Consider the following 458,113-nt stretch of genomic DNA (forward strand, 5'->3'; position numbering starts at 1 on the left):
GCCGGCGGGTACTACGTGACGCCGACCGTCTTCGAGGGCGACAACTCGATGCGGGTCTTCCAGGAGGAGATCTTCGGCCCGGTCGTCTCGGTGACCCGCTTCGACGGCTTCGACCAGGCCGTGGCCCTCGCCAACGACACCCAGTACGGGCTCGGCGCGGGCGTGTGGACCCGCAGCCTCAACACCGCCCACCGGGCCGGACGCGCCATCCAGGCTGGCCGTGTGTGGACGAACTGCTACCACGCCTACCCGGCCCATGCCGCCTTCGGCGGCTACAAGAACTCCGGGATCGGGCGCGAGAACCACAAGACGCTGCTGGAGCACTACCAGCAGACCAAGAACCTGCTGGTCAGCTACTCCCCCGACGCGGTCGGCTTCTTCTAGGCCGGGCCCGGGGCAGGCGCGGGCCGGGCTCGAACCCGGCTCACGGCAAAGGTGGAGCGGGAGGCCGGGGCCGGCCTCCCGCTCCACCGCCACTCCCCGTGGCGGACTGTCAGGACAAATCGCCTGTTTCTGGATCTAAGCACATGAATGCACCGATTTTTCCGACGCGCCGCCGACATGCCCGAACGGCCCGCGCGAACGCCGTAGACAGGACTCCCCCGTCCGCTCATCCCCGTTGGGAGTCCCGGCAGATGACCATTTCCCCCGCCAAGCTCAGCGACCCCGCCGTCCGCGCCTTCGTCACCGCGGTCAACGCGGGCGACCGCGCGGCCTTCCTGGCCGCGCTCACCCCGGACGCGACCATGTCCGACGACGGCTCCGACCGCGACCTGTCGCAGTGGATCGACCGGGAGATCTTCACCTCGAACGGCCGCATGGACGTCCAGACCGAGTCGAGCGGGGGCCACGCGCTGGTCGCCAACTTCACCAACGAGACCTGGGGCGAGATGCGCACGGCCTGGCGCTTCACCGTCGACGGCGGGAAGATCAGCCGCTTCGAGACCGGCCAGGCGTAGCCCCGCGTCCGGTGACGCCACCGCGCCCGGGCCCCCGCGCCCAGGCCCGCCCCGCGCTCAGGACAGCCCCAGGCACCCCCGCACCGCGCGGATCAGGTTCCGCGAGCGGGCGTCCCCGGTCACCCCGGGCTGCATGCCGTTGGTGACGTACCCGAAGCCCAGGCCCAGGTCCGGATCGGCGAAGCCCAGCGAGCCGCCCCGCCCCGGGTGCCCGAAGCTCGCCGGGGAGGCCATCGGCGCGGTCGGGCCGTGCCGCCAGAAGCCCAGGCCGAAGGTGGAGTTGACGATCAGCACCCGGTCCGGGCCGCTCACCGCCGGGCCGACCGCGCGGGTCAGCACCTCCGGTCCGAGCAGCGGCGGCAGCAGCGCCCCGGAGCCGTCCGGGCGGTCGGCCGCGCCGATCAGCGCCGCGTAGAACCGGGCCAGCGAACGGGCGGTGCCGATCCCGCCGGCGCCGGGGATCTCGGCCGCCTGCACCGCCGGATCGTTGAGGTCCACCCCGGGGCGCACCGAGGCGAAGGAGCGGGCGGTCAGCGAGGTCGGGTCCTGGTAGGCGTCGCGGACGGACTGCTTGGGCCGCAGCCGCAGGCCACTCGGCCCGGTCCGGGCGGCCTCGGGGGCGGGCAGGTCGACCAGCTTGCCGACCCGCGGCGCGGCCCCGGCCGGCAGCCCGATCCACAGGTCCAGCCCGAGCGGCCGGGCAATCTCCTCGGCGAAGTACTGCCCGACCGTCCTCCCGCTCACCCGCCGCACCACCTCGCCGACCAGCCAGCCGAAGGTGTACGGGTGGTAGCCGTGCGCAGTGCCGGGCTCCCAGGCGGGCGCCTGCGCGGCGACGGCGGCGGCCGCGCGCTCCCAGGTGAGCACGTCCTCCAGCCGCAGCGGCACGTCCAGCGCGGGCACCCCGGCCTGGTGCGAGAGCAGCCAGCGCACCGGCACCCCGCCCTTGCCCTCGGCCGCGAACTCCGGCCAGTACGAGGCCACCGGCGCGTCCGGGTCCAGCAGACCGCGCTCGACCGCCAGCAGCGCGGTGGTCGCGGTCAGGCCCTTCGTGACCGAGCGCAGCACCTGGGCGGTGTCCGCCGTCCACGGCACCGCCGGCGCGGGCCGCCCGCCGACCTCGGGCCGGGCGTCGCCGCCCCACAGGTCGACCACCTTGCGGCCGCGCACGTACAGTGCGAAGGCCGCGCCGAGTTCGCCGAACTCCGCGAAGTTCCGCGCGAAGGCCGCCCGTACGGGCTCGAACCCCTCGGCCGTCTCGCCCCAGATCTCCACCATCGCGTGCCGCCTTCAGCCCGTCCCGATCCCGATCGTCCGCCCGCGTTCGATGGTTCGTGGAAATCCGTTCGGACCGGGCCCCGAAACCCTAACCTGTCCACCATGACCAACCCTGCCGAAGAGCTGCTGGACGTCGTCGACGAGCAGGACCGGGTGATCGGGACCGCTCTGCGCGGCGAGGTCTACCGACGCGGCCTGACCCACCGCTGCGTCTTCATCCTGGTCCGCGACCCGGCCGGACGGATCTTCGTCCACCGCCGCACCGGCACCAAGCTGTTCGCCCCCGGCGCGTACGACATGTTCGTCGGCGGCGTCGTCGGCTCCGGCGAGAGCTACCCCGAGGCCGCCGTCCGCGAGGCCGAGGAGGAGCTCGGCGTCCACGGCGTCGCCCCGCGCCCGCTGTTCAAGTTCCTCTTCCGGGAGCCCGACGGCGGCAAGCTCAGCTGGTGGTGCGACATGTACGAGGCCGACTGGGACGGGCCGGTCTCCCCGCAGGAGTCCGAGATCGCCTGGCACGCCTGGCTCACCCCCGGGGAGCTCGCCGAGCGCCTCACCCGCGACACCTTCGTCCCCGACGGCGTCGAGGCCTACCGCCGCTACCTGGAATTCCGGGCCGGGTAGGCCGCACGGGCGGCGGTGGCGCCCGCGCCTGCCCCGGCGAGCCGGCCGCATGGGCCACCGGACGGCCGCCGGATAGGCTGGCGCGCATGGCCTCCCGTACGCCGTCCCCGACGGCCGACCGAGCAGCACGGACCTCCGCACCCGACCGGGCGGCGGCGGGTGCGCGGCCCCGCCGGCGGCTGAGCGTGGACGAGCGGCGGGAGCAGCTGATCGCCGTGGCGCTGGAGCTGTTCAGCCGGCGCCCGCCGGAGGAGGTGTCCATCGACGACATCGCCGCCGCCGCGGGCGCCTCCCGGCCGCTGGTGTACCACTACTTCCCGGGCAAGCAGGCGCTGTACGAGGAGTCGCTGCGGCGGGCCGGGCAGGAGCTGTCGGCCCGCTTCGAGGAGCCCATGGAGGGGCCGCTGTCCGAGCGGCTGTACCGGGTGATGGGCCGCTACCTGGACTTCGTGCAGAGCCACGGGCCGGGCTTCGCGGCTCTGCTGCGGGGCGGCTCGGTGGCGGCCAGCGCGGGCACCTCGGCGGTGATCGACGAGGTGCGCCGGGCCGCGCAGGAGCAGATCCTGGCCCATCTGGCGCTCCCCTCGCCCAGTGCCGGGCTGCGACTGACCGTCCGCGCCTGGATCGCCAACGCCGAGATCACCTCGCTGGAGTGGCTGGGCGAGCGCTCGGTGCCGCTGGAGGAACTGCAGCTGCACCTGGTGCAGGAGTTCGTCGCGTCGCTCACCCTCACCGCGGCGCGGGAGCCGGCGCTCGCCGCCGAACTGGGCTCCTTCTTCGCCGACGAGCGCCCGGAGGGCCCGACCGGGCGCCTGGTGCAGGACCTCGCCGGGCTGCTGGCCGTCCCGGGGATCCTCGACGCGGTCACCGCGCTCGCCACTGGGACCCCCGGCGAACCGGCCGCCGGAACCGCCACCGGCTGAGGCCGGGTGACGTCGGGTGAGGTCGGCCCGGCGGTCGGACCGATCGTCGGACCGGCGGTCACCGCACCGGCCCGAGTGATCATCGGGTCATCCTGCGGTTCGGTCCCGACGGTGGGCTCTGATAGGAATGGGCGGGGATCCGACGGCACGCCACCTCGGCGGGCCCGGTCCCACCCGAACCACCGACGGCAGACGGAGCAGAGCGGGGGGCTCACCAGTTGACCCAGGACGTCCAGTTCAGCGCGGAGGGCAATCCCTTCGCAGCGGCCGAGCAGGTCTGCGCGACCCTCGGCACGCTCACCGACGCCCTCTTCGACGAGCACACCTCGCGCCACCCGGCGGCCTCGCTGAGTGCCCTGCGAGCCACCGGGCACCCCGCCGCCGAGGCGCTGTTCGGCCTGCCGCTGGCCCCCAACGGCCCGGTGTACACCGCCCTCGACCGGCTCGGCACCGTGATCACCGCCGGCACCGCCCGGCCCGGCACCGGTGAGCGGATCGCCGACCGGGCGATCGGCGCACTGCAGTCCCGCTACGGCGGCGGGGCGGTGCGCGGCGCGATCGCCGACCGGGGCACCACCTCGGCAGCGCTCTTCCAGCTGCCGGTCACCGGCGAGTTCGCCGACGCCAAGCTGCGCCCGCCGTTCGCCCCCGCGCTGGCCGCGCTGGCCGCCGGACAGCAGACCCGGCAGCCGGTCGAACTGCCCACCGGCTCGGGCGCCGAGGTCCGGCTGGTCGTCCCGCCCGGCTTCCACCCGCTGACCTCCCCCGCCGGGCACCCCGGCGTCTCCGCCCGGACGGTGCCCCCGCTGCCCGCCGACGCGGACCCGGCCGACCGGACCACCCCGGCCACCGCGGCGGCGGCCGCGGAGCTGACCGGTCATCTGGCCGAGGTCGCCGAGGAACTGTTCAGCGCCACCGGCACCGAGGCCCGCCGGGACTTCGCGGTGCTCTCCGCCACCCTGGCCGACCTGACCCACGACGCGGGCGTCGCGTACGCCGGAATCTGCGCCCTGGAGCTGGACGGCCGCGCCTCGGACGCCGCCCTCGTCATCTCGCTCGCCCGGCACCCGCTGCCGATCACCGCGCTCGCCACCGAACTGGCCACCGTCCGACGGCACGCCGAGGTGTGGACGGTCCTGCTGCCGGCCGGCCCGGCCGCCGTCCTGGTCGAGGGACGGACCGTCCCGGTGCCCGGACCGCTGGCCGGCGACGGACAGCGGCGCTGGGTGGTCACCTCGGCCGTCCAGGCCTTCGTACCGCTGCCGGACGGCGGGACGGTGCTGTGCGCCCAGCTGTCCACGGCGCGGCCGGAGGACTGGGAGCTGTACACCGAGGCGTTCGCGGAGCTGCTGAAGAGCATCCAGTTCGGCTGGGACGGCGAAGCGGCCCAGGCACCCGCTCCGGCTGTGGCTGTGGCTGCTCCGGCGGTGGCCGCCCCGGCCGTGGCTCCCGTCGAGGAGACGCGGACGGAGGAGCCGCAGGAGGTGCCGGTCCACCTGCGCGGCACTCCGGTGCGCGTACCGCCCGCGGACTTCAACCCCTTCGCGCCGGTCGCCGAGTCCCCCGCCACCGGTGCGCACACCACCGCGGCCGAGCCGAACGAGGCGGACCGGCCCAAGGGCACGCCGGTCATGATCCCCCCGCCGGACTTCAACCCCTTCGCCATGGACAGCCTCCCGAGCCCGGCAGGCGACGCGGCACCCGCCGTCCAGCCCGCCGCGGCGCCCCCGGCCGCCGACCCGTTCGGCACGACGGTCGCGGCCGAGCAGAAGCACGACCCCTTCGGCACCACCCTCGCCCCGCAGGGCCCGGCCGTCCCGCCACCGCCCTCGGCCCCGCCGATCGTCCCGGATCCCGTCGCGGCGGCGCCGGCCACCGCGCCGGAGACCGCGGACGGCGAGGAGGACCGGCCCAAGGGCACGCCGGTCATGATCCCCCCGCCGGACTTCGACCCCTTCGCCATGATGGACGTCCCGTCCGCACCGCCGGCGGAGCCCGCGGCGGCACCCCAGGCCGACGCACCGCCGGAGCACCGCCCCTTCGGCTGAGCCACGGGCACGAACCCGGGCACGGGTACAGGCACGGGCACGGGCACGGGCACAGGCCGCGAACAACGAACAGCTGACAGATTTCAGATTTCGTTCGCTGAAATCTGAAATCTGTCAGCTGTCAGCTGTCTCCTGTCAGACGTCCCCCGCCAGCCGTCCCCGCTCAGCTCCCAGCCGCTCCCCGGCGCGCGATCACGGTCTCGATCCCGTCCAGCATCCGCGCCATCCCGAACTCGAACAGCGCCTCCAGGCTCAGGTCGATCTCCGGCCCCCGGCTCATCGCGTCGAACATCGGGAACCGCTCCGGGTCCGACATCAGCCGGTCGTGGTCCTCGGTGCCCAGGTGGTCCATCCACTCGTCCGCGGACAGCCCGCTGTCCTGCTCGGCCTGCGCCTCCCGCTCGAAATGCACTGCCAGCCCGCACACGAACGCCGCCAGCGCGACGGCGGCCTGGGCCATCTCATCCCAGCTCAGCCCCAGTCCCGCCAGCGCCGCCATCGAGCGCTCGGTGTGCAGCGCCGCATCGGGCGCGAGCACCGGCCGGGTGAAGGACATCGTGGACGCCAGCCACGGGTGCCGCCGGTAGATCCGCCACTGCAGCCGGGCGACCGTCTCCAGCCCCTCCCGCCAGCCCGACGCCGGTGACTCGGGCAGCGGCTGCTCGCCGAAGGCCACGTCCATCATCAGCCGCAACAGCTCGTCCTTGCCGGGCACATGGCGGTAGAGCGACATCGTCGCGACCCCCAGGTCGGTCGCGACCCGGCGCATCGACAGCGCCGCCAGGCCCTCCGCGTCCGCCACCTGGACGGCCGCCGCCACGATCCGCGCCCGGGTGAGGTCGCGCTCGCCGCCTCCCCTCGCCCGCCGCACCCCGGACGCGCCCGACACCTCCCGCGCGCCCGGAGCGACCGCGCCGCCTCCGGACCCCTTGGCCTCGACCACGTTCGCACCGGCCGCCGTCCCACCAGCCACCGTCGCGCCGGCCACCGATCCACCGACCACCACCGTCCCCACCCCGGGAACGGCCCGAACCAGCCCCTCCTCCCGCAGCCGGTTCAGCACCTTGGTCGCCGTGGCCATCGCCACGCCCCACTCCTGGGTGATCCGCCGGGTCGACGGCACCCGTGCTCCGGGCGCCAACTCCCCTGCCACGATGCGCCGTCGAAGCTCGGCCGCGATCCGCTCCGAGGGAGTCCCGCTCTCAGCCACCACCCACCACCACCGTCCGCCAGACCCTCAACTGCCCCGGGGGAACGCCGGATCGGCGGCAAGCCCCCAGCCGATCACCACCAACTGCCCGACCCGTAGGCCGGGTTCATCCTCAGCTCGCGCGCCGGGCCAGGTGCACGACGTCCGGCACCCCTCGGGACACCGGGATCTCGTGCGTCACGACGTCCGCGAAGCCCGCCGCCCGCAGCGCCTCCTCGAAGGCCGTCGACGGCTGCGCGCTCCACACCGCCAGCACCCCGCCCGGCCGCAGCCGGTGCCAGAGCACCGCGAGCCCGTCGGCGCCGTACAGACCGTTGTTGGAGTCGGTGACGGTCCAGTCCGGCCCGTTGTCGATGTCCAGGCACAGCGCGTCGTAGCGCTCGCCGTCCGCCGCCGCGAGGTACTCCAGCAGGTCGGTGTGGAGCACCGCGACCCGCTCGTCCTCCAGCGCGCCGTCCGAGAAGGCGCCGAGGGGGCCGTTCCGGTGCCAGTCGATGATCGCGGTCTCCCGCTCGACGATGGCGATCCGCCCCCAGCGCGGCTCGGCCACCGCGTACGCGAGCGAGAAGCCGACCCCGAGGCCGCCGATCAGCACGGTCGGCCGCTCGGTCCGGCTGCCGGTGCGGTCCAGCTCGTCCAGCGCGGCCTGGATGAGCAGCCGCTCCGAGCGCCCGTCGGCGGTGTCCATCAGAAAGCAGCCGTTGGCGATGATCTCGAAGTGCCCACCGCGCTGCCGCAACACCACCTCGCCGTACGGGCCCTCCCGTCGGTCGAGCGTGACGACGGCCTCGGGGCCGTCCCGTTCGGGCAGTGCGGTGGTCATGCGTTCTCCTCGGCGAATGCGGGCGGACGGCGGAGAACTCCGGCGAACGCGCGCGAACTCGGCTGTGGAACCGTCCCGGTGCGGTCGCGGGACCGTCCCGGTGCGGACGAGTACCCGCCCGACAATAGCCGAGTCCGCGCCGGTGCCCGTCAGGTCGTGATCAGTACTCCCGCGTAGGAGACGCCGGCCACGACGACCCAGGATCCGAGCCCGAGCAGGGCGATCCGCCCACCGGTGCGGGCCATGGTCGGCAGGTGCACGGCGCTGCCCAGACCGAACAGCGCGGCGGCCAGCAGCAGTTCCTGGGTGTCCCCGGCCAGCCCGAGCGCCCGCTCGGGCAGCACCCCGGTGGTCCGCAGGACGATCATCGCGAGGAACCCCGCCACGAACAGCGGCACGATCGGCGGACGGCTCCCGGTCTTCACCGACTCCCCGGCCGCCCCGCCCGCAGCACCCGCCCCGCCCGCAGCACCGACACCCGCACCCGCCCTCGCCACCCGCAGGTTCCGCCGCACCACCACGGCCACCCCCGCGACCAGCGGCGCCAGCAGCACCACCCGCATCAGCTTGACCAGGACGGCCTCCCGCAGCGCCCCCGCCCCGCCGGTCTGCGCGGTGGCGACGACCTGCCCGACGTCGTGCACGCTGGCGCCGACCCAGCGCCCGAACTCGACCTCGCCGAGCCCGAGCGGCTGCTGGAGCAGCGGCAGGACGGCGATCGCCAGCGTCCCGCACAGGGTGACCAGCGCGACCGAGGCCGCGACGTCCTCCTCCTCGCTGCCCGCCGCCTGGCTGACCGCGCCGATCGCCGAGGCGCCGCAGATCGAGTACCCGGTGGCGACCAGCAGCGGCTGGTCGCCGGGCAGGCCGAGCCGCCGGCCCAGCCAGAGCGTGCCCGCGAAGGTGGCCGCGACGACAGCGAGCACCATGGCGACGGTGGCCCAGCCGAGGCCGAGCACGTCGTCCAGGCTGAGCTTGAGCCCGAGCAGGACGATCCCGATCCGCATCAGCCGCTTCCCGGCCGTGGACAGTCCGGGCCGGGCGATCCCGCGGACCACCGGGCGCAGCCCGGGCAGGTGGGCCGCCGCCATGCCGAGCACGACGGCGGCGGTGAGCTTGGGCACGGCCGGTACGGCCGCGTGGACGCCCAGGGCGGCGGCCACGCCGAGGGCCGCGAGCAGCAGTCCGGGGGCGTCCCCGCGCATCGGGGGCAGGGAGTGGGTACGGGCAGCGCGCTGCCGGAGGCTCAGTGCCACGCCGCCGCTCACTGCTCCTGGTCGGCGGGCAGCCGGTAGACCCGCCGGATGCTGGTGCCCAGCCGCGAGACGTCCGCGCCGTAGACGTGGATGGAGATGGCCGTGGTGCTGCAGGAGTTGCGGACCAGGTGGATGTCGCCGGGCGGGGCGAAGGCGGCGACGGTGCCGGCCGGGCCGGCCACGTGCTCGGTCTCGACCAGCCGGGCGGTGCGTCCGTCGGAGACCAGCCGGTAGCGGGTCTCGCTCTCCTGGCCGCGGTGGACGCCGGCCACGCACCACGAGACGTGGTCGTGGATCGGGGTCCGCTGTCCGGGCAGCCAGACCAGGGCGACGACGGAGAAGCCGCCGTCCTCCTCGGCGTGCAGGACGTGCTGTCGGTAGCACTGCGGGTCGCCCTCGCACTGGGCGGGGGTGAGCAGGGCGTCGGGCCCGTCCGGGTCGGCGTGCAGGTGCGGGGCGAGGCGTTCGCCGACCAGGTAGGCGGTGAGCTCCGGGGGCAGCCCGCGGTCCACGACGGCGCGGATCTCACTGATCAGCGCGGTCATCCGCTCGGTGAGCCGGTCGCTGTCGACCGTGGCTGGGGGTGTCATGCCAGCAGGTTCGGGCCTGCCGACCTATCACGTCCAAGGAGGGTTCGTAAGCCATTCCCCTACCCGTCCTTATGGGTCACTCGCCGGCACCCCGCCGACCCCCTCCCTCAGCACCCCACCCGGCTCGCCGCCGCCTGCCGCAGATGGTCCAGCACCAGCGCGGTGGCCGGGATCCGGCGGTGCTCCCGGAGCACGTACGCGCCCACCTGCCGGCGCAGGTGCGGTTCGACGGCGCGCCCCGTGACCTTGCGGTGGCACATGAAGGAGAGCACCAGCGCGGGCATCAGCGCGATCCCGACCCCGGCGGCGACGAGCGACTGCACCGCGAGGTTGTCGTCGGTGGAGAAGACGATGTCGGGCGCGAAGCCCTCCTCCGCGCACACGTGCAGCAGGTTGGCCCGGCAGCGGGGGCAGCCGGCGATCCAGCGCTCGCCGTCGAGGTCGGCCAGCCGGACGGCGTGCCGGCGGCCGAGCGGGTGCCCGACCGGCAGCAGCACCGTGAGCAGGTCCTCCATCAGCGGGATCTCGTCCAGCCCGTCCGGCACCTCGGTGGCCGCGCCCGGGTAGCGGAAGGCGAGCGCGATGTCGCACTCCCCGCGCAGCAGCCGCTGGACGGAGTCGGGCGGCTCGGCTTCGAGCAGCTCCACCCGCACGCCGGGGTGCTCGGCCAGCAGCCGGGCCATCGCCTCGGGTATCAGGGTGGCGTTGGCGCTGGGGAAGGCGCAGACCCGTACCCGCCCGGCACGGAGCCGGGCGAGCGCGGCGAGCTGCTGCTGGGCTGCGGACATGCTGCCGAGGATCAGTTCGGCGTGCCGGGAGAGCGCCTCGCCCGCCTCGGTGAGCCGCAGTCCGCGTCCGGCGCGGGTGAACAGCGGCACGCCGACGGTGCGTTCGAGGGCCTTCATCTGCTGGGTGATGGCGGGCTGGGTGTAGCCGAGTTCGCGGGCGGCGGCCGAGTACGAGCCGGCCCGGACGACTTCGTGGAAGGTCCTGATGTGCCGCGAGTCGAACACCGGCTCCATGGCCCTCCCGTCCGGGTCGTCGTCCTCCGGGCCGTCGGGCGGTCCCGGCCGGCCCCGCAATCATAAGAGGAAATTGGAGTTCCCGACCCCGACCCATCCCGCACCTATGGTTAAGCCTCGAACCACGCCCCCCACTGCTGTTCCGACTCTCTGCTGTCCCCCACTCACCGCGGCCCGACTCACCGCCGCGCCGACTCACTGCTGCGCCGACGGCGGCAGCCCCATCGCCACGCCCGCCTTGACCACCGGCGCTCCGCCCCGGGTGCTCGGACTGCGCCGGCTGCGCTTCTCGACGAAGCGGGCGAGCCAGGAGAGCAGCAGACACATGCCGATGTAGATCGGGGCGATCACGATCACCACCGGGATGAACGGCAGGTCGTAGTCCAGGTTGGTGGCGATCAGCTTGCCCGCGTGCAGGAACTCCTCGTAGGTGATCAGGAAGCCCAGCGAGGTGTCCTTGAGCGCGACCACCAGCTGGCTGATGATGGCCGGCAGCATCGCCCGGTTGGCCTGCGGCACCAGCACGTACGTCATCACCTGGGTCTTGCGCATGCCCAGCGCGAACGCCGCCTCGCGCTGCCCCCGGGGCACCGCGAGCACGCCGGCCCGGAACACCTCGGCCAGCACCGAGCCGTTGTAGAGCACCAGCCCGGCCACCAGCGCCCAGAGCGGCTGCACCTTCAGGGCGACGAACACGAAGAAGATCATCACCAGCACCGGCATGGCCCGGAAGAACTCCACCACCAGCGTGGCGAACCAGCGCACCACCCGGTGGTCGGACAGCCGCCCGGCCGCGAACAGCGCGCCGAAGGGCAGGGCGAACAGCACCGTCCAGCCGAAGGCCTGCAGCGTGTTGCCGAGCCCGCGCAGCAGCAGGTCCTGTACGCCCCGGTACTCGAAGGGCTGCCACTTGGCGTAGGTGAACTGGTGGGTGTGGAACATCATGTAGACCAGCCAGCCGATCACGGCCGCGATCAGCAGCAGCGCGATCCCGCCGTACAGCCGGTGCCGGGCGAGGGCCTTCGGGCCGGGGATGTCGTACAGCGCCGAGGATTCGACCGTCATCGGGACACCGCCACTCGTCGTTCCAGCAGGTTGAAGACGGCGCTGACGGCCAGGGTGATGATCAGGTAGCCGACGGCGATCCAGACGAAGGTCCAGACGATGCTGTAACCCAGCTCGTTGATGGTCCGGTAGGTGCCCAGGAGCTCGGTGACGCTGAACGAACCGGCGATCGCCGTGTTCTTCGCCAGCGCGATCATCACACTGCCGATCGGCGCCACCACCGAGCGGTACGCCTGCGGCAGCACCACCAGGCTCATCGTCTGCCCGAAGCTCATGCCCAGGCTCCGGGCCGCCTCGCCCTGCCCCGTCGGCACGGTGTTGACGCCCGAGCGCATCGCCTCGCAGACGAAGGCCGAGGTGTAGCAGCCGAGCGCGAGCACCGCGAAGGTGTAGAAGGGCAGGGTGATGTCGAACCGGGGCAGGCCCAGCACGACGATGAAGAACAGCAGGGTCAGCGGGGTGTTGCGCAGGACCGTCACCCACACCGTCCCGAACACCCGCAGCGGTCTGACCGGCGAGACCCGGAAGCCCGCGATCAGCACCCCCAGCACCAGCGACAGCACGGCGCTCACCGCGAAGAGCGAGAGCGTGCCGAGGAAGCCGTCCCAGTAGGTCGACCAGTTGTCGGTCAGCGTTTTCACGGCGCGGCCGCCCTCTCAGTACCGGTTGATCTGCGGCGGGGTCGGCGCGGCTTCACCGGAGAGGCCGAGGGTCGCCTCGAAGGCCTTCTTCCAGTCGCCGTTCTGTTCGTGCTGCTCCAGCGCGTCGTTCAGCGCCGACCGCAGCACGGTGTCGTTCTTCGGCACCCCGATCCCGTACGGCTCGGTCGAGAACAGCGGGCCGACCACCTTGAGCTCGTCCGGCACCTTGGCCGCGTAACCGAGCAGGATCGCGTTGTCCGTGGTCACGGCGTCCACCTGGCCGGTGATCAGGTTGTCCACGCAGGCCGAGTAGGTGTCGTAGCCGATCAGCTTGGCCTGCGGGTACTGCGACTTGATCCGCTGGTACGGCGTCGAGCCGGCCGCCGAGCAGACCTTCTTCCCTTTCAGGTCGTCCGGGCCGTGGATGCTCGTGTTGTTCTTCTGCACCAGCAGCGACTGCCCGGCGACGAAGTACGGCCCGGCGAAGCCCACCAGCTTCTTCCGGTTGTCGTTGATGGTGTACGTGCCCACGTAGTAGTCCACCTGGCCGTTCTGCAGCGCGGTCTCGCGGTTGGCCGAGGCGATGGTCTTGAACTGGATCTTGTCCGGCGGGAAGCCGAGGGAGGCGCCGAGCATCTTGGCGATCTCGATGTCGAAGCCGGCGTACACACCGGTGGCCGGGTTCTTCTGGCCCAGGTAGGGCTGGTCCTCCTTGGCCCCGACCACCAGGTGGCCCCGGCCGCGGGCGGCGTCCAGGGTCGACGAGCCGGTGATCGCGGAGGCGTCCTGCACCTGGTAGCTGGGCAGCGCGCTGGGCTGCGGACCCTTGGGCGGCGGGGTGCCGGCCTTCCCGCAGCCCGCCGCCAGCGCGGTGAGCAGCAGGGCGGCGGCGAGCACCCGGGACCGTACCCTCGCGCCGGCCTTCCTCGCCCGCGCTCCGGGCGTCGTCTCACGGTTCACGGCGCCGCCTCAGTGCTTCAGGATCTTGGACAGGAAGTCCCGGGCGCGCTCGCTCTCGGGGGCGCTGAAGAAGTCCTCCGGGGCACGGTCCTCGACGACCCGGCCGTCCGCCATGAACACCACCCGGTTCGCGGAGGCCCGGGCGAAGCCCATCTCGTGGGTGACCACGATCATCGTCATGCCCTCGTGCGCGAGCTGGCGCATGACGTCCAGCACCTCGTTGATCATCTCGGGGTCGAGCGCCGAGGTCGGCTCGTCGAACAGCAGGGCCTTGGGGTCCATCGCCAGCGCCCGGGCGATCGCGACCCGCTGCTGCTGCCCGCCGGAGAGCTGGGCCGGGTACTTGTCGGCCTGCGACTCCAGGCCCACCCGCTCCAGCAGCGCGCGGGACTTGGCGTCGGCCTCCGCCTTGGGGCGGCCGCGCACCTTGATCTGCGCCAGCGAGACGTTCTGCAGCACGGTCTTGTGCGCGAACAGGTTGAAGGACTGGAACACCATGCCGACCTCGGCGCGCAGCCGGGCGAGCCCCTTGCCCTCCGCGGGCAACGGCTCGCCGTCGATCAGGATGGTGCCGTTCTCGATCGGCTCCAGCCGGTTGATCGCCCGGCAGAGCGTGGACTTGCCGGAGCCGGACGGCCCGATGACCACGACGACCTCGCCGCGGCCCACCGTCAGTTCGATGTCCTGCAGCACGTGCAGGTCGCCGAAGTGCTTGTTGACCCCGCGCAGCTCGATCAGCGGGGTGAAGGTCTGGCCGCCGCCCGCGGCCGGTTCCGGAGCTGTCGTCACCGGCTGCGCCGCCCCTTCAGCAGCCAGCCCAGCACGGCGCCCGCGATCAGCGTGGCCAGCAGGGCGATCCAGAGCGGCGCGGTGACGGTGAACACCCAGAACTGGATCTTCACCTTGTCGAGGTTGGCGAACAGGAACCACACGGCGAGGATCACGATGACGCCGATCCCGATGTACCGCGTGGGGATCCCGCCGATCTCACCGCGCGGGGGGCGGGACGAACCGTCCGAAGTCTTGGTCACCGGAGCAGTCTGCGGGCCGGGTGGCCGTTTTGCCCGGTTACGCGCCCTTCCGGGCCAGGGAGTAACCCGCACGGGGCAATCCGGCCCCGCACGGGTTTACCGATCCACCGATGCCGCCTCCGACACCTCCACCGGCGCCTCCGCCGACACCTCCGCCGATCCGCCCGCCCCCGGCCGCTCGGACTCCCCCGGCCGCACCATCGCTCGTCCCGCCGCGCTACCGCTCGTCCCGCCACGAGCGCCAGAGCGCCGCGTACGGGCCGCCGGCCGCGACCAGCTCCGGGTGGCTGCCGTACTCGCTGATCCGCCCGCCCTCGACCACCGCGATCACGTCCGCGTCGTGCGCGGTGTGCAGCCGGTGGGCGATGGCGATGACCGTCCGGCCCTCCAGCACCCGGGACAGCGAGCGCTCCAGGTGCCGGGCGGCCCGCGGGTCCAGCAGCGAGGTGGCCTCGTCCAGCACCAGGGTGTGCGGATCCGCCAGCACCAGCCGGGCCAGGGCGAGTTGCTGCGCCTGCGGCGGGGTCAGCGAGGTGCCGCCGGAGCCGACCTCGGTGTCCAGCCCCTCGGACAGGGCGTCCACCCAGGCTCCGGCGTCCACCGCGTCCAGGGCGGCCCGCAGCTCGGTGTCGTCCGCGTCGGGCGCGGCCAGCCGCAGGTTGTCCCGCAGGGTGCCGACGAAGACGTGGTGCTCCTGGTTCACCAGGGCCACCTCCCCGCGCACCCGCTCGGCCGGCATCCGGGACAGCGCCGCCCCGCCGAGGGTGACGCTGCCGCGGCCGGGGGCGTAGATCCCGGCCAGCAGCCGCCCGAGCGTGGACTTGCCCGCACCGGACGGCCCGACCAGCGCGACCCGGCTGCCCGGGGCGACGTCCAGGCTGATCCCGTGCAGGACGTCGGCGCCCTCGCGGTAGCCGAACCGGACGTCCCGGGCCTCCACCCGGCGGCCGTCCGGACGCGCCGACTCGTCCCCCTCGTGCTCCGGCACCTCGCGCACGCCGACCAGCCGGGCCAGTGAGGCCTGACCGATCTGCAGTTCGTCGTACCAGCGCAGGATCAGGTCCACCGGACCGGTCAGCATCTGCGCGTACAGCACGCCGGTGGTCAACTGGCCGACGGTGATCCAGCCCTTCAGGGTGAACAGCCCGCCGAACAGCAGGGTCGCCAGCACCGCCGAGGTGTAGACGGCGTCGATGGTCGGGAACCAGACCGTGCGCAGCCACATGGTGTACCGCTCCCAGGCCAGCCACTCGTGCAGCTTGCGGTCGGTCAGCCCGATCCGCCGGTCACCCAGGCGCAGTGCCTCGACCGTCCGCCCGGCATCCACCGTCTCGGCCAGGACGGTGTTCACCGCGGCGTACCCGGCCGACTCGTTGCGGTAGGACTGCGGCGCGCGCCGGAAGTACCAGCGGGAGGTGGCCAGCAGCAGCGGCAGCCCGATCAGCGAGGTCAGCGCGAGCAGCGGCGAGGTGACCAGCAGGGCGCCGAGCACCAGCAGCAAGGACACGACGGCGACGGCGAGTTCGGGCACCGCCTCGCGCACCGACTTGTCCAGCCGGTCGACGTCGGTGGTGCCCCGGGAGACGAGGTCGCCGGTGCCCGCCCGTTCCAGCACGCCGGTCGGCAGGGCGACCGAGCGGACCAGGAAGTCCTCGCGCAGGTCGGCCAGCACCCGCTCGCCGAGCACCGCGCCGCGCATCCGCGACCAGCCGGTGAACGCGGCCTGCGCCACGAGCGCCAGCAGGTACCAGGCGACCGCGACCGTGATGGCGGACCCCGCGGTGTCGGTGGCCAGTGACTCGACCAGGCTGCCGAGCACCCACGGCCCGACCAGTCCGGCCAGGGTGGCCACCGAGTGCAGCGCCACCACCGCGGAGAACCCGGCGCGGTGCCGCCGCGCGAGCAGCAGCAGGTACCCGCGCACGGCGGCCGGGGACCCGACCGGCAGGGTGGTGGCCGGCCCCTGTTCCTCATGGACGGGGGGCTTCATGACGTACTCCTCGCTCGTGTGGCACGGCAGTCGACGAACCGGTGCGGGATCGCGTTCACACGGCCTCACCCACCGGCTGGGCGGCCTCCTCGTCGCGGGTGACCACGGCCCGGTAGGCCTGCTCGGTCCGCATCAGGTCGCGGTGGCGCCCCGCCGCGGCCACCCGGCCGTCCTGCAGCAGCACCACCCGGTCGGCCTGGTCCAGCAGCAGCGGGCTGGTCGCGAACACCACGGTGGTGCGGCCGGCCCTGGTCTCCCGCAGCCCGGTGGCGATCCTGGACTCGGTGTGGGCGTCCACGGCGCTGGTGGGCTCGTCCAGCACCAGGACCGGCGGGTCCGCCAGCAGTGCGCGGGCCAGGGCGAGCCGCTGGCGCTGGCCCCCGGACAGCGAGCGTCCCCGCTCGGTGATCCGGGCCCGCATCGGATCGCCGGCGCACTCCGGGGAGCCGGCCACCAGCGCCTCCAGCACGTCCTCCGAGCGGGCCGCCGCCAGCGCCTCGGCGGGCACGACCCGGCCCGAGGACGGGATGTCGAACAGCTCGGCCAGCGTGCCGGAGAGCAGCACCGGCTCCTTGTCGTGGACCAGCACGGCCGCCCTGGCCTCGGCCAGCGGCACCGCGTCCAGCTCCGTCCCGCCGAGCCGCACGGAGGGCTGCCCCCGCTCGCCCTCGGCCAGCGGGACGTGGCCGCCGAGCCGCTCGGCGAGGGCCCCGGCGAAGTCCGGGTCCCCGCAGACCACCGCGGTCAGCTCACCGGCCCGCGCGGTCAGCCCGCTGGCCGGGTCGTGGAGGTCGGCCTTGGCCGGCTTGGTGAGCGCGGCGGCCTCGGCCGCGCCGCCGTTCCGTTCGAGGGACAGCACCCGGACCGCCCGCCCGGCGGAGACCCGGGCGACGCTCCAGGCGTGCGCCGCCTCGCCCAGGATCCGCAACGGCGCGGCCAGGAAGGCGGTCGCGCCGTACACCGCGATCAGGGTGCCGACGGCGAGCTCGCCACGGGCCGCCAGCCGGGCGCCGTACCAGGTGACGCCGACCACGAACAGGCCCGGCAGCAGGACCTGTTGGGCCTGCATCAGCGACCAGATCCGGGCCGAGCGGACGGCGGCCGCCCTGACCTTCTGGGAGGCTGCCCGGTAGCGCTCCAGGAACAGCTCCTCACCGCCGATGCCGCGCAGCACCCGCAGCCCCGCCACCGTGTCGGCGGCCAGCTCGGTGGCCTTGCCGCCGAGTGCGCGCTGCTGCTCGTAGCGCCGCTCGAACGGCCCGATCAGCGGCCAGACGGAGGCCGCCAGCACCGGGACGCCCAGCAGCACGCCGATGCCCAGCACCGGCTCGACCACCAGCACCACGGAGCTGACGGCCAGCCAGACGATCACCGCGGAGCGGACCCGGGCGATCAGCTCGACGTACCAGCCGATCCGCTCGACGTCCCCGCTGCCGACCGCCACGACCTCGCCGGTGGCGATCCGGCGGGACAGCCCGGCCCCGAGCTCCGAGGCCTGCCGGGACACCAACTGCCGCATCTGGCAGGCGGCGTGGATCCAGTTCCAGACCGCCTGGCGGTGCGTCATGACGGCGCCGAGCGCGGCTCCCACGGCGAGCAGCAGGGCGAGCCCGCCGGCCCGCCAGATCCCGCCGGCGTCGCCGTCGACGGCGGCCTGCACGCCCAGTCCGAGCGCGATCGGCAGGGCGGCCTGGCACCCCATCTCGAGCAGGTTCCAACAGGTGGCGAGCAGTTGCCCGCGCCGCTGGCTGCGCCGCAGCCAACGCAGGAAGGCCGGCGGCGAGGAGAGGTCGGGACTGCCGGGATCGGCCAGCGGCAGTGGGGTGAGCGGCATGACACTCCGATGCGGACGGTGCGGAGGTACGGGGGGAGCGCGCGAACGGGGGCACGTACGGGCCCGAGCCGACGGGCGGCGGCCACCGGGCGACGGACGAGCGGCGCGACGAGCAGCGCGACGAGCAGCGCGACGGACGGCGACGCGCGCAACGGACGCGTCGGCGTCGACGACATCCGGGACTGCCGGACGGGCGGACGGACGGGATGGGCACGAAGGGCCCTGATCTCAGGAGGTCATGTCCGCGAGCCTGCCAACCCCGATGTGACCGCCGCAACAGGTTTTCCGCCCCCACGGCCGCCCGGCCCCCGCCGGACCGCCCGGCAGGCCCCGCCCGCCCCGGTCCGACCGCCCGCACCGGCCCGCGCCCCGCCCACCCCGGTTCACCCGAATGGCCCTACGAGCCCCGGCCCGATGACCGGTCCGACGCCCCTCCCAGCCCCCGACCCCACCCCCGAGGCCCCTCCGCCCCGGTCGGACCCCTGCAAAACTCCACCCAAAATTCGCCCGTTTGGCGGGAACAATCACGTTCCAGCGCCAGTTGCCCACCGTTGGAAACACCAACGACCAGGAGGGCACCCCTTCCCGTGAGCAACATCCCCAGCGTCACCCTCAACGACGGCACCCGGATCCCGCAGCTCGGCTTCGGCGTGTGGCAGGTCCCGGACGCGGAGGCCACCACCGCCGTCCGCTCCGCGATCGAGGCGGGCTACCGCTCGATCGACACCGCGGCGATCTACGAGAACGAGGCCGGCACCGGTGCGGCGATCACCGAGGCGCTCGCGGGCGGCGTTGCCCGCGAGGACCTCTACATCACCACCAAGCTGTGGAACTCGGGCACCCGCGACTGGTCCGGCGAGCAGGGCCGCGACGCGGTGCTGCGCGAGTTCGACGCCTCGCTGGCCAAGCTCGGCCTCGACCACGTCGACCTGTACCTGATCCACTGGCCGCGCCCGATGCACGGCAGCTACCTCAACGTCTGGAAGGCCCTCGAGCAGCTGAAGGCGGACGGCCGGGCCACGTCGATCGGCGTCTCCAACTTCGGCACCGAGCAGCTGACCCACCTGATCGACGAGGCCTCGGTCGTCCCGGCGCTGAACCAGGTCGAGCTGCACCCGTACTTCCCGCAGGAGGAGCTGCGCGCCTTCCACGCCGAGCACGGCATCGCGACCGAGGCGTGGAGCCCGCTGGGCCAGGGCGGGGAGCTGCTCGCCGAGCCGGCCCTGGTGAAGATCGCCGAGAAGCACGGCCGCACGGTCGCCCAGGTGGTCCTCCGCTGGCACCTGCAGAGCGGCGTGATCGCCATCCCGAAGTCGGTCACCCCCTCCCGGATCCGGGAGAACCTGGACGTCGCCGGCTTCGAGCTGGACGCCGAGGACCTGGCCGCGATCGCCGCCGTCGCCACCGGCAAGCGCATCGGCCCGGACCCGCAGGGCTTCGACTGGAACTGACACCGGCCCCAGGCCCCGGTTCGGACTCCGGCTCCGGTTCGGACCCCGACTCCGGACCCGGGCCCTCCGCGGCAGGCCCGTGACGAGGCCGCACCAGGCCTGACGGAGCCCGACGGCCGAGCCAGGCCTGACGGAGCCCGACCGCCGGCCGGAACGAGGACCGCCCGCCCCCAACGGGAGCGGGCGGTCCTCGGTGTATCCGATTCACGACATTCACGACACCGACAGGCAGAACGGGCAGCACCCCTCGGTATGTTGGCGAATCGTTTTGGCTGCTGTTGCCAATGCTTGACCTAGAACCTGGCCGCCTTGCCGATGAGCGCGAGGGCGGCCTCGTGCTCACTCTCCTCCAGCGGAGCCAGCAGCAGCCGCTGGACCTCGGCCACCCCGGCGGCCGAACGGTGCAGCAGGTCCTGTCCCGCCGGTGAGAGCGAGAGCAGGTTGCGCCGTCCGTCCGAGGGATCGCGCCGGCGCTGCACCAGACCGCGGCGCACCAGCCTGCTGACCATCTCGGCCATCGTGGCCTTGTCGAGCGAGGCCAGCTCGCCGACCGTGCGCTGGTCGGCGCCCGGTTCGAGCTCCAGCGCGTCCAGCACCGCGTACTGCGGGGCCGTCAGCTCCACTCCGACGTGCTCCGACCAGAGCTTGGTGTGCACCTGCTGGCTGACCCTGATCAGGTAGCCGATCGCCCGCTGGGCGTCCAGTATCGGCCGCGCGTCCGTGAAGACGGCGACCGCCGCGGGCTCCAGCCTGGCTATCTTGGCCATCACCCGGACAATCTCGACCTGCTCCTCCGCCGTCAGCGGCTCGAACAGGACGCGCTGAACGCGGACCACACCACCGGTGGCCTCGCGCACCGCCTGGGCCCCGCTCTGCGAGAGAGCGAGCAGCTTGCGCCGGCCGTCGGCCGGGTCACGCCTGCGCAGCACCAGGCCGCGGCGGACCAGCCGCGCGACCATCTCGGCCATCGTGGCCTTGTCCAGCGAGGCCCGCTCGCCGACCGTGCGCTGGTCCGCGCCCGGTTCGAGGGCCAGGACCAGCAGCACGGCGAACTGCGGAGCCGTGAGATCGGCTCCGACGTGCTCGGACCACAGACGGGTGTGAACCTGCTGTGCAACGCGAATCAGGTGCCCGGGCGACTGCTGCAGTCGCGCGGACACGCGGGTTGTCGGGATCTCCCCCAGCACCATGTATCCGTCCCGATGTCACACCCGGTGTGTGTGGGACACCCGGGTGGGGCAGTAACGGCGAGTGGGCGTCCAGCTATGAGGGAGGGCGCTCCAGCCGTGCAGCCGGTGGCTGCTGGCGGACACTATACAAACGGCGGGCCCTTGCTGGCAGGCAGGGGCGGATAGTAGACGCAGGTTCGGCAACATTGGCATATTTACGCGCTGCCAACCACTTGCAGTAACGCGTTCTCAGCAGAAAGCCGACCGGTCGGTCCTTACCGACCGTCACCTGCGCCTCTCCACCCTGGCCGCCCTCCCTACTCGCCGGTAGGGTATGGCCACCCTCTCCGGGGGCTCTCCCCGGGAGGCAACCCCCGAGAGAGACGAGAGCGCGCATGACCGAGCAGAGCACCGCCCCCCGGGTCGCCGTCGTCACCGGCGCCGCGCGCGGCCTGGGTGCCGCCACGGCCCTCCGACTGGCCGCCGACGGCTACGCGGTGGCCGTCCTGGACCTGGACGAGGCGGCCGGCAAGGAGACCGTCGACCGGATCACCGCCGCCGGGGGCAAGGCCCTGGCCGTCGGCGCCGACGTCTCGGACGCCGAGCAGGTCCAGGCCGCCGTCGACCGCGTCGTCGCCGAGCTGGGCGCCCCCGCCGTCCTGGTGAACAACGCGGGCGTACTCCGCGACAACCTGCTCTTCAAGATGTCCGAGTCCGACTGGGACACGGTCATGAACGTTCACCTCCGCGGCGCCTTCCTGATGACCCGCGCGGTGCAGAAGCACATGGTCGACGCCGGTTTCGGCCGCATCGTCAACCTGTCCTCCTCCTCCGCACAGGGCAACCGCGGCCAGGCCAACTACTCGGCCGCCAAGGCGGGCCTGCAAGGCTTCACCAAGACTTTGGCCATCGAGCTGGGCAAGTTCGGCATCACGGCCAACGCCGTGGCCCCCGGCTTCATCGCCACGGACATGACGGCGGCCACCGCGGCCCGGGTCGGCATGGACTTCGAAGACTTCAAGCGGGCTGCGGCCTCTCAGATCCCGGTCCAGCGGGTCGGTCAGCCTGAGGACGTCGCCCACACCATCTCCTTCCTGGCGAGCGAGGGCGCCGGCTTCGTCTCCGGCCAGGTGATCTACGTCGCGGGCGGCCCCCTCGACTGAGCACGGAACCTACACAGGGTTACCACGGAGTGGGAAGCCGGGCGGACCGGCCTCCCACTCCGTTTCCTTTACCGGGGCTTTTGCAGAATCATTCGAACACCACACGGACATTCGATCCCGAAATCGCTGAAATCACTCCCCGGGCCACCCCGGATCGTCCCGATTGTCGATTTCACGGGAAAATGACAATTACCCCCGGAATAACCCCGGTCGGATGGGTAAGGTCACCCCGTGCAATCCGGAAGTACCCCTTCTCCCATTCCGCGACAGCGGTCGGAACACCACACCGCCACCACCGGCCGGGAACGTCCCGCCACCCTCGGCAGCGTCCGCGGCCCGGCCGGCCACCACCGTCGCGACCCCGGCCCGCCCCCGGTGGGCCTCGCTCCGCCGGGCCAGCCCGTCCTGCGCGTGACCCCTGTGAGCCGCCGCCCGATGGGCCCGCCACCGGTGGGCTGGCCCCCGATGAGCCGGCGGCAGGCCGCCCTGCTCGCCGCCACCCTCGTCGGCTACCTGCTGGTGCTGGCCGGCGTCCTGCTCAACACGGCCCTGGTCGACCTCGACTGGTCGGTCCGCCTGCTGCGCCCGTACGAGCGGTGGCCCCGGCTGGAGCCGCTGCTCGACACCTGGGTGGTCGCCGGGCAGCGCGGCCCCTCGGCGATCGCCGCCTTCGCCTGGCTCGCCTGGCGCGCCCGCCGCCTCGGCCGACTGCGCCCGCTGCTGGTCATGGGCGTCGCCCTGCTCCTGCTCAATGTCACGGTCGGCGCGGTGAAGATCGTCACCGGCCGGCTCGGCCCGCACTACGCCCAGTACGTCGGCTCGCCCGAGCTCTTCTCCGGCGGCACCATCTTCCCGTCCGGCCACACCGCCAATGCCGTGGTCACCTGGGGCGTGCTCGCCTATCTGGCCGTCCGCTGGCGCCGCACCGGCGCGGTGATCGCCGCCGCCACGGCCTGCTCGATCGGCCTGACCACGGTCTACCTGGGCACCCACTGGGTCACCGACGTGCTGGCCGGCTGGGCCGCCGGGCTGCTGGTACTGCTCTCGCTGCCGCTGCTGGAACCCCTGGTCGGCACCGCCGAACAGCGACTCCACCGCCGTTTCGGCCGCCGCCCCCTGCCGTACTGAGCCCCACCCGACCACGGACCCACCCGAACAGGTACCCACCCGAACAGGTACCCACCCGACCAGGGACCCACCCGACCAGGGACCAGCCCGACCACGGACCCGCCGAACAGGACCCACCCGGGGAGCGAGCGCTACCCCTCCCAGCTCCGCTCGACCACACCGTCCCGCACCGCCAGGTTGAGCCGCCCCTGCCGGTACTCCATGGTCATCAGCTCCCCCGGCTCCAGCACCCGGACCGAGGCCCAGCCGTGCCGCCGGGCCAGTTCCCGGGCCCGTTCGACCCGCAGCCCCGCGTACCCCTCGGCGTCCGCCCCCGCCGCCCCCGACGGATCCACCGCGTCCGACCCCGACATCGCGCCTCCCCGGCCAGCACCCTCGGACGTACGCTGGAATCGTAGCCCGCGCCGTGCGTTCCGGAGGTGAACGACCATGCGCACCACCACGCCGCGGCGGTGGCGCAGCGGCAGCGAGCCGGCCACCGCCCGCAGCGACCTCAAACTCCGCTACCTGCTGTCGCTGACCTTCACGCCGCTGTTCGTGCTGGCCACAGTGGGTTTCGCGGTCTGGGCGGCCGTCTCCCCCGTGAACGGCGCGCCCAGCCGGGGAACACTCACCGGCTTCGCCGTCGCCTGCGGCCTGCTCTCCCTGTTCGCCCTCGTCGATCTCGTGGTGGTGATCCGGCGCCGCCGGACCGAGCTCTGACGCGGCGTCTCCCATGGAGTGGGAAGTCGGCCCCGCCGACTTCCCACTCCTCGCGCCGTACCGTGCCCCGTGCACGCGGCCTCAGCGGCTGCCGACCGCCTGTTTCACCAGCGTCCGCCCGAAGTCCCACATCAGGCCGTTCCCCCGGTGGGCCTCGTCCATGATGTCGGTGAAGGCGTCCATGAACCGGTCCACGTCCCGCTCGGTGATGATCAGCGGCGGAATCAGCTTGATCACCTCCAGGTGGTCCCCGGACACCTGCGTCAGGATCCGGTGCCGCTGCAGCAGCGGGACCACGACCATCTGCGCGAACAGCCCCTTGCGGGCCGCCTGCAGCGCCGTCCACCCGGTGCGCAGCTTGAGCGACTTGGGCCGTCCGAATTCGATGCCGATCATCAGCCCGCGCCCGCGCACCTCGGCGAGCAGCTCGTACGTGTCGACCAGCGCGGTCAGCCGCTCGCGGAACTGGTCGCCGACCTTGCGGGCGTTCTCGACCACCTTCTCGTCCCGCATCACCTCCAGGGTCGCCAGCCCGGCGGCCATGGCCTGGGCGTTGGACCCGAAGCTGGCCGAGTGCACCAGCACCCGGTCCATCGAGGAGTACACCTTCTCGAAGATCCAGCCCTTGCCGAGGGTCGCCCCGACCGGCACGTACCCGCCGGAGAGCGCCTTGGCCGCGCAGACCAGGTCGGGCAGCACCCCGTCCTCGTGCTGGTAGGCGAAGAACTCGCCGGTGCGGCCGATCCCGGTCTGCACCTCGTCGCAGATCAGCAGGGCCTTGTGCTCGTGCAGCAGCGCCTGGGCGGCCCGCAGCCAGCCGGGCGGGGGCGCCTGGACGCCCTTGCCCTGGATCGGTTCGACGATCAGTGCCGCGACGTCGCCGCGCTTCAGCTCCTTGGCGAGCGCGCCGAGGTCGCCGAGCGGGATGGCGGTGTCCGGGAGCAGCGGGTCGAAGCCCTTGCGGAAGCCGTTCTCCCCGTTGACCGAGAGCGAGCCGGTGGTGAGCCCGTGGAAGGCGTGGTCGGCGTAGAGGATCCGGCGGCGCCCGGTGGCGTACCGGGCGAACTTCAGCGCGGTCTCGACCGCTTCCGTCCCGCTGTTGCCGAAGAACACCCGGTCCAGGCCGGGCGCGTACGAGAGCAGCCGCTCGGCCAGCAGTCCGGGCAGCGGCGAGCAGTCGAAGCGCACCAGGTCCGGCAGGTCCAGGTCCATCACCTGCTGGATCGCGGAGCGCACCACCGGGTGGTGGCGCCCCAGCGCGAAGATGCCGAAGCCGGCCAGCATGTCGAGGTACTCGTTGCCCTCGGCGTCGTAGAAGTACGGGCCCTGGGCGCGCTCGTAGTACTTGTCGAAGCCGATGGTGTGGAGCATCCGGGACAGCTGCGGGTTGAGGTAGCGGCTGTTCAACTCGTAGCGCTCACCGCCGCGTTCGGCGAGGAGGGCGGCGAGGTCGAAGGCGGGGCGGTCTGGGTCAGCCGGCATGGCGCGGGTTCGCTCCTCGGGTCGGTAGCAGGTTCTTGGCGAAGACGGCGGCCTGGGCGGCGACCCCGGTCCCGGTCAGCCCGGCCTCCTCCAGGATCTCCCCGCGCGAGGCGTGCCCGAGGAACTCCTGCGGCAGGCCGAGCACCCGGACCGGGACGTCCACGTCCGCGTCGCGCAGCGCCTGGGCGATCGCCGAACCGACCCCGCCGGTCCGGCCGTTGTCCTCGACGGTGACCACCAGCCGGTGGGCGGCGGCCAGTTCGGACAGTGCCGGGTCGACCGGCTTGACCCAGCGCGGGTCGACCACGGTGGCGGTGAAGCCCTCGGCGAGCAGCAGCCGGGCGGCGTCCAGGCAGGCCGGGGCGGTGGTGCCGACGGCGACCAGCAGGATCTCGGCCGGCCGCCCGGTGCGCAGCAGTACGTCCACGCCGCCGATCCGCTCGACGGCCGGTACGGCGGGCCCGATGTTCCCCTTGGGGAAGCGGACGACCGTGGGCCCGTCCTCGACCGCGACGGCTTCGCGCAGCTGGGCGCGCAACTGCTCGGCGTCGCGCGGGGCGGCCAGCCGCAGGCCCGGGACGACCTGGAGGATCGACATGTCCCACATGCCGTTGTGCGAGGCGCCGTCCGGCCCGGTCACCCCGGAGCGGTCGAGCACGAAGGTGACGCCCAGCCGGTGCAGGGCGACGTCCATCAGGACCTGGTCGAAGGCCCGGTTGAGGAAGGTGGCGTACACCGCGACCACCGGGTGGAGCCCGCCGGTGGCCAGCCCGGCGGCGCTGGTGACGGCGTGCTGCTCGGCGATGCCGACGTCGAAGGTCCGCGCCGGGTAGGCCTTGGCGAACGGCGCCAGGCCCACCGGCTGCAGCATGGCCGCGGTGATCGCGACCAGCTCGGGCCGCTCGGCGCCGAGCGCGAGCAGCTCCTCACCGAAGACCGAGGTCCAGAAGACGCCGCCGCTGGGCGAGATCGGCAGACAGGTGTACGGGTCGATCGGGTTGACGGCGTGGAAGCGGTCGGCCTCGTCCTGCTCGGCCGGCCGGTAGCCGCGGCCCTTGACGGTCAGGCAGTGCACGATGACGGGCCCGCCGAAGTTGCGGGCCTGGCGCAGTGCCTGCTCGACCGCGCCCAGGTCGTGGCCGTCGATCGGCCCGAGGTACTTGAGGCCGAGGTCCTCGAACATGCCCTGCGGGGCGAAGGCGTCCTTGAAGCCCTTCTTGGCGCCGTGCAGCGCGTCGAAGATCGGCTGGCCGACCAGCGGGGTGCGTTGCAGCGCCTCCTTGCCGAGAGCGAGGAAGCGCTCGTACCCCTGGGTGGTGCGCAGGGTGGCGAGGTGGTTGGCGAGGCCGCCGACGGTCCTGGCGTAGGAGCGCTCGTTGTCGTTGACGACGATGACCAGTGGCCGGTCGCGGGCCTCGGCGATGTTGTTGAGGGCCTCCCAGGCGAGTCCGCCGGTGAGCGCGCCGTCGCCGATCACCGCGACGGTGTGCCGGTCGTGCTGGCCGAGCAGCTGGGCGGCCTTGGCCAGGCCGTCGGCGTAGGACAGCGCGGTGGAGGCGTGCGAGTTCTCGACCAGGTCGTGCTCGGACTCGCCGCGCGAGGGGTAGCCGGAGAGCCCGCCGCGCATCCGCAGCTTGGTGAAGTCCTGGCGCCCGGTGAGCAGTTTGTGCACATAGCTCTGGTGGCCGGTGTCGAAGACGATCCGGTCGTACGGCGAGTCGAAGACCCGGTGCAGCGCGATGGTGAGCTCCACCACGCCGAGGTTGGGCCCGAGGTGTCCGCCGGTGCGCGTGACGGCGTCGATCAGGAAGTCGCGGATCTCGTCGGCGAGCAGCGGGAGTTCGGCCGCCGGGAGCTTGCGCAGCTCGGCCGGCGACGTGACGCGGGAGAGCAGTGACATGGGTACACCTCACGACTCGGAGTGGTGCGGTGATGCCTCCGCCCGACGGGGCGGAGCCGGCCCGGGCGCGGGGGCCCGGACCGGGGTGCCGACCTGGCGGTCAACTCCCGGCTCAGCGGATCTTGTTGCCGCTGACCGTCTCGGTGATGGCGCGCAGCGACTGCTGCAGCGAGCCCATGGTCGCGAGCACGGCCGTCGGCTCGTAGCCGCAGTGGGCCATGCAGTTGGCGCAGCGCGGGTCCTTGCCGCGGCCGTACTTGCTCCAGTCGGTCGTCTCGACCAGCTCGCGGTAGGTCTGCACGTAGCCGTCGGCCATCAGGTAGCAGGGCCGCTGCCAGCCGAACAGCGAGTAGTTGGGGATGCCCCAGGGGGTGCACTCGAAGTCGGCCTTGCCCTCCAGGAAGTCCAGGAAGAGCGGGCTGTGGTTGAGGCGCCAGCGCCGGCGGTTGCCGCCGGCGAAGGCCTTGCGGAAGAGCTCCCGGGTCTGCTCGACGCCGAGGAAGTGCTCCTGGTCGGGGGCCTTCTCGTAGGCGTAGGCGGGCGAGATCATCATCTCGTCGACCTTCAGCTCGTCGTTGAGGTAGTCCAGCACCTCGATGACGGTCTGCGGGGTGTCGGTGTTGAAGAAGGTGCTGTTGGTGGTGACCCGGAAGCCGCGCCGCTTGGCCTCCTTGATGGCGGCCACCGCCTCGTCGAAGGTGCCCTCCTTGGCCACCGACTCGTCGTGCCGCTCGCGCATGCCGTCGATGTGCACGGCGAAGGTGAAGTACGGCGAGGGCGTGAACTTGTCCATCTTCTTGCGCAGCAGCAGCGCGTTGGTGCACAGGAACACGTACTTGCGGCGCTCGACCAGCTGGCGGACGATCTCGTCGATCTGCGGGTGCATCAGCGGCTCGCCGCCGGCGATCGAGACCATCGGCGCACCCGACTCGAGGACCGCGCCGACCGCCTGGGCGACGGGCATCCGCTGCTTGAGGACGCCCGCCGGGTGCTGGATCTTGCCGCAGCCCTCGCAGGCGAGGTTGCAGGCGAACAGCGGTTCCAGCTCCACGATCAGCGGGAACTTGTCCCGTCGTTTGAGCAGCTTCTGCTGCATGAGGTAGGTGCCGACCCGCACGGTCTGGCGCAACGGCATGGCCATGGCTAGCTCGCCTCCTGTGGGAGCGTCGCGGATGTGGGGTGGTTCAGGGCGTCGGAGCCGGGGTGGTTCATGGCCTCGGGGCCGGGGTGGTTCAGGGCGTCGGAGCCGGGGTGGTCCGGGACGTCGGAGCCGGGTGCGCGCTCCTGCCGGTACCAGTCGACCAGGGCGGGCACCGCGGCCCGCAGGGTCCGCCAGGCGCGCACCCCGGCCGGGAGGGTGCCGGGCCGCAGCAGTTCGTGCTCGGGGGTGTCGACGACCACCCGCAGGACGGCGGCGGGCAGCGCCGGCCGCACCTCCCGCAGGGCGGCCAGCACGGCGGCGGCCTCCATGTCGACGGCGAGCGCGCCCTGCAGGTGCAGAGCCCGCCGCTCGATGCCGCGCACCACGTGGTCGGCGGTGTGGTGCACCCCGGTGTGCACGGTGAGGCCGCGTTCCTTCAGCGCCCGGGTGAGCTCCGGCCCGGAGCCGACCGGGTAGAGGTGGCCCTCGGCGTCGCGGACCCCGTCGGCCGCGACGACGTCGCCGGGCAGCACGCCCGGTCCGAGCGCGGCGCCGAACCCGGCCACCACGACCGCGCCGTAGCCGCCGGGGGCGGAGCCGAGCAGCCGCCTGACGGTCAGCCCGGCGCGCCGCCGGCCGACCCCGGTGCGCACCAGCACCGGGGATCCGCCGGGCGCGCCGCGCCAGTCACCGCCGCGCAGGGCCCAGACCTCGGGGCCCAGTGCGCAGAGCACCAGCAGGGGGGCGGTGGTCACCGCGCCGCCCCGATCGCCGGGGTCCCGCTCGGTTCGGCCGTCGCCGGGCCGCCGTGGAGGTAGCGGCCGAGCGCGGTGACCGGGAAGACCAGCCGGTAGAGGTGGTAGTTGATGGAGAAGTCCCAGGGGAAGCCGGTGCCGGTGAACTGCGGTTCGTCCCAGGTGCCCTCGGGCAGCTGGGTGCGGACCAGCCAGTCCACGCCGCGCTCGACCGCCGGGTTGGCCCGGCCGTCCGGGCCCTCGCCGGCCGCGAGCAGCGCCATCAGCGCCCACGCGGTCTGCGAGGCGGTGGAGTCGCCGCGACCGGCCCAGCGCGCCGGGTCGTCGTAGGAGCGCATGTCCTCGCCCCAGCCGCCGTCGGCGTTCTGCCGGTCCTCCAGCCAGCGCACCGCCCGGCGGATCGCCGGGTGCTCGTCCGGGACGCCGGCCGCCACCAGGGCGGGCAGCACCGAGCCGGTGCCGTAGATGTAGTTGGTGCCCCAGCGGCCGAACCAGGAGCCGTCCGCCTCCTGGTTGCGCAGCAGCCACTCGATGCCGCGCCGGGTCCGCGGGTCGCGGGCGCGGCCGGTCTCCGCGAGCATCTCCACCACGTGGGCGGTGACGTCGGCGGAGGGCGGGTCGACCACCTCGCCGAAGTCGCAGAACGGCAGCTTGTTGGGGAGCGTGCTGGTGTTGTCGACGTCGAAGGCGCCCCAGGCGCCGTTCTTGGACTGCATGCCGAGGTTCCACAGCACGCCGCGGTCCACCGCCGCGTCGACCTTGGCCTGGTCGGGGTGGGCCACCCGGCGCAGGGCCAGGACCACTTCGGCGGTGTCGTCGATGTCGGGGTAGGTGTCGTTCTCGAACTCGAAGGCCCAGCCGCCGGCGGGCAGCCCGGGCCGCTGGACGGACCAGTCGCCCCGCTTGCGGATCTCCTCGCCGAGCATCCAGTCGACGGCGGAGACCAGCGCGGGGTGGTCGGCCGGCATCCCGGCGTCGGCCAGCGCGATGGTGGCCAGGCAGGTGTCCCAGACCGGGGACTGGCAGGCCTCCATCCACCGCATGCCGTCCTCGGTGTGCACGGTGAAGCGGTCGAAGGAGGAGAGCCCGGCCTGCATCACCGGGTGCTCCAGTTCGTAGCCCTCCAGGTGCAGGGCGATCAGCGAGTAGACGGCGGGCGGCTGGATGCCGCCCCAGCAGCCGTCGGCCTCCTGCCGTTCGACGATCCAGCGGCAGGCCTGGGAGACGGCCAGTCGGCGCAGCGGGCGGAAGGCCCGGCGGTGGTAGGCGTGCAGCACCCGGTCGAGGCGCTCGAAGAGGCCGTCCCAGGTGGTGGCGGGGGCGAGCGGCCGTTCGGGGCAGGGGTCGTCCGGGTCGGTGTGCAGCTCGGTGAGCGGGAAGGGCGCCGGGCGGACGGGGCGGTGGGAGGAGACGACGGTCAGTGGGACGATGGTCTGCCGGGCCCAGCAGCCGAAGGCGTAGATGTTCAGCGGCAGCCACTTGGGCAGGAAGATGATCTCGGGCGGCATCTCGGGCAGCCGGTCCCACGGCCACCAGCCGAACAGCGCGAGCCAGATCCGGGTGAACACCCGGGCGGCCGCGATGCCGCCGGCGGAGCGGACGTAGCGGGCGGCGGCCAGCATGTGCGGGGCGTCGGGGTCGTCGCCGGCCAGCTTGAGCGCGACGTACGCCTCGACGGTGGTGGAGAGTTCGGCGGGACCGCCGTGGAAGGTGGCCCAGGTACCGTCCTCACGCTGCTGGGAGCGGATCCAGTCGGCGGTGGCGTTCGTCTGTTCCTCGGTGCGGATCCCGAGGAACTGTCGGAGCAGTAAATCCTCGGCGTCCATGGTGACGTTGGTCTCCAGGTCGCCCTTCCACCAGCCCTCGGAGGACTGCAGCGAGAGCAGGTGGGTGGTGGCGCGGGCCAGGGCCTCCCGCGCGTCGGCCGGTCCGTGGTCCGCCTCACCGGCCGACAGCCGGTCGGTGTCCTCGGGCTGCCACCGCCCCGCGCCCAGCAGGGCCGGGGGGCGGTCGCCCACCGCGACCGGCTCGGGATCGTACTCAGGGTCGAGCCGGCCGTCCGCGGTTGCTGTCAACGTAACGTCACCTCTCTCGTACCACCACGAATTCGGCGAGTGCGACGAAGTGCTGGCGCACCTCGTCGGACATGGGCACCTCGTCCAGGGCGGCGAGGGCAGTCGTGTGCTGGCGGCGGGCCTCCTCCTGGGTCCAGGCGCGGCCGCCGGCCTCCTCGATCAGCGCGGCCCGGGCGGCGAGCTCGGGCTCGCTCTCCTCCCCGCGCCCCTTCGGGTCGGCCAGCTGCTCGGCGAGCCGGCGCGAGGACGGGCCGCCCTCGGCCAGCGCGGCGGCGACCGGCAGGGACTTCTTGCGCTGGCGCAGGTCGCCCCAGTGCGGCTTGCCGGTGACCTCGGTGGCACCCCAGATGCCGAGCAGGTCGTCCACCGCCTGGAAGGCCAGCCCCAGGTGGTGGCCGTAGCGCTGGAGGGAGTCGGAGACCTTGTCGTCGGCCCCGGCCAGGACCGCGCCGATCGCCGAGGCGGCGGCCAGCAGGGCCGCCGTCTTCCCGCCCTCCATCTCCAGGCACTCCGCGACGGTCACGCTGTCGCGCTGTTCGAAGGCGACGTCCATGGCCTGGCCGTCGATCAGCCGACGGGTCGCCGTGGTGAGCAGCCGGACGGCGCGCGCGGCGTCGGTGGGGCTCGCGCCGCCGGTCACCGCGGCGTCGAGCAGCACCTCCGTGCCGAGCGTCGCCAGGGCGTCGCCGACCAGGATCGCCTGGGCCGGTCCGAAGACCGTCCAGGCGGTGGCCCGGTGCCGCCGGGTCTCGTCACCGTCCATCAGATCATCATGGAGCAGGGAGAAGTTGTGCACCAGTTCAACAGCGACCCCACCGGGCACGCCCACCTCGGCCGCCGCGCCGGTGGCCTGGGCGGACAGCAGCGCCAGCGCGGGGCGCACGGCCTTTCCGCCGTCCCCGGCGACCGGCGTGCCGTCCCGGTCGATCCAGCCGAAGTGGTAGGCCGCGACCGTGTCCATCGGTGCGGCCAAACGGGCGACGGCGGCCCGAAGCGGCGGGGTGCAGAGCGTACGGCTGCGGGTGAGCAGCTCCGGCACCGAGACCGGTTCGGCGTGCGCCGTGCCTCCGACGGCGAAGCCGGTGCGTGACTCCACGTGTGTTCCCTCTCCCTCGTGGGGCCGGACCGCACGGGGCGGCCGGGTGCCGTCGGTGCGGCTGGTGTCGATTCGAGTGGTGCCGGTGCCGAGGGTGTCGGTACGGCCGGTGGGGCCGGTCCCGTCGAGTCCGTCGGTCCCGTCGGTTCCGTGGAAGGCGCTGATGCGCTCGACGGTACGCCCGATGGCTCTGGCGGGCTCTCCGGCGGCGCGGCCCGCCGTCACCTGGGCCACCTCCCGTCGCCGCGGTCCACCGGCACCCGGGTGCCGGCCGCGGCGAGCGCGGCGTCGGCGGCGGCGTGGCCGCTGCGCACGGCGCCCTCCATGGTCGCGGGCCAGCCGGTGGCCGTCCACGAGCCGGCCAGCAGCAGGCCGGGGACGGAGGTGCGGGCCGACGGGCGCAGCGCGCCGCTGCCCGGGGCCGGGTCGAAGGTCGCGGTGCGCTCCCGGGTGACGAAGAAGTCCAGCACCTCGGCCCCGGCCGCGGCCGGCAGCAGCCGCTCCAGCTCGGGCAGGTAGCGGCGGCGCAGCTCGGCGACCGGGAGGTCGATCTCGTCCTGCACGGCGGACTGCGAGAGCGCCAGGTACTGGGCGCCCGGGTGGGCGCGGCCGAGCTCGGTGGCGGCCAGGCCGGAGTGCGCGGTGCGGTCGAAGACCCACTGGACCGGGGAGCCGAGGGCGGCGAAGAACGGCTGCCGCACCAGCGTGCGGTCGTAGATCACGTGCACGTTGAGGATCGGCGCGGTGCCGAACCCGGCGAGCCGCTCCTGCCCCTGGATCGCGTTCGGCGGCAGCAGGGCGGCCGCGCTGTCCTGGGCGCCGGCCAGGACGACGGTGTCCGCGGTGAGCGGCTCCCCCTCCTCCAGGAGGACGGCGTGCTGCGGCGCGGCCGGCTTGAGCTCCGCCACCCGGGTGCGCAGCAGCACCTTCACGCCGGCGCGCTCCAGCTCGGCGAGCGCCCGGTCGTGGTGGATCGCGCCCAGCGGGGCGGCGGCGATGCCGATGTCGGAGGCCCCCGGGTCGGAGAGCAGGCCGGTCTGGAACACCTTGGCGGCGAGCGCCATCGACACCTGGTCGGCCCGGGCGTTCAGGGTGGCGACGCCGACCAGGTCCCACAGGGCCGCCTGGGTGGCGGCGTTCTGCCCGTTCCGGCGCAGCCAGTCACCGAAGGAGATCCGGTCCAGCGCCGGGTCGTCGAGGTCCAGCCCCTTCAGGGCGAGCGCGCCGCGGACCACCCGGGCCCGGTCCACCGGGGACAGGTGCGGGTAGCGGGCGAGGCTGCCGGCCAGGTGCAGCGGGACGGGCAGGCCGGCCCGCCGCAGCCGCCCGAGGGTGCGCACCGGCGCGCTCTCGGGCCCGGTGACGGAGAGCACCGGGACGTCCAGCCGGTCCTGCAGGTGGACCAGCCGGCCGGCGCCGAGCCGCTCCAGCAGGCCGCGGTAGGCGGTGCAGCAGCGCAGGTAGACGTGCTGGCCGTTGTCGACGGTGAGGTCACCGCGCCGGAAGGAGAACGCCAGGCCGCCGAGCCGGGGCCGCCCCTCGACGAGGGTGACCCGGTGGCCCGCCTCGGCCAGGCGCAGCGCGGCGGTGATCCCGGCCAGACCCCCGCCGACCACGACGGACGCCGGGCGCGCGGCATCGGCTCGCCCGGTCATCGGCCCTCCCCCTCGCAGTCGCCGGACCGCCGGGAGGCGGTCGCTGAAGCCGTTACTCGCACGGTCAACACGGAACTACCCGCACGTGATTCCCCGCTGACACAGCGTGACAGAACTGCGGCGAGAATCAAGAACGCCCCCCGGCGAGCCCGGAAAGCGCCACGTACGCCTTCTCCCAGCCCGGCAGCGAGACCCGGCCGCGCAGCACCGACTCGGGGTCGGCCGCGATCCGGCCGAGCAGCCGGTGGTAGATCCCGGCCATCGCGGCGGTGCAGGCGCGGCTGCGGCGGTCCAGCATCGGGAGCAGCCGCAGGCCCTCCTCGAAGGCGGCCTGGGCGCGGGCGGCCTCGAAGGCCACCAGGCCGGTGAAGTCCGCGCCGACCGGCGGCTTGGGCAGGGCGAACCCCTGCTCGCAGCCGAACCGGGCCAGGTCCTCGGTGGGCAGGTAGGTCCGGCCGTTCAGGGCGTCCTCGCGCAGGTCGCGCAGGATGTTGGTGAGCTGCAGGGCCAGGCCCAGGGTGTCCGCGTACCGGGCCCCGAGCTCCGGGTCGTCGCAGCCGTAGACGCCCAGCGAGAGCCGGCCGATCGCGCCGGCCACGCAGCGGCAGTAGACCTTCAGCTCCTCGTACGTCTGGTACTCGGCGCCCTTGAGGTCCATCTCGACGCCGTCGATCAGCTCGTCGAAGCCGCCGAGCGGGATCGGGAAGCGCCGGGCGGTGTCGGCCAGGGCGACCTTGATCGGGTCGGTGTCGTCCTCGGCGACCACCCCGGAGCGGACCTCGTCCACCAGCTCCCGGGTGCGCAGCAGCGCCTCGGCCTTGCGGTCGTCCGGGAGGTCGCCGTCGCCGATGTCGTCCACGCGACGGGCGAGGGCGTACAGGGCCGACATGGCCAGCCGCTTGGGCTCGGGCAGCAGGCGGATGCCGTAGCTGAAGTTGCGCGCCTGCAGACCGGTGACTGCCTCGCAGTACCGGTACGCCGCCATGACCTGGGCCGACGCCAGTGGTGATGCCGCCACGCGGGCGTTCACCTTCCCTTCGCGAAGATTGCCGCCGCCTTCGCTGCGAGGCGGCGCTTGTCCGGCTTCGCCTGTCGCGCGAGCACGTCGTACCCGACGTCCTCGATGGCCGCCAGGGCCGCGTAACCGCCGGCGGTGAATCCCGCCAGGAGCAGTCGAAGCCTCCCCCGAACCGTACCTACCAATGGTGCGCCGTGATCGAGCAGGGTGCGGGCCCGTTCCGCCTCGAAGGCGATCAGCTCCCGTACGGCCCCGTCGGCGGAGGGGGCGGCGAGGTCGGCCTCGGTGACGCCGAAGCGCGCCAGGTCCTCGGTGGGGAGGTAGATCCGGCCGCGGGCGAGGTCCTCGGCGACGTCCTGCAGGTGTTCGACCACCTGGAGGCCGCTGCAGACGGCGTCGGAGAGCTCGATCCGTTCGGGGGTGGAGACGCCCGCGATGGCCAGGACGAGGCGGCCGACCGGGTCGGCGGAGAGCGTGCAGTAGCCGATCAGGTCGTCGTAGCTGGCGTAGCGGGCGGTGGTCTGGTCCACCCGGTTGGCCTCGATCAGACGGCGGAACGGTTCCGGGGTCAGGCCGTGCCGGTCGACCAGCGGGACCAGGGCCCGCATCAGCGGGTGGCGGGGGCGGTCGGCGCCGGCCGGGTGCAGCGCGGACTCGAAGACCCGGTCGAGGTCGTGCTCCAGCCCGTCGAGCAGGGCGAGCCGGAAGGCGACCTCCTGCGGAGCCGGCGGGCCGGGCTGGGCCGAAGGGGTGATCGGGGGCGGCTGCTCGACCCCGAGCAGCCGGGCGGTGACGGCCGGGTCGGCCAGGTCGCCGTCCCCGGCGTCGTCGACCAGGCGGGCGAAGCCGTACACCGCCATCAGGTCGTCGCGCCAGGCCGCGGGCAGGAAGAACGGGGCGACCGGGAAGTTCTCGGCGCCCGCCTTCTCCAGGGTCTGGCCCGCTGAACGGTTCAGCGGCGCGTCACTGGGCTGGTCACTGGGCTGGGCCGAAGCCGACACTGCTGTCACTCCCCCGTTCTACACCGCTGGGTACCACCGGTCCGACTCGGACACGCGTCCGAGCGCGGGCGTCACCTCCGGCACTCCGCCCCCGCGCCCACCAGCCTGACACCGCGGGCCGCGCCGGAGAAGAGCGCCCCGCCTGCCGGAGGCGGCGCTCACCCCCGCGGCGGCGGCCACCCGGGGTAACGGACCGGCGCACGCCGAAGGGCCGGCCCCGGAGGTCTCCGGAACCGGCCCAGGCGGCGGGGCGGGACGGCGCTACGGGCGCTCGCCGCGCTCGTAGCGGCCGACGACCTCGTCGGTCGGACCGTCCATGATCAGCTCGCCGGCCTCGATCCAGATGGTCCGCTCGCAGACCTCGCGGATCGAGTTGTTGTCGTGGCTGACCAGGAAGACCGTACCGGCGGAGCCGCGCAGCTCCTCGATGCGCTTCTTGCTGCGCTGCTGGAAGGCCTGGTCACCGGTGGCCAGGGCCTCGTCGATCAGCAGCACGTCGTGGGTCTTGGCGGCGGCGATCGAGAAGCGCAGGCGGGCGCCCATGCCGGAGGAGTAGGTGCGCATCGGCAGGGAGATGAAGTCGCCCTTGTCGTTGATGCCGGAGAAGTCGACGATCTCCTGGTAGCGCTCCCTCACCTGGGCCGGGGTCATGCCCATCGCCAGGCAGCCCAGGACGACGTTGCGCTCGCCGCTGAGCTCGTTCATCAGGGCCGCGTTGACGCCCAGCAGCGAGGGCTGGCCGTTGGTGTAGATGCCGCCCTTCTCGGTCGGCAGCAGGCCCGCGATGGCGGCCAGCATCGTCGACTTGCCGGAGCCGTTGGAGCCGATCAGGCCGATCGCCTCACCCTTGTACGCGGTGAAGCTGATGCCCTTGACCGCGTGCACCTCGCGCACGCCGGACCCGCGCTTGCGGCTGAGGATGCGGCTCAGCGCCGAGGTGGCGCTGCCCTTGCCGGAGCCGGCGCCGTGCACCCGGTAGACGATGTGCACGTCGTCGACGACGACGGTGGGCTCGCGGGCCACGTCCGTGTCACGGACGTCGTCGCGCTTGCTCAGGTCGGTGTCAGCCACGGCCGTACTCCTCCTCGGCCTTCCAGAAGAAGACGTATCCGATGACGAAGATCCCGACGGCCCAGGCGATGCCGTACGTCCACTGGTGCGGCGGCAGCGACTGGTGCGCGGGCTGGTGCTTGTTGTAGATGATCGGCGCGAAGGCGTGCCGCAGCAGGTCCATGTAGACCGAGGCCGGGTTGACGGCGCAGATCACCTGGATGTAGTGCGGCCACTTGTGGACCCGGTCCTGGATGCTGAACATCACGCCGGACAGGAACATCCACGCGCGCATCACGAAGGGGATCAGCTGGGAGATGTCACTGGTCTTGGCGCCGATCCGGGCCATGATCAGGGAGATGCCGGTGTTGAACATCGTCTGCAGGATCAGCGCCGGGATGATCAGCAGCCAGGTCCTGCCGGGGGTGATGCCGCTGGCGAGGACCGTGATGACCAGCACGACCATCGAGATCAGCAGCTGCTGGAGCTGGATCACGGTGAAGGCGATCGGGAGGCTGGCACGGGGGAAGTGCAGCGCCCGGATCAGGCCGAGGTTGTCGGAGATCGCCCGGGTGCCGGACTGCACCGCGTTCTGCGTGAACTGGAAGACGAAGACGCCGATGCAGAGCCAGGCGATGTAGGTGTTCGGCGGGAAGCCGTCCTTGTTCTCCAGGATGACGCCGAAGACCAGGTAGAACACCGCGCAGTTGAGCAGCGGGGTCACGACCTGCCACACCTGGCCGAGCTTGGCGTCGGTGTACTGGGCCACCAGGCGGGCGGTGGCGAAGGCCCAGATGAAGTGGCGCCGGGCCCAGAGCTGCTTGGTGTAGGCGAACAGACCCGGCCGGGCACCGCTCACCGACAGACCGTACTTGTCCGCAAGCTGCTTGGCGGTCAGGCCCGCGTCCACCCCCCTGGGGGTCGAGAGGCTGACGGGTTCACTCACTGTCGACACATTCGTCCTTCACGCGGGATCGGTCGGGGCGGCCGGTCGGCGGGGGGTCCGCCGGCCGTGCGCCGATGGGGATCCACTGGGATCTCGGGGGGAGCCGGCCGGTGTGTGGTCACCGGCCGCAGCAATCGATCATTCGATCAAATCAGATCAAATGATCGGAGGTCGGCCCAGCCTGGTCAGTTGCCAAACGGTACGCCATCGCATGGGCCGCCGCGGACCACAGGGTTCGCGCCAGCCCGCCCGGAATCCGCCCCACCAGGCCTTCAGCGCCTCGGGGGAGGGGCGGCGGGCCAGGGTGAGCAGAAACCAGGTTCCCAGATAGAGAGGCACCAACAGGGCCGGAAGGTTCCGCCTCGCGAGCCAGACCCTGTTGCGGGCCACGTTGTGGAAGTAGGTGGCGTGCCGGGCGGGCGAGGTCGTCGGGTGGTGCAGCACCACGTCCGACCGGTAGTCGATGGCCCAGCCGGCGTCCGCCGCCCGCCACGCGAGGTCGGTCTCCTCGTGCGCGTAGAAGAACTCGCCGGGCAGCTGGCCGGCCTCCTCGAACACCTTGCAGCGCACGGCGCTCGCGCCGCCGAGGAAGGTGGTCACCCGGGACGAGCGCAGCGGGTCGCTGGCGCGCAGCCGCGGGACGTGCCGGCGCTGGGTGACCCCGGTGTCCGGGTCCGCGATCCGGAAGGAGACGATGCCCAGCTCCGGGTCGGCGGTGAAGGCCTCGCGCAGCAGCCGGGCCGAGTCGGTGCGCGGCAGGTGGCCGTCGTCGTCCAGGAAGAGCACGGCGTCCACCTCCGCGCCGTCCCGGCCGAACAGCTCGATGCCGACGTTGCGGCCACCCGGGATGCCGAGGTTCTCCGGCAGCTCCACGCTGCGCACGCCCTCCGGCAGCGGGGGCAGCGGGGCGCCGTTGGCGACCACGGCCAGCTCGACCGCCGGGCCCTCCTGGGCGCGGACCGACTCGATCAGGGCGTTGAGCTCGGCGGGCCGGTTGCCCATGGTGATGATCACCGCGCCGAGGCGGAAGCTCGCCGCGTTCGTCACATCGCTCATCGCAGCCTGCTCGACAGGACGATGCTCAGCAGGTGCAGCACGGTCTGCAGCATCGCGATCGCCGCCAGGACGACCACCGCGAGCCGGGTGAAGAGGAGCCCGCCGTGCACGGCGTCGGCGATCCCGGCCGCCAGGATGAACAGCGAGGCCTCGACCGCGCCGACCAGGCGGTGGAACTTCAGCAGCGAGGCGGCCTTACGGGCCTTGGCCACGGTCGCCGAACGCGGCACCGAGGCGCTGTCCTCGACGGCCGTCAGACCGCTGCGGGCCCGGGCCACGTCCACCAGGTCCGTCTCGGACTTGATCAGGATCGCGCCGAGCGCGGCCAGCGTGCCCAGGAAGGCCCACTCCCAGTGGGAGCCGCCGCCCTCGCGGTGCAGCAGGTCGGTCGCGCGCAGGCCGAGCCCGGTCAGCAGGGCCGCCTCGGACATGTAGTGGCCGACCCGGTCCAGGTAGACGCCGGTCAGCGAGGTCTGCCGGCGCCAGCGGGCCACCTCGCCGTCCACGCAGTCCAGCAGGAGGTAGACCTGGATCAGCAGGGCGCCCAGGACCGCGCCCGTGATGCCCGGCACGATCAGCGCGGCACCGGCCAGGATGCCGGTGAACATCATCAGGTACGTCAGGCCGTTGGGCGTGATCGCCGTCATGGTGGAGAGCACGCGGGTGATCCGCAGCGAGATCTTCCGCATGTACAGGCGCCCGGCCCAGTGCTCGGCGCTGCGGCGCTGGAGCATGCCCTCCGGGTGGATCACCGCGCGCAGCTCCTCGATCGAAGGCCGGCGGGTCAGGTCCACCGGGGGCCGTTCGGCGCCCGTGGTGGAGGGGTCAGCTGTTGACGGCTTGGACATAGTCGGCGTACGCGTCCCTGATTGCGGAGGGGGAGAGGTCGAGGTGTTCAAGGATGGTGAAGCGCCCCGGGCGGGTGTTCGGGGCGTAGTGCACCGCTTCGGTGAACTCCGCCTCGGTGAAGCCGATCTGAGCCGCGGTCACCGGCAGCCCGTGGCGCGCCAGGCGCTCCACGATCAGACCGGTCAGCTCGCGCTCGCCCCGCAGGAAGCTGGCGAACGCGGCGCCGAGGCCGACCTGTTCACCGTGCTGGGCGGACCGCTTGGGATACAGCACGTCCAGGGCATGCGAGATCTCGTGGCAGGCGCCCGAGGAAGGCCGGGTGCTGCCAGCGATGTTCATCGCGATGCCGGACAGTACCAGGGCTTCGGCGAGGGCCGTCAGGAGGTCTTGATCCTGAATGTTTCCTGGGTGCCGCAGCAGGTTCTCGCCCGCCGAGCGGGCCATCGCGACGGCCAGCCCGTCCACCGGCTCACCGGTGACCGCGTGCGACAACTCCCAGTCGGCGCAGGCCGAGATGTTGGAGACGACGTCGCCGATGCCGGCCGCCACGAAGCGCGGCGGGGCCTGCCGGATCACGTCCAGGTCGACGACGATGCCGATCGGGCTGGGCACCCCGTAGGAGCCCCGCCCGGCGTCGTTGTCGAGGGTCGAGACCGGCGAGCAGATGCCGTCGTGGGCCAGGTTGGTGGCGACCGCGACCAGCGGCAGGCCGACCCGCGCCGCGGCGTACTTGGCGGCGTCGATGATCTTGCCCCCGCCGAGGCCCACCATCGCGTCGTAGTGCCCGCCGCGCATCGCCTCGGCCAGCCGCACCGCGCTGTCCAGGCTGCCGTCGTCCACGTTGTACCAGTCGGCGCCGGGCAGGGCCGGCTCCAGGCGCTCGCGCATCGCGGCGCCGGAGCCGTTGCTGATCGCCACCGCGATCCGGCCCGAGGCCGACAGCCGCTGGTCCGCGAGGATCCCGCCGAGCGCGTCCAGCGCGCCCGGGCGGATCTCCACGAAGAGCGGCGACGGGACGAGTCGGGTCAGTACCGGCACGCGATCTCCCGCGCCTTCGCCAGGTCGTCGTGGTTGTCGACCTCGACCCAGGAGACCTCGCCGATCGGCTGCACGTCGATCCGCAGGCCGCGGTCCACCATCTCCTGGTAGCCGTCCTCGTAGTACAGCTGCGGGTCGCGCTCGTAGGTGGCGCGCAGCGCGTCGGTCAGGTCGGCCGCGGCGGACGGGTTGATCACGGTGACACCGATGTACTCGCCGGTCGCCTCGGCCGGGTCCATCAGCTTGGTGATGCGGCGCATGCCGGTGGCCGGGTCGACGACGACCTTCATCTCCTCGTCGGCGAGCTTCTTCACCGTGTCGAGGGCGAGCAGGATGCCGGGGGCGGCGCCGGCGTCGACCAGGCGCTGGTTGCCCTCCAGCATGGTGCGCTGGACGGAGGCCGGGTGGACGGTGTCGCCGTTGGCGAGCAGCAGGCCCTCGCCGAACAGCTCACGGGCGCACCAGAGCGAGTAGGCGTTGTTCCACTCCTCGGCCTTGTCGTTCTCGACCAGGTGGAGCTTGACGCCGTAGGCGGACTCCAGGGCGGCCTTGCGGTCGTACACCGCCTCCTTGCGGTAGCCGACGACTATCGCGGCCTCCCGCAGTCCGACCTCGGCGAAGTTGCCCAGGGTGAGGTCCAGGACGGTCCGCTCCCCGTCGACCGGCACCAGTGCCTTGGGCAGGGTGTCGGTGTACGGGCGCAGCCGGCGGCCGGCGCCGGCTGCCAGAACGAGGCCGATCATGCGGGGTCTCCTGATCCGTCGTGCTGTGCGCGCGGACCGTGCCGATCAGTGGCGGCGCCGCTCCGCCGGACCGGTGTGCGACCGGAGCGGGCAGCGGCGCGCCGGTTCCGGCACGGATCCGGGCACCGTGTCGTATGTGATGGTAGGCGACTTGGACGACCGGCCCGAACGCGCCCGGAGACCGGACGGTGACGGAGGGGTGACCGGGGATGGACGCGGGGTGGACGGGAGGGTTCGCCCGGCGGTCCGCACGAGGGCCCGGGGCGGCGGCCGACGCCTCGGGGTCACGCCGGGAACCGGCCAGGGACCGGCCGGGGGCCGCCGCGGCGGTCGAACGGACCCCGAACGAGCGTCGAACGATTCTGCGAGGATCGTGACCCTTACGTGGTCCTCCGGGAACGTTCTCTGCACGCAATCCGACACCTCCGGGTCATGATCCGCCCGGTTGTGCGTGGGACCCCTACCCGGCGCCACCCATACGGCAGACTGGAGCCCGACGCCGGCGCCGGTGCCCCGCTGCGTCCGCCGCGCGCCACCCGGTGCGCCGGACGCACCCGATGCTCCCGTTGCTCCCGCCCCCGGAAAGAGGCCCCATGCCCCAGAGTCTGCCGACCGATCCGACGCACTTCGCCGCCGAGATCGACACCGGTCTCGACGTGGAGACCGATGTGACGGTCGCCCCACGGGCCTCCGAGGCCGCCGGTACCGAGATCCTGCTGGAACTGGTCGACGACGAGGGCGTCACCATCGGCACCGCCGAGAAGCTCTGGGCCCACCAGCAGCCGGGCCGGCTGCACCGCGCCTTCTCCGTGTTCCTCTTCGACCGCCAGGGCCGGCTGCTGCTCCAGCGCCGGGCCCTCGGGAAGTACCACTCCCCCGGGGTCTGGTCGAACACCTGCTGCGGCCACCCGTACCCGGACGAGCCGCCCTTCGTCGCCGCCGCCCGGCGCACCGCCGAGGAGCTGGGCGTCGCACCGGCGCTGCTCTGCGAGGCCGGCACCGTCCGCTACGACCTGCCGGACGAGGCCTCCGGGCTGATCGAGCGGGAGTGGAACCACCTGTTCGTGGGACTGGTCACCGCCACGGTCGAGCCGAACCCGGACGAGGTGGACGACTTCGCCTTCGTGACCGCCCAGGAGCTGCGGGAGCTGCGGGCCGAGCGGCCGTTCTCGGTCTGGTTCGAGACGGTCTTCGAGGCGGCGCTGCCGGGCATCCGGGAGATCGCCGGACGGGACTGGTAGGAGGCTCGTCCGGCGGACGCGCCCCGGGCCGGGCGGGACCGTGCCCCGGTCGCGGTGCGGGGCCGGCGGCCGGTCCCGCACCGTCTCCCGGCCCGGTCCAGGCCCTGGCCCCGGTCCCGGCGAGACGGTCGGCGCTCGGGCTCCGGGTCAGCGCTCGGGCTCCGGAGGCACCGGGAGCGAGGCCCAGATGACCTTGCCGCCCTCGCCCGTCCGCTCGACGTCGCACACCCCGCCGGCCTGCAGCGTGACGCTCTTCACCAGCAGCAGGCCGCGCCCGCCGGTGCGTCCGGTGTCGTTCTCCAGCGCCTTGGGCCGGTACGGGTCGCCGTCCTCGACCGAGACCCGCACCCAGCCCCCGCTCACCGACAGCTCGGTGACCACCTCGGGCGACAGCTCGGCCGCGTGCGTCACCGCGTTGCTCACCAGCTCCGAGACGATCAGCAGCAGGTCGTCCACCAGCTCCTGGTAGCGCACCCCGGCCATGCCCTGGGCCAGCAGGCAATCGCGTACGGCGTGCCTGGTCAGCGGAACCGAGGCCTCGGCGGCGGGCACCGGGAAGCGCCACAGGCCCCCGACCGGGCCGTGCGCCGGGGTCTTCGGTGGGTTGGTGGCCGCGGTCTTCGCCGGGTTCGTCGCGGATCTCTTCGCCGGGGGGTCCTCCGACCGGTCCGCCGGGCCGTCGGGCACCGCGTCGGTGCCGTCCCGCCCGTCCCCCGGCCTGCCGCGTCTCGGTTCGGCCTCCGCCGTCCCGCTGATCTGCTCCACGTCCAGCCGCCCTTCGTCCGCGACCCGGGAATCAGGCGATCCGCTCATGGCGCCCTCGGTCCACAGAGGCTAGGAGAGCGGTCCCGGCGGCTGTGGCACCGTCGACAACTTGCCCGTGTCGGACCGGTTCCGGCCGGAATCGATCGCCGAGGGCACCGAACCCGACCGGTTCCTTCGCGGTCGCCACCGCTTCGGGCGGGGTTCGATCGCGTTCGCCAGCCGTACCAACCTGTGCGGGGCCTCCGGACCGGCCCGCGGCGGGCGCGGCGGGTCCCGGGACGGCCGGCGCCGCCGGGGCCCGAGGAACCGCAGGTGAGAAGCACTCCAGAACCCTGGTAATGTTCTCTCTGTCGCCGAGGGGGCGAGAGAAAAACCCCCGAAGCACACACCCTGTCCGGGTGGCGGAATGGCAGACGCGCTAGCTTGAGGTGCTAGTGCCCTTTATCGGGCGTGGGGGTTCAAGTCCCCCCTCGGACACAGCTGAATTCCCCGTGGGATCCGAAAGGAACCCACGGGGAATTTCGTTTTCCCCGGGCTGCTTTCGCCGGCCGCTTCCACCCGCCGCTTTCCTCGGCCGTATCCCCCGGCCGCACGCCGGCCCTCCTTCGAGCCGGCGGCATTGTGGCGCCCGTCTCCCCGCAGGGGCTCGTACCGGCCTCGCCGGGGCCTCGCCGTCGGCCCACCGGTCCGGAAACCGGACACGAGATGGCAACGATCGGACGTTTTGAGCTTCCCCTGAGGTATTCGCCCGTTTTTGGACCATAAGCTGCTGTGCGTTTGTCCGGAATACAGACTCAAAACCGCAAAAACACCGACACCAGCCGATGAACCCCGAGCGAAAGGACCGATACGTTGAGTGAGCCCGAATCCTCGACGGCATCCCACCAGAACTACCGCCGATCGCTCGGCACCATCAGCCTGACGGCCGTCGGGCTGGGGTCGATCATCGGTTCCGGTTGGCTGTTCGGTGCCGAGCGGGCCGCCAAGCTCGCCGGGCCGGCGTCGATCCTCGCCTGGGTGATCGGCGCCGCGGTGGCGCTGACCATCGCCCTCACCTACAGCGAGCTGGGCTCGATGTTCCCCAAGGCCGGCGGCATGGTCCGGTACGGCCAGTACTCGCACGGCTCGCTGGCCGGCTACCTGGCCGCCTGGGCCAACTGGATCGCCATCGTCTCGGTCATCCCGGGCGAGGCCACCGCCTCCGTGCAGTACATGAGCTCCTGGCACTTCGGCTGGGCGAAGGGGCTCTACAACGGTCAGGAACTGACCCTCAGCGGAGTGGCGCTCGCCAGCGTGCTGCTGGTCCTCTACTTCGTGCTGAACTGGTTCGCGATCACGCTGTTCGCCAAGACCAACACGGCGATCACCGTCTTCAAGGTCGTCGTGCCGACGCTGACCGCCGGCGCGCTGCTCTTCGCGCACTTCGACACCGCGCACTTCACCGACCACGGCGGCTTCGCGCCGAACGGCTGGAGCGCGGTGTTCACCGCCGTCGCCGTCTCCGGCATCGTCTGGGCCTTCAACGGCTTCCAGTCCCCGCTCAACCTGGCCGGTGAGGCCAAGAACCCCGGCAAGTCGCTGCCGAAGGCCGTCATCGGCTCGATCCTGATCGCCCTGGTGATCTACGTCGCGCTGCAGATCGCCTTCCTGGGCGCCATCCCGAGCGGCGACCTCTCGCAGGGCTGGAGCGGCCTCGGCTACACCTCGCCGCTGGCCGACCTGGCGATCGCCTGGGGCCTCAACTGGCTGGCGATCCTGCTCTACGCGGACGCCTTCATCTCGCCGTCCGGCACCGGCATGATCTACGCCGCCACCACCTCGCGCATGATCCACGGCGTGCAGGAGAACGGCCACCTGCCGAAGCTCTTCGGCAAGGTCGACGCCAAGACCGGCATCCCGCGCCCGGCGCTGGTGCTGAACCTGGTGGTCGCCTTCCTGTTCCTCGCGGTCTTCCGCGGCTGGGGCTCGCTGGCCGAGATCGTCTCGGTGGCCACCGTGATCTCGTACATCACCGGCCCGGTCGCCGTGATGGCGCTGCGCCGCCTCGCCCCCGACCTGCCGCGCCCGGTCCGGCTGCGCGCGATGCCGGTCATCGCCCCGGTCGCGATGGTCTTCGGCTCGCTGGTGCTCTACTGGGCCCGCTGGCCGCTCACCGGCAAGGTCATCCTGCTGATGGCCGCCGGTCTGCCGATCTGGGCCTGGTACGAGCTGCGCAAGCCGTTCGCCGAGCTGAAGCCGCACCTCGCGGCGGGCGCCTGGATGGTCGCGTACCTGTTCGTGATGGCCGGTGTCTCCTGGGCCGGCAGCGACGACTTCGGCGGGCACGGCTACCTGCCGGAGGGCTGGGACCTGCTGATCGTCGCCGCGATCGGGCTGGCGTTCTACTACTGGGGCGTCGCCAGCGCCTGGGCCAACCCCTCGCTGGCCGCCGTCCGGCAGGAGCTGGCGGACGAGCTGCGCGCGGCGGGTGCCGAGGCCCCCGCCGAGGCGGGCGAGCCCTCGCGGGTCTGATCCACGCGTGACGCCGAAGGACCGGTCGGACGTTCCGACCGGCCCTTCGGCGTTCCCGGGCTCCGGCGGCTCCCGTGCGGGCCGGGTCAGGTGACCGGCACTCCCGCGATGACCTGGCCGAACGCCTTCCAGGACGGTGTGTTCGCGTTCCAGTAGTGGTCGTGGTCGGTGTCCTGGGACGGCAGGTGCTGGGCGCCGAAGGCCGGGTTCATCGGGTCGCGGCCGAAGCGCAGGTGGTAGTCGTCACTGGTCGGGTCGAGGTTGTCGACGTCCAGGGCCGGGGTCCAGTCGGTGATCGAGTCCTTGCCGCCGAGCACGGTGAAGACCCGGCCGGGGTCGATCTTGGCCCCCGTGGCGAGGTCGGTGTTGAGGTCCGCCGCCCGCTCGACGCCGACGCCGGGGCTGCCCGCGAAGACCACGGTGTCCACCGGCAGGCCCTTGTCGCGCATGGTGTAGCCGACCACCGTGCTGCCGTAGCTGTGCCCGACGACGGTGTTGTGGGACGGAGCGCCCTGGTGGGTGGCCCGCAGCCCGGACTGGAAGCTGAACAGGTCCTGCTCGGCGTCCTTGGCGTAGCCCTCGTAGGCGGCGTCCGGGACCGGGGCCCCGAGGGTGGGCGACGCGGTCTGGGGCGCCGCGTAGTTCACGTACGCGATCGTGGAGACCTTGGCGCCCGGGCTCGCCTGGACGGCGCTGCGGTACATCTCCTTCGCCTTGTCCATCGTGCCGCCGACGCCGCCGATCCGGGACTCGGTGCCCGGGACGAAGGTCGCCACGTCGTCCGCCGTGTCCGGGTCGTTCAGGGCGAGGATCGCCCGGCCGCCCTGCGCCGCGGCGTCGAGCCGGAGCAGGTACGGCCGCGGGTTGCCGTCCGTGACGGGCAGGGCGAGCCGGTCCTGGAGCGTCTGGAGGCCGTGCAGCTTGTCCTCCAGGGCCTTGCGCTGGGCCTCCCAGACCACGTGCTGGGGGTTCTTGCCGGCGCCGCCCGGCGTGCCCACCCAGGAGGTCGGCTCGGCCTGGTCGAGGGCGGCCAGCTGGGTGCGGAGGTCGGCCTGGGCCCGGGGCAGGGTGATCCGGTTCGCCTGGTCCCGGGCGGCGGCGGGGACGCCGTCGAGGTTGCCGACCTGGTCGGGGTGGTTGAGGACCAGCCGCTGCTGCTGGACCGACGTCAGCCCGTCCCACCAGGTCTTGACGTCCGCGGGCCCGGTGCCGGCGGGCGGGACGCGGTCGGTCGCGTCGTCCGCTGCCTTGTCGGCGGCGACCGCCGCGGCGGTCAGACCGCTGCCGTCGGCCGCGTGCTGGGCGAAACGGTTCAGCTGGGCGGTGATCGTCCGGTCCGCCTGGGCCCCCTCGTTCAGGGCCGCGGTGATCCGGGCGCCGATCTCCTCCGCCCGTCTGCGCATGGCGTCGTCGGCCGGGGCGCCCTGGGTGCCTCCGGGCTGTCCGGGGGCCGGGCCCCAGCTGAGCTGCCCGTCCGGGGCCACCGTGAGGCCCGCCGTCCTGGCGTCGTCCAGGGCGGCCACCAGGTGCGACTGGGCCAGCGCGAAGGCCTCGCCGGCGGCGCTCAACGAGCGGCTGACGAAGACGAGTTCCTCGTGCGCGTTCCGCAGCTTGACGGTGAGCGCCCCGAGGTCGCCGAGGACCTGGGTGGCAGTGCCGCCCTTCCAGCCCGACAGCCGGTTGACCACGGTGCTCTGCCAGATCTCGATGTGCTCGGCGAACTTGCCGGCCAGGGTGTCGTAGGCGTTCTTGGCGCAGGCCAGGTCGTTCAGGTTCGCACCGTAGAGGGTCGCGATGTCCACGGTCACCGCTCCTCGGCCGAACGGCCGCCGACGATCACCGTGTTGAACGGGTCGGGCCTGGACGGGGCGGCGCTCGCCTGGGCGGTGGTGCCGGCGGTGGTGCCGGCCCCGGTCAGGTCGTCGGCGATGTCGCGGTCGCCCGACCCGTAGGTCAGCGCGATCTGCTGCAGCTTGGTCCCGGACGTGCCGAGCTCCCCCGCCAGGTTGTTCAGCAGCGTGACCCAGTTGGCGGTGCAGCCGTGCAGGGCGGTCGCCGTCGTCCAGCCCTTGAGGCCGCCCTCCGCCGTGCCGCTCGCCTCGGCCAGTGCGTGGTCCTCGGCCGGTACGGCCTGGGCCAGTTGCGCGGCGCTCTGCCCACTGGCCCTCAGATCGCTCGGCCTGACGACGAGTTGGAGCGCCTTGTCCGGATCCACTGCGTCTTCCCCCTGGTTGTCCGTCTGGTCGTCTGGTCGTCGGTCTGGTCGTCCGTCGGTGAACGACGACAAGGACGCCGGGGGTTGGGGGGCAGTTCCGGGTGGAACCGGGCTTCGTGCACCTCCCGTTCTGCGGCGCGCCGCGGTGGGCGTCGGGCCGTTCGCCGCGTGCACCGCGCGGTTCCCCCGGGGTGACCGGCAATGTCCGCCGGGTCGGGATCGGCTCTTGCGCCCGGCCGCCCGGGCCGTTTTGACTGGCCTCCGACTAGCGCTGTTAGTGAAGCGATTGAGCGGATGAGAGGACAATCGGTGCAGCAGTACGCGGAGTACAGCGACCAGTACATCGACGGCTCCTGGCGGCCCTCCGGGGACCCCGGCTCGATCACCGTCCTGAACCCGGCGACCGAGCAGGTGCTCGCCACCGTACCCGCGGGCGGCGCGACCGATGTCGACGCGGCGGTGACGGCGGCCCGCCGGGCGGCCCGGAGTTGGGGCGCGACCACCCGCGAGGAGCGGCTGGCCCTACTGACCCGGCTGCGGGACGGGCTCGCCGCCGCGCAGAACGAGATCACCGAGACGGTCGTCGCCGAACTGGGCGCCCCGGTCGGCTTCACCGCGGCCGTGCACGCCGGGCTGCCGCTGACCGTCACCACCTCCTACCTGGACCTGCTCGCCGAGCACTCCTTCGAGGAGCGGATCGGCAACTCGGTGGTGCACGCCGAGCCGGCCGGCGTGGTCGCGGCGATCACGCCGTGGAACTACCCGCTGCACCAGATCGTGGCGAAGGTGGTCCCGGCGCTGGCGGCCGGCTGCCCGGTGGTCCTCAAGCCGGCCGAGGACACCCCGCTGGTGGCCCGGCTGTTCGCCCGGCTGGTGCACGAGGCCGGGTTCCCCGCGGGGGCGTTCAACCTGGTCACCGGCACCGGGGAGCTGGCGGGCGCGGCGCTGGTCGGCCACCCCGGGGTGGACGTGGTCTCCTTCACCGGCTCCACCGCCGTCGGCCGGCAGGTCGCCGAGACGGCCGGCCGGAACCTGAAGCGGGTCGCGCTGGAGCTGGGCGGCAAGTCCGCCAACGTGGTGCTGCCGGGCTCCAACATCACCCGCGCGGTCAAGACGAACGTCGCGAACGTGTTCGCCAACTCCGGCCAGACCTGTAGCGCCTGGACCCGGCTGCTGGTGCACGAGGACCAGTACGAGGAGGCGATCACCCGGGCCGCCAAGGCCGCCGCCCAGTACGTGCCGGGCGACCCGACCGACCCACAGACCCGGATCGGCCCGGTGGTCAACGCCAAGCAGCTGGCCCGGGTGCGCGGCTACATCGACGGCGCGCTGGCCGAGGGCGCCCGGCTGGTCGTCGGCGGCTCGGAGCCCGTCGCCGAGCTGCCCACCGGCTACTACGTCCGCCCGACCGTGCTCGCCGACGTGACCCCGGAGATGACGGTGGCCCAGGAGGAGGTCTTCGGCCCGGTCCTGGTGATCCTCCCCTACCGGGACGAGGACCACGCCGTCGAGCTCGCCAACGGCACCCCGTACGGCCTGGCCGGCGGCGTCTGGGGCCGCGACACCGACACCGCCGCCGCCTTCGCCCGCCGCCTCGACACCGGCCAGGTCGACCTCAACGGCGGCCGCTTCAACCCGCTCGCCCCCTTCGGCGGCTACAAGAACTCCGGCCTCGGCCGCGAACTGGGCCGCCACGGGCTGGAGGAGTTCCTGCGGTACAAGTCGCTGCAGTACTGAGGCGCCGGGCACGGGCCCGCCCGGGGCGCCGGCGTGTGCGGCGGCGCCCCGGGCGGGGTGTGTCCGAGGGTGTGTCCGAGGGTGTGTCCGAGGTGTCGCGGGATCCGCCGGGGGTTCAGGCGAGGGCGACGCCCGGGTAGAGCGGGTACGGGGCGAGCAGCTCGGCGGCGCGCTTGGCGACGGCGTCGCGCAGGGCCGGGTCGAGGGCGTAATTGGCCTTGGACGGGCTGCCGTTGGCGGCCGTGGTGGGGGTGGTGGCGCGCAGGACGGTGTCGATCAGTTCGGCGATCTCGTCCATCTCGGCGACGCCGAGGCCACGGGTGGTGAGGGCCGGGGTGCCGATCCGGACGCCGGAGGTGTACCAGGCGCCGTTCGGGTCCTGCGGGACGGAGTTGCGGTTGGTGACGATGCCCGAGTCGAGCAGCGCCGCCTCGGCCTGGCGGCCGGTGAGGCCGTAGCCGGAGACGTCGGCGAGGACGAGGTGGTTGTCCGTGCCGCCGGTGACGAGCGTGCCGCCGCGGCGCAGCAGGCCCTCGGCCAGGGCCTGGGCGTTGGTGACGACGGCCTGGGCGTAGGTCCGGAACTCGGGGCGGCGGGCCTCGGCGAAGGCGACGGCCTTGGCGGCCATGACGTGCGAGAGCGGGCCGCCGAGCACCAGCGGGCAGCCGCGGTCGACGTGTTCGGCCAGTTCGGAGGTGCACAGCACCATGCCGCCGCGCGGGCCGCGGAGGGACTTGTGGGTGGTCGTGGTGACGATGTGGGCGTGCGGGACCGGGTCGTGGTCACCGGTGAGCACCTTGCCCGCGACCAGGCCGGCGAAGTGCGCCATGTCGACCATGAGGGTGGCGCCGACCTCGTCCGCGATCTCGCGCATCGTACGGAAGTTCACCAGGCGCGGGTAGGCGGAGTAGCCGGCCACGATGATCAGTGGGCGGAACTCGCGGGCGGTCTCCCGCAGCGCGTCGTAGTCGATCAGGCCGGTGACCGGGTCGGTGCCGTAGCTGCGCTGCTCGAACATCTTGCCGGAGATGTTGGGGCGGAAGCCGTGGGTGAGGTGGCCGCCGGTGTCCAGGGACATGCCGAGCATGCGCTGGTTGCCGAGCTCGTGGCGCAGCCGGGCCCAGTCCTCCTCGGTGAGGTCGTTGACGTTGCGGACCTCGGCCCGCTCCAGGGCGGGGCTCTCGACCCGCTGGGAGAGGACGGCCCAGAAGGCGGTGAGGTTGGCGTCGATGCCGGAGTGCGGCTGGACGTAGGCGTGGTCGGCGCCGAACAGCTCGCGGGCGTGCTCGGCGGCGATGGTCTCCACGGTGTCGACGTTGCGGCAGCCCGCGTAGAAGCGGCGGCCCGCGGTGCCCTCGGCGTACTTGTCGCTGAGCCAGTTGCCCATGGCGAGCAGGACGGCCGGGGAGGCGTAGTTCTCGCTGGCGATGAGCTTGAGCGAGGCGCGCTGGTCGGCGAGCTCCTGGCCGATGGCGGCGGCGATCCGGGGTTCGACGCCGGCGACCACGTCGAGGGCGCTGCGGAAGGCGGCGTCGGCGGTGGGGGTCGCGGCGGTGTGGGGCTGCTGGGCCAAGGCGGTCTCCTGGTGGGGATGCGGAAGGCCCAGGCGCTCGGCAACTGCACGTGAAGGTTTCACGAGGCCGCTTCCCGATGGTTGATTCCATCCCTACGCGCCAGTCGCAGCCCACCGGGATCGTACCAACACCGGACGGACTGTGGCGGAGGTCTCAGAATGCGGACCAGGCCGGTCCGATTCGCCGCTTATGTCCGTTCTTCTGCAACGCCGGTGTTGCGGCGAAATGAAGTCGCCACATTCCCCGAAACAGTTCCGCAGGAATTCCCCGGAGAACCGCCGGAGGTGATTTGCGGAACCTCGGACGCATCCGATCAAATGTCGCTCGAACGGCCACGGGAAACCCCCGGAAGCCGTACCGGAAATACACACGAGCGCACCCTCACCCACAGGGCGGCGGAGAATTCGGGGGTTACGCCTCATGGCAGTGGTCGACGCAGTCCCAGTCCCCGCGGCCGGGCCCGCCGCCGCGGCCCCGGGCCCGCTCCGCCGGATCCTGCGCGACCGGGTCGGCGCCGCCGCCCTGACCGTCGTGGTGCTGTTCCTGCTGCTGGCCGCCGGGGCCCCGCTGATCGCCGCGCTGTACGGGAGGAACCCGGTCGAGCACTACGGCCAGAACGCCCCCGGCCTGCTCAGCGACGGCGGCCTGCCGATGCTGCCGAACGGCGGGATCTCCGGTGACTTCTGGTTCGGCCTGGAGCCCGGCCTCGGCCGAGACGTGTTCACCCAGCTGCTGTACGGCATCCGCACCTCGCTGCTGATCGCCTTCGCCGCCGCCACCGTGACCACCGCCCTGGGCGTACTGGCCGGCGTCGCGGTCGGCTATCTCGGCGGAATCGCGGACCGGCTGTTCGGATTCCTCGCCAATGTGCTGCTGGCCTTTCCGACCCTGCTCCTGCTGCTCGCGCTCAGCCCGATCATCCAGTCCCGGCTGGTCGATCCGGGCGCCGCGGAACCGGAGTGGATGCAGTTCCTGGTGCTGATCCTGGTTTTCTCCGCGTTCGGCTGGATTCCGCTCGCGCTTTCCCTGCGGGCCACCGTCCGCTCGCTCCGGGAAAGGGATTTCGTGCAGTCCGCCCGGGCCCAGGGCGCGAGCCGGTTCCATGTCGTCGTCCACGAACTGCTCCCCAATGTGCGCTCGCAGCTGCTGGTGCACGCCACCATGGCGGTGCCGACCTACGTCGCCTCCGAGGCCGCACTGTCCTTCCTGGGCGTCGGCATCACCGAACCGGTCCCGGACTGGGGGCGGATGATCTCCCGCGGCTCCGAGGTCTTCCAGGCCGACCCCACGTACCTGGTCTTCCCCGGGGTGGCGCTGCTGCTGTTCGTGATCGCCTTCAACCTGCTCGGCGACGCCGTCCGGGACGCGCTGGACCCGCGCTCCGGCACCCGCTGAGCCACCCCGGCGCCCCGGCGCCCCGACGCCCCGACGCCCCGACGCCCCCGCCCGTACCTTCCCCGTCCATTCACCCGAACCCTCCCCGGCGCGACCCGCCGGGGCGAGGAGAGATCCGCCATGCGCTGGACCAGACCGTCCCTCGCCGTCATCGCCACCGCCCTGCTGGCGACCTCCTGCTCGGCCGGCGCGGGCAGCACCGGCTCCGCCGGCGCCGGGGCCTCCGCCAAGGAGACCTCCCCGCTGACCGCCGCGCTCGGCACCGAGCAGGAGAGCGCCGGCCCCGCCCCGGCCGTCCCGGGCGCCCGCGCCGGCGGCACCGTGAACGTGTACAACAGCGTGGAGTTCCGCCACCTCGACCCGCAGAAGGTCTACGCGGGCGCCACCTACAACGCCTCGCTGCTCTGGGGCCGCCAGCTGACCCAGTACCAGGTGGTGGACGGCAAGGCCAAGCTGGTCGGCGACCTGGCCACCGACACCGGCACCCCGGCCGACGGCGGACGCACCTGGACGTACCGGCTCAAGCAGGGCGTGGCCTGGGAGGACGGCAAGCCGATCACCTCCCAGGACGTCAAGTACGGCATCGAGCGCACCTTCGGCAAGGGCTACGAGGTCGGCCCGCCGTACTGGCCCCAGTGGCTCACCGGCGAGGCCAACTACGAGGCGGCGCGCGCCAAGTACGCCGGCCCGCAGGACGGCGACCTCGCCGCGATCGAGACGCCGGACGAGCGCACGATCGTCTTCCGCTTCCCGCAGCCGCAGGCCGACGTCCCGTACATGGCCGCGCAGTCCTCCTCCTCGCCGGTGCGCCGGGACAAGGACACCGGGACGGAGTACGACCGCCAGCCGTTCGCCACCGGCCCGTACCGGATCGTCGAGCACGTCCAGAACACCCGGATGGTGCTGGAGCGCAACCCGGCCTGGAAGCCCGAGACCGACCCGATCCGCAGCCAGTACCCGGAGAAGTTCGTCTTCACGTACGGCAAGGAGACGCTCAACCTCAACCAGGAGATCCTCTCCGGCCGGGACGGCGGCGCCAACGCCACCACCGCCGCCGACGTCCTCTCCCCCGAGCTGTACCAGACGGCCGACACCGACCCGAAGGCCAGGGAACTGGTCGTCAGCGGGCGGCAGGGCGCCTTCGTCACCCAGCTGATGATCAACAACGAGCGGGTGCCGGACCTGGCGGTCCGCAAGGCGCTCAACCTGGCCTACCCCCGCCAGCAGGCCCGCCAGGTCCAGGGCGGCGCCCGGACCGGCGAACTGGCCACCACGCTCAGCTCGCCCGCGCTGATCGACTGGCAGAAGTACGACCTCGCCCCGGCCAAGCCCGAGGGCGACCCGGAGGCCGCCAAGGCCGAACTCGCCAAGGCCGCGCAGGCACCGGGCAGCCTCACCTACGGGTACAAGAACACCCCGAACGGGCAGCGCGTCGCCCAGGTGCTGGTGGACGGCTTCGCCAAGGCCGGGATCACCGTCGTGCCCAAGCCGATCGACCCCAAGGCGTTCCTGGACGAGGTCCACCGCACCGACGCCCCGTACGACCTGTTCGAGGAGACCTCCTCCGTCGACTGGCCGACCCCGTCCACACTCGTCCCGTTCTCCTTCGACGGCCGCGCCGGCAGCGACATCAACTCCGCGCGCTACCGCAACCCGGCGGTGGACAAGGAGATCGACCGGATCAACCAGATCGGCGAGCCGCGCGCCAAGGCCAAGGAGCTGTACGCGCTGGAGCAGACCGTGATGAAGGACCTGCCGGTGCTGCCGTTCGCCTACCCGACCACCAGCCAGCTGCGCGGCGGCAACGTCGGCGGGGCGTTCATCCACCCGATCTACGGGACGGTCTCGCTGGCCTGGCTGTACCTGAAGTCCTGACCCTCCCGGCCCGCCTCCGCCTCCTGGTACCGACCCGGGGGCGGGGGCGGCGCCCCCGCCTCTCCCCGTTGCCCCGACCCCGCCCCTCGCCCCCCGTCACGTCGACCCCGGATCGGCCATGCTCTCCTTCGTCCTGCGCCGGACCGCCCAGGCCCTCGCCGTCCTGGTCGCGGTCTCCGCCGCCGCCTTCGCCCTCTTCTACGCCGCGCCCGCCGATCCGGCCCGCGCCGCCTGCGGCCCGCGCTGCGACAGCGGGCAGGTCGCCGCGGTGCGCCAGAGCATGGGCCTGGACCAGCCGCTCGCCGCCCAGTACACCGACTACCTGACCGGCGTCCTCGCCGGGCGGGACATCGACGACGTGGACGGCTCGACCATCCACTGCGACGCACCCTGCCTCGGCTACTCCTACCGGCTGCACCAGCCCGTCAGCGAGGCGCTGGCCGACCACCTGCCGGTCACCTTCTCGCTGACCGCCGGGGCACTGGCCGTCCTGCTGGTGCTCGGCCTCGGCACCGGCTTCGTCTCCGCGCTGCGGCACGGACGGCGGACCGACCGGCTGCTGTCCGGCTTCACCCTGGTCGGCGCCAGCGTGCAGATCTACTTCCTCGGCTACATCGCACAGTGGGTACTGGTCTACTCCACCGGCCTGCTGCCGCTGCCCTCCTACACCCCGCCCGCCGAGGACCCGGCGGCCTGGGCGGGCGGGATGCTGCTGCCCTGGCTCGTCCTCGGATTCGTCAACTCGGCGGTCTTCGCCCGGCTTTCACGCTCGCAGCTGCTGGAGACGATGAACGAGGAGTACGTCCGCACGGCCCGCGCCAAGGGCCTCGGACGGCTGCGCGCCCACCTCAAGTACACCTCGCGCGGCGCCGCCGGGCCGCTGGTGCAACTGCTCGGGCTGGAGGCCGGGGCGCTGCTCGGCGGGGCGGTGATCACCGAGACGGTGTTCGGGCTGAACGGGGTCGGACGGTTCGCCGCGCAGGCCGTCGCCGGGCAGGACCTGCCCGCCGTGGTCGGCGCGGTGCTGCTGGCCGCCTGCTTCGTGGTGCTGTTCGTCGCGCTGGCCGACCTCGCGGTGGCCTGGCTCGACCCGCGTGTCCGGCTGAGCTGAGGGGAGTCCTGAGATGAAGACCGATGTTCCTGGTGACCGCGTCAGCGTTCCCCGTACGGACGGTGCCGAGCCCGTGCTGAGCGTGCGCGATCTGACCGTCACCTTCGCGGACCCGCGCGGCGGCGCGCCCGTGACCGCCGTCCGGGATCTCTCCTTCGACCTCGCCGCGGGTGAAGTCCTGGGCCTGGTCGGCGAGTCGGGCTCCGGCAAGTCCACCGTCGGCCTCGCCGTCCTCGGCCTGCACGACCCGCGTACCACCACCGTCACCGGATCGATCCGGCTGGGCGGGCAGGAATTGGTGGGCGCCGGCGAGTCCGCCCTGCGCGAGATCCGGGGCGGCCGCGCCGCACTGGTCTTCCAGGACGCGCTCACCTCGCTCAGCCCCTTCCACGGCGTCGGCGCCCAACTCGCCGAGATGTACCGGCTGCACCACCCGGGGGCGACCCGCGCCGAGGCCCGGCGGCGGGCGGCCGAGATGCTCGACCGGGTCGGCATCCCGGCCGACCGGGTGCGCGATCACCCGCACCGGTTCTCGGGCGGCATGCGGCAGCGCGTGATGATCGCGATGGCGCTGATGAACGACCCGCGGCTGCTGATCGCCGACGAGCCGACCACCGCCCTGGACGCCCGCGTCCAGCGGCAGGTCCTGGACCTGCTCGGCGAGCTGCAGCGCGAACACGGCACCGCCGTCCTGCTGGTCAGCCACGACCTGGGCGTGGTCGCGGGGACGACCGACCGCACGCTGGTGCTGCGCGGCGGCGTCCGGGTCGAGTCCGCGCCGACCGCCGAGCTGCTGGCCGCGCCGCGCGAGCCGTACACCCGGGCGCTGGTCGGGGCCGCGCTCCGCCTGGACTCCGCCCCGGGCACCGCCCTGCCGACGGTCGACGATCCGTCCCCCGCGCGGACCTTCCGGCCGAGGGTCGTCGAGCGGCCCGAGCGGTGGCTGGTCGAGGTCGACGACCTCACCGTGCACTTCCCCGGCCGACGCCGGTTCCCCGGCCTCCGGGCCGAGCCGGTCCGCGCGGTCGAGGGCGTGGGGCTGCGGATCGCGCCGGGCGAGACGGTCGGCCTGGTCGGCGAGTCCGGCTCCGGCAAGTCCACCACCTCGCGGGTGCTGGCCGGTCTGCAACGCCCCACCTCCGGGCGGGTGTCGTACGACGGCCAGGACGTCACGAACCCGGACCGGGAGCTGCGGCGCCGGCTCAGCCGAGAGATCCAGCTCGTCTTCCAGGACCCGTACGCCTCGCTCAACCCGCGCCGCACCGTCGCCCAGACCCTCGACACCCCGCTGCGCCTGCACACCCCGCTGACCGCGCCCGAGCGGCGGGAGCGCGCGGTCGAGCTGCTGGAGCAGGTCGGACTGGACGCCGGGCACCTGCACCGCTACCCGCACGAGTTCTCCGGCGGGCAGCGCCAGCGGATCGGCATCGCCCGGGCCCTGGCCCCGCAGCCCCGGCTGATCATCGCGGACGAGCCGGTCTCGGCGCTCGACGTGTCGGTGCAGGCGCAGGTGCTCAACCTGCTGATGGAGCTGCGCGAACGCCTCGCGGTGGCGTTCCTGTTCGTCTCCCACGACCTCGCGGTGGTCCGGCACTTCTGCGACCGGGTGGCGGTGATGCACCGGGGCCGCCTGGTCGAGTCCACCGACCGGGACCGGCTGTTCGGGGCCCCGCACACCGAGTACACCCGGGGGCTGCTGGCGGCGGTGCACTGAGGGCTGCCGCGGCGGGGGACGGAGTGGAGGAGCCCGTCGCGAAGGGGCCGGAGGGAAGGGGCCGGAGGGAAGGGGCCGGAGTGAAGGGGCCGGAGTGAAGGGGCCTGCGAAAAGGGTTGGCCTGGTGAGGGGCGGGTGACCAATGATCGGACCCTGTCGGATCCGATCGGAGAGGTGCAACGGAATGTCGACCAGCGATCAGGTGCCCGCGGGCGGGGACCTCGTCGGAGCGGGCCTCGTCGACGCGGAGCTCGTCGAGGCGGCCGTGGAGGTGGCGCGGCGGTACGCCCGGGGCGACAACCACACGGTGGCGGCCGCCGGACGCGCCGCCGACGGACGGATCGTCACCGCGCTGAACGCCTACCACTTCACCGGCGGACCGTGCGCGGAGCTGGTGCTGATCGGGGCGGCGGCCGGGCAGGGCGCGTACGAGCTCACCACCGTCGTGGCGGTCGGCGACCGGGAGCGCGGGGTGATCCCGCCGTGCGGGCGCTGCCGCCAGGTGCTGCTCGACTACTTCCCGGAGCTGCGGATCATCGTCGGGCAGGGCTCCCGGCTGCGCACCGTCCCGGTGCGGGAGCTGCTGCCGGAGACGTACGTCTGGGCCGACCACCAGGTGGACTGATCACATTGTCCGACCGGGGGGCGGCGCCGGGGTGGCCGGGCAGGCCGTTCGCCCCTCGTTCGGCTGCGCGGGCTCGGCTCAAGGCGTTAGCGTGCAGGCGATGTGCCGTAGGAAGCCAGGAAACGCCAGCTGAGGGGAAACGTTGTCGGACGACCTGCTCATCGCAAAGATCAATCACGGTTTCGATCACCTCGACGCCGACGGCGACGGACTGATCACCGAACGGGACCACGTCCTGATGGGCCACTCGGTGGCCCGCTCGCTCGGCCACCAGGAGGGATCGGAGGCGGAGGCCGTGATCGTCCGCGCCTACCTGACGATCTGGCACGACCTCCACCTCGCCCGGCTGCCCGCCGGCACCCAGACGATCTCCCGCGAACAGTTCGTCGCCTCCACCGGCCTGCTCGCCGACGACCCCGAGGCCGCGCGCGACAGCCTCGGCGCGCTCGCCGCCGCGTTCCTCGCCGTCGCCGACACCGACCGCAGCGGGACCGTGGACGCCGGCGAGTTCTTCGTCTTCCAGCGCGGCCACTTCGCCGGCCTCAGCCGCGACGACGCCGACGAGGCCTTCCGCCGCCTCGACACCGACGGCGACGGCGTGCTCTCCGCGGCCGAGTTCACCGAGGCGATCATCGAGTACTGGACCAGCCGCGACCCGGACGCGCCCGGCAACTGGTGGACGGGGAAGCCCCCGCACGGCCTCTGAGCCCGACCCGGGCAACCGGACCCGGACAGCCCGGTTCTGACGACGGTCGGACCTGGACGGCCAGGACCCGGACAGCCCGACCCGGACGACCGTCCCCGCGCGCCGGAAGCGCGGGGACGGTCGCGGCATGGCGACCCCGGCACCCCACCGTGACCGACCCGGTGGGGTGCCGGCCTCGGCGGGGTCAGGCCGCCGGGACGATCCGCTCGACGACGGTGTCGATCAGCGCCGCGAGGCCGTCGACGCCCAACACCTCGGGCAGGGTGAGGTGTTCGAGGATCAGGCCGGTCATGGCGAGGTAGAGCACCAGGACGGTCTCCCGGTCGCCGGGGAAGCCCTCGTCCAGGTGGAAGGCGACGTTGGCCTCCAGGTCGTCCCGGATGGTGCCGGTGAGCTGGGCCCGCAGGTCCGGGCGGCGGGTGGCCTCCAGGCGCAGTTCGAGCATCGCGAGGTAGCCGGCCCGGTCCGCGGTGATGCGGCGGATCAGGTCGTGCATCAGGGCCGTGACCAGCGCGCGGTCTCGGGGAGCCCGCATCAGTTCCTCGAAGACCGCCGCGTCCGGGATGAGCCGCCGGTGGATGTGCCGGGCGGTCTGGTGGAGCAGGTGGTCCCGGTTGGCGAAGTAGTTGGAGGCCGTGCCGTTGGGGACGCCGGCCTGGACGTCGACCGCGCGGAAGGTGAGGCCGCGGGCGCCCTCGCGGGCGAGGACCTCGATGGCGGCGTCGGCGAGGGCGGTACGGCGGGCGGGGTTCTGGACCATGGGCCGATTCTCTCTCCTCCGACGACGGGGGCCCGGGGCGGCCTGAGGCCGGGTACGAAAGGGGTTGCCAACCACTACGACTGGAGTACTATGACTGTCGTGGTTCACGGGGCAGGCCGAAACGGCCCGCGCCGCGTCCCGATCCCGTTCCTCGATCCAAGGACCTGAATGCGCAAGCTCACCTACTTCGTCGGCACCACCATCGACGGCTTCATCGCCGCCCCGAACGGCGCGTTCGACTTCTTCATGCCGTACGTCACCGAGGACTTCGCCCCGACGCTCTTCACCGAGTACCCGGAGACCGTCGTCACCCCCGCCCGCGCGGCGGTCGGCATCGCCGAGGCCCCCAACAAGCTCTTCGACACCGTGCTCATGGGCCGCGGCACCTACGAGCCGAACGTGCCCGCCGGATTCGCCAACCCCTACGCCCACCTGCGGCAGATCGTCTTCTCCCGCACCCTCACCACCAGCCCCGACCCGGCCGTCGAGATCACCGCCGAGGACCCGCTGAGCACCGTCCGCCGGCTCAAGCAGGAGGACGGGCTCGGCATCTGGCTCTGCGGCGGCGCCAAGCTGGCCGGGCGGCTGCTGCCCGAGATCGACGAGCTGATCATCAAGCAGTACCCGGTGGTGGCCGGCTCCGGCATCCCGCTGTTCACCACGGAGTTCGCGCCCCGCGAGTTCACGCTCACCGGCAGCCGGGTCTTCGAACGCGGGAACCTGCTGCTCAGCTACGCGCGGACGAGCCCTTCACCGGACGCCCGGGACGCCCGGGACGCCTCGGCCGCCGGCTGACGCTCACCACCAGGCAAACGCCCGCGACCACGATCGCCCCACCCGCCACGGTGGGGCCGGTCAGCGGCTCCGCCAGGATCAGCCAGCCCAGCAGCACCGCGACCACCGGGTTCACGTACGCGTACGTGCCCACCAGCGTCAGCGGGGCGGCGCGCAGCAGCCAGGCGTACGCGGTGAAGGCGAGCAGCGAACCGAACAGCACCAGGTAGGCGAGGGCCAGCCAGGACCGGCCGGAGACGGCCCCCAGGTCCAGGCCGCGCTGCTCGCCGCGGAAGAGGGCGATCAGCAGGTCGCAGAGGCCGCCGGCCAGCATCTGGTACGCGCTCGCGGCGAGCACGTTGCCCGGCATCGGGACCTTCTTGGTCACGAACGAACCGGCCGCCCAGAGCAGCGTGGCGCAGATGATCAGGACCACGCCGAGCGGCTCCACGGACCCGCCGACCGCCGGCGCCGACAGCACGCCGAGGCCGACCAGACCGAGCAGCACCCCGGCGAGCTCGGCGAGCCTCGGCCGCTCGCCGCCGAAGGCCGTCAGCACCACCATCCACAGCGGGACGGCGGCCACCAGCAGGGCGGTCAGGCCGGAGGGGACGGAGGTCTCGCCCAGGACCACCAGTCCGTTGCCGCCGGTCAGCAGCAGGACGCCGACCAGGGCGGAGGAGGCGAGCTGCCGTCCGCTCACCTTCAGCCCGGCCGGGCCCTGGCGCACCAGCAGGAAGCCGGCCAGCAGGAGCCCCGCGGTGAGGAAGCGGGCGGCGGCGGAGAGGAACGAGGGCATCGTCTCCACCGCGATCCGGATCGCCAGGTAGGTCGAGCCCCAGACGACGTAGACCACGGCGAGGGCCAGCCAGACGGCGCCGCCGAGGCGGGCGGCGGAGGCGGCCGGGGTGGCTGGTGTGGCCTTCGTGAGGGCTATCGGGCCCTCGTCCGCGTCCGCCTCCGCGTCGGCGGGGACGGCGTCCGCAGGAGTGACGAGGGGTGCGGCGGGTGCGGGGGGCACGGGGGTGGAACCGGGCGTGGTGGCCGGTTGGGACGAAGCGGGCGATGTCATGTGTGTCCCCCTTGGACGGTGCTGGCCGAACCACGACATGACAGCGCATCGAGCACCCCGCGCGCCAGTCGGTATCACGAATCGGACCGGAAGACGTACCGTGGGCGCTCCCCAGCGAGGAGGTCGAACCCGTGTCCGGATCCGAGGAGGGACTGCCGTTCTTCGTCTACGGCACCCTGCGCAGCGGCGGCCGCAACCACACCGTCCACCTGGCCGGACGCTGTGCCGACATCCGCCCGGCCGTACTGGACGGCGCCGCGCTGCACGAGGGCCCCGGCTTCCCGTACGCGGTGCTCGACGCGACGCCCGGACGCCGGATCGTGGGCGAACTCATCACCGTACGCCCGAGCGCGTACGACGGCGCGCTCGCGGCGCTGGACCACCTGGAGGAGTGCCGGGCCGACGGGACCGGACTGTACGTGCGGCGGCGGCTGGCCGTACGGGCCGCGGCGGACGACGAGCCGCAGGACGCCTGGGTCTACCTCGCCGGACCGGCCGCCGAGGCGCGACTGCGCGAGCGGCCGGCGCTGATCGGGTCGGGGGACTGGACGGACAGATGACAGATGACAGATTTCAACATCTGAAAGTTGTCGTCTGTTGGCTGTTATCTGTTACCTGTCAGCTGTCATCGGACGGCTGGCAGCTGGCGGCCGGCGACCGAACCCCGTCAGCCCCGCCCTCCCTCGCACCCACCCCCAAACCGCCAGGTAGGCTGCCCGGCCGGTTGTTTTTTATACTCATTCGCCGGCCGAACGACGAGGAGCCACCCGGTGCCCGAGCTGCCACCCCCGATCACCGTCGTCGGGATCGGGGCCGACGGCTGGCCCGGCCTCGCCGCCACCTCCCGGGCCGCGCTGCGGAACGCCGAGGTGGTCGTCGGCGGCCCCCGCCAGCTCGACCTGCTCCCCCACGACGAGGTCACCGCCGAGCGCCTCCCCTGGCCGTCCCCGCTGCGCCCGGCCGTACCCGGACTGCTCGCCGCCCACTCCGACCGCCGCGTCGCCGTCCTGGCCAGCGGCGACCCGCTGTTCTACGGCATCGGCCGCACCCTCGCCGAGACGGTCGGCGCCGAGCGGCTGCGCGTCCTGCCGCACCCCTCCTCGGTCTCCTACGCCTGCGCGCGCCTCGGCTGGCCGCTGGAGGCCACCGAGGTGGTCAGCCTGGTCGGCCGCCCGCTGGACACCCTCTCCCTCGCCCTCCACCCCGGCCGCCGCCTGCTGGTGCTCAGCGCCGACGCCGCCACTCCGGCAGCCGTCGCCGCCCTGCTCACCGAGCGCGGCTACGGCACCGCCCGGCTGCGCGTCCTCGAACAGCTCGGCTCCCCCGCCGAACGGCACCTCGACGGCCCCGCCGAGGGCTGGCCGCACCCGGCCGGCGACCCGCTGAACGTCATCGCCGTCGAACTCGGCGACGGCCCCCGCACCTCCCTCGTCCCCGGTCTGCCCGACACCGCGTACGAGAGCGACGGCCAGCTCACCAAGCGCCACGTCCGCGCCGCCACCCTCGCCACCCTCGCCCCCTCCCCCGGCGAACTGCTCTGGGACGTCGGCGGCGGCTCGGGCTCGATCGCCATCGAGTGGCTGCGCGCCCACCGCGACTGCCGGGCCGTCAGCGTCGAACGCGACCCGGTGCGCGCCGAACGGATCGCCCGCAACGCCGCCGCCCTCGGCGTGCCCCGGCTGCGCGTGGTGACCGGCCCCGCCCCCGCCACGCTCGCCGAACTCCCCGTCCCCGACGCCGTGTTCATCGGCGGCGGCCTCACCGCGCCCGGACTGCTGGACAGTTGCTGGGCCGCTCTGCGTCCGGGCGGCCGACTGGTCGCCAACACCGTGACCCTGGAGTCCGAGGCGCTGCTCACCGACTGGTACCGGCGCCACGGCGGCGAACTCGTCAAGCTCGCCGTCGCCCACGCCGTGCCGGTGGGCGGCTTCACCGGCTGGCGCCAGGCCATGCCGGTCACCCAGTGGTCCGCCGTCAAGCCCAACACCCCCCAGGAGGACGCCTCGTGACCGTCTACTTCATCGGAGCCGGCCCGGGCGCCGCCGACCTGATCACCCTGCGCGGCCAGCGCCTCCTGGCCCGCGCCGAGGTCTGCCTCTACGCCGGCAGCCTCGTCCCGCGCGAGCTGCTGGACGAGTGCCCGCCCGGCGCCCGCCTGATCGATACCGCGCAGCTCAACCTGGACCAGATCGTCGCCGAGCTGGTCCGCGCGCACGAGGCCGGACAGGACGTCGCCCGGCTGCACTCCGGCGACCCGTCCGTGTTCTCCGCCGTCGCCGAACAGATGCGCCGCCTGGACGCCGCCGGCATCCCGTACGAGGTGGTCCCCGGCGTGCCCGCCTTCGCCGCCGCCGCGGCCGCGCTGAAGCGGGAGCTGACCGTCCCGACCGTCGGCCAGACCGTCATCCTCACCCGGATCGCCAAGCGCGCCACCCCGATGCCCGAGGGCGAGGACCTCGCCACCCTCGGCCGCAGCGGCGCCCTGCTGGTGCTGCACCTGGCCGCCGGGTACGTGGACGACGTGGTCGAGCAGCTGCTCCCGCACTACGGCGCCGACTGCCCGGCCGCCGCCGTCGCGATGGCCAGCCGCCCCGACGAACTGGTGCTGCGCGGCACCGTCGGCGACATCGCCGAACAGGTCAAGGCCGCGGGCGTGGTCCGCACCGCCGTCATCATCGTCGGCCGCACCCTGGCCGCCGAGCAGTTCCGCGACAGCCACCTCTACTCGGCGGACCGCGAGCGCCCGCACGAGCCCTGCGGGGCCTGATGCGGCACGTCCTGATCCTCGGCGGGACCACCGAAGGGCGGGCCTTGGCCGCCCGACTCACCCCCGAACTCACTGCTGAGCCCGCCCCCGCCGCCCACCGGATCACCAGCTCGCTGGCCGGGCGGACCGCCCAGCCCCGGCTGCCCGCCGGGGAGGTACGGATCGGCGGCTTCGGCGGACCGGAGGGCCTCGCCGACTGGCTGCGCGCGGAACGCGTGGACGCGGTGGTGGACGCCACCCACCCGTTCGCGGCCGGCATCTCGCGGAACGCCGCCCTCGCGGCCGCGGCCACCGGTACCCCGCTGCTGGTGCTGCGCCGCCCCGGCTTCACCCGGGTCGACGGCGACCACTGGCTCCCCGTCCCCTCCCTCGCGGCGGCCGCCGAACTGCTGCCCCGACGCGGGGAGCGGGTCCTCCTCACCATCGGCCGGCAGGGTGTCGCCGCCTTCGCCCACCTCGACGGCGTCCACTTCGTCTCCCGCTCGGTCGACCCGCCCGAGCCACCGCTGCCGCCGTCCTTCGAAGTCCTGCTCGACCGCGGCCCGTTCACGGTCCAGGGCGAGGAGGCACTGCTGCGCGAGCGCGCCATCGACGTCCTGGTCACCAAGGACAGCGGCGGCGCCGCGACCGCCGCCAAACTGACCGCCGCCCGCTGCCTGGGCCTGCCCGTCATCGTCGTGCAGCGCCCGCCCGTCCCCGACGGCGTCCCGGTCGTGCCGGACGTCGAGGGCGCGGTGCGATGGCTGGAGCAGCGGCTGGGCTGAGTCCGGTCGGTGGACTCGCCGGGCGGCCAGGACGGCCGCCCGGAAGGATGTCCCCATGACTGACGACCAGCGCACCGAGACCCCGCCCACCGAGACCCAGCGGACCGAGACGCAGCGCACCGGCGACGAACGCGCCACCCTGGCAAGCTTCCTGGACTTCCAGCGCGACACCCTCGCGATGAAGTGCGCGGGCCTGACGACCGAGCAGCTCCGCACCCGGGTGCTGGCACCCTCCGGCCTCTCCCTGCTCGGCCTGGTCCGGCACCTCGCCGAGGTGGAGCGCAGCTGGTTCCGCAACGTCCTCAACAACGAGGCCGTACCCGGCTTCTGGAAGCACCCCGACGGCTCCTTCGCCGAGTTCGACGTCGACACCGCCGACCCGGACGAGGCCTTCGCCACCTGGCACCGCGAGTGCGCCCACGCCCGGGAACTCGTCGCCGCGGCGGAGTCGTTGGACGTCCTGGGCCACCACGGCGAGGAGGTCTTCTCGCTGCGCTGGATCCTCACCCACATGATCGAGGAGTACGCCCGCCACAACGGCCACGCCGACCTCCTGCGCGAACACCTCGACGGCACCACCGGCGAGTAGCGCCGGCACCGCGGTCCGGCTGGTGCGGGGAGGGCGGTCGGGCTGGGCGTTGAACAACCCGGTGTTCGTGGAGTACCTGAACACCGGGTTGGAGGTGGCCGTGCTGCTGACCGGGCTCGACGGGTGAGGCCGGGCGGCGGGGGCCGGGTCAGATGTCGCGGAAGGTCTCGATCCGGGCGCCGATGGAGTTGAGGCGCTCGGCGAGGTCCTCGTAGCCGCGGTTGATGACGTAGACGTTGCGCAGGACCGAGGTGCCCTGGGCGGCGAGCATCGCGAGGAGGATGACGACGGCCGGGCGCAGGGCCGGCGGGCACATCATCTCGGCGGCGCGCCAGCGGGTGGGGCCCTGGACCAGGACGCGGTGCGGGTCGAGGAGCTTGACGTCCGCGCCGAGCCGGGTCAGCTCGGTGAGGTAGATCGCGCGGTTGTCGTAGACCCAGTCGTGGATCATCGTGGTGCCGTGCGCGGCCGCGGCGATGGCGGCGAAGAACGGCACGTTGTCGATGTTGATGCCGGGGAACGGCATCGGGTGGATGGTGTCGATCGGCGCGGTCAGCTTGGACGGGCGCACGGTGAGGTCGACCAGCCGGGTGTGGCCGTTGTGGGCCCGGTACTCGGGGGTCCGGTCGTAGTCGAGGCCCATGCCCTCGAGGACGGCGAGCTCGATCTCCAGGAACTCGATCGGCACTCGGCGGATCGTCAGCTCGGAGGAGGTGACGACGGCGGCGGCCAGCAGGCTCATCGCCTCCACCGGGTCCTCGGCCGGGGTGTAGTCGACGTCGCGGGTGATCTCCGGGACGCCGTGCACGGTGAGGGTGGTGGTGCCGATGCCCTCGATCTTGACGCCCAGCTCCTCCAGGAAGAAGCAGAGGTCCTGGACCATGTAGTTGGGCGAGGCGTTGCGGATGACGCTCACGCCGTCGTGCCGCGCGGCGGCCAGCAGGGCGTTCTCGGTGACGGTGTCCCCGCGCTCGGTCAGCACGATCGGGCGGTCCATCGGGGCGCCCGGCTCGACGGAGGCGTGGTAGGCGCCGCCGGTGGTGGCGACCTCCAGGCCGAAGCGGCGCAGCGCGGTCAGGTGCGGCTGGACGGTGCGGGTGCCGAGGTCGCAGCCACCCGCGTACGGGATGGCGAAGTGCTGGGCGCGGTGCATCAGCGGGCCGAGGAACATCAGGACGCTGCGGGTGCGGCGGGCGGCCTCGACGTCCATCGCGGCGAGGTCGAGCTCGGCCGGCGGGGTGAGTTCGAGGTCCCGGCCCTCGTTGATCCAGCGGCTCTTGACGCCGATGCTGGTGAGCACCTCGAGGATGCGGTAGACCTCCTCGATCCGGGCGACGCTGCGGATCGTGGTGCGGCCGGTGGTCAGCAGCGAGGCGCAGAGGATCGCGACGCAGGCGTTCTTGCTGCTGCGGACGTCGATCGCGCCGGAGAGGCGGGTGCCGCCGGCGACGCGCAGGTGCATCGGGCCGGAGTAACCGAGGGAGACGATCTCGCTGTCGAGGGCTTCGCCGATGCGGGCGATCATCTCAAGGCTGACGTTCTGCTTGCCCTGTTCGATGCGGTTGACCGCGCTCTGGCTGGTGCCGAGCGCCTCGCCGAGCTGAGCCTGGGACCAGCCGCGGTGCTGACGCGCGGTGCGGATGAGGGTGCCGATACGGGTGAGGTAGTCGCCTGTCACTCGCCAGACGATATCTCATGGCTGAGATGGCGACAGAACCGCCCGGCGGCGTGGCGCTCCTTTTGTCCGCTTCTCGCCCCGTATGGCTGTCAGATCTTCACATCACCGGGCGATGCTGTCACACGACTGCGACAGTCGTGACGTCGTCACGGCCCCAGCGGCTCCGCCCGGCCCACGATGGTGCCCGCCCGGTCGATGCAGATGACGTCCACCGCGACCGGCGAGCCCAGCAGCACGCCGAGCGCCGTCGCCCGGGCCGCCTCGGCGACCAGGTCCCCGAGCGGCACGCCGGCCGCGCGGCACAACTGGACCGCCTCCAGCCCGGTGTTGGCCGCCGCCACCGCCGCGCTCAGCCGCTCGTCCGCCCCGCCCCGCCGGGCCAGTTCGGCCAGGTAGCCCTTGTCCACCTGGGAGCGGGCCGAGTGCAGGTCGAGGTGGCCAGCCGCGAGCTTGGACAGCTTGGCGAAACCGCCCGCGATGGTCAGCCGGGGCACCGGATGACGCTTCAGGTACTTGAGCACGGCGCCCGCGAAGTCGCCCATGTCCAGCAGCGCGTCCTCGGGCAGGCCGTGCACCGCCACCGCGACCTTCTCCGAGGTCGAACCGGTGCAGCCGGCGACGTGCGTGCGCCCCGCCGCCCGGGCCACGTCCACGCCCCGGCGGATGGAGTCGATCCAGGCCGAGCAGGAGTAGGGGACGACGATGCCGGTGGTGCCCAGGATGGACAGGCCGCCGAGGATGCCGAGCCGCGGGTTCCAGGTCGAGCGGGCGATCTCCTCGCCGTGGTCGACGGAGATCTCGACCACCACGTCCCCGCTGCCGCCGTGCGCGGCGGCCGCCTCGGCGACCGCGTCCCGGATCATCTGCCGGGGCACCGGGTTGATCGCGGGCTCGCCGACGGGCAGCGGCAGACCGGCCTTGGTCACCGTCCCCACCCCGGGGCCGGCCCGGAACACCACCCCGGTGCCGGGCTCGCCCGCCCGTACGGTCGAGCGGATCAGGGCGCCGTGGGTGACGTCGGGGTCGTCGCCGGCGTCCTTGACCACTCCGGCCATGGCGAACGGCTCCTCGGCGGCGTCCGGGCGTTCGGCGGCGAACGGCGTCCCGTCCGGGGTCTGCGGGCCGCCCGTGCCCAGCTGTTCGGCGGTGCCCAGCTGTTCGGCGGCCAGGGCGAAGGCGGGCCGCTGGCCCTTGGGCAGGGTGATGACCACGGGGTCGGGGAACTCACCGGTGAGCAGCGCGGTGTACGCGGCCTTGGTGGCGGCGGTGGCGCAGGCGCCCGTCGTCCAGCCGTGCCGCAGGCCGCTGCTCTTCAGCTGGCCGGCCCGGCCGCCCGCCGCGGCTCCCGGCTGGGTCTCCGCTCCGGCTCCCGCCTCGGCTCCCGCTGCGGCCACCTGTGCCTCGCTTCCGACGGCGCCCTCGCCGTCCTGCTTTCCCGGGCGGCCGCACCGGCCGCCGCCGCCGATTTTCCCCCATTCACCAGGTCGGGGCCCGACCGGGGTCGCCCACGGCGGGTGGCGGCGGGGTGGTGCGTGAGCGGTGGAAGGGGTGGTGCGTGAGCGGTGAAGGGGGTGGTGCGGGAGCCGCGGCGGAGATGGTGTCCCGCGTTCCCGAAGAGTTCGCCGCACGGGCCTCGCCCTCTGCGCCTACCAGTGAGTAATCTGGCGGCCCGCCAGAAGCGGGTTCATGACACGCGGGTCCGGTCGCACGGGGGCAGTCCTCCCGGCCGGGCCATCACCATGTGGGGGTTTTTGTGGCAGGGATGAGTCGGCGTACGTTCCTCACGGGTACGTCGGTGGCCGCCGCGTGGTCGGCCTTGTCGCTCGGCGGCGCCCAGTTCGCCTCGGCCGCGACGCGCGACCAGGCGCTGGCGACCACGGCCGCGCGGGCGGTCGGAGTCACCGGGACGACGCTGGAGCAGGTGGCCACGCCGGTCGGCACCGGCGGCTACAAGCGGCTGACGGCCGGCCCCGGCTGGCCGCTGGTGGTGCGCGGCGACCTGGCGGCGCCGGGTGCCGGGCGGGACGACCGCCGCACCGGGCTGGCCAGCTTCGTCCAGTTCAGCGACCTGCACCTGGTGGACACCGAGTCCCCGGTGCGCTTCGAGTACCTGGCCAGATTCACCGGCAGCGCGTACCGGCCGCAGGAGGCCCTGAACGCCCGGGGTGTCTCGGCCCTCGTCGAGCGGGTCAACTCGCTCGCCGGCGGCCCCTACACCGGAATGCCGTTCAGCATGGTGATGGCCACCGGCGACAACACCGACAACCACGAGCTCGCCGAACTCGACTGGTACCTCAAGGTCATGGGCGGTGGCCGCCTGGCCCAGAACACCGGTGACCCGAACCGCTACGAGGGTGTGCAGAACTCCGGCAACGCGGCCTACTGGAACCCCGAACTCTCCTACGGCGACGGCTACAAGGCCAAGGGCTTCCCCCTGGTGCCCGGCTTCCTCTCCGCCGCCGGCCGCCCCTTCGACGCGCCGGGCCTGCGCACGCCCTGGTACACGACGGTCGGCAACCACGACGACAGCATCGAGGGCACGCTGCCGGACCTCGGCCTGCTCAACGACCTCTACACGGGCCAGTACAAGCTGGAGGGCTGCGACGACGCCACCGCCGCCCAGCTGACGGACTCGCTGCGCCGCGACCCGGCGGGCGCCGTACTGCTGCTCGCCAAGCTGATCGCCAGTGGCGAGGCGGTGCGCCGGATCACCCCGGACGAGCGCCGCCGGCCGTTCACGCTCAAGGAGTTCGCCAAGGCCCACCTGAACCCGGCGGTGACCGGCTCCGGCCCGTACGGGCACGGCTTCACCTCGGACATGGTGAGCAGCGGCAAGCTCTACTACAGCTTCCGCATCTCGGAGAAGGTGCTCGGCATCAGCCTGGACACCACCAACCAGGCCGGGTTCGCGGACGGTTCGCTGGGCACCGCTCAACTGCGCTGGCTGGAGAAGCAGTTGCAGGCGCACAGCGGCCACTGGTACGACGCCGACGGGCGCCGGGTGACGGGCGGCAGCACGGACGACGTGATCCTGCTGTTCAGCCACCACACCAGCACCTCGATGGGCAACCTGCTGCCGGACCCGCGGAACATCTTCGAGAAGCGGCACGACGGCAACGAACTGGTGGCGCTGCTGCAGCGCTACCCGAACGTGGTCGCCTGGGTGAACGGGCACACCCACATGAACAAGATCACGCCGCACGGCCACGCGGTGCCGGAGCGGGCGTTCTGGGAGATCAACACCGCCTCGCACATCGACTACCCGCAGCACGGCCGGATCATCGAGGTCGTGGACAACGGGGACGGCACGCTCTCGCTGTTCACCACCCTGATCGAGTCCTCCGCGCCGTACGGGACGGACTTCGGCAGCACCTCGGACGCCAACCTCGCGGCGCTCTACCGCGAGCTGTCGTACAACGACCCGAACGGGCGGCCGGCGGCGCTGCTGGGTGCGGGCGAGGACCACAACACGGAGCTGCTGGTCACCAAGCCGACCCGGTGACGGGGGTCGGATGACGGCCGCCGGATGACGGCGAACAGATGACAGAAAACGGATGACAGCTGACAGATTTCATCATCTGTCAGCTGTCATCCGTTACTCGTCAGCCGTTGTTCGTCACTCGCCCGCCGTCACCCCTCCGGGTAGCGCCGGGGCGTCCAGACGACCTCCACGCCGCCGCCGCGCTCGACCGCCCGGGTCTGCGAGGAGCCGATCAGCAGGATCGTCCGCATGTCGACCAGCGCCGGGTCCAGCTCGCCGAGCCGGACGATCCGCACCCGCTCGGTCGGCCCGCCGACGTCGCGCGCCATGACCACCGGGGTCTCCGGCGCCCGGTACTCCAGCAGCAGGTCCCGGGCGAGGCCGACCTGGGTGGTGCGGGACTGCGAGCCCGGGTTGTACAGCGCCAGCACCAGGTCCGCCTCGGCGGCGGCGCGCAGCCGCTTGGCCACCGCGTCCCAGGGCTTGAGCCGGTCCGAGAGCGACACCGTCGCGTAGTCGTGCCCGAGCGGGGCGCCGGCCCGGGAGGCGGCCGCGTGGGCGGCGGTCATCCCCGGCAGGACCCGCACCGGGACGTCCCGGTAGGCCTCCTCGCAGGCGACCTCCAGCACGGCGGTGGCCATCGCGAACACGCCCGGGTCTCCCGAGGAGACCACCGCGACCCGGTGTCCGCGCCGGGCCAGGTCCAGCGCGTACTCGGCGCGCTCGGACTCCACCTTGTTGTCCGATCCGTGCCGCCGCTGCCCCGGCCGCTCGGGCACCCGGGCCAGGTACGTGGTGTAGCCGACCAGGTCGGTGGCCTCGGCCAGCGCGCCGCGCGCCTCGGGGGTGAGCCAGAGCGGTCCGGCCGGTCCGGTGCCGACCACGGTCACGCTGCCCAGGCCGTCCGACAGCCGGACCTCGGGCACCAGCGGCGCGACCTTGCTCGGCAGCACCGCGACCGAGAAGTACGGCACCGTCTCCTCGTCGACCTCCGCGAGCGGCGCGATGCGCTCGCCCTCCATGAAGGCCCGCTCGACGTACTGGGCGTCAGCCAGCCGCCCGGCCCGCTCCAGGGCCCGGCGGACGGTCGGGAAGGTGCGGCCCAGCTTCATGATCACGGCGGAGTCGGCCGACGCGATCCGCGCGGTCAGCTCCTCCTCGGGCAGCGTGCCCGGGATGACGGTGAGCGTCTCCTCGGCCTCGGTCAGCGGCTGCCCGAGCCGGGCCGCCGCCGCGCTGACCGAGGTCACGCCGGGCACCACCTCGGTCGGGTAGCGGTGCGCGAGCCGCTTGTGCATGTGCTGGTACGAGCCGTAGAACAGCGGGTCGCCCTCGGCGAGGACGACCACGTCGCGCCCGGCGTCCAGGTGGGCCGCCAGCCGCTCGGCGGCCTCCTCGTAGAAGTCGTCCAGCGCGCCGCGGTAGCCGCCCGGGTGGTCGGTGGTCTCGACGGTGAGCGGGTAGACCAGCTTCTCCTCGATCTGGCCACCCGTCAGGTAGCGTGCGGCGATCGAGCGCGCGATGGAGCGGCCGTGGCGGGCGCTGTGGTACGCCACCACGTCGGCCTTGCCGATGAGTTCGGCGGCGCGGACGGTCACCAGCGACGGATCGCCCGGGCCGAGCCCGACGCCGTAGAGCCGCCCACTGGAAGGCTTCTGATGGTCCGTCACTCTTCTTCGCTCGCAATCGCGTTGACGGCGGCGGCGGCCATCGCACTGCCGCCGCGCCGGCCGCGCACCACCAGGTGCTCCAGGCCGGACGGGTGCTCGGCCAGGGCCTGCTTGGACTCGGCGGCGCCGATGAAGCCGACCGGGACGCCGATCACCGCGGCCGGGCGCGGCGCGCCCGCCTCGATCATCTCCAGCAGCCGGAACAGCGAGGTCGGCGCGTTGCCGACGGCGACCACCGCGCCGTCCAGCCGGGGCAGCCACAGCTCCATGGCCGCGGCGCTGCGGGTGTTGCCCATCGCCCGGGCGAGTTCGGGCACCGACGGGTCGGTGAGGGTGCAGATCACCTCGTTGTCGGCGGGCAGCCGCTTGCGGGTCACGCCGCTCGCGACCATGTTGACGTCGCAGAGGATCGGCGCGCCCGCGTGCAGTGCGGCGCGCGCGGAGGCGACCACGCCGGGCGAGTACACCAGGTCCTCGACCAGGTCGACCATCCCGCAGGCGTGGATCATCCGCACCGCGACCTGGGAGACGTCCGCCGGGAGGGCGGCCAGATCGGCCTCCGCGCGGATGGTGGCAAAGGACTGGCGGTAGATGGACGCGCCGTCCTTCTCGTACTCGATCACTTCGTGGTCCTCCTGGCCTCGGCGACCGCCTCGGCCATCTCCTCGTTCGTCACCTCGGCGGCCTCGGGGACGGCCGCCGGTCCGTTCACCGTCACCCGGTAGCCGCGCCCAGTGGCGAGCACGTCCACCCACCGCCCGGCCGGGTGGCCGCAGCGCCGTTCACAACCCGACCAGTGGACGGGAAGCACGTCGAAAACCCCGCCAGGGGCGGGCCCGTCACCAACCGGCAGAGCACCCCCGGGCCCGTCGCCCACCGGCCGGCCGCCGGCGTCCAGCGCCCGGGCCGCGTCGGAGCGGACGTCGGCGAGCGACTTGGCGCACCCCGGCAGCCCGGTGCAGGCGGTGGCCCGCTCCCAGGGCGAGCCCGGCTCGGTACGGAACCCGGCCTCGGCGAGCCCGGGCAGCAGGTCGGCCGGGGCGCCGGGCAGGACCGCCCCGCGCCAGGGCGTCAGTCGCACGTCACCGGCGGAGGCGGCGACCAGCGCCCGCCACTGCGCGGCGCTCGCCCGGCCGAAGCGCAGGCCCACCGAGAGCCCGCCCGGCAGCGCGCCCACGGCGGGCGCCGCACCGGTGAAGGCGGGCAGCGGCACCGGGCCGGCCGGCAGCAGGTCGGGGGCGTCGCGCAGGTGCCAGGCCTTGCGCCCGTTCGCGCGCAGCGCGTCCAGGAAGGAGCGGGCCGCGTCCAGTACGGCCGTCACCTCCCGCCCGGCCTCGACCTGGTGTCCGTGGTCGGCACGGCCGAGCCGCAGCACAGCCGGCCGGTCCCGGTCCGAGGCCTCACCCCGGTCGCTGCCCCGGTCCGCGCCGCCGGCCCGCGAGCCTGCGATCAATGTCACATCGGCGTCGAGCGCGGCGACGTCGCCCCGCCCGTCGTCCAGCGCGAAGAGGAACTTGCCGGAGAGCCCGGCCGCCCAGTCGCTCGCGCACAGCCGCGCGTCCAGGTCCCGTACCCAGGCCTGGACATCGGCGCTCGCGGCGGAATCCAGGCCCGCCAGCGGCGAGGCGACGATGTTGCGGACCCGCTCGTGGGTGTCCGAGGGCAGCAGGCCGACGGCGCGCAGCCGCTCGGCGAGGTCCGCCGCGCAGTGCGGGGCCAGGCCGCGCAGTTGGACGTTGCCGCGCGAGGTCGTCTCCAGCCAACCGTCGCCCAGGACCTCCGCGGCCTCCGCCAGCGCGAGCGCCTGACGGTCCGTCAACAGACCCCCGGGCAGGCGGATCCGGGCCAGGGAGCCGTCGTCGGCCGGGTGCAGACGCAGCGCGCCCGGGCAGGCGTCCGCGCGCCCCCGGTCGGGCACCTCCCGGTCGGGTACGGCAGCGCCCGGCGCGGTGGCGTCGGGTGTCGGTGGCATGGCCGCGAGCATACAGATGATCCGATCGGTTGCCTCCGTCCGCTGCATCACACTCCGGCGCACCCGCCGCACGCGCCGGGCGGCCGTCCCGGGCAGCTGTCCCGGCGTCCCCGGTCGGCGGTCTCGGCGTCCGGGGGCGGCTGTCCCGGCCGTCCGGGGCGGTGCGCCGGGCCGCCCGGAGCCCGCGGCCGAAAGCTCACTCTCCCCCAGGTCAGCCGTACCCCGTACGATGCAGGGCGGACGGTCCCGGCGGACCGTCCGCACGCCAGCGACGGCGCAGGGGAGGAAACCGGTGCAAGCCCGGTGCGGTCCCGCCACTGTGACCGCGGTTCACCGGGAGACCGGCCGGCCGCGGGAGCCAGGAACTCCTGCCGTCCTCCACCGGCCCGGGGCGCGGACCCCGAGGAAGGCAGAAATGCACCAGCGCTGTCGCATGCCCGCGCACGCTTCCACGGCTGTCCGCACGGACGCTCCGGCCGCCCCGGCCGTCGTCCGGACCGCACCGGCCGTCACTCCGGCCGCCCGGTCCCGTACCCGGACCGCCGAGGCCGACGTCACGGCCGTCCCGGCCCGCACCAGGGCCACGGTCCAGGCTCGCACCAAGGCCGTCCCGGCCCGCACGACGGCCACCCCGGCCGATTCCACGGCCGTCCTGGCCATCCACGAGGCCGGGAGGGCCTACGCATGATCCTGCTGCTGTCGACGTCCGACACCGACCTGCTGAGCGCCCGTGCCGCCGAGGGCCCGGTGCGCTACCGGCTCGGCAACCCGGCCCGGCTCTCGCCCGAGGACCTGCCCGCGCTGGTGGAGGGCACCGACCTGGTCGTGGTCCGCCTGCTCGGCGGGCGCCGCGCCTGGCAGGAGGGCCTGGACGCACTGCTGGCCGGCCCCCGCCCGGTGGTGGTGCTGACCGGTGAGCAGGCCCCCGACGCCCAGCTGATGGAGCTGTCCACCGTCCCGGCCGGCATCGCCGCCGAGGCGCACGCCTACCTCGCCCACGGCGGCGCGGCCAACCTGGCCGAGCTGGGCGCCTTCCTCTCCGACACCGTGCTGCTGACCGGCCACGGCTTCGCGCCGCCCGCCTCGGCGCCGGCCTGGGGCCCGCTGGAGCGCGAGGCCCGTACGTCCGAGGGTCCGACGGTGGCGGTGCTCTACTACCGCGCCCACCACATGAGCGGCAACACCGCCTTCGTGGAGACGCTCTGCCGGGCGATCGAGGACCAGGGCGCCCAGGCCAGGGCCTACTACTGCGCCTCGCTGCGCGGCGCCGAGCCCGAGCTGCTGGCCGCGCTCGGCGAGGCCGACGCGCTCGTCACCACCGTGCTCGCCGCCGGCGGCACCCGCCCGGCCGACGCGCAGGCCGGCGGCGACGAGGAGGCCTGGGACGCTGGCGCGCTGGCCGCGCTGGACCGCCCGATCCTGCAGGCGCTCTGCCTGACCTGGTCGCGCGCCCAGTGGGAGGCCAGCGACGACGGCCTGTCCCCGCTGGACACCGCCACCCAGGTCGCCGTGCCGGAGTTCGACGGCCGTCTGATCACCGTCCCGTTCTCCTTCAAGGAGCTGGACGAGGACGGTCTGACCGTCTACGCCGCCGACCCGGAGCGCGCCGCCCGGGTGGCCGGCACCGCCGTCAGCCACGCCCGGCTGCGCTACGTCCCGGCCGCCGAGCGCCGCCTGGCGCTGGTGCTGTCCGCGTACCCGACCAAGCACGCCCGGGTCGGCAACGCCGTCGGCCTGGACACCCCGGCCAGCGCCGTCCGCCTGCTGCACCGGCTGCGCGAGGAGGGCATGGACCTCGGCAGCGACCTGCCCGGTCTGGACGACAGCGCCGAGGAGGGACACGAGGGTGACGCGATCATCCACGCCCTGATCGCGGCCGGCGGCTACGACCAGGACTGGCTGACCGAGGACCAGCTGGCCCGCAACCCGGTGCGCATCCCCGCCGCCGACTACCGCCGCTGGTACGCCACGCTGCCGCAGGGGCTGCGCGAGCAGGTCGAGGAGCACTGGGGCCCGGCCCCCGGCGAGCTGTACGTCGACCGCTCGCAGAACCCGGACGGCGACATCGTGCTGGCCGCGATCCGCTCCGGGAACCTGCTGGTCCTGATCCAGCCGCCGCGCGGCTTCGGCGAGAACCCGGTCGCGATCTACCACGACCCGGACCTGCCGCCGAGCCACCACTACCTGGCCGCGTACCGCTGGATCGAGGCCGCGCAGGAGGACGGCGGCTTCGGCGCCCACGCCGTGATCCACCTCGGCAAGCACGGCAACCTGGAGTGGCTGCCCGGCAAGACCGCCGCGCTGTCCGCCGAGTGCGGCCCGGACGCCGTCCTCGGCAACCTCCCGCTGGTCTACCCCTTCCTGGTCAACGACCCGGGCGAGGGCACCCAGGCCAAGCGCCGCGCCCACGCCACCCTGGTCGACCACCTCGTCCCGCCGATGGCCCGCGCCGACTCCTACGGCGACATCGCGCGCCTGGAGCAGCTGCTGGACGAGCACTCCAACATCGCCGCGATGGACCCGGCCAAGCTGCCCGCCATCCGCGCCCAGATCTGGACCCTGATCCAGGCCGCCAAGCTGGACCACGACCTCGGCCTGGACGAGCGCCCCGAGGACGACGGCTTCGACGACTTCCTGCTGCACGTCGACGGCTGGCTCTGCGAGGTCAAGGACGCCCAGATCCGCGACGGCCTGCACGTCCTCGGCCAGGCGCCGGCCGGCACCGACCGGGTCAACATCGTCCTCGCCATCCTGCGCGCCCGGCAGATCTGGGGCGGCGTCAGCGCCCTGCCCGGCCTGCGCGAGGCGCTCGGCCTGGACGAGGCGGCGCTGACCCTGGGCGCCACCGACGCGGCCGAGGCCAAGGCACGCGCCCTGGTCGAGGCCATGGAGGCGGAGGACTGGGCGCCCGAGGCGGTCGAGAAGGTCACCGCCGAGCTGCCGGAGACCGTCCAGGAGGCCGTCCGCCAGGTGCTGGACTTCGCCGCCACCCAGGTGGTGCCGCGGCTGGCCGCCACCACCGACGAGCTGGACGCGGTGCTGCACGCGCTGCGAGGCGGCTTCGTCCCGGCCGGCCCGTCCGGCTCGCCGCTGCGCGGCCTGGTCAACGTGCTGCCGACCGGCCGCAACTTCTACTCCGTCGACCCGAAGGCCGTCCCCAGCAAGCTCGCCTGGGAGACCGGGCAGGCGCTCGCCGCCTCGCTGATCGAGCGGTACACCGCCGACAACGACGGCGCCTACCCGCCCTCGGTCGGACTCTCGCTCTGGGGCACCAGCGCGATGCGCACCGCCGGCGACGACATCGCCGAGGCCTTCGCCCTGCTCGGCGTCCGACCGGTCTGGGACGACGCCTCGCGCCGGGTCACCGGCCTGGAGGCCGTCCCGCTGGAGGAGCTGGGCCGCCCGCGCATCGACGTCACGCTGCGCATCTCCGGCTTCTTCCGCGACGCCTTCCCGCACGTGGTCGCCCTGCTGGACGACGCGGTGCGCCTGGCCGCCGCCCAGGAGGAGGCCGACGAGCAGAACTTCGTCCGCGCCCACGTCCAGGCCGACCTCGCCGTCCACGGCGACGAGCGCAAGGCCACCGTCCGCGTCTTCGGCTCCCGCCCGGGCACGTACGGGGCCGGCCTGCTCCAGCTGATCGACAGCCGCGACTGGCGCACCGACGCCGACCTGGCCGAGGTGTACACGGTCTGGGGCGGCTACGCGTACGGCCGCGGGCTGGACGGCCGGCCGGCCCGCGAGGAGATGGAGACCGCCTACAAGCGGATCACCGTCGCCGCGAAGAACACCGACACCCGCGAGCACGACATCGCCGACTCGGACGACTACTTCCAGTACCACGGCGGCATGGTCGCCACCGTCCGCGCCCTCACCGGCAAGGCGCCGACCGCCTACATCGGCGACTCCACCCGCCCGGAGACCGTCCGCACCCGGACGCTGACCGAGGAGGCCGCCCGGGTCTTCCGCGCCCGTGTGGTCAACCCGCGCTGGATCGAGGCGATGCGCCGGCACGGCTACAAGGGCGCCTTCGAGATGGCCGCGACGGTCGACTACCTGTTCGGCTACGACGCCACCACGGGCGTGGTCGCGGACTGGATGTACGAGAAGCTGACCCAGGAGTACGTGCTCGACCCGGTCAACCGGGAGTTCCTCGCGGGCGCCAACCCGTGGGCGCTGCACGGCATCAGCGAGCGACTGCTGGAGGCGGCGAGCCGCGGGCTGTGGGAGCAGCCGGACCCGGAGCTGATCGCGCAGCTGCAGGCCGCGTTCCTGGAGACCGAGGGGGACCTGGAGGGCGGCGAGGGCTGAGCCGGCTGCCCGGACGGGCGCTCGGGCTGCTGCTCGGGCTGCTGCTCGGACGGGGGGCTCGGACGGGGGGCTCGGACGGTCGCTCGCATCGACCGTCCGGGCACCCGTTCGAGCCGGTCGCCCGGGCACCCGTTCGAAAGGTGGGCCTCCATCTCACTGTTGGTGTTCCCGTAGTCCATTCGGGTGACGGGAGCACTGGTGGCCCACGCCGTCCGGGCGGACAATACGGGGCATGTCGCGGCGCACCGGTCCCACCAGTCCAGCCCTGAGCACGCCTCCCGCGGACCACGCGGAGGGAGCGGAGCGAACCGGGCCACGGGAGCCGCGCGCGCCGCACCGGTACCGGGCCCGGCTCGGGGCGCTCGCGGCCGGGGCGGTACCGGTGCTCGCCTTCCCGGCACCCGGGCAGGCCTGGCTGGCGTGGATCGCGCTCGTCCCCGGGCTGCTGCTGATGCAGCGGGCGCCCGGGGGGCGGGAGGCCGCCGTCCGCGGCTGGTGGTTCGGGGCCGGGTTCATCCTGACCGCGATGTACTGGCTGGTGCCGTCCATCGGCCCCGGGCTCCCGGTGCTCGCGGTGCTGTTCGGGGCGCTCCAGGGCGCCGTCGGGTACACCGTGCACCGGCTGCTGCGCCCGCCGCTGACCACCCGTCGGGCGCTGCTCGCGCTGCTGGTCGTCCCCGCGGTCTGGGTGTCGGCCGAGTACGCGCGCTCCTGGCCGGCCCTCGGCGGGCCGTGGGCGCTGCTCGGCGCCACCCAGTGGCAGCACCCCGCCGTCCTCGGACTGGCCTCGGCGGGCGGGATCTGGCTGGTCAGCGCGGCGGTCGCGACGGTGAACACCGGGGTCCTGATCGCGCTGACCGCGGTGCACTGGCGGCCACGGGCGATCGCGGCCTCGGCCGCGGTGCTCGCGCTGGCCGCCGGCCCGGCGCTGTTCGCCCTGCGCGAGGCGCCGACCGGGGCGGGGGCCGTCACGGTGGCGCTCGTCCAGCCCGGCATCGTGGAGGACCCGCAGGCCCGGTTCGACGCGAGCGCGCGGACCACCGCCGCCCTGGTCGGCCAGCGGATCGACCTCGTGGTGTGGGGCGAGAGCAGCACCACCGCCGACCTGGACCACGACCCGGCCGCGCTCGACGTGCTGCGCGACCTCGCCGCCACCACCGGTGCCCAGGTCATCGCCGGGGAGGACGCCCGCAAGGCCGACGGACGGATCTCCAAGGACGCCGTACTGGTCTCCCCGGCGGGCGTGGTGGACCGCTACCGCAAGATCCGGCTGGTGCCCTTCGGCGAGTACATCCCGCTGCGGCCGGCGCTCGGCTGGATCGCCGGGGTCAGCCGGGCAGCGGGCGAGAACCGGGCGCCCGGCACCGCGTTCCACCTGCTGCCGACCGTCGACCGGACGGGAGCGCCGCTGCCGGTCGGGGCGCTGATCTGCTTCGAGTCGGCCTTCCCCGACATGGCCCGCACCGCCGCGCGGGACGGCGCCCGGGTGCTGGTCTACCAGTCCTCGACCTCGACCTTCCAGCGCACCTGGGCCCCCGAGCAGCACGTCTCGCTGGCCGCGATCCGGGCCGCCGAGACCGGGCGGCCCGCCGTCCAGGCCTCGCTGACCGGGGTGTCGGCGGCCTTCGACGCCCAGGGCCGGGAACTCGCCCGGCTCGGCACCGACAGCACCGGCGCGCTGACCGTCCGGCTGCCGCTCACCGCGCCCGGGACGCTGACCTGGTACGACCGCGTCGGCGACGTGGTCCCGGCCGGGGCCCTGCTGATCACGGCGGGGGCGGCGGTGGCGTCGGTGGGCGCCGCGCGGCGCACGGCGCTCGGCTGAGCCGTCCCGTCGGGCGCCCGGCTCTCCGATCAGCCCTCCGCAGGGACGCTGTAGACGCCGAAGGCGGCGCCCTGGGGATCGCGCAGCACGGCGATCCGCCGTCCGCCCTGCATGGAGTAGGCGGGCATCTGCACGCCCCCGCCGAGGGCCACCGCCCGCTCGACGGTGTTGTCGACGTCGGCGACCGAGAAGTACGGCAGCCAGTGCGGCGGCACCTCCGCCGGGAAGCCCTCGCCCATCACCAGCATGCCGCCGAAGTCCCGGCCGCCCAGGCCCCACTGGGTGTAGCGCTCGGAGGGGGCGACGGACCAGCCGAAGACCGCCGGGTAGAACGCGGTCGAGCCCGCCGGGTCGCGGGTGAGCAGCTCCACCCAGCCGAGCGAGCCGGGCTCGTTGAACATCCCGGAGCCCTCGAAGGCGCGGGGCTGCCAGAGGATGAAGACCGCGTGGGAGCGGTCGGCGGCCACCGCGAAGCGGCCCTGGTCCAGCAGGTCGGTGGGCTCCTTGAGGATGCTGCCGCCGGCTTCCTCGATCCGCGCAGCGGTGGCGTCGGCGTCGGCGACCGCGAAGCTGACCGTCCAGGCCGTCGGCTGCCGTGACGCGTAGCGCGGGGTGATCGCGGCGACCGGCGCGTCCGCCACGAGCATCCGGACGTAGTCGCCGTCCCCGGGGCGGGCGCCGTCGTCCTCGCGCCAGCCGAACAGCTCGCGGTAGAAGGCCCGGGCGGCGGCCGGGTCGGAGGTGCCCAGTTCGACCCAGCAGGGGCCGTCGGTGGTCACGGAGGTCTGCTTCATGGATTCGGTTCTCCAGCTCGGTCTCGGCCCCCGGGCCCTCCCCGCCCAGGATGCGGGGCGGGGAGGGCCGGGGGCGGACGCTGGTGGGCCGAACGGGGCGGCGGAACGGGGGCGGGAGAACGGATGACAGATGACAGATGACAGATGACAGATGATGAAATCTGTCATCTGTCATCTGTTACCCGTCATCTGTTACCCCGTCACCCGTCACCCGTCGCCCGTCAGCGCAGGGCGCGCGCCACCGGGATCCAGAGCTCCGCCTCGGCGTCGGCCGTCCCCGGGACGAAGCGGGTCTGCAGGATCTCCGGGCCCGGCCGGGCCTCGTACGGGTTGGACGGGAACCACTGACTGGCCACGTCCGCCCACATCTCCTGCAACGCCTGCGGGAACGGCCCGGTATTGGTGAACACCGCCCAGGTGCCGGCCGGCACCTCCAGGACGTCCAGGTCCTCCGGGACGTCGGCCCCCTCACGCGCCACCACCGCGTGCCAGTAGTCGAGTTCGGACCCCTCCTCGCGGTTCGGCGAGAAGTCGTCGCTCACCGACACGAGGCCGACCGGGTCCTGACCGGTGAGGGCCGTGATCCGCTCGACGGTCTCCTTGCCGAGGCCCTTGATGAACTCGGCGATCCCCGGGTTGATCCCGTGGTAGATCAGGGTGACCCGGGCCTTCTTGCCGGCGATCCGGAAGTCCGGCTTCTCGACGATGCGGTACTCCATGCTGCTGCTTCCTTCCACGACGAGTCTGAAGGACATCCTGGGTTGGGAGGTGAGCACCGCACCGTCGCGCCGGGCCTCCCCCGGCCCGACCCCGTGCATCGCCCGGAACGCCCGGGCGAAGGCCTCGCCCGAGGTGTACCCGTACCGGATCGCGACGTCGAGCAACGTCCGCTCGCCGTCGAGGACTTCGGCCCCCGCGACGGTCAGCCGCCGACGCCGGACGTACTCCGACAGCGGCATCCCGGCGAGCATCGAGAACAGCCGCCGGAAGTGGTACTCCGACGTCACTGCGATCCGCGCCAGCTCGGTCACGTCGACCTCGCCGTCCAGGTGCCGTTCGATGTGGTCCATCGCCCGGTTCAGGTGTTCCAGCACTCCGACCCCGTCCTTCCTTGCTGATCACCACCGTAGGAAGGACCCACCTTGCCGTACCCGACGATCGGTGCCCGCTCCGGTCGGGTGCCGATCGCCGGGTCAGCCGGGCAGACCAGGCCCTCGGGTCAGCCCCTCGGGCCAAGGCCTCAGACCAGTCCGTCAGACCAGGCCCTGGGCCAGCATCGCGTCCGCGACCAGCTCGAAGCCCGCGATGTTCGCGCCCACCACGTAGTCGCCGGGGTGGCCGTAGCGCTCGGCGGTGGTGAAGCAGGAGTCGTGGATGTGCTTCATGATCCCGGCCAGCCGCTCCTCGGTGCGCTCGAAGGTCCAGGAGTCGCGCGAGGCGTTCTGCTGCATCTCCAGCGCGCTGGTCGCGACGCCGCCCGCGTTGGCCGCCTTGCCCGGGCCGAAGGCGACCCCGGCCTCCTGGAACACCCGCACCGCCTCCGGGGTGGTCGGCATGTTGGCGCCCTCGGCGACCGCGAGCACGCCGCTCCGCACCAGGGCGAGCGCGTCGGCCTCGGTCAGCTCGTTCTGGGTGGCGCAGGGCAGCGCGACCTCGCAGGGCACGCCCCACACCCCGGGCCCCTCGACGAACTTGACGTGACTGCCGCGCAGTTCGGCGTACTCGGAGATCCGGCCGCGGCGGACCTCCTTGACCTCCTTGAGCAGGCCGAGGTCGATGCCCTTCTCGTCCACCACGTAGCCGGAGGAGTCGGAGGCGGTGAGCACCGTCGCGCCGAGCTGCTGCGCCTTCTCGATCGCGTAGAGCGCGACGTTGCCGGACCCGGAGACGACCACCCGGCGCCCGTCCAGACCCCCGCCGCGGCTCCGCAGCATCTCGGCGGTGAACAGCACGCAGCCGTAACCGGTGGCCTCCGTCCTGACCTGCGCGCCGCCCCAGCCCAGGCCCTTTCCGGTGAGCACGCCGGACTCGTAGCGGTTGGTGATCCGCTTGTACTGGCCGAAGAGGTAGCCGATCTCCCGGCCGCCGACGCCGATGTCCCCGGCCGGTACGTCGGTGTGCTCGCCGAGGTGGCGGTGGAGTTCGGTCATGAAGGACTGACAGAACCTCATGATCTCGGCGTCCGAACGGCCCTTGGGGTCGAAGTCGGAGCCACCCTTGCCGCCGCCGATCGACAGTCCGGTGAGCGCGTTCTTGAAGATCTGCTCGAAGCCGAGGAACTTGACGATGCCGAGGTTCACCGAGGGGTGGAAGCGCAGCCCGCCCTTGTACGGGCCGAGGGCGCTGCTGAACTCCACCCGGAAGCCGCGGTTGACGTGGATGCCGCCGGAGTCGTCCGTCCACGGCACCCGGAACATCAACTGCCGCTCGGGCTCGCAGATCCGCTCGATGATCCGGGCGTCGAGGAGTTCGGGCCGGTGGGCGAGGACGGGGGCCAGGGTCTCCAGCACCTCGTGGACGGCCTGGTGGAACTCCGTCTCACCCTTGTTGCGGCGCACGACCTCCGCGAACAGGGCCTCGATCGCGCGCTGTTCGGCGTCGAAGCGGGGCCGGCTCGCGGAGGCGGGGACGGCCCCGGAGGCGGATCCGGGGATGGCTCCGGGGGTGGATTCGGGGCGGCTCATGGGCATCTGATCAAGACCTTCCGTAGTCGTCGGTGGTCGTGCGCGGGGCGTTCCCGTGCCCAGGAAACGGGAGGAAGTCTCCCAGTGTCGACACCGCGCGCCGCCTGGCTTCCACATGTCGGGACGCCGGACGGGAACAGGTGGGGCGGGTGGGGTGTTGTGCGCCTCCGCGGTCGCGTCGGACCCCGGTGGTCCGGCCGTCGACCCAGTTGTTCAAATTGGAACAACCGAGTACGGTCGACATCCGATCCACCCGGATCCCCCGGATTCCACTCCGCCCCGGTCCACCCTCGATCGACGAAGGCTCGCCCATGCCTCAACCCGCCTCCGCCACGGTGCGCTCGCGTGTGCGCATCCCGCTGACCTTCCCCGACGGCTTCCACGCCGAGGCGGAGGTCTTCACCTTCCACGGCCTCGCCGACGGCGCCGAGCACCTGGCGCTCGCCCTCGGCACGGTCCCCGAGGGCGGGACGCCGCTGGTGCGGCTGCACTCCGAGTGCCTCACCGGCGACGTCTTCGGCTCGGACCGCTGCGACTGCGGGCCGCAGCTGCGCGAGTCGGTCGAGCGGATCGGCGAGGCCGGCGGCTACCTGCTCTACCTTCGCCAGGAGGGCCGGGGCATCGGGCTGTACAACAAGCTCGATGCGTACGCCCTGCAGGACTCCGGTTTGGACACGTACGACGCCAACACCGCGCTCGGCCTGCCCGAGGACGGCCGGGACTACACGGCAGCCGCCCAGATGCTCACCACACTCGGCGCCACCGGCATCGACCTGCTGAGCAACAACCCGGACAAGGCCGCCCAGCTGGCCGACCTCGGGATCACCGTGCGGCACCGGGTGCCGACGGGCGTGCACGTGTCGGCGAGCAACGTCCGCTACCTGACGGCGAAGGTGGAGCGGACGGGGCACTCGATCGAGCTGACCCGGCTGGTCGGCTGACCGGGCTGACGCGGTCGGCCCCGCCAGCCCGGCTGATCGAAGGTGCGGGCGGCGCGGTCCGGGCCCAGCGGCGTCAGCCGAGGGCGCGGCGGAGCCTGCGGCCGACGGCCGCGCCGAACCAGAGCACTTCCGCGGCGGCCGGGGCCGGGTCGTCCCGGGCGAGCCAGGAGCGCTCGGTGCCGCGTCGGGGGCGCAGGTCGGGCGGGATCCGCCGTTCGTGCCAGGCGCTGACCAGGGCGGACGGCAGGTCGAGCTGCCCGACGGCGAAGCCGCGCTCCAGTTGCGGACCGGGCGGGACGGGGCGCCCGGTGAGGCCAAGGTGGAGGGCCCGGACCACGTCGACGCCGTCCACCGACTCGAAGGCGCGGAACTGGGCGCCGGTGCGCGGGTTGAAGTCGACCAGCAGGTACCGGCCGTCGCGCAGGTCGCGGCGCCAGTCGAGGTCGGCGACGCCCCGGTAGCCGATCGCGCGGCAGAACCCCAGTGCCAGGGCGGCGAGTTCGGGGTTGGGCACGGCGCGCGCCCGGGTGGTCACCCCGGAGTACGGGGGCCAGGAGCGCACCTTCCGACCGGTGAACACGGTGTCCGGCGCCGCCCCGGCGCTGCCGTCCGAACCGATCCAGAGATGGCTTATCCAGTCCTCGCAGCGCTCCTTCGGCAGGTACTCCTGGAGCAGCACCGAGGGCCGTCCGTCCGGCGGCAGGAGGGCGCGCAGGGCGGCCTCGTCCGGGACCACCGTGGTGTGACGGACGACCGGGTGGCGCAGCCTGGTCCAGGCTTCCAGGTTCTTCAGCACGACCGGGTAGCCCCAGTGCCGGGCGGTGGCGAGCAGTTCGTCCCGGGAGCCGGGCGCCAGGGCGCGCGGGGTGGGGACGCCGTGCCGGGTGCAGAGCCGGTGCAGGCCCGCCTTGCTGGCGAGTTCGCGCGGCAGGGCGGGCGGCACCGGCGGCAGCAGGAACCGGTCGGCGAGCGCCTCCGCGTGCTCGGCGAGCAGGACGGCCCCCTCGTCGTCGGTGGCGACGGCGACGGCGGGCCGGCCGATGGCCCGCCCGGCCTCCCGGATCCGCTCGACCAGTTCGGCCGGATCCTCCAGACCGGTGCTGGGGAGGACGAAGCCGCGGGTCAGGTACCGGGAGACGGCGGCCGGCGTGCGCGGGTGTTCGACCATCGCGTACACCGGCACGCCGAGGCGGCCGAGGGTGCGGATCACGCCGAGGCCGCCCGGGTGCTCGGGGTAGTGGCCGACCTTGACCAGCAGGGCCGGGACGGTCCGGTCCGGATCGAGCGGGTGCGGCGGCGGGTGGCGGTGGTCCGGCATGGTGGGGGCCTCGTAGCGGCTGGCGGGCGGGGCTGCGGAGGGGGCGGGGCGAGCGAGGTGGGGGCCGTACGGCGGACCCGGGTACCGGGCGCCGGGTCACCTTCCATTCTGGCCCCGCGCGCTCGGTCCGGCCCCGGCGACACGGGCCGCAGACGGACGGGCCACGGGCGGCGTACGGGCCGGAGACGGACGGAGCCCGAACGACGTACGGGCCGGGGTACGGGCAGCGTACGGGCCGGGGACGCGCGCGGTGAGGCGGCCGACGATGGACGCCCGGGCCGGGGCGGTCGAAGGGGCGGCACGTCGGCGAGCACGCAGAGCGACCGGCCGACCATCCGCTTCGGACTGTCGCCGAGGGCCGTCCGGGTGCAATCTGGGACGGGGGGCTCGGCCCTAGGAGGACGTGTCATGCCGTCGACCCGAGCAGCCCCGCCCGGCCCTCCGCACGCCCACCCGTGGCGAGGGGGGCCGACGTGAACGGGCCGGCCGACGCCACCGGGCCGACCGACGCGAACGGCCCGGCCGACCGGGCGGCAGAGGGCACCGGATCCGCACCGGCCACCGGATCCACACCGATCGCCGGGGACGTTCCGGTCACCGGGGACGTACCAGTCACCGGGGACGTTCCGGTCACCGTGATCGGCGCCGGACCGTACGGCCTGGCCGTCGCCGCCCACCTGAGCCGCCGCGGCACCGCCTTCCGGGTCCTCGGCGAGCCGATGGGCAGCTGGCGCGACCGGATGCCCGCCGGGATGTACCTCAAGTCCACTCCGCGCGCCTCCTCCATCTCCGACCCGGGCCGCCGGCACCGGCTGGAGGACTTCCGCGCACAGGAGGGGCGGCCGCCCGGCGGCGACCGGGAGCCGGTGCCGGTCGAGGAGTTCATCCGCTACGGGGAGTGGTTCCAGCGGCGCTGCGTGCCGCAGCTGGAGCGGACGGCGGTACGGGCGGTGGCGGCGGACGGCCGGCGGTTCCGGATCGGCCTGGCGGACGGCACCGAGTTCGGCACCGCCGCCGTGGTGCTGGCGACCGGGCTCGGGCCCTACACATACGTGCCGGTCGAGTTCGCCGGCCTGGCGGCGGACGGGCTGCTCTCGCACACGGCCGACCACCACGACCTCACCCGGTTCGCCGGGCGGCGGGTCGCGGTGGTCGGGGCCGGGCAGTCCGCGTTGGAGAGCGCGGCGCTGCTCGCCGAGGCGGGCGCCGAGCCGACCGTGGTGGCGCGCACCCGCCACCTGCTGTTCGGCGAGCCACCGGACACCGACCTGCCCGCCGAGCGGCCGCTGCCCGAGCGGATCGTCAAGCCAGGTTCGACCCTCGGCCCCGGCTGGTCGCTGTCCGCCTTCGCCACCGTGCCGTGGGCCTTCCGCCACCTGCCGGACCGGACCCGGTTGCGGCTCGTCCGGGAGGTACTGGGACCGTCCGGCGCCTGGTGGCTCCGGGACCGCGTGGAGGGCCGCCTCGCCCTGCTCGCCGGGCACCGGATCGAACGGATCCGGCCGACCGACGGCGGCGTCCGACTGGAGCTGCACGGGCCTCCCGGCGGCACCCGTGTCCTGGACGTCGACCACGTGCTGGCCGCCACCGGCTACCGGGTGGACGTCGACCGGCTCGCCCTGCTCGGGCCCGAACTGCGGCGGGCCGTCCGGCGGGTGGCCGGATCGCCCCGGCTGACCGGCGGGTTCGAGTCCTCCGTACCCGGGCTGTACTTCACCGGGCTGTCCGCCGCCGCGACCTTCGGACCGGTGCTGCGCTTCGTCGCCGGTACGGGCTTCGCGGCCGGCCGGCTCGGCGCGGCCCTGGCGGGTTCGGCGCGCGGCCGGGCGATCCCGGTCCGCACGGGGGCAGCCGCGACGGCCGCCCCGACCACCGCAGGCCCGAACACGGCCGCGGGCCCTGACACCGCGGGCCCGGACACGACACCGGCGCGCGACTGAGGGGAGACGACCGCGATGGCCCGCCCGCCCGAACCGCACCCGGACCACCGTGGACCGGCCCTGACCGCGTCCCCCTCCCCCACATCCCGGGACGTCCTCCCCCCGCCTCCCGCACCGGCCCCGGACCACCTCACCGCGCGCCTCCTGGCCCGCGTCCTGCTCCCGGCCGCGCTGGCCCTCTGGCTGGTCTCGCTGCACCACGTCCGCCTGGACCGGATGGGCGACCTCGGACTCATCGAGGCCCTGCCCTGGACCTTCTGGGCCGCCGCCGCGACCCTCACCCTCGGCTTCGCCGCCGCCCTGCGCGACCGCCGCACCCCCGGCTGGCTCTACACCGGCTACCTGCTCTCCCTGATCGCCGTCCTGCACGCCAGCACCCCGCTCGTCTACTCCCAGCTCAGCAACGCCTGGGCGTGGAAGCACGTGTCGATGGTCGACGTGCTGCTGCGCGCCGGAGGCCTGCCCACCGCCAACGACCACGGGCTGGACGTCTACAGCCAGTGGCCCGGCTTCTTCGCGGTCAACGGCCTCCTGGTCAAGGCCACCGGGATCCACTCCGCGCTCTCCTACGCCCCGTACGCGCCGCCGCTGGCCGACGCGCTGCTGCTCGGACCGCTGGTGATGCTCTACCGGACCTTCTCCCGCAGCCGGCGGCTGGTCTGGGCGGGGGCCTGGGTGTTCTACTGCTGCTTCTGGGTGACGCAGGACTACTTCGCCCCGCAGACCTTCACCTTCGTGCTGTACGTCGCGGTGATCGCCACCGTGGTGCGCTGCCTGCCCAGGGCCGGGCCGCGCGGGCGCTCCCCCACCCGGGACGGACCCCCCGGCCGGGGCGCCCACGCCCTGCACCGGCCCCGATGGCCCACCTTCCCGCCCGTCGGAGTGCGCTGGACCCTGCTGGTCCTGCTGCTGCCGGTCGCCGCGATCGTCTGCTCGCACCCGTTGACGCCGCTGATGCTGGTGGTCAGCCTGACCGCGCTCGCCCTCCCCCGGCGCAACCGGCCGGTCGTCCTGCCCCTGCTGCTCGCCACCGTGCTGCTCACCGCCGCCTGGGACCTCACCGTCGCCCGGCCGTTCCTGTCCGCGAACATCGCCACCATGGTGCACGGGCTCACCCAGCCCGGCGGCAACGCCGGAGCCGGGCTCATCAACCTGTCGCTCGCCTCCCGCGGACAGCAGCTGGTGGCCTGGACCGACCGCACCCTCTCCGCCGCGGTCTGGCTGCTCGCGCTGGCCGCGCTGATCCGCCGCCCCTCGCTGCGGCGCACCGCGCTGCCGCTGCTCGCGGTGGCGCCGGTGGTACTGCTGGTCGCCAACAGCTACGACGGCGAAATGCTGTTCCGTGCCTACATGTTCGGACTCCCGGCGACGGCCTTCGGCACCGCCGCGATGCTCCTCGGAGCGGGCCGGCGGGCCCGGTTCGCCCTCGCCCGGGCCGGCCGGACCGTCGCCGTGCCGGTGCTGCTGGCCACCCTGTTCGCCGGGTTCTCACTGAGCTACTACGGCAAGGAGTACGCGCTCTACTTCACCCAGGCCGAGACCCAGGCGTCCGTCTGGATGTTCCAGCACGCCCCGCCCGGCTCGACGATCGTCGGCGTCACCGAGGACTTCCCCGGCGGCTACACCTCCTACGACAAGTACGGGCGGGTGTGGATCAACATGCAGGGCGAGTGGGCCCGGCGCGGCTTCGCCGTCGACCCGGCGGGGACGCTCGACACCCTGGTCGGCGACCAGCCCCGGCACGTCTACCTGATGCTCAACAAGGCGCAGGCGGGCCGGGTGCACGCCACCGGGCTGCTGTCGGTCGGGCTGCCGCAGATCCAGGCCGAGCTCGCGGACAACTCGCAGTTCACCGTGCTCTACCGGAACCAGGACGCCACGGTGTACGAGTTCACGCCGTCCGTCGCCGCCGGGCGGTCGCCATGACCGGGCGCGGGGCTGGACACGGGGCCGGACACCGGGGCGCGCGCGGGCCGGGACCGTGGGCGGGCGTCGCCGTCCGGCGGGCGGACGTGACGGGGCGGCTCGCGCTGGCGGCGGCGGCCTGGCTGCCCGTGCTGGCCCTGCTGCTCCCGGCCGGCGCCCCGCTGCGGATCGCGGTGATCATCGGCGTCGGGCTGGTGCTCCCCGGATTCCCGATAGTCCGCCGGCTGCCGCCCGAGCACCGCGCCGCCGATCGCGCCCCGGCGGCGCGTCGGCTTCGGCTGGGCGTCCTGAGCGTCGCCGTCAGCCTGGGGTGCGCGACGGTCGTCGCCGAGTCGCTGTTCCTCACCCACCACCTCACGCCGGGGCTCGCCCTCGTCGTGCTGGCCGGCCTCGGGACAGTGGCAGCACTCGCGCCCGGCGGGGCGGGGCGGGGCTGAGGAGTGACGGCGAACAGATGACAGGTGACAGATGACAGCGAACAGATTTCAGATTTCAACATCTGTTATCTGTTCGCTGTCATCTGTTCGCCGCCGCCCGGCTGCCCCGCCCCCCGGCCACCCCGTCGGCCCGCGGCGCTCAGCCCGCCGACCGCCACCGGACGGTCCGCAGCGTCCCGTACGCCGCGAGCGGGAGCGCGACCAGCAGCGCCGCCCAGAAGGCCCCGTGCCCCCACAGCTCGGCGAACCACCCGAACTGCCCCTGGAACACCGGGATCCGCAGCGCCTCGATCGGCCCGAGCGGCCCGGGCCAGGAGCCCAGCACCAGCGCGGCCAGGATCCAGCCGACCAGCAGGACCCGGGCGGTGACCGGCGTCCCCAGGGTGCTCGCGAGCGAGGCGACCGCCAGCAGCACGACGAACCCGGCCTGGTAGGCCGCGCCGGCCTGTCCGGTCCCCCAGGAGTCCGGCGTCGGGTGGTGCCCGGTGGCCGCCAGCCGTACCTCGACCGCGCCCCACAGCAGCAGCACCAGCACCCCGGTGCTGCCGAGCGCGAACAGCACCCGGTCGCGGACGCCCTCGCCACCCGTCCGCCACCGCTTGCCGTCCGGCCGCACCCGCCCGGCCGTGCCGTGCCCGTCGAGCCGCCGCCAGGCCTCCCGGACCTGCCGCCGCGCCTCGTGCGCGGGCTTGAGCAGTCGGCCGGCCGCCCGCTCGATCAGGGTGAACGACACCACGATCGCCACCACCGCCGCGATGCCGGCCCAACTGCCCATCCCACCCTCGAACATGACCACCCGCTCGGCCACCGGCTTCGGCGCCTCCACGGCCGTCATCGGCGGCCCCAGCCGTAGGTAGCCGATGGCGAAGGCCCCGATGCCGGTCAGCGCCGCGGTGCCGAAGCCGACCCGGGCCGGGAAGAAGGCGAGGACGGCCGCTGCCACCAGCGCCGCCCCGAGTTGCCCGACGACCTGCTGCGCCGCGTGTTCGCCGGCCTTCTTCAGCGGGCCTCCGAACGCCTCGTCCGGCGAGATCTTGAGCTGGACCCCGGCCTCGATCGGGTAGCGGAACACCGCCCCCGCCCAGAGCAGCAGCCCGAAGGCGAGGAGCAGGAGCAGCACGGCGCCCGTCCGGCGCGGCAGGGCGGTGCGGGCGTGCGGCCACCACGCCCGCACCCGGGCCGGCCAGTCCACCGGCGTCCGCTCCCGCCGCCCCTGCCACGGCCGGGCCTGCCACAGCCGCCCGAGCCGCCCGTCCCGGCCGGTCCCGCCCTGTCGGCTCTCGGTGGCGGACTGTTCGGCCCGGCCCCGGCCGCGCGGGCGCAGCGCGACGGCGGCGACCAGCGCCGCCCGCCCGGCATCCTCCCCCGGGTCGGCCCGCACCGCCCGCCGCCGCAGCGCCGACCAGCGGCGCCGGACCGCGTCCGGGGCGGCGACGGGATCGGGCGCGGGCCTCCGGGCCGCCGAGCGTACGGCGGTGCGCAGGCCGGCGCCGGCGGCCAGGGCGCCGTCCACCACCACCGCCGCGACCAGGGCGGCGAGTTCCGAGACCCGCTCGGGCAGCGGCAGCCGGTGCAGGGCGGCGGGCAGCGGCGAGATCCGGCCGAGCAGCCGGTCGCCCTCCTCGGGGCGGATGCTCAGCCACACCGCGACCCGGTGCGCCTCCTCGCGTTCCTGCGAGCTCAGCCCGTCGCCGCCCCGCCGGCCGCCGCCGACGACGCGTGCCGCGCGGTCCACCTCGGCCAGGACGTCGGGCAGTCCGGCCAGGGCGAGCAGCCGCGAGCAGTGCTCGCCGGAGCATTCGGGGTGGAAGCAGTCGTAGCGGGCGGCGACGGCCGGGGCGCCGGTCCTGACCAGGTCGTCGATGAAGGCGGCGCCGTCCGCCTCGGTGGCGATGCGTTCCAGTCCGGGGGTGTCGATCGGGCGGTCGAGGTAGCACGGGGTGGCGGAGGGGGCGAACGCGGCACCGAAGGCGAGCAGTGCGAGGGCGGCGACGGCGTCCCGCCGGGAGCCGGGGGCGCGGGCCACGTCGGTGAGGTAGTGCAGGTCGAAGAGGTTGTCCTGGACGTCGTCGCGGAGCCAGTCGCGCAGCCGTTCCGCGCCTCCGGCGGAGAGCCAGCGGGCGGCGTCGCCGGAGCGCCGGAGCAGGACCTCGGCGAGCTTGGCCGGGTCGGTGAAGGGGGCTCCGAAGAAGGTGACCGGCCGGTGCGTGGGTCGCCCGCCGTCCGGCTGGGCCTGCCGCCGGACCACCGCGGGGCTGCCGCCGGCCAGCCAGCTGCGGACCTGCGAGGCGGTCCAGCGGTCGTCCGGGTTCTTGGTGAACAGCCCTTGGAGCAGCAGCAGTTGGCGCTGGTCCGCGACGGCGGTCAGGTCGACCTCCTCGCCCAGGACGAGTTCCAGCTGCAGCGCCTCGTCGCTGATCAGCAGGCCGTCCGCGCCGAGGAAGCGGGGGCGGCCGACGAACAGCTCGTACAGGACGTTGCCGAGCGCCCACCAGGGGCCGGCCTCGTGGTTGCGGCCGGCCAGCTGCTCGGGGGCCATGTAGGGGATGGTGACGATGGTCTCGGGCGTGAAGCGGCGGCTGGCGGTGAGCCGGGCGACGCCGCCGAAGTCGGCGATCACGAACTCGCCGGGCGGACGGCCGGGGCGCACCAGGATGTTGGCCGGCTTGAAGTCCAGCGGGTTGCGCTCGATCCGCCGCTGCCAGAAGTCGAGCAGGGCGACGAGCTCGTAGACGATCCGCTCGGCCTCCCGGCGGTCGCCGGACCGGCCGCCGCGGCGCAGGCCGGCGAAGTGGTCGGCGAGGGTGACCGGCAGGTACTCCATGGCCACCCAGTCGAGTTCGCCGCCGTGGTGGCCGACCCGGCCGAAGTCGACGATGTGCGGGACGTGCCGGCGGTAGTCGTCGTTGCGCAGGTGGGCGAGCAGGTCGGCGTCCATGGACTGGCCGGCGACCGCGACCTTGACCGCGGCCTCGCCGCCCCCGTCGGTGCGCCGGACGTGCCAGACGGTGCCCTCGGTGCCGGAACCGGCCACGGCCTGCGGCGTGAAGCGCGCCCGCAGGGCGTCCGGGAAGACGCTGGTGAACCGTCCACCGGACGCGCCGCCCCGGGCACCCCCGGCACCGGTGACGCCTTCGCCGCGCGTGGCCCCTCCACCGCGCGAGACCCCCTCGCCGCTCGTGACCCCTCCGCCGCCGGCCGTCCCGCCGCCGCCCCGGCTGGGCCCGGGCCCGACCTTGGCGGCCCAGGACGGTCCGTCGGAGCGCCCGGCGCCCGCCCGGCGGTGGACCTTGGTCGGGGCGTCCGGGTCGAACCGGTTCCCGCCGTCCGGTGCGCCCCGCTGGATCCTGGTCGGGGCCTCCGGGTCGAAGTGGGCGCCGCCCTCCGGTGTGCCCCGCTCGACCCGAGTGAGCGCCTCCGGATCGGAGCCGCCGCCGTCCGGTGTCCGCCGGGTCGCGGCCTCGGGATCCACCCGGGTGCCCGGGACCGGCCCGAGCCGGGACGGCCGGTCCGGGACGACGCCGAGGCGCCGCCGCCACGGCCGCCGGTCCACCGTGGTCCGGGGCTCGGGGGGTCGGGACCCGGGCCGGGGGTCGCCCCCGGCCTCCGACCGGCGGCCCGGTCGACCGCCGTCGTCCGCCCCCGCGTCCTCCGGTGTGGCCATGCTGGCGCTCCCCTCCCCGCTTCCCGGGCCCGGCGCGGGGGCCTCCCCACGCACGTGCCGGTCCGGGTGGTCCGATTTTGACGCGCCATCATCCCGCATGGCGAGCGGTGGTGTCGGACGCTTTTCCGGAACGCTGCCAAGCGGTTGCACGACCGCCGCCGGACGCGTCCGACCAGCCCGCTCCGGCCCCGCCCGGACGCGCCCCGGGACCTGCCCCAGACGACCCCCGGACCGGCCCCTGACGGACCCGGAGCACCCCGCTACCGCTGCCAGACCCGGACGTAGTCGACCTGGAGCGTGGCCGGCACGGCGGTGGGCCCCCCGATGCTGGGCTGGACGGCGTTGTCGATCATCAGCCACATCGGCGCCGAGGTGACGCCCGCGGTGATGGTGGCGACCAGGACGCCGTCCCGGTAGTAGTCGACCCGCCCCGGCTGCCAGTCGCTGCCGAAGACGTGCCAGCCGGTGAGGTCGCTGTCCGCGCAGGAGCCGGTGGAGGCGATGTCCGAGTTGAAGTACGAGCAGACCCGGCCGTGCAGGCCCTCCATCACGTCGTTCTCGCCGCCCGCCGGCCAGTCGGCGCCGACGCTCCAGAAGGCGGGCCAGTTGGCGACCACGCCGGGCGCGGCGGCGGGCACGTCGATCCGGGCCTCCATCGCGCCGTGGGCGAAGGAGAACTTGCCCTTGCTGTTGACCATGCCGGAGACGTACGGGAGGGTCCGGCCGCCGCAGCTCTGCTGCTTCGCCACGGCGGTGATCCGCAGCAGGCCGTCGCGGACGGAGACCTGGGAGGCGTCGTAGCAGTCGAGTTCCTTGGTGTTGACGGGCGCGGTCACGCCGTCGGGGTGCGCGGCGTCAGGGCTGCCGGTGGACCACTTGGCCCGGTCGAGCGAGCCGCCGTCGAACTCGTCCTCGAACACCAGGTGCCAGTCGCCGGGGATGCCGGTCGGCATCGCGGCCGCCGCCAGCTGCGTGGGGACAGCGGACGGGCTCGCCACCCCGGGCGCGGCTCCCCCGCCGCCCCCGCCGGAGCACCCGGCGAGGGCGACGAGCAGCAGCAGGGCGGCCGCCGGCGCGCCCCGGCGGCCGAACCGGCCGGGCCGGGTACGGCGGCGCGGCGGCCGGGCCGGGGCCTGCCGGGCGGGGTCCTGCCGGGCGGGGCGGCGCGGCGGCGTGCGGCGGCGTTCCATGGCGACGGGCACCTCCTCACCTCGCCTGATCAGGGTTCCACCGCGGGCCCGCCCCCGCATCCGGTGCCCCCGAGGCCCTGCCGCCCTCGTACGGGGCCCAGGGCCGGGCCGTCACGTCTCCACCGGCCCGCCGACCGGTCGGCCGAGCCCGGCCCGGAGCCGCCGGTAGGCCCGCCACCCCTTGGTGCGCAGCCGCTCGGGGAAGGGCGCGACGGGGGCGCCGGTGCCCTGCGTCCAGCGCCGGAACAGCTCGGGCGGGGTGTCGGCGCGGACCATCAGCCGGGCGATCCGCAGCGGTTCGTCGCAGGAGGAGCTGAAGGCGTTGGCGACGGCGCAGGCGCTGGTCCAGCCGGCCTTCTGGACGCAGCGGCGCACGGCCGCGCTGGAGTACCCGTGCGGGTAGGCGAAGGAGCTGACGGGGTGGCCCAGCAGGTCCTCCAGCTGGATCTTGCAGCCGTACACCTCCTCGCGCAGCCGCCGGCCGGGCAGGGTGTCGAGCTGGGGGTGGGTGCGGGTGTGGCCGCCGATCTCGACGCCGAGCGCGTCGAGGTTGGCGAGCTGGCGCCAGCTGAGCATCGCGGCGGGCGGCAGCAGGCTGCCGTCGGCGGGGTGGCCGGGGGTGTGCAGCGCGCCGGTGGTGACGAACAGGGTGGCGGGCAGGTCGCGTTCGCCCAGCAGCGGGGCGACGGTCCAGTAGAAGTCCGCGAAGCCGTCGTCGAAGGTGAGCACGGCGCAGTGGTCGGGCACGGGCGGTCCGCCGCGCAGCGCGCCGACCAGGCGGTGCAGCGGGACGACGGCGAGGCCGGCGTCGGCGATCCGGTCGAGCTGTTCGGCCAGGACCCGCGGCCTGACGGTGTACGGGGCGATCCAGCCCGGCGGGTCGTCGCTGACCGCGTGGTAGAGGAAGACCGGGACGACGGTGCTCACTGCGTGCCCCCCGGGCGGGCCGCGGTGCTCCCGGGGCGTTCCCCGGCCGCGGCCCGGGCCCCGCGCAGCCGCCCGACCGCGTACCCGCCGGCCGTCCAGGCGACCCCGGTGAGCAGCGCCCCCGCCCGGCGCGGCCCGCCCCCGCCCGGGCGCAGGCAGCGGGCGAGGGCGCGCGGGACGGTCGAGCGCAGGTAGCGGCGTTCGCTGGCGAGCGCGGCGGCGGCCCCGCGGCGGCGGACGACGGCGGCCTTGGAGAGGCCCTCGGCGTAGCAGCGGGCGCGGAAGTACGCCCAGCGGGTGCGCGCGGCGGGGACGTGGTGGCGGACGGCGGCGGCGGGCCGGTAGAGCAGGACGGCGCCGGGCCGGCGGTCGGCAAGCCGCAGGCACAGGTCGGTCTCCTCGCAGCCGAGCGGGCGGGTGCCGATCCGGCCGAGGTCGGTCCGGAAGCCGCCGGCCGCGAGCACCTCGGCGCGCCGGAAGGACATGTTGGCGCCGATCAGGTTGCGGACCGGGGCCTCGTGCGGGGGCAGACCGCGGTAGGAGCAGCCGACCACCCAGTCGAACTCGGGCGGGAACCAGGCCGGGCGGGCGGTGTCCCAGCGCGGGCGGATCAGGCCGCCGACGCCGAGCACGCGCGGGTCGCGGTAGCCGGCCAGCAGGTGGTCGGCCCAGTCGGGTTCGGCGGCCGCGTCGTCGTCCAGGTAGGCGACGACGTCTCCGTGGGCGGCACCGGTGCCGGTGTTGCGGGCGCCGGACAGACCGCGGGCCTGCTGGTTCTCCAGGACGCGGACGCCGGTCAGTTCGGTACGGGCGAGGCGGGCGAGCTCGGGGCAGTGGTCGACGACCAGCAGGGTCTCGTCGGGCGGGCGGCGCTGGGCGGCGACGGAGCGGACGGCGTCGGCGAGGTCGTCCCAGCGGTCCGTGGTGTAGGCGCAGATGACCACCGAGAGGGTGGGCGCGGGGCCGCTCACGGCGCGCCTCCGGAGGGTCCGGCCACCGTCCCGGCCTGCCCGGCCTGCCTCGCCGACCGGGGCGCCCCGGAAACCGCGGATGCCCCGGACAACCCGGACACCCCGGACAGCCCGGACACCGCGGACGGCCCGGCCGTACCGGCCGCACCCGAGGCCGCGGGCGGCCTGGGCAGCCAGCGCGGCAGGGTGACCAGCAGCGGCAGGGCGACCAGGCATTCGGCGATCAGCCACCCGACGCCGACGCCGGTGAGCCCGTACCCGGGCAGCAGCACGACAACGAGGCCGACCGCGAGCAGGCAGAACGCGCACTGCAGCCCGATGATCCAGCCGAGGGCCCGGCGCGCCCGGGCCACGTCGATGGCGACGCTGAACAGCAGGTTGGGCAGCGCGGAGAGGGCGAGCAGCCGCAGCACCAGCGTGCCGTGCTCGGCGTAGGGGGCGCCGAACAGCCGCAGCAGCCAGGGCGCGGCGATCACCACGAAGCCGACGCCGACGGCGAGCAGGAGTCCGGCGTGCCGCAGCACCCGGCGGCCGTGTTCGGCGAGCCGTTCGGGGGCGTGCGCGGCCTCGACGATGAGTGAGCTGCCCATGTTGAGCGCGGCGAGGTACAGCGTGTAGGCGATGACCCAGGCGAGCGAGAAGTAGGCGTTGGCGGCGGCGCCGAACTGGTTGAGGACGAGCAGCGGCAGGATGTTGTAGGCGGTGAGCCGGAACAGCGAGCCGAGGTAGTCGGCGGCGCAGTAGCGCAGCAGTCTGGCGGGCGGCCGGCCGTCGGCGTGCCGGCGCCCGTGCGCGGGGATGCCGCGGCGGAACAGGAACAGGCTGGTGACGGTGAGCGAGACGGCGAGCGCGCCGGCCCAGGACAGCAGGATGCCGGTGCCGAGCGCCCAGACCGCGAACAGGGCGAGCAGGGCGGCCTTGGCCGCGGCGAACAGGGCGTTCTCGCCGAGCACCCAGTTCGGGCGGCGCAGCCCGGTGAGGGCGCCGTCCTGGAGGACGAACAGGCTGTACCCGGCGGTCGCGGCGACGAAGGCGAGTGCGTACGCCGGGGACTGCAGGAAGCTCAGTTCGGGGGCGAGTTGGGGGACCACGACGAGGAAGACGACGGCGACGGCGGCGCTGCAGGCGACGGCGGCGCCGTAACAGGCCGCCACCAGGCGCCGGGTGTGCGGTCCGACGGCGGGGACGAAGCGGACCAGGACGTCGCCGAGGGTGAGCTGTCCGATGCCGGAGAGCAGGCCGGCGGCGGAGAGCGCGGCGTAGCTGCGGCCGACGGTGTCGGGGCCGTACCAGCGGGTGGCGAGCATCCAGAACAGGGCGCCGAAGGCGGCGGTGAGGACCGAACTGGCGGTCAGCACGTGCCCGTTGCGCAGCAGCGGTTCCCCGGCGGTGGCGACCCGCAGGCGGGCCCGCAGCAGGGTGGTGTACGAGCACTCGCAGGGCAGCGGCAGCGGGCAGGAGCAGGCGCGGCGGCCCCGGGCCGGCCGGGTGGCGGGACCGGCGGCGGGCCCGGCGGCGGACGCGGTGCGCGCGGACACGGCGGGTTCACCCGGTCCGGCCCGCGGGGGTCCGGGCGAGTGCCCGGACCAGGTGGACGCTGCGCGCGTACCCGAGCGGGCCGTAGAGCAGGCCCTGCAGCTCCAGCCGGGCGAGGCGCCGGGTGGGGCGACGGCCCGCCCCGCCCGGGTCCGGCCGGGTGCGGGCGCGGTGGGCCGCGTAGCGGAGGCCGCTGGGCAGGCGGCGCAACAGGGCGGGCAGCATGGCGGGTTCGTGGTGGAGGGCGGCGACGAGGTAGGCGCCGAAGCCCGCGCCGTAGCCGAAGGCCTGGGCCGGCAGGGCGTCCATGGTGCGCCGGTGGCGGTGCCAGATGATGGCGTCGGGCACGTAGGCGAGGGCGTGGCCGGCGACCAGGATGCGGAAGAAGGCGAGCAGGTCGTCGCCGCCGCGGGCCGGGGTGCCGGTACCGGTGGCGGGGTCGAAGCCGCCGAGGGCGCGCAGCGGCGCGGTACGGAAGGCCATGTTGGCGCCGGAGCCGAAGCGGCCGGCGGCGAACGGGAAGAGCGGGTCGGCGAGGCGATCGCCGAGGCGGTCGGCGAGGGTCCAGGTCCGGGCGGCGAAGCCCTTGGCGAAGCCGCCGTGGTGCTCCAGCGCGGCCTGGGCGGGGGTGTCGAGTTCGGCGGGCAGGATCAGGCCGGTGACGCAGCCGATCCGCTCGTCCTCGGCGAAGGTCCGCGCCAGGGCGCCGATCCAGTCGGGGTCGGCGAGGGTGTCGTCGTCGGTGAAGGCGACGATCTCGCCGGTGACGGCGGCCAGCCCGGTGTTGTGGGCCCGGGCCAGGCCCGCCACCGGCTCGCGCAGGTAGCGGACCCGGCTCCGGTACCGGTCCCGGATCAGCCGTTCGGCGCTGTCGTCGGCGGGGGCGTTGTCCACGACGACGACCTCGAACCGCGGATAGCCGTTCCGCAGCAGGGAGTCGAGGCAGGATCGCAGCATGCCCGCGCGGTTGTGGGTGGCGACGACCACGCTGACGGTGACCGGGCCCGCGGGCACCCGGGCGCGGCCGGCCCGACCAGGGCGCGCCGCGGGTGTCGCGGTGGACAGGGCGGGAACGCGCAGTTCCCGGTGAGCGGCGTCGACCAGCGCCCGACGCAGCTCGGCGCTGTGGCCGGCTGCCCCGGTGGCCGTGACCAAGCCGAGCGGGTGTCCGTGCAGCCGCACCAACGCCAACACGCGTCCGTCCGGGGCGCCGGCACCGAGACCGCCGGGCGAGCGCAGCCCGCTCGGCTCGTCCAGGTCCAGGTCGACGACGCGGACGGGGGTGTGGAGCGAGTCGCGGACGGCGGGGCGCGGGCAGGCGGCTGCGGTGCGCCGGTCGGTGCCATTCATCAGCGCTCCCCCGCGGGGGCGGCCGCCGGGGACCGGGCACCGGGGCGCTCGGCGATCAGGGTCCTCAGCACCCGGCGGCCGTCGGAGACGGCGTGCAGGTGCGAGCGACCGCTGCGGCGGGGGAGTTCCAGGCTCGGCACTTCGGCGATCCGCAGCCCGGAGCGCAGCGCGTGCGCGACCATCTCGGCCTCGATCTCGAAGCCGGTGGACCGCAGGTCGAGCGCGTCCAGGAAGGAACGGCGGAAGGCGCAGTAGCCGTAGCACAGGTCGGTGAGCCGCGTGTCGTACAGCTTGTTGACGACGGCGAGCAGGGCCCGGTTGCCGAGCGAGCGGACCCGGGTGAAGTCGAGCGAACCGCCGCCGGCGATGCAGCGCGAGCCCTTGACGAAGTCGAACCCGTTGTCCAGGAAGTGCAGGAAGTGCGGGATCTCGCCGGGCCACATGGAACCGTCGGCGTCCATCATGACGACGTACTCGCCGGTGGCGGCGGCGAACCCGGTGCGCAGGGCGTTGCCCTTGCCGGGGCCGCGCTGCTGGACGCTGCGGACCGTCGGCAGGCAGTACCGGGCCATCGGGACGGTCGCGTCGCTGGACGCGCCGTCGACCAGGATGACCTCGTCGACGCAGCGCGGGATCTGCTCGAAGACCCAGGGGATGTTGCGGGCCTCGTTGTGGGCCGGGATCACGAGGCTGACCCGGTGGGTGGTGCCGATGCCGTCGCCGGCCCGGCGCGACGGCCGCTCGGCGCGGCGGCGGTCGGTCCGGTCGTCGGCCCGGCGGTCGGCCCGGTCGTCGGCGCGCCGGTTCGGGTGGGCCGGGCGGTCGGGCCCGGCGCGGTCGGGCGCGGTCCGATCGGGCACGGAGCCGGGGCTCCGGGCGGGGCGGGAGTCTGCGTCGGGAGACATGGTGGTGCTCATCTGAGCGGCCTCTCGGGGGGAGGCTGTGGGCGGGCGCCGGCACGGCGCGGCCCCTGGTGTCCGGCGAACGGGCGACCGGTGCGGGCGGATACGCGCGGGTCGAGCCCGGTGGGGAAGCCCGGAAGGGGATCCCGGAGACGGGGTCCCGGGGCTGCCAATACGTTGGAGCGGCTGTGGCGGCCGAGTGGGGTGCGCACCGCCGTCGCGCTCCCGGCGCCCGGAGGCGCCGATCGTACGAACTGGCCGAGAGTCCTCACCACCTCGGTGGGAGGGGGCCAGAACCCCATCCTCCGCCGGTACGGACAGTCACGTCAAGAGTCTTCCGTCCGCTTTTATGGCGACTTTTGATGACGCTGGGTAATGTATATGCCTTGGGGCCCGCTGCGGGCCCCCGTCCACCCTCGTCCGAACCGGGCGGCTCAGCCCTCGATCGGACGCCCCTTCGGCTCCTCCACGATCCGCCGGGCGATCTCGGCCGGTCGCACCGGGCGGCCGAAGTGCCAGCCCTGCGCCCAGTCGCAGCCGATGGTCCGCAGCCGCTCGGCGTCCCTGGCGGTCTCCACACCCTCGGCCGTGACGTTCAGTCCGAGCGTGTGCGCCATCGACACCAGACCGCTGACGATCCGCCACCCGGTGGACTCGTCCTTGCCCGGCTCGTGCAGATCGCCCACGAAGGACCCGGCGATCTTCAGCCCGGAGACCGGAAGGTCGCGCAGGTAGGCGAGGTTGGACCAGCCGGTCCCGAAGTCGTCCACGGCCAGTGACACCCCGAGGTCGACCAGCCCGTGCAGGGTGCGCAGCGCCTCGTCCTCGGGCCCGACCACGGTCGACTCGGTGATCTCCAGCTGCAGCCGGGCCGGGTCCAGCCCGCTGCCGTCCAGGATCCGGCCGAGGTCGCCGACCAGCCCGGCGTTGCGGGCCTGGCGGACCGCCAGGTTGACGTTGAGCTGCGGCGCCGCGTCGCCGAACCGCTTGATCCAGTCCGCGGCCTGACCGCACGCCTGCTCCAGCACCCAGCGGCCGAGCGGCATGATCAGCCCGGTCTCCTCGGCCGTGGTGACGAACTCGTCCGGGCCGAGCACGCCGAGCTGCGGGTGACGCCAGCGCACCAGCGCCTCCACGGCGGCCAGCCGGCCGTCCGCGAGCCGGTACAGCGGCTGGTAGTCGATGAAGAACTCGCCGCGGTCGAGGGCCGCCGGCATCCGCACCGACACCGCGTAGCGGCTGACCGCGCGGGCGTTCTCCTTGGGGTCGAACAGCGTCCAGCGACCGCGGCCGGCCTCCTTCGCGCGGTACAGCGTGAGGTCGGCGGCCCGGACGGCGGCGCCCGGGGTCGTCGTGGACACCCGCCGCTCCAGCACGCCCACGCTGGCACCCACCGCGAGCTTGTGGTCACCGATCAGCACCGGCCCGTCCAGCGCCCTGAGCACCGTCTTGGCCGCCGCCACCGCCTCCTGCTCACCGCGGCACTGCTCCAGCAGGACGACGAACTCGTCACCGCCGAGCCGGGCCACCAGGTGGCCGAGCGGGGTCAGGGCGGCCTTCAGCCGGGCGGCGACCGCGGACAGCAGCTGGTCGCCCATGTCGTGTCCGAGGCTGTCGTTGACCACCTTGAAGCCGTCGAGGTCGACGTAGCAGAGGCCGAAACGGGCGCCCGGCTCCGGATCCTCGAACAGCGTCTCCAGCCGCTCGAAGAAGGCGGCGCGGTTCGGCAGGCCGGTCAGCGGGTCGTGGGTGGCCTGGTGGCGCAGCCGCTCCTGGAGCCGGTACCGGTCGGTGACGTCCTCCAGCATCGCGACCTGGTACTGCGGGGCGCCGTCGTCGTCGCGGATCAGCGAGACGGTCAGGTGGGTCCAGACCACCTCGCCGTCCTGCCGGTAGTACGGCTTGTCGAACTGGAAGTAGTCCCGCTTGCCGCTGATCAGCTCCTCGTACGCCTCCCACACGCCCGGGGTGTCCTCGGGGTGGACGAGGTCGCCGACCCGGCGGCCGATCATGTCCGCCGGGCCCGCGCCGAACAGCTCCTGCAGGGCCTTGTTGACGGCCATGATGTTGCCGTCGGTGTCACCGATGCCGATGCCGATCGCCGCGCTCTCGAACAGCGCCCGGAACCGCGCCTCGGAGGCGCGCAGCGCCCGCTCCGCCTCCTTGCGGGCGGCGTCGGCGGCCGTGCGGATCGCCTCCTGCTCGCGCAGCGTGCGCTCGCGCAGGGCGGCCGCCCAGCCGGCCGCGAACGCGCCGGTCAGCGCCGGGCCGCGGTCGTCCGCCAGCCGCTGCGCCTGGAGCAGCTCGACCGCCCGGGCCAGCAGCACCGGGTCGGTGAAGTGCGCGTCGACCAGCTCGGCGCCGGCCTGCGTGGCCAGCCTCGGCTCGAACGGGGTGTCCCCCTGGGCGCGGTGCAGCAGCGCGGCGGTCCGCGCGACCAGCCGGTTCAGCAGGTCGGGGTGGACGGCGATGCCGTGGTCGGCCGAGAGCAGCCGGGCCCACTCCTCGTGGAACCGCTCGGCGTCGCCGCGTACCGGGGTGCCGCTCATCGGCGCACCCCGGGCCCGTCGTGCCGGCTGGACGCCGCGTGTCCGAGCGCGGGCACCGGTGTGCCGCCGCGCTCGCTGCGGACCGTGCCGCCGTGCTCGCCGCCGGCCGTGCCGCCGTGCGCGGGCAGCGCCGGTCTCCCGGCGGCCGCCGCGCCGGGCGGGCGGCCGTCGGTGTCTCGTCCGTCCCGTCCGCTCAAGGGCGGAACCCCACGCCCGCCACCCCGGTCATCCGCTCGGGGTGCTCGCCGACCGACTCCGGCTGGTCCGGGCGCCACTGCGGCAGGTAGACCACGCCCGGCTCGACCAGGTCGAAACCGGCGAACATCGCGGTGATCTGCTCGTGGGTGCGCATGGTCAGCGGGGTCGGCGTCATCCGGTAGAGCTTCTGGTGGTCCTCCGCCTGGTCGGGGCGGCCCTCCAGGGACGCGTGCGAGAGCACCAGCGCGCTGCCCGGGCGGAGGGCGTCCCGGATCACGCCGATCAGCTTGCACGGGTCCTCGTCGTCACTGACGAAGTGCGCGACGGCCACCAGCAGCACGGCCACCGGCTCGCCCTCCGCGAGCAGTTCGGTGACCTCGGGGCGGGCCATCAGGTCGTCGACGTCGCGCAGGTCGGCCTGGACGACGGAGCTGGCCGGGTCGCCCTCCAGCAGCAGCCGGCTGTGTGCGACGGCGACCGGGTCGCGGTCCACGTAGACGACCTTCGCCTCGGGGCGGATCGCCCGGGCGATCTCGTGCACCGCGCCGAAGGTCGGGATGCCGGAGCCGATGTCGAGGAAGCGGGTGACGCCCTGCTCGGCGAGGAAGGTCACGGCGCGGCGCAGGAAGGCCCGGTTGGAGCGCATGATCTGCGGCAGCTCCGGCCACAGGGCCAGCGCCTTGCGGGCCATCTCCCGGTCGACCTCGAAGTTGTGCGAGCCCCCCAGGTAGTAGTCGTAGACCCGCGCGGCGTTCGGTTTGTCCAGGTCCGTGCCCTCCGGTACCCAGCTCGGTCGCCGCATGCCTGTGACTCCTTCACTCCGGTTACGGGAAGGCAGTGCCGCCAGGGCACTCCTGTGACAGATGAGACTACAAGCACAGAAGATCCTCCTCCGCACCTCGAACGGGTGCAAGCGGAGTGCCGGACTCCCAAGGGGCTCCCGGGGGACTCCTGGGGGACTCCTGGAGGCTTCCCGGGGGCCGACGGGCGGGTCGACGGGCGGGTCGACGGGCGGGTCGACGGGCGCGTCGTCCGACCTGCGGGATGGCGGGGGCGCGACCCACAATGGGCGTGATGACCGGAGGCCGTCATGACCGGAGGCATCGAGGACTACGCCCTCATCGGCGACCTGCAGACCGCCGCCCTGGTGGGCCGGGACGGATCGGTCGACTGGCTCTGCCTGCCCCGCTTCGACTCCCCCAGCTGCTTCGCCGGGCTGCTCGGCGACCAGCGCCACGGCGCCTGGCGGATCGCCCCGGCCGGCGCCGCCGAGTGCCACACCCGCCGGTACCAGGGCGACAGCCTGGTCCTGGTGAGCGAGTGGCAGGCCCCCGACGGGCGGGTGCGGATCACCGACTTCATGCCGCAGCGCGGCCAGGACGGGCAACGCGACCCGCAGCTGATCCGGATCGTGGAGGGCCTCGACGGCACCGTCCCGATGCGCGGCGCCCTGCGGCTGCGCTTCAACTACGGGCGGATCGACCCGTGGGTCCGGCGCACCGGGCACCACCGGGTCGCCGTCGCCGGGCCCGACTCCGCCTGGCTGCGGGTGCCACCGGGGGTCCACACGTACGGACTGGACGGCGTCACCACCTCGGAGTTCACCGTCACCGCCGGGCTCCGCGTGCCCTTCGTCCTCACCTGGCAGCCCTCCCACCTGGCCTCCGCCCCGCGCACCGACCCCGAGCAGGCGCTGCTCGCCACCCTCGACCGGTGGCAGCGCTGGGCGTCCGGCTGCCGCTACCGGGGCGAGTGGCGCTCGGCCGTGCTGCGTTCACTGCTCACTCTCAAGGCGCTCTCCTACGCCCCCACCGGCGGGATCGTCGCGGCCGCCACCTCCTCCCTGCCGGAGCGGATCGGCGGCCCGCGCAACTGGGACTACCGCTTCTGCTGGCTGCGCGACTCCTCGATGACGCTCTCCGCCCTGCTGCGCGGCGGATTCCGGGAGGAGGCCGCCGCCTGGCGACGCTGGCTGCTGCGCGCCATCGCGGGAGGCCCCCGGCACGTCCAGACCGTGTACGGGGTCGCCGGGGAGCGGGTGCTCGGCGAGACCACCGCCGACTGGCTGCCCGGGTACGAGGGCTCGCGGCCGGTCCGGTTCGGCAACGCCGCCGTCGACCAGCTCCAACTCGACGTCTACGGCGAGGTGGTGGACACCCTCCACCTCGCGCTGCTGGCGGGCCTGCCGATGGAGCGGCACGTCTGGACGCTGCTGCGCTCGCTGATGGACCACCTCGAACGGCACTGGCGCGAGCCGGACGAAGGACTGTGGGAAGTACGCGGCGGGCGGCGGCACTTCGTCCACTCCAAGGTGATGTGCTGGGTGGCCGCCGACCGCGCCGTCCGGCTCGCCGAGACCACCGGACTGCCCGCGCCGGCCGACCGTTGGCGGGCGCTGCGCGACGCCGTCCACGCCGACGTCTGCGCGCACGGCTACGACCGGCAGCGCGGCGTGTTCGTCCAGCACTACGGGGGGCGGGGGCTGGACGCGGCCACCCTGTTCGTGGTCAAGACCGGCTTCCTGCCGCCGGACGACCCCCGGGTCGTGCGCACCGTGGACGCCGTCCGGGACGGGCTCGACCACGGCGGGCTGGTCCGCCGCTACCGGGCCGGCACCCACGGCGACGGGCTCCCGGGCGGCGAAGGCGCCTTCCTGGCCTGCTCGTTCTGGCTCGCCGACGCGCTCGCCGCGATGGGACGGACGGACGAGGCGCGGGCGCTGTTCGCGCGGGTGGTCGGGCACGCCAACGACCTCGGACTGCTCTCCGAACAGTGGGACCCGCATGCCAGACGCCAACTCGGCAACACACCACAGGCGTTCAGCCATGTGGCGCTGGTCAACACCGCCTTCGCACTGGCCGAGCCCGGGTAGCGGCGACGGGCGGGAAGCCACGGACGGGACAGCCGCGGGCGGGGCCGCGGGACGACCACGGAAAGGCCTGCCGGGGCGGCGCGGTACGGGGATAGGGTGAGTGCGTGGACCCCAACCGCTACCGCTTCCGGGTCGTTTGGCGGCTCGCGGCACCGGCGCGCGCCGTGTACGCGGCACTGGAGGACGTCCGGAGCTACCCGCTGTGGTGGCCGGAGATCCGCGAGGTCCGGCCGGCCGGCGACGAGACCGGGGAGGTCGTGGTGCGCGCGCTGCTGCCGTACCGGCTGGTGATCGGCCTGGAGACGCGCCGGCGGGACCCGGTGGCCGGAGTCCTGGAGGTCGCGATGCACGGCGACCTGAACGGGTGGTCACGGTTCACCGTCACCCCGGACGACGGGGACGGTGCCGGCAGCCGGGTGCTGTTCGAGGAGGACACCCGGCCCGGGAAACCACTGCTGCGCCGTCTGGCCCTGCCGCTGCACCCGGTGTTCCGGGCCAACCACGCGGTGATGATGCGCCGGGGTCGGCGCGGGCTGGCGGCGCATCTGACGGCGGGCGGGCGGACGACGTTCAGATGACAGCTGACAGATTTCAGATTTCGAAATCTGAAATCTGAAATCTGTCAGCTGAAAGTTGTCATCTGTCAGCCCTACGCCCCCGGGAAGAGCCACCGCCGCAGCGCCCGGGTCACCACCGGCAGCGCCGCGTACGTCATCAGCACGCTGATCAGCGGCGCCGTGACCAGCGGTCGGACGGCCACCGGCAGTCCCGTCAGGTGCGGCCCGATCAGGACCGCGGAGGCCACGACCAGTGGCGCGATGGCGATCGTCGAGGCCACCGCCATCCGCCAGCGCACCGGCGGCCGGCGCTGCGCGGCGCCCGGGGTGGTGGCGAACCAGCCCTCCATCCCGTGGATCTCGTGCCGGTGCACCTCGTGGTGGTGGCCGTCCGCCTTGGCGAAGCAGGCCGCCCGCACCGGGGAGTCCTGCCAGGAACGGAACGCCTCGGTGTCCCGGAAGTGCAGCAGCAGGTGCCAGGGTTCGTCCGGGCCGGACGGGCGCAGCAGCCCGGTGCCGAGGTTGCCCGCGTGCTCGGTGGCCGCGGCGAGGATGCCCTCCGCCCACCGCTCGAAGGCCTCCTCGTACCCCGGCTCCACCCGCCGCGCCACGAACAGCGTGACCTCCTCGCCCTGCTCGGTCGGCCCACCGACCGCCCCCCGTACCGTCGCAGCCATCCTCGCCGCCCCTCTCCCCGGTCTCCCCGACCGTCCCCGTTGGCGCGTCGTTCGCGCGTCCCCGCCGGCCCAGCGGCCGCGAGCCGCCGGGCAGCCTACGGGCCGCCCGGTGATCCGCCCACCCGCGCCCGAACCGTGGGACGCCACGGCGCCACAAGCCCTAACGTGGCCGGAGCGTCCCGACGCACCGGAGGCCCGCCCATGACCGCCCCACCCGCCACGCCCACCGGCCCCACCGGCCCCGCCGACCGGCCCGGCCCCGCCGAGGGCTTCGACTTCGTCGCCCCCTTCGACCGCTCCGGTACGGGCAGCAGCAAGTGGGCCCGGGCCGGGGACCCCGGGGTGATCCCGATGGGCCTCGCCGACATGGACCTCCCCGGCCCGCCCGCCGTCGCCCGGGCCCTGGCCCGGCGCGCCCGCCACCGCGCGTACGGCTACACGGTGTGCGACCCGTCCGGCCGCACGCTGGTGGCCGACTGGTACCGCGCCCGGCACGGGGTCGAGGTGGATCCGGACTGGGTCCTGCTGCTGCCCTGCGGCCCCCGCACCGCCCTGCGCGTCCTGCTGGAGACCGTCCGGCCGCAGACCGCGCCGTACCCGCCCGTCCTCTTCCCCGCCCCCGAGTGGGGCGGATTCGCCCAGCTCTGCCGCGCCGCGCGGCTCCCGTACCGGGAACTGCCGCTGCCCGTCGGCCCGGACGGCTACCAACTCCCGGACGGCCCGTTCCCCGGCCCGGCCGCCGCCGTGCTGCTCAGCAGCCCGCACAACCCCTCCGGCCGGGTCTGGCCGGCGGACGGGCTACGCGCGCTGGCCGGACGGGCGGCGGAGGCGGGCGCGCTGCTGGTCTCGGACGAGGTGCACGGAGACCTGACCCACCCCGGGCACGTCCACCCCGTCGCCGTCACCACCGTCGACCCGGCCCACCGGAACGGCGTGGTGACCCTGAACTCGGTGGGCAAGACCTTCAACTGCTCGGGCATCCCCAGTGCCTTCGCGCTCGTTCCCGACCCCGCGCTGCGCGCCCGGTTCGGCGAGGCCCTGGCGGGCTACGGCCTCTGGGAGGGCGGGCTGGTGGAGCAGACCGTGCAGCACGCGGCGCTGCGCGAGGGCGGCCCGTGGCTGGACGCGCTGCTGGCCCACCTCGCCGCCGCCCGTACCCGGCTGACCGACCGGCTCGGGCCCGCCGTCCGCTCCGCCCCGCAGGCCTCGTACCTGCTCTGGCTGGACGCCGCCGCCCTCGGCCTGCCGCCGGCGGCGGCCCGGCGGGCGCTGCTGGAGCGCTGCGGCCTGGAGGCTTCCGACGGCGGCGATTTCGGCCAGGCCGGCCACGGTTCGCTGCGGCTGAACTACGCCCTGCCGGGCTCGGTGCTGGACACCGTGCTGGCCCGGCTGGAGCGGCTGGGGCGGCTCGACGCTGGGCCCGCCATCCGCCCGTGACTCCGGCTGCTGCGCGAGGCACGTGCCGGGCCGGGAACGCCGTGCGCACGCTTGCGCACGGACCGCTCCCGGCCCCGGTTTCACCCGTTCGCTGCGCCCCTGACCTGCGGAAACGAACATTCACGCGATTTTTGCGGAGCGCCGCCGCATGCTCCGTAGCAGACTGGGCAAGGTAGACCGGGCCGCAATCGTGATCCCGAGGATGGTGAGTCCGGTGATACCGACATCCCCCGCCACTCCGCCCGACCGGCAGAGCGCACCGCCGCCCCCCACGGGGGTGACCCCGCTGACCGAATCGGGGGCGCGCAGCCACGTGTCGGGTGTCTGTTTCAAGATCGGACCGCCCCGGCTGGTGGGGGTCGAGGTCGAGTGGTTCGTCCATGACGATCGATGTCCCACCCGGCCCGTCAGGCCGGAACTGCTCCACGCCGCACTGGAGTCGCTGCCCCTCGGCGGCACCGACGGCACCTCGCTCCCCTCCGGTTCGCGCCTCACGCTCGAACCCGGCGGACAGGTCGAGCTCAGCTCCCCGCCCGCCACCGGCCTCGTGGCCTGCGTCGAGGACACCCGACGCGATCTGACCGCCCTGCGGGCCGCCTTCGCGGCGCAGGGCCTGCGCCTCACCGGCACCGGGACCGACCCGCTGGCCCGCCCCCGGCGGATGGTGCTGGACCACCCCCGCTACCTCGCGATGGAGCGCTTCTTCGACTCCGCCGGGCCCTGGGGCCGGATCATGATGACCGGTACCGCGTCGGTGCAGGTGTGCCTGGACGCCGGCGACGCGGACGGTCCGCAGGCGGTGGAACGCCGCTGGCAGCTGGTCCACCGGCTGGGCCCGGTGCTGATCGCCGCCTTCGCCAACTCCCCGCTGCTGGACGGCCGCCCGACCGGACACCGGTCGACCCGGCAGACCGTCTGGTCCCGGATGGACCCGACCCGCACGCTGGCCCCGGACCCGGACCACGGCGACCCGCGCGAGGCCTGGGCGCAGTACGTGCTGGACGCCGAAGTGCTGTGCGTACGAAGGCCGGAGGGGCTGCCGTGGACGGCGCCGCCGGGACTGACCTTCCGCGAGTGGATCCGCGGTCGCGGCGAACGCCCGCCCACGCTCGCCGACTTGGACTACCACCGCACCACCCTCTTCCCGCCGGTACGCCCGCGCGGCCACCTGGAGCTGCGGATGATCGACGCCCAGCCCGGGGACGGCTGGGTGGTGGTCACCGCGCTGGTCACGGCACTGCTGGACGACCCGGTGGCCGCCGACACCGCGCTGGCCGCGCTGGAACCGCTGGACCCCTCCGGCCGGCCGGAGGGCAAGGACGGTCCGCGCCCGCCCCGCAGCGACGCCTGGCGCCGCGCCGCCACCCTGGCGGTGGCCGACCCCGAGCTGCGCCGCGCCGCCCTCACCTGCTTCGCCGCCGCCGACGCCGCGCTGGGCCGCCTGCCCGGCGCCGGGCGGTTGCGCACCGCCGTCGCCGAGTTCGCCGAGCGCTACCCCGCGCGCGGCCGCTGCCCGGCCGACGACCAGCTGGACGCCCTGCGCTCCGGCACCCGACGCACTCCCATGGAGGAGGCCGCACCATGACCGACGTCCGACCGAACGGCCCGACCGCGGCTCCCGCACCCCGCACCGGTCCCCGCACCGCCACCGACCCCGGGGCCGCCCGCGGGATCGAGGCCGCCCGCGGCATCGAGGACCTGCGCGAGACCATCGCCGACGAGCTGCTGGCCGCCCGCGCCCGGACCGCCGCGCTGACCGACTGCGTCGGGGACGGCGACCTCACCGCCCAGCACTCCCCGCTGATGTCCCCGCTGGTCTGGGACCTCGCGCACATCGGCAACCAGGAGGAGCTCTGGCTGCTGCGCAACGTCGGCGGCCGCGACCCGATGCACCCGGAGATCGACGGGCTCTACGACGCCTTCCAGCACCCCCGGGCGGAGCGCCCCAGCCTGCCGCTGCTGCCGCCCGCCGAGGCCCGCGCCTACTCCCACGAGGTGCGCGGCCGGGTGCTGGACCTGCTCGCCGCCAGTCCGCTGGAGGGCGCTCCGCTGCTGGAGGCCGGGTTCGCGTTCGGGATGATCGCGCAGCACGAACAGCAGCACGACGAGACGATGCTGATCACCCATCAGCTGCGCAGGGGCGAGCCGGCACTGGCCGCTCCCCCGCCGCCGCCCGTACCGGCGGACGCGGCCGCGCTGCCCGCCGAAGTCCTGATCCCGGCGGGCCCGTTCACCATGGGCACGGACACCGAGCCGTGGGCGCTGGACAACGAGCGCCCGGCGCACACCGTCGACCTGCCGGCCTTCCTGCTGGACACCACGCCCGTCACCAACGCCGCCTACCGGCGCTTCATCGCCGACGGCGGCTACGACGAGCCGCGCTGGTGGACGCCGGAGGGCTGGGAGCACCGGCAGCGCGCCGGGCTGACCGCCCCGCTGTTCTGGCAGCACCGGGACGGCGAGTGGCTGCGCCGCCGCTTCGGCGCGGTCGAACCGGTGGTGCCGGACGAGCCGGTGCTGCACGTCAGCTGGTACGAGGCGGACGCGTACGCGCGGTGGGCCGGGCGGCGGCTGCCGACCGAGGCGGAGTGGGAGAAGGCGGCCCGGCACGACCCGGCCACCGGCCGCTCCCGCCGCTACCCCTGGGGGGACCAGGCGCCCGGCCCCGAGCACGCCAACCTCGGCCAGCGCCATCTGCGCCCGGCCGGGGCCGGCAGCTACCCGGAGGGCCGGTCCCCGTACGGCGTCCGGCAGCTGATCGGCGACGTCTGGGAGTGGACGGCCAGTGACTTCCGCCCGTACCCGGGCTTCCGGGCCTGGCCGTACCAGGAGTACTCGGAGGTCTTCTTCGGCCCCGAGTACAAGGTGCTGCGCGGCGGCTGCTTCGCGGTGGCGCCGGTCGCCTGCCGCGGCACCTTCCGCAACTGGGACTACCCGATCCGGCGGCAGATCTTCGCCGGGTTCCGCACCGCCCGCGACCTGGGCGATGCCTGATGTGCCGTCATCTTGCCTACCTGGGTGAGCCGTTGGCGCCACGGGAGCTGCTGGTGCAGCCGCCGTACGGGCTGCAGCGGCAGTCCTGGGCGCCCCGGACGCAGCAGTACGGCACGGTCAACGTGGACGGCTTCGGCCTCGGCTGGTACGCGGACGGCGACGAGGTGCCGGCCCGCTACCGCCGGACCGGGCCGATCTGGGCGGACGCGGCCTTCGCCGACCTCGCCCGGGTGGTCCGCACCCGGGCGCTGCTGGCCGCCGTGCGCTCCGCCACCGAGGGCTGCGCGGCGGGCGAGAGCGCGGCCGCGCCGTTCGGCGCCGGGCGCTGGCTGTTCAGCCACAACGGCGCGGTGGCCGGCTGGCCCGGCAAGCTGGACGCCCTGGCCGCGCTGCTGCCGCCGGCCGAGCTGCTGGAGCTGGAGGCGCGCACCGACTCGGCCCTGCTGTGGGGCCTGACCCTGCACCGGCTGCGGGCCGGCGCCGGGCTCGGCGAAGCGCTGGCGGGCACCGTCGCGGACGTCACCGCGCACACCACCGGTCGGCTCAACCTGCTGCTCACCGACGGCACCGCGCTCGCCGCGACCACCTGGGGCGACACCCTGCACCACCGCACCCTGCCCGGCCTCGGCACGGTGGTGGCCTCCGAGCCGTACGACGACGCACCGGACTGGACGGCCGTCCCGGACGGCTCGCTGCTGCTGGCCGACGGGAACGGCGTCGCCGTGCACCCGCTCCCCGGCCGCGACTGACCCCACTGTCCCTTCATCTTCTGAACAGAGGAACCACCCTGTCATGGACACCTTCGAACTCACCCGACTGCTGCCCGCCGACCACTTCAGCACCACGCTGCGCCAGGACGTCCAGCACGGCCTGACCGCCGAACCCAAGTGGTTGCCGCCGAAGTGGTTCTACGACGCGCGGGGCAGCGAGCTGTTCGAGGAGATCACCCGGCTGCCCGAGTACTACCCGACCCGCGCCGAACGGGCCATCCTGACCGCCCGGGCCGGCGAGATCGCCGCCGCCACCGGGGCCCGCACCCTGGTCGAGCTGGGCTCCGGCTCCTCCGAGAAGACCCGGCTGCTGCTCGACGCGCTGCGCGGGCTCGACACCCTGGAGACGTACGTCCCGGTGGACGTCAGCGAGAGCGCGCTGACCGCGGCCGGCAGCGCGCTGGCCGCCGAGTACCCCGGACTGGCGGTGCACGGCGTGCTGGCCGACTTCACCGCCCGGCTCGGCCTGCCCCCGGAGGGCGGCCCGCGCCTGGTCGCCTTCCTCGGCGGCACCCTCGGCAACCTGCTGCCCGAGGAGCGCGCGGCCTTCCTGCGCGGCCTGCGCGGCTCCCTCGACCCGGGCGACTTCCTGCTGCTCGGCACCGACCTGGTCAAGGACCCGGCGGTCCTGGTCGCCGCCTACGACGACTCCGCCGGGGTGACCGCCGAGTTCAACCGGAACGTGCTCAACGTGCTCAACCGCGAGCTGGGCGCCGACTTCGACCCGGACGCCTTCGAGCACGTCGCGCTCTGGGACGCCGAGCGGGAGTGGATCGAGATGCGGCTGCGCTCGCTGCGCTCGCAGACCGTGAAGATCCCGGCGCTGGACCTGCCGGTGCACTTCGCCCGCGGCGAGGAGCTGCGCACCGAGGTCTCGGCCAAGTTCCGCCGCGAACGGGTGGCCGACGAGCTGGCGGCGGCCGGGCTGCGGCTGAGCCACTGGTGGACGGACCCGGCGGGCCGGTTCGGGCTCTCGCTCTCCGCCCCGGCGTAGCGGAGGCCGCCGGCGAGCGCCCGGGAGCGCACCAGGCACACGCCGGACCCGTGCCGGGGAGCTCAATTTGGTTGTTCACCTTACGAATTCTAGGAACCAGATTGAGCCACTCGGTGTACAAGAGTTAAACGATTGGGGTTACGATTTCGGCTACGAACTCAGCGTTGAGTACCAGGAGTCAGAGATCGTGAGCGTCACCCAGCAGCCCTCCGGGGCGGTCGAGGCCCCCGCGCCCGGCCGCCTCGGCTTCGTCGTCTTCATCACCGCCGCCGCCGCACTCGGCGGCTTCCTGTTCGGCTACGACAGCTCCGTGATCAACGGCGCCGTCTCCGGAATCCAGGCGAAGTTCGGCGTCGGAAGCGGCGTGACCGGTCTGATCGTCTCCTCGGCCCTGCTGGGCTCGGCGATCGGCGCCGCGATGGCCGGACGGTTCGCCGACCGGTACGGCCGCATCAAGGTCATGAAGGCCGGCGCCCTGCTGTTCGCGGTCAGCGCGGTCGGCTCGATGCTGCCGTTCTCCGCCTGGGACCTCGCCTTGTGGCGCGTCCTCGGCGGCGCGGCCATCGGCATCGCCTCGGTGATCGCCCCGACCTACATCGCCGAGGTCGCGCCGACCAAGTACCGCGGCCGCCTCGCCTCCTTCCAGCAGGCCGCGATCGTGCTCGGCATCGCGATATCCCAGCTGGTCAACTGGCTGCTGGCGCAGGCCGCCGGCGACGACACCCGCGGGCAGCTGCTCGGCCTGGAGGCCTGGCAGTGGATGCTGGGCATCTGCGTCCTGCCGGCCGTCGTGTACTTCGTGCTCGCCTCGGTCATCCCCGAGTCCCCGCGCTTCCTGATCCAGGCCGACCGCCTGACCGACGCCCGCAAGGTGCTCACCCAGGTCGAGGGCGAGGGCGTGGACACCGACGCCCGGATCGCCGAGATCCGGTCGCTGATCGACTCCGACCACCGCCCGCGCTTCCGAGACCTGCTCGGCGGCCGGTTCGGCCTGCTCCCGATCGTCTGGGTCGGCATCGGCCTGTCGGTCTTCCAGCAGCTGGTCGGCATCAACGTGATCTTCTACTACTCGTCGATCCTGTGGCAGTCGGTCGGCATCGACCAGAGCAACTCGCTGCTGATCAGCTTCATCGGCTCGGTCATCAACATCCTCGGCACCGTGATCGCGATCGTGCTGGTCGACCGGATCGGCCGCAAGCCGCTCGCCCTGATCGGCTCGGTCGGCATGGCGGTCTCGCTCGGCGCGGCCGGCTGGGCGTTCTCCGCGGCCACCGGCAGCGGCGACAACCTCACCCTGCCCGACCTGCAGGGCACCGTCGCCCTGATCGCCGCCAACGCCTTCGTGCTGTTCTTCGCGATGTCCTGGGGCGTGGTCGTCTGGGTGATGCTCGGCGAGATGTTCCCGAACCGGATCCGCGCCGCCGCGCTCTCCGTCGCCGCCTCCGCGCAGTGGATCGCCAACTGGGTGATCACCGTCTCGTTCCCGTCCATGTCGCGGTGGAACCTGTCGGCGACCTACCTGATCTACGCCGCCTTCGCGGCGCTCTCCGCCCTCTTCGTGGCGAAGTACCTGAAGGAGACCAAGGGCATCCGGCTCGAGGACATGGGCTGACAGCCCGGACATCGGCTGATCCGACAGTCTGACCTTCGGCCCCCGCACCCTAGCGCGATCAGCGCGGGTGCGGGGGCCGAATCGTTCACTCTCTGCGGTGGACCGGGCACCTCCGGTACTCCTGTGCGGCAGGAGGGATGTGTCCTTGATCTTCAACCGGCTCCGCACCCGCAGAACCACGGCCGCCGCCCCGACCGGCGGCTGCCCGTACGGCCACGGCCACGCGCACGCACCGGGCGCGTTCCCGCAGACCGTTCCGCCGCCCCGGCCGCAACCGCAGCAACCGGACGCGCCACGGCAGCCGGACGCGCCACAGTCGCAGCAACCGACCGCGCCGCAGCCACCGGACGCGCAGCCGCCCGACCCGCACCGGCCGTCCGCGCCACCGCCGTTCACCGACCCGGACCAGGCCGCCGACTTCATCCGGCGGTTCCACCACGAGCAGCCCGCCGCCGGGAGCCCGGCACCGCGGCTGCGCGCCGTCCTCGACGAGATCGACCGCACCGGCAGCTACCGGCACACCCCCGCCGAACTCACCTACGGCGCCAAGCTCGCCTGGCGCAACGCCGCCCGCTGCATCGGCCGGCTGTACTGGCGCAGCCTGGTCGTCCGCGACCTGCGCCACCTGACCTCCGCCGACGACATCGCCGCCGAGTGCTTCGAGCACCTGCGGCAGGCGGGCAACGACGGGCGGATCCGCCCGGTGGTCTCGGTGTTCGCCCCCGACCGCCCGGGCCGCCCGGCCCCCCGGATCCTCAACCAGCAGCTGGTCCGCTACGCCGGCCACCGCACCGAGGACGGCACCGTCGGCGACCCGGCCGGCGCCGCGCTCGCCGAACGGGCCCGCGAGCTGGGGTGGAAGTGCGCCGAGGACCGCTTCGAGGTCCTGCCGCTGCTCGTCCAGGAGCGCCCGGGCGAGCGCCCCGCCTGGTACGAACTGCCCGACGACAGCACGCTGGAGGTGCCGCTCAGCCACCCCGAGCACGACTGGTTCGCCGACCTCGGGCTGCGCTGGTACGCGGTGCCGGCGATCAGCGACATGACGCTGGAGATCGGCGGCGTCCGCTACCCGACCGCACCGTTCAACGGCTGGTACATGGGCACCGAGATCGGCGCCCGCAACCTCGCCGACGCCGACCGCTACGACATGCTCGGCACCGTCGCCGAGCGGCTGGGCCTGGACACCTCCAGCGACCGCACGCTCTGGCGCGACCGCGCGCTGATCGAGCTCAACATCGCGGTCCTGCACTCCTTCCAGGAGGCCGGGGTGACCATCGCCGACCACCACACCGAGTCGGAGCGCTTCCTCAAGCACGTGGCCCAGGAGGAGCGGCTCGGCCGGCCGACCCCGACGGACTGGAGCTGGATCGTGCCCCCGGTCTCGGGCGGGCTGACGCCCGTCTACCACCGGTACTACGACCCGGTCGACCCGGCCCTCCGCCCGGCCTTCGTCCCGCGCGAGGCCTGGTAGCGGCACCCCGCCACGCCGAGGCCGCCCGTACGGGCCCTGCCGTACGGCGCGGGAGGTGCTGCCGTCAGGGCCGGGCCGGGAGGCGGGCGAAGCGCAGGGCGAGGCCGTCGAGCAGCGCCTCCAGGCCGGTCTCGAAGGCGCCCTCGTCGACCGACCCGCGGTGCCCGGCCAGCCGGTGCGCCTCGCCGAGGTGCGGGTAGTCGGCCGCGTCGTAGACCTCGGCGTCCGCCGGGAAGCCGGCCGCGAAGGAGGCCAGCGCGGAGCCGGTGACGAAGTAGCGCATCAGCGCGCCGATCCTGGTCGCCTGGCCGCGCGGCCAGCCGGCCTCGACCAGGTGGCCGAAGACGGCGTCGGCCAGGCGCAGCGCGTTGGGCCGCCGGCCCGGGCCCTGGGCGAGGACCGGGACGATGTTGGGGTGGGCGGCCAGCGCGGCGCGGTAGGAGCGGGCCCAGTCGCGCAGCGCCTCCGGCCAGCGGGTCCCGTCGGCTCCGGCCTCCCGCTCGGCTCCGGCCTCCCGCTCGGCTCCGGCTTCCCCCTCGGCGGTGGCGAACATCGACAGGTCGACTTCGCCGATGACGCTGTCCACCACCGCGTCCAGCAGCTCGTCCTTGGTGGCGAAGTGGTTGTAGAGCGAGGGCCCGCTGACCGACAGCTCGGTGGCGAGGCGGCGGGTGGAGAGGGCGTCCAGCCCCTCCTCGTCGATCAGCCGCAGAGCGGCCGCGACGATGCGCTCGCGGCTGAGCAGCGGGGTGCGTGGGCGGGCCATCGTGGCGTCTTCCTCCGGTCGGGTGGGTGAGGACCGATTCTGTCAGGCGCCTCTTCCCAGCACGGGCCGGTCGGGGCTACAGTCCCACCATAAAACTTGCAGCGCTAGTTTATTGCCCGCGCTGATCTCTTGGTGAGGAGCCGCCGTGAACCTGGAGTTGTCCGAGGAGCAGAGCGCCGTCCGGGACCTCGCGGCCTCCTTCACCGACCGCGAGATCGTGCCGTACGCCGCCGAGTGGGACCGCGCCGAGTCCGTGGACCGCGCGATCATCGGCAAACTGGCGAAGGTCGGCTTCCTCGGCCTGACCATCCCCGAGGAGTACGGCGGCAGCGGCGGCGACCACCTCGCGTACTGCCTGGTGCTGGAGGAGCTGGGGCGCGGCGACTCCGCCGTGCGCGGGATCGTCTCGGTCTCGCTCGGCCTGGTCGCCAAGTCGGTCAACGGCTTCGGCACCGAAGAGCAGAAGCGGCACTGGCTGCCCCGGCTCACCTCCGGCGAGGCGCTCGCCTGCTTCGCGCTGACCGAGCCCGGCACCGGCTCGGACGCCGCCAACCTCACCACCCGCGCGGTGCGGGACGGCTCGGACTGGCTGATCAGCGGCGCCAAGATGTTCATCACCAACGGCACCTGGGCCGACGTCGCCCTGGTCTTCGCCCGCACCGGCGGCAGCGAGCCCGAGCAGCGCGGCCACCGGGGCATCACCGCCTTCCTCGTCCCCACCGACCTGCCCGGCTTCACCCGCACCGAGGTCCACGGCAAGCTCGGCCTGCGCGGCCAGGCCACCGCCGAACTCTCCTTCGAGGACGTCCGGGTGCCGGACAGCGCCCGGCTCGGCGAGGTCGGCAAGGGCTTCACGGTGGCGATGGCCGCGCTGGCCAAGGGCCGGATGTCGGTCGCGGCCGGCTGCGTGGGCATCGCCCGGGCCTGCCTGGAGGCCGCCGTCCGCTACGCGGGCGAGCGCGAGCAGTTCGGCCGCCCGATCGCCTCGCACCAGCTCGTCCAGGAACTGCTGGCCGGCATCGCCGTGGACGTCGAGGCGGCCCGGCTGCTCACCTGGAAGGTCGCCGACCACATCGAGCGCGGCCTGCCGTTCGCCACCGAGTCCTCCGTCGCCAAGCTCTACGCGAGCGAGGCCGCCGTCCGGGCCGCCAACAACGCGCTCCAGGTGTTCGGCGGGTACGGGTTCATCGACGAGTACCCGGTCGGCAAGTACCTGCGCGACGCGCGGGTGATGACCCTCTACGAGGGCACCAGCCAGATCCACCAGCTGCTCATCGGACGCGCCCTCACCGGCGTCAACGCCTTCTGACCCACCCCATCGGTACTGACCCGCCCATCGACAAGGAGCCCGACGACGTGCGTCCCGTCTACTTCGCCGCAGCCCGCCGCACCCCGATCGGCCGACTGCGCGGAGCGCTCGCCACGGTCCGCCCGGACGACCTCTCGGCCACCGTGCTGCGCGCCCTGCTCGCCGACGTACCCGCCCTCGACCCGGCCCGGATCGACGACGTCTACTGGGGCGCCGCCAACCAGGCCGGCGAGGACAACCGCAACGCCGCCCGGATGGCCGTCCTGCTGGCCGGCCTGCCGGAGACCGTCCCCGGAGCCACCGTCAACCGGCTCTGCGCCTCCGGCCTGGAGGCCGTCACCCTCGCCGCCCGGGCCATCGGCTCCGGCGAGGCCGACGTGGTGCTGGCCGGCGGCTGCGAGTCGATGACCCGCGCCCCCTTCGTCCTCCCCCGCCCCGACGAGGCGCTGCCGCACCGGATGGAGACCTACGACACCCGGCTCGGCTGGCGGCTCACCAACCCCCGGATGGCCGAACTGCACGGCGTGCTCAGCATGGGCGAGACCGCCGAGGAGGTGGCCGGCCGGTACGGCATCACCCGGGAGCGCCAGGACGCCTTCGCGCTGCGCAGCCACCAGCGGGCCGCCGCCGCCCGCAAGGACGGGCACTTCGACGCCGAGCTGGTTCCGGTCGAGCGGCCGGACGGCGTGACCGTCGGCCAGGACGAGAGCATCCGCGAGGACACCAGCCTGGCGAAGCTCTCCGGGCTCAAGCCGGTCTTCCGCCCCGGGGGCACCGTCACCGCCGGCAACGCCTCGCCGATGAACGACGGCGCGGCCGGCCTGGTGCTGGTCAGCGAGGAGGCGCTGCGCGACCTCGGGCTCCAGCCGCTCGGCCGGTACGTGGCGGGCGCCTCGGCCGGGGTGCACCCGGACGTCATGGGCATCGGCCCGGTGCCGGCCACGGCGAAGGTGCTCGGCCGGGCCGGCTGGTCGCTCGCCGACCTGGACACCGCCGAGCTCAACGAGGCCTTCGCCGCCCAGGCGCTGGCCTCCGCCGACGGGATCGGGTTCGAACCGGAGCGGGCCGACGAGCTGGTCAACCCCAGTGGCGGGGCGATCGCCCTCGGCCACCCGCTGGGCGGCTCCGGCGCCCGCATCCTCACCACCCTGCTGCACCGGATGCGCCGCACCGGCGCCCGGCGTGGCCTGGCCACCATGTGCGTGGGCGTGGGGCAGGGTACGGCCGTACTGGTCGAGAACGTCTGAGACACCCGCAGGATCCGACACCTTTGAGGGAGTCCCCGGTGGGGAGCCCTCCAGTGTTCGAATGTTCACGTGTTCGAAGGAGATGAGATGGCCCGTTTCACCGGGAAGGTCGCCGTGGTGACCGGCGCGGCGCAGGGCATCGGGGCGGCCACCGCCCGTCTGCTGGCGGAGGAGGGCGCGGCGGTCGCCGTGGTCGACCTCAGCGCCGAACGGGCGGCCGGGACGGTCGCCGAGATCACCGCCAAGGGCGGCACCGCCCGGGCGTACGGCTGCGACGTGGCCGACTACGACGCCGTCGAGGCGGTCTTCGCGCAGGTCGCGGGGGACTTCGGCGGGGTGCACATCCTGGTCAACAACGCCGGGATCACCCGGGACAACCTGTTCTTCAAGATGCCCAAGGCCGACTGGGACGCGGTGCTGACGGTCAACCTGACCAGCGCGTACAACTGCAGCCACGTCGCGCAGAAGTACATGGTGGCGCAGAAGTACGGGAAGATCGTCTCGCTCAGCTCGCGCTCGGCCCTCGGCAACCGGGGCCAGGCCAACTACGCGGCCGCCAAGGCCGGCATCCAGGGCCTCACCGCGACCCTGGCGATCGAGCTCGGCCCGTTCAACGTCAACGTCAACGCCGTCGCCCCCGGTTACATCGCCACCGCGATGACCGCGGCCACCGCCGAGCGGGTCGGCAGCTCGGCCGAGGAGCACCAGACCGAGGTCGCCGCCCGGACGCCGCTGCGCCGGGTCGGGCAGCCGGAGGAGGTCGCGTCGGTGGTCGCCTTCCTGGCGAGCGAGGACGCCTCGTACGTCAGCGGGCAGACGCTGTACGTCAACGGCGGCGCCCGGTAGTAGGCAAGAGCGATGAACAGTGGATACTCTTGATATTCATTGAATATCACTGACGTGTCGCCACGAGGCCGTCCCAGGTGCGCAGTTACTTTCACCAGGGACGGCCTTTACCTTTTTTCGTGGCCGAACATGACCATGGCCATGATCATATGACCCCACCAACGGACTATGGCACGATCCTGCGGCTCTCGATGGGATGGCCCAACCGACCCGACCGGACCTGGTCGGGCCCTGCGTCCCAAGGAGTTCCATGGGCAGCCCCGCTTCCCTCCGTCGCGCCCTGGCTCTGCTCGCCGTCGGGGCCACCGCCCTCACGGCCGGCACCGTCGCCGTACCGGCCGTCGGCACCGCGACCGCCGCCCCCTCGCACGACCTCGCGGGCGTCCACGTCCGCCCCGCCTCCTTCGGGCACCACAACGTCCAGGCGCGGCCGGCCCCGCTGACCACCACCCAGTGCGTCAGCCAGATCGGCATCCACTGCTACTCGCCGCTCCAGTACCGCGAGGCCTACAACCTCAACCCGCTGTACGCGCAGGGCGTCACGGGCAAGGGCCGCACGATCGTCATCGTCGACTCCTTCGGCTCGCCGACCATCCAGCACGACCTGGAGGTCTTCGACAAGCAGTGGGGCATCCCGGACACCAACGTCGAGGTGGTCAAGTGGGGCAACGTCCCCGTCTTCGACCCGAAGAACCCCGACCACACCGGCTGGGCCGGTGAGACCACCCTGGACGTCGAGTACGCCCACGCGGTCGCCCCCGACGCCCACATCATCCTGGTCGAGACCGGCGTCGCCGAGACCGAGGGCACCACCGGCCTGCCCGAGATGATGGACGCCGAGAAGAGCCTCATCAAGCAGGGCCGCGGCGACGTCATCTCGCAGAGCTTCGGCGCCACCGAGAACACCTTCCCGGGCTTCGACAAGGGCGACTTCAAGTCGATCACCGACCTGCGCTACGCCTTCAAGGCCGCCGCCGACCGCAACGTCACCGTGCTGGCCGCCTCCGGCGACAACGGCGCCACCGACGCCAAGGAGAACGGCACCGACCTGTACCCGTTCAAGGTCAACTCCTGGCCGTCCTCGGACCCGCTGGTCACCTCCGTCGGCGGCACCCAGCTCACCCTGGACGACTCCGGCAAGCGCACCGCGGACGACAAGGTCTGGCACGACCAGTACGGCGCCGGCGGCGGTGGCGTCTCCGGCGTCTTCGAGCGCCCGCTGTACCAGACCGGCGTCGCCAACGTCACCGGCAACCACCGCGGCACGCCCGACATCAGCATGAGCGCGGCCGTCGACGGCGGGGCCTGGACCTACGAGTCCTACGACCCGACCGCGGTCGGCTGGCACCTCACCGGCGGCACCAGCGAGGCCACCCCGATCTTCTCGGGCGTCGTCGCGCTCGCCGACCAGCTCGCCGGCTACCGCCTCGGCCAGATCAACTGGCGCATGTACGGCCTCAGCCTGCTCCCGAGCCAGTGGAGCGGCATCAAGGACGTCAAGGAGGGCGACAACGGCTGGAACGGCGTCACCGGCTACAACGCCGCTCCGGGCTACGACCTCGCCAGCGGCCTGGGCACCATCGACGCGACCAAGTTCGTGCACGCGATCGCCGGTCGCTGATCGGGGTAGCAGCAGCTGATCGCTGACAAATGACAGCGGACAGATAACAGATTTCGAAATCTGTTATCTGTCCGCTGTTTTCTGTTTGCTGTTTTCCGTCAGTCGTCAGTTGTCAGCTGTCGTTCGTCGGCTGACGGCTGACGACTGACGACTGACGACTGACGACTGATAACCGTCGATTGTCAGCCGGTGGCGGCCAGTTGGGCGAGGTAGCGCTCGGCGGCGCGGAGCTTGCGGCCCTCGGGGCCCGGGAGGTAGGCGCGCAGCTCGATGATCTCCGGGGCGATGCGGATCGCCTCCGCCCGGTCGGTGATCGAGCGCCAGCAGGCCTCCGCGTTGGTGGCCGCCTGCTGGGTCTCCGGGTGGTCCGGGCCCTGGGAGCGGAGCAGCGTCAGGGCCACCTCGCGGTAGATGTCCGCGGCCTCGGCCGATCGGCCCGCCAGCCGGCACACGTGCGCCCGGACCTGGCGCACCTGGAGGACCGGCTCGGAGACCGCGCCGTGCTCGGCGATCGCCTCCAGCTCCAGGGCGAAGGCCAGGTCGGTCGCGGCGGCGTGGTCCCCGGCATCGGCGCTGCGGACGATCCGTCCGATGACCTCGCGGTAGTCGGCGCGGGGCGGGGCGGCCGCGGACGCGTCGTCGGCGGGGGCCTCCTCGACGGGGGCCTTGTCCTGCGGCACGGTGCCGGTGGGCAGCTCGGCGGTCGGCGCGTCCTCGGCGGTCAGCTCGGCGGTCGGCGCCTCGTCCGTGGGCAGCTCGGCGGTGGGCGCCTCGTCGGTGAACAGTTCGGCCGTCGGCGCCTCGTCGGCGGGAGCCTCGTCCGTCGGCCCGGCCCCGGCCGGGACCGCGTCCCGGGGCTCCTCTGCGGCCTCGGCCGGCACCGCGTCCTCCACCTGCGGGAGTTCGGCCGCGGCCCCCGTCCCGGACTCGGGCTCGGCGTCCACGACCTCCGGCCGCTCCTTGAGGAGGGTGACACCCGCCGGGAACGCGCCGTCCTCGGGCACCGTGTCGGTGGGCACGGTGTCGGCGGGCGCGGTGTCGGCCGGGGCCGGCTTGCGCAGGGTCACGCCGGGTGCCGCCTCGGGTGCGGTGGCCTCCGCGACCTCGACGACCGCGCCGGGCTCGACCTGCTCGACGGCCTCGACCGACTCGACGGGCTCCGCGGACCCGCCCGCCTTCAGCAGGCTGACCGGGCGGGCCGGTCGGGGCGGGGTGGGCGGTACGCCCGGCTTGACCAGGCTCACCGGTCCGCCGGCGGGGGTCACCGGGGTGACGGGCGGGGCCTGCACCGGCCGCGCGATGAGGTCGTCCTGCGGCTGCCCCGGACGCGGCACCAGCGGCACCGGGTACGGCGGGGCCTCCACGGCCACCGCGTCCGTGAACGGCGCCGCCTCCGCGAACGGCGCGGCGTCCGTGAACGGCACCGGGTCCGCGAACGGCGCCGCCTCCGTCACCGGCGGCAGGTCGGCCGTCGGGCCGTCGCCGCGCCGCGCGGTGTTGCGGAAGAACGGGCGGTCCGGGGCGTGCGTGGCCAGGATGACGACGTCCGGCCGCAGCACCGAGTACACCTGCTGCCGCAGTTGCTCGGGCGCGAGCACCTCGCCGGCGCCGGGCCGGCCGCCGTGCAGCGCCTCGATCAGGGCGCGGGTGAAGGTGCCGATCTGCTCCGGGTCCGGGCTGACGACCGCCCACAGCGGGATGCCCTCGCTGAGCGGCGAGACGGTGCCCTGGAGGTACGGCCAGGCGTTCTGGTCGGCGCTCAGGTCGGCGATGACGAGGGTCTGCCACTCGGCCGGGCGGTGGGCGAGCTCGGCGGCGACGGCCTGCCAGGGCAGGCCGTCCTGCTTGGCGTCGCGCAGGGTCAACTGGAGCTGGCCACCGCGCTTGTCGGCGACCACGTGGCCGCCCACGTGCACCAGCAGCGGTCCGGGGTGCCGGGAGGCGGCGCGCAGGTGGGCGAGGACGGTGTGCGTGTCGCTGGCGCCGGGGAGGTGGACGGCGTCCACCGCGTCGGCGGCGAGCAGCACCTGCGGCGAGACGGCGGCGAGCATCGCCGAGAGCACCGGAGCCTGGGTCGGGCCGCCCCGGCCCCAGGTGCGGCGGCCGGAGTTGCCGTAGCCGCCCTCGATCACCAGGATCCGTCCGCGCGGTGCGGCGCCGAGCCCGCCCGTCCCGGAGGCGGCCGCCCCCGGTGCGCCGCCGGGTGCGCCACCCGGCACCCCGCCCGCGGCCGGGAACGGCGGCGGCGTGGCCGAGGAGGCCGGGCCCGCGGCGGGCAGGCCGGTGAGGGTCCATCCGGTCTGCGGGGCGGGGAAGGCCACGGCGGGCGGCGCGAGCGGACGCTCCGGCAGGGCGGCGGGCGCCGTCACGGCCGGGGGCGCGGGCGGCGGCTCGTAGAGCGCGGCGGGCCCGGGCGGGTGCTCCTCGGCCGGGAGGCGCGGGGGCGGCGGTACGGCGTCCCAGGGGCCCGAATCCGATGCCGGGTCTGGGCCTCCGGAAACCGCTGTCGTCTCCGCCATCTCCTGGTCACCGCCCCGCCCCGCCGCTCCCGCGGCGTCTGATGCCCTTGACTGCGTGGCGTCTGCCACCACACTCCGTGCGCGCCACCCTACGAGATCCCGGCGCACCCGATCCAGGCCGGGTCTCCGATCGGCGCGCCACGCCGCTCGCGGTGCCCGCTATCGTGCCGTCATGACGGGTACCGACCGCCCCTTGCTCTTCCTCGACGTCGACGGGCCGCTCATCCCCTTCGGTGCCCCTCCCCCGGGCGGCTACCCCACCTTCCGCGGCCCGTACGGCTCCGGCGCGGTGCCGGGCGGCAACCCGTTGGTGGCCCGGGTCGACCCGGCGCTGGGGCCGCGGCTGCTGGGCCTGGCGTGCGAGCCGGTGTGGGCGACCACCTGGCTGGAGGACGCCAACGAGTGCCTCGCGCCGTGGCTCGGGCTGCCGCAACTGCCCGTCGTGCCATGGCCTCTGGCGGAGGACGACGAAGCGCGGGACGATGCGGCGGGCGGCGTGCACTGGAAGACCCGGACGCTGGTCGCCTGGGCGGCCGGCCGCCCGTTCGTCTGGGTGGACGACGAGATCGGTGAGGCGGACCGCCGGTGGGTGGCGGCGCACTCCCCCGCCCGCGCCCTGCTGCACCGGGTCGATCCCCGATACGGCCTCACCGAGGCGGACTTCACCGCCCTGGAGGCCTGGCTGCCGCGCACCGGCTGACCACCGGATCCGGGCACGAACCGCCCGGCTGACCGCCGGGCCCGGCACGAACCGCCCGCCCGGTCACCGGGTCAGGGGGACGCGGTCGCGAGGCGGGCCGCGGCGTCCGCGATGAACGCCGTGACCGAGGCCTCGAACTCCCCCTCCCGCGCCGCGAGTTCGTCCCGGTCGGCGGCGCCGCGCAGCGCCCCCGCACTGGCGAACGCGGCGTCGGCCAGCGGCTCGGGCCGGCCGGACACCAACAGCAGCCGGAACCTCGCCGTCTCGGCCAGCGCGCCCAGCCGGTCGGCCTCGGCCAGCGCCGGTTCGTGGGCCACCGGATCCGACCGGCGCAGCCATCCGGCGACGACCGCCCGCTTGAGCTCGGTCACGGCCGCGGCGAACCCGCTGTACGCGGCCAGCCGTTCCTGGCGCAGCAGTTCCTGGCGCGCCCTCGCCTCGGCCCGTACGGCGGCGCGCTGCTGGAGGAGGTGGGTGCCGAGGGAGCCCAGCAGCGCACCGGCGACGGCGAGCAGCGTCCCGAGCACCGCGCTCATCGGTCTCCGCCCTCCCTCCGTACCCTCGAACTCCCCGTCACCCTCCCCGCCTTGCCGGAGCCCGCTCAGGAGCCGGCCAGCAGGTCCCGCAGCAGGGCGACGGTGTCGGCGTCGAGGTCGCGGCCGGTGCGGCGGCTGAGGGCGTCCAGCCGGTTGACGGCGCGCAGGAGCTGGTCGCGGGCGCCGGCCGAGGCGTAGGCGTAGAACAGGTCCCGGTGCAGGAGTTCGACGTCCGGGGCGACGGCGAGGCCGCGGAAGACGGCCGCCTCGGCGCTGCGGTGGTCGCCGTACTGCAGGCGGCGGGCGGCCAGTTCGTGTGCGGTGTCGACGATCGCCGCGATCATGTCCTGGCGCTCGGCCTCGGCCCAGCCGTACGAGGCGGGCGGGGCCTCGGCGAACGGGGCGCCGCGGACCAGGGCGAGCGCGTGGGCCAGGGCGGCGTCGGCGGTGGCGCTGGTGCTGCGCATGCCGCGCCGGTAGAGGCCGCGGAACTCGTCCCAGTCGCAGGTGACCGCCGGGGAGAACGAGTAGCCGTCGGTGGTGTCGGTCGGCAGGAAGGCGCGGCCCTCGGCTGAGGTGCCGAACCAGGCGGCCAGGTCGGCGAGTTTGTCCGGCAGCGGGCTCTTGGCCTCGGCGGCGGGGTGCGGGTCGAGGTGTGCGGCGCCGGGGTGCAGGTCCTGGTCGAGGGCGTGGTGGTCGGAGCCCGGGCGCAGCGACAGGTAGACGGCGAGCTCGGTGAGCCGGGGCAGCGCGCCGGGTTCGGCGGTGCCGAGGACGCCCGCGACGTCCACCGGGCCGAGCAGCCGGATCCGGGGGGCGTTGCGAGGGGCATGCGCCTCCGGGGAGCGGAGGATGGCGAGCAGGTCGTCGCTGTCGCTGCGGCCGGGCGTGGTCAGGGCGACGGGGGCCACCTGGGCGACGGCGGCGGGGCCGGGCTCGACGGCCGCCCCGGGAGCGGTCTCGGGGGCGGTCTCGAGGGCGCCGGGGCCCCCGGTCTCCACCGCCTCGGCCGTGGTTCCGGTCCCGGTCCCGGCCCCCGAGCCGGGCACGGGCTCGGGGGCCGGCTCCGGCTCCTCGACGGGCGCGGCGGATAGGGCGGGCACGACCGGAACGACCGGCTGGACGGCGAGGACGACCGTCGCCTCGGCCGTGCCGACGGCCTCATCCGTCGGATCGGCGGCGGCGACGACGGCCTCGGCAGCGCCCTCGTCACCGGTCCCGCCGAAGGGCGGCTCGGCCTCGGGCCCGCCCGGCCGGCGCAGGTCGCGGGTGGTCTCGTCGCCCGCCGCCTGCCGCCCCTGCCCGTTGACCGCGAACCGCGCCGGGCCCGGCGGAATGGCCGCCGGACCGGGCGGAACCGGAGCCGGGGGCGGAGCCGGGGTCGAAGTCGGAACCGGGGCGGGGGCGGGCGTCACCGGGTCGGTGCCCGCGAACGGGCTGGCGCCGGTGCCGATGACCCGGGCCAGCAGGCGCGGACCCGCCGCGGTGTCGGTACCGCGCTCCGCCGTACCGCCGGAAGCCCCACCGGAGGCCCCGACGGCGGCCAGCACCGGTACGGCCACGGGCAGTTCGGTGGTGTCGGTGTCCTCGTCGTCCGGCCCGTCCAGGGTCCACGCCGGGGCGGGGTGCTGGGTGGTGTCGTCGGCGACCCGGAGCAGCTCGGCGACCTGCTCGTACTGGTGCCCGCTGAGCCGCTGCAGCTCGACGGTGAGGTGCAGGCCCGGGATGGCGGCCTGGCCGGAGGTCGGCAGGGTCCAGCGGGCGACCGGCCCGGTGCCGCGCTCGGGGGCGAGGGTGATGACGGCGACGCAGGTGCGCGGTCGGCCGTCGAGCAGCCGGCCGAGTTCGGCGGGGACCCCGCCGCCGGGCTGCTGGGCGCAGAGCACGATCTCGGGGATCCACGACTCGTCGGCCTGGCCCCGGCTGCGGGCGTCGCGCGGGCTGGTGGCCTCGGCGGCGACCAGGGTGGCGCGGGCCTTGGCGGTGCGCGGCCCGACGGCGGCGAGCGCGTCCTCCAGGGTGGCGTGGCGGTGGACGCGCTCGGCGGCCGGGCCGCTGATCGGCACCTCCTCGGCGAGGTCGACCAGGTGCAGGTGGAGCCGGTCGGCGAGCGGGCTGTGGGCGAGCTCGACGGCGAGGGTGCGCAGCACGTCGCGGGCGTCGTCCGGGTGGCCGGAGAGGTGGAGCAGCCGGACGGCCTCCAGGTCGGCGAGGACCACCGAGCCGTCGGGCGAGGTGCCGAGGGTGACCAGCGCGGGGTACGGCGCGGCGGTCTTGCGGGCCTGCGCGGGGCTGAGCATCTCGCTGGAGTCGGGGCCGCACCACCAGACGTTGGCGGCGTGCGCGGCCCGGAACGGCGCGATCGGGGTGGCCGGGCCGGACAGGTGCAGTTCGACGGTGTGCCCGGGGGTGATCCGGGCGGCGACGATGGCGGGCAGCCGCTTGCCGCCGCGCACGGTGTTGCGGGCGAGGGTGCGCAGGGCGCGGTCCAGCAGGTCCAGTCCGGCCTGGTCCTGCCGGGCCATCAGCTCGTTCTCGAAGGCGGCGGCCTCGGCGCCGGGCATCGCGATGCGGTGCCGGGGGCGGCGGGCGCGCTGCTGGGTGCCGCGCTTGTGGGCGACGGTGCCGACCATGACGGCGGCGAGCAGGACGCCGACGGTGGAGGCGGTGAGGGCGATGGAGTAGTCGTCGCTGGGGGCCCGGCTGACGTGCGCGGCGGGGGCGGGCGCGTGGGTGGGCGCCTGCGCCGGGGCCGACTGCGGTGCGCCCTGCGACGGCGCGGGGGCGGGCGCCTGGGTCGCCGGCGCGGGAGTCGCTCCAGGAGCCGGCGCGGGAGCAGGAGCGGGCGCCGGAGCAGGGTCCGGGGCAGGAGCAGGAGCAGGCGCGGGAGCCGGCGCGGGAGCCGGCGTTGCGGCCGCCCCCGGCACGGCGAGCACCATCCCCGGCACCACCACGTCCGGGTTCGTCAGCCGTTCCCCGTCCGGCGCCTGCACCCCCTTGTTCGCCTCGAACAGCTTCGGCCACTCCTCCCCGTCCCCCAACTCCCGCTGGGCGATGGCCGACAGGCTGTCCCCGGCCTGGACGGTGACGGTCCGCTGCCCGCCCGTACCCGCGCCCGGTTCCGTCCCGGCCTGCGGCGAGGTCCCCTGCGGAGTCCCCTGCGGCGCGCTCTGCGCCGCATCACCCGCCGGCGCGGGGGCCGGCGCGGGCGCGGGGCTCTTCGCCTCGTCCGGCTTGGCGTCGGCGGGCATCAGCAGGTCCCACCCGGGCTGGATCGGCCGCTCGGCGTCGAAGCGGTTGCCCGAATCGTCCATCACCCGGCCGTCGTTGAGCTTGGCGATCTCCACCCACCGTTCGCCCGAGCCCAGTTGGCGCTCGGCGATGGACCACAGGCTGTCGGCGGGCCGGCTGTCCCGCACCGTGTACGTGGGCTGCTGCTCGGCGGCGGGCGCCAGGGCGGGCGCGGACTGCGCCGCGGGCAGCGCGGCACGCTGCACGCCCGGGGTCAACTGCGCCTGGGCGGCCGGAGAGTGGGCGAGTTCGGGCACGGCCGCGAAGGCCGAGCCGGCCACCGGCAGCAGGGCGAGCACCGAGCCGACCAGCCCGGCCGCCATCCGCTGGCTCCAGCCGAAGGCCGGGATCCGGCGGGCGATCCGGCCGCGCAGCTGGGCGGGGATCTCCAACAGCACCGAGAGCGCGAAGCACCCCCAGGCGAGCCAGCCGACGATCACCAGCGCCCACAGGAACAGCCGTCCGTCGTCCGGGCTGCTGAGCGCCTCGCCCACGCCGCCGGGCGCGACCTCGCCCATCCCGGCGACCGCCTGGGTGCCGTACAGCAGCAGCGCGGGCACGCCGAGCAGCAGGACGAGCAGGGTGGCGAGCGCGGCGAGCGCGGTGAGCAGGGCACCGCCGCGCCCGCCGCCGCGTGGCGGTCGGGGCGCCGGGGCGGCGGGCCGTCGCCCGCCCCCGGCGGCTCGATGCGCGGCTCCGGCCCGGCCGTTGCGGGCCTGGGCGGTTCGGGCCTGGTCCTTGGCACGTGGCGCGGCCATCAGTCGGTCTCCGCTTTCTCGACTCCGTGGACGAGGGTCGCACTGCCCTTGCCCGTTACCTTCCGCTCCCCGAGGGCGCCCAGCAGGACCGGCCGGTAGTCGGCCTGCACGGTGACCGTGACGACCTTGCGGTCACCGGAGAACGTGATGTCGCCCGCCTTCAGGCCGTAGAGGCCCAGGTAGGCGTCGGCGGCGTCCCGGACGTACTTCTCGTCGACCTTGAAGCCCGCCCCCTGCAGGACGGCGGCCTGGTCGAGCTGCTGGCCGCCGACCCGCGCGGCCTCCTGGGCGTAGGCGTCGGTGCGCTCGGCGACCCGCAGTCGGCCGCCGGCGTCGATCACCAGGGCGATGACGAGCACCACGTAGGCCGCGCAGATCGCGACGAAGAGGGCCACCGCGCCCCGGTCCGACCGGCGCGCCCGCGCCCGTCGCCGCGGACGGTTCGGCGGCGGACGATCCGGCAGCAGACGGCTCAGCACCCGCATCCCCTCCCCCCGATCCTCACCCTGCTCTCCCCACCGGCCCCCACCGGGCGCCACTCGGTACCGTTGCGTCATCCCCCGAGCGCTCTCCGCTTGCGTCTCCCCCGCGCGGGCCGCCTCCAACCCCCCGTTTTCCCGGTGGCGGCGGCACGCGCGGTCAGGTGCCCCGGTAACGGTCCACCACCGAGGTGAACTCGCCGACGAGGTGCTTCGTCAGGGGCACGCCGGACGGCCCGCCGAGCAGGTCGGCCAGTTCGACGTCGCAGACCACCGTGACCGTGACGGTGGCGACCGGTCCGCCCGGCAGGTCCAGTTCGCCCTTCACCACCCGGACGTCGTCGTTCCGGCACGACACGCCCTGCTGGCGCAGCGTCGCGTAGGCGGAGTCCTTGGCCGGCCGGTCCATCCCGTCCACGCTGCGCTGCAGCGAGGCGGTGCGGGCCGCGGCGCGGGCGGCGGCCTCGACACCGCCCGCCGAGGTCTGCACCCGCCCGGCGGCGATGGCCACCAGGACCAGCCCGACCACGGACGGCACCACGATCGCCGCCTCGATCGCGATCCCGCCCCGGTCCCGCCGCCGCCGGGGGCGCCACCGGCGCGGTGCCGGGATCCCCCGCCTCACGGTTTCACCGCCGGCGGGACGAAGCGCTCCCGCGGCGCCTCGGCGAACTGCGTGATGACGGGCGCCGAGAGCCCGGGGATCAGCAGCGGCGGCCGCAGCTGCACGGTGACCCGGATGGTGTCGGCCGTGCTGCCGTCGGTGCGCACCGTGTAGTCGTGCGCGCCCTGCCGGTCCAGGAAGTCCCGGGCCTGGCGCTGCGCCGCCTGGTTCTTCACCTCGTCCGTCGCGTTGCCCTGCACCCGTCCGGCGTCCACGCCCTCGCGGGCGGCGCTGAGCGCGACCTGCCGGTCGTACCACCACAGCGCGGCCTGGACGACCAGCAGCAGGAGCAGCAGGACGACCGGGAAGACGATGGCGAGACTGATGCTCATCGACCCCCGGTCGTTCCGGCGGCGGAGAGGACGGCGCATCACTTGGTGGCGCCGCCCGCGCCCGCGCCGCCCGGCATGTTCGGGTCCTGCTGCACCTTCTGGACGACCTTGTCCTTCAGCAGGTACAGCGCGGTCGCCACCGCGCCCGCGACGAACACCAACGCGATGATGGCGAGGGCGAGTTCGATGCTGATCGCGCCGCGGTCGCCGCGGGCGCGGGCGGCCCGCAGCCGGCCGAGCCGCAGCGTGAACAGCAGCAGGGCGAACTGCACCGGCAGCAGGGCCGGCCTCAGCACCCGGCCGGCCAGGTGGGCGAGTCGTTCGGTCATCGGGTTCTCCCGGGGGGACGTTGCGGTGTGGTGTGGTGTGGTGCGTGCTGCTCTGGAACAGGCATCGGTCAGGCCTCAGTTGAGCATCTGGTGGAGCGCGGGGAAGACGATCAGGACGGTCATCAGCAGCGTCAGGGCGGCCCCCGGCGCGACCATCCGCTCGCTGTCCGCGTTGGCGCGGGCGAGGTCCTCGGCCAGCAGTTCGCCGCGCAGGCCCTTGGCGCGGGCCCGCAGGGTGTCGTACACGGCGGCGCCGTCGTTGCCGGACAGCCGCATGATGTCGGCCACGTCCTGCAGCGGGCTGAGCCCCAACTCCTCGGCCAGCGCGTCGAGTCCGGCCCACGGCGGGAGCCGGTCGGTGGCCGCGCGCTCCAGCGCGTCCCGGATCCGCCGGAACACCACGCCCTGTCCGACCGAGGCGGCCCGGCGCAGCGCCTCGGCGGGGCCGCAGTCGGCGGCCCGCTCCAGCGCGACGAGTTCCAGGTAGGCGGCGATGCCGTGCAGGTACTCGGTCCGGGCCTCCTTGGCCTCGCCCCGCACGATGGCGTCCGGGACGAACCAGAGCAGGCCGGCCAGCAGCGGACCGGCGACCAGCGGCAGGGCGAAGGGCAGTCCGACGTCCATCAGCACGGCCATCGCGCCCAGGTAGGCGGGCAGCATCAGGCCGAGCGCGGCGAACAGCAGCTTGTGCACCATGAACCGGGCCGGGGCGCGGCCGATCAGGGCGAGTTCGCGGCGCGGGACGGAGACCCCGCGCAGGTGGACGGAGCGCTCGCCGATCCGGTCGTACCAGCGCGGCCGCTCGTCCGGGTCCTGCTCGCGGTCGGCGGGGACGGCGTGCAGCCGGTCCAGCGCCTGGTGCAGGTCCGGCGGCGCGGGCCGCAGTTCGGCGACCAGCACGGCGATGCCGCCGGCCGCGACGGCGCCGGCCAGCACGGACCAGGGGGAGATCACCGGACCTCCCCGAGCCGCTCGGCGACGGGCTCCGCCCCGGGCGCCCGCACGCCCGTCCGGCGCCCGCCCCTGCTGCGCCGGTCCGGCGCGAGCAGCCGGGGCACCGGCGGGTGGGAGGCCAGCGCCCGCATCCAGGCGATGATCGCCACGAACAGGGCGGCGACCACGGCGAGGACCAGCTGGCCGAGGAAGGTCCCGTACGGGCGGGTGTACTCGGTGTTGAAGGAGCCGACGGTGACGACCAGCACGATGATGCCGACCAGCCAGCGGATGGTGGTCCGGTGCTTGGCCCGGTCGGCCTCGATGGCGCGGCGCTGGCGGACCTCCTCGCGCACCGAGTCGGCCATGTCGGAGAGCGTGCGGGCCAGGCCCGGTCCGCTGTCCCCGGCGCGCAGCACGAGCGCGGCCAGCACCTTGTCGGCGGTGGCGTCGGCGAGGCTGTCGGCGAAGGCGTGCAGCGCCTCCTCGGGCCGCCAGCGGGCCTGCAGCCGGGCGGCCAGCTCGCCGATCTCGTCCTCCAGGGCGGTGGGGGCGGTTCGGCGGCTGGTGACGATGGCCTGGTTGAGGCCGACGCCGAGCAGCAGCACGTCGGCGATCCGCTGGGTCCACTCGGACAGCGCTTCGAGCCGCTCGATCCGGTGGGTGTCCGGGCGGGTGGTGTCGAACAGCCAGGGCAGGCCGAAGACGGCCAGCGGCACCAGCAGCGCGGTCAGCGGGATGCCGGTGAACAGCCAGGCCAGCGGCGCGCCGACGAGCGCCAGCGGCAGCTGGACCCGGCGCAGCCGGACGATCCGGGGCGCGGCCGCCCCGGGGGCGCCGTACCAGAACACGTGGGCGCGCCCGGCCAGCGGGTTGGACCGCTCCGGCGCGTCCTCGTCGGCCGGCTCGCTGCCGCGGACCCAGGCCACCAGGGCGACCAGGCCGCCCGCGACCGCCAGCCCGCACAGGGCGAACAGCAGCATCACCGCGCGCCACCGCCGATCCGTAGCTGCAGCGGGGTGGCCCAACTCCCGTACCGGGAATCGAGCAGACCCGCGTCGAAGCCGGCCCGGCGCAGGTCGTCCAGGCACTGCGGCGGGGTGTGCGGGACGGCCCGCGGCTCACCGAGGTCCGGCCGGGGGCCGAAGACGGTGTTCAGCGCGGGCCGGCCGCTCTCGCCGAGGCCGGTGACCTCCAGCACGTGGGAGACGAAGCGGTGCCGGCGGCCGCCGACGGCGGTCTCGTCGACCATGGTGACGTGCACGATGAGGTCCAGGGCGTTGGCGGTGAGCCGGTAGGCGAGCGAGTCGGTCATGTGCGAGCCGTACTCCAGGCAGAGTTCGGCGATGCGGTCGACCACCATGTGCGGACCGCGGGCGTGCAGGGTGCACATCGAGCCGCCCTCGCCGTTGGTCATCACCCGGAGCATCGGGACGACCTCGCCGGAGCGGACCTCGCCGACGATGATCCGGGAGAGCGTCATCCGCAGCGCGGCCGGGATGAGGTCGCCGATCGTCAACTCGCCCGCCAGCCGCCCCTCGACGCGCTCGCCGTTGCCCTCGCGGGCCTCCATCGGGACGACCTGGCGCAGGTGGCCGAGGGTGTGCAGCCAGAGCTCGAACTCCGACTCCAGGGTGCCGATCCGCTCGTCCGGCGGGATCTCGGCGGCCATCGCGCGCAGCAGGCTGGTCTTGCCGACACCCTGGGTGCCGGTGATCATCACGTTCTTCCTGGCCCGGATCGCGGAGGCCAGGAAGGCGGCCAAGGTCCCGTCCAGGGTGCCGAGTTCGACCATCTCGGGCAGGGTCGCGGAGGCCACCCGGTGGCGCCGGATCGCGACGTACGGGCGGGGCGTCACCTCGGTGAGCGCCTGCAGGCGCATGCCGCCCTCCAGGCGCAGCGCCAGGGTCGGGCTGGCGGTGGACAGGCTGCGCTCGCCGCCGCCGTGCTGGCGGGCCAGGTCCTGGAGCAGCTCGATGAGTTCGGCGTCGCTGTCGGCCACCGGCGGGACCTGGCGCAGGGGTTGGTGCACCTTGGAGACCCAGACGTCGTCGCTGCCGTTGATCAGGATGTTCTCGATCTCCGGGTCGTCCAGGTAGGGCTGGAGCCGCCCGGCCCGGAAGAGCAGGTCGAAGACGGCCTCGGCGAGGGCGCGGTCCTGCTCCCGGGTCGGCGGGATGCCGTGGGTCTGCGCGTAGGCGTCGGACCAGCGGGCGACGGACTCCTCGATCAGCGCCCGGCCGCGCTGACGGCGGGTGGCGCGGTCCGGCTCGGCGCCGGAGGCCATGGTCAACCGGCTGATCTGCTGGTGGAGTTCGGCCGCCACCTGGCGCTTGAGCTCACGGGCGACCTGCGGGTCGACAGCCGGCCGGGTGGCGGCGCCGCGCAGGTCCAGCGAGGGCAGCTGGGAGGGGACGGCGGTCGGCCCGCCCGCGCCGGGCGGCACGGGGCCGGGCACGACGGGCTGCGGCGCGACGGGCTGCGACCCGATCGGCTGCGGCGCGACCGGGCCGGTCGCGGGCGCGGGTGCCGGCGTGGCCGCCGGGGTGGTCCAGGGCAGCGCGGCCGGGTCGGCCGCGGGGCGCTGGTGCAGGGGGCTACCGCGCACGGAGCACCTCCCCGGGGTTGTGCGGGTACTGCCCGTTCACCTGCACCTGGCCATCCGTCACGATCGGTTGCTGGAGCGGGTACTGGTCCACGAGGTCGTCCCGGTCGTCCCGGTCGCCTTGGCGGCTTTGGCGGCCTTGGCCGTCCTGACCGGACCGGCCGGGCGGCTGCGACGACTGCGACGGCTGCACGTGCGCCGGGAACGGCGCCGGCGCGGCCGGCTGCGGTGCCAGCCCGGCCAGCGGCGCCACCGGACCGGTGGTGATCACCGGCGGGACCGGCTGCGGCGGGGTGTACGACGGCGGCTCGGCCTCCACCGGGCCGTACGGCGGCTGCGCGTAGCCGGACTGGCCGTACGGGGCCTGCCGGGCCTGTGGGGCCTGCCAGTTCGCCGTCTGCGCGTACGGGACCTGCCCGTACGGGGCCTGGCCGTACGAGGTCTGCCCGTACGGGCCCGGCCCGTATCCCGCCGGGGCGGGCGTCGGCACCGGCGTCGCCGCCGGTGTCGGCTGGGCCGGCACCGGAGGCGTGGGCACCGCCGGGCTCGGCATCGGGCTGGGCACCGCCGTCGCCACCGGAGTGCCGACCGGACCGCCGACCGGAGCGCCCGCCGCCGGGCCCGCCGCCAGCTGACCCGCCGCCGCCCCGGCGCCCGCGCCCGGCGCGAGCCGCTGCCGCCGCCGGCGGACCAGCAGCTGCACCTCGTCCGCCGCCGACCGCGCCGTGCGCATCAGCTCGGAGCGGATGAACCGCCGGTCGGTGGTGTCGCCGCCGTCGGAGAGCACCTTGGCCGTGCGGGTGGCGTACGGCAGCATCCCGAGCACCGGCAGTCCGAGCTCGCGGGCCACCTCCGCCCGCGCGTACGGCCCTTCGGCGACCAGCAGCAGCCCGAGCGCGTCCGGCCCGGTGCCGCCGGAGGCCAGGTCCTCGGCGAGCGCGGACAGCCGGGGCCGGATCGAGCTCAGTCCGCGCAGGGTGGTGCGGACGGTCACCGCGACCACGTCGGCGCGGCGGGCCAGCACCGCGCCGGCGCCGGTGGCACCGGAGCGGCCGAGGTCCACGATGACGTCGTAGCCCTGCTGCTCGATGCCGTGCAGCAGTTCGGCCAGCGGCTCCCAGGTGTAGGCGAGGCCGGGGGCCTGGGTGGGGTCGGTCAGCCCGGGCAGCAGCAGCCGGTCGGCCTCGCCGTCCGGCGAGAGGTCGATCAGCTGCTCCCAGATGGTCTGCGCGAGCAGCCCGCGCCGGTCGGCGACGGCCAGGTTGCGCAGCCCGTACACCGCCTCGACCCGGCCCTCCAGGGCGCCCGCGAGGACCGCGCCGCCGTCCGGGTCGGCCTCGACCAGCAGGATCCGCCGGCCGGGCCGGAGCGGCCAGGCCAGCAGCAGGGCCAGCGCGGTCGTGGTCGCGCCGGGCGCGCCCGGGCCGCCGACCACCGCGATCACCGCCATCAGGCGCCCCCCGTCGTCGGGGCCCCGGAGCCGCCGCCGGACGGCGCCCCGGCGGTCGGCGTGCCCGTGGCGGGCGCCCCGGACGCGGGCGCGCCGCTCGGCGCGGCACCGCCGGGCGCGGCACCGCGCGGGGCCAGCAGCACCTGGATCCGTCCGCTCGCCACCCACTGCGCCAGCCGGGGGCCGTCCGCCGTGCCGACCGCGACGTCGATCACCTGGCTGCCGTCGGTGTCGACCCGGCCGACGGTGATCACCGTCGCGGGCAGCGAGTCGGCCCGGCCGTTGTCGGGCGTGTAGACCACGACCAGCTGCACCCCGGGCTGCAGCCGGCTGGCGGGCAGCTGGCTGCGCTTGGCCGACACGCCGACCACGATCTGCCCGGGCTGCACGGTGAGCCCCTGGGCGAGGTCGCCGCCGGTGAGCATCGCGCCCCGCTTGAGGTCGGTGGCGGCGCGCATGCCGATCGCCTTGTCCCGTGACTGGGCCGAGACCGGGTGCAGCGCCGGGTCGCTCGCGATCCGGGCCACCACCAGGTCGTCCTCGGTGATCACCTGACCCCACGGCACGTCCCGGGCGAGCGCCAGCACCGCGACCCGCTGCCCGGTGCTGTTGTAGAGGACCGCCCCGCCCAGCCCGCCGGCCGCGATCAGCGCGACCGCCATCGCCAGCACCGCCGGGCGCCGCCGCCGGGCCCGCATGGTCCGCGCGGGGGCGTGCGGCACGGCCCGCCCCCGGCCGCGGCCCTTGCCCGCGCCGCCGGACTGCTCCTGCTGCTCGGGGAGCGCCACGGAGGCCCCGGCGCCCGCGGGTGTGCCGGATCCCGGCGTCGCGAATGTACGGTTCTCCACCGGGTTCCGCCCTTCCCTGGTACGTCGTCGGATCGTCGGTCAGTCGAATCGTCTTCGTGCTGCGGTCAGTTGAGGACCTGCACCTCGGCGACCTTGAGCGTGAAGACCGGACTGGTCTGCTGCATGGGGATCTTGAAGGTCCGCGGGTTCGGCCCCCCGACGACGACGATGGTGGCCTCCCACTTCATCGTCACCGTGGCGGAGTACGCCCCGTCCTTCTGCTTGCCGGACGCGGCCTTGAACACGAAGCCGCAGTCCGGGGACGCCGCGGCGCCGTACTTGGGGTCGTACGGCGTGCCGGCCGTCGTACAGGTGGTCGCGACGCCGGTGCCGAAGTCCCAGTAGGCCTCGACCAGTCGGGGGGTGACGGTGACCGAGATGCCGTTCACCGCCGCGGTCCCCGGTGCGGGCGTGGCGGCGTTGTCGGCCCAGAGCCAGACCGGCGAGTTGACCACCGCCGTGCCGGCGGGCGCCACCCGGCCCACCGGCTTGCCGAAGACGACCCTGTTCTTCGCCTGCTCGACGGCCCTGGAGTCGTCCAGCATGGTCGGCCCGGCCGGCCCGGTGGCGAGGAAGACGATCTGGGCGCCGTCCTGGCCCCCGCCGGTCTGCGGGCAGACCTTCGAGTAGAGCGCGCCGTCCTTGGGGTCGTGGCCCTCCCACGCCGGGTCGCCCGCGGCCGGTGGCTTGTCCAACTCGCGGAAGTAGCAGCCCTGGCCGCTGTCGAACCAGCCCCACTGCGGGTCGTAGCAGGCCCACGGGACGCCGTGGTAGCTGCAGAGCTGCGGACCGGAGTCCGAACCGCCGCCTCCGCCGCCACTCGGTTTCGTCGACCCCGGTCCGGGGGTCTTTCCACCGGAATTGGCGTCGGAGCAGATCACGTTCGGGAAGCACTGCTCGGCCCCGCCGCTCGGTGGTTCGTCCGCCGTCGCCGTCACCGCCGAGGACAACAGCAACCCGGCCGCCGTCGAAGCGACGACCGCGAACCGCCGAGCCGGTTTCCGCGCGTTCAGCATGTCCGGTCCACCTCCCGCTTGAACTCGTAGATCAGCCAATGCGCTTGGAACATTCGGAGGGACGTGGTCGCGACATACCTGTTCAGCCGCTGGGCCGGATCCTTCGCGGCCCCGGTGACGGCGTCCACGCGGTGCCAGCCCGTGAGATCGACGCAGTCCTCGATCACCGCGGTCTGAGGATCGGCTTTCAGGTCGACGGACTTGACCACCGGGGAATTGCGCGGCGTTCCGGCCATCACCACTTTGGCGTCGCGCAGTTGACGGAGACCGGCGAGGGTGTCGGACAGCGCCCGCCCGGAGGAGTACTGCTCCAGCGCGTAACCGTCCGAATCCGATCGCCCGAAGACCTCGGCCTGGACCTGCCACCAGTCCTGATACGCCTTCAGCGCCACCCGGGCCAGCGCCCCTTCCGGGCCGTCGGTCGGCGCGATCGAGGCGTTTGCGGAACCACCCGAAGGAGTTACCGGGCCCACTCCCGCGACAGTGGGCGCCGCCGTCCCGAGATGATCGAGGGAACCGTCGGCACCACCGCTCGCACAAGCGCCGAGCAGCAACACCAGAACCGCCCCGCCGACCCCGACCGCCCCAGGGCGCAACACATTTCCGCGCTGCCGCATCGCCCCACCTCGTCGCGACCGAGTCGATCCGTGATCCACGGCCGCCAGAAGAATTCCGCTGTCCCGCCGGTCTTTCCGCTGGGGATCGATTCTTCGCCAACCCACCCCATCACGGCAACACCTCAGGCCCCCTGACCTTACGCGGAAGGCGGTTCCGTCGGGGCACTTTCCCGCCACAGAACGGCCAACAGTTCTTCGGAAAGCGACAATCCGGCCAATGCGCCCCGAACCGCGGCCCGATTGCGCATCAACAGGCGCCCACCGTGCGGCGGAACGAGCAGGCGCGCGCCCGGCGCACCCGAACTACCGGCCGACTCCCCGCCGTCCGTCAGCGCCGCCACGGCGGGCTGGAGATCGAGCGGGGCGACGGCCGCGGGGGCTCCCGGGACGCCCTCGCGCAGGACGGTGGTCAGGGCCCGGCTGAACGAGCCCTCACCGCCTGGCAGGACGGCGTCCCGGCCCCGTCTGCCCGGGGCGTAGCGCCCGATCCGGCCCCACAGCGGGATCCGCGGGTAGCTCAGCAGTTCGCCGGCACTGTCCTCGCCGCCGCGCTCCAGCGCCGTCCAGGTGTCCCGGTCGGCCACCGCGTCGACCAGCAGCAGGGCCTCTTCCTGGTCGCCGTGCACCATCGCGCTGACCACCCAGTCCCAGGCCAGGCCCCTGCGGTAGGCGTTGTCGGGGGTGCTGCCGCCGGTGACCAGGGCGAGCCGGCGCCCGCGCGGGTCGGCCACCAACTGGCCGACCAGGCACACCACCAGCCAGCGGCCGGGGTGCTGGGCCGCGTCCCGGACGGCGGTCAGCATCGCGTTGGCGTCCGCGTCCGGCGCCGCCGTGGTGACCCGGCAGCCCGCCGCCCCGGTGTCGAAGCACATCCCGGGCAGCACCTCGGCCAGCAGCCGGGCGCCGTCCGGCGCGAGCGCCGCACCGCCGAAGGCCCGGTCCGGCCCGCCGTCCGCCCCGATCACCACCAGATCGACCCCGCCCGCCATCGCTCCCCCCTCCTGGCCGGCCCCGGCGCACCCGGGGCCGCCGCCCGCCGCTGTGGTCCGTCCGCCGCGTGGTTCGCGGGCGGTCCCACCTCTCGCCTCAGCGCTCGCGTCACCGGTCACGTGCGTTCACGTGCCCGTTCCGGCTTCGCGTCACCGACCCGGCTTCGCGTCACCGACCCGGCTTCGCGTCACCGATCCGGCCCCGCGGCACCGTTCCGGCTTCGCGTCACCGTTCCGCCGCCGGGCAGGCTATCGCCCCGGACGGACGCCGACGGGGCTCCCGGCCCTCCGCCCAGGGACCATGGGCCCTATCGACGCGCGCGCCGACCGGAGGACGATCGGACGCATGGAGCGCGAGGACCGTGTGGAGACCCTGAGCGAGGCCGAGTGCCTGCGGCTGCTCAGCACCGTGCCCGTCGGGCGCGTGGTGTACACCGAACACGCACTTCCGGCCGTCCTGCCGGTCTCCTTCGAGGTCCTGGACGGGCGGCTGGTGCTCGCCGTGCGCCGGGGGAGCACCACCGCGCGCGGGCTCGACGGCACGGTGGTCGCCTTCCAGGCCGATCTGCTGGACCCGGTGACCCGCACCGGGTGGAGCGTCCTGGTGCACGGGCGGGCCGACGCGGTGAAGGACCCCGAACAGGTGCGGCGGGTGCTGCGCTCCGGCCTGCGGCCGTGGGTGGGCGACCCGGAGCCGCTGTTCATCGCCCTGGCGCCGGAGCTGGTCAGCGGCCGCCGGCTGTTCCCGACCGGGCCGGGCGGGGTTTCCTCCCGAGGGCTCCTGACAGATACCGGTGGGTAGGCATACGCTTCCGGCGTCCTGGCCCCTCCCCGGGCCCGTCCCCCTCCAGGAGCGCACCCGTGACGACCTTCGCCTCCCTCGCCGAGCTGACCTCCGCCGTCGGCACCGAACTGGGCACCAGCGAGTGGCACACCATCGAGCAGCGGCAGATCGACCTGTTCGCCGAGGCGACCGGCGACCACCAGTGGATCCACGTCGACCCGGAGCGGGCCAAGGAGAGCCAGTTCGGCTCGACCATCGCGCACGGCTACCTGACCCAGTCGATGATCCCGGTGCTGGCCAAGGAGTGCTACGCCGTCGAGGGCGTGCGGATGGCGCTGAACTACGGCTCCGAGAAGGTGCGCTTCCCGGCGCCGGTGCCGGTGGGTACGGCGATCCGGGCCACCGCCGAGCTGGTCTCGGCCACCGAGGTGCCCGGCGGCGTCCAGGCCGTGGTGCGCTTCACCGTCACGAGCGAGCGGAGCGCCAAGCCGCACTGCGTCGCGGAGACGATCACCCGCTTCTACGCCTGACGGGTCCCGGGGCCGGGACCGGGCCCTGCCCGCTGCCGCCGGCGGAGCCCGGCCGGGTACGCCGATTGGACCGCGCCGGGCCCTCCACCAGGTCCGGACGGCCCACGGCGAGTAATCTCCGACGAGATGGTTGTCGTATCGCTGCGACCTCGGCCGTCGCTGCGGTGCGCGCCCCGGCATGCCCGGTAGCCGTGACCGTCCTTGGAGGAGCCGTGCCCCGCCCCGTCCCGTGGTTCTCCCGCCTCGCCGGTCTGTCCTCGCAGTTCGCCCCGCCGCCCGCCGACCGCGCCGCCGACCGCGCCGTCCCCGGACTGGCCGGGCTGTCCCGGGCCGCCTGGCACCGGGTCCGGACGGACGCCTTCGGCGCCGACCCCCGGGGCGAACGGCTCGCCCGGATCCGCCGCTCCCCGCAGTTCGCCGACGGCGCCTTCCGCAACCCCGTGCCGACCCGCCGCCTGGTCTACGAGCGCAGCCCGCTGGAGATCACCCGCGCCCAGCTGACCGGGGACAAGACCCGCCGGTTCCCCGCCGCCGCCGTACCGGTGCACCGGCTGCTCCCGGCCGACCTGGCCGCGCCGCCCGAGTCCGGGCTGCGGCTCACCTGGCTCGGCCACGCCACCGTGCTCGCCGAGATCGGCGGCCGGCGCGTCCTGCTCGACCCGGTCTGGGGCGACCGCTGCTCCCCGTTCGCCTGGACCGGCCCCAAGCGGCTGCACCCCGTACCGCTGCCGCTGTCCGAACTCGGGCCGGTGGACGTCGTGGTGGTCTCCCACGACCACTACGACCACCTGGACATGGCCACCGTCCGGGCACTGATCGGGACGGACGCGGTGTTCGCCGTCCCGCTCGGGGTCGGCGCCCACCTGGAGCACTGGGGTGTGCCGGCCGGACGGATCGTCGAGCTGGACTGGTGGGAGTCCGCCGAGGTCGCCGGACTGACCCTGACCGCCACCCCGGCCCGGCACTACTGCAGCCGCGGCCCGCGCACCAGCTCGCTGTTCCTCTGGGCGTCCTGGGTGGTGTCCGGCGGCGGACACCGGATCTTCCACAGCGGGGACACCGGCTACTTCCCCGGCTTCGCCGAGATCGGCAGCCGGCTCGGCCCGTTCGACGCGACGATGATGCAGGTCGGCGCCTACAGCGACTTCTGGCCCGAGGTGCACATGACGCCCGAGGAGGGCGTACGGGCGCACCTGGACCTGGGCGGCGAACTGCTGCTGCCGATCCACTGGTGCACCTTCAACCTGGCGCTGCACCCGTGGGAGGAGCCGGCCGAGCGGGTGGTCGCCGCCGCCCAGGCGCAGGGCGCCCGCCTCGCGGTGCCGCGCCCGGGCAAGCCCTTCGAGCCCGCCGATCCGCCCGCCCTGCGCCTGTGGTGGCGCGCCGTCACCGCCACCCCGCGCGCGATCGAACCGGTGGTCGGCACACCCGAACCGGCGGCCGAGGCGGCAGCGGCGGCGCAGGTGGCAGCGGAGACGGCGGAGGCGCCGAGGGAACAGGTGACCGAGTTCAGCTGACAACTTTCAACCGACAGAGTTCAGCCGACAACTTTCAGCGAACAGACTTTGAAATCTGTTCGCCGAAAGCCGTCATCCGCCCCCGTCACCCCGCGAGAACGTCCCGCAGCGCCCGCGCCTCCTTGACCACCCGGCCCGACCCCGCCCGCGCCGCCGTCGCCGTCACCTCGGCCACCGGACCGCGGGCCCCGGTGCGCCGGGCGCAGTCCGCGGCCAGTGCGATCAGGTCGCCCAGTCCGCGCACGGACGGGCCGGCCTCGCCCAGCAGCCCCGGCAGCGCCGGCCCGAGCACCGACCAGACCGTCGCCCGGGCGCCGGTCTCCGCCGCCATGGCGAGCGCCGCACCCAGCCGGCCGGCCAGGACCGTGCCGCAGGCCACCAGTCCGCCCAGCTCCCGGCCGAGCAGCCCGCCGTCCAGTTCCCCGCGCGCGGCGAGCACCAGCAGGGCGTCCACCGCCGCCGTCCGGTCCTCGGCGTGCCGGGCGCCCAGGCCGTACGCCAGCGCCAGGTGCAGCGCGAGCCCGGCCGGGCCGCCGGCCTCGGCGAGCAGCGGAAGGTGGCGGCCCGCGCCGCGCTCGTCCCGGTCGGCGCCCTGGGCGAAGGTGTCGAGCCAGCGGGCGGCCAGCTCCTCCCGGTGCCAGGGCAGCATCGCGGACCAGTGCGTGACCGGCCGTCGGCTCCAGTCGTCCACCTTGCGGGCGCGGGCGACGCTGGGCTCGGTGCCGTCCAGCAGCGCCCGGAACTCGGGGGCGAGCCGCTCGCCGGACGGCCCCTCCGGGCCGGGGCCGATGCCCGGCTGGGCGACCGCGACCCGCTCGACGTCCTCCCACCAGCGGTCCCCGTAGGCGTTGGCGCGCCGCACGCCCTGGCCGGGCGCGAACAGCACCCGCTCGGACGGCTGACCGGGCAGGCCGCCGGTGCGCAGCCAGTGCGCGGCCCAGCGCCCGGCCGGGGAGGTGAGCGCCGCGGCGGCCGCAAGGACCGCCTCGTCCGCGCCCGGGCCGACCCTCAGCAGGGCCGCGGACAGGTCGACCGGCCCGGCGGGGACGCCCGCCGCCTCGTAGCCGGCGAGCCGCTCGACCAGCACGGCCGCCGCCAGCGCGCCGGTGGCGTCGGTCGGGGTGGCGAGCAGGTACGGCGGCCGGGTGGCGGTCAGCTGCCAGGCGGCCTCCTCCATCCGGGCGGCGAGCACCGCGCCGTGGACGGTGGTGTGCGGGCCGCGCAGCGGGGAGCGGCCCTTGCCGCAGAGGGCGTCCCAGAGCCGGCGCGGCGCCGTCTCGCCGGCGACCGCGGCCACCACGAACTGGACGCCCCAGGGCGTGCAGTCCCCCCACTGGCCGGCGCCGTTCCAGGGGTGCTCACGGCGGACCGGCTCCAGTGCCTCGATCAGCCCGGCCCGGTCCAGGCGGGCCTGCCGGACCAGGCCGTCCAGGACCCGTTCGAAGGCCGCGACCCCCGGCTCCCGGTCCACGAGCAGGGCGGACAGTTCCTCCGCGAGCTCGGCCGCCGAGGCGACCGGCGCGCCGAGCGGGCTCGGCACCGGGACCGGCGGGAGGAGTTCGTTCCACCCGGTGTCCGGGTCGTCGCCCTCCCCGCCCGAGAGCACACCGAGGGAAACGCCGAGCAGCTCGCCGGCCCGCCCGTGGTGGACCGGGTTCAGCGCCTCGGCGGCGAACCGCAGCTCCGGCAGCACCGCCTCGCCCGCCGCCGCACGGTGCCGGGCCACCACGTTCAGCGCCCGCTCCTGGACGCCCTGGTCCGCGTACCCGAACGCCTCGGCCGCCGAGAGCACCACCGCTCCGGAGCGTTCGGGCGCGCGCCGGGCGGCCCGGTCCAGCCAGCCCAGCTGGGCGCGCACCAGCTTCTTCTCGGTCCGGAAGAGCACCACCGCCGAGGCCTCGTGGAGCACCTCGGGCTCGATCAGCCCGGCCTCGTCCAGCTGCGCGAGCACTCCCTGGGCGTGCCCGGCGATCACCGACAGGCCGTCCAGCAGCGCCACCACGTCCCGGACCCGGGCCGCGTACTCCGCGGGCGTCAGGGCGAGCGCCCGCAGCACGTCCAGGAAGGCCCGCTGGTCGGCCGGGCGGCCGCCGCGCAGCAGCCGGGCCAGGCAGCGGTCGATCACGGCCGCCCGGTCCACCACTCCGGCGGCGGCCAGTTCGCCGATCGCCTCCGTCCAGAGGTCGCCGGGGCGCGGGCTCAGCCGGAACGTCAGGGTGTGGCCGACGTCGGCGAGTTCGAACAGCAGTGGCAGCAGCACCGGGGTGAAGGCGTCGGCCCGCAGCTTGTCGGCCAGGGTGGGGCGCGGGCCGCCCAGGTCGACGGAGCGGTTCAGCCAGTCCCGGACGAAGGACTCGCCGGTCGGCACCTCGCAGCCGGTGCGCCGGACGACGGCCTCGACGAGCTGGTACATCGACCAGCCCCAGGCCCGGGTCGGCCGGGCGGCCAGCCGGGTGGCCACCTCGATCTGCCACTCCCGCGGCTGCGCCTCGACGACCGCGTGCAGTTCGGGGTAGCGGGCCCACTCCCGGGACGTGAAGTCGCCGCCGGCCAGCCAGGCGGCGGCGCCCGCCGGGCCCGGGTGGCACCCGGCCCCGGCCACCAGCAGGGCGCCCTTGGCCTCGATCGCGGTGGGCGTCCAGTCGTCCCGGAGCTCCTTGCGCAGTTCCTTGAGCGCGGCCAGGCAGGCCCGCCGCTGCGCCCGGTCCAGTCCGGCCAGCAGTTCCGGTACCGCCTCGACGAACCCGCTCCGGACGGCCGCGCGCAGTTCCTCCACCGGGTCCGCCGCCACACCGGCCACCGTGTCCTCCACCGTCCTCACGCTCCCGACTCCCCCCGCACCATCCCGACCGCCAGCGCGTGCTTGCACGGCCCGCGCCCGCCCCGGTACGTGCCCCACCACAGGCAGGTGCAGCTCAGCCGCCCCGCCTCGTCCGTCCGCACCCGCTGGATGTGGTCGTCGACCGTGACGACGGCCGTCGCGCCGCCCTCCTCCAGCCGCACCGCGCCCGCCTCGACCAGCGCCCGGGCCGCCCGCAGCCGCGGGTTGGCGGCCTCGGCGCGCCCGGCGTCGTACGGGAGCTGCCGGTGGAAGTGGGCGGCCTCGGCCGTGTCGTAGCCGATCTGCCCGGCGGTGCCGAGCCGGGTGAGCGCGGCGCGGACCCGCTCGGGGCTCAGGCCGGACTGCGCGGCGAGGTCCCCGACCTCGATCCGCGGCTCCCAGGCGAGCAGCACCGACACCAGCTCGGCGTCCTGCTCGGCCGTTCCGGTGGCGAGCGCGTCGAGCACCCCGCCCTCGCCGGAGAAGCCCCGGGAGGCGTCGGGCGAGAGCGTCAGGGTGAGCCGCATGCCGGGCAGCACGGCCTCCCAGGCGGAGGCGGCCGGCGCCCCGGCGGCCACCGGCCCGTACACCCGCAGGGCGAGCGCGTGCCGCAGCACGCGTTGCAGCGCCACCAGCCGCTCGGGCCCGGACAGGCAGACCGCGCCGGGCACCGGGCGGGTGGTCGGCCGCAACGTCCGCCCGGCCGGGACGACCCAGCCGACGCCGCCGCGCCCGCCGCGCGGCAGCGAGCGCAGGAAGCGCACCGCCTCGGCCGCGGGCAGCTCGGCGCGCGGCTCGAAGCCGGCCGCGACCACCTGGGTCTCGGCGAAGCCGCGCAGCCAGCGCTCCGGCAGCGGCACCTTCTTCTCGACCAGCGGGCCGTCGAAGCTGGTGACCTCCAGCGCGTCCGGCCCGACCGCGAGGTGCAGCGGGTCGGCCGGGCCGATCCTGGTCAGCGCCTCGCGCAGCGGGTTGTTGACGTCCACGTTGGTGGTGCCGTGGCCGATCTCGTCGCCGTCGAGCCCGGCCTCCAGCACGTCGAGCCGGGCGTAGACGCCGCAGCAGCCGGAGAAGGACTCGAAGCGCAGCCGGTCCCCGTTGGCGGTGACCACCGGGTCGAGCGAGGCGCGCAGCCGCGGCTGGTGGTAGCGCGCGGCGGCGACGTCCGCGACCGCGAGCAGCGCCGCGGCGGCCGGCGCCGGGTCGGCCAGGAAGCCCGCGAAGAAGCGCGGGTTGGCGGCCGCGCCGAGCGGGGTGGCGCCGCCGGAGGTGGCCAGGTCGAGGCGTCGGCCCCCGGCGCCGTCCAGGACGGCCGACGGGCGCAGATAGGCGTACGCGTGTGCGGATTGCGTCATGCCGAGCACGCTAGGTGAGGGGTCTGACAGTGCACCGGGCCGGCGTCGGACCGGCACGCGACTGGAACGTGTTCTACAGGGCGACCGACTGCCGGACGAGTTACCCACGTCACACCACCGCACGGTTGGCTTCTGCCACTATGACCTCGTGACCGACCTGACCGAACCGATTGCCCCGGCCGCCCGGGACGCCCGCCCGTCCTCCCCGTTCGCCGAGCTGCTGGAGCTCGAACGGCTGGACGAGAACACGTTCCGGGGCTACTGCCACGCCGGCGCCCCGATGCGCGCCTTCGGCGGCCACGTCGCCGCCCAGGCGCTCGTCGCCGCCGGGCGCACCTGCGAGGACCGCCGCCCGGTGCACTCGCTGCACGGCTACTTCCTGCTGCCGGGCACCCCGACCCGCCCGATCGACTACGTGGTCGAGCGGCTGCGCGAGGGCGTCTCGTACACCACCCGCCGGGTGACGGCGGTGCAGAAGCGGAACGAGATCTTCTCGCTCACCGTCTCCCTCAAGCACGCCGAGCCCGGCCCCGACCGCCACCGCGAGATGCCGCCGCTGCCCGGCCCGGAGTCCCTGCCGGACGCCGTGGCCGGCGCGCCCGAGGAGGTCCGCAGGGCGGTCGCCGCCACCGGCGGCTTCCGCGACCTCGACGTGCGCTTCGTCCCGCCGGAGACCCCGGGGGTGCCGCCGGCCGTCCCCGGGCTGCTCCAGCACTTCGTCTGGATGCGCACCGCCTCCCGGCTGCCGGACGGCGACCCGCTGCTGCACGCCGCCGCGCTCACCTACCTGTCCGACCTCACCCTGGCCTCCACCGCCGGACTGGACGAGCAGCCGAACTTCTTCCAGCGCACCGAGCCGCCCACGCTGCTGATGGCCTCACTGGACCACGCGATGTGGTTCCACCGCCCCTTCCGGGCCGACGAGTGGCTGCTGTTCGCCCAGCGCAGCCCGTCCTCCTCGGACGGCCGCGGCCTGGCCCACGGCGAGTTCTACGACCGGGACGGCCGGCTGGTCGCCTCGGCCGTCCAGGAGGCCCTGATCCGCCGGCAGTCGTAGGGCCCCGGCGCCGCCCCGCGGGCGGGGGCTCGACGACGGCCCCCGGCCGCTTCCGGACCCGGGTGACCGCCGGACGAACGGAAGGGGGCCGGTCGGCGACATACTCCTGAGCGGCCCCGGCCCGTATCATGGTGCGGGTGACCAAGGTTGACCTGTCACCACGGCCGGTGGAGGCGATGTCTCCGCGTCAGCTCGAACGCCGCGAAAGCCTGATCGCGGCCGCGCTCGCCCTGGTGAACGAGATCGGCGTCGAGCGGCTGCAGATGAAGCAGGTCTGCGAGCGGTCCGGAGTCGCCCTGGGGACGGCGTACCGCTACTTCTCCTCCAAGGACCACCTCCTGGCGGCGGCGATCGCCGAGTGGCACCGCCTGCTGCTGGCCGACCTGGTGGCCGAGCTGCGCGGGCCGCGGGCCGGGCTGGGGGACACCGACCGGGCGGTCCGGTTCGTCCGGGGCGGGATGCGGGCCTACCAGCGGCAGCCCGAACTCGCCCGGCTGCGGGTGGCCGTGGCCGCCTCCACCGACCCCTTCGCCAGCGAGGCCCTCCAGGGCATGGCCCGGGCCGACAGCACCGCCCTCCAGGCGGTGACGGCCGACGTGCCGGCCGCGTCGAGCGACCTGGTGCGGCACATCGTCGCCCACGCCTGGCAGGGCGAGCTGACCGCCTGGGTGACCGGCCGCACCACCCTCGGCGACGCCCGGCGGCGCCTCGAGGACGTGGTGCGGCTGGTGCTGACGCCGTACGAGACGCGGTACCCGGCTCCCTACGAGGTCCAGTCCACCGGCTGAGCGCCGGGCGGTCCCGCCCACCGGGTGACCCTCAGGCGGGTCCTCCCCGGGCGGGTCCGGCCCGGCCGCGCGCGCCCGCGGCGGGTCCCGGCCCCGGTCCGGCCAGGGTCCGGCCCCGACCAGGTCCGGGGCCGGGCCCGGGGCCGGGACCAGCGCCGGGTCCGGGGCCTGGTCCGGGGCCTGGTCCGGGGGTCAGACCACCGTCACCGGGTGGGCCACCACCGCGCCGAACAGGTAGCCCTCCCGGTTGAACACCGCCCGCTCGGGCTGGCCGTTGCCCCGGCGGTCCGTCGCGCGCGCCCGCAGCTCGTACCGGCCGGGCCCCTCGGGCCGCCAGTCGACGCTCCAGCGCGTCCAGTCGTCGGCCCGCGGCTCGTCGCGCAGCTCGGCGCGCCGCCAGCTCCGGCCGCCGTCGGTGCTCACCTCGACCCGGCGCACCGCCGCCGCGCCCGACCACGCGCGCCCGTACAGCCGGTGGCCGCGACCGGCCGCCAGCCGCGCACCCGCGGCCAGCTCGAAGGCGCACTTGACCACCTGCTCGGTGAGCGGGGCGCCGCCGCCGGGCGGGTAGTCCGGCCCGAACATCCGGTAGAAGTCGGTGTTCCACGGCGAGTGGAGCGGGTGGTCGGCGACCTCGATGCTGCCCACCCACTTGATCGAGGCGATGCCCACCCAGCCGGGCACCACCAGCCGGGCCGGGGCGCCGTGGTCGGGGGTCAGCGGCTCGCCGTTCATCTCGTACGCCACCAGCGCGTCGTCCAGCGCCTTGGCGATCGGCAGCGGCCGGCGCACCGGGCCGTAGTTGGTGCCGCCCACGACGTAGTCCGGGTCGAGGCCGGTGGGCAGCACGTCGACCGCCGCCCCGGTCAGCCCGGCCGCCCGGAGGAGGTCGGCCAGCCGCACACCCCGCCAGCCCGCCGAGCCCACGCCGCCGAGCGTCCACGGCGTGCCGGGCACCGGCTGGTCCTGCTGGCCGAGGAAGTAGCTGCGGGCGTTGCCGGCGCACTCGATCAGCGCGCTGATCCGGGTGGACGGCAGCGCCCGCAGGTCGTCCAGTCCGAACTCGACCGGATCCTGCGCCGTCGGCGCGCCGCGCAGGCCGCTGCCGAACAGCTTGAGGGTCCAGGTGTCGGCGTCGATCAGCGGAGTGCCGGTGTGGTTGCGCACGAAGAACCGCTCCACCGGCACGTGCCGGCCGACCACCGCCGCGCCGTCGGCGTCGCGGAAGGCGTCCCAGCGCATCTCGGCGTTGGTGCCGCGCGGCACGAACCACTCGGCGGGCAGCGGCTTGACGATCCCCGGCACGGGCCTGGGCTCGGACGCGGGCACGGGCACCTCCTCGGCGGTCTCCCGGCCCGCCGCCGACGCCCGCGCCGGCGCGGCCTGGGCCGGGCCGGCCAGGGCGGGCGCGGCGAGCGCCCCGGCGGCGGAGACCATCCGCAGCAGCGTCCGGCGGTCCACGCCCTCGGCGCGGCCCCCGGGCCGGGCGGTGGTTCGTTCCGGGGCCGCGTCGTTCCGGGTGTCGGCTGCGGGCCGGGCGTCGGATGCGGGCCGGGCGTCGGCGTCGTTCCGGGCGTGGACCTCGTCGTCCATCAGCGGAATCCCTTCCGTCTCAGCGTAGGCGGTTCAGCGGTGCGCGCGACCACGGCCGGGGCCCGGGACCTGCCCGGACGGGACCTCCCCCTCCCCGGCTTGACCTTCTCACCGGTGTGAAGTCCTACCGTTCCCACTGTCGGCGAAACCCCAGCCCGCATTGGAGCACCCCATGTCAGCCACCCCGCTCGCCCGGATCGTCCAGGGCTCCGGCCCCGGCCTGCTGCTCGCCCACGGCGCCGGCGGCAGCGCCCGGGACAACTGGGGCCCGCTGCTGCCCGACCTCGCCGTGCACCGCACCGTCGTCGCCCCCGACTACCCCGGCTCCGGCGACAGCCCGTACGAGGCCGACGCGCCCACCCTGGACGAACTGGCCGAGCGGCTGGTCGCCGCCGCCGACGAGGAGGGCCTGGACACCTTCGACCTGGCCGGCTACTCGCTCGGCGCCGCCGTCGCCGTCCGGATCGCCACCCGCCACCCCGAGCGGGTCCGCTCGCTGCTGCTGCTCGCGGGCGTGGCCGGCGGCTCGGCGCGGATGCGGATGCTCTCCGACCTGATCGTCGACCTGGAGGCGCGGCCCGACGACCTCGCCCGACTGATGCTCGCCGTCGTGTTCGGCGGGAGCTGGGTGGACGCGCTGCCCGCCGACCAGCTCGCCGGGCTCCGGCAGGCGCTCACGGGCCCTCAGCCGGCCGGACTCGCCCAGCAGTTCCGGCTCGCCGGCGAGGCCGACGTCCGTGCCGAACTCGCCGCGATCACCGTGCCGACCCTGGTGGTCGGCACCGCCGAGGACATGCTCGTCCCGCCGTCCCAGCACCGCCTGCTGGCCGAGGGCATACCCGGCGCGCGCTTCGTCGCCCTCCCCTCCGGCCACCTGCCGATGGTCGAGACGCTGCCCGAACTGCGCGACGTGGCCCTGGAGTTCGTGAAGGGCCTCGACGAGCACTGAGCGGCCGGGAACACCCCGGCGGGCCGCGGCGTTCGCCCGATCATGCGCATCGGAGAACTCGCCCGCCTGACCGGGGTGTCCACCCGCCTGCTCCGCTACTACGAGGAGCAGGGGCTGCTGCGGCCCGCCCGCACCACGGCGGGCTACCGCGAGTACGGCGAGGAGGACACCGTCCGGGTCTGGCAGATCCGCAGCCTGCTCGCGGCCGGCCTGAGCACCCGGGTCATCGCCGAGCTGCTGCCCTGCGCCACCGGCCCCGTCCCGGTCCTGGAGGCCTGCCCTGACCTGCTGGCCACCCTGCGCGGCGAACTCGCCGACCTGGACGCCCGGATCGACGACCTCTCCCGCAGCCGCCAGGCGCTCTCCCACTACCTCTCCACCGCGCGGGAACCCGCGTACGAGCCCGCGGGCGGAGCGGCGTACGGATCGACGTACGAAGCGGCGTACGAAGCGGCGTACGAGCCCGTCCGGGAGCACGCCGCCTGACGGGACGTAGGTCCCGACCCGGCGCCCGCCCGGCGCGCCGTCCCGCCACGCGCGGAACCGACTGGACATAGTGCGACATGCAGACCGAATCCACGCATGTCGAGAGGCCCGCCCGATGAGCAGCCAGCCGCCGCAGTCCGACCGGCGCGTGAAGGAGCCCGACGAACCCGCCGCGACCCTCCCCACCGACCGGGCGGTCTTCGGCATCAGCGCCGTCCTGGTGCTGGCCGTGGTCGCCTGGGGTGTCTTCGCCGAGGACTCGCTCGGCCGTACCTCCGGCACCGCGCTCCGCTGGGTCCTGCACAACTTCGGCTGGCTGTTCGTGGTCGCCGCCGACGTCTTCCTCGTCCTCACCGTGCTGCTCGCCTTCAGCCGCTTCGGCCGGATCCGGCTCGGCCGGGACGACGACGAACCCGAGTTCTCCACCCTCGCCTGGGTCGCCATGATGTTCAGCGCCGGCATGGGCATCGGCCTGATGTTCTACGGCGTCGGCGAGCCGCTCCAGCTCTTCGCCACCCCGCAGCCCGGCTCCGGAGCGGCCCCGCAGAGCGCGGGTGCCGCCCAGCAGGCCCTGGAGTTCTCGCTCTTCCACTGGACCCTGCACCCGTGGGCGATCTACGCGGTCGGCGGCCTCGCCCTCGCCTACACCACCTTCCGCAAGGGCCGCGGCAACCGGATCTCCGCCGCCTTCGTCCCGCTGATCGGACAGCGCGGCGCGGACGGCTGGGCCGGCCGGACCATCGACCTGCTCGCCGTCTTCGCCACCGTCTTCGGCTCCGCGACCAGCCTCGGCCTCGGCGCGCTGCAGGTCGCCGACGGCCTCGGCTACATCTCCTCCGTCCGCAACACCCAGAACGCCCAGCTGGTCATCATCGGCTCGCTGACGGCCGCGTTCGTGCTCTCCGCCTTCTCCGGGGTGCACAAGGGCGTGAAGTGGCTCTCCACCGCGAACGTCGTCCTGGCCTCGCTGATCATGCTCTTCGTCTTCGTCTTCGGCCCGACCGTCTTCACCCTCGACGCGATCCCGTCCACCGTCGGCGGCTACCTCTCCGACCTGGTCGCCATGTCCAGCCAGACCGGGGCGTTCACCGACGAGAGCTGGCTCGGCAGCTGGACGATCTTCTACTGGGCCTGGTGGCTCTCCTGGGCGCCCTTCGTCGGCACCTTCATCGCCCGCATCTCGCGCGGCCGCACCATCCGCCAGTTCCTGCTCGGCGTCCTGCTGGTACCCAGCGGGGCGACCGTCATCTGGTTCTGCGTGATGGGCGGCACCGCGATCCGCCTCGTCACCACCGGCACCGCCGACCTGGTCGCCACCATCCCGCAGGGTGCGGAAGCCTCGCTGTTCGAGATGCTGCGCTCGCTGCCGCTCGGCTCGGTGACCAGCGTCGTCGCGGTCCTGCTCGTCATGACCTTCTTCATCACCAGCGCCGACTCCGCCTCCCTCGTGCTCGGCTCGCTCTCCAGCCGCGGCTCGCTGCACCCGCGCACCCCGCTGGTGGTCGTCTGGGGTGTCCTGATGGGCGGGGTCGCCGCGGCCCTGCTGCTCGCCGGCGGACTCACCGCCCTGCAGAACGCCACCATCCTGGTCGCGCTGCCGTTCGTCGTGGTGATGCTGCTGCTGTGCGTCTCCCTGGTGAAGGAGCTCCGCGAGGACCCGGCCGCCGCCCCCTCCCGCTTCCACCCCGCACACGGCCTGCGGGACGCCGTCCGGGCCACCGTCGGCGACCGGACCCCATAGCGCTGACCTGCGCGTACGCCCCACTCCCGACCGGTGGGGCGTACGCGGCCAACCGACGCCCAACCCCCGTCCGGACTTCACCCGCGCGTACCGGCCGTTCACGACGCCCTGGGAACCTCCCTGTCATGAACGCCATCCCTCGGGCGCCCTACCAGGAACCGCGCTTCCCGCTCCCCCAACGGCACCGCCGCCTCCTCGCGTGCGTCGCCGTCCTCTCCTCCATCGCCCTCGGCACCCTGGGCGTCGGCGCCACCGTGGAGACCGTCGAACACGGCCCCCTCTCCAGCACCACCGCCAGCAAGTAACCGCACCCACCCTCCCCAGCACCGCCGCCCGGCACTCCGGGCGCGGTGCTTCCGCTTTCCCGGGGCCGTCCCAGCGCCAGGGGGCGGGGCTCGGGGCTCGCAGACCACCCCGCGCCGCGACCCCGTCCGCTACGCGCGCCGTCCGGTGCGGGGGCCCGGTGGGGGCGGGACGAGGGGGGTCGGGCGGGAGTGGCGGCCGGTGCCCGGGGTGGGCTGGAGGTCGGGGGCCGGGGCGAAGCGGGCCGCGTGGGGGCGGAGGTGCCAGGTCGGGGGGCGCTTCGGCTGGGGGGTGGGGGTGATCAGGCCGAGCCGTTGGAGGAGGTCCAGGGCGTCGCGGCGCAGGGCGGTGCGGTCGGAGAGGTAGCGGGCGGGGAGGCCGTACTCGTCGGTGATGTCGCCGAGGACCCCGTCTATCAGCGCGTCCGGGATCGGGACGTCCCCGTCGCCGGGCTCGCCTGGCAGCGGCCGGACCTCCTCGACCAGGCGCTCGACCAGCAGCAGGGTGGCCTGGGCGAGGGTGCCGGCGCCGGGGAGGGCGAGGTCGGTGAGTTCGGCGGCCGGGTCGAGCAGGGCGACGCCCTCGGCCCGCAGTTCGGCTTCCAGGCCGAGGAAGTCGGCGAGCGCGGCGGGGCCGGTGAGCCGGTGCTCGTGCAGCCAGGCGCGGCGGTCCTCGGTGAGGTCGGCGGCGAGGACCGCGGGGGTCTCGGCGAGGAGGCGGCGGACGGCGGTGGCGGGTTCGGCTTCGGCGGCGCCGCGGATGAGGTCGGCGGCGTCGGCGGCGAGGGCGGGCGGGCGGGCCGGGACGGCTCGGGCGAGTTCGCGGTCGACGGTCAGGACGAAGGTGTCGCCGGCGGGGCCGGCCGGCAGGTCGCCGAGCACCTGCCATCCGGCCAGGGTGGCGAGCGCCGCGTCGAGGTCGGCCGGTTCGGCGGCCAGTTCGGGCGCCGCGTCGTGCATCGCGTCGAGCAGGCGCCGGTAGTCGAGCTCCTCCGGGGCGTCGACCAGCAGGGCGAGCGCGAGGGCGAGTTGGGCATAGCCGCCGGGGGTGAGCGGGGTGCCGGTGGCGGGGTGTTCGAGGCGGCGGGCGGCGTCGGGGCCGAGGCCGGCCTTGCAGAGCCGGGCGTGCCAGGGCCCGACGTCGAGGCGGTAGCCGAGCAGGGTGTCGAAGCGTTCGGCGAGCCAGTCGCGGTGACGGCGGATCAGCGGGAAGCCGTCGGCGTGCGGGCCGGAGGCGGTGACGAGCGGGTGGGCGAGGAGCAGCCGGGCGGCGATGCGGCGTTCGGCGGTGGGTAGTTCCTCGCCGGAACGATCCTGCGTGACCAGCGGGAGGACGAGCTGGACGGCTCCGACCGCTTCCGGCGCGGTCCGGGCGCGTTCGGGTTTGCGGTGCTTGCCGGGCCCGCCGGGCTTGGCGCCTGACCGGACGACGGGCAGGGCGGCGGAGTCGCGCCGGGCGCGGCGCGGGCCGCCGTCGACGCGGGCCCCCCGGGAACGCGGGGTCGGCGAGGCGGGCGCGGTGGGGCCGTGCCACCAGCTGACGTCCGGGTCGGCGGGTTCGGCGTGCGCGCCGAGGTGACGGGCGGGGTAGAGGCCGAAGGAGGCGGCGCACAGGTCGTCGGCGGTGCCGGGGGTGGCGGCGGCGAACCAGTGGGCCAACCGCAGCAGTCCCGGGTCGGGAGAGAGGGCGGTGCCGCAGGAGGCGGTGCCATGGGGCGCGGTGGGCTCGGGAGTGGCGGCGGCCTGCGCGTCGTCAACACGGCCCGCGGGAGCGACGCCAGGTCCCGTGTCAGCGGCACCGGCGGCACCGGCGGTGCCTGCGCCCTCGGCTCGCTCGACGGCGTCGACGTGTTCGACAGCGCCGGCCGGTACGGCTACGCGTACGGCGAGGACGGCCGCGGCGGTCCCCCGACCTGCCCCGCCCGTACGTCCGTCCGGCCTGCCGGCGGCCACCCGGGTGGCGCCGACCGCGTACTCCTGCTGATCCATGTCGGGGTCAAGAGTAGACGGTGCCCGGGTCACCCGGTGGCAGCAACCGCCCTCCTGAGGAAGTCTCCGCAAGAGCCCTCGAACCGGCCGCCCGTCCTCCGCTCCGCTGCCGGGCCTCGTTCCGCGCCCGCCCCTCGGCTCCCCCGCGCCGCTCCCCTGCCGCTTCCCGGCCGCTTCCCGGCCGTGCCGTCACCCGCCGGGCCCCACCCGGGTTACGCACCGGTAACCTGTCTTTCCGCCGCACGCCCCGCTCCCCGGGGCCGGCGCGGCTACCCCACCGTCCGACCGTCGGCGGCCGCAGCGCGAGCGGACCCGGCGGGCGAGTCACCAAGAGGTGCGCATGAGCATTCGTACGACCACCCGTACCGTCCTCGGCGCGCGCCTGCGGTCGGCCGGCGGCCTGCTGGGGGGCTTCGCGGCCACCTCGGCGGCGCACCTGGGGTCGATCCTGTCCGGCGCCCCGGTGCTGCGGAACGCCACCAAGCCGGCGCTGATGCCGCTGCTGGCCGCCCACAGCGTGGCGGCGGCCAAGGCGGCCGAGCGGGAGGCGCCGAAGCTGCTGGCGCCGGCGCTGCTGCTGAGCACGGGTGGCGACGTGCTGCTCCAGCTGAAGAACGACCCGGCGTTCCTGGCCGGCATGGGCTCCTTCGCGGCGGCGCACGTCTGCTACGTGACGATGTTCGTCCAGCGCGGCGCGCTCACCGACCGCCGTCGGGCCCTGGTGGTCGCGGCGGCGTACGCGACGGCCTGGGTGGCCCTGGTCGGCGAGCTCTGGCCGGACCTCGGGGACCTGCGGGTCCCGGTGGCCGGCTACAGCCTGCTGCTCACCTCGACGGCCGTCACCTCGGCCGGGCTGGGCTGGCGGACGGGGCTGGGCGGGGCGCTGTTCCTGCTCTCGGACACGCTGATCGCCACCAAGCTGGCGAAGTGGCGGGAGCTGCCGGGGCATCAGTTCTGGATCATGGCGACCTATGTGCTGGCCCAGTACCTGCTGGCCACCGGCATCCTCGCGCACGAGGAGGAGTTCCAGCGGGAGCGGCAGTCCTGAGACGTCGCCGCGCCGCCGGTCCCGTCAGGGTCCGGCGGCGCGGCGGGGGCGCGGCTGGGGTTGGCTGCTGGGGCGCGGCCTTCAGGCACCGCGCCTCCGGAGCAGCCAGAAACCGCCGACCCCGCCCAGGACCAGCGCGAGGCCGCCGGCCAGCTCCGCCGGGTTCTCCGCGACCGAGCCGCCGAGGCCGGTCTGCACGGAGCCGTGCGGGGCGACCTGCTGGCTCCCGGCGCCGGACTGCCCGAGCGAGCCGGCCCACTCCCCCGCCGCCTTGCCCCAGTCACCGAGGCTCTTGTCGGGGGTGGTGGCGGCGACGGTGGTGACCGTCACCGTGGTGGCGAAGGCACCGCCGTCCGGGCAGGTGCCGTCGACCTTGCTGTCCCCGGAGTGCTGGGAGGCCAGCCGGGCGGAGCCGGTGTGCTTGCCGTCGGAGCCCAGGGTGAGGGTCGCGGGACCGCCCTCGAAGGCGGCCGAGCGGGCGGTGATGGTCTTGCCTTCGGGCTTGTCCGACTTCTCGCAGGAGACCGTGACCGTCACGGTCTGGCCCGGTGCGGCCTGGGACGGGCTGACCGAGGCCGAGCCGTCCCTGGCGGAAGCGAGGGGGGCCGTCAGGCCGGTCAGCGCCGTCGCGCCGATCAGGACGGCGGCGGCCGTACGCAAGGGGCGCATGCCGGAACCTCCGGGATTCTCGGGCGCAGCCGGGGACTCCCATGTCCACTGGTCGATCAACTGCACCCGGTCACTCACCGACGGTAGGCACGCGCCCGGGGCCCAGCCACCGCTCAGGACCGTTCGGGTTACGGCCCGTCACCCGGGGTCACGCACGGACGGCCCGTACGGACGGCCCGCACGGACGGCCGCTGCGGGCAGCCCGTGCGGACGGCCCCTGCGGGCTCACAGGTCGAGGTCCACCACGACCGGCGCGTGGTCCGAGGTGCCCTTGCCCTTGCGGGCCTCGCGGTCGACGTAGCTGTCGGTGACGGCGTCGGCGAAGGCCTTGTTGGCGTAGGTGAGGTCGATCCGCATGCCCCGGTTCTTGGGGAAGGCCAGCTGGCGGTAGTCCCAGTAGGTGTACGGGCGGTCGTACTTCAGCGGGCGCGGCACCACGTCCTGCAGGCCGATCTCGCCGAGGGCCGCCAGCGCGGCGCGCTCCACCGGGGTGACGTGGGTCAGGCCCTCGAAGGCGGCGACGTCGAAGACGTCCTCGTCGGCCGGGGCGATGTTGAAGTCCCCGAGGACGGCGAACGGGCGGGGGCCGGCCGCGTCCTCGACGGAGGCCTTGCGCAGCGCCTCCAGCCACTCCAGCTTGTAGTGGTAGTGGGCGTGGTCGACCTCGCGGCCGTTGGGCACGTACACCGACCAGACCCGGACCGGGCCGCAGGTGGCCGCGATGGCGCGCGGCTCGACGTCGGGCAGCAGGGCGCCGTCGGCGAGGTAGCCGGGCTGGCCGGGGAGGTCGCGCACGACGTCCTCCAGGCCGAGCCGGGAGACGATGGCCACGCCGTTCCACCGGCCGGTGCCGTGCGCGGCCGTCTCGTAGCCGAGCTCGCGGACCTCGTCGTACGGGAAGGCGTCGGCCGCGCACTTGAGCTCCTGGAGGCAGAGCACGTCGGGCTTGGCGCTCTCCAGCCACTCCAGGAGCTTGGGCAGCCGCGCGGTGACGGAGTTGATGTTCCAGGTGGCGATGCGGACGGTCACGGCGGGCGGCCTTCCCGGTGGTTCGGTACGGACGGGGTACGGACGGGGTGGGCCGCCCCTCGCGAGGGAGACCCACCCCGAACATACCGCCCGGCACTGACAATCCGGACGGCCTCGGCCCCAGCCTCGCCACCGCGTGCGGGGCTGAGGCCCGGCGCCGCCGTGCGGGCCGGACCGGTCAGCGCGCGGGCTTGACCACCGCCGCCGAACCGCCGCCCCGGCGCACCGGTTCCGCGGCGGCCACCCAGCGCCCGTCCGGCAGCCGTTCCACGCCGGTGGCGGCGCCGATCTCGGCCACCGAGGCGAAGGCGTGCCCGAGCCCCTCCAGCCCGGCGCGTTCGGGCAGGGCGAGGAAGCCGGGCTCGGCCTGGGTCGCGGCGGTGTTGCGCTGGCTGGCGCGCGGCGCGGCGATGGCCTGCTCCAGGCTGAGGCCGCGGTCCAGCCGGCCGAGCAGCACCTGGAGGGTGGTGGTGATGATGGTCGCGCCGCCGGGGCTGCCGGTGGCGAGGAACGGCTCGCCGTCGCGCAGCACGACGGTCGGCGACATCGAGGAGCGCGGCCGCTTGCCCGGGCCCGGCAGGTTGGGGTCGGGGACGCCGGCGGCGAGCGGGGCGAAGTCGAAGTCGGTCAGCTCGTTGTTGAGCAGGAAGCCCCGGCCGGGGACGGTGATGCCGCTGCCGCCGGTCTGCTCGATGGTGAGGGTGTACGAGACGATGTTGCCCCAGCGGTCGGCGACCGTCAGGTGGGTGGTGTTGGGGCCCTCGTACGGCTCGGCGACGGCCTGGCCGGTGTCGGCGCAGTCCGCCGGGTGGCGCGGGTCGCCGGGGGCGAGCGGGCTGGTGAGCGCGTGGTCGGGGCTGATCAGGCAGGCCCGGGAGGCGGCGTAGCGCTCGGAGAGCAGCTGCTTGGTGGGCACGTCGACGGCGGCCGGGTCGCCGACCCAGCGGTTGCGGTCGGCGAAGGCGATCCGGGAGGCCTCCAGGAAGTGGTGGTAGTACTGCGTGGCGCTGTAGCCGGAGACCTCGCCGCCGTCCTCCAGGACGTTGAGCGCCTCGCCGACCGTGGTGCCGCCGGAGCTGGAGGGGGCCATCGAGTAGACGTCGTAGTCGCCGTGGGCCACGTGGGTGGGCGCCTGCTCGCGGACCCGGTAGGCGGCGAGGTCGGTGGTGTCGATCCGGCCCGGGCGGGCGTTGCGGCCGGAGGCCGGGTCGACCGGCGGGTGCTGCAGGGTGTTGACGACGTCCTGGGCCAACGGCCCCTGGTAGAAGGCCTTGACGCCGTCCTTGCCGAGCAGCCGGTAGGTGGCGGCGAGGTCCGGGTTGCGCAGGACGCTGCCGACCTCGGGGGGCTTGCCGCCGGGCAGGTAGAGCTTGGCGGTGGCCGGGAAGTCCTTGAACCGGGCCTGGTTGTCGGCGGTCTGGCCGCGGAAGGTCTCGTCCACCACGAAGCCCTCGTCGGCGACCCGCTGGGCCGGGGCGAGGTTGCGGGCGAGCGAACGGGTGCCCCAGTTGCGCAGGGCGGCGTCCCAGGTGGCGGGGGTGCCGGGGACCCCGACGGACAGGCCGCTGGTGACGGCGTCGGCGAAGGCCAGCGGCTTGCCGTCCTCCAGGAACAGCCCGGTGTCGGCGCTCCGGCCGGCCGTCTCGCGGCCGTCGATGGTGTGCACCCGGCCGGTGGCGTGGTCGTAGTAGACGAAGTACCCGCCGCCGCCGATGCCGGAGGAGTACGGCTCGGTGACCCCGAGGGTGGCCGCGGCGGCGACCGCCGCGTCCACGGCGTTGCCGCCCTCGCGCAGCACCTGGATCCCGGCCGCGGTGGCATCGGCGTCGACGGTGGCCACCGCTCCGCCCCAGCCCACCGCCTCGGGCGTCTTCGGCGGCGGAGCCGCGGCCCCGGCCGGCAGCGCGGTGGAGCACACCAGCGCGGTGGTGAGCAGCAGTGGTGGTGCCAGACGGGCCAGAGCCCTCATCCGAGTCCTCCTGAGTCGACGTCAACTCAGTTGTTCCACAGGCGGGATGATCAGACAACCACACGGCGCCACTACCAACGGGTAGTTGACGGGGGCGGTGGCGGGAAGCGGCGGGAAGCGAACAGCTGACAGAGTTCAGCGGACAGATGATGAAATCTGTTCGCTGAACTCTGTTCGCTGAACTCTGTTCGCTGAACTCTGTTCGCTGAACTCTGTTCGCTGAACTCTGTTCGCTGAACTCTGTTCGCTGAACTCTGTTCGCTGAACTCTGTTCGCTGAACTCCGTCGGCCGAACCCCGCCGGCCGACACCCGCCTACAGCGCGGTGCGCTCCACCCGGCGGCGCTTGATGGTGCGGAAGCGGCGGGCCACCTGGCGGGCGAGGTCGGCGGCGCCGACCAGGCCGGCCTCGTTGCCGAGCGCGGCGTGCACGATCGCGGCCTCCGGGCGGAAGCCGCGCCCGGTGAGGGTGCGGCGGAAGGTGTCCCGGGCCGGTCCGAGCAGCAGGTCGCCGGCCTCGGAGACGCCGCCGCCGATGACGAAGCGGCCCGGGTCCAGACCGGCGGCCAGGTTGGCGATGCCGACGCCGAGCCAGGTGCCGACCTCGTACAGCAGCTCGATGGCGGTCGGGTCGCCCTCCCGGGCGGCCTCGGTGACCAGCGGGCCGGTGATGCCCTCGACCGTGCCGCCCGCCCGGGCGAGCAGCGGCTGCACCACCGGGGACTCCTCGGCGACCAGCTCCCGGGCGTCGCGCACCAGCGCGTTGCCGGAGGAGTACTGCTCCCAGCAGCCGCGGTTGCCGCACGGGCAGCGGTGGCCGCCGGGCAGCACCTGCATGTGCCCGAACTCGCCCGCCAGGCCGTACTTGCCGCGGTCGACGTAGCCGTCGCGGACCACCGCGCCACCGATGCCGGTGCCCAGGGTGAGCATCACCATGTGGTCCTCGCCGCGCCCGGCGCCGAAGCGCCACTCGGCCCAGGCGGCCGCGTTGGCGTCGTTCTCGACGATCACCGGGAACCGCAGCCGCGAGCTGAGCGCCTGCTGAAGCGGTTCGTTGCGCCAGTTGAGGTGCGGGGCGAACAGCACCCGGGAGCGTTCGGCGTCGACCCAGCCGGCCGCGCCGATACCGACGGCGTGGACGTCGTGCCGGTCGGCGAGCTGCAGCACCAGCTCGACGATGACGTCCTCGACCACCTTGGGGCTCTTGCTCTTGTCCGGCGTGTCGGTGCGGAGCTTCTCCAGCACCTTGCCCTCGCCGTCCACCACTCCGGCGACCACCTTGGTGCCGCCGATGTCGATACCGATGGTGGGCAGTCGCAGTATCCCCGCCGGCAGGGCGCGGCGGCGGCGCTCGGCGCGCGGGCCGAGGCCGAGCAGCGCGGGCAGGACGGGCGGCCGGGTGCTGCCTTGAGGGGTGGTCACGGCTGCGAGCGCTCCTCACGGGAGTCGGGAAGGGAGTCGGAAAGGGGGTCGGAGGGAGAGTCGGGAAGACCGGGGCGGGCCAGCTCGTGCGAGAGCTCGGCGAGGTCGGAGCCGCCGGCCATCTCGGTGGTGAGCTGTTCCAGGCCGATCTCGGCCCGCGGGTGGCTGCCCGCCATCCGGCCCCGCTTGAGCAGGGTGAAGTGGTCGCCGACCAGGTACGCGTGGTGCGGGTTGTGGGTGATCAGCACGACTCCGAGCCCGGCGTCGCGGGCGGCGGTGACGTACTTGAGCACCACGCCGGACTGCTTGACGCCGAGCGCGGCGGTGGGCTCGTCCAGGATCAGCACCTTGGCGCCGAAGTGCACCGCGCGGGCGATCGCCACGCACTGGCGCTGGCCGCCGGAGAGGGTGCCGATCGGCCGGTCCACGTCGTGCAGGTCGATGCCGAGCTTGGCGAGCGCCTCCCGGGTGGTGGCGCGCATGCCGTCGGCGTCCAGGCGCAGGCCGCCCCAGCGGCGCAGGCCCTGCTCGGCGCCGAGGAAGAAGTTGCGCCAGACCGGCATCAGCGGGACGACGGCGAGGTCCTGGTAGACGGTGGCGATGCCGCGGTCCAGGGCCTGGCGCGGGGAGTCGAAGCGGACTTCCTCGCCCTCCAGGGTGTAGGTGCCCTCGTCGTGCCGGTGCAGCCCGGAGATGATCTTGATCAGGGTGGACTTGCCGGCGCCGTTGTCGCCGAGCACGCAGCTGATCTCGCCGGCCCGCAGGGTCAGTGAGACGTCCTGGAGCGCCCGGACGGTGCCGTAGCTCTTGCCGACGCCTTCGAGGGAGAGGAGTTCGCCGTTCATCGGTCCGTCAGTCTTCGCTTCGTCGATCTTCGTCTCGCCGCTCATCGCGGCCCCCGTTCGGCCCGGCGCTTCACGTAGGCGTTGAGCAGCGCGGCCAGCAACAGCATCGCGCCGAGGAAGAACTTGAACCAGTCGGGGTTCCACTGGGCGTAGATGATCCCCTTGCTCGCCATGCCGAAGATCAGCGCGCCGAGCGCGGAGCCGACCACCGAGCCGTAGCCGCCGGTGATCAGGCAGCCGCCGATGACGGCCGCGACGATGTAGATCAGCTCGTTGCCGACGCCCTCGCCGGACTGCACGGTGTCGAAGGAGAACAGCAGGTGCTGGCCCAGCACCCACGCGCCGAAGCCGACGCCCAGGTAGAGCAGGGTCTTCGTCCGGGCGACCGGCACGCCGACCGCGCGGGCGGCGGCCGCGTCGCCGCCGACGGCGAAGATCCAGTTGCCGAAGCGGGTGCGCATCAGCACCCAGCTGCCGATCACCAGCAGGCCGAGCCACCACCAGACGGTGGCCTTGATCGTCAGGCCGCCGACGGTGACCTCGGAGGCGAACAGCCGGCGGCAGGTCTCGAAGCCCTCCATGTCGGCGATCGACTTGGTGGAGACGGTGCCGGAGATCGCCTTGGTGAGGCCCAGGTTGGCGCCGGTCAGCATCAGGAAGGTGCCGAGGGTGACGATGAAGCTGGGCAGCTTGGTGCGCCCGAGCATCCAGCCGTTGAACCACCCGATCGCCAGCGTGGTCGCGAGCGAGACGAGCACGCCGACCCAGGTCACCGCGGTGAACTGGTACGAGACCATCGACGAGGTCAGCGCGGCGGTGGTGACCAGCACGCCGGCCGAGAGGTCGAACTCGCCGCCGATCATCAGCAGCGAGACCGGCACCGCCATGATCCCGATGGTGGAGGCCGCGTACAGCACGGTGCCCAGCGAGGAGACCCGCAGGAAGGGCTCGGCGACGACGGCGAAGACCAGGAAGACCGCGACGGCGGCGATCAGCGAGCCCAGCTCGGGCCGGGCGAGGATCCGCCGCAGGGCCGCCGGGCGGTCCTGGACGAGGCCGTCCTGGGCGAGGAGGTCCGGGCTGCTCACCTGGTCCCCCTCGCGACGTACTCGGCGAGCGCGTCGGCGTTGTCCTTGGTGAGGATCTGCGGGCCGGTCTCGACGGGCTTGCCGCCGCCGAGCATGTCCAGGTTGGACCGGTACAGCCAGAGCAGGTCGACGCCCTCGTAGCCCTGGAGGTAGGGCTGCTGGTCGACGGCGAAGCCGACGCTGCCGGACTTGAGCCCGGCCACCACCTGCTGGCCGAGGTCGAAGGTGTCCAGCTCGACCGGGCGGTGGGTGTCCTGGATCGCCTGCAGGCCGGTGGCGGCCATCGAACCGGAGAGGGTGAGCACGGTGTCGATGGCCGGGTCGGCCTGGAGCTTGGCGGAGATCGCGGCGCGGGCGTCGGGCATGTCGACACCGTTGACGTAGAGCACCTGGAAGGAGCCGGCGGCCTTGGACTGGGCGCCCGAGCAGCGCTGCTCCTGGCCGACGTTGCCCTGCTCGTGGATGACACAGAGCACGTTCTTGCGGCCGCGGGCGGACAGCTGGGTGCCGGCCGCCTGGCCGGCGGTGGACTCGTCCTGGCCGATGTGGGTGAGCGCGCCGAACTTCTGCGAGTAGTCCTGGCCGGAGTTGATGGTGATCACCGGGATCCCGGCCGCCTTCGCCTTGGCGAGGACGTCGGCCATGGCGTCGCCCTTGGCGAGGGTGACCAGCAGGCCGTCGACCTTCTGGTCGATGGCGGCCTGGACGAGCTGGACCTGGTTCTGGGTCTGCGCGTCATTGGAGTACAGGAAGGTGATGTTGTCCTTGGCAGCGGCCTGCTCGGCGCCCTTGCGCACGGTGTCCCAGAAGGCGTCGCCCGGGCCGGAGTGGGTCACCATGGCGACCTTCCAGCGGGGCGTGGTGACGGCGCTGCCGCCGGCGGCCGCGGCCTTGGCCCGGGCCTCCTCGGCGCGTCTGCCTCCGGTACTGCTGCAACCGGCCGCGGTGACCGCGAGGGCCAGGACGGCGCACACGGGCCACAAGCGGCGGGACAAACGAAAGCGGCTTCTGCTCATCCCTATAGTCTCCCTGGCCGGGTCGCACGGACTCACACCGCCTCGCCCAGCGGCGCGAACGGCCCGGAAGGTAAGGTGCCCCGGGGGACCTTTCCTGGAAGTTCGCTGAACATCTGGCCCGGACGACCGCCGTCCGAGTGACAGACTGGGCGCCGATCCGAAGGGGGTTCATCACACGTACGTGATGTTCCTCTCAGGTTCCGCACAGATTCGGACGGCAACCGATCATCGGTTATCGGCCGTCTGATGCCATTGACGTGCGTTCGGGCGACTGGGGCCCGGGCGGCGAGCGACCCGGATACGAGAACTCGATGGAACTGACAGGCACGCCATTCTTCCTCCTCACCGTCATCCTTGTGCCGGTGTCCATCACAGTGGCGCTTCTGTTCTGGGGGAAGGTCGGCGGCCCCCAGCCGGTGAAGACCCTCACCCGGATCGTCATGATCATGTTCTGCCAGGTCACGGCCGTCCTGATGGTCTTCGTGATGGTCAACAACGCCAACCTGATCTACGGCAACTGGGACGACCTGCTCGGCACCGGCAACCACGTCCGCGCCGTGCCCCCGATCCCGTCGGCGGACCCGGGCACCAACCCGGGCGGCGGCGGTGACGCCGCCAAGGAGCCGCCGAAGGTGAAGCAGAGCTTCGGCGGCGTGAACGACCCGGCAGTGCCCAACGACGTGCAGAAGACCGAGCTCAAGGGCCAGGTCTCCGGCGTCGACGGCGAGGTCCTGGTCTGGCTGCCGCCCCAGTACAACGACCCGGCGTACAAGGACAAGAAGTTCCCCGTGGTCGAGCTGATCCCGGGCTTCCCGGGCTCCTCCTCCACCTGGTACGGCACGCTCAAGGTCTCCGAGCAGCTCAAGCCGCTGATGCAGCAGGGCAAGGTCGCCCCGTTCATCCTGGTCTCGCCGCGCACCCTGCTGCTCGGCAGCAGCCAGGACGCGGGCTGCACCGACATCGCCGGCAAGATCAACGCCGACGCCTGGATCACCCGGGACGTCCCGCAGATGGTGCTGGACAACTTCCGCGCCGACCCCTCCTCGGACCGCTGGGCGATCGCCGGCTACTCGGCCGGCGCGCACTGCGCGTCCAAGCTGGCGCTGGCCCACCCCAACCGCTACCGGGCCGCCATCTCGATGTCCGGCTACAACGACCCCGCGACCGAGAAGGACTCGCTGGTCGGCAAGGACCCGAAGCTGCGCGACGCCAACAACCCGGTCAACATCCTCAAGGCCGCCCAGCAGCCGCCGAAGGTCGCCATGCTGATCAGCGGCGCCAAGGGCGACGGCTACGAGGACGGCGAGGCGATCCGCGCCGCCGCCAAGGCCCCGACCACCGTCCAGGTCGAGGAGGGCACCGGCCCGCACACCACCGAGATGTGGAAGAAGATGGTCCCGGGCGCCTTCCAGTGGCTGACCTCGATCATCCCCGCTCAGTAGCGGCGGCGGGAGCAGCAACCGACGACCGTACGACGAGGGCCCGCCGCGATGCTTCGCGGCGGGCCCTCGTCGTGTGCCCCGGAGGCGGCCGGCCCGTCGACCGGTCCGTCGACCGGCTGGTCCGTCAGGCGGCCGGTCCGTCAGGCCAGTTCCAGCGCCAGGTAGAAGTCCACCCGGTCCTCCAGCCGGGAGAGGTCACGCCCGGTCAGCTCCTCGATCCGGCCGATCCGGTAGCGCAGGGTGTTGACGTGGACGTGCAGCTGCGCGGCGCAGCGGGTCCAGGAGCCGTCCGAGCGCAGGAAGGCCTCCAGGGTGCGGACCAGGTCCGCCTGGTGCTCGATGTCGTACGCGATCACCTTGTCCAGCAGCCGGCTGCGGAAGGCGCGGCGGACCTCGTCCGGGACGGCGGCCAGCAGCAGGACGTGCGAGGCGAGTTCCTCGGGGCCCGCGACGCAGACCCGGCCGACCCGGGAGGCGGCGATCCGGCGGGCGTGCCGGGCCTCCTCCAGGGCCCCGCGCAGGCCGCCGGCCTCGGAGGCGGGGGCGGAGACGCCGAGGGTGATCCGGCCCTCGGAGCCGAGACCGGCCTCCAGCGGGGCGAGCAGGTCGCGCAGGGCGTCGGCGGGCACCGGGCTGTCCGGGGCGGGCAGCACCACGACCGCGCCGGTGCCCGTCCCGGCGACCAGGGCGCGGTCGCCGGTGACGCCGAGCGCCTCCTCCAGGACGGCCCGGACGGTGCCCTCGGGCAGGCCGGTGCCCTCGGCGCTGAGGATCAGCCAGGAGCCCTCCCCGGCCTGGGACTTGGACTCGGGGCTCTCGTAGCGGGCGGCCATCGCCGAGGAGGCGTACAGGGTGCGGCTGATCTCGGCCGGATCGGCGTCGCGGCGCAGCAGGGCGAGCACCTCGTCGGCGAGGCGGCGGCGCAGCCGGCGGCCCTCGTCGCGGCGGTGGCGTTCGGCGGCGACCAGGCGGGCGAGGTTCTCGGCGAGCTGCTGGCGCTTGGTGGTCCACTCGGTGACGTCGCCGGCCACCACGAGCATCCAGTCGGCCAGCGGAGTGCCGGACTGCGACACCTCCTGCTCGGCGGACGCGGAGGCGGAGGACGCGGAGGCGGCGGCGGGCAGCAGCGAGTAGGAGCCGGCCGCCAGCCGGGCCCGGTGCGGGGGCCGGCGGCGCTGGCGCTGGGCGGCGAGGTGGGCGCGGACGAGCTGGTCGCGGTCCTCGGCGGAGAGCCGGTCGGCGGGGCCGGCGATCACCGCGCCGGTGGGGGCGAGCACCCAGCAGTCCAGGTCGAGGTCGCCGCCGAGCAGGTCCAGCACCGCGTCCAGGCCGCCGCCGCCGGCCGCCGAGACCAGCAGCCGGTGCCGGTCGACCAGGGCGGCGAGGTCGGCGGCGCGGTCGGCGGAGACCTGGCGGCCGATGAACTCGGTGACGGTGCCGAAGGCGATGTCGTCGGGGACGGCCAGCAGCGGCATCCGGTGCCGGCGGCAGGCCTCGACCAGGTCCTCGGGCACCGGGCCGACCTCGGCCTCGCCGGCCGCGAGGGCGACCGCGCCGCCGGCCGCGATGGTCCGCACGAAGCGCTCGGAGTCGGCCGGGACGGTGCGCCAGAGCATGCCGGTGAGCACCAGTTCACCGCCGTGCAGGTACCGGCCGGGGTCCTGCAGGTCCGTCGTCATCACGCCGCTGACCTGCCGGTCCAGCTCTTCCTCGGCCGCGAGCAGGCGCAGTCGCGGGGCGCCGGGGGCGAGCAGGTCACGGACACGCATCCGCGGACTCCTTCGTGCTGGATCGGGGCAGATCGGGGGATCTGGAGGGGGGATCTGGAGAGGGCTCGGAGGTCGGATCGGGGGGAGGGTGGGGGCCGGGCCTTCGGTCCGGGGGTCACAGTGTGCCCGAACATCCGTGCTCGGTGTTACGTACCAGCGGGCGGCCGCGTCACGGGCCCGTAGCCCTCCCGTCACGGCCGGATTACGGTCGTAGGTAACACTCGGCGGAGACCTGGACTGCGAAATTCTGCTCCTTAGAGGAACGTACAGGATGCCGGGCGGGACCACAGCCGGGGCTTCATGCCATCGGTGACTGCCAGTGGCCCCCGTCACAGGAGTTCACTGGGCGACACGCCGCCGGACACCCGGCGGGCGACGACTTGAGGAGACACCCGCATGGAGTTCCTTCGGCCCGCCACCTGGGACGAGGCACTCGCGGCGAAGGCTGAGTACCCGACCGCGCTGCCCATCTCGGGCGGCACGGACGTCATGGTCGAGATGAACTTCGACGTGCACCGGCCATCCGCGATTCTCGACCTGAACCGCATCACCGAGCTCACCGAATGGTCCAACGACGGCAGCGTCGTCAGGCTCGGCGCCTCGGTCCCCTACACCCGGATCATCGAGGAGCTGTCCGGGCCACTGCCCGGGCTCGCGCTGGCGGCGCACACCGTCGGCTCGCCGCAGATCCGCAACCGCGGCGGCGTCGGCGGCAACCTCGGCGGCGCCTCCCCGGCCGGTGACGCGCACCCCGCGCTGCTGGCGGCCGGGCGGGACGTGTTCGTGGAGGCCGCCTCGGTGCGCGGCACCCGGATGATCCCGATCGACGAGTTCTACGTCGGCGTGAAGCGCAACAGCCTGGCGGCGGACGAGCTGATCCGGGCGGTGCACATCCCGGTGGCGGACGGCCCCCAGCAGTTCTCGAAGATCGGCACCCGCAACGCCATGGTGATCGCGGTCTGCGCGTTCGGCTTCGCCCTCCACCCGAAGAACGGGACGGTCGGCACCGGCATCGGTTCGGCCGCCCCCACGCCGCGCCGCGCCGTCGAGGCCGAGGAGTACCTGCGGGACGTGCTCGCCGAGCGCGGGCTCTGGGAGTCCGGCGACCTGCTGGGCGCCGAGGTGGTCCAGCGGTTCGGCGAGCTGGTGAAGGCCGCGGCCTCGCCGATCGACGACGTCCGGGGCACCGCCGAGTACCGGCGGCACTCCCTGGCCGTGATGGCCCGCCGCACCCTCACCTGGTGTTGGAACGACTACAGCAAGCAGATCAGGAGTGCGGCATGAGGGTCACTTTCACCGCCAACGGCAAGCCGGTCGAGGCCGACGACGTGTGGGAGGGCGAGAGCCTGCTCTACGTACTGCGCGAGCGGGTCGGCCTGCCGGGTTCGAAGAACGCCTGCGAGCAGGGCGAGTGCGGCTCCTGCACGGTGTACCTGGACGGCGTCCCGGTCTGCTCCTGCCTGGTCGCGGCCGGCCAGGTGCAGGACCGCGAGGTCCGCACGGTCGAGGGCCTGGCCGCGGAGGACGGCGAACTGGGCCTGGTCCAGCAGGCGTTCATCGACGCCGGGGCCGTCCAGTGCGGGTTCTGCACGCCCGGTCTGCTGGTGCAGACCGACGCCCTGCTGGAGTCCGACGCCCAGCCGAGCGACAACGACATCCGCGAGGCGCTGTCCGGCAACCTGTGCCGCTGCACCGGCTACGAGAAGATCATGGACGCGGTGCGGCTCGCCTCAGCCCGCAAGTGCGCCGGGAAGGGTTCGGCATGACCACGCGCACGATCCAGGGCCAGAAGAACCTGCAGAACATCAACCAGGCGTCCAAGGACGGCATCGGCGGCTCGCCGCTGCGCCCGGACGGCAACCTGAAGGTCAAGGGCGAGTTCGCCTACTCCTCGGACCTGTGGCACGAGGACATGCTGTGGGGTATGGCGCTGCGCTCGCCGCACCCCCGCGCCAACATCCTCTCGGTGGACATCTCCGAGGCGCTCAAGGTGCCCGGCGTGTACGCGGTGCTGACGCACGAGGACATCCCCGGCGCCAAGTACTACGGCCTGGAGATCCAGGACCAGCCGGCCCTGGCCATCGACAAGATCCGGTACCACGGCGAGGCGATCGCGCTGGTCGCCGCCGACCACCCGGAGACGGCCCGCCGCGCGGTGAAGAAGATCGCGGTCGAGTACGAGGTGCTCACCCCGATCGTCACCGAGGAGCAGTGCCTCGACCCGGAGACGCACGGCTACGTCCACGAGCCGCACGAGTACAAGTCCCACGCGTACGGCAACGTCTGCCACGAGCAGCGGCTGGTCTCGGGCCTCGGCGTGACCGACGAGGTACGGGCGCTGGCCGACGTCATCGTCAGCGGCGACTACGAGGTCGGCATGCAGGACCAGGCCTTCCTCGGCCCCGAGTCCGGCCTGGCCGTGCCCGCCGAGGACGGCGGCATCGACCTCTACATCGCCACCCAGTGGCTGCACGTGGACCGCGAGCAGATGGCCCCCGTGCTCGACCTGCCCGAGGAGAAGGTCCGGCTCACCCTGGCCGGCGTCGGCGGCGCCTTCGGCGGCCGCGAGGACATCTCGATGCAGATCCACGCCTGCCTGCTGGCCCAGCACACCGGCAAGCCGGTCAAGATCGTCTACTCCCGGGACGAGTCCTTCTACGGCCACGTGCACCGCCACCCGGCCCGGATGCACTACGAGCACGGCGCCACCCGCGACGGCAAGCTGGTCTTCGCCGACTGCCGGATCGTGCTGGACGGCGGCGCGTACGCCTCCGCCTCGCCGGCCGTGGTCGGCAACGCGGCCTCGCTCGGACACGGCCCGTACGTGATCCCGAACGTGAAGATGCACGCCATCGCGCTCTACAGCAACAACCCGTCCTGCGGGGCGATGCGCGGCTTCGGCGCGGTGCAGGCCGCGTTCGGCTACGAGTCGCAGATGGACAAGCTGGCGGCCGAACTGGGCATGGACCCGGTGGAGTTGCGGCAGCTGAACGCGATGTCGGAGGGCGACTTCATGCCCACCGGCCAGCAGATCGACTCGCCCGCGCCGGTGGCCGAACTGCTGCGCCGGGTCAAGGACATGCCGCTGCCGCCGCCGCTGGACACCGAGCACCTGGACGTGCGCCAGCTGCCCGGCGCGCTGTCCAACACCTCGCACGGCGAGGGCATCGTCCGGGGCGTCGGCTACTCGGTCGGCATCAAGAACGTCGGCTTCTCCGAGGGCTTCGACGACTACTCCACCGCCCGGGTGCGGCTGGAGGTCATCGGCGGCGAGCCGGTCGCCATGGTGCACACCGCGATGGCCGAGGTCGGCCAGGGCGGCGTCACCGTGCACGCCCAGATCGCCCGCACCGAGCTGGGCGTCGAGCAGGTCACCATCCACCCGGCCAACACCGAGGTGGGGTCGGCCGGTTCGACCTCCGCGTCGCGCCAGACGTACATGACCGGCGGCGCGGTGAAGCTGGCCGCCGAGGCCGTCCGGCGGGAGCTGATCGAGAAGGGCCGCCGCCGCTACGGCTGGACCCACCAGGACATCACGCTGGCCGGCGGCAAGGTCGTCTCGGAGAGCGCCGGCGTCCTGGTCTCCATGGTGGACCTGCTCGGCGACGAGGCCGTCGACCTCACCCGCGAGCACCACCACCGGCCCACCCAGGCCTTCGACAAGGAGACCGGACAGGGCTTCGGCCACGTCCAGTACACCTTCTGCGCCAACCGCGCGGTGGTGGACGTCGACGTGGAGCTGGGCCTGGTCAAGGTGGTCGAGCTCACCGCCGTCCAGGACGTCGGCAAGGCGCTCAACCCGCTCTCCGTGGTCGGCCAGATTCAGGGCGGCTGCACCCAGGCGCTCGGCCTGGCCGTGATGGAGGAGATCATCGTGCGGGACGGCAAGGTCCGCAACGCCTCCTTCACCGACTACCTCATCCCCACCATCCTGGACACCCCGCCGATCCCGGTGGAGATCCTCGAACTGCCCGACCCCCACGCGCCGTACGGGCTGCGCGGGGTCGGCGAGGCGCCGACCGTCTCGGCGACGCCGTCCATCGTGGCCGCCATCCGCAACGCCACCGGACTCGCGCTCAACCGGATCCCCGTCCGGCCGGAGCACCTGACCACCGAACAGCCCGGCTGACCCCGGAGGTTCACGCTTCCCCGGGGCGGCGACCGTCTTCCCCGCCGCCCCGGGGGCACCACCCCACACCCGCTGCCCCACCCACGCCGGGGCTCCGCAGCGGTGCGCACCACTCGCGAACACCCATTCGTGAACGCACCACCAGCAGCACCAGCAACCGCAATCGCACCGCGGGCACTCCCCCTCATCGAAGTGCCCCTCAGTGAGTCGATACGTCCCCCTACGCCGCTTCGTTGACCGGCAGTCAGGTCGGCTCGCCCACCCCAACCCCCTTTGACACTTGGGAGTGGACATGACCAGGATCCCCACGGAGCCCGGCACCACAGAAGACAGACCCGCCGAGGACGACACCCACCCGTCGACCCCGGCAGCACGCTCGAACAGCGCACTGGACGCCTACTTCAAGATCTCGGCCCGGGGCTCGACGCTCGCCAACGAGCTACGCGGTGGTCTCACCACCTTCATGGCGATGGCGTACATCATCCTGCTCAACCCGCTCATCCTGAGCGGCGCGGACGTCACCGGCGTCAAGCTGGACCACGCCGCGCTCACCACCGCCACCGCCCTGGCGGCGGCCGTCACCACCATCCTGATGGGCGTCGTCGGCAACGTACCGCTCGCCCTCGCGGCCGGCCTCTCGGTCTCCGGCGCGGTCTCCGCACTCGTCGTCCCGCACACCACCTGGGCCCAGGCCATGGGCCTGTGCGTGATCTACGGCCTGCTGATCGTCCTGCTGGTGGTCTCCGGACTGCGCGAGAAGATCATGAACGGCATCCCGCTGCCGCTCAAGCACGCGATCACCATCGGCATCGGCCTGTTCGTCACGGTGATCGGCCTCTACAAGGCCGGATTCATGCACACCGGCGGCCCCACCCCGCTGTCGCTCGGCCCGAGCGGAGAGCTGGCCGGCTGGCCGGTGCTGATCTTCTGCGTCACCCTGCTCGCGATCTTCGTCCTGATGGCCCGCGGCGTCCGCGGCGCCATCCTGATCGGCATCGCCGGCGGCACCGTGCTCGCGGTGATCGTCAACCAGGTCGCGAACGTACCGGCCGCCGCCTGGAAGAACTCCGTCCCGGTGTGGCCCGGCAGCCCGGTCTCCGCCCCCGACTTCAGCCTGTTCGGCCACGTCGACCTGTTCGGGGCCTTCGGCGGCAAGGGCATGGGGGCGATCAGCGCCTCGGTCGCCGTGTTCACCCTCGTCCTGGCCGGCTTCTTCGACGCGATGGCCACCATCATCGGCGTCGGCACCGAGGCCGGACTGGCCGACAAGCAGGGCCGGATGCCCGGACTGTCCAAGGCGCTGTTCATCGACGGCGCCGGCGGCGCGGTCGGCGGCCTGGCCGGCGCCTCCGGCCAGACCGTCTTCGTCGAGTCGGCCACCGGCGTCGGCGACGGCGCCCGCACCGGGCTCGCCTCCGCCGTCACCGGCGGACTGTTCGCGCTGATGCTGTTCTTCTCGCCGATCGCCGGCATCGTGCCGGTCGAGGTGGCCTCCGCCGCCCTCGTCGTGATCGGCTCGATGATGATGAGCCAGGCCCGGCACATCGACTGGTCCGACCGCGAGGTGGCCATCCCGGCCTTCCTCACCTGCGTGCTGATGCCGTTCACGTACAGCATCACGGCGGGCGTCGCGGCCGGCGTCATCTCGTACACGGTCATCAAGGCCGGGGTCGGACGCTGGCGCGAGCCCGGGGTGCTGATGTGGATCCTCACCGGGGTGTTCGTGCTGTACTTCGCGCTCACGCCGATCAAGTCCTGGCTCGGCGTGCACTAGCGCCGGCGCCGGCGCACTGCGCCGGCCTGCTGACCTGCCGGCCTGCTGACCTGCGGACCTGCTGCACCGCCTTGACGCACCACCGCCGCCGTACGGGATCGTTTCCCGTACGGCGGCGTCCCCCGCTACTGTCGAACCGTGTAAGGAGCATGCGCCATGCAGGACATCGCCGAGCAGCTGCAGGCCTGGCACACGGCCGGGCGCGCCTTCGCCGTGGCCACCGTGGTCGGCGTCTCCGGCAGCGCTCCGCGCGACCCCGGCGCGGCCCTGGCCGTGGACACGGACGGCGAGGCGATCGGCAGCGTCTCCGGCGGATGCGTCGAAGGCGCGGTGTACGAGCTGTGCCAGGCCGCGATCGAGAGCGGCGAGCCGGTGCTGGAACGCTTCGGCTTCAGCGACGAGGACGCCTTCGCCGTCGGCCTGACCTGCGGCGGGATCCTCGACGTGTTCGTCCAGCCGGTCGTGCCCGGAACCGACCCCGGGCTGGACGCCGGGATCGCGCACATCGCCGACGGGACGCCGGTGGCCCTGGCCCGGGTGATCGACGGCCCGGCCGGGCTGCTCGGCGCCACCCTCGCCGTCACCGCCGACGGCGTCGCCGGGGCGCTCTCCGTCGGCCCGACCACGGTCGGCGCGCTGGAACGGGCGATCGTCGCCGAGAGCCGGGCCATGCTGGAGGCCGGACGCACCGGCCGACTCGTCCTCGGCCTGGACGGGCGCCCCTGCGACGAGCACGGGCAGGGCACCGTCACCTGCTTCGTCGAGTCCTACGTGCCCGCGCCGCGGATGCTGGTATTCGGGGCCATCGACTTCGCGGCCGCGGTGGTGCGGATCGGCAAGTTCCTCGGCTACCACGTCACCGTCTGCGACGCCCGGCCCGTCTTCGCCACCGCCCGCCGCTTCCCCGCGGCCGACGAGGTCGTCGTCGACTGGCCGCACCGCTACCTCGACTCCCAGCTCGGCCGGATCGACGGCCGCACCGTGCTCTGCGTCCTCACCCACGACGCCAAGTTCGACATCCCGCTGCTGGAACGCGCCCTGCGGCTGCCGGTCGGCTACGTCGGCGCCATGGGCTCGCGACGCACCCACCGGGACCGCGAGGCCAAGCTCCGCGAGGCCGGGCTGACCACCGCCGAACTGGCCCGGCTGCGCTCCCCCATCGGCCTCGACCTGGGCTCGCGCACCCCCGAGGAGACGGCCGTCTCGGTCGCCGCCGAGATCATCGCCCACCGGCGCGGCGGCAGCTGCCTGCCGCTGAGCGCCGGGGACGGACCGATCCACCACGACACGGACCTGCCCGCCACCCCGGCCGAACCCCGGGAGCCCCGGAGCCACGCCGCCTGAGCAACGCCGCCTGAGTCACGTTGCGTGGCCACCGGGGCGGCGGGACGCTGGAGTTGCGGACTCACCCCGAGCCCGGGGAAGGAGCGGGACGATGCGCGCCCTGCTGGAAATCGAACTCGACACCGAGGCCGGCAACAAGGCCATCACCGACGGGAAGATGGCGGAGGGCATCCAGCAAGCCCTGGCCCAGCTGAAACCGGAGGCGTCCTACTACTTCGCCCGCAACGGGCACCGCACGATGATCGCCGTCATCGACATCGCCGACGAGGCCTCGATCCCGTCCATCGCCGAGCCGTTCTGGCTCCAGTCGAACGCCAGGGTCGACATCCACCCGTGCATGAACGCCGACGAGCTCATCGAAGGCCTACGGCGGCTGAGTTCCTGAGGACCGCCGGCCACACCCGTCAGTCGCTCAGCGCCAGCTTCACGCCGAACCCCACCACGACCGCGCCGGTCACCCGGTCCATCAGCCTGCGCGCGGCCGGCCGGCGCAGCCAGCCGCGCAACACCCGGGCGAAGCCCACCAGGACCGTCGACCAGAGCAGCCCCTCCACGACGTGCACGCAGGTCAGCGCCACGCCGGCGGCGAAGTGCGGGACGCCGGCGGGGATGAACTGCGGCAGCACGGCCACGTAGAACACCCCGACCTTGGGGTTCAGCAGGTTGGTCAGCGTGCCCCGTCGCCAGCCGTGCCCGAACCCGCCCTCCTGCTGCTCGTCCTCGGCCGCCGCATCGGCGCCCCGGGCACGCAGCATCCCGACGCCCATCCACACCAGGTACGCGACGCCGGCCCAGCGCAGCACCTCGTACGCCACCTGCGAGGCGGTCAGCAGCGCCGTCACCCCCGCCGAGGTCAGCGTCCCCCACACCAGCGTCCCGGTCTGGATCCCGAGCACGACCCCCCAGGCCTGCCTCCGCCGCCCCGACGCGGACGTCCGCAGGACCAGGGCCGTGTCCAGCCCGGGTGTCAACGTCAGCAGCCCCACGACGAGGGCGAAGGACCACAGCGCGGTTGTCATCTCCATGGCCCCGGATGCTCTCACAGCCCCCCGACAGTGCCCCGGGCGGCGTCAGTCCGCGGTACCCGGCGGCACGACCCACTCGGTCGGCTGACCGGTGACGGCGGCGATCATGTCGTAGTCGCCGTCGTAGTGGAGCACGGTGGCGCCGTGGCGCTCGGCAGTGGCCGCGATGACGAGGTCCGCGACCGACGGCGCCCGCCAGTTGCCCCCGGTGGTGAGCATGGCCTGCACCTCGATTGCGCGGTCCCAGACCTCGTCAGGGGTGGGCAGCCAGTCGAAGCCGCTCAAACCTTCCCGGATCCGAAGGGCGTCGGCCTTGGACCGGGCGCTGTGCATGATCTCAAGCTCGACAGCCCCGCAGATCGCGACCACTCCCCTGATGATCAGGGGCTTGAGGACCGTCCTCACCGCCGGCTTGGAGAAGCGGGCAAAGGCCGACTTGTCGATCAGGAAGCGCTCACTCACCCTCTTCCACCGGCCCGGTGAGGTCGGGCAGCCCACCCTCGGCGAGCCAGGCCATGAAGGCCTCGCGCTTGCGGCGCTTCACCGCATCCTCAAGTGCGGCGTTGACGGTGGCGACCTTCGTCGTCGTACCGAAGATCTCGGCCGCCTCAGCGAGCAGTTCGTCGTTGACGTCTATCACGGTACGGGCCATGGTCGACCTCCCGGAGCGGGCCTGCGATATCAATACCGAGAATACTTGATATCACGGGCCCCACTGGTCCGTTCCGGTGATATTCGCCCGGTCAGGTGATGTTGAGGCGGGCGGCGAGGCGGAGGAGGCCGGGGCTGAGGCGGGAGAGGAGGCGGGCGGCCTTGGCCTCGGGGGTGACCGGGACGACGGCCTTGCCGGTGCGGACCGCCGCGAGGATGGCGGTGGCGACCTTCTCCGGGGGGAAGCCGCGGCGGGCGTAGAGCTTGGCGGCGCGGGCCTGCTTGGCGGCCTGTTCGGCGGAGGAGGTGGCGGAGAACGTGGAGGTGCGGGTGATGTTGGTGTTGACGATGCCCGGGCAGATGGTGGAGACGCCGATGCCGTGGCCGACGAACTCGGCGCGCAGGCAGTCGGAGAGCATGAAGACGGCGGCCTTGCTGGTGGCGTAGGCGGTGAGCGCCTTCGAGGGCAGGTAGGCGGCGGCCGAGGAGACGTTGACGATGTGGCCGCCCTGGCCGCGGTCGGCCATCAGGGTGCCGAAGGCGCGGCAGCCGTGGATCACGCCCCAGAGGTTGACGTCCAGGACCCGCTGCCACTCCTTCTCGGTGGTCTGCAGGAAGGTCCCGGAGTGGCCGATGCCCGCGTTGTTGACCACCACGTCGGGCACCCCGTGCTCGGCGGCGACGGTCTGCGCGAAGGCGTCCACCGCGGCGCCGTCGGAGACGTCCACCCGGTAGGCGTGCGCCGCCGGGCCGATCAGCGAGGCGAGTTCGGCGGTGCGCTCGGCGGCCGCGAGGTCGAGGTCGCAGACCACCACCCGGGCGCCTTCCTCGGCGAAGGCGAGCGCGGTGGCCCGTCCGATGCCGCTGCCGCCGCCGGTCACCACGACCAGCCGGCCGTCGTCCAGCGCGGGTGCCCCGCCGGCGGCCGCGTCGGCGCTCCCCGGCTCGTTGCGGGCGGTGAACTCGCGGACCATCCCGGCCACGGTGGCTCCCTTCTCCAGCAGCGCCGACCAGTGGCCGGCGTGCAGCGTCCTGCGGGTCAGCTTCGGCGCCCAGCGCTCCAGGCCCTCGGAGAGGTAGGTGCCGACGTAGCGGTCCCGGGTGAGGGTGATCAGCTGGACCGGCACCTCGGTCGGCCGCTCGCGCGGACTGCCCATGGTCGGGCGGAAGTTGGCCCGGTACAGCTCGATGCCGCGGACCGCGTCGCGGCGCAGGCTGCGCTGCGGGTGGTCGGCGCGCGGGGTGACGTGCTCCAGGCCGCGCAGCACCCGCGGCCAGGCCCGGGCGAGGCCGAGGCGCCAGACGCCGGGGGCCAGGTAGGGCAGGTGGAAGGCGGTGATGTACCAGGAGTGCAGGCCCTGGTGGAGCAGCTGCCCCAGGTGGCGCGGGGTGGGGCGGCGCAGCCGGTGGCGCAGCCAGTACCCCATGTGGTCCAGGCTGGGGCCGGACATCGTGGTGTACGAGGCGATCCGGCGTTCGGCGCCCGGCGCGGTGACGGCCTCCCAGGACTGGATCGAGCCCCAGTCGTGGGCCACCAGGTGGACCGGGCGGTCCGGGCTGACCGCGTCGGCGACGGCGAACAGGTCCTCGGCCAGGTGCTCCAGCCGGTAGCCGTCGCGGTCCGCGGGGACGCCGGACTCGCCGGCGCCGCGCACGTCGTAGCGGACCACGTGGTGGTCGCGGGCGAGGTCGGCGGCGATGTCGTCCCAGACGGCGTGGGTGTCGGGGTAGCCGTGGACGAGGAGGACGGTGGGGGCCTCCGGGTCGCCCTGCTCGAAGACGGCGAGCGGCAGGCCGCCGGAGTGGACGGTCCGGCGGCTGGTCCGGGGGGTCGTCGGGGGCGTCGTCGGGGGCGTCGTCGGGGGCGTCATCGGGTGGCCTCCAGGGCGGTCGGCGCGGTGGCGGTCGGGTCGGCCGCGTGCGGCGCGGTGGCGGACGGCTCGGTGGCGGCAGTCTGCTCCGTCGTCGCGTCGGTGGTCCAGCGGCGCACGTGGGGAAGGTCGTCGTCCAGCCAGTAGGCGTCGTCCTCGGTGACCACCAGCAGCTCCTCGAACTTGATGCCCACCCCGCGGAAGCCGATGTGCGGCTCGACCGCCCACAGGCCCGGGGTGGGCGCGTGCCGGGACGAGCGGCCGTCCGCCCAGAGCGGCGAACGGCCGTGCAGGCGCTCGGAGATGAGCTCGCGCCCGAGGGTCTGCAGGGTGCGCACGCCGAAGCCGAAGACGTTCACCCCGGCCGGGCCGCGGGTGACGGTGCGGGTGACCTGGTGGCCGATCACCCGGCCCGGGTAGACCTGGTGGCGGTTGTCGTAGCCGTGCGCGGCGAGCTGCGCGTCCACCGCCGCGTACACCTCGTCGAGCGGCTTGCGGGCCCGCACCTCGGCGAGGATCAGCTCGCGGTAGACCTTGAGGTCGGCGGCCAGGCGGTCCCAGATCCGGTTCTCGCCGACCTTGCCGCCGTAGCCGATGTCCGCGGTGTAGCCGTCCACGACGGGCGCGCAGTCCAGCACGTACGGCATGCCCTCCTCCAGGCGGCGGTTGCCGGCGAAGAACTGCAGCGGGGTGTGGAAATGCCGGAACGCCGTACGGTCGCCGAACCAGGCGAAGGGGACGTGGAAGAAGTCCTCCACCCCGGCGGCGACCAGGCAGCGGCGCAGCTCGGCGGTGGCCTGCCGCTCGGTGACGCCGGGCTCGATCCACGCGGCGACCTGTTCGGCGCAGTGGTAGGCGAGTTGCTGGGTCTCGCGGAACCGGGCGAGGTCGCGCTCGGTGTAGCGGAAGGCGGGGGTCGTGTTCGCCATGGCGGGGGCTCTCCTTCTAGACGTCGAGCACGAGGGTCTCGCCCTCGGCGGCCCGGGAGACGCAGGGCAGCAGGGCGCCGTCGGCGCGCTGCTCGGGGGTGAGGCGGCGGTCCCGGTGGTCGGGCGAGCCGGCCAGCACCCGGACCTCGCAGGTGCCGCAGAAGCCCTGGTGGCAGGAGTACGGGAGGTCCGGGCGGGCCTCGCGCAGCACGTCCAGGGCGGACCGGTCGGCGGGCACGTCGAGGGTCGGGCCGTCGGCGCCGAGGCGGACGGCGAAGGGCGCGCCGTCGGTGATCGGCGCCGCGCCGAAGCGCTCGAAGTGCAGGGCGGTGGCCGGCCCGCCGGACCCCACCGGGCCACCGTCCAGCGCCCGCTGCACGGCGGTGAGCATCGAGGCGGGGCCGCAGCAGTAGACGGCGGCGCCGCGCGGGGCGTGGGCCAGCAGCTCGGCGCCGGTGGGGACGCCGCCGTGCTCGTCGTCGGTGCGCAGCACCACGCGGTGCGGGTCGAGGGCGCGCAGCTCGTCCGCGTACGGGAGGGTGTCGGCGCTGCGGCCGACGTGCACCAGGCGCCAGTCCAGGCCGTGCCGCTGCGCCTCCCGGGCCATCGGGAGCAGCGGGGTGATGCCGATGCCGCCGGCCAGCAGGAGGACGGCGGGTTCGGCGCAGAAGGCGAAGCCGTTGCGCGGGCGGCGGGCGGTGATCCGGGTGCCGGGGTGCAGGGTGTCGTGGATCTCGACGGACCCGCCGCCGCCTCCGGGCAGCCGCCGGACGGCGATGCGGTAGCCGGCGCGGTCGGCCGGGTCGCCGCTGAGGGAGTAGTGGCGCTCGCGGCCGGAGGGCAGGGTGAGGCGCAGGTGGGCGCCGGGCTGCCAGGCCGGCAGCGGGCCGCCGGAGGGGTCGGCGAGCCGCAACTCGATGACGTCGGCGGCGAGTTCGCGGCGCGCTGTGACGACCAGCTGCAGCGGCGGGAGGGGGCGGCTGAGCGGACGGCGGGGGTTGCGGCGCAGCAGGGGGCCGCCGAGGGCCTGCACGTAGCGGTCCTGGAGTGCGGTGAGGCCTCGCAGGAAGCGGTCCGCGCGGGGACGTCCGTAGAGGTCGGGGGGCGGGGTGAGCAGGTCCATCCGGCGGTCCTTGGCGTGGGAGGGGGGGCGAACGGGCGACAGCGGACGGATGTCAGATTTCAGCTGACAGATAACAGATGACGTTATCTGTTATCTGAAATCTGTCTGCTGAACTCTGTCAGCTGACATCCGTCGGCTGAACGTTGTCGGCTGAAACCCGTCAGAGCCCGGCGGCCGCGCGGGCGGCCGGAGAGGTGGCGAGGTAGCCGAGCGCCTGACTGGAGGAGCCCTCCTGGGTGGGGTGGTAGCCGGGGCGCAGGTAGCGCAGACCGGAACGGACCGACTTGACCGGGTCGGGCAGCAGGCCGCGCTTGGCGATCCGGTACGCCTCGCGCCAGCTCGGGCGCAGCCGCCCGTCGAGGGTCGGGTCGGCGGCCAGCAGGAAGCGCACGCCGCGCACCCAGAGGTGGACCAGCAGCGGGCCGGCCATCGCCATGGTGCGCACCCGGCGCCCGTACCCGGGGTCGAGGTGGACCAGCAGGTCGAAGGCGACGCTGCGGTGTTCGACCTCCTCGGCGCCGTGCCAGCGCAGCAGGTCGAGCATCGTCGGGTCGGCCTTGGCGCGGTCCAGTCCCGGGGAGTTGAGGATCCAGTTGCCGAGGAAGGCGGTGTAGTGCTCGATCGCCGCGATGGCGGCGATCCGCTCGATGAGGGCCTCGCGCCGCTTCGCGGGGGTCAGCCCGGGCCGTTCGCCGAGCACGCGCTGGAAGACCCAGGCGACCTGGCGCACGTACGGGCGGGGGTCGAGCCCCTGGCCGAGCAGGTGGTCGAGGACTTCCTGGTGCGCCTCCGCGTGGATGGCCTCCTGGCCGATGAACCCGAGGACCTCCTCCCGGAGTTGCTCGTCCCGAATGAGCGGCAGGGCCTCCTTGAACACCTTGACGAACCAGCGCTCGCCCTCGGGGAGGAGGAGGTGGAGGACGTTGAGGATGTGGGTGGCCATCGGCTCGTCCGGCACCCAGTGCAACGGCAGCCGGGCCCAGTCGAAGCGGACGTCCCGGGGCTCCAGGACGAGGCTGTCGTGCACGCGCGCGGCGGGTGCGGCGAGGGCGGGGACGGGGGTGGGACGGGGCATGGCAGGCCCTCCTGACCTGGGGGCGGCGGCTCGGCTCCAGGAAACGTACTCGCGGGTAGCGTCGGGGACAAGGGGTTCGGCGGCTCTTATCGACATCGAGTCTAATAAGTGATGTGCACCGCACGGCACCCCCGGAAACCTTCCGGGAAACACGCGAGCCCCGCCGGATCCCGGCGGGGCTCTTCACGTGGCGGACGGCACGTGGCGGACGGCCGTACGACTCAGACCGCCATCGCCAGCATCAGCGGTGCCGCCCGGGCCGCCAGCAGCTCGGCGGCGGCCTTCAGCTTGTGGATGTTGTCCACCGGCATCGAGGTGGCCAGACAGCCGACCGTGCTGCCCGCCGTGATCGGCACGGCGGCGCACACCGTGCCCAGCGCGTACTCCTGGATGTCCAGCACCGGCACCGTGGCCGGCTGCCGCTCCAGACGGTGCATCAGCTGGTCGGCGTCGGTCACGGTGCGGGAGGTGAGCCGGGCGACCGGGTGCCGGGAGAGGTGGTCGCGCCGGCCGTCCGCGTCCAGCTGGCTGAGCAGGCACTTGCCGATCGCACTGGCGTGCGCGGTGGCCCGGAAGTCGACCCACTCCTGCACGGCCGGCGCGTAGTCGGCCGCCGCGACCGCCTCCACCGACAACTCGCCGTCGTGGTACCGGGTGAAGTACACCGCGGCGCCCAACTCGTCCCGGAGTTCGGCGAGTTTGCGGTCGAGTCGGGCCTTGACCAACTGCTCGCGGTTGTTCTGCCCGAGCAGGGCGAAGGTGCCGCCGAGCACCCAACCGCCGTCCTGGCACTGGAGGTAGCCCTCGATCTCGAGGATCTCCGCGAGCCGGCGCACGGTGGGCAGTCCGAGCGAGGTCTCCCGCGCGAGGCCCACCAGGGTGGCGCCGTCGGGGTGGCGGTCGACCGCCTCCAGCAGTCTGAGGGCGTGCTGCAGGGAGGTGAACGGGCCGGTCGGGCCCTGGTCCAGCGCGGCGTGACGACCCGGGGCTGGTGTCGACATGTCGTCCCCTTCCGATGTCCCCCCACGGAGCGACCGCGGGCACGCACCAGCCTATCCACCCGGCGGCTCGGACGACTGCCGTCCGTGAATATCCGTGAACATTCCGTGCAGCAACCTCCGGTCGACCTGGGGAAACCCGACCCGGCCATCACGGAGCGGGAGCCGCGTCCCCGGACCCCGGCGGCCACCGCAGGCCACCGCAGGCCCCTCCCGCCCCGGCGGGCCCAGGCAGGCCGGAAACCAGGAAACAGGACCGGCCCCTCCCCCACTGCCCGGGGGGAGGGGCCGGTCCTGGTGAGCGACGGTCAGCCCTCGTCGCCCGCGCGCAGCTCGGCGACGGCGGCGGCCAGGCGGGCGCCGTACTCCTCGTCGGCGGCGTGGAAGTGGGCGAGGTTCTTCTCGACGATGTCGTCGCGCGACACCTGCGCCAGGAAGCCCGCGATGTTCTCGATCAGGCGGGTCTTCTCCCCGGCCGACATCAGCCGGTAGAGCTCGCCGGCCTGGAAGAAGTCGTCGTCCTTGCTGTGGGCCGGCGTGGTGTAGGTGCCGGTGTGGCCGTCGACCTTGACCGGCGCGGCGAGCGCGTTGTCGGTCTGGGCCGGGCCGTCGTACGAGTTGGGCTCGTAGTTCTTGCCGCGGCCGGCGGTGTTGACGGCCATCAGGCCGTCCCGGCCGTAGTTGCTGGCCTCGGTGGCGCGCGGGGCGTTCACCGGCAGCTGGGTGTGGTTGACGCCGAGGCGGTAGCGCTGGGCGTCGGCGTAGGCGAACAGCCGGCCCTGGAGCATCTTGTCCGGGGACGGGCCGATGCCGGGCACGAAGTTGTTCGGCGAGAACGCGGACTGCTCGACCTCGGCGAAGACGTTCTCCGGGTTCTTGTTGAGCACCAGGCGGCCGACCTTGACCAGCGGGTAGTCGGCGTGCGGCCAGACCTTGGTGAGGTCGAAGGGGTTGAAGCGGTAGTCCGCGGCCTCGGCGACCGGCATCAGCTGGACGTAGAGGGTCCAGGACGGGAACACCCCGCGCTCGATGGCCTGGTGCAGGTCGCGCTGGTGCGAGTCGGCGTCGGCGCCGACCACCTCGGCGGCCTGGCCGCCGTCCAGGGAGCGGATGCCCTGGTTGGTCTTGAAGTGGTACTTCACCCAGTACGCGTCGCCCTCGGCGTTGACCCACTGGTAGGTGTGCGAGCCGTAGCCGTTCATGTGGCGGTAGGAGGCCGGGATGCCGCGGTCGCCGAACAGCCAGGTGATCTGGTGGGTCGAGGCGGGCGAGTGCGCCCAGAAGTCCCAGACGTTGTCCGCCTCCTGCACGCCGGTGTACGGGTCGCGCTTCTGGGAGTGGATGAAGTCGGGGAACTTGACCGGGTCCTTGATGAAGAACACCGGGGTGTTGTTGCCGACGAGGTCGTAGTTGCCCTCCTCGGTGTAGAACTTCAGCGCGAAGCCGCGCGGGTCGCGCACCGCGTCGCTGGCGCCCAGGTTGCCGGCCACGGTGGAGAACCGCAGGAAGACCTCGGTGCGCTTGCCGATCTCGGAGAGGAAGCCCGCCCGGGTGTACCGCGAGACCTCGTCGGTGACCTCGAAGTAGCCGTACGCGCCGGAGCCGCGGGCGTGCACCACGCGCTCCGGGATGCGCTCGCGGTTGAACCGGGCCAGCTTCTCCAGCAGCTGCTGGTCCTGGATCAGCAGCGGGCCGTACTCGCCGGCCGAGGCCGAGTTCTGGTTGTCGGCGATCGGGGCGCCGGACTCCGTGGTCAGGATCTTGGACATGGAGGGTCCTTCAGGTGTCGATAAGGGCGGTGCGTGGAGAGGGGTCTGACCGATCGTCAGGAGGAGGCCTCAGATGCGGCCTCGGGTGCGGCCTCAGGTACGGCCTCAGACGCCGAGCAGGCGCCAGACCGCCGAGCGGCGGCGGGAGGAGTGCTCGCCGTCGGGGCCGTCGGCCGGCCGGAGCGCTGCGACGGCGGCGCCGGCCGCGGCCGGGTCCGCCAGCGGGCGGGCGGCGGCCAGGGCGGCGGCCTCGTCCGCGGTCAGCCCGGCCTCGGTGAGGGCCGCGGCGGCCTCGGCGGCCGGGACGGCGTCGAACCAGCGCAGCGCGAGGGCCGCGCGGCCGGCCTCGGTGAGGCGGCCGGTGAGCCGGAGGCGGGCGAGCCCGCCGTCCGGGTAGACGTTGATGCGCACGTGGGTCACCGGGCGGCCCGGGTCGAGCCGGAAGCGGTGCCGGGTGTCGGGCTGCAGCCGGGTGCGCGGCAGCAGCTCGAACCATTCGCCGTCGGCCGGGTCCGCCCCGGTCGAGGCGTCGAAGCCGATCAGGTCGGCCCAGCCGGGGGCGTTGGCGACGAAGTGGGTGGTGTCCACCTCGGCGGCCAGGACCTCGCCGCCCCCGGCCAGGGCGATCTGCACCCAGTCGTTGGCCTTGTCGCGCCGACGCCGGGTCTCCCAGCCCTCGCCCATGACGGAGGCGCGGCCGGGAGCGTTCAGGTTGTGCGGGGAGGAGAAGTAGCGGTCGGACGCCGCCTCGGCCACGCCGCCGTACTCCTGGGCGGCCAGGTCGAAGGTGAGGCCGTCCAGTTCGCGCGGGTCGGGCAGCACCTCGCCGTGCACCCGCAGCCGGGCCACGCCGCCGTCCGGGAAGATGTTGAGCCGTACGTGGGTGTAGCGGGTGGCGTCCTCGACGGCGAACTCGTGGGCGGTGTTCCCCCGCAGCGGGGTGCGCGGCACGATCGCGGTCCACTCGGCGTCCGCCAGTTCCTCGGGCGAGGGGTGGCCGGGTACGGACGCGGCCTCGACGGAGCCGGACTCCGGGTAGTTGCCGGTGAAGTGGGCGGTGTCCACGATGACGCCGCGGATCACGCCGCCGACGCCGAGCCGGACGACCGCCCAGTCGTGGTCCAGGTCGGTGGGGTGCGGCTGCTCGGCGGAGACGCCGCGGCGGCGCTTGGACTCCCAGCCGTCCATGATCTGGCCCTTGTGGCCGAAGGTGTGCGGGCGGAACTCGGCGGGCTTGGCGACCAACAGGTTCTCCGCGTCCGCGAAGGTGTCCTCGTTGGTGGCGACGACGCCCGCGCCGAGCAGCCGGGAGGCCAGGTTGACCAGCTCGGTGAAGGGAGCGCTCGGGGTGTCGGCAGTGGTCACTGGCTCTCCTCAGGAGGCGGTGTCGGTTCGGAAGGCTCGGAAAGCGGTGTCGGTTCGGACGGCGCTGGCGGTTCAGAAGGCGCTGGCGGTTCAGAAGGCGCTGTCGGTTCGGCCGGCGCTGTCGGAAAGGGAGTCGGCGGGCCGGACGAGCTGCCGGCCGAAGGGCCGGGCGCCGGTGTCCACCTCGCGGCCGCGCAGCCAGGTGCCGCGCACCGCGCCGGTGAGGGTCCGGCCCGCGTACGGGGTCACGGGGTTGCGGTGGTGCAGGCCGCTCGCCCGGACGGCGAACTCGCCGTCGGGGTCGAAGGCGACCAGGTCGGCGTCGTGGCCGGGGGCGATGGCGCCCTTGGTGCCGGTGAGGCCGACCAGTTCGGCCGGTCCGGCGGACATCCAGCGCACCACGTCGGACAGGCTGTGGCCGCGGCGGCGGGCCTCCGTCCAGACGGCCGGCAGGCCGAGCTGCAGCGAGGCGATCCCGCCCCAGGCGGCCGCGAAGTCCCCGCTGCCGCCGTACTCGGGCAGCAGCTTGAGGTCGGGGGTGGACGGCGAGTGGTCGGAGACGACGGCGATGAACTCGCCGTTCGCCAGGGCCTCCCAGAGCGCGTCCCGGTTGGACTCGTCGCGGATCGGCGGGCAGCACTTGAAGGCGGTGTCGCCGTCGGGCACCTGCTCGGCCGCGAGGGTCAGGTAGTGCGGACAGGTCTCGGCGGTCACCCGGACGCCGTCCTCGCGCGCCCGGCGCAGCAGCGGCAGGACGGCGGCGGAGGAGACGTGCAGGATGTGGACCCGGGCGCCGGTGCGCCGGGCCGTGTCCAGCAGGTGGGCGACGGCCGCGGTCTCCGCGTCGGCGGGGCGGGAGGCGAGGAAGTCCCGGTAGTGGACGCCGGGTTGCTGCGGGGCGGCGGCGAGGACGGCCGGGTCCTCGGCGTGGATGATCGCCAGTGCGCCGATCCGGGCCTGCTCGGCCAGCGCGGCCTCCAGGTCGGGGCCCTCGACGTGCGGGAACTCGTCCACGCCGGAGGGGGCGAGGAAGCTCTTGAAGCCGAACACGCCCTCGCGGTACAGGGGTTCGAGGTCCGCGACGTTGCCCGGGACGGCGCCGCCCCAGAAGCCGAGGTCGACCCAGGCCTGGCCCTCGGCGGTCTTCCGCTTGACCCGCAGTCCCTCCACCGTGGTGGTGGGCGGGATCGAGTTGAGCGGCATGTCGATGATCGTGGTGACACCGCCGGCCGCGGCGGCCCGGGTGGCGGTGGCGAAACCCTCCCACTCGGTGCGGCCGGGCTCGTTGACGTGCACGTGGGTGTCGACCAGGCCGGGCAGCAGAGCGGTGTCGCCGAGGTCGACGAGCTCGCGGTCGAGGAGCTCGCGGTCGGCGAGTTCGCGGTCGGCGAGCTTGCGGTCGCCGACCGCGAGCGAGCCGTGGGCGACGACCCGCTCGATCCTCCCGTCCCGGATCAGCACGTCCGCGGGGCGCTCTCCGTCGGGCAGGACCACCCGCCGGGAGCGGATCACCGTGGGTTGGCTGAAAGGCATGGGAGACCTCCGGAACCTGGGAGTCGGGGGTGGTTGGGGGGTGGGCCGGACCCGGGGAGGTGAGGGATTGCCGGGGAGCCTAGGCCCGCCTTCAACAAAACGTCAATGGATGAACGTACGAGGGCTCAGCCCGGCAGCAGCTCTCCGGCCAACTTCTCCCCCGCCACCTCGGCCAGCTCGGCGGCCCTGGTCATGCTGTCCCCCGGCTGTTCGGCCAGGTCGGTCAGCGCGATCGCGGCGGCGAAGCCGGCCGCCCGCCACTCGGGTTCGGCGAGTTCCAGCCGACCTGCCACGGCGGCCACCCGAACCCCCGCCCGGGCGGCCGCCGCGGCGACTCCGGCGGGGGCCTTGCCGTGGAGCGTCTGTGCGTCCAGGCAGCCCTCGCCGGTCACGACGAGGCGTGCCCCACGCACGGCCTCGTCGAAGCCCAGCAGGTCGAGCAGCAGCTCGATGCCGGGTCGCATGGTGGCGCCGAGCAGGGCGAGGGCGGCGAAACCCACCCCGCCCGCGGCGCCGGCACCGGGGGCCTCCCTGAGGTCCCGGCCGGTGACCCCGGCGACCAGGTCGGCGAACCGGGCCAGGCCTTCCTCCAGGACCACCAGGTCGTCCTCGTCGGCGCCCTTCTGCGGGCCGTAGACGGCGGCGGCGCCGCGCGGCCCGAGCAGCGGGTTGTCCACGTCGCAGGCGACCACGATCTCGACACCGCCCAGCGCGTCGGCCAGCGGCCCCGGGTCGATCTCCGCGAGCCTGCGCAACGCGGCCCCGCCGGGCGGGAGTTCGGCGCCGTCGGCGTCGCGCAGGCGCATTCCGAGCGCCTGCACCATGCCCGCGCCGCCGTCCGTACCGGCACTGCCGCCGAGGCCCAGCACGATCCGCTTGACGCCGAGCGACACGGCCCGGGCGATCAGCTGGCCGACCCCGAAGGACCCGGCCGTGAGCGGGGCGGTCCGGCCGCCGGGCAGCCGGGCGAGCCCGGAGGCCTGCGCCAGCTCGACCACGGCGGTGTCGCCCTTGACGGCGAGCGCGGCGTCCACCGGCAGGCCGGTCGGGCCGGCCACCTTGGCGGGGACGCGGTCGAAGCCGGCCGCGAGCGCGGCGGCCAGGGTCCCCTCGCCGCCGTCCGCGACGGGCAGCTCCCGCACCTCGGTACCGGGCGCGACGCGGCGGATGCCGGCGGCGATCCGGGCCGCGACCTCGGCGCCCTCCAGGGTGCCCTTGAACTTGTCGGGGGCGACGACCACATGGCCCTGGTGAGGGGTGGGGGGCATGGTGCGGTCCTCGCTTCCGTACGGGTCTGGCGGCGGTACTGCGACGTGCGTCAAGCATGTGCCCGGGACGTCAAGCATGTGCCCGGGACGTCAAGCATGTGCCCGGGAATCGGGGGGTGCGACCCCCTCCCCGCCGTTCCCCCCGTCCCGCTTCCGACGTACGGGGGGCTCCCCTCGGCGGGGAGGGGGCCAGGCGACGCGTGGGCACGACCGAAGTGCCCCCTCGGGAGGGGAACGCGTCACCGGTTGGTTCGACCGGCGGGCGGGCGGATGAGCCCCGGCCCGCGCGCCGGTCGGGTCCGGCCTCCTGACGGCGCGGGCACGACCGGATGGGTACACGCCGCCAGGAGGAGCTTTGGGGCCGGGGGCTCCGCTGGGGAGCCCCCGGTGTTTGCGGGGCTCCCGAGCGGAGCCCCGACGGTGTTACGCGACCTCGCGGCCGGAGAGCCGCTCGACGCCGCGCAGCAGCGCCGAGTGGTCGAGGGAGCCGTCGCCGTTGGCGCGGGCGGAGGCGACCAGCTGGGCCACCACGGCGCCGACCGGCAGCGCGGCGCCCACGGCGCGGGCGGCGTCGGTGACGATGCCCATGTCCTTGTGGTGCAGGTCGATCCGGAAGCCGGGGGCGAACTCGCGGTTCAGCATGTTCGCCTTCTTGCGGTTGAGCACGGTCGAGCCGGCCAGGCCGCCGCCGAGCACGTCCAGCGCGGCCCCGAGGTCGACGCCGGCGTTCTCCAGGAACACCACGGCCTCGGCGAGCACCTGGATGTTCACGGCGACGATCAGCTGGTTGGCGGCCTTGACGGTCTGGCCGGCGCCGGCCGGGCCGACGTGGACGACCGTGGTGCCGAGCGCGTCGAACAGCGGCTTGGCCTCGGCGAAGTCCTCGGCGGCGCCGCCGACCATGATCGACAGGACGGCCTCGACGGCGCCGGCCTCGCCGCCGGAGACCGGCGCGTCCAGGGTGCGGACGCCCCTCTCCTTGGCGGCGGCCTCGACCTTGATCGAGGTCTGCGGGGTGATCGAGGACATGTCGATCACCAGGGTGCCGGGCGCGGCGTTCTCCAGCACGCCGCCCTCGCCGAGGATGACCTGCTCGACCTGGGGGTCGGCCGGGACCATGGTGATGACCACCTCGGCGTCCTTCACCGCCTCGGCGATGGAGGCGGCGCCGTGGCCGCCGGCCGCGACCAGGGCGTCGATCTGCGGCTGGGTGAGGTTGAAGCCGGTGACGTGGTGGCCGGCCTTGACCAGGTTGGCGGCCATCGGGCTGCCCATGATGCCGAGGCCGATGAAGGCGATCTTGCGGCTCATCGCGTCGAGTTCCTTACGTCGTTCGTGGGGTGGGGAGGCTTGTGGGCGCTCGGGGGCCTAGGCCTGGGCGCCGCGCAGCTCGCGCGGCAGCCACCCGAAGCTGTCGGCGCTGACGCCGGTGGAGGGGCGGTACTCCAGGCCGATCGGGCCCGTGTAGCCGGCGGCGGTGAGCCGGGCGAACAGGTCCTCGAAGTCCAGTCCGCCGGTGCCGGGCTCGTTGCGGCCCGGGTTGTCGGCGATCTGCACGTGGCCGATGCGGTCGGCGTGGGTGTCGATGACCCGGGCGAGGTCCTCGCCGTTCTTGGCCAGGTGGTAGAGGTCGCACAGGAACCTGGCGTTGCCCAGGCCGGTGGCGGCGTTGACCTTGTCGACCACCTCGACCGCGGCGTCGGCCGAGACCAGCGGGTAGTCCGGGGACTCGGCCGCGTTCAGGGCCTCGATCAGCAGGATCGCGCCGACCTCGTGCGCGGCCTTGGCCGCGATCACCAGGTTCTCCAGGGCGAGCGCGTCCTGCTCGGCCGGGTCCACGCCCTCGACCCGGTTGCCGTAGAGCGCGTTGAGCGCCTTGGTGCCGAGCGAGGCGGCGAGCTCCGCGGCGACCGGGACGTTGGCCCGGAAGCGGTCCCGCTCGGACGGCACCGAGACGGTACCGCGGGCGCCCCGGCTCAGGTCGTCCAGGAAGTTGAGCCCGGTGAGCCGTACTCCGGCGTCGGTGAACGCCTTGCGGAGCGCATCCAGTTCGGCCGCGGAGGGGTCGTGCTCCTCACCGAAGGGCCACCAGAGCTCGGCGGCGGTGAAGCCGGCCGCGGCGGCCGCGGCGGGGCGCTCCAGAAGGGGCAGCTCGCCGAACAGGATCGACAGGTTGACCGTGTAGCGGTGCTTGGCAGCGGCCGTCACGTCACTCACCTCTCATCTCTCTTCCGTCATCCGCAACTTCCACGATCCGGAAGAGGGATTCTGTGTGGTGGAAGCATCTCCGGACACTGAAGGACGTGTCAAGGGCGCCGCAACATTTTGTTGAAGACGCCCGTGGGGTGCGCCGACACCGGGAACCACCCGTCCGATCGCCCAGCCCCTGCCCGCCCGCACCCCCGCTCGATACAGTGATGCCGTGCGATTGATGGTGGAGTTCACGACAGAACCGTTCGAACTGGACACGTTCCCCGAGCACGCCGCGGCGGCCCGCAAGGTCGTCGACGAGGCGGGCCTGGCCGTGTCGGTCGGCCCGTTCGGCACCGGCGCCGAGGGCGAGGCCGAGCAGGTCCTCGACGCGGTGACCAGGCTGCTCCGGGAGACCCTGGACGCCGGGGCGACCCGCATCTCGGTCCAGGTGAGCGTCCTGGGCGAGGAGGGCGGTACGCCGTGACCGAGCAGCACGTGGAGCACCAGCTCGCCGCGGCGGTGAAGCCGCTGCTGGACGCGGTCGGCGCGACGCCCGTCCCGCTGGGCGAGGCGAAGGCCGAGGACGTCGTCCTGGAGTGGGAGGGCCGGCCGGCCCTGGCCGTCCGGCTGCCGCACCTGAGCAGTGCGCTGGACCGGCTGCTGGCCGAGATGGCCCGCCAGTTCGACGGCCGCCCGCTGGCCGAGCTGGACCGGCTGGAGAAGCAGCGGGTCGTCGCCCTGCTGGAGGAGCGCGGCGCCTTCACCGTCCGCCACGGCGTCGAGACGGTCGCCTCGGCCCTGGGCGTCAGCCGGTTCACGGTGTACAACTACCTGAACCGCCAGGACGGCTCGAAGACCTCCTGAGAGCCGCCCCGGCGCCCTCGACGGAGACCTTCCGAACGGGTGACCCCGCCGGTACGGCCAGTCTGGACCGGCCCTCGGCGGGGCACACTTGGCGAATCGCACACGAAAGGGCCCGGCAGCGCGGGCCGGTTCAAAACGTAACCACCAACCGTTCAACAAAGTGTTGACGGCCGGGTGGGGTCGATCTAGCTTTTCCGGGTGGCACCACTCTTCAGGAGGTCCACCCGTGACCAACCACCCCCACGCCCTTGACGCCCTGGCCGCGGCCGATGCCGCGGAACTGGAGGCGATCCTGCTGGAGGTATGCTCCAGCCCCCGTTGGGCCGCCGCGGTCGCGGCGGCCAAGCCCTGGTCCGACCGCGAGTCCCTGTTCGCCGCCAACGCGGCGGCCATGGCGTCACTGACGGCCGGGGACCTGCGCGACGCGATGGCCGGCCACGCCCGGATCGGCACGCCCAAGGCGGGCGACGCCACCTCCGAGCGCGAGCAGGCCGGAATCCAGGGCGTGGACCGAGCGGTCCTCGACGAACTGCGCGAGGCCAACGCCGCCTACGAGGCGAAGTTCGGCCACGTGTTCCTGATCTGCGCGACCGGCCGCACCGCGACCGGCATGCTCGCCGCCCTGCGCGAACGCCACCCCAACGACGCCGCCACCGAGGCGGAGATCGTCCGCGGGGAGCTGCGCAAGATCAACGACATCCGGCTCGGCCGCCTGCTCGACGGTTCCTGACACGTCACCGACACATTCCTGACGTACCGTCGTGGTTTCGTCGCGGTCGACCGCCGGGCATGTCGAACGCGATATGACGCACCATCACATCTGCCATCAGTAAGGTCACTTCACCCATGACTGGCATCTCCACCCACGTGCTCGACACCAGCCTCGGCCGCCCGGCCGAGGGTGTCCCGGTCGAGCTCGCACTGCACACCGAGGGTGGCTGGCAGGTGCTCGGCACCTCCGCCACGGACTCCGACGGCCGGGTCAAGGACCTGCCGGCCGTGGAGGCGGGCTCGGTCGTCCGGCTGCTCTTCGACACCAACGCGTACTACGCGCTCAAGTCGACGGAGCCGCCGTTCTTCCCCGAGGTCTCGATCGTCTTCACGGTCGCGCCCGAACAGCACCACTACCACGTGCCGCTGCTGCTCAACCCGTTCGGATACTCGGTCTACCGCGGAAGCTAGTAGACCGACCTGGAAGCTCTAGGAGCCACGTCATGGCCCACGTGCTCGGTCAGAACCAGTACGGCAAGGCGGAGAACCGCATCGTCCGGATCTACCGCGACTCCACCCGGCACGAGATCAAGGACCTGAACGTCTCGGTCTCCCTCCAGGGTGAGTTCGAGGACGTCCACCTCACCGGGTCCAACGCCAACTGCCTCCCCACCGACACCACCAAGAACACCGTCTACGCCTTCGCCAAGGAGTACGGCATCGAGTCGGCCGAGGCCTTCGGCATCGTCCTGGCCCGCCACTTCGTCGACGACACCGAGCGCGGCGTCGTGCACGGCGCCCGGATCCGGATCGAGGAGTACTCCTGGGACCGGATCCGGACGCCGGACAGCTCGGCCCGTTTCATCGGCTCGGAGGAGGTCGGCCACTCCTTCGTCCGCAACGGCCAGGAGGTCCGCACCACCGAGATCTTCTACGACGGCGAGTCCGTCCAGGTCATCTCCGGCCTGAAGGACCTCGTGGTGCTGAACTCCACCAACTCGGAGTTCTGGGGCTACATCAAGGACAAGTACACCACCCTGCAGGAGGCGTACGACCGCATCCTCGCCACCCAGGTCACCGCCCGCTGGAAGTACAACTACAGCGGCAAGGACGGCGAGGCCCAGCCCAACTGGAACCGCTCCTACACCCACGTGCGCCGCCACCTGCTGGAGGCGTTCGCCGAGACCTACTCCTACTCGCTGCAGCAGACCCTGCACGCGATGGGCACCCGGGTCCTCAACAACCGCGCCGAGGTGGACGAGGTACGCCTCGAACTGCCCAACAAGCACCACTTCCTCGTCGACCTGGAGCCCTTCGGCCTCAAGAACGAGAACGAGGTCTACTACGCCGCGGACCGCATGTACGGCCTGATCGAGGGCACCGTGCACCGCGAGGGCGTCGTCCCGGTCATCCCGGTCGTCTGACCCCTCCCGCCTCCATGGACTCCGCCCGGAATCGCCGCACCCTCCGGCCCCCACGGGCCGGTCGAGCCCGGGCGGGCCGCACCACCCGCATGATCAGCACCACCTGTTTCTCCACCCCCACCAACCGGAGTTCGTGCCTGCCTCGCGGCGGCCGGCCCGGGGCACTGGAGAAGCACCCCGGGGAATCCTTGCTCCGCCGTCCCGTCCTCGGGGGGTCTCCAGCGCCACGGGCGCGCCGGGAGCCACGGGCACAAGAGGGGCTCGACATGGCACCCAGCAGCACCAGCAGTACAGACGGCGGTTCCACCCCTGCAAGACCCCCTGGCCCGGACACGTCCACCAGCCTCCCCGGCAAGGAGTCCGGGCCAGGAATCCACCCCGTGGACGAGTTGCTGCCCCCGGTGAAGCTGATCTCCACCGGACTCCAGCACGTCGCCGCGATGTACGCGGGAGTCGTCGCACCCCCGCTCATCGTCGGCGCCGGCGTCGGGCTCTCCCCCGCCGAACTCGCCCTGCTCATATCGGCCAGCCTGTTCACCGCCGGACTGGCCACCCTCCTCCAGACCCTCGGCGTCTGGAAGATCGGCGCGCGACTGCCGTTCGTGAACGGCGTCTCCTTCGCGGGGGTCGCGCCCATGATCGCCATCGCCAAGGGCTCCATCGACAAAACGGGGGGACCGAAGGACGCCCTCCCGGTGATCTTCGGAGCGGTGATCGTCGCGGGGCTCCTGTGCTTCCTCGCGGCACCGTACTTCTGCAAGCTCATCCGGTTCTTCCCCCCGGTCGTCCAGGGCACCGTGATCACCCTCATCGGGGTGTCCCTGCTCCCGGTGGCGGTGAACTGGGCGCGCGGCGGCTCGCCGGGCGCCCCCGGGTACGGCTCCATGCGGGCCATCGGCCTCGCCGCGATCACCCTCGCCGCGGTGGTGCTCTGCAACCGGCTGCTGCGCGGCTTCTGGCAGCAGCTGTCCCTGCTCGTCGGCCTGGCGTTCGGCACCCTGGTCGCCGTCCCGCTCGGCCTCACCGACTTCGGCGCGGTCCGGGACGCGAAGGTCTTCGCGCTCCCCTCCCCGTTCCACTTCGGCGCGCCGGTGTTCGACGCCGCCGCGATCGTCTCGCTCTGCATCGTCATGGTGGTCTCGATGACCGAGTCCACCGCCGACATGCTCGCGCTCGGCAAGATCGTCGACCGCGAGGCCGACGAACCCACCCTCGCCGCCGGCCTGCGCGCCGACGGCCTGGCCACCGCGCTCAGCCCCGTCTTCAACGGCTTCGCCGCCAGCGCCTTCGCCCAGAACATCGGGCTGGTGGCGCTGACGAAGATCCGCAGCCGGTTCGTGGTCGCGGCCGGCGGAGGCATCCTGGTCCTGCTGGGGCTGTTCCCCGTGCTGGGCTCGGTCGTCTCCCTGGTGCCGCAGCCCGTCCTCGGCGGCGCCGGGATCGTGCTCTTCGGCACGGTCGCGGCGAGCGGCATCCGCACCCTCGCGGAGGCCGGCATGGAGTCCGGCTCCCACACCATCCTGGTGTCGGTCTCCCTCGGTGTCGGCATCATCCCGATCGCCGTACCGAACTTCTACGACTCCTTCCCGGAGGCCGTCCGGACCCTGATGCACTCGGGGATCTCGGCCGGCTGCGTGATGGCCGTCCTGCTCAACCTGCTCTTCCACCACGTCGGAACCACCCGCCGGACCGGATCCGGACAGGGCTCCGGCACGACGGTGCCGACGGCGACACCGTCCTGACCAACCCCGGAGGGGCGCGTGCCACCCGCACACGCCCGACGCGCGCCCCTCCGGACCCTCCCCCATAGGAGTGACACCATGGCAGTCCAGCCCCCGCCCGCCGACCAGCGGATCGTGATCGAGAACGTCGCGATCGCCACCGTGGACGCGAACGACACCGAGTACGCCCGCGGCCACGTGGTCATCCTCGGCAACACGATCGAGGCGGTCGGCGACGGCCCCGCCCCCGCGTGGCTGGACAACGTGGTGCGCCGGATCAACGGTGAGGGCCACCTGATCACCCCGGGCCTGGTCAACACCCACCACCACTTCTACCAGTGGATCACCCGCGGCCTCGCCCAGGACGACATCCTGTTCGACTGGCTGGTCGCCCTCTACCCGACCTGGGCCCGGATCGACGAGAAGCTCGTCCACGCCGCCAGCCAGGGCTCCGCCGCCGCGCTGCTCAAGTCCGGCTGCACCACCGCCTCGGACCACCACTACGTGTTCCCCAAGGACGGCGGCGACGTCCTCGGCGCCTCCATCGAGGCCGTCCAGGAGCTCGGCCTGCGCTTCACCGCGCTGCGCGGCTCGATGGACCGCAGCAAGAAGGACGGCGGCCTGCCGCCGGACCACGCCGTCGAGGAGCTGGACGACATCCTGGCCGCCTCCGAGGCCGCCGTGGACACGTACCACGACTCCTCCTTCGGCTCGATGCTGCACGTCGCCATCGCGCCCTGCTCGCCCTTCTCGGTCTCCACCGACCTGCTCCGCCAGTCCGCCGAACTCGCCCGCCGCAAGGGCGTCCGGCTGCACACCCACGGCTCGGAGACCGCCGAGGAGGAGCAGTTCTGCAAGGAGCTGTTCGGCATGGGCCCGACCGACTACTTCGAGTCGGTCGGCTGGCTCGGCGAGGACGTCTGGATGGCGCACTGCGTCCACATGAACGACTCCGACATCGCCAAGTTCGCCGAGACCGGCACCGGCGTCGCCCACTGCCCGTCCTCCAACGCCCGCCTCGCCGCCGGCATCGCCCGGGTGCCCGACATGCTCCGGGCCGGCGTCCCGGTCGGCCTCGGCGTGGACGGCACCGCCTCCAACGAGTCCGGCGAGCTCGGCACCGAGCTACGCAACGCCCTGCTGATCAACCGGCTGCACGGCTCCCCCACCGCCCTCACCGGGCGCCAGGCGCTGCGCCTCGGCACCATGGGCGGCGCCCGGGTGCTCGGCCGGCAGAACGAGATCGGCTCGATCGAGGCCGGCAAGCTCGCCGACCTGGCGCTGTGGAAGATCGACGGGGTCATGCACTCGTCCATCGCCGACCCGGTCGCCGCGCTCACCTTCGGCGCGCTGCCGCCGCTGTCGGTGCTGTTCGTCAACGGCAACGCGGTGGTCGAGAAGGGCCAGCTGACCACCGTCAACGAGGACCGGATCGCGCGCGACTGCGCCCGCGCCGCCAGGGAGCTGGCGGCCCGACCGGTCTGATCGGCCGGATCGGTTCGAGCGGTTCGAGCGGTCCGATCGGCCCGGATCGGTTCGAGCGGTTCGAGCGGTTCGAGCGGTCCGATCGGCCCGGATCGGTTCGAGCGGTCTGAGCGGTCTGAGCGGTCTGATCTACCCTCCTCCGAACTCCGGGGGCGCCCAGGGACGGTGCGCCCCCGGGACTCCGCGCACCCCACGGCGGGTGCGCGGACCCGCGGCCCCGGACCCACGGCGAGGGTCCGGGGCCGCGGTGTGCCCGGCGCGGGGCCCGCTCCCACCCCCGTGGGGAAGGGGCCCCGCAGGTTCAGTGCGCCGAGGCGCGGACTCCACTCGGGCGGGCGGCACCCGGGCGGGCCGCACCGGCGACGGCCGCCGGCAGGGCGGCACCGGCGACGGCGAACAGGGCGGCGAGGACCACCCAGCCGAGGGCGCCGTGGTCGACGACCGTCAGGCTGATCACCAGCGGGCCGATCACATGGGCCGCCGCCTGACCGCTCATGAAGACGCCCTGGTACTCGCCGTGGGCCCGCTGGTCCGCCAGGTCCAGGCTCAGCGTCCAGCCGCCGGCCGAGGTGAGCAGTTCACCGAGGCTGTGGACCAGGGCGCCGCCGAGGACCGCCGCCACGGCCACCGCCGTCGGGCCCGCCTGCGCCGCCGCGTAGAGCAGACAGCCGCCCGCCAGCAGCAGCGCGCCCCGCAGACAGGCCCGCGCGGCCGTCGGGACGTCCACGACACCCCGGCTCGCCCGGACCTGGAACCCCACCACCAGCAGGCAGTTGACCACGTCGACGGCGGCCACCACCGCCGGGGGCGCGTCCGTCGCGAGCACGATCCAGAGCGGTATCCCCACGGTGAGCACGGCGAGTTGGAGCTCCAGGACGGCGTGCAGGGCGGTGACGAGCAGGTAGCGACGATCACGAAGAGCGGCACCCCTGGGCTTCACCGCTCCATCGCTGTCGCTGTTCTGACTATTCGTCAGATTAGGAACGGGGAGCCCGGCCAGCAGCACCGTGGCACCGAGGAAGCTCACCGCGTCCAGGACCATCATCGTCACGTACCCGGCATAGCTGTCGGCCTGCAGCGCCAGCGCGGCACCGGCCGAGCCGACCACCAGCCCGGCGTTCATCACCGACCGCAGCAGCGCCCGCGAGTGGACCTGGCCCTCCGCCGGGAGCACCCCGGCGATCAGCGCGCTGCGCACCGCCGCCGCACCGCGCTCCAGCAGCGTCGCCACGCAGGCGAGGGCGACGAAGGCGGCGAAGGAGTGTACGAAGGCGTACCCGAGGACGGCGAGCGCCTCCAGCGGCCCGATCGCGAGCAGCAGCCGCTTGCCGCCGACCCGGTCGGCGAGCCGCCCGACCGGCACCCCGGCGAACACCCCGCAGATGCCCGCCGCGGTGAGCCCGAGCGCGATCCGGCCCGGCGTCAGGCCCACGGAACGGGTCAGGAACAGCACGCTGACCGTCACGAACAGACCGTTCCCGATGTTGGTCACCAGGCTCATCAGGGCGAGCCGGCGCACCAGCGGGTCATGGCGGAGGAGGCGTCCGGTGGTGGGCGGACGCACGGTGGCGGAAGTCATGGCAGAAGGACACCGGGATTCCCGGACCGGCGGAATTCCTTTACCGTTGCGGTCAATGTTCGAGTTCCGCTTCGGCGTCGACGACCTCGCCGCCACCTGGTTCGCCTGCTCCCCGCTGCAGGAGACGGTGCTGAGCCTGCGCGCCCGCAGGTTCACGGCCTACTACCCGGAGCAGCAGCCGTGGATCGCAGGCTGGCAGTCCCGCTACGAGACCCTGGACACGGCCCTGCTGGGGTCGCTGGTCACGCCGAACGCCTTCGTCCCGGACTTCCTGACGCCGCGCCCGACCGCTCCCCGCCCGGACTTCGCCGCAGAGCTCGCCGGGATGGCCGCCGCCCCGCCGGAGGTGGTGCGCGCGGACGTCCTGGCGGCGTACCGGAGCGACGGGAGCGCGCCGCCGCCGGTGCTCGCCGGACTGCTGGACGATCCGGCGCAGCTGGTCGCCCGGGTCGCGGAGGCGCTGGAGGCCTACTGGAAGCGCTGCCTCGCGCCCGCCTGGTGGCCCAGGGCGCGCTCGGTGCTGGAGGCGGACATCGTGTACCGGGGCCGGATGCTCTCGGAGCGCGGTGCGGAAGGCCTGTTCGCGGACCTCGACTTCCGGCTCTCCTGGCGGGCCGGCGTGCTGACGCTCGACGACGCCAACCCCGCGGTCCGGGCGCTGGGCACCTCGGTGGACCTCGCCGGGCGGGGGCTGGTGCTGATGCCGACGCTGTTCGGGCGCGGCGCGCAGACCGACATCACCCAGCTGGGACCGCCGCTGGTCAGCTACCCGGCGCGAGGGAAGGCCACCATGGCCGAGGGGCTGGGTGTCGGCGGACCGGCGACGGCGCCGAACGGGCCGCTGGCCGCACTGATCGGGGTCCCCCGGGCCAGGCTGCTGGCGCTGGTGGAGACCCCGGCCAGCACCACGGAACTGGCGCACCGGCTCGGGGTCACCCCGGGTGCGGTCAGCCGCCACCTGGGCGCGCTCGCCGCGGCCGGGCTGCTGGAACGCAACCGCCACGGCCGCAGCGTGCTGTACGGGCGCAGCGCGCTGGGCGACGCGCTGGTGGCGGGGCGCCCGCACCTCGGGGGCGGGGGCTGAGGGCTTTCAGCGAACAGATGACAGATAACAGATGATGAAATCTGTTATCTGTCACCTGTCAGCCGCCGACCCGTCAGGCCTCGCGCCCGATCGTCGCGAGGTAGGCGCGCCAGCCGCCGTGGTGGGTGATCTCGCGGTGGACGCCGCGCTCGACCTCGCCCCGGGCGAGCAGCATGGACAGGCACGCCGAGCCGTCTGCCAGCTCGATCACGCCGAGCTCCAGCTCGCGCGGCTCGCCGGGCAGGATGTCGTCCCGCAGCCGCTCCAGGCTGATGTCGTACAGCTCGCCCTCGATGGCGGTCTCGACGCCCGGGTCGGCCAGCAGCCCCGGGCAGACGTCCGTCCCGCCGCTGTGGTCGATGGAGAAGAAGCGGTAGCCGGGGGCGGTCCGGACCGGCCCGATCAGCGCGTCGGCGACCTTGGCGTGGAAGGGACCGCCGACCATCGCCTGGCCGTTGAAGAAGATCCGCGGCACGGGTGAACTCCTTACGGGAAAAAGGCCGTTCCGTACGGCGACGAGAGGACAGGTGGATTCGTCGCCGTACGGAACGGAGCAACGGGCCGCCGGAGTGCTACAGCCTGGCAGGCGCCGAGGCCGGCACCCGGCGGATAGGTTCGGTCTCAGCCCAGCAGGGGAAGCGCGGGGAGGGTCAGGAAGTCCGCGAACTCCTCGGCCAGGGCGACCTGTTCGAAGAGCTGGGCGGCCTCGCGCCAGCGGCCGGCACGGTAGGCGTCCTCGCCCAGCTCGGCGAGGAGTTCGGCCAGTTCGGTGGCAACCAGGTTGCGGACGAGTTCGGCGGTGGCCTTCTCGCCGGTGTCGGAGAGCACGACCCCGTTGTGGATCCACTGCCAGATCTGGGAACGGGAGATCTCGGCGGTGGCCGCGTCCTCCATCATGTTGAAGATGCCGACCGCGCCCAGCCCGCGCAGCCAGGCCTCGATGTAGCGGACGCCGACCTGGACGGCGTTGTGCAGGCCCGCGTGGGTGCAGCTGCCGCCGGCGCCGGCGATGTCGAGCAGCTGGGCGGCAGTGACCGGCTCGGACGGGCCTGGGTTGTCCTTCTGATGGGGCCGTTCGCCGAGCACCGCGTCGAAGGAGGCGCGGGCGACCGGCACCAGGTCCGGGTGGGCGACCCAGGAGCCGTCGAAGCCGTTGCCGGCCTCGCGGTCCTTGTCGGCCTTGACCTTCTCCAGCGCGGCCGCGTTGACCTCCGGGTCCTTGCGGCTGGGGATGAACGCGGCCATGCCGCCGATCGCGTGGGCGCCGCGCTTGTGGCAGGTCTGCACCAGCAGGCGGGTGTAGGCGGCCATGAACGGCGAGGCCATGGTCACGCTGTTGCGGTCGGGCAGGATGTAGTGCTCGCCGGCGTCGCGGAAGTTCTTGACGATCGAGAACAGGTAGTCCCAGCGCCCGGCGTTGAGGCCGGCCGCGTGGTCGCGCAGCTCGTAGAGGATCTCGTCCATCTCGAAGGCGGCGGTGATGGTCTCGATCAGGACGGTGGCGCGGACGGTGCCGTGCGGGATGCCGAGTTCGGCCTGGGCGTGGGTGAACACGTCGTTCCAGAGCCGGGCTTCCAGGTGGCTCTCGGTCTTGGGCAGGTAGAAGTACGGCCCGGAGTTGGGGTCCTCGGCGCCCTTGGCGAGCAGCCGGGCGGCGTTGTGGAAGAAGTAGAGGCCGAAGTCGACGAAGGCGCCGGCCACCGGGGTGCCGTCGACGAGCAGGTGGTTCTCGTCCAGGTGCCAGCCGCGCGGGCGGACGACGACGGTGGCGAGTTCGGCGGCGGGCTTGAGGACGTACGCCTTGCCGGCCGGGGTGGTGAAGTCGATCCGGCCCTCGTAGGCGTCGATCAGGTTGACCTGGCCGCTGACCACGTTCTCCCAGGTCGGGGAGGTGGCGTCCTCGAAGTCGGCGAGCCAGATCCGCGCGCCGGAGTTGAGGGCGTTGATGACCATCTTGCGGTCGGTCGGCCCGGTGATCTCGACCCGGCGGTCCTGGAGGGCGCGGGGCGCCTCGGCGACCTTCCAGTCGCCGGCCCGGACGTCGGCGGTCTCGGGGAGGAAGTCCAGCGTGCCGGTCGCCGCGATCTCGGCGCGGCGGGTCTTCCGCCTGGCCAGGAGTTCCTGCCGGCGGCCCTCGAAGGCGCGGTGGAGGCCGACGACGAAGGCGACCGCCTCCGGAGTGAGCACCTCCTCCGCCCGGGGGACGCGCGGACCGGCGACGGTGACAACCGGGGCGGCGGGAGAGGCGGTTGGGGGTACCCCCGGCCGGAGGCTGGGGGAGGGCCCCTGATCTGCAGCCATGAGCAGGACACTCCTAAGACGGTTGAGCCTGGCGAAGGGAGCTCCGGTGGGAGCCTCCTCGGGAACTTCCTCGATCGATACCCACCTGTCGGCGAGTTCGATTCTGTAAGGTGGAGACTAGTTTCCGCGATACAGAATTTCAACGGTTTGTTGATGAGGTCGCCGGGACTCTACTCCTCCCCGACAGCGAAGGGAACGCCGGTGGTTGCGACCCCCGACACAGCATCGACGACGGGCGCCGACCGCGCGAGCGGCGGCGTGCAGTCCGTCGAGCGCGCCTTCCAACTCCTGGAGGCGCTGGCCGACTCGGGCGGCGTGGCCACGCTCAGCGAGCTCTCCACCACCTCCGGCCTCCCGATGCCGACCATCCACCGACTGGTTCGTACCCTCGTCCAGCAGGGCTATGTCCGCCAGGACACCGCCCGCCGCTACACCCTCGGCCCCCGGCTGATCCGCCTCGGCGAGACGGCCGGCCGGCTGCTCGGCAGCTGGGCCCGCCCCTACCTGGCCGAACTCATGGAGGCCACCGGCGAGACCGCCAACCTGGCGGTGCTGGAGGGCGGCGAGGTGGTCTACGTCGGCCAGGTGCAGTCGCGCCGCTCGATGCGGATGTTCACCGAGGTCGGCCGGCGGGTGCAGCCGCACTGCACCGGCGTCGGCAAGGCCCTGCTCGCCCAGCTGCCCGAGGAGGAGGCCCGCGCCGTCCTCGGCCCCAACCCGCTGGCGGCGCACACCGAGTACACGGTCACCGACCCGCAGGAGCTGATGCGCCAGCTCGCCGAGGCGCGCGAACGCGGCTACGTCGTCGACGACCAGGAGCAGGAGATCGGCGTCCGCTGCATCGCGCTCGCCGTCCCGGGCGCGCCGACGCCCACCGCGCTCTCGGTCTCCGGGCCGGAGGCCCGCATCCGGGCCCTGGAGGAGCAGGCCGGGGCCGCCTCGCTGGTACCGGTGATGCAGCAGATCGCGACCCGGCTGGGGCAGGTCCTCGCCCCCTGACCCGGCACGCCCGGCACCCCGTCCAGCGCCCCGTCCGCCACCCCGTTCGGACTCCCGTCAACACCGCGCTCCGGCGGGGAGACCCGCGCGTCCTCCATTCGGGCGGACGGCGAGCGGGGCGGATCGGGTTACCCCTCGGTCGCGACGGCGGCTCGGCCACGCTGATCCCGGACGCGGCCCGCGACGGTGTGGGCCGCCGGAGCACGAGAGCACGGTGACCGGGATGAAGCACCAGGATGTACGGGGCGTCGCACGGGGTGGAACGGAGTCGCGTGGCGGCGCGAGGAGCAGGAGGTTCGGCGGGGCCGGGCTGGTCGCGGCCGTGACGGCGGGCTGCGCGGTGGCGATGCTGGCCACCAGCCCGTCCTGGGCACTGCGCCGGCCGGAGCCCCGTCCGGCGGTGGACGTCGTCGCACCGGGCGCGCCGGGAACGTCCGCCGCCCCCGAGGTCTCCACCCTGCCCGCCCTCGCGGCCAAGCCGTCCGACTCCGACCTGGAGGTGGTCCAGCTCGACCCGGACCCGGCACCGCCCGGCGGCCGCACGACCATCCACGCCTTCATCGCCAACCTGGGCCCGGACACCACCGCCTCCCCGGTCACGGTCGTGGTCACCCTGCCGGAGGGAGTGACGCCTGACCCCCCGTTCTTCCCCACCGACTGCGAGGTGTTCCAGAACGGCCACCGGGTGCGCTGTGTCTTCGGGCCCGGACTGAAGGAAGGCCGCAGCGCCACCGCGCTCATCCCGGTGCGCCTCTCCGACGACATCGCGTTCGGCTCGCACGAGGGCTTCGTCGCGCTGCGCAGCCCGGACGACCGGAACGGGAACAACAACCGGCAGCCGTTCGACCTCAAGGTGGTCGAGACGGCCTAGGGTCCCTGAACCAGGTTCGCCCCACCGGGTGCCGGGCGCCGGCGAGCGGCTGCCGGCCTCCGGCCCCGGTGGGGCGGTCCTACGGGTTAGCGATCACCGGTCACCGGTCACCCGCCGCCGGTCAGCGGTAGACGCGGACGTAGTCGGCGGCCATGGTGATCGGGGTGGTCCCCTGCGGCGCGGGGTGGTACTTCCCGGCGCACACCGAGAGGTTGAGGATCAGGTACGCCGACCAGTTGGCGCCGACGCCCTTGCCGTCCGAGTGGACCTTCACGCCGTTGACGTACCAGTCCACGGAGGTGGCGCCGTAGTAGGTGCCGATGGTCACCCACTGGTCCTTCGCGACGGCGCTCGCGTCGGTGTAGTACTTCGGGGTGCTGGGGTTGACGTGGTTGGTCAGCTCCAGCAGGTTCGGGTTGTCGGGGTGGTACTCGAAGGAGTCGATCTCCCCGTTGCCGTTCTTCCAGGTCCACAGGGCGGGCCAGGCTCCGGTGCCGGCCGGCAGCTTGACCCGGGTCTCGGCGTAGTCGCCGGTCTTGACCTGGAAGCCCTCGCTGGAGCCCTCGGTGGTCAGGAAGCCGGTGTTCCAGGCCTGCTTGCCGTTCTCCAGGGTGTTGGAGCCGGGCGCGGCGGTGAAGGTGGCGACCCCGTTGGCGACGCTGACGTTGTTCTTGTTCAGCCAGTCCAGCTTGTTGTCGTCCGGATTGTGGTTGCCGTAGTGGTACGAGCTGCTCTTGTCGCCGACCCAGCGCTGACCCCAGGAGATCCCGCTGTTGAACTCGTCGGACCAGGTCAGCGACTTGCCGGCGACCGGGGAGGACGGCGCCGGGGTGGTCGGGGTCGCGGTGGCGCTCGGCGTCGGGGTGGGGCTCGGCGCCGGGGCCGGGGTGGCGGCGGTCGAGACCACGAGCTGCTGCGCGGGCAGGTTGTGCCAGGCGCCCGCCTGGTCCTGCCAGAAGCCGAACTGGGTGTACGTCCCGGCGGGCAGGGTGCGCGCACCGCTGGTGAAGTTCACCCCGCCCGGGCAGATCTGCAGGTTGGAGGCGTTACCGGGGAAGTCCAGGTTGGTGCCGCGCGCGTCGCGCACGCCGACGCCCACGGTCTTCGCGGTGAAGCAGGCCGAGGAGTGCAGGGCGAGCGAGGCCGTGGTGGCCTTGCCCGCGACCATGGTGGCCGGGGCGAGACGGTCCTGGGTGACGGTGGGCGCGGTGGCGGCCTGGGCACCGGTGACGGAGGGCACTCCGAGCAGTCCGGCGCCGCTGATGGCGAGCGCCCCGGTGGCGGCGAAGGCGGCGTTGCGGCCGCGGCGGGAGGAACGGGCGGCGTGGCGCGGCGCGTGGCGCCGGGCAGCAGGCATCGATATACGCATGTGGTGGCCTCTGCGACGCCTGCGAGGTTAGCTGTCGGGTTCGGGCTGCAGTTGCCCGGCCGCCTGTGGAGCGGCTTCACCCCTAGCCTCGACCCGTACGCGCGAGCGCACGGGGCCGGGCGCCGACCTTGGTTCCCCCGCCCCTGTCCGCTGTGGTGCTCGGTGACCCGTCGGCGAGTGGACAGGACTCGGCGTCCCGGCGACGGGGTCCGCGGAGGCGGACGGTCGTTGCAGGCTAGGCAGGCCGTACGTGAACGGACAACTTCCTCGGGCCGGTTGTCGTGCAGCTCACAGTGGTGTCGATCAACGACGCTGCGTGGTGGCCGAGTTGATCACCTCGCGCGGCCCAGTGGTGGCCGGGCTTCGGGCCGGCGCGGTGGCCCCGCTGCGGCCCGGCTGCGGTCGCGATCCGCACCGTGGCCGGGCCACACCGTGACAAAGATCTGACCGAATTCACCCGGTCGGATAAATTGGAGGCCTGACATCTTCCGCAGTGCACAAGAGCACCGAACCCCGAAACGAGGAGCCGCCCCACCATGACCGTGTCCCTGCCCGCCTTCGCCGGCCGCACCTACGTCTTCCGGGCCGACAACGGCGCGGCCTTCCGCAACACCTACTCGGCCGACGGCACGCGGCTGCGCTGGGAGGGCCTCGGCGAGTCCGCGGGCCAGTGGGAGGACGTGCGACTGCACGTCGCCGAGGTCGCGCCGGGGATCTACTTCGTCAGCTGGACGGAGCAGAGCGGGATCACCGTCAGTCATGTGATGGACCTCAACGCGCAGACGGTCCGGGCGTTCTGGACCTTCGAGGGCGAGGGCGGCCGGGTCGGGCAGCTGCACACCGGCACGCTGGAGCGGGTGGCCTGAACCGCCTGACGACCGAACCCCCGGGGCCGCGGGCTCCGGGGGTTCGGTCTGTTCGCTCTGTTCGCTCTGTTCGCTCTGGTCGGACGCTTCGGTCTGTTCGGACGGTCGGCGGCCGGGCGGTCCAGGTCAGACGGTCTGGTTCGGCACCTTGAGGTGCTGGGACATCCACTCCAGCGAGGACGGCAGCAGCGCGCTCCAGGTCTCGAAGTTGTGGCCGCCGTTCTCCAGCATGCTGTACGAGACCTTCATCGGGCTCTGCACCGCGTCGACGAAGGCCTCGGTCTCCCGCCGGTAGTCGCCGTCGCCCTTCTTGGTGCCGGCGAGCAGCACGGACACCTTCGGCGGCGGCAGGTTCTTCAGCCGCCACATCAGGTTGGCCTCGTCCCGGCGCTGCTTGCTGCCGCCGAACAGGTCACCCGTGGTCGGGTCGTCGGCGGCGTCGTAGTAGGCCGAGAGGGCGACGGCCGTCGGGAAGACGTCCGGGTGGCGCATGGCCAGCTTGAGCGCGCAGTAGCCGCCGGTCGAGTTGCCCATGAAGGCCCAGGCCTGCGGGTCGGACGAGACCCGGTAGCTGGCCTGGATCGCCGAGGGCACGTCCTTGGTGAAGTACGTGTCGGACTGCGCGCCGTTCGGGATGTCCTCGCACTCGGTGTCCTGCGGCAGCGCGGGCGAGGGACGCATCAGGACCATGACGGTCGGCTGCATCCGGCCCTCCTGCAGCAGCTTGAGCGCCGCGCCCGGGTAGTTGAAGCGGGTGATCAGGTTCTCGGCGATCCCCGGGAATCCGGTGCTGACGATCACGGCCGGAAACTGCTTCTGCGCGTACTCCGGCTGGAAGTACTGCGGGGGCAGGAAGACGTAGCCCTCGGTGGACAGCCGGCTGACCGCGCCGTCGATCCGGACCTTGCGGATCTCGCCGGACTGGCTGGGCTCACGGCCCATCGCACCGCCACCCTTGACCGCGGCGTGGCCGATCGTCTCCACCACGAGCCGGCCGGCGGCGTCCGCCTTGTTGTGGATCACCACCGGGCCGGTCTGGCCGGTGCCCAGCAAGTCGTCCCAACTGCTGTAGAAGGCGAAGTAGTTGTTCGCCACTAGGCCGAGCGCCGCGAGCACCGTGAGCTGGGTGGCGAACAGCGCGCCGATCCGGCCGAGCACCGCCTGCCAGGACTTCTTGGCCAGCCTGGGCCACAGCCAGACCGTACCCCCCATCACCAGGAGGGCGATCACTACGGTCAGCGCCAACACCTTGTGGCTCGTCAGACCCATGTCCTACTTGCTCCCACGCCTCGAACTCCAGTCCCCTCCGCTGGGGACATCCGAGGAGGTCACCCCGGTTCCCCCGCCGGGACGCGAGGACCAACCCTAGCGCTACCTGGGAGAAGGCCCGCGAGTCTGGGAGTTCGCGAGGAACGGATGACAGCGGACGGATGACAGATGACAGCTGACAACTTTCGAAATCTGAAAGCTGAAATCTGAATTCTGTCAGCTGTCACCCGTCCGCCGTGACCCGTCCGCTGTGACCCGTCCGCCATCGGGTTGGCCCGGGCGACGACGGGGGAACGAACCGATGCGAGCCGGCGCAGCCCGGCGCGAACCGGTACGGGCCCGACACAGGAGGCGACCGATGGGCGGCTGGACGGCGGAGATCAGGGCCCGGGTACGGGAGCCGCGGATCTGGTACGTGGCGACCACCGGGGTGGACGGCGCCCCGCACGTCACACCGATGTGGGTGGACCTGGCGGACGACCGGGTGTTCTTCAACACCACCATCGGCCGGGTCAAGGAGCGGAACCTCCGCCGCGACCCCCGCGTCTGCCTCTCCCACGCGGACCCGACCGACCCGTACGACCGCATCCAGATCCACGGCCGGGCCGTCGAGTTCGTGACCGGCGACACGGCCGACCGCCAGATGGACCGCCTCGCGCACAAGTACCTCGGCGTGGACCGCTACGGGTGGGGCATCCCGGGCGAGCGGCGGGTCACCGTGTTCGTCGAGCCCACCCGGATCCGCCGGGTCGTCGGCGTCGAGCCCCTGCCCGCCACCCACCGGGCCGACTGACCCCGCCTTCGCCCGCCGGCCCCTGGGGGCTCAGGACACCCGCCCCCAGAGCCGCAGCCCCGCCGTGAGCTCCCGCATGCAGCGCGCGCCCAGGTCCTGCGGGGAGCCCGGGCCGGTGGCGGGGGCGTCGGAGGTGGCCCACTGCTCCAGGGCCACCCGGATCGCCGCGGTGGCCGCGGCGGCGGCCAGCCGGATCTCCAGCGGATCGGTGCCCCGCGGGCAGCGTTCGGCGAGGACGGCCCGCAGCCGTTCCTCCGAGTCGGCGTGGACCCGCTGCCAGGTTCCCTCCAGCCGCGGGTCGCGCAGCAGGCTGCGGGTCCACTGCATCATCTCCGCGCCCGCCTCGTCGGGCGGCGTCAGCGACGCGACCGCCGCGCGCTCCAGCGCCTCGCGCAGCGGCAGGTCGTCCGGGCTGTCGGCGAGCTGGTCGACCCACTGCCGTCCGCCGGCCGCGAGCAGCGGGGCGACGGCGTCCTCCTTGACGGAAAAGTACCGGTAGAAGGTGCGCAGCGAGATGCCCGCGGCGAGCGCGATCTCTTCGGCGGTGGTCGATTCCGCCCCCTGCTCGGCGAAGAGCGCGGCGGCGGTGCGGGCGATCTCCAGCCGGGTGGCGTCACGGCGGCGCTGGTTCAGGGTCGGGCGTCCGGTCACGGGGTCAGCCTACGCGGGCGAATGCCACTGTGGCACTCCACGCCGAGTTGGCACGACAAGACTTTTTGGCACGTCGTGCCAAGTAGGCGTACCGTGCCGCCAGAGGTCGAGAGACCACGAACGGAACGGAGTACCACCATGGAGCGCTTCAGCGGACGGAACGTCCTGATCACCGGCGGTGGCTCGGGCATCGGCCAGGCGACCGCGCACCGGATCCTCGCCGAGGGCGGGAACGTCGTCGCCGTCGACGTCAACGAGGACGGTCTGAAGAAGACCCTGGACCGCGCGACCACCGACGGCACTGCGGACCGCCTGGCCATCCGGGTCCTGGACATCTCCGACGAGGCCGCCGTCGTCGCGGGCGTCGCCGAGGCGGTCGCCGCCCTGGGCGGCCTGGACGTCCTGGTCAACGCGGCCGGAATCCTCCGCGCCTCGCACACCCACGAGACCAGCCTGGAGTTCTGGAACACGCTCCTCGCGGTGAACCTCACCGGCACCTTCCTGATGACCCGCGAGGCGCTCCCCGCGCTGCTCGCCGCCGGCAAGGGCGTGGTGGTCAACTTCAGCTCCACCTCCGCGAGCTTCGCCCACCCCTACATGGCCGCGTACGCCGCGACCAAGGGCGGCATCCAGTCCTTCACCCACGCCATCGCCTCGGAGTACTCGAAGCAGGGCCTGCGCGCGGTCTGCGTCGCCCCGGGCAGCATCGACAGCGGCATGACCAACAACCCCGGCCTGCCCGCCGACACCGACTTCAGCCTGCTCGCCAAGCTCGCCCCCGCCCTCGGCCAGGGCTTCGCGGGCCCGGAGACGGTGGCCGGCGTGATCGCCATGCTCGCCTCCGACGACGGCGCCTTCGTGACCGGTACCGAGCTCCGCATCGACGGCGGCACGCACATGTGACCCAGCCCGCCCACGCGGTCCCGAACGGCGGGGGCCCGTGCCGTCCCCCGTACGGCGCGGGCCCCGCACGGCGTCAGCGGAGGGGCTTTGACAGGCGGATCTCCCGGCCGCCCGCGCCCGCGACGGCCTCCGTACCCTCGCCCGCGTCCGCTTCGGTGGGCGTGAGCGGGGTGAAGCCGTGGCGGCGGTAGAGGACGAGGGCGGCGGTGTTCCCGGGGAGGACGCCGAGGTGGAGGGTGGTGCCGCCGCCGGCACGGGCCCAGTGCTCGACCTCCTCGATCAGCCGGTCGGCGACGCCCCGGCCGCGCGCCCGCGGGGCGACCCACAGCGAGCGCAGCTCCCGTACGCCCTCGGGCGACCCGAGGACCCCGCCGACGAGGCCGACCGGGGTGGCGGGCGCTGTGCCTGGGACGTCGTCCAGGAAGGCGGCGACGTGGTGGGCGCCCGGGAGGTGGAGCCGGGCCCGCCAGCGTTCCTCGCCGCCGTCGTGCCACTCGGCGAGGCCGTACGTGAAGGCGTACGGCGCGTCGGTCAGGGCCGCGAGGCGGAGGTCGCGCCAGAGCGGCCAGTCGGCGGTCGTGAGGGTTCGGAGTGTCACCATGGCCGATCACCGTAGACCGGACCGCGTCGGGTGATCGTCAGCCCGTTCGGGCCCGGGCGTGACGGCCCCTCGGGAGCGTGCCGCCGCGGGCGTCGCGCCGGTCGGCGAGGGTGTTGCCCGCCGCGGCGACGGCGGCCCCGGCCAGGAGGAAGGCCACCGTCATCAGGAAGCAGGCCCCGGCCACCCGGCGGTAGCCGCCGTGCAGCCGCGGGTCGAGGAACGGGTACGGGTACCAGTCGACGGCGTGGCCGCGCAGCAGGACGTACGCCAGGTACAGCAGCGGAAGCCCCAGCCAGCCGAGCACGACCGCCGGGCGTACCCGCCGCACCGGCGGGTCGACCAGCCAGTCGGCGAGCACCAGGAGCGGCACCACCCGGTGCAGCACGTCACCCACCCACGGGATCACCAGGTGCTCCGGGTACGTCGCCAGCAGCGTGCCGAAGGCCAGCCCGGTGATCGCCAGGTAGAGCACCACCGCCCCGCGCACCTCGTCCGGCACCGGGCGGCGGCCGGCCAGGCCCGCCCAGCCGCCGTAGCCCAGGACGGCGAGGCCGGCCAGGTTGCTCAGGTTGGTGAAGGAGCCGGAGAAGTTCAGCACCCCGGTGGGGTCGTTCGCCGCGCGGTAGCCGGAGAAGCAGAGGGCGACGGCGGCGAGGGCCGCGACGGCGAGTCGGGCGGGCGCGAGCCACGCGTGGACCGGTGGTGCGGGCATCGTCGGATCCGCCTCTCTGCGAGCGCCCCTCCCCCGGTCGTCCGGTCATCCGGTCCGTACGGTCGTCCGATCATCCGGTTGTCCGGCCGTACGGTCGTCCGGCGGGAGGGCTACTCGGATTCAAACCCGGGCGGGCGGAGTCGGCCACAGGAGCCGGCCCGAGCCTCGCGGCGGCTTCGGCGGGGCGCGCCCCCGGGCAGCGGCCGGGTCGGGCTCACGGGGTGCGCCAGTCGGCGGCGAAGGCCGTGGCCGGGTTGGTGGTGAGGAGCAGTTCGGTCAGCTCCGGGCCGAAGGTGCGGGCCAGTCGCGGGGCGAGGTCGGTGAGCAGCCGGACCGGGCCGCCGGCCTGCCGGGCGGTACGGGTGGTGGTGTCGGCGCCGAGGAGCAGCCGGTCGGCGTGGCCCGCCTCGACCAGGTCGGCGATGACGTCGAAGGCCTGGAGGTCGGCGGGGTGGCCCGCCCGGGAGGGGCTGTCCAGCGCGAGGTGGACGCCCTCGGCGGCGAGGCCGCGGTACACGGCGCGGTCCGGGAAGCGGGTGAGGTGCCCGAGGATGATCCGGTCGGGCCGGACGCCGTGCCGGCCGCTCAGCCGGACCAGGACCTCGTGCGGATCGCCCTCCGGTTCGAGGTGGACGGCGATCGGCGCTCCGGTGGCGTGGTGCGCCTCGGCGGCCGCGGCCATCGTGCGGTGGGTGTGCGGGGTGGTGCGCCCCGGGTCGTCCGCGACCTTGATCAACCCGGCGCGGACGCCCTCGGCCGCACCCGGCAGTCCGGCGGTGATGTCGGCGACGAAGCGCTCGGCGAGGTCCTCGGAGGCGGACGTGTCGGGGACGTCGGGGCTGTTGACGGCGGGGTCGGCGCCCCGCGTGTAGTGGACCGCCTGGTGCGCCCCCGTGGCGGCGACGATGTGGACGCCGGTCGTCCGGGAGAGCGCGGCGAGGGCGTCGGCGCCCCGGCCCATGCCCCTCGGAGTCCACTGGACGAAGGAGCGGCCACCGGCGGCCGCGAAGGCCCGCAGGACCTCCTCGGCGGCGGCCGGGTCGTCCAGCTCCTGGCCGGCGAGCAGCGGGCTGCGGATGAAGAGGTGGTCGTGGGAGTCGGTGACGCCGAGGTCGGCGGGCGCGAGGTCGCCGAGGACGGTCCGGACGGTGCGGCTCATGCCTGCTCCTTCGGGGCTTCGGTGGGCGCGGTGGCTGTGGTGGCTGAGCCGGCGCCGGCCGTGGCGGCTTCGGCGTAGGTGGCGGTCGCGACGCGCAGGCCGGCCAGGGCCTTGGGGAGGCCGACGTACGGGGCGAGGTGGACCATGACCTCGGTGATCTCCTCCGGTGTCAGGCCGATCCGCAGGCTGTAGCGGACGTGGTCGGCGAGCTGGGGCTCCACGCCGCCGAGCGCGGTGAGTGCGGCGAGGTTGGCCACCTGGCGGTCGCGCAGGGCGAGTCCGGGCCGCTGGTAGGTGCCGCCGAAGAGGCTGGTGACGATCCAGTCGGGGAACCCGGGGGCGAGGGCGTCCAGGCCGCCGAGGGCGGTGGCGGAGGCCGGGCCGGCGAGTTCGGCGAGCAGGGCGTAGCCGGCTTCGCGGTCCGACGGGGCGGGGGCGAGGTCGGCCGGGATCGGTGTGGTGGGAGTCATCGGGACAGCGGGTCCTTTCACCAGTGGCGGCCGGCCGGCAGCCGGTCGAGTTCGGGGCGGGAGAGGTGCAGCACCTGGTAGCGGGCACCGGGCACGTCCTCCGGGGCGGGGCCGTGCCAGAGGGCGAGGGTGAGCAGTTCCCAGCGGCTCGGGTCCACGGCGACGGCGGCGGTGTGCAGGGCCGGGTGCGCGGGGAGTTCGGCGAGCGCCCGCTCGACGGCCTCGGCCGGGTCGACGCCCTCCGGCAGCCGTACGGTGTCGCGGGTCGCGGTGGTCGGGGCGGCTTCGGCGGTTCCGGCGGCTCCGGCGGTTCCGGCCCTGGTCTCGGCCGCCTCCGCCGCGCTGCCGCGGGCCAGGCCGGCGCCGAGCCAGTGGTGGACGGCGGGGCGGCCGAAGTCGGCGCTCAGGCCCCGGAAGCCCGGGCCCCAGAGGAAGCTGTTCATGCCCTCGGCGGTGCGCCAGAGGTAGAACGGCGCGTACTGGTTGACCGGCGACCCCTGGTGGCCGCGCTCACGGACCAGGTACGCCTTGAGGCCGAGGCCGGGGTGGGCGTCGAGCAGATGGCCCTTGTCGGCGACCCGCTTGCGGATGACGCCCATGTCGTAGTCGGCGGGGAGGGTGATCTCGTACTGCATGGCGTGCACGGCGGGACTCCTCGGGTCGGTGCGGCAGACCGTTCGTCGGGCGCGGTGCCGGGGTCGTCAGGTCGTCAGGTCGACATGACCTCGGGCCTCACGGCGCGGCGTCAGCCCGTGCGGTGGGCCGCGAGCAGGCCGAGGGCGCCGCGGACGGCCCGGTCGAAGGGCTCGGCGCTGTCCGCGGCCCGGGCCAGCACGTAGCCGCCCTGGACGACGGCGACCACCGCGGCGGCGGTGTCCGCCGGATCCAGGCCGGGAGCGAACTCACCGTCCGCCTGCCCCTCGGCGACCAGGTCGGCGATCCGGCCGCGCAGCCAGTCGAAGGTCTCCTCGACGGGGGCACGCAGCTGCGGGTCGGCGACGACGTCCGGGTCCTGGGCCATCCGGCCGATCCGGCAGCCGCGCAGGACGTCGCGGTCGCGGCGCAGGTACGCGGCGATGCGCTCGTACGCGGTGCCGGGGGCGCCGAGGTCGGCCTCGGCGATGCCCCGCAGCTGCTCGGCGCTGCGGCGCAGGGCGGCGGCCGCGAGGTCGGGCTTGCCGGTGAAGTGGTGGTACATGCTGCCCTGGCCGACGCCGGAGCGCTGCTGGATGGCCTTCGGGCTGGTGCCGACGTAGCCGCGTTCCCAGAGGAGGTCCTGGGTGCTCTCGATGAGACGGTCCTGAGTGCTCATGTGGATCACTGTACATACCAGTAGGTACAGAAGGCTAGTGGTATCGCGGATCCGGTTTCCGACCCGGACCACCCCGAGCCGAGACCGCCCGAGCCGGTCCGAGCCGGCCCAGGACGGTCCGAGACGGTCCGAGCCGGCCCAGGACGGTCCGAGACGGCCCGGCTGTCGGCGGCCGGGCGAAGACGGAGGGCCGTGCGCCGCCCCCCGGCGGCCACGGCCCCTCGACCGTTCGTCATCCCCCGCACCGCCGACCGGCATTCCGGTGCGACCGGTGGCGCGCGTCACGTCACCCACGGTGGCCGGCGTCACGCCGAGTAGGGGGGTGCACGGCGCGCTGCGCGGGCGGACGGCGGAGCGCCGACTACGGGAGTTCGCGCCGGATCACGGGGGCCACCTCGGCCGCGAACAGCTCGAGTTGCTCGCGCTGCGCTCCCTCCGTAAGCGCGTCCACCCCGATGCCGACCACCTCGTTGCCGAAGGCCTCGTGGTAGCGGTGGATCTTCTCGACCACCTGCTGCGGACTGCCGACCAGCGCCGATCCGTGCTCCAGCGCATCCTCCAGCGAGCCGAACGGCGAGTTGTTGTGACGGCCGGCGGCCGAGGCGAACAGCGCGTTCCAGTACGGGCGGTAGCCCTCGACGGCGTCCTGCGAGCGCTTCGCGACGTACAGCCCGCCGAAGCCCGCGCCCACCCGGGCCGACTTCGGGTCGTGCCCGTAGTGCGCCCAGCGCTCGCGGTAGTGCTCGACCAGCGAGCGGTACTTCTCCAACGGGTGGAAGGAGTTGGCGGAGAAGAGCGGGTCGCCGTGGCGGGCGGCGAGGTCGGTGGACCGGGTACTGGTGGCACTGCCGTGCCAGACCGGGATCGGATCCTGGAGCGGGCGCGGGGAGACGGCGGCCTCGTCGAGCGGCGGGCGGGTCGACCCCCGCCAGGTCACCTTCTCCTCGCGCCAGAGCCGGCGCAGCAGTTCGTAGTTCTCGGCGAGCGCCTCCCACTGGCGCTCCTCGGGCAGGCCGAACAGGCCGAAGTGGCGCGGGTCGTTGCCCTTGCCGATGATCAACTCAAGTCGGCCACCCGATAGTTGGTCGAGCATCCCGTAGTCCTCGGCGACCCGGACCGGATCGAGGACGCTGAGCACCGTCACCGTGGTGAACAGCCGGATGGTGGAGGTGCGGGCGGCGATGGCGCTCAGCAGCACGGGCGGCGCCGGGGAGAGGAAGGGTTCGCCGTGCCGCTCCCCCACGCCGTAGCCGTCGTAGCCGAGTTGCTCGGCGAGGACCGCCTGGTCGATGACGCTCTGCAGCTTCTGCCGTGGGGTGCGCAGGACTCCGGTGACCGGGTCGGGGGTGTTGGCGACGAGGGACGAGACGGTGAACCGCACGGCGGTCTCCTTGGAAGGCTCGGAGGGGGCTCGGGGTCGACTGAGCCGGGGCCGACCGGGCTCGGGGCCGGATGGGCTCAGGGCCGGATGGGCTCGGGCTCAGGTTCGGACGTCGGTGGGCCGCCGGAAGCGCAGGGGTGCGGTGCGACGGCCCGGGGCTGCGCTCGCGCGGCCGGCACCGGCGGAGTCACTGACGGACCGGGGCGCCGGAACGCCCGGGCGCGATGTCAGCGCGCGGTGCCGCGGTGGCGGCGACAACAACAGCGGGGCGAGGTGGGCGCGGAGGGAACGGCGGCGACGGCGAGAACCGCGGATACGGCCAGCACTGCCCTCACGCCTCCCCCTCACCTCGTGCGCACACGGTCCTCCGCGAGGATAAGCACCGGTCAGAAGCGGGGCAAGGCCTTGCCCGGACGCGTCCGGCTGGCAAGATGTCCGGCATGAGCTACCTCGCCGCGGATGACCGCTATGCCTCCATGACCTACCGGAAGGCCGGGCGCAGTGGCGTCCAGCTGCCCGCCGTCTCGCTCGGGCTCTGGCACAACTTCGGTGACGCCCAGCCGCTGGAGGTGCAGCGGGCCGTGCTCCGCCGGGCCTTCGACCGGGGCGTCACCCACTTCGACCTGGCGAACAACTACGGCCCGCCGTACGGCAGTGCCGAGCGCAACTTCGGCTACCTGTTCGCCCAGGACTTCCGGCCGTACCGGGACGAGCTGTTCATCGCGACCAAGGCCGGCTACGACATGTGGCCCGGCCCGTACGGCAACGGTGGCAGCCGCAAGTACCTGCTGGCCAGCCTCGACCAGTCGCTGGACCGGATGGGGCTGGACTACGTCGACGTCTTCTACTCGCACCGCTACGACCCGGACACCCCCATCGAGGAGACGATGGGGGCCCTGGACAGCGCGGTGCGCTCGGGCAGGGCGCTGTACGCCGCGATCTCCAACTACCCGGCGGAGCAGCACCGGGAGGCGGTGGCGATCCTGCGGGAGCTGGGCACGCCGGTGCTGATGAACCAGTCGGCGTACTCGATCCTCAACCGGTCCGTCGAGGACGGCGGCGTGCTGGACGCGGTGGGCGACACCCGGACCAGCCTGATCGCCTACTCGCCGCTGGCGCAGGGGCTGCTGACGGACCGCTACCTCTCCGGCGAGGTACCGACGGGCTCGCGGATGTCGGTCGGGAAGTTCCTGACCGAGGAGACGCTGACCGAAACGAAGCTGGAGCAGCTGCGGGCGCTGAACAAGATCGCCGAGGGGCGCGGGCAGACGCTGGCGCAGCTGGCGCTGAGCTGGGTGCTGCGGGACCCGCGCGTCGTGTCGGTGATCATCGGCGCCAGCAGCGTGCGGCAGCTGGACCAGAACCTCGACGCGCTGGCCGGAGGACCGCTGACGGCGGAGGAGCTGGCGGAGATCGACCGGCTGAGCCGCTGAGCTTGCTCGTGGACGGGTGACAGCCGACGGGTGACAGATGACAGCTGACAGATTCTGAAATCTGAACTCTGTTATCTGTCGGCTGTTATCTGTCGGCTGAACGCTGTCCGTCGTCGGCGGTCCGGCACCGCGTCCACCGCGCCGTCCCGCAGCACGGCCAGTTCGGCCGACCGCCGCCCGGACGGCCGGGACGTCGACGAGTTCGGCGTCGTCGAGGGTGAGCCCGGCGAGCCCGCGGACGCCGAGGACGCCGCGGAGGCCGCGGAGGCCGCGGAGGGTCATGGCTCGCCAGAAATCTGCGCCTATTCCATGATGTGGGAATGGATAGCGATCCCGGTCACGGTGGGCACTGGGCAACGGGTGAACCGGCGGGCATGGAGATGCCGGTCGGCGACAACACCCGCGGGGATGCAGACGCTGGCAGGACGTCACAGCGCCACCCCTTCCTACGAGTTGGGGGATCGCGCAGCCGACGAAGGCGAGGTCACGGGCTGTCGGGGCAAGAATGTGCCACGTTATGGGATCAGTTGATCATCAACGCCATTCCATCGCAACGTCATCGACACATTCCCGAAGCACTGGCTGCCCTACGCTGAGACTCCCTCCGGCGGACCGGCCGGGGTCCCGAACAGAAACCCGAGGTGTCATGGCCGAGGCCGCCACCGCCGTCCAGAGCCCGCCGGCCGGTGCGCAGGCCGTCCAGCGCGCGCTCGGGCTGCTGCACTGCTTCCACGACAACGGCCCCGACCTGAGCGCCTCCGACCTGGCCCGCCGCATGGGCCTCTCGGTCTCCACCGCACACCGGCTGGCCCGCACGCTGGTCAGCGCCGGATTCCTGGAGCAGGACGAGCAGACCGTCCGCTACCGGCTCGGCCCGGCCGTCGCCGAACTCGGCCAACTCAGCTTCCACCAGCGCGGACTGCACCTGGCCGCGCCCGAGCTGGAGGTGCTCTCCCGGCGCACCAAGGCGACGGCGGACCTCGCTATCCGCAGCGGCCCGCACGCGGTGATCCTGGTCGGCGGCTCCGTCCGCCCGGACACCGGGCTGGGCCTGCGCCGCCCGTTGCACTCGACGGCGCTCGGCAAGGTCCTGCTGGCCTGGCCCCGCCCGGGCGAGGCGGCGACATCCACGCTCGGCCCGCTGCGCTCCTTCACCGACCGTACGATCACCGAACCGGCGCTCCTGGAGGAGGAGTTGGCCAGGGTACGGGCCGCCGGGTACGCGCTGAACGACGGCGAGTCGGCCGCCGGGGTGCGGACGGTGGCCGTCCCCGTCCTGGACGTCGCCGGGCAGGCCCGCTTCGCGCTCGCGGTCCGTTCGACCCCCGCGCACCTCACCGACGACCGGGTGGACTGGTTCCTTGGATACGCCCGCGGTTGCGCCGACGCCCTCGCCGTCCTCCTCCTACCGCCGGGCCAGCGCGCCTGACAATTCTCTGACGGCTCGTCAAAATGACTGCAGCGGCGGCCCGTCCACACCAGTCGGAGGTGCGGACGGGCTGCCGCTGTGGTCAGCGGTCGTCTACCAGGGATCAGGGATCAGACCGCGGCCGGGGTGTACTTGTAGCCGACCCGGCGGACCGTCACGATCGTGTCGCGGTAGGTCGGGCCGAGCTTGCGGCGCAGCCGGGCCACGTGCACGTCGACGGTCCGGCCGTCCCCGACGTGGCCGTAGCCCCAGACCGCGGAGACCAGGTGGTCCCGGGTGTGCACCCGCTGCGGGTGCTCGGTGAGGTGGGCCAGCAGCTCGAACTCCAGGTAGGTGAGGTCGAGCAGCCGCCCGTCGACGTAGGCGTTGCGCCGCTCGCTGTCGACGCTGATGCCTCGCCCGCCCGGTCGCACCGGGCGGGCACCCGCCGGGGCCGGCGCACCGGGGACGCCGGAGGTGCCGAGCACGACGGGAGGGCCGAAGGCCCCCGGCGCAGCGGCGGAGCCAACCGGGACAGCCTGGACGGCCGAGAGGGCCGACACCGGAGCACCCGACAGCCCGGGGCCCGCCGCCGGGTTCTCCGCCGGCACCAGCACCAGGTACCCGACCATCGGGCTGCCGCTCGCACCGCCGAACTGCGCACCGTACTGGGCGAGCAGACCCTGCGGCAGCAGGCCCTGCGGCAGGGCGGCGACGACAGTCGCGCCCTCCGGCAGCGCGGCGAGCAGCGCCTGGGGCGCCGGCGGCAGGGCCGCGCCCGGCTGCGGACCGGCGTGCGGCGGGGCGACCGCCGGGCGGGCCGGGCCGGCGTGCGGCGGACGGGCGGCCGCACCGGGCCACCGGTCGGCCACCGAGGGCGGCGGGACGGCCGGCCCCGCGCCCCTGACCTGCCCGGGCGCACCAGGAGCGGCGGAGCTCCCGGACAGGCCGGACGGAAGGGGAGGAAGCGACGGGCCGGACGGGCCGGAAGCGGGAGGGACGGACGGAACCGAGCGGACCGCGCGCAGGTGCGGGGTCGCGGTGGGCAGGGGCAGGGTGGCCGTGGAGGAAGAAGACATGGTGTGCCGCTCATTTCGCGCGTGACGGACGGGGTGGAGTCGTCTGCGCGTCGACCGGGCGTACTGCCGGGGCTGGACCGGATCGAACCGGGTCAGCGGGCGGAGGGCCGGGACGCGCTGGGCGAACCCGGACACGTCTGATCGAACAGGTGCGGCTGCCGGGACGGCCAGAACGGTTCGAGGTCGGGACGACCCCGTCGGCTGTCCGCGGCGCGGACCGCGCGCCCGTTCCACCGTCCGGCCCGTCCACCGCCCGCACGTGTCGTGGGGGCCGCAACGGTCGTTCGAGTACGGCCGACGACGGCGGGGGAAGGTCTGGGGCAGACGATGTTCACTGGTGGTCTCTCCGCTGGGCGGGTCCGGTTGGTCGGCCGCGGCTCGCCGGGACGGCGGTCCGCTACGGCCTGGTCGACGGGATCAGCGGTGCGTCGGGCGGTGGCCGGTGGGCCGGGAGCGCCGGGGACGTACCGGGACGGGGCAGGCCGGTCAGCGACAACACGCGCTGCAGATCAGCGCGTGGTCGATGTAGCGGCGGACGGTGAGCACCGGTACGGCAGCACCCGAGATGGCGGAGCCGGGTACGAGGGACCCGGGCGCGGCGGTGCCGATGAGTCGTCGGCCGACGGTCATCCTGCTGCCCTCCCCCTCGCTCTGCGCGCGGCGACGCACCCCTGCGGGTGCGTGCCGACGGTTCCTCGCCGGATCGTCGAAGGCCGTCCGCCGGTCGGCACCGCCCGTGTGAACGAGGCGTTGCCGGGGCTCCCGACGGCATGGCCGGGCGGCCTTCGTCCACAGAGCCTTCCACGGCCGGGGCGGTCTAGGCAACCTTCCGCGTCCCGACCGTCCGGGATGCGGACACCCGAATGAGACGTCGGCCGGGACGGGACGCCGGCGGCGGCGCCGCCCGAGGCTCCCTCAGACCCCGCCGGGAGCACGGCCCGAGGCCTCCACCAGGGACGGAGCGGACCGGGAGGGCTCCCCGGCAGGCCCTGGCGGGAGCCCGGCGAGGAGCCCTCCCGGGCGCCCGTCAGGTGCGGACGGGAGTGCGCTGGCGCCGCGCCGCGGCGTGCTCGACCAGCGCGACGAGCAGGTCCTTCCCGTCCTCCCGCAGTCGCGCGTCGCAGAGCAGCACCGGGACGCCCGGGTCGAGGTCGAGCGCGTCCCGCACCTCGTCCGGCGAGAACCGGTCGGTGCCCTCGAAGCAGTTCACCGCGACCACGAACGGGATGCCGCGCTGCTCGAAGAAGTCGACCGACGGGAAGCAGTCGGCCAGCCGCCGGGTGTCGGCGAGGACCAGGGCGCCGAGCGCGCCGCGCGCCAACTCGTCCCAGACGAACCAGAACCGGTCCTGCCCGGGGGTGCCGAAGAGGTAGAGCGCGAGGCCGGGCCGCAGGTCGATCCGGCCGAAGTCCATCGCCACCGTGGTGGTGCGCTTGGTCTCGACGCCCGAGGTGTCGTCCAGCGGGCGGCCCAGCTCGCTGAGCTCCTCCTCGGTGCGCAGCGGGCGGATCTCGCTGACCGAGCCGACCAGGGTGGTCTTGCCCGCGCCGAAGCCGCCCGCGACCAGGATCTTCACCGCGGCGGCCGGACCGCCACGCCACCGCGGGTCGTTCGGACTGCCGCCGGCCGGGCGGGGGTGGTGGTCAGAGCGCACGGAGTCCATTGATCACGTCTCGCAACAGGCGCTCGTCCGGCAGCTCGGCGAGCGGAACGGGTCGGGTGACGCTGATCAGGTCGGCGTCGTAGAGGTCGCCGAGCAGCACCCGCACCACGCTGACCGGCAGGTCGGTGAAGGAGCCGAGTTCGGCGACGGAGAGCGGTTCGCGGCGGCACAGGGCGAGCAGTGTCTGGTGTTCCGGGTCGAGGACGTGCGCGGGCACGGCCCCCGCGGCCGGCCCGGGCTCGACGGCGACGACGAGCGAGATCAGGTCGAACAGCCCCTCCTCGACCGGCCGGGTGCGGCCGCGGGTCATCGAGTAGAGCCGCACCACCGGACCGGCCTCGTCGTCGAACCAGCGGTCGTCGGCCGGGGTCCGGGCCTGGAACAGGTCCACCTCGGGTCCGTCCCGGTCCGCCGGGGCCGGCAGGTCAGTGTCCGCCGGGTCCGCCATGCCCGCCGGGTCGGTGTCCGCCGGGATTCCCACATCCTGAGACGCGGCCGCGCCGGATGACGCGCTCGCGTCCGCCGCCGGGCCCGCCGCCTCCGACGCCCCCGCGCCGACCGGCCCGTCGGTGCCCACCGGCACCTCCGGGCCGTCCGGCGCGTCCGTCCTCGGATCCGCCATGGGCCCGCTCATCTCCCCGGCGGGGCGGTTTCGGTGCGCGGCTCGGCGGCCATGTGCTCGCCGACCCGCTTGACCAGCAGGGCCATCTCGTAGGCGATCTGGCCGATGTCGGCCTCGGCGTCGCTCAGCACGGCCAGGCAGCTGCCGTCGCCGGCGGCCGTGATGAAGAGGAAGGCCTCGTCCAGCTCGACCATGGTCTGCCGGACGCCGCCGACCTTGAAGTGCCCGCCGGCCCCCTTGGCCAGGCTGTGGAACCCGGCCGCGACGGCGGCCAGGTGCTCGGCGTCCTCGCGGTCGAGGTCGCCGGAGGCCCCGGTGGCCAGGCCGTCGCTGGACAGGATCACCGCGTGCCGCAGGGCGGCGACGCGCCCCACCAGGTCGTCCAGGAGCCAGTTGAGGTCCCCGGGCGGCTGCGTCGAAGTGGTCATGAATCAGTTCCTTCCGCTGGAGCGGGTGGTGCAGGTGATGCGGGTGGTACGGGTGCAGCGGGTGATGAGGGTGCTGCGGGTGACACGGGTCGCACAGGTGGTACCGGTCGTACGGGCCGTGCGGTTGCCGCGGTTGGTGCGGATCCTGCGGGTGGTGCCGGTGGTGCGATCGGTGAGGGTGAAGTCGGTGTACCGGATCCGGCGGGTGCCGCCGGCGGTACGGGTGTTCCTGGGCCCGGGCCGCGACCGACCGGCGGCGCGGGCGGCACCCAGCGGGCGAGCGGTGCCCGTCCGGTGTCCGAGGGCGCGGGCAGCGCCGCCGGGGAGGGGGCCGGGCTGATCGCCCGGAGGGACGGGTTCGGCGGCTGCCATACCGGCACGACCGCGACCCGGTCACGCGGCGAACCGGCGCGCCCCTTCGACGCGCCGTCCCGCCCCTGCGAGGAGCCGTCGCGGCCCTTCGAAGACCCGTCACGGCCCTTCGAGGTGCCCTCGCCGTCCTTCGGCGCGCCGTCGCCGTCCCTGGCGACACCGGTGAGGCCCCCGGAGGCGATGGCGACGCGCCCCCGGGTGAAGCCGCGCTGGAACGAGGCGAAGGCCGCCCGGGCCTCCTCGGGCGAACGCTCCCGCGCCTCGCGGGCCTCCTGGGAGCCCCGGTCGGTCCACACGCCCCCGGCCGAGCGCTCCCCGGCTCCGTCCCCGGCCCGGTCCTCGGCTCCGCCCGCACTGCGGAACCGTTCCTTCAGCTGTTCCGTACGCTGCTCCCTGAGCTGCGGCGCCAGGTTCGCCTGCCGGACCCGGCGCGGCAGACCGCCCGCCGTCCGCGGCGCGGTGTCCGCCGACGGAGCCCCGGCCGCCGTGGAAGCCCCGACAGCACCACCGGCCGTCCGCGCGCCGGCGGAGGCATCGCCGGCGGCCACCTCGGCAGCCGCGACGGCCTCTTCGGCGGCGGCCACCACCACGTCCTCCCGCCGGTGCCGCCCCCTGCCCGGGGCCTCCTCGGCGTCCGCCCCGGGTACGGGGACCAGGACCGGCCCGCTCTTGACCCGGGAGGCCCGACGCGGCAGACCGCCCGCCGTACGCCCCACCTCGGGAGCGGAGGGGCGCGGCCCGCCCGTCACCCGGTGCCGGCCGCCCGTGCCGGCCTCGGACGACGCGCTCGACGGGGAACCGCCGGACGCCCCCGCGGACGATCCGGCCGATGACCGTACCGCCGCCCCGGCCGCCGACCCCGACCCCGACGCCGCCCTCGACCCCGGCACCGCGACCAGGTCGCGCTGCCCGCGCCGACCGCCGCCCGCCGGCCGCCGCCCGGCCGCGACCGGCTCCGGCGCCCCGTCCGAGGCCTCGGCGAGCAGCTCGCGCGGAATCAGCACCACCGCCGTCGTCCCCCCGTACGGGGAAGGCCGCAGGTGGACCCGGATGCCGTGCCGCCGGGCCAGCCGGCTGACCACGAACAGGCCCAGCCGGTCGGTGTCGGCGAGGTCGAACTCCTGCTCCACGGCAAGGCGTTCGTTGATCTCGGCGAGCAGCTGCTCGCTCAGGCCGAGCCCGCGGTCGTCGATCTCCAGCGCGAAGCCGTGCGCCACCACCTCGCCCTGGACGGTGACATGGGTGCTCGGCGGGGAGAACACCGCGGCGTTCTCGACGAGTTCGGCGACCAGGTGGGTGACGTCCGCGACGGCGCTGCCGAGCAGGCCGGTGCCGGGGAAGGGCCGGACGGTCACCCGGGCGTAGTCCTCGACCTCGCCGACCGCCGCCCGGACCACGTCGACCATTCGGACCGGCTTGCGCCAGGCGCGCCCGGGCGAGCCGCCGGCCAGGATGATCAGGCCCTCGGCGTGCCGGCGCATGCGGGTGGTGAGGTGGTCGACCTTGAAGAGGTCCTCCAGCTCCGCCGGGTCCTCGGTGCGGCGCTCCATGGTGTCGAGCAGGGTGAGCTGGCGGTGCAGCAGCACCTGGCTGCGCCGGGCCAGGTTGACGAAGACGGCCGAGACGCCGCGCCGCAGGTCGGCCTGTTCGACGGCGGCCTCGACGGCGGCCCGCTGCACCGCGTTGAAGGCCTGGCCGACCTGCCCGATCTCGGCGTCGCCGAAGTGCAGTTCGGGCGCCTCGGTGGCCACGTCCACCGGTTCGCCGCGGCGCAGCCGCAGCATGACGGAGGGCAGCCGGGTGCCGGCCAGCTCGTTGGCCGCGTTGCGCAGGCCGATCAGCTCGCGGGCCAGGCCGCGCCCGATCCGGAAGGAGATCATGATCGTCAGCACGATCGCGACCAGGCCGATCGCACCGGCGATGCCGCCGCGCCAGAGCATCCCGATCGCCGTGGACCGGGCACGCTCGTCCAGTCCGGTGGCGATCCGGTTGTTGATGGAGGTGAGGTCGCCGAGCGCCCGGTCGGCGGTCTCCCGCCAGGAGTCGGTGTTGAGCGCCTGGACCACCCGGTCGGGGCCGCCGGCGCCGACGAAGTCCGCCTCGGCGCGGGCCAGCGCGCCCCAGGCCTCGCCGCTGCGCAGGGCGATGTAGTCGGACTGGTCGGCGGGATCGAGCTCGGCGATGTAGACGGTGAACAGCGCCTGCTGGTTGTGCAGAGCGTCCAGCGCGACCTGGTACTGCTCGGCGTTGGGCTTGCCGGCGCCGGCCCGCAGGCCCTCCATCGCCGCGTCCTCCTGCGACAGGTACTCGCGGGCGCGCACCAGCTCGATCAGGATGGTTCCCTGGCGCGGGAGTTGGCCGGTCTGCCGGGCGACGTAGGCGGAACGGAAGCCGAACACCGGCTTGACCAGGTCGCTGTACTGGCCCAGCGCGAACTCCCAGTTCAGCGCGGCACGGCCGACCTGGGAGCGCAGCGGGCCGAGCTGGTCGGCGGCGGCGATGATCTGCACCAGGCGGCCGCGCTGGGGCGTGGAGAGCTTGCCGCCCGAGCCGTCCTTCTTCTGCCGCAGCACGGCGAGGCTGTGGTCGGTGGCGGCCTTGGCGTGCTCGTAGGCGTCCCGGGCGACCGGCGAGCGGGGGTCGGCGAGGCGCTGGACGGCGGCGCGGCGCTCGTTCTGCAGGTCGACGGCGTACTGGTCGACCGGGCCCGCGAACTCCTTGTAGGTGCGGCTGATCCCCAGCTGGTTCCAGACGTCCCCGGTGGTGGCGATCGTCGCGTACACCCACAGGGCGGTGAGGGCGACGATGGGCACCAGGAGCAGCGCGATGATCTTCGCGCGGATCGAGCTGCTGCGCAGACGCATGGAGTCCTCGGTCGGGAAGTGCCAGGCGCGGACGGGGAGGGTGGGGGCCGTGGAAGCGGTGGGCGTGGCGGGAGGGGCGGGGCTCGGCGGGGGACGATGAGGAGGGATTCGGTGGGCTCCCGGCCACGGGTCTGCGCGACTCTACTACGCCCTGACCACTCGTTCGAGGGTCGAACGGGTCCGCTTCCGCACCTTGCCCCGCACACGTCAGAAACCGGTCGCGATCATGTCCGCTTCGCGCCCGGAACATCCGCAGACATCCGGATTTTCCGGACGCTCCGCACTTCCGCGCCGACCGCCCCCCCTGCCCCCGGGACCTCCCTCGGTCTTCTCTGAGTCCTTCCTGGGTCTTCCCTGAGTCCTCCGCCGCTCCTTCCCCTCGCCTCCCCCTCGCCTCCCCCTCGTCTCCCGCCGGCCTCCCCGACCACGGCACGGTCCGAGCGGACCCGTGCCGATCTCGTCGCGTCACCGTCACAACCCTGGGCAGTGCCGGAACGATCCGATAGTTTCGCTCCACCCGTACCACCGGGCGCCGCCGCCCCGGCGGCCGGAGGGCGGGCGGGCCGGACCCACAGGCGGCGCCGGGGAGAAGCGGAACTGGGGAGGACTGTGCGCGAGTTCACCACCCCCGCCCCGGGTGTGCCCGAGGCCACCGGAGGACTCGCCGACTCCCTGTACGACACCGCCGAACGCACCCCCGAGCTGGTCCAGGTGTCCCGGCGGACCGGCGACGGACGGTGGCGGGACGTCACCGCCCGGGAGTTCAGGAACCAGGTGCTCGCACTGGCCAAGGGCCTGCTCACCCACGGGGTGCGCTACGGCGACCGGGTCGCCCTGATGTCCCGCACCCGCTACGAGTGGACGCTCTTCGACTACGCGCTCTGGTCGATCGGCGCGATCACCGTCCCGGTCTACCCCACCGCCGCCCCCGAGCAGGTGCGCTGGATCCTCGCCGAGACCCAGGCGGTGGCCTGCCTGGTCGAGGACGAGGACGCCGCGATGACCGTCGGCGCGGTCTGCGACGCGCTGCCCGACCTCACCGGCATCTGGCAGCTGGACCGGGACTGCGTCGCCGCGATCACCGAGGACGGCCGCGACGTGCCCGACTCCCTGGTGCACCGCCAGCGGCTCGGCGTCGGCGCCCAGAACGTCGCCACCGTCGTCTACACCTCGGGCACCACCGGCCGCCCCAAGGGCTGCCTGATCACCCACGGCAACCTGGCCTCCGAGGCCGACGCCCTGCTCGCCGGCTGGGGCGAGGTCCTGCGCGACACCGGCGGCAGCCAGCCCGGCACCCTGCTGTTCCTACCGCTCGCCCACGTCTACGGGCGGGCCGTGCAGATCGCGGCGGTCCGCGGCGGCTTCCGGATCGGCCACCTCCCCGAGGTCTCCACCGACGCGCTGCTGCCCGCACTTGAGAGCTTCCGGCCGACCTTCCTGCACGCCGTCCCGTACGTCTTCGAGAAGATCTACCAGCAGGCCCGGCGCGCCGCCGAGGACGCCGGGCGCGGCGAACTCTTCGAGCAGGCGCGGCAGGTGGCCGTCGACTGGGCCGCCGCCCGGGAGCAGAAGTCCTTCGGACGCGGCCCCGGACCGGGCGCCGGACTGCGGCTGCGCCACCTGGCGTACGAGCGGACCGTCTACCCGAAGCTGCGCGCGGTGCTCGGCGGCCGAGTGCGCAGCGTGATGTGCGGCGGCTCCTCGCTCCGGCGCGAGCTGGGACTGTTCTTCACCGGCGCCGGCCTCCAGCTGTACGAGGGGTACGGACTGACCGAGACCTCCGCCGCGATCACCGCCAACCCGACCGCGCGGCAGAAGCTCGGCACCGTCGGGCAGCCGGTGCCGGGCGCCTCGGTGGCGATCGCCGACGACGAGGAGGTGTGGGTGCGCGGCGCCTCGGTCTTCGGCGGCTACCTCAACCATCCGCAGTGCACCGCCGATTCGCTGGTCGACGGCTGGTTCGCGACCGGCGACCTGGGCCGGCTGGACGAGGACGGCTACCTCACCATCATCGGCCGCAAGAAGGACCTGATCGTCACCAGCAGCGGCAAGAACCTCGCCCCGGCGGCCCTGGAGGAACGGGTCGAGGCGCATCCGCTCGTCTCCCAGTGCCTGGTGGTGGGCGACGACCGCCCGTACGTGGCCGCACTGATCACGCTCGACCCGGCGGCCCTCGCGCACTGGCTGAAGAGCCACGGACGGGAACAGCTGGAAGCGTGGGCGGTGCTCGCCGACGAGGACCTGCACGGAGAGATCCAGCGCGCGGTGGCGGCGGCCAACACGGCGGTGTCACGGGCCGAGTCGATCCGCGCGTTCCGGCTGCTGCCACGCGAGTTCAGCCAGGAGCAGGGGCTGCTGACCCCGTCGCTCAAGCTGCGGCGGGCGGCCGTGGCGGAGTACTACGCGGAGGACATCGAGGAGCTCTACCGCTCGTGAGCCCTGCCTCTCTTGAGCAGCTGAGCTCCTGAGGTCGTGAGCTCCTGAGCTCCTGAGCTCCTGAGCAGGATGTCCGGTAATGGCTTTGACGGTCCGTCTTGTCCCTTACGGCACCGGCGCGGTGGCCGGGCGGGTTCACCTGCCGTTCCCTTGACGGGCCGATTGGTCCAGTCCATTGTTTCTCTTCGGTCCGAGTGCGGCGCACCACCCACCCCTCTGTTCACGCCCTCCGCCCACGCCCTCCCCACTGGCGTCTCCCCCACACGCTGGAGTCCTCACGTGTCGATGTCCACGCGCCTGTCCGCGCTGGCCGCTGCCGTCGCGCTGCTCACCGCCGTCGCCGTGCCGGCGGCGTCCGCCGTACCGAACAGCCCGGGAGCCGCGGGAGCGCCGAGCGCCCAGAGCACCCCGAGCACCCCGAGCGCCCCGGCCGTCAACCTGGCGACCAACCCCGGGTTCGAGCTGCCCGCCCCGAACCTCGCCGACTGGGGCAGCATCCCCGGCTGGACCTGCACCGGCGGCCCGGCCGAAGCGGCCGTCACCACCACCGCCCCGCACTCCGGCGCCTCCGCGCTGACCGTCACCCCGGCGACCGCCGACTCCTCCGGCGAGTGCGCCCAGACCGTCGCCGTCCAGCCCGACACCACCTACACCGCCTCCGCCTGGGTGCGCGGCAACTTCGTCCACCTCGGCGCCACCGGCACCGGCAGGGACCTCCCGCCCGCCTGGACGGAGAGCACCGGCGGCGGCTGGCAGCGGCTCACCACCCGCTTCACCACCGGCCCGAAGGCGCACAGCATCCGGCTGTACGTGCACGGCTGGTACCAGCAGGGCCCCTTCTCGGTGGACGACGTCCGGGTCGACGGCCCCGCACCCGCCCCGGCGGTGGCGACGAGCTCGATCCCGACCACCGACAAGGTCGTCTTCCTCACCGTGGACGACGGCTGGCAGCGCTCCCCCGAGGCCGAGCAGTTCATCGCCGACCACCGGCTGCCGATCACCACGTTCCCGCTGCCGATGCCCGCCGGCACCGACCCGTCCTTCTTCAAGCGGGTCACCGCCGTGCCCGGCTCGTCCGTCCAGGACCACTCGGTCTCGCACTCCGACCTCAGCAAGCTCCCACTGGACCAGCAGCAGGTCGAGATCTGCGACGCCCGCGACACCATGACCCGCCTCTTCGGCACCGCACCGGTCGTCTTCCGCCCGCCGTTCTTCGCCTGGAACACCGACACCCTGCAGGCCGCCGCCAACTGCGGCATCCGCACCGTGCTCACCGCCGACGCCGACTTCAGCTGGGGCGCCGGCAACATCTGGCACCCGGGTCTGCTGCAGCCGGGCGACGTCATCATCATGCACTGGAGCGACACCGTGGCCGCCGACCTCCAGCGCGCACTGGCGGCCGCCGACGCCGCGGGCCTCAAGCCGGCCGGCCTGGTCGACTACCTGCGCTGACCCGCACCACCGCCACCGGCCGTCACAGACCCGACGCGCCGCCGCCTCCGGGGGGAGCGGCGGCGCGTCGCCGTTCCCCGGGCGCTCTCAGGCAGGTTCCGCCGCCAGGCGAGCGGACTTACCGTCAGCCCGGCGGCGCGCCAGGCCGGGGAGGCGGGGGTGGCGGTCCGCCCGGCGTCATCGCCGAGGTCGACCCCACGGCCCAAGGCCTTCCCCGTCCCTCTCCGGTGGTGCGTGATCGCGCGCGTTGACAGCCCGTCCGCGGCGTGGCTCTAATGGGGGCGTGCAGCGCGGCGCCGGCCACAGAGCAGTGGGCCGGCCGGCGGCCGAGCGAGCACCTTTCCGAAGGGACGATGCGCGATGAGCACTCTCTCCGCTTCCCTGATCTGACGCCAGGCGGTCACCCGCGGTGTCCGCGTGCGCGATGCGCCATCCCTGACTGTCACCGCGTGTGGCCGCGACTCCCCCATGCCTACGGAGAACCCACCACACACGCATGCCCATGTCTTTCAATTCCTTCAATCTGACCGTCATCGAAGAGTTCCGCGCCAACGGCGGGCGGGTCGGCGGCCCGTTCGAGGGCGGCGACCTGCTGCTGCTCACCACCACCGGGGCCCGGTCCGGACGGCCGCACACCGTGCCGCTCGGGTACGTCCGGGCGGAGGGCCGACTCCTGGTCGTCGCCTCCGCCGCCGGGGCACCGGACCACCCGCAGTGGTACCGCAACCTGCTGACCCACCCGGTGGTCCGGGTCGAGCTCGGCACCGACGCGTTCGACGCGATCGCCGTCCCCGCCGAGGGCGACCGCCGCGAGCGGCTGTTCACCGCCGTCGTCCGCGCGGCCCCCGGGTACGGCGACTACCAGGCAAGGACCGAACGCGAGTTGCCGGTCGTCGTCCTGGAACGGGAACGGCCCGACGCCGCCCCCGGAGCCACGCCCGACGCCGCGGCACCGGTGGTGCGCACCCTCGCCGACAAGCTGCTGGAGGCGCACACCTGGCTGCGCGCACAACTGCGCCACGTCCGGGAGGAGGCGCACGCCCACACCCCCGGCCGACCGGCCGGGCTCGGACTGCAGCTGCGGCAGCACTGCCTGGCGTTCTGCGACGGGCTGACCCATCACCACACCGGCGAGGACAAAGCCGTATTCCCCGCCCTCGCCCGCAGTCACCCGGAACTGGCCGACGTGCTCGCGCGGCTCGACGAGGAGCACCGGGCGATCGGGCGGATCAAGGAGGAGCTGGTGGCGCTGCTGGCCGGGATCGAGATCACCGAGCCGCAGCGGCTGCGCACCGAGCTGGACCGGATGTCGGCCGAACTGGAGGCGCACCTCGACCACGAGGAGGCGGAGTTGTTGCCGGTCCTTGCCGCCATCCCCTTCCCGCCGACGGGACCCGGCCCGACCGGGCCCGCCCCGGCCCGGACTGACCCGACCCGGGCTGCCCCGCCGCGTCCCGCCCCGGCCCGGTAGCGGAAACGGCGTTGCCGCCGTCCCCTCCTGTTGCCTCTGGAGGGGGCGGCGGCACCGTCCGTGCGGTGGTGTCGGACGAGGTCCGACGGACCGTTACGACTGCGAGAACACCGGGAGGTAGCCGCCGGACTGGCCGGCCGCCTTCGGGTGGTAGCTCTCGTCGATCGGCAGGGTGGTGCTGTTCAGCCAGGTGGTGAGGTTGCCGCAGATCTCGTGGCCGGTGAAGATGCTGCGGACGTCGCCGAAGGTGAAGCCGGCGTTGGCGGCGCGCTTGGCGAGGACGCCGTCCAGGGTGTCCGCGGCGCTGTTGATGGCGGCACGCTTGGTGTCGCCGATGCCGAAGACGCAGTCACCGCCGACCTTGTAGATGTGCGGGTAGCCCATCACCACGACGTGGGCGTTCGGCGCCTTGGACTTGATGGCGGAGTACACCGTGTCCAGCTGGCCGGGCAGGGTGTTGAGCGCGTAGTTCTTGGCGGTGTTGACGGCGCTGAGGCACGAGCTGTCGGAGCCCAGGACACAGGTCTGCATGGTGTCGGCGAAGCCGGCGTCGTTGCCGCCTACCGAGATGCTGACCAGCGTGGTGCCGGAGTCCAGGGCGGAGATCTGGTTGTTCAGGATGTCGCCGGTCCTGGCGCCCGAACAGGCGACGAACTTGAAGGAGGACGGCGAGTGCGCGTTCTTCCAGAGGTACGCGTACGCGTTGGTGCTGCGCTTGCAGCTGCCACTGTCGCTCAGGTAGCTGCCGGCGCCGACACCGGAGGAGTACGAGTCACCGAGGGCCACGTAGTTGACACCGGCCGCATTGGCGGACGAGGCGGCGAAGAGCGTGGTCATGGTGAGGCCTGCCGCAATCGCGGCGATGGACAGGGCACGGGCGGGGCGGATCATGACACCTCCAGGGTGGGGGGTGGGGGCGTGGCGTGGGTCACAGAAGTGATACCAGGCGGTAGCGGAACCCGGAAGCGCTCATGCCAAGGATATTGACGGACCGTCTGATAACTCAGAGGTGAACTGCCGCCAACAGCAAGTGAGTTCACACTGGTCAGCCCCGGTGCGCTCGGACGCGCGTAGCGCTTTGCGCGTAGACCGGCAACTTGCGCTAGTTAAGGGAGCGGTAAACCTGGAGTCGTTGTCCGACCACCGTTGAGTCAGTTTCGAGCCGGGCCGGCCGCCCGGGCGAGAGCGCGACGGCGAGCACGCGGAGACCGCGGCGAGCGCGGAGAGACCACAACGGGCGCGAGGAGACCGCGGCGAGCGCGAGGAGGCCACGACGGGCGCGGGGAGGCGGCGGGCGCGGATCCGCCCGGACGGGCGGACGCGTGGGCCCGAACGGCGCACACGGACTGAACGGGCACGGGTGGGCGCCGTGTGAGCCGCCTTCAGATCCGGAGTCGGACCCGCCCCCGGATCAGCCCCGCACGCCCGGGTACACGGCGCCCGGGGAGACCGTGCAGCCGCCGACCGGAAGCTCCTCGATCGCCTCGTTCGCGGCGGCGGGCACGCCGAGCCAGCGGACGGCGGTGGCGACCGCCGCCCGGGCCTGGCGCAGGCCGGGCGCGCCCCAGCCCAGCAGCTCGACGGCGAGCCCCGGCGCGACCAGCAGGCGCCGGTAGTGCCGGCCCGAGGCAGGGTCGGCGACGCTCGGACCGACCGACCGCAGCGCCGCCGCCATCCGGACCCGCGCGCACTCGTGCCCGCCGTTCGCCGAACCGACCCGGTCGTAGAGGTAGCCGAGGTAGTACGGCCGGCCGATCACCGCCTGCGCCTCCTCGGCGGCCTCCCTGGCCAGGGCGGCCGCCGGGTCCCAGGTGTCCTCCGGCTCCAGCGAGCCGCCGGGCAGCGAGCAGATCCCGTCCTTGGGGTTCACCAGGGTCAGCACCCGCCCGTCCGGGGCGAACAGCCACCCCCAGGACTGCTTGACCGGCAGCCCGTCGGGCACCTGCTCGCCCGGCCGCCACGGCCAGCCCGCCGTGGGACGCCGCCGCACCTTCCCGAGCAGTTCGGCGATCTCCGCGCTGTACTCGATCGGGCTCATGCTCTGGCCCCGCCGTGCTCGGCCGAGGCGCCGGTGGATCCGGCGGGTACGGCAGGTCCGGCGGGTGCGGCAGGGACTCCGGCGCACCCCCCAGTACCGAGCTCGCGCCGCTCGCTCATGCGTCCCCCTCTCGCTGTCGGGCTCGCCGGACCGGCGGTGCGCGGAGGGGACCTGCAGGGCGCGGTACGGAGCGGAGCGGCGGGAGCGGCGGCGTGGGGTACCGCGCGCTCCTGCTGTTGATCTTCTCCGAATCTTCCCCGAACAGGCGGTCGATGAACAGTCCCCAGCGCCGCATGGTGGACGCGGAGCCGGCGAACGCCCTGATCATCCCAGCGGCGCACCCCCGTCCCCGGGCCCGGGGAAGCCCGGCAGCGGGAACCCCGGCCGCGGGTCCACGCCCGGCGGGAACGGCATCCCGCGCGCGGCGTCGTCGGCGAGTTCGTCGAACACCTCGTGCGCCGTCATCGGCCGCAGCCGCCCGCCGACCAGCGCCCAGCCGCGGACCGGCGGCCGGGCCGGGGCGCCGTCGTCCGGGGGATCCCCGGGGCGGTGCTCCCCCGGCCCGCCGGGCCTCGGGTCGGCCCGGCCGCTCGTCTCCGGATCGCCGTGCAGCAGCAGCGCCCCCTCCCCGCCGGCGGCCACGCCCGCCGCCAGCGTGACGCAGAACGCCTCGGTGTCCCGCCCGGCGGGGTACAGCCGCCCCTCCTCCACGCAGACGTCCACCGCGGAGGTGAGCTCCTCGCCGTCCTCGGGGCCGTGGCAGCGCAGCGTCAGCAGGTGGCAGCCCTCCCCCGCGCCCTCGGCCAGCGCCAGGAACACCGAGGTGACGTACCGCATCACCGCCGCCATCCGGCGCTGCCCGGCCGGGTCGTCGCCGACGGCGTCCAGCAGGGCCGCGCAGGCCACGGACATCCGCACCCGCGCCCGGTGGTCGTCCATCAGCACCGGCAGCAGCTCGGCCAGCCGCTCCCCCGCGTAGACGAACGGCTCCCCGGCGAGCTCGGGATCGCCCGCGTAGGCGACCCGGGCCGCCGCCGTCCGGGGATCGAGGCCGACCGCCTCGCAGTAGTCCTCGAAGTCGTCCGCGTCCAGGACCCGCAGGTGCACCTCCAGGCCCTGCCGGTGCAGGGCCGTCAGCTGCTCCTCCGCCCGCCGCAGGTAGTCCCGGTGGCCGAGCCCGCCGAACAGCCCGTACCGCGCGAGCCCCGCGAAGTCCCCGGCCGCCACGGCCAGCGCCACCGCGACCGGCTGCGGCGGCGGCGCGCCCCGGGCCCGCCCGTCCTGCCGGGCCCGCGCTCCCCCTCCGCCCGCGCCCCGTCCGCCCGCGCGCCCGCCGGGCGGTCGCCCGCCCCCGGGCGGCGCGGCCCCGCCGGGCCCGCCGCCCGGCGCCGCACCGGCACCGCTCCCCTGCTTTCGGCCGGCCAGCACCAGCACCCGCCGGCGCCGCCCCGCGGCACCCACCACCACACGCACCAACTCCCGCACGGCAGCCATGGCCCCTCCTCTTCCTCGCTCGTCCTCTTCCCCGCGCACCCGACACCCGTCGGCACCGGCCGCCCCGAACACCGGAGCCGCCGACATCGAGGAACATACACAGAGCCACTGACAATGCACTCCTGGTAATCGAACAGCGGGCCCGGCGCCGCCCCGTCGACCGCCGGGGCACCCGGGAACGGCGGTGCCGCCAGGTACCCGTGAGACGCATGCCTCCACCGGTCCACGCGGGATTGTCAGTGCCGCGCGTTAGGGTCGGGGACCATGCGACTGCTGCATACCTCCGACTGGCATCTCGGGCGCTCGTTCCACCGGGAGAGCCTTCACGACGCCCAGCGCGCCTTCCTGGACCACCTGGTGGAGGTGGTCCGGGCCGAGGCCGTGGACGCCGTGCTGGTCGCGGGGGACGTCTACGACCGGGCCCTGCCGGGCCTGGAGGCGGTCGCGCTGTTCGACGACGTGCTGCACCGGCTGGCGGACCTCGGGGTGCCGACGGTCTTCATCAGCGGCAACCACGACTCGGCCCGCCGCCTCGGGGTCGGGGCGGGCCTGATCGGGCGGGCCGGGATCCACCTGCGGACGGATCCGGGCCAGTGCGCCGCGCCCGTGGTGCTGGCCGACGAGCACGGGCCGGTGGCGGTGTACGGGCTGCCCTACCTGGAGCCGACGCTGGTGCGCGAGCGGTTCGGGCTGGCGAAGGGCGGCCACGCGGCGGTGCTCGGCGCCGCGATGGACGAGGTGCGGGCCGACCTCGCCGCGCGCCCGGCCGGGACGCGGGCGGTGGTGCTGGCGCACGCCTTCGTCACCGGCGGCGCGCCCAGCGACAGCGAGCGGGACATCGCGGTCGGCGGCGTCGCCGCGGTGCCGGCCGAGGTGTTCGACGGGGTGCACTACGTCGCGCTCGGCCACCTGCACGGCTGCCAGACGCTCGCCCCGCACCTGCGCTACAGCGGCTCCCCGCTCGCCTACTCCTTCTCCGAGGTGCACCAGCGCAAGAGCATGTGGCTGGTCGACCTCGCCGCCGACGGCTCGGTGGCCGCCGAGCGCGTCCCCTGCCCCGAGCCGCGCCGGCTCGCCACCCTGCGCGACACCCTCGACGCCCTGCTCACCGACGAGGCGTACGCCGAGCACGAGCAGTCCTGGGTGCAGGCCACGCTCACCGACGCGGCCCGCCCGAGCGAGCCGATGGAGAAGCTGCGCCGCCGCTTCCCGCACACCCTGCAGCTGCTCTTCGACCCCGAGGAGCCGGAGGCCGGGTCCTCCCCCTCGTACGCGGCGCGGGTGAGCGGCCGGGGGGACCTGGAGATCGCCGAGGGCTTCCTGCGGCACGTCCGCCCGGGCGCCGAGCCGGGCCCGGACGAGCTCGGCTGGCTGCGCGAGGGCTTCGAGCGCGTCCGGGAGAGCACCGACCGGAAGGCGGACCTGCCCCGATGAGGCTGCACCGGCTCACCGTCACCGCCTTCGGCCCGTTCGCGGGCTCCGAGACGGTGGACTTCGACGCGCTCGCCGCCGGCGGGCTGTTCCTGCTGCGCGGCGCGACGGGCGCGGGCAAGAGCAGCGTGCTGGACGCGGTCTGCTTCGCCCTGTACGGCGAGACGCCGGGTGCCCGCCGCGCCAACCGGCTGCGCAGCGACCACGCCGACCCGAAGCGGCTGACCGAGGTGCGCCTGGAGCTGACCCTCGGCGGGCGGCGGCTGCAGATCACCCGGCTGCCGGAGCAGCGCCGGCCGAAGAAGGTCGGCACCGGCACCACCGTCGAGCGGGCCCAGACCCTGCTGCGCGAGTGGGTCCCCGACACGGGCGACGGCACGCCCGGCTGGTGGGGCCTCAGCAAGTCGCACCAGGAGGTCGGGGAGGAGATCCTCCGGCTGATCGGCATGAACCGGGAGCAGTTCTGCCAGGTGGTGCTGCTGCCGCAGGGCGACTTCGCCCGCTTCCTCAAGGCCGACTCGGAGGAGCGCGGCAAGCTGCTGCGGCGGCTGTTCGACACCGAGCGGTACCGGTTCGTCGAGGACTGGCTGGCCGAGCAGCGACGCGCCCAGGAGGCGGAGGTCCAGTCCGGCCGGCGCCGGCTGCGCGACCTCGTCGGCAAGGCCGAGCAGGCGGCCGGTCCGGACGCCGAGCCTGCCGGGGGCTGGGCCGTGGACGGGGAGGGCGAGGCCGGGCCGACCGCCGACGTGCTCGGCTGGGCCGCGGTCCTGCGCAGCGGCGCGGCCGAGCAGCTCGCCGTCGCGGAGTCGGCGCTCGCGGGTGCCGAGGCCGGGCAGCGCGCGGCCCAGCGGCAGCGCGAGGCAGCCGAGGAGCTGGCCGGGCGGCAGCGCCGGCACCGGGAGGCGCTGGACCGGGCCGAACGGCTGGCCGGGTTCGAGCCCGACGCGGCGCGGGACCGGCAGCGGCTGGCCGCCGCGCAGGAGGCCGTCGGGGTCGAGTCCGCGCTGCGGCTGCGGGAGACGGCGGCCGAGGCGCTGCGCCGCGCGCGGGCGGCGGAGGACCGGCACCGCGCGGCGCTGGCCGCCGCCCCGGGCGCGGAGGGCCGGCGGTTCGAGGCGGCCGGCGCCGCCGAGCTGGCCGAGGCCGAGCTGGAGCTGCGGGCCGAGGTGGTCCGACTGGAGGCGGCCCGGGCGGAGGAGCGGCGCTGTACCGAACTCGCCCGCGAGCAGCGCTCCCTGACGACCGACCGGAGCGCCGCCGAGACCCTGGCCGAGGAGGCCGAGGACTGGCTGGCCGAGTTCGACGGCGAGCTGCGCCGCCTGGAGGAGCGGCACGCCGGGGCCCTGGCGGCGACGGCCGCGGTCGAGCGGCTGGACGGGCTGCGCACCGAGTCGGCCGCCCGGCTGGCGGCGGCCCGGGAGCGCGACGGCCTGCGCGCCGGGATCGCGGCGGCCGAGCCGCGGGTCGCCGGGCTGCGCACCGCCGCGCTGGACGCCCGCGAGCACGGCCTGGACCTGCGGGACCGCCGGCTGACGGGCATGGCCGCGGAGCTGGCCGAGCAGTTGCGCTCGGGCGAGGCCTGCCGGGTCTGCGGTTCGCCGGAGCACCCGGCGCCCGCCGAGGTGGCGCCCGGCGGCCGGGTCGGCGCCGAGGACGAGGAGCGGGCCCGCCTCGCCCAGGCCGCCGCCGAACAGGTCTGGACGGAAGCCGACCGGGCACTCACCGCCCTGCGGATGCGCGAGGCCACCGCGGCCGGCGCGGCCGGGCCGGACACCGCGGACGCGCTCGCCGGGGCCCTCGCCGAGCTGGAGCGCGAGCACCGCGAGGCCCGGCACACGGCGGAGGCGCTCGGCCGGATCGAGCAGGAGATCGCCCGGCTGTCCCGGGACCGCACCCGCCGCGGTGAGGAGCTGCGCGAGGCGAAGGAGCGCGCCGCGGTCCTCACCGACCGGCTGCAGGCGCTCGAGACCGAGCGGGAGTCGCTGACCGCCCGGGTGGCCGCCGCCCGCGGGGAGGCCGCCTCCGTCGCCGACCGGGCCGCGGCCCTGGCCGGGCTCACCGAGCGGGTCGCCGCCGCGGCCGCCGCCGTCCGGGCCCGCGCGGAGACGGCGGCCCGGCTCGACGAGGCCGAGGCGGAACTCGGCAAGGCCGCCACCGCGGCGGGCTTCCCGGACGCCGGGGCGGCGCTCGCGGTGCTGCTGCCCCGCGAGGAGCGCGAGCGGCTGGAGGCCCGGCTGGAGCGGCACCGCGCGGAGACCGCCGCCGTCCGGCGCGAGCTGGACCTCCCGGAGCTGGCCGGGGCCGCGGCCCGGCCACCGGCCGACCTGCCCGCCGCCGCGGACGCGCTCCGCGCCGCCACCGACCGGCTCGGGCAGGCGCACGCCGCCCGGGCGGCCGCCCACGAGCGGTGCGGGGCACTGGCCGCGATCGGCCGGCAGCTGGCCGCGCTCGCCGCCGAGCTGGCCCCGGCGCTGGACCGGTACGGGCGGATCAACCGGCTCGCCACACTGGCCGCCGGCACCTCCGCCGAGAACCGGCTGCGGATGCGCCTGGAGTCCTACGTCCTGGCGGCCCGGCTGGAGCAGGTCGCGGCGGCGGCCAGCGACCGGCTGGTCCGGATGTCCGGCGGCCGCTACACCCTGGTGCACAGCGACGACCGGGGCACCGGCACCCGTCGCTCGGGCCTCGCCCTGCGGGTGGTGGACGCCTGGACGGGCACCGAGCGGGACACCGCGACCCTCTCCGGCGGCGAGAGCTTCTTCGCCTCGCTCTCCCTCGCCCTGGGCCTGGCCGACGTGGTGACCGACGAGGCCGGCGGCATGCCGCTGGACACCCTGTTCATCGACGAGGGCTTCGGCACCCTCGACGAGCAGTCCCTGGAGGAGGTGATGGACGTCCTCGACGGCCTGCGCGAGCGGGACCGGGCGGTCGGCATCGTCAGCCACGTCGGCGATCTGCGCAGCCGCATCCCGGCCCAGCTGCTGGTCCGCAAGGGCCGGCGCGGCTCGACCCTCGCCCTGGCCGGGCGGGAGGACGCGTAGCGCCGGCCGGTCCACCAGGCAGTCGACCGTCGGCCGCGGAGGGGTAGCAGAGGGGTATCAGCCCGAGCAGGCGATCCGCTGCGCCTGCTGCCAGGCGCACACCGGGCAGAGCGTGCTGCCCGGCTGGTCGGCGGGCAGCTCGGTCGGCTCGCCGCACAGCACGCAGTCGGCGAGCGGCCCGGTCGCCGCGGGATCGTGCCGCAGCGCCGCCTCGGCGCCGCCCTCGGAGGCGAGTTCGGAGGCGAGCTCGCAGACCGCGGTGGACTCGTTCGTCATGCTGTCGCTCATGCCGCCTTCCTACTCCGCCGCTCCGCCCCACCGCAAGGCGGTCCCGGCCCGATCCCACCGACCCGCCCGAACCCGGCCGACCCACCGGACCGCACCGACCCGCCGGTCACGCCGTTCCGGCCGACGGCTAGCGTGACCGGCATGGCCACCGACCTGCACCAGCGCCTGCGCGCCGCCCGTACCACCGCCCCCTCGTACCCCGAGGTGGGCGCCACCCGGGGCGGACGGCTGCCGGACGGGTACGCGCACCTGCGGCGGCGGGTGCACCTCGGGCACGGGCCGGAGGTCCTGGAGCGGGCCGGGCGGTACGTGCTGGGCTGGGGCAGCCAGTCGGGCACCGGGTTCGCGGTCTTCCCCGGCGGCCCGGCCCGGGACGGGGAGACGGTGCTGCTGCGGCTGCGCCTGCCCGGGACCCACTGGCCGCGGCTGGTGATCCCCTGCCGGGTGGTGTGGACGGTGGACGAGCCGGACCGGATCGGCTTCGCGTACGGCACGCTGCCCGGGCACCCCGAGTGCGGTGAGGAGGCGTTCCTGGTCTCGATGGACGCCGAGGGGGAGGTGTGGTTCGAGGTCACCGCGTTCTCCCGGCTGTCCGCCTGGTACGCGCGCCTGGGCCGGCCCGTCGCACTGCTCTGCCAGTACCTGGCGATCGAGCGCTACCTCGTGGCGGTGTCCGCGCACGTCGGCCGGTAGCCGGGAGCCAGGAGCCGGTACGTCGGCAACCGGCAACCGGCGGGCACCGCCGCGCACCGGCGGAGCAGCGCACCCGCCCGGCCGGGATCAGCCCAGGAACGACAGCCGGACGGTACGCCGCGGATTGTCCCCGTTGGTGTCGACCAGCACCACGGACTGCCAGACGCCGAGCGCGAGTTGTCCGCCGAGCACCGGCAGGGTGGCGTGTGGGGCGACCAGTCCGGGCACCACGTGGTCCCGGCCGTGCCCGGGGCTGCCGTGCCGGTGGCGCCAGCGGTCGTCGGCCGGGAGCAGCTCGCGCAGGGTGGCGAGGAGGTCGTCGTCGCTGCCGGAGCCGGTCTCCAGGACGGCGATCCCGGCGGTGGCGTGCGGGACGAAGACGTTGAGCAGGCCGTCGCGCCCGGCGGCGCGCTCGTCGAGGAACGCGGCGCAGCGGTCGGTGATGTCGAGGGCGACCTCGCGGCTGCCGGTGGTGATCTCGAAGGTGGTGGTCTGGAACCGGTCGGTCGGGCTCGAGTGGTTGTTGTCCGCCATGGCGCCATCCTGGCCCAGCTCAGGGGGCTCGGCGTACTGCCTCGCCGACTCGGCCTGCCAAGGAGGCGAACTCGCATAGGGTGCAAGGTTCGGACCACGGCGCGGGGCCCGGGACCGCCTCCGCCACGGCGTCCGCCCGGACACGCCAATGACCCGGCGGACCGGACGGTCCACCGGGTCTGCTCCCGACCAGGACGGGACGACGACTGACGACGACCGGGGCGAGCAGCCCCTAGCCGCGCCCGCCGAAGAGGCTGCGCCGCAGCCGACGCAGCGGCGTCAGCAGCGAGATCCTGGTGTGGCGACGACGGGTCGTCGGGACCTCGGCGCCGCGCGGCGTCAGCTCCCTTATCAGCCCGAGCGCCTCGGCGGTTTCCACCGCCGAGAGTGCGGGCGCGCCGAGCACGGCCAGGTGTCGCTCGATCCGGCGGCCGGTCGTGCCGACACCGCACTGGATCGCCGGCACACGGGGCCGAGTCCGCACTTGCATGTGTTCCATCAGTTTTCCCACCCCTACGAGGCGCCAGGGCCGTGAGGCGAAGACTATCCGTGACAGACGGCCTTCGCGCAACCGTCCTGGTGTTGTGCCACCGTACCGTGCGGCGTCAACTGACGATGCACCAGGGGCCACCCGGCCGAATCACGACTAGGCATCAATGATGGTGCACGACCCGCCATCCGTCAGCAGGGCCAGGAGGTGCGGGCCCGGCGCCCGCCCGCGCGGCACGCGCCCGGCGCACGGGGGCGCTGCGGCGGCGTCCGGCCCGGCAGCGGCCGGGGCGCCCGCGCACACCCCGGCGAGCCCCTCCCCGAGGACCCGTACAGAGGCCCGCGCGGACGACCCATATAGGGGACAGCCGCCAGATCGACAAAGTGATCTTCGAGCCCGGCCCGAGGGCGCCCCCGCTCCCACCCGGCTCCGGCCCGAGTCCGGATGACTTCATGAAGTGAACACATTCGAGGGATTGACTCCCGCCAAAGCTCCAAGCAATATCTGATTGCACCCGCCAGTGCCCGCACCGCACCAGGCGTGTGTTCGATTGATGAAGAATGATGGAAGGACTCCGGCTCCCGCGAGCCACTGCCCGGCCGCCTCGACGCTGCGGTGGCCAGGCTCGCGCGGTGCCCGGACAGGCGGCCGGCCGTAGAGGGTCGGCCGGGCCGCCACCTGACTGCCGGTGCCGCCCCGCGAGGGGCCCGGCACCGGCGGTTCCGGGTCCACGCCGGTTTCCCCGCTTCCCCCGCCTCCTCCGGTCCTCCCCGCGGCGAAGCCCCGGAGCCCTCCGGAAGCGACCGCAGCCCCTCGAGGCCCCCGGACCGGACGTCCGCGCAGGTCGCACCTGGTGGATCGGTAGACTCGGCCAGCGTGTCCCTCCTCCTCAGCATCGTGCTCCCGGTCCACGGCGTGGAGCGGTATCTGCCCCGCTGCCTCGACTCGATCCTCGGCGACACCCCCGCCCTGGAGTCCCGCTTCGAGGTCATCGCGGTCGACGACCTCTCCCCCGACGGCTCCGGCGCGATCCTGGACGCCTACGCGGCCCGCGACCCCCGGCTGCGGGTGATGCACCTCACCGAGAACCAGGGCCTCGGCGGCGCCCGCACCGCCGCCCTGCCGCAGGCCCGCGGCCAGTACGTGTGGTTCCTCGACAGCGACGACTGGGTGCCGGAGCGGACCGTCAGCGTCGTCCTCGACGAGCTGGCGCAGGAGCGCCGCCGCGAGACCCCCGCCGACGTGCTGATCACCGACTTCACCCACGTCTATCCGGACGGCGGGACGGAGTCCAACCCCTGGCGGCACGTGCTGACCGGCTCCCCCCTGGTCGAGGGCTGCACCCTGGCCGAGCACCCCGCGCTGTTCCAGACCGTGATGTCGGTCTGGAACAAGGTGTTCCGCAGGGACTTCCTGGACGGCCTCGGCGTCTCCTTCGGCCGCGGCTACTACGAGGACATCTCGGTCACCTACCCCGCGCTGCTGGCCGCCGAGCGGCTGCGCTACCTCGACCGCCCCTGCTACAACTACCGGCGCGGCCGGGACGGCGCGATCACCGCCACCGCGTCCCCCAAGCACGCCGACGTCTTCGCCCAGTACGACGCGATCTTCGCCTTCCTGGACCGCCCGGACCGTCCCGGCCGGCCCGTCCCGGAGTCGCTGCGCACCCTGGTCTTCGACCGGACCGTCCGCCAGGCCCTCAACGTCTACGACACCCCCGGGCTGGTCCCCGCCGACCGGCGCCGGGAGTTCTTCCAGCGGATCGCCCGGCACTTCGACCGCCACCGCCCGGCCGGCTACCGCTATCCCGGCGGGGTGCGCGGCGTGCAGTACCGGCTGGCCGCGCGCGGCGCCCGGATCGCCTACGCCGAGCTGCGCCGCACCGGACGGCTGCCGCGCGAACTCAAGCGCGGGGCACGGGCGGTGGCGCCCGCGGTGAAGAAGGGGATGCGCAGCGGCGCCCGGTTCACCGCGTACAACGCCTTCCGCCGGCTGCCGCTGGACGAGCACCTGGCGGTCTACGCCGCGTACTGGCACCGGGGTTACGCGTGCAGCCCGGCGGCGATCTACGAGAAGGCGAAGGAGCTCGCGCCGCGGATCCGGGGCGTCTGGGTGGTGGAGAACCGCCGGCAGGCCGCCACGCTGCCGCCCGGGGTGCCGTACGTGATCGTCAACACCCCCGCGTACCTCAGGACGATGGCGACCGCCAAGTACTTCGTCAACAACGTCAACTTCCCGCGCACGATGGTCAAGCGGCCCGGCTCGGTGCACGTCCAGACGCAGCACGGCACCCCGCTCAAGGCCATGGGCATGGACCTGCGCGACCGCCCCGCGGCGGCGGAGGGGATGGATTTCGACCTGCTCCAGGAGGCCATCGACCGCTGGGACTTCCTGGTCTCCCCCAACCCGCACACCAGCGAGCACTTCGCCCGGGCCTTCCCCGGCCGGTACGAGATGCTGGACACCGGCTACCCGCGCAACGACCGGCTGGCCGACGCCACCCCGGCCGAGGTGCGGGCGGTGCGCGAGCGGCTGGGGCTGCGGCCGGGGACGCGGGCCGTGCTGTACGCGCCGACCCACCGCGGCGGCAAGGGCGGCTACGTGCCGCTGCTGGAGGTGACCGAGCTGGCCCGGCGGCTGGGCCCCGACTTCACCCTGCTGGTGCGCACGCACTACTTCCACACCGGCGGGCCGGGCGACCTGACGGCCGACGGGGAGGCGGCGGCGATCGTCGACGTCTCCGCGCACCCGACCGTCGAGGACCTCTACCTCGCGGCGGACGTGCTGGTGACGGACTACTCGTCGATGATGTTCGACTACGCGGTGCTGGACCGGCCGGTGGTGATCTTCGCGCCGGACTGGGAGGAGTACCAGCAGGAGCGCGGCGTCTACTTCGACCTGTTCGCGGAGCCGCCGGGCGCGGTCACCGAGACCGCGGACGAGCTGGCGCGGGCGCTGCTGGCCGGCGATCCGGCGCCGGGGGCGCGAGCGCGGTTCCGGGCCAAGTTCTGCGTCTGGGACGACGGCGGGGCGGCGGAGCGGGTGGTGCGCCGGGTGTTCCCGGTGGAGCAGCCGTAGCAGCCGAAGGGGTTCTCCCCAGGGGCTCCACCGGGGCTCTCCTGAAACTTTCCGGACGGGCCTCCGGGTGAGCCTCCGGGTGAGCCTCCGGACGGGGCCGGTGCCGCCGGTACGGCGACCGGCCCCGTCGGCGCGGCTCAGCGCCGGCGGGCGGCCAGGAACTCCTCGAAGGTCAGGACGCCGTCGTGGTTGGTGTCCATGTTGTGGATCAGCGCCTCGGCCATCGAGATGGTGACGCCGTGGTCGCCCATCTCGTTGGCCGCCAGCGCGTACTCGGCCGCGGTGATCTTGCCGTCGCCGTCCTCGTCGTAACGGTCGAACATGGCCTTGATCGCCTCGGTGCTCTCCATCGTGCCCTCCTGGGTACTGCGGGGTGTTGCTCTGTTCGGACGGCGGTACCCTACCCGGCCGTGGTGTTCGCCACGGTGGGCGGGAGTGGACGGGCGCGGGGGTGGGTGTCGTAGTCTGCGGATCTGATCGCGGGCCCGGGCACCTCCCGGGCGGTTGTTCGTCCAGGGAGGGAATCGTGCTCGACCTCGTCACCAAGCTGGTGCTGAAACCGGTTTCGCGGGGAATCTGGCGGCCGGTCATCGAGGGGGTCGAGAACGTTCCGCGCAAGGGCGGGGTGATCCTGGCCAGCAACCACCTGTCGTTCATCGACAGCGTGGTGATCCCGCTGACCGCCCCGCGCCGGGTCCACTTCCTCGCCAAGGCCGAGTACTTCACCGGCACCGGGCTCAAGGGCAAGCTCTCCAAGGACTTCTTCGAGGCGATCGGCGCGGTTCCGGTCGAGCGCGGCACCTACCGTTCCGCTCAGGCCTCGCTGGAGTCGGCGCTGGAGATCCTGGAGGACGGCAAGGCCTTCGGCATCTACCCCGAGGGCACCCGCTCCCTGGACGGCCGCCTCTACCGGGGCAAGACGGGCGTCGCCTGGCTCGCGCTGACCGCGGGCGTGCCGGTGGTGCCGGTGGCGCTGGAGGGCCCGGAGCAGATCCTGCCGGTGGGCAAGCGGGTGCCGCGGCTCAAGAAGGTGACGGTCCGCTTCGGCGAGCCGCTGCACTTCGACGAGCTGCACGGGCAGGCCCGCTCGCTGAAGGCCCGTCGACAGGTCACCGACGAGGTGATGGCGGCGATCCAGCGGCTCTCCGGCCAGGAGGTCGCCGAGAGCTACAACGAGGCGCCGAAGGCGGCCTGACCGCGGGACGGGCCCGGCCGCGGCCGTAGGTCATCGAGCCCGGCCGCACGTCGGGCCCGACCACAGGAGGAACCCGGCCCGCCGGTTCAGACGTGCCCGAGGGCGGCCTCCGGCAGGGCGGCCGCCTCCGGTGCCTCCCGGCGCAGCAGGGCCGCGTACCGGCCGTCCAGTTCCACCAGCTCCTCGTGGGTGCCGAGTTCGACCACCTCGCCGCGGTCCAGGACGGCGATCTGGTCGGCGGCGCGGACGGTGGAGAGCCGGTGCGCGATGGTGATGGTGGTCCGGCCGGCGGCCAGGGTGTCCACGGCCTGCTGGACGGCGCGTTCGGTGCGGTTGTCGAGCGCGCTGGTGGCCTCGTCGAGGATGAGCACCGGCGGGTTGCGCAGGATCGTCCGGGCGAGCGCCAGGCGCTGCTTCTCGCCGCCGGAGAAGCGGTAGCCGCGCTCGCCGACCAGGGTGTCGTAGCCGTCCGGCAGGGCGGCGATGGTGTCGTGGATCTGCGCGGCCCGGGCGGCCTCGACCAGTTCGGCGTGGTCGGCGCCGGGCTTGGCGAAGCGCAGGTTCTCGGCGACCGAGGCGTGGAAGAGGTAGGTCTCCTGGGAGACCACGCCGACCGCGCGGGCCAGGGTGTCGAAGGAGAGCGCGCGCACGTCGACGCCGTCCAGGGTGACCCTGCCGCCGGTGACGTCGTACAGCCGCGGGACGAGGTAGCTGAGGGTGGTCTTGCCCGAGCCCGTCTCGCCGACCACGGCCAGCGAGCTCCCGGCCGGGACGACGAGGCCGACGCCGGCGAGGGTCGGGCGCTCCTGCGTGGGGTCGTAGCGGAAGTCGACGCCCTCGAAGCGGACCTCGCCGCGGATGTCGGTGAGGGTGACCGGGTCGGCCGGCTCGGCGATCTCCACCGGCAGGTCGAGGTACTCGAAGATGCGCTGGAAGAGCGCGAGTGAGGTCTGCACGTCCACGCCGGTGGACAGCAGGCTGACAGTGGGGCGGAACAGGCCCAGCTGGAGGGTGACGAAGGCGATCAGGGTGCCGGTCGAGACGATCGGCGCGCCGGCGGCGGAGGTCAGCCCGGCCGCCCAGTAGATCAGCGCGGGCATCGCGGCCATCACGATCTGGATGGTGTTCATCCGCCAGCGCCCGGCCATGCTGGCCCGGACCTCCAGGTCGGCGAGCTGGTCGGACTGCTCGGTGAACTCGCGGGCGAGCGAGTCGGAGCGGCCCATGGTGCGGCCGAGCAGGATGCCGCTGACCGAGAGCGACTCCTGGACGGCCGAGCTCATCGCGGCCAGCTGCTTCTGCCGCTCGGTGGTGATCTTCTTGCGCTCCTGGCCGACCCGGCGGCTGATCCAGACGAACAGCGGGAGCAGGACCAGGGAGATGACGGTGAGCCGCCAGTCGAGGGCGACCATGGCCACCACGGAGGCGACCACCGCGGTGAGGTTGGAGACCAGGCTGGTCGCGGTGGAGGTCACCGTGGACTGCATGCCGCCGATGTCGTTGGCGATCCGGGACTGCACCTCGCCGGTGCGGGTGCGGGTGAAGAAGGCGAGCGACTGCCGCTGCAGGTGCCCGTAGACGGCGGTGCGCAGGTCGTGCATCACGCGCTGGCCGACGGTGGTGGAGATCAGCGTCTGCAGGACGTTGAAGACGCTGTTCACCACGGCGGTGAGGATCATCCCGAGCGCGAGCAGGCTGAGCAGCCCGGTGCGGCCCTGCGGGATGGCGGTGTCCAGGACGGCCTTCAGCAGGAACGGCGAGACGACCGAGACCACGGCGGACGCGGCGACCAGCAGCCCGACCACGCCGAGGCGGCCGCGGTACGGGCGGAAGAGCGCGAGGATGCGCCGCCACTCGGCGGGCGGGCGGGGCTCGCCCTCGACGCGCTCGGGCGGGGTCCAGCTGATGGCGGGCCTCAAGTACGGGCCTCCCGGGGTAGGGCGCGCCCAGGTACGGGGCCTGGCGCGGATGCGGGTACGGCGACCGGGCGGACGCCAGCATAGCGAGAGTAGCTCATAGTTAGGCAAGCTAATAGTGAGGGTGGCCCTATTCCCTCGCCGGAAGCCGCCTCCGCCCGGCCGCCGGGCGCCTCAGTTCGTCCGGTACGAGCGCGCCGCCTTGGAGGACACGCCCCCGAGCTTGCCGGACGGCAGCAGCCTGGCGATCGCCACCGCGAGCTTGTACCGCTTGCTCGGCACCGACAACGAGCGCCCGCGGGCCAGGTCGCGCATCGCCTCGTCCACCACCCGCTCGGCGGAGAGCCACGACCAGGCCGGGATGTTGCCGGTGCCCATGCCCGCCCGCTCGTGGAACTCGGTCCGGGTGAAGCCCGGGCAGAGCGCCATCATCCGCACGCCCGTACCCCCGAGGTCGCGCAGCACACCCTGGGTGAAGCTGACCACCCAGGCCTTGCTCGCCCCGTACGTGCCGCGCGGCAGGAAGGCCGCCACCGAGGCGACGTTGACGATCGCGCCCCGCCCGCGCTCGCGCATCCCCGGCAGCGCGGCCGTGGTCAGCCGCAGGATCGCCTCGATGTGCACCTTCAGCATGTCCAGCTCGTCCTGCAGCGGGACTGCCCCGAAGGCGCCCTTGTTGCCGAAGCCGGCGTTGTTGACCAGGAGGTCGACCGGGCGGGCGGAGTCGGCGAGCCGGGCCTCCACGGCCCCGATGCCGTCGTCGGTCGCGAGGTCGGCGGCCAGCACCTCCGTCTCGACTCCGTACTTCGTGTGCAGGTCCTCGGCGGCGCGCTCCAGGCGGGCGGCGTCCCGCGCCACCAGGACGAGCTGGTAGCCGCTGCGGGCGAGCCGGCGGGCGAAGGCGGCTCCGATGCCGGCGGTCGCGCCGGTGATCATGGCTGTGGTCATGCCCCTGACCGTACCGACTCGCCGCAGTCGAGCCCACACCGAGTGCAACGTCCCAGCTCACGGGGTTGCGGATGCAGCCGTTAGATCGTGCTCGTAGTGTCGGACAGGGGCATCGTCCGACCGGACGATGACATCCAGACGAGGAGGCACAACTGATGCTTACTCAGTTCCGGACCGAAACCGCCTCGGCGTCACGCAGCGCGACGTCGACCGAGGCCGACACCCTAGCCAGCCTGATGGTGGAGGACGAGGCCGTCGTGTCCGACGCGCCCACGTACCTGCCCGAGGCCGCTGGTGGCCTGCTGCTGCTCGGGCTGCTCCTGCTGTCCCCGAAGGGGCCGAAGGAGAAGCCGACCCGGTAGCGAGCGCACCACCGCGAGGCCCCGCACCCACGGGGCCCCGCGCCCACGCCCGACCTCCTGAAGGAGGACCTCACCACCATGCCATTCGCCGAGACCCCTCTCCGTGACGAGTACGCCGCGGCGGTCGAGCGGGTGGCGGGCCGGACCCTCGACGCCCTCCGGGGCGGCGGGGGTGCGGCCGCGCTCGCGGACCCCGACACCGCCGTGCCCCGCCCGCTGCTGGCCGCGGTGCGCGTGCTCGGCGCGGACCTCTTCGCCCCGCACCTACTCACCGGAACCGAGCCCGACGGCCCCACCGCCGCGCTGCTCGCCGAGGCCCGCCGGGTCTTCCCCACCCCTGCGGCGGCCACTCCCGAGGCGGCGCTCGCGATCGCCTGGCAGGACTGGGCCGCCGGACAGGTGCTCGCCCGCACGCCGTACGCGGACACCGCCTCCGCACCCACGCCCGCCGCGCCTCCCGGGCCGGCCGAACTGGGCTGGCAGCTCTGGTCGGTCCGGATGTCGCAACTGTCCGCGCTCGCACTGCCCGGACTGGACGGACCGGTCCACGACGCCGCCCGTACGGACACCCTCGGCCTCGCCCGGGGCACCGTCCGCTCCATGCTCCGACGCGACTTCACCACCGCCGTCCGACTGGCCCGCTGGCTCGCCTGGGCCGGAGCCGAGGACCGGCCACCGCGACTGGAGGTGGCGCCGATCCTGGAGCGGATCCACCTCGTCGGCATCGGCGCCGTCCGCACCCGACTCGAACTCGTCGTCGCCGAGCGCCTGTTGGAGGGCACGCCGAAATGACCGACACCCAGGTGCTCGCCACCGCCCAACAGCTCGGCACCCGCGCGATGTCCTGGCTGCACGCCTGCTACCAGGGCGGCTGGGGCAGGCTCGCGGACAACACCATCATCGACCTCGCCGAACCGAACGACGTCTACAAGCCGCTCTGCGAGGCCGCGATGGCCTCCTCCCTGGTGCTGCGCGACGGCGTCGCCGGGCCGCAGGACGCCCGTGCCGCGCGCGACATGCTCGACGGCGCCTGGGAACAGCTGCGCGGCGGCGACATGCTGTACGAGCGCCAACTGCGGCACGTCACCGTCACCGACCCCCTGGAGACGTACGCCCACTTCGCCCGGGTCGGCTACCGGCACGCCGCGTTGGAGGAACTGCTCGAATCGATCAGCCGGCTGCGGGCCGTACACGCCGTCGAGATCCAGGGCAGCCGACAGCTCGCGGTGGCGAACGCCCGACGGGTCATCGGGCTCAGCCACCGGCCGGACTGGGCCGAACTCGCCGCCCGCACCTGGCTCGGCGCGCTCCCCGAACCCTGGACCATCGCCTGGTCGATCGCCTACCAGGTCACCCACACCGTCTTCCACCTCACCGACTGGGGCGCCCGGCCCCAGGACCTGCCCGAGCCGATGCGCGACTACCTGCGCGCGTGGCTGCCGGTCTGGCTGGACATCTGGATCGAGATCGGCCAGTGGGACCTCGTCGGCGAGCTGCTGATCGTCGACGCGTGCATCGGCGAGCCCGCCCTCGGGAGCTCCGGCTGGGAGGCCCTGGCCGCGGTACAGCGGGAGGACGGCCTGGTCCCGCGGGACGCCGAACCGATCGAGGACGACGAGGAGTCGGCGATCCGGGCACACGAACACACCGCCGTGGTGGCGGTCGTGGCCGCCACGGTCACGCTCTCCCGGGCGCTCAACGGCGCCGGCCCCGCCGCCGGATGAACGAGCTCGACAGGGCCGCCCGGGCCGCGGTCCGGGCGGCCGAACCGTACGCGACCGCCGTCACGGTGGCCGTGCTGCACCAGGGAAGGGAGCAGGTCCGGTGCAGCGGGCACCTCGGGCACGAACGGTCGGCCCCGTGCACACCGGACACCGTCTTCGAACTCGGCTCGGTCAGCAAGACGTTCACCGCCCTGCTGCTCGCCGGGATGGCGGCGGGCGGCGAACTCGCCCTCGCCGACCCGGTGCAGAGCCACCTGCCGCCCGACTGGCGCCCGGCGACAGCGCGTTCGACCGAGCCGATCCGACTGCTGCACCTGGCCACCCACACCTCCGGGCTCCCCCGGCTGCCACCCGGGCTGCTCGCGAGCGCTGTCCCGAACTGGGCCGGCAATCCCTACGCCGCCTTCGGCGACGACCGGTTGCGCACCGCCCTGGCCCGAACCACCGTACGGTTCAGGCCCGGTACCCGATACCGGTACTCCAACTACGGGGTCGGACTGCTCGGCCGGGCACTCGCCGAGACCGGCGGACTGCCGTACGGGCAGCTGCTCGCCGAACGCGTCTGCCGACCACTGGAGCTCACCGCCACCGGCTGCTCCCCGGACGCACCGGACCGGGCGATCGGATACCGGCGCGGGCGGGCCCTGCCGCCCTGGAGCATCCCCGGACTGCCCGGGGCGGGAGCGGTCCGGTCGAGCGGCGCCGACCTCCTGCGATTCCTCCGCGCACACCTCGACGGACCACGACCCGGCTGCGGGGGAAGCGCGTTGAAGGAAGCCCTGGACGAGGTGCAGCGGGCGCGGCTGCGACGGCCGCACTCCTCGGACGAGCTGTGCCTGGTGTGGAACCGCCGCCACTCGGGCGGGCGCGACCTGTACTTCCACACCGGTGGGACCCGGGGGTTCACCGCTTTCGTGGGGTTCTCCCCGGAGTCGGCGACCGCGGTCGCGGCGCTCGCCAACACCGGACCGACGCTCGACGGGCGGTTCGTGCAGGCCGGGTACGAGCTGCTGCGGACCGTCGCCCGGGGCGGCTAGGACCCGCCGGATAGGCCCTAGACGGTGACGGCTTTGGCGCGGTCGGCGGCGATGCGCACGGCCAGGCCCGCGAGGACGGTGCCCATCAGGTAGCGCTGGACGCGCAGCCAGGCCGGGCGGCGGTTGAGGAACTCGGCGATGCTGCCCGCGCTCATCGCGATCAGGCCGTTGACGGTGACCGCGATCGCGATCTGGACCAGGCCCAGCAGCAGGCTCTGCAGGGCGACGTGGCCACGCTCCGGCGCCACGAACTGGGGCAGCAGCGAGATGTACATGATGGCGATCTTGGGGTTGAGCAGGCAGGTCAGGAACCCCATCGCGAACAGCCGGCGCGGCGGGTCCGGCGGCAGCTGCTGCGGGGCGAACACCGCCGTGCCGCCCGGCTTGACCGCCTTCCAGGCCAGCCAGAGCAGGTAGCCGGCGCCGGCCAGCTTGATCGCGGTGTAGAGCGCGGGCACCACCGAGAACACCGCCGCCACCCCCGCCGTGACCGCGACGAGGTAGACCAGGAAGCCGGCCCCGACCCCGAGCAGCGAGATCAGCCCGGCGCGCCGGCCCTGCGCGATCGAGCGGGAGACCAGGTAGATCATGTTGGGCCCCGGGGAGAGCACCATGCCCAGGGCCACCGCGGCTATGCCGAGCACGGCGTGGCCGTCCACGGCGGATGTCAACGCGTTCATGCGAGGAGGCTAGGACGGGCGAGCGGCTCGATGCAATGATGACTTTGCACTCGGTGCAATGTGCGAGCCGAGGTACGACACGACGGAGGGCCCGGCACCGATGGACGACTACCGCCTGATCGCCGACCAGGTCGCCGCCGACATCGCGGACGGACGGCTGCGACCCGGCCAGCAGCTGCCCACCCAGCGCGCCTTCGCCCGCAGCCGCGGCATCGCCGCCTCCACGGCGGGCCGGGTCTACCGGGAACTGGTCCGCCGCGGGCTCACCGTCGGGGAGGTCGGGCGCGGCACCTTCGTCCGGGCCGGGCACCGGACCGACGGCGGACGGGTCCCACTCGCCGAACCGGCTGTCGCGCCCGTGGACCTGGAGCTCAACTACCCCACCGTCCCCGGACAGGCCGAACTGCTGGCGGGCGGCCTGGCACCGCTGCTGCGCGCCGACGCGCTCGGGGACGCGCTGCGGCCGGTCGGCGCGGCCGGGACGGGCGCGGCCCGGCGGGCCTTCGCGGCTCTGCTCTCGACCGGCGCCTGGGAAGTCGACGGCCCGGAGCTGCTGTTCGCGGGCAACGGCCGGCAGGCCGTCGCGGGGGCGCTCTCCGCACTGGTCCCGCCCGGGAAGCGGCTGGGGGTCGAGGAGCTCACCTATCCGGTGGTCAAGGCGGTGGCCGAGCGGCTGGGCATCCGGCTGGTACCGCTCGCCGTCGACGAGCACGGGCTGCTGCCGGACGCCGTCGCCGCCGCCCACCGGGCCGCCCCGCTGCGCGCCGTGTACGTGCAGCCGCGACTGCAGAACCCGCTCGGGGTGAGCCTGCCGCACGAGCGGGCGGTGGCCCTCGCGGCGGAGCTGCGACGGCTCGACCTGCCGGCGGTCGAGGACGCCATCTGGTCCTTCCTGCGGCCCGAAGCGGCGCCGCTGGCCGCGCTCGTACCCGAGCGGACCGTCCTCGTGGACAGCCTCTCCAAGCGGCTGGCCCCCGGCCTGACCACCGGGTTCGCGGTCGTCCCGGCCGGGCTGCGCGAGGGGGTGGCGGGCGCCCTGCGCTCGGGCGGGTGGGCGCCGAGCGGCTTCGCGCTGGAGGCGGCGGTGCGCTGGATCGGGGACGGCACGCTGGCCACGGTCGAGGCGGCGAAGCGGGCCGACGCGACGGCCCGGCAGCTGCTGGCGCGCGAGGCGCTGGCGGGGCAGCGGCTGCGGGCCGACCCCTGCTCGTACTACCTGTGGTGGGAGCTGCCGGGGGCCTGGCGGGCGGAGACCTTCGTCGCGGCGGCGGCGCGCGCCGGGATCTCGCTCACACCGGCGACGGCGTTCGCCGTGGACCCCCGGCGCTCGCCGTCGGCCGTCCGGGTCGGGCTGGCCTCTCCGCCGCTGCCGGTGCTGGCGCGGGCACTGGAGGTGCTGGGGCGGATCGCGGCGGGGGCGCCGGGAGGCGGGAGGCGGGCGGCCTACGGATGACAGGTAACAGCCGACAGATTTCAGATGACAGATAACAGATTTTGAAGTCTGTCAGCTGTCATCTGTTACCCGTGATCCGTCGGCTGTCCGCCATCCGCCGTCGCCCGGCGACCCTCAGCCGGTCGAGCCCTTGCGGCTCCCCCGGGTGGCCGTGTCCGCCGCGCCTCCGGCGCCGACGGCGCGCAGGCGACTCGCGGCGGTGGCGGCCAGCTGGGGGGCGAGCTTGGCGACGTCACGGGAGCCGACCACCGCGATCAGGCTCGGCAGCAGCCAGCGGACCGGCTGCATGCCCCGCACCCAGGCCTGGGCGTAGACGTGGGCGGACCGGCGGGCGATCCCCGCCACGATCCGGTCCACCGCCGGCTCCAGCGGGTACGTCTTGTTCGCCGGCCACGGCAGCCGGGACCGCATCTGCTTCAGCACGGTGTCCTCGTCGGCGCCGCGCACCATGTCGGTGTCGGTCCAACTCAGGTACCCGACACCGACCTTCACGCCCTGGTAGGCGACCTCGGCGCGGAGCGAGTGGGCGAAGGCCTCCACCCCGGACTTGCTGGCGCAGTACGCGCTCATCAGCGGCGCCGGCGTCAGGGCGGCGAGCGAGGCGATCTGCAGCAGGTAGCCCCGGCTCTCGGTGAGCGCCGGCAGGAAGGCCCGCGCGGTGGCGACGCTACCGAGCAGGTTCACCTCGATGACCCGGCTGAACGCCCGGTGGTCGCTGTCCGTCAACGGTCCGCCGATGGCGATCCCGGCGTTGGCGACGACGGTGTCGATCCGCCCGTAGTGGTCCTTGATCCGTGCGGCGGTGTCCTCCAGCGCGTCGAGGTCGGTGACGTCCACCTCCCAGCTGGTGGCGTCCGGGCCGCACTGGGCGGCGACGGCCTTCAGCTCCTCCGGCTCCAGTCCGAGCAGGGCGACCTTGGCCCCGCGCCGAGCGAGCGTGCGGGCCAGCGAGGCCCCGACGCCCCGGGCGGCCCCGGTGACGACAACGACCTGCGCGGACAACGGCGGGACGGCGTTCATGCGACGGTGGTCCTCTCGTCGGTGGAGTCAGCGGAGTCAACGGGGTCAACGGGGTCAACGGGGTCAACGGCGGGGTCCACCACGGAGGGGGCGGACGCGGCCGGGTCGACGGCGGGCGTACCGACCAGGTACGCGGCGGCCATCCGGTGGATCTCCGCGGCGACCTCCACCGGGCGCTCCAGGGGGGACATGTGGCCGACCCCGGACAGCAGCAACAGCCCCTGCGGGTCCTTGAGTTCGGCGACCATCCGGTGCGCGTGCACCGGCGGCGTCAGCCGGTCGTCGGTGCCGACCACGACGGCGGTGGGCGCCGCGAGCCGGGCCAGTCCGGCGCGCACGTCCAGCCGGTCGAGCACCGCGGCCCAGTTGGCGCGGACGCCGGTCGGGCAGGCGTGCACGATCCGGGCCGTCGCCTCCACCTGACCGGCGGGCGAACCCGGCCCCATGGTCGCGTACTTGAGCGCCACCCGGGTGACCCGGGAGACCGGCCCGAGCGGCATCCGGGAGCGCAGCAGCTGCCGGTGCAGGAAGCGGCGCAGGCCCGGGGAGCGTACGCCCGGGGGCAGCACGGTGAGCTCGGCCACCAACTCGGCCGGGCCGGTGGAGATCAGGACGGCCGCGGCGGTGCGCTCGGCGACCTCCGGGCGGCCGCCGGCGGCCATGATGGTCATCCCGCCCATGCTGTGCCCGGCCAGCACGGCCCGCGCCCCCGCCGGGACGGTCCGCCGGAGCACCGCCGACAGGTCCTCGGCGAGCGCCCGGGTCGAGTAGCGCACCCTGCTCGGCGGGATCTCGCTGTGGCCGTGGCCGCGCTGGTCGTAGGCCACCACCCGGTAGCGGTCGGAGAGTTCGCGGATCACGGGGGCCCAGAACGCGGTCGAGCAGGTCCAGCCGTGCGCCAGCACCACGGTGGGCGCGCCCGGCTGGCCGTGCACCTCGACGTGCAGCCGGCTGCCGTCCGCCGATCGGACGCTCAACTCCTCGACCGGCGTGGGGTGTTCGTACTCGGCGGGCAGGTGGACGGTCACGCGGAGACCTCCTGGACGGTACGGGCGGCGGCGGCCGGCGCGGTGCGCATGATCAGCTCGTACTCACCGAGGTCCACCTTGCGGGTGGCCCGGCGGAACGAGGTGGTGGAGCCGGGCCAGAGCACGGTGTTCCGGCCGCTCGGGTCGAGGTACCAGCTGCGGCAGCCGCCGGTGGTCCAGACGGTGCGGTCCATCCGGTGCTGCAGTTCGAGGTTCCACTGCCGCTGGGCGCGCGCGGTCGGCTGCATCGCGGCGGCCCCGATCGAGCCGAGCGTGGTCAACGCGTCGATCATGTAGTTCAGCTGGGACTCGATCATGAGGATCATCGAGCTGTTGCCGAGGCCGGTGTTGGGGCCGATGACGAAGAACAGGTTCGGGAAGCCGCGGACGGTCGAGCCGCGCAGCGCCTCCATGCCGTCCTTCCACTCCTCCGCCAGGCTGGTGCCGTCGACGCCGAACACCCGGGAGCCGATGGGCATGTCGGTGACGTGGAAGCCGGTGCCGAAGACGATGGCGTCCACCTCGTGCTCGCTGCCGTCGGCCGCGACCAGCGTGGAGCCGCGCACCTCGCGCAGGCCGGAGGAGACCACCTCGGTGTTGGCCGCGGCGAGCGCCGGGTAGTAGGTGTTGCTGAGCAGGATGCGCTTGCAGCCGATCCGGTAGTCCGGGGTGAGCTTGGCCCGCAGCGCCGGGTCCGGGACGCCCTGCGCGATGTGGCGTTCGGCGAGCTGCTGGACGAGGCGCAGCAGTCCGGGCCGGCGGACGAAGGCGTCCACCTGGAGCTCCCGGAGGGCGAACAGGGTGCCGCGGCGGATCTTCGCGGTGACCGGCAGGCGGCCGTGCACCCACTTCTCCAGCTGGCTGATCTCGCGGTCGCGGCGCGGCAGGACCCAGGCCGGGGTGCGCTGGAAGACGGTGAGCTTGCCGACCTCGGGCTGGATCGACGGGATGATCTGGGCGGCGGAGGCGCCGGTGCCGACCATGGCGACGCGCTTGCCGGCCAGGTCGTAGTCGTGGTCCCAGCGGGAGGAGTGGAAGACCTTGCCGGGGAAGCCGCTGAGGCCGGGCAGGTCGGGGATCTGCGGGTCGGCGAGCGGCCCGGCGGCGGAGACGACGGCGTCGGCGGTCCACTGGCCGGCCGAGGTGGTGATCCGCCAGCGGGTCTCGTCGCCCTCCCAACGGGCCTCCAGCACCTCGGCGTTGAAGCGCAGGTGGGGGCGGAGACCGAAGACGGTGGCGACCTTCTCCAGGTAGGCGCGGATGTCCGGCTGGCCGGAGAAGCTGCGCGGCCACTCGGCGTTGGGCGCGAAGGAGAAGGAGTAGAGGTGCGAGGGCACGTCGCAGGCGCAGCCGGGGTAGCTGTTGTCGCGCCAGGTGCCGCCGACGGAGTCCGCGCGTTCGAGGACCACGAAGTCGGTGATCCCGGCACGGCGCAGCCGGACCGCGGCGCCGAGGCCGCCGAAGCCGGAGCCGATCACCGCCACCCGGACGTGCGGAACGGCCTGGGCCGCCTCGGTCACGTCGGCCGCCTCGGCCTCGCCGGTAGCGGCGGCGGTGGCACCGGCGGCGGCGGAAGCCTCGGACGAACCGGACGCGCCGGAGCGGGGGCGCTTGCTGCTGGATGCCATGCGGCCTCCTCCTGAGGGTGGGGCGGTGATCGTCGCGCTCTCCGGGGTCTACCCCCGGGACCCTGTTCAATCGCGCCAGTAATCACTGGCACGGTTGGCAGGGTAGTCCTTGCTGACACCGGATGGAAGAAGCCGGACGGACCCGGTTCCGGCGGCCTTCCCGGCCGACGGACCTATGCTGATCGCCGTGGACAAGGTCAGAGCTGCCGCGGGCGACAGAAAACGCGAGTACCGGGTGGAGGAACTGGCCGAAGCGGCCGGCATCACCACCCGCACCCTGCGCTTCTACCGCGAACGCAAACTGCTCCAGCCGCCCCGCAAGGAGGGCCGGATCGCCTGGTACGGCGAGGAGCACCTGTCCCGGCTGCGGATGATCGGCGAGCTGCTGGAGCGCGGCCACACCCTGGGCGGCATCGCCGAACTGATCGGCGCGGGCGAGAGCGGACGGGACGTCGCGGACCTGATCGGGCTGGAGGCGGCCATCGTCGCGCCCTGGTCGGACGAGACCCCGGTGCGCCTGGACTGGGAGGAACTGAAGGCGGCTTTCGGGGACCAGCTCACCGAGGAGAACACCGCCGAGTCCATCGCCCAGGGCTTCATCACCGTCGAGGACGAAGGGATCACCCACGTCAGCCGCCGCCTGATGGACGCCACCACCGAGCTGGTGGCGGAGGGCGTACCGCTCGCGGCCGTCCTCGACGCCAGCCGGCGCACCCGGGACCACGTGGACGCCATCGCCGAGATCTTCATCGAGGTGGTCACCGCGCACCTGCTCAGCGCCCTCTCCACCGACGCCCCGCTGCCACCCGGCGAGGCGGCCCGGCTCACCGAACGCATCCTGCGGGTGCGGCCGCTGGCCCGGACCGTCGCCGACGCCCAGTTCACCCTCGCGATGGACCGCCGGGTGCACGCCGAGTACGAGGAACTGCTGCGCCAGCGACGGGAGGGCGGTTCCGAGGCGTAGCGGCCGCGCCGACACCGGCGTGGCGGGCGGCGTCGTCAGGCCACGTCGGCGGGTCACATCGGCGGGTCACGTCGGCACGCCCAGGCACGGCGGGGCCACGTCGGCATCCGGGCGCGCGTAGGGGGCGCTCGACTCCTGGGCGTGGCGGGGCAGTTGTGCTTCCGGACGCCTGCGGATCGCCCTGGGTCCAGGCGTAACCGGGCGGGCTCGGGGCAGGGATCCCCGCGCCCCCGCCCGTACCCTGGAGGTGCCGTCGATGCCCAGAACCCTCAGCCGCCGCGCCGCGATCGGCCTCGCCACCGGACTCGCCCCGGGCCTCGCCCTCGCCGCCTGCGGCGCCGACTCGCCCGCCCCGACGGCCGGTTCGCCCGGCGGGGGCGGCACCAGGATGGTCCGGCACGCGCGCGGCGAGAGCACCGTGCCGGCGCGGGCCACCCGGGTGGTGGTGCTGGACACGGACGCGCTGGACTCGGTGCTCACCCTCGGCCTCGCCCCGGTCGGCGCCACCACCGTCAGCGCGGGCGCGCCCTTCCCGGGCTACCTCCCGGCAGAACGGCTGACCGGGACCAAGACCGTCGGCACGATCGGCCAGCCCAGTCTGGAGAGCATCGCGGCGCTACGGCCGGACCTCATCCTGAGCAACCAGGTCCGCGACGACAAGCGGTACGACGAGCTGTCCAAGATCGCGCCGACCGTGCTCTCCAAGACCACCGGGCCGACCTGGAAGGAGAACGTCCGGCTGCACGCCGAGGCGCTGGGCCGCCAGGCCGAGGCGGAGGCGGCGGACGCGGCGTACCGGACGAGGCTGCGGGACCTGGTGACGGCGCTCGGCGGACCGGCCAAGGCCGCCGCGACCAGGGTCGAGATGGCTCGCTTCCTGGCGGGCGCGCCGACCCGGCTGTACCTCAACGACACCTTCGTCGGCTCGCTGTTCAAGGACCTCGGACTCGGCCGGCCCGCCAACCAGGACAAGCCCGGCTTCTCGATGGAGATCAGCCCGGAGCAGGTGGACCAGGCGGCGGCCGACGTCATCTTCTACTCGCTGTACGGGGACGCGGCCAAGTCCGACCAGGGGAAGATCACTGAGGGCGCGCTGTGGAAGAACCTGGACGCCGTCCGCAACGGGCGGGTGTTCCGGGTGGACGACAACCTGTGGATGCTCGGCATCGGGTACACCGGGGCCGGCCTGGTCCTGGACGAGATCCGCAAGGACCTGGTGCCGGCGGGCGGGTGACGGATGACAACGGACGGCCGACAGATAACAGATGACAGCTGACAGATTTCAACATCTGTCAGCTGTCATCTGTCGACTGTCATCTGTTCGCCCGCGCGCCCACCTCGCCCGCTACCCCCGGCCGTACCGGGACGGTCGCAGCCGGCCGGTGAACGCCAGGAAGGCCACGAAGGCGCCGAGGACGATCCAGCCGGGCCAGCCGCCGAGCCCCATGGTGAGCGGGTCCAACTCGGCGTCCGGGTCGGCGAACTCCTTGACCGTCGAGACGCTCATGCTGCTCGCGAAGGTGTGCGCCAGTACGGCCGGGACCACCGATCCCGAGCGCAGCCTCAGCCAGGTGAAGACCGGCAGGACGAGCACGCAGCTGACCACGAACGCGGGCACCGCCACGTACCAGGGCCGTCCCGGGTACTGGCCGCCCATCAACAGCGGCGGCAGGTGCCAGAGCGCGAAGGCCGTCCCGGTGAGCAGGTACGCCCGGACCAGGGTTGCCGTACCGGCCTCGGCGCCACCGCCGAGCCGTACCAGCCGGGGGAAGAGGAAGCCCTGCCAGCCGAGCTCCTCGCCGAAGAAGAGCGGCAGCGAGAGCGCCATCCCGATCACGCCCCGCACCGCCCAGGCAACGACCGCCCCCGCGTCCAGCGCGCCGAATCCGGCGAACGGATAACTGCCCGCCAGGGCGCCGACCGCCAGCACCGCCGCCGTCAGCCCGCCGAGCACCCCGAGCGGCAGCAGGCAGGCCCGGACGGCGCGGGTCCGCGGCCGGGGCCAGTGCAGCGCGAGGGCGTCCCGCACCCCGCCTCCCCCACCCCCGTCCACATCGTCGCCGCGGCCGCGCTCCACGAAGCGGACCACGAACAGGGCCGCCAGCGCCGGGGCGAACATCGCGGCACCGATGCACAGTTGCTCGAGCCCGCCGACCTCCTCCCGGGCGTCGGCCCGCTGGTACCCGTCGGCGAGCAACGGCGCCATGGCCGCCCACATCCCGGCGTAGGCGAGGACCAGGTAGACCAACAGGCCGCGCCGACGGCCCGCGCTCGGCGGGGTTGAAGTCAGTAACGTCATGCCGAGGACGCTACGGACCCGAAGGATGCCCGGGAACCAAGTGCACTGCCGGTCCGAGGGGTTGTCGACTACCGGGCGGATGGTCCAGTTTTCTGGGTGTCGGCGACGGGTCGTGGATGCTAACGCGGATTCTGACATGGCGTCAGACAGAAAGCAGCGACAGGGGCGACGGTGGTCCGCACACCGTCGCCCCTACCGCTTGCACCTTGGCGCCTGCACCTTCGCGCCTGCACAACGGCCGTTCGCACCCTGGGCCGTCGCTCGCGTCCCTTCCCGCTAGCTCCGGGTCAGTTGACGTTCACCGCCGTCCAGGTGGCGGCGACCGCGTTGTACTCCGCGCTGTCCGAGCCGTACAGGTCCGCCGCCGCGCTGAGGGTGCCCGCACGGGCGCCCGCGTAGTCGGTGGTGGAGGTGAAGTACGTGGTCAGCGCCTTGTACCAGATCTGCGCGGCCTTGTCCCGGCCGATGCCGGCGAGCGTCGAGTTGTCGTACGTCGGGCTGTTGTAGCTGAACCCGTTGATGCTCTTCGCGCCGCTGCCCTCGGACAGCAGGTAGAAGAAGTGGTTCGCCACGCCGGACGAGTAGTGGACGTCCAGGTTGCCGACGTTGGCGTCCCAGTAGTCGGCGGACTGGCCGTCCTTGCTCGGCTGGTCCATGTAGCGCAGCGGGGTGCCGTCGCCGTTGAGGTTGACCAGTTCGCCGATCCAGTAGTTCGGCGGGTTGGAGGGCAGGTTGGCGTACCACTCGACCATCGTGCCCATGATGTCGGAGGTGGCCTCGTTGAGGCCGCCGGACTCGCCCGAGTAGTTGAGGTTGGCGGTCGCGGCGGTCACGCCGTGGCTCATCTCGTGGCCGGCCACGTCCAGTTCGGTCAGCGGGGCGGCGTCGCCGCTGCCGTCGCCGTACGACATGCAGAAGCAGTCGTCGCTCCAGAACGCGTTGACGTAGTTGGATCCGTAGTGGACCCGGCTCGTGGCGCCGACGCCGTCGTTGCGGATGCCGCTGCGGCCGAAGGTGCTCTTGTAGAAGTCCCAGGTGGCGGCGGCGCCGAACTGGGCGTCCACGGCGGCGGATTCGCGGTTGGCGGCGGTGCCGTCGCCGAAGCTGTTGCTGGTGTTGGCGAACAGCGAGCCGCTGCCCGAGGTGCCGTTCTTCATGTCGGTGGTGGACTGGCCGCCGCGGGTCGCGTCCTTGAGCTGGTACCGCCCGCCGCTCGCGGTGGTGGTCAGCGGCACCTGGCCGACGAAGACGCCCTTGCCGGTGCCGGCCGCGGTCTGCACCTTCTCGTGGGTGGAGAGCACCGCGCCGGTGGCCGCGTCGGTGACCAGGATCTGGCTGCTCGGGGTGCCGTCGGCGCGCACGCCCTCCACGGTGGTGCGGTAGGCGAGGCGGGGGTTGCCGTCGGTGGCCCAGACCACCAGTTGGGCCTCGCCGGTCTGGTGGACGTCGGCCAGCGGCGACTGGTCGGCGTCGACGGTCACGCCGACGGTGGCCTTGACGGCGCCGGTGGCCTGCGCGGCGGCCTGGTCGGCCGGGACCTTCGGGGTCACGCTCGGCAGGGCGATCCGCGCGGAGACGGCCTTGGAGACCGACTTGACCGCGCCGTCGGCCTTCTGGTGGACGACCAGGTCGCCACCGATCACCGGCAGACCGGCGAAGGTGCGCTCGAAACGCAGGTGGCGGGTGCCGTCCTTGTCCAGCACGGCGTCCTTGGCGACCAGTTGCTCCTTGTCGCCGAGGCCGAGCGCCTTGGCGAGCGGGCCGGCCTGGCCGCTCGCCACCGCGAGCACGGTCGCGTGCTGCTGAGCGGCCTGGGCCTGCGGCGAGGGGTCGGAGGAGGCGGCCTGGGCGGCGGTGCTCACCTGGATCACACCGGTCAGCAGGGCGGTGGCCGAGAGTACGGCGACGGCCGCGAGCTTTCGCTTCACGTACGAGTCCTTCCGGGAAACCGCGTGTGGGAGCGGTCGCACCTCGTCCCGGGGGGCCGGGTCGGCACCTGTGGGGCGGGACGGGCGCTGACGTGCTGAGATCCCGTTCAGCCGGGCGGCTCGCCACCAAGGGGTGGGGGTGGTGGCGGCCGCCGGGGGGATGAACAGAAGCATGACAATCCAGCAGATGAATTGACAGGTCTGCTTCAGCAGTTGGCCAGGGCCCGCCAGAAGGTGAAGAGTCTTCAAGTCGCCCGCGAACCGGGGCAATCCGCCCCACCCCGCGAATGGTTTCCGTACGACGCACGCCCGGTCGCCTGCACCGACAGCCGAACGCCCGCCGAACGCGGGTTCGGCGGGCGGGGCCGGTCGATCGTCGATCGACTTTTACAAGTGTGTAGAAGTGTCCACACGGCTCCTCACATCCGGGGTGGCGAGAGTCCGCCGCCCCGGGCCCTTGCCCGCCCACCTGGCCCGTGCTAGCCGGTGGCGGGTCAGAGCGCCGTCGTCACTGGAAGCGCCACTCCTGGGCCGTGTCGCCGGGAGTGCAGGCGACCATGGTGACCGCGTTGCCCGGGCCGTTGCTGGTCATGCAGACCGAGTTCATGTAGTCGGCCAGCGTGTACGAGCCCGCGGTGGAGCCGTTGCGGACGGTCCAACTCGTGAGGAAGCTGTACCCGGTGGTGGCCGTGACCTTCCCGTCCATGGTCTGGACCAGCGCCGGTCCGCCGTTGTTGCAGGCGTTGAAGTGGATCCACGTGCCCGGGTCGGTGGAACGCACCCAGCCGTACTGCGAGGCGCCGCCGAGGATGATCGGGTTGTCACCGTTCAGGCTGTCGTTGCGCATCCCGATCGCGCGGTCGTCCCTCACGCTGACGATGGTCGTCCAGCTGTTGCCGCCGCAGGACGCGGGCCGGCTCGGGCTCTGCGGGGCGGCGGTGGTGCCGCCGCCCGCGGTCTGGGCCGGCGGCTGCGGGTTCTGGTTGACGGGCGGTGCGGGCGGTGCGGGCTGGTTGCCGCCACCCCCGCCCCCGGGCTGGTTCGCCTGGCCGCCCGAGGCCCCGCCGCCGGACCCGCCACCTGACGCGCCGCCGGAGCTCGTGCCCGTGCCGCCGGTCCGGGTGCCGCCCGAGGCGCCGCCGCCGGATCCGCCCTGGGCCGGGACCGGGACGGGGACGGGGGGCTGCTGCTGGTTCTGGGCGCCGGGGACCGGCTGGTCGGGGTTCGGGGTGGCCGCCGGGGTGTCGGTCGGCGGCGGGGTGACGGGCGGGGTGGTGGTCGCGGCCGCCGGGGTGCCGCTGACGGGGCTCGCCGGAACGGTCACCACGACGGTCGACTGGGCGGCGGGGGGCGCAATCGCGTCGGAGCCGCCGGGACTGCGGTCGATCAGCAGGGCGGTGGCGGTGCCCGCCGAGATGATGATGGGGATGATCACCGGCACCAGCAGGGTGCGCCGGGGCCGGCGCGTGCCGGGCTCGGTCTGCGCCTGCGGCCGTACCTTCGCGACCTCGTCCGGTGCGACCTCGTCCGACGCGGCGGCGTCCTTCGACGAAGCGCCGTCGTCGCCCGCGCCGGGAACGACCACGGCCCCGGCCTGCGCACCCTTACCAGTGGTTCCCTCGGCAGCGGCGCCCTTGGTGGCGGCCGGTGTAGCCGCACCTGCCCCGGCCGCCTGCTCCGGCTCCGCCCCTCCCCCGGGCTTGCCCTCGGCCGCCGGCGCCGCGGCCGGCCGGAGGGCGATCGTCCCACTGCCGGCCGCCCCGGGCTTCCCCGCGCCCGCACCGCCCGCCACGCCACCCGCACCGCCCGCCACGCCACCCGGGCCGCCCGCCGCGCCGCCCGGGCCCCCGGCGTGCCTGATCGCCGCCCGGGCCGCCGCCGCCATCGCGGCGGCGTCCGCGAACCGCTCCTCGGGCTTCTTCGCCAGTGCCCGGGCGACCAGCGCCCGGACGGCCACCGGGAAGGTCTCCGGCAGCTCCGGCACCGGCTGGTTGACGTGCTTGAGCGCGATCTGCAGCGGCCCGTCACCGGAGTACGGCGGCTCGCCGACCAGCAGTTCGTAGCAGACCACGCCGATCGAGTAGAGGTCGGTGGCCGGTCCGAGGGCCGAGCCCTCGGCCTGCTCCGGGGACATGTAGAGCGCGGTGCCGATGATCGCGAACGGGGCGGTGAGCTTGGTGCTGGCGAGCGCCCTGGCGATGCCGAAGTCGGTGACGGCCACCCGGCCGTCGGTGCGCAGCATCAGGTTGGACGGCTTGATGTCCCGGTGCACGATGTCCTGCCGGTGCGCGGCGTGCAGCGCGTCCAGGGCGCCGGCCACCAGGTCGAGGGCGCGCGCGACGGTCATCGGGCCGGTGTCCTCCAGGACCCGGTCCAGCGGCCGCCCGTCGATCAGCTCCATGACGATGTAGGCGCAGCGCTCGTCGCCGTCCGCGCCGCTCTCACCGTAGTCGTGGACGTCCACCACACCGGGGTGGTCGATCGCCGCGACCAGCTGGGCCTCCCGGCGGAAGCGCTGGGTCGCGGTGCCGTCCTCGAACAGCTCCGAGCGCAGGATCTTGACCGCCACCTGCCGGGCCAGCACGGTGTCCTCGGCCCGCCAGACCGAGCCCATCGCGCCGCCGCCGATCCGCTCGACCAGCCTGTACCGCCCCCCGAGCACGCTGCCCGCCCCGTTCATTCCCCGGTCCCCCACTGTGTCGTGACCCTCCCCGACGGGTCGTCGGCACACAGTGTGCCAGAGCATGTCGTGTCCTCAGCAGACCGGATCCGACAAGGAATTGAGCACGAATGTCAGGCATTCCGGAGGTACCGGGCGTGGTCGGACACCTCCAGGACCGCCGCGATGACGGCCCGGGGCCGGTCGGTGTGGACGGCGTGACCGGCGCCGCGCACCAGGATGTGCGTTCCCCTGGTGGCCGCGGACGCGACCTGCGACTGCAGGGCGGTCCAGCGCGAGCGCAACACCCGGGGCAGCCCCTCGGTCGCGCTCAGCACGGCCACCGGCACCTCGGGCAGCCGGGCACCGGACCGACGCCGGCGGATCTCGGGGACGGCGGCCGCCGTCAGCCGGTTCTCGGCGAGGACGGTCCGGCGCTGGTGGTGGTGCGCGACCACGGCCGCCTCGGCCCGGGCAAGCGGATCCGCCGGGCCGGGCGAGGACGAGGACGAGGACGCCATCGCCGTACGGAACAGCCACAGCCGGTTCAGCGCCGCTTCGGCGACCCGGACGGCGGGCGGCTGGAACTCCTCGTGCGCCGGGTCCACCAGGACCAGCCCGGCGACCAGCTCGGGCCGCTGCCAGGCGAGGAGCTGGGCCAGTTGACCGCCCCAGCTGTGGCCGACCAGGACGGCCGGACCGGCGTCCAGGTGCCGCACCAGGGCGGCGAGGTCCTCGACCTGGCCGTCCAGCGTCGGGGCCCCGGCCCGGCTCACGGCCTGGTGCGCGGTCCGGCTCACGGCCGGGCCGGCGCCCGGATTGGCGCCCCGACCGGCCACCCGGACGGCGGGGCGGTGCGGCTCGCTCGCGCCGAGCCCGGCCCGGTCGTACGCCACCACCCGTCCGTGCCGGGCGAGTTCGGGCAGCACCGGGGTCCAGGTGAGCGACGAGGTGCCGCAACCCGCGATCAGGACCACCGGCGCACCGGCGCCCTGCCCCGCCTCCACCCAGCGCAACGCCCGTCCGTCGCGGTCGAGTTCGCCCGGCCGCACGCCGCCGGGCGTGCATTCGGCGAACGCCTGGGCGACGGCCTCCTGGACGCTCCGCAGCCCCGGCCCGGCCTGCGTCCCCCGCTTGTCCTGCATGGTGTGCACTTGCAGCCCCCTGGATCCGTCGCTCGGCCCCGTTCCCCCGATGCCCCGTGCGACGCTGCCCGACTCTTCCTCAGGCATCCGACGCTGCCCGCCCGTTCGCTCGGTCTCCCGAATTCACACCGGCCTGGCGATGAACAGGAGACCAACAGCTCGGGCGCGCACCACGCCCGCGAACCGCGCGCCGGACCTCAGGCCGGCAGGACGCGCTTCAGCAGTCCGAGCAGTGCCTCCCAGTGCCGTTCGTCGGCGGCCGCGTCGTAGCGGGCGGTGTCGGCCTGGGTGTAGCCGTGCAGGGCGCCGGTGTAGACCTCGGCCCGGTACCGGACGCCGGCGGCAGTGAGGGCCTCGGCGAGCCGGTCGATCTGCTCGGGCGGCAGCGCCTCGTCCTGGTCCGCGTGGCCGAAGTACAGCTCGGCGGTGATCCGGTCGGCGCCCAGGTGCGGGCTGTCCGGGTGCTCGGTGGCAAGGTTGCCGCCGTGGAAGCCGGCCGCGAGGGCGATCCGGTCCGGGTGGCTGGCGGCGGTCCGCAGGGCGAGGAGGGCGCCGCGGCAGTAGCCGGTGAGACCGACCGGCCCGTCCTGGACCAGCGGGGACTCGGCGAGCCAGCGCAGGTAGGCGTCCGCGTCGCGGGTGGTCACCTCGGGGGTGAGGGTGGCGAGCAGCGGGATGAGCCGGTCGAAGATCGTGTCGTCGTTCTCCGGGTCGATGAACTCCGGGAGCTGGACGACCGGTGCCCGGCCGTTGCGGTAGTAGGCGTTGGGGACGAGCACGGTGTACCCGGCCGCGGCGAGCCGGTCGGCCATCCGCTGCAGGTGCGGGCGGAGCCCGAAGGCGTCCATGTAGAGGATGACGCCGGGGTGGGCCCGGTCGTCGTCGGGGTGGGCGAGGTAGGCGTCGGCGGTGCCGTCCGCCGTCGGGATGTCCACGATGGTTCCGCGCACGGTCATGGTGAGGCGCTCCTTCCGTTCGTGCGGCAGGGTATCCGGTGGACGCCTCGCCTGATCCACACGGGTTGCCGGGGAACGCTCGGGCCACGGTGCGGCGTTGAGCGGGCATGGGGTGGATCGTGGGTGTGGTGGCGACGGTGGCGGCGCTACTCGGGCTGGCCGTGCTGGCGGCGTTGCAGATCCGGGACGAGGCGTCACCGCGTCAGCGGCAGCGCGGCCCCGGGGCGGGGTTCGGCGTCGCGGGCCTGGACGAGCTGCACGCGCTGTTCAGCCCGGGCAAGCGGATCCAGGTCGAGCAGAAGAAGGAGCAGCTGGCGCTGCGGGACGACGCGCAGGCCGGCTCGCCGCCGCACCTCGGCGTGGACCTGGACCGGGGCGTGGCGGTGCTGCGCGGCGTGGGCGCGAACGCCGACGGCGAGGGTACGAACACTGACGGCTTGGGCGCGAACGCGGCCGGAGCGAACACGAACGCCGACGGAGCGGACGCGAACGCCGACGGCGCGGACGCGGCCGGTCAGGCGCCCCAGGTCCGGGAGCAGAGCACCAGCAGGTAGCCGTCCGGGTCGGCCACCGTCACGCCGTACTCGTTCCAGTACGGGTTGTGGTTCTCGACCCGGGTGCCGCCGGCCGCCTCCAGCCGGGCGACCAGGTCCTCGTCCACGGGCGCGCCGAGGTAGACGACGAACAGGTCCTCCACCGTCGGGGTGGGCTCCTGCGGACGCTCCGGGTCGTGGGTCAGCTCGAAGTGCCAGGCTCCGCCGGACGGGCCGACCATCAGCAGGTCGTGTTCGCCGGAGACCCGCTCGGTGGTGCGCCACTGCACGTCGAGGCCGAGGCCGCCGACGTAGAAGCGCTCGGCCGCTGCGAGGTCGCGCGAGGGCCGGGCGATCCGGACCCGCATGCTGGAATCGATCATGTCGCCGACCCTAGCCGACGCCACCGACAGCGGACCCGGCGGTACGGCACCTCGGCCGATGGACCGTCAGAGCCTGCTCAGCCGCTCCTCGTCGGAGGTCCGCGGGCAGGTCATGCAGGCGACGGCCTCGGGCTTGACCGCGTAGTAGAGGCAGCAGCCGAGCCGGGTGCGGGTGTGGTGGGCGCGCCCGTCGGGGGTGTGCAGGAGGCGGAAGTCGGCGGCGCCGGGGAGCGGCTGGGTGCCGCCCGGCAGGACGGCCCCGGCCGCGGCGACCGCGGCACCCTCGGCGTCCCCGGCAAGAACCTCCCCGACGGCCGGCACCTCCCCGACCGCCGCGGCGTCCCCGTCGAGCATCCGCCCGAGGTACCAGACCGCGGAGGCCAGGTCGTCCGTCACCATGCCCCAGAGCGCGCGGTCGCGGCGCCGGGTGGGCCGGGCGAACGCCGCCAGGACCGGCTCGAGGTGCGCGACCACGGCGGCCCGCAGTTCGGCGCGGAGCTCGTCGTCACTGGGGACGGTGACGTGTCCGCGCGGGCGCAGCGCGAGCGCGCCGGTGGGGGCGTGCAGCCAGAGGTCGGCCGGGCTGACGACGGGGACCCGGCGGGCGAGGTGCCAGGGGCCGGCGACGATCAGGCAGGCGGACCAGACGTAGTGGTGGAGCAGCCGGGAGGCGGTGACGTGCGGTCGCGGGGCGCGGCCGTGCTCGGCGGCGATCCGGGCTTCCTCGCCCGCCAGGGCGGCGGCCAGTGCCCGTTCGTCGTCGGCGAGTTCGGCTCCGGAGTACCAGTCGTCGGCGGCGGACGGGGCCGGTTCCGCGGGGTCGAGCAGGCGCAGTTCCAGCACCGGGCACAGCTCCAGCAGGCGCCGGTAGTCGCCGACCAGGGCGGCGGACGGCGCGAGCGGTGGGGCGCCGTGGGGCACGACGGACAGGTGTGTTCCGGGAACCATCGACCCTCCCGTGATCGATTCCGTATGATCGATTAAGGTGAGGCTCACCTTACAATGCCTCATGGTGTCCGGCGACCATGCCGGCCACCACCGGTCCGACAGATCGGACCATCCCGCCCAACCGGCCCAACCTTGACGAACTTAGGTAAACCTAACCTAAGATGTCGCCTTGTGTTGAGAACCGAACCGCCGCCCCCCACGGCTCCGGCGACGCCTCGCGCCTCGATGCTCCGGCGGCCCCTGCTGCTGGTCGTCGGCGCGTGCGCGCTCGTGCTGTGCGCGGCCCTGAGCCTTGCGCTGGGCTCCCGGCCCATCCCGCTGACCACCGTCGTCGACGCCCTCACCGGCGCCGCCCACGGCGGTGACGCCGATGTGGTGACGGGCCTTCGGGTCCCGCGCACGCTCATCGGGCTCGCCGTCGGGGCCGCGCTCGGCGTCGCCGGGGCGGTCGCCCAGGGCGTCACCCGCAACCCGCTGGCCTCCCCGGTCACCCTCGGCATCAACGCGGGCGCGAGCCTCGCCGTGGTCGCCGCGATCTACACCCTGGACCTCTCCCGCACCATCGAGTACGTCTGGTTCGCCTTCGCCGGAGCGGCCGTCGCCGCCTTCGCCGCGTACGCGATGTCCCGGCGCGGCGGGGACCTGGACCCGGTCCGGCTGGCGCTCGGCGGCACCGTGCTCACCGTGGTGCTCACCTCCTGGACCTCCGCGCTGATGCTGGCCAGTCACCGCACCCTCGACGAGGCCCGGTTCTGGCTGGCCGGCTCGATCGCCGGGCGGCACCTGGACACCCTCACCCCCGTCCTGCCCTTCCTCGTGCTCGGCCTGGTCGGCGCCTTCGCCGTCTCGCCCGCGCTCAACGCGCTGGCGCTCGGCGACGAGACCGCGCAGGCGCTGGGCGTGCCGGTGGCCCGGATCCGGGTGGTCGGCGGGCTCGCCGTCGTCCTGCTCGCGGGCGGCGCGGTGGCCGTCGCCGGACCGGTGGCGTTCATCGGACTGGCCGCTCCGCACCTGGTCCGCCCGCTGCTCGGCAACGACCACCGCTGGCTGCTGCCCGGCTGCCTGATCGCCGGTCCGCTGCTGCTGCTCACCGCCGACGTGCTCGGCCGGCTGGTGGTCCGCCCGTCCGAGATCGAGGTCGGCATCGTGACCGCCTTCCTCGGCGCGCCGCTGCTCGCGGTGCTGGCCCGGAAGGTGGCCAAGTGACCGCGCTCACCCTCCCCGCCCGGGCCCTCACCCGCCGCCGCACCCGTACCGCCCTCTGGTCCCTGGTCGCCGCCGCCCTGCTGGTGGTGCTGACCGGCGTCGCGCTCGGCACCGGCCAGGTCGACATCCCCGTCTGGGACGCGCTGCGCGCCCTCGTCGGCCAGGGCGAGCCCGGCAACGTCCTGGTGGTGCAGCAGTTCCGCGCGCCCCGCGTGGTCTCGGCACTGATCGCGGGCGCCGGACTGGCGATGGCCGGTTCGATGCTGCAGCGGCTGTTCCGCAACCCGCTGGCCGCCCCCGACACGATCGGCATCACCGGCGGCGCCTCCTTCGGCGCGGTGCTGATGCTCGCCGGCGGCGCCTCCCAGCAGCTGATCCCGGTGGCCGCCGTCGGCGGCGGGCTGCTCGCGGCGCTGCTGCTCGGCGGCTTCGCCTGGCGCTCCAAGATGGCCGTCACCCGGCTGGTGCTGGTCGGCCTGGCGGTGCAGCAGGGCCTGGCCGCCGCCGTGAACCTGATGATCGTCCGGTTCCCGGCCGAGCTGGCCTCCTCCGCGCTGCAGTGGACCACCGGGTCGCTCTACGGCCGCAACTGGACCGAGGTGTGGATCGGCGGCACCGCCATCGCGCTCACCGCCATCGCCGTACTGCTCTGCCAGCGGCGGGTCTCCGTCCTCGACCTCGGCGAGGACTCGGCCGGCGGCCTGGGCCTCAACCCGGCCCGCGACCGGCTCTGGCTGCTGCTGCTCACCATCACCCTCGCCTCGCTGGCCGCCGCCCTCACCGGGCCGGTCGCCTTCGTCGCGCTCGCCGTCCCGCACCTGGTCCGGCTGCTCGCCGGACCGCCCACCCTCGGCACCCTCGGCCTCACCGCGCTCACCGGCGCCGTGCTGCTGCTCTCCGCCGACCTCCTGGTGCTCCACGTGATCCCCGTCCACGGTCTGCCGGTCGGTGCCGTCACCGCCACCCTCGGCGCGCCCTGGCTCCTGGTGCTGATGATCCGCCAGGGCCGGCTTCCCCAGAGGAGCAGCTGATGTCGTCCGCCAAGACCTCCGCCCCGAGCGCCGCCCCGAGCGCCGCCGCGGGGCCCGACGCCCGCCCCGCCGACGGGTCCGCGGTGACCGCGGCCGAAACCGGGGGCGCGAACCGGCTCGCCACCCGGGGCCTCGGCCTGCGCTACGGCGACCGGACCATCGTCGACGGGCTCGACCTCGAACTGCCCGGCAACGCCGTCACCGCGATCGTCGGCCCCAACGCCTGCGGCAAGTCGACCCTGCTGCGCGGGCTCGTCCGGCTGCTCGACCCGGCCGCCGGCACCGTCACCCTGGACGGCGCCGACATCCACCGGATGCCGGCCCGGACCCTCGCCAAGCGGATGGGCCTGCTGCCGCAGCAGCCGGTCACGCCGGAGGCGGTCACCGTCGAGGCCCTGGTCCGACTCGGCCGCTACCCGCACCAGCGGATGCTCAGCCCGTGGTCCAAGGCCGACCAGGCCGCCGTCGAGGAGGCGCTGGAGCGCACCGGCACCGCCGAACTGCGCGACCGGCAGGTCGACCGGCTCTCCGGAGGACAGCGCCAGCGCGTCTGGATCGCGCTCGCCCTCGCCCAGGAGACCGACCTGCTGCTCCTCGACGAGCCCACCACCTTCCTGGACCTGCGCCACCAGCTCGACGTGCTCGACCTGGTCGCCGACCTGCACACGGAGGCCGGGCGCACCGTCGTCATGGTGCTGCACGACCTCGGGCAGGCCGCCCGGTACGCCGACCACCTGGTGGTGCTCAAGGACGGCCGGCTCGCGGCCGCCGGGCCGCCGTCGGAGGTGCTGACGGCCGAGCTGGTGGAGACCGTCTTCCAGGTGCCGTGCCGGGTCGTGCCCGACCCGGAGACCGGGACGCCGCTGGTCGTGCCGCGGGCACGGGTGCGCGGCTCCCGCGGCGCCGCCGGCTCCGATGCCTCCACTGGCGCCGATGCCTCCGACGGCTCAGCCGGATCCGGTGCCACTGCCTCCGCCGCTCCCGCAGCCCTCTGAACTCCTCTTTCCCGTACCCCCGTTCGACCCGATCCAAGGAATCCCGATGAACCGCCGACTCCCCGTCGCCGTCCTGGCCGTCGCCCTCTCGACCACCCTGCTCGCCGCCTGCGGCAGCAACGGGGACGGTGCCAAGTCCGGCGGCGACTCCGCGTCCTCCGCCCCGGCCGGCGCCGCCGCCGGGTTCCCGCGCAGCGTCAAGCACGCCGCCGGCACCGCCGAGCTCAAGAGCCAGCCCAAGCGCGTCGTCGTCCTGGACAGCGGCGAGCTGGACGACGTCACCCTGCTCGGCATCACGCCGGTCGGCGCGGTGTCCCCGCACATGAAGACCGAGGGCGGGTTCCCGAACTACCTCAAGGACAAGATCAAGGACACCAAGGACGTCGGCCCGATGAACGAGCCGAACCTCGAGCTGATCGCCTCCCTCAAGCCCGACCTGATCCTGTCCTCCAAGGTCCGGCACGCCAAGGTGTACTCCCAGCTGAACGCGATCGCCCCGACCGTGCTGGCCGAGACCACCGGGTTCCCCTGGAAGGACAACCTGGCGCTGTACGCCCAGGCGCTCGGCAAGGAGGACGAGGCGAAGAAGGCGCTCTCGGACTACGAGGCGCGGGCGAAGAAGCTCGGCGAGGAGATCAAGGCCAAGTACAACGGCACCATGCCGACCGCCTCGGTGGTCCGCTTCGTGGCCGGCCCGACCCGCCTGTACGCCAAGTCCTCCTACAGCGGTGTGGTGCTCAAGGACGTCGGCCTGGCCCGCCCGGCCTCGCAGGACGTGGACCAGAACATCGTCGAGGTCAGCGCCGAGCAGATCACCCAGGCCGACGCCGACCTGGTGTTCGTCACCACCGCGGACGACCCGAGCAAGACCAAGGAGAACGAGGTCCAGCAGACCCCGGTCTGGCAGGGCCTGAACGCCGTCAAGAACGGCAAGGTGTTCAACGTCCCGGACGAGACCTGGATGTCCGGCATCGGCGTCCAGGCCGCCGACGCGATGCTCGTCGACATCGCCAAGGCCACCGGCGTGGACGCGCCCAAGTAGTCGTCCCGTGAACGCGGGCGAACGGATGACAGCTTTCAGATTTCAGATAACAGATTTCGAAAGTTGTCAGCTGTCATCTGTCGGCTGTCGGTTGTCACCTGTCACCTGTCACCTGTCACCTGTCACCTGCCGGCTGTCATCCGTTCGCCCACCCTCCTCCGCCATCCCTCCGAGGACCTTCCATGCGGCTCTACCTGCTCGCCCTGAACCCCACCGACTCGGTCACCGACGGCTTCCTGCCCGCGGCCGCCCGGCTCGGGCTCGACGTCACCGTGCTCACCGACCACGCCGAGCCCCACCGGCAGGCCTACGCCGCGCTCCCCTTCACCGCGCCCGAGGTCCTGGACTGCGACGTGCGCGACTTCCGCGCCGTCATCAGCCTGATATCCCGCCGCGGCCTGGACTCCGGCGACCACGCGCCCGTCGCGGTGTTCAGCAACAGCGACCACCTGCAGACCCAGACCGCCCTGGCCGCCGAGTACTTCGGCCTCCCGGCCAAGGACTGGAAGGCCGCACTGCGCGCCAAGGACAAGGGCCAGCTGCGCCGCCACCTCGCGCTGACCGGCCAGGACACCGTCTGGTCCGCCGAGTTGGCCCCCGGACAGGACCCGGCCGAGCTGGACCCGCCGTTCCCCTGCGTGGTCAAGCCGCGCGAGGGAGTGGCCAGCGAGGACGTCACCCTGGTCGCCGACGCCACCGAACTCGCCCAGCGCTGCAAGGAGATCCAGCACCGCAGGGCCGGCGCCACCCTGGTGGTGGAGGAGTTCCTGGACGGACAGCTGTACACCCTGGAGACGCTCGGCGACGGCCGCCGCCGGCACGTCCTCGGCGGCTTCCGCACCCGGCTCTCCCCGCCGCCGGACTTCATCGAGGAGGTGCTCACCTTCGTCCCGGCGCACCCGCAACCGGTGGTCGACCAGGTGCTCGCCCAACTCGACGCGCTCGGTGTCGGGTTCGGCGCCTGCCACACCGAGTTCGTCCTCCAGCCGGACGGCCGCGCCCGCATCATCGAGGTCAACTACCGCGCCATCGGCGACCAGTGCGACCTGATGCTCGCCGAGATCCTCGGCATACCCCTGTTCGAGCTCATCCTCGGCGTCCACCTGGGCCGCGAGCTTCCCGCCGACCTGGCCGAACGCTGCGCCGCCACCCCCCGCCGGGCCCGCAACGAGGTGGTCTGCGCCGACCGCGCCGGCGTCCTCACCGCCGCCCCCGGCCCGTACGACGAGGAGCGCGACGGCGTACGGCTCGCCTACCGCCCGCTGCGCCCGGTCGGCGAACGCCACGAGCACTACCGCACCAACCGCGACTACCTGGGCGTCATCTGGGCCGTCGGCACCGACCAGGACGCGGTGGACGGCGCCGTCGCCCGCTTCCTCGCCGCCAACCGCTGGGAGATCACCCCGTGACCGCCGGAGCCCTGCCCGCGAACACCGCGGCCCAGCCCGCCACCGCGGCCCCCGCCGAGGCCCGTACCGTGGCCCCCACCGAGACTCTTGCCGAGGCCCGCACCCCGAGCCCCGCGACCGCCGCCGACCAGCTCACCCTGCGGGTGCTCTCCGCCCTGCTGCGCGAGGACGTCCTCGGGCTGCGCACCCGCGGCGCCGTCGAGGACCGTCCGGACGGCCCCTGGCTGACCGTCGCCGAGCTGCGGCTCGCCCTTCCGGTGGCCCCCGAGGGCTTCCAGTGCGAGTACGCCGCCCGGCTGCCGCTGCTGGAGCTCGACGGGCGCCGCCTCACCGGCCCGGACACCGTCGTGGCGGCCCTGGCCGAGCTCGCCGAGGCCGAGGACCGGCCGGGCTGGTCGGCCTTCGCCGAGGAGTGCCGGCAGACCCTCGCCACCATGGAGCTGCACGAGCGCGCCCGCGCCGGGGTGCACGACCGGCTGACCGACCTCTACGGCGCCGACCCGTCCGACTGGACCGGCCTCGCCGCCGCCCTCGGCCACGACACCCTGGCCGCCTACCTCGACCACCCGGTCTACCCGACCGCGCGCGGCCGCTCCGGCCTCAGCGAGGCCCAACTTCGCTCCTACGCACCCGAGTTCCACCCGGCCTTCGAGCTGCGCTGGCTGGCCGTGCCGACCGGGTCGCTGACCGTCCACGGCGAGCAGCCGCTGCCCAGCTGGTGGCCCACCCCGGCCTGGCTCGGCCTCGGCGACCAGTGCCCGGGCGAGGACTGGGCCACCCTGCCGGTCCACCCGCTCACCGTCGGCGCACCGCTGGACGAGGCGCTGGCCGCGGCCGGCCTGACCGGTCGCGCGGTGCTCGCCGACCGGCCGTACCTGACCGTCGTCCCGACCCTGTCGATGCGCACCGTCGCCGTCGCCGACGACCCGGCCTGCCACCTCAAACTCCCGCTCGCCACCGCCACCCTGGGCCGGCTCAACCGCCGCACCATCAAGCCCGGCACGCTGCTCGACGGCGCGGCCGGCCAGCGGCTGATCGAGGCCGTGCTGGAGCGCGAGCCGCGGTTCGCCGGCCGGATCCTGCACGCCGACGAGCAGACCTGGGCGCACGCCGGACACGAGCTGCTGGCCGTCCTGCTGCGCCGCTACCCGGCCGGGCTGGAGCGGGCGACGACCGTCCCGCTGGCCGCCCTGCTGGCCCCCGCGCCCGACGGCCGCCTGGTCATCGACCACCTCGCCGACCGTCACCACGGCGGTGACGTCCTGGCCTGCTACGACGCCCTGCTGGAACTGCTGCTGGACTGGCAGGCCACGCTGTTCGGCTACGGCATCGCCCTGGAGTCCCACCAGCAGAACACCTCGCTGGTGCTCGACCGGGACGGCCTGCGGCTGCTCTACAAGGACGACGACGGCCCGCGCGTGCACACCGCCCGGATGGCCTCGACGCTCGGCGAACTCGCCCCGGCCGTCGAGGACTTCGACGACGCCCGGATCTTCGGCGAGGACGACGGGGCGCTCGTCGACCTGTTCGCCACCATCACCGGCCACCTGTGCACCGGCGCGCTCGCCTTCGGCCTCGCCGACCACGGCCGCGCCGAACTCCCGGACACCCTCGCCCTGTTGCGCAAGCGGACGGCGGAGGCCGTGGAACGGCTCGGCCCGGTCGGCGAGCCGCTGCGGGCGGCGCTGCTGGACGCCGAACGCCTGCCGGTCAAGGCCATGGTCACCGCGGGAACGCTGCTCAGCAAGCAGCGCTCGGGCGCCGCAGACATCAACAAGCACTACACCAGCGGCCCCAACTACCTGCGCGACTCCGTCCGGGACCCCGCACGAAGCGCCGACGGGACCGCCCAAGGCAGCACCGCCCGCGCCGAAGCCGGCACCGTCCGCACCGACGGGACCGCCCGATGAGCGTGGAGACCCTGCCGCAGCAGTCGCCGCCCTCGGCCGCGCCCTCCGGTGGACTCGGCCGACGCCAGGTGCACGCCGTCGCGGCCTGCTACTTCGTCGCGTCCTTCGCCGCGCTCGGCCTGCCGCCGTACCTGACGGCGATCCTGCCCACGCTCGGCGACCCGCAGGCCCGGTGGGCCGGTGTGCTGTACATCGTCCCGACGGTGTTCAGCGCACTCGGCGCGCCGCTGTGGGGCCGGCTGGCCGACCGCTTCGGCCGCAAGCGGCTGCTGCTGCGCGCCCAACTCGGGCTCACCGTCTCCTTCCTGGTGGCCGGAGCGGCGAACAGCCTGCCCGCGTTCACCCTCGCGCTGGTCCTCCAGGGCTTCCTCGGCGGCACCTTCGCCGCCACCAACGGCTATCTGGCCGCCGCGCTCGACGGCTCCCGGCTCTCCCGCGCGCTCACCCTGATGCAGGGCAGCGCACGGGCGGCCCTGGTGGCCGCACCGATCCTGGTCGGGGCGCTCTCCCCGTGGATCGACCCGCACCGCCAGTACCTGGTGATGGCCGTACTCCCGCTCACGGCGGCGGTGTTCCTCTCGCTGCTGCCCGAGCCGCAGTGCCCGGAGGCCCCGGAGGCCGCCGCCGGACCGGCGCCCGCGCCGGCCGCGACGACGCCGCTCCTGACGCTCTACGTCTTCGAATTCGCCTTCGTCTTCGCGACGGTGATCTCCTTCCCGTACCTCATCGCCCTCGCCGAGCAGCGCCTGCCCGGCGTGGACGGCACCACCACCGGCGTGCTGTTCGCCCTGCCGCACCTGTGCTACCTGGTGTTCGCCGCCCGCACCCACACCGTCTTCGACTCCCGTCCGCACACCGGCCTAGCCCTCGGGTTCGGCTTCGTCGCGCTCGGCCTGGCCGGACACGCCGTGGCGTACTCGCTGCCCGTGTTCATCGCGGTACGGCTGCTGCTCGGGGCCGGGCTCACGCTGGGCCTCGTCTGCCTCGCCGTGCTCGCCGCCGGAGCCGCCAAGGGCCGCGCGCCGGGCCGGATGTTCGGCACCCTCGAACTCGTCTCCAAGGGTGGCGCCGTCGCCGCCGGCGCCGTCGCCGCGCTGGCCAACGGGCGATTCGGCGCCGCCGCTCCCGTGGTGGCCGGCACCGCCGCCGCCCTGCTGGCCGCCGTCGCGGCCACCGCACTCAACCTCCCGTCCCTCCGCCAGCGCTGGAGTCGCCGATGACCGCCGAGCAGATGACCGCCGAGCCGATGACCGCCGAGCAGACGGCCCGTACGACGGACACCCGTGAAGCCGTGGACCACGAACTCCCCACCGCCGACGACGCGGTGGCCCACACCCTGCTGAACTGCCTGCTGCGCGAGGTCTCCGCACCCGAGCACCAGACCGCCGCCGACGACGGCCGGCTGCTGCTGCGCCTGCCCCGCCGCGGCGCCCTGCTGCGGGTCGTCCTCCGCCGCACCTCACTGCTCGGGGCGCACCGCTTCAGCGGACCGGTGCAGGTCGAACGGGACGGCGGATGGGACGAGTTGGGCTGGCAGGAGCTGGCCGAGTACGTCCAGGACGAACTGGAGCTGCGGACCGGCACGGTCAACGAGGAGTTCCTCGACCAGGTGGCCTCCAGCCACGACGGCGTCCGCCAGGGCCTTGACCGGCGACCGTCCTCCGGTGCCGACCGCTACCTGGAGTCCGAGCAGGCCCTGCTGTTCGGCCACCGCTTCCACCCGGCCCCCAAGTCCCGCTCCGCCGCCCGGGGCGACTGGCGCCGGTACGCCCCGGAGTCCCGCGCCGCCTTCCCGCTGCGCCACTTCGCCGTCCGCGCCGAACTGCTCGCCGGGGAGTCTCTGGACGGGAGCATCAGCGCCCTGCTGGACGGTCTCGGCGAGGTGCCGGACGGCTACCGGCTGCTGCCCGTTCACCCCTGGCAGTACCAACTCATCGGCGACCACCCGCTGTTGCGCGAGGCCATGGCCCGGGGCGACGTCCTCGACCTCGGCCCGCGCGGCGAACCGTTCGCCGCCACCGCCTCGGTGCGCACCCTGTACGGCGCCGACGCCTTCCTGAAGTTCAGCCTCAACGTCCGCATCACCAACTGCCTGCGCAAGAACGCCGCCTACGAGCTCACCGGCGCCGTCGCGCTCACCCGGCTGCTCGCCCCGGCCTTCGCCGAGCTCGCCCGGCACTTCCCCGACGCGGCGATGCTGCGCGAACCGGCCTTCCGCACCCTGGCCCTGCCCGGCACCGACGGCCACCCCGACCGGGCGCTGTACGAGGGCTTCGGCCTGATCGTCCGCGAAGGCTTCGGCGGCGTGCTGCGCCCCGGCGTCACCCCGCTGCTCGCCGCCGCCGTCGCCGACGAGCACCCGACCAGCTCGGCGCACATCTCCCGGCTGCTGGACGGCGGTTCGGACGCGCGCGACTGGTGGCGCGCCTACCTGCGCCTGCTCCTCCCGCCGGTCCTGGCCGCCTACTTCGACCACGGCGTGGTGCTGGAGCCGCACCTGCAGAACGTCCTCATCGGCGTCGACGCCACCGGCCACCCCGTCCAGGTGCTCTTCCGCGACCTCGAGGGCACCAAGCTCGTCCCCGAGCACAACGCCGACATCCTCGACGCCCTCCCGCCCGAGGTGGCCGGCCCGATGACGTACGACGCCGAGCGCGGCTGGGACCGGGTGGTCTACTGCCTGCTGGTCAACCACGTCTCCGAACTGCTCGCCGCGCTCGCCGACCGCCACCCCGGGCTGGAGTGCGCGCTCTGGCAGACCGTCCGGGACACCCTGGAGGAGTACGCCGCCGACCACGGCTGCCCGCCCCGGCTGCGCGCCCTGCTCGCCGGCGTCCCGCTGCCTGCCAAGGCCAACCTGCTGACCCGCTGGGAGCGCAAGGCCGACCGCGACGCCGGGTACGTCCGGCTGCCCTCCCCGCTGGCCGGCTCCGTCCTCGCCGAAGCCGCCCGCATGCCCGCCCGTACGCCCGCCCGTACGCCCGTACGCCTTCCCGCCGGGAGCACCGCCCGATGACCGAGACCCACCGCACCACCGGCCCCGCCCGGGCGGCCGCTTCCGTCCGCGACCACGTCGCCGCCCTCACGCCCGAGGAACTGCCCGCCTACGTCTACGACCTGGCCGCGCTGCGCGAGCACGCCGCCGCCGTCCGGGCCGCGCTGCCCGACCGGGTCGAGCTGTACTACGCCGCCAAGGCCAACCCGGAGGCCCCGCTGCTCGCCGCGCTGCGCGACGCGGTGGACGGCTACGAGGTCTCCAGCGGCGGCGAGTTGGCGCACGTACGGGCCGCCGTGCCGGACGCTCCGCTGGCCTTCGGCGGGCCGGGCAAGACCCCGGCCGAGATCGCCGCCGCGGTGGCGGCCGGGGTGCACCGCTGGCACGTCGAGAGCGAGCAGGAGCTGCACCGGCTCGCCGCCGCCCTCGAGGACCGGCCGGAGGCGGTCGTGGACGTCATGCTGCGGGTCAACCTGGCGGTCGGCACGGACGCCCTCGACGCGGTGCCGCTCGCCATGGGCGGACGGCCGACGCCGTTCGGCCTGGACCCCGAGCAAGCCGAGGAGTGCGTCCGGCTGCTCACCGACGGCGGCCCGCTCGCGCGGCGGCTGCGCCTGCGCGGCGTGCACGCCCACCTGGCCAGCGGGCTCGCGGCCGAGGAGCAGCTGTCGGTGGCGACCCAGATCGTCGCCTGGTCGGCGGCGCTCGCCGAGCGGCACGGCTTCCCGCTGACCGAGGTCAACATCGGCGGCGGGATGGCCGTGGACTACGAGGACCCGGCGGCGCGCTTCGACTGGACGGCCTTCGGCGAGGGCCTGGCCAAGCTGCTCGACGCCCACCCCGGACTCACGCTGCGGATCGAGCCGGGCCGGGCGCTGACCGCCTACTGCGGCTGGTACGCGACCGAGGTGCTGGACGTGAAGCAGAGCCACGGCGAGGACTTCGCGGTGGTCCGCGGGGGCACCCACCACCTGCGCACCCCGGCGACCCGGGGGCACTCCCAGCCCTTCGAGGTGCTCCCGGTGGACGCCTGGCCGCACCCGTGGCCGCGCCCCGCCGTCACCACCGGGCGCGCCACCCTGGCCGGGCAGCTCTGCACCCCGAAGGACGTCCTCGCCCGCGCGGCCGACGACGCGGCGGGCCTGCGCACGGCGGACCGCGTGCTGTTCGCCATGGCGGGCGCGTACGGGTGGAACATCTCGCACCACGAGTTCCTGATGCACCCGCGTCCGGGGTTCCACTACCTGGGCCACTGACAGGCGACACGCGACGAGCGACGGGCAACGGCGAACAGATAACAGATGACAGATGACAGATTTCGAAATCTGTCATCTGTCATCTGTCATCTGTTCGCCGTCATCCGTTGTCTGAAGTCTGTCGGCTGTTAGCTGTTCGCACCCCCTTCCGCCGCAGCCCCCTCCCTTCACTCGTGGGAGAGTGGTACACAGCGAAGGGAGCACGAACGTGCTGATGGACAAGGTGGCGGAGATACTCGCCGAGGCGTCGGCCGAGGTCGTCGAGCCGCGCTTCCGGGCGCTGGCCGCCGGCGAGGTGATGGAGAAGGCGCCCGGCGAGGTCGTGACCGTCGCCGACCGCGAGGCCGAGGCCATCATCGCCCGCCGCCTGCACGAGCTGCTGCCCGTCCCCGTGGTCGGCGAGGAGGCCGTCTCCGCCGACCCCTCGCTCGCCCGGGCCCTGCACGACGAGCCCGCCGCCTGGCTGGTCGACCCGGTCGACGGCACGGCCAACTTCGTCGCCGGCCGCCCCGAGTACGCCGTGATGTGCTCCCTCGTCCGCAGCGGCCGGACGGTGGCCTCCTGGATCTGGCAGCCCGAGACCGCCACCGCGTACAGCGCCGAGCTGGGCTCCGGCGCCTGGCGCGACGGAGAGCGTCTCACCCGCCCGCCGGCACCCCAGGAGGCCGCCGAGCTGCACGGCTCGGTGAAGAGCCGCTTCCTGGACCCCGAGCACCAGCGCCTCCTGCAGGCCAACGTCGGGGCCTTCGGCGAGGTCTCCCCCGGCCGGCACGCCGCCGGGATCGAGTACCCGGACCTCGTCGAGGGCCGCTTCGACTTCCTCCTCTACTGGCGCACCCTCCCCTGGGACCACGCCCCCGGGTCCCTCCTGGTCACCGAGGCCGGCGGCGTGTCCGCCCGCCTGGACGGCACCCCCTACCGCCCCGAGGCCCCCGGCTGCGAGGACGGCCTCCTGGTCGCCGCCGACCCCCACACCTGGGAGCTGACCCGCAAGGTCCTCCTGGGCGCCTGACGGCACCCGGCCGCCGGAGCCGCTGGAGCCGCCGGAGGCACCCCCGTCACGGCTCCGCGGGGAGCACTCCGTCACCACACCACCGGCAGCCGCTCCGGCATGCGCTTGATGAACCCCGGCCGCCAGGCCAACTGCTCGACGGGCAGAGCGAGCCGGAGCTTCGGCATTCGCTCGACCAGCGCGGTGACGGCGATCTCGGCATGCGTACGGCCGAGCGCGGAGGCCGGGCAGAAGTGGCGGCCGGCCCCGAAGGCGAGGTGCGGGTTCTCCGTCCGGTCGAAGTCGATCCGTTCCGGGTGCGGGAAGACCGCCGGGTCGTAGTTGGCTCCCTCGACCAGGACGAGCACCAACTCGCCCTCCCGGACCAGCACATCGCCCACCTGGACGTCCGCGAGCGCGAGCCGTGGCAGCGCGTCGCCGATCGACAGGTTGACCCGCAGCAGTTCGTCCACCGCGCGGCCGATCAGCGCGGGCTCCCGCCGCAACCGCTCGGCGAGCTCGGGCTGCTCGCACAGGTAGACGACGGCGTTCAGCAGGAACGCCGAGGTGGACACCGCTCCCGCGCCGAACAGCGACAGGGCGACGGTGGCGAGCAGTTCGTCGCTCACCCGGTCCGGGACGTCCGGGGAGCGGCGCAGCGCGGCGAACCGTCCGAGCAGCCCCTCCACCGGCTCCGGATCGGCGTTGAGCTTTCCGAGCATGTAGCCGAGATCCTTGTACCAGTTGGGCGTTGACCCCTCGAAGGGCACCGGGCTGGTCAGGAAGGCCACGTCGATGCCGGACATCAGCCGCCGCCAGTCCTCGGAGGGGATGCCGAGCAGTCGGCAGTGCAGCGCGGCCGAGTAGGGCTCGGTGAAGCCGTCGCGCAGTTCACCGGGCGCGCCCTGCGCCTCCAACTCGTCGATCAGGCGGTGGGCTTCGGCGTGCAGCCAGCCGTCGAGCTCCCGGTCGGCGCGCGGGGCGAGCGTCTTCATGACGGCACTGCGCAGCCCGGCGCTGTTGATGTTGCCCATGTTGTCGACCACCTCCGGCGGGATGGTCAGCGCGTACTGGCGCGGCACGCCGGGGTTGGCGGTGTCCTTGAGGCTGAACCGCTCGTCCTCCAGTACCTGCTTGGCGAGTCGGTGGCTGCTGACCAGCCAGGCGGGGTCGCCGGTCATGGTGCGGACCCGGGCGACCGGCCGCTGCTCGCGCAGCCGGCCGGCCTCCTCGGGGAACACGTCGCCCCGCCGGGACAGCGGGAAGGTCGGGTCGGTCGTCAACAGTTGCGTCATGTGTGGCTCCTCGTGTGAGACCGCGGGAGGCCCGCGGACGGGAAGGGGGGTCGGCTACGCCGCCCGGACGGGACCGACCCCGACCGGGGCGGCCGCCACCGGCGCGGCCACGACGGGCTCAGCCACGACGGCTGCCGGCACCGCGAGCACGTCCGCCGGCACCGCGAGCACGTCGGTCGGCACCGCGGGACCGCCCGCCGGCCGGATCACCGCGTAGGCCTGGCCCGCCTCCGCCCGGATCCCCTCGTCCCGCCCGAACAGGACCGGGGTGAGCGGCAGTTGCAGGTGGTAGCAGCTGACCGAGGACGCCACCCCGAGCAGCGCCGGGGTGTCCAGGAAGAACGGCAGCTCGGCCGTGATGTAGCGCAGTCCGGCGGCGAGTTGCGGCTCGTTCGGCGCCAGCCCCTCGTCCAGGCGGGCGGCCAGGAAGCCGCGCGCCATGCCCTCGGCGGCGGCCCGGTACGCGGGGTCGGTCCGCAGCCCGTCGACGGCCCGGCGGTGCAGCCGCCGGTAGGCGTCGGCGGCGGTGAACTCGGACAGGGCGTGCACCCCTACGCCGCTGCGGCGACCGGCCCCTTCCACGCCCCGCTCGATCCGGCGGGCGGTGGCCTTGACCTCCTTGGCGGCCCGCCGCTGCGCGTGCTCGGGGGTGTACCCGAAGGTCTCGTACTGGGTCGCGACATGGAGGTCGGCGTACACGATGTCGACGCGCTCGAAGAACTCCAGCCCCCACCCGATGAGTTCGGTGATCCGGCGATGACTGAAATAGCTGTTCCCCGGGCTGACGCCGATCAGCAGGTGCTCGCCCCGCTGCCATATCTCCCGGCACCGACGGGAGTACGGGAGGGCCTCGAACGGGCCCGTCGGGGTGGTTATCGGCTCGTCGTCCGGGACGGTTTCGCGCATGCCTTTCCTCCGCTTCGCAGCATGGTCACAGGACGGTGTTCGCGTGGAACGACCGGGATTCACAGAAATGCACGGCGGGCAGGCGGAGTTCGTCCGGATGCCGGGGCGCGATGACCGCGTACGGGCGACATGGGCCTGGTCAGGCGGCCTTCCTCGGGGTGCCGTGTGCGCATGGTGGGGCTGCGGCCACATGAAGTTACCGCCGCTCTTCGGGAACTCCGCAAGCCCTGCCCGGGAGTTGGCGGAATGTGATCACCGGGCGGCCGGAATCAGCCTGTACACCCTCGCGAAGCTATGTCCACGGAGCTTGTCGGGGAGCGGTCCGATATCCCCCGAACAGCCTCCCACGCCAGTGTCGATTCCTCCAACACCACACCGGTAAAAGGATTCTGATTTGGAGGCAGGAAAAGGGCGCCACACGAACCGTGTGGCGCCCCGACCATGGGACCCCGACCGCTGGCCCTGGCCCTGGCCCTGGCCCTGGCCCTGGCCACTGAGCTGAGACCTGGAGCGGTCGCTACCCCGCGTGCTCGCCCGCCACCTTGCGGCCGGCCCCCACCACCTCGCGCAGCAGCGTGCCCACCTCCCCCACCGTCGTGTGCGGGTTGAGCAGCGTCAGCTTCAGCCGCACCCGCCCCGGCCCCTCGCCCGGAAGTTCCGTACGCCCCACCACCGCCCGGCCGCTGCGCAGCAGCAACCGCCGCAGCCGCCCGTTCATCTCGTCCAGCGCCACCCCGTCGGTCACGCCCGGCGGGCGGTAGCGGAAGAGGAGGACGGTGAGGACGGGGTCGGCGTGGAGTTCGAGGGAGGGTTCGGCGCGGACGGCGTCGGCGGCGGCGCGGGCGAGGTCGTGGCAGGTGTCGACGAGGCGGCCGAGGCCGTCGCGGCCGAGGGTGCGCAGGGTGACGGCGAGTTTGAAGGCGTCGGCACGGCGGGTGGTGCGCAGGGAGCGGCCGAGCAGGCTGGGGTAGCCGGCCTGCTCGTCGTCGACCGGGTTGAGGTACTCGGCGCGGCGGGCGAGCGAGACGTAGGTTTCGGCGCGGCGGACCAGGAAGACCCCGGCGGCGGCCGGCTGCCAGCCGAGTTTGTGCCAGTCGAGGGAGACCGAGTCGGCGCGGGCGATGCCGTCGAGCAGGGGGGCGAGCCGGTCGGAGAGCAGGGCGCCGCCGCCGTACGCGGCGTCGACGTGCAGCCAGGCGTCGTAGCGGCCGGCGAGGTCGGCGGCGGCGTGCAGCGGGTCGACGGCCCCGGTGTCGGTGGTGCCGGCAGTGGCGACCACGGCGATCGGGGTGCGGCCCGCCCAGCTGGCCTCGGCCAGGGCCCGTTCCAGCGCCTCCTCCCGCATGCGGAGCCGGCGGTCGACCGGGACGGGGACGACGGCCCGTTCGCCGAGCCCGAGGAGCGCGGCGGCGCGCTGGACGGAGAAGTGCGCGGCTTCGGAGGCGAGGACGCACGGCCGGACGCCTGCCGGGATCCCGTCCAACTCCACGATGCCGTCGAGCTTCTGGTCGCGCGCCAGCATGAGCCCCATGAGGTTGGACTCGGTGCCGCCCGAGGTGAGGACGCCGGTGGAGCGCGCCGGGTCGTAGCCGACGAGTCCGGCGAGTTCGGCGAGCAGCGCGGTTTCCAGGGCCGTGGCCGCGGGGGCCTGGTCCCAGGAGTCCTGCGAGGGGTTGAGGGCGCTCACGGCGAGGTCGGCCGCGGCGGCGACGGCGAGCGGCGGGCAGTGCAGGTGGGCGGCGCAGGCCGGGTCGGCGGGGTCGGCGGCGCCGTACGCGAGCAGTTCGGTGAGCCGGGCGAGCGCGCCGCGGCCGTGGGCGGCGGCCATCGCGTCGCCGACCAGGGCGGTGATCTCGGCCGGACTGCCCGCCGGCAGCGGGCCCGAACGCATCGCGGTGCCCGCTTCCATGGCGTCGAGGACGGTGGCGAGCAGCGGTCCGAGCGCGCCGGGCCCGGCCGCGCCGCCGGCCAGGGCGTCCGTCGCGGCCTCGCCGTCCGGCAGCCCGAACGGCCCGGGGCCGAGCCCGCTCACCGCTCCCCCTGCCCCGAGCCGCCCACGCCGCCCGAACCAGCCCCGGCACCACCGGAACCGGCGCCGGCACCACGGGCACCACCGGCACCGCCGGCACCGCCGGCACCGACCCCGGCACCACCGGCGGCCGCGGCCGCGATCGCCTCGGCCAGCCGTTCCAGCACCGCCGCCACCTGCTCGTCCGTGATGGTGAGCGGCGGGAGCAGCCGCAGGACCGCGTCGTGGCGCCCGCCCAGCTCGACGATCAGCCCGCGCGCCAGGCACGCCTCCCGCACCCGGACGGCGAGCGCCGGGTCCGCCGGACGGGCCCCGCAGGCGTCGGCCTCGGCCGTCGGGTCGACCAGCTCGACGCCGATCATCAGCCCCCGGCCGCGCACGTCGCCGATCACCGGCAGTTCGTCCGCGAGTTCGCGCAGCCGGGCCGTCATCCGGTCGCCGACGAGGGCGGCCCGCTCGGCCAGCCCGTGCGCGGCGACGTACCGGAGCGTCGCGGCCCCGGCCGCCATGGCGAGGGTGTTGCCGCGGAAGGTTCCGGTGTGGGCGCCGGGCCGCCAGCCGTCGTAGTCCTCGCGGTAGACGACGACGGCGAGCGGCAGGCTGCCGCCGATGGCCTTGGAGAGCACCATGGCGTCCGGGACGATGCCGCTGTGCTCGACCGCCCACATGGCGCCGGTGCGTCCGACTCCGGTCTGCACCTCGTCGACGATCAGCGGGATGCCGCGTTCGGCCGTGATCCGGCGCATCTCGCGCAGCCAGCGGTCGGGCGCGGGGACGACGCCGCCCTCGCCCTGGACGGCCTCCAGGATCATCGCGGCGGGCGGCACCACCCCGCCCGACGGGTCGTCCAGCAGCCGCTCGACGTACGTCACGGAGAGCTCGGCGCCCGCCTCACCGCCGACCCCGAACGGGCAGCGGTAGCCGTACGGGTAGGGCAGCCGGACGACCTCGCCACCGCTCGGCAGCGGTTCCTTGACCGCGACGCTGCCGGTGAGCGCGAGGGCGCCGGCGGTCATGCCGTGGTAGGCGCCGGTGAAGGCGAGCGCGCCGGAGCGGCCGGTGGCGGTCTGGGTCAGCTTGAGCGCGGCCTCGACCGCGTCCGTCCCGGCCGGGCCGCAGAAGTGGATCCGGGCGCGGCCGGCGAACTCGGCGGGCAGGCTCTCGAACAGCGCGCTGGTGAAGTCGTCCTTCTCGGCGGTGGCGAGGTCGAGCAGGTGCAGCGGGGCGCCGCTGTCGAGGGTGCGGCGGATGGCCTCCAGCACGACGGGGTGGTTGTGGCCGAGGGCGAGGGTGCCGGCGCCGGAGAGGCAGTCGAGGTAGCGCCGCCCGTCCGCGCCCTCGACGGTCATGCCGTTGGCGCGCACCGGGACGATCGGGAAGGAGCGGGCGTACGTCCTGGCGGCGGACTCGCGGACGCGCTGGCGACGCAGGATGGCCTCACCGGCGGCCGGGGCCGTGGCTCCGGAGGCGGCCTGAACGGGTACGGCTGCGAGCGACACGACAAACCCCCAGGAGAAGTTAGGTTAGCCTAACTTTACTGCCCCTGAGCTGGCAGAATGCAGCCGGGGCACCCAGAACCACCCGCGCGAGTGAACCTCCGCCAGTTCCGTCCCCGCCCCCGCGTCCGGATACCCGGCCCCGGGAACTCCAACGACCGCCACGCCGGAAGGTCACGCCGGAAGGCCTCATCGGGAGGCCGCAGCGAACGGTCAACCCTCGGACCGGTCGCGGCCCGCCTTCCACCGGTAGCAGAGCTCCGGCCGCCCGACACTCCCGTACTGCGGCTCCCGCACCGCCCGCCCCGTGTCCACCAGGTGCTCCAGGTAGCGCCGCGCGGTGATCCGCGAGACCCCGGCCGCGACGCCCGCGGCCGCCGCCGACAGCCCGGTCGCGGCCTCGCGGAGCACCGCGGCGACGGTGTCCAGGGTGGGCGCGCTCAGCCCCTTGGGCAGGGTGCTGCGCTCGGGGGTGCGCAGCAGGGCGAACGCCTGGTCGACCTCGTCCTGGCCGGTCGCCTCGCCGGTGCGCCCGAGGCTGTGCCGGTACCGGGCGTAGCGCTCCAGGCGGTCGTGCAGGGCGGCGGCGCTGAACGGCTTCAGCAGGTACTGCACGACGCCCGCCGAGACCGCCTGCCGGACCATGGCGAGGTCGCGGGCCGAGGTCACCGCGATGACGTCGGTGGTGTGGCCGGCGGCGCGCAGCGTGCGGCAGAGCTGGAGCCCGTGGCCGTCCGGCAGGTAGAGGTCGAGCAGGGTCAGGTCGACGGGGGTGCCGGCCGCCCGGGCCCGCTCCAGGAAACGCAGCGCCTCGGCGCAGCTGTGGACCGTACCGGCGGCGTGGAAGCCGGGTTCGCGCTCCACGTACAGGGTGTGCGCCGCGGCCGCCACCGGGTCGTCCTCGACGACCAGGACGGAGATCCCCGGCGGACCGGAACCGCCGCGCGGGGTCACGCCGGCACCCCTTCCCGCGCACGCCCGTCCGGCTCACGACCGTCCGACTCATGCCCGTCGTGCTTGCGCCCCTCCGGCGCACGGCGCCCCGGCTCACGGCCGTCCGACTCGCGCCCACCCGGCTCACGGCCGTCCGGCTCGTGCCCGTCCGACAGCGGCCGCTGCCCGCCCGCCGTCGCGGGCCGTCCGGCGAGCGGGAGCCGGACCGTGAGCACCGCGCCCCGCTCCCGGCCGACCTCGACGGTGCCGCCGTTGCGCCGGGCGGCCTGGGCGACCAGCGCCAGCCCGAGGCCGTGCCCGCGGCCGTCCTGCTTGGTGCTCCAGCCGCGCCGGAACACGTCCTCGACGGCCGCGGGGTCGATGCCCGCGCCGGTGTCGGCGACCCGCAGCAGCAGGCAGTCCCCGGGCGGCTCCGCCGTGTCCGCCGCACCCGCCGCGCCCGCCACGCCCGCCGCGCCCGCCACGCCCTCGCCACCGTCACGCGACCCGCCGGCGCCGTCGATCCGGGCCGTGACGGTGACCTCCGGCGGGACCGGGTTCTGCCCGGCCCCGGCGATGGCGGCGTCCACGGCGTTGTCGATCAGGTTGCCGAGCACGGTGATCAGGTCCCGCGCGGAGAGGCCGGGCGGGAGCACCCCGTCGTCGATCCGGCTGTCCTCGGTGAGGGTCAACTCCACGCCGCGCTCGGCGGCCTGGGCGGCCTTGCCGAGCAGCAGGGCGGCCAGCACCGGCTCGCTGACCGCCGCGACCACCCGGTCGGTGAGCTGCTGGGCGAGTTCGAGCTCGGCGGTGGCGAACTCCACCGCCTGTTCGTGGCGGCCGAGTTCGATCAGCGAGACGACCGCGTGCAGTCGGTTGGCGGCCTCGTGCGCCTGGGCGCCGAGTGCTTCGGTGAAGCCGCGCACCGAGTCCAACTCGCCGCTGAGCGCCTGCAGTTCGGTGTGGTCGCGGAGGGTCACCACCCGGCCGAGTCCGGTGCCGATGGTGGAGGTGTTGAGGACCACGACCCGCTCCGCCGTCAGGTGCACCTCGTCCCGGACCGGCTCCTCGCCCAGCACGGCCGCCACCAGCGCCTCGGGCAGGCCCAGCCCCGCCACCGGGCGGCCGTCCACCTCGCCCGCCAGGCCGAGCAGTTCGCGGGCGGCGTCGTTGCACAGCACGACCCGGTGCGAGCGGTCGAGCAGGACCAGCCCCTCGCGCACCGAATGCAAGGTGGCCTGGTGGTACTCGTAGAGGTGGCTGAGCTCGTCCGGTCCCATGCCGTGAGTGTGCCGCCGCAGCCGGGAGTTGGCGAGGTAGGTGCCGACGCCGCCGATCGCGAGCGCGGCCACCGCCACCCCGACCAGGGCCATCAGCGGTCCGCTCAGCTGCGCGGAGATCGACTCGACCGTACGGCCCACGCTGACCAGCGCCACCACCCGGTGCCGGTCGTCCCACACCGGCGCGACCACCCGGACGGACGGACCGAGCGTGCCGGTGTACGTCTCGCTGCGGGTCTGCCCGGCCAGCGCCCAGTCGATGTGCCCGAGGTAGCGCTTGCCGATCTGCTCGGGCAGCGGGTGGGTCCAGCGCACGCCGTCGGTGTCCATGACGGTGATGAAGGAGACCCCGGTGTCCGCGCGGACCTGCTCGACGTACGGCTGGAGCGCCGCGGTCGGGTCCGGTCCGGCCACGGCGGCCCGGACGGACGGCGATCCTGCGACGGCTTGCGCGACCGCGGTGACCTCCCGGCGGGCCGCGTCCTCGTTCCGGTCGGCGGTGAACAGGTACGCGAGCACCGCACCGCCCGCGACCACGGCGGCGACGATCACCACCTGGACGACGAACAGCTGCCCGGCCAGACTGCGTACCAGCCGCCGGTCCCGGCAGCCGGGCAGGCGGCGGACCAGCCGGGCCAGACCGGCCGGGCGACCGAGCCGCGCCGGGCGACCCAGCCAGGCCAGACCGGCCGGGCGACCCAGCCAGGCCAGACCGGCCGGGCGACCCAGCCGGGCCGGACCGGACGGGCGGAGCGAGGCGAGGCGGCGGCGCGCGGCGGTGGGGGCGGTGCGCTCGGACATGCCAGCCAGTGTGCACCACCACCGGCGCCACCGGCCCGGGTGCACCGACCGTGAACTCTATGAACGCAAACGTGACCTCCGTCACTCCCGGGCCCCATAGTCGGAGCGGCCCACCACCCGGGGCCGCCAGGACTGCAGGGCGAAGGAGCCGCAGATGTCGATCACTGGAGCCGCGACGGCGGGGGGACCCAGACGCAAGGACCGGACCCATTACCTCTACCTCGCCGTGATCGCCGCGGTGATCGCGGGCGTGGTGGTCGGTCTGGCCGCTCCCGGCTTCGCCGTGGAGCTCAAGCCGGTCGGCACCGGCTTCGTCAACCTGATCAAGATGATGATCAGCCCGGTGATCTTCTGCACCATCGTGCTGGGCATCGGCTCGGTGACCAAGGCCGCGAAGGTCGGCAAGGTCGGCGGACTGGCCCTCGGCTACTTCCTCGCGATGTCGACCGTCGCGCTGGCCATCGGCCTGGTCGTCGGCAACCTGCTGGAGCCCGGCGGCGGCCTGCACCTCACCGCCGCGCTCGCCAAGTCCGGCCACGCCCAGGCGGCGGCCGGCGGCGCCCAGTCGACCACCGACTTCCTGCTCGGGATGATCCCCGACACCATGTTCTCGGCCCTCACCCAGGGCAAGGTCCTGCAGACCCTGCTGGTCGCCCTGCTCACCGGCTTCGCCCTGCAGGCCATGGGAACGGCCGGCGCCCCGGTGCTGCGCGGGATCGAGCACGTGCAGAAGCTGGTCTTCCGCGTCATGGCGATGATCATGTGGGTCGCGCCGATCGGCGCCTTCGGAGCCATGGCGGCCGTGGTCGGGGCCACCGGCACGGCCGCGCTGAAGAGCCTCGCGGTCATCATGGTCGGCTTCTACCTGACCTGCGCGCTGTTCGTCGTCGTGGTGCTGGGCACCCTGCTGCGCCTGGTCGCCGGGATCAACGTGTTCGCGCTGCTGAAGTACCTCGGCCGCGAGTTCCTGCTGATCCTCTCGACCTCCTCCTCCGAGAGCGCCCTGCCCCGCCTGATCGCCAAGATGGAGCACCTGGGCGTCAGCCGGCCGGTCGTCGGCATCACCGTGCCGACCGGCTACAGCTTCAACCTCGACGGCACCGCGATCTACCTGACCATGGCGTCGATCTTCATCTCCGAGGCGATGGACAAGCCGATGTCGATCGGCGAGCAGCTCTCGCTGCTGGTGTTCATGGTGATCGCGAGCAAGGGCGCGGCCGGGGTCACCGGCGCCGGCCTGGCCACCCTCGCGGGCGGACTGCAGTCGCACAAGCCGGCACTGGTGGACGGGGTCGGCCTGATCGTCGGCATCGACCGCTTCATGTCCGAGGCCCGCGCGCTCACCAACTTCGCGGGCAACGCCGTCGCGACCGTGCTGATCGGGCACTGGACCGGCGAGCTCGACACCGAGCGGGCCCACCGGGTGCTGGCCGGCGAGGTGCCGTTCGACGAGCTGACGCTGGTCGACGGACACGGCGCCGACCACTCCCCCGGCACCGACGCCGAGCGCCCCGCCCCCGGCGGCAGCCCGGCCCCGGGCGGCACCCCCGAGGCCGCGCCCGCCGCCGCCTGAGCCGCCACGCCCCCGCGACTCCCCCGGTCCGGCGCCACCCCAACCCCCGGAAACGGCGCCGGACCGGGGGCTTCCCGTCCCCGCTCCGGCCTCGGACCCCTCAGCTGATCAGGCCCGACGGGCCGACCGGCCGAGGGGCCCGGGGCCCACCGGCTGAGGGGCCCCACCGCCCGACCGCGCCCCTCAGAGCTCCTGCGAGCCGCTGACCGCCCAGGCCACCCCGCTGGCCGGATCCTCCAGCGCCACGTGCAGGTGGTGCAGCCCGGCGGCCGGCTCCTGCCAGGTGAAGCAGCGCATCCGGGCCACCAGCGCGTTCACCTCGCCCGGCTCCGGCCCGTCCGTGCCGGCCATCGCGGCCAGCGCCCGCCACAGCCCCAGCCGCCCGTGCGCGCACCCCTGGGCCCGCCCGACCGCGGCGGCCCGCACCAGCGCCGGGTAGGCCAGCGCGAACGGCAGGTACCCGCCGACCACCCGTCGGCTGCGGGCCAGCAGCGCGGCCGCCAGCGGGGCCTGCCCCCGGACGCACGCGACCTCCGCCCAGGACGCCAGCGCGCCGAGCTCGGCCCGCGCCCGGGTGACCCGCGGCCCGACCGGCCGGCCGTCCGCCCGCGCCACCGGCGCCGGCAGCTCCACCTCGCCGAGGCCCTCGCGACTGGCCGGCAGGGTCAGCAGCGCGCTCCGCGCACCCCCGCCGGGCAGGTACTCGCGCACCCGCACCGCCTCCTCCCAGCCCGCCGCCTCCCACGGCTCCAGCCGCAGCGGCACGCCCTCCGGATCGGGCTCGGCCCCGTACGAGAGGTCCTCGCCGAGCAGCACCCGGGTGTGCGCGACCAGTCGGCGTACCGGGGCCGGGCCGAGCAGCGGGGCCAGCCGCAGCCAGGAGTGCCGGGTCGCCAGCACCTCCCAGAGCGGACCGGCGTCGTGGTCGGCCACCCCGGCGACCGTCCCCTCCCCGCCGTCCCGGTCGAACAGCCGGACGGCCAGCTCGGGCGGCGCCGCGTAGGCGATCAGATGGCCGAGCGGCGCCGTCAGGGCCGCTGCGGCCTCCTCGCCCGCCTCGACCACGGCGGCCGCCCGGCCCTGCCGGTAGGCGGCGAGCAGCTCCTGCCAGCGGCCGTCCTCGGCCAGGGCGCGCAGGCGGTGGTCCTCGTACGTGATCACGATTTTCAGCGTACGGGCCGGGGCCGCGCATCAGCTGACTCGTCGTCAGTACGGTGCGTCGAGCCGCCGGGCGGGAGTCATCCGCTCCCCCGCTCGCGCTCCCGTTCGAGGACGGCGCGCAGCCGCCCGTGGGCCCGGCGGCGGGTGACGGCCAGGGTGCTGCGATGGAGGCCGAGCAGCTCGGCGGCCTCGTCGACGGTGTAGCCGTCGAGGTCCACCAGCGCCACCGCGCGGGCCTGCTTGGCGGTCAGGAAGCCCAGCAGCCGGACCACCTCCCAGCGCGCCTGCAGCTCCGTCATCCCGCCGACCGCCCGGGCGGCGGACGCCGCGCGGTCCCGCTCGCCGCCGTCGCCCGGCTCCGGCACCTCGGGCATCGGCACCCGCCGCCGCTCGCGGCGCCACTGGTCGCGCAGGATGTTCACCATCGTGGTGAACGCGTAGGCGTAGGGCTGCGGATGGCCGAGGAAGCGCTCCGGCCGGCGGGCGATCCGCAGGTACGCGTCGTGGACGACGTCCCCGGCGGCGAGCGGACTTCCGGTGAGCACGGCGGCCGCCTGCTGGAGTCTGGGCAGCAGGCCGGTGAAGACCCGGTTGAACTCGGCCGACCCGCCGCCGTCCCCGGACGGGCCGAAGCCCTTCTCCGGTCCGCCGTCCACCGGCCGACCGCCGCACTCCGCCATGCCGCCCTCCCCGGACGTCGGCACCCCGAACACCCGCCCGGGCCTGGTCACAGCCCAGCCGGGACCGCTTGTGACACAGGTCACATCATAGGCCGTCGTTTCACTGTGCGCAGTCATTCGTATGCAACATGTCACCGGCCTTACGGGGAGCGGGAGTTCACCTCCGCCCGCGGACCCCGGGACGGCCGGGGCGCTCCGCCCGACGAGAACCGTTCAGCGAGAACCGTTCAGTGAGGAGAACCACCGTGCGAGGTTGCATCGCCAGGAAGATCGCCACGTTCGGGATGGCCACCGCGGCCGCCCTCGGCGTGCTCGGGACCACCACCCTGCCGGCCGCCGCGGCACCCGCGCCGGACCAGAGCGTCACCCCGGCGGCCGTCGCCGCGTCGAACACCGTGGCCGCCTCGCCCTACCGCTGCGCCATCACCGCGAACTACGGCTGGCGCTGGGAGGGCTACTGCTACGTCTACTCCGGACAGCTGCGCACCATCACCTACTGTGCCGACGGAACGCACAGCACCGGCCTGTGGATCGGCGCCCGGCCGCAGGCCTGGGACGTCTGGGGCAACTGCCCCGGGTCCAGCTGGACGAAGATCGTCTTCCAGTGGCGCGGCTGACCGCGGCCAGGGGGTGACCCCACCCATCGCCCTCTCCCCTCGCCCCCACCCCCTCACCCTCTCCCCCTCCCGCTCACCCCACCGGCGCGACGTCCGCGAGCAGCCGGGCGGCCCGTACCCGCCCGGCGTGCTCGACCAGGTTGATCAGCACCTCCTTGCCCGACGACCGGCGCCGCGCGTCGCAGAGCAGCACCGGCGTCCCGGCGTCCAGGTCCAGCGCCCGGGCCACCTCGTCCGGGCCGAACTCCCTGGTGCCGGCGAAGCGGTTCACCGCGACCACGAACGGGATGCCCCGGTGCTCGAAGAAGTCGACGGCCGGGAAGCAGTCGGTCAGGCGACGGGTGTCGGCGAGCACCACGGCGCCGAGCGCCCCCTGGGCCAACTCGTCCCACAGGAACCAGAACCGGTCCTGCCCCGGGGTGCCGAAGAGGTAGACCGCGAGGCCCTCGCGGATGGTGATCCGCCCGAAGTCCATCGCCACCGTCGTGGTGCTCTTGCGCTCCACCCCGTCGAGGTCGTCCACCCCGCGCCCGGCCTCGGTCAGCCGCTCCTCCGTGCGCAGCGGGCGAATCTCGCTGACCGCCCCGACCAAGGTCGTCTTGCCGACCCCGAAGCCGCCCGCCACCAGGATCTTGAGCGCCAGCACGGTGCCCTCGGGGTCCTCCGCCGCGGCCGGCCCGGCCGGATGGGTCGGATGGGCCGGATCGTTCCTATCCGTCTTGTCCGTCCGATCGGTCGGGCGGTCAGAGTGCACGGAGTCCATGGATGACCTCCTGGAGGATGCGCTCGTCGGGGAGCAGGGCGGGTGGAACGGGGCGGCTGACCCGGATGAGCCCGGCCGCCAGCAGGTCTCCGAGCAGCACCCGCACGACGCCCACCGGCAGGTCGAGGTCGGCGGCGAGCTCGGCGACGGACAGCGGGGTGCCCCGGCAGAGCGCGAGGATGCGCGCCTGTTCGGGGCCGACCGGCGGCTCGGGCGCGTCCGGGGCGAACACCGGGTGGGCGGGATCGCAGACGACCACCGCGATCAGGTCGAGCTGCTGCCCGCCGGCCCCGGTGCGCCCCCGGGTCATCGTGTACGGGCGGACCAGCGGTCCGGCCTCGTCGTCGTACCAGCGCGCCCGGTGGGCGGCGGCGAGCGGGTTGCGGGAGTGCGGGCTGTGGGAGTCCGGATCGTGGGAGTGCGGGTCGGACTCGCCCCGCGGGTGTTCCGGACTCCGGTCGCCGGACGATCCCTCGGCAGACGGGCGGGGCACCGGGCTCACCAGCCGTCCACCGCGCGCGGTGAGGCGCTCAGGTGCTCCCCGACCCGGCGGACCAGTCTGGCCATCTCGTAGGCGATCAGGCCGAGGTCGGCCCGGGCACCGGCGAACACGGCCAGGCAGGTACCCTCCCCGGCCGCCGCGACCAGCAGGTAGCCGCCCTCCAACTCGACCATGGTCTGCCGGACTTCACCGGCACCGAAGTGCCGTCCGGCCCCCTTGGCCAGGCTGTGGAAGCCGGAGGCGACGGCCGCCAGGTGCTCGCCGTCCTCGCGCGGCAGCCCGGCCGAACTGCCCACGGCCAGACCGTCGGCGGAGAGCATCACGGCGAAGCGGACCTCGGGGGCGCGCCGGACCAGTTCGTCGAGGAGCCAGTTCAGCTCCCCCGCACGGTGGGTGGTGCCGATCACGGACGCTCTCCTTCGGGTCGGGGCGGGGACAGGGGGCCGCGCGGGCCCTGCGGCGGCGGGAGGTCGGCGAGTCGGTCGGCGGTCCGGTCGGCGGTCCGGTCGGCGGTCCGGTCGGGACGCCCGTCCTCGGGGCGCAGCCCGCGTGCCCACCCACGCTGGAAGGCCGCCATCGCCGCGCGCGCCGCCTCGGGGCTGCGGCCTCCGGGATGGCGGACCTCTGCGCTACCGCCCGTACCGGCGGAGGTGCCCAGGCCCGTGCCCGGACGCCGGGTGCGCCGGTCCGGGGCCTCCGGGGCCTCGCGCAGTTGCGGTACGAGGCTCGCCTGCCGGGTCCGGCGTGGCAACTCCTCGGGGTCCGGGACAGGTTGACGATCATCGGACACCCGCAACGGATCCGGTCCCGGCCCCGGCCGCGGCCCCGCCTCGGGACCCGGCTCACGCCCCGGGCGGTACGGCTGCGGCGGCCCGGACTGCGGACGGGCGGCGGCACCCTGGCCCCCGTCCGCAGCCGGACCGGCCGCCCGGGCACCGGAGGCCCGGGACGGGGGGCGGCGCGCGGGCGTCCCGGGGTCGGCCCCCGGGACGCCGAACGGCAGCAGCGCCCCACCCTCCGGCGGCGGCCCACCCGCCGCCGGAAGTCCTTCACGGCCCGCACGCAGCGGGTAGCCCCCGCCCGTCGGGCCGAACTCCCGCTCAGGCCACACTGGTTGCTCGGGCCCGAGCGGCTGTCCGGGCCCGAGCGGATCCGGATCCTGCTCGAAGGTCCGGCACCGCCCGTCCGCCGCACCACCCATCACACCGCCCATCACGCCGCCCGCCGTCCCGCCGGCCAGCAGCACGGTGGGCAGCAGGACCACGGCGGTGGTGCCGCCGTACGCGGAGGTCACCAGCGAGACCCTGACGTCCTGGCGCCGGGCGAGCCGGCTGACCACGAACAGGCCGAGCCGGTCGCTGTCGAAGAGGTCGCTCTGCTCGGCCGCGGCGATCCGCCGGTTGGCGGCGGCCAGGGCCTCCGGGCCCATGCCGAGGCCGCGGTCCTCGATCTCCAACGCGTAGCCGGTGCCGACCTGCTCGCCCCGGATGTGCACCCGGGTGTGCGGCGGGGAGAATCCGGTGGCGTTCTCGACCAGTTCGGCGACCAGGTGGGTGAGGTCGGCGACGGCGTGCCCGGCGACGGCAGCGCGGGGCAGCGGGTGCACCTCGACCCGGGCGTACTCCTCGACCTCCGAGACCGCCGCGCGCACCACGTCCACCAGCGGGACGGGCCGGCGCCAGCCCCGGCCGGGGGCGGAGCCGGAGAGGATGATCAGGCCCTCGGCGTGGCGGCGCATGCGGGTGGTGAGGTGGTCGAGCCGGAACAGGTCGGCCAGCTCGGACGGGTCCTCGGTGCGCCGCTCCATCGCGTCCAGCAAGGTGAGTTGGCGGTGCACCAGGACCTGGCTGCGACGGGCGAGGTTGACGAACACCCCGGACACCCCGGACAGCACCTCGGCCCGCTCGACCGCCGCCGTGACGGCAGCCCGCTGGACAGTGCCGAGCGCCCGGTGCACCTGGCCGATCTCATCGCCCCGGCCCGCCGGCCGCGGCGCCTCGGCGTCGATGTCCACCGCCTCCCCCGCGCGCAACTTCCGGATGGTGGCGGGGAGTTTGCGACCGGCCAGCTCAAGTGCCGAGTTGCGCAGTCCGATCAGCTCGGTCACCAGGCCGCGTCCGATCTGCACCGAGATCACCAGCGAGGCCACCACGCCGACCAGCCCGAGCACCACGGCCGTCCCGGCCGGGGTGAACAGGCCCAGGGCGTACGGGTTCCGGCTTTCCGCGGCGACCCTCCCGGCCCGGTCCTCGACGGTGCGCAGGCCGCTCGCGACGTTCCCGGCGACCATCGCCCACCGGTCCGCCGGCAGCGCGGCGACGGCTGCCCGACCGTCGACGGCCGCGCGGACCCTCTCCTCGTACCCGACCAGTTCGCGGTGGTCCTGGCCACCGGTCACGGCGAGCAGTGCCTCCCGGTCGGCGGGGCGCAGGCCGGCGGCGGCGCCCCGCTCGAACTCCCGTCGGGCGAAGGCCGCGCCGGAGAACTCCCGCAGCTGGTCGTCGGTCGGAGCACCGGAGAGCTGGGCGGCGCGCAGCAGGGCGTCCTCACGGGCCAACAGCTCGCGTGACCGGGCCAGTTCCAGCAGCACCCGGGCGTCGCCGGCCGCCGGGCCGTCCTGCGGCGGGGTGACGGCACCGGCCGCGGCGAGCGCCCGGTCCACCGCCTCGCCGTACGCGCCGTACACCTCGGGCCAGCCGACGCTCCGGGCCAGCACCCGGCCGCGCAGCTCGGGCAAGGTGGCGAGAGCGGCGCCGAGGGCGTCCAGCCGGCCGGCCGCGTCACCGCCGAGGCCCTGGGCGTCGGCTCGGTTGTAGCCCCGGTCGGGGTGCCGGGGGTCGGGGAACAGCGGGGTGACCGCGCGGTCGGTGGCGGCGGCGGCCTCGCGCAGGGCGCTCTCCCGGGCGGCGCCGGGGGCGGTCGCCGGGGCGGCCAACAGCTGTCCGGCGGCGGCGCGTTCGGCCTGCAGCCCGGCGACCGTCCCGGCGACGGGGGTGAGTACGGTGCGCTGGGCGTCGCGCTGGCGCAGCAGGTCCCAGACGCCCTGGGCGGTGGTGACGGTGGCGAACCCCCACAGGGCGATGACCGAGACCACCGGGACCATCAGCAGGGCGATGATCCGGGCCCGGACGGTCCGGGGGCGCAGCCCGCGCAGCCAGGCGCCCGGGCGCGGCGGCCGGGCGGGCGGCCCGGCATGGGCACCCCGGCGGGTACCGGGGGCGGTACCGCGGTGTTCTCGCATGCGGGGGGAGCCTTTCGAGGCGGGAAGGGCGGGAGAGGGAGAGGTGCGGGCCGGATGACCTCCGGACGGCGCTCAGGCCGCGCGCTCGTGGTGCTCGGCGCTGGGGCGGGCGGGCGCGGGAGGAGCGGCCTCGGGACGGGCGGCCGCGGCGGGGAACTCCTCGATGGCCAGTTCGCCCGCCTCCCGGTAGCCGGCCCGCTCCTGGGCGGTCGGCGAGAGCGCGACGAAGGCCGAGGCGAGGAAGAGGAACGAGCCCAGGCCGACGGCGAGCGGGAACACGAACTCCATCGGGGTCGCGCCCCCGAGGCCGGCCCGGGTCGGCTCCAGCCGGACGTGGACGGCGGCCATGCCGGTGTAGTGCATGCAGCTGACGGCCAGGCCCATGGCCAGCGCGGCGGCCCCGGCCGCGTAGACGTTGCGGATGGTGACGGCGGCCCAGAGCGCCGCGGTGGCCGCGCCGACCGCGACCAGGACGGACAGCGCGACCGTCCCCGCGTCGTAGCGCAGGCCGCCGTGCATCCGGACGGCGGCCATGCCGAGGTAGTGCATCGCGGCGACGCCGAGGCCGGTGGTGACGCCGCCGGCCAGCAGGGCGAGGCCGCGGTGCCGGCCGTAGCAGACCACGGTCAGGCCGAGGCCGGTGACCAGCACCGCGACCACCAGGCTGAGGACGGTCAGCGGGACGCTGTAGCGCAGCTCGGTGCCGTCGACGGCGAAGCCGAACATGGCGACGAAGTGCATGGTCCAGATTCCGGAGCCGATCGCGGCGGCGGCGGTGAGCAGCCAGTTGCGCCGGGCGGAACCGGTCGCGGCCAGGCCGCGCAGGGTGCAGCGCAGCCCGAGGGCGGCACCCGCGCAGGCCATCAGGTACGAGAGGACGGGGGTCAGCCAGCCGAGGCTGAGGTGGTTGAGGGTGCCCATGGGACCTCCGGTCGACCGGTCGGGCCCGGGGCGGTACGCGGTGCGCCCGGGCACCCCGGGCCGGGCGGACTCCATGCGACCGGCGGCGAGGTCTCGTCCTGTTCAGGTCTCGTCATATGCCAGCCGCATGTGCGCTTTCGGCCTGGGGTGCGTGGGACGCTATCGAGCGGCCGGAAACTGCCACCCGAAGATCTGAAAAGCTGCCCGCAGGCGGCGGGTGATGTGTTCGAATGACCCGGTCGTGTGCCCGGACCGTGGACACCGCGCCGAGCCGCGGCGAACAGATGACAACAGACAGCGGACAGATAACAGACTCTGAAATCTGTCCGCTGTTATCTGTCCGCTGTCTGTTGTCCGCCGGCCGCAGTCTTCTGCCCGCCGACCCCCGTCAGCCACCAGCCGTCAGCCGCCGGCCGTCACCCGGATCCGCATCGGGCTCGCCGCCCGCAGGGTGATCCCCTGGGCGAGTGCCACCCGACGGTCCACCGCCTCCACCTCGAAGTCCCGCAGCAGCACGCCCAGCGTCAGCACCGATTCCAGCATCGAGAAGTGCTGCCCGATGCACGCCCGCGGCCCACCGCCGAAGGGGAACCAGGCGTAACGGTGCCGGGCCTTCTCCTCCTCCGGCAGGAAGCGGTCCGGGTCGAAGCGCTCCGGGTCCGCCCAGTGGTCGGGGTGCCGGTGGGTGACCAGCGGCGCCACGACGACCTGTGCCCCCGCCGGGATGACGTACCCGTCGACGACGGTCTCGTCGACCGCCCGCCGGCCGACCAGCGACGCCGCCGGGTAGAGCCGCATCGCTTCCTTCAGCACCCGGGTGAGGTACGGCAGCGCCTCCAGGTCCGCCGCGGTCGGCGCCCGCCCGGCCAGGACGGTCCGCGCCTCCTCCTGGGCGAGCTTCCGCTGCTCCGGGTGCTTGGCCAGCAGGTGCAGCGCGAACGCCAGCGAGGTCGCCGTGGTTTCATGCCCGGCGACCAGGAACACGAGTACCTGGTCCCGGAGTTCGGCCGGGTCCAGCCGCTCCCCGTCCTCGCCGCGTGCCCGCCCGAGCAGGGTGAGCAGGTCGTCCGCGTCCTCGTCGCCGCTGCCGCGCGCGGCACGTTCCGCGATGATCCGGTCGCAGACCTCGTACAGCGCCCGCTGCGCTCCGAGACCGCGCCGGTTGCCCGGGGTCGGCCAGGTGCGCGGGAAGCGGACCGGGGCGAAGCCGCGCTCCTTGACGTACTCGCCGAGCAACGGGAAGTTGTGGTGGACCACCTCCGCCGCCTCCTCGACGTCCGCGCCGAAGAGGATCCGCGCGACGGCCCGCATCGTGTACCGCGACATCTCCTCCGCCGCGTCCACCACCCCGTCCGGGGCGGCCCGCCACCGCTCGGTCAGCGACTGCGCCTCCTGCGCGATCACGTCCGCGTAGCCGTCCACCCGGCGGCGGGTGAACAGCGGCTGGATCAGCCGGCGCTGGCGCTGGTAGTCAGCGTCCTGGCTGGTCAGCAGCCCGTTGCCGACGCTGGTCCGCAGCTCGTCGTAGAAGGCGCTCTCCTTGCGGAAGTTGGCCGCCTCGCCGCCGAGTACCTGCTGGACGCCGTCCGGGGAGAAGATCGCGTAGAACTCGACCCGGAGACCGGGCGGACCGGCCTGGAGCCGCACCACGTCCCCGTGGTCGCGGCGGGCCGCGAGGTAGGTGCGCAACGGACGGCGGGTGAGGTCGAACAGCGATCCCACCAGGGGGTTCCCGGCCGGTCCGGGTACGGCGGTAGTGGCGGCCATGAGCGACTCCTTCTGCACAGGGATGCGCACCGTCGACTCTACTGACGGGTAGTCAATACCGGAAGGAGTGGGCGGCCGCCACCCGGCTCCTACTCGTACTCGGTGCCGCCCTTGCGCGTCAGATAGGCGTCGCTGACCACCTTGGCGATCGCCCGGGCGCCGAGCACCGGGCTCCACCGCTCGGTCACCGGCCGCACCACGACGCCCTCGCGCAGGTGGAGTTCGCGACCGGAGAGGGTCTCCTTGCCGCGGGCGTGCCCCAGCACGACCTCCGGGTCGAACGGGCCGCGCCACAGCTCGGGCACCAACGGCAGTTCACCGTCCAGCAGTTCGGGCGCGGACAGCCAGACCAGCTGACCGTCCACGACGGCCGACACGTCGAACGCCGCGTACCCGGGCCGGTCGGTGCGCGAGGAGGCGCCGTAGCTCAGGTCCTGCACGCCCTCCCCGAAGACCTCGCCGAAGATGCCGACCCGCTCGGCGCCGAGCCGCTCCGCCAGCCGGGCCGCCACCGCCGGGATGTCGTGGGCGCGCACCGCCCGCCAGTAGAGGTTGCGCTCGTCCTCGACCAGCGCGAGGCCCTGCGCGCCGATCCCCTTGGACGACACCCGCGTCTCGCCGGTCGCGGCGGTGTACGTGACCAGGCAGCAGCTGCCGTGCAGCTTCTCGGTCAGCACCACCGGCTCGCCGGGCTCGAAGACGTCGGGGTAGCGCTTGAGGTTCTCGATGTCCACCCAGGGCAGCAGGTCCGGGGCGCTGACCACGTCGCCGCTCATCGACGTCGGCACCGGAGGCTGCCACTTGACCACGCCGAGCAGCTCGGCGAAGTCCTCGCCGCGCTCGGCCGCGGCGGCCAGGTCGGTGCCGGCGAGCGCGGCGGGACGGCAGACGATGCCCTGCGACAGCTCGCCGCGCAGCCGTACCGCCTTCACCCGGTTCGCCGCGGCGCCGGCCAGCTTTCCGGTCAGCCCCAGCTCCGCGATCAACTCCTCGGGGAGCACCGACTGTTCGGGGATGTAGACGGCGTGGTCACCGGTCCGGTACACACCCTTCGCGACCACCGCCCGGTAGAGGCCGACCTGTGCGAGCTCCAGGGCATCGGCGTTCGGGTGCTCCAGGACGGTCAGCTTCTCGACGGTGACGCGCAGCGTGGACATGGGACGGACTCCTCCCCTTGGTTCGACCGTGGCGGCGCGACCGCGCGGCCCGGTCGCGGACGGTCACCACTCTGGCCGCTCACCTCTCCCGGCGCGACGCATTTTCCGCGCGCCCCCAGCTCACGCCGGCTCGCCCCAGAGCACCCCAGCGCGCCCCCGACCGCTCCGGGAGCACCCGGCAACCACCCCCGCCCGTCACCCCTTTTGAGCCATCCCACAGCGGCCCCGGCACCCCCGCCCGTCACCGCCTGTGCAAAGAGACAGAGGATTTATCGCTCGCATATGCGGCACTATGATCGCCGTAATGGCCGCAGCTGCGGCCACGCCCTCGCGCCCCTCCCGGCGCGCACCCCGGAGGGGAAGCACCGATGAGTACCACCGGCACCACCCGCAGACTCGCCGTCGCCGCCGCCGCCGCGGCCCTCGTCCTCAGCCTCGGGGCCACCGCCTGCGGCAGCGACGGCGGCACGTCCTCGGCCTCCTCCAGCTCGGCCGCCGCCTCCGCGAACTCCGCCGGTTCCACCGGTTCCACCGCTTCCGGCGCTTCCGCCACGGGCAGCGGGGTGCCGAAGGCCAGCGGCGCCATCACCGTCTTCGCCGCCGCCTCGCTCAAGGAGACCTTCACCGAGCTCGGCAAGAAGTTCGAGGCCGCCAACCCGGCCAGCAAGGTCACCTTCAACTTCGGCGGCAGCTCCGCCCTCGCGACCAGCATCAACTCCGGTGCCCCGGCGGACGTGTTCGCCGCCGCCAGCCCGGCCACCATGAAGACCGTGACCGACGCGGGCGGCGCGAGCGGCCAGCCGGCGACCTTCGTCAAGAACACGCTCACCATCGCCGTGCCCAAGGGCAACCCCAAGCACGTCGCCGGCCTCAAGGACCTCACCGCCTCCGGGGTGAAGGTCGCGCTGTGCGCGAAGGAGGTGCCCTGCGGCGCCGCCGCGCAGACCGCGCTCAAGGCCGCCGGCCTCGACCTCACCCCGGTCACCCTGGAACAGGACGTCAAGGGCGCCCTCACCAAGGTCGAACTCGGCGAGGTCGACGCCTCGCTGGTGTACAAGACCGATGTGCGGGCCGATGCTGCGAAGATCGACGGTGTGGACTTCCCCGAGGCCGACAAGGCCGTGAACGACTACCCGATCGCCGCGCTCGCCAAGGCGCCGAACAAGGACGGCGCCGCCGCCTTCGTCGCGTACGTCCAGTCGCCCGAGGCCAAGCAGGTGCTGACCGCGGCGGGCTTCCAGGCGCCGTGAACGACCGCACCACCGCCGGCTCCGGGAAGAGCGACGCGGCCGGACCCACGGGCCCGGCAGGACCCGCAGACCCGGCGGGACCCGCGCAGGCCCTGCCGCGCCGCCGTCGGCGCCGGTCGCGCACGCACCGGGTCCCGGTCACCCTGCTGCTCCCGGCGCTGCTCGGGCTGGCGTTCCTGATCCTCCCGCTGGTCGGGCTGCTGGTCCGGGCGCCGTGGAGCGGCCTGTCCGAGCAGCTCACCAGCACCGCCGTCTGGGAGGCGCTGCGTCTGTCGCTGATCAGCGCGACGGCGGCCACCGCCGTGTCGCTGGTCCTCGGCGTCCCGCTGGCCTGGCTACTCGCCCGCACCGAGCTGCCGGGCCGGCGGGTGATCCGGGCGCTGGTCACCCTGCCGCTGGTGCTGCCGCCGGTGGTCGGCGGTGTGGCGCTGCTGCTGGTGCTCGGGCGGCGCGGCATCGTCGGCTCCTGGCTGGACTCGGCGTTCGGCATCACGCTGCCGTTCACCACCACCGGGGTCGTGATCGCCGAGGCCTTCGTGGCGATGCCGTTCCTGGTGATCAGCGTCGAGGGCGCGCTGCGGGCCGCCGACCCCCGCTACGAGGAGGCGGCCGCGACCCTGGGCGCCTCCCGGCTGACCGCGTTCCGGCGGGTCACCCTGCCGCTGATCGCCCCGGGGATCGCCGCCGGAGCGGTCCTGGCCTGGGCCCGGGCGCTCGGCGAGTTCGGGGCGACGATCACCTTCGCGGGCAACTTCCCCGGCCGTACCCAGACCATGCCGCTGGCCGTCTACCTGGCCATGGAGTCCGACCCGCAGGCCGCGATCGCGCTGTCGCTGGTGCTGCTGGTGGTCTCCGTCGCGGTCCTGGCGGGCCTGCGCGACCGCTGGCTGTCGACGCCGTGACGCCGCCCGCCACCACCCCCGCCTCCTCGGACGCCTCCCTCGACGTCTCCCCTGACGTCTCCTCGGCCACCCCCTCGGACACCTGGACGCCGACCCGATGAGCACCGAACACCTCCCGAGCACCGAACGCCTCCCGAGCACCGCGCTCGACGCCCGACTGCGGGTCGACCGCGCCGCGTTCACCCTGGACCTCGCCCTCACCGCCGCCCCCGGCGAGGTGATCGCCCTGCTCGGCCCCAACGGCGCCGGCAAGTCCACCGCGCTGCGCGCCCTCGCCGGCCTGCTCCCGCTCACCGGCGGCCACCTGCGCCTGGACGGCCGCCTCCTGGAGGACCCGGCCGAGCGCGTGCACACCCCCGCCGAGGAACGGCCGGTCGGCGTGGTGTTCCAGGACTACCTGCTCTTCCCGCACCTCAGCGCGCTCGACAACATCGCCTTCGGCCCGCGCTGCCAGGGCCGTTCCAAGCGCGCCGCCCGGGCCGAGGCCGCCGACTGGCTGGAGCGGATGGGCCTGGCCGACCACGCCTCGGTCCGCCCCGGCCGGCTCTCCGGCGGCCAGGCGCAGCGGGTCGCGCTGGCCCGGGCGCTCGCCGTCCGCCCCCGGCTGCTCCTGCTGGACGAGCCGCTGGCCGCCCTGGACGCCCGTACCCGCCTGGACGTACGGGCCCGACTCCGCCGCCACCTGGCCGAGTTCGAGGCGGTGGCGGTGCTGGTGACGCACGACCCGCTGGACGCGATGGTGCTGGCCGACCGGCTGGTGGTGATCGAGCACGGGCAGGAGGTGCAGTCCGGCAGTCCGGCGGAGGTCGCCCGGCGGCCGCGCACCGACTACATCGCCCGCCTGGTCGGGCTGAACCTGTACCAGGGCCGGTCCGAGGGCACCCGTGTCACGCTCCCGGACGGCACCGTCGTGGCCACCACCGAGGAGGTGGACGGCCCGGCGTTCGTCGCCTTCCCGCCGTCCGCCGTGACGCTCCACCGGGAACGGCCGCAGTCCAGCGCGCGCAACCTGTGGAAGGCCGAGGTCATCGGCCTGGACCTGCACGCCGACCGGGTCCGCGCCGACCTGGCCGGCGACCTGCCGATGGCCGCCGACCTCACCCCGGCCGCCGTCGCGGAGCTGGAGCTGGCACCGGGGGTCACGGTCTGGGCCTCGGTCAAGGCGACCCAGACCCACGCCTACCCGGCCTGAGCCCCCCGTCGGCCGTGAACCGCGGGGGGACCGGGGGAACCCCGGGGGACCCCGGAGGACCGGGGCCCCCGGACGCGCCCTACTCCGACGGCTCGACGAACCCCGACTCGTACGCGGCGATCACCGCCTGGGTGCGGTCCCGCGCGCCCAGCTTCGCCAGCACGCTGCTGACGTGCGTCTTCACCGTCTGCACGCCGAGGAACAGCCGCTCGGCGATCTCCCCGTTGCTGAGGCCGCCGGCGACCAGCCGCAGCACCTCCGCCTCCCGCTCGGTCAGCGCCGCCCGTTCCATCGTGGCGCGGGCGGTGGGGTTGCCGTGCCCGGCCGCCAGCCGCCGGATCGCGGCGGGGAAGAGCAGCGTCTCGCCCGCGGCCACCAGCCGGACCGCGTGCGCGATCTCGGCCGGGCGGGAGCGCTTGAGCAGGAAGCCGTCGGCGCCCGCGCGCAGCGCCTGGTAGACGTAGTCGTCGTTCTCGAAGGTGGTCACGACCAGGATCCGCGGCGGCCGTTCGCCCGGTGCGCCGGGGCGCAGCAGTTCGCGGGTGGCGGCCAGTCCGTCCATCACCGGCATCCGGACGTCCATCAGCACGACGTGCGGGCGCAGCGTACGGGCCATCGCCACCGCCTCGGCGCCGTCGGCGGCCTCGCCGACCACCCGCAGGTCCCCCTGCGCCTCCAGGACGGCCCGCAGGCCGAACCTGACCAGCTCCTCGTCGTCCGCGAGCAGGATGTCCGTCACCCCGGCAGCCCCCTTGGTCGGGCCGTCCACCACAAGATCGTTCGTCACGACCCCAAGCGTAGGGGCAGCCGGACGGCCAGTACCCACTCCCCGCTGCCGTCCTGCGCCGGCCCGGCCGTGGCCTCCCCGCCGAGCAGCGTGGCCCGTTCGCGGATGCCGCGCAGCCCCTTGCCGCCCTTGCGCGCTCCGGCGCCGGGGTGCCGGGCCGCGGTGGTCCCGCCGACCGACAGCGCGTTGGCGCAGCGCAGCTCCAACTGCCCGTCCTGGACGGCGATCCGGACGCTGACCGGCTCGCCGGGCGCGTACTTGAGCGCGTTGGTGACGCCTTCCTGGACGATCCGGTAGGACTCCCGGGAGAGCACCCCGGGCAGCTTCCCCGCCGGCAGGTCGACCCGCGCCTCGACCGGGCTGCCGGCCGCCCGTACGGTCTCGAAGAGCGCGGGCAACTGGTCGACGCCCGGGTGTTCGGTGGTCGCGCCCTCGGGGGCCTCGCGCAGCAGCACGAGGGTGCGTTCGAGGTCCTCCATGGCCTGCCGGCCGGTCTCCTCGATGACCTCCAGCGCCCTGGCGACGAAGGCCGGGTCCCCGACCTCCCGCGCGGCGCCCGCCTGAATGACCGTCACCGTCAGTGCGTGGCCGATCGAGTCGTGCAGCTCGCGGGCCAACCGGTTGCGCTCCAGGAGACGTTCGGCCCGCAGCTCCGCCTCGGCCAGCCGCTCGGCCGGCGACGGCCCCAACAGCCGTACGGCCATGGCGAGTTGGAGCCGCCCGGCACCCACCACCAGCCACCCGTAGCCGAGCAGCGCCACCGGCAGCAGCAGGAGGCAGTTCAGCCCCTGCGGACCGGCCAGCAGACCGGAACCGCCATTGATGCAGAGGACCGTCGCCATCCCGACGGCCGAGCCGAGCACGACCCGGCCGATCAGCCAGAGCGCGGTGCGCCACCGGTCGGCCCAGCCCCCGGAGGGGTCGACGGCGATGTCCTGCTCCCGGTCGGGCACCAGCAACAGCCTGGCCTGGACCCCTTCCGCCCGCCGCGCCGCCGGGATGAGGGCGACGAGCACCAGCAGGGCGGAGTCCACCGCGGCGGCCTCCGCCACGAGCCGGCCGAGCGTCAGCCCGTACGTCCCGGGATAGATCAGCAGGATGACCCCCATGAAGATCCATCCGACCAGGAGGTGCAGCAGCCGCGCGTACGTGGCACCGGCCAGCAGCGGCGCGAGGAACCCGGGCACGGCGGTCCTGGGCACGGCCGCCTTCGGCACCTCGGCCTTGGGCACCGCGGCCCCGGTCACCGCGGCTTCGGGCACTGCAGCCTTGGTCACTGCAGTCTTGGTCACTGCGGTCTCGGTCACCGGGACATCCTGCCAGGTCAACGGCCGGGCGGGCGTCACACCCGGGGCCGGGGCCGGGCTCCCTCCCGGGAGGGAGACGGCTCCACTCCGCGGCGGGATCCGGCGAGGCCTCCGCTCCGGTGGAATGTGATCGCCGGCCGGACGTCGGCGCCGGACACCGGACCACCCGGCACCGGACCACCAGAGGGGAGCGCGGCCGTGATCGAAATCCAGGGCCTCACCAAGGAGTACGGCGGACGACGTGTCGTCGACGACCTCGGCCTCGAGGTCCGGCCCGGCGTGGTGACCGGCTTCCTCGGCCCGAACGGGGCCGGCAAGAGCACCACCATGCGCCTCGCCCTGGGCCTGGAGCGGCCCACCGCCGGACGGGTCCTCGTCGCCGGCCGCCCGTACGCCGAACTCACCGACCCGCTGCGGCAGGTCGGCGCACTGCTGGACGCCCAGGCCCTGCACGGCGGCCGGACGGCGCGCGGCCACCTACGCTGGCTCGCCGCCAGCAACGGGCTGCCGGAGGGCCGGGTGGACGAGGTGCTCGGCCAGGTCGGCCTGACCGACGCCGCCGGCCGGCGGATCCGCCGCTTCTCGCTCGGGATGCGCCAGCGCCTCGGCGTCGCGGCCGCGTTGCTCGGCGACCCGGCGGTCCTGCTGCTGGACGAGCCGGTGAACGGCCTCGATCCGGAAGGCATCCGCTGGATCCGCACGCTCCTGCGCCGACTGGCCGCCGAGGGACGCGCGGTGCTGGTCTCCTCCCACCTGATGAGCGAAATGGCGCTCACCGCCGACCACTTGGTGGTGATCGGCCGCGGCCGACTGCTCGCGGACGCCGCCACCGCCGACTTCATCGACCGGCACGGCCGCACCAGGATCCGGGTGCGCGCCGTCGACCCGGCCAAGCTGGCCGCGCTGTTCGACGGCGAGGGCCACGACTTCACCGCCGTCCGGGTCGACGGCGGCGCCTGGGAGGTGACCGGCGCCGAACCCGAGCGGATCGCCGCGCTCGCCGCCGCCCACGGGGTGGTGCTGTACGAGATCGCGGTCCAACAGGACTCGTTGGAGGACGCGTTCATGCGGATGACCGCCGACAGCGTCGAGTACCGCGCGGAGGTGGCGGCATGAGCACCCTCGCCCCCGCGGCGCACATCCTCCAGGTCCTGCGCGCCGAACGCATCAAGTTCACCACCCTCCGATCGCTCTGGCTCACCCCGCTGTTCGCCCTGCTGCTCACCGCGGGCGTCACCACGGCCGTGGGCGCCGCACTCGGCGGCGCGGATCCCAACATCGTCGACGACCCTGGCGTGGGCGTCTTCTACGGGCTCAACTTCGGCCACGTGGCGCTGGCTTGCTTCGGCATCCTGCTGATCGGCCAGGAGTTCAACACCCGCATGATCGACGTCTCGCTCACCGCCGTCCCCCGCCGCGCCCGGATGTACGGCGCGAAGCTCGCCCTCGGCGCACTGGTCGGCCTCGCCGTCGGCGCGGCCGGCACGGCGGGTGCCTTCGCGGGCTACGCGGCGACCGTCCCCGGCGACTGGCACGGCCCCGCCTTCACCCGCGCCGTCGTCGCCGGGGTGCTGTACCCGCCACTGATGGTGGTGTTCTGCTTCGGGCTGACCGCGCTGTTCGGCAACCTCACCGCCGCCATGGGCCTGCTCGTCCCGACCGTCTTCCTGGTCTCGCCGGCTCTCGGCGGTCTGCCCGGGGCCCGGCTGGCGGCACAGTTCCTGCCCGACCGCGCCGGCCAGTACGCGCTGCACTACGCCGACGACCCGGACGTCGCCTACGGGCACTGGACCGGACTGCTGATCATGACGCTCTGGGCCGCCACGGCGGCGTACGCCGGCCTGCGCGCCCTTCGGCGCACCACGTGACACCGGACGGGCGGGACTGAACGACGGGATGGACGGACGGGATGGACGGACGGGATGACGAACGAACGGAGAACGACGATGAACCCGGGCCCGATCACCGCCCTGCGCGCCGAACGGATCAAGTTCACCACCCTGCCCTCGCAGTGGGCCGCCCCGCTGACCGCCCTGGTGCTGACCGTCGGCATCACCGCGGCCGTCAACCTCGCCTACGGCACGAAGGACCACACCCCCGGCGAGGACCCGGCCGGCGGGATCTACTACGGGCTGCTGTTCGGCCACGTCGCCGTGGCCTGCGCGGGGATCCTGCTCATCGGGCAGGAGTTCAACACCCGCATGATCAGCGTCTCGCTCACCGCCGTCCCCCGGCGCGGGCGGCTGTACGGCGCCAAACTGCTGCTCGGCGCCGGGCTGGGACTGCTGCTCGGGCTGCTGTCGACGGCGGGCTCCTTCCTGGCCGTCGCCGCCACCGTCGGCCTGGACACGTCCACTCCCGGGCTGAGCCGCAGCTTCCTGGCCGGCGTGCTCTACCACCCGCTGCTGGTGGTGCTCTGCCTCGGAGTCACCGCGATGCTGGGCAACTTCAGCGCCGCCCTCGGCCTGCTCACCCCGCTGCTGTTCCTCGGCACGACCTTCCTCGCGGCGATCCCCGGCGTGCGCGAGGTCTGCCAGTTCCTGCCCGACCGGGCCGGCCTGTACGCGATGCGCACCCAGCCCGAGCCGGGCATCCACTACGGCTACTGGACCGGGCTGCTGATCATGGCCCTGTGGGCGGGCGCTGCGGCGTACGGCGGTCTGCGCGTCCTGGAGCGGCGCGGGGAAGGGTGACGGAGGGGCTCAGGGCTCAGGGTTCAGGTTTCAGAATTCAGCGAACAGATAACAGATGACAGATGACAGATTTCCACATCTGTTATCCGTTCGCTGAACTCTGTCATCTGTCACCCGTCAGCCACCCCGAAGCCCCACCGCCAAGGTCAGTTCAAGGACCCGGTCCGGCGAGGCCAGATCCGGGAACAGCTCCCGCAGCTGCGACATCCGGTACCGGACCGTCTGAGGATGGACGAACAACGCCGCCGCCACCTCGTCCCGCCTGCCCTGGTGCAGCAGCCACGCCCGCAACGTCTCCTCCAGCCGCCGTGCGGTCGCGACGGGCAGGGCCCGCAACGGCGCGAGGGCTCGGGCACGCAGGTCGGCGAACGCGTCCACGTCGGCGCTCAGCACCAGCTCCGGCAGGTGCTCCTCGGTGTCGCGGATGTCGGCGGAGAGGGAGCGCGCACGTACGGCTCGTGCGTACGAGGCGGACGCACGAGTCCATGGCCGGGCCGGGCCGACCACGGCGGCCCGGTCGGTCAGCTGCCGCAAGAGGTGTGATCGGTCGGCATCGGGGACGAGCAGCACACCGGTGGTGTCCGGCAGATCGTCGAGGACGAGAGTGCTCGGGTCGAGGACGCGGTAGGCGGGTCGGGCCTGGACGGCGGGCAGCACGACCGCGGTCAGCGAGACCGGGGGCTGCCACCCGGCCCGTTGGACGGCGGCCAGCAGCACGTCCGGGCTCGCGCCGGCGAGGAGGTCGCGGGCCAGGTGTTCCAGGTGGCGCTCGTGGGCCCTGCCCCGGGCGGCCAGTTCGTCGGCATGGCCCGCGGCGCTCGCGGCGGAGAGCTCGTCGATGTAGGCGAAGGTCAGCTCGGCGAACCTGGCGACCTCGGCGGCGGGCAGACCCGCGGGTACGGCACCCGCTGCCAGGCATCGCCAGGCCACCCGGGCGCCGACGCGGTAGGCGCTGAGCAGGGCGTCCATCGAACGGCCGTCGCGCACCTCGCCGCGGCCCAGCTCGTAGGCCGCGTCACCGGCGTCGCCGCCCGTGGCGTTCCCGCTCGCGAGGTCCAGGTAGTGCCCCAGGGCGGTGCGGACGGCTCGGCGGATGGTGCCGCCCATACGGCCCGAAAGGGCGTTGGCGTAGGGAGGGACCTCGTCGATGATCGCCTCGACGACCTCGTCGGCGGTGGCCGTCAGCGCGGCCCGAAGCGCGGTGACCGTCGTCTCGTCCAGGACCGGCTCGCCGGCCCTCCAGATGGCATGGCTCATGTTCTTGTTCCCTGCGAACAATTCTGCGGAGCAGATTTACGCCCTACGGTCAGGACTTTACGCCCTGAGGCGCAGCAAGCTGGAGTCATGACGAGTGCAGCCCTCCGCAGCAGGGCGTGGAAACTGCTGGAGATGGTCACGACGCCGCTGCTGCCGTCGGACTACCTCGACCTGGTCAGCCCGCTGCGTGCGGGCGCCGACCTGCGTGGGCGCATCGAGGCCGTGCACCCCGAGACGGGTGACGCCGCGACCGTCGTGATCAAGCCGGGACGGGGCTGGCGCGGCCACACGGCCGGCCAGTACGTGCGGATCGGGGTCGACGTCGACGGGAGGCGCCTGTGGCGTGCCTACTCCCTCACCTCACCGACGGACCGCCGGGACGGCCGCATCACGATCACCGTGAAGGCGATCCCGGACGGCAAGGTCAGCAACCACCTCGTCCGCAGGGCGGCACCGGGCACGCTGGTCCACCTCGACCAGCCGACCGGTGACTTCGTCCTGCCGCAGGCCAAGCCCGCCAAGGTGCTCTACCTGACGGCCGGCAGCGGCATCACGCCCGTGATGGGCATGCTGCGCGACACCGGGTTCGACGACGTCGTCATGGTCCACTGCGCGCCGCAGCCGCAGGACGTGATCTTCCGCGACGAACTGCACCGCCTCGCCGCGGACAGGAAGCTGCGCCTCACCGAGGTGCACACCGCCACGGACGGCAGGCTCGACATAGCCCGTCTCGGCGAACTCGTGCCCGACTGGGCCGAGCGCGAGACCTGGGCCTGCGGTCCCGCGGGCCTGCTCGACGCCGCCGAGGAGCACTGGACCGAGCACGGCCTCCGAGTGCGCCTGCACACCGAACGCTTCCGCCCCCGCACGGTCGTCACCGGCGGCGACGGCGGCGAGGTCACGTTCAGCGCCACCGGCACGACCGTCGACGCGGACGGCGCCACGCCGTTGCTGGACGTCGGCGAGGAGGCCGGCGTGCTCATGCCCTCCGGGTGCCGCATCGGCATCTGCTTCGGCTGCGTCACGCCGCTCAAGGCGGGCGCCGTCCGCGACCTGCGCACCGGCGAGATCACCGAGGCCGAACCGGGCGTCCTCATCCAGACCTGCGTGTCCGCCGCGGCGGGCCCCTGCGACATCGAACGGTAGACGCACCTTGACCGCCATCGACCCCACCGCCCACCTGACCGCGGAGCAGATCGAGGAGCTCGGCCGCGAGCTGGACGCGATCCGCGACGAGGTGCTCGCCGACCGCGGCGAGAAGGACGCCGCCTACATCCGCAAGGTCATCTCGGCGCAGCGCAAGCTCGAACTGGCCAGCAGGGGCGTGCTGCTGTTCTCGATCTTCCCGCCCGCATGGCTGCTCGGCACCGCCGGCCTGTCCGTGGCGAAGATCATGGACAACATGGAGATCGGCCACAACGTCCTGCACGGCCAGTGGGACTGGATGCGGGACCCGAAGATCCACTCCACCACCTGGGAGTGGGACCACGTCTCGCCGTCCGAGCAGTGGAAGCACTCGCACAACGAGCTGCACCACACGTACACCAACGTGATCGGCAAGGACAACGACCTCGGCTACGGCATCATGCGCGTCGACGAGGACCAGAGGTGGCACCCGTTCCACCTCGGCCAGCCGCTGTGGAACTTCATCAACGCCTGCTTCTTCGAGTACGGCATCGCGGCGTACGACCTGGAGCTCGGCAAGAACCTGCGCAAGCGCCGCCGCAAGGACCCGGAGTTCCGCGCCCGGGCCAGGGCCGTGGGCCGCAAGATCCGCAAGCAGGTGCTCAAGGACTACGTGATCCACCCGCTGCTGTCGGGCCCGTCGTTCCTCACCACGCTCGCCGCCACCTTCACCGCGAACCTGGTCCGCAACCTCTGGACCCACTCGGTGATCATGTGCGGGCACTTCCCCGAGGGCGTCCAGGTCTTCGAGCGCCGGTCGATCAACGGCGAGACGCGCGGCCAGTGGTACCTGCGCCAGATGATGGGCTCGGCGAACATCAGCGGCAGCAGGGCCATGCACTTCATGAGCGGCAACCTGTCCCACCAGATCGAGCACCACCTGTTCCCGGACCTGCCGAGCAACCGGTACGCCGAAGTCGCGGTGAAGGTGCGCGTGCTGTTCGAGAAGTACGAGCTGGAGTACGTCACCGGGTCGCTGCCCAAGCAGGTGTTCTCCGCGTGGCACAAGGTCTTCCGGCTCTCGCTGCCGAACAGGAAGCCCAAGGTCAGGACACCGGCCCCCGAGAAGGAGCTCATCGCGGCCTGACCCCGGTATTCCTTCTCCCGGGCTCAGCTCAGCGCAGCGCTGCCGGGCTCAGCGCAGCGCTCCCGGGCTCAGAGCAACGCTCCCGGGTTCAGCGCAGCGCGGGGTGATCCGCGATCACCGTGCAGCTTCCCGGGGCGATCTCGGTGAAGCCCGCGTCCTGAACCACCGGCAGCCCGCTGCGGACCAGCTCCCCCCACGCCTCCGGCGCGGCCGTCCGCACCGCCAGCGCGAAGCCGGACTCCGCCCACTCCTTGCGCTGCGCGTCGTCCAGCCGCCACCAGGCGAGCTGGGCGGCGTGCCCGGTCTGCGCCATGGTCTTGCCCGCGCTCATCTCCAGCTCCGGGTTGAGCCACAGCACCGGCAGCCCCGGCTCGGGCGCACCGGGCTCGGCCGCCTCCTCCAGGTCCGTCCCGGAGACCTGCAGCTTGGCGAGCTCCTTCGGCCAGCCGTCCAGCGGGATCGGCGGGAACACCCGCACCTCCGCCTCCCGCCCCTGCACGGTGACGCCCGGCAGCTCGCCGGCCCGACGCCACTCACCGCCGCGGGCCCGCCGGACCACCTTGCGGATCCGGGCGTCCTCCCAGGCCACGACCTGCTCCGCCCACTCACCGTCCGCCTCGGTCACCCGAGGGTCGGAGAGCAGGGTGAGCACCGCCCGGGCCGAGGTCTCCAAGGCGTCCGTCCGCCCCGGCGGAGTGGCCTTCTCCAGCCGGACGACCAGCGGCAGCACGTACTGCGGCCGCGCGTCACGCTCTTCGGGCGCCGGAGAACCACCGGAACCGGAAGCGGAGCCCGAGCCTGAGCCGGACTCATGGTCGTTTTCGGAGTCGTGCGAGGAGGCGGAAGGCGCGGAAGCCGGCATGTCGAACGGAGAAGTCACCCGACCAGCATGCCAGCCCCGTCCCGCCCGGCTCGGCCCGCCCCGGGCGGCTCCCGTTCAGCGCAGCCGCTGCCGCAGCTCGTCCACGGCGGTCCGGATGCCCGCACTGAAGGCGTCCTCGGGCAGCGCGTCCAGGCTGCGCACGGCCCGTTCGAGCTGCTCGCGCGCGAGGTCGGGCTCGCCGAGTTTGAGGTGGTCGGAGGCCAGGTTGAGGTGCAGCGAGGGGTAGAAGGCACGCACCTGGAGGGCCGGTTCGTACGTCCGGGCCCGCTCGGCGGTCAGCGAGTCGGCGGCGGCCAGCGCCCGCAGGTCCCACTCCAGCTCGGCCCGCGGGTCGTCCTGCAGATCGGCCAGATAGTGCGCCAGCACGCACCGGTGGAAGACGTCCTGCTCCCCCAGGTCCTCCCAGAGCGCCTCGAGGCCGGCCCGCGCCTCGGCGGTCCGTCCGCGCTGCGCCGCCCGCACGCTGTCCAGTCCGAGCGCGATCCGGGCCAGCGCCGACTCGTCCGCGGCGGTCGAGGAGTCGTCCACCCCGTCGGGGCCGGCCGAGGACACATCGCGCATACCGGATACATCGGGCATGCCCGCAGCCTAACCGCCCGGCCCCCGGCCCTCGACCCGTCGGGGACACCGGGGACACCGGGGACACCGGGGACACCGGGGACACCGGGGACACCGGGAACGCCAGGCACGCCGGGAACGCCGGGCCGACACCCGGTCAGCGCCGGTAGCCGCGCTGGGGGTCGCGCTCCTCCGCGTCCTCGTACATCAGGAACCACCCCTCCGGGTGCGTGGCCGCCAGCAGCATCTCCGTCCGCTGCTCGGCGGCGAGCTCCGGGTCGCCGTCGTCGGGCCCGAAGACGCCGAACAGCTCGTCGTGGCAGCCGTCCCAGTCGTAGTCGTAGAGGTCGGCCGGGAGGTCGCCCATCATGTCCGCCACCGACTCGGGCTGCGCGCCGAGCAGCGTCCGGGCGTCCACCAGCGCCATCCGCAGGGCGATCTCCTCGGCCAGGCAGCGCGGCAGCGGCCACTCGCCGAGCGCGAGGTCGTCGGCCAGGTCGTCGAAGGCCCGGGCCATCGTGCGGCGCCAGCCCCGGTGCATCCGCCAGGTGCGCTGGGGCAGCCGGGCGTAGACCGTCCAGTCCGGGTCCTCGTTGTCGGTGACCGCCTCGTCCCCGTGTTCGTCGAGGTCGTCGTAGGCGGCGTCGGCCAGTCCGAGCAGCTGGGCGTGGAGCAGGCAGGCGGTGCGCGGGGTGAGCGTCCAGTCCGCGCCCGCGCCGCCGTCCTCCTCGTCGCCCTCCAGCGGGAACAGCTCGGCGAAGTCGGGGGTGAAGTCCTCGGTCACGCTGATCTCCAGCGTGCCGCCGACCGCCTCGACTCCGGGGATGGCGGCCACCAGCCGGTCCGGGTGCAGCAGGGCGCCGAGCGCCGCGTTGGCGTCCTCGGCGACTTCGCGCAGGAGTTCGCGGCGCTGGCCGGCCGGGTCGACCCCGTCGAAGTCCAGCTCTTCGACGGCCCTGATCGCGGCCGCGCGCAGGGCCGGCCAGTCGGTGATCCGCAGGCCCAGCACCACCGTCGCCTCGATCTCCTGCGCGCCGGAGTCCTCCGCCGCGCCCGGCCCCTGTGGATGATCGCTTCGCTCGCCCATGGGGCTACGGTACGGCTTTTCGGCCGCCCGATCACCGGTCCGGACCAGCTTCCGGACGCCTTATCGGCCACTGCCCCGCCGTGCCTCTGTCACTCGGACGCCTCACCTGGGCAGGATGAGTGCCATGGCTGACATCAATGAGTACGGCGGCGGGCAGGGCCCGAACGCCGACGTCCTGGTCGTGACCACCAATGACATCCCCGGCTTCCGGGTCGATCACGTGATCGGCGAGGTCTTCGGACTGACCGTCCGCAGCCGCCACATCGGCAGCCAGATCGGCGCCGGGCTGAAGTCGCTGATCGGCGGCGAGCTGCGCGGGCTGACGAAGACGCTGGTCGAGAGCCGTAACGAGGCGATGCAGCGGCTGGTCGAGCAGACCAAGGCCCGCGGCGGCAACGCCGTCCTGATGATGCGCTTCGACGTGACGGAGGCGGCGGACGTCGGCACCGAGGTCTGCGCCTACGGCACCGCCGCGGTGATCTCCCCGCTCGCCTGAGCGGCCCCGCGCCGCCGCACCCTCCGACTGCGCACACCGCGCCCGGTGCCCGGCACCCCCGTCCGAGAACGGCGGGAACAGTCACCGGGGCCCCGATGTTTCACCGGCGTGACTGTTTACGGTGCAACGAACTCGGGCGCGGTGAACTCGGGCCCGGCAGGCTCCGGTGTGACGGGCTCCGGCGTGACGGACTCCGGTGCGGTGAACCCCGGCGCGCCGCAGCGGGTGGACGTCCTGGTGGTGGGCGCCGGGCAGGCGGGTCTGTCCGCCGCCTACCACCTGCGCCGCCGCGGCTTCGCCCCGTACCGGGCGGGCGCCGACGGCGGCTTCGTCGTGCTCGACGCCAACGCCGGGCCCGGCGGCGCCTGGGCGCACCGTTCGCCGTCCCTGCGGATGGCCACCGTGCACGGCTTCCACGACCTCCCGGACGCCGAGCTCCCGTCGGTCGACCCCGAGGCCCCCGCACGCGAGGTGGTGCCGGGGTACTTCACGGCGTACGAAGCCCGGCACGCGCTCCCGGTCGTACGCCCGGTCGCGGTGCGCGCCGTACGCGCCGAGTCCGAGCGCCCCGACTCCCGACTGCTGGTCGAGACCGACCACGGCATCTGGTCCACCCGGGCGCTCATCAACGCCACCGGCACCTGGACCCGGCCGTTCCTCCCGCACTACCCCGGCCACTACGCGGGCCGCCAGCTGCACTACGCCGACTACCACGGGCCCGAGGAGTTCGCGGGCCGGCGCGTCCTGGTGGTCGGCGGCGGCGCCTCCGCGATCCAGGTGCTGTCCGAGGTCGCGGCGGTCGGCGAGACGGTCTGGGTCACCCGCTCCGAACCCGTCTACCACGAGGGGCCGTTCACCCCCGAGTACGGGCGTGCGGTGGTCGCCAAGGTCGAGGAGCGGGTCCGCCAAGGGCTGCCGGTGCGCAGCGTGGTGAGCGTGACCGGGCTCGGCCCGTCCGTCGCCTACCGGCGCGCCGAGGAGCTGGGCGCGCTGCACCGGCGGCCGATGTTCGACCGTCTCACCGAGCGCGGAGCCGCCTGGGGCGACCAGGAGCTGGCGGTGGACGCGATCGTCTGGGCCACCGGCTTCCGGCCCGAGGTCGGCCACCTCGCGCCGCTCGGCCTGCGCTTCCCCCGGCGGCGGCATCGCGCTGACCGGCACCCGCGCCACCGCCGATCCGCGCGTCCACCTGGTCGGCTACGGCCCGTCCGCCAGCACCGTCGGCGCCAACCGGGCCGGGCGCGCGGCCGTCAACGACCTGGTCGAGCTGCTCGGCGACCCGGCGAAGCTGCCCGAGCCGGCGGCGGTCTGACCGGCTGCGGGGCTGGCCGGCGGCGGGTCAGACCGCCCACCGGCGGCCGCCGACGGCGCGGGCGCCGGCCCAGGCCTCAGCGGTCGTAGTCGACCGTCACCCGGTCGGTGACCGGGCGGGCCTGGCAGGTGAGGACGTAGCCGGCGGCCAGTTCCTTCTCCTCCAGGGCGAAATTGCGGCGCATCTCCACCTCACCCTCGGTGACCAGGGCCCGGCAGGTGCCGCAGACCCCGCCCTTGCAGGCGAACGGCAGGTCGGGGCGGGAGCGCTGGGCGCCGTCCAGGATCGAGCGGTCGCGCGGGAGGGACAGGGTGCTGCCACGGCCGTCGAGGACGACGGTGACCTCGCTGCGCACGCCCTCGGTGCCCGCCGCGCCGTCGGACGAGGCGTCCGTCCGGTCCCAGTCCTCGTCGCGCTCCGGGAGCGGCTCGTCCTCGGCGTGGAACAGCTCCTGGTGCACGCGCTCGCCCGGGACGTCCAGTTCGGTGAGCAGTTCCTTCGCCCCGGCGACCATGCCGAACGGCCCGCACAGCCACCAGTGCCCGACGCTCCCGACGTCCACCAGCGCCGCCAGCAGCGCCCGTACCCGCTCCGGGTCGAGGCGGCCGCTGAGCAGTTCGGCGTCCCTGGTCTCCCGGGAGAGCACGTGGACCAGCTGGAAGCGGCCGAGGTAGCGGTCCTTCAGGTCGGCCAGCTCGTCGGCGAACATCACGGTGTCGCTGCGGCGGTTGCCGTAGAGCAGGGTGACGGTGGAGCGGCGGTCGGCGGCCAGCACGGAACCGGCGATCGACAGCATCGGGGTGATGCCGGAGCCGGCCGCGAGCAGCACGTGGTCGGCGGGGACACCGAGCTCGGGGGTGAACAGGCCCGACGGCGTCAGCACCTCCACCTCCTCGCCGGACCGCGCCTCGCGCACCAGCCAGCGCGAGAACAGCCCGCCCGGCACCTCCCGGACGGCGATCCGCAGCGGTCCGCCGACCGGGGCGCAGATCGAGTACGAGCGGCGCTCGTCGGCCCCGTCCACCAGCTTGCGCAGCGTCAGGGTCTGCCCGGGACGGAAGGCGTAGTCCTGGGCCAGCTCGTCCGGCACCGCGAAGGTCACCGCCACGGCGTCCTCGCAGAGCCGCTCCACCCGGTCGATCCGCAGCCGGTGGAAGGTGGGGCGGCGGGCCGGGCGGATGCCGGTCGCCGGGGTGTCGGCGGGGGCGGACGGGACGGCGGCGGGCATTCAGATCTCCTTGACGCGTTCGAAGGGCTCCCGGCAGGCGCGGCAGCGCCAGAGCGCCTTGCAGGCGGTGGAGCCGAAGCGGGACAGCTCCTCCGTCTCCGTGTCGCCGCAGAGCGGGCAGGGCACGGGGGGCGCGACCGCGGCGCGGCTCCGGGCGCCGACGCCCGCGCCTGTGCCTGCGCCCGTGCCCGCGCTCACACCGGTGCGGGTCGGGCCGAGGGCGAGCGGGACCGGTCCGGACGCGCCGACGGCGGAGGTCGGACGCGGCGGGGCGATGCCGGCCTCGCTGAGCTTGCGGCGGCCCTCGGCGGTGATCAGGTCGGTGGACCACGGCGGGTCCAGCCGCAGCCGTACCCGGACCTCCGGGTACCCGGCGGCGCGCAGCCGGCGGTCCACGTCGGCCGCCATCTCGGCGACGGCGGGGCAGCCCGAGTAGGTCGGGGTCAGCCAGGCGGTGACCGCGCCGCCGGCGCCGTCCACCTCGACCTCGGCCAGGACGCCGAGGTCGGCCAGGGTGAGCATCGGCAGTTCCGGGTCCGGGACGGCCGCGGCGACCGCCCAGGCCCGGTCGCGGGTGCTGCCCGCGACCGCCGCGCCGACGGTTCCCGTCACCACGTCGGTTCCCGTCACCACGTCGGTTCCCGTCACCACGTCGCCCCCGGGTGCGCGCGGGCCAGCACCTGCAGCTCGGCGAGCAGCGGGCCGAGGGCCTCGGTGTGCACGCCGTCCCGGCCGGCCCGGCCGAGCACGGTGGCCAGCGGCGGCACCTCCGGCACGGTCAGCCCGGCCTCGGCGAGGACGGCGCCGAGCGAGGCCAGCACCGGTTCGCGCAGCGTCGCCGGGTCCACGCCCACCCGCAGCTCCACCGGGTGCGCCGTGAACAGCTCCTCCAGCAGCGGCCAGACGGCGTCCAGACCGGCCCGCATCCGCTCGGCGGAGTACGGCGTGCCGTCGCCGAGGCGCAGCGTCCAGGCGGTGGCGTACTCGCGGTGGTACGCCAGCTCCTTGACGCCCCGGGCGGCGACCGCCGCCAGCACCGGGTCGGGGTGCCCGGCCAGCGCCTCGTACAGGGCGCCGCGCGCGGTGGCGAACAGCAGCAGCCGGGCGATCGAGTACGCGAAGTCGCCGTTCGGCGCCTCCACCATCCGGACGTTGCGGAACTCGTGGTCCTCGCGCCAGTACGCCAGGTCGTCCTCGGTGCGGCCGGAACCGTCCGCCTGGCCGGCCCGGGTGAGCAGCAGGCGGGCCTGGCCGAGCAGGTCGAGGCCGAGGTTGGCGAGCGCGACCTCCTCCTCCAGCTCGGGCGCCCGGGTGCACCACTCGATCAGCCGCTGGGAGAGGACCAGGGCGTCGTCGCCAAGCATCTGGCAGTAGGCCGCGAGGTCCGCGCCGTCCGTGCCGGCGGGCAGGGCGGTGTCCACGCCGAGCAGCGGGTCGGCGAAGCCCGTCCCGTACGCCCAGCGGCCCTCGCCCTCGGGGCCCGGGGTGGCCTCGGCGAGGCTGAGGTAGACGTGGTCGTCGTCGGTGGTGGACGTGGTGTGGTCGTGCACGGTGGCTCCCCCGTCAGATGTGCGGGACATCCTCGGGGATGTCGTAGAAGGTCGGGTGGCGGTAGACCTTGTCGCCGCTGGGCTCGAAGAACGGGTCCCGCTCGTCCGGGGTGGACGCGGTGATCGCGTCCGAGCGGACCACCCAGAGGCTGACGCCCTCGTTGCGGCGGGTGTAGAGGTCGCGGGCGGCGAGCAGCGCCATCCGGTCGTCGGCCGCGTGCAGCGAGCCGACGTGGACGTGGTTCAGGCCGCGCCGGGGGCGCACGAACACCTCGTACAGCGGCCAGCCGGCCTTGGACCCGCTGTGAGCGGACCCGGTCTGGGCGGAACCGGTGTGGGGCTCGGTCACTTTCCGTTCTCCTCTTCGGTGTGCGACTGCTCGGCCGCGCGCTTGGCGGCGTAGGCGACGGCCGCCTCCCGGACCCAGGCGCCGTCCTCGTGGGCGGCGCGGCGGCGGTCGATCCGCTGCGCGTTGCACGGGCCCTGGCCGCGGATGACCCGGTTCAGCTCGGACCAGTCCGGCTCGCCGAAGTCCCAGCCGCCGCGCTCCTCGTTCCAGCGCAGCTCGGGGTCGGGGAGGGTGACGCCCAGGTGCTCGGCCTGCGGGACGGTCATGTCGACGAACCGGCGGCGCAGCTCGTCGTTGCTGTGCCGCTTGATCCGCCAGGCCATCGAGCGGGCGGAGTTCGGCGAGTCCGCGTCCGAGGGGCCGAACATCATCAGCGACGGCCACCACCAGCGGTCCACCGCGTCCTGCACCATCCGGCGCTGGGCCTCGGTGCCGCGCATCAGCGTCATCAGGAGCTCGTAGCCCTGGCGCTGGTGGAAGGACTCCTCCTTGCAGATCCGCACCATCGCCCGGGCGTACGGGCCGTAGCTGCAGCGGCAGAGCGGGACCTGGTTGCAGATCGCCGCGCCGTCCACCAGCCAGCCGATCACGCCGACGTCGGCGAAGGTGAGGGTCGGGTAGTTGAAGATCGAGGAGTACTTCTGACGGCCGGAGATCAGCTTCTCGGTGAGCTCGGCCCGGTCGACACCGAGGGTCTCGGCGGCGGCGTAGAGGTAGAGGCCGTGACCGGCCTCGTCCTGGGCCTTGGCGAGCAGGATCGCCTTGCGGCGCAGCGAGGGGGCCCGGGTGAGCCAGTTGCCCTCGGGCTGCATGCCGATGATCTCGGAGTGGGCGTGCTGGGCGATCTGGCGGATCAGGGTGGCCCGGTAGGCGTCGGGCATCCAATCCCTGGGCTCGATCCGCTGCTCGGCCGCGACGACCGCCTCGAACCGGTCCTCCGGCGTCTGCGCGGGGATCGCCTCGGCCACCTCTGCTGTCACCACGGTCCCCTCTCGTGTCCTGCCCTGCGGTCCGCCCGGGGTCCGGACGGCAACCGACTGACCGTTCGGTCGGTACCATTCTGCGCGGCGGGGCGGAGCGATGGCAAGGCGGGGAACAGATAACAGCTGACAGATTTCGAAATCTGTCAGCTGTCATCTGTCATCTGTTCGCTGTTATCCGTTCACTGTCATCTGTTCGCCGTCAGGTGCCGACTGTCGGCGGCCGGCCGTCGAAGGACCGCCCTACCTCCCGCTCACCCCTCCGCACGGTCGCGCAGTCGCGGCAGCGGTACGGCGAGGAGCGCCGCCAGCAGGGCGATCCGTGGGCCGATCTGGTCCAGCCTGATGTGCTCGTGCCGGGCGTGGGCGCCGGCGCCGACCGCGCCGAAGCCGTCCAGGGTCGGGAGCCCTCGCGAACCCGGCAGGTTGGTGTCCCCCGCCCCGCCCGCCGGGGCACCGTCCAACTGCTGCCCGAGCACTGCGGCGAGCGAACGCACGTGCCGGAGCAGCGGGTTGCCGGTGCGCTCGGGCCACGCCGGACGACTGGACAGCACCTCCGTCCGCACCCGGGCGCCCGGGCGCAGCGCGGTGAGCCGGGCGAGGTGGTCGAGCGTACGGCGCTGCGCCTCGGCGGTGGAGAACCGCAGGCCGAGTTCGGCCTCGGCCCGGCCCGCGATGACGTTGGCACGCGAACCACCGCTGATCCGACCGGCGTTGAGCTCCGTACCCGGCTGACCGGCGAGGTCGCGGACGGCCACCAGCTGGTCCACCAGCTCGTCGACCGCGGACACCCCGTCGTGTGCGTCGTTGCCCGCGTGCGCCTCGCGCCCGGTCACGGTGAGCCGGACCCGGGTGCTACCGCGCCGCGCGGTCTTCAGCCGACCGTCGGGGTGCGGCGGTTCGAGCCCCAGCACCGCGGCGGCTCCCCGCAGTTGGCGCTCGACCAGGCGGCGCCCGTCCGGGCTGCCGACCTCCTCGTCGGAGACCACGACCAGCCGCACGGCCCGGTGCGGGCGCTCCCCCAGATCCGCCAGCAGCGCCAACGCGCCTTCCAGGATGGCGAGTCCACCCTTCATGTCGACCACACCCGGGCCGGTGAGCCGGCCGTCCTCCTCGGTGACCGGCCAGTCCGCCAGGGTGCCGACCGGCCAGACGGTGTCATGGTGGCCGACGATCAGCAGGTGCGGCAGGGTCTCGTCCCGGCCCTCCCACTCCAGGACCAGGTGGTCGCCGGCCGGTCCGGGTTCGCGGCGGGCGGTGGCCCCGGTGGCGCGGAATCCGGCCGCCAACTCTTCGGCGAGGGCGTCGAGTCGTGGGGCGTCCCCGCTGGGTGACTCGATCCGGGCCAGGTCGGCGCAGCGGCGTCGAACGGCGCCGGCGAGGGTACGGGCGCGGGCGCTGAGCGCCTGCGGAAGACCGGGCAGCGCCGCGGTGACGGTGGCCTTCGCGGTGGCGGCTGCCGTGGCGGCCGTGCCGGCAGCGGTGGCAGCGGCAGTGACCGGGGCGGCGGGAGTGGTGGGGGTGACAGGGGCCGTGGCCGTGTTCGCGGGGGCGGTCGGGGACACGGCCGTCGCCGTGGCCGGACTCGCGGCCGACACTGCGGGCGGGCTCGCGGCCGACACCGCGGGCGGCACCGCGGGCGGGCTCGCGGCCGGTTCGGTGGTCGAGGTGGCCGCGGTGATCACGGCGCCCGTGGCGGTCCTGGTCACCGCGGCGGCGGTGGCGACCGTCGTGACGGTGGTGGCGGCCGCCCCGGCGAGCGCTTCGCCGTCGGCGGCGGCAGGGACGGAGACCTGGGTTCTGTCGGGCTCGGTGGCAGCACCTTGGGCAGTGGGCGACCCGACGATCTGGGGACTCAACGCTCGCCTCCGCGGCCGCCGCCGGTATTCAGCGGCCGGACCGGCCGACCGCTCCCGCCCGGGTGCCGGCCCCGGCCGGACCTCACCGTGCGGCCGGACGTCACCGTGCGGCCGGGATGATCGGCGGTCCGCCGGAGCGGCCCGTCTGGCCCAAGTACGGTGGAACGGCTGGGCGGCGTGCTTGGCATTGCGTCCTCCTCGCTCGATCCGGTGGCCCCGGTCCGCCCGGAGCCGCCGTGGACGGCGGCTTCCTCGCGGTGGGCGCAATGGCCGGACCGCCGCAGGGAAGCCGAGATGTGAGCCTAGAAGAACCGTTCGGTTTCCTGCGAGGTGGCCCTGCTCCCAGCGTGCCGGTACCGGGCCCAGCCTCGGACACCCGTCGGAGAGCGGCAGCGGGCGCACGGCGCGCGGGCCTGGATCGGCGCGCGGACGCGGTCGCCGGATCGCGCCCATCTCCACCATGGACCCGCCGCCCGAGTTCGGCAGCGCAAACCGCCAAGGCACGGCATTTCCACGCCGGATGGGTGACAGCGGCTCAGCGGGCGGTACCAACCGGGAGCACGCGACGGCTCAGGGAAGCCCGCTCCGACACCCGGCCTGACTCCACGGGAACGTCCGGGGAACACCCGCGTGAACACCCGCCGATGCGGTGCCCCGACGAGCCCCGCCGTGCGCCGCCACCGAAGGCCTCGCCCGAGGCCTCGCCGACGGTGCCGCCCGAGGCGGGGCCACCGTGCTCAGAAACCGTCCCCCACCAACCCGGCATCGCGGGCCAGCAACGCGGCTTGGACCCGGTTTCCGACGCCGAGCCCGGTCAGGATCCGACTGACGTGCGCCTTGACGGTGCTCTCCCGCATCCCCAGGACGCCCGCGATCTCGGCGTTGGAGAGCCCGTCGGCGAGCTCCCGCAGCACGTCGGTCTCGCGCGGGGTGAGCCCGGCGACCCGCCCGCGCGCGGCGACCGACCGGGGTGCGCCGACCCGGTGGTAGCGGTCGATCAGGCGCCGCGCCGCCGCCGGGTGCAGCATCCCCTGGCCGCCCGCGACGACGTGCACGGCCCGGGCGATCTCGGCGGGCGGGGTGTCCTTCAGCAGGAAGCCGTCCGCCCCGGCGGCGAGTGCCTGGTACACGTACTCGTCCAGGTCGAAGGTGGTGAGCGCGATGACCCGCGGGGCGTCGGGCAGTTCGCGCAGGCGCCGGGTGGCGGCGATGCCGTCGAGCCGGGGCATCCGGATGTCCATCAGGGCCACGTCGATCCGCCGGCTCCCGGCGAGTTCGACGGCCTGGAGCCCGTCGGAGGCCTCGGCGACCACGGTGAGCGCCGGGTCCTGGGCGAGCAGGTCGACCAGGCCGAGGCGCACCAGCGCGTCGTCGTCTACCACCATCGTGCGGATCATGCGACGTCCTTCGGCTGCTGCTCGGGGTGCTCCGGCTGCTTCGGGTGCTGCGTCTGCTTCGGGTGCTCCGGCTGCTTCGGGTGCTGCGTCTGCTTCGGGTGCTCCGGCTGCTGCGGGTGCTGCGTCTGCTTCGGGTGCTCCGGCTGCTGCGGCCGGTTCGGCGGCTCCGACCGGTCCGGCGGCTCCGACCGGTTCGGCGGCTCGGAGCGCTGCCGTCGCTCGGACCGGTCCGGCCCCGGAAGGGGAGCGCCGGTGCGGGCAGGGCGCGAGGCGTCCACCGACGGCAGCGGGCGCCCCGGCGCGGGCAGCCGGGCGGAGAGCCGGAAACCTCCGCCGCCGTCCGGGCCCGCGTCGAGGTGACCGCCGAGTGCGCCGACCCGTTCGCTCAGCCCCACCAGGCCGTAGCCACCACCCGGGACCGGTCCGTCCGGCGGCGCCTCGGCCGGGCCGTTGCGGACCTCGACGGTGGTCGCCGGTTCCCCGTAGCCGACCCGGACGCTGACCGGCGCGGCGGGCGCGTACTTGCGGGCGTTGGTCAACGCCTCCTGAACCAGGCGGTGCACGGCCAGCCGGTGGGTGGTCGGGACAGTCTCCGGATCTCCGGCGAGGGCCAGTTCGACCCGCTGCCCGGCCTGGGTCGCCTCGCCGACGAGTTCGGTGAGGTCACGCAGGGCGGGCGCCGGGACGGGCCCGGCCGCCGTCGGCTCGGACGGCTCCTCGGTACCGGCGGCCGGCCGGACCGGCGGATCTGCCCGCAGCGCGCCCAGGACGTCGCGCAGGTCGTCGAGCGAGCGGGCGGCGGTGGTGCGCAGCAGTTCGAGGCGGTGGGCGAGCCGGGCCTGATCAGCGGCGACGGTGCCGAGCCGGGCCTGGTCCCGCAGCACCCCGGCGTGCAGCACCAGGAGGCTCAGGCGGTGGGCGAGCACGTCGTGCATCTCCCGTGCGATCCGCGCCCGTTCGGCGGATCGGGCCTGCTCGGCACGCAACTCCCGCTCGCGGCGCAGCGCGTCGACCTGTGCGTGCAGGGTGCGGATCAGCACCCGCCTGCCGTGGAGCCACAGGCCGAAGGACAAGGTGGCGGCCTGGACCAGGAGTTGGGACCCCGTGGTGCCGGCCCAGCCGACCAGCGAGTCCGCACCCGTCGCGCTGACCACCGCGATGACCGCGCCACCGGCCATCGCCGGGCCGGCCCGGCCGAGGTGGGCGAGGTAGAAGACGCTGAACAGGCCGGGGAAAGCCCGGTTGAGCAACCCCGCGGTGAGCACCGGCAGTACGGCGGAGGCGACCGGGTGGCGGCGGGCGAAGAGCAGTGAGAGCGCGGCGAGCGCGACCATGACCGTCCGCGGTACGCGCAGCGGACCGTCGACGTGGAGCCACTGGACCATGGACTCCTCGACGGTGAGGGCGAGCACGCCGAGCAGCAGCGAGGTGTCGGCCCAGGGCCGGTGGTCCGGGCCGTACCAGCCGAGCAGGCTCCTGCGCATCGGGGCCCTCCTTTCTCCGCTCCGCGGGCCGTCGCTACCGTCCCCGGTCCCACTCCCGGTCCCACTCCCGGTCCCGGTCCCGATGCTAGGGGCGCCCGGCTCCACGGCGCCCCTGTCTTCCGACCAACCGCACCCTCGACTTTCGTCGGGGGTACGCGTCGCTGACCGGCCGATTCGCGGCGCTCCCACCCTTCCTAGCGTCAACGGTATGACGAACGACCAGCTCATCCACCGTCCCGACTCCCCACCCCCGAGGCACGGTTCACCGTCCGGAGGCGACCGCCTGCTGTTCCTCGCCGAGGCGCTGCGCGCCTTCCACGACACCGGCGCGCTGGCCCCGAGCGGTCCGGAGCTGGTGAACGCGCTGGTGGTACCGGTCATCAGCCGTCCGAACCGCCCGATCTCGGTGCTCGAGGTCGGCGCCGGCACGGGCGTGGTGACCCGCCGGCTGGTCCAAGTACTGCGCCCGGGCGACCGGTTGCACGTGGTCGAGGCCAACCCGCGGTTCGCCGACCGGCTGCGGGAGGACCCGGTGCTGGCCGCCCGCCACCCGGCGGTCGGCCTTCGGCTGTCGGCCTGCCGGGTCGAGGAACTGCCACGGTGCCGCCCGTCGGCACCTCTGCCCGCCTCTCCGTCGTCGCCGACGGAGACGGCGACAGGCCCGGAGGCGGTGGCAGGCCCGGAGGCGGCGGCGGCGGAGCACGGCGAACGGTACGACGCGATCGTCTCCGGACTGCCGTTCACCAACTTCCATCCCGCGCAGGTCCGCGAGATCCTCGACCTCTACCTGCGGCTGCTGACGCCCGGCGGCGAGCTGACGTACTTCGGCTACCTCGGCACCGCGACGGCGCGCACCCTCACCTCGGGCCCCCGCCGGGGTGCCCGGCACCGGGCGGTGGTGCGGCTGCTGCGGCGGTTCGAGGCGTCGTACGGCCTGGGCGAGCGCACGGTGTGGCGCAACCTGCCGCCCGCCCGCGCCCACCTGCTGCGCTCCCCCGGCGGGCGGGAGACCTGGACCGGCTCCGAGCCCGGGACGCGCGACGACACGGCCTCCGAATCGACGGGCGGGGCGGCCCCGCTCGATGATGGACCGGGGCCGGGCCCGGCCCCGACTCTCCGACTCTCCGACTCTCCGACTCTCCGACAGTGAGGTCCCGCGATGACCGTCTCGATCCGCGACGTGGAAGAGAAGAACCGCTTCGAGGCATGGGTGGACGGCGTACTGGCCGGCTTCGCCGAGTACCTGCGCAGCGACCACCTGGTGGTCTACCCGCACACGGTGGTCGAGCCCGCGTTCGAGGGCCAGGGCATCGGCAGCGCGCTCGCCCGTGCCGCACTGGACGACGCCCGCGCCCGCGACCTGCCCGTTCTCGCCACCTGCCCCTTCATCAAGGGCTGGATGCTCAGGCACCCCGAGTACACCGACCTCGCCTACGAGAACCGCAGCCGGGTCGCCGACTGACGGCCGCCGAGCGGCGCCTGGTCGGGCGCCGGCGCTGACAGATGACAATCGACAGATTTCAACTTTCAGATAACAGACGACAGCGAACAGATTTTGAAATCTGTTCGCTGTCGTGCCATAGTGGCACCCGGGCCACCCTGCCGCGCCGCGCCCCTCACCCCCGCTCGGCGCCGCATCCACCCCCGGACCCTCTGGAGTGCCCATGTCTTCGACCTCCCGCCCCGCGCAGCGCCACCTCGGCACCGCCGGTCCCGTCACCTCCGCCCTCGGCCTCGGCTGCATGGGCATGTCCGACCTGTACGGCCCGGCCGACGAGGCCGAGAGCATCGCCACCGTCCACGCCGCCCTCGACGCCGGGATCACCCTCCTCGACACCGGCGACTTCTACGGCATGGGCCACAACGAACTGCTGATCCACGAGGCACTGCGCGGCCGCGACCGCGAGGCCGTGCGGATCAGCGTGAAGTTCGGCGCCCAGCGCGGCCCGGACGGCCAGTGGCTCGGCTACGACGCGAGCCCGGCCGCCACCAAGACCGCGCTCGCCTACACCCTGCGCCGCCTGCGTACCGACCACGTCGACATCTACCGCCCCGCCCGCCTCGACCCGAAGGTCCCGGTCGAGGAGACCGTCGGCGCCATCGCCGACCTGGTGAAGGCCGGCTACGTGCGCCACATCGGCCTCTCCGAGGTCAGCGCCGACACCCTGCGCCGGGCCGCCGCCGTCCACCCGATCAGCGACCTCCAGATCGAGTACTCGCTGCTCAGCCGCTCGATCGAGGCCACCGTCCTCCCCGCCGCCCGCGAACTCGGCATCGGCGTCACCGCGTACGGCGTGCTCTCCCGCGGCCTGCTCAGCGGCCACTGGGGCCAGGACCGCGCCCTCACCGGCACCGACTTCCGCAGCCACAGCCCGCGCTTCCAGGGCGAGAACCTCGCCCACAACCTCGCGCTGGTCGAGGCGCTGCGCGCGATCGCCACCGCGAAGGGCGCGAGCGTCGCCCAGGTCGCCATCGCCTGGGTGGCCTCGCGCGGCCAGGACGTCGTCCCGCTGATCGGCGCCCGCCGCCGGGAGCGCCTCACCGAGGCCCTCGGCTCCCTCGACGTCACGCTGACCGAGGCCGACCTCGCCGCCGTCGAGGCCGCCGTCCCGGCCGGCTCCGCCGCGGGTGACCGGTACGCTGCCGCGCAGATGGCCCACCTGGACAGCGAGCACTGACCGGAACCCACCGGCACGACAAGCACCATCAGCACGACAGGCACGACCCCGACCGCACGACCTAAGAACGGACCTCCCCGTGACCACGGACACCACACTCACCGCCGAGCAGATCCTGATCGCGGCGGAGGACGTCCTCCGGCGGTTCGGCCCGGCCAAGGCCACCGTCGTGGACGTCGCCCGCATCCTCGGCGTCAGCCACAGCAGCGTCTACCGCCACTTCCCCAGCAAGGCCGCGCTGCGCGAGGCGGTCACCCAGCGCTGGCTCGACCAGGCGCACCACGAGCTCGCGGCCATCTCCACCGAGGGCGGCCACTCCGCCGAGCGGCTGCACCGCTGGCTGACGACGCTGTTCGCGGCGAAGCGAAAGAAGGCGCTGGACGACCCGGAGCTCTTCGCCACCTACATGGTGCTGGTCGAGGAGAACAGCGGCACCGTCGACGCGCACATCGACACCCTGGTCGGGCAGATCGCGCAGATCGTCCAGGACGGCATGGACGGCAAGGAGTTCAAGCTCGCCCACATCCTCAACACCGCCCGCGCCGTCTTCGACGCGACCGCCCCGTTCCACGACCCCGCCTTCGCGCCCACCTGGTCCGCCCCGGGCGCCGACGACCGCTTCGAGGCCGTCTGGAAGCTCGTCCTCGGCGGCCTGAAGGCCAAGTCCTGACCGCTGCTCCCCAAAAGCCGCTGGTCCCCGAAGGCCGGAGGGAAATCCGGTCGCCGGGCGCCCCGCCCGTCCGACAGACTGGCCGCACACAGTTGATCTCACTCGGAGGATGACATGCGTGCGGCCGGTCCGGCCCTGGACAGCCTGCAAGGGCTCGCCCTCGGCGACGCCTTCGGCGACCGCTGGTTCTCGGTCCCGGTGGACGAGGCGCCCGCGGCACTGGCCGCCCGCCTGGTCCGCCCCGCCCCCTGGCACTGGACCGACGACACCGCGATGGCGCTGGTGCTGGTCCGCCACCTGGCCGCCCACGGCGAGGTCCGACAGGACGCGCTGGCCGGGGAGTTCGCCGCCGAGTACACACGCGAGTACGGACGCAAGTACGGCCCGTCGATGCACCGGGTGCTGCGCGGGATCGGGGCGGGCGGGGACTGGCGCGCCATCACGGCGGGCCAGTTCGAGGGCCAGGGCTCGTACGGGAACGGCGCCGCGATGCGGGCCGCCCCGCTGGGCGCCTGGTTCGCCGACGACCTGGACGCGGTGGCCCGTCAGGCCGAACTCCAGGCGCTCACCACGCACTTCCACCCGGAGGCCGTCATCGGCGCGGTGGCGGTCGCCCTCGCGGCCGCGTTCGCCGTCCGGAGCCGGGGCGGAACCGCGCCCGGCCGAGCCGAGTTGCTCACCGAGATCGCCGGACGGCTGCCGGACAGCGACGTCCGGTCCGGCCTGCGGATCGCCGCCCGGCTGCCCGGGCACGCCAGCGTCCGGCACGCCGCGAACGTGCTCGGCTCCGGGATCCTGATCTCGGCGCCGGACACCGTCCCGTTCGCCCTCTGGTCCGCCGCCGGGCACCTGGACTCCCTGCCCGAGGCCATCTGGCACACCCTGGAAGGCTGGGGCGACCAGGACACCACCTGCGCCGTCTCGGCCGGGGTGGTCGCCGCCCGCACCGGGCTCGCCGACGTCCCGACCGCCTGGCTCACCGCCCGCGAGGACCTGCCGGACTGGGTCGCCGGGGTGGCGTCGGGCGCGGGCCCGCGGCCGGACTAGGGCGCGTCTTGTGGATCTTGTCGGATCAGGCCGCGGCGTTGGGGTGCGTGCATCGCAAGGCGGAGGAGGGAGTCCATGCGGTGGGGGCACCTCCCGGCCGAAGGCTGGGGGCCATCGGCGACCGACGACAACGCAGCGAGGTGCGTGCCCCGGCGTCGCGGACCCGGCAAAAATCCACAAGACGCGCCCTAGCCCCGGTTCCGGCCGGTCAGCGCCGGACGATGCGCAGGAGCACCCCGTAGGCGAACAGCAGCACCACCGCGCCACCGATCGCCGAGACCCAGGTCGTCAGGTCGAGGAAGCCCACCTTCACCGTTCCGTGCATCCAGTGCGAGACGATCCAGGTGCCGACGTAGGACCCGGCGATGCCGATCAGGGTGGTGCTGATCAACCCGCGCTCGCCCCTCCCGGGCAACGCCATCCGGGCCAGGGTCCCCGACACCAGGCCCAGCAGGATCCACGCCATCCAGCTCATCCGTCGCCCCTCGCGTCATCGGCGTGCCGGCCCCGTCGAGACTCCGGGCCCGTACCGAAGGACGCGCGAGGGCGCCGCATGGTTTCCGGCGCCCGCGAGGACCGGCGCGAACCGGCCACCCGGACGACTCGGCTCCGGACCACCCCGCTCCCAACCGCCCCGCGCCGGACCGCCCTGCTCCGGGCCGCCCGTCAGCGGCGCGAGTTGCCGAACAGCAGCCGGTAGACGATCAGCAGCACCAGGGCGCCACCGATCGCCGACACCCAGGTCGCCCCGTCGAAGAAGTGCGCGTTGATCGACCGGTGCATGAAGTGCGACGCGATCCAGCCGCCGACGAACGAGCCGGCGATGCCGATCAGGGTGGTGACGATCAGACCACCGGGGTCCTTCCCCGGCAGCAGCAGCTTGGCCAGCGCCCCCGCCAGCAGGCCCAGCACGATCCACGCGACGATGCCCATGCGTCCGTCCCTCCCGTTCCCGGCGCCACGGCCCCGTTCCGTGCGCTCTGCTCCGAAGGACGCCACCGCCCGCCACCCGGTTCCGCCCGCCCGGATCGGCCGCCCGGATCGGCCGCCCGGATCCACGGCCGTGCGTGGCGTCCTTCCTGCGGGCCGCCCCCGCCGGAATACTGCGGCCATGCGCATCCTGATCGCCACCGCCGGGTCGCGCGGCGACGTGGCCCCCTTCACCGGGCTCGGGGTCCGCCTGCGGGCGGCCGGCCACCAGGTGGCCGTCGCGACCCACACCACCTTCGCCGAGTCCGTACGGGCGGCCGGGCTGGAGTTCCGCCCGCTGCCGGTCGACCCGCGCGCCGAACTCGCCTCCGCGCAGGGCCGACGGCTGCTGGAAGCCGGCAGCGGACCGGGCGTGGTACTCCAACTGCTGCGACTCGGGCGGAAGTTCATGCCCGCGCTCGGCGACGGCATCGTCGAGGCCGTCGCACTCGGCACCGATCTCCTGCTGACCACCAGCACCACGAGTGCGCTCGGCCAGGTCGCCGCCGAGGCCGCCGGACTCCCCACCATCGGGCTGTTCCTCCAACCCATGGCCCCCACACGGGAGTTCGCACCGGCCGTCACGGGCACCCGGTCGCTCTCCCGGCCCGGCAACCTGCTCGCCGGGCACGCCGTCCAGGCCGCGACCGACCAGCTGTTCGTCCCCGCCGTCCGCGGACTGCGCCGCCGGCTCGGCCTGCCGCCGCTCGGCATCGCCCGGGCCCGGCGCGCCCACCCCGTCCTGCACGGCTTCTCGCCGACGGTCGTCCCCCGCCCGGCCGACTGGCACCCCCGGCTGGACGTCGCGGGCTACTGGTGGCCGCCCGCACAGCCGGACTGGCAACCCCCGGGCCGGCTCGTCGACTTCCTCGCCGCCGGCCCGCCGCCGGTCTTCGTCGGCTTCGGCAGCCTGGTCGTCCCGGACCCCGAACGGCTCACCGCCACGGTGCTCGCCGCCGCCCGCGCGGCCCGGGTCCGCCTGCTCCTCCAGGCGGGCTGGAGCGGTCTGGCCGCCGAGGACTCGGACACCGTGCTGACCATCGGCGACACCCCGCACGACTGGCTGTTCCCCCGTACGGCGGCCGTGGTCCACCACGCCGGTGCCGGAACCACGGCTGCTGCCCTTCGCGCCGGGACCCCCGCCATCCCGGTCCCCGCCCAACTGGACGCGCCCTTCTGGTCCGCCCGGCTCGCCGCCCTCGGCGTCTCCCCCGGACCTGTTCCCCTCGGGGCCCTCACCCCGGCACGCCTCGCGACCGCCCTCCGCCATGCCCTGGACACGCCCCACTACCGCACTCGCGCCCGCACCGTCGCCACCACGCTCGCCGCAGAGGACGGTGCCGCGAAGGTCCTGGCCGCCGTCGAACGGGTCACGGCGGCGGGGTGACGGGCGACGACGAACAGCGAACAACAAACAGATGACAGATTTCGTCATCTGTCATCTGTTTGCTGTCATCTGTCTGCTGTCATCTGTCTGCTGTCATCTGTTCGCCGTCAGGTGTCACTCGTCAGCCGCCCGCCCGACCGCCGCCCGACATTGAGCAGCACGTAGAGGCCCGCCGCCCCCGCCAGCCCGACCGCCCAGCCGTAGTCCGCGAGCGGCTTGAGGAAGGGGATGAGGCCGTTGGCCGGAAACGGACCCTGTTCGGCGCCGTGGGCGTCCACGGTCGAGTACGAGCCGCCCACCGCCAGCAGACCGCCCACCAGCAGCGCCGTGACGGCCCGCCAGTTCCATCCGCCCGCGTACCAGTACGCACCGCCCGGCCGGTACAGCTCGGTGAGGTCGAGGCGGGTCCGGCGCAGCAGCCAGTAGTCCGCGATCAGAACGCCGGCGACCGTGCCGAGCAGTCCGCCGACCACGCCCAGCCAGGTGTAGATGTAGACGTGCGGATCGGAGATCAGCCGCCACGGGAAGATCGCGATCCCGACCACGCCCGTGATCAGCGCCCCGGTACGGAAGTTGACGAACCGGGGCAGCAGGTTGGCGAGGTCGTAGGCCGGTGAGACGACGTTGGCGGCGATGTTCACCGACAGCGTCGCGACCAGGACGGTCAGCAGCGCGAACAGGATGCCGACCGGGTTCTCCATCTTCGCGGCCAGCCGGATCGGGTCCCAGACCGGTTCGCCGTAGACGGCCTGGGAGCCCGAGGTGACGAGGACGGACAGCAGCGCGAACAGCGTCATCGTGGTGGGCAGGCCGAGCGCCTGGCCGCGGATCTGGGCTCGCTGGCTGCCGCCGAAGCGGGTGAAGTCCGGGATGTTGAGTGCCAGTGTGGACCAGAACCCGATCATGCCCATCAGCGCCGGGAAGAAGACCTTCCAGAACCCGCTGCCCCACCCCAGCGCGGACGGCTGGTCGAGCAGCGGCCCGAGCCCGCCCGCCTTGACGGTGATCCACACCAGCAGCGCCAGCGCGCCGACGATGACGAACGGCGCCGCCCAGTTCTCGAAGCGCCGCAGCGCCTCCATCCCCCTCGCGATCACGGCCATCTCGATCAGCCAGAACACCAGGAAGGAGAGCCACTGGGTCCACGGGTATCCAGCGAACTCCCCTGCGGTGAGCCATGATTGGCCGAATATCTTACCCGCCAGCAGGAATATGCCCTCCCCGCCGATCCAGGTCTGGATGCCGAACCAGGCGCAGGCCACCGCCGCCCGGACGAGCGCGGGCAGGTTGGCTCCCCGCAGCCCGAACGAGGCTCGGGCGAACACCGGGAACGGGATGCCGTACTTGGTGCCCGCGTGCCCGATGAGCAGCATCGGCGCGAGCACGATCAGGTTGGCCAGGGCGATGGTCAGCACCGCCTGCTTCCAGTCCATGCCGATCGCGACCAGGCCCGAGGCCAGTGTCCAGGAGGGGATGTTGTGGGCCATGCCGACCCAGAGCGCGAGGAAGTTGTACGTGGTCCAGGTGCGCCGTGCCACCGGGACCGGCCGCAGGTCGTCGCTGGTGAAGCCATTGGGGGGCAACTCACCGACGGTCGGGTCGAGTTCGACCCGGCCGTCGGGGTGCTGCCGCTGTCTGCCGCCGCCGGTCGCGGTGTCGGTCATGGGCAACTCCCGTCTGCCGCTGCTGTGCTGGGATCACATGGGGGTCACAGGTGGGGGATGACGTCCGTCCCGTAGGCGTCGATGGTGCTCTCGATCGCGTCGTGCATGGCGTAGACGGCGAACTGGTCGACGCCGAGGGAGCGGAGTTCCGCGAGCCGGGCGCGCTGCGTCTCCGCCGGGCCGATCAGGCAGAAGCGGTCGACGATCTCGTCCGGGACGAAGGTGGTGTCCGGGTTCCCGGCCCGGCCGTGGTGGCTGTAGTCGTAGCCCTGGCGGCCCTTGATGTACTCGGTGAGCGCTTCCGGCACCAGGTCGGAGTGCTCGCCGTAGTGGTTGACCAGGTCGGCGACGTGGTTGCCGACCATTCCGCCGAACCAGCGGCACTGCTCCCGGGCGTGGGCGAGGGCGGCGGGCGAGTCGTCGGCGGTGACGTAGGCGGGCGCGGCGACGCAGATGGTGACCGAGTCCGGGTCCCGGCCGGCCTCGACGGCGGCGGACCGCACCGCCTTGACCATGAACTCGGTGAGGTACGGGTCGGCCAACTGCAGGATGAACCCGTCCGCTTGGCGGCCGGTCAGCGCAAGCGCCTTCGGCCCGTACGCGCCCATCCAGATCGGCAGCGAAGCACCCGGGCCGACCCAGGGCAGGTGCATCTCGGTCTCGTCCACCTCCACGGTGCGGCCCTCGGCCAACTCCTTGATGGCGTGCATGGCTTGGGAGAGCCGGTCGAGCGTGGCCGGACGGCGTCCGGCGACCCGCATCGCGGAGTCGCCGCGGCCGATGCCGCAGACCGTGCGGTTGCCGTACATGTCGTTGAGCGTGGCGAACAGGGAGGCGGTCACCTCCCAGGTGCGGGTGGAGGGGTTGGTGACCATCGGGCCGACGGTCAGCCGCTCGGTCTCGGCGAGGATCCGGCTGTAGATGACGAAGGGCTCCTGCCACAGCACGCAGGAGTCGAAGGTCCAGCCGTGGCTGAACCCGGCCTGCTCGGCGCGGATCATCCGGTCGATGAGCAGGCGGGCGGGCGGGTCGGTCTGCAGGACGAGGCCGATGTCCATGACGGGCTCCAGGGATAAGAGGGTTAACGGCGACGACGGGGACGACGGGGGCCGGCGCCCGCCCGCGGCCCGAACGCCCGGCCTCGGGGTCCGCCCCGAGGCCGGGCGGCCGGTCGGTGGACGGCCAGGCAACCGGGCAGCGGCAGGTCGACAAAAGGACGTGCGGGTCCGGATCGCGCGGCGGCGGTCAGACCAGGTACTGGCAGGTGTCGCGGCGCAGGAAGGTGCCGTGCCCGGCCCGGCCGAGCCAGGTGCCCTCGTCCAGCACGACGGTGCCCCGGGAGAGCACCGTCCGCGCCCGGCCGGTGAGCCGGCGGCCCTCGTACGCGGAGTAGTCCACGTTCATGTGGTGGGTCGCCGCGGAGACGGTCTGGACCGCGGTGGGGTCGTAGACGACGAGGTCGGCGTCGGCGCCCGGCGCGATGGTGCCCTTGCGCGGGTGCAGCCCGAACATCCGGGCCGGCGTGGTGCAGGCGATCTCGATCCAGCGGCGCCGGCTGATGTGCCCGTCCACGACGGCCTGGTGGAGCAGGTCCATCCGGTTCTCCACGCCCGGGAGGCCGTTGGGGATCTTCGAGAAGTCGCCGCGCCCGAGCTCCTTCTGGCCGACGAAGCAGAACGGGCAGTGGTCGGTGGAGACCACCTGGAGGTCGTTGGTGCGGAGCCCGCGCCAGAGCGCCTCCTGGTGCTCGCGCGGCCGCAGCGGCGTGCTGCACACGTACTTGGCGCCCTCGAAGCCGTCGGCGCCCTCCTCGGCGAGGTTGTCGGTGGAGAGGAACAGGTACTGCGGGCAGGTCTCGCCGAAGACGTTGTGCCCGGCGTCGCGGGCCCGGGCGAGTTCGTCGAGGGCGGAGGCCGCGGAGACGTGCACCACGTAGAGCGGGCTGCCGGCGACCTGGGCGAGCTTGATCGCCCGGTGGGTGGCCTCGGCCTCCAGCAGTTCGCGGCGGACCTCACCGTGGTACCGGGGGTCGGTCTTCCCGGCGGCGAGCGCCTGTTCGACCAGGACGTCGATGGCGATGCCGTTCTCGGCGTGCATCATGATCAGCCCGCCGTTGGCGGCGCCGCGCTGCATGGCGCGCAGGATGCGGCCGTCGTCGCTGTAGAAGACGCCGGGGTAGGCCATGAAGAGCTTGAAGGAGGTGGACTCGCCGGAGTCGACGAGGGTGTCCATCTCCTTCAGCACACCGTCGTTGACGTCGGAGACGATGGCGTGGAAGGCGTAGTCGACGGCGCAGTTGCCCTCGGCCTTGGCGTGCCAGGCGTCCAGGCCCTCGCGCAGCGAGCCGCCGACCGGCTGGACGGCGAAGTCCACGATGGTGGTGGTGCCGCCCCAGGCGGCGGCCCGGGTGCCGGTCTCGAAGGTGTCGGAGGCCGCGGTGCCGCCGAAGGGCAGCTCCATGTGGGTGTGCGCGTCGACGCCGCCCGGGATGACGTAGTGGCCGGTGGCGTCGATGACGGTGTCGGCGGTCCAGGCCTCGGCCGCGGAGCTGCCGGTGGCGGCGAGGGCGGCGACGCGCTCGCCCTCGATCAGGACGTCGGCGTGGAGTTCGTCGGTGGCCGTGATGACGAGGCCGCCGCGGACGATGGTGCGCTGCTGCGGGTCGCGGGTGGTCATCGCGCTGCTCCTCAGGCCTCGGCGAGCGGTCCGTAGGCGTCGGGGCGGCGGTCCCGGTAGAACGCCCACTGCTGGCGGACCTCTTCGATCAGGCCGAGGTCGAGGTCGCGCACGACGAGCTCCTCCTCCTTGTCGGAGGCCACGTCGCCGACGAACTGGCCGCGCGGGTCCACGAAGTAGGAGGTGCCGTAGAAGTCGTTGTCGCCGTACTCCTCGGTGCCGACCCGGTTGATGGCGGCGACGAAGTACTCGTTGGCGACGGCGGCGGAGGGCTGTTCGAGCTGCCAGAGGTAGGCGGACAGGCCCCGGCTGGTGGCGGAGGGGTTGTAGACGATCTGCGCGCCGGCCAGGCCGAGGGCGCGCCAGCCCTCGGGGAAGTGCCGGTCGTAGCAGATGTAGACGCCGACCTTGCCGACGGCGGTGTCGAAGACCGGCCAGCCGAGGTTGCCGGGCTTGAAGTAGTACTTCTCCCAGAAGCCCTTGACCTGCGGGATGTGGTGCTTGCGGTACTTGCCGAGGTAGCTGCCGTCGGCGTCGATCACGGCGGCGGTGTTGTAGTAGACGCCGGTCTGCTCCTCCTCGTACACCGGGACGACGACGACCATCCCGAGCTCGCGGGCGAGGTCCTGCATCCGGCGCACGGTCGGGCCGTCGGGGACGGCCTCGGCCCAGCGGTAGTGCTCGGCCTCCTGGACCTGACAGAAGTACGGGGCGTTGAAGACCTCCTGGAAGCCGATGATCTTCGCGCCCTGGGCGGCGGCCTCCCGGGCGTACTGCTCGTGGAGGGCGATCATGCTCTCCTGGTCACCGGTCCAACGGGTCTGGACGAGCGCGGCACGGACGATCTGCGACATGGGTACCTCCGCAACTCCGCGTCCCGGCCGTGCGGCCGGGCCCGCGGTCCGAGGGTTGACGGGGCGGGTCTCACCCGCGGGTCCGCTCGGGGATCCGCAGGTGTCTACGTGCGTAGAAAGCGATCTGCTGACGGTAGGCCGGGCCTTGGTGGCCTGACAATACGTCGGCGGTAACGCGTCTGGGGCGATCTTGTTACGCGGACACGCGGATGGCCCTGGGTGGGATGAAACGGTCATCTACCCCGGGAGTGACCTCCTTACTCATTCGAGTGAAACGGGGCACCCGGGGTGCGGATTCGGCCATCGTGGGGTACAAGCCGCGTGAACATCGTCGTGGATCACCGGGGATCGCCAGTCCCCAGTGATTTCATACGAGTTCGGCGGCCCGGCCACGGGGGATCGGAGCCGCCACACGGGGGTGACGGATGGCTGTGGTGACGAAATCCGCCGCGGGCGCGGCGCATACGGCGGCGGGCGACGGCCCGGCTCAGCGGCCGCCCGCGCCGCCCGCCTGGGCGGGCCTGCTGCTCGCGTTCGCCGCACTGCTGCCGGTCGTGCTCGGCGCGCTGCTCTTCCGCCGCCAGGCACCGCCGGTGCGGGACGTCGCCCTCCAGCTGGCCGGCACCCGCACGGCCGCCGAGGCGGTGGTCGCCGGTCGCGCCGGGGACTACCTGGCCGCGCTGCGCGCCGACGTCTGGCTGATCGGCGGCTACGGGCTGACGCTGGTGGCCGCGGCGCTGCTCGGCGGGTACGTGCTGGGCGGGTACCCGCTCGGCAGGGGGCGCGGCCGTGCCCTGGTGGTCACGGTCGGCGGCGCCGGCCTGCTCGCCGCCTGCTGCGACCTCGCCGAGGACGCCCTGCTGCGCAGCGGGCTGGACGGCCTCGGTGCCACCGGGTCCGACACCCCCTTCGCCGCCGCCACCGCGCTCGCCACCGTCAAGTGGCTGCTGCTCCTGCCCGCCGGGCTGGTGGCGGTGGGCATCCTGACCGTGACCGCCGCCCGGGCGGTTCGCGGCCTCCTGCCGTCGCGCCCCTTCGGAAGCGAAGCGACCGCCCGCGACGGTGCCACCGACGAGCACACGACCGACGAGGGCACCCCCGACCGCCCGGCGCTGATCCCGCCGTGGCCGACGACCACCCGGCACGGCAGACCACCGACCCCGCGCCGTCGACCTGGCCGACCGGCCCCGGCGGCCTCAGCCACCCCATCGACCCCACCGGCCCCACCGGTCTCACCGGCCGGCCCCGCCCCGCACGCCCACTGGCGCGACGCCGCCCAGGTGCCGCCCGGCCGCGAGCCCGCCGAACTCGGCTTCTGCGTCTCCGGCGGCGGGATCCGGTCGGCCTGCGTGACGCTCGGCGCGCTCCAGTCGCTGCGGCCCTGGCTGAAGCGCGCCCGCTACCTGGTCTCCGTCTCCGGCGGCGGGTACACCGTCGGAGCGCTGCAGCTCGCGCTGAGCGACTCCTCGCCCGGCGATCCGGTACGGGCCGTCTCGGGCCTCACGGCGGACACCGTGATGGAACCCGGCTCCCCGGAGGAGGACCACCTCCGCCGGCACGGCAAGTACGTCGCCGACGGCGCCGGCGAGTGGCTGGTCGCCCTCGGGACGCTGCTGCGCGGCGTGCTGTCCGCCCTCACCCTGCTGCTGGCCGCCGTCCTGGCGCTCGGCCTCGGCCTGAGCCGTTTCTACCACGCCGTCCCGCTCACCGAGCTGGGCCACCTGGCGGCGGCCGGTCTGCGCCACCCGGGCGCCGTGCCGGGCCCGTTGGAGTTACGGGCGCCCGCGCTCACCGCGCTGGGCGTGCTGCTGGCGGCGGCCGCCGGGTGCTGGCTGCTGTGGCTGCTGGCCTTCCCCTCGCTCGGCTGGCAGGCGCTGCTGCCGCGCGTGCTGCGCCGGCTCTACTTCACCGCGCTCGCGCTGGCCGGTCTGCTCGCCGTCGGCGTGCTGGCGGTTCCGGGGCTGGCCTGGGGCGCGGTACGGCTGCAGCAGGCGCTGGCGGCGGGCCCGCGGCGGACCGGCGCCGGGCTCAGCCTGACGGTGGTGCTCAGCTACCTGGCACTGCTGCTGGGCATACTCTGGCGCGACCGCCGGACGATCGGCCAGGGCGCGGCCGCGCTCGGCGGGGCCCTGCGCGGCATCCGCCGGGCCGGCGGCGGGCTCACCGCCGGCCTCGCCCAGTACCTCGTGGTGTGGGCGGCCGCGCTGGCGCTGACGGCGGGCGCGCTGCTGGCCCTCGGCTGGGCGGTCGCCACCGGGTACGCCTGGCCGACGGCCGTCCAGGTGCTGCTGCCGCTGGTGCTCGGCGCGGTCGGGCTCAACCTCGACCAGACCTGGATGAGTCTGCACCCGTTCTACCGGCTGCGGTTGGCCTCGGCGTTCGCGGTCCGGCGGGCCACCGAGGGCGGCCGTTCGGTGGCCCGCCCGTACCACTTCTTCCGGGAGCAGACCTGGCTGAGCCACTACGGCGCGCGGCACCCCGACTTCCCGCAGGTGATCTTCTCGGCGGCGGCCAACCTGTCCGGCAACTCCCGTACACCACCCGGCCGTCGGGCGGTCTCCTACTCGCTCTCGTACGACTACGTGGGCGGTCCGGACGTCGGGTACGCGCGCACCGACCTGCTGGAGCGGCGCACCCGGCGGCACATCGCCCGGGACCTCACCGTCCAGTCGGCGATGGCCGTCTCCGGGGCCGCCTTCGCCTCCGCGATGGGGCGTGAATCCCGGGTCTACCAGGGGCTGTTCGCGGTGACCAACGCGCGCCTCGGCACCTGGCTGCCCAACCCGGCGGTACTCGACCCGGACTGGTCCGGCACCCGGGACTGGCGCCGCCCCGCGCAGCCCGCCGTACGCCGGCTGCCGTACCAACTGCGGGAGCTGGTCGGGCGGTTCCCGGCGGACGACCGCTTCCTGCTCACCACCGACGGCGGCCACTACGAGAACCTCGGGCTGGTCGAACTGCTGCGGCACCGGGTGCGCACGGCGGTCTGCGTCGACTCCAGCGGTGACGCGGGCCACGCCGCCGCCCTCGCCGCCGCGATCACCCTGGCCCGCGAGGAGCTGGGCGTGGAGATCACCCTGCACCGGCCGGACCTGCTGGTCCCGGGCAGCGCCGCCGACGGGTCGGGTGACGGGCCGTCCGACGGGCGGTACGACGGGCCGGTCGGCAAGGACGCCGGCCGGCCACCACTGCACGGGCTGGCGGCGAGACTGTCCGACCGGCTGTCGGCCCGGGCGGTCATCACCGGTGACATCCGCTACCCGGACCTGGACGGGGACACGCCCGAGGCCGAGCGGCACGGCACGCTGATCGTCCTCAAGGCGGCGCTCACCCCCGACCTGCCGTACGAACTGCACGCCTACGCGACGGAGAACCCGGCCTTCCCGAACGACGGCACCAGCGACCAGTGGTTCGACCACCGCCAGTTCGACGCCTACCAGGCCCTCGGCCGCTACCTGGGCGACCGCGCCGCACCGGTGATCGAGGAGGCCCTGGCCGCCCCGACGGCTCCGCAGACCGGATCGGCCGCCCCGGTGCCCGCGGCCTCCGCCACCACCCCGGGCTCCGCGTCCGCGTCCGAGAAGGCTCCCCCGGGGCCGCGCCGCCCGGCCGAGGAGTAGCCGGGGCGATGACCGGCCGGGTCGGGGGCCGCCGGGTCGAGGCCGTTCGACGGTGCCGGCCACCGGCCCGGCAGCGCCACGCGCGGCCCTCGACCGGCCCTCGACCGACCGTCGACCGGCCCTCGACCCGCTGTCGACCGGTCGGCGGACCGGCTTGACTTCGTCCGGTTCGCTCGGGAAGGATCCGGCACATGGACTCCGGCGCCACTCTGGTTTGCCGCCTGCACGTCGATCTGCGACGCCAGGCGAGTTCCATCTGTGCCTGTTGACCCTGCACTGCCCCGCCGGTCCCACCCTGTGACGTCTGCCAGGGCCCGTACCGCGCACCCGTACCCGCAGTCCTGATCTCCCCGCCCCACTCCGGCGCACCCCGTGCGCGCCGGGCCGCTCCGTCGGTCCGCGCCCGCTCACCGCCGCCGGACCCGGGCGCACCCCGCCGACGTTCCCGCGCACCCGAGGACGCCTTGATGAGCACGCACACCAGCCTGGACCTCGCCCCCGCCACCCCGACCGGCGCCGTTGCCGCCGCGGAAACCCCCGCGGAAGCCCGGGCCCCGCTCACCCCCAGCACCCTCCGGGCCATCGTCCGCGAGCTGGCCGAACAGCCCGACCAGTGGATCCACCACGTCCGCCTCTCCACCGAGGAGCGCTGGTACCGGCGCCTGGTGGCCGATGACGACCACGAGGTGTGGCTGATCAGCTGGCTGCCAGGCCAGTCCACCGGCTTCCACGACCACGGCGGCTCGCGCGGCGCGTTCGCGGTCGCCCTGGGCGAGCTGGAGGAGCTGTCCCTCGGCGGCCCGGACCAGGGACTGCTGATCCGCCGGGTGCCGGCCGGCACCGCCCGCGCCTTCGGCCCGGAGTACGTGCACGACGTGCGCAACACCGCGTCCGGGCCGGCCGTCACCCTGCACGCCTACTCGCCCCCGCTGAGCTCGATGGCGCACTACGACCTGCGGGCCGGCGGGCTCGTCCGCACCTCCGAGGAAGGACCGGAACAATGGTGACCACGATCGACGACCTGGTGGAGCGGGCCCGCGAGGGCGTCCACCGCCCACGCGCCCGGGAGGCGTACCACGCCCAGCTGGAGGGCGCCCTGCTGGTGGACATCCGTCCGGCGGCGCAGCGGGCGGCCGAGGGGGAGATCCCGGGCTCGCTGATCATCGAGCGCAATGTGCTGGAGTGGCGGCTCGATCCGACGGGCAGTCACCGGATCCCCGAGGCCTCCGGCTACGACGTCGAGGTGATCGTGGTCTGCTCGGAGGGCTACGCCTCCAGTCTGGCCGCCGCCTCGCTCCGCGAACTGGGCCTGCACCGGGCGACCGACCTGGACGGCGGCTTCGTCGGGTGGGCGGCGGACGGCCTGCCGACCCGTCAGGGCGGCTGAGCCGGGCCGCCCGGCGGGGCGGCACCCGCCCCGCCCTCGGCCCCACGGCACACGCCCGGCGGTAAATCAGAGACAGGAGATGATGCAGGTCATAGTCTGATCGGAGTTTCCGCCGGTCCGATCCTGGGCAGCCACGCGGGCGGAGGAACGCCCGGCGCGGTCGGTACGCCAAGCGTCACAGCACCGATCCGCACCGCCGTTTGTCGACAAGCCGCCATCAACCGAACGACCGACCGACACAGGCGCCCCCTCCTCCGGGCGCCCTGACGAGGAAACACCCCGTGATCAGATTCGAGGGCGCCGGAAAGCGCCACCCCGACGGAACCGTCGCCGTCGAGGGCTTGGACCTTGAGGTCCCCACCGGTCGGATAACCGTCCTGGTCGGACCGTCCGGCTGCGGCAAGACCACCCTGCTGCGCATGGTCAACCGGATGGTCGAGCCCACCTCAGGCCGGGTGCTGCTGGACGGCACCGACGTCGCGGAGCTGGAGCCCGCCAAGCTGCGCCGCGGCATCGGGTACGTGATCCAGCAGGCCGGACTCTTTCCGCACCGCAAGGTGATCGACAACATCGCCACCGTCCCGAACCTGCTCGGCTGGGACCGCAAGAAGGCCCGCGCCCGGGCCGCCGAACTGCTCGAACTGGTCGGGCTCGCGCCCGAGACCGCCAAGCGGTACCCGTTCCAGCTCTCCGGTGGCCAGCAGCAGCGGGTCGGCGTCGCGCGTGCCCTGGCCGCCGACCCGCCGGTGCTGCTGATGGACGAGCCGTTCAGCGCCGTCGACCCGGTCGTCCGCGCCGGACTGCAGGAAGAACTGCTGCGACTGCAGTCGGAGCTGCACAAGACGGTGCTGTTCGTCACCCACGACATCGAGGAGGCCGTCCGGCTCGGCGACCAGGTGGTGGTGCTGCGCGAACACGGCCGGATCGCCCAGCTGGCCGACCCGCACACGCTGCTCACCACCCCCGCCGACGACGGCGTGGCCGCCTTCCTCGGCCGCGACCGCGGTCTGCGCGGCCTCGGCCTGCGCCCGGCGAGCGCCATCGCGCTGCGCCCGGTGGGCGACGGCCGCAAGGACGGTCCCGAAGGCGGGCCCACGGACGGACTCACCCACGGCGGCTGGGAGTTGACCCTGGACGACGAACGCCGGCCGATCGGCTGGATCGACCGCGCCGCCGTCACCGCCGAGCTGCACCCGGTCGCCGGGTTCCACCCGGACACCGACACCCTGCGCACCGTGCTGGACGCCGCTGTCCTCTCCCCCGCCGGCGTCGCGGTGGCGCTGGACACCGAGGGCCGGGCCACCGGCACCGCGAGCCGCGAGGCCGTCCTGGCCGCGCTCGCCCCGGGGTCGTCCCGGCCCGGGGCGGCCAGGCCCGGGGCGGCCAGGCCCGAGACGGCCAGGCCCGAATCCGGCGGGCCCGGGTCCGGCGGGCCTGTCCGGACCGACAAGCCAGCCACCGGGGACGCCCCGGACGCCGGCCCCGCGGACGGAGCCCCCGGTGGACGATGAACCGATCGTCCGCTGGTACTGGATCGGCGACCACGTCGGCTACCTCGGCCACCTGCTCGCCGACCACGCCGTGATCGCCCTCGTCCCGGTGCTCATCGGCCTGCTGCTGGCGATCCCGCTCGGCCTGGCCTGCGCCCGCTTCCCGCGGCTCTACCAACCGCTGTCCGCCGTCTTCAACATCGTCTACGCGCTGCCCTCGCTGGCCGTGTTCGTGGTGCTGATCCCGTACACCGGGCTCGCGACGCAGGCGACCGTGATGATCCCGCTCACCTTCTACGCCCTCGCCGTCCTGCTGCCGACCACGGTGGACGGGCTACGCGCCGTCCCGGACGCCGTCCGGCAGGCCGCCACCGCGATGGGGTACGGGCCGTGGCACCGGCTGACCTCGGTCGAGCTGCCCGCCGCCGTCCCGTACCTGATCGCCGGGCTCCGGGTCGCGGCGGTGTCCAGCATCTCGCTGGCCAGCGTCGGGGCGCTGATCGGGCGCGGCGGGCTCGGCTACCTGTTCATCGACGGCTTCCAGCGCACCTTCCCGACCCCGATCGTGGCCGGCATCGCGCTGATCGCCGTCCTGGCGCTGGCCGTCGACCTGCTGCTGGTGGGCGCCCGGCGGGTGCTCGCGCCCTGGGCCGTCCGGGAGAAGGGGGCGGGCTCGTGAACTGGCTGACCTGGCTGGGCGACTTCTTCACCGCCCCCGACCACCGCAGCGGTCCGGACTCGATCGTGCACCGCGTCTCCGAACACCTGCTGCTCTCCGGCGAGGCCCTGCTGTACGCGGCGCTGCTCGCCGTCCCGCTCGGGCTGCTGATCGGCTACACCGGGCGCGGCGTCACCGTGGTGACCGCGCTCGCCGGCGCCGCCCGCGCCCTGCCGACCCTCGGCCTGGTGACCCTGGCGGTGCTGCTCGCCGGGGTCGGCGACTCCGCCGTCCTGCTCCCGCTGGTCGCGCTCGCCGCCCCGCCACTGCTGGTGGCCGCCGTCGAGGGGGTGCGCGGCACCGACCCGGACGTCCGGGACGCCGCGCGCGGCATCGGCCTGACCCACCCCCAGGTGCTGTGGCAGGTCTGCCTGCCCTCGGCCGCGCCGACCCTGCTGGCGGGCTTCCGCACCGCGACCGTCCAGGTGATCGCGACCGCCACGGTGGCCGCGTACGTCGGGCTGGGCGGGCTCGGCCGCTACGTGATCGACGGGCTGGCGACCCGCAAGTACGCCGTGACGGTGGGCGGGGCGCTGCTGGTGGTGCTGCTCGCGGTCGCCGCCCAGCTGTTCTTCTCCCTGCTCGCCCGGTTCGCGCTCCCGCCCGGGGTGCGCGCCCAGCACCGGGCCCGCTGAACCTCCTCTCCCCATCCTCTCCGGAAGGACATCTGTCACCATGTCGACATTGAAGAGAAGCCGACGCGTCGTCGTACTCGGCACCCTCGCCGCACTCGCCCTCGGCGCCACCGCCTGCGGCTCCTCCGGCGGCGACCCGCTCGGCGGGGGCTCCAGCACCTCGGCGGCGGCGGGCTCGGGCGGCTCGGGCGGCGGCTCCGGATCGACCGTGGTCGTCGGCTCGGCGAACTTCCCGGAGAACGTCCTGCTCGGCTCGATCTACTCGCAGGCCCTCAAGGCCAAGGGCGTCAAGGTCGAGGAGAAGTTCAACATCGGCAGCCGCGAGGTCCTCTACGGACAGCTGCAGAGCGGCAACCTGACCGTCCTGCCCGAGTACAACGGCTCGCTGCTCGCCTACCTGGACGCCAAGTCCACGGCCGTCGACACCAAGGACGTGAACGCGGCGCTCGCCAAGGCGCTCCCCGCCACGCTGGGCCTCCTGGACTCCTCCCCCGCCGAGGACAAGGACTCGCTCAGCGTCACCCAGGAGACCGCCGACAAGTACAACCTCAAGAGCATCTCCGACCTGGCCGCCAAGGCCGGCGAGTTCGTCCTCGGCGGCCCGCCGGAGTTCAAGAACCGCCGCGAGCAGCAGTTCAAGGACGTCTACGGGCTGACCTTCAAGGAGTGGAAGCCCACCGCCGACACCACGGCCAACGCGCTCAAGGACGGCAGCATCCAGGTCGGCAACGTGTTCACCACCGACCCGAAGATCGGCCAGTACAAGCTCGTCCCGCTGGCCGACCCGAAGAACGTCTTCGGCGCGCAGAACGTCACCCCGCTGGTCAACAAGGCGGGCGTGGACGCCACCGCGACGGCGGCGCTCAACGCGGTGTCGGCCAAGCTGGACACGGCGGGGCTGTTGGCGCTGATGAAGCGCGTCGCGGTGGACAAGGAGGACCCGTCGGCCGTGGCCAAGGACTGGCTGAAGTCCAACGGTCTCGGCTGACGACCCCGACTGACGGTCTCGGCCGACGGTCTCGACTGACGACCGGGCGGTATCGCGCTCGGCACGACACGACACACGGCGGCCCGGGGAACCCCTCCCCGGGCCGCCGTCCGTCACCTCCCCGGGACCTTCCCTTCTGCGCCGCGAACATGACACTCTGAGCGCCATGCGCACTCGTCTCCTCGCCGCCACCCTCACGGCACTCGCCGCGGTGAGCCTCGCTGCCTGCTCCAGCTCGGGATCGAGCTCGGGCAAGGCCACCTCCGCGGCCGGCACCCCCACCGCCACCGCCTCGTCGACCGCCGGCTCGACCGCCGCGCCCACCGACGCCGCCTCGACGCCGGCGGCCCCCGCGCCCGACACGGCCGCCCCCACGGCCGACGGCGCCACGGGCACGCCCGCACCCGACGCCGCCGCCTCGGGAGCCCCCGCGCCGGCCAAGCCCTCCCCGCCCGCCGACGCCGGACTGCCGGCCAAGCCCGGCGCCGATCTGACCGGCAAGCTGGTCGCCGCGCTGGACGCGATCGACCCGGCGATCGTCGGCGGCAAGCCCGAGCAGGCCGTGGACCGGGCGCGCAACCAGTGCCAGTCGATGTACCAGTTCCCCAAGGACAAGGGGAAGCTGGTCGAGCTGGCCAACCAGCGCTTCACCACGCCCGACCACCCGCAGGGCTTCGGACCGGACACCGGGGCCAAGATCAACGACGCACTGCGCGCCACCCTCTGCCCGGCGACGCGCTGACCCGCCCCGAACCGCCCGGTGTCCTGAGCGCCGGGCAGCCGTGGCCGCGCCCCACCACTGGGTGCGCGGCCACGGTCTTCGCTTTTTCCGGCCCTCTTCGCCCCGGTCCTCGTCGCCCGGCGCCCCTCTTCCGGAGGTTCGTGTTCCCCCGCACGACGATCCGCCCCCTTCGGGCCCCCGGGCCGTGTGTCGACGAACTGTCAGGTCTCTTGACAGACCAGTGGTCTAGTCCAAACATAAGCATGTCGATCCGACCGGGATGCACTGTGGGGGTGTGACCACCGGCGGCTGAGGCACTGCCTTGCCCTGCTCCGCTCCACCCCCGCTCCGTACGGCCGCGCGCATCCGCTCCGCCGCCCGCGTCCACGCACGTCGGTGGGCTTCCGCGTGCCCGCAAGCCCCGGCCCCGTCGCCCACCACTCCGCTCAGCCCTGCTCCGCGTTCCGCACTGTTCCGTTCCGCACTGTTCCACCCGATCCGGACCTCCGGGCCGGGGGCGCACGGTCGACCCCACACGGCCGCCGTGCCCCGGCCCGTTCGCGCGTCCCCAACGTCCTGCCCCACCACGTCTGTTGGAGAATCCATGCGTCTTCGCAGAGCAATCCAGGCCGCGCTGACGGCCTGCGCCACACTGGCCGCCTCGGCCGGGCTGGTCGCCGTCGGGACCGGCACCGCCCAGGCCGCCACCCCGCTCCCCAACCGGGTCTTCGCCCCCTACTTCGAGGCCTGGACCGGCCAGAGCCCGGCCCAGCTGGCCGCGCAGTCCGGCGCCAAGCACCTGACCATGGCGTTCCTGCAGGCCGCCACCAAGGGCTCCTGCACGCCGTACTGGAACGGCGACTCCTCCATGCCGGTGTCCTCCGCGACCTTCGGTGCCGACATCGCGACCATCCGCGCCAACGGCGGGGACGTGATCCCGTCCTTCGGCGGTTACACCGCCGACAACACCGGCACCGAACTCGCCGACAGCTGCACCGATGTCAACCAGATCGCGGCCGCCTTCGAGAACGTCATCACGACGTACGACATCAGCCGGATCGACCTCGACATCGAGGACAACTCGCTGACCAACACCGGCGGCATCGACCGCCGCAACAAGGCGATCAAGCTGGTGCAGGACTGGGCCGCCACCAAGGGGCGGACCATCCAGTTCTCCTACACCCTGCCGACCACCACCAGCGGGCTCGCCGACAGCGGCCTCGCGGTGCTGCGGAACGCGGTCAGCAACAACGCGCGGATCGACGTCGTCAACATGATGACCTTCGACTACTACGACAACACCGCCCACGACATGGCGGCCGACACCCAGACCTCCGCGCAGGGCCTCTACAACCAGCTCGCCCGGCTCTACCCGTCCAAGACCCCCGCCCAGCTGTGGGGTTCGATCGGGATCACCGAGATGATCGGCGTCGACGACTTCGGTCCGGCCGAGACCTTCACCCTGGCCAACGCCACCACCGTGTACAACTGGGCGGTCTCCAAGGGCATCAACACCCTGTCCTTCTGGGCACTCCAGCGCGACAACGGCGGCTGCCCGGGCACCAAGGGCGACGACAACTGCTCCGGGATCGCCCAGAACACCTGGGACTTCACCCACGTCTTCGCGCCGTTCACCAGCGGCACGACGGTGACCAACGACTTCTCGGTCTCCGCCGGCCCGAACTCCGGTACGGTCAAGCCCGGTTCGTCCGCCTCCGCGACCATCGCCACGGCCGTGACGGCGGGTTCGGCACAGAGCGTCAACCTCTCGGTCAGCGGAGCCCCGGCCGGCGTCACCGCCACCGTCACCCCCGGCACCGTCACCGCCGGAAACAGCGCCACGCTCAACATCACCACCACCTCGTCGGTGACGCCCGGCAGCTACCCGCTGACCGTGACCGCCACCGCGCCGTCCGGCACCCACACCGCGACCTACACGCTGACCGTCACCGGGACCACCCCGACGACCGGTCTGGTCAACGGTGACCTGGAGACCGGCAGCCTGGCCCCGTGGAACTGCCAGAGCGGCGGCGCCGTGGTCTCCACCCCGGCCCACTCCGGCACCCACGCCCTGCAGGCGGCAGCCACCGCCGGCCAGACCGGCGAGTGCACCCAGACCGTCACCCTGAAGCCCAACACCAGCTACACGCTGACCGGCTGGGTGCAGGGCAACTACGCCTACGTGGGCGTCAACGGCGGTGCCACGGCCAGCTCCTGGGCCAGCTCCGGCAGCTGGACGAAGCTGTCCGTCCCCTTCACCACCGGCGCCTCCGGCACCGTCACCGTGTACCTGCACGGCTGGTACGGCCAGGGCAACGTGTTCGGGGACGACTTCTCGATCGCGTGAGCGGAGCCGGGAAACCGGTGACTGGTGACTGGTGACTGGTAACCGGGAACGAATGACAGATGACAGCTGACAGATTTCAACATCTGTCAGCTGTCATCTGTTATCTGTTATCCGTCTGCCGTCCGCTGCCTTCCGTCCCGCGCGCCCGGCGCTCGTCAGCGACCCGCCGTCACCGGGTTCGCCGCCGTCCGCCCCGGCCGGCACAGCCCCAGGTACGCCGCCGTCGCGAGCACCCCGCAGGCCAGGACCCCCAGCGCGAGCAGGACCGCCGACGGTCGTCCCCCGAGGCTGCTCAGCGGGGCGACCACCGCGCCGGCCAGGAAGTTGCCCGTCCCGAGCAGTGCCGACGCCGTCCCCGCCACCTGGGGCTCGACCAGGCCGAGCGCCTGCGCGGCGGTGTTCGGCAGGACGACGCCCAGGCTGCCCATCATCACGAACAGCGGCGGGCAGAAGCCGACCAGCCCGAAGTCCCACACCGTGGTCAGCAGCACCAGCGCCACCCCGGCGACGACGGCGGCCGCGAGCCCGCCCAGCATCAGCGCCCGCGGCGTGAAGCGCGGCGCCAGCAGCCGCCCGTTCACCTGTGTCATCACCACGAGCGCCACCGAGTTCAGCCCGAACAGCAGGCTGTAGGTCTGCGGAGAGACCTGGTAGACGTGCTGGAGCACCGTCGACGAGCCGCTGATGTAGCCGAACAGCGCCCCGAAGGCGAGGGAACTGGTCAGCGCGAGCCCCAGGAACGGCAGGTTGCGCAGCAGCCGCCCCATCGTCCGCAGGGTCGAGCCGACCCCGCCGCCGTGCCGGGCCTGCGCCGGCAGCGTCTCGCGCAGCGCCCCGAACGCGGCCAGGGTGAGCAGCAGGCCGAGGGCGGTGAGCACGCCGAAGGTGCCGCGCCAGGAGGTGAACCGCATCAGCTGCGCGCCGATGATCGGGGCGAGGATCGGCGCCAGCCCGGATATCAGGGCGATCGAGGCGAGGAAGCGCAGCAGCGCGACGCCCTGGAAGCGGTCCCGGGCGACGGCCCGGCCGATCACCAGCCCGGCCGAGCCGGCGGCGCCCTGGACGAAGCGGGCGGCGATCAGCACCGACAGGTTCGGGGCGAGCACGCACACCACGCTGGACACGGTGTAGAGGAGGAGTCCCACGAGCAGCGGCGGGCGGCGCCCGAAGCGGTCGCTGAACGGTCCGAACAGCAGCTGCCCGGCCGCGACCCCGAGCATCGAGAAGGTGAGGGTGAGCTGGACGGCGGCCGGTTCGGCGGCGAGGTCGTCCGCGATCGAGGGCAGGCCGGGGAGGTAGAGGTCGGTGGTGAGCGGTCCGAGCGCGGTGAGACCGCCCAGCACGGCGATCGTGGCCCGGCCGATGCCGGTCTGGCCGGTGGGGGGGCGGTGGCGGCAGCGGTCGACGTGTCGTCGGCGGGGCCGACGGTCGGGCCGGGCATGGCTCTCCTCACGGACGGGGGTGACGACGGGTTCGTTCGCGTTCCGTCCTATCGCAGCCCGGTCGGGTTTCGACAGCAGGGGTGCACCCAGTATGTCCGCCGTACGCAGCCGGCGGTGTCCCGTGCCCGTACGACGGCGGCCCGCCCGCACCTTCCGGTGCCCGGCGGGCCGCTTGGTCGTCCATGGTCCGGCGCGTGATGGTCCGGCGCGTGCCCGGTACCGAGGGCTCGTGCTCCGTGCCGAGAGATCAGTGCCGAGGGCTCAGTGCTTGGCCACGTGCTCGGCGCGGAGCGCCGCCTGGACCGCCGCGCCGTCCTGCCACGCGTAGAGCTGGTTGCCGGTCAGCGCCACGTTGTAGTGGCCGCAGGTGCCGGTGGCCTTGGCCGCGACGCCCTCCGGGAACCAGCCGGCCTTGAGCGCCAACGGCACCGGGTGCGCGGACTTGCCCGGCAGCCCGGCGCTGCAGCCGGCCGGCAGCCGTCCCTCGGGGAGGGTGGCGCGCAGCAGGCGGTCGTCGCCGGTGGTGGACATCAGGTACTTGACGCCGGAGGCGTTGTCGGGCAGCCAGGTCGGCATCGAGCGGCGTTCGGCCTTGGCCTGGGTGCCGGACTCGTACGCGGCCTGCTCCTGGTGACGGCCGTCGTACCAGTCGGACACCCGCGGGCCGATGACCACGGCCGCCACGGCCACGGCCATGCCGGTCCCGGCGACTCCCAGCGCGACCTTGCTCACGATGCCCTTCATGCCCGACTGTCCTCTCCGTGGCCGTGGCCGGTGCCCCCGGCCGGTGTCCTTGCCCTGTGCCCGTCGTCCCGTACTCGCCGCCGACGGCCTTTCACGCTTCCGCCGCCGGCCCGGGCGACGCGCTGCGCCGTCCGGTGCAACCATCGTGGCCCGTGCCGCCCCGGCGGAACGTCACCACCAAGTCGCGATCTTCTCTCCAACCCACGGGGTACGGTCTCCACCTTCAGGCGTATGCCCTTCGGCAGGGGGCCGGGCCCCGGCGGCCCGGGCACGTGCCGGTCCGGCGCTCAGCTTGGCACGCCGGGGTCGAGCCCGGCCCAAGCCCCGATCGAGCCTCGCTCAAGCCCGGCGCCGGCGCAGCCCGGCCTGCTGCACCCGGGGCACCCGAGGCGCCCGAGGCACCCGAGACCGCGGGTCAGGCAGCGGGTCGGACGGCGGGTCAGACGGCGGCCGGCACCGGTCGGGCGACCGGGAAGGGACGGCCGTCCAGGGTCCAGTGCGGGTCGATCGGACGCAGCAGGGAGGCGTACACCTGGGCGGCGACGTCCGGGTGGCGGATCTCGCCGGCGGGCGGTCCGGCCGGGATGTCGTGCCCGGCGCAGGCGACCCAGGCCGTCCGCTCCTCGACCGTGCGGCCGCCGTGGCCGCCGGCGTCGACGTGGCCGTGATCGGTGACGACGATGACGGTCCACTGCTCCTCGGCGTACGCGGCCCGGCCCCGGACGGCGTCCAGGAGGCGGCCGAGGCGCTCGTCGGCGGTGCGCATGGCGGCGCGGTACTCCTCGCCGCAGCCGAGGAAGTGGGCGGTCTCGTCGACCGCGCCGAGGTAGACGAAGGAGGCCTCGGGGTCGGCGGTGCCGAGGACGTGGACGGCCTCCCGGGTGACCTCCTCGTCCACGACCTCCCAGGCCTCGGGGGTGTCCTCGGCCGGGGCGATGTACGAGAGCCGGCCGGGGGCGCGGAAGAGCGGGCCGCCCGACTCGTTGATCATCAGCGGGTCCCAGCCCGCCGCGACGAAGGTGCGCCGGCGGTCGCCCCGGGCCAGTCGGGTGGCGAAGTCGGGGAACACGTCGAGCCGGTTGCCGCCCAGGTGGTTGCCCCAGACGCCGTGCTTGGCGGGCTCGACCCCGGTCACGATGGTCGCCCAGCAGGGCCCGGACATGGTCGGCGTGGTGTCCGCCACGGTGACCGGCACCAGGAACCCGGCCTGGGCGACCTCCTGGAGGCGCGGCATCGGCACCTGCTCCAGGTAGTCGTGGCGGACGCCGTCGATGCCGACGACGAGCACCCGGGGGCGGGGCCACTGGACAGCGGACATGGTGGGGGTTCCTTTCGGTCGTGCGCACGGCCGGGCCGCGCCCGCCGAGGGCGCCGCCGACCGCGCCATGCTTCACCGACCGCCGTACCGAACGGCGTCGCGCCGTCGAACGGCGGGTGTCCGCCAGGTGTCGGAAGGCCGCCGACCGCCGGTCAGCCGGACGTACGGACGAACCGCCGGTCGGCCGGCCGCGTAGACGAACCGCCGGTCAGCCGGCCGTGCGGACGAAGCGGCGGTCGGCCGGTGCCAGCTCGACGGCCGGTCCGGCGGCGCGCAGCACCACGTCCAGCACCCGCTGGGGGTCGGCGGCGTAGCTGTGGGCGAACCACGGCAGGTTGGCCTCGACCACGGCCCAGTGCTCGGCCGGGTCGTACGGGTCGGCGATCGGACCGACGTCCAGGGCGACGGCGCTGGGCAGGGTGTCGCCGACGGCGGCGAGCAGACGGCGGGCGAAGGCGAGGGCCCCGGCGGTGACCGACGCCGGATCGAGCCGGCCGAAGCGGGCGTAACGGCTGCCGGTGAGCACCTCGCCGTCCCGGACGAACAGCCGGTACTCGGCGGCGAAGGTCACCGGCTCGCTGACCAGGACTGGCGTGTCCGGGCCGATCCGCTCGCCGGTGCGCGGCAGCCGGGAGCCGTCCGGGTAGACGGCGGGCGGCACCGACTTGTCGGCGGGCGGTTTGACGAAGGCCGGGTGGCGCAGCGTCCAGGCCTCGGCGAGCGTGGTGAGCTCGATCCGGCGGCGGGTGAACTCCTCGGGGAGGCGGGCCAGCCAGTCGTCCGCGGGTTCGAGCAGGGCGAGACCGAGCGGACCGGCGATCCGGGCGGCGGCGAGCGGCCCGCCGTACCAGTGGACCGGCCGCCCGGCGAGCCGCTCCACCGTGCCCGGGACACCGGTGCTGAGGACTGCGGTGTCCAGGCCGCGTCCGGCGGCGGCCCCGGCGAGCAGCACGGTGGTGCTGGTCCGCTGGGCCGAGGTGAGCAGGACCCGGTCGGGGGGGACCGGGCCGGTCCCCGCGGGCGCCGGTCCGGCCACGACCGGGGCCGGAACTCGTGGACGACCTCGATGCGGCCGACGAGGTGCCGGTTGAACTCGTCCAGCTCCTCGGCGGGCACCCAGAGCTCCAGGATCGTCCGGCCGCCGGCCTGCCGCACCGGGTAGCGGGCGAGGAAGTCGGTCTCGACCTCGAAGCGGGTGACGTAGCCGACGCCGGAGGCCGGCACGTTCCAGTCGCGGGCGATCCGGATCGCGTAGTCCTCGTTGAGGACGGGGTAGAAGATCGGCTGGTCGGGCACCCGGGGCGGCCAGGCACGCCAGTCGGCGGCCTCGACCAGCGCCAGCTCCTCGGGGCCGGTGGGGCGCCAGAGGGTGGTGGTCGGGGACGTCGGGACGGGCGTGCTGTTCATGAGCCGGGACGGTAGCCGGGCCACGCCGGGCCCGGCCACCGGTTTTGCCCGCTCGGCGAGGGCTCGTCGGCGGTGGCCCGTCGGCGACGGCCCGTCGGCGGGTAGCTCGCCAGCGGGTAGCGCGTCAGCGACGGCTCGCCAGCGGGTAGCTCGTCAGCGGTAGGCGGACTCGCCGGTGATGGCCTCGCCGAGGATCAGGGTGTGGATCTCGCTGGTGCCCTCGTAGGTGAGCACCGACTCCAGGTTGTTGGCGTGCCGCAGCACCGGGTACTCGGTGGTGATGCCGTTGGCCCCGAGGACGGTCCGGGCGCTGCGGGCGATCTCCAGCGCGGTGCGGACGTTGTTCAGCTTGCCGAAGCTGACGTGCGGCGCGCGGGCCGCGCCCTCCTCCTTCAGCCGGCCGATCCGCAGCGCCACCAGATAGGCCTTCTCCACCTCCAGCATCATCTCGACCAGCTTCTGCTGGGTCAGCTGGAACCCGGCGATCGGACGGTCGAACTGGATCCGGCTCTTCGCGTAGTCCAGGGCGGCGGTGTAGCAGTCGCGGGCGGCGCCGACGGTGCCCCAGAGGATGCCGTAACGGGCCTCGTTGAGGGAGGAGAGCGGCCCGCGCAGGCCGACCACCCCGGGGAGCACCGCGTCGGCGGGCAGGACCACCTCGTCGAAGGCGAGCTCACTGGTGACGGAGGCCCGCAGGGAGAGCTTGCCGTGCACGTCGGTGGCGGTCAGGCCGCGGGTGCCGCGCTCGACCAGGAAGCCTCGCACGCCCTCCTCGGTCTGCGCCCAGACCACGGCGACGTCGGCGATGCTGCCGTTGGTGATCCACATCTTGCTGCCGGACAGCACCCAGTCGCCGCCCTCGCCGCCCTTCCGGACCGCCCGGGTGCGCATGTTGGCCGGGTCCGAACCGAAGTCGGGCTCGGTGAGGCCGAAGCAGCCGATCAGCTCACCGGCGGCCATGCCCGGCAGCCAGCGCTGCTTCTGCTCCTCGGAACCGAAGGCGTGGATCGAACGCATGGCGAGCGAGCCCTGTACGGAGACGAAGCTGCGCAGCCCGGAGTCCGCCGCCTCCAGCTCCATGCAGGCCACCCCGTACGCCACCGCGCCGGCGCCCGCGCAGCCGTAACCGTCGAGGTGCATGCCGAGCACGCCGAGGGCGCCGAGTTCGGGGGCGAGCTCGCGGGCCGGGAAGACCCCGCGCTCGAACCAGTCGCCGATGTGCGGGCGGATCCGTTCCTCGGTAAACCGGCGGACGGTGTCACGGATCAGCCGCTCCTCGTCGGAGAGGAGGTCGCCGACGGCGAGCAGGTCGGACGGATCGATCCGGGTCGGCTTCGTCATCGAAGCTCCTTGTAGTCTCGGCGCGGTACCGGTCTCGGCCGCCGGTCACGACCACCGGTCTCTGCTGTCCCGGCGGTTGCGGCGGAGTACCGGCGAGTATTCCGCACCGGGCCGGGCGGTGGGTGAGCGCGAGCGAGTGAGGAAAGCGACATGAGTGGCTTCGAGGCCGGCTACGCCGTCGGCCGGGTGACGGCGGAGGAACTGCACGGCGTGGCGCCGGAACTGGCCGCCCTGCTGGTGGACACCGTGCACGGCGGCGCATCCCTGGGCTTCCTCGCGCCGCTGGACCACGGTGCGGCCACCGGGTGGTGGCGGGCGCTCGGCCCGGACCTCGCGGACGGGCGGCTGCTGCTCTGGACGGTCCGGGCGGAGGCGGACGGGCGGCTGGCCGGGACGGTGCAGCTGCGCCCGGCGGCGACCGCGAACGGCCGGCACCGGGGCGAGGTGGCCAAGCTGATGGTGCATCCGGCGGACCGCGGGCACCGGCTGGCCGGTCGGCTGCTGACGGCGCTGGAGGAGCGGGCGCGCGAACTGGGCCTGCGGCTGCTGGTGCTGGACACCGAGACGGACAGTCCGGCGGAGCGGATGTACGAGGCGGCGGGCTGGACCCGGGTCGGCTCGGTGCCGGACTATGCGACGGACCCGGACGGGGTTCCGCACCCGACGACGATCTTCTTCAAGGCGCTGGGGGGCTGACGGGTGACGGCGGGTAACAGCTGACAGATTTCAGATTTCAAAATCTGAAATCTGTCAGCTGTTATCTGTTCGCTGAAAGCTGTCGGCTGTCGGCTGTCGGCTGTCAGCCGCCCGCCCCGCTCATCCCACCCCGCACAGGCGGAGCACCGCCGTCGTCGCCGCGCCCGCGACGACCACCAGCGGGAACGGCGCCCGACGCAGCGCGAGCACTCCCGCGACCAGTACGCCCGCCGGGCGGGCCCACCCCGCGAAGTCGTGGCCCTGGGTCAGCGCGCCGGTCGCCACCAGGGCGACCAGCAGCACGGCCGCCGCGACCGCGAGCAGGTGCCGCAGCCGGTCCGAGAGGGCGAGCCGGCCGCCGAGCAGCGGCCCGGCGATCCGGAAGGCGTACGTCCCAACCGCCAGCAGCAGCACCGCGTACAGCGGCATCATCGGACCGCCTCCTTCGCCATGGGCGCCACTCGCGCCACAGAGCCGTCCATGTCTCCCACGTCTCGCGCCTCTCCCACGTCATCCGCCTCTCCCCCGTCTCCCCCGCCTCCCGCACCCGGCCGCCCCGCGAACAGCAGCCCGACGAGGGCGAGCAGCACCGGCAGCCCGGCGGGGACGAACGGCGTCGCCCCGACCGCCACCACCGCGCCCACCACGGCGGCCGTACGGGTGCGCCGGTCCGTGAGCGAGGGCAGGACGAGCGCCAGCAGCACGGCCGGGAAGGCGGCATCCAGGCCCAGCGCGTCCGTGTCGCCGATCAGTCCGCCGGCGGCGGCGCCGAGCAGCACGGAGACGTTCCACACCACGTACAGGGCGATCCCGCAGAGCCAGAACGCGGCCTTGCGCCGTCGCGGTTCGCTCTGCTGCAGGGTGAAGGCGGCGCTCTCGTCGGTGATCAGCTGCGCGCCGAGCAGCCGCCGCCACCACGGGCCGTCGAGGGCGTCGGCCACGGTGAAACCGAAGGGCAGCAGCCGGGCGTTGAGCACCAGCCCGGCGGCGACGGCCGCGAGCGCGCCGCCGCCGGACAGCACCACGCCGACCGCCGCGAACTGGGAGCCGCCGGCGAAGACGAGGACGGAGAGCGCGATCGGCACCCAGAGGGGCAGACCGCCGGAGACGCTGATCGCGCCGAAGGAGGCGCCGACGAGGGCGTCGGCCAGGCAGACCAGGGCGATGTCACGAAGGGTGGCATGCTCCAGTGTTCGGAGTAGCGAACGCATGTCCATTAGAGTGAACCCATCACCCCTGGTTCGTCAAGGCGAACGATTGGACCGACAGAGCGAACGTCCATCGCCTCGGGCATCCCCACAGGCCCGGACAGCCGTGGCAGCATGAACGGCACCGGCCGCGCCGGGCACTGGACGCACCGGCCACCGGACGTCAGGCGTCAGGCGCCGGTGTCCGGGGAGCAGCAAGGAGCCAGAGGAAAGCGTGAGTGGCGAGCATGAGTGACCAGACCACCCCGGCCGCGGCGGCCACCCCGGCCGGCGGCTCCGGCACCGAGCTGATCGGCCAGATCGCCGCCTCGATCCGACGCGAGCGCGAGCGCAGCGGGCTGTCGATGGCCGAGCTGGCCCGGCGCGCGGGAATCGCCAAGTCGACGCTCTCCCAGCTGGAATCGGGCGCCGGCAACCCCAGCGTGGAGACCCTGTGGGCACTCGGCGTCGCCCTGAACGTGCCGTTCAGCCGGCTGGTCGACCCGCCGCGCCCGGTGGTCAAGGTGATCCGGGCCGGCGAGGGCCCGGTGACCCACTCCGAGCGCGCCGACTACGCGGCCACCGTGCTCTCCTCCTGCCCGCCCAACGCCCGCCGCGACATCTATCGGATCGAGGCGCAGCCGGGCGAGACCAGGGCCTCCGACCCGCACATGCCCGGCACGGTCGAGCACGTGATGATCGGCTCCGGGCGCGCGCTGGCCGGGCCGACGGAGGCGCCGGTCGAGCTGGGCCCGGGCGACTACGTGAGCTACCCGGGCGACGCCCCGCACGTGTTCCGCGCGCTGGCCCCGAACACCCTGGCGGTGATCGTGATGGAACACATCTGACGACTGGTCAGCCACTGACCGGTCGGCGGGGGATCACTTCAACAGCCGGTCCAGGAAGGGGTTTCCGAACACCCGATGCGGGTCGTGCCGGTCCAGGACGGCGACCGCCTCGTCCCAGCCGGACCCGCCGCCGGCCCGCAGGCCGTCGGGGATGACCCGGTCGATCAGGTCCGGGTCGGACCAGGCGGCGTCGGCCGTGTAGGCCCAGCCCTTGGACCACTCGACCCGCAGGCCCGCCCTGGTGCCGTCGAAGGTACGCAGCAGCCACTGCTCCAGGTCCCGGGCGAACCGTTCCAGCCCGGGGGTGCCGGGGAAGGAGAGGACGTCGAGCCAGACGGCCGTGTCCCACTCCGGACGGTCGGCGCGCGGGCGCAGCGCGGACAGCAGCGGGGGCCGGGCGCCGGGAACGCCGGAGTACGCCGGGTCGTCCAGGCCGGTGACCCTGATCTCCACCGCGCCGTTCACCGGATACTCGCCCCGGGACCGGTAGTCGGCGAGCAACGTCCGGTAGTACGCGGCGAATTCGCTGACCACCCACTGCAGGTCGGCCCGCCGGGCGAGGATCGCGTAGCCGTTCGCGGTGACCCGCAGGGTGGTGGGCCGGACGTACTGCAGGAGGGTGCGCGAGGGGCCCCAGAGGTCGGAGTGCAGCCCGCCCGCGAGGAGGTGGGTGAGCACGTCGCCGCTGAGCAGCCCCCGGAGCAGTCCACCGGAGAGGAGGACGTCCGTGATGTCTCCGGTGAGCCCCACCTTCGCGACCAGGTACTGGAGTTGGCCGAACAGCGGGGCCGATCCCCAGGCGCCGGAGACGATGTCGCCGGCGAGCCGGGCCACCGGTTCCGGCACGTTGTCCGAGAAGGGGTAGTTGTAGGGGTGGTCGACGGTGAGGGAGGCGAGCGGCTTGGCCGGGGCGACGCTCCAGGTCTTGAGCCAGGGGTAGTCGGTGTAGGCGAACCAGATCGCCTCGGCCCGGCCGTCGCGCTCCACGAACTCGGCGAAGGTCCGCGGTCCGCTGCCACCCGCCCCGCCCCCGAGCACACCGCCCAGCACTCCCCCGAGCAGACCACCGCCGCCACCACCGCCTCCACCGGCACCACCGCCGGCCGCCGCGCCCGGGCGGGCGAAGAGCTCGCTCGCCGGGATGTCGAGCCGGCTGACGCAGCGCAACGACCGGTCGGCACCGGCCCGCAGGACGACCTCGGTGAGGAAGGCACGGCCCAGGTGCACCAGGAAGGCGGCGCTGTCCGCCTCGGAGCGGTCGAAGGTGCGCAGCGCGTAGCGGCCGGTGGCCGGGTCGAGGACGACGGCGGTGAGCCGGACGACCTGGTTGCTCACCGAGCCGTAGCCGTGCCCGTCCGGCCGCACCTCGCCCGCGGCGGGGACGGCGGTGCCGTGGCCGCCGATCGCGAGCACGCCGCCGACGGTGATCTCACCGGGGGCCGGACAGGCGGTCAGGCCGAGGCCGCAGTCGGCCAGGTGCGTGAGCAGGGCCTCCATGGTGGCGCCGGTCTGCACCCGGACGGTGGTGGGCGAGTCGGCGCTGATGGCGGTGAGGTGGCGAGCGGTGTCCACGAGCAGGACGCGGGCGCTCTCCGGGGTCCCGTCGGCGACAGTGAGCGGCGCCCAGGTGTGCCGGTAGCCGGAGGCGCGCAGGCGCCAGCCGTTGGCGTGCGCCCAGTCGGCGAGCGCCGGGACCTCCTCGGGGGTGCGGGGCGCGCAGGTCCACAGCTGGTCGGTGCGGATCTCGCCGGACCAGTTCTGGAAGACCCGCTGGTAGAGCTCGGTGCCGACGGGCAGTCCGGGCGGTACGGGCGCGGCGGCCCGGGCGCTGTCCGGTCCGACGGTGCCGCGCAGGACCCAGGCCGCGCCGCCGAGCGCGGCCGACGCGCCGAGCAACTGCCGGCGGGTGAGCCCGCCCCCGGCGCCGCCCGTCACACCCACCACACCCGCGGTGCCCGAAGTGCCCGCCGTACTCCGTCGTTCCTTGGTCATCCGTCCGTCCGCCCTCGCGCTGGGTCCCCCCGGGCCGAGCTGCGGCCGACCGGGCGGGCCGGCGGTGTCCGCCGGCCCGGAAGGAGCGTACGAAGCGCCGTACGGCGGTTTGAAGCAATACCTCCGATGAATCACTCCTTCGAGTGAGTGTGACCCGAACGGTCCCCGGGCAGGGTCGGCGTGGGGCAGCCACGGCGGCCTACGCGTAGCGCCGCCGCCGGTCGGGGGCCGTGCCGGGCTCGCCGGAACCCGATCACCCCCGCCGGAAATACCCGGGCCCCGTGCGCGGCTGTCGTGATCGGAAGATCCGTTCCGGGCCGGCCGGCCCGCACAGGAGGTGCAGCGCGCGATGGGTGACGAGCAGGCGAAGCCGCAGGAGTACCGGGTCGAGCACGACTCGATGGGCGAGGTCCGGGTGCCGGCCGCCGCGAAGTGGCAGGCGCAGACGCAGCGGGCGGTGGAGAACTTCCCGGTGTCGGGGCAGCGGCTGGAGCGCGCGCACATCGCCGCGCTGGCCCGGATCAAGGCGGCGGCGGCCCGGGTGAACGCCCGCCTCGGGGTCCTGGACGAGGAGACGGCGGAGGCGATCGTGTCGGCGGCCGAGGAGGTCGCGGAGGGCCGCTGGGACGACGAGTTCCCGGTGGACGTGTTCCAGACCGGCTCGGGCACCTCGTCCAACATGAACACCAACGAGGTGATCGCCACCCTGGCCGGGGAGCGGCTGGGCCGCCCGGTCCACCCGAACGACCACGTCAACGCGAGCCAGTCGTCCAACGACGTCTTCCCGTCCTCGATCCACATCGCCGCGACCGCCGCCGTGACGCACGAGCTGATCCCGGCGCTGGAGCACCTGGCGGAGGCGCTGGAGCGCAAGGAGGCCGAGTTCGCGACGGTGGTCAAGTCGGGCCGTACGCACCTGATGGACGCCACCCCGGTCACGCTCGGCCAGGAGTTCGGCGGCTACGCGGCGCAGGTGCGGCACGGGCGGGAGCGGCTGCTGGCCACGCTCCCCCGGGTCGCCGAACTCCCGCTCGGCGGTACGGCGGTGGGCACCGGCATCAACACCCCGCCCGGCTTCCCGGAGGCGGTCATCGCGGAGGTGGCCCGCGCCACCGACCTGCCGCTGACCGAGGCCCGGAACCACTTCGAGGCGCAGGGCGCGCGGGACTCCCTGGTCGAGCTGAGCGGTCAACTGCGCACGGTGGCGGTCGGCTTCACGAAGATCGCGAACGACCTGCGGTGGATGGGGTCCGGTCCGCGCACCGGGCTCGGCGAGATCAACCTGCCGGACCTGCAGCCGGGTTCGTCGATTATGCCGGGCAAGGTGAACCCGGTGCTGCCCGAGGTGGTGCTGATGGTCGCCGCCCAGGTCGTCGGCAACGACGCGGCGGTGACGCTGGCCGGCGCGAGCGGCAACTTCGAGCTGAACGTGATGCTCCCGGTGATCGCCCGCAACGTGCTGGAGTCCGTCCGGCTGCTCGCCAACAGCGCCCGGCTGCTGGCGGACCGGACGGTGGACGGCGTCACCGCCAACGTCGAGCGGGCCCGGGAGTACGCGGAGTCCTCGCCCTCGGTGGTGACCCCGCTCAACCGGTACATCGGCTACGAGGAGGCCGCGAAGGTCGCCAAGCAGTCGCTGGCCGAGCGCAAGACGATCCGTCAGGTGGTGCTGGAGCGGGGCTACGTCGAGCAGGGCAAGCTCACCGAGGAGCAGCTGGACGAGGCGCTGGACGTGCTGCGGATGACCCGCCCGTAGGTCGATGGCCCAGCCATAGGTCACCGCGAAGAGGACGAAGCGGTGCGCCGGGGCGCGGTGGGCGGTTGCGCCCTCCGTGCCCCGGCACGGGCTGCGGGGAGGATCAGCCCCTGGCTCGGCCGGCCCGGCCGCGCCGCATTGCCGCTCCGTTCGACGTCATGGTGGCCATCGAGATCGCCGCGAGCCCGAGCAGGAACATCACGGCACCGACGATGATGCAGGTGACGATGTTCTTGCCGTGCGCCACGGAACCGGAGACCGCCCACGGGGAGATGATCGTCCAGACACCGAGCGCGGTGGCCGCCCAGGCCCTCGCGTGGGTGCGCTCGTAGGCCGTGCCGTAGCCGGCCATCAGCAGGGTGTAGGCCAGACCCACGATCAGGCAGGTCACGGTCAGGGTGCTGAACGCGGTGAAGCCGACGATCCATGGCGATGCCGCCAGGAAGAGGCCGGCCAGTACGGCCAGGGCTTCGATGCCCTGGGCCCGGGGGGTCGAGGTGACCCGCTCGTAGTGTTCTCGAAGTTCGACGATGTCCGGATGGTGCTCCATGCCCGTCGGGATATGGGTTGCCACCGATACCACCTCCTGTGGTCCGGAACCTGGGGGTCGCGTTCCTCCCGTGAAGGCGCACGCCCCGTAACCATTCTGGCCCTTCTCCATCGTTTTGCACCCGATCGTCCGTAATGATCGATAACCATCCGATCACGCCGGTGACCTGCGTCTCAACACCGCGAGGCGCCATTGCCTATGCAACTCGTTGCATAGCAGGATGCGGGGCATGGCACTGGAGCACGCGATCCTCGTCTCGCTGTTGGAGCGGCCCGGCTCCGGCTACGAGCTGGCCCGACGCTTCGACCGCTCCATCGGGCGCTTCTGGACCGCCACCCACCAGCAGATCTACCGGGTGCTGCGGCGCATGGAGGCGGACGGCTGGATCGCCGCGGAGGAGGTCGCCCAGGACGGGCGCCCGGACAAGAAGGTCTACTCGGCGGCCGGGGACGGACGGGCCGAGCTCGCCCGCTGGCTGCGGGAACCGGTCGAGCCGGAGACCGTCCGGCACGAGCTCGCGGTCAAGATCCGGGCCGCCGCCTTCGACGACCCGGCCGCGCTGATCTCCGAGGTCGAACGCCACCGCGAGGGCCACGCCGCCCTGCTCGCCCGCTACCTGCACGGTGAGCAACGGGACTTCCCCGACCTCGACGCGCTCGACGCCCGCCAGGAGCTGCAGCACGTGGTGCTGCGCGGCGGCATCGAGTACGAGCGGATGACCCTCGACTGGCTCGACGACGTGCTCGCCACCCTGCGCCGACTCGCCGCGGACCGGCCGTCCTGACACGCCGGCCGCCGCACCTTCCACCCGCGTTCCACACCCTCGACCCCCGGGAGCCCGTGATGCTCTTCAACCCGCGCACCTACGACCCCGCCCAGTTCGACGAGCCGACCCGCCGGCTGCTGCGCGCGACCGTGGACTGGTTCGAGTCCCGCGGCAAGAAGGCGCTGATCGACACCTACATCGACCGCAGCTGGTACGGCGACTTCCTCGAATTCGCCGCGAAGGAAGGCCTGTTCGCGGAGTTCCTGACCCCGTCCTCGGCCGACCCGGCCAAGCGCTGGGACACCGCGCGGATCGCCGAGCTCAACGAGATCCTCGGCTTCTACGGCCTCGGCTACTGGTACACCTGGCAGGTCACCATCCTGGGCCTCGGCCCGGTCTGGCAGAGCGAGAACGAGGCCGTCCGGGCCCGCGCCGCCCGGCTCCTGGCGGAGGGCCACGTCATGGCGTTCGGCCTCTCCGAGCGCACCCACGGCGCCGACATCTACTCCACCGACATGATCCTCACCCCGGACGGCGAGGGCGGCTTCACCGCGACCGGCCCCAAGTACTACATCGGCAACGGCAACGTGGCCGGCCTGGTCTCGGTGTTCGGCCGCCGCTCGGACGTCGAGGGCCCCGAGGGCTACGTCTTCTTCGCCGCCGACAGCCGCCACGAGGCGTACCACCTGGTCAAGAACGTGGTGAACGCCCAGATGTACGTCAGCGAGTTCCGCCTCGAGGACTACCCGGTGCGCGCCGAGGACGTGCTGCACACCGGCCAGGCCGCCTTCGACGCCGCCCTGAACACCGTCAACGTCGGCAAGTTCAACCTCTGCACCGCCTCCATCGGCATCTGCGAGCACGCGATGTACGAGGCCGTCACGCACGCCCACAACCGGGTGCTGTACGGCCGGAAGGTCACCGATTTCCCGCACGTCAAGCGGGAGCTGACCGACGCGTACGTCCGCCTGGTGGCGATGAAGCTGTTCAGCGCGCGGGCCGTGGACTACTTCCGCACCGCCTCCGCCGAGGACCGCCGGTACCTGCTGTTCAACCCGATGACCAAGATGAAGGTCACCACCGAGGGCGAGAAGGTCATCGACCTGATGTGGGACGTCATCGCGGCCAAGGGCTTCGAGGCGGACACCTACTTCGACAAGGCGGCGAAGGACATCCGCGGCCTGCCGAAGCTGGAGGGCACCGTCCACGTCAACCTGGCGCTGATCCTCAAGTTCATGGGCAACTACCTCTTCGCCCCGGCCGATTACGCCCCGGTGCCGTCCCGCCTGGACGCCGCCGACGACGCCTTCCTGTTCCGCCAGGGCCCGGCCCGCGGCCTCGGCGCGATCCGCTTCCACGACTGGCGCGCCGCCTACGACCGCCACGAGCAGCTGCCCAACGTCGCCCGGTTCCGCGAACAGGCCGACAGCTTCTGCGAGTTGCTGCTCAGCCACGCGCCGAGCAAGGAGCAGCAGGCGGACCTGGACTTCCTGCTGGAGATCGGCCAGCTGTTCGCGCTGATCGTCTACGGCCAGCTGGTGCTGGAGCAGGCCGAGTTGACCGGTCTGACGGCGTCCGACGAGGGCGGCGACGTCCTCGACCAGGTCTTCGACGCCCTGGTCCGCGACTTCTCCGCGCACGCCACCGAGCTGCACGGCAAGGCCTCCACCACCGAGGAGCAGGCCGCCTGGGCGCTGGCGAACGTGCGCCGCCCGGTGTCGGACGCGGCGCGGGCCGCGCGGGTGTGGGAGCGGGTCACGGCGCTCTCGGGCGCGTACGAGATGCAGCCGTAGCGACGGCGGCGCCGTAGCGGCTGCGGCGCCGTAGCGGCTGCGGCAACGTTCGGAAGGACCCCGGGGGTGCCGGTCGGCGGACCGGCACCCCCGGTCTCACCCGGTCACGGATCAGCCGACGCCCCGGCCGACGTTTCAGCCGACGCCGAGGCCCATGTCGCGGGCCCGGGCGACCGCCTCGGCGCGGGTGGCGACGTGCAGCTTCTCGAAGATGTGCGTGATGTGGTTGCGGACGGTCTTCTCCGCGACCACCAGCTCCCGGGCGATCCGCCGGTTGTCCAGCCCCCGCGCGACCAGGTCCAGCACCTCCGCCTCGCGGGCGGTGAGGTCCGGGAACAGCTGCCCCGCCTCGCGCATCCGGGCACCGGCCAGCAGGGCCGTGATCCGCCCGGCCACCTCCCCGCCGAACACCGCGCCGCCCGCCGCGACCGTCCGTACCGCGTGCAGCACCTCCTCCCGACCGGCACCCTTGACCAGGTAGCCGCGCGCACCCGCCTGGAGCGCGGCGAGCAGGTTGCCGTCGTCGTCCGACATGGTCAGCATCAGCACCGGCGGCGGCGCCTCCTGGGTGGCGAGCCGACGGACGGCCTCCAGCCCGGAGCCGTCGGGCAGCGAGAGGTCCATGATCACCACGCTCGGACGGTGCCGGGCGACCGCCTCCGGGACGTCGGCGACCCGCTCGGCCTCGGCGACCACCAGGACGCCGTCGGCGCTCTCCAGTGCCGCCTTCAACCCCTCCCGGAAGAGGGGGTGATCGTCGACGATCAGTACACGGACGGGCTTTGCCTCACCCGGGTCCGCGAGTGCCAGCGGCTGTTCTTCATCCACACGGCCGACACTACCAGCGCCCGACTGGCTACTTTCCGTGACATGCTCGGAAGTCGTCCGCGTGGCGGGCGCGCGGGACGGATCCGGCCGGGCACCGGGACCGCGGTCGGGGACAGGATCCGAGACCGCTGCCTCAGGCGCCCGGGACACCGGGCCGCCGAAACTGGACCTGACTTGGTCCACGCGGCCGGCCGGCCCGCCGACCGGCCGCGAGTCCGTACCGCCGGGGGGTCGCACCACCGGAGTCCACCCCACCGGCCCAGCCCGTCTGCGAGGTGGTGCCATGACCACGGTGGCCTCCGTCCGGCGCCGTACGCCGGCCCAACGACAGCTCACCGCCGCGGCGGTCGTCATGGCGGTCTGCCTCCTCGCCGCCACGCTGTGGATCTGCTACGTGCTCGTCCACCTCGGCGATCCGGGCGTGTCGGTGCCCCGCGACGAACTCGCGATCCTGGTCTACGCCCTGCCGACCGCGGGGGCGGGCATGCTGCTGCACGCCCACCGGCCGGGCAGCCCGCTCGGCTGGGTGATGCTCGTCTACGGGCTGACCGACATCGTGCAGTTCGCCGCGGCCGCCCCGATCTGGGTCGAGGTCACCGACCCCGGCATCGTCGGCGCCGTCGCCGTCCTCGACGCGCTCTTCCGGTCGGTCAACGTCACGATCTTCTACGTGTTCCCGCTCTGGCTTCCGGGCGGCCGGCTGACCACGCGGCGCTGGTGGTGGTACGTCGCGGCCGTCGCGGTCTACGTGGTGCCGGAGATGTCCCAGCGGCTCGCCCTCCCGAAGGTCTTCGGGCGGCCCAACCCGTTCGCCGGCAACCCGCCCGCGCACTGGTTCGGCGTCGCCGCCGACGCGCTGGGCTCGTACGACATGCTGGTCAGCGAATGCCTGATCGGGATCGTGACCGTGGTCCTGCTGACCCGCCTGCTGCGTCCACGCGGCCGGACGGGTGACGCGAGCGACCTCCGGCAGCACCGGCTGCGGGTGGCGGCGATGCTCGGGGCGTACCTGCTGTGGGCCGGGATGCAGGACGTGTACTCGCGCACCTGGACCGAGCACTACTGGCTCAGCTACTCGCTGTTCGCCGCCACCGGGCTGGTGTGGGCGCTCGCGGTGGGCTTCCTGGTCGTCCGGGACCGCGGCTGGCGGCTCGACCGGGCGGCCCGCAGCGTGCTGATCGGACTGCTGCTGGGCACCGGGGTCACCGGGCTGTTCGTGGCGACCGCCGCCCTGCTCTCCACCTGGCTGCTGCCGGGGCGCGGCGGGGCGGCGCTGCTGCTGATCGCCCTGGTGTACGCGCTCGGCGCGGCCCTGCCGCGGGCGGCGCGGCGGGTCGTCGCCCTGGTGGACCGGCTGTACTACGGCGAACGCGCCCAGCCGTACCAGGTGCTGCGGACGCTCGCGGGGCGGGTGCGGCAGGTGGTCGACCCGGCGCGGCTGCCGGAGACGCTGTGCGCGACGGTCGCCGAGGAACTGCGGCTGCCCGGGGTCGCCCTGGCCGTCACCACCCGGGCCGGGCGGCGCACGCTGGCCACCGCCGGACGGCTGGACGGCCACCGCCAGGACTTCGCCCTGGTCCACAACGGGCTGCCGATCGGCGAGTTGACCGTCGGACTGCGGGCGGGCGAGGAGCGGCTGGAGGCCAGCGACGTCGACATCCTGCGCTCGCTCGCCGACCAGGCCTCGCCGGCCGTCGCCTCGCTGCGGCTCCAGGAGGACCTGCAGGCCAGTCGGGAGCAGATCGTCGCCGCGCGGGAGGAGGAGCGGCGGTGGCTGCGACGGGACATCCACGACGGGCTCGGGCCGGCGCTGGCCGGGTTGCGGCTGCGGGTGGACAACGCGGCCACCTCGGCGGACGACGGGCTCGCGGACACGCTGCGCGGGGTCTCGGACGGCCTGGGGATGACGATCAAGGAGGTCCGCCGGATCACCGACCGGCTCGGACCGGCGCCGCTCGGCGAGTTCGGGCTGGCCCGGGCCGTCCGGCAGCTGGCGGACACCTTCGGCGGGACCGGGTTGACCGTGACGGCGGAGGTGTCGCCGGACCCGCTGCCCGAGCTGCCGGCGGCGGTGGAGGTCGCGGCGTACCGCATCACGGCGGAGGCGCTGAACAACGTGCTCCGGCACGCCCGGGCTCGGACGGCCTGGGTCTCGCTGCGGGTGGACGAGGAGGCGCTCATGCTGGTCGTCCGGGACGACGGGGTGGGGTTCCGGCCGGACGCCGACGCCCCGGTGGACGGCGACTTCCGGGCGGACGGCAGCGGGGTGGGGCTGCAGTCGATGGCGGACCGGGCGGCGGAGATCGGCGGCCACTGCTCGATCCTGCCGCTGTCGTCGGGCGGGGGCACCCAGGTGCTGGCGGTGCTGCCGCGCTCGGCTGCGACGGGGCGGTGAGCCGGGTGGGTGGACCCCCGTGAGCCGTCCGGTGACAGCGGACGACAGACAGCGAACAGATGACAGATTTCGAAATCTGAAATCTGTCATCTGTTCGCCGTCATCTGTTACCTGTTTTCTGTCACCCGTCACCCGCGCCCTGCGCGGGCCGCCATCGGCTCCGGTCAGGAAGCGGGGTCCGGAGGCTGGGCACAGGTGCCGGGCTGGCAGCCGGGCGGCGGGTTCGGCCCGGGAGCCAGCGCGTTGGAGGCGCCGGACGCCGGGGAGAGGCTCGAGCAGGCATTGCGCACCGCGGTGACCGCCGCGACCGCACCTGCCAGTGCGCCCGCCAGCACGCCTGCCGCACAGAACGCCTTGGTGATCGGTTTCGCCGTCATGGGGTGGTCTCCTGATTCTTCCTACGGACCGATCGTGGTCGACCGGTCGCTCTCAACTCTGCGGCCGGACCCGCCCCGAGCGCATGGGCTGGACGTCCCATTCCGGTCCCGACTCGGCGCCCGGAGCGCCGATCCGGCCCAGCACGACGGTGACCGGCCCGCGCGACCCGGCCCGCAGGCCGTACCGCTCCTTGGCCCGGACGTAGATGAGGTCGCCGGGGAAGACCGGCACCTCGCCGAGCTCGCCGAGGAAGGCGCCGACTCCGGAGAGGACCACCAGGAAGGCGTCGGCCGCCCGCTCCTCGTACGGTCCGCAGAGGCCGCCGGGGCCGAGGTCCACGGTGCCCATGTCGACCTGTCGCCAGGCGCGGGCGGGCTCCGGACCCGACCGCTGGGCCGGGACGGACTCCCGGCGCGGGGTGGGACGGACGGTGAGCACGGTGGTCGGCGCGCCCCGGACGGCGGTGAGCCGCCAGCTGCTGCCGGGCCGGTGGTGCAGCGCCTCGCCCGGCGAGAGCACCCGGCCGGCCGCGGAGAGTCGGCCGGACAGCACCACGGTCACCGACTCCGCCGACTCGCACGGGAGTTGGTCGACCCGGACACCGGGCGGCAGGGTCTCGACGGTCAGTCCGGCGCGGACGGAAGGCCGCTGTTCCGGGTCGATCAGCCGCCGGAAGACGGGTGCGGTGCGGGGGACGGCCGCGGGTACGACGATCACGGGGTGTCTCCTGGGACGGAGGGTCGGGGGGGTTCAGGGCCGGTCCCGGCGGGCGGCGCGGCGCCGGGCCAGGGCGGCCCGGGTGCCGGCGCTGTGCCGGGGGACGGCGAGGGTGAGACAGAGCAGTTCGGCGCCGAGCGGCCCGGCTTCGAGCTGCAGCGTCCGGCCCCTGCGGGCCAGCAGCAGATCGCCCTCGGAGGCCAGGTGGTCCGGCTCGTCCGACAGTCGGCCGACCACGGCGGCGCCGCGCAGCACGTGCAGGACGGTCTCGGCGTCGGGCCGGCCGGTCAGCACGTGGTGGGCGCCCGGGCTCAGCCGCAGGTGGTCGAAGGCCTCGCAGGCGCTGGCGAGCATCGAGCGACGGGCCAGCGAGCGGATCCGGACGCGTTCGCCGTTCGGGCCGAGGACGACCATGGCGGCGCCGGTGTCGGTGGTGACGATCATGCGGGTTCATCTCCGCTCGGTGAGGCGGGGCGGCCGGCGGGGACGGCCAGGACGGCGTGGAAGTACTCCATCCCGGCGGTGCCGGCGGTGAGGACGGTCCGGGTGCCGAGGGGCAGGACGACGGCGGTGCCCTCCACGAGGGGGATGCCGGCGTCGCGCGGCTCGGGGTCGCGCGGCTCGGCGTCGCGCGGGTCGGTGTCGTCCGGCGAGGCGTCGCGCGGCGAGGCGTCCGGTGCGGGGTCCCGCCGGACCGCGTGTTCGGGCGGCTCGGCGAGACCGGAGCCGGCGGTCACGTAGAGCGCGTGCTCGACGCCGTCGGCGGCCACCTCGGTGCTGTGACCCGGTTCGAGCCGCTGCAGACCGACGCCGCGCAGCGGCCCCGCGAGCAGTCGGCCGGGGTCGACGGCGCCGCGTCGGCGGAGATCGGTGATGACGGTGCCCGGCATGTCGGGCGCTCCTTCCGGTGGCCGGCGGGCCCTGCGGTCCGCCTCTGTGACCAACCGTGCGCCGCCCGCTGTCCCGGCCACACGGGGGTTCCGTCCCGTCCTGCTCCCGGCGTGATCCCGGCCCGATCCCGGGCCCGCCCGGGCCCTGCCGGTCCGGTCCCGGGTCGGGCCCGGGTCGGGCCCACCCGCTGTCCCGGGCGTTCCGCTCCTGCTCGGGACCCGGCCCGACGCCCTGCCGGGGACGCCCCCAGGGGTCCGCCCACCGCCCGCTCAGGCCGACGGAACGGCCCCGCCCGGAACGACGTACGGTGGAACCGGAGGCCGTGTCATGCACGTCACCGGAACCCACTTCACCCCCTTCGCCGACCGCACCGACGCCGGCCGACGGCTGGCCGCACTCCTCGGCCACCTGGGCGGCCCCGACACCGTCGTCGTGGCGCTGCCGAGGGGCGGGGTCCCGGTGGCCGCCGAGGTGGCCCAGGCGCTCGACGCCCCGCTGGACATCTGCGTGATCCGCAAGCTCGGCGTGCCGTACCAGCCCGAGCTGGGCATGGGGGCGATCGGCGAGGACGGGGTCCGGGTGCTGAACGAGCAGGTCATCCGGCTCGCGTCGGTCAGCGACGCCCAGCTGGCCGGGGTGGAGCGGCGTGAGCGCACCGAACTGGAGCGCCGGGCCCGCCGCTACCGGGGCGACCGCCCGCCCGCGGACGTGCGCGGTCGCACGGTGGTCGTGGTGGACGACGGCATCGCCACCGGCTCCACCGCCCGGGCGGCCTGCCGGATCGTCCGGGAGCGGGGCGCGGCCCGGGTGGTGCTGGCCGTGCCGGTGGCTCCCCCGGACTGGACCGACCGCCTGGCGGAGGTCGCCGACGAACTGGTCTGCGTCGACACGCCGTCCCCGTTCTTCGCGATCGGCGAGTTCTACGCCGACTTCTCGCAGACCGGGGACGAGGAGGTGCTGCGACTGCTCGCCGAGGCCCGGGAGCGGGAGCGGGACCGGAAACAGCGGAACCAGCGGGACCGGAAGAGCGGCCGGGCCCGCGGAGACCCGACCGCCGCCACCCCGGTCGACCGCGAGCTGGTGCTGACCGCCGGCGGGGTCCGCCTCGCGGGCCGGCTGACCGTGCCGGCCGGCGCGCTCGGCGTCGTGGTCTTCGCGCACGGCAGCGGCAGCGGGCGGCGCAGCCCGCGCAACCGGTACGTGGCCGAGCAGCTGAACCGGGCCGGGCTGGCCACGCTGCTGTTCGACCTGCTCACCGAGGCCGAGGAGCCGGACCGGCGCAAGGTGTTCGACGTGGGACTGCTGGGCTCCCGGCTGACCGCCGTCGCCCGCCACCTGGGCGCCGGCGCCGACTCCGCCTCTGCATCAAGGCCTGATCCCGATGTCGACGGCGTCCCGGAGACCCGCCACCTGCCGCTGGGCCTGTTCGGCGCCAGCACCGGCGCCGCCGCCGCGCTGCACACCGCCGCCGAGCTGGGCCCGGCCGTACGCGCGGTGGTCTCCCGGGGCGGCCGCCCGGACCTCGCCGGGTCCGAGGTCCTGGCGCGGGTGAGCGCCCCGACCCTGCTCGTCGTCGGTTCGCTGGACACCACCGTCCTGGACCTCAACCGGCGGGCCGGAAGCAGGCTGCGCTGCGAGAGTGAACTGGCGGTGGTGCCCCGCGCGACCCACCTCTTCGAGGAGCCCGGAACCCTCGACCAGGTCGCTGAGCTGGCCCGGAACTGGTTCCTGCGACACCTCCCAGAACCGGTTCCGCGGCCGTGAAACCACCGGACGGCCACCGGAGGACAGCCGAAGGACCGCCGAAGCGGATTGCGCAGACTTCGGGCGTCGCCCTCGATCGGCAGCACATTTTGCGCAGTGCAGGACGGCAAACGCCGATCAGCTTGTACACATTGAGCAGTGAAAAACCGACCTGTTGCCCAACCACCCCGACAGGAGCAAGCTCTCCGCAACCGCACCGCCCACCCATTCACGGTGCGGCCGCGATCCAGCGGATGCCTCAGAGCCGAGGCCCGAAGTGGAGGAACGACCGATGACCACGCAGTCCCACGCCCTTGAGTTGACCCCCGAGGAGCGCGAGGCCGGTCTCGACGCCGACCAGCTGCGCCGCCTCGTCGGCCTCGTCGAGCACGACCAGGCCACCGACCCCTTCCCGGTCACCGCCCAGGACGCGGTCGTGTTCGTGGTCGGCAACGCCACCCAGACGGCCCAGTTCTACCAGGTCGTGTTCGGCATGGAGCTGGTCGCCTACTCCGGCCCGGAGACCGGCCGCCGCGACCGCAAGGCGTACGTGCTGCGCTCCGGCTCCTGCCGCTTCGTGATCAAGGGCGGCGTCCAGCCGGACAGCCCGCTGCTGGACCACCACCGCCGCCACGGCGACGGCGTGGTCGACCTCGCCCTGGAGGTCCCGGACGTCGACAAGTGCATAGAGCACGCCCGCGCGTCCGGCGCCACCGTCCTCGAGGAGCCGAACGACGTCTCGGACGAGAACGGCACCGTGCGCCGCGCGGCCATCGCCACCTACGGCGAGACCCGCCACACCCTGATCGACCGCTCCCGCTACCACGGCCCCTACCTGCCGGGCTACGTCGTCGCGGAGAGCCGGGTCCATCACCCGGAGGGCTCCCCCAAGCGCCTCTTCCAGGCCCTCGACCACGCCGTCGGCAACGTCGAGCTGGGCCGGATGGACGAGTGGGTGTCGTTCTACAACCGCGTCATGGGCTTCGTGAACATGGCCGAGTTCGTCGGCGACGACATCGCCACCGAGTACTCCGCGCTGATGTCCAAGGTCGTCGCCAGCGGCAACCACCGGGTGAAGTTCCCGCTCAACGAGCCGGCCATCGCCAAGAAGAAGTCCCAGATCGACGAGTACCTCGAGTTCTACACCGGCCCGGGCTGCCAGCACATGGCGCTCGCCACCAACGACATCCTCACCACCGTGGACATCCTGCGCGCCCGCGGCGTGGAGTTCCTCAACACCCCGGACGCCTACTACGACGACCCGGAGCTGCGCGAGCGGATCGGCAAGGTCCGCGTGCCGATCGAGGAGCTGAAGAAGCGCGGCATCCTGGTCGACCGCGACGAGGACGGCTACCTCCTGCAGATCTTCACCAAGCCGATCGGCGACCGTCCGACCGTCTTCTACGAGTTCATCGAGCGGCACGGTTCGCTGGGCTTCGGCAAGGGCAACTTCAAGGCGCTCTTCGAGTCGATCGAGCGCGAGCAGGACCGACGCGGCAACCTGTGATCGTCGGAGAGCTCTGACGAACGGTCGAGGAGGACCACGGAGATGGCGTACTACCGGCAGCTGGGCAGCATCCCGCCCAAGCGGCACACCCAGCACCGCACCCCCGAAGGCGGGCTTTACTACGAGGAGTTGATGGGCGAGGAGGGGTTCTCCTCGGACTCCTCCCTGCTCTACCACCGGGGCATCCCCTCGGCGGTGGTCAACGCGGTGCCCTGGGAGCTGCCGGACCAGTCCACGGTGCCCAACCACCCGCTGCTCCCCCGCCACCTCAAGCTGCACGAACTGTTCGCGGGCCAGGAGTGGAAGTCCGCGGACGTGGTGGGCAGCCGTCGGCTGGTCCTCGGCAACGGCGACGTGCGGATCTCGTACGTCGCCGCCGGGGCCCCCAGCGAGCTCTACCGCAACGGACTCGGCGACGAGTGCGTGTACGTGGAGTCCGGCACCGGCACGGTCGAGACCGTCTTCGGCTCGATCGAGGTCGGCCAGGGCGACTACGTGATCATCCCGCGCGCCACCACCCACCGCTGGGTGCCGACCGGTGACGAGCCGCTGCGCGCGTACTGCATCGAGGCGAACAGCCACATCACCCCGGTGAAGCGGTACCTGTCCAAGTACGGGCAGCTGCTGGAGCACGCGCCGTACTGCGAGCGGGACTTCCGCGGACCGGTCGGCCCGCTGCTGGTCGACGCCCCCGGGGACGTCGACGTGCTGGTCAAGCACCGCGGCCCGCAGGGGATCTCGGGCACCCGCTACACCGTGCCGCACCACCCCTTCGACGTGGTCGGCTGGGACGGCTGCCTGTACCCGTACGCCTTCAACATCAGCGACTTCGAACCGATCACCGGCCGGATCCACCAGCCTCCGCCGGCCCACCAGGTGTTCGAGGGCAACAACTTCGTGATCTGCAACTTCGTCCCGCGCAAGGTGGACTACCACCCGCTGTCGATCCCGGTGCCGTACTACCACGCCAACGTGGACAGCGACGAGGTCATGTTCTACTGCGGCGGCGACTACGCGGCGCGCAAGGGCTCGGGCATCGCCCAGGGCTCGATCTCGCTGCACCCCGGCGGGCACACCCACGGGCCGCAGCCGGGCGCGTACGAGCGCAGCATCGGCGCGGAGTTCTTCGACGAGCTCGCCGTCATGGTGGACACCTTCCGCCCGCTGGAGCTCGGCGAGGGCGGCCGGGCCAGCGAGGACGGCAACTACGCCTGGACCTGGGCCGGTCGGGGGCCCGGGCGATGAGCGAACTGCCTCCGGGGGGCGCGGTCCCCGAGCTGTTCCGCGGGCTCTTCGACGACGCGGCGGTGTTCCCGCCCGGGAACCTGCCGGTCGCCGACGCGGTGCCCGCGCACCTCGTCCACCGCGCGGCCTGGTACGCCGAGGCGGTCGGCCCGCTCCTCTGCGGGGCGGGCCGGCTGGGCGAGTTGGCCGCGGCGACGTCCGGCGACGCGGTGGCGTCCGGCGGCACGGCGACGTCCGGCGGCACGGCGACGTCCGGCGGCACGGCGGGGGCGGGCGGCGCAGCGGGGGCGGGCGGCGCGCCGCTCAGGATCGGGCTGGTGCTGCCGGGGGGCAGCGCCGAGCTCGCACCGGCGCTCGCCGCCGCCGCGCCGTTCGACCTGGCCGGCGTCGAACTGGCCACCCGGGACGCCGCCGAGGCGATCGCCGAGCTGGACCGGCTGCTGCCGCCGCACGTCCCGGCCGCCGTCGAGCTGCCGCGCGAACTCCTGCGCGGGGACGGGCTCGACGCCGTCCTGGACGCCCTGGTGGACAGCCCGTACCGGGCGAAGTTCCGCACCGGCGGGCTGGTCGCCGAGGCGTTCCCGGACGAGGCGGAGCTGGCCGCCTTCCTCACCGGCTGCGCGCAGCGCGGACTCCCGTACAAGTGCACGGCCGGGCTGCACAACGCCGTCCGGCACACCGACCCGGAGACCGGCTTCGAGCACCACGGCTTCCTGAACGTGCTGCTGGCCGCGCAAGAGACCGACCCGGCGACAGCAGTGACGGTGCTCGCGGAGCGCGACGGCGAGGCCCTGGCCAAGGCGGTGCGTGCACTGACGGATCGCCAGGTTACCGTGATCCGCAACTCGTTCACCGCGTTCGGCACCTGCAGCATCGCCGAACCCCTGGGCGACCTGGCCGCGCTCGGCCTGCTGTCGTCGCCCGCTCCACAGCACCAGGAGGACCGTTGACCACCCCCCGCAGCTGGCTCGCCAGCGCCCAGGACTCGCCGTTCGGCGTGCACAACCTGCCATACGGCGTCTTCACCGCCGCCGACCGGCCCGGGCGGCGCCGGATCGGCGTGCGCGTCGGGGACTTCGTGCTGGACGCCGGGGCGGCCGCCCACGCGGCCGGCGCGCCCTCCGTCCTACTGGACGCCGATTCGCTCAACCCGCTGATGGCGGCCGGGCGTCCGGTCTGGACCCGGGTGCGGGCGGACCTCACCAGCTGGCTCACCGACGAGTCCTTCCGCGAGGCGCTGTCCCCGGCGCTGCTGCCGGTGGCGGACGTCGAACTGCACCTGCCGTTCGAGGTCGCCGACTACGTGGACTTCTACGCCTCCGAGCACCACGCCACCAACCTGGGCCGGATCTTCCGCCCGGGCTCGGAGCCGCTCACGCCCAACTGGAAGCACCTGCCGATCGGTTACCACGGGCGGGCGGGCACCGTCGTGGTCTCCGGCACGCCGGTGGTGCGGCCGCACGGACAGCGCAAGGCGCCCGCCGACCCGGCGCCGAGCTTCGGGCCCACCCGCCGGCTGGACATCGAGGCCGAGGTCGGCTTCGTCGTCGGCAGGCCGTCGGTGCTGGGCGAGCCGGTCGCGCTGGACGGCTTCCCCGAGCACGTGTTCGGCGTCTGCCTGCTCAACGACTGGTCGGCGCGCGACATCCAGGCCTGGGAGTACGTGCCGCTCGGCCCGTTCCTCGGCAAGTCCTTCGCCACCTCGATCTCGCCGTGGATCGTCCCGCTGGACGCCCTGCAGCACGCCCGGGTCACGCCGCCGCACCGCGACGTCGAGCCGCTGGCGTACCTGGACGACCGGGACGGCGAGCCGTGGGGCCTGGACCTGGCGATGGAGGTCCGGCTGAACGGGCACCTGGTCTCCCGTCCGCCGTTCGCCACCATGTACTGGACGGCGCAGCAGCAGCTGACCCACATGACCGTCAACGGCGCCTCGCTGCGCACCGGCGACCTGTTCGCCTCGGGCACGGTCAGCGGGCCGGAGCCGGACACCCGGGGCGCGCTGATCGAGCTGACCTGGAACGGCGAGGAGCCGCTGAAGCTGGCGGACGGGACGACCCGGACGTTCCTGGAGGACGGGGACGAGGTCGTCATCACCGCCACCGCGCCCGGCCCGGACGGCGTCGTGGTCGGGTTCGGCGAGGTGACCGGCCGGGTGCGGGGGTAGGGAACGCCTCCGTACCGGGGTGGCTCCCCGAGCGCGGGAACGGATGACAGATGACAAATGACAGATGACAGATTTCAGATGTTGAAATCTGTCAGCTGTCATTTGTCATTCCCGCCGAGCCCTTGAGGCCCCGAGGCCTCGGCGCCTCCGCCTACAGCCCCGCGCCTCCCGTGGCGTCGATGACCCGCCCGGTCACCCAGCGCGCGTCGTCGGAGGCCAGGAACGCGACGATGTCCGCGATGTCCTCCGGCTGTCCGACCCGCCCGAGCGCCGCGACCGAGGCCGCGTAGGCCTCCGCCTCCGCGTTGCCGCGCAGCCAGCCGGCGTTGACGTCGGTGTCCACGATCCCGGGCGCGACCGAGTTCACGGTGATCCCGCGCGGCCCGAGCTGCTTGGCGAGGTTGAGCGTGAAGGTGTCCAGGGCCCCCTTGGTCGCGCCGTAGGCGATGAGCTCCGGCATGGCCAGCCGGGCCGCGCCGCTGGAGATGTTGATGATCCGGCCGCCGTCCCGCAGCCGCTCCAGCCCGTGCCGCACCACGAAGAACGGCGCGCGGACGTTGACGGCGAACACCTCGTCGAACTCCTCCTCGGTCAGCGACTCGAGGCCCGAGCCGCGCCCGATCCCGGCGTTGTTCACGATGACGTCCACGCCGCCGTCCGACGCGTGCGCCCCGATCCCGGCGTCGAAGGCCTTCCACAGCGCGGCCGCGTCGCCGTGCCGGCCGAGTTCGGCCCGCAGCGCGAACGCCCGGCCGCCGTCGGCGCGGATGCCCGCGACCACCTCGTCCGCCGCCGCCTCGTCGCGGGCGTAGCCGACCGCGACGGTGGCGCCGTCCCGCCCGAGCCGGCGGGCGATCGCCCGGCCGATCCCCCTGCTGCCGCCCGTAACCAGCGCCGTCCTGCCCCGAAGTCCGTACGCACCCATGGCGGTGCCCCCTTCTACTGCCTTCCCCGATGATTGTTGAGCGACCGCTCAAGAAAGAAGCTAGCACAGGATTTTTGAATGAGTGCTCTAAAATTTGCTCCATGACGGACGCGGTGGAGACAGCAGGGCCGAAGGCAGCGCCAAAGGCAGCGGAAACGGCGGCGGCAACGGCGCCGGAGACCGGAAGCGCGGCCCCCGCCACCCGGCCCAGGCGCGGCCGCCCGCCGGCCTTCGACCGCACCGAAGCCCTGAGCGCCGCCACCCGGCTGTTCTGGGAGCGCGGCTACGAGGCCACCTCCGTCACCGACCTGACCACGGCCATGGGCATGCGCCCGGGCAGCCTCTACGCCGCGTTCGGCGACAAGCGCTCGCTGTTCGAGGAGGTCGTGCGCCGGTACGGCACCTCGCCCGTCGGCGCCTTCGCGGCCGTCGCGCTCACGGAGGAGCCCACCGCGTACGGCGCCTTCGCCCGCATCCTGCGCGAGGCCGCCGCGATCTACCCCGATCCGTCCCATCCGGCCGGGTGCCTGGTGATCTCCGCCGCCACCAACGTCTCCGCGCAGGACGCCGGGATCCAGGACCACCTGCGCGAGCTGCGCAACGGGAACACCCGGGTCTTCGCGGAGCGGCTCCGCCGGGCCAGGGAGGAGGGCGAACTGCCGCCCGAGGCCGACCCGGAGGCGCTGGCGGGCTACCTCGCCACCGTCATCCAGGGCATGTCCCAGCAGGCCCGGGACGGCGCCACCGCCGCCGACCTGGCCCGGACCGCCGAACTCGCCCTGCGCGCCTGGCCGTAGCCGGCGGCCGCCCGGCGATCACGACCGCCCGCCCGCCCCGGTACCGTGGGCAGCGGCAGTCCACAACGACGAGGGCACGGGAGCGGGACCGATGAGCGCAGAGGTGGCGGAGGTCCGGACGTTCCTGGACGGCGGCGTCGGACGGATCGTGCTGAACCGCCCGCGGGCGCTCAACTCGCTGACCCACGGCATGATCACCACCGTGCGCACCACGCTGGACGGCTGGGCCGCGGACGACCGGGTGCGCGCCGTCGTCCTGACCGGTGCGGGCGAGCGCGGCCTCTGCGCGGGGGCCGACATCCGCGCGATGCACGACGACGCGAAGGCGGGCGGCGCCGGCACCCGGGCCTTCTTCCGCGACGAGTACCGGCTGAACGCCCTGATCGCCCGCTACCCCAAGCCGTACGTCGCGGTGATGGACGGCATCACGATGGGCGGCGGCGTCGGACTCTCCGCCCACGGCGCGGTCCGGATCGTCACCGAACGCTCCACCGTGGCGATGCCCGAGACCCGGATCGGGCTCGTCCCCGACGTCGGCGGCAGCCGCCTGCTCGCCCGCGCCCCCGGCGAGCTGGGCATCCACCTCGGGCTCACCTCGGCCGCGATGGGCCCCGGCGACGCGTTGCTGTGCGGGTTCGCGGACCACTACGTGCCGTCGACGAGGCTCCCGGCGCTGCTCGACGCCCTCGCCCGTGACACCGCCGCCGCCGCCGACGACGTCGCCGCCCACCTTGTCGCCGACGTCGTCACCGCGCACGCCGAACCCGCCCCGCCCGCCGAGCTGGCCGGGCAGCGCGCCTGGATCGACGCCTGCTACGCCGCCGACACCGTCGAGGAGATCGTCGAGCGCCTGCTGAACTCCGGTGTCCCGGAGGCCAAGGAGGCCGCCGAGCTGGTCCTCGGGAACTCCCCCACCGCCGTCAAGGCCACCCTGGCCGCGCTGCGCCGGGCCCGTACGCTCCCCTCCCTGGAGGCCGTGCTCGACCAGGAGTACCGCGTCTCCTGCGCCGCGCTGGACGGCCACGACCTGGTCGAGGGCATCCGCGCCCAGGTGGTCGACAAGGACCGCGACCCGCGCTGGCAGCCCGCCACGCTCGCCGGGGTGACGGCCGTGGACGTCGCGCGCTTCCTCGCCCCGCGCGAGGGCGACGAGCTGGGACTGGCCTGACCGCACGGCTCGCGGCCGGGGCCGCCGGTGACCGGTGGCCGGTTCCGGCAGCCCCGCCGGACTGGTGACCGGCGTCTCGCATACCAAGACTGGCGCGGGACGGGGCGCGTCGTAGATCGTTGGGTGGTCAGGGCGCGCCCGCGCGGCGCCGAGCAGCGGACATGGGAGTCGACGGCGATGACCGAGACCGAGACCTACGAGACGATCCTGGTCGAGCGCAAGGGCCGGGTGGGGCTGATCACCCTCAACCGCCCCAAGGCGCTCAACGCGCTGAACACCCAGCTGATGAACGAGGTGGTCGCGGCCGCGACCGCCTTCGACCGGGACCCGGAGATCGGCTGTCTGGTGATCACCGGTTCGGAGAAGGCCTTCGCGGCCGGCGCCGACATCAAGGAGATGCAGGGCAACGCCTTCCCGGACGTCTACCTGGACGACTGGCTGGGCCCGTGGGACCGCCTCGGCGCGCTGCGCAAGCCCGTCGTCGCGGCGGTGGCCGGGTTCGCCCTGGGCGGCGGCTGCGAGCTGGCGATGATGTGCGACATCCTGCTGGCGGCGGACACCGCGAAGTTCGGGCAGCCGGAGATCAAGCTCGGCGTCATCCCCGGCATCGGCGGCTCGCAGCGGCTCACCCGGGCCGTCGGCAAGGCCAAGGCCATGGAGCTGTGCCTGACCGGCCGGATGATGGGCGCCGAGGAGGCCGAACGGGCCGGACTGGTCTCCCGCATCGTCCCCGCCGACCAGCTGCTCGCCGAGGCCCTGGCCACCGCCGAGACCGTCGCCGCGATGTCCACCCCGGCGGCGATCATGCTCAAGGAGAGCGTCAACCGCTCCTTCGAGACCACCCTCGCCGAGGGCGTCCGCTTCGAGCGCCGGCTCTTCCACGCGGCCTTCGCGACCGCGGACCAGAAGGAGGGCATGGCGGCCTTCGCCGAGAAGCGCCCGCCGTCCTTCTCCAACCGCTGACCGGGAGCCGGGGTCGGCGGCCGGCGTCCGGCGGCGTGTGACGGCATGACGGATGACGGCTGACAGATTTCAGCTTTCAGATTTCAGATGTTGAAATCTGTCAGCTGAACTCTGTCAGCTGACACCTGTCACCGTGTTCAGCCGGGCGAGCCCGCTGCGGGTGGCGGCGACGACGATCCGGTCGCCCGGGACGAGTCGCCGGGTGCGGTCGGGCAGCCCCCATTGCAGTTGCGAGCCGGGGGCGAACCGGACGGCGATCACCCGGACGCCGCCCTCGTCCTCCAGGTCGTGCCGGTTCAGGCCGATCAGCCCGCTGCCCGCCTCCACCGCCAGCTCGGCGATCAGCAGTACGTGCCGGAGCACCGACAGCGTCCCGCGCACCTCGCGCCCCATCAGCGCCGCCGCAAAGGCGGGCGCCGCCAGGTAGGACACCGACCGCGAGGCCGCGTTGTCCAGCGTCTTGTAGAAGTGCCCGGCGAAGTCGTCGTCGAACAGCCGCACCACCACCCGGACTTCGGGGTTGCCGTGGCGTGCCTCCAGCGCCGCCTCCAGGTTGGTGGCGTCGTCCCCGCTGACCGCGACCAGCGCCCGGCTGTGCTTCAGCCGGGCCCGGCGCAGCTGCTCCTCGAACGGGCCGTCACCCATCACGACCGGGATCCCGAGCGCCCGGACGGCGGCGACGCCACGCGCCTGCGGGTCCCGTTCCATGCAGACCACCGGCACGCCCAGGTCGTGCAGTTGGGTCGCGACCCGGGTGCCGACGTTGCCGAGCCCGACCACGATCACATGGTCCCGGGTGCCCGCCCCGGGGTTGCGCGGCTGGCCGCGCCGCCCGGAGCCCAGCACCTCGACCGCGATGGCGGTGGCGACCGGCGCGAAGGTGATCCCGCAGATGGTGATCACCACCTGGGCGACCCGCTGCCAGATTCCGCCGGTGCCCGAACCGGAGGCGATGTCGGAGAGCTGGTCGGGCTGGGCGGCGCCGGCCAGGTCGAGCAGCGAGATGTAGACGGTCCAGCCGAAGTTCCGGTTGAGGTACCAGAGCACGCCGAAGGACATCAGCACGGCGGCCAGGGCGGTGAGCAGCACCAGTCGCATCCGGGCGCTGGTGAAGAAGCGCATGGTGTCGAGCACCCGCCAGCGGAGGCGCCGCCGCCATCCGATCGGCACCCGGGGCTCGATCCGCAACACCTGCAGCGCGGCGGTGCCGGTTGGTTCCTCCTCGGGTTCCTGGCCGGTCTCCGCGACCTCCGGGTCCGCAGGGGTCTCCGTGGTCTCCGGGTCCGCAGAGGCAACTGGGGCAACCGGGGCCTCCGGGCTCTCCGGGTCCGCCGGCTCAACAGGCTCGACCGCCTCCGCCGAGACGACCGGGGCCGCTTCGCGCCGTACGCCGCCCGGCCGGATCGGCCCGTCGTCGCCGAACTCACGGGCGAGCCGGACGAATTCGGCCGAATCGCCCTGCTGGGCGGGCAGTAGCCGGATCTTGCTGAGGTCCCGCCGGTCGATCTGGTCGGCGACCACGCAGACCCGGTCCGAGGTGATGGCCTCGTCGAACGCGATGTGCAGGTAACGGCCTTCGATCTCGACCGAGTTGGGCCGTCCGAGCGCGGCGGCGGCGAAGGCCGGGGCGGCGGTGGCGGAGCCGGAGAGCGCGGCACCGTTCTTGAGCAGCCGTTCGATGTTCTCGCCGAGCCGCTGGTTGAACATCCGGAACACGATCCGGATGTCCGGATTGTGGTTCTGGGCGCTGAGCGCGGCGTGGATGTTCTCCTGGTCGCTGCCCTCGACCAGGGCGAGGCCGCGGGCGGTGCCGATGGACACCGCGCGCAGGGCCTCGTCGGTGATGCTGGCGTACTCCACGACCGCGGCGACGCCCTCGAGTTGTTCGATCTGCGGCGCGTGGTCGCGGGTCCGGTCGGCGACCAGGACGACGACCGGGACCTCGTAGTGTTCGACGAGTTCCAGGATCAGTCGGTGTGCCAGCGCATTGCCCCCGCAGACGATGTAGTGCTGGCTGATCGGCTCGACCGGAGGGGTCCCCCACCCTTCAGAAGTCATATCGCCGGATGATATCGACGACGAGTGTCCGGAGGGTGTCGTTCCGGCGACCGGGGTGGATCCCCCGGACGGCCGTACCCGGCGCGCGGGACGGCGACGGCGCGGAGAGGCTGGGGTTCGTCTTCTGCCCCCGCCCGAGGAGTTACGCCACCGTGGTCTCTCCGATCATCACCCCCGACGGTTCACCGGTCCAGGGCCCGCTCGGCATGCTCGCCAAGGCCGCCTGGCAGATCCTGCTGGTCGCCGGACTCGTCTCGCTCGCCCTCGGGATCGTGGTCTTCGCCTGGCCCCGGCAGACGCTGCTCGTGGTGGGCGTGCTGTTCGGCCTCTACCTGCTGGTGATCGGCATCGTGCAGCTGGTCGCCGCGTTCGGCACCCACGCCACCACCGCACTGCGGGTGCTGGCCTTCATCAGCGGCGCGATCTGCGTGATGCTGGGCCTGCTCTGCTTCCGCAGCGCGGTGCGGTCGCTGCTGCTGCTCGCGCTCTGGATCGGGATCGGCTGGCTGTTCCGCGGCATCACCCAGCTCGCCGCCGCGATCTCCGACCCGCTGATGCCGGCCCGCGGCTGGCAGGCCTTCGCGGGCGTGGCCAACACGCTGGCCGGTGTGCTCCTGATGGTCTGGCCGGTCGGGTCGATCGCCGCGCTGACCGTCCTGGCCGGCTGCTGGCTGCTGATCCTGGGCGTGGTCGAGATCGCGACGGCGATCCAGGTGCGCAGCCGGGCCAAGCGGCTCCCGTCGGGCGTCTGAGCGACCGGCGCCCCGGCGGACGGACCCCCACCGGCACACCGCAGGAGCCGCAGGAGCCGCAGAGGCCCGGAGACCCGGAGGCCGCCGCCACCGGCTCGACCACCCGCCACCGCCGTTACGGCCGGGGCGCGTAGCCGATCCGGAAGGTGGCGGCCTCCAGCCGTTCCTCGTCGAGCCGGACGTCGGTCAGCCGCTCGGCCAGCGCGAACGCGGCCTCGGTGTGCAGCCGGTGCCGCTCCCCGCCGAGGTCGAAGCCGCAGGCCGTCAGCAGTTCGGGGATGCCGGGCGCCTCCGCGTCCGAGCCGTGCCGCTGGTCGGCGAAGAGCGGCTCGAAGTGGAGCCGGCTGCCACCCCCGTGCTCCCACCAGTGGAAGCTGTCCACGGCGTTGACGTTGCGGAAGTGCGAGACCAGCCGGGTGCCGCCGGCGAGCCGGGGGACGAGCTCGTGGAGGCTCCCGAGGTAGCCGTACGGCTCGACCGCCAGGGCCCAGCCGTCGAGCGCGGTGACGGCGACGAGCAGCCGGTCGTCGTCATCGTCGTCGAGCAGGGCCCCGGCCTCCTCGTCCTCGCCGTCGTCGAAGGTCTCCCAGGCCTCGACCACCGCGTCCAGCCCGGCGACCTCGCGGCCGGGCAGGGCGTCGAAGCGGCGCAGCAGTTCGTCGGCGGCGATCCCCTGGACCTGGGTGAGGCAGTAGGCCTCGCCCAGGACGGGGTAGCGCTGCTCGAACCAGGTGTAGTCGGTGGCGTGTGCGGCGGTCATGCCCCGATGATGCCGGACCCCACCGACACCGCCGGGGCCGGGGCATCGTCCAGCCCGCCCCTGCTCAGCGCCAGACCGGTGCGTCGGTGCCCCAACGCCCGGGCGGGCGCGACCAGTCGGCGGGCGCGCCCCGGTAGCCGATCGGCGGCAGGGCGTGGCGCAGCCGCCCGTACGCGGAGTCGGTCTCGGCGAGCCACCGGGACGGGTCGTACGGCTCGGTGGAGGCCTCTTCCGGTTCCTCCCGGTCGATGCCGTGCAGCAGCCAGGAGGCCGTACCCGCCAGGGAGAAGCGCAGATGGCGGCCGCCGGGGCGGTCGGTGCGCTGGTCGGTGAGGGCGCGCAGGACGGCGGCGGCCACGAGGTAGCCGGTGCCGTGGTCGAGGGCCTGGGCGGGCAGGACGCCGGGGTGGCCGTCGGCGGCGGCCTCGTGGGCGGCGATGCCGACGCCGGCCTGGACGAGACTGTCGAAGCCCCGCCGCCCCGCCCACGGACCGGTCCAGCCCCAGGCGCAGATCTGGGCGACGACCAGGTCGGGTCGGCGGGCGAACAGCGCCTCCGGGGCCAGGCCGTGGGCGTCGAGGGCACCGGGACGGTAGGCGGTGACGACCACGTCGGCGGTGGCCAGCAGTTCCTCGAAGACGGCCCGGTCCGCGGGCTCGGCGAGGTCGAGGCGGGTGGAGCGCTTGCCGAACCCGGTGTCGGCGTGGGCGTCGTCGGACTCGGGCAGCCGGGGCGAGTCGACGCGCAGGACGTCGGCGCCGAGCAGGGCGAGGGTGCGGGTGGCGACCGGTCCGGCGATCACCCGGGTGAGGTCGAGGACCCGGATGCCGTCGGCGGGCCGGTCCACGGGGGCCGCGCCGAGCGGACGGGCGGACGCGGCGACAGTGGCGATGGCGGCAGCGGTGCCGACTTCCCGGTGCTCGACCAGGGGGAGCACGGTCTCGCTCACCGGCACGACGGCGACCGCGAGCGCCCCCGCCGCGTACGCGCGCTCCTGGACCTGCTCGGCCGGCAGCTTCCCGAGCACCTCGGCGAGTTCCTCGGGCCCGGCGTCCGCGGCGAGGCCGAGGGCGGCGAGCAGCCGGGTGCGGTGGTGCGGGTAGTTCGCGTGGGTGCGGACCCACCCGTCGGCGGTGCGCCAGAAGCCCGAGTGCGGGGCGAAGTTGACGGGCGAGCGGCCGTCGACCGTCAGGTGCCGCTCACTGACGAAGGCGGTCGCGACGGCACCCTGGTCCACCCGGACGGCGGGGACCGGCCCGCCGCCGCGGAGGGCCGCGAGCTCGGCGGCGGCGAGCGAGCAGACCGCGACGGTGGCCCGGGCGAGGCGTCGCACCGGCAGCCCGGAGGCCAGCACGTCGTCCGGGCCGTGGAAGCTCACCCGCTCCACCAGCTCGGCCGGGCCGCCGAGGGCAGCCCAGGCGTCGGCGGTGGGACGGTCGACGGAGCGGGCCGCCCCGCTGGGACCGGAGGTTCCTTCGGAAAACGGACGATCAGTCATGTCCGGCATTCTGCTCCCGTTCGCACGCACCCGCTGTGACGCCCGCCACCGGGACCGCCACCGGCACCGGCACAGGGCCGCGGGGCCGCGGGTAGGGTGCGAACCGGCGGCGCGAACGGGTGTACGGACCGTGGCCGCCCGTACCGGGGCAGACCGGCACGCCGCGACACCGTGACACCGTGGGGGACGACTTGGACCTGATCCGCCGCCTCGACCTGGGCTACTTCGTCCGCCCGGCCGCCGAAGCAGGCGGCCCGGAACCGCGGGTGGAGCCGGTGCTCGCGTACCTGGTCCGGCGCCCGGAGGGGCTGCTGCTGTTCGACACCGGGATCGGCGGCGGCGAGCCGGAGACCGAGGCCCACTACCGCCCGGTCCGCCGGCCGCTGCCCGAGGCGCTCGCCGCGGCCGGGGTCTCCCTCCGCGACGTCGACCTGGTGGTCAACTGCCACCTGCACTTCGACCACTGCGGCGGGAACCCGCTGCTGGCCGGCACCACCGTCCTGGTGCAGACCGCCGAGCTGGCCGCCGCCCGGCGCGGTGGCCACACCATCGACGCCCTGGTCGACTTCCGCGGCGCCGACTACCGCGAGCTGGACGGCGAGGCGGAGGTCTGGCCCGGTGTCCGGGTGCTGCCCACCCCCGGCCACACCGAGGGCCACCAGTCGCTGCTGGTCGAACGCTCGGGCGGCGGACCGGTCCTGCTGGCCGGTCAGGCGTACGACTTCGCCTCCGAGTACGGGCAGGCGCTGCTCGCCCGGCGGGCGGCGCACGAGGGCGTGGCCGCGCCGCTGCCCGGCTACCGGGCCTGGCTCGACCGGATCGCCGAGCACGCACCGCACCGGGTGCTCTTCGCGCACGACCACGCGGTGTGGGAGCCGTCCGAGTAGCGGGCGCGCCGGGCGCAACACCCCGCGAAGCACGCCCGGCCGGACGGTCCGCGAGGCACGCCGGGCCGGACGCTCAGAAGGTGAACCGCAGCGAGCGGACCCGGTGGTCGAAGCTGGACGGGACCAGCTCCGGCTCGCCGACCGAGCGGGCCTCCGGCAGCCGGGTGAACAGCTCCCGGAACAGCGCCGTCATCTCCTGCCGGGCCAGGTGCGCGCCGAGGCAGTAGTGCGGTCCGCCGCCGCCGTAGCCGAGGTGGGGGTTGGGCGTGCGGGTGAGGTCGAAGGCGTCCGGGTCGGGGAAGACCGCCTCGTCGCGGTTGGCGGAGCCGTAGTACAGCGCCACCTTCTCCCCCGCGCGCAGCAGCGGGCCGCCGGGCCCGCCGAGCTCGTGGTCGACGGCGACGGTCCGGTGGAACTGGATGATCGGCGTGGCGTGGCGGACCATCTCGTCCACCGCGCCGTCGAGCCGCCCGTCCAGGTCGGCGAGGAGCAGGGCCCGCTGCTCGGGGTGGACGGTCAGCAGGTGCAGGCCGTGGGCGAGCGCGTTGCGGGTGGTCTCGACGCCGGCGACCAGCAGCAGGGTGAAGAAGGCGCCGAGTTCGCGGCCGGTGAGCCGGCGGCCGTCCACGTCGGCGGTGACCAGCGCGGAGACCAGGTCCTCGGCCGGCCGGCGGCGGCGCTCCCGGCCGATCCCGGCCACGATGACCTGCATCCGGGCGAGCGCCCGCAGCCCGCGCCCGGGCGACCGGAGCCGCCGGCTCAGCGTACGGGCCACCCCGATGTCCGCGGAGGTGCGGTTGACCAGGTCGAGGATCTCGCGGCGCGGCCGCTCGGGGATGCCCATCATGGTGCAGATCACCTGGAACGGGAGTTCGGCGGCGACCGCGCTCACGAAGTCCTCGGGCCGGTCCCGCTCCACCCGGTCGACCAGCGCGGTGCTGATCCGCCGGACGTCCTCCTCGACCCTGCCGAGCAGCCGCGGGGTGAACGCCCGGGAGACGATCCGGCGCAGCTGGGCGTGCCGGGGGTCGTCCAGGTTGACCATCGAGTCGCCGAACAGCAGCCGGACCCAGCGGGCCGGGGCGGGGGTGGTGACGCCGGGGCCGCTCAGGAAGACGGCGGGGGTGCGGCTGGCCTCCACCACGTCGGCGTGACGGACCAGGGCGTGGAAGCCCCGCCCGGTGGCGCGGTCGCCGAAGTAGACCGGGCCCGGGAGGCGGCGCAGCTCCGCGAAGGCGGCGGCACGGGCGGGAACGGGCAGCCGCCAGAAGGCGGGGTCGGCGAGGTCGACAGCCGCGACCCGGTCGGCAGGACCGGCAGCGTCGGCACGGTTGGTAAAGCTGGCAAAGGACTCCGTGGTGTCCGCCGGGGTCTCCATGGCCGGACCTCCCTGCTTCTGGACGGCGCCGTTCCGGTACGCACGGAACGTACTGGCTCGTGCACATTTAGTGAGCAGGCGGTGAGTGCTTGTCAAGCTGCACCGATGGTCGTACGAGCGGGTGTTCGGTTCGACGGATCAACGCCGGGGCGGCCGGAGGGCGGCCGGGGATGGTCTCACGGGACGGAACCGGCCAATACCGGAGGGTGCGGTACGGGCCGGGCGGGACGGGTGCGACGATGAGTGCCATCGTGATGACCGACCGGATCCGCCTGCTGCGCGCCGTGGTCTTCGCCGCGCTGTGCGTGGCGACGGCCGCCACCGCGCACGTCGCCATGGCCGGCTCCGGGGTCTCGCCGACGGTACTGGCCGGCGCGTTCGCGGCGGTCCTGGGACTGACCTGGCTGCTCGCCGGGAAGCGGCGCGGGCTCGGCGTGATCAGCGCCTGGATGGTCGTGGCGCAGACCGCGCTGCACCAGTTGTTCGAACAGGCCGGGGCGTTCGGCCGCGGGGGCGGCGGTCTCGGCCGGCTCGCCACCACGGACTGGGCCTCCCTCCTGCTCTGCCACCCGGACCGGCTGCCCGCCGGGCTCTCACCGCTCGACCTGGCGCGGATGGCGGGCATCGACCCGGACGCCCCGCCGGCCACCGGTGGAGTGCGCCCCACCCTGGGGCTGCACCACGCGTCGTCCGCGGCGGGAGCCTCCGCCGACGGGACGGCCATGGACCTGGGCCTGCCCGGAATGGCCGGAATGCCCGGCATGTCGCACCCGATGCCCGGCGGGATGCCCGCCGGGACGACGGGCGGCGCCGCGCACGGGATGACGCACGACATGGCAGGTGGCATGGCGGGCGGCATGTCCCACGGGATGTCGCCCGCCATGGCCGCCGGCCACGTGCTGGCCGCGCTCGCGTGCGCGCTGCTGCTGTGGCGCGGTGACGCGGTGCTGGTCCGGCTCTTCGAACTGCTCGGCGCGCTCGGCGGCGGCGTCGTCGGGGCGCTGCTGCTCCCGCTGCTCGTACTGTTCGCGCGCCCCTTCGGCCACCGGGCCCCGGCCCCGCCCCGGCCCGCCGACGACCGGGCCAGGCCGCCCCGGTCGGTCCTGCTCACCCACGCCGTCGTCCGGCGCGGACCGCCGACGTTCGCCCTCGCCAGCTGACGCGCCCGCCGCCGCTCCCCCGGCCTCCTCCGGCCATCGGACCCCTGCGACGGGCAGGTCGCCCTGCCGTACGGCCGCGTCCTCCGCCGCCGTGCCGCCAGGGCGCGGGCCCGCGCCCGCCGCCGCTCCCACCGGTCGATCCGGGAGGTGCGCGGTACTGCGCGGCCGCCCACGGACGCCGACGGCGCCGCCCTGAGCGGGGCCGTTCCCAGCCTTCCCCTCGGGACCTTTCCATGCCTGACTACGACGGCGCACCGGCTCCGGCCGGCGCCACCGTCCTACCGTTCCGCGGCCTCCGGGCCCTCCGAGCCCTCCGGAGCGCGACCGACCAGCCCCTCCGCCTCCAGGCCGGCCATCAGCCGGGCCGACCACTCCGGGGACGGACCGTCGGCGGCGGCCGCCAGGACCCGGCCGCGCAGCCGCTCCGCCCGCTCCAGCCAGTCCCGGCAACCGGCGCAGCGCGCGACGTGCTTGTCCAGCCGGGCGCCGGCGAGACCGCTCGGTTCGCCGTCCAGGCGTGCGGACAGAGCGGTACGGAACTGCGCGCATCTCATATCACCATCGTCCCGCACGGCCGCAGGGACGGCGTCGACCGGGTCGGGGCCGGCCGCTACGGGACCGAGCCCGCCGGGACCGGGTACGTCGGGACCGCCCGGGTCGGAGGCCGCCGTGGATGACGACCAGCTCACGGCGCTCGCGCTGACCGCCCGCTCCGGCCGGGCCGCGGACGTCGAGGCCTTCGTCCGCGCCACCCAGCGGGACGTCTGGCGCTTCGTCGCCCATCTGACCGACGTCCAGTCCGCGGACGACCTCGCACAGGAGACCTTCCTGCGCGCACTGCGCGGCCTGCCCGCCTTCGCCGGCCGCTCCTCGGCCCGCACCTGGCTGCTGTCGATCGCCCGGCGCACGGTGATCGACCGGTACCGGATGGCCGCGGCCCGGCCGCGCTTCGCGGCACTGCCGGACTGGCAGGAGGCGGCGGAACGGCAGAGCGGGACGCCGGAGGCCGGGTTCGAGGACGGCATCGCGCTCGACGACCTGCTCGACCGGGTGCCCGCCCAGCGCCGGGAGGCCTTCGTGCTGACCCAGGTGGTCGGACTGAGCTACGCCGAGGCGGCCGAGGTCGCCGGCTGCCCCGTCGGCACCGTCCGCTCCCGGGTCGCCCGGGCGCGGGAGGAGCTGATGGCACGACTGCGCGCGGCGGAGGCCGGGGAGCTCGCCACCGCCTGCTGAGGCGGGCGAGGACTGACGGACTTCGGGTAACAGATGACAGCTGACAGATTTCGAAATCTGTCAGCTGTCATCTGTTCTCTGTCATCTGTTCTCTGTCATCTGTTCTCCGTCGGCCGCCGCCCACCCGCCGGGCAGCGCCGCCGAAAAAATCATCCAAGTGTTCGGAACCGGAGCCCTCGCGCCCCCGACTGCTGTACCGGACCCCGCCGCCGAGGCGGTGTCCGGTTTACGGCAGCACGGAACGGAGGGACTCCATGGCAGCGCAACAGCCCACGGCCGCCGCAGCACTGACTGACCATCAGGCCGAGCCGGTCGACCGCTGGAGCCTGGTGGTGGCCGCGGGCCTGCTCTCGTTCGTCGCGATGCTCGACATGAACGTGGTCAACCTGGCGCTCACCGACATATCGACCGGTCTGCACGTCTCCCCCGGGGTCGCCCAGTGGGCCGTCCTCGGCTACCAACTCCCGCTCGTCGCCCTCCTCCTGCCCGCCGGCCGGTGGCTGGACCAGGTCGGCACCCGGTCGGCGCTGCTGCTCGCGGTCGGCTGCTTCGCCGGCTGCAGCGTGCTCGCGTCCGCAGCCCCGTGGGCGGGCTGGCTGATCGCGGCCCGTCTGCTGCAGGGCGCCTTCGGGGCCGTGCTCTTCGTCCTGATGCCGGTGCTCGCCGCGACCTCCGTCCGGCCCGAGCTGCGCGGGCGGGCGATGAGCGTGCCCGCGACGCTGGGCCCGCTCGGCGCGGTGACCGGCCCGGTCATCGGCGGCCTGCTGCTGGACCACCTCGGCTGGCGGGCGATCTTCCTGGTCAAACTGCCGGTCTGCCTGGCAGCCGTGCTCATCGTGCGGCGGCATGCCCCGCGACGCGGCGGGCTGCGGCTGCCCGACCGGGGTTCGCTCGGGGACGCCGCCCTGATCGGCGGCGCCGTCGCCGCCGTCCTGCTCGGACTGACCCTGGCCCCCGGGGCCCCGCAGTGGCTGCTGCTCGTGCTGCCCGCCGCACCGCTGGTGCTGCTGTGGCTGCGCCGCCCCGGCGGCCGGCCGGTGGCGGAGGTGCTGCGGGCCGCCGGAACCGCCGGGGTCAACGCCTCGGTGCTGGCGCTCGCCGCCGGTTTCGCGGCCTGCCACTACCTGCTCGCCCAGTACCTGCGCGGCCCTCGGGGCGAGAGCGCCACCACCACCGCGCTGACCATGCTGGCGTTCCCGCTCGGCATGGTGCTGGCCGGCCGGGTCGGCGGACGGCTGGCCGACCGCTGGGGCGCCCGCCCGACCGCGCTCACCGGCGCCGCCGTCACCACCCTCGGCCTGGCCCTGCTCATCCCGCTGGACACCGGCTGGTCCGCCGGGGACATCGCCGCCCGGCTCGCCCTCGCCGGCGCCGGGATGGGCCTCAACGGCGGCCCCACCCAGGCCCTGGTGATGACCGCCTCCCCGCCCGGGAAGCTCGCCACCGCCGGCTCCGCCGTCCAGCTCGCCCGCAGCCTCGGCTTCGCCCTCGGGCCGGCCCTGGCCACCGCCGCCGCGCTGGCCGGCGACCGCGCCACCACCGGGACCCGCGCCGGGATCTCCCTGGCGGCCCTGGTCGCCGGCACCGCCGTCGTCCTGCTCGCCCTGCACCGCCACCGCCGGACCTGACCGGGCCTCCCCGGAAACGCCCGCCCCCAACCGCCCGAACCGCCCCAACCGCCCGAGCCGCCCCAACCGCAGTGAAGGACCGCCCAGATGACCGACACGATCCCCGACCCGGCCACCACCGAGGGCGCCGCGCGCTGCCCGTACGGGTACGACCGGCTGCCCTCCCCCGTCCCGTTGTACGGGCCGGAGTACAAGAGCGACCCGTACCCGCTGTACCGGCGGATGCGCGAGGCCGGACCGGTGCACCGGGTGGAGTTCCCCAGCGGCATCCACGCCTGGCTGGTCACCGGCTACCAGGCCGCCCACACGGCCCTCAACGACCCCCGCCTCGGCAAGAACCACGCCCTGGGCAACGACAATTGGCGCCGGCTCGCGTCGATCATGCCCGAGCCCCAGCACTCCCAGCTCCAGGTGCACCTGCTCCACCAGGACCCGCCCAAGCACACCTCGATGCGCCGGCTCGTCCTGGACGCCTTCGCCCCGCGCCGGGTGGAGTCGCTGCGCCCCCGGCTGCAGGAGCTGGCGGACGCCCTGGTGGACCGGCTGCCCGAGACCGGCGGCGCCGACCTGGTGGCCGGGTTCGCGGCCCACTACCCCTTCCAGGTGCTCGCCGAAGTCATCGGCCTCCCCGCCGAGTTGGCCGACCGCTTCGACCGCGACTGGGGCAAGGTGGTCCAGCCGGTCGGCCCGCAGGACCCCGGCCGGCCGGCGTACGAGGCACGGCTGCGCGGCCTGCAGACGTACATCGCCGACGTCGTCACCCGCAAGCGGAGCGACTGCCGGGAGCCCGGCTGGGAGGAGTCCGAGGACCTGCTCGGCCGGCTCGTCGCCGCCCACGACGCGGGCGAGTTGAGCCGCGAGGAGCTCGACTCCATGGTGTTCCAGCTGCTGGTCGCCGGCCAGGAGCCGGTCACCAACCAGATCACCACCATGCTGATCACCCTGCTGCGCCACCCCGAGCAGCTCGACCGCCTGCGCGGGGGCCTCGACGAGCCCGGACTGCTCGCCCGGGCGGTGGAGGAACTGCTGCGCCACGACGCCGCGTTCGAGCTGACCACCTGGCGGTTCTTCACCGAGGACAGCGACCTGTTCGGCACCACCGTCCCGGCCGGCGACTCGGTGATCGTCTCGCTCTGCGCCGCCAACCGCGACGGGGAGCGGTTCCCCGAGGCCGACCGCCTCGACCTCGACCGCTCCCCCAACGCCCACCTCGCCTTCGGCCACGGCATCCACTACTGCCCCGGCGCGGCGCTGGCCCGGGCCGAACTCGGGATCGCCGTCGGCACCCTGCTCTCCCGCCTGTCCGGCCTGCGTCCGGCAGAGGCCCCGGGCGACGGCCTGGCGGACCTCACCTGGATCCCCGCCGTCCTGGCCCGCGGCGTCAACCGGCTGCCCGTCGCCTACGACCGGCGCCGCTGACCCGCCCAACGCGCCGCCCGGCACCGCAGCACCGAGGGCGCCCCAGCAACACAACACCCCGGCACCGACCCCGGCTCCGCCTGCCCGAAGCCCGTACCGCATCACCATCCGTGGAGGACCCGCCATGCCGCCCGTCGGCACCGCCATCGCCCCGAGCCCCAGCGCCAGCCCCACCACCCCGGCTCCCGTCACCGGGCCCGGGGACCACCCCGCGGCCGAGCGGCTCGCCGCCCGCGTCCTCGGCCTGCTGCTGCCGCACCGCCGCGCCTCCGACCCGGAGTTCGAGGCCCGGCCGGAGCACTTCCCGCTCCAGCTCGCGCAGGTGGCGGCCTTCGTCGCCGCCGGTGAGCCGATCGTGTTCACCCTGCCCGGCTTCCCGTGCAAGTCACCGAACCCCGCGAAGGTGCTCGGCCACCTGCCCGACGAGGGCGAACGGCTGTCTCTGACCTTCCTCGACCGGCTCTGCGCCGAGATAGGCCGCCTCCACGAGCCCGGGGCCCGGATCCTGATCTGCTCCGACGGTCACGTCTTCGGCGACCTGATCAACGTCCCGGACGACCACATCGACGCGTACTCCGACGAGTTGACCGCGATGATCGCCCGCGAGGGCCTGGACCACCTCGACACCTTCGACCTGCGGGACGTCCTCGGCGACCTCCCGTACGACGACAAGCGCGCCCGGGTGCACGAGGAGTACGCCCCCACCGTCGAGGAGCTGCGCGAGCAGGTGCTGACCGAGGAGGAGACCCTGCGGCTCTACCGCGGCATCACCCGCTTCCTCACCGAGGACACCGTCAGCTTCCCCGGCACCCGCTCGGCCCTGCAACGGGAGTGCCGACGCCGCGCCTACGGGGTGATCCAGCGCAGCCGTGCCTGGGGCGAGTTGATCGCCGAGCACCACCCCCGGGCGGTCCGGCTCTCCATCCACCCGCAGCCGGCCGGGGTGGCGAAGTTCGGCATCCGGCTGCTGGCCGCGGCCGACGCCTGGACCACGCCCTGGCACTCCTCGGTGCTCCACCGGGAGGACGGGACCTGGGAGTTGCTGCGCAGCGAGGAGGCCGGTCGGCTCGGCCGGCTGGTGCTGCGCGACGGCCGGCCGAGCCACTACGAGAGCCACCCGCAAGGCCACTGAGGGGAAGCCCCCTGGGAAGAGCCACAGGGCGGGGCCGGAGACCGGCCTACCGCTCCGCCGCGGGGACCACCGCACCGACCGGAGTGCGGTGGTCGAAGGCGATCAACGGATCGCCGGTGAGCGGGTGTTCGACCACCGCGGCCCGTACCCCGAAGACCTCCGCCAGCAGTTCGGCGGTCAGCACCTCGCGCGGCTTCCCGGAGGCGACCAGGGCGCCGCGGTGCAGGACGTGCAGCCGGTCGCAGACCGAGGCCGCGGCGTTGAGGTCGTGCAGGGCCACCAACGTGGTGCGGCGCTGTTCCCGCAGCAGGGCCAGGAGTTCGACCTGATGGCGGACGTCCAGGTGGTTGGTCGGCTCGTCCAGCACCAGGACGGCCGGCTGCTGCGCGAGCGCGCGGGCCAGCAGCACCCGCTGGCGTTCGCCGCCGGACAGCTGGGAGAACCGGCGGTCGGCGGCCGCCGCCATCCCCACCCGGGCCAGCGCCCCGGCGGTGATCCGGTGGTCCTCGGCGTCGTCGGCGGCGAAGGCCCGCTTGTACGGGGTACGGCCCATCGCGACCACCTCGCGCACGGTCAACTCGAAGTCCCCACCGCGTTCCTGGGGCAGCGCCCCGATGTGCCGGGCGGACTGCGCGGGCCGCAGCTCCGCGAGGTCCTGCCCGGCCAGCAGCACCCGCCCGGCGCTCGGCCGCAGGTGCCGGTAGACGGTGCGCAGCAGACTGGACTTGCCGCTCCCGTTGGGCCCGACCAGTCCGGCGATCTCCCCCTCCTCGGCGACCAGGTGGACCCCGGCCAGCACGGTCCGCCCGGCCAGGGCGACGCTCAAGTCCTCGACGGCGATCCTCAACTGCGCTCCAGACGTCGGTCCAGCAGGTAGAGCAGGGTGGGGGCGCCGAGCACGGCGGTGACCACGCCGATCGGCAGTTCCTGGCCGTCCAGGGCGGTCCGGGCGACCGTGTCGACGACGACCAGCAGCAGGGCCCCGGTCAGCGCGGACAGCGGCAGCAGGCGCCGGTGGTCGCCGCCGAGGAGCAGTCGGCACACGTGCGGCACCATCAGCCCGACGAAGCCGATCGCCCCGGAGACGGCGACCAGGACCCCGGTGAGCACGCTGGTGACGACGAAGACCTCGCGGCGCAGCCGGGCGACGTCCACGCCGAGCCCGGCCGCCGTCTCGTCGCCCATCAGCATCGCGTTGAGCCCCCGGGCGCGGGCCTGGAGCAGAGCGAGACCGAGCGCCACGGCGACGGCGGGGACGGCGAGTTGGGCCCAGACGGCGCCGCCGAGGCTGCCCATGAGCCAGAACAGCACGCCCCGGGTCTGCTGCTCGTCGCGGGTCTGCAGGACGAGGTAGCTGGTGATGCCGCCGAGGAACTGGGCGATGCCGATGCCGGCGAGCACCAGGCGCAGCGGGGAGAAGCCGCCGCCGCGCCGGGCCATCAGCCACACCAGCGAGAACGCGGCGAGCGCGCCGGCGAACGCCGCCAGGGAGACGGTGAGGCCGAGCGCGCTGCCGAAGGAGAGCTGGAGTCCGAAGGTGGTGCCGAGCACGATCGCGGCGACCGCGCCCAGGGAGGCGCCGGAGGAGATGCCGAGCAGGTACGGGTCGGCCAGCGGGTTGCGGACCAGGGCCTGGACGGCGGTGCCGACCAGGCCGAGCCCGGCGCCCACCACTCCCGCCAACAGGGCGCGCGGGACGCGTAGTTGCCAGACGATGAGGTCGCGGGTGCCGGCTTCGGGGGTCTGCCCGGTCAGCCGGCGGGCGACCACCGACCAGACCTCGCCGGGCGGGATGTCCACCGACCCGAGCGAGACGGCCGCGGTCAGCGCGAGCACCAGGGCGACGGCGAGGGCGGCGGCCAGCGGCCCGGCCTGCAGCATGCGGGCCGGGCGCGGGCTGTCGACCGCCTCGACGTGATCGACCGACGTGGACGTCACGGACTACTGCCCGTTCTTGACGAGGTCAGGGTGGACGGTCGCGGCGATCTGCCGGACGGCGTCGGCGTTGCGCACGCCCGCGATGGTGGTCACCTCGGAGCCGAGCCGGACGAAGTGCCCCTCCTGGACGGCCTTCAGGCCCTGGGTCGCGGGGAAGCTCCTCAGGAACGCCTCCGCGTCGTCGAAGGCCTTGCGGGTGGCCTCCTCGCTGCCCCGGTTGCGGACCGCGAGCTGGATCCAGTCCGGGTTCTTGGCGACGACGTCCTCCCAGGAGCCCGGCTTGAAGTCGGCGTCGCAGTCGGCGAACACGTTGCGCGCCCCGGCCTGGGTGATCACGGCGTTGGCGACCTGCCGCCCGCACACCGCCACCGGCTGCTTGGTCCCGGCGTCGAAGTCGAAGACGAAGTAGCTCGGCCGCTGCCCCTCCGGGACGCCGGCGAGCGCGGTGCGGACCTCACCTATCCGCTTCTCCATCCCGGTCACCAGCTCCTCCGCGCGGGCCGCCGTGCCGGTGACCGCTCCGAGCCGTCGGATGTCGTCCTCGACCCCGGCGAGGTCGGTGCGCGGCGCCTTGGCGGCCTTCGGGGTGCCGGCGCAGGCGGTGGAGAGCAGGAAGACGTGCTGGATGCCGGCCGCCGCGTACTCCTCCTCGCTCGGCCCGGTGGCGCCGCCGCCCATCATCGGCATCGCGCTGAAGGTGTCGACGTAGAGGTCGGCACCGGAGCCCAGCAGCTTCTCCTTGGGGATCACCTTGTCCCCCAGCACCGGGACCTTGCCGCCCTGGTCAGCGAGGTCCGCGGGCAGGGTGCCCTTTCCGGGCGGGAAGCCGGTGCCGATCACCCGGTCACCCGCGCCCAGCCGGAGCAGCATCTCCAGGCTCGACGCGTTGCTGGTGACGATCTTCGCCGGTGCCTTGGCGATGACGGTCTCCTTGCCCGCGCAGTCGGCGACCTTGACCGGGTAGGCACCGGCCGGCGCGGCCTGGGCGGTGACGGAGGAACCCTGGCCACCCCCGCCACCGCTTCCGCAGGCCGTGGCGAACAGGGCGACGGCGGCCGCGATTCCGCAGACAACGCGTGGGCGCATGACAACTCTCCTGGTGGGTGATCCGTGCTCGGGCCCGTGCTGCGGACCCGGACCAGGTAGTCGGACGGCCCGGGCGGTGGGTTCCGGCGGATCCCGGCGGATTCTTGTCCGGCACCGGCGGGCTCACAGCGGATTCACGACCGGCCCCCGGGCGGATTCACGGCGGACATAGGCTGGCCGGATGGCCGACCCCACCACCGCGCGCGACGATCTCGACCTTCCCGTCCGGCTCGGGCCGCACCCGCCCCGCCGGGTGGTCTCGCTGGTGCCCTCGCTGACCGAGGCGGTCGCCGCCACCGCCCCCGAGCTGCTGGTCGGCGCCACCGACTGGTGCAGCCACCCCGCCGACCTGGCCGTCACCCGGATCGGCGGCACCAAGAACCCGGACGTCCCGGCCGTCCTCGCGCTCGGACCCGACCTGGTCATCGCCAACGACGAGGAGAACCGGCGCCCCGACCTGGACGCGCTGCGGGCGGCCGGCGTCCCGGTCTGGGTCACCGACATCCGCACCCTGGACGACGCCTTCCGCTCGCTGCACCGGCTGCTGACCCTCGCCTGCCGACTGCCGCGCCCCGCCTGGCTGGACGAGGCGGAGGCGGCCTGGGCACCGGCCGCGCCGGCGAAGGGGACGGGAGCGGGACCGGGGACGGGGACGAGGACGGGGACGGGGACAGGCACGGGCCCCCGGGCGATCGTGCCGATCTGGCGCCGCCCCTGGATGGTGCTCGGCCACGACACCTTCGCCGGGGACCTGCTGCGCCGTCTCGGCCTGCACCTCGTCCACGCCGACCACCCCGAGCGCTACCCCGCCGTCCCGCTGCCCGAACTGCTCGCCGTCCGACCGGATCTGGTGGTGCTGCCGGACGAGCCGTACCGCTTCACCGCCGAGGACGGCCCGGAGGCGTTCCCGGGCACCCCGGTCGCCCTGGTCAGCGGACGGCACCTGACCTGGTACGGACCGTCCCTGGTCACCGCACCGGCCGTCCTTCGGCAGGCGCTCGACCACCCGTTCGTACGGGGCGGAACCAGCACCTCATAGGATGACCGCCACTCACCGGGCCCACCGGTGACGAGGGGGGACCACACATGAGAGCCAGCACCACCCGGCGGACACTGACCCTGGTGTCGGCCGCCGCCGTGTCGACCGCCGTCCTGGCGGGCTGCGGCACCCAGCACGCCGACCGGCACCAGGGCGCGGCGCCCGGCACCACCACGGTGGCCGCGAGCACCCCGTCCACCGAGAGCCCGATCGCGACACCGTCCGCGACCGCGACCGACAACGCGAGCCCGAGCGCCCCGGCGAGCGCCAGCCCGAGCGCGACCGCGAGCCCCGGCGCCCCGCAGAGCCCGAGTGCCGGCGCGGGCAAGTCCGGAAAGGCCACGCCGAGCACCCAGCCCGGCACCGCCGCCAGGGCCGGCGGCAACCCGCCCGCCGGCGTGCCCACCCAGCCTCCGGTCGCCAAGCCCGTCATCGCGGCCCCGGTGCCGACCGCCAAGCCCGGCCCCGTCGCACCCCCGCCGCCGCCCGCACCGCCGACCCCGCACGTGCCGCCACTGCAGAGCGGCTGCCAGCCCAGCAAGCCCCGGCCGGACGAACCCAAGGAAGCCGTCGCGGCCGCCCTCACCGCGGCCGCCGGCCAGTCCCGGACACTCAAGCTCGCCAGCGGCGGCACCGACCGGCTCCCGCCGCTGCCCGTCAACCTGGTCAAGGCGATCGCCTGGCAGGAGAGCGGCTGGCAGTCCGGCATCCTCGCCTGTGACGGCGGCATCGGCACCATGCAGGTCATGCCGAACACCATCAGCTGGATGAACGGCAAGTACGGCACCACCTCGGACGCCACCACGCTCACCGGCAACGTCCAGCTCGGCACCCAACTGCTCGACTGGCTCGTCGCCTACTACGGCGACTCCTCCTTCGGCGGCGGCTACGACCTCTCCCCCGACCCGGCCACCGGCAAGACGCCCCTGCTCGACCTGGTCATCTCCGCGTACAACGCGGGCGCGGGCAACGTGCACTACAACGCCGTCACCGACCCGGCCACCGGCCAGGTCGTCGGCAGCCTGGACATCCCCAACCCCGGGTACGTCGCCAACGTGAAGGCGCTGATGTCCGGCCAGCCCTGGAACAAGGCGGGCTGACCGGAGCCCCCGGAACGCGACCGGGCCCGGGACGCACGATCGCGTCCCGGGCCCGGTCGGTCAGGCGGTGTCCCCGTCAGCCGCGCGCGGCGGTGACGGCGGCGCCCAGCGCCTCCTTGATCCGGGGGCCGAGCCGGGCGAAGCCCAGCTCCTTCATGGCCGCCCGCAGCAGCTCCTCGTCACTCCGCTCGACCCCGTCGCCGTCCAGCCACCGCACGACGGCGAGCAGCTCGTCGGCCGAGTAGGCGGTCACGGGGCGACCGGGCGTGAAGTCCGGCTTCGCGGGACGGGCAGCGGACTCGGGCTCGACGGCGGGGGCCTCGGGCTCGACGGCGGGGGCCTCGGGCTCGACGGCGGGCTCGGGCTCGACCTCGGCAACCGGCTCGGCGGACTCCTCCGGGACGACCTCGGGCTCGACAGCGGGGGCCTCCACCTCAACGGCGACGGCCTCGACCTCGGGCTCAGCCTCGACCTCGGCCTCGACAGCCGGGGTCTCCGTCACGGCGGTCGGCTGCTCGACCTCGGCGGCAGGCTCCTCGACAACGGGCTCGGCCACCGGCTCGACGGCAACGCTGTCCTCAGCGGCCACGGCCTCCTCGGCGACGAGTTCCTCGGCGGCAGGCTCCTCGGCCACGGCCTCGATCTCGGCCTCGACAGCGGGCTCCTCGACCGCGACCTCGGCAACCGGCTCAACGTCAGCGGGCTCGTCGACGACCACGGTGTCGACCGCCTCGGCAGCAGCCTCCTCGGCCTCGACAGCGGCCGGCTCCACCTCGGCAGCGGGCTCGTCCGTCTCGGCGGCGGGCTCCTCCGCGACGACCTCGGTCTCCGTGACCTCGGCCTCGGCGGCGGGCTCCTCGACCACGACGACCGGCTCGGCCTCCTCGGCCAGGGCGGCGGTCGCGACGGCGACCAGGTCGTCGGCGGCCGGGGAGGGCGCCGGGAGGGAGACCACGGCGGCCGGGGTCTCGACCTCGGTCAGCTCCTCCACCGCGGCCGGCTCGACATCAGCGGCGTCCGTGTCGGCCTCCGGGCCCGACACCAGCTCGGTCTCGGCCGACGTCTCGACCGCTTCGTCGACCTCAAGCTCGGCCTCAACCTCAGGCTCGACCTCGACGACGGCCTCGGCCTCGTCGGCCTCAACAGCCGGAGCCTCCACCGAAGCCGGAGCCTCCTCGACGAGCCCGTCCCGCTGCCCACCGGCCAGCGCCTGACGCGCCGCGGCCTCGGCGTCCGACAGGTCGGCGACCGGCTCCTCGGCGACCGGCTCCTCAACGACCGTCTCAGGCACGTCCGACACCGCGACATCGGCACCCGGGGCATCCGACGCCTCAACGTCCGACGTCTCGACGTCCGACGCCTCGACCTCCGACGCCTCGACCTCCGGCTCCTCGGTCACCGGCTCCTCGACCGCGGTCTGCCCCGCCAGCCCGTCGCGCTGCCCGCTCGCCAGTGCCTGGCGGGCCGAGTACGCGGCCTCGGCGGCGCGGCGGTCGGCCTTGGCGGTGGCGAGTTCGGCGAGCAGGTCGCCGAGGCCGGCCTCCTCCAGGGTGGCGCGCAGGCCGCCGATGGTGGGGAGGCGGTAGAGGGTGCCTTCGTCGGCGGCGAGCCGCTCGACGAGGTCGATCAGTTCGGCGAAGGGCAGCCCGTCCAGGTCGTGGTCGGGCAGCAGGCGGGCGAGTTCGCGCAGGCCGGTGCCGATCGCTTCGACGGCCTGGGCGGTGCGCTCGACCAGGGCGCCGTCGGCGGGGGCGACCGGAAGGGTGCCGGCCGGGGCGAGGGCGGCCCAGGCGCGGCGCTCGATCTCGGCGGAGGTGAGGGCCTCGTGCAGGTCCTCGCGGCGGACCCGGCGGTCGGTGGCGAGGGCGGTGGCCTGCTTGCGCAGCGAGCGGCCGCGCAGCCAGGACAGCTTGACGCCGTTCTCGCGGCGCCAGGCGCTGTCGGCGGTGGCGGCGGCGAGGGCGCCGAGGTCGGCGTCGTACGCGGCGGTGGTGAGGGTCGCGGAGGTGCGGTGCACCCGCTGGAGCATCTCGACCAGGAGCGCGGTCTTAGCGACGGTGTCGGGCTCGTCCAGCTTGACCTCGGTGGCCAGGGCGGTGACGGCCTCCCAGGTCTGCTGCAGGTCGCGGCCGCGCAGTTCGGCGAGCGCGGTGGAGGCGGCGCGGGCGTCCTCCGGGGTGGCGACGGTGTCGACGGCCGCGTACCAGGCGTGGGTGTCGGCGGTGAGCGTGAAGGCCCCGAGTTCGGCGTAGCGGCCGAGGTCCTCGCGGAGGTCGGTCTCCGCGGCGGCGTCCTGGGGGTCCTTGACGTCTGCGGCGTCGGCGACGTCCACCGGGTCGGCTGCGTCGGCGTTGCGCGAGTGAAGCACTGTCATGTGAGGTCCGGTTCTGGGCGACGGCGGCGGGGCTGACGACGAGGGACGGCGGACCGGTTGCGCGGGGGTGCCCCTGGGGCGGGGCGAGGGGGCGCGCGGTCGGCCTGCCGGTTGTGGGAGGCCAGAATACGGGTGCCCGTTCGAGCCTTGCACGCACCCACCGCCCCGACGGGCCGGTGTCGTGTGCCATACCGCCCGCCTGGCCGCTACTCGGGGGACCCGCCCGGGTGGTCCGGCGCTGGTCCGGGCGGGTGTCCCGGCCTCCGAACGGTGGACGGACCGGGGCGGGGGCCCGGCCGCCGAGGCCGTTCCAGCGGGACCTCGCGGAGTCCGCGCCGGGGCCGGCCCCGTGGTGGTCGGTGCCCGGCCCGACCGAGGGCGGCGAGGTCGACCGGCGCGAGGTACTCGCCCAGCGCGGTGCGGTGCCACCACGCGCCGGTTTCCCGCAGTTCGCGCCAATCGGTGAACCGGTAGAGGTGGAGGGTCGCCCGGACGTGGGTCGGTGGGGCGTCCGGGAAGGGGTTGTGGCGCAGCAGCCGCAGCGTCGCCGGGTCGCCGGCCAGCAGCCGGGCGACGAAGGGCAGGAACCAGGGGCGGGCGTAGTCGGGCGAGATGCCGGCGAACCACATCAGCCAGTCCAGCCGCAGGTGGTAGGGGGCGTACTGACGCGGGAGGCGGCGCACGTCACCGGGCTTGCCCTTGAAGCCGTACTCGCGCCAGACCGTTCGCGGGGTGAGGACCGACTCGTCGGTGCCTTCGACGACGACTTCCCGGCGGAGGCGGTTGACGCTGCCGAAGGCGCCGTAGGTGTTGACGAGGTGGAGCCGGTTGAAGGAGCGGTTCATGACCTGGCCGCGGGAGACCATGTTCCGTACCGGCCAGTAGCTGAGCACGAGGACGGCCGCGGCCAGCGCGATCACCAGGGCTTCGTACCAGAGCGGGGTGCCGGGGTAGGCGCGGGCGTGGACGGGCAGGCCGAGGCGGGCGGGTTCCACGGCGGCGAGGGCGAGGGCGACGGTGAGCCAGTTGAGCCAGGCGAAGTTGCCGGAGGCGATCAGCCACAGCTGGGTGGCGATGACGGCGCAGGCGGCGTAGCTCGCGACCGGCTGCGGGAGCAGCAGGCAGAGCGGTACGACGAGTTGGACGACGTGGTTGGCGGCCACCTCGACCCGATGCAGCGGGTCGGGCAGGTGGTGGAAGAACCAGCTGAGCGGCCCGGGCATCGGCTGGGTCTCGTGGTGGTAGCGCAGGCAGGTCAGGTCGCGCCAGCAGCTGTCGCCGCGCAGCTTGATCAGTCCGGCGCCGAACTCGACCCGGAGGACCAGCCAGCGCAGCAGCCACAGCACCGGCGTGGGCGGGGCGGTGTCGGCGTTGCCCAGGAAGGCGGCGAGGAAGCCGGCTTCGAGCAGCAGGGACTCCCAGCCGAAGGAGTACCAGGTCTGCCCCACGTTGACGATGGAGAGGTAGAGGACCCAGAGCACCGCCCAGAGCAGGATCGAGGCCCAGAGCGGGACGGCGTCGCCGAGCCCGGCGGTGACGGCGGCGGCGAGGGCGGCCCCGCCGAGGGCTACGGTGGCGAAGAACCGGTCGCTGAAGTGGAGGTGGAAGAGGCCGGGGGCCTGGCGGAACGGGACCCGGGCGGTGAAACGGGGCACCGGGAGCATGCCGTCCTCGCCGATGAGGGCGCGGAACTGCGCGGCGGCGTTGAGGAATCCGATCAGGTAGAGGGCGGCGAGCAGGCGTTGGACGAGCAGCCGGCTCAGCCAGTAGTCGGGGGCGGCGAACCAGTCCATGCGGCCCATGCCTACCACCGCCGCCCGGCGCGCGGGCCGGGCCGGGGCGCGGGCGCCGGACGGTTCACCCACTCGGCCCGCCCGAACTGCGCCGCACCGTACGGCCGGGGCCGCGGCCGGGTGTCGGGGGCGGCGGCCGGGGCCGCAGCCGGGGCCGGGGCACCTGCCGGGCTAGTCCGGACAGCGCTGTGGCGGGGAGCCTCTCCTCGGGGGTGAGAGGCGCCCCGCCACGGCGGTGGGCGGTACGGACGCGTCGTGCGGGTCGTGCGGGTCGTGCACGTCGTACGGGGAATGCGGATAGTGCGGGTACTGCGGATCACGCGGGTCGTGCGAGCAATGCGGGTAATACGGGCCAAACGGTCGGAGCGGGCGGTACGGTCGTGGGCCGTCGTGCCGCGCGGGGGCGGCCGGTCGGCGGTTCAGTTCGGCAGGACGAGTCCGGAGCCGCCGGCGATGCCCGGTCGGCCGGTCGTGGTCGCGACGCCGTTCTGCTGCAGCCGGTCGACCAGCAGTGCGGCCAGCGTGCCGAGTTCCTCCTCGGTCCGGGACTGCGCGGTGACATCCATGCCGACGGTGAGGACACCGTTGACCTGGCCGGTGCGCGCGGTCCGCATCGGGGTGCAGGTGAAGCTGAAGATCTGCTGGATGCGCTGGGCCTCGGGGCGGGTCGGCTGCACCCGGACGTCGTTCAGGACGGTCGCGCGGCCGGTGCGGTAGGCCTCGGCGACGGCCTGCTGGAGGCCGGCCGCGCCGAGCTGGGGGTAGGCCTGGCCGATCGAGCCGTACGCCACCGGGGCGCCGAAGGTGTCGGCGTGCTGGGCGTTGGCGTAGCGGATCTCCTGGCCGGGGCCGTCGGTGAGCATGATGGGGAAGGGGGAGCCGTCGAAGGCGGCGAACATCTCCTGCTGCTGGGCGAGCAGGTTGTCGCGCAGCCGGATCTCGGAGAGCAGCGCCTCGGCGAGGTGCTGGATGTCGCGCAGCCGCTCGCGCCCCCACTGCCGGGGTTCCCGGTCGAGGACGCAGACGGTGCCGATGACGGTGTTGGTGTCGTCGACGAGCGGGGCGCCGAGGTAGGCCCGGACGCCGAGTTCGTCGACGACCGGATTTCCGGCGAACCGGGGGTAGGCGAGGATGTCGTCCAGCGCGAGGGGCGAGCGCTGGGCGACCACGTGCGGGCAGAAGCCGTGGCTCAGCGGCATCTGACGGGTGGGAAGGTCGAACGCGATGCCCCGGTCCGCCCAGGAAGCGCCCTCATCTGTCGCGATCTCGGGCGAGTTTGGCGGAATGTAGAGCCCCCGGAACATCTGGCGCTCGTCGTTGATGAAGTTGACCATCGCGATGGGGGCGCGGGTGATGCTGGCTGCCAGGTGCGCGAAGCGGTCGAAAGCCTCATCGGCGGACGGTTCGTTGAGACCCAGGCTGCGCAGCCTGCGAGTCCGTTCGGACTCCCCGGCAGCACCCGGGAACTGGCCTTGAGTGCTCATCACATCAGTCATGGCGCACATGTAATCAGACATCCGGTCTCTTCGGTGCTACCGGTACCGGCCACCGTCTTTGCCGATGATCAGTCAAAGCCGCATGTGAACGGCCGCTCAGCCGGGTCTCCGGAAGGGGGAAGATCATTTCCCCGTCCATGTCAGCACGAAACCCACCAACCACAAGGACGACCGGGATCACGCCAATCCAAGATCAACTAGCCGTGCGGGGGGTGTTCACATACGACAATGAGCCCTGCCGAAGACACGGACGGTGTTCCTCTCCCTCGGAAAACCGCGCCATGGGTCCGCATGCACCGAAGGCAAGGGAGCGATCGGCCGGCCACATCCCACACCCCCACCGTGTTCCCCTGCGGGGCGGCCGAGCGGCATCTACGGCATGGACGGAGGCACGACTCCCCCGGAAACGAGAGGACCAAGCATGGCCATGGACTACTTCACCGACGAACGACACGAGAGCCTCCGGGCGGAGGTCCGTGAGTTCGCGGAGAAGGAGGTTCGCCCTCAGGTCGCCAGGATGGAGGCCGATCGGGAGGTCGAGTTCGAACTGTCGAGGGAGATCGCGCGTCGCGGCTGGATCGGCGTGACCATCCCCAAGGAGTTCGGCGGCCTCGGGCTCGGTCACCTCGCCAAGACCATCATCGTGGAGGAACTGGCCCGCGTCAGCGGCGCGATGGGCGCGATGGCGCAGGCCTCGCAGCTCGGCGTCGCCAAGGTCATCCACTTCGGCTCGAACGCGCAGCGGCGCAAGTGGCTGCCCAGGTTCGCCTCCGGGGAGTCCCTGCCGACCATCGCGGTCACCGAGCCGGAGTCCGGCGGCCACGTGCTCGGCATGGCCGGCACCGCGCGCCGCGAGGGCAACCAGTACGTGCTGAACGGCCGCAAGTGGTTCGTGGGCAACTCCCACATCGGCGACGTGCACGGCGTGGTGTTCCGCACCGGCCAGGGCAGCGGGGGGCTCTCCGCCTTCCTCGTCGAGAGCGACCGCCCCGGCTTCCGCACCGGCACCCTCGGCACCCAGGGCGGCCTGCACGGCTTCAGCTTCGGCGAGCTCGTCTTCGAGGACTGCCGCATACCCGTCGGCAACCGGCTCGGCGTGGAGGGCCAGGGGCTGGACGTCGCCTACTCCTCCTCCACCCTGTACGGCCGCCTCAACCTGGGCGCCGTCGCGCTCGGCATCCACGTCGCGATCGTCGAGGACGTCGTGCGCTACGCGGAGGAGCGGGTGCTGTACGGCAAGCCGCTCAACCAGCTGAACAGCGTCGCGCTGAAGCTCGGCGAGCTGCAGTCCAAGCTGATGACCGCCAAGCTGGCCGCGTACCACGCCTCGCACCTGCTCGACCACGGCAAGCCCTGCGACGCCGAGCTGATGAACGCCAAGCTCATCAACACCGAGTACGCGATGGACTCGGCCCGCAGCGCGATGGAGATCCTCGCCGCCCGCGGCACCCAGGAGGAGTTCAACATCATCCGCTACCTGCGGGACGCCACCCACATCTACGCCCCGGCCGGCACCTCGGACGTCCAGCGGCTGCGGCTCGGCCAGGTCGCCTCTGGCACCTACGGCAAGCAGTGGTCGGCCGAACTGTCCGACCTGGCCAGCTGGGCGTGGACCGAGCTGAACCAGCAGGAGGCGGAGCGCAAGGACGAACGGACCGCCCGGGTGGTGCGGATCCCGCTCGCGAGCTGATCCCCGGCACTCGGCACCGACCGGGTCCGGTCGGACCGGACGGTGCCCGGCGCCCCGGCAGCGGAGGCCCGGCCGGGCCCCAGGGCGGATCGGACGGCGGCGACCCTTCGGCGTACGACTCTTGACCTGTTCCTGACGGATCTCCGGGAGGCGCACCCAGCCTCCCGGAGATCCGTCGTTTGCGTCGCGGACACGGCCCTGAGCTGCTGCGATCCGTCGACGAACGCTTCGGGCCGCAGGACCGGCCGGTGCCATCAGCCGTTCACATATCGTCAGTTGATGTTGCGATGATGCCACCTGGGACTGATAGGTTTCCTGCCGTCGGCGGCCGTGGCTGTACCCCCGCCCGGACGGTGACGCCACGTCACCCCGTCCGGCGACCCCGGCCTCGGCGCCCATAAGCCCGCCCGGGCCGCACGGGCCAACCCGCCGTTCGGACCCGCGACCCGGCCTGCAACTCGGCCCTGCACCAAGGAATCAGATGCCAGGCATATCGGCCCCCCGCACGGGCCACCGCGCCGGCCGGTCCGGCTCCCTCCGCAGCGCGCTCCTCGCACTCGTCCTCGTCCCCAGCCTCGGCCTCGCCGCCGCCTGGGGCTACGCCGCCTACCTGCTGCGCGACGCCGGGAACCGCACCGCGGTGCTGATCGGCACCGCCGTCGTCGCCGTCGTGCTGCTCTACAGCCTGATCCGCGGCATCCGGGCCGCCCGGACCCTGTCCGGCCGACTGTCCGGACTGCGCGCCGACACCCTCGCGCTCGCCCAGCGCGAGATCCCCGAGGTGGTCGGACGGCTGCGCGCCGGAGAACCGGTGCCCACCCCGCCCGCCTGGGCGCCCTCCCGCCGAATAGGCGACGAGGTCCAGCAGACCGCCGACGGCCTCGCCGCCGTCCGCCAGGCCGCCGTCGCCGCCATCGTCCACCAGGCCCAGGGCCGCGAAGGGACGAAGAAGGTCTTCCTCAACATCGCCCGCCGCACCCAGATCCTGATCCACCGGCAGATCAGCATGCTGGACGCGCTGGAGCGCGAGCACGAGGAACCCGAGCTGCTGCGCGAACTGTTCGCGGTCGACCACCTGGCCACCCGGATGCGGCGCAACGCCGAGAACCTGGTCATCCTCGGCGGCGCGCTGCCCGCCCGCCGCTGGCGCAACGCCGTGCCCGTGGTCAACGTGCTGCGCAGCGCCGTCTCCGAGACCGAGAACTACGCCCGCGTCGTCGTCCAGGGCGTTCCGCGCGCCTCGCTCAGCGGACAGGCCGTCGCCGACGTCATCCACCTGGTCGCCGAACTGATCGAGAACGGCACCACCTTCTCCCCGCCGTACACCCAGGTGCAGGTCTCCGCGCAGGAGGTGCCCAAGGGCCTCGCGGTCGAGGTCGAGGACCGCGGCCTCGGCATGAGCGAGGAGGAGTACGAGCGGCTCAACGAGTACCTGGCCAACCCACCCGAGCTGGACGTCTCGGCGCTCGGCGACGACCTGCGGCTCGGCCTCTTCGTCGTCGCCCGGCTCGCCGCCCGGCACGACATCCAGGTCACCCTGCGACCCTCGCCGTACGGCGGCACCCGCGCCGTGGTGCTGGTGCCCTCGGTGCTGCTGGAGCAGGCCGAGCAGCCGGCCTCCGTACCCGGACTGCCCTCCGGCGCCCGGGTCACCCGCACCCCGGTGCCGGAGGCCCGGCCCACGGCGGACGAGGACCTCGGGGAGGTCGACCAGGAGCTGTCGGGCGCGCTGGCCAACGTCCTCGGCGGACTGCTGGGCAACGGTCCGGCGGCGCCCGCCGGGCCCGAGGCCCCTCCGGCCGCGGTCGAGGGCGCTGCGGGGACGGGCCTTGCGGGGGCGGGCTTCCCGGGGGCGGGCTTCGCAGGGGCGGGCGCTGAGCCGGTTCCGGGCGACGGCGGGTACCTGGCCGATCTGCCGGCGGCCGACGGGCTGCTCTCCGGTGGCCTGCCCTCCGGTGGCCTGCTCGACAGCGGGCTGATCGACGGTGGACTGCTCGACGGCGGCCCGGTGGACGGTGGAACCGCGGGCGCTGAGGCTCCCGGGGCTCCCGGGGCTCCCGGGGCTCCCGGGGCTCCCGCGAACGGCGGACTGCCGATCGGCGCCCAGATCCCCGGACTGCCCGGTGCCGTGGTCGTCCCCCGGCCCGCCCTGCCGCGCCGGTACGAGCTGCCGGGCGACGCCCCGGCGGACGCCCTGACCGACGGACCGTCGGCGGACGTGCCACCGACGGACAGCCACCTGACGGACGGAGCCCTGCCGAAGCGCCCGCTGCCCAAGCGCCGCGGCGCGGACCTCCCGGCCGATCCGGCCGCGGCCCCCTTCGACGGGGTCCCCGCCGACCGTTCCGCGCCCACCCACGACCGCCCGCAGGAGGACCAGGTGGAGCACGGCCCGGACGGTGAGCTGCGCACCCCGCGGGTCCTGCCGCAGCGGGTCCGCAACGCCAGCCTCGCCGAGCAGCTCCGCGAGGCCCACGCGCCCGGCGCCGTGCTGCCGCCGTCCGGCGGCCGACCCGCCGGCCCGGCCGCGCCCGTCGCGCCGACCGCACCCGTCGCGCCCCGGTTCGGTGGCGCCGACGCCGCCGCCGAGGACTCCTCCCCGCAGCGCTCCCGCGCCACCATGGCCGCCATCCAGCGCGGCACCCGGACCGCCCGCGCGGCCGGCACCGACCCGGGCGAGCCGGCCACGCCCGCCACCCCCCGCACCCCGGCCGTACCTTCCGCCGCTCAGGAAGCCTCCGCCGCTCAGGAAGCCAAGGAACAGCAGTGATGACGCAGCACACCGAAACCCAGCGCGACCTGAACTGGCTGCTGGACCAGCTGGTCGCCCGGGTACCCGAGACCCGCCACGCCATCGTCCTCTCGGAGGACGGTCTGCTGGTCGGCATGTCCCAGAACCTCGACCGGGCCGACGCCGAACACCTCTCCGCGGTCGCCTCCGGCCTGCAGAGCCTGGCCCGCGGCGCCGGGCACCGCTTCAACGGCGGGCAGGTCCGGCAGACCGTGGTCGAGATGGACCAGCTGTTCCTGTTCGTCACCACGGCCGGGCAGGGCGCCCGGCTCGCCGTCCTCACCAGCGAGCAGGTGGACGCCGGGCTGATGGCCTACGAGATCAACATGCTGGTCAAGCAGGTCGGCCAGTACCTCACCGCGGCGCCGCGCAGCGACGCCGGCCAGGTCGGCGCGGGTGGCGGTGCGTGACCACCGCCGACGCCGACGAGGGCTGGTTCTACGACAAGGACGCCGGCCATCTGGTCCGCCCTTACGCGATCACCAACGGGCGTACCGGACCGGTCCGTGACGGATTCGCGCTGATCACCCTGGTGGTCACCGCCGACCCGCGCACCGACACCACCCGGCTCACGCCCGAACCGGCCGCGATCATCGACCTCTGCCGCGAGCGCCCGCTGGCCGTGGCCGAGATCGCGGCCACCCTCGACCTGCCGGTCAGCGTGGTCAAGGTACTGCTCGACGACCTCGCCGAGGCCCGGTTAATCCTCACCCGTGCCCCGGTCCAGCTCGCCGAGGCACCGGACATCTCGCTGATCCAGGCCGTGATCGAGGGCGTCCGCCGACTCTGACGGGAGCACCTCCCCCCGCCGGTGGCCGCTGGCCGGTCGCCGGTGGCCGCTCACCGGTTCGCCGTCGCACCGGCGAGCGGCGGGCGCCCCAGCCCGATTGTTCCCCCCGCTCTCCCAGCTCCCCTACAGGAGAACCGAATTGACGACCCAGAGCCTGGTGCCGGGCGCGGTCAAGATCCTCGTCGCCGGCGGATTCGGCGTCGGGAAGACCACCATGGTCGGCTCGGTCAGCGAGATCGAACCGCTGCAGACCGAGGAACGGATGACCCGCGCCAGCATCGGGGTCGACAGCCTCGACGGCGTCCAGGAGAAGTCCACCACCACGGTGGCCATGGACTTCGGACGGATCACCGTCCGCGACGACCTGGTGCTGTACCTCTTCGGCACGCCGGGGCAGTTCCGCTTCTGGTTCATGTGGGACGACCTCGCCCTCGGCGCCCTCGGCGCGATCATCCTCGCCGACACCCGGCGGCTCGAATCCAGCTTCGCCGCCGTGGACTTCTTCGAGCAGCGCGGCATCCCGTTCGCGATCGGCGTCAACTGCTTCCACGGCCGCCGCGAGGCCACCCCCGAGGAGGTCCGCCACGCCCTCGACCTCGGTCCGGAGGTCCCGGTCGTGCTGTGCGACGTCCGGGAGCGGGGATCCAGCAAGGAACTGCTGCTCGCCCTGCTCGACCGGGTGCACCGGGACGCCCTGACCGCCGGACGGCGCTGAGGGACGGCCCCGGGCCGGGCGGTCGTTCGCTCGCCCGGGCGCTCAGCGGGTCCGTAGGTCCGTGAGCCCGTGGGTCCGCTGGTTCAGGCGTGCGCCGGGTTCAGCGCGGCGAGCGAGTCGACCAGCGGGGCCAGCTCGGGGACTCCGGTGGCCTGGGCCAGGGTCGCCTCCAGGGCCGCGTCGTGCACCGGACGGGCCGTCACCAGCAGGTCACGGCCCTCCTGCGTCAGCTCGGTGTAGATGCCGCGCCGGTCGTCCGCGCAGAGGTAGCGGCTCAACAGGCCCCGGTCCTCCAGGCGGCTCACCAGCCGGGTGGTCGCGCTGCTGCTCAACGCCGCCGCGCGGGCCAGCTGCTGCATCCGCATGTGCCAGCCGTCCTGGCGGGAGAGCGCCTCCAGCACCGTGTACTCGACCACCGAGAGCTTGCACTCGGCCTGGAGCGCCTTCTCCAGCGCGGTGTCGATCATCCCGTGCAGCGCGGCGAGCGTGCGCCAGCCACGCGCCCGGATCTCGGCCGCGTCGTCGCGGATCCCCATGGCGCGCCGTCCTTTCCGCTGCACCGGCTGTTCGGTGCCTCCCTTCCCCAAGTATGCCAGTCGGCGCGGTTTACCGGTCCCTGCAAATAGTTCGCCTTATGGTTCGGCTCTCGGCGCGTCCCTCGGCGCGTCCCTCGATTCGTCCCTGGTTCAGCCCTCCCCGCTCCAGGCCGCCGAGCAGAGCGCCGTGGCCAGCTCCTCGGTGTACCAGGCCGCCGCCAGCCAGGCGTGGGCGAAGGCGTCGTGGTCGTCCGCGACGATCCGGCCGAACACGTCCCGCCGCTGGTTCGCCGCGGCGGCCCGCAGGCCGTCCAGCAGCACGGCGGCGGTGGACAGCCCGGCCGCCCGCAGCAGACCGCGGTCGGCCGCCGCCATGGCCTCGCTCGGCCCGAGGGCGTGCCGCCCGGTGGTGACGGTCTGCTCCACCCGGCGCCCGAGCACGTGGACGGGCGGACCGTACGGCGCGGGCAGCCCGGGGCCGTCCGCCGACGTCGTACCGGGTACCGCACCGGGCGACGCAGCCGGTGCCGTCTCGCGGGCGGGCTCGGGGGCTGGCCCTGGGGCCGCCAGGTCGGCGGTCTGGAGGCGTTCCAGACCGAGGTTGACCCGGCCCGCTCGGTCGGCGGTGAGGGCGAGCGGGCCGGGGCCCTGCGGATCCGGACCCTCCGGGGGCGAGCCGACCGCCAGCAGCCGCAGCTCCGGGCGTTCCGCGCGCTCCAGCCGGCCGATCACCCGCAGCCGGAGGCCGGGCGCGGTGGCGAGCAGCGCGAGGTTCGCCCGGAACGGCAGCTCGGGGTGCTCGTGCGCCGCGCGCAGCGCCACCACCGGGCCGTCCTCCGCGCACCGCGCCAGCAACTGCGGTTCCCCGCCCGGCCCGGTCGGGGCCGGGCCCAGCACGGTGACGTCCAGGAACAGCAGGTCGCTCCCGGCCGGACGGCCCTCGTACGGCAGGTCCTGGGCCGCGAGCGCCCGCGCCACCTGGGCGGCCGCCGGCTCGGACCAGAGCCGGGCCGCCGGCTCCGCCGTCCACGCCACACCCGCCGCCCGGACCGCCCGGACGCCGGCACCGGCCCCCAGTCGCCCGGCGGCGGACCTGGTCGCTCCCTGCACGGCCAGCCCCGCACGGCTGAACTCACGGTGGCTGAGCGCGGCGTCCCCCAGCCGGACCGTCCGGTTGCCCGCCCCGACCGCCTGTGGGGCGGCGACCGCCGCGTCGTCGTGCGGCATGACCTCGCCGAGGGTGCTCAGACGCCCGTCGGCGTCCACCCCCCAGGCGACGACGCCCGCGTGGGTCGCCGTCAGCACCGGCTCGGCGAACAGCCCGTACAACCGCAGGCCGCCCTCCTCCCGGTAGGACTGGCGCGCCGTGCCGCGCAGCTCGGCGACCGGGACCGCACCGGCGCCCTCCCCCGCGGTCAACGCCGCGGTGAGGCCCAGCAGTTCGCGCAGGCCCGCCACCAGGTCCGCCAGCCGGTGGTCCGGCGCGCCGGAACGGGCCGCCCGGACCCGGGTCACCACGGTGACGGCCGCCGCGGCCGGACGGTACAGGCCCGCGAGCCGGGCCCGGTGGGCGGCGCGCAGAAGCTCGGCCTGCGCCACGGCGCCCGCGCCGCTCACCCCGGCGGCGAGGACGGCCGCGGCGGCCCGGTGGAGGTGCCGGGCGGCGGCGAGTTCGGCGGCGGTCAGGGGGGTCGCCTGCTCCTGCGGCGCCTGCGCGGCCTCCGTCGTTCCCGTGGGCGCGGTGGGCGCGGTGGGCGCGGTGGGCGCGGTGGGCGCGGTGGGCTGCTCCGCCTCGGCTTCCGTCTCCGTCGTGGCCTCGGTCTCGGTCTCCGGGGGCGCCTCGGCGAGGGGGCAGAGGGTGACGGCGGCGGCCCGGTGCACACAGGCCGGCGCGAGCAGACAGCCGCAGCGGACGCCGTCCTGCCCGGCGACCACCCCGCCCGGGGCGTGCAGGACGAGCACCGTCTCCTCGTCCACCTCCACCCGCCACTCGTCGCCCTCCCGGGCCACCGGACGCTCCGCCAGCTTCGCCGCCGCCCCGTCCAGCCGCTTCTGCAGCCGTGCGCTCAACCCGGCCACCACCTCGGCGACCACCTCCGGCCGCACACCCGGCCAATCGTTCGTCCGCGCAGTCACACGCATCGCACCTTCTCCCCCACCCAGCGGGCCAGTTCCAGCGGGCTCAACGCCGCCACGGGCATCCCGGCCGCGACCAACCGGCCCGCGACCGCCTTCGAATAGCGGGCCGTCCCGGTGTCGTCCAGCGCCGCGCAACCCAGCACGTGCACGCCGGAATCCACCAGCGCCCGGGTCTGGGCCAACAACCCGGAGACCGGCCCGCCCTCCTCGAAGTCACTGACCACCGCGACCAGCGTGCGCGACGGCACCGTCACCAGCTCCCGCGCATAGCGCAAGCCGCTCGCGATGCTGGTGCCACCGCCGATCCGCACCTCCAACAGGAGACTCAGCGGATCCTCCACCCGCTCCGTCAGGTCGACCACCTCGGTGGAGAACGCCACGAAGTGGGTGCTCAGCGAGGGCACCCCGGCCAGGATCGAGGCCGTCAGCGCCGCCCAGACCGTGGAGGCCTCCATCGATCCGGAGACGTCCACCACCAGGATCAGCCGCCAGTCGTTGGCCTGCCGGGCCCTGGTCCGGAACACCGGACGCTCCGGCACGATCAGCGTGCCGCCCTCCGGCGTGGAACGGGCGGTGGCCAGGTTCGCCCGGATGGTCCGGTCCAGGTCCAGCCCGCCACCCGGACGGCGGGACGGCCGCGGCACGGCGATCCCGGTCAGGGCCGGACGCAGCCTGGTCGCCAGCTCCCGGGTCAACTCGTCCACCAGGCGCCGCACCAGCGGACGAAGCCGCGCCAGCCGGGCCTCCGGCAACCCGCCCGCGTGCTCCAGGACGGTGCGCAGCAGATCGACGGACGGGCGGACCGCCGACGGATCGACCGCCTCCAGGACGTCGGCACGGCCCTGCGCGACGGCAGCGGCCAGCACCTCCTCCCGCAGGCCCGGACCGAACAGCGCCTCCAGCTCCTCGGCCCACTCCCGCACCCCGGGGTACGGGGCCTCGCGGCCACCCCGGCCGCCCCGGCTCTCCAGGCCCGGACCGGAACCCTCGCCGTGACCGCTGCCGTACAACTCGTCCAGGGCGGTGGCGAGTCGGGCACCACGGCCGCTCAGGCCGCTGCTGCCCGGACGGCCGAGGAGCAGCCGCCAGCGCTCGGCCGGGGCCAGGGCGTTGGCGGAGGCGTGCTCCACTGTTCTTCCGCTCGTCCGCTCGGGGGCCAGCGGGGGTGCCGACGGGAGTGCCGGCGCCTGCGGCACCGGTGCCGGAGCGTCGTCGGGAGTCGTCCGCACCAGGCCCCGGCGGGCCAGCGCGGCGCGGGCCGCGAGGTCCGCCCGCACCCATCCGGCGACCACGGCGGGCCCGGCCTCCTCGGGCAGCGCGGTGAGCCGGGTGCCCATGCGCTCCTCGACCAGGGCCAGCAGCCGGTCACGGGCGGCCGGGCTGAGCGTGTCGAAGCCGCCGCGCAGCGCGGGCAGCCGGTCCAGGAAGGCGCCGTCGGGCAGCGAGGTGACCCGCTCCAACACCGGTTCGAGCGCCTCCGGCGCGGAGTCGAACAGCCCCTCCGCCGCCGTCAGCAACCCGACCAGCGCGCGCCCGAGCACCTGGCGCGCCTCCGGGCCGGTGGCCCCGTCCACCCACGAGGCCGCCCGACCGCCCAACACACCGGCCGTCTCCTGCCCCAGCAGCACCCGCACCGCTCCGGCCGCACCCCGCACCAACGGGCCGCCCCGCTCGGCGAGTTCCGCCAGCACGTACGCCAGCCGCACCCCGCCCAGCCGGTCCGCCCGCCGCACCAGCTCCACCAGCGCCCGCGCGTCCTGCGGATCGTCCGACCCGCCGAGCCCCTCCAACTGCCGCACCGCGGCGACCGTCAACACCTCCTCGGCCGCGCCCAGAGACCGCCCGGAGGAGCCGCTGACCGCATGGCGGTCAGCGGTGGTTGACCCCAGCGGCTGGCCGACCTCCGGCACCGCCGCCACCAGGGCGGCGACACCCACGCCACCGGGAGGAACCGGCGAGGACGGTCGACCGGGGGCCGACGCCACCGCCGTGGCGGGTGCCGTCCCGGCACCTCGCCCGGACATCGGTACGCCCGAGGCGGCTCCGGCATCCGGCCCGGACGTCAGGACACCTACGGTCGCGGAGGCAACACCCCCACCACCAGGCACGGCCGGTGAACCGGCCCCGGCAGCACCGCCCTCCCCTCCGGACGCCACGGCGCCCGAAGCAGGAGCCGCGACGCCCGCGCCACCGGCCGAAGCCGACGCGGACTGCCCGAGCCCCGGCGCGCCCAAGGCCCCAGCGGCAACGCCCCCAGGCGAGCCGGCCCCAGCCGCACCCGACACGACGTCACCAGCGCCGGCCGACGCTGCCGCTGGGACCTCGGCGGGTGGGTGCTCCTCGCTCGGGGTGTGGCCCGGGAAGTGGCCTGCCGCGAGGCGGTCGAGGAGGGCGAGGGCGTCGAGGAGTTCGGGGAGGGTGGCCGCGGTGGGGAGGGTGGTGGTGAGCTGGGTGAGGCGGGTTCCGGTGAGGGCGGGGAGGGCGCAGGAGGCGGCGGCGGTGAGGCTGTCGATGATCTCGCGCGGGGTGGGTTCGACGGGGTGGCGGACGCGCAGGGCGCCTTCGGCGGCCTGGGCGGGGGTGACGCCCCGGGTGCCGGCGACGGTGAGCATGGCGGCGGTGGCGGGTGTCCAGTGGAGCCGCCAGCGGGTGCCGAGCGTTTCGGTGCCACCGGCGCCGCTGGTGGCGACGGGGTCGGCGTAGGGGACGTCGCAGGCGGTGAGGCGGTGGAGGAGGATCTCGCGGCGGCGGTCGAGCGTGCTGCGCAGCGGGTCGAGGCGCAGGTCGCGCGGGCCGGGGTCGGTGGGGCCGGGAAGGCCGAGGTCGGCGAGGAGGGTCTCGACGGCGGGGGCGAGTCCGCTGCGCGGGGCGGCGGGTGTGGGGCGGCCGGTGCGGGTGCCGATCAGGACCTGTTCGAGGGCGCGGGCGACGGCCCGGCCGCGGCCGAGGGGTTCGCCCTGGGCGAGGACGGTCTGCACCGCTTCGACCAGTTCGCCGCGGCCGGGGGCGGCGTGGCCGCGCAGCCGGGCGAGGTCGCCGGCCAGCCGGACGATCTCGCGGGCGTCGGCCGGGCCGCTCGGGTGGTCCTGGGCGCGCAGGGCGGCGCAGATCCGGACGGCGGTGGTGGTGAGCGCTTCGGCGAGCCGGTCGGGGTCGCCGCCGGCGTCGAGCACGGTGTGCTGCCACTCGGGGTCCCGGATGCCCGCCGGGTAGCCGGAGCGGGCGTCGAGCAGCGGGTAGGTGTAGGGGATCAGGGAGAGGACGTGGCCGGGGTCGTCCGGGTGCGGAGGCTCCTCGGTGGCGGTCGGGCCGTCGAGCAGGGCGGGCGCGTGGAAGGCGCCGACCACGGCGGCGATCCGTCGGCCGCCGGCCGCGGCGGCCTGGATGCGGGCGCGCATCCAGGCCTCGCGGCGCAGGTCGTACGGGTCGACGCCGGGGCCGGTCTCGGCGTCGTGGCGCAGCGCCCAGCCGACGAGCAGGGCGGCGCGCCGGACGGCTTCCGGGGTGGAGCCGGGGGCGGCGGTCTCGACCAGCCGGTCCCACAGGTCCTCGTCGGAGTCCCGGCCGGTGAGGCGGTGGCGCAGCGCGTCGGCGACGCCGGGTGCGTCGCCGTGCCGCGGCCGCTCACCCGCCCGCCCGGTGCGGTGGGCGAGCGGGAGGTCGCAGGCGATGGCCTCGATGCCGTTGCGTCGGGCCCAGCGCAGCGCGACGAGTTCCGGCGAGAAGTCGGCGAACGGGTAGAAGGCCGGCCCGCCGGTCTCGTCGGGCCCGGCCGGGGCGGCGGCGAGGGCGACCGGGGCTTCGGTCGCCTCGTCGGCGAGCCGGTCGAGCCAGGGCTGGAACTCGGCGGGCAGTTCGACCAGGACCACCTCGGGCCGGGCCGCGTCGAGCAGCGCGGGGACGACCGCGCTGAGGGACGGCGCGTGGTGGCGCACGCCGATCAGGTAGGGCCCCGGGCGGCCGGCGCCGGAGGCCGCCAGCCGGTCGGCCTCGGTCCGGACCCTGCGCTCCGGGTCGTCCTGAAGGTCCGGGAGGCCCAGGATGTCCGGGGCGTCCGGGAGGTCCGGGACGGGAGTCACCGCGCTGCTCATCGGCTCAGGCCTCCAGTGCCGAACGGAGGTCCCACAGGGTGCGCCAGGTGCCCGCGCCCTGCTCGGCGCGGCGGCGGACCGGCCCGTCCCAGTAGCCGAGCAGGCGGGCCGCGTCGGCCGGGTCGTCCTTGCGGACCACGCCGAGGAGTTGGCCGGGGAGGCGTCCGAGCAGGTCGCCGCCGTCGGGTAGGTAGGCGGCGGTGACGCCGAGGGCGGTGGCGACGGAGACCGCCTCGGCGGTGCTCATCACGGTGGACGGGCGTTCGACGTCCCAGCCTTCGGTGGAGCGGCCGGTGCGCAGGTCACGGAAGGCGGTGACCAGGGCCTCCAGGACGGCGTCGTCGACCGCGTAGGCGGCGCCGGCCCGGGCGACGGCGACGGTGGACTGGCGGCGCACCAGGTCGACCTCGGCGGCGAGGCTGCCGATCGGCCCGACCGTCTCGAAGTTGAACCGCCGCTTGAGGGCCGCGGACATCTCGCTGACGCCCTTGTCCCGCAGGTTGGCGGTGGCGATCAGGGTGAAGCCGGCGGCGGCGTGCAGCTGCCCGTCCGGGGTGCCGGCCAGTTCGGGGACGGCGATGCGCCGTTCGGAGAGCAGCGAGACCAGGGCGTCCTGCACCTCGGGCAGGCAGCGGGTCACCTCCTCGACCCGGGCGACCGCCCCGGTGGTCATCGCGGTGAGCACCGGGGACGGGACGAGGGCGTCGCGGCTGGGGCCCTTGGCGAGCAGCAGGGCGTAGTTCCAGCCGTACTTGAGCTGGTCCTCGGTGGTGCCGGCGGTGCCCTGGACGGTGAGCGCGCTGGTGCCGCAGACGGCGGCGGCGAGCAGTTCGGAGAGCATCGACTTGGCGGTGCCGGGCTCGCCGACGAGCAGCAGGCCGCGCTCCCCGGCGAGGGTGACGACGCAGCGCTCGACCAGGGCGCGCTCGCCGACGAACTTGGCCTCGACGGCGAGGCTCTTGCGGCCGGCCTTGAGCTTCTCGCCGGCGCTGCCCATCACGAAGGTGACGACGGCGCGCGGGGTGAGCCGCCAGCCGGGCGGGCGGGGACCGCTGTCGTGGGCGGCCAGGAACTCCAGTTCGGCGGCGTACTTCTCCTCGGGCGGGACGATCTGCCGCTCGGCGGGGGCGGTGGCCGTGGTGGCGGTGGTCGTGGTCACGGGGGTGGTGGTCATCGGCGGGCCTTCCTGCGCTTGCCGGTCTGGAGCTCTTCGTATCCGGGGGCGTCGCCGTCGAGGGTGCGCTGCCAGGCCCGGGCGAACAGTTCGGGGACGGGCAGGTGCGCCAGCACCGGCTGGTAGGCGGACAGTTCGTACAGGCCGGCCTTCCAGGTCTCGGCGGGCAGCGCGGGGGACTTGGCCTCCTGCCAGCCGCCGGGCAGGAAGAGGCTCCGGCCGGCCCGGGACCGCTTGGCCTCCAGCACCAGGCCAGTGGCGGCGAGTTCGGCGCGGGCCCGCTTCAGCCGGGCGGGCTTCCAGCCCGTCCAGCGGGCGGCGTTGCGGTCGGTGGGGTCGGGCAGGGCGAGCAGCTGGAGGTAGAGCGTGGCCGCGTCCTCGCCGAGGTCGTGGGTGCGGGCCACCTCGGCGACCAGGCCGGGGGTGGAGACCAGCGGGTTCTGCAGCCAGGCCGGGCCGTCGCCGGCGCCGTCCGCCGTCACGGTGGCGGCGGAGTCGGCCAGGCGCTCCGGCTCGCCGCCCAGGACGGCGGCGACGGCGGTCCGCTCCAGGGCGAACCCGTAGCTGTCGGTGAGCCCGCCGAGCAGTTCCAGCAGCGGGTCGTCCGGGCCGGTGAGGGCGGCCGGGCGCAGCCAGATCCGCTCGTACTCCTCGTGGTCCGGGCTGAGGACGAGTGCCGGGCCGCAGCGGACCAGCCCGTCCGGGTCGGCGCCGCCCTGGGCGGGCAGGCCGAAATGGGTGCGCAGCACGGCGGACACCGGGGCGCCCTTGGGGGTGTGGAGCAGGCCGAGGTCGAGCAGCAGCTCCGGGTCGGCCAGGCGCTCGCGCAGCGCGGCGGCGGCCGGGCGCAGCAGCGGGCGCAGCGGGCTGTCGACGGGCAGGTGGTAGGCGAGCCAGCGCAGCGCGTCGACCGCCCGGTCCAGCGCACCGGACTCGGGCACCGCGGTGAGGTCCTCGGGGACGAGCCGGGGTGCGGCCAGGTGCTCGCGGCTGAGCCGGAAGCCGGTGGTGCGGGTCAGCCACGGGGTGTGCCCGGGGTTGAGCACCGCCTCGATGGTGTCGATGGACACGCCCTGGACGGTGGTGAGGGCCTCCTCGGGGAGGGTGACGAGCCGTCCGAAGCGGCGGATCCAGGCCTCGGCGCCGGCGGTGAGGTCGGGGCCCTCGGTCCAGAGCGTCTTCGGGTCGGCGGGGAGCAGGGCGCCCCAGACCTCGGCGAGGCCGGCGTGCTCGTGTCCGCGCAGCCAGGCCCGGGCGGCCCGGACCTCGGCGGGCTTGTAGCCGTACTCGGCGGGCAGCTCGGCGTTGCCCCAGTGCAGGAGGCCGGAGGGCGGGCTGAGCAGCAGGGTGGCGCGGGCGGTGCCGATGCCGGTGAGTTCGGAGAAGGCGGCGGCGCGGGCCGCGTCCCACGGGAGGCCGTCGTGCAGGGCGGCGACCCGCCGGAACTCGGCGGTCCAGGCGGCGGTGACCCGCTCCTCGGTGCTCCGCTCCTCGACGGTGGTGAAGTGCGCGACGGGGCCGAACTCCCCGCTCGGATCGTGGTCGACGGCGAGCCAGTGCACGGTGCCGTCGGTGAACTGGCGCCGGTGGCCGAGGATGACGACGGTGCGGTCTCCGTGGCGCAGCACCTCGCCCTGGCGGTGGGTGGCCGGCCGGTCGCTCGTGGCGCCCTGCGGGGCCTCGGCGAGGACGATCTCGCGCAGGGTGGCGCCGCGGTCGGCGAGCGGGCCCTTGGTGAGTTCGCCGAGCAGCAGGACCAGGCTGGAGCGGTGGCCCGGCCGGGTGAGCGGGGCGGCCACGGCGTGGGCCAGGACGTCGATCCGGCCGAGCAGGTGCAGCCAGCCGTGGTTGGCGTCGCCGCCCTGCAGGGTGAGGGTCGTCGGGGTGCTCCAGCCGTCGCCGCCGGCGGCGGGCGGGGCGGCCAGCGCGGCGGTGACGGCGCGCAGGTTGTTGAGCACCCAGCAGCGGTCGGAGCTGCCCCAGCTGCTGCCGAAGCCACCGGTGTGGGGCAGGACGGCGACGACGGCGTCGCGCAGCTCGTCGTCCCGGCCGTGCTCGGGCCGCCACTCGGCGGCCTCCGCCTTGGTGGGGCGTTCGGCGTCCGGCTGCGGGACGAAGCGGGCGACCCGGTCCAGCAGGTCGGCGGCGGCCCGGGCGAGCCCGGCGACGCCGGCGAGCAGCAGCGGGTGGGCGATCCCGGACAGGGCGCCGCCGACCTCCTCGACCGGCAGGGTGTTGCGGGCCTCGCCGCGCTGGGCGAGCGGGCGCCGGACGCCCTGGACGGTCAGCCAGCGCTGTTCGTCCTCCGGGACGGGCGTGGCGTCGACGGGCCAGGCGAGGTCGATCAGGCCGGCCGCCTGTTCGGTGGTCAGTTCGCGCAGCACGCGCGATCCGGCCTCGTCGCGGGGGCGCAGGGCGTGCCAGTGGTCGTACGGCGGGACGAGTGCGGTGCCGGCGGCGGAGAGGTCGCCGGACCGGCAGGGGCGCAGGTCGGCGGTGCGGTCGGCGCGGTCGGCGAGATCGGGCAGGTTGAGGGAGAGGTGTTCGCCGCCGGGGCGGCTGACCACCGGGCCGGCCTCGCCGGGCAGGGCGAGCCGGCCGACCGGGAGGGTGTCCGGTTCGCGGCGCCCGTCCAGCGGCAGGACGATGCGCTGCCCGTCGGCGGTGAAGGCGGTGACGGCGCGGCCGGGATCGCTGCGGACCCAGTGGCCGAGCACGGTGCCGTCGGTGCCGAGCGGGGTCCGCTCCAGGCCGGGCTGCAGCGGCAGCAGCCGGGTGCTGCCTTCGAGGAGTCGGCCGGCCGCGGCGGTGGCGGCGATCACGGGCGGTTCGGCCGCGCGGCCCAGGGTGCCGGTGGCCGGGTCGAGTTCGCGCAGGACGGGGCCGTCCGTGCCGTGGCGCAGCGTCCAGTAGCCGGTGCCGTCACCGAGGACGGGGTGTTCGTGGGGCATCCGGGTGTCGCCGGGGTGCAGCGGGCGCTCGCCGGTGGTGCGGCCGCCGCCGGGCAGCGGGAGGGACGGCGCCTCCGGGAAGCGCTCGCCGTAGTGGTAGCCGGCGATCGTGCCGCCCTCGAGTTCGAAGGTCTCGCCCGGGCGGCCGGACCAGTACGCCGTCTGCTTGCCGTCCTCGTACCAGGCGACCAGGAGTTCGCCGTCGACCAGGCGCAGCCGGGGCCGGTTCCAGTTCTCCGTCAGCTTGGGCAGGCGCAGGGTGTGCTCCAGCAGAACGCCCTGCGGGCCGACCACGACGGCGCGGTCGAGGCGGGCGAGGATCAGGTACGGCCAGGCGTCCTCGACGATCAGGCCGGTCAGGCCGCGGGTGCGCAGGCCGGGGGCGGTGACCGGCGGGGCGTCGTCGGCGGGCGGGTCGGCGAGCGCGGCGAGCGCGTCCTCCAGGGCGGGCCAGCCGAGTTCGTCCAGGATGCCGGTGGTGAGGGCGCGGGCGAGCAGGCCGGTGACGTCGAGCGCGGCGATCTTCTCGGCGGCGGCCGGGGCGACCGTGCGGATGGCGGTGCGGTGCTGGCTGAGCGAGCGGACCAGGTCGGCGGCGCCGGCCAGGCCTCGGGCGGCGGTGACCTCTCCGGCGCGCTCCTCGGCCCACTCCGCGAACAGCTCGTCCAGCAGCGGCAGCACGGCCGCCTGGCGCTTGACGGCCGTCTCCCAGGCGGCGGGGGCGGCCCGGCGCAGCAGCGGCCGGTAGCGGGTGTCGGCGGCCACCGCGGCGAGGCCGGCGTTGTCGGGGCCGGACTGCCCGACCCAGTCGCGCAGGTCGAAGCCGAGCCCGGGCGGCGGGTCGGCCACCGGAACGCCCGCGGCCAGCAGGAGGTCGAGCAGGTCGAGCCGGGTGTGGCTGGCGCGGATGCCGGTGAAGAGGTCCACCGGGACGGCGTCGGCGCGCAGCCGCTCGGTCATCCGGCCGGCCAGGGCGAGGGTGGCCGGGCAGCTGGGACGGCTGCGCCAGCCGCGGCCGAGGTGGTGGCACCAGCGCTGGAGCCAGGCGGCGGCGGGCTCGGCGCCCTCGGCGCGGGGGCCGGTGAGCAGTTCCTCGGCGCCCGTCCCGGCGAGGACCTCCAGCCAGGCGGTGTCGTGCGGGGAGGAGTCGGAGGCGGCCGGGTCGGGCAGCAGCTCCAGCAGCCGGGTGCGGACCCCGGCGTCGTTCCTGCCCAGCTCGATCAGCGCGCCGTGCCAGGACTTCCAGAAGGCGGCGGGCGCCCGGTTGACCGCGGGGGCGGCCAACAGCTCGGCGAGCAGCGCGTGTTCGTGCTCGGTGCGGTCCAGTCCGGCGGCCCGGATCAGCGCGCGGGCGTCCTCGGCGACGCCGGCGTACGGGGCCATGCCGGCCGCGGAGCGCTCGGTGCACAGCTGGCGGAAGCGCTGCCAGGCGGTCAGCGGGTCGAGCCGCTGGGCGAGCTCCTTGACGTACTGGCGCAGGGACTTGACGGTGAGCGCACCGGCGAGGGCGAACTCCAGGAAGACGGCGCGCAGCCGCTCCTCGTCGACCGTCAGGCCGTGGGTGCGCTCGGCTTCGCGGGCCTTGCCGAACCAGGCGGCGGCGTAGGTCTGGTTGCCGTGGCCGAGGAAGATCCGGCCGACCTCCTCGCAGAAGGTGGGCAGGAAGTGCGGGACGGCGCGCCCGAGCCGGGTGACGAGCGCGTCGAAGCCGTCCTTGGCGGCGCCGGGCTTGCCGGCCGCCTGGCGGGCCAGCCGCTCCATCTCCTTGACCAGGGCGAGCGCGTGGTGGCCGTTGGCCGGGTCGTGGACCAGCGCCCAGGCGGGGAAGCCGAGCGCCTCCTGGCGCACCTGGCCGACCTCGGAGGGGTCGCTGTCGGGCGCCAGGCCGAGGAAGTCGACGGCGAGGTCCTCGGCCCGCCCGAGCGCGCCGGGGACCAGCCGGACGATCCGGCGGCCGTCGAGCGCGGGGTGGGTGTAGCCGCGGGCGGTGAGCACGTCGGCGACGCCGTCGGGGCGGCCGGCGCCGGGCAGGGTGCCGACCGGAAGCACGGCGCCGGCGTCGAGCAGCGCCTCGGGCGTCGGGGCCGCGGCCGGGCCGGTGGTGGCGGTGGTGACGGTGGTGGCGGTCATGCCGCGTCCTCCCCTTCGATGGTGCGGCCGGCGTACAGGGCGGCGGCCATCCGCATGCCCTCGGACCAGGCGACCGGTCCGACCTCCCTGAGCGGCAGGGCCCGGCCGTCGGGGCCCGCCCAGCTGAGCGCGCCGGTCTCGCACGCGTCGTACTCGTAGTAGTCGCCGACCCAGACCCGGGCCTCGACCGTCCGGCCGCCCTCGGTGACCGACTGGACCGCGGAGCCGCCGCGGACCCGGCAACCGAGCCGGTTGCAGCGGCCGACCAGCTCGCGCAGCTCGCGGTAGCGGCCGCCGGCGTAGGTGGTGACCTCGGTGCCGCCCGGCAGCTCCTCCGGCCGGTGCCAGACCTCGCGGTAGAGCTGCTGGACGCGCTGGGAGACGCCGAGCTCGACGGCGAACTCGCGCAGCTCGTCGAGGTCCTCCAGGAGGACCGGGTGGGGTATCAGGACCTCGCCGTCGGTGAGCCGGACGGTGTCGCCGTCCAGGTCGACCAGGCCGAGGCCGCGCTCGGCGTCCGCGCCGCGCAGGAAGCCGGCGACCGCGCCGTCCGTGCCGGTGACCACCAGGTCGCGCAGCACGGCCTGCCAGGCCTCGTCCGGCCACACGGCGGTGATCACCGCGGCGGGCACCGGCAACGAGCGGACCATCCAGCGCTCGACGTCGTCCAGGCAGCTCCGCTCGTGCGCGGCCAGCCACTCCGCGAGCTGCTTCAGCTGGGTGACGACCGGGTCGTCACCCAGCTTCGACGGAAGGGACTTGAGGTCCCGGCCGGCCGCGTTGCGGCAGACCACCCGGCCCTCCCCGTCGAGCGTGACGCGGTACCCTCCCGCGCCCGTCTCCACCCATGCCACGGCCGTACTCCTCCCACCCGGGAACCCCCCGGGAACCACGTCTCGATCACCTGCTGACCAGCGATGCGAGGAACGTAGCGAGGCGCACTGACAACGCGACGGGCGGGGTGGAGGCGGGTGGCCGGGTGGGGAGCTCAAACCCCTCGAACGAGTGAACGAAGCCGCTCAGGTCCCAACTCCGGTACGGCTCAGGACAGGGGTCGGCTCAGGACCCGGGCACGCCGAGCCCCAGGACACGGGCACGGCTCAGAACGCGCCCACGGCTCAGGGCGCGGGCACGCCGAGCCGCAGGATGCGGTCGTCACCCGGGCGCGGCTCACCGCGGCCGTCGGTGTTGCCGGTGGCGAGCAGCAGCGTGCCGTCCCGGTCGGTGACGACCGTGCGCAGCCGCCCGTAGGCGCCGTCGAGGTAGGACTGCGGGCTGCCCGCGAGGTGGTCTCCCTCGACCGGGACGCGCCAGAGCCGGGTGCCGCGCAGGGCGGCCGTCCACAGGGCTCCGCCGGCGTACGCGAGCCCGCTCGGGGACGCCTCGGCCGGCTTCCACTGGGCGACGGGGTCGATGTAGTCGGCCCGGTCGCCGATGCCCTCGACGACGGGCCAGCCGAAGTTGCCGCCGGGCCGGATCAGGTTGAGCTCGTCCCAGGTGTCCGCTCCGAACTCGCAGGCCCAGAGCCGGCCTTCGCCGTCCCAGGCGAGGCCCTGCACGTTGCGGTGGCCGTACGAGTAGACCGGCGAGCCGGGGAAGGGGTTGCCCGGGGCCGGGGCGCCGTCGGCCGTGAGTCGGAGGATCTTGCCGCCCAGTGAACCTTTGTCCTGGGCGATGTGGGAGTCGCTGCTGTCGCCGGTGCCCGCGTAGAGCAGGCCGTCCGGGCCGAAGGCGATCCGGCCGCCGTTGTGCCGCGGCCCGTGCGGGATTCCGCTCAACAGTACGGCCGGCGCGTCGAGTTGGGCTCCGACGGGCCGCTCGGGGTGGTAGCCGAAGCGGACGATGCGATTGTCCTCGGCGGTGCTGAAGTAGGCGTACACGAGGTGGTCGTCGGCGAAGGACGGGGAGAGGGCGAGGCCGAGCAGTCCGCCCTCTCCTCCGGCCGTCACGCCGGGTACGGTGCCCGCCTCGGTCTTCGTCCCGCCGGTCACGGCGACCCGGACGATCCGGGCGGTGTCCCGCTCCGAGACCAGCAGGTCGCCACCGGGCAGCACGGCCACGCCCCACGGCACCGCCAGCCCGTCCGCGACGGTGGCGCGCACGGTCGGACCGGCCACAGGCTCGGGTCGGGACGCGGGCGAGCAGGCGGCGGCGCCGACCAGCGCGGCCAGCAGCAGGGCGGCGAGACGACGGTGCACCGCGGGACCTCTCCGTGGGCGGCGGGGGTGGCTTCAGGACACCACACCCGCCCCCGGCCGGCCCGCCGCCCCGCCCTCACGCCGCCCCACTGTCACACCGCCGGTGCCCGGGGCACGACCACCGCCCCACCGTCACACCGCCGGTGCCCGGGGCACGACCACCGGCGCACCGTCGCCCGGCGCCGTCAGCACGTGGCTGTCGATGTCGTACAGCGCCCGCACCAGCGGCGCGTCCACCACCTCGCGCGGCGGCCCGCAGGCCACCACCGCGCCGTCGCGCAGGGCGACCAGCAGATCGGCGTAGCGGGCGGCCGCCGCCAGGTCGTGCAGCACCATGACCACCGTCCGGCCGCCCGCCGCGACCTGGCGGACCAGCTCCAGCACCTCCACCGCGTGCCCGAGGTCGAGCGCGCTGGTCGGCTCGTCGAGCAGTACGACCGGGGTGTCCTGGGCGAGCACCATGGCGAGCCAGCAGCGCTGGCGCTGGCCGCCGGAGAGGCGGTCCAGGCGGCGGTCGGCGAGCTCCTCGACCCCGGTGGCGCGCAGGGCCTCGGCGGTGACCCGCTCGTCGTCCGGCGACCACTGCCGGAACAGGCCCTGGTGCGGGTGGCGGCCGTAGCGGACGAGTCCGGCGACGGTCACCGCCTCGGGCGCCTGCGGGCTCTGCGGCAGCAGGGCGATCCGGTGCGCGGCCTGACGCGGGCGCAGCCGCCACACGTCCTCGCCGCCGACCAGGACCCGTCCGCCGTCCGGCCGGTGCAGCCGGGCGACGGCGCGCAGCAGGGTGGACTTCCCGCAGCCGTTCGGCCCGACCACCGCCACCACCTGCCCGGCGGGGACGGTGAGGTCGACCCCGCCGAGCACCGGGCGCCCCGGGCCGTAGCCCGCGGTGAGCCCCTCGATCGTCAGCTCCACGTCGTCAGCTCCATGCCGTCAGCTCCACCTCGTCGACTCGATGCCGTCGGCTCCGCGTCGTCGGCTCCATGGCAGCTCCCCCGCCCCGCCGCGCGCTCAGTTGCCGCCGAGCGCCTTGCCGAAGTCGCCGATGACGACGTCGGCCGCGAGCGGGCCGCCGCGGGTGGACCAGACCGAGCCGTCCACCGTCACGGCGTGGTTGTTCTTCACCGCGGTGAGCTCCTGGTAGGCGGGCTTGGACTGGACGTCCTTGAGCGCGGACTTGCCGTCGTCCGTGAGGGTGGACAGGAACAGCCAGTCGCCGTCGATCTCGGAGAGCTTCTCCAGGCTGAGCGCCGGGCTGTGCGCGTTGCCGTCCTTGTCCTGCGCGGCCGGGCGGGTGAGGCCCATGTCGAGGGCGACGCCGCTCGCGAACTGCTTCTTCTCCATCCAGCTCGGGCCGGTGGGGTTCCAGCGGACGATGGAGACGGCGGCGCCCTTGTTCTTGGTGAGCTCGCCGCCGGCCTTGGCGGCCTTGGCCTCGTAGTCGCCGATCACCTTGCCGGCCTGGTCGAGCTTGTTGACGGCGTTGCCGATGCCCTTGAAGGCGAGCTTCCAGTCATCGGTGGGCGCCATGGTGACCAGGGTGGCGGGGGTGATCTCGCGCAGCTGCTTGAGCATCTGCTCGTCCTGCATGTCGCCGGCCAGGATCAGGTCGGGCTTGGCTGCGATCACCTTGTCCATCACGGGCTGCAGCAGGTTGCCGACCACCGGCACGCCCTGGACCTTGTCCTTCAGGTACGCGGGCGGCTCGTTGAGGCCCTGGCCGTTGGTGATGCCGACCGGCTTGACGCCGAGGGCGAGCACCGCGTCGAGGTCCTCCTGGGTGAGGGTGACGATCCGCTTGGGCTCGGCGGAGACCTCGACGGCCTTGCCGGTGGCGTCCTTGACGGTCCGCTTGCCGCCGTTGCCGCCATTGGCGCCGTTGCCGCCGCCGGCCGCGTCGCCCGCCGGGGAGGACGCCGACGCGGAGGAGCCGGACGTGCCCGAGGAGCCGCAGCCCGTGAGCAGGAGGGCGGCCGCCCCGGTGACGGCCAGCGCCTGGGCCGCGCGGTGGCGGACGGGGCTGAGCGGGCGGCGGGCGAACGGCATGGGTGCCTCCGGGCAAAGGTGGTACGGGAGTTGAACGGCGTGCGGGCAGCACGGCACGGCGGGGTGCGCTGCGCGGCGCCCGACGGAACGGCTCGGCCATTAGGTTAGCCTTACCTTATGACATTGTCGCAAGCGGGCGTCCACGAAGCGTCCCCCGCCCCGGCGTCGAACGCCCCGCCACCAGGAGACGCACCCCGCCGGTCCGGGCCACGCCGGCCCGAGACCGACCAGCCCGAGACCGACCGGTCCGGGCCCGGCCAGCCCGAGCCCCGCCGGCCCGCCTGGCCGGTCGCCGTCGGCGCGGTGGTGCTGCTGCTCGCCCTCGCCGCGCTGTCACTGTCGGTCGGCGCCGGCGAGGTCGGCCCCGGGCGGGTGCTCGACTACCTGCTGAACCGCGACGGCGCCCGCGCCGACGGCCGGCTCGCCCTGGTCGTCGGCGACCTGCGACTCCCCCGCACCGTCACCGCCCTGCTGGTCGGCGCCGCGCTCGGCGTCGCCGGGGCGCAACTGCAGTCCGTCACCCGCAATCCGCTCGCCGAGACCGGCCTGCTCGGCGTCAACGCCGGCGCCTCGCTGGGTGTCGTGCTCGGCATCGCCGTCCTCGGCGTCCAGACCTCGTACGGGTACCTCGCGTTCGCCTTCGGCGGCGCGGTGCTCGCCAGCACCCTGGTGCTGCTGATCGCGGGTAGCCGGGGCGGCGGATCGCCGATGCGGCTGGTCCTCGGCGGCTCCGCGGTCGGCGCGACCTTCGGCGGACTCACCGGTGTGCTGATCGTCAACTCGCCCGAGGCGTACGACCGCTACCGGGTCTGGGTGCTCGGCTCGCTGTCCGGGGTGGAGGGCTGGACGACGCTGCGCCAGCTCGCCCCCGTCCTCGGCGCCGGCTTCCTGCTCGCCCTGCTCACCACCCGGCCGCTCACCGCACTGGCACTCGGCGACGACCTCGCCCGCGGCCTCGGCCACCGGCCCGGCGCCACCCGGGCCGCGGTCGCCACCGCCGTCACCCTGCTGACCGCCTCCGCCGTCGCCCTCGCCGGACCCGTCTCCTTCCTCGGCCTGCTCGCCGGCTTCCTCGCCCGCGCCGTCGCCGGGCCCCGGGTCGGCCGACTCACCCTGCTCGCCGGGCTGTTCGGCGCCGCCGTGCTCATCGGGGCCGACGTGCTCGCCCGGGTCGTCGCCCGCCCGTTCGAGGCACCGGTGTCCGTGATCGTCGCCCTGGTCGGCGCCCCCGCCCTGATCGCGATCGTCCGCTCCCGGCGCTCCGCCGCCCTCGCCATGAGCGACCCGGCCGAAGCCGCCGCCCCGCCCGCACGACGGGCCGAACCACCCGCCCCCAAGCCCGACTTGGCGCTGCGGTACGGCGCGTGGTCACTGCTGCTCCCCCGCCGGGCGCTGCTCGCCTCCCTCGGCCTCACCGCCGCCCTGCTCGCCGCCGTCGTCGTCTCCGCACACGCCGGACAGAGCGAACTCGACCTCGGCCGCACCTTCCAGGCCGTGTTCGGCTACGGCGACCGCCTCGACGTCCTGCTGGTGCAGAAGTTCCGGCTCGGCCGGATCGTCGCCGGGCTCGCCGCCGGAGCCGCGCTGGGCCTGGCCGGCTGCCTGACCCAGACCCTCGCCCGCAACCGCCTCGCCACCCCCGAACTCCTCGGCGTCAACGACGGCGCGACGGCCGCCGTCCTCGTCTCCGCCACCGTCTCCGGCACCTTCGGCACCTGGTGGGCCGGACCGCTCGGCGCGCTCGTCGCCGTCCTCGTCGTCACCCTCGTCTCCGGCGGGCTCGGCGCCCGCGGCTACCGGGTGCTCGTCGTCGGACTCGCGATGTCCGCGCTCGCCTCGGCGGTCGTCCAGGTCGCCCTCGCCCGACGCTCGCTCAACTCCGCGGGCTCGCTGTACGTCTGGACCTCCGGCAGCCTCAACGGGCGCGACTACGCCATCGCCGCGCCCGTCCTGACCGGGCTCGCGGTCCTGGTGCCGCTCGCCCTCGTGGTCGCCCGGCGACTGGCCGTCCTGCGCTTCGACGACGACGTCGCCTCCGCACTCGGCGTCGACCCCGGCCGGGTCCGGCTCGCCTGCCTGCTGCTGGCGGTCGCCCTCGCCGGTCTGGCGGTCGGGGTCTGCGGGCCGGTCGGCTTCGTGGCGCTCGCCGCGCCCGTGGTCGCCGGACGCCTCGCCGGACCGGCCCGGGTCCCCGTCCTCGGCTCGGCCCTCACCGGCGCCCTGCTCGTCGTCCTCGCGGACACCCTCGGACGGGTGCTGATCGGCGGGGTCGAGATCCCCGTCGGCATCGTCACCACTGTCCTCGGCGGCCCCTTCCTGCTCTGGGTGCTGCTCGGCCGCAAGGGCCGCCCCGCGTAAACCCATTGGAGTCACACCTGTGGAAACCCCTCCCCTCGTCGCGCCCGACCCCGACGACCCGGCCTACCGCCTGGTCACCCTCGTCCACCCCGACGAGCCGTACGACGGCGACCGGCGCGACGGCGACCGGTGCGACGGCGTCCTCGCCCTGCTGCACACCGTCACCGACAAGGACCGCCACTCCGGCGACCTCGCCCCACACCTGATGCGGCGTCAGGCCGACGGCTGCTGGTCGATCACCTACCGGCTGCGCGCCGACCACCGCGCCTCCTACCAGCTGTACCCGTTCCACGGCGAAGCCCCCGGCACCTCCCGCCCCGACTGGCTGCGCGTCCTCGACCACGCCCGCCCCGACCCGTACGACACCGAACCCCGGCTGCCCGCCCGCGACGGCCGCCACCCGTCCTCGGTGCTCAGCCTGCCCGACGCGCCCGCGCAGCCGTACGTCCGGCGGCGGGAGGGCGTGCCACGCGGCCGGACCGTGTCGCACACCGTCGCCGGGCGGCGGGTGGACGTCCACCTGCCGGCCGGGCACGGGCGGCAGGACGGCGGCCCCTACCGGGTGGCGGTGCTGCTGGACGGCGAGATGTGGGGCGAGGTGCTGTCCGTCGCCGACACCCTCGACAACCTGACCGCCGACGGAGCGATCCCGCCCACGGTGGCCCTGCTCGTCCACACCATGGGCCCCGGCCGGCCCGCCGACCTCAGCTGCAACCCCGACTTCGTCGACCTCCTCGCCGACCGCCTCCTCCCCTGGGCCGCAACGGAGTTCGGCGCGACCACCGACCCCGCGCACACCGTCGTCGCGGGCCAGAGCGCGGGCGGCCTCACCGCCGCCTACGCCGCCTACCGGCGCCCCGACCGCTTCGGCAACGCGCTCTCCCAGTCCGGCTCCTTCTGGTGGCCGGACGAGACCGAGTTCGACGAGGGCAGCGAATGGCTCACCCGGCGGTTCGCCGCCGAGGAACGCCGGGCGGCCCGCTTCTACGTCGAGGTCGGGCTGCAGGAGTGGATGCTGCTCACCCAGAACCGGCACCTGCGGGACGTGCTGCTGGCGCGCGGCTACGACCTCGCCTACCGCGAGTTCAACGGCGGCCACGACTACGCCTGTTGGCGCGGCGGACTGGCCGACGGGCTGGCCCACCTGCTGGGGGCGCGAACGCCCGCCGGATCACCCGACTCACCCAGCGCACCCGGGTCACTCGAAAGGACGATGTAGGGCGAAGCCACCCCTCCGCCCGGCGGCCCGACCCCTACCGTTCGGGGGGACCCGCCGTCCGGAGCGGGTGGCCCAACAGGAGATGTCCATGGCTGTCGGTGTGCCCGTCGCACGTCCGCTGGAGACCCGGTGGATCCACGGATCCCCCTCGGCGAAGCACAACACGGACCCGGAACTCCAGGTCCACGCCTACGACGAGCACACCGTCATCCTCCGGCAGAACAAGGCGATCCACTACGAAGCGCCGTTCCTCTACCTGCTGTTCGGGGAGGAACGCGCCCTCCTGCTCGACACCGGGGCCACCGCCGAACCCGAGTTCCTCCCGCTGCGCGCGGTCGTCGACGGCCTCGTCGACCGGTGGCTCGCCCGCCACCCCCGCGACGGCTACGAACTCCTCGTGCTCCACACCCACGACCACCCCGACCACGTCGCGGGCGACCGGCAGTTCGCCGACCGCCCCGCCACCACCGTGGTGGCCGCCCGGCCGGCCGCCGCCTGGCCGTACTTCGGCTTCGACCGGGACCCGGAGGCCGTCGCCACGGTCGACCTGGGCGGCGGACGCGTCCTGGAATGCCTGGCCACCCCCGGGCACCACGCCTCGGCGGTCACCTACTACGACCCGTGGACCGGCTTCCTGCTCACCGGCGACACCGTCTACCCCGGCCGGCTCCACATCGACGACTGGCCCGCCTTCCGCCGCACCGTCGACCGCCTGGTCCGCTTCACCGCCACCCGGCCGGTGACGTACGTCCTCGGCTGCCACATCGAGATGACCCGCTACCCGGGCCTCGACTACCCAGCCCGCACCACCTACCAGCCCCACGAGCCGCCCCTCCAGCTCACCCCCGACCACCTCCACCAGATCCGCGCCGCCCTCACCCGCCTCGGCGACCGCCCCCGCCGCCACACCCTGCCGGACCTGATCCTCTGGCCCGAGGCCTGAGGCCCGGGTCCGGGGGGCGGGCTCGGGCTCTCGCGGCCCCGCGCGGTCAGTCCCGGTACGGGACGAGCCGGGACAGGTCCAGCTCGAAGCCGAAGGGCTCGGGGATGCGGATGCTCTCGCCGAACTCCCGCTCCGTCCTGGTGTGGTAGCGGTCGCGGTTCGGCTCGGAGAACAGCGTCACGGTCTTCTGCCGCGGGTCCACGATGAGGTAGAGCGGGAAGCCCATCCGCGGGTAGTCGCGGACCTTCCCGCTCCAGTCGTTCTCGGGGTTGGACGGCGAGACGATCTCGACCGCGATCAGCGCCAGCTCGGCGGGGATCTCCCGGCCCAGCTCGATGACCTCCTCGGGCAGGTAGGTCAGGTCGGGGTTCCGGACCGAGCCGACCTCCGGCGAGGAGAGATCGCTGTTCCCGGACGGGAAGTACCCGGCCGGGCAGTGCGCCTCGAACTGGCGCTGGACGATCGCCAGGTCGAGCTGGTGGATCGAGGACGGTGACGCCTGCATGACGATGATGTCGCCGGACAGCTCGACCTTGTAGCCGTCCGGCAGGCTGCGGCGGGCCTCTTCGAGCAGGCGGTAGTGCTCAGGGTTCATGCGGACTCCTCCGGTGCTCCGACCACCGTACGGCAGCCGGAGCACCGGAGGACGACGTGACCGATGCCCTCAGTCCTCCGGGGGTGGGCCCGGGGGGGCCGTGGGGAGGCGGGTGGCGAGGAGGGTGGCGGCGGCGACCAGGGTGGCGGTGAGGAGGAGGGCGAGCCGGTAGGGGGTGGGGCCGGCGTCGGTGGGCCAGGCGCCGATGAGGGCGGCGGTGGCGGCGATGCCGAGGGCGCCGCCGAGGGTGCGCAGGATGGTGAAGAGGCCCATCGCGCGGCCCATCGCGGGCGGGGGGACGTCGGCGAAGCCGGCGATCTGGACGGTGAGCACGGCGGTGCCCAGGATGAGGCCGACGCCGAACATCAGGGCCCGGACGAGCCACGGGTTCTCCGCGTAGCCGAGCCCGGCGAGGACCGCGGCGGCGAGCAGCAGGGCGGGCAGGGCGAGGCGGCGCGGGCCGAGGCGGGGCAGCAGGCGGTCCACCACCTGGGAGGCGGCCATCAGGCCGACCGCCTCCGGGAAGACGCTGAGCCCGGCGTCGAGGGCGGAGGCGCCGAGCGCCGCCTGGTAGAGCAGCGGGAGGGCGAACAGCGCTCCCATCAGGCCGGCCGCGGTGAGCAGGGCCAGCCAGCTCGCCGCGCCGAAGGCCCGGTCGGCGAGCAGTCGCAGGTCCACCAGGGGTTCGCCGGTGCGGAGTTGGTGCCGTACGGCGGCGCCGAGCAGGGCCAGTCCGGCGATCCCGCCGAGGGCCACGCCCGGGGAGGTCCAGCCGTGGGCCGGGCCGAAGCCGAGGGCGTAGGTGAGCAGGCCGAGGCCGGGGGTGGCGAGCAGGAAGCCGGTGGTGTCGAAGCGGCCGGCCGGGGGTTCGTCCGCGCCGCGCAGGCCGAGGAGGCCGATGGCGACGGCGGCCGCCCCGATCGGCACGTTGACCAGGAACAGCCAGTGCCAGGAGAGGTGTTCGGTGAGGAAGCCGCCGAGCGGTGGCCCGAGGGCGGGCATCAGCGCGGTGGGGACGATCAGGATCCGGCCGAGCCCGGCCCGTTCGTGCGGGGCGAAGGCGCGGAACAGCAGGGTCATCCCGACGGGGGTGAGCAGTCCTCCCGCCACGCCCTGGACGGCCCGCGCGGCGGCCAGGGAGCCGAGGCCGGGCGCGGCGGCGCACAGGGCGGAGGCGAGGGTGAAGGCGCTCAGGGCGCCGAGGAAGACCCGTTTGACGCCGTACCGGTCGCCGAGCCAGCCGGCCACGGGCAGGCCGAGGGCGAGGCCGACCAGGAAGGCGGTCTCGACGGCGTTGGCGGCCGAGACCGGCCGGCCGAAGTCCTCGGCGATGCTGAACAGCGCGGGGTTGACGATGGTCGAGTCCAGGCCGTTCATGCACATCGCGGCCGTGTAGACGGTGACCACCGCGGCGCGCCCCGCAAGCAGGGGGCGCGCCGGGGCCGCCGGTGCGGCGGGGGCCTCGGCAGGGGCCTCGGCAGGGGCCTCGGGACGGGCCTCGGGAGGGGTCACGGGGTGGTCCAGTGGGTGGTGATCCAGTCGAGGGCGGCGGCCCGCCCGCACGGGCCGTGGGCGACGTCCCAGCCGGCCGGGACGGCGGCGAAGGCGGGCCAGAGGGAGTGCTGTCCGCCGGGGTTGACGAGCGCGAGGAACTCGCCGTCGGCGTCGAAGGGGTTGGCGGGGGCGTCACTCATCGGAGGAGTTCTCCAGGTGGTCGGCGATCACGGCGGCGATGTGCGCGATCGGGGCAGGCAGGGTCATGTCCTTGTGGGAGCAGGCCACGTCGGTGTTGGCGATCCGGCCGGACACGTACGGGGTCCACAGCTCGGGCACCAGGGTGTCGTCGATGGTGTCGACGGTGGCGCGGAAGAACAGCACGTCGCCGTCGTAGCGGCGGTGGTCGTAGCCGCGCACCAGGAGGTTGGTGTTGAGGTAGATCCGGTTGAGCGCGGCCACGGTGGTGTCGTCGAGTCCGGCGAGCGGGCTGCCCTCGCGGCGCAGCAGTTCGGTGACGGCGTCGAGTTCGAGCGGGCGGCCGGCGAGGTCCTCGGGGCCGAAGCCGCCCATGGTGAGGAGTGCTTCGAGTGCTTCGGCCTGGTCGGGGACGGGCAGCTCGCGGAAGCCCTCGGCGGGGTAGGCGTCCAGGATGGCGAGCAACTCGACGTCCTGGCCGAGCTCCTGGAGCCGGACGGCGACCGCGTGGGCGATGATCCCGCCGGTGGACCAGCCGAGCAGCCGGTACGGGCCTTCGGGCTGGACCTCGCGCAGCCGGTCGGCGTAGTGCGCGGCGAGTTCCTCCATCGTGCCGGGCAGCGGCCGGGCCGCGGTGGCGGCGCCGACGCCCTGGGCCTGGAGGCCGTAGATGGGGACCTCGCCGGGCAGGTGGCGGATCAGGCCGGTGTAGCACCAGCTGAGGCCGCCGGCCGGGTGGACGGCGAACAGCGGGCGCTGCCGGCCGGGGGCGACGGGCCGCAGCGGGAGCAGCACGTCCAGGGCGTCGGTGTCCGGCGAGCCGGCGGTGAGCGCGGCGTCGAGGGCGGCCACCGTGGGCGCCTGGAAGAGCGCGCCGATGCCGACCTCCAGTCCGAGCACCTCGCGGATCCGGCCGGCGAGGCGCACGACCAGCAGCGAGTGCCCGCCGAGCGCGAAGAAGTCGTCCTCCACGCCGACCGCGGCCACGCCCAGCACCTCGGCGAACAGTTCGCACAGCTGCTGTTCGCGCGGGGTGCGCGGGGGGCGGCCGGCGCCGGCGGCGGGCGCCTCGGGGGCGGGCAGGGCGCGGCGGTCGAGCTTGCCGTTGGCGGTCAGCGGCAGGCGGTCGAGCAGCACGACGGCGGACGGCACCATGTGGACGGGCAGTTCGGCGGCGGCGTGGGCGCGCAGGTCCTCGGGCTGCGGGGCGGCGGGTTGCGGGGCGTCGGTGTGCAGGCCCGAGGGCTGCGGAGCGGCGGCGGCCCCGCTGTCGGCGCCGGCGCCGCTGGCCACCGCGTAGGCGACCAGCCGCTTGTCCCCCGGCACGTCCTCGCGGACGGTCACCGCGGCGTCGGCGACGGCCGGGTGGGCCGCCAGCACGGCCTCGATCTCGCCGAGTTCGATCCGGAAGCCGCGCAGCTTGACCTGCTGGTCGGCGCGGCCGAAGTACTCCAGGACGCCGTCGGCGCGGCGGCGGGCGAGGTCCCCGGAGCGGTACATCCGGGTACCGTGTTCGCCGAAGAGTTCGGCGTAGGGGTCGGCGACGAAGCGGGTGGCGGTCAGTTCCGGGCGGCCGAGGTAGCCGCGGGCGAGGCCCGCCCCGGCCACGTACATCTCGCCGGTGACGCCGGGCGGGACGGGCTGCAGGTACCGGTCGAGGACGTAGACCCGCAGGTCGGGGATGTTGACGCCGATGGTGCTGCTGCTCCCGGCGGCGGCGCTCGCCCGGTCGAGGGCGATGTACGAGACGTGCACGGTGGTCTCGGTGATGCCGTACATGTTGACCAGGGTCGGCGCGTCCTCGGCGTGCCGGGAGTACCAGTCGTCCAGGCGGCCGAGTTCCAGCGCCTCGCCGCCGAACACCACGTGGCGCAGGGCGAGTTCGCGGCCGGGGCGGTCCCGGTCGGCGGCGCTGAGCTGGTAGAAGGCGGACGGTGTCTGGTTGAGGACGGTGACGCGTTCGCGGGCGAGCAGGTCGAGGAAGGCGGCCGGGTCGCGGCTGACCAGGTGCGGGACGACGACCAGCCGGCCGCCGTGCAGCAGGGCGCCCCACAGCTCCCAGACGGAGAAGTCGAAGGCGTAGGAGTGGAAGAGCGTCCAGACGTCCTCGGCGCCGAAGCCGAACCAGTGGTCGGTGGCGGTGAACAGCCGGACCACGTTGTGGTGGGTGACGGACACGCCCTTGGGGCGGCCGGTGGAGCCGGAGGTGTAGATGACGTACGCGGTGTCCTCGGCGCGCAGCGGGCGGATGCGCTCGTGCTGGGCGAGGGGGACGGCCGGGTACCGCTCGGCCTCCGGCCCGTCGACGAGGATCCGGGGCACCTCGTGGGCGGGCAGCCGGGGGTCGGTGGCGCGGTCGGTGAGCAGGGCGGCGGGGGTCGCGTCGGCCAGCATGTAGGCGAGGCGGTCGGCCGGGTAGTCGGGGTCGAGGGGGAGGTAGGCGGCGCCGGACTTGGTCACCGCCAGCAGGGCGACGACGAGTTCGAGCGAGCGCGGCAGGGCGAGGGCGACGATGGTGCCGGGGCCGATGCCGTGGGCGGCGAGCAGCCGGGCCAACCGGTCCGCGCGGGCGCCGAGTTCGGTGTAGTCGAGCGAGCTTCCTTCGTAACTCACGGCCGGGGCGTGCGGGTTGGCCTCGGCGGCCGCCTCGAACAGCTCGGCCAGGGTGGCGCCGGACAGGGTGACGTCAGGCTGAGTGGCGCCGGGGGGCGTGACGACCGGGCGGGCCGAGTCGGGGGCGGCGTTCCACTCGACCAGGGCGCGTTCCCGCTCCCGCGCGCTGATCAGCGGGAGCCGGTCGACCGGGGTGTCGGGCGCGGTCGCGGCGGCGGCGAGCAGCCGGGCCAGGCGCTCCCCGAGGGCGGCCACGGTGGCCGCGTCGAAGAGGTCGGTGCGGTACTCCAGGAAGCCGCCGATGCCACCGTCGGGCAGTTCGCCGGCGTTCAGGGTGAGGTCGAACTTGGCGGTGCCGCTGGGGATCGCGGTGATCTCGGCGGTGAGCCCGCCGCCGAACGCGGTGGGCTCGTCCGGCCGGCTCTGCCAGGCGAGCATCACCTGGAACAGCGGGTGCCGGGCCAGCGAGCGGGCCGGGTTGAGCTCCTCGACCAGCCGGTCGAAGGGCAGGTCGGCGTGCTCGTGGGCGTCGAGGACGGTGGCGCGGACCCGGGCCAGCAGATCCTTGAAGGTCGGCGCGCCGGACAGGTCGGTGCGCAGGACCACGGAGTTGACGAAGTAGCCCACGAGCGCGGCGGTTTCGTCGTCCTCGCGGCCGGCCACCGGGGTGCCGACCGGGATGTCGGTGCCGCAGCCGTGCCGGCCGAGCAGCGCGGCGAGACCGGCCAGGACGGCCATGAAGACGGTGCTGTCGGCGGCCCGGGCGAGGGCGACGAGGGCGGCGTGCGCCTCGGCGTCGAGGGTGAAGGGCACGGTGGCGCCCTGGTGGCCGGCGACGGCCGGGCGGGGGCGGTCGGCGGGCAGCTCCAGCTGGTCGGGCAGTCCGGCGAGCGCGGTGCACCAGTACTCCGTCTGCCGGACGGCGAGCGGGCTGGGCGCGTCGGTGGTGCCGAGCCGCGCCCGCTGCCAGGCCGCGTGGTCGGCGAACTGGACGGTGAGCGGCGGTAGTTCGGGCGCCGCTCCGGCGAGCCTGGCGGCGTAGGCGGCGGCCAGGTCGCGGACCAGCGGGGTGGTGGAGGCGCCGTCGCCGGCGATGTGGTGGAGCAGGATCAGCAGGGTGTGCCGGTCCGGACCGTCGGCGAACAGGGTGGCCCGCAGCGGCGGTTCGGCGGTCAGGTCGAAGGCGTACCGGACGGCTTCGGCCATCTCTCCTCGGCCGTCGTGCAGTTCGACGGGTGCGAGGGGTGCGAGCGGCATGGCGGGCAGGATCCGCTGGTACGGCGTGCCGTCCGGTTCCTCGCCGTAGACGGTGCGCAGCACCTCGTGGCGGGCGACGAGGTCGCCGAGGGCGCGGGTGAGGGCGGGCCGGTCGAGGGGGCCGGTGAGGGTGAGGACGAGCGGGATGTTGTAGGTGGGGCTGGGGCCCTCGAGCCGGTGCAGGAACCAGAGGCCGCGCTGGGCGGGCGAGAGCGGCATCCGCTCGGCGCGCGGGACGGGCACGGGGGCGGGGGCGGGGATCGCCGCGGGCTCCGCCGTGGTGTCCGCCACGATGTCCGGCTCCGTCGCGCTCCCGGCCCCGGCCCGCTCGCCGAGCAGGGCGGCGAGGCCGGCCGCGGTCGGGTGGCGGAACACGTCGGCGAATCCGACCGGCACGGCGAAGGTCTCGCGCAGTCGGGCGGCGAGGCGCCCGGCGAGCAGCGAGTGGCCGCCGAGGTCGAAGAAGGAGGCGTCCCGGCCGGGGGCCCGCGGCAGGCCGAGGACGTCGGCGAGCAGCCCGCAGACCAGTTCCTCCTGGGGCGTGGCCGCGGCGGCGCCCTCGGCGACGACGGCCGGTTCGGGCAGGGCACGGTGGTCGAGCTTGTCGTGCGCGGTGCGCGGCAGTTCGGCGAGCAGCAGCACGGCCGCCGGGACCATGTGCGCGGGCAGCCGGGCGGCCAGCGCGGCGCGCAGCCCGTCCGGGTCCGGGGCCTCGCCGGGCACGGGCACCGCGTAGCCGAGCAGGCGCCGGCCCTGCGGCCCGGGGCGGGCGATCACCACGGCCTGGGCGACACCGGGCAGTTCGGCGAGGACGGCGGCGATCTCGCCGGGCTCGACCCGGAAGCCGCGGATCTTCACCTGGTCGTCGGCGCGGCCGAGGAACTCCAGGGTGCCGTCCGAACGGCGGCGGGCGAGGTCGCCGGTGCAGTACATCCGGGTGCCGGGCGGACCGAAGGGGTCGGCGAGGAAGCGCTCGGCGGTCAGGTCGGGCCGGCCGAGGTAGCCGCGGGCCAAACAGGCTCCGGCCACGTACAGTTCGCCGGTCGCGCCGTCGGGCGCGGGGCGCAGCGAACCGTCCAGGACGTAGGCGCGGGAGCCGCGTACCACCCGGCCGACCGGGGCGCCGTCCGGGCCCGGGGTCCAGGCGTAGGCGTCGACGGTGGTCTCGGTCGGACCGTAGAGGTCCACCGGGTGCAGGCCGGGGACGGCGGTCAGCCGCTGCCAGAGGGCGGGCGGGGTGGCCTCGCCGCCGACCACCAGGACGGACGGGCGGTGCCGCCCCTCGTCCAGGATCCCTTCGGCGAGGAGGACTTCGAGGTAGGAGGGGGTGAGGTCGAGGTAGTCGATGCGCTCGCGGTGGAGGTGGGCGGCCAGCGCGGCCGGGTCGCGGTAGGTGGCGTCGTCCAGCAGGTGCAGCTCGTGACCGTGGACCATCCAGAGCACCGGGTCCCAGGAGGCGTCGAAGGCGAACGAGGCACTGTGGGCGACGCGCAGGCGCTCGCGGCCGGTGCGGCGCACGGCGGGGGCGATGTGGTCCTCGGCGAGGCCGGCGTGCAGGTTGGCCAGCGAGGCGTGGGTGACCACCACGCCCTTGGGGCGGCCGGTGGAGCCCGAGGTGTGCAACACGTAGGCGGGGTGGTGGAGTTCCGGCGCGGACGGGGCGGTGGTCGGCTCGGCGGGCCGTTCGCCGCCCGGCTCGTCCTCGGCCTCCGCCGGCCGTACGGTGGGCAGGCCGGCCGGCAGGTCGAGCCCGGCCAGGGCCTCGGCGGTGCCGACCGCGCAGACCGGGCGGGCGTCGGCCAGAACGGCCGCCAGCCGCTGCGCGGGGTGGGTGAGGTCGAGGGAGACGCAGGCGCCGCCGGCCTTGAGGACGGCGAGCATCGCGACGAGGGTGTCCGCGCCGCGCGGCAGGGCGATCGCGACCGGCGCGCCGCCCCGCACACCGAGGGCGGCCAGGCGGCGGGCGAGCCGGTCGGCGGCGGCGTCCAGCTGCCCGTACGTCAGCGCGGTCGCGCCGCAGCGGACGGCGACGGCCTCCGGGGTGCGGGCGGCCTGGGCGGCGAACAGCTCGGGCACCGTCCGCTCGGCCGGGGGCTCGGTGCGGCCGGCGGTGGCGCGGCGCAGGCCGTCCGCGTCCAGCAGGTCGATCCGGGCGATCGGCGTGTGCGGGGCGGTGAGCAGCAGTTCGGCGAGGGCGTCGAGGTAGCGCAGCAGGCCGTCGCGGTGCCCGGTGAGGGTGGCGGCGTCGTAGCGGGCCGGGTCGGCGTCGATCACCAGGCGCAGGGCGCCGTCCGGGCCGGGCGAGACGTTCAGGGCGAGGTCGTCCACCGGGCCGGCGGCGAGGTTGCGGACGGTGCCGGGCAGGCCGGCCAGGTCGAGGTCGCCCTCGAAGGCCTTGATGTTGACCATCGGACCGAACAGGGCGCGGCGGTCGCCGGTGCGGCCGAGGTCGCGGCGGAGGTCCTCCAGCGGGTAGCGCTGGTGGCGGCGGACGGCGCGCAGCTCGCGGACCACGTGGCGCAGCAGGCCCTCGGCGCTGTCGGCCGGGCCGACGGCGAGGCGCAGCGGGAGCACGTTGGCGGCGGCGACGGGGGTGCGCAGGGCGGCCGGGCCCCGGCGGTTGGCGAGCGGCAGGCCGAGGACGACGTCCCGACTGCCGGACAGGCGGTGCAGGTAGCCGGCGGTGGCGGCGAGCAGCAGTTCGGCCCAGGTGGCGCGGACGGCGGTGGCGGCCCGCTCCAGGCGGTCGCGGGTGCCGGCGGGGAGGACGGCGGTGAGGCGCAGGGGGGCGGGGGTGTCGCGGGCGGGACCGGGGTCCGGGGTGCCCGGCAGGGTCGCCGGGGCGTCGGCGTCGGCCATCCGGGCGGCCCAGTGGGCGCGGTCGGTCCGGTACTCCTCGCCCTCCCGGTACGCGGCCTCCTCGGCGGCGGCCTCGGCGAGGCCCGCGAACGGGCTCGGGGCCGGCTCGGTGCCGGTGGTGTGCGCGCGGTACAGCTCGGCGACCCGCTCGCCGAGGAGGGTCAACGCGTAGGCGTCGACGGCGAGATGGTGGATCCGCCGGTACCAGGTCCACCGGTCGTCGGCGAGCCGGATGAGCGCGTGGGTGAACAGCGGGCCCTCGGCGAGGTCGGCCGGGCGGGCGAGGTCGGCGCGCATCCAGGCTTCGGCGGCCGCCTCGGGGGTGACCGTCTCGTCCGCACTGTCCGCCTCGTCCGCACTGTCCGTCGCGGCGCGCAGGTCGAGGCGGTGCAGCGGCCACCGGCCGTCGGGCCGCGGTCGCTGACGGGGCGTTCCGTCGGCGCCGATGACGACGACGGCGCTCAGCACCTGCGCCTCCGCCACCGCCTGCCGCAGCGCCCGCTCGAACCGGTCCTCGTCCAGTGGGCCGGCGATCTCGACGGCGTCGCCGGTGTTGTAGACCGGACTGGCGGGGTCGAGCGCCTGGGCGTACCAGATGGCGGCCTGGGCGGCGAGCAACGGGATGTCTGCGGCCTGGGTCTCGACGGTCTGGGTGTCGCCAGTACGGGACTCACCAGTCTGGGTCTCGGCGGCGGGCATGATTCGGAGAGCTCCTCGGGGATCCGGAACACTTTACTTAGGTTAGCCTAATCTAACTTCATATGATCTGGTCAACGGCCCCAGCGAGACCGGGCCCTGACACCCCCTGGAGGCGCCACCCATGCCCCTGTCCGCGACCAAGCAGGCCGTCCGCGACCGCGTGCACGCGCACCGGGACGAGCTGCTCGCGCTCAGCCGCCGCATCCACGCCCACCCCGAGACCGCCTTCGAGGAGCACCGCGCGGCCGCCTGGTGCGCCGAACTGCTGCGTGGCCACGGCTACTTCGTCACCGCGCCCGCGCACGGCCTGGACACCGCGTTCAGCGCGACCCTCGGCAGCGGACCGGTCACCGTCGCCCTGGTCTGCGAGTACGACGCGCTGCCCGGACTCGGCCACGCCTGCGGGCACAACCTGATCGCCGCCGCGGGCCTCGGCGCGGCGCTCGGGCTCGCCCCGTACGCCGAGCGGCTCGGGCTCACCGTCCGGGTGATCGGCGCGCCGGCCGAGGAGCGCGGGGCGGGCAAGGCGCTGCTGCTGGAGGCCGGGGCCTTCGACGGGGTGGACGCGGCCATGATGGTGCACCCCTGCCCGGTCGAGGTCGCCGACTTCCGCTCCTTCGCGCTCGGCACGCTGTCCGTCCGCTACACCGGGCGGGCCGCCCACCCCAGCCTCGATCCGCACCAGGGCCGCAACGCCGCCGACGCGCTCACCGTCGCCCAGGTCGCGATCGGCCTGCTCCGCCAGCAACTCCCGCCGCACTGGCGGGTGCACGGCATCACCACCGCCGCCGGGACGGCGCCGAACCTGATCCCGGACAGCGCCAGCGCCGAGTACGAGATCCGGGCCTCGGCGGCCGAGGACCTCGCCGAGCTGCGCGCCCGGGTCGAGGACTGCTTCCGCGCCGGAGCGCTCGCCACCGGCTGCGAGGTCGAACTGACCCGACCCGAGCCGGACTACCTGGACATGCGGTCCGACCCCGCACTGCTGGCCCTGTGGCGGGCCAACGCGGCGGCTCTCGGCCGGCCGGAGCCGGTCGAGAGCGGGCCGTTCGCCTGCACCGACATGGGGAACGTGTCGCACGTGGTGCCCTCGATCCATCCGGTCCTGGACATCACCGGCGGCGCCTGCGCGCCGCACGAGGCGGCGTTCGCCGAGGCCGCGCTGGGCGCGGAGGCGGAACGGGCGGTACTGGACGGCGCGGTGGCGATGGCGTGGACGGCGGCGGACGTGGCGGTGGGCCTGGCGTCGGGCGGCCCGGCGGCTGGCCCGGTGGCAGCGAACAAGTAACAGCTGACAGCTTTCAGCGAACAGCTTTCATCATCTGTTCGCTGAAAGCTGTCGTCTGAAAGTTGTCAGTTGTCAGCTGTCAGTTGTCAGCTGCCGCCTGAACTCCGCCCGCCGTCGACGCCCCGCCCACCGTCACCCGCCCAGCAGAACCGCCGGGGCCACCCGCACCGCCGTCACGCCCAGCTCCCGCACCAGCGCCCCGACCTCGCCCTCCCGCCGCGGGTCGGCGAGCACCAGCGCGGCACCCGTCCGCAGCGGCCAGAGGAACTCCCAGAGCGGCAGGCCCAGTTGCAGCACCCGGTCGCCCGGACCGAGCGGGTGCTCGGCCTGCAGCTCACGCACCCGGCGGTCCGCCTCCCTGTGGGTGACCCGGACGGCGGTCGGACGCCCGCCCGGGCCGTACCCGACGCAGAGCAGGTGGTGCGGGGTGAGCGCCCGCGGCGGGTCGGTGGGCAGTTCGCCGTCCGTGTCCAGCCCGGCGAGCGCACCCGGCACCCCCTCCCCCAGCACGCACACCGGCGCGTTCTCGGCGAGCAGTCGGTCCCGTCGCCCGGGCGCGTCCGCCGGGTCCAGCGGCAGGTACGCCGCGCCCGACTTCACCACCGCCAGCAGCGCCGTCAGCAGTTCGGCCGGGTCGCGGGCGCCGGCCAGGCCGACCACCGTGCCCGGGCGGGCGCCCCGCGCGGCCAGGGCGCGCGCCAGCCGGTTGGCCGAGGCGTTCAGCTCCCGGTAGCGGACGGTCCGCCCGCCCGCGAGCACCAGGGCCGGGGCGTCCGGCGTCCGGGCCGCCTGCGCCTCGACCGGCCCCACCAGGGTGGTCGCCGGGTAGCTCACCGTACGGCGGGGCAGCGCCGGCGCCGCGCCCAGAGCCTCCTCCCGCACCAGCTCCCGGACGGCCCCGCGCACACCCACCAGGGCTGCATCCCGGGCGGCGTCCCGGACGACCGCCTCCATCAGGCCGCACCCAGCAGCTCGGCCCAGGCCTCCAGGGCCGGCCGCTCCGCGAGCTGGACGAACGCCACCTCGGCACCCTCCGCCCGCCAGCGCTCGGCGAGCGTCATCAGCCGGATGGAGTCCAGCCCCCAGTCGACCAGGTTCTCGTCCAGCGGGATGTCCGCCGGGTCCTCGCCGAGCAGGTCGGCGACCTCGGCCCGGATCCGCTCCACCGTGAAGCCCACGCCCGTCACTTCGCCGCCACCTCGCCCGTCTCGTTCATCTCGCCCGTCGTGCCCATGCCGCCCGTCGCGCCCGTCTCGCCCGCCCCGCCCGTGCCGTCGAGCGCCCCGAGCACGGCCCCCGTCGTGGTGACCAGCCCGCAGCGCCCGGCCACCCAGTCCAGCGCGGCGCGGTGCTCGGCCGGTCCGAAGTCCGCGACCGCGTCGGCCACCACGAAGGCCTGGATGTCCCGCATCCAGGCGTCGCAGGCGGTGGCCTGCACCCCGATGTGCGCGTACACCCCGGTGATCACCAGCTGGTCCCGGCCCTGCTCGCGCAGCAGCCGCTCCAACTCCGTTCGCACGAAGGCGCTGTACTTCCACTTGGTCAGCACCGTGTCGCCCGGCGACGGTGCGACGGCGTCGGCGATCGCGGTGGCGCGCGGGTCGTCCGGGATGCCCGGCCCCCAGAAGTCCTGCTGCAGTCCGCGTTCGGCCGGGCTCTGTCCGCCGAGCTGCGCCGAGTAGACCACCGGCACACCGGCGGCGCCGGCCGCCTTGGCCAGGCCCGCGACGTTGTCCAGGAGTTCGGGCACCGGAGCGGCCTCGGCGTCGAAGGCGCCGAGGAAGTGGTTCTGCAGGTCGTGCACCAGCAGGACGGCGCGCGCCGGGTCCACCGTCCAGGAGACCCGGTTGGCGGGCAGCTCCTCGGCGACGGGCATGGGATAGGAGGGAATGCGGGGCAGGCCCACGATGGGTGTTCCTTAGCAGCTAGGGAGGGATCAACTGGCGGTCAGGGAGGCCGCGATGGCGGCGCGCAGGTCCTTCTTGCTGACCTTGCCGATGCCGGTGGCCGGGAAGGCGTCGACGAACTCGACCCGGTCCGGCACCTTGTAGTCGGCCAGTCCGCGCCCACGCACGAACCGCTTCAACTCGACGCCCTTCGGCGGCTGTTCGCGGTGCTCGGCGCGGAGCACCACGTACGCGCAGGTGCGCTCGCCCAGGTACGGGTCGGGCATCGACACCACGGCCGCGTCGTGCACGGCGGGGTGCGCGAGCAGGTGGTTCTCGATCTCCTCGGCGGCGACCTTCTCGCCGCCCCGGTTGATCTGGTCCTTGGCCCGGCCCTCCACCACCAGGTGGCCGGTCGGGGTCCGTCGGACGAGGTCGCCGGTGCGGTAGAAGCCGTCCGCGGTGAAGGAGTTCGCGTTGTGCTCCGGCGCCTTCCAGTAGCCGCGGATGGTGTACGGGCCGCGCGTCAGCAGGTGGCCGGTGGCGCCGTCGGGCAGGTCCCGGTCCTGGTCGTCGACCACCCGGACCTCGTCGTCGGGGGAGATCGGACGGCCCTGGGTGGTGGTGATCAGCTCCTCCGGGTCGTCCAGCCGGGTGTAGTTGACCAGCCCCTCGGCCATCCCGAAGACCTGCTGGAGCGTGCAGCCCAGCACCGGCCGCACCCTGCGGGCCGCCTCCGTGCTGAACTTGGCGCCGCCGACCAGCAGCACCCGCAGGCTCCGGTACCCGGTGGCGCCGCGCTCGGCGGCCTCCAGCCAGAGCAGCGCGAGCGGGGGCACCAGTCCGGTGATGGTCACGCCCTCGCGCTCGATCAGCGGGAAGGCGGTCTCCGGGCTGGGCTGCGGGCAGAGCACCACCCGGCCGCCCGCGTACAGCGTGCCGAGCGAACCCGGCGAGCTGAGCGGGAAGTTGTGGGCGGCGGGCAGCACGCACAGGTAGACGCTGTCCGCGTCCTGCCCGCACAGATCGACCGAGCCGCGCAGCGAGTAGATGTAGTCGTCGTGGGTGCGCGGGATCAGCTTGGGCACGCCGGTGCTGCCGCCCGAGAGCTGCAGGAAGGCCACGTCCCCGGGCTCCGGCTCCTCGGCGGGACCGGGACCGTCGCAGGGCACGTCCGCCAGCCGGACGTGCTCCCCGGCGTCCTCGCCGGCCACCAGCACCAGCCGCAGCCCGGGGTTCTCCGCCCGTACCCGGGAGGCGAGTTCGCGGTAGTCGAAGCCGCCCTCGACGGCCGGGACGACGTACGCCACCGCGTCCGTGAAGGAGCAGAAGTACCCGATCTCGGTGTACCGGTGCGCGGGCAGCGCGAAGACCGGCAGCGCGCCGATCCGGAACAGCGCGAAGACCACCTCGAAGAACTCGGCGGCGTTGGGCAGTTGGACCACCACTCGGTCCCCGGACCGGACCCCCCGGGCGAGCAGCCCGGCGGCCATCCGGTCGGCCCTGAGGTCGAGTTCGGCGTACGTCCAGCGCCGCTCGGTCGCGGCCACCGAGTGGCCGCCCGGGTCGACGACGGCGGTCCGCTCGCCGTGCGCGGCGGCCCGCTCGCGCAGCATCCGGCCGAAGGTCTCGCCGCGCCAGTGGCCGGCGGCCCGGTAGCGCTCGGCGAACTCGGCGGGGTACGGGGTGAATCCCTCCAGCGTCGTCACCGGGAGACCCCCGCGGCGTCCAGGAAGGTACGGAACTTGGCACTGGTCTCGGCGAGTTCGGCCTCCGGCCGGGACCGGTCGACCACCCCCGCGCCGGCGTACACCCGCAGCGTCCGCTCCTCCGCCTCCGCGCAGCGGATGGTGACCACCCACTCACCGTCGCCGGTCGCGTCGCCCCAGCCGACCATGCCGGTGTAGAGGCCGCGGTCGAAGGGCTCGACCTCGCCGATCACCCGGCGGGCGACGTCCGTCGGGGTGCCGCAGACGGCCGGGGTCGGGTGCAGCGCGCAGGCCAGCTCCAGGGCGGAGACCGCCGGGTCGGCCAGCTCGCCGCTGATCGTGGTGGCCAGGTGCCACATCGCGGCCGTCCGTACCAGGGTGGGCCGTTCGGGCACCTCCAGGATGCGGCAGTACGGCGCCAGCGCCTCGCGGATCGCGTCCACCACCACCGCGTGCTCGTGCAGGTCCTTGGGGGACTCCAGCAGCGCGGCGGCGCGCCGGACGTCCTCCCCCAGGTCCTCGCTGCGCGGCACCGACCCGGCCAGCGGGTTGGCCAGCACGGCCGTTCCCCGCCGGGAGAGCAGGAGTTCGGGGCTGGCACCGATCAGGGTGCGGCCGCCGCCGGCCGGTACGGCGAAGGTGTAGCCGCCCGGGTCGCGACGGGCGAGCCGCTGCAGGATGGCCGGCAGGTCGAGCGGCTCGGCGGCGCTCAGCTCCAGCGTCCGGGCCAGCACCACCTTGCTCAACTCCCCGGCGCGCAGCCGCTCGACGGCCGCCGCGACGCCCGCGCCGTACGCCGCCGGCTCGGGCACCGGGCGGATCCGCCAGTCGACCCGCTCGGCCGGCGGCGCGGGCAGCGCGATCAGCGGGTCGTCCCGCAGCGCCCCGGCCGTCCGGACCCGCTCGGGCACGGCGAGTTCGACCCGGCTCTCCCGGTCGAACGCCACCGCGCCGACCACCAGCGGACGTTCGACCCCGGCCCGACCGGCCGCGGCCAGCGTCCCGGCGACCCGTACGGGCAGCGGCCGCCCGTCCTGCGGCACCCGGGCGTGCACGCCGGAGGTGAGCAGGGTGCGGGTCGGCGAGGCGAGGAACGCCTCGCCGGTGGCGGCCCGGTACTGGCCGAGCAGTCCGCTGGCCGCGCCGATGACGGCGTGGTCGGGGCCGCCGGCGGCGGGGGCCGCCGGGGCGTGATGCACCGTGGTCACGGTGGATTCTCCAGTCTGGGACGGGTCTACGGGTGAGGTCGCGGGCCGGCGGGGGAAGTGGCGGGCCTTCGGGAGGCCGGGCGAAGGGGCGGCTCAGGCCCGAAGGGTCGCGCCGCCGTCGACGTACAGGTCGTGCATGGTGATGTGCCGCGCCCGGTCGGAGGCCAGGAACACCACGGCCTCCGCGATGTCGGCGGGCGCGGCGATCCGCCCGAGCGGGATGCCGACCCGCCAGGCGCCCAAGTCGCCCTCGATGACGCGCCGTTCGGCCGCCTCGGCGTCCTCGCCCCACAGCGCGCGCTGCATCTCGGTGTCGGTCGACCCGGGCGACACCACGTTGCACCGCACGCCGGACCGGGCGAGCTCCAGCCCCAGGCAGCGGGTGAACATGGTGGCCGCCGCCTTGGACGCCGCGTAGGCGGCCATCCCGGCCCGCGGCACCCCGGCGGCATTGGACCCGACCGTCACCACGGCCCCGCGCCCCCGCTCGGCCATCCGTCGCCCGACGGCACGGCTGACGTGGAAGACGCCGGTGGTGTTGACGGCGAAGGTGTCCGCCCAGTCGGCGTCGGTGAGGTCGACGACCGGCGCGGTACGCAGGATGCCCGCGACGTTCACGAGCACGGCCACCGGCCCGAGTTGACGTTCGATCGACTCGACCGCATCCTCGACCGCTCGGGCATCGGCGACATCCAGCACGTACGGCCGGACGCCCGGCAACTCCGCCGCCAGGGCGTCGAGCGAGCCGGCGTTCCGGTCCACGGCCGCGACCACGGCACCCTCGGCCACCAGCGCCCGGACCACGGCCGCGCCGATGCCCTGCCCGGCCCCGGTGACCACCGCGACGGCACCGGCGAATTCGGACTGCTGCACAGGACATCCCCTCCGACCAGCAAGATTAGGCAAGCCTAACCTAACACAGTTGTTCGCCTACACCGAGAGTCTGTGCGACCGTCAATTCGAACAAAGGCCGGCCGCCCGACTGGGCGAGACGAGACGATCCGTCTCGCCAACCTCGCGCACCGACGCCCGGTCGCCGCCCCGACCGGCCGACTACCCGCGCCCGTCCGCGCTCCCGGCCCCGCGCCCGTCCGCGCTCCCGGCCCGCAGGACTGCGTCGGTGTACAGCTCGGCCGTCAAGTCGCCCTCGTCCACGCCGAGTTCGGCCAGGACCTCGCGCACGGCGCCGAGCGCCGCCGGCAGTTCGTCCTCCCGGGCGACGGTCGTCTCCACCTCCAGGAACACCCCCGCCAGTCGCGGTACCCGGACCAGCGTCGCCAGGAACCGGCGGCCGCCGCGCTCCAGCCGGTAGTTCCGGCAGTGCTTCTCGAAGGAGAGCCGGGCCCGGTACCCGAGGGCGCGGACGATCGCGTGCGCCGCCCCGGCGTCCGCCACCGCCGTCTCGTGCTCCGGCTTCGAACCCGAGGCCTCGTCCACCCGGGCGCCCTTGTAGGTGAGCAGCGCGCGCCGGCCCCCGTCCGCGTCCTCGATCTCGCGGACGCGCAGCTCACGGTCGGTGCCGAGGAGGCTGCCGTCGGGGAGGTCGTAGTAGGTGTCCCGGTAGACCTCGGCCCGGCCGGGGCCGTGGGTGCCCTCCAAGCGGCGCAGCAGCACGCCGGGTTGACGCGCCAGTGCCTTCAGCTCCGCCTCGATCACCGTGCTGCCCCGCTCATCGCGCTGCCTCCGCCTGGGTGGATCCGGTGGCGGCGAGACTACCCCCGGCCGGGCGGACGCGGGCGGTCGCCGGGAGGGCGGGGACGAGTCCCAGCAGCGCCATGGGCTTGACTCCGCAGAACCCCGGAACGGCGCCGACCTGACGTCAGCTCCCGCACTCCTCCTCATGTCCCGCGGTCGGGCGGTCGGCTTACTGCGGTGCGGCGGTACCGGCCGGGGCGTCGGGGGCCTTCGGGGCCGGGGTGAGGCCCGTGCAGCCGCGCAGGCCGTCGCGGCGCTTGAGGGCGGCCTCGGCGGCCGCGCCGGTGACCGGCTCCGGGACGCCCTTGTCGTCGATGGTGGCCGGAGCGAAGGCCTCGCCGGTCACCTTGCCGTCGGCGGCGAGGGTGAGGGTGGTGACGCCGGTCTCGTTGGAGTTCGGGTAGTTGGAGGTGCCGTACCAGAGGAAGTTGCCGAAGCCGTACCCGACGTAGGTGTTGCCGAGCATGCCCGAGCCGACCATGGTGTGCGCGTGGGTGCCGACCACGGCGGTGGCGCCAGCGGTGGCGAGCTTCTTGGCGACGGCGGTCTGCGCGGAGGTCGGGCAGGCCTTGCCCTCCTCGCCCCAGTGCAGGTAGACGAGCACGACCGGGGCCTGCCGCTTGGCCGTCTCCACCGCCTTGACCAGCGCCGGGACGTCCAGCGCGGAGGCGATGCCCGGCTTGTTCGCGCCGGCCCGCCACTTCTGGTTGGTGAGGTCCTCGACCTGGCTGGCGGCGACCACGGCGACCTTCACCCCGCGCACGGTGGTGACGTACGGGGCGTACGCCTCGGTGGCGTTGTGGCCGACGCCGACGACCGGGATCGGCGAGGAGTCCTTGGCGGCGAGGGTGTCGGTGAGGCCGTCGGCGCCGAAGTCCACGGCGTGGTTGTTGGCCATGGAGACGACGTCGACGCCGGAGTCCTTGAGCACCGAGAGCGCCTTGGGCGAGGTGCGGAAGGTGTAGAGCTTGGGTTCCGGGGCGCCGCGCCCGGTGATCGCGGTCTCCAGGTTGAGGACGGACAGGTCCGCGTCGGCGAGAGTGCGGGAGAGCGGCCCGAGCGCCGGCTCGGGCGGCTGTACGGCCAGCCGGGCCTCGGTGCGGCCCTCGAAGTGGACGTCCCCGGCGAAGGCGACGGTGATGGTGCCGTCGGGCCGGGGAGCGGCGTTCTTGGTCGGGGCCGCGCCGGTGGAGGGGGCGCCCGGGCCCGGGGCGGCGGAGCTCGGGGCCGGGGCTGCGGCGGAGCTCGCGGGGGCCGGATCCGGGTCGTCCGGTCCGCAGCCGGTGACGGCGGTCAGCCCGACGAGCAGCGCGACGGCGGCCGCGGCACGGCGCATGAGTGGTTCCCCCCGAGGACGGTGCAAGAGCGGTCAGCCTACGCCACCGATTCCGCACCCCTTCAGCCCGGACCCACAACATTCCGGACACAAAAGGGCACCGGTGGGCCCTCTCCTGGCCCGCTCGTCCCCATCGCCCCGCCCGTCCCGGCCACCGTGTCCCTGGCGCGGCGACGGGGAGGCGCGCAGCGTGGTGGTACGGGAGGAACCCGTCCCGTAGCGGAGGCCCGGAGGCCCGGAGGCCCAGAGGCCCGGAGGTCCTGAAGCCCGGAGGTGTGGCGTGATGAACGGCGGCATCGGCGACGAGCAGCCCGGGGACACCGGCACGACCCGCCCCTCCCCCGGCCGGGCGCACCGGACCGTGGTCGGCACCGAGGGCTCCGCACCGTCTGACGCCGCCCCGCACCGGGCGGCCGGGCAGGCCGTCCGCACCAAGGACTGGCAGCTCAGCCTGCACGTGGTCGAGGAGGGCGACACCACCCGGGTGCACGCCGTCCTGGACGCCGACGGCGAGGTCCTGCACAGCGACGCCCGCTCCCACCGCAATCCCCGCGACACCCCGGCCCCGCAGATCGGCGACGAGTTCGCGGTCGGCCGCGCCCTGGTCGACCTGGGCCACCAGCTGCTGCGCGCGGGCGTCCACGGCGCCACCCGTCCCACAGAGGAGTGAACGCCGCGGCGAGCCGGGCGGCGGGCACCGCGGCAAGCACCGCGGCCGGCCCGCCGGGGAGGGCCCGCCGGGAGGGCCCGCTGGGGAGGGCGCGCCGCCCGGCCGGGTACGCCATGCTGAACCGCGACAGCCCGACCGGGAGACCGGACGACCGGAAGAGCCGCACCCCGCCCATGGACACCACCCCCGGCCCCACCCCCGGCCCCGCCGCCGGCAACGGACCCACCGGCCACGGACCCGCAGGCGACCGACCCGACGCCCCCGTCGGCGACCCCGACGCCCCCGACTTCACCCCCGCCGAGCGCGCCCGCGGCCGTGCGCTGCGCCGCGCCCAGCTGCCGTGGGCGCTGGGCGGCCGGCTGGCGGGGCTGGCGCTGACGCTGCTGCTCGGCCTCACCCCGGCCGGCGCCGCCCTGGTCACCGCCACCGGCCGGTGGTTCGGCGGCTCCCGTACGGCCGGGGTCCTGGCGGGTGCCGCGGCGCTGGTGGTCCTCGGGCAGGCGCTGCAGTTGCCGTTCGGCGCCGGGGCGCGCGCCGTCCGGGCCCGGTTCGGGCTGGTGACCCAGGGCTGGGCCGGCTGGGCGCTGGACGCGCTGCGGAGCCTGGCGCTCGCCCTCGTCCTGGTCCTCCCGCTGGTGCTGGGGCTGTTCGCGCTGACGGCGTGGTCGCCGCGGCGCTGGTGGCTGCCGGCGGCGGGCGCGGCGGCGCTGCTGACGGCCGTCCTCTCCTTCCTCCACCCGCTGCTGATCGAGCCGGTGTTCAACCGTTTCACCCCGATGGCGGAGGGCGGGCCGCGCACCGCGCTGCTGGCGCTGGCCGAGCGGGACGCCGTCCGGGTGCGGGACGTGCTGGTGGCGGACGCCTCCCGTCGGACGACCGCGCTCAACGCGTACGTGTCCGGGTTCGGGGCGACCCGCCGGATCGTGGTGTACGACACGCTGCTGACCACCGCCGCGCCGCGCGAGGTGGAGCTGGTGGTCGCGCACGAGCTGGGCCACGTCAAGCACCGGGACGTGCCGGTCGGCACCGCGCTGGGCGCGGTCGGGGCGGCGGTCGCGGTGGCCGTGCTCGGTCTGCTGGGTGCCTGGCGCCCGCTGCTGGACGCCGCGGGGGCGACGGACGCGGCGGACCCCCGGGCACTGCCGCTGCTGGCGGCGCTCGCCGCGCTGCTGGGTGCGCTGTCGGGGCCGGCGCAGAGTGCGGTGAGCCGCCGGATCGAGGCCCGGGCGGACCGGCACGCGCTCGAACTGACGGGTGATGCCGAGCAGTTCGTGGCCATGCAGCGCAGACTGGCACTGGCGAACGTCTCCGATGTCGACCCGCCGAGGCTGCTTGAGCTACTGTTCGCCACTCACCCGAGTGCGAGCCGTCGGATCGCCGCCGCCCGCGCCTGGCAGGCCGCCCGGGGAGGGCCCGTGCCGGAGCGCCGCGCGACCCCGGGAGAATCCGTTGTATAGTGCAACAAATCTCGAGGAGGTAGGACCGCCGTGCCCGGCCGCCAGTCGTCCATCGACACCATCCAGCGCGAGCTGACCGCCTTCGCCCGCCGAGCCCGGCACAAGGCCTCCCAGCTGCACCCCGACCTCTCCCTGGTCACCTACAGCATCCTCGACCTGATCAC

At 74.1% G+C, this 458,113-nt stretch carries 384 protein-coding genes, 1 tRNA gene, 3 pseudogenes and 3 riboswitches (1 of these 391 only partly in view); of the genes and pseudogenes, 168 read left to right on the forward strand and 220 right to left on the reverse strand.

Annotation, left to right across the window (positions count from 1 at the left end; genetic code table 11):
• Positions 1–384: aldehyde dehydrogenase family protein (locus tag IE332_RS40610; RefSeq protein WP_229928276.1), on the forward strand; the 384-nt coding region annotated here is incomplete at its 5' end.
• Between the two features lie 251 nt (positions 385–635).
• Entirely contained in the window at positions 636–959 is a 324-nt protein-coding gene (locus IE332_RS03545) for a nuclear transport factor 2-like protein (RefSeq protein WP_189913598.1), read from the forward strand.
• A 57-nt stretch (positions 960–1,016) separates the two neighbouring features.
• Here the strand turns inward: IE332_RS03545 and IE332_RS03550 are convergent, their stop codons facing one another.
• On the reverse strand, positions 1,017–2,237 hold the full coding sequence (locus tag IE332_RS03550) for a serine hydrolase domain-containing protein (RefSeq protein ID WP_189913599.1): 1,221 nt from the start codon (positions 2,235–2,237) through the stop codon (positions 1,017–1,019).
• A gap of 102 nt (positions 2,238–2,339) precedes the next feature.
• On the opposite strand from IE332_RS03550, the gene IE332_RS03555 reads away from it, so the two are divergent.
• The 3 genes from IE332_RS03555 (at position 2,340) to IE332_RS03565 (ending at position 5,829) form a co-directional block, all read left to right on the forward strand.
• The gene (locus IE332_RS03555) at positions 2,340–2,858 is read left to right on the forward strand and encodes an NUDIX hydrolase (protein ID WP_189913600.1); all 519 of its coding nucleotides are present in this window, start codon (positions 2,340–2,342) and stop codon (positions 2,856–2,858) included.
• Positions 2,859–2,944: 86 nt separating this feature from the next.
• On the forward strand, positions 2,945–3,781 hold the full coding sequence (locus tag IE332_RS03560) for a TetR/AcrR family transcriptional regulator (protein ID WP_189913601.1): 837 nt from the start codon (positions 2,945–2,947) through the stop codon (positions 3,779–3,781).
• A 218-nt stretch (positions 3,782–3,999) separates the two neighbouring features.
• Entirely contained in the window at positions 4,000–5,829 is a 1,830-nt protein-coding gene (locus tag IE332_RS03565; protein ID WP_189913602.1) for a hypothetical protein, read from the forward strand.
• Positions 5,830–5,992: 163 nt separating this feature from the next.
• On the opposite strand, the gene IE332_RS03570 is transcribed toward IE332_RS03565, so the two are convergent.
• The 12 genes from IE332_RS03570 to IE332_RS03625 all read right to left on the reverse strand — a co-directional run bounded on the left by IE332_RS03570 (position 5,993) and on the right by IE332_RS03625 (position 18,251).
• Positions 5,993–7,042 carry a TetR/AcrR family transcriptional regulator C-terminal domain-containing protein gene (locus tag IE332_RS03570; protein ID WP_189913603.1) on the reverse strand — a complete coding sequence of 350 codons (1,050 nt, stop codon included), beginning with the start codon at positions 7,040–7,042 and terminating at the stop codon, positions 5,993–5,995.
• A gap of 109 nt (positions 7,043–7,151) precedes the next feature.
• On the reverse strand, positions 7,152–7,862 hold the full coding sequence (locus tag IE332_RS03575; RefSeq protein WP_189913604.1) for a spermidine synthase family protein: 711 nt from the start codon (positions 7,860–7,862) through the stop codon (positions 7,152–7,154).
• 149 nt (positions 7,863–8,011) lie between these two features.
• On the reverse strand, positions 8,012–9,067 hold the full coding sequence (locus IE332_RS03580; RefSeq protein WP_189914065.1) for a YeiH family protein: 1,056 nt from the start codon (positions 9,065–9,067) through the stop codon (positions 8,012–8,014).
• Between the two features lie 59 nt (positions 9,068–9,126).
• The gene (locus tag IE332_RS03585; protein ID WP_189913605.1) at positions 9,127–9,708 is read right to left on the reverse strand and encodes a cysteine dioxygenase family protein; all 582 of its coding nucleotides are present in this window, start codon (positions 9,706–9,708) and stop codon (positions 9,127–9,129) included.
• A gap of 107 nt (positions 9,709–9,815) precedes the next feature.
• Complete coding sequence (locus IE332_RS03590; protein ID WP_189914066.1) at positions 9,816–10,721, reverse strand: LysR family transcriptional regulator; 906 nt, start codon at positions 10,719–10,721, stop codon at positions 9,816–9,818.
• A 204-nt stretch (positions 10,722–10,925) separates the two neighbouring features.
• Positions 10,926–11,795 carry an amino acid ABC transporter permease gene (locus IE332_RS03595; RefSeq protein ID WP_189913606.1) on the reverse strand — a complete coding sequence of 290 codons (870 nt, stop codon included), beginning with the start codon at positions 11,793–11,795 and terminating at the stop codon, positions 10,926–10,928.
• A complete protein-coding gene (locus tag IE332_RS03600) occupies positions 11,792–12,436 on the reverse strand; it encodes an amino acid ABC transporter permease (protein WP_189913607.1) in 645 nt (214 codons plus the stop codon). The genes IE332_RS03595 and IE332_RS03600 overlap by 4 nt, the downstream gene beginning before the upstream one ends.
• Positions 12,437–12,451: 15 nt before the next feature.
• On the reverse strand, positions 12,452–13,333 hold the full coding sequence (locus IE332_RS03605; protein ID WP_229928338.1) for a glutamate ABC transporter substrate-binding protein: 882 nt from the start codon (positions 13,331–13,333) through the stop codon (positions 12,452–12,454).
• Between the two features lie 72 nt (positions 13,334–13,405).
• The gene (locus tag IE332_RS03610; protein WP_189914067.1) at positions 13,406–14,134 is read right to left on the reverse strand and encodes an amino acid ABC transporter ATP-binding protein; all 729 of its coding nucleotides are present in this window, start codon (positions 14,132–14,134) and stop codon (positions 13,406–13,408) included.
• 47 nt (positions 14,135–14,181) lie between these two features.
• Complete coding sequence (locus IE332_RS03615; RefSeq protein ID WP_189913609.1) at positions 14,182–14,427, reverse strand: lipopolysaccharide assembly protein LapA domain-containing protein; 246 nt, start codon at positions 14,425–14,427, stop codon at positions 14,182–14,184.
• 217 nt (positions 14,428–14,644) lie between these two features.
• On the reverse strand, positions 14,645–16,417 hold the full coding sequence (locus IE332_RS03620) for an ABC transporter ATP-binding protein (protein WP_189913610.1): 1,773 nt from the start codon (positions 16,415–16,417) through the stop codon (positions 14,645–14,647).
• A gap of 55 nt (positions 16,418–16,472) precedes the next feature.
• The gene (locus tag IE332_RS03625) at positions 16,473–18,251 is read right to left on the reverse strand and encodes an ABC transporter transmembrane domain-containing protein (protein WP_189913611.1); all 1,779 of its coding nucleotides are present in this window, start codon (positions 18,249–18,251) and stop codon (positions 16,473–16,475) included.
• Between the two features lie 587 nt (positions 18,252–18,838).
• Between IE332_RS03625 and IE332_RS03630 the strand changes: the two genes are divergently transcribed.
• Entirely contained in the window at positions 18,839–19,702 is an 864-nt protein-coding gene (locus tag IE332_RS03630) for an aldo/keto reductase (RefSeq protein WP_189913612.1), read from the forward strand.
• Between the two features lie 293 nt (positions 19,703–19,995).
• Here the strand turns inward: IE332_RS03630 and IE332_RS40615 are convergent, their stop codons facing one another.
• On the reverse strand, positions 19,996–20,892 hold the full coding sequence (locus tag IE332_RS40615) for a MarR family winged helix-turn-helix transcriptional regulator (RefSeq protein ID WP_268256524.1): 897 nt from the start codon (positions 20,890–20,892) through the stop codon (positions 19,996–19,998).
• A 374-nt stretch (positions 20,893–21,266) separates the two neighbouring features.
• Here IE332_RS40615 and fabG (IE332_RS03645) point away from each other — a divergent pair, with 374 nt between their 5' ends.
• Together fabG (IE332_RS03645) and IE332_RS03650 are read left to right on the forward strand one after the other, a co-directional pair.
• Positions 21,267–22,034 (forward strand): 3-oxoacyl-ACP reductase FabG, encoded by a 768-nt coding sequence (gene fabG / locus IE332_RS03645; protein ID WP_189913613.1) that lies wholly within the window; start codon positions 21,267–21,269, stop codon positions 22,032–22,034.
• Positions 22,035–22,499: 465 nt separating this feature from the next.
• Positions 22,500–23,162 carry a phosphatase PAP2 family protein gene (locus IE332_RS03650; RefSeq protein WP_189913614.1) on the forward strand — a complete coding sequence of 221 codons (663 nt, stop codon included), beginning with the start codon at positions 22,500–22,502 and terminating at the stop codon, positions 23,160–23,162.
• Positions 23,163–23,293: 131 nt separating this feature from the next.
• Here IE332_RS03650 and IE332_RS03655 read toward each other — a convergent pair whose 3' ends face one another.
• On the reverse strand, positions 23,294–23,515 hold the full coding sequence (locus tag IE332_RS03655) for an I78 family peptidase inhibitor (protein ID WP_189913615.1): 222 nt from the start codon (positions 23,513–23,515) through the stop codon (positions 23,294–23,296).
• A 76-nt stretch (positions 23,516–23,591) separates the two neighbouring features.
• Here IE332_RS03655 and IE332_RS03660 point away from each other — a divergent pair, with 76 nt between their 5' ends.
• A complete protein-coding gene (locus tag IE332_RS03660) occupies positions 23,592–23,864 on the forward strand; it encodes a DUF6343 family protein (RefSeq protein ID WP_189913616.1) in 273 nt (90 codons plus the stop codon).
• 81 nt (positions 23,865–23,945) lie between these two features.
• On the opposite strand, the gene IE332_RS03665 is transcribed toward IE332_RS03660, so the two are convergent.
• From IE332_RS03665 to IE332_RS03735, 15 genes are all read right to left on the reverse strand, one after another.
• Entirely contained in the window at positions 23,946–25,346 is a 1,401-nt protein-coding gene (locus tag IE332_RS03665; protein ID WP_189913617.1) for an aspartate aminotransferase family protein, read from the reverse strand.
• The gene (gene dxs / locus IE332_RS03670; protein ID WP_189913618.1) at positions 25,336–27,246 is read right to left on the reverse strand and encodes a 1-deoxy-D-xylulose-5-phosphate synthase; all 1,911 of its coding nucleotides are present in this window, start codon (positions 27,244–27,246) and stop codon (positions 25,336–25,338) included. Before dxs ends, IE332_RS03665 begins: the two co-directional genes overlap by 11 nt.
• Before the next feature lie 112 nt (positions 27,247–27,358).
• Positions 27,359–28,387, reverse strand: coding sequence for an adenosyl-hopene transferase HpnH (gene hpnH, locus IE332_RS03675; RefSeq protein ID WP_189913619.1), 1,029 nt, complete (start codon positions 28,385–28,387; stop codon positions 27,359–27,361).
• Positions 28,388–28,389: 2 nt separating this feature from the next.
• Positions 28,390–29,142, reverse strand: a complete 753-nt coding sequence (locus tag IE332_RS03680; protein WP_189913620.1) for a 5'-methylthioadenosine/S-adenosylhomocysteine nucleosidase family protein — start codon at positions 29,140–29,142, stop codon at positions 28,390–28,392.
• Positions 29,139–31,097, reverse strand: a complete 1,959-nt coding sequence (gene shc / locus IE332_RS03685) for a squalene--hopene cyclase (RefSeq protein ID WP_229928339.1) — start codon at positions 31,095–31,097, stop codon at positions 29,139–29,141. Before shc ends, IE332_RS03680 begins: the two co-directional genes overlap by 4 nt.
• Positions 31,098–31,224: 127 nt before the next feature.
• A complete protein-coding gene (locus IE332_RS03690) occupies positions 31,225–32,313 on the reverse strand; it encodes a polyprenyl synthetase family protein (protein WP_189913621.1) in 1,089 nt (362 codons plus the stop codon).
• 221 nt (positions 32,314–32,534) lie between these two features.
• The gene (gene hpnE / locus IE332_RS03695; protein WP_189913622.1) at positions 32,535–33,968 is read right to left on the reverse strand and encodes a hydroxysqualene dehydroxylase HpnE; all 1,434 of its coding nucleotides are present in this window, start codon (positions 33,966–33,968) and stop codon (positions 32,535–32,537) included.
• A gap of 127 nt (positions 33,969–34,095) precedes the next feature.
• Positions 34,096–34,953 carry a presqualene diphosphate synthase HpnD gene (gene hpnD / locus IE332_RS03700; RefSeq protein WP_189914070.1) on the reverse strand — a complete coding sequence of 286 codons (858 nt, stop codon included), beginning with the start codon at positions 34,951–34,953 and terminating at the stop codon, positions 34,096–34,098.
• A 41-nt stretch (positions 34,954–34,994) separates the two neighbouring features.
• Positions 34,995–35,987 carry a squalene synthase HpnC gene (gene hpnC, locus IE332_RS03705; RefSeq protein WP_189914071.1) on the reverse strand — a complete coding sequence of 331 codons (993 nt, stop codon included), beginning with the start codon at positions 35,985–35,987 and terminating at the stop codon, positions 34,995–34,997.
• 261 nt (positions 35,988–36,248) lie between these two features.
• Complete coding sequence (locus IE332_RS03710; protein ID WP_229928279.1) at positions 36,249–37,058, reverse strand: ABC transporter ATP-binding protein; 810 nt, start codon at positions 37,056–37,058, stop codon at positions 36,249–36,251.
• On the reverse strand, positions 37,051–37,992 hold the full coding sequence (locus tag IE332_RS03715; RefSeq protein ID WP_189913623.1) for an ABC transporter permease: 942 nt from the start codon (positions 37,990–37,992) through the stop codon (positions 37,051–37,053). The genes IE332_RS03710 and IE332_RS03715 overlap by 8 nt, the downstream gene beginning before the upstream one ends.
• 147 nt (positions 37,993–38,139) lie before the next feature.
• The gene (locus tag IE332_RS03720) at positions 38,140–39,039 is read right to left on the reverse strand and encodes a glycosyltransferase family 2 protein (RefSeq protein ID WP_189913624.1); all 900 of its coding nucleotides are present in this window, start codon (positions 39,037–39,039) and stop codon (positions 38,140–38,142) included.
• Entirely contained in the window at positions 39,036–39,773 is a 738-nt protein-coding gene (locus tag IE332_RS03725) for a CDP-alcohol phosphatidyltransferase family protein (protein ID WP_189914073.1), read from the reverse strand. Before IE332_RS03725 ends, IE332_RS03720 begins: the two co-directional genes overlap by 4 nt.
• A gap of 91 nt (positions 39,774–39,864) precedes the next feature.
• Complete coding sequence (locus IE332_RS03730; RefSeq protein WP_189913625.1) at positions 39,865–40,926, reverse strand: iron-containing alcohol dehydrogenase family protein; 1,062 nt, start codon at positions 40,924–40,926, stop codon at positions 39,865–39,867.
• Positions 40,914–41,669, reverse strand: a complete 756-nt coding sequence (locus IE332_RS03735; protein WP_189913626.1) for a phosphocholine cytidylyltransferase family protein — start codon at positions 41,667–41,669, stop codon at positions 40,914–40,916. Before IE332_RS03735 ends, IE332_RS03730 begins: the two co-directional genes overlap by 13 nt.
• 593 nt (positions 41,670–42,262) lie before the next feature.
• Here IE332_RS03735 and idi point away from each other — a divergent pair.
• Positions 42,263–42,910: an isopentenyl-diphosphate Delta-isomerase gene (idi, locus tag IE332_RS03740; RefSeq protein ID WP_189913627.1), complete on the forward strand. Its 648-nt coding sequence runs from the start codon at positions 42,263–42,265 to the stop codon at positions 42,908–42,910.
• Positions 42,911–43,057: 147 nt separating this feature from the next.
• Here idi and IE332_RS40620 read toward each other — a convergent pair whose 3' ends face one another.
• On the reverse strand, positions 43,058–43,597 hold the full coding sequence (locus IE332_RS40620; protein WP_373313677.1) for an ATP-binding protein: 540 nt from the start codon (positions 43,595–43,597) through the stop codon (positions 43,058–43,060).
• Between the two features lie 470 nt (positions 43,598–44,067).
• Between IE332_RS40620 and IE332_RS03750 the strand changes: the two genes are divergently transcribed.
• Positions 44,068–44,152 (forward strand) — tRNA-Leu (locus tag IE332_RS03750).
• Positions 44,153–44,527: 375 nt separating this feature from the next.
• Positions 44,528–46,186: an APC family permease gene (locus IE332_RS03755; protein ID WP_189913629.1), complete on the forward strand. Its 1,659-nt coding sequence runs from the start codon at positions 44,528–44,530 to the stop codon at positions 46,184–46,186.
• Between the two features lie 86 nt (positions 46,187–46,272).
• Here the strand turns inward: IE332_RS03755 and IE332_RS03760 are convergent, their stop codons facing one another.
• Positions 46,273–47,988: an alpha/beta hydrolase gene (locus IE332_RS03760; protein WP_189913630.1), complete on the reverse strand. Its 1,716-nt coding sequence runs from the start codon at positions 47,986–47,988 to the stop codon at positions 46,273–46,275.
• 2 nt (positions 47,989–47,990) lie between these two features.
• The gene (locus IE332_RS03765) at positions 47,991–48,401 is read right to left on the reverse strand and encodes a hypothetical protein (protein ID WP_189913631.1); all 411 of its coding nucleotides are present in this window, start codon (positions 48,399–48,401) and stop codon (positions 47,991–47,993) included.
• A gap of 309 nt (positions 48,402–48,710) precedes the next feature.
• Here IE332_RS03765 and IE332_RS03770 point away from each other — a divergent pair, with 309 nt between their 5' ends.
• Complete coding sequence (locus tag IE332_RS03770; protein WP_229928280.1) at positions 48,711–50,138, forward strand: aldehyde dehydrogenase family protein; 1,428 nt, start codon at positions 48,711–48,713, stop codon at positions 50,136–50,138.
• A gap of 115 nt (positions 50,139–50,253) precedes the next feature.
• Here IE332_RS03770 and IE332_RS03775 read toward each other — a convergent pair whose 3' ends face one another.
• Positions 50,254–51,711, reverse strand: coding sequence for a glycine hydroxymethyltransferase (locus IE332_RS03775; RefSeq protein WP_189913633.1), 1,458 nt, complete (start codon positions 51,709–51,711; stop codon positions 50,254–50,256).
• A 20-nt stretch (positions 51,712–51,731) separates the two neighbouring features.
• Positions 51,732–51,829: riboswitch (ZMP/ZTP riboswitch) on the reverse strand.
• Between the two features lie 303 nt (positions 51,830–52,132).
• Here IE332_RS03775 and IE332_RS03780 point away from each other — a divergent pair.
• From IE332_RS03780 to IE332_RS03805, 6 genes are all read left to right on the forward strand, one after another.
• Complete coding sequence (locus IE332_RS03780; protein WP_189913634.1) at positions 52,133–53,107, forward strand: ABC transporter permease; 975 nt, start codon at positions 52,133–52,135, stop codon at positions 53,105–53,107.
• Positions 53,108–53,227: 120 nt separating this feature from the next.
• Positions 53,228–54,982, forward strand: coding sequence for an ABC transporter substrate-binding protein (locus IE332_RS03785; RefSeq protein ID WP_189913635.1), 1,755 nt, complete (start codon positions 53,228–53,230; stop codon positions 54,980–54,982).
• Positions 54,983–55,100: 118 nt separating this feature from the next.
• On the forward strand, positions 55,101–56,093 hold the full coding sequence (locus IE332_RS03790) for an ABC transporter permease (protein ID WP_189913636.1): 993 nt from the start codon (positions 55,101–55,103) through the stop codon (positions 56,091–56,093).
• 13 nt (positions 56,094–56,106) lie between these two features.
• On the forward strand, positions 56,107–57,807 hold the full coding sequence (locus IE332_RS03795) for a dipeptide ABC transporter ATP-binding protein (protein WP_229928281.1): 1,701 nt from the start codon (positions 56,107–56,109) through the stop codon (positions 57,805–57,807).
• 184 nt (positions 57,808–57,991) lie between these two features.
• Positions 57,992–58,432 carry a cytidine deaminase family protein gene (locus IE332_RS03800; RefSeq protein ID WP_189913637.1) on the forward strand — a complete coding sequence of 147 codons (441 nt, stop codon included), beginning with the start codon at positions 57,992–57,994 and terminating at the stop codon, positions 58,430–58,432.
• A gap of 142 nt (positions 58,433–58,574) precedes the next feature.
• The gene (locus IE332_RS03805) at positions 58,575–59,138 is read left to right on the forward strand and encodes an EF-hand domain-containing protein (protein WP_189913638.1); all 564 of its coding nucleotides are present in this window, start codon (positions 58,575–58,577) and stop codon (positions 59,136–59,138) included.
• A gap of 184 nt (positions 59,139–59,322) precedes the next feature.
• Here IE332_RS03805 and IE332_RS03810 read toward each other — a convergent pair whose 3' ends face one another.
• Positions 59,323–59,898, reverse strand: coding sequence for a TetR/AcrR family transcriptional regulator (locus tag IE332_RS03810; RefSeq protein WP_189913639.1), 576 nt, complete (start codon positions 59,896–59,898; stop codon positions 59,323–59,325).
• Between the two features lie 168 nt (positions 59,899–60,066).
• On the opposite strand from IE332_RS03810, the gene IE332_RS03815 reads away from it, so the two are divergent.
• Positions 60,067–60,693: a dihydrofolate reductase family protein gene (locus IE332_RS03815; RefSeq protein WP_189913640.1), complete on the forward strand. Its 627-nt coding sequence runs from the start codon at positions 60,067–60,069 to the stop codon at positions 60,691–60,693.
• On the opposite strand, the gene IE332_RS03820 is transcribed toward IE332_RS03815, so the two are convergent.
• A complete protein-coding gene (locus IE332_RS03820) occupies positions 60,626–61,744 on the reverse strand; it encodes an EamA family transporter (protein WP_189913641.1) in 1,119 nt (372 codons plus the stop codon). The genes IE332_RS03815 and IE332_RS03820 overlap by 68 nt on opposite strands.
• A 131-nt stretch (positions 61,745–61,875) precedes the next feature.
• Here IE332_RS03820 and IE332_RS03825 point away from each other — a divergent pair, with 131 nt between their 5' ends.
• From IE332_RS03825 to IE332_RS03845, 5 genes are all read left to right on the forward strand, one after another.
• A complete protein-coding gene (locus IE332_RS03825) occupies positions 61,876–62,304 on the forward strand; it encodes a gamma-glutamylcyclotransferase family protein (RefSeq protein WP_229928282.1) in 429 nt (142 codons plus the stop codon).
• 210 nt (positions 62,305–62,514) lie between these two features.
• Complete coding sequence (cbiE, locus tag IE332_RS03830; protein WP_189913642.1) at positions 62,515–63,753, forward strand: precorrin-6y C5,15-methyltransferase (decarboxylating) subunit CbiE; 1,239 nt, start codon at positions 62,515–62,517, stop codon at positions 63,751–63,753.
• On the forward strand, positions 63,750–64,511 hold the full coding sequence (gene cobM, locus IE332_RS03835) for a precorrin-4 C(11)-methyltransferase (RefSeq protein ID WP_189913643.1): 762 nt from the start codon (positions 63,750–63,752) through the stop codon (positions 64,509–64,511). Before cbiE ends, cobM begins: the two co-directional genes overlap by 4 nt.
• Positions 64,511–65,275: a cobalt-precorrin-6A reductase gene (locus IE332_RS03840; RefSeq protein WP_189913644.1), complete on the forward strand. Its 765-nt coding sequence runs from the start codon at positions 64,511–64,513 to the stop codon at positions 65,273–65,275. The genes cobM and IE332_RS03840 overlap by 1 nt, the downstream gene beginning before the upstream one ends.
• A 55-nt stretch (positions 65,276–65,330) precedes the next feature.
• Positions 65,331–65,864, forward strand: a complete 534-nt coding sequence (locus tag IE332_RS03845) for a DinB family protein (RefSeq protein WP_189913645.1) — start codon at positions 65,331–65,333, stop codon at positions 65,862–65,864.
• Between the two features lie 148 nt (positions 65,865–66,012).
• Here the strand turns inward: IE332_RS03845 and IE332_RS03850 are convergent, their stop codons facing one another.
• Positions 66,013–67,542, reverse strand: a complete 1,530-nt coding sequence (locus tag IE332_RS03850) for a UDP-N-acetylglucosamine 1-carboxyvinyltransferase (RefSeq protein WP_189913646.1) — start codon at positions 67,540–67,542, stop codon at positions 66,013–66,015.
• A gap of 146 nt (positions 67,543–67,688) precedes the next feature.
• Positions 67,689–68,936, reverse strand: a complete 1,248-nt coding sequence (locus tag IE332_RS03855; protein WP_189913647.1) for a cobalt-precorrin-5B (C(1))-methyltransferase — start codon at positions 68,934–68,936, stop codon at positions 67,689–67,691.
• A 368-nt stretch (positions 68,937–69,304) separates the two neighbouring features.
• On the opposite strand from IE332_RS03855, the gene IE332_RS03860 reads away from it, so the two are divergent.
• Positions 69,305–71,044 (forward strand): TIGR03767 family metallophosphoesterase, encoded by a 1,740-nt coding sequence (locus tag IE332_RS03860; RefSeq protein ID WP_189913648.1) that lies wholly within the window; start codon positions 69,305–69,307, stop codon positions 71,042–71,044.
• 128 nt (positions 71,045–71,172) lie between these two features.
• Here IE332_RS03860 and IE332_RS03865 read toward each other — a convergent pair whose 3' ends face one another.
• From IE332_RS03865 to IE332_RS03875, 3 genes are read right to left on the reverse strand one after another with little or no spacing between them, the layout of a single operon-like run.
• Complete coding sequence (locus IE332_RS03865; RefSeq protein WP_189913649.1) at positions 71,173–72,693, reverse strand: precorrin-2 C(20)-methyltransferase; 1,521 nt, start codon at positions 72,691–72,693, stop codon at positions 71,173–71,175.
• Positions 72,690–73,316, reverse strand: coding sequence for a precorrin-8X methylmutase (locus tag IE332_RS03870; protein WP_189913650.1), 627 nt, complete (start codon positions 73,314–73,316; stop codon positions 72,690–72,692). Before IE332_RS03870 ends, IE332_RS03865 begins: the two co-directional genes overlap by 4 nt.
• Entirely contained in the window at positions 73,313–74,665 is a 1,353-nt protein-coding gene (locus tag IE332_RS03875) for a ferredoxin-like domain-containing protein (protein ID WP_229928283.1), read from the reverse strand. The genes IE332_RS03870 and IE332_RS03875 overlap by 4 nt, the downstream gene beginning before the upstream one ends.
• Before the next feature lie 282 nt (positions 74,666–74,947).
• Positions 74,948–75,033: riboswitch (cobalamin riboswitch) on the forward strand.
• A gap of 47 nt (positions 75,034–75,080) precedes the next feature.
• On the opposite strand from IE332_RS03875, the gene IE332_RS03880 reads away from it, so the two are divergent.
• The 3 genes from IE332_RS03880 to lnt all read left to right on the forward strand — a co-directional run bounded on the left by IE332_RS03880 (position 75,081) and on the right by lnt (position 80,801).
• The gene (locus IE332_RS03880) at positions 75,081–75,353 is read left to right on the forward strand and encodes a hypothetical protein (protein WP_189913652.1); all 273 of its coding nucleotides are present in this window, start codon (positions 75,081–75,083) and stop codon (positions 75,351–75,353) included.
• A complete protein-coding gene (gene cobN, locus IE332_RS03885; protein ID WP_189913653.1) occupies positions 75,350–78,976 on the forward strand; it encodes a cobaltochelatase subunit CobN in 3,627 nt (1,208 codons plus the stop codon). The genes IE332_RS03880 and cobN overlap by 4 nt, the downstream gene beginning before the upstream one ends.
• Before the next feature lie 232 nt (positions 78,977–79,208).
• Positions 79,209–80,801 (forward strand): apolipoprotein N-acyltransferase, encoded by a 1,593-nt coding sequence (lnt, locus tag IE332_RS03890; RefSeq protein WP_189913654.1) that lies wholly within the window; start codon positions 79,209–79,211, stop codon positions 80,799–80,801.
• A 29-nt stretch (positions 80,802–80,830) separates the two neighbouring features.
• Here the strand turns inward: lnt and IE332_RS03895 are convergent, their stop codons facing one another.
• The 3 genes from IE332_RS03895 to gdhA form a co-directional block, all read right to left on the reverse strand.
• Entirely contained in the window at positions 80,831–81,595 is a 765-nt protein-coding gene (locus IE332_RS03895; protein ID WP_189913655.1) for a VOC family protein, read from the reverse strand.
• Positions 81,596–81,816: 221 nt separating this feature from the next.
• Positions 81,817–82,689, reverse strand: a complete 873-nt coding sequence (locus IE332_RS03900; RefSeq protein WP_189913656.1) for an AraC family transcriptional regulator — start codon at positions 82,687–82,689, stop codon at positions 81,817–81,819.
• 159 nt (positions 82,690–82,848) lie between these two features.
• Positions 82,849–84,279, reverse strand: coding sequence for an NADP-specific glutamate dehydrogenase (gene gdhA, locus IE332_RS03905; protein WP_189913657.1), 1,431 nt, complete (start codon positions 84,277–84,279; stop codon positions 82,849–82,851).
• 311 nt (positions 84,280–84,590) lie between these two features.
• Here gdhA and IE332_RS03910 point away from each other — a divergent pair, with 311 nt between their 5' ends.
• Positions 84,591–85,220: a GTP cyclohydrolase II gene (locus IE332_RS03910; RefSeq protein WP_189913658.1), complete on the forward strand. Its 630-nt coding sequence runs from the start codon at positions 84,591–84,593 to the stop codon at positions 85,218–85,220.
• A gap of 73 nt (positions 85,221–85,293) precedes the next feature.
• Here IE332_RS03910 and IE332_RS03915 read toward each other — a convergent pair whose 3' ends face one another.
• Positions 85,294–86,538 carry a carboxylate--amine ligase gene (locus IE332_RS03915; RefSeq protein WP_189913659.1) on the reverse strand — a complete coding sequence of 415 codons (1,245 nt, stop codon included), beginning with the start codon at positions 86,536–86,538 and terminating at the stop codon, positions 85,294–85,296.
• A 473-nt stretch (positions 86,539–87,011) separates the two neighbouring features.
• Here IE332_RS03915 and IE332_RS03920 point away from each other — a divergent pair, with 473 nt between their 5' ends.
• From IE332_RS03920 to IE332_RS03930, 3 genes are all read left to right on the forward strand, one after another.
• Positions 87,012–88,478 carry an NAD(P)-binding domain-containing protein gene (locus IE332_RS03920; protein WP_229928284.1) on the forward strand — a complete coding sequence of 489 codons (1,467 nt, stop codon included), beginning with the start codon at positions 87,012–87,014 and terminating at the stop codon, positions 88,476–88,478.
• Positions 88,479–88,493: 15 nt separating this feature from the next.
• Positions 88,494–90,404, forward strand: a complete 1,911-nt coding sequence (locus tag IE332_RS03925) for a glycosyltransferase (RefSeq protein WP_189913660.1) — start codon at positions 88,494–88,496, stop codon at positions 90,402–90,404.
• An 86-nt stretch (positions 90,405–90,490) separates the two neighbouring features.
• Positions 90,491–90,841: a hypothetical protein gene (locus IE332_RS03930; RefSeq protein ID WP_189913661.1), complete on the forward strand. Its 351-nt coding sequence runs from the start codon at positions 90,491–90,493 to the stop codon at positions 90,839–90,841.
• Positions 90,842–90,980: 139 nt separating this feature from the next.
• Here the strand turns inward: IE332_RS03930 and IE332_RS03935 are convergent, their stop codons facing one another.
• The 10 genes from IE332_RS03935 to IE332_RS03980 all read right to left on the reverse strand — a co-directional run bounded on the left by IE332_RS03935 (position 90,981) and on the right by IE332_RS03980 (position 104,930).
• Entirely contained in the window at positions 90,981–94,505 is a 3,525-nt protein-coding gene (locus IE332_RS03935; RefSeq protein ID WP_189913662.1) for a protein kinase domain-containing protein, read from the reverse strand.
• Between the two features lie 260 nt (positions 94,506–94,765).
• Positions 94,766–95,707 (reverse strand): glycoside hydrolase family 16 protein, encoded by a 942-nt coding sequence (locus IE332_RS03940; protein ID WP_189913663.1) that lies wholly within the window; start codon positions 95,705–95,707, stop codon positions 94,766–94,768.
• Between the two features lie 99 nt (positions 95,708–95,806).
• Positions 95,807–96,622, reverse strand: coding sequence for a polysaccharide deacetylase family protein (locus IE332_RS03945; RefSeq protein ID WP_189913664.1), 816 nt, complete (start codon positions 96,620–96,622; stop codon positions 95,807–95,809).
• On the reverse strand, positions 96,619–97,593 hold the full coding sequence (locus tag IE332_RS03950; protein ID WP_189913665.1) for a glycosyltransferase family 2 protein: 975 nt from the start codon (positions 97,591–97,593) through the stop codon (positions 96,619–96,621). Before IE332_RS03950 ends, IE332_RS03945 begins: the two co-directional genes overlap by 4 nt.
• Complete coding sequence (locus IE332_RS03955) at positions 97,590–99,131, reverse strand: lipopolysaccharide biosynthesis protein (protein ID WP_189913666.1); 1,542 nt, start codon at positions 99,129–99,131, stop codon at positions 97,590–97,592. The genes IE332_RS03950 and IE332_RS03955 overlap by 4 nt, the downstream gene beginning before the upstream one ends.
• A gap of 7 nt (positions 99,132–99,138) precedes the next feature.
• On the reverse strand, positions 99,139–100,479 hold the full coding sequence (locus IE332_RS03960; RefSeq protein WP_189913667.1) for a glycosyltransferase: 1,341 nt from the start codon (positions 100,477–100,479) through the stop codon (positions 99,139–99,141).
• Positions 100,479–101,384, reverse strand: a complete 906-nt coding sequence (locus IE332_RS03965; RefSeq protein WP_268256525.1) for a glycosyltransferase family 2 protein — start codon at positions 101,382–101,384, stop codon at positions 100,479–100,481. Before IE332_RS03965 ends, IE332_RS03960 begins: the two co-directional genes overlap by 1 nt.
• A gap of 431 nt (positions 101,385–101,815) precedes the next feature.
• Complete coding sequence (locus IE332_RS03970; RefSeq protein ID WP_189913668.1) at positions 101,816–103,930, reverse strand: putative bifunctional diguanylate cyclase/phosphodiesterase; 2,115 nt, start codon at positions 103,928–103,930, stop codon at positions 101,816–101,818.
• A complete protein-coding gene (locus tag IE332_RS03975; RefSeq protein WP_189913669.1) occupies positions 103,927–104,127 on the reverse strand; it encodes a hypothetical protein in 201 nt (66 codons plus the stop codon). The genes IE332_RS03970 and IE332_RS03975 overlap by 4 nt, the downstream gene beginning before the upstream one ends.
• The gene (locus IE332_RS03980; protein WP_189913670.1) at positions 104,124–104,930 is read right to left on the reverse strand and encodes an SAM-dependent methyltransferase; all 807 of its coding nucleotides are present in this window, start codon (positions 104,928–104,930) and stop codon (positions 104,124–104,126) included. The genes IE332_RS03975 and IE332_RS03980 overlap by 4 nt, the downstream gene beginning before the upstream one ends.
• Before the next feature lie 288 nt (positions 104,931–105,218).
• Between IE332_RS03980 and IE332_RS03985 the strand changes: the two genes are divergently transcribed.
• Both IE332_RS03985 and IE332_RS03990 read left to right on the forward strand, forming a co-directional pair.
• The gene (locus IE332_RS03985) at positions 105,219–107,000 is read left to right on the forward strand and encodes a glycoside hydrolase family 15 protein (RefSeq protein WP_189913671.1); all 1,782 of its coding nucleotides are present in this window, start codon (positions 105,219–105,221) and stop codon (positions 106,998–107,000) included.
• 104 nt (positions 107,001–107,104) lie between these two features.
• Positions 107,105–107,578: an SRPBCC family protein gene (locus tag IE332_RS03990; protein ID WP_189913672.1), complete on the forward strand. Its 474-nt coding sequence runs from the start codon at positions 107,105–107,107 to the stop codon at positions 107,576–107,578.
• A 71-nt stretch (positions 107,579–107,649) separates the two neighbouring features.
• Here IE332_RS03990 and IE332_RS03995 read toward each other — a convergent pair whose 3' ends face one another.
• Positions 107,650–108,234 carry an antibiotic biosynthesis monooxygenase gene (locus IE332_RS03995; RefSeq protein WP_189913673.1) on the reverse strand — a complete coding sequence of 195 codons (585 nt, stop codon included), beginning with the start codon at positions 108,232–108,234 and terminating at the stop codon, positions 107,650–107,652.
• Between the two features lie 201 nt (positions 108,235–108,435).
• Here IE332_RS03995 and IE332_RS04000 point away from each other — a divergent pair, with 201 nt between their 5' ends.
• The 7 genes from IE332_RS04000 (at position 108,436) to IE332_RS04030 (ending at position 117,512) form a co-directional block, all read left to right on the forward strand.
• On the forward strand, positions 108,436–109,671 hold the full coding sequence (locus IE332_RS04000; RefSeq protein WP_189913674.1) for an aminotransferase class I/II-fold pyridoxal phosphate-dependent enzyme: 1,236 nt from the start codon (positions 108,436–108,438) through the stop codon (positions 109,669–109,671).
• Between the two features lie 313 nt (positions 109,672–109,984).
• Positions 109,985–111,256, forward strand: coding sequence for an ergothioneine biosynthesis glutamate--cysteine ligase EgtA (gene egtA, locus IE332_RS04005; protein WP_229928285.1), 1,272 nt, complete (start codon positions 109,985–109,987; stop codon positions 111,254–111,256).
• Entirely contained in the window at positions 111,253–112,665 is a 1,413-nt protein-coding gene (gene egtB, locus IE332_RS04010; RefSeq protein ID WP_189913676.1) for an ergothioneine biosynthesis protein EgtB, read from the forward strand. Before egtA ends, egtB begins: the two co-directional genes overlap by 4 nt.
• Positions 112,665–113,414, forward strand: coding sequence for an ergothioneine biosynthesis protein EgtC (gene egtC, locus IE332_RS04015; RefSeq protein WP_189913677.1), 750 nt, complete (start codon positions 112,665–112,667; stop codon positions 113,412–113,414). The genes egtB and egtC overlap by 1 nt, the downstream gene beginning before the upstream one ends.
• A 43-nt stretch (positions 113,415–113,457) precedes the next feature.
• Complete coding sequence (gene egtD / locus IE332_RS04020; protein ID WP_189913678.1) at positions 113,458–114,429, forward strand: L-histidine N(alpha)-methyltransferase; 972 nt, start codon at positions 113,458–113,460, stop codon at positions 114,427–114,429.
• 187 nt (positions 114,430–114,616) lie between these two features.
• On the forward strand, positions 114,617–116,041 hold the full coding sequence (locus IE332_RS04025) for a sugar porter family MFS transporter (protein ID WP_229928286.1): 1,425 nt from the start codon (positions 114,617–114,619) through the stop codon (positions 116,039–116,041).
• Between the two features lie 139 nt (positions 116,042–116,180).
• Positions 116,181–117,512, forward strand: a complete 1,332-nt coding sequence (locus IE332_RS04030; RefSeq protein WP_268256526.1) for a nitric oxide synthase oxygenase — start codon at positions 116,181–116,183, stop codon at positions 117,510–117,512.
• 64 nt (positions 117,513–117,576) lie between these two features.
• On the opposite strand, the gene IE332_RS04035 is transcribed toward IE332_RS04030, so the two are convergent.
• The gene (locus IE332_RS04035; protein ID WP_189913679.1) at positions 117,577–118,278 is read right to left on the reverse strand and encodes a TetR/AcrR family transcriptional regulator; all 702 of its coding nucleotides are present in this window, start codon (positions 118,276–118,278) and stop codon (positions 117,577–117,579) included.
• Between the two features lie 145 nt (positions 118,279–118,423).
• On the opposite strand from IE332_RS04035, the gene IE332_RS04040 reads away from it, so the two are divergent.
• The 4 genes from IE332_RS04040 (at position 118,424) to IE332_RS04055 (ending at position 123,301) form a co-directional block, all read left to right on the forward strand.
• Complete coding sequence (locus IE332_RS04040) at positions 118,424–119,587, forward strand: acyl-CoA dehydrogenase family protein (RefSeq protein ID WP_189913680.1); 1,164 nt, start codon at positions 118,424–118,426, stop codon at positions 119,585–119,587.
• Between the two features lie 47 nt (positions 119,588–119,634).
• Positions 119,635–120,834 (forward strand): thiolase family protein, encoded by a 1,200-nt coding sequence (locus IE332_RS04045; protein WP_189913681.1) that lies wholly within the window; start codon positions 119,635–119,637, stop codon positions 120,832–120,834.
• A gap of 87 nt (positions 120,835–120,921) precedes the next feature.
• A complete protein-coding gene (gene fabG, locus IE332_RS04050; protein ID WP_189913682.1) occupies positions 120,922–121,680 on the forward strand; it encodes a 3-oxoacyl-ACP reductase FabG in 759 nt (252 codons plus the stop codon).
• A 250-nt stretch (positions 121,681–121,930) separates the two neighbouring features.
• Positions 121,931–123,301, forward strand: a complete 1,371-nt coding sequence (locus IE332_RS04055; protein WP_189913683.1) for a S53 family peptidase — start codon at positions 121,931–121,933, stop codon at positions 123,299–123,301.
• A gap of 182 nt (positions 123,302–123,483) precedes the next feature.
• Here the strand turns inward: IE332_RS04055 and IE332_RS04060 are convergent, their stop codons facing one another.
• A complete protein-coding gene (locus tag IE332_RS04060) occupies positions 123,484–125,820 on the reverse strand; it encodes a hypothetical protein (RefSeq protein WP_189913684.1) in 2,337 nt (778 codons plus the stop codon).
• A 172-nt stretch (positions 125,821–125,992) separates the two neighbouring features.
• Between IE332_RS04060 and IE332_RS04065 the strand changes: the two genes are divergently transcribed.
• Positions 125,993–126,520, forward strand: coding sequence for an HAD domain-containing protein (locus IE332_RS04065; RefSeq protein ID WP_189913685.1), 528 nt, complete (start codon positions 125,993–125,995; stop codon positions 126,518–126,520).
• Positions 126,521–126,591: 71 nt separating this feature from the next.
• Here the strand turns inward: IE332_RS04065 and kilB are convergent, their stop codons facing one another.
• The 14 genes from kilB to IE332_RS04135 form a co-directional block, all read right to left on the reverse strand.
• Positions 126,592–127,056, reverse strand: a complete 465-nt coding sequence (kilB, locus tag IE332_RS04070) for a plasmid transfer protein KilB (RefSeq protein WP_189913686.1) — start codon at positions 127,054–127,056, stop codon at positions 126,592–126,594.
• Positions 127,057–127,121: 65 nt separating this feature from the next.
• Complete coding sequence (locus IE332_RS04075) at positions 127,122–131,105, reverse strand: LysM peptidoglycan-binding domain-containing protein (RefSeq protein WP_189913687.1); 3,984 nt, start codon at positions 131,103–131,105, stop codon at positions 127,122–127,124.
• The gene (locus tag IE332_RS04080) at positions 131,105–131,500 is read right to left on the reverse strand and encodes a hypothetical protein (RefSeq protein ID WP_189913688.1); all 396 of its coding nucleotides are present in this window, start codon (positions 131,498–131,500) and stop codon (positions 131,105–131,107) included. Before IE332_RS04080 ends, IE332_RS04075 begins: the two co-directional genes overlap by 1 nt.
• 244 nt (positions 131,501–131,744) lie before the next feature.
• Entirely contained in the window at positions 131,745–132,209 is a 465-nt protein-coding gene (locus IE332_RS04085) for a pilus assembly protein (RefSeq protein ID WP_189913689.1), read from the reverse strand.
• On the reverse strand, positions 132,206–132,580 hold the full coding sequence (locus IE332_RS04090; RefSeq protein WP_229928287.1) for a TadE/TadG family type IV pilus assembly protein: 375 nt from the start codon (positions 132,578–132,580) through the stop codon (positions 132,206–132,208). Before IE332_RS04090 ends, IE332_RS04085 begins: the two co-directional genes overlap by 4 nt.
• 38 nt (positions 132,581–132,618) lie before the next feature.
• On the reverse strand, positions 132,619–132,909 hold the full coding sequence (locus IE332_RS04095; protein ID WP_189913691.1) for a hypothetical protein: 291 nt from the start codon (positions 132,907–132,909) through the stop codon (positions 132,619–132,621).
• 75 nt (positions 132,910–132,984) lie between these two features.
• A complete protein-coding gene (locus IE332_RS04100; protein WP_189913692.1) occupies positions 132,985–133,863 on the reverse strand; it encodes a type II secretion system F family protein in 879 nt (292 codons plus the stop codon).
• On the reverse strand, positions 133,860–134,825 hold the full coding sequence (locus IE332_RS04105) for a type II secretion system F family protein (protein ID WP_189913693.1): 966 nt from the start codon (positions 134,823–134,825) through the stop codon (positions 133,860–133,862). The genes IE332_RS04100 and IE332_RS04105 overlap by 4 nt, the downstream gene beginning before the upstream one ends.
• A complete protein-coding gene (locus IE332_RS04110) occupies positions 134,825–136,450 on the reverse strand; it encodes a TadA family conjugal transfer-associated ATPase (RefSeq protein WP_229928288.1) in 1,626 nt (541 codons plus the stop codon). The genes IE332_RS04105 and IE332_RS04110 overlap by 1 nt, the downstream gene beginning before the upstream one ends.
• Positions 136,440–137,897 (reverse strand): CpaE-like family protein, encoded by a 1,458-nt coding sequence (locus IE332_RS42170; RefSeq protein ID WP_229928289.1) that lies wholly within the window; start codon positions 137,895–137,897, stop codon positions 136,440–136,442. Before IE332_RS42170 ends, IE332_RS04110 begins: the two co-directional genes overlap by 11 nt.
• Positions 137,897–138,745 carry an SAF domain-containing protein gene (locus tag IE332_RS04120; RefSeq protein WP_189913694.1) on the reverse strand — a complete coding sequence of 283 codons (849 nt, stop codon included), beginning with the start codon at positions 138,743–138,745 and terminating at the stop codon, positions 137,897–137,899. The genes IE332_RS42170 and IE332_RS04120 overlap by 1 nt, the downstream gene beginning before the upstream one ends.
• A 65-nt stretch (positions 138,746–138,810) precedes the next feature.
• Positions 138,811–139,761 carry a hypothetical protein gene (locus IE332_RS04125; RefSeq protein WP_189913695.1) on the reverse strand — a complete coding sequence of 317 codons (951 nt, stop codon included), beginning with the start codon at positions 139,759–139,761 and terminating at the stop codon, positions 138,811–138,813.
• Positions 139,755–140,378 carry a hypothetical protein gene (locus IE332_RS04130; protein WP_189913696.1) on the reverse strand — a complete coding sequence of 208 codons (624 nt, stop codon included), beginning with the start codon at positions 140,376–140,378 and terminating at the stop codon, positions 139,755–139,757. The genes IE332_RS04125 and IE332_RS04130 overlap by 7 nt, the downstream gene beginning before the upstream one ends.
• Before the next feature lie 137 nt (positions 140,379–140,515).
• Positions 140,516–141,367, reverse strand: coding sequence for a hypothetical protein (locus IE332_RS04135; protein ID WP_189913697.1), 852 nt, complete (start codon positions 141,365–141,367; stop codon positions 140,516–140,518).
• A 346-nt stretch (positions 141,368–141,713) separates the two neighbouring features.
• Here IE332_RS04135 and IE332_RS04140 point away from each other — a divergent pair, with 346 nt between their 5' ends.
• The 3 genes from IE332_RS04140 to IE332_RS04150 all read left to right on the forward strand — a co-directional run bounded on the left by IE332_RS04140 (position 141,714) and on the right by IE332_RS04150 (position 144,198).
• The gene (locus tag IE332_RS04140) at positions 141,714–142,169 is read left to right on the forward strand and encodes a pyridoxamine 5'-phosphate oxidase family protein (protein ID WP_189913698.1); all 456 of its coding nucleotides are present in this window, start codon (positions 141,714–141,716) and stop codon (positions 142,167–142,169) included.
• Between the two features lie 59 nt (positions 142,170–142,228).
• Positions 142,229–142,681 carry a MaoC family dehydratase gene (locus IE332_RS04145; protein WP_189913699.1) on the forward strand — a complete coding sequence of 151 codons (453 nt, stop codon included), beginning with the start codon at positions 142,229–142,231 and terminating at the stop codon, positions 142,679–142,681.
• Between the two features lie 311 nt (positions 142,682–142,992).
• Positions 142,993–144,198, forward strand: coding sequence for an MBL fold metallo-hydrolase (locus IE332_RS04150; RefSeq protein WP_189914081.1), 1,206 nt, complete (start codon positions 142,993–142,995; stop codon positions 144,196–144,198).
• Between the two features lie 85 nt (positions 144,199–144,283).
• On the opposite strand, the gene IE332_RS04155 is transcribed toward IE332_RS04150, so the two are convergent.
• Both IE332_RS04155 and IE332_RS04160 read right to left on the reverse strand, forming a co-directional pair.
• Complete coding sequence (locus IE332_RS04155) at positions 144,284–147,019, reverse strand: DUF6493 family protein (RefSeq protein ID WP_189913700.1); 2,736 nt, start codon at positions 147,017–147,019, stop codon at positions 144,284–144,286.
• Entirely contained in the window at positions 147,016–148,374 is a 1,359-nt protein-coding gene (locus IE332_RS04160; protein ID WP_189913701.1) for an SWIM zinc finger family protein, read from the reverse strand. Before IE332_RS04160 ends, IE332_RS04155 begins: the two co-directional genes overlap by 4 nt.
• A 148-nt stretch (positions 148,375–148,522) precedes the next feature.
• Here IE332_RS04160 and IE332_RS04165 point away from each other — a divergent pair, with 148 nt between their 5' ends.
• Together IE332_RS04165 and IE332_RS04170 are read left to right on the forward strand one after the other, a co-directional pair.
• Positions 148,523–149,431 (forward strand): acyl-CoA thioesterase, encoded by a 909-nt coding sequence (locus tag IE332_RS04165; protein ID WP_308437522.1) that lies wholly within the window; start codon positions 148,523–148,525, stop codon positions 149,429–149,431.
• Positions 149,432–149,568: 137 nt separating this feature from the next.
• A complete protein-coding gene (locus tag IE332_RS04170) occupies positions 149,569–150,219 on the forward strand; it encodes a TetR/AcrR family transcriptional regulator (RefSeq protein WP_229928290.1) in 651 nt (216 codons plus the stop codon).
• A 192-nt stretch (positions 150,220–150,411) separates the two neighbouring features.
• On the opposite strand, the gene IE332_RS04175 is transcribed toward IE332_RS04170, so the two are convergent.
• A complete protein-coding gene (locus IE332_RS04175; RefSeq protein WP_189913703.1) occupies positions 150,412–151,812 on the reverse strand; it encodes a sulfite oxidase in 1,401 nt (466 codons plus the stop codon).
• A 172-nt stretch (positions 151,813–151,984) separates the two neighbouring features.
• Between IE332_RS04175 and IE332_RS04180 the strand changes: the two genes are divergently transcribed.
• The 4 genes from IE332_RS04180 (at position 151,985) to IE332_RS04195 (ending at position 155,293) form a co-directional block, all read left to right on the forward strand.
• Positions 151,985–152,761, forward strand: a complete 777-nt coding sequence (locus tag IE332_RS04180) for an alpha/beta fold hydrolase (RefSeq protein ID WP_189913704.1) — start codon at positions 151,985–151,987, stop codon at positions 152,759–152,761.
• A 42-nt stretch (positions 152,762–152,803) separates the two neighbouring features.
• Positions 152,804–153,247 (forward strand): MerR family transcriptional regulator, encoded by a 444-nt coding sequence (locus tag IE332_RS04185; protein ID WP_189913705.1) that lies wholly within the window; start codon positions 152,804–152,806, stop codon positions 153,245–153,247.
• A gap of 115 nt (positions 153,248–153,362) precedes the next feature.
• A complete protein-coding gene (locus IE332_RS04190) occupies positions 153,363–154,988 on the forward strand; it encodes a BCCT family transporter (protein WP_189913706.1) in 1,626 nt (541 codons plus the stop codon).
• A 125-nt stretch (positions 154,989–155,113) separates the two neighbouring features.
• Complete coding sequence (locus tag IE332_RS04195) at positions 155,114–155,293, forward strand: hypothetical protein (protein WP_189913707.1); 180 nt, start codon at positions 155,114–155,116, stop codon at positions 155,291–155,293.
• A gap of 129 nt (positions 155,294–155,422) precedes the next feature.
• Here IE332_RS04195 and IE332_RS04200 read toward each other — a convergent pair whose 3' ends face one another.
• Entirely contained in the window at positions 155,423–157,279 is a 1,857-nt protein-coding gene (locus IE332_RS04200) for a DUF2398 family protein (RefSeq protein WP_189913708.1), read from the reverse strand.
• 340 nt (positions 157,280–157,619) lie between these two features.
• On the opposite strand from IE332_RS04200, the gene IE332_RS04205 reads away from it, so the two are divergent.
• A complete protein-coding gene (locus tag IE332_RS04205; RefSeq protein ID WP_189913709.1) occupies positions 157,620–158,327 on the forward strand; it encodes a lysoplasmalogenase in 708 nt (235 codons plus the stop codon).
• Positions 158,328–158,408: 81 nt separating this feature from the next.
• Here the strand turns inward: IE332_RS04205 and IE332_RS04210 are convergent, their stop codons facing one another.
• The 7 genes from IE332_RS04210 to IE332_RS04240 form a co-directional block, all read right to left on the reverse strand.
• Positions 158,409–158,996 carry a hypothetical protein gene (locus tag IE332_RS04210; protein WP_189913710.1) on the reverse strand — a complete coding sequence of 196 codons (588 nt, stop codon included), beginning with the start codon at positions 158,994–158,996 and terminating at the stop codon, positions 158,409–158,411.
• Between the two features lie 225 nt (positions 158,997–159,221).
• On the reverse strand, positions 159,222–160,025 hold the full coding sequence (locus IE332_RS04215; RefSeq protein ID WP_189913711.1) for an exodeoxyribonuclease III: 804 nt from the start codon (positions 160,023–160,025) through the stop codon (positions 159,222–159,224).
• A 178-nt stretch (positions 160,026–160,203) separates the two neighbouring features.
• Positions 160,204–161,994: a gamma-glutamyltransferase gene (gene ggt / locus IE332_RS04220; RefSeq protein WP_189913712.1), complete on the reverse strand. Its 1,791-nt coding sequence runs from the start codon at positions 161,992–161,994 to the stop codon at positions 160,204–160,206.
• 314 nt (positions 161,995–162,308) lie between these two features.
• Positions 162,309–163,370: an ROK family glucokinase gene (locus IE332_RS04225; protein WP_229928347.1), complete on the reverse strand. Its 1,062-nt coding sequence runs from the start codon at positions 163,368–163,370 to the stop codon at positions 162,309–162,311.
• A gap of 41 nt (positions 163,371–163,411) precedes the next feature.
• On the reverse strand, positions 163,412–164,260 hold the full coding sequence (locus IE332_RS04230) for an ATP-binding cassette domain-containing protein (RefSeq protein ID WP_189914084.1): 849 nt from the start codon (positions 164,258–164,260) through the stop codon (positions 163,412–163,414).
• A gap of 41 nt (positions 164,261–164,301) precedes the next feature.
• Positions 164,302–165,348, reverse strand: a complete 1,047-nt coding sequence (locus tag IE332_RS04235; protein ID WP_189913713.1) for an ABC transporter permease — start codon at positions 165,346–165,348, stop codon at positions 164,302–164,304.
• Positions 165,345–166,364: a substrate-binding domain-containing protein gene (locus IE332_RS04240; RefSeq protein ID WP_189913714.1), complete on the reverse strand. Its 1,020-nt coding sequence runs from the start codon at positions 166,362–166,364 to the stop codon at positions 165,345–165,347. Before IE332_RS04240 ends, IE332_RS04235 begins: the two co-directional genes overlap by 4 nt.
• Positions 166,365–166,726: 362 nt before the next feature.
• On the opposite strand from IE332_RS04240, the gene IE332_RS04245 reads away from it, so the two are divergent.
• Positions 166,727–167,806, forward strand: coding sequence for an alpha/beta hydrolase (locus tag IE332_RS04245; RefSeq protein WP_308437523.1), 1,080 nt, complete (start codon positions 166,727–166,729; stop codon positions 167,804–167,806).
• Between the two features lie 140 nt (positions 167,807–167,946).
• Here the strand turns inward: IE332_RS04245 and IE332_RS04250 are convergent, their stop codons facing one another.
• Positions 167,947–169,575 carry a PucR family transcriptional regulator gene (locus IE332_RS04250; protein ID WP_189913716.1) on the reverse strand — a complete coding sequence of 543 codons (1,629 nt, stop codon included), beginning with the start codon at positions 169,573–169,575 and terminating at the stop codon, positions 167,947–167,949.
• A 396-nt stretch (positions 169,576–169,971) separates the two neighbouring features.
• On the opposite strand from IE332_RS04250, the gene IE332_RS04255 reads away from it, so the two are divergent.
• The 6 genes from IE332_RS04255 (at position 169,972) to IE332_RS04280 (ending at position 177,207) form a co-directional block, all read left to right on the forward strand.
• The gene (locus IE332_RS04255) at positions 169,972–170,859 is read left to right on the forward strand and encodes an FAD binding domain-containing protein (protein ID WP_189913717.1); all 888 of its coding nucleotides are present in this window, start codon (positions 169,972–169,974) and stop codon (positions 170,857–170,859) included.
• Complete coding sequence (locus IE332_RS04260) at positions 170,856–171,341, forward strand: (2Fe-2S)-binding protein (protein WP_189913718.1); 486 nt, start codon at positions 170,856–170,858, stop codon at positions 171,339–171,341. Before IE332_RS04255 ends, IE332_RS04260 begins: the two co-directional genes overlap by 4 nt.
• Complete coding sequence (gene pucD, locus IE332_RS04265; protein ID WP_189913719.1) at positions 171,338–173,704, forward strand: xanthine dehydrogenase subunit D; 2,367 nt, start codon at positions 171,338–171,340, stop codon at positions 173,702–173,704. The genes IE332_RS04260 and pucD overlap by 4 nt, the downstream gene beginning before the upstream one ends.
• A 292-nt stretch (positions 173,705–173,996) precedes the next feature.
• Positions 173,997–175,478 (forward strand): NCS2 family permease, encoded by a 1,482-nt coding sequence (locus IE332_RS04270; RefSeq protein WP_189913720.1) that lies wholly within the window; start codon positions 173,997–173,999, stop codon positions 175,476–175,478.
• Between the two features lie 156 nt (positions 175,479–175,634).
• Positions 175,635–176,822 carry an XdhC family protein gene (locus IE332_RS04275; protein ID WP_189913721.1) on the forward strand — a complete coding sequence of 396 codons (1,188 nt, stop codon included), beginning with the start codon at positions 175,635–175,637 and terminating at the stop codon, positions 176,820–176,822.
• A 91-nt stretch (positions 176,823–176,913) separates the two neighbouring features.
• Positions 176,914–177,207 carry a hypothetical protein gene (locus IE332_RS04280; RefSeq protein ID WP_189913722.1) on the forward strand — a complete coding sequence of 98 codons (294 nt, stop codon included), beginning with the start codon at positions 176,914–176,916 and terminating at the stop codon, positions 177,205–177,207.
• A 19-nt stretch (positions 177,208–177,226) separates the two neighbouring features.
• On the opposite strand, the gene IE332_RS04285 is transcribed toward IE332_RS04280, so the two are convergent.
• From IE332_RS04285 to IE332_RS04350, 14 genes and pseudogenes are all read right to left on the reverse strand, one after another.
• Entirely contained in the window at positions 177,227–177,847 is a 621-nt protein-coding gene (locus tag IE332_RS04285; RefSeq protein WP_189913723.1) for a LysE family translocator, read from the reverse strand.
• 45 nt (positions 177,848–177,892) lie between these two features.
• Positions 177,893–178,309 carry a PIN domain nuclease gene (locus tag IE332_RS04290; RefSeq protein WP_189913724.1) on the reverse strand — a complete coding sequence of 139 codons (417 nt, stop codon included), beginning with the start codon at positions 178,307–178,309 and terminating at the stop codon, positions 177,893–177,895.
• On the reverse strand, positions 178,302–178,499 hold the full coding sequence (locus IE332_RS04295; protein WP_189913725.1) for a type II toxin-antitoxin system VapB family antitoxin: 198 nt from the start codon (positions 178,497–178,499) through the stop codon (positions 178,302–178,304). The genes IE332_RS04290 and IE332_RS04295 overlap by 8 nt, the downstream gene beginning before the upstream one ends.
• 91 nt (positions 178,500–178,590) lie before the next feature.
• On the reverse strand, positions 178,591–180,369 hold the full coding sequence (locus IE332_RS04300; protein WP_189913726.1) for an SDR family oxidoreductase: 1,779 nt from the start codon (positions 180,367–180,369) through the stop codon (positions 178,591–178,593).
• Complete coding sequence (locus IE332_RS04305; RefSeq protein WP_189913727.1) at positions 180,366–181,298, reverse strand: M24 family metallopeptidase; 933 nt, start codon at positions 181,296–181,298, stop codon at positions 180,366–180,368. Before IE332_RS04305 ends, IE332_RS04300 begins: the two co-directional genes overlap by 4 nt.
• 16 nt (positions 181,299–181,314) lie before the next feature.
• Positions 181,315–182,421, reverse strand: a complete 1,107-nt coding sequence (locus IE332_RS04310; protein ID WP_189913728.1) for a PDR/VanB family oxidoreductase — start codon at positions 182,419–182,421, stop codon at positions 181,315–181,317.
• Between the two features lie 160 nt (positions 182,422–182,581).
• On the reverse strand, positions 182,582–183,496 hold the full coding sequence (locus IE332_RS04315) for a metal-dependent hydrolase (protein ID WP_189913729.1): 915 nt from the start codon (positions 183,494–183,496) through the stop codon (positions 182,582–182,584).
• A gap of 221 nt (positions 183,497–183,717) precedes the next feature.
• A complete protein-coding gene (locus IE332_RS04320) occupies positions 183,718–184,497 on the reverse strand; it encodes an IclR family transcriptional regulator (RefSeq protein WP_189913730.1) in 780 nt (259 codons plus the stop codon).
• A gap of 305 nt (positions 184,498–184,802) precedes the next feature.
• Positions 184,803–186,263 carry a catalase gene (locus IE332_RS04325; RefSeq protein ID WP_189913731.1) on the reverse strand — a complete coding sequence of 487 codons (1,461 nt, stop codon included), beginning with the start codon at positions 186,261–186,263 and terminating at the stop codon, positions 184,803–184,805.
• A 318-nt stretch (positions 186,264–186,581) separates the two neighbouring features.
• A pseudogene (gene alc / locus IE332_RS04330) lies at positions 186,582–187,628 on the reverse strand (allantoicase); the annotation flags it as partial.
• 90 nt (positions 187,629–187,718) lie between these two features.
• The gene (gene allB / locus IE332_RS04335) at positions 187,719–189,161 is read right to left on the reverse strand and encodes an allantoinase AllB (protein WP_189913733.1); all 1,443 of its coding nucleotides are present in this window, start codon (positions 189,159–189,161) and stop codon (positions 187,719–187,721) included.
• 125 nt (positions 189,162–189,286) lie between these two features.
• A complete protein-coding gene (locus IE332_RS04340) occupies positions 189,287–190,429 on the reverse strand; it encodes a glycerate kinase (protein WP_189913734.1) in 1,143 nt (380 codons plus the stop codon).
• Positions 190,430–190,852: 423 nt separating this feature from the next.
• Positions 190,853–191,740, reverse strand: a complete 888-nt coding sequence (locus IE332_RS04345; protein ID WP_189913735.1) for a 2-hydroxy-3-oxopropionate reductase — start codon at positions 191,738–191,740, stop codon at positions 190,853–190,855.
• Between the two features lie 57 nt (positions 191,741–191,797).
• Complete coding sequence (locus tag IE332_RS04350) at positions 191,798–192,646, reverse strand: TIM barrel protein (protein ID WP_189913736.1); 849 nt, start codon at positions 192,644–192,646, stop codon at positions 191,798–191,800.
• Between the two features lie 214 nt (positions 192,647–192,860).
• On the opposite strand from IE332_RS04350, the gene IE332_RS04355 reads away from it, so the two are divergent.
• The 7 genes from IE332_RS04355 (at position 192,861) to IE332_RS04385 (ending at position 198,827) form a co-directional block, all read left to right on the forward strand.
• Entirely contained in the window at positions 192,861–193,106 is a 246-nt protein-coding gene (locus IE332_RS04355) for a thiamine-binding protein (RefSeq protein ID WP_189914085.1), read from the forward strand.
• The gene (locus tag IE332_RS04360; protein ID WP_229928293.1) at positions 193,103–193,486 is read left to right on the forward strand and encodes a helix-turn-helix domain-containing protein; all 384 of its coding nucleotides are present in this window, start codon (positions 193,103–193,105) and stop codon (positions 193,484–193,486) included. The genes IE332_RS04355 and IE332_RS04360 overlap by 4 nt, the downstream gene beginning before the upstream one ends.
• Positions 193,487–193,712: 226 nt before the next feature.
• Positions 193,713–194,216: a 2-oxo-4-hydroxy-4-carboxy-5-ureidoimidazoline decarboxylase gene (gene uraD / locus IE332_RS04365; RefSeq protein ID WP_189913737.1), complete on the forward strand. Its 504-nt coding sequence runs from the start codon at positions 193,713–193,715 to the stop codon at positions 194,214–194,216.
• 116 nt (positions 194,217–194,332) lie between these two features.
• The gene (gene uraH / locus IE332_RS04370) at positions 194,333–194,668 is read left to right on the forward strand and encodes a hydroxyisourate hydrolase (protein WP_189913738.1); all 336 of its coding nucleotides are present in this window, start codon (positions 194,333–194,335) and stop codon (positions 194,666–194,668) included.
• Positions 194,669–194,700: 32 nt separating this feature from the next.
• Complete coding sequence (gene pucL / locus IE332_RS04375) at positions 194,701–195,621, forward strand: factor-independent urate hydroxylase (RefSeq protein WP_189913739.1); 921 nt, start codon at positions 194,701–194,703, stop codon at positions 195,619–195,621.
• Positions 195,622–195,887: 266 nt separating this feature from the next.
• The gene (locus IE332_RS04380; protein WP_189913740.1) at positions 195,888–197,363 is read left to right on the forward strand and encodes a nucleobase:cation symporter-2 family protein; all 1,476 of its coding nucleotides are present in this window, start codon (positions 195,888–195,890) and stop codon (positions 197,361–197,363) included.
• 78 nt (positions 197,364–197,441) lie between these two features.
• Positions 197,442–198,827, forward strand: a complete 1,386-nt coding sequence (locus IE332_RS04385) for an 8-oxoguanine deaminase (RefSeq protein ID WP_189913741.1) — start codon at positions 197,442–197,444, stop codon at positions 198,825–198,827.
• 301 nt (positions 198,828–199,128) lie between these two features.
• Here the strand turns inward: IE332_RS04385 and IE332_RS04390 are convergent, their stop codons facing one another.
• Positions 199,129–200,406 carry an MFS transporter gene (locus tag IE332_RS04390; protein ID WP_189913742.1) on the reverse strand — a complete coding sequence of 426 codons (1,278 nt, stop codon included), beginning with the start codon at positions 200,404–200,406 and terminating at the stop codon, positions 199,129–199,131.
• 55 nt (positions 200,407–200,461) lie between these two features.
• On the opposite strand from IE332_RS04390, the gene IE332_RS04395 reads away from it, so the two are divergent.
• The gene (locus IE332_RS04395; protein ID WP_189913743.1) at positions 200,462–201,490 is read left to right on the forward strand and encodes a winged helix-turn-helix domain-containing protein; all 1,029 of its coding nucleotides are present in this window, start codon (positions 200,462–200,464) and stop codon (positions 201,488–201,490) included.
• 73 nt (positions 201,491–201,563) lie between these two features.
• On the opposite strand, the gene IE332_RS04400 is transcribed toward IE332_RS04395, so the two are convergent.
• Together IE332_RS04400 and aceB are read right to left on the reverse strand one after the other, a co-directional pair.
• The gene (locus tag IE332_RS04400; RefSeq protein WP_189913744.1) at positions 201,564–201,965 is read right to left on the reverse strand and encodes an allophanate hydrolase-related protein; all 402 of its coding nucleotides are present in this window, start codon (positions 201,963–201,965) and stop codon (positions 201,564–201,566) included.
• A 146-nt stretch (positions 201,966–202,111) separates the two neighbouring features.
• Entirely contained in the window at positions 202,112–203,791 is a 1,680-nt protein-coding gene (aceB, locus tag IE332_RS04405; protein WP_189913745.1) for a malate synthase A, read from the reverse strand.
• Positions 203,792–203,944: 153 nt separating this feature from the next.
• Between aceB and IE332_RS04410 the strand changes: the two genes are divergently transcribed.
• Positions 203,945–204,790, forward strand: a complete 846-nt coding sequence (locus IE332_RS04410; protein ID WP_189913746.1) for an IclR family transcriptional regulator — start codon at positions 203,945–203,947, stop codon at positions 204,788–204,790.
• 223 nt (positions 204,791–205,013) lie between these two features.
• Positions 205,014–205,661 carry a hypothetical protein gene (locus IE332_RS04415; protein WP_189913747.1) on the forward strand — a complete coding sequence of 216 codons (648 nt, stop codon included), beginning with the start codon at positions 205,014–205,016 and terminating at the stop codon, positions 205,659–205,661.
• Between the two features lie 121 nt (positions 205,662–205,782).
• Here the strand turns inward: IE332_RS04415 and IE332_RS04420 are convergent, their stop codons facing one another.
• Complete coding sequence (locus tag IE332_RS04420; RefSeq protein ID WP_229928295.1) at positions 205,783–207,018, reverse strand: glycoside hydrolase family 16 protein; 1,236 nt, start codon at positions 207,016–207,018, stop codon at positions 205,783–205,785.
• Positions 207,019–207,038: 20 nt separating this feature from the next.
• Positions 207,039–207,195, reverse strand: a riboswitch (cyclic di-AMP (ydaO/yuaA leader).
• 371 nt (positions 207,196–207,566) lie between these two features.
• Here IE332_RS04420 and IE332_RS04425 point away from each other — a divergent pair.
• Complete coding sequence (locus tag IE332_RS04425) at positions 207,567–207,896, forward strand: phenolic acid decarboxylase (protein ID WP_189913748.1); 330 nt, start codon at positions 207,567–207,569, stop codon at positions 207,894–207,896.
• A 126-nt stretch (positions 207,897–208,022) separates the two neighbouring features.
• Here IE332_RS04425 and IE332_RS04430 read toward each other — a convergent pair whose 3' ends face one another.
• Positions 208,023–209,165, reverse strand: a complete 1,143-nt coding sequence (locus IE332_RS04430; protein WP_189913749.1) for an alpha/beta hydrolase — start codon at positions 209,163–209,165, stop codon at positions 208,023–208,025.
• Between the two features lie 358 nt (positions 209,166–209,523).
• Between IE332_RS04430 and IE332_RS04435 the strand changes: the two genes are divergently transcribed.
• Complete coding sequence (locus IE332_RS04435) at positions 209,524–209,958, forward strand: PPOX class F420-dependent oxidoreductase (RefSeq protein WP_189913750.1); 435 nt, start codon at positions 209,524–209,526, stop codon at positions 209,956–209,958.
• A gap of 30 nt (positions 209,959–209,988) precedes the next feature.
• On the opposite strand, the gene IE332_RS04440 is transcribed toward IE332_RS04435, so the two are convergent.
• The gene (locus IE332_RS04440; RefSeq protein ID WP_189913751.1) at positions 209,989–210,609 is read right to left on the reverse strand and encodes a TetR family transcriptional regulator; all 621 of its coding nucleotides are present in this window, start codon (positions 210,607–210,609) and stop codon (positions 209,989–209,991) included.
• 138 nt (positions 210,610–210,747) lie between these two features.
• Here IE332_RS04440 and IE332_RS04445 point away from each other — a divergent pair, with 138 nt between their 5' ends.
• A complete protein-coding gene (locus IE332_RS04445; protein ID WP_189913752.1) occupies positions 210,748–211,512 on the forward strand; it encodes an SDR family NAD(P)-dependent oxidoreductase in 765 nt (254 codons plus the stop codon).
• Between the two features lie 73 nt (positions 211,513–211,585).
• Here IE332_RS04445 and IE332_RS04450 read toward each other — a convergent pair whose 3' ends face one another.
• From IE332_RS04450 to IE332_RS04480, 7 genes are all read right to left on the reverse strand, one after another.
• Positions 211,586–212,113: a GNAT family N-acetyltransferase gene (locus tag IE332_RS04450; protein ID WP_189913753.1), complete on the reverse strand. Its 528-nt coding sequence runs from the start codon at positions 212,111–212,113 to the stop codon at positions 211,586–211,588.
• Between the two features lie 37 nt (positions 212,114–212,150).
• Positions 212,151–212,825, reverse strand: coding sequence for a Pr6Pr family membrane protein (locus tag IE332_RS04455; protein WP_189913754.1), 675 nt, complete (start codon positions 212,823–212,825; stop codon positions 212,151–212,153).
• Between the two features lie 214 nt (positions 212,826–213,039).
• Positions 213,040–213,984: a phosphotriesterase family protein gene (locus tag IE332_RS04460; protein ID WP_189913755.1), complete on the reverse strand. Its 945-nt coding sequence runs from the start codon at positions 213,982–213,984 to the stop codon at positions 213,040–213,042.
• Entirely contained in the window at positions 213,981–214,454 is a 474-nt protein-coding gene (locus tag IE332_RS04465) for a carboxymuconolactone decarboxylase family protein (protein WP_189913756.1), read from the reverse strand. Before IE332_RS04465 ends, IE332_RS04460 begins: the two co-directional genes overlap by 4 nt.
• A gap of 17 nt (positions 214,455–214,471) precedes the next feature.
• Complete coding sequence (locus IE332_RS04470; protein WP_189913757.1) at positions 214,472–215,098, reverse strand: DUF4865 family protein; 627 nt, start codon at positions 215,096–215,098, stop codon at positions 214,472–214,474.
• A 101-nt stretch (positions 215,099–215,199) separates the two neighbouring features.
• Positions 215,200–215,766 (reverse strand): TetR/AcrR family transcriptional regulator, encoded by a 567-nt coding sequence (locus IE332_RS04475; RefSeq protein WP_189913758.1) that lies wholly within the window; start codon positions 215,764–215,766, stop codon positions 215,200–215,202.
• Between the two features lie 361 nt (positions 215,767–216,127).
• Positions 216,128–217,147 carry an LLM class flavin-dependent oxidoreductase gene (locus IE332_RS04480; protein ID WP_189913759.1) on the reverse strand — a complete coding sequence of 340 codons (1,020 nt, stop codon included), beginning with the start codon at positions 217,145–217,147 and terminating at the stop codon, positions 216,128–216,130.
• A 440-nt stretch (positions 217,148–217,587) separates the two neighbouring features.
• Here IE332_RS04480 and IE332_RS04485 point away from each other — a divergent pair, with 440 nt between their 5' ends.
• Both IE332_RS04485 and IE332_RS04490 read left to right on the forward strand, forming a co-directional pair.
• Positions 217,588–218,580, forward strand: a complete 993-nt coding sequence (locus IE332_RS04485) for an aldo/keto reductase (protein ID WP_189913760.1) — start codon at positions 217,588–217,590, stop codon at positions 218,578–218,580.
• Positions 218,581–219,226: 646 nt separating this feature from the next.
• The gene (locus tag IE332_RS04490; protein ID WP_189913761.1) at positions 219,227–220,009 is read left to right on the forward strand and encodes an IclR family transcriptional regulator; all 783 of its coding nucleotides are present in this window, start codon (positions 219,227–219,229) and stop codon (positions 220,007–220,009) included.
• A gap of 110 nt (positions 220,010–220,119) precedes the next feature.
• Here the strand turns inward: IE332_RS04490 and IE332_RS04495 are convergent, their stop codons facing one another.
• From IE332_RS04495 to IE332_RS04520, 6 genes are all read right to left on the reverse strand, one after another.
• Positions 220,120–220,860, reverse strand: a complete 741-nt coding sequence (locus tag IE332_RS04495) for a winged helix-turn-helix domain-containing protein (protein ID WP_373313678.1) — start codon at positions 220,858–220,860, stop codon at positions 220,120–220,122.
• A 693-nt stretch (positions 220,861–221,553) separates the two neighbouring features.
• Positions 221,554–221,697 (reverse strand): hypothetical protein, encoded by a 144-nt coding sequence (locus IE332_RS04500; protein WP_189913763.1) that lies wholly within the window; start codon positions 221,695–221,697, stop codon positions 221,554–221,556.
• Between the two features lie 397 nt (positions 221,698–222,094).
• A complete protein-coding gene (locus IE332_RS04505) occupies positions 222,095–222,643 on the reverse strand; it encodes a GTP-binding protein (protein ID WP_229928350.1) in 549 nt (182 codons plus the stop codon).
• Positions 222,644–222,710: 67 nt separating this feature from the next.
• Positions 222,711–223,040, reverse strand: a complete 330-nt coding sequence (locus IE332_RS04510; protein ID WP_229928351.1) for a DUF742 domain-containing protein — start codon at positions 223,038–223,040, stop codon at positions 222,711–222,713.
• Positions 223,041–223,360: 320 nt separating this feature from the next.
• A complete protein-coding gene (locus IE332_RS04515) occupies positions 223,361–223,780 on the reverse strand; it encodes a roadblock/LC7 domain-containing protein (RefSeq protein WP_189913765.1) in 420 nt (139 codons plus the stop codon).
• Positions 223,777–227,016: a sensor histidine kinase gene (locus tag IE332_RS04520; protein ID WP_189913766.1), complete on the reverse strand. Its 3,240-nt coding sequence runs from the start codon at positions 227,014–227,016 to the stop codon at positions 223,777–223,779. Before IE332_RS04520 ends, IE332_RS04515 begins: the two co-directional genes overlap by 4 nt.
• A gap of 609 nt (positions 227,017–227,625) precedes the next feature.
• On the opposite strand from IE332_RS04520, the gene IE332_RS04525 reads away from it, so the two are divergent.
• The 3 genes from IE332_RS04525 (at position 227,626) to IE332_RS04535 (ending at position 232,375) form a co-directional block, all read left to right on the forward strand.
• Entirely contained in the window at positions 227,626–229,452 is a 1,827-nt protein-coding gene (locus IE332_RS04525) for an AMP-dependent synthetase/ligase (protein WP_189913767.1), read from the forward strand.
• Between the two features lie 285 nt (positions 229,453–229,737).
• Positions 229,738–230,904, forward strand: coding sequence for a polysaccharide deacetylase family protein (locus IE332_RS04530; RefSeq protein ID WP_229928352.1), 1,167 nt, complete (start codon positions 229,738–229,740; stop codon positions 230,902–230,904).
• A gap of 496 nt (positions 230,905–231,400) precedes the next feature.
• The gene (locus IE332_RS04535; RefSeq protein WP_189913769.1) at positions 231,401–232,375 is read left to right on the forward strand and encodes a nitroreductase/quinone reductase family protein; all 975 of its coding nucleotides are present in this window, start codon (positions 231,401–231,403) and stop codon (positions 232,373–232,375) included.
• A gap of 93 nt (positions 232,376–232,468) precedes the next feature.
• Here IE332_RS04535 and IE332_RS04540 read toward each other — a convergent pair whose 3' ends face one another.
• The 3 genes from IE332_RS04540 to IE332_RS04550 form a co-directional block, all read right to left on the reverse strand.
• Complete coding sequence (locus tag IE332_RS04540) at positions 232,469–233,266, reverse strand: SGNH/GDSL hydrolase family protein (RefSeq protein ID WP_189913770.1); 798 nt, start codon at positions 233,264–233,266, stop codon at positions 232,469–232,471.
• Positions 233,267–233,786: 520 nt separating this feature from the next.
• Positions 233,787–234,413, reverse strand: a complete 627-nt coding sequence (locus IE332_RS04545) for an NUDIX domain-containing protein (protein ID WP_189913771.1) — start codon at positions 234,411–234,413, stop codon at positions 233,787–233,789.
• 324 nt (positions 234,414–234,737) lie between these two features.
• On the reverse strand, positions 234,738–235,907 hold the full coding sequence (locus IE332_RS04550) for a DUF8829 domain-containing protein (protein ID WP_189913772.1): 1,170 nt from the start codon (positions 235,905–235,907) through the stop codon (positions 234,738–234,740).
• Between the two features lie 264 nt (positions 235,908–236,171).
• On the opposite strand from IE332_RS04550, the gene IE332_RS04555 reads away from it, so the two are divergent.
• Positions 236,172–237,341 carry an exonuclease SbcCD subunit D gene (locus tag IE332_RS04555; protein ID WP_189913773.1) on the forward strand — a complete coding sequence of 390 codons (1,170 nt, stop codon included), beginning with the start codon at positions 236,172–236,174 and terminating at the stop codon, positions 237,339–237,341.
• Positions 237,338–240,379, forward strand: a complete 3,042-nt coding sequence (locus IE332_RS04560) for an AAA family ATPase (protein ID WP_189913774.1) — start codon at positions 237,338–237,340, stop codon at positions 240,377–240,379. Before IE332_RS04555 ends, IE332_RS04560 begins: the two co-directional genes overlap by 4 nt.
• Positions 240,380–240,436: 57 nt before the next feature.
• On the opposite strand, the gene IE332_RS04565 is transcribed toward IE332_RS04560, so the two are convergent.
• Entirely contained in the window at positions 240,437–240,655 is a 219-nt protein-coding gene (locus tag IE332_RS04565) for a hypothetical protein (protein WP_444542933.1), read from the reverse strand.
• A 153-nt stretch (positions 240,656–240,808) separates the two neighbouring features.
• Between IE332_RS04565 and IE332_RS04570 the strand changes: the two genes are divergently transcribed.
• Positions 240,809–241,360 (forward strand): DUF1990 domain-containing protein, encoded by a 552-nt coding sequence (locus IE332_RS04570; RefSeq protein WP_189913775.1) that lies wholly within the window; start codon positions 240,809–240,811, stop codon positions 241,358–241,360.
• 87 nt (positions 241,361–241,447) lie between these two features.
• Here the strand turns inward: IE332_RS04570 and IE332_RS04575 are convergent, their stop codons facing one another.
• Both IE332_RS04575 and IE332_RS04580 read right to left on the reverse strand, forming a co-directional pair.
• On the reverse strand, positions 241,448–241,894 hold the full coding sequence (locus IE332_RS04575; protein ID WP_189913776.1) for a YjbQ family protein: 447 nt from the start codon (positions 241,892–241,894) through the stop codon (positions 241,448–241,450).
• A 232-nt stretch (positions 241,895–242,126) separates the two neighbouring features.
• The gene (locus tag IE332_RS04580) at positions 242,127–242,393 is read right to left on the reverse strand and encodes a hypothetical protein (protein ID WP_189913777.1); all 267 of its coding nucleotides are present in this window, start codon (positions 242,391–242,393) and stop codon (positions 242,127–242,129) included.
• Positions 242,394–243,260: 867 nt separating this feature from the next.
• On the opposite strand from IE332_RS04580, the gene IE332_RS04585 reads away from it, so the two are divergent.
• The gene (locus IE332_RS04585; protein WP_189913778.1) at positions 243,261–245,462 is read left to right on the forward strand and encodes a bifunctional glycosyltransferase/CDP-glycerol:glycerophosphate glycerophosphotransferase; all 2,202 of its coding nucleotides are present in this window, start codon (positions 243,261–243,263) and stop codon (positions 245,460–245,462) included.
• Between the two features lie 137 nt (positions 245,463–245,599).
• On the opposite strand, the gene IE332_RS04590 is transcribed toward IE332_RS04585, so the two are convergent.
• A complete protein-coding gene (locus tag IE332_RS04590; protein ID WP_189913779.1) occupies positions 245,600–245,812 on the reverse strand; it encodes an EF-hand domain-containing protein in 213 nt (70 codons plus the stop codon).
• 176 nt (positions 245,813–245,988) lie between these two features.
• Here IE332_RS04590 and IE332_RS04595 point away from each other — a divergent pair, with 176 nt between their 5' ends.
• A complete protein-coding gene (locus tag IE332_RS04595; protein ID WP_189913780.1) occupies positions 245,989–246,657 on the forward strand; it encodes a lysophospholipid acyltransferase family protein in 669 nt (222 codons plus the stop codon).
• Between the two features lie 86 nt (positions 246,658–246,743).
• Here the strand turns inward: IE332_RS04595 and IE332_RS04600 are convergent, their stop codons facing one another.
• Together IE332_RS04600 and IE332_RS04605 are read right to left on the reverse strand one after the other, a co-directional pair.
• Positions 246,744–248,576, reverse strand: a complete 1,833-nt coding sequence (locus IE332_RS04600) for an ABC transporter ATP-binding protein (RefSeq protein WP_189913781.1) — start codon at positions 248,574–248,576, stop codon at positions 246,744–246,746.
• Between the two features lie 171 nt (positions 248,577–248,747).
• Positions 248,748–249,521, reverse strand: coding sequence for an SDR family NAD(P)-dependent oxidoreductase (locus tag IE332_RS04605; protein WP_189913782.1), 774 nt, complete (start codon positions 249,519–249,521; stop codon positions 248,748–248,750).
• 155 nt (positions 249,522–249,676) lie between these two features.
• Between IE332_RS04605 and IE332_RS04610 the strand changes: the two genes are divergently transcribed.
• From IE332_RS04610 to IE332_RS04625, 4 genes are all read left to right on the forward strand, one after another.
• The gene (locus IE332_RS04610; protein WP_189914141.1) at positions 249,677–249,883 is read left to right on the forward strand and encodes a hypothetical protein; all 207 of its coding nucleotides are present in this window, start codon (positions 249,677–249,679) and stop codon (positions 249,881–249,883) included.
• 78 nt (positions 249,884–249,961) lie between these two features.
• Positions 249,962–250,675, forward strand: coding sequence for a hypothetical protein (locus IE332_RS04615; RefSeq protein WP_189913783.1), 714 nt, complete (start codon positions 249,962–249,964; stop codon positions 250,673–250,675).
• On the forward strand, positions 250,672–251,607 hold the full coding sequence (locus IE332_RS04620; protein ID WP_189913784.1) for a DUF6895 family protein: 936 nt from the start codon (positions 250,672–250,674) through the stop codon (positions 251,605–251,607). The genes IE332_RS04615 and IE332_RS04620 overlap by 4 nt, the downstream gene beginning before the upstream one ends.
• Positions 251,604–252,644, forward strand: a complete 1,041-nt coding sequence (locus IE332_RS04625) for a serine hydrolase domain-containing protein (RefSeq protein WP_189913785.1) — start codon at positions 251,604–251,606, stop codon at positions 252,642–252,644. Before IE332_RS04620 ends, IE332_RS04625 begins: the two co-directional genes overlap by 4 nt.
• 17 nt (positions 252,645–252,661) lie before the next feature.
• Here the strand turns inward: IE332_RS04625 and IE332_RS04630 are convergent, their stop codons facing one another.
• Positions 252,662–253,324, reverse strand: a complete 663-nt coding sequence (locus IE332_RS04630; protein ID WP_189913786.1) for a LysE family translocator — start codon at positions 253,322–253,324, stop codon at positions 252,662–252,664.
• Between the two features lie 100 nt (positions 253,325–253,424).
• On the opposite strand from IE332_RS04630, the gene IE332_RS04635 reads away from it, so the two are divergent.
• Positions 253,425–254,777, forward strand: a complete 1,353-nt coding sequence (locus tag IE332_RS04635) for an aminotransferase-like domain-containing protein (protein ID WP_189914089.1) — start codon at positions 253,425–253,427, stop codon at positions 254,775–254,777.
• Between the two features lie 114 nt (positions 254,778–254,891).
• Here the strand turns inward: IE332_RS04635 and IE332_RS04640 are convergent, their stop codons facing one another.
• The 3 genes from IE332_RS04640 to IE332_RS04650 are packed head-to-tail and all read right to left on the reverse strand — an operon-like array spanning position 254,892 to position 258,345.
• Entirely contained in the window at positions 254,892–255,797 is a 906-nt protein-coding gene (locus IE332_RS04640) for an SDR family oxidoreductase (protein ID WP_189913787.1), read from the reverse strand.
• A complete protein-coding gene (locus IE332_RS04645) occupies positions 255,794–256,825 on the reverse strand; it encodes an alpha/beta fold hydrolase (protein WP_189913788.1) in 1,032 nt (343 codons plus the stop codon). Before IE332_RS04645 ends, IE332_RS04640 begins: the two co-directional genes overlap by 4 nt.
• A complete protein-coding gene (locus tag IE332_RS04650; protein ID WP_373313679.1) occupies positions 256,822–258,345 on the reverse strand; it encodes a flavin-containing monooxygenase in 1,524 nt (507 codons plus the stop codon). Before IE332_RS04650 ends, IE332_RS04645 begins: the two co-directional genes overlap by 4 nt.
• Before the next feature lie 283 nt (positions 258,346–258,628).
• Between IE332_RS04650 and IE332_RS04655 the strand changes: the two genes are divergently transcribed.
• Together IE332_RS04655 and IE332_RS04660 are read left to right on the forward strand one after the other, a co-directional pair.
• On the forward strand, positions 258,629–259,417 hold the full coding sequence (locus tag IE332_RS04655) for a MerR family transcriptional regulator (protein WP_189913790.1): 789 nt from the start codon (positions 258,629–258,631) through the stop codon (positions 259,415–259,417).
• Between the two features lie 256 nt (positions 259,418–259,673).
• Positions 259,674–260,651: an ABC transporter substrate-binding protein gene (locus IE332_RS04660; protein ID WP_189913791.1), complete on the forward strand. Its 978-nt coding sequence runs from the start codon at positions 259,674–259,676 to the stop codon at positions 260,649–260,651.
• A gap of 111 nt (positions 260,652–260,762) precedes the next feature.
• Here IE332_RS04660 and IE332_RS04665 read toward each other — a convergent pair whose 3' ends face one another.
• The 5 genes from IE332_RS04665 to IE332_RS04685 form a co-directional block, all read right to left on the reverse strand.
• The gene (locus IE332_RS04665) at positions 260,763–261,716 is read right to left on the reverse strand and encodes a CPBP family intramembrane glutamic endopeptidase (protein WP_229928297.1); all 954 of its coding nucleotides are present in this window, start codon (positions 261,714–261,716) and stop codon (positions 260,763–260,765) included.
• Positions 261,717–262,003: 287 nt separating this feature from the next.
• Positions 262,004–263,644: a M4 family metallopeptidase gene (locus tag IE332_RS04670; protein WP_229928298.1), complete on the reverse strand. Its 1,641-nt coding sequence runs from the start codon at positions 263,642–263,644 to the stop codon at positions 262,004–262,006.
• Positions 263,645–264,152: 508 nt separating this feature from the next.
• On the reverse strand, positions 264,153–266,324 hold the full coding sequence (locus IE332_RS04675) for a serine/threonine-protein kinase (protein ID WP_189913793.1): 2,172 nt from the start codon (positions 266,322–266,324) through the stop codon (positions 264,153–264,155).
• Between the two features lie 113 nt (positions 266,325–266,437).
• Positions 266,438–267,448, reverse strand: a complete 1,011-nt coding sequence (locus IE332_RS04680; protein ID WP_229928355.1) for an alpha/beta fold hydrolase — start codon at positions 267,446–267,448, stop codon at positions 266,438–266,440.
• Between the two features lie 197 nt (positions 267,449–267,645).
• Positions 267,646–268,404 (reverse strand): dienelactone hydrolase family protein, encoded by a 759-nt coding sequence (locus IE332_RS04685; RefSeq protein ID WP_189913795.1) that lies wholly within the window; start codon positions 268,402–268,404, stop codon positions 267,646–267,648.
• A 107-nt stretch (positions 268,405–268,511) separates the two neighbouring features.
• Between IE332_RS04685 and IE332_RS04690 the strand changes: the two genes are divergently transcribed.
• Positions 268,512–268,958, forward strand: a complete 447-nt coding sequence (locus IE332_RS04690) for a DUF6191 domain-containing protein (RefSeq protein WP_189913796.1) — start codon at positions 268,512–268,514, stop codon at positions 268,956–268,958.
• On the opposite strand, the gene IE332_RS04695 is transcribed toward IE332_RS04690, so the two are convergent.
• Together IE332_RS04695 and IE332_RS04700 are read right to left on the reverse strand one after the other, a co-directional pair.
• Positions 268,919–269,320 carry a VOC family protein gene (locus IE332_RS04695; protein WP_189913797.1) on the reverse strand — a complete coding sequence of 134 codons (402 nt, stop codon included), beginning with the start codon at positions 269,318–269,320 and terminating at the stop codon, positions 268,919–268,921. The genes IE332_RS04690 and IE332_RS04695 overlap by 40 nt on opposite strands.
• 66 nt (positions 269,321–269,386) lie before the next feature.
• Positions 269,387–270,268 (reverse strand): (2Fe-2S)-binding protein, encoded by an 882-nt coding sequence (locus tag IE332_RS04700; protein WP_189913798.1) that lies wholly within the window; start codon positions 270,266–270,268, stop codon positions 269,387–269,389.
• A gap of 225 nt (positions 270,269–270,493) precedes the next feature.
• Here IE332_RS04700 and IE332_RS04705 point away from each other — a divergent pair, with 225 nt between their 5' ends.
• The 10 genes from IE332_RS04705 (at position 270,494) to IE332_RS04750 (ending at position 283,124) form a co-directional block, all read left to right on the forward strand.
• On the forward strand, positions 270,494–271,474 hold the full coding sequence (locus IE332_RS04705) for a FecCD family ABC transporter permease (protein WP_189913799.1): 981 nt from the start codon (positions 270,494–270,496) through the stop codon (positions 271,472–271,474).
• Positions 271,471–272,505: a FecCD family ABC transporter permease gene (locus IE332_RS04710; protein WP_189913800.1), complete on the forward strand. Its 1,035-nt coding sequence runs from the start codon at positions 271,471–271,473 to the stop codon at positions 272,503–272,505. Before IE332_RS04705 ends, IE332_RS04710 begins: the two co-directional genes overlap by 4 nt.
• Complete coding sequence (locus IE332_RS04715) at positions 272,505–273,500, forward strand: ABC transporter ATP-binding protein (RefSeq protein ID WP_189913801.1); 996 nt, start codon at positions 272,505–272,507, stop codon at positions 273,498–273,500. The genes IE332_RS04710 and IE332_RS04715 overlap by 1 nt, the downstream gene beginning before the upstream one ends.
• 46 nt (positions 273,501–273,546) lie before the next feature.
• Entirely contained in the window at positions 273,547–274,542 is a 996-nt protein-coding gene (locus IE332_RS04720) for an ABC transporter substrate-binding protein (protein WP_189913802.1), read from the forward strand.
• A gap of 182 nt (positions 274,543–274,724) precedes the next feature.
• Complete coding sequence (locus IE332_RS04725; RefSeq protein ID WP_189913803.1) at positions 274,725–275,951, forward strand: ATP-grasp domain-containing protein; 1,227 nt, start codon at positions 274,725–274,727, stop codon at positions 275,949–275,951.
• 68 nt (positions 275,952–276,019) lie between these two features.
• On the forward strand, positions 276,020–277,861 hold the full coding sequence (locus IE332_RS04730) for an IucA/IucC family protein (RefSeq protein ID WP_189914091.1): 1,842 nt from the start codon (positions 276,020–276,022) through the stop codon (positions 277,859–277,861).
• Positions 277,858–279,081 carry an MFS transporter gene (locus IE332_RS04735; RefSeq protein WP_189913804.1) on the forward strand — a complete coding sequence of 408 codons (1,224 nt, stop codon included), beginning with the start codon at positions 277,858–277,860 and terminating at the stop codon, positions 279,079–279,081. The genes IE332_RS04730 and IE332_RS04735 overlap by 4 nt, the downstream gene beginning before the upstream one ends.
• Before the next feature lie 26 nt (positions 279,082–279,107).
• Positions 279,108–280,877 (forward strand): IucA/IucC family protein, encoded by a 1,770-nt coding sequence (locus IE332_RS04740; RefSeq protein WP_189914092.1) that lies wholly within the window; start codon positions 279,108–279,110, stop codon positions 280,875–280,877.
• Positions 280,874–282,112: a type III PLP-dependent enzyme gene (locus IE332_RS04745; RefSeq protein WP_189913805.1), complete on the forward strand. Its 1,239-nt coding sequence runs from the start codon at positions 280,874–280,876 to the stop codon at positions 282,110–282,112. The genes IE332_RS04740 and IE332_RS04745 overlap by 4 nt, the downstream gene beginning before the upstream one ends.
• A 214-nt stretch (positions 282,113–282,326) precedes the next feature.
• The gene (locus tag IE332_RS04750; RefSeq protein ID WP_189914093.1) at positions 282,327–283,124 is read left to right on the forward strand and encodes an inositol monophosphatase family protein; all 798 of its coding nucleotides are present in this window, start codon (positions 282,327–282,329) and stop codon (positions 283,122–283,124) included.
• 71 nt (positions 283,125–283,195) lie between these two features.
• Here the strand turns inward: IE332_RS04750 and IE332_RS04755 are convergent, their stop codons facing one another.
• The 6 genes from IE332_RS04755 to IE332_RS04780 all read right to left on the reverse strand — a co-directional run bounded on the left by IE332_RS04755 (position 283,196) and on the right by IE332_RS04780 (position 291,843).
• Entirely contained in the window at positions 283,196–284,398 is a 1,203-nt protein-coding gene (locus IE332_RS04755) for a cytochrome P450 (RefSeq protein ID WP_189913806.1), read from the reverse strand.
• 54 nt (positions 284,399–284,452) lie between these two features.
• Complete coding sequence (locus IE332_RS04760) at positions 284,453–285,304, reverse strand: tRNA-dependent cyclodipeptide synthase (RefSeq protein WP_189913807.1); 852 nt, start codon at positions 285,302–285,304, stop codon at positions 284,453–284,455.
• A gap of 517 nt (positions 285,305–285,821) precedes the next feature.
• A complete protein-coding gene (locus IE332_RS04765) occupies positions 285,822–287,336 on the reverse strand; it encodes a pyridoxal phosphate-dependent decarboxylase family protein (RefSeq protein WP_229928299.1) in 1,515 nt (504 codons plus the stop codon).
• Positions 287,333–288,832 carry a diaminobutyrate--2-oxoglutarate transaminase gene (locus tag IE332_RS04770; protein WP_189913808.1) on the reverse strand — a complete coding sequence of 500 codons (1,500 nt, stop codon included), beginning with the start codon at positions 288,830–288,832 and terminating at the stop codon, positions 287,333–287,335. Before IE332_RS04770 ends, IE332_RS04765 begins: the two co-directional genes overlap by 4 nt.
• Positions 288,833–289,042: 210 nt before the next feature.
• On the reverse strand, positions 289,043–289,783 hold the full coding sequence (locus IE332_RS04775; RefSeq protein WP_189913809.1) for a response regulator: 741 nt from the start codon (positions 289,781–289,783) through the stop codon (positions 289,043–289,045).
• Positions 289,780–291,843, reverse strand: coding sequence for a sensor histidine kinase (locus IE332_RS04780; protein WP_229928300.1), 2,064 nt, complete (start codon positions 291,841–291,843; stop codon positions 289,780–289,782). The genes IE332_RS04775 and IE332_RS04780 overlap by 4 nt, the downstream gene beginning before the upstream one ends.
• Before the next feature lie 154 nt (positions 291,844–291,997).
• Here IE332_RS04780 and IE332_RS04785 point away from each other — a divergent pair, with 154 nt between their 5' ends.
• Positions 291,998–293,416 (forward strand): cation:dicarboxylate symporter family transporter, encoded by a 1,419-nt coding sequence (locus IE332_RS04785; protein WP_189913810.1) that lies wholly within the window; start codon positions 291,998–292,000, stop codon positions 293,414–293,416.
• A 183-nt stretch (positions 293,417–293,599) separates the two neighbouring features.
• Here IE332_RS04785 and IE332_RS04790 read toward each other — a convergent pair whose 3' ends face one another.
• Positions 293,600–294,577: a hypothetical protein gene (locus IE332_RS04790; RefSeq protein ID WP_189913811.1), complete on the reverse strand. Its 978-nt coding sequence runs from the start codon at positions 294,575–294,577 to the stop codon at positions 293,600–293,602.
• A gap of 77 nt (positions 294,578–294,654) precedes the next feature.
• Entirely contained in the window at positions 294,655–295,257 is a 603-nt protein-coding gene (locus tag IE332_RS04795) for an RNA polymerase sigma factor (protein WP_189913812.1), read from the reverse strand.
• A 245-nt stretch (positions 295,258–295,502) separates the two neighbouring features.
• Between IE332_RS04795 and IE332_RS04800 the strand changes: the two genes are divergently transcribed.
• Complete coding sequence (locus tag IE332_RS04800) at positions 295,503–295,874, forward strand: hypothetical protein (protein ID WP_189913813.1); 372 nt, start codon at positions 295,503–295,505, stop codon at positions 295,872–295,874.
• A 73-nt stretch (positions 295,875–295,947) separates the two neighbouring features.
• Here IE332_RS04800 and IE332_RS04805 read toward each other — a convergent pair whose 3' ends face one another.
• From IE332_RS04805 to IE332_RS04835, 7 genes are all read right to left on the reverse strand, one after another.
• The gene (locus tag IE332_RS04805; protein WP_189913814.1) at positions 295,948–296,637 is read right to left on the reverse strand and encodes a GTP-binding protein; all 690 of its coding nucleotides are present in this window, start codon (positions 296,635–296,637) and stop codon (positions 295,948–295,950) included.
• On the reverse strand, positions 296,618–296,965 hold the full coding sequence (locus IE332_RS04810; protein WP_229928359.1) for a DUF742 domain-containing protein: 348 nt from the start codon (positions 296,963–296,965) through the stop codon (positions 296,618–296,620). The genes IE332_RS04805 and IE332_RS04810 overlap by 20 nt, the downstream gene beginning before the upstream one ends.
• Before the next feature lie 170 nt (positions 296,966–297,135).
• The gene (locus tag IE332_RS04815; protein WP_189913816.1) at positions 297,136–297,546 is read right to left on the reverse strand and encodes a roadblock/LC7 domain-containing protein; all 411 of its coding nucleotides are present in this window, start codon (positions 297,544–297,546) and stop codon (positions 297,136–297,138) included.
• Positions 297,543–300,380 carry a sensor histidine kinase gene (locus IE332_RS04820; RefSeq protein ID WP_189913817.1) on the reverse strand — a complete coding sequence of 946 codons (2,838 nt, stop codon included), beginning with the start codon at positions 300,378–300,380 and terminating at the stop codon, positions 297,543–297,545. The genes IE332_RS04815 and IE332_RS04820 overlap by 4 nt, the downstream gene beginning before the upstream one ends.
• A 72-nt stretch (positions 300,381–300,452) precedes the next feature.
• On the reverse strand, positions 300,453–301,301 hold the full coding sequence (locus IE332_RS04825) for an MHYT domain-containing protein (RefSeq protein ID WP_189913818.1): 849 nt from the start codon (positions 301,299–301,301) through the stop codon (positions 300,453–300,455).
• A gap of 402 nt (positions 301,302–301,703) precedes the next feature.
• Positions 301,704–303,068: a cytochrome P450 gene (locus tag IE332_RS04830; RefSeq protein ID WP_189913819.1), complete on the reverse strand. Its 1,365-nt coding sequence runs from the start codon at positions 303,066–303,068 to the stop codon at positions 301,704–301,706.
• A gap of 89 nt (positions 303,069–303,157) precedes the next feature.
• Positions 303,158–304,225 (reverse strand): RNA ligase (ATP), encoded by a 1,068-nt coding sequence (locus tag IE332_RS04835; RefSeq protein ID WP_189913820.1) that lies wholly within the window; start codon positions 304,223–304,225, stop codon positions 303,158–303,160.
• 368 nt (positions 304,226–304,593) lie between these two features.
• Here IE332_RS04835 and modA point away from each other — a divergent pair, with 368 nt between their 5' ends.
• The 3 genes from modA (at position 304,594) to IE332_RS04850 (ending at position 307,569) form a co-directional block, all read left to right on the forward strand.
• Positions 304,594–305,475, forward strand: coding sequence for a molybdate ABC transporter substrate-binding protein (gene modA, locus IE332_RS04840; protein ID WP_189913821.1), 882 nt, complete (start codon positions 304,594–304,596; stop codon positions 305,473–305,475).
• A 92-nt stretch (positions 305,476–305,567) separates the two neighbouring features.
• Entirely contained in the window at positions 305,568–306,377 is an 810-nt protein-coding gene (locus IE332_RS04845; RefSeq protein WP_229928360.1) for an ABC transporter permease, read from the forward strand.
• 97 nt (positions 306,378–306,474) lie between these two features.
• On the forward strand, positions 306,475–307,569 hold the full coding sequence (locus IE332_RS04850) for an ABC transporter ATP-binding protein (RefSeq protein ID WP_189913823.1): 1,095 nt from the start codon (positions 306,475–306,477) through the stop codon (positions 307,567–307,569).
• Between the two features lie 79 nt (positions 307,570–307,648).
• On the opposite strand, the gene IE332_RS04855 is transcribed toward IE332_RS04850, so the two are convergent.
• A complete protein-coding gene (locus IE332_RS04855) occupies positions 307,649–308,356 on the reverse strand; it encodes a response regulator transcription factor (RefSeq protein WP_229928301.1) in 708 nt (235 codons plus the stop codon).
• A complete protein-coding gene (locus tag IE332_RS04860; protein WP_308437524.1) occupies positions 308,353–309,663 on the reverse strand; it encodes a sensor histidine kinase in 1,311 nt (436 codons plus the stop codon). The genes IE332_RS04855 and IE332_RS04860 overlap by 4 nt, the downstream gene beginning before the upstream one ends.
• A 198-nt stretch (positions 309,664–309,861) precedes the next feature.
• Here IE332_RS04860 and IE332_RS04865 point away from each other — a divergent pair, with 198 nt between their 5' ends.
• Genes IE332_RS04865 through IE332_RS04875 form a run of 3 tightly spaced genes read left to right on the forward strand, consistent with a single transcriptional unit; the run spans position 309,862 to position 312,356 of the window.
• Entirely contained in the window at positions 309,862–310,779 is a 918-nt protein-coding gene (locus tag IE332_RS04865) for an ABC transporter ATP-binding protein (protein WP_189913824.1), read from the forward strand.
• Positions 310,776–311,531, forward strand: coding sequence for an ABC transporter permease (locus IE332_RS04870; RefSeq protein WP_189913825.1), 756 nt, complete (start codon positions 310,776–310,778; stop codon positions 311,529–311,531). Before IE332_RS04865 ends, IE332_RS04870 begins: the two co-directional genes overlap by 4 nt.
• 54 nt (positions 311,532–311,585) lie before the next feature.
• Positions 311,586–312,356, forward strand: coding sequence for an ABC transporter permease (locus tag IE332_RS04875; protein ID WP_189913826.1), 771 nt, complete (start codon positions 311,586–311,588; stop codon positions 312,354–312,356).
• A 117-nt stretch (positions 312,357–312,473) separates the two neighbouring features.
• On the opposite strand, the gene IE332_RS04880 is transcribed toward IE332_RS04875, so the two are convergent.
• A complete protein-coding gene (locus IE332_RS04880) occupies positions 312,474–313,613 on the reverse strand; it encodes a PucR family transcriptional regulator (RefSeq protein ID WP_189913827.1) in 1,140 nt (379 codons plus the stop codon).
• A gap of 87 nt (positions 313,614–313,700) precedes the next feature.
• On the opposite strand from IE332_RS04880, the gene IE332_RS04885 reads away from it, so the two are divergent.
• Together IE332_RS04885 and IE332_RS04890 are read left to right on the forward strand one after the other, a co-directional pair.
• The gene (locus tag IE332_RS04885; protein ID WP_189913828.1) at positions 313,701–314,759 is read left to right on the forward strand and encodes a ferredoxin reductase; all 1,059 of its coding nucleotides are present in this window, start codon (positions 313,701–313,703) and stop codon (positions 314,757–314,759) included.
• A gap of 7 nt (positions 314,760–314,766) precedes the next feature.
• Positions 314,767–315,885: a fatty acid desaturase family protein gene (locus tag IE332_RS04890; RefSeq protein WP_189913829.1), complete on the forward strand. Its 1,119-nt coding sequence runs from the start codon at positions 314,767–314,769 to the stop codon at positions 315,883–315,885.
• An 88-nt stretch (positions 315,886–315,973) separates the two neighbouring features.
• On the opposite strand, the gene IE332_RS04895 is transcribed toward IE332_RS04890, so the two are convergent.
• From IE332_RS04895 to IE332_RS04905, 3 genes are all read right to left on the reverse strand, one after another.
• Positions 315,974–316,747 (reverse strand): aminoacyl-tRNA hydrolase, encoded by a 774-nt coding sequence (locus IE332_RS04895; RefSeq protein WP_189914098.1) that lies wholly within the window; start codon positions 316,745–316,747, stop codon positions 315,974–315,976.
• Between the two features lie 75 nt (positions 316,748–316,822).
• Entirely contained in the window at positions 316,823–317,347 is a 525-nt protein-coding gene (locus IE332_RS04900) for a tetratricopeptide repeat protein (protein WP_229928302.1), read from the reverse strand.
• Positions 317,348–317,483: 136 nt separating this feature from the next.
• Entirely contained in the window at positions 317,484–318,413 is a 930-nt protein-coding gene (locus tag IE332_RS04905) for a hypothetical protein (protein ID WP_189913830.1), read from the reverse strand.
• 124 nt (positions 318,414–318,537) lie between these two features.
• Here IE332_RS04905 and IE332_RS04910 point away from each other — a divergent pair, with 124 nt between their 5' ends.
• Both IE332_RS04910 and IE332_RS04915 read left to right on the forward strand, forming a co-directional pair.
• Positions 318,538–318,909 (forward strand): YbjQ family protein, encoded by a 372-nt coding sequence (locus IE332_RS04910; RefSeq protein WP_189913831.1) that lies wholly within the window; start codon positions 318,538–318,540, stop codon positions 318,907–318,909.
• Between the two features lie 201 nt (positions 318,910–319,110).
• A pseudogene (locus IE332_RS04915) lies at positions 319,111–320,221 on the forward strand (NAD(P)-binding domain-containing protein).
• A gap of 76 nt (positions 320,222–320,297) precedes the next feature.
• On the opposite strand, the gene paaE reads toward IE332_RS04915, so the two are convergent.
• From paaE to IE332_RS04955, 8 genes are all read right to left on the reverse strand, one after another.
• Positions 320,298–321,449, reverse strand: a complete 1,152-nt coding sequence (paaE, locus tag IE332_RS04920; protein ID WP_189913832.1) for a 1,2-phenylacetyl-CoA epoxidase subunit PaaE — start codon at positions 321,447–321,449, stop codon at positions 320,298–320,300.
• A complete protein-coding gene (locus IE332_RS04925; protein ID WP_229928361.1) occupies positions 321,450–321,971 on the reverse strand; it encodes a PaaD-like zinc ribbon domain-containing protein in 522 nt (173 codons plus the stop codon).
• A 122-nt stretch (positions 321,972–322,093) separates the two neighbouring features.
• Positions 322,094–323,029 carry a 1,2-phenylacetyl-CoA epoxidase subunit PaaC gene (gene paaC / locus IE332_RS04930; RefSeq protein WP_189913834.1) on the reverse strand — a complete coding sequence of 312 codons (936 nt, stop codon included), beginning with the start codon at positions 323,027–323,029 and terminating at the stop codon, positions 322,094–322,096.
• Entirely contained in the window at positions 323,013–323,348 is a 336-nt protein-coding gene (gene paaB / locus IE332_RS04935) for a 1,2-phenylacetyl-CoA epoxidase subunit PaaB (RefSeq protein ID WP_189913835.1), read from the reverse strand. The genes paaC and paaB overlap by 17 nt, the downstream gene beginning before the upstream one ends.
• Positions 323,345–324,304: a 1,2-phenylacetyl-CoA epoxidase subunit PaaA gene (gene paaA, locus IE332_RS04940; protein WP_373313680.1), complete on the reverse strand. Its 960-nt coding sequence runs from the start codon at positions 324,302–324,304 to the stop codon at positions 323,345–323,347. Before paaA ends, paaB begins: the two co-directional genes overlap by 4 nt.
• 278 nt (positions 324,305–324,582) lie before the next feature.
• Complete coding sequence (locus IE332_RS41765) at positions 324,583–326,187, reverse strand: M20 family metallopeptidase (protein ID WP_268256528.1); 1,605 nt, start codon at positions 326,185–326,187, stop codon at positions 324,583–324,585.
• A 737-nt stretch (positions 326,188–326,924) separates the two neighbouring features.
• Positions 326,925–327,584 carry a response regulator gene (locus IE332_RS04950; RefSeq protein ID WP_189913837.1) on the reverse strand — a complete coding sequence of 220 codons (660 nt, stop codon included), beginning with the start codon at positions 327,582–327,584 and terminating at the stop codon, positions 326,925–326,927.
• Positions 327,581–329,068, reverse strand: a complete 1,488-nt coding sequence (locus tag IE332_RS04955; protein WP_229928304.1) for a histidine kinase — start codon at positions 329,066–329,068, stop codon at positions 327,581–327,583. Before IE332_RS04955 ends, IE332_RS04950 begins: the two co-directional genes overlap by 4 nt.
• 208 nt (positions 329,069–329,276) lie before the next feature.
• Here IE332_RS04955 and IE332_RS04960 point away from each other — a divergent pair, with 208 nt between their 5' ends.
• The 5 genes from IE332_RS04960 to IE332_RS04980 all read left to right on the forward strand — a co-directional run bounded on the left by IE332_RS04960 (position 329,277) and on the right by IE332_RS04980 (position 333,463).
• Entirely contained in the window at positions 329,277–330,218 is a 942-nt protein-coding gene (locus IE332_RS04960) for a class I SAM-dependent methyltransferase (RefSeq protein ID WP_189913838.1), read from the forward strand.
• 9 nt (positions 330,219–330,227) lie between these two features.
• Positions 330,228–330,530 (forward strand): GNAT family N-acetyltransferase, encoded by a 303-nt coding sequence (locus IE332_RS04965; RefSeq protein WP_189913839.1) that lies wholly within the window; start codon positions 330,228–330,230, stop codon positions 330,528–330,530.
• 202 nt (positions 330,531–330,732) lie between these two features.
• Positions 330,733–331,746 (forward strand): aldo/keto reductase, encoded by a 1,014-nt coding sequence (locus IE332_RS04970; protein WP_189913840.1) that lies wholly within the window; start codon positions 330,733–330,735, stop codon positions 331,744–331,746.
• A gap of 79 nt (positions 331,747–331,825) precedes the next feature.
• Complete coding sequence (locus IE332_RS04975; protein WP_189913841.1) at positions 331,826–332,416, forward strand: TetR/AcrR family transcriptional regulator; 591 nt, start codon at positions 331,826–331,828, stop codon at positions 332,414–332,416.
• Between the two features lie 114 nt (positions 332,417–332,530).
• Complete coding sequence (locus tag IE332_RS04980) at positions 332,531–333,463, forward strand: ADP-ribosylglycohydrolase family protein (RefSeq protein WP_189913842.1); 933 nt, start codon at positions 332,531–332,533, stop codon at positions 333,461–333,463.
• A 208-nt stretch (positions 333,464–333,671) separates the two neighbouring features.
• Here the strand turns inward: IE332_RS04980 and IE332_RS04985 are convergent, their stop codons facing one another.
• Positions 333,672–333,938 (reverse strand): GlsB/YeaQ/YmgE family stress response membrane protein, encoded by a 267-nt coding sequence (locus tag IE332_RS04985; RefSeq protein WP_189913843.1) that lies wholly within the window; start codon positions 333,936–333,938, stop codon positions 333,672–333,674.
• A 191-nt stretch (positions 333,939–334,129) separates the two neighbouring features.
• A complete protein-coding gene (locus IE332_RS04990) occupies positions 334,130–334,396 on the reverse strand; it encodes a GlsB/YeaQ/YmgE family stress response membrane protein (protein ID WP_189913844.1) in 267 nt (88 codons plus the stop codon).
• A gap of 178 nt (positions 334,397–334,574) precedes the next feature.
• Here IE332_RS04990 and IE332_RS04995 point away from each other — a divergent pair, with 178 nt between their 5' ends.
• Positions 334,575–335,819, forward strand: coding sequence for a glycosyltransferase (locus IE332_RS04995; protein ID WP_189913845.1), 1,245 nt, complete (start codon positions 334,575–334,577; stop codon positions 335,817–335,819).
• Between the two features lie 107 nt (positions 335,820–335,926).
• Here the strand turns inward: IE332_RS04995 and IE332_RS05000 are convergent, their stop codons facing one another.
• The 4 genes from IE332_RS05000 to IE332_RS05015 all read right to left on the reverse strand — a co-directional run bounded on the left by IE332_RS05000 (position 335,927) and on the right by IE332_RS05015 (position 341,013).
• Positions 335,927–337,483 carry an NCS1 family nucleobase:cation symporter-1 gene (locus IE332_RS05000; RefSeq protein ID WP_189913846.1) on the reverse strand — a complete coding sequence of 519 codons (1,557 nt, stop codon included), beginning with the start codon at positions 337,481–337,483 and terminating at the stop codon, positions 335,927–335,929.
• A 44-nt stretch (positions 337,484–337,527) separates the two neighbouring features.
• Positions 337,528–338,541, reverse strand: a complete 1,014-nt coding sequence (locus IE332_RS05005) for a TIGR03842 family LLM class F420-dependent oxidoreductase (protein WP_189913847.1) — start codon at positions 338,539–338,541, stop codon at positions 337,528–337,530.
• A 187-nt stretch (positions 338,542–338,728) separates the two neighbouring features.
• The gene (hydA, locus tag IE332_RS05010) at positions 338,729–340,159 is read right to left on the reverse strand and encodes a dihydropyrimidinase (protein ID WP_189913848.1); all 1,431 of its coding nucleotides are present in this window, start codon (positions 340,157–340,159) and stop codon (positions 338,729–338,731) included.
• Between the two features lie 11 nt (positions 340,160–340,170).
• Positions 340,171–341,013 (reverse strand): nitrilase-related carbon-nitrogen hydrolase, encoded by an 843-nt coding sequence (locus IE332_RS05015; RefSeq protein ID WP_189913849.1) that lies wholly within the window; start codon positions 341,011–341,013, stop codon positions 340,171–340,173.
• Positions 341,014–341,447: 434 nt separating this feature from the next.
• Here IE332_RS05015 and IE332_RS05020 point away from each other — a divergent pair, with 434 nt between their 5' ends.
• The 10 genes from IE332_RS05020 (at position 341,448) to IE332_RS05060 (ending at position 352,919) form a co-directional block, all read left to right on the forward strand.
• Positions 341,448–344,633, forward strand: coding sequence for a hypothetical protein (locus IE332_RS05020; protein WP_189913850.1), 3,186 nt, complete (start codon positions 341,448–341,450; stop codon positions 344,631–344,633).
• 191 nt (positions 344,634–344,824) lie between these two features.
• Entirely contained in the window at positions 344,825–344,902 is a 78-nt protein-coding gene (locus IE332_RS42320; protein ID WP_107086570.1) for a putative leader peptide, read from the forward strand.
• Positions 344,903–345,100: 198 nt separating this feature from the next.
• Complete coding sequence (locus tag IE332_RS05025) at positions 345,101–345,640, forward strand: cysteine dioxygenase (protein WP_189913851.1); 540 nt, start codon at positions 345,101–345,103, stop codon at positions 345,638–345,640.
• A complete protein-coding gene (locus tag IE332_RS05030; protein ID WP_189913852.1) occupies positions 345,634–346,020 on the forward strand; it encodes a rhodanese-like domain-containing protein in 387 nt (128 codons plus the stop codon). Before IE332_RS05025 ends, IE332_RS05030 begins: the two co-directional genes overlap by 7 nt.
• A 281-nt stretch (positions 346,021–346,301) precedes the next feature.
• Positions 346,302–347,531 (forward strand): ABC transporter ATP-binding protein, encoded by a 1,230-nt coding sequence (locus tag IE332_RS05035; RefSeq protein WP_189913853.1) that lies wholly within the window; start codon positions 346,302–346,304, stop codon positions 347,529–347,531.
• Positions 347,521–348,189 (forward strand): ABC transporter permease, encoded by a 669-nt coding sequence (locus tag IE332_RS05040; protein WP_189913854.1) that lies wholly within the window; start codon positions 347,521–347,523, stop codon positions 348,187–348,189. The genes IE332_RS05035 and IE332_RS05040 overlap by 11 nt, the downstream gene beginning before the upstream one ends.
• Positions 348,186–348,863 (forward strand): ABC transporter permease, encoded by a 678-nt coding sequence (locus IE332_RS05045; protein ID WP_189913855.1) that lies wholly within the window; start codon positions 348,186–348,188, stop codon positions 348,861–348,863. Before IE332_RS05040 ends, IE332_RS05045 begins: the two co-directional genes overlap by 4 nt.
• A gap of 40 nt (positions 348,864–348,903) precedes the next feature.
• Positions 348,904–349,851 (forward strand): ABC transporter substrate-binding protein, encoded by a 948-nt coding sequence (locus IE332_RS05050; protein ID WP_189913856.1) that lies wholly within the window; start codon positions 348,904–348,906, stop codon positions 349,849–349,851.
• Between the two features lie 166 nt (positions 349,852–350,017).
• Positions 350,018–350,593: a hypothetical protein gene (locus IE332_RS05055; protein ID WP_189913857.1), complete on the forward strand. Its 576-nt coding sequence runs from the start codon at positions 350,018–350,020 to the stop codon at positions 350,591–350,593.
• Positions 350,594–351,176: 583 nt separating this feature from the next.
• The gene (locus IE332_RS05060) at positions 351,177–352,919 is read left to right on the forward strand and encodes a glycosyl hydrolase family 18 protein (protein WP_189913858.1); all 1,743 of its coding nucleotides are present in this window, start codon (positions 351,177–351,179) and stop codon (positions 352,917–352,919) included.
• Between the two features lie 155 nt (positions 352,920–353,074).
• Here the strand turns inward: IE332_RS05060 and IE332_RS05065 are convergent, their stop codons facing one another.
• From IE332_RS05065 to IE332_RS05085, 6 genes and pseudogenes are all read right to left on the reverse strand, one after another.
• Complete coding sequence (locus IE332_RS05065) at positions 353,075–354,262, reverse strand: multidrug effflux MFS transporter (RefSeq protein ID WP_229928305.1); 1,188 nt, start codon at positions 354,260–354,262, stop codon at positions 353,075–353,077.
• 360 nt (positions 354,263–354,622) lie between these two features.
• A complete protein-coding gene (locus IE332_RS05070; protein ID WP_189913859.1) occupies positions 354,623–355,105 on the reverse strand; it encodes a hypothetical protein in 483 nt (160 codons plus the stop codon).
• Between the two features lie 439 nt (positions 355,106–355,544).
• Positions 355,545–356,423 carry an alkaline phosphatase family protein gene (locus IE332_RS05075; RefSeq protein ID WP_189913860.1) on the reverse strand — a complete coding sequence of 293 codons (879 nt, stop codon included), beginning with the start codon at positions 356,421–356,423 and terminating at the stop codon, positions 355,545–355,547.
• A gap of 208 nt (positions 356,424–356,631) precedes the next feature.
• Entirely contained in the window at positions 356,632–357,459 is an 828-nt protein-coding gene (locus IE332_RS05080; protein ID WP_229928306.1) for an ATP-grasp domain-containing protein, read from the reverse strand.
• An 8-nt stretch (positions 357,460–357,467) separates the two neighbouring features.
• Positions 357,468–357,830, reverse strand: a pseudogene (locus IE332_RS40630) (ADP-ribosylation/crystallin J1); the annotation flags it as partial.
• 153 nt (positions 357,831–357,983) lie between these two features.
• A complete protein-coding gene (locus IE332_RS05085; protein WP_189913861.1) occupies positions 357,984–359,171 on the reverse strand; it encodes an acyl-CoA dehydrogenase family protein in 1,188 nt (395 codons plus the stop codon).
• A gap of 150 nt (positions 359,172–359,321) precedes the next feature.
• Here IE332_RS05085 and IE332_RS05090 point away from each other — a divergent pair, with 150 nt between their 5' ends.
• Positions 359,322–359,867 carry a GNAT family N-acetyltransferase gene (locus tag IE332_RS05090; protein WP_189913862.1) on the forward strand — a complete coding sequence of 182 codons (546 nt, stop codon included), beginning with the start codon at positions 359,322–359,324 and terminating at the stop codon, positions 359,865–359,867.
• Between the two features lie 120 nt (positions 359,868–359,987).
• On the opposite strand, the gene IE332_RS05095 is transcribed toward IE332_RS05090, so the two are convergent.
• Positions 359,988–360,296, reverse strand: coding sequence for an AzlD domain-containing protein (locus IE332_RS05095; protein ID WP_189914103.1), 309 nt, complete (start codon positions 360,294–360,296; stop codon positions 359,988–359,990).
• A complete protein-coding gene (locus IE332_RS05100) occupies positions 360,296–361,078 on the reverse strand; it encodes an AzlC family ABC transporter permease (RefSeq protein ID WP_189913863.1) in 783 nt (260 codons plus the stop codon). Before IE332_RS05100 ends, IE332_RS05095 begins: the two co-directional genes overlap by 1 nt.
• A 224-nt stretch (positions 361,079–361,302) precedes the next feature.
• On the opposite strand from IE332_RS05100, the gene IE332_RS05105 reads away from it, so the two are divergent.
• Positions 361,303–361,902, forward strand: coding sequence for a helix-turn-helix domain-containing protein (locus IE332_RS05105; RefSeq protein ID WP_189914104.1), 600 nt, complete (start codon positions 361,303–361,305; stop codon positions 361,900–361,902).
• Positions 361,903–361,935: 33 nt separating this feature from the next.
• Here the strand turns inward: IE332_RS05105 and IE332_RS05110 are convergent, their stop codons facing one another.
• Positions 361,936–363,894: a cholesterol oxidase substrate-binding domain-containing protein gene (locus IE332_RS05110; protein WP_189913864.1), complete on the reverse strand. Its 1,959-nt coding sequence runs from the start codon at positions 363,892–363,894 to the stop codon at positions 361,936–361,938.
• A gap of 349 nt (positions 363,895–364,243) precedes the next feature.
• On the opposite strand from IE332_RS05110, the gene IE332_RS05115 reads away from it, so the two are divergent.
• On the forward strand, positions 364,244–365,650 hold the full coding sequence (locus IE332_RS05115) for a class II fumarate hydratase (protein ID WP_189913865.1): 1,407 nt from the start codon (positions 364,244–364,246) through the stop codon (positions 365,648–365,650).
• 103 nt (positions 365,651–365,753) lie between these two features.
• Here IE332_RS05115 and IE332_RS05120 read toward each other — a convergent pair whose 3' ends face one another.
• Complete coding sequence (locus IE332_RS05120; protein WP_189913866.1) at positions 365,754–366,200, reverse strand: SPW repeat protein; 447 nt, start codon at positions 366,198–366,200, stop codon at positions 365,754–365,756.
• Positions 366,201–366,429: 229 nt separating this feature from the next.
• On the opposite strand from IE332_RS05120, the gene IE332_RS05125 reads away from it, so the two are divergent.
• Both IE332_RS05125 and IE332_RS05130 read left to right on the forward strand, forming a co-directional pair.
• Positions 366,430–366,984 (forward strand): PadR family transcriptional regulator, encoded by a 555-nt coding sequence (locus IE332_RS05125; protein ID WP_189913867.1) that lies wholly within the window; start codon positions 366,430–366,432, stop codon positions 366,982–366,984.
• 59 nt (positions 366,985–367,043) lie between these two features.
• Entirely contained in the window at positions 367,044–368,759 is a 1,716-nt protein-coding gene (locus tag IE332_RS05130; RefSeq protein WP_189913868.1) for an acyl-CoA dehydrogenase family protein, read from the forward strand.
• A gap of 135 nt (positions 368,760–368,894) precedes the next feature.
• On the opposite strand, the gene IE332_RS05135 is transcribed toward IE332_RS05130, so the two are convergent.
• The gene (locus IE332_RS05135) at positions 368,895–369,587 is read right to left on the reverse strand and encodes a response regulator (RefSeq protein WP_229928308.1); all 693 of its coding nucleotides are present in this window, start codon (positions 369,585–369,587) and stop codon (positions 368,895–368,897) included.
• Between the two features lie 283 nt (positions 369,588–369,870).
• On the opposite strand from IE332_RS05135, the gene IE332_RS05140 reads away from it, so the two are divergent.
• On the forward strand, positions 369,871–371,982 hold the full coding sequence (locus tag IE332_RS05140) for a sensor histidine kinase (RefSeq protein ID WP_189913869.1): 2,112 nt from the start codon (positions 369,871–369,873) through the stop codon (positions 371,980–371,982).
• 164 nt (positions 371,983–372,146) lie between these two features.
• On the opposite strand, the gene IE332_RS05145 is transcribed toward IE332_RS05140, so the two are convergent.
• From IE332_RS05145 to IE332_RS05160, 4 genes are read right to left on the reverse strand one after another with little or no spacing between them, the layout of a single operon-like run.
• A complete protein-coding gene (locus IE332_RS05145) occupies positions 372,147–372,359 on the reverse strand; it encodes a hypothetical protein (RefSeq protein ID WP_189913870.1) in 213 nt (70 codons plus the stop codon).
• A 52-nt stretch (positions 372,360–372,411) separates the two neighbouring features.
• On the reverse strand, positions 372,412–373,077 hold the full coding sequence (locus IE332_RS05150) for a cupin domain-containing protein (RefSeq protein WP_189913871.1): 666 nt from the start codon (positions 373,075–373,077) through the stop codon (positions 372,412–372,414).
• Positions 373,078–373,110: 33 nt separating this feature from the next.
• On the reverse strand, positions 373,111–373,521 hold the full coding sequence (locus tag IE332_RS05155) for a pirin family protein (protein ID WP_189913872.1): 411 nt from the start codon (positions 373,519–373,521) through the stop codon (positions 373,111–373,113).
• Positions 373,518–373,967: a hypothetical protein gene (locus IE332_RS05160; protein WP_189913873.1), complete on the reverse strand. Its 450-nt coding sequence runs from the start codon at positions 373,965–373,967 to the stop codon at positions 373,518–373,520. Before IE332_RS05160 ends, IE332_RS05155 begins: the two co-directional genes overlap by 4 nt.
• Before the next feature lie 328 nt (positions 373,968–374,295).
• Between IE332_RS05160 and IE332_RS05165 the strand changes: the two genes are divergently transcribed.
• The 5 genes from IE332_RS05165 (at position 374,296) to fahA (ending at position 380,630) form a co-directional block, all read left to right on the forward strand.
• The gene (locus IE332_RS05165) at positions 374,296–375,732 is read left to right on the forward strand and encodes a phosphoribosyltransferase (protein ID WP_189913874.1); all 1,437 of its coding nucleotides are present in this window, start codon (positions 374,296–374,298) and stop codon (positions 375,730–375,732) included.
• A gap of 271 nt (positions 375,733–376,003) precedes the next feature.
• Entirely contained in the window at positions 376,004–377,218 is a 1,215-nt protein-coding gene (gene hppD, locus IE332_RS05170; protein ID WP_189913875.1) for a 4-hydroxyphenylpyruvate dioxygenase, read from the forward strand.
• A gap of 42 nt (positions 377,219–377,260) precedes the next feature.
• Complete coding sequence (locus IE332_RS05175) at positions 377,261–378,463, forward strand: homogentisate 1,2-dioxygenase (protein WP_189913876.1); 1,203 nt, start codon at positions 377,261–377,263, stop codon at positions 378,461–378,463.
• Entirely contained in the window at positions 378,460–379,413 is a 954-nt protein-coding gene (locus IE332_RS05180; RefSeq protein ID WP_229928309.1) for a hypothetical protein, read from the forward strand. The genes IE332_RS05175 and IE332_RS05180 overlap by 4 nt, the downstream gene beginning before the upstream one ends.
• Positions 379,410–380,630, forward strand: a complete 1,221-nt coding sequence (gene fahA, locus IE332_RS05185) for a fumarylacetoacetase (protein ID WP_189913877.1) — start codon at positions 379,410–379,412, stop codon at positions 380,628–380,630. Before IE332_RS05180 ends, fahA begins: the two co-directional genes overlap by 4 nt.
• A gap of 151 nt (positions 380,631–380,781) precedes the next feature.
• Here fahA and IE332_RS05190 read toward each other — a convergent pair whose 3' ends face one another.
• A complete protein-coding gene (locus tag IE332_RS05190) occupies positions 380,782–381,555 on the reverse strand; it encodes an SDR family oxidoreductase (RefSeq protein WP_189913878.1) in 774 nt (257 codons plus the stop codon).
• A gap of 101 nt (positions 381,556–381,656) precedes the next feature.
• Between IE332_RS05190 and IE332_RS05195 the strand changes: the two genes are divergently transcribed.
• The 3 genes from IE332_RS05195 to IE332_RS05205 all read left to right on the forward strand — a co-directional run bounded on the left by IE332_RS05195 (position 381,657) and on the right by IE332_RS05205 (position 384,483).
• Entirely contained in the window at positions 381,657–382,352 is a 696-nt protein-coding gene (locus IE332_RS05195; protein ID WP_189913879.1) for a TetR/AcrR family transcriptional regulator, read from the forward strand.
• A gap of 91 nt (positions 382,353–382,443) precedes the next feature.
• Positions 382,444–383,520 carry an enoyl-CoA hydratase/isomerase family protein gene (locus IE332_RS05200; RefSeq protein WP_189913880.1) on the forward strand — a complete coding sequence of 359 codons (1,077 nt, stop codon included), beginning with the start codon at positions 382,444–382,446 and terminating at the stop codon, positions 383,518–383,520.
• Between the two features lie 177 nt (positions 383,521–383,697).
• Positions 383,698–384,483, forward strand: a complete 786-nt coding sequence (locus tag IE332_RS05205) for an enoyl-CoA hydratase (protein ID WP_189913881.1) — start codon at positions 383,698–383,700, stop codon at positions 384,481–384,483.
• A gap of 114 nt (positions 384,484–384,597) precedes the next feature.
• On the opposite strand, the gene IE332_RS05210 is transcribed toward IE332_RS05205, so the two are convergent.
• The gene (locus tag IE332_RS05210) at positions 384,598–386,541 is read right to left on the reverse strand and encodes an NAD-binding protein (RefSeq protein ID WP_189913882.1); all 1,944 of its coding nucleotides are present in this window, start codon (positions 386,539–386,541) and stop codon (positions 384,598–384,600) included.
• Between the two features lie 152 nt (positions 386,542–386,693).
• Here IE332_RS05210 and IE332_RS05215 point away from each other — a divergent pair, with 152 nt between their 5' ends.
• Positions 386,694–387,293 (forward strand): HdeD family acid-resistance protein, encoded by a 600-nt coding sequence (locus IE332_RS05215; RefSeq protein ID WP_229928310.1) that lies wholly within the window; start codon positions 386,694–386,696, stop codon positions 387,291–387,293.
• A 115-nt stretch (positions 387,294–387,408) separates the two neighbouring features.
• Here IE332_RS05215 and IE332_RS05220 read toward each other — a convergent pair whose 3' ends face one another.
• Together IE332_RS05220 and IE332_RS05225 are read right to left on the reverse strand one after the other, a co-directional pair.
• Complete coding sequence (locus IE332_RS05220; RefSeq protein ID WP_189913884.1) at positions 387,409–388,053, reverse strand: DUF6461 domain-containing protein; 645 nt, start codon at positions 388,051–388,053, stop codon at positions 387,409–387,411.
• A 64-nt stretch (positions 388,054–388,117) separates the two neighbouring features.
• Entirely contained in the window at positions 388,118–389,551 is a 1,434-nt protein-coding gene (locus IE332_RS05225) for a CoA transferase (protein WP_189913885.1), read from the reverse strand.
• A 179-nt stretch (positions 389,552–389,730) separates the two neighbouring features.
• On the opposite strand from IE332_RS05225, the gene IE332_RS05230 reads away from it, so the two are divergent.
• On the forward strand, positions 389,731–390,438 hold the full coding sequence (locus IE332_RS05230; RefSeq protein WP_189913886.1) for an N-acyl homoserine lactonase family protein: 708 nt from the start codon (positions 389,731–389,733) through the stop codon (positions 390,436–390,438).
• Between the two features lie 73 nt (positions 390,439–390,511).
• Here IE332_RS05230 and IE332_RS05235 read toward each other — a convergent pair whose 3' ends face one another.
• Positions 390,512–391,816, reverse strand: coding sequence for a cytochrome P450 (locus IE332_RS05235; RefSeq protein ID WP_189913887.1), 1,305 nt, complete (start codon positions 391,814–391,816; stop codon positions 390,512–390,514).
• 239 nt (positions 391,817–392,055) lie between these two features.
• Here IE332_RS05235 and IE332_RS05240 point away from each other — a divergent pair, with 239 nt between their 5' ends.
• Positions 392,056–392,976, forward strand: a complete 921-nt coding sequence (locus IE332_RS05240) for a hypothetical protein (RefSeq protein WP_189913888.1) — start codon at positions 392,056–392,058, stop codon at positions 392,974–392,976.
• Between the two features lie 278 nt (positions 392,977–393,254).
• Here IE332_RS05240 and IE332_RS41770 read toward each other — a convergent pair whose 3' ends face one another.
• Positions 393,255–393,530 (reverse strand): zf-HC2 domain-containing protein, encoded by a 276-nt coding sequence (locus IE332_RS41770; RefSeq protein ID WP_189913889.1) that lies wholly within the window; start codon positions 393,528–393,530, stop codon positions 393,255–393,257.
• Between the two features lie 115 nt (positions 393,531–393,645).
• On the opposite strand from IE332_RS41770, the gene IE332_RS05250 reads away from it, so the two are divergent.
• The 4 genes from IE332_RS05250 (at position 393,646) to IE332_RS05265 (ending at position 398,388) form a co-directional block, all read left to right on the forward strand.
• A complete protein-coding gene (locus tag IE332_RS05250) occupies positions 393,646–394,209 on the forward strand; it encodes a sigma-70 family RNA polymerase sigma factor (RefSeq protein WP_189913890.1) in 564 nt (187 codons plus the stop codon).
• Between the two features lie 254 nt (positions 394,210–394,463).
• Positions 394,464–395,837 (forward strand): MFS transporter, encoded by a 1,374-nt coding sequence (locus IE332_RS05255; RefSeq protein WP_189913891.1) that lies wholly within the window; start codon positions 394,464–394,466, stop codon positions 395,835–395,837.
• Positions 395,838–395,924: 87 nt separating this feature from the next.
• Positions 395,925–397,256, forward strand: a complete 1,332-nt coding sequence (locus tag IE332_RS05260; protein ID WP_189913892.1) for a cytochrome P450 family protein — start codon at positions 395,925–395,927, stop codon at positions 397,254–397,256.
• A gap of 124 nt (positions 397,257–397,380) precedes the next feature.
• Entirely contained in the window at positions 397,381–398,388 is a 1,008-nt protein-coding gene (locus tag IE332_RS05265) for an L-tyrosine/L-tryptophan isonitrile synthase family protein (protein WP_189913893.1), read from the forward strand.
• A 46-nt stretch (positions 398,389–398,434) separates the two neighbouring features.
• Here IE332_RS05265 and IE332_RS05270 read toward each other — a convergent pair whose 3' ends face one another.
• The 3 genes from IE332_RS05270 to IE332_RS05280 are packed head-to-tail and all read right to left on the reverse strand — an operon-like array spanning position 398,435 to position 401,412.
• Positions 398,435–399,235 carry an ABC transporter ATP-binding protein gene (locus IE332_RS05270; RefSeq protein WP_189913894.1) on the reverse strand — a complete coding sequence of 267 codons (801 nt, stop codon included), beginning with the start codon at positions 399,233–399,235 and terminating at the stop codon, positions 398,435–398,437.
• Positions 399,232–400,269 (reverse strand): FecCD family ABC transporter permease, encoded by a 1,038-nt coding sequence (locus tag IE332_RS05275; protein ID WP_189914107.1) that lies wholly within the window; start codon positions 400,267–400,269, stop codon positions 399,232–399,234. The genes IE332_RS05270 and IE332_RS05275 overlap by 4 nt, the downstream gene beginning before the upstream one ends.
• 60 nt (positions 400,270–400,329) lie before the next feature.
• Complete coding sequence (locus tag IE332_RS05280; protein ID WP_189913895.1) at positions 400,330–401,412, reverse strand: ABC transporter substrate-binding protein; 1,083 nt, start codon at positions 401,410–401,412, stop codon at positions 400,330–400,332.
• A 181-nt stretch (positions 401,413–401,593) separates the two neighbouring features.
• Between IE332_RS05280 and IE332_RS05285 the strand changes: the two genes are divergently transcribed.
• Positions 401,594–402,451 carry a helical backbone metal receptor gene (locus tag IE332_RS05285; RefSeq protein WP_229928311.1) on the forward strand — a complete coding sequence of 286 codons (858 nt, stop codon included), beginning with the start codon at positions 401,594–401,596 and terminating at the stop codon, positions 402,449–402,451.
• Positions 402,452–402,498: 47 nt separating this feature from the next.
• Positions 402,499–403,551, forward strand: coding sequence for a transglycosylase SLT domain-containing protein (locus tag IE332_RS05290; protein WP_189913896.1), 1,053 nt, complete (start codon positions 402,499–402,501; stop codon positions 403,549–403,551).
• 76 nt (positions 403,552–403,627) lie between these two features.
• On the opposite strand, the gene IE332_RS05295 is transcribed toward IE332_RS05290, so the two are convergent.
• The 3 genes from IE332_RS05295 to IE332_RS05305 all read right to left on the reverse strand — a co-directional run bounded on the left by IE332_RS05295 (position 403,628) and on the right by IE332_RS05305 (position 409,214).
• Positions 403,628–405,925 (reverse strand): hypothetical protein, encoded by a 2,298-nt coding sequence (locus tag IE332_RS05295; RefSeq protein ID WP_189913897.1) that lies wholly within the window; start codon positions 405,923–405,925, stop codon positions 403,628–403,630.
• Positions 405,926–406,131: 206 nt separating this feature from the next.
• The gene (locus tag IE332_RS05300) at positions 406,132–407,718 is read right to left on the reverse strand and encodes a lipase maturation factor family protein (RefSeq protein WP_189914109.1); all 1,587 of its coding nucleotides are present in this window, start codon (positions 407,716–407,718) and stop codon (positions 406,132–406,134) included.
• A gap of 419 nt (positions 407,719–408,137) precedes the next feature.
• On the reverse strand, positions 408,138–409,214 hold the full coding sequence (locus IE332_RS05305) for a GAF domain-containing protein (protein WP_189913898.1): 1,077 nt from the start codon (positions 409,212–409,214) through the stop codon (positions 408,138–408,140).
• A gap of 421 nt (positions 409,215–409,635) precedes the next feature.
• Between IE332_RS05305 and IE332_RS05310 the strand changes: the two genes are divergently transcribed.
• The 5 genes from IE332_RS05310 (at position 409,636) to IE332_RS05330 (ending at position 415,200) form a co-directional block, all read left to right on the forward strand.
• On the forward strand, positions 409,636–410,904 hold the full coding sequence (locus IE332_RS05310; protein ID WP_373313671.1) for an acyl-CoA dehydrogenase family protein: 1,269 nt from the start codon (positions 409,636–409,638) through the stop codon (positions 410,902–410,904).
• 481 nt (positions 410,905–411,385) lie between these two features.
• Complete coding sequence (locus IE332_RS41775; RefSeq protein WP_189913899.1) at positions 411,386–413,674, forward strand: sensor histidine kinase; 2,289 nt, start codon at positions 411,386–411,388, stop codon at positions 413,672–413,674.
• On the forward strand, positions 413,674–414,105 hold the full coding sequence (locus IE332_RS05320; RefSeq protein ID WP_189913900.1) for a roadblock/LC7 domain-containing protein: 432 nt from the start codon (positions 413,674–413,676) through the stop codon (positions 414,103–414,105). Before IE332_RS41775 ends, IE332_RS05320 begins: the two co-directional genes overlap by 1 nt.
• On the forward strand, positions 414,102–414,485 hold the full coding sequence (locus tag IE332_RS05325) for a DUF742 domain-containing protein (protein WP_097235442.1): 384 nt from the start codon (positions 414,102–414,104) through the stop codon (positions 414,483–414,485). Before IE332_RS05320 ends, IE332_RS05325 begins: the two co-directional genes overlap by 4 nt.
• Positions 414,486–414,624: 139 nt before the next feature.
• Positions 414,625–415,200, forward strand: coding sequence for a GTP-binding protein (locus IE332_RS05330; RefSeq protein WP_229928312.1), 576 nt, complete (start codon positions 414,625–414,627; stop codon positions 415,198–415,200).
• A gap of 83 nt (positions 415,201–415,283) precedes the next feature.
• Here the strand turns inward: IE332_RS05330 and IE332_RS05335 are convergent, their stop codons facing one another.
• The 9 genes from IE332_RS05335 to IE332_RS05375 all read right to left on the reverse strand — a co-directional run bounded on the left by IE332_RS05335 (position 415,284) and on the right by IE332_RS05375 (position 432,465).
• The gene (locus tag IE332_RS05335; protein ID WP_189913901.1) at positions 415,284–415,736 is read right to left on the reverse strand and encodes a MarR family winged helix-turn-helix transcriptional regulator; all 453 of its coding nucleotides are present in this window, start codon (positions 415,734–415,736) and stop codon (positions 415,284–415,286) included.
• A gap of 150 nt (positions 415,737–415,886) precedes the next feature.
• On the reverse strand, positions 415,887–417,872 hold the full coding sequence (locus IE332_RS05340; RefSeq protein ID WP_229928313.1) for a hypothetical protein: 1,986 nt from the start codon (positions 417,870–417,872) through the stop codon (positions 415,887–415,889).
• Complete coding sequence (locus IE332_RS05345; RefSeq protein ID WP_189913903.1) at positions 417,869–421,966, reverse strand: vWA domain-containing protein; 4,098 nt, start codon at positions 421,964–421,966, stop codon at positions 417,869–417,871. Before IE332_RS05345 ends, IE332_RS05340 begins: the two co-directional genes overlap by 4 nt.
• A 4-nt stretch (positions 421,967–421,970) precedes the next feature.
• Positions 421,971–423,140: an ATP-binding protein gene (locus tag IE332_RS05350; RefSeq protein ID WP_189913904.1), complete on the reverse strand. Its 1,170-nt coding sequence runs from the start codon at positions 423,138–423,140 to the stop codon at positions 421,971–421,973.
• On the reverse strand, positions 423,137–428,221 hold the full coding sequence (locus IE332_RS05355; RefSeq protein ID WP_189913905.1) for a hypothetical protein: 5,085 nt from the start codon (positions 428,219–428,221) through the stop codon (positions 423,137–423,139). Before IE332_RS05355 ends, IE332_RS05350 begins: the two co-directional genes overlap by 4 nt.
• A complete protein-coding gene (locus IE332_RS05360; RefSeq protein ID WP_373313672.1) occupies positions 428,218–429,075 on the reverse strand; it encodes a DUF4132 domain-containing protein in 858 nt (285 codons plus the stop codon). The genes IE332_RS05355 and IE332_RS05360 overlap by 4 nt, the downstream gene beginning before the upstream one ends.
• A 264-nt stretch (positions 429,076–429,339) precedes the next feature.
• Positions 429,340–430,419, reverse strand: a complete 1,080-nt coding sequence (locus IE332_RS05365) for a PQQ-dependent sugar dehydrogenase (protein ID WP_189913906.1) — start codon at positions 430,417–430,419, stop codon at positions 429,340–429,342.
• A 132-nt stretch (positions 430,420–430,551) separates the two neighbouring features.
• Positions 430,552–431,334 (reverse strand): ABC transporter ATP-binding protein, encoded by a 783-nt coding sequence (locus IE332_RS05370; protein ID WP_189913907.1) that lies wholly within the window; start codon positions 431,332–431,334, stop codon positions 430,552–430,554.
• Positions 431,335–431,430: 96 nt separating this feature from the next.
• The gene (locus IE332_RS05375) at positions 431,431–432,465 is read right to left on the reverse strand and encodes an ABC transporter substrate-binding protein (RefSeq protein ID WP_189913908.1); all 1,035 of its coding nucleotides are present in this window, start codon (positions 432,463–432,465) and stop codon (positions 431,431–431,433) included.
• A gap of 117 nt (positions 432,466–432,582) precedes the next feature.
• On the opposite strand from IE332_RS05375, the gene fhuB reads away from it, so the two are divergent.
• The 3 genes from fhuB (at position 432,583) to IE332_RS05390 (ending at position 436,985) form a co-directional block, all read left to right on the forward strand.
• On the forward strand, positions 432,583–434,823 hold the full coding sequence (gene fhuB / locus IE332_RS05380) for a Fe(3+)-hydroxamate ABC transporter permease FhuB (RefSeq protein WP_189913909.1): 2,241 nt from the start codon (positions 432,583–432,585) through the stop codon (positions 434,821–434,823).
• Positions 434,824–434,842: 19 nt separating this feature from the next.
• Positions 434,843–436,042, forward strand: coding sequence for an enterochelin esterase (fes, locus tag IE332_RS05385; RefSeq protein WP_229928314.1), 1,200 nt, complete (start codon positions 434,843–434,845; stop codon positions 436,040–436,042).
• Between the two features lie 88 nt (positions 436,043–436,130).
• Positions 436,131–436,985 (forward strand): MBL fold metallo-hydrolase, encoded by an 855-nt coding sequence (locus tag IE332_RS05390; protein WP_229928315.1) that lies wholly within the window; start codon positions 436,131–436,133, stop codon positions 436,983–436,985.
• A gap of 46 nt (positions 436,986–437,031) precedes the next feature.
• Here IE332_RS05390 and IE332_RS05395 read toward each other — a convergent pair whose 3' ends face one another.
• The 4 genes from IE332_RS05395 to IE332_RS05410 all read right to left on the reverse strand — a co-directional run bounded on the left by IE332_RS05395 (position 437,032) and on the right by IE332_RS05410 (position 446,700).
• Positions 437,032–437,580 (reverse strand): Uma2 family endonuclease, encoded by a 549-nt coding sequence (locus IE332_RS05395; protein ID WP_189913911.1) that lies wholly within the window; start codon positions 437,578–437,580, stop codon positions 437,032–437,034.
• 69 nt (positions 437,581–437,649) lie between these two features.
• Positions 437,650–439,008 carry a DHA2 family efflux MFS transporter permease subunit gene (locus tag IE332_RS05400; RefSeq protein ID WP_229928364.1) on the reverse strand — a complete coding sequence of 453 codons (1,359 nt, stop codon included), beginning with the start codon at positions 439,006–439,008 and terminating at the stop codon, positions 437,650–437,652.
• Between the two features lie 80 nt (positions 439,009–439,088).
• A complete protein-coding gene (locus tag IE332_RS05405; protein ID WP_189913912.1) occupies positions 439,089–439,274 on the reverse strand; it encodes an MbtH family protein in 186 nt (61 codons plus the stop codon).
• Positions 439,267–446,700, reverse strand: a complete 7,434-nt coding sequence (locus IE332_RS05410; RefSeq protein ID WP_189913913.1) for a non-ribosomal peptide synthetase — start codon at positions 446,698–446,700, stop codon at positions 439,267–439,269. Before IE332_RS05410 ends, IE332_RS05405 begins: the two co-directional genes overlap by 8 nt.
• A 121-nt stretch (positions 446,701–446,821) precedes the next feature.
• Here IE332_RS05410 and IE332_RS05415 point away from each other — a divergent pair, with 121 nt between their 5' ends.
• Positions 446,822–447,988, forward strand: a complete 1,167-nt coding sequence (locus IE332_RS05415; RefSeq protein ID WP_189913914.1) for an amidohydrolase — start codon at positions 446,822–446,824, stop codon at positions 447,986–447,988.
• A 132-nt stretch (positions 447,989–448,120) separates the two neighbouring features.
• On the opposite strand, the gene IE332_RS05420 is transcribed toward IE332_RS05415, so the two are convergent.
• The 8 genes from IE332_RS05420 to IE332_RS05455 form a co-directional block, all read right to left on the reverse strand.
• The gene (locus IE332_RS05420; protein WP_189913915.1) at positions 448,121–448,942 is read right to left on the reverse strand and encodes an AMP-binding protein; all 822 of its coding nucleotides are present in this window, start codon (positions 448,940–448,942) and stop codon (positions 448,121–448,123) included.
• Complete coding sequence (locus IE332_RS05425; protein ID WP_373313673.1) at positions 448,942–449,175, reverse strand: phosphopantetheine-binding protein; 234 nt, start codon at positions 449,173–449,175, stop codon at positions 448,942–448,944. Before IE332_RS05425 ends, IE332_RS05420 begins: the two co-directional genes overlap by 1 nt.
• Positions 449,172–449,894, reverse strand: a complete 723-nt coding sequence (locus IE332_RS05430) for an isochorismatase family protein (protein ID WP_189913916.1) — start codon at positions 449,892–449,894, stop codon at positions 449,172–449,174. The genes IE332_RS05425 and IE332_RS05430 overlap by 4 nt, the downstream gene beginning before the upstream one ends.
• A gap of 30 nt (positions 449,895–449,924) precedes the next feature.
• The gene (locus tag IE332_RS05435; RefSeq protein WP_189913917.1) at positions 449,925–451,583 is read right to left on the reverse strand and encodes a (2,3-dihydroxybenzoyl)adenylate synthase; all 1,659 of its coding nucleotides are present in this window, start codon (positions 451,581–451,583) and stop codon (positions 449,925–449,927) included.
• Positions 451,580–452,791 (reverse strand): isochorismate synthase DhbC, encoded by a 1,212-nt coding sequence (dhbC, locus tag IE332_RS05440; protein WP_373313674.1) that lies wholly within the window; start codon positions 452,789–452,791, stop codon positions 451,580–451,582. Before dhbC ends, IE332_RS05435 begins: the two co-directional genes overlap by 4 nt.
• A gap of 93 nt (positions 452,792–452,884) precedes the next feature.
• Positions 452,885–453,664, reverse strand: a complete 780-nt coding sequence (locus IE332_RS05445) for a 2,3-dihydro-2,3-dihydroxybenzoate dehydrogenase (RefSeq protein WP_189913918.1) — start codon at positions 453,662–453,664, stop codon at positions 452,885–452,887.
• Between the two features lie 180 nt (positions 453,665–453,844).
• Positions 453,845–454,447 (reverse strand): class IV adenylate cyclase, encoded by a 603-nt coding sequence (locus IE332_RS05450; protein ID WP_189913919.1) that lies wholly within the window; start codon positions 454,445–454,447, stop codon positions 453,845–453,847.
• 208 nt (positions 454,448–454,655) lie between these two features.
• Positions 454,656–455,822 carry a CapA family protein gene (locus IE332_RS05455; RefSeq protein WP_189913920.1) on the reverse strand — a complete coding sequence of 389 codons (1,167 nt, stop codon included), beginning with the start codon at positions 455,820–455,822 and terminating at the stop codon, positions 454,656–454,658.
• Between the two features lie 283 nt (positions 455,823–456,105).
• Between IE332_RS05455 and IE332_RS05460 the strand changes: the two genes are divergently transcribed.
• The 3 genes from IE332_RS05460 to IE332_RS05470 form a co-directional block, all read left to right on the forward strand.
• Positions 456,106–456,492, forward strand: coding sequence for a dsRBD fold-containing protein (locus IE332_RS05460; RefSeq protein ID WP_189913921.1), 387 nt, complete (start codon positions 456,106–456,108; stop codon positions 456,490–456,492).
• A 173-nt stretch (positions 456,493–456,665) separates the two neighbouring features.
• Positions 456,666–457,949 (forward strand): M48 family metalloprotease, encoded by a 1,284-nt coding sequence (locus IE332_RS05465; RefSeq protein WP_189913922.1) that lies wholly within the window; start codon positions 456,666–456,668, stop codon positions 457,947–457,949.
• 30 nt (positions 457,950–457,979) lie between these two features.
• On the forward strand, positions 457,980–458,113 hold the start of the coding sequence (locus tag IE332_RS05470) for a MarR family winged helix-turn-helix transcriptional regulator (RefSeq protein ID WP_189913923.1). Its footprint extends 289 nt past the window's final position; the window shows 134 of its 423 coding nt (coding positions 1–134); it begins with the start codon at positions 457,980–457,982; its stop codon lies beyond the right edge, outside the window.

This window comes from Kitasatospora xanthocidica (assembly GCF_014656195.1).
Classification (GTDB): domain Bacteria; phylum Actinomycetota; class Actinomycetes; order Streptomycetales; family Streptomycetaceae; genus Kitasatospora; species Kitasatospora xanthocidica.

What these genes read in the sequence shown, in the direction of transcription:
- IE332_RS03545 (WP_189913598.1), top strand. Translation starts at nt 636, where the DNA reads ATGACCATTTCCCCCGCCAAGCTCAGCGACCCCGCCGTCCGCGCCTTC.
- IE332_RS03550 (WP_189913599.1), bottom strand. Translation starts at nt 2,237, where the DNA reads ATGGTGGAGATCTGGGGCGAGACGGCCGAGGGGTTCGAGCCCGTACGG.
- IE332_RS03555 (WP_189913600.1), top strand. Translation starts at nt 2,340, where the DNA reads ATGACCAACCCTGCCGAAGAGCTGCTGGACGTCGTCGACGAGCAGGAC.
- IE332_RS03560 (WP_189913601.1), top strand. Translation starts at nt 2,945, where the DNA reads ATGGCCTCCCGTACGCCGTCCCCGACGGCCGACCGAGCAGCACGGACC.
- IE332_RS03575 (WP_189913604.1), bottom strand. Translation starts at nt 7,862, where the DNA reads ATGACCACCGCACTGCCCGAACGGGACGGCCCCGAGGCCGTCGTCACG.
- IE332_RS03580 (WP_189914065.1), bottom strand. Translation starts at nt 9,067, where the DNA reads ATGCGCGGGGACGCCCCCGGACTGCTGCTCGCGGCCCTCGGCGTGGCC.
- IE332_RS03585 (WP_189913605.1), bottom strand. Translation starts at nt 9,708, where the DNA reads ATGACACCCCCAGCCACGGTCGACAGCGACCGGCTCACCGAGCGGATG.
- IE332_RS03595 (WP_189913606.1), bottom strand. Translation starts at nt 11,795, where the DNA reads ATGACGGTCGAATCCTCGGCGCTGTACGACATCCCCGGCCCGAAGGCC.
- IE332_RS03620 (WP_189913610.1), bottom strand. Translation starts at nt 16,417, where the DNA reads ATGAAGCCCCCCGTCCATGAGGAACAGGGGCCGGCCACCACCCTGCCG.
- IE332_RS03625 (WP_189913611.1), bottom strand. Translation starts at nt 18,251, where the DNA reads ATGCCGCTCACCCCACTGCCGCTGGCCGATCCCGGCAGTCCCGACCTC.
- IE332_RS40615 (WP_268256524.1), bottom strand. Translation starts at nt 20,892, where the DNA reads ATGGTGCTGGGGGAGATCCCGACAACCCGCGTGTCCGCGCGACTGCAG.
- fabG (WP_189913613.1), top strand. Translation starts at nt 21,267, where the DNA reads ATGACCGAGCAGAGCACCGCCCCCCGGGTCGCCGTCGTCACCGGCGCC.
- IE332_RS03650 (WP_189913614.1), top strand. Translation starts at nt 22,500, where the DNA reads ATGAGCCGGCGGCAGGCCGCCCTGCTCGCCGCCACCCTCGTCGGCTAC.
- IE332_RS03655 (WP_189913615.1), bottom strand. Translation starts at nt 23,515, where the DNA reads ATGTCGGGGTCGGACGCGGTGGATCCGTCGGGGGCGGCGGGGGCGGAC.
- IE332_RS03660 (WP_189913616.1), top strand. Translation starts at nt 23,592, where the DNA reads ATGCGCACCACCACGCCGCGGCGGTGGCGCAGCGGCAGCGAGCCGGCC.
- IE332_RS03665 (WP_189913617.1), bottom strand. Translation starts at nt 25,346, where the DNA reads ATGCCGGCTGACCCAGACCGCCCCGCCTTCGACCTCGCCGCCCTCCTC.
- dxs (WP_189913618.1), bottom strand. Translation starts at nt 27,246, where the DNA reads ATGTCACTGCTCTCCCGCGTCACGTCGCCGGCCGAGCTGCGCAAGCTC.
- hpnH (WP_189913619.1), bottom strand. Translation starts at nt 28,387, where the DNA reads ATGGCCATGCCGTTGCGCCAGACCGTGCGGGTCGGCACCTACCTCATG.
- hpnE (WP_189913622.1), bottom strand. Translation starts at nt 33,968, where the DNA reads ATGACCGGGCGAGCCGATGCCGCGCGCCCGGCGTCCGTCGTGGTCGGC.
- hpnD (WP_189914070.1), bottom strand. Translation starts at nt 34,953, where the DNA reads ATGGCGGCGTACCGGTACTGCGAGGCAGTCACCGGTCTGCAGGCGCGC.
- IE332_RS03720 (WP_189913624.1), bottom strand. Translation starts at nt 39,039, where the DNA reads ATGAGCGATGTGACGAACGCGGCGAGCTTCCGCCTCGGCGCGGTGATC.
- IE332_RS03725 (WP_189914073.1), bottom strand. Translation starts at nt 39,773, where the DNA reads ATGCTCCAGCGCCGCAGCGCCGAGCACTGGGCCGGGCGCCTGTACATG.
- IE332_RS03735 (WP_189913626.1), bottom strand. Translation starts at nt 41,669, where the DNA reads ATGATCGGCCTCGTTCTGGCAGCCGGCGCCGGCCGCCGGCTGCGCCCG.
- idi (WP_189913627.1), top strand. Translation starts at nt 42,263, where the DNA reads ATGCCCCAGAGTCTGCCGACCGATCCGACGCACTTCGCCGCCGAGATC.
- IE332_RS03780 (WP_189913634.1), top strand. Translation starts at nt 52,133, where the DNA reads ATGGCAGTGGTCGACGCAGTCCCAGTCCCCGCGGCCGGGCCCGCCGCC.
- IE332_RS03785 (WP_189913635.1), top strand. Translation starts at nt 53,228, where the DNA reads ATGCGCTGGACCAGACCGTCCCTCGCCGTCATCGCCACCGCCCTGCTG.
- IE332_RS03790 (WP_189913636.1), top strand. Translation starts at nt 55,101, where the DNA reads ATGCTCTCCTTCGTCCTGCGCCGGACCGCCCAGGCCCTCGCCGTCCTG.
- IE332_RS03795 (WP_229928281.1), top strand. Translation starts at nt 56,107, where the DNA reads ATGAAGACCGATGTTCCTGGTGACCGCGTCAGCGTTCCCCGTACGGAC.
- IE332_RS03800 (WP_189913637.1), top strand. Translation starts at nt 57,992, where the DNA reads ATGTCGACCAGCGATCAGGTGCCCGCGGGCGGGGACCTCGTCGGAGCG.
- IE332_RS03810 (WP_189913639.1), bottom strand. Translation starts at nt 59,898, where the DNA reads ATGGTCCAGAACCCCGCCCGCCGTACCGCCCTCGCCGACGCCGCCATC.
- IE332_RS03815 (WP_189913640.1), top strand. Translation starts at nt 60,067, where the DNA reads ATGCGCAAGCTCACCTACTTCGTCGGCACCACCATCGACGGCTTCATC.
- IE332_RS03820 (WP_189913641.1), bottom strand. Translation starts at nt 61,744, where the DNA reads ATGACATCGCCCGCTTCGTCCCAACCGGCCACCACGCCCGGTTCCACC.
- IE332_RS03840 (WP_189913644.1), top strand. Translation starts at nt 64,511, where the DNA reads ATGCGGCACGTCCTGATCCTCGGCGGGACCACCGAAGGGCGGGCCTTG.
- IE332_RS03845 (WP_189913645.1), top strand. Translation starts at nt 65,331, where the DNA reads ATGACTGACGACCAGCGCACCGAGACCCCGCCCACCGAGACCCAGCGG.
- IE332_RS03860 (WP_189913648.1), top strand. Translation starts at nt 69,305, where the DNA reads ATGAGTCGGCGTACGTTCCTCACGGGTACGTCGGTGGCCGCCGCGTGG.
- IE332_RS03875 (WP_229928283.1), bottom strand. Translation starts at nt 74,665, where the DNA reads ATGCCACCGACACCCGACGCCACCGCGCCGGGCGCTGCCGTACCCGAC.
- IE332_RS03880 (WP_189913652.1), top strand. Translation starts at nt 75,081, where the DNA reads ATGCACCAGCGCTGTCGCATGCCCGCGCACGCTTCCACGGCTGTCCGC.
- cobN (WP_189913653.1), top strand. Translation starts at nt 75,350, where the DNA reads ATGATCCTGCTGCTGTCGACGTCCGACACCGACCTGCTGAGCGCCCGT.
- lnt (WP_189913654.1), top strand. Translation starts at nt 79,209, where the DNA reads ATGTCGCGGCGCACCGGTCCCACCAGTCCAGCCCTGAGCACGCCTCCC.
- IE332_RS03895 (WP_189913655.1), bottom strand. Translation starts at nt 81,595, where the DNA reads ATGAAGCAGACCTCCGTGACCACCGACGGCCCCTGCTGGGTCGAACTG.
- gdhA (WP_189913657.1), bottom strand. Translation starts at nt 84,279, where the DNA reads ATGAGCCGCCCCGAATCCACCCCCGGAGCCATCCCCGGATCCGCCTCC.
- IE332_RS03910 (WP_189913658.1), top strand. Translation starts at nt 84,591, where the DNA reads ATGCCTCAACCCGCCTCCGCCACGGTGCGCTCGCGTGTGCGCATCCCG.
- IE332_RS03915 (WP_189913659.1), bottom strand. Translation starts at nt 86,538, where the DNA reads ATGCCGGACCACCGCCACCCGCCGCCGCACCCGCTCGATCCGGACCGG.
- IE332_RS03925 (WP_189913660.1), top strand. Translation starts at nt 88,494, where the DNA reads ATGGCCCGCCCGCCCGAACCGCACCCGGACCACCGTGGACCGGCCCTG.
- IE332_RS03935 (WP_189913662.1), bottom strand. Translation starts at nt 94,505, where the DNA reads ATGGCCACACCGGAGGACGCGGGGGCGGACGACGGCGGTCGACCGGGC.
- IE332_RS03960 (WP_189913667.1), bottom strand. Translation starts at nt 100,479, where the DNA reads ATGAATGGCACCGACCGGCGCACCGCAGCCGCCTGCCCGCGCCCCGCC.
- IE332_RS03965 (WP_268256525.1), bottom strand. Translation starts at nt 101,384, where the DNA reads ATGTCTCCCGACGCAGACTCCCGCCCCGCCCGGAGCCCCGGCTCCGTG.
- IE332_RS03970 (WP_189913668.1), bottom strand. Translation starts at nt 103,930, where the DNA reads ATGAGCGGCACCCCGGTACGCGGCGACGCCGAGCGGTTCCACGAGGAG.
- IE332_RS03980 (WP_189913670.1), bottom strand. Translation starts at nt 104,930, where the DNA reads ATGCGGCGACCGAGCTGGGTACCGGAGGGCACGGACCTGGACAAACCG.
- IE332_RS03985 (WP_189913671.1), top strand. Translation starts at nt 105,219, where the DNA reads ATGACCGGAGGCATCGAGGACTACGCCCTCATCGGCGACCTGCAGACC.
- IE332_RS03995 (WP_189913673.1), bottom strand. Translation starts at nt 108,234, where the DNA reads ATGGCTGCGACGGTACGGGGGGCGGTCGGTGGGCCGACCGAGCAGGGC.
- IE332_RS04000 (WP_189913674.1), top strand. Translation starts at nt 108,436, where the DNA reads ATGACCGCCCCACCCGCCACGCCCACCGGCCCCACCGGCCCCGCCGAC.
- egtB (WP_189913676.1), top strand. Translation starts at nt 111,253, where the DNA reads ATGACCGACGTCCGACCGAACGGCCCGACCGCGGCTCCCGCACCCCGC.
- egtC (WP_189913677.1), top strand. Translation starts at nt 112,665, where the DNA reads ATGTGCCGTCATCTTGCCTACCTGGGTGAGCCGTTGGCGCCACGGGAG.
- egtD (WP_189913678.1), top strand. Translation starts at nt 113,458, where the DNA reads ATGGACACCTTCGAACTCACCCGACTGCTGCCCGCCGACCACTTCAGC.
- IE332_RS04035 (WP_189913679.1), bottom strand. Translation starts at nt 118,278, where the DNA reads ATGGCCCGCCCACGCACCCCGCTGCTCAGCCGCGAGCGCATCGTCGCG.
- fabG (WP_189913682.1), top strand. Translation starts at nt 120,922, where the DNA reads ATGGCCCGTTTCACCGGGAAGGTCGCCGTGGTGACCGGCGCGGCGCAG.
- IE332_RS04055 (WP_189913683.1), top strand. Translation starts at nt 121,931, where the DNA reads ATGGGCAGCCCCGCTTCCCTCCGTCGCGCCCTGGCTCTGCTCGCCGTC.
- IE332_RS04060 (WP_189913684.1), bottom strand. Translation starts at nt 125,820, where the DNA reads ATGGCGGAGACGACAGCGGTTTCCGGAGGCCCAGACCCGGCATCGGAT.
- IE332_RS04065 (WP_189913685.1), top strand. Translation starts at nt 125,993, where the DNA reads ATGACGGGTACCGACCGCCCCTTGCTCTTCCTCGACGTCGACGGGCCG.
- kilB (WP_189913686.1), bottom strand. Translation starts at nt 127,056, where the DNA reads ATGAGCGCGGTGCTCGGGACGCTGCTCGCCGTCGCCGGTGCGCTGCTG.
- IE332_RS04075 (WP_189913687.1), bottom strand. Translation starts at nt 131,105, where the DNA reads ATGGCCGCGCCACGTGCCAAGGACCAGGCCCGAACCGCCCAGGCCCGC.
- IE332_RS04090 (WP_229928287.1), bottom strand. Translation starts at nt 132,580, where the DNA reads ATGAGCATCAGTCTCGCCATCGTCTTCCCGGTCGTCCTGCTGCTCCTG.
- IE332_RS04095 (WP_189913691.1), bottom strand. Translation starts at nt 132,909, where the DNA reads ATGACCGAACGACTCGCCCACCTGGCCGGCCGGGTGCTGAGGCCGGCC.
- IE332_RS04105 (WP_189913693.1), bottom strand. Translation starts at nt 134,825, where the DNA reads ATGCTGCTGTTCGCCCTGTGCGGGCTGGCGGTCGCGGGCGGCCTGGTC.
- IE332_RS42170 (WP_229928289.1), bottom strand. Translation starts at nt 137,897, where the DNA reads ATGGCGGTGATCGCGGTGGTCGGCGGCCCGGGCGCGCCCGGCGCGACC.
- IE332_RS04125 (WP_189913695.1), bottom strand. Translation starts at nt 139,761, where the DNA reads ATGCTGAACGCGCGGAAACCGGCTCGGCGGTTCGCGGTCGTCGCTTCG.
- IE332_RS04130 (WP_189913696.1), bottom strand. Translation starts at nt 140,378, where the DNA reads ATGCGGCAGCGCGGAAATGTGTTGCGCCCTGGGGCGGTCGGGGTCGGC.
- IE332_RS04135 (WP_189913697.1), bottom strand. Translation starts at nt 141,367, where the DNA reads ATGGCGGGCGGGGTCGATCTGGTGGTGATCGGGGCGGACGGCGGGCCG.
- IE332_RS04140 (WP_189913698.1), top strand. Translation starts at nt 141,714, where the DNA reads ATGGAGCGCGAGGACCGTGTGGAGACCCTGAGCGAGGCCGAGTGCCTG.
- IE332_RS04160 (WP_189913701.1), bottom strand. Translation starts at nt 148,374, where the DNA reads ATGACGCAATCCGCACACGCGTACGCCTATCTGCGCCCGTCGGCCGTC.
- IE332_RS04175 (WP_189913703.1), bottom strand. Translation starts at nt 151,812, where the DNA reads ATGGACGACGAGGTCCACGCCCGGAACGACGCCGACGCCCGGCCCGCA.
- IE332_RS04180 (WP_189913704.1), top strand. Translation starts at nt 151,985, where the DNA reads ATGTCAGCCACCCCGCTCGCCCGGATCGTCCAGGGCTCCGGCCCCGGC.
- IE332_RS04185 (WP_189913705.1), top strand. Translation starts at nt 152,804, where the DNA reads ATGCGCATCGGAGAACTCGCCCGCCTGACCGGGGTGTCCACCCGCCTG.
- IE332_RS04190 (WP_189913706.1), top strand. Translation starts at nt 153,363, where the DNA reads ATGAGCAGCCAGCCGCCGCAGTCCGACCGGCGCGTGAAGGAGCCCGAC.
- IE332_RS04195 (WP_189913707.1), top strand. Translation starts at nt 155,114, where the DNA reads ATGAACGCCATCCCTCGGGCGCCCTACCAGGAACCGCGCTTCCCGCTC.
- IE332_RS04200 (WP_189913708.1), bottom strand. Translation starts at nt 157,279, where the DNA reads ATGGATCAGCAGGAGTACGCGGTCGGCGCCACCCGGGTGGCCGCCGGC.
- IE332_RS04205 (WP_189913709.1), top strand. Translation starts at nt 157,620, where the DNA reads ATGAGCATTCGTACGACCACCCGTACCGTCCTCGGCGCGCGCCTGCGG.
- IE332_RS04210 (WP_189913710.1), bottom strand. Translation starts at nt 158,996, where the DNA reads ATGCGCCCCTTGCGTACGGCCGCCGCCGTCCTGATCGGCGCGACGGCG.
- ggt (WP_189913712.1), bottom strand. Translation starts at nt 161,994, where the DNA reads ATGAGGGCTCTGGCCCGTCTGGCACCACCACTGCTGCTCACCACCGCG.
- IE332_RS04230 (WP_189914084.1), bottom strand. Translation starts at nt 164,260, where the DNA reads ATGAACGGCGAACTCCTCTCCCTCGAAGGCGTCGGCAAGAGCTACGGC.
- IE332_RS04240 (WP_189913714.1), bottom strand. Translation starts at nt 166,364, where the DNA reads ATGAGCAGAAGCCGCTTTCGTTTGTCCCGCCGCTTGTGGCCCGTGTGC.
- IE332_RS04250 (WP_189913716.1), bottom strand. Translation starts at nt 169,575, where the DNA reads ATGCGTGTCCGTGACCTGCTCGCCCCCGGCGCCCCGCGACTGCGCCTG.
- IE332_RS04255 (WP_189913717.1), top strand. Translation starts at nt 169,972, where the DNA reads ATGGAGTTCCTTCGGCCCGCCACCTGGGACGAGGCACTCGCGGCGAAG.
- IE332_RS04260 (WP_189913718.1), top strand. Translation starts at nt 170,856, where the DNA reads ATGAGGGTCACTTTCACCGCCAACGGCAAGCCGGTCGAGGCCGACGAC.
- pucD (WP_189913719.1), top strand. Translation starts at nt 171,338, where the DNA reads ATGACCACGCGCACGATCCAGGGCCAGAAGAACCTGCAGAACATCAAC.
- IE332_RS04270 (WP_189913720.1), top strand. Translation starts at nt 173,997, where the DNA reads ATGACCAGGATCCCCACGGAGCCCGGCACCACAGAAGACAGACCCGCC.
- IE332_RS04275 (WP_189913721.1), top strand. Translation starts at nt 175,635, where the DNA reads ATGCAGGACATCGCCGAGCAGCTGCAGGCCTGGCACACGGCCGGGCGC.
- IE332_RS04280 (WP_189913722.1), top strand. Translation starts at nt 176,914, where the DNA reads ATGCGCGCCCTGCTGGAAATCGAACTCGACACCGAGGCCGGCAACAAG.
- IE332_RS04285 (WP_189913723.1), bottom strand. Translation starts at nt 177,847, where the DNA reads ATGGAGATGACAACCGCGCTGTGGTCCTTCGCCCTCGTCGTGGGGCTG.
- IE332_RS04295 (WP_189913725.1), bottom strand. Translation starts at nt 178,499, where the DNA reads ATGGCCCGTACCGTGATAGACGTCAACGACGAACTGCTCGCTGAGGCG.
- IE332_RS04300 (WP_189913726.1), bottom strand. Translation starts at nt 180,369, where the DNA reads ATGACGCCCCCGACGACGCCCCCGACGACGCCCCCGACGACCCCCCGG.
- IE332_RS04305 (WP_189913727.1), bottom strand. Translation starts at nt 181,298, where the DNA reads ATGGCGAACACGACCCCCGCCTTCCGCTACACCGAGCGCGACCTCGCC.
- IE332_RS04310 (WP_189913728.1), bottom strand. Translation starts at nt 182,421, where the DNA reads ATGGACCTGCTCACCCCGCCCCCCGACCTCTACGGACGTCCCCGCGCG.
- IE332_RS04315 (WP_189913729.1), bottom strand. Translation starts at nt 183,496, where the DNA reads ATGCCCCGTCCCACCCCCGTCCCCGCCCTCGCCGCACCCGCCGCGCGC.
- IE332_RS04320 (WP_189913730.1), bottom strand. Translation starts at nt 184,497, where the DNA reads ATGTCGACACCAGCCCCGGGTCGTCACGCCGCGCTGGACCAGGGCCCG.
- IE332_RS04325 (WP_189913731.1), bottom strand. Translation starts at nt 186,263, where the DNA reads ATGTCCAAGATCCTGACCACGGAGTCCGGCGCCCCGATCGCCGACAAC.
- allB (WP_189913733.1), bottom strand. Translation starts at nt 189,161, where the DNA reads ATGCCTTTCAGCCAACCCACGGTGATCCGCTCCCGGCGGGTGGTCCTG.
- IE332_RS04340 (WP_189913734.1), bottom strand. Translation starts at nt 190,429, where the DNA reads ATGCCCCCCACCCCTCACCAGGGCCATGTGGTCGTCGCCCCCGACAAG.
- IE332_RS04345 (WP_189913735.1), bottom strand. Translation starts at nt 191,740, where the DNA reads ATGAGCCGCAAGATCGCCTTCATCGGCCTCGGCATCATGGGCAGCCCG.
- IE332_RS04355 (WP_189914085.1), top strand. Translation starts at nt 192,861, where the DNA reads ATGGTGGAGTTCACGACAGAACCGTTCGAACTGGACACGTTCCCCGAG.
- uraH (WP_189913738.1), top strand. Translation starts at nt 194,333, where the DNA reads ATGACTGGCATCTCCACCCACGTGCTCGACACCAGCCTCGGCCGCCCG.
- pucL (WP_189913739.1), top strand. Translation starts at nt 194,701, where the DNA reads ATGGCCCACGTGCTCGGTCAGAACCAGTACGGCAAGGCGGAGAACCGC.
- IE332_RS04380 (WP_189913740.1), top strand. Translation starts at nt 195,888, where the DNA reads ATGGCACCCAGCAGCACCAGCAGTACAGACGGCGGTTCCACCCCTGCA.
- IE332_RS04385 (WP_189913741.1), top strand. Translation starts at nt 197,442, where the DNA reads ATGGCAGTCCAGCCCCCGCCCGCCGACCAGCGGATCGTGATCGAGAAC.
- IE332_RS04390 (WP_189913742.1), bottom strand. Translation starts at nt 200,406, where the DNA reads ATGACTTCCGCCACCGTGCGTCCGCCCACCACCGGACGCCTCCTCCGC.
- IE332_RS04395 (WP_189913743.1), top strand. Translation starts at nt 200,462, where the DNA reads ATGTTCGAGTTCCGCTTCGGCGTCGACGACCTCGCCGCCACCTGGTTC.
- aceB (WP_189913745.1), bottom strand. Translation starts at nt 203,791, where the DNA reads ATGGCTGCAGATCAGGGGCCCTCCCCCAGCCTCCGGCCGGGGGTACCC.
- IE332_RS04410 (WP_189913746.1), top strand. Translation starts at nt 203,945, where the DNA reads ATGAGGTCGCCGGGACTCTACTCCTCCCCGACAGCGAAGGGAACGCCG.
- IE332_RS04415 (WP_189913747.1), top strand. Translation starts at nt 205,014, where the DNA reads ATGAAGCACCAGGATGTACGGGGCGTCGCACGGGGTGGAACGGAGTCG.
- IE332_RS04420 (WP_229928295.1), bottom strand. Translation starts at nt 207,018, where the DNA reads ATGCCTGCTGCCCGGCGCCACGCGCCGCGCCACGCCGCCCGTTCCTCC.
- IE332_RS04425 (WP_189913748.1), top strand. Translation starts at nt 207,567, where the DNA reads ATGACCGTGTCCCTGCCCGCCTTCGCCGGCCGCACCTACGTCTTCCGG.
- IE332_RS04430 (WP_189913749.1), bottom strand. Translation starts at nt 209,165, where the DNA reads ATGGGTCTGACGAGCCACAAGGTGTTGGCGCTGACCGTAGTGATCGCC.
- IE332_RS04435 (WP_189913750.1), top strand. Translation starts at nt 209,524, where the DNA reads ATGGGCGGCTGGACGGCGGAGATCAGGGCCCGGGTACGGGAGCCGCGG.
- IE332_RS04445 (WP_189913752.1), top strand. Translation starts at nt 210,748, where the DNA reads ATGGAGCGCTTCAGCGGACGGAACGTCCTGATCACCGGCGGTGGCTCG.
- IE332_RS04450 (WP_189913753.1), bottom strand. Translation starts at nt 212,113, where the DNA reads ATGGTGACACTCCGAACCCTCACGACCGCCGACTGGCCGCTCTGGCGC.
- IE332_RS04455 (WP_189913754.1), bottom strand. Translation starts at nt 212,825, where the DNA reads ATGCCCGCACCACCGGTCCACGCGTGGCTCGCGCCCGCCCGACTCGCC.
- IE332_RS04460 (WP_189913755.1), bottom strand. Translation starts at nt 213,984, where the DNA reads ATGAGCCGCACCGTCCGGACCGTCCTCGGCGACCTCGCGCCCGCCGAC.
- IE332_RS04465 (WP_189913756.1), bottom strand. Translation starts at nt 214,454, where the DNA reads ATGACTCCCACCACACCGATCCCGGCCGACCTCGCCCCCGCCCCGTCG.
- IE332_RS04475 (WP_189913758.1), bottom strand. Translation starts at nt 215,766, where the DNA reads ATGAGCACTCAGGACCGTCTCATCGAGAGCACCCAGGACCTCCTCTGG.
- IE332_RS04485 (WP_189913760.1), top strand. Translation starts at nt 217,588, where the DNA reads ATGAGCTACCTCGCCGCGGATGACCGCTATGCCTCCATGACCTACCGG.
- IE332_RS04490 (WP_189913761.1), top strand. Translation starts at nt 219,227, where the DNA reads ATGGCCGAGGCCGCCACCGCCGTCCAGAGCCCGCCGGCCGGTGCGCAG.
- IE332_RS04500 (WP_189913763.1), bottom strand. Translation starts at nt 221,697, where the DNA reads ATGACCGTCGGCCGACGACTCATCGGCACCGCCGCGCCCGGGTCCCTC.
- IE332_RS04510 (WP_229928351.1), bottom strand. Translation starts at nt 223,040, where the DNA reads ATGACCCGCGGCCGCACCCGGCCGGTCGAGGAGGGGCTGTTCGACCTG.
- IE332_RS04515 (WP_189913765.1), bottom strand. Translation starts at nt 223,780, where the DNA reads ATGACCACTTCGACGCAGCCGCCCGGGGACCTCAACTGGCTCCTGGAC.
- IE332_RS04520 (WP_189913766.1), bottom strand. Translation starts at nt 227,016, where the DNA reads ATGCGTCTGCGCAGCAGCTCGATCCGCGCGAAGATCATCGCGCTGCTC.
- IE332_RS04530 (WP_229928352.1), top strand. Translation starts at nt 229,738, where the DNA reads ATGTCCACGCGCCTGTCCGCGCTGGCCGCTGCCGTCGCGCTGCTCACC.
- IE332_RS04535 (WP_189913769.1), top strand. Translation starts at nt 231,401, where the DNA reads ATGCCCATGTCTTTCAATTCCTTCAATCTGACCGTCATCGAAGAGTTC.
- IE332_RS04540 (WP_189913770.1), bottom strand. Translation starts at nt 233,266, where the DNA reads ATGATCCGCCCCGCCCGTGCCCTGTCCATCGCCGCGATTGCGGCAGGC.
- IE332_RS04545 (WP_189913771.1), bottom strand. Translation starts at nt 234,413, where the DNA reads ATGAGCCCGATCGAGTACAGCGCGGAGATCGCCGAACTGCTCGGGAAG.
- IE332_RS04550 (WP_189913772.1), bottom strand. Translation starts at nt 235,907, where the DNA reads ATGGCTGCCGTGCGGGAGTTGGTGCGTGTGGTGGTGGGTGCCGCGGGG.
- IE332_RS04555 (WP_189913773.1), top strand. Translation starts at nt 236,172, where the DNA reads ATGCGACTGCTGCATACCTCCGACTGGCATCTCGGGCGCTCGTTCCAC.
- IE332_RS04560 (WP_189913774.1), top strand. Translation starts at nt 237,338, where the DNA reads ATGAGGCTGCACCGGCTCACCGTCACCGCCTTCGGCCCGTTCGCGGGC.
- IE332_RS04565 (WP_444542933.1), bottom strand. Translation starts at nt 240,655, where the DNA reads ATGACGAACGAGTCCACCGCGGTCTGCGAGCTCGCCTCCGAACTCGCC.
- IE332_RS04570 (WP_189913775.1), top strand. Translation starts at nt 240,809, where the DNA reads ATGGCCACCGACCTGCACCAGCGCCTGCGCGCCGCCCGTACCACCGCC.
- IE332_RS04575 (WP_189913776.1), bottom strand. Translation starts at nt 241,894, where the DNA reads ATGGCGGACAACAACCACTCGAGCCCGACCGACCGGTTCCAGACCACC.
- IE332_RS04580 (WP_189913777.1), bottom strand. Translation starts at nt 242,393, where the DNA reads ATGGAACACATGCAAGTGCGGACTCGGCCCCGTGTGCCGGCGATCCAG.
- IE332_RS04590 (WP_189913779.1), bottom strand. Translation starts at nt 245,812, where the DNA reads ATGGAGAGCACCGAGGCGATCAAGGCCATGTTCGACCGTTACGACGAG.
- IE332_RS04605 (WP_189913782.1), bottom strand. Translation starts at nt 249,521, where the DNA reads ATGACCACAGCCATGATCACCGGCGCGACCGCCGGCATCGGAGCCGCC.
- IE332_RS04610 (WP_189914141.1), top strand. Translation starts at nt 249,677, where the DNA reads ATGCTTACTCAGTTCCGGACCGAAACCGCCTCGGCGTCACGCAGCGCG.
- IE332_RS04615 (WP_189913783.1), top strand. Translation starts at nt 249,962, where the DNA reads ATGCCATTCGCCGAGACCCCTCTCCGTGACGAGTACGCCGCGGCGGTC.
- IE332_RS04620 (WP_189913784.1), top strand. Translation starts at nt 250,672, where the DNA reads ATGACCGACACCCAGGTGCTCGCCACCGCCCAACAGCTCGGCACCCGC.
- IE332_RS04625 (WP_189913785.1), top strand. Translation starts at nt 251,604, where the DNA reads ATGAACGAGCTCGACAGGGCCGCCCGGGCCGCGGTCCGGGCGGCCGAA.
- IE332_RS04630 (WP_189913786.1), bottom strand. Translation starts at nt 253,324, where the DNA reads ATGAACGCGTTGACATCCGCCGTGGACGGCCACGCCGTGCTCGGCATA.
- IE332_RS04635 (WP_189914089.1), top strand. Translation starts at nt 253,425, where the DNA reads ATGGACGACTACCGCCTGATCGCCGACCAGGTCGCCGCCGACATCGCG.
- IE332_RS04640 (WP_189913787.1), bottom strand. Translation starts at nt 255,797, where the DNA reads ATGAACGCCGTCCCGCCGTTGTCCGCGCAGGTCGTTGTCGTCACCGGG.
- IE332_RS04655 (WP_189913790.1), top strand. Translation starts at nt 258,629, where the DNA reads ATGCTGATCGCCGTGGACAAGGTCAGAGCTGCCGCGGGCGACAGAAAA.
- IE332_RS04660 (WP_189913791.1), top strand. Translation starts at nt 259,674, where the DNA reads ATGCCCAGAACCCTCAGCCGCCGCGCCGCGATCGGCCTCGCCACCGGA.
- IE332_RS04665 (WP_229928297.1), bottom strand. Translation starts at nt 261,716, where the DNA reads ATGACGTTACTGACTTCAACCCCGCCGAGCGCGGGCCGTCGGCGCGGC.
- IE332_RS04675 (WP_189913793.1), bottom strand. Translation starts at nt 266,324, where the DNA reads ATGAACGGGGCGGGCAGCGTGCTCGGGGGGCGGTACAGGCTGGTCGAG.
- IE332_RS04680 (WP_229928355.1), bottom strand. Translation starts at nt 267,448, where the DNA reads ATGCAGGACAAGCGGGGGACGCAGGCCGGGCCGGGGCTGCGGAGCGTC.
- IE332_RS04685 (WP_189913795.1), bottom strand. Translation starts at nt 268,404, where the DNA reads ATGACCGTGCGCGGAACCATCGTGGACATCCCGACGGCGGACGGCACC.
- IE332_RS04690 (WP_189913796.1), top strand. Translation starts at nt 268,512, where the DNA reads ATGGGGTGGATCGTGGGTGTGGTGGCGACGGTGGCGGCGCTACTCGGG.
- IE332_RS04695 (WP_189913797.1), bottom strand. Translation starts at nt 269,320, where the DNA reads ATGATCGATTCCAGCATGCGGGTCCGGATCGCCCGGCCCTCGCGCGAC.
- IE332_RS04700 (WP_189913798.1), bottom strand. Translation starts at nt 270,268, where the DNA reads ATGGTTCCCGGAACACACCTGTCCGTCGTGCCCCACGGCGCCCCACCG.
- IE332_RS04705 (WP_189913799.1), top strand. Translation starts at nt 270,494, where the DNA reads ATGCTCCGGCGGCCCCTGCTGCTGGTCGTCGGCGCGTGCGCGCTCGTG.
- IE332_RS04715 (WP_189913801.1), top strand. Translation starts at nt 272,505, where the DNA reads ATGTCGTCCGCCAAGACCTCCGCCCCGAGCGCCGCCCCGAGCGCCGCC.
- IE332_RS04720 (WP_189913802.1), top strand. Translation starts at nt 273,547, where the DNA reads ATGAACCGCCGACTCCCCGTCGCCGTCCTGGCCGTCGCCCTCTCGACC.
- IE332_RS04725 (WP_189913803.1), top strand. Translation starts at nt 274,725, where the DNA reads ATGCGGCTCTACCTGCTCGCCCTGAACCCCACCGACTCGGTCACCGAC.
- IE332_RS04735 (WP_189913804.1), top strand. Translation starts at nt 277,858, where the DNA reads ATGAGCGTGGAGACCCTGCCGCAGCAGTCGCCGCCCTCGGCCGCGCCC.
- IE332_RS04740 (WP_189914092.1), top strand. Translation starts at nt 279,108, where the DNA reads ATGACCGCCGAGCAGACGGCCCGTACGACGGACACCCGTGAAGCCGTG.
- IE332_RS04745 (WP_189913805.1), top strand. Translation starts at nt 280,874, where the DNA reads ATGACCGAGACCCACCGCACCACCGGCCCCGCCCGGGCGGCCGCTTCC.
- IE332_RS04750 (WP_189914093.1), top strand. Translation starts at nt 282,327, where the DNA reads ATGGACAAGGTGGCGGAGATACTCGCCGAGGCGTCGGCCGAGGTCGTC.
- IE332_RS04755 (WP_189913806.1), bottom strand. Translation starts at nt 284,398, where the DNA reads ATGACGCAACTGTTGACGACCGACCCGACCTTCCCGCTGTCCCGGCGG.
- IE332_RS04760 (WP_189913807.1), bottom strand. Translation starts at nt 285,304, where the DNA reads ATGCGCGAAACCGTCCCGGACGACGAGCCGATAACCACCCCGACGGGC.
- IE332_RS04780 (WP_229928300.1), bottom strand. Translation starts at nt 291,843, where the DNA reads ATGTCCGAGCGCACCGCCCCCACCGCCGCGCGCCGCCGCCTCGCCTCG.
- IE332_RS04785 (WP_189913810.1), top strand. Translation starts at nt 291,998, where the DNA reads ATGTCGATCACTGGAGCCGCGACGGCGGGGGGACCCAGACGCAAGGAC.
- IE332_RS04795 (WP_189913812.1), bottom strand. Translation starts at nt 295,257, where the DNA reads ATGGCGGAGTGCGGCGGTCGGCCGGTGGACGGCGGACCGGAGAAGGGC.
- IE332_RS04805 (WP_189913814.1), bottom strand. Translation starts at nt 296,637, where the DNA reads ATGGACTCCGTGCACTCTGACCGCCCGACCGATCGGACGGACAAGACG.
- IE332_RS04820 (WP_189913817.1), bottom strand. Translation starts at nt 300,380, where the DNA reads ATGCGAGAACACCGCGGTACCGCCCCCGGTACCCGCCGGGGTGCCCAT.
- IE332_RS04825 (WP_189913818.1), bottom strand. Translation starts at nt 301,301, where the DNA reads ATGGGCACCCTCAACCACCTCAGCCTCGGCTGGCTGACCCCCGTCCTC.
- IE332_RS04830 (WP_189913819.1), bottom strand. Translation starts at nt 303,068, where the DNA reads ATGGCCGCCACTACCGCCGTACCCGGACCGGCCGGGAACCCCCTGGTG.
- IE332_RS04835 (WP_189913820.1), bottom strand. Translation starts at nt 304,225, where the DNA reads ATGTCCACGCTGCGCGTCACCGTCGAGAAGCTGACCGTCCTGGAGCAC.
- modA (WP_189913821.1), top strand. Translation starts at nt 304,594, where the DNA reads ATGAGTACCACCGGCACCACCCGCAGACTCGCCGTCGCCGCCGCCGCC.
- IE332_RS04850 (WP_189913823.1), top strand. Translation starts at nt 306,475, where the DNA reads ATGAGCACCGAACACCTCCCGAGCACCGAACGCCTCCCGAGCACCGCG.
- IE332_RS04870 (WP_189913825.1), top strand. Translation starts at nt 310,776, where the DNA reads ATGAGCACCCTCGCCCCCGCGGCGCACATCCTCCAGGTCCTGCGCGCC.
- IE332_RS04875 (WP_189913826.1), top strand. Translation starts at nt 311,586, where the DNA reads ATGACGAACGAACGGAGAACGACGATGAACCCGGGCCCGATCACCGCC.
- IE332_RS04880 (WP_189913827.1), bottom strand. Translation starts at nt 313,613, where the DNA reads ATGAGCCATGCCATCTGGAGGGCCGGCGAGCCGGTCCTGGACGAGACG.
- IE332_RS04885 (WP_189913828.1), top strand. Translation starts at nt 313,701, where the DNA reads ATGACGAGTGCAGCCCTCCGCAGCAGGGCGTGGAAACTGCTGGAGATG.
- IE332_RS04895 (WP_189914098.1), bottom strand. Translation starts at nt 316,747, where the DNA reads ATGCCGGCTTCCGCGCCTTCCGCCTCCTCGCACGACTCCGAAAACGAC.
- IE332_RS04900 (WP_229928302.1), bottom strand. Translation starts at nt 317,347, where the DNA reads ATGCCCGATGTATCCGGTATGCGCGATGTGTCCTCGGCCGGCCCCGAC.
- IE332_RS04905 (WP_189913830.1), bottom strand. Translation starts at nt 318,413, where the DNA reads ATGGGCGAGCGAAGCGATCATCCACAGGGGCCGGGCGCGGCGGAGGAC.
- IE332_RS04910 (WP_189913831.1), top strand. Translation starts at nt 318,538, where the DNA reads ATGGCTGACATCAATGAGTACGGCGGCGGGCAGGGCCCGAACGCCGAC.
- paaE (WP_189913832.1), bottom strand. Translation starts at nt 321,449, where the DNA reads ATGCCCGCCGCCGTCCCGTCCGCCCCCGCCGACACCCCGGCGACCGGC.
- IE332_RS04925 (WP_229928361.1), bottom strand. Translation starts at nt 321,971, where the DNA reads ATGCTCACCCTGGCCGACCTCGGCGTCCTGGCCGAGGTCGAGGTGGAC.
- paaC (WP_189913834.1), bottom strand. Translation starts at nt 323,029, where the DNA reads ATGTCCCGCACATCTGACGGGGGAGCCACCGTGCACGACCACACCACG.
- IE332_RS04950 (WP_189913837.1), bottom strand. Translation starts at nt 327,584, where the DNA reads ATGATCCGCACGATGGTGGTAGACGACGACGCGCTGGTGCGCCTCGGC.
- IE332_RS04955 (WP_229928304.1), bottom strand. Translation starts at nt 329,068, where the DNA reads ATGCGCAGGAGCCTGCTCGGCTGGTACGGCCCGGACCACCGGCCCTGG.
- IE332_RS04960 (WP_189913838.1), top strand. Translation starts at nt 329,277, where the DNA reads ATGACGAACGACCAGCTCATCCACCGTCCCGACTCCCCACCCCCGAGG.
- IE332_RS04965 (WP_189913839.1), top strand. Translation starts at nt 330,228, where the DNA reads ATGACCGTCTCGATCCGCGACGTGGAAGAGAAGAACCGCTTCGAGGCA.
- IE332_RS04970 (WP_189913840.1), top strand. Translation starts at nt 330,733, where the DNA reads ATGTCTTCGACCTCCCGCCCCGCGCAGCGCCACCTCGGCACCGCCGGT.
- IE332_RS04980 (WP_189913842.1), top strand. Translation starts at nt 332,531, where the DNA reads ATGCGTGCGGCCGGTCCGGCCCTGGACAGCCTGCAAGGGCTCGCCCTC.
- IE332_RS04985 (WP_189913843.1), bottom strand. Translation starts at nt 333,938, where the DNA reads ATGAGCTGGATGGCGTGGATCCTGCTGGGCCTGGTGTCGGGGACCCTG.
- IE332_RS04990 (WP_189913844.1), bottom strand. Translation starts at nt 334,396, where the DNA reads ATGGGCATCGTCGCGTGGATCGTGCTGGGCCTGCTGGCGGGGGCGCTG.
- IE332_RS04995 (WP_189913845.1), top strand. Translation starts at nt 334,575, where the DNA reads ATGCGCATCCTGATCGCCACCGCCGGGTCGCGCGGCGACGTGGCCCCC.
- IE332_RS05000 (WP_189913846.1), bottom strand. Translation starts at nt 337,483, where the DNA reads ATGACCGACACCGCGACCGGCGGCGGCAGACAGCGGCAGCACCCCGAC.
- IE332_RS05005 (WP_189913847.1), bottom strand. Translation starts at nt 338,541, where the DNA reads ATGGACATCGGCCTCGTCCTGCAGACCGACCCGCCCGCCCGCCTGCTC.
- hydA (WP_189913848.1), bottom strand. Translation starts at nt 340,159, where the DNA reads ATGACCACCCGCGACCCGCAGCAGCGCACCATCGTCCGCGGCGGCCTC.
- IE332_RS05015 (WP_189913849.1), bottom strand. Translation starts at nt 341,013, where the DNA reads ATGTCGCAGATCGTCCGTGCCGCGCTCGTCCAGACCCGTTGGACCGGT.
- IE332_RS42320 (WP_107086570.1), top strand. Translation starts at nt 344,825, where the DNA reads ATGGACTCCGGCGCCACTCTGGTTTGCCGCCTGCACGTCGATCTGCGA.
- IE332_RS05025 (WP_189913851.1), top strand. Translation starts at nt 345,101, where the DNA reads ATGAGCACGCACACCAGCCTGGACCTCGCCCCCGCCACCCCGACCGGC.
- IE332_RS05030 (WP_189913852.1), top strand. Translation starts at nt 345,634, where the DNA reads ATGGTGACCACGATCGACGACCTGGTGGAGCGGGCCCGCGAGGGCGTC.
- IE332_RS05050 (WP_189913856.1), top strand. Translation starts at nt 348,904, where the DNA reads ATGTCGACATTGAAGAGAAGCCGACGCGTCGTCGTACTCGGCACCCTC.
- IE332_RS05055 (WP_189913857.1), top strand. Translation starts at nt 350,018, where the DNA reads ATGCGCACTCGTCTCCTCGCCGCCACCCTCACGGCACTCGCCGCGGTG.
- IE332_RS05060 (WP_189913858.1), top strand. Translation starts at nt 351,177, where the DNA reads ATGCGTCTTCGCAGAGCAATCCAGGCCGCGCTGACGGCCTGCGCCACA.
- IE332_RS05070 (WP_189913859.1), bottom strand. Translation starts at nt 355,105, where the DNA reads ATGAAGGGCATCGTGAGCAAGGTCGCGCTGGGAGTCGCCGGGACCGGC.
- IE332_RS05075 (WP_189913860.1), bottom strand. Translation starts at nt 356,423, where the DNA reads ATGTCCGCTGTCCAGTGGCCCCGCCCCCGGGTGCTCGTCGTCGGCATC.
- IE332_RS05085 (WP_189913861.1), bottom strand. Translation starts at nt 359,171, where the DNA reads ATGACGAAGCCGACCCGGATCGATCCGTCCGACCTGCTCGCCGTCGGC.
- IE332_RS05090 (WP_189913862.1), top strand. Translation starts at nt 359,322, where the DNA reads ATGAGTGGCTTCGAGGCCGGCTACGCCGTCGGCCGGGTGACGGCGGAG.
- IE332_RS05095 (WP_189914103.1), bottom strand. Translation starts at nt 360,296, where the DNA reads ATGCCGCTGTACGCGGTGCTGCTGCTGGCGGTTGGGACGTACGCCTTC.
- IE332_RS05100 (WP_189913863.1), bottom strand. Translation starts at nt 361,078, where the DNA reads ATGCGTTCGCTACTCCGAACACTGGAGCATGCCACCCTTCGTGACATC.
- IE332_RS05105 (WP_189914104.1), top strand. Translation starts at nt 361,303, where the DNA reads ATGAGTGACCAGACCACCCCGGCCGCGGCGGCCACCCCGGCCGGCGGC.
- IE332_RS05110 (WP_189913864.1), bottom strand. Translation starts at nt 363,894, where the DNA reads ATGACCAAGGAACGACGGAGTACGGCGGGCACTTCGGGCACCGCGGGT.
- IE332_RS05115 (WP_189913865.1), top strand. Translation starts at nt 364,244, where the DNA reads ATGGGTGACGAGCAGGCGAAGCCGCAGGAGTACCGGGTCGAGCACGAC.
- IE332_RS05120 (WP_189913866.1), bottom strand. Translation starts at nt 366,200, where the DNA reads ATGGAGCACCATCCGGACATCGTCGAACTTCGAGAACACTACGAGCGG.
- IE332_RS05125 (WP_189913867.1), top strand. Translation starts at nt 366,430, where the DNA reads ATGGCACTGGAGCACGCGATCCTCGTCTCGCTGTTGGAGCGGCCCGGC.
- IE332_RS05130 (WP_189913868.1), top strand. Translation starts at nt 367,044, where the DNA reads ATGCTCTTCAACCCGCGCACCTACGACCCCGCCCAGTTCGACGAGCCG.
- IE332_RS05140 (WP_189913869.1), top strand. Translation starts at nt 369,871, where the DNA reads ATGACCACGGTGGCCTCCGTCCGGCGCCGTACGCCGGCCCAACGACAG.
- IE332_RS05145 (WP_189913870.1), bottom strand. Translation starts at nt 372,359, where the DNA reads ATGACGGCGAAACCGATCACCAAGGCGTTCTGTGCGGCAGGCGTGCTG.
- IE332_RS05155 (WP_189913872.1), bottom strand. Translation starts at nt 373,521, where the DNA reads ATGATCGTCACCACCGACACCGGCGCCGCCATGGTCGTCCTCGGCCCG.
- IE332_RS05160 (WP_189913873.1), bottom strand. Translation starts at nt 373,967, where the DNA reads ATGCCGGGCACCGTCATCACCGATCTCCGCCGACGCGGCGCCGTCGAC.
- IE332_RS05165 (WP_189913874.1), top strand. Translation starts at nt 374,296, where the DNA reads ATGCACGTCACCGGAACCCACTTCACCCCCTTCGCCGACCGCACCGAC.
- hppD (WP_189913875.1), top strand. Translation starts at nt 376,004, where the DNA reads ATGACCACGCAGTCCCACGCCCTTGAGTTGACCCCCGAGGAGCGCGAG.
- IE332_RS05175 (WP_189913876.1), top strand. Translation starts at nt 377,261, where the DNA reads ATGGCGTACTACCGGCAGCTGGGCAGCATCCCGCCCAAGCGGCACACC.
- IE332_RS05180 (WP_229928309.1), top strand. Translation starts at nt 378,460, where the DNA reads ATGAGCGAACTGCCTCCGGGGGGCGCGGTCCCCGAGCTGTTCCGCGGG.
- IE332_RS05190 (WP_189913878.1), bottom strand. Translation starts at nt 381,555, where the DNA reads ATGGGTGCGTACGGACTTCGGGGCAGGACGGCGCTGGTTACGGGCGGC.
- IE332_RS05195 (WP_189913879.1), top strand. Translation starts at nt 381,657, where the DNA reads ATGACGGACGCGGTGGAGACAGCAGGGCCGAAGGCAGCGCCAAAGGCA.
- IE332_RS05200 (WP_189913880.1), top strand. Translation starts at nt 382,444, where the DNA reads ATGAGCGCAGAGGTGGCGGAGGTCCGGACGTTCCTGGACGGCGGCGTC.
- IE332_RS05205 (WP_189913881.1), top strand. Translation starts at nt 383,698, where the DNA reads ATGACCGAGACCGAGACCTACGAGACGATCCTGGTCGAGCGCAAGGGC.
- IE332_RS05210 (WP_189913882.1), bottom strand. Translation starts at nt 386,541, where the DNA reads ATGACTTCTGAAGGGTGGGGGACCCCTCCGGTCGAGCCGATCAGCCAG.
- IE332_RS05220 (WP_189913884.1), bottom strand. Translation starts at nt 388,053, where the DNA reads ATGACCGCCGCACACGCCACCGACTACACCTGGTTCGAGCAGCGCTAC.
- IE332_RS05225 (WP_189913885.1), bottom strand. Translation starts at nt 389,551, where the DNA reads ATGACTGATCGTCCGTTTTCCGAAGGAACCTCCGGTCCCAGCGGGGCG.
- IE332_RS05235 (WP_189913887.1), bottom strand. Translation starts at nt 391,816, where the DNA reads ATGGAGACCCCGGCGGACACCACGGAGTCCTTTGCCAGCTTTACCAAC.
- IE332_RS05240 (WP_189913888.1), top strand. Translation starts at nt 392,056, where the DNA reads ATGAGTGCCATCGTGATGACCGACCGGATCCGCCTGCTGCGCGCCGTG.
- IE332_RS41770 (WP_189913889.1), bottom strand. Translation starts at nt 393,530, where the DNA reads ATGAGATGCGCGCAGTTCCGTACCGCTCTGTCCGCACGCCTGGACGGC.
- IE332_RS05255 (WP_189913891.1), top strand. Translation starts at nt 394,464, where the DNA reads ATGGCAGCGCAACAGCCCACGGCCGCCGCAGCACTGACTGACCATCAG.
- IE332_RS05260 (WP_189913892.1), top strand. Translation starts at nt 395,925, where the DNA reads ATGACCGACACGATCCCCGACCCGGCCACCACCGAGGGCGCCGCGCGC.
- IE332_RS05265 (WP_189913893.1), top strand. Translation starts at nt 397,381, where the DNA reads ATGCCGCCCGTCGGCACCGCCATCGCCCCGAGCCCCAGCGCCAGCCCC.
- IE332_RS05275 (WP_189914107.1), bottom strand. Translation starts at nt 400,269, where the DNA reads ATGCTGCAGGCCGGGCCGCTGGCCGCCGCCCTCGCCGTCGCCCTGGTG.
- IE332_RS05280 (WP_189913895.1), bottom strand. Translation starts at nt 401,412, where the DNA reads ATGCGCCCACGCGTTGTCTGCGGAATCGCGGCCGCCGTCGCCCTGTTC.
- IE332_RS05285 (WP_229928311.1), top strand. Translation starts at nt 401,594, where the DNA reads ATGGCCGACCCCACCACCGCGCGCGACGATCTCGACCTTCCCGTCCGG.
- IE332_RS05290 (WP_189913896.1), top strand. Translation starts at nt 402,499, where the DNA reads ATGAGAGCCAGCACCACCCGGCGGACACTGACCCTGGTGTCGGCCGCC.
- IE332_RS05295 (WP_189913897.1), bottom strand. Translation starts at nt 405,925, where the DNA reads ATGACAGTGCTTCACTCGCGCAACGCCGACGCAGCCGACCCGGTGGAC.
- IE332_RS05300 (WP_189914109.1), bottom strand. Translation starts at nt 407,718, where the DNA reads ATGGACTGGTTCGCCGCCCCCGACTACTGGCTGAGCCGGCTGCTCGTC.
- IE332_RS05305 (WP_189913898.1), bottom strand. Translation starts at nt 409,214, where the DNA reads ATGACTGATGTGATGAGCACTCAAGGCCAGTTCCCGGGTGCTGCCGGG.
- IE332_RS05310 (WP_373313671.1), top strand. Translation starts at nt 409,636, where the DNA reads ATGGCCATGGACTACTTCACCGACGAACGACACGAGAGCCTCCGGGCG.
- IE332_RS41775 (WP_189913899.1), top strand. Translation starts at nt 411,386, where the DNA reads ATGCCAGGCATATCGGCCCCCCGCACGGGCCACCGCGCCGGCCGGTCC.
- IE332_RS05320 (WP_189913900.1), top strand. Translation starts at nt 413,674, where the DNA reads ATGACGCAGCACACCGAAACCCAGCGCGACCTGAACTGGCTGCTGGAC.
- IE332_RS05335 (WP_189913901.1), bottom strand. Translation starts at nt 415,736, where the DNA reads ATGGGGATCCGCGACGACGCGGCCGAGATCCGGGCGCGTGGCTGGCGC.
- IE332_RS05345 (WP_189913903.1), bottom strand. Translation starts at nt 421,966, where the DNA reads ATGAGCAGCGCGGTGACTCCCGTCCCGGACCTCCCGGACGCCCCGGAC.
- IE332_RS05350 (WP_189913904.1), bottom strand. Translation starts at nt 423,140, where the DNA reads ATGACCACCACCCCCGTGACCACGACCACCGCCACCACGGCCACCGCC.
- IE332_RS05355 (WP_189913905.1), bottom strand. Translation starts at nt 428,221, where the DNA reads ATGACCGCCACCACCGTCACCACCGCCACCACCGGCCCGGCCGCGGCC.
- IE332_RS05375 (WP_189913908.1), bottom strand. Translation starts at nt 432,465, where the DNA reads ATGCCGTTCGCCCGCCGCCCGCTCAGCCCCGTCCGCCACCGCGCGGCC.
- fhuB (WP_189913909.1), top strand. Translation starts at nt 432,583, where the DNA reads ATGACATTGTCGCAAGCGGGCGTCCACGAAGCGTCCCCCGCCCCGGCG.
- IE332_RS05390 (WP_229928315.1), top strand. Translation starts at nt 436,131, where the DNA reads ATGGCTGTCGGTGTGCCCGTCGCACGTCCGCTGGAGACCCGGTGGATC.
- IE332_RS05395 (WP_189913911.1), bottom strand. Translation starts at nt 437,580, where the DNA reads ATGAACCCTGAGCACTACCGCCTGCTCGAAGAGGCCCGCCGCAGCCTG.
- IE332_RS05405 (WP_189913912.1), bottom strand. Translation starts at nt 439,274, where the DNA reads ATGAGTGACGCCCCCGCCAACCCCTTCGACGCCGACGGCGAGTTCCTC.
- IE332_RS05410 (WP_189913913.1), bottom strand. Translation starts at nt 446,700, where the DNA reads ATGCCCGCCGCCGAGACCCAGACTGGTGAGTCCCGTACTGGCGACACC.
- IE332_RS05415 (WP_189913914.1), top strand. Translation starts at nt 446,822, where the DNA reads ATGCCCCTGTCCGCGACCAAGCAGGCCGTCCGCGACCGCGTGCACGCG.
- IE332_RS05420 (WP_189913915.1), bottom strand. Translation starts at nt 448,942, where the DNA reads ATGGAGGCGGTCGTCCGGGACGCCGCCCGGGATGCAGCCCTGGTGGGT.
- IE332_RS05455 (WP_189913920.1), bottom strand. Translation starts at nt 455,822, where the DNA reads ATGCGCCGTGCCGCGGCCGCCGTCGCGCTGCTCGTCGGGCTGACCGCC.
- IE332_RS05460 (WP_189913921.1), top strand. Translation starts at nt 456,106, where the DNA reads ATGAACGGCGGCATCGGCGACGAGCAGCCCGGGGACACCGGCACGACC.
- IE332_RS05465 (WP_189913922.1), top strand. Translation starts at nt 456,666, where the DNA reads ATGGACACCACCCCCGGCCCCACCCCCGGCCCCGCCGCCGGCAACGGA.